Annotated in this window: 427 protein-coding genes, 1 tRNA gene, 1 pseudogene and 1 riboswitch (1 of these 430 cut by a window edge); of the genes and pseudogenes, 240 read left to right on the top strand and 189 right to left on the bottom strand. The window is 62.3% G+C overall.

The window, feature by feature from the left end; genetic code table 11:
- The 3 genes in view from glmU to CSC67_RS02895 are tightly spaced (at most 8 nt apart) and all read left to right on the top strand, a layout consistent with a single transcriptional unit that may run on beyond the window.
- A protein-coding gene (gene glmU / locus CSC67_RS02905) for a bifunctional UDP-N-acetylglucosamine diphosphorylase/glucosamine-1-phosphate N-acetyltransferase GlmU (protein WP_118992995.1) crosses the window boundary here: on the top strand, positions 1 to 385 show its 3' end. Its footprint begins 989 nt before the window's first position; the window shows 385 of its 1,374 coding nt (coding positions 990-1,374); the start codon falls outside the window, past its left edge; the stop codon is at positions 383 to 385.
- A 1-nt stretch (position 386) separates the two neighbouring features.
- Entirely contained in the window at positions 387 to 1,775 is a 1,389-nt protein-coding gene (locus tag CSC67_RS02900) for an MFS transporter (protein WP_118992994.1), read from the top strand.
- A gap of 8 nt (positions 1,776 to 1,783) precedes the next feature.
- The gene (locus CSC67_RS02895) at positions 1,784 to 2,857 is read left to right on the top strand and encodes a glycosyltransferase family 4 protein (RefSeq protein ID WP_118993187.1); all 1,074 of its coding nucleotides are present in this window, start codon (positions 1,784 to 1,786) and stop codon (positions 2,855 to 2,857) included.
- Positions 2,858 to 2,897: 40 nt separating this feature from the next.
- Here CSC67_RS02895 and CSC67_RS02890 read toward each other — a convergent pair whose 3' ends face one another.
- Positions 2,898 to 3,386, bottom strand: coding sequence for an Lrp/AsnC family transcriptional regulator (locus CSC67_RS02890; RefSeq protein WP_118992993.1), 489 nt, complete (start codon positions 3,384 to 3,386; stop codon positions 2,898 to 2,900).
- 150 nt (positions 3,387 to 3,536) lie between these two features.
- Between CSC67_RS02890 and glmS the strand changes: the two genes are divergently transcribed.
- Both glmS and CSC67_RS02880 read left to right on the top strand, forming a co-directional pair.
- Complete coding sequence (gene glmS, locus CSC67_RS02885) at positions 3,537 to 5,369, top strand: glutamine--fructose-6-phosphate transaminase (isomerizing) (RefSeq protein WP_118992992.1); 1,833 nt, start codon at positions 3,537 to 3,539, stop codon at positions 5,367 to 5,369.
- Positions 5,370 to 5,406: 37 nt separating this feature from the next.
- Positions 5,407 to 6,330 carry an alpha/beta fold hydrolase gene (locus CSC67_RS02880; protein ID WP_118992991.1) on the top strand — a complete coding sequence of 308 codons (924 nt, stop codon included), beginning with the start codon at positions 5,407 to 5,409 and terminating at the stop codon, positions 6,328 to 6,330.
- A 13-nt stretch (positions 6,331 to 6,343) separates the two neighbouring features.
- Here the strand turns inward: CSC67_RS02880 and CSC67_RS02875 are convergent, their stop codons facing one another.
- From CSC67_RS02875 to CSC67_RS02865, 3 genes are all read right to left on the bottom strand, one after another.
- Positions 6,344 to 6,991, bottom strand: a complete 648-nt coding sequence (locus CSC67_RS02875) for an ATPase (protein ID WP_118992990.1) — start codon at positions 6,989 to 6,991, stop codon at positions 6,344 to 6,346.
- Entirely contained in the window at positions 6,991 to 7,344 is a 354-nt protein-coding gene (locus CSC67_RS02870; protein ID WP_118992989.1) for a type II toxin-antitoxin system prevent-host-death family antitoxin, read from the bottom strand. Before CSC67_RS02870 ends, CSC67_RS02875 begins: the two co-directional genes overlap by 1 nt.
- 158 nt (positions 7,345 to 7,502) lie before the next feature.
- Complete coding sequence (locus CSC67_RS02865; RefSeq protein WP_167752732.1) at positions 7,503 to 8,303, bottom strand: IclR family transcriptional regulator; 801 nt, start codon at positions 8,301 to 8,303, stop codon at positions 7,503 to 7,505.
- Between the two features lie 183 nt (positions 8,304 to 8,486).
- Here CSC67_RS02865 and CSC67_RS02860 point away from each other — a divergent pair, with 183 nt between their 5' ends.
- The gene (locus CSC67_RS02860) at positions 8,487 to 9,497 is read left to right on the top strand and encodes an ABC transporter substrate-binding protein (RefSeq protein ID WP_118992987.1); all 1,011 of its coding nucleotides are present in this window, start codon (positions 8,487 to 8,489) and stop codon (positions 9,495 to 9,497) included.
- Positions 9,498 to 9,513: 16 nt separating this feature from the next.
- Positions 9,514 to 10,329, top strand: a complete 816-nt coding sequence (locus CSC67_RS02855; protein ID WP_118992986.1) for a TauD/TfdA dioxygenase family protein — start codon at positions 9,514 to 9,516, stop codon at positions 10,327 to 10,329.
- A gap of 135 nt (positions 10,330 to 10,464) precedes the next feature.
- Here the strand turns inward: CSC67_RS02855 and CSC67_RS02850 are convergent, their stop codons facing one another.
- Positions 10,465 to 10,704, bottom strand: coding sequence for a type II toxin-antitoxin system RelE/ParE family toxin (locus CSC67_RS02850; RefSeq protein WP_245220112.1), 240 nt, complete (start codon positions 10,702 to 10,704; stop codon positions 10,465 to 10,467).
- A 50-nt stretch (positions 10,705 to 10,754) separates the two neighbouring features.
- On the bottom strand, positions 10,755 to 11,000 hold the full coding sequence (locus CSC67_RS02845; protein WP_118992984.1) for a type II toxin-antitoxin system ParD family antitoxin: 246 nt from the start codon (positions 10,998 to 11,000) through the stop codon (positions 10,755 to 10,757).
- 192 nt (positions 11,001 to 11,192) lie between these two features.
- Between CSC67_RS02845 and CSC67_RS02840 the strand changes: the two genes are divergently transcribed.
- Both CSC67_RS02840 and CSC67_RS02835 read left to right on the top strand, forming a co-directional pair.
- Positions 11,193 to 11,840 (top strand): VOC family protein, encoded by a 648-nt coding sequence (locus CSC67_RS02840; RefSeq protein ID WP_280812609.1) that lies wholly within the window; start codon positions 11,193 to 11,195, stop codon positions 11,838 to 11,840.
- A 33-nt stretch (positions 11,841 to 11,873) separates the two neighbouring features.
- Positions 11,874 to 12,491, top strand: coding sequence for a pseudouridine synthase (locus CSC67_RS02835; protein ID WP_118992982.1), 618 nt, complete (start codon positions 11,874 to 11,876; stop codon positions 12,489 to 12,491).
- Between the two features lie 33 nt (positions 12,492 to 12,524).
- Here CSC67_RS02835 and CSC67_RS02830 read toward each other — a convergent pair whose 3' ends face one another.
- Positions 12,525 to 13,703: an ABC transporter substrate-binding protein gene (locus tag CSC67_RS02830; protein WP_167752731.1), complete on the bottom strand. Its 1,179-nt coding sequence runs from the start codon at positions 13,701 to 13,703 to the stop codon at positions 12,525 to 12,527.
- Positions 13,704 to 13,901: 198 nt separating this feature from the next.
- On the opposite strand from CSC67_RS02830, the gene CSC67_RS02825 reads away from it, so the two are divergent.
- Positions 13,902 to 14,987: an aromatic ring-hydroxylating oxygenase subunit alpha gene (locus CSC67_RS02825; RefSeq protein ID WP_118992980.1), complete on the top strand. Its 1,086-nt coding sequence runs from the start codon at positions 13,902 to 13,904 to the stop codon at positions 14,985 to 14,987.
- 32 nt (positions 14,988 to 15,019) lie between these two features.
- Here the strand turns inward: CSC67_RS02825 and CSC67_RS02820 are convergent, their stop codons facing one another.
- Positions 15,020 to 15,853, bottom strand: a complete 834-nt coding sequence (locus CSC67_RS02820) for an IclR family transcriptional regulator (RefSeq protein WP_167752730.1) — start codon at positions 15,851 to 15,853, stop codon at positions 15,020 to 15,022.
- Between the two features lie 170 nt (positions 15,854 to 16,023).
- Between CSC67_RS02820 and CSC67_RS02815 the strand changes: the two genes are divergently transcribed.
- On the top strand, positions 16,024 to 16,437 hold the full coding sequence (locus CSC67_RS02815; protein WP_118992978.1) for a type II toxin-antitoxin system RelE/ParE family toxin: 414 nt from the start codon (positions 16,024 to 16,026) through the stop codon (positions 16,435 to 16,437).
- A complete protein-coding gene (locus CSC67_RS02810) occupies positions 16,424 to 16,744 on the top strand; it encodes a helix-turn-helix domain-containing protein (RefSeq protein WP_118992977.1) in 321 nt (106 codons plus the stop codon). The genes CSC67_RS02815 and CSC67_RS02810 overlap by 14 nt, the downstream gene beginning before the upstream one ends.
- Before the next feature lie 836 nt (positions 16,745 to 17,580).
- Here CSC67_RS02810 and CSC67_RS02800 read toward each other — a convergent pair.
- Positions 17,581 to 19,086 carry a TrkH family potassium uptake protein gene (locus CSC67_RS02800; RefSeq protein WP_245220099.1) on the bottom strand — a complete coding sequence of 502 codons (1,506 nt, stop codon included), beginning with the start codon at positions 19,084 to 19,086 and terminating at the stop codon, positions 17,581 to 17,583.
- Positions 19,067 to 20,464: a Trk system potassium transporter TrkA gene (gene trkA, locus CSC67_RS02795; RefSeq protein ID WP_118992975.1), complete on the bottom strand. Its 1,398-nt coding sequence runs from the start codon at positions 20,462 to 20,464 to the stop codon at positions 19,067 to 19,069. Before trkA ends, CSC67_RS02800 begins: the two co-directional genes overlap by 20 nt.
- Before the next feature lie 188 nt (positions 20,465 to 20,652).
- Here trkA and CSC67_RS02790 point away from each other — a divergent pair, with 188 nt between their 5' ends.
- Positions 20,653 to 20,901, top strand: coding sequence for a hypothetical protein (locus CSC67_RS02790; RefSeq protein ID WP_118992974.1), 249 nt, complete (start codon positions 20,653 to 20,655; stop codon positions 20,899 to 20,901).
- 56 nt (positions 20,902 to 20,957) lie between these two features.
- Here the strand turns inward: CSC67_RS02790 and CSC67_RS02785 are convergent, their stop codons facing one another.
- Genes CSC67_RS02785 through mbhE form a run of 10 tightly spaced genes read right to left on the bottom strand, consistent with a single transcriptional unit; the run spans position 20,958 to position 30,060 of the window.
- Positions 20,958 to 21,554 (bottom strand): phosphatase PAP2 family protein, encoded by a 597-nt coding sequence (locus tag CSC67_RS02785; RefSeq protein ID WP_118992973.1) that lies wholly within the window; start codon positions 21,552 to 21,554, stop codon positions 20,958 to 20,960.
- 42 nt (positions 21,555 to 21,596) lie between these two features.
- Positions 21,597 to 22,943: a sigma-54-dependent transcriptional regulator gene (locus tag CSC67_RS02780; RefSeq protein ID WP_118992972.1), complete on the bottom strand. Its 1,347-nt coding sequence runs from the start codon at positions 22,941 to 22,943 to the stop codon at positions 21,597 to 21,599.
- On the bottom strand, positions 22,940 to 24,343 hold the full coding sequence (locus CSC67_RS02775; RefSeq protein WP_118992971.1) for a sensor histidine kinase: 1,404 nt from the start codon (positions 24,341 to 24,343) through the stop codon (positions 22,940 to 22,942). Before CSC67_RS02775 ends, CSC67_RS02780 begins: the two co-directional genes overlap by 4 nt.
- A gap of 54 nt (positions 24,344 to 24,397) precedes the next feature.
- Complete coding sequence (gene mnhG / locus CSC67_RS02770; RefSeq protein WP_167752729.1) at positions 24,398 to 24,817, bottom strand: monovalent cation/H(+) antiporter subunit G; 420 nt, start codon at positions 24,815 to 24,817, stop codon at positions 24,398 to 24,400.
- A gap of 1 nt (position 24,818) precedes the next feature.
- Complete coding sequence (locus tag CSC67_RS02765) at positions 24,819 to 25,109, bottom strand: MrpF/PhaF family protein (RefSeq protein ID WP_118992969.1); 291 nt, start codon at positions 25,107 to 25,109, stop codon at positions 24,819 to 24,821.
- Positions 25,106 to 25,435 carry a Na+/H+ antiporter subunit E gene (locus tag CSC67_RS02760; RefSeq protein WP_167752728.1) on the bottom strand — a complete coding sequence of 110 codons (330 nt, stop codon included), beginning with the start codon at positions 25,433 to 25,435 and terminating at the stop codon, positions 25,106 to 25,108. The genes CSC67_RS02765 and CSC67_RS02760 overlap by 4 nt, the downstream gene beginning before the upstream one ends.
- Positions 25,422 to 26,933, bottom strand: a complete 1,512-nt coding sequence (locus tag CSC67_RS02755; protein WP_245220098.1) for a Na+/H+ antiporter subunit D — start codon at positions 26,931 to 26,933, stop codon at positions 25,422 to 25,424. Before CSC67_RS02755 ends, CSC67_RS02760 begins: the two co-directional genes overlap by 14 nt.
- Positions 26,930 to 27,316 carry an NADH-quinone oxidoreductase subunit K gene (locus CSC67_RS02750; protein ID WP_118992967.1) on the bottom strand — a complete coding sequence of 129 codons (387 nt, stop codon included), beginning with the start codon at positions 27,314 to 27,316 and terminating at the stop codon, positions 26,930 to 26,932. Before CSC67_RS02750 ends, CSC67_RS02755 begins: the two co-directional genes overlap by 4 nt.
- The gene (locus CSC67_RS02745; RefSeq protein WP_118992966.1) at positions 27,317 to 27,715 is read right to left on the bottom strand and encodes an MnhB domain-containing protein; all 399 of its coding nucleotides are present in this window, start codon (positions 27,713 to 27,715) and stop codon (positions 27,317 to 27,319) included. It abuts the gene before it with no gap.
- A complete protein-coding gene (gene mbhE / locus CSC67_RS02740; RefSeq protein WP_118992965.1) occupies positions 27,712 to 30,060 on the bottom strand; it encodes a hydrogen gas-evolving membrane-bound hydrogenase subunit E in 2,349 nt (782 codons plus the stop codon). Before mbhE ends, CSC67_RS02745 begins: the two co-directional genes overlap by 4 nt.
- Before the next feature lie 259 nt (positions 30,061 to 30,319).
- Here mbhE and CSC67_RS02735 point away from each other — a divergent pair, with 259 nt between their 5' ends.
- Positions 30,320 to 30,910 carry a hypothetical protein gene (locus tag CSC67_RS02735; RefSeq protein WP_118992964.1) on the top strand — a complete coding sequence of 197 codons (591 nt, stop codon included), beginning with the start codon at positions 30,320 to 30,322 and terminating at the stop codon, positions 30,908 to 30,910.
- Between the two features lie 44 nt (positions 30,911 to 30,954).
- Here the strand turns inward: CSC67_RS02735 and CSC67_RS02730 are convergent, their stop codons facing one another.
- The 4 genes from CSC67_RS02730 to CSC67_RS02715 are packed head-to-tail and all read right to left on the bottom strand — an operon-like array spanning position 30,955 to position 34,283.
- Positions 30,955 to 31,449, bottom strand: coding sequence for a bacteriohemerythrin (locus tag CSC67_RS02730; RefSeq protein WP_118992963.1), 495 nt, complete (start codon positions 31,447 to 31,449; stop codon positions 30,955 to 30,957).
- Between the two features lie 2 nt (positions 31,450 to 31,451).
- Positions 31,452 to 32,471: a 4-hydroxy-2-oxovalerate aldolase gene (gene dmpG / locus CSC67_RS02725; RefSeq protein WP_118993184.1), complete on the bottom strand. Its 1,020-nt coding sequence runs from the start codon at positions 32,469 to 32,471 to the stop codon at positions 31,452 to 31,454.
- A gap of 24 nt (positions 32,472 to 32,495) precedes the next feature.
- Positions 32,496 to 33,449: an acetaldehyde dehydrogenase (acetylating) gene (locus CSC67_RS02720; protein WP_118992962.1), complete on the bottom strand. Its 954-nt coding sequence runs from the start codon at positions 33,447 to 33,449 to the stop codon at positions 32,496 to 32,498.
- 42 nt (positions 33,450 to 33,491) lie between these two features.
- Positions 33,492 to 34,283, bottom strand: a complete 792-nt coding sequence (locus tag CSC67_RS02715; RefSeq protein WP_118993183.1) for a 2-keto-4-pentenoate hydratase — start codon at positions 34,281 to 34,283, stop codon at positions 33,492 to 33,494.
- Between the two features lie 167 nt (positions 34,284 to 34,450).
- On the opposite strand from CSC67_RS02715, the gene CSC67_RS02710 reads away from it, so the two are divergent.
- Genes CSC67_RS02710 through CSC67_RS02695 form a run of 4 tightly spaced genes read left to right on the top strand, consistent with a single transcriptional unit; the run spans position 34,451 to position 37,880 of the window.
- Entirely contained in the window at positions 34,451 to 34,987 is a 537-nt protein-coding gene (locus tag CSC67_RS02710) for a cupin domain-containing protein (protein WP_118992961.1), read from the top strand.
- A gap of 33 nt (positions 34,988 to 35,020) precedes the next feature.
- Positions 35,021 to 36,157 carry an FAD-dependent monooxygenase gene (locus CSC67_RS02705; RefSeq protein ID WP_118992960.1) on the top strand — a complete coding sequence of 379 codons (1,137 nt, stop codon included), beginning with the start codon at positions 35,021 to 35,023 and terminating at the stop codon, positions 36,155 to 36,157.
- Positions 36,154 to 36,963, top strand: a complete 810-nt coding sequence (locus CSC67_RS02700; protein WP_118992959.1) for an aspartate dehydrogenase — start codon at positions 36,154 to 36,156, stop codon at positions 36,961 to 36,963. Before CSC67_RS02705 ends, CSC67_RS02700 begins: the two co-directional genes overlap by 4 nt.
- Positions 36,960 to 37,880, top strand: a complete 921-nt coding sequence (locus tag CSC67_RS02695; RefSeq protein WP_167752727.1) for an alpha/beta hydrolase — start codon at positions 36,960 to 36,962, stop codon at positions 37,878 to 37,880. Before CSC67_RS02700 ends, CSC67_RS02695 begins: the two co-directional genes overlap by 4 nt.
- Positions 37,881 to 37,931: 51 nt before the next feature.
- On the opposite strand, the gene CSC67_RS02690 is transcribed toward CSC67_RS02695, so the two are convergent.
- Positions 37,932 to 38,603: a GntR family transcriptional regulator gene (locus CSC67_RS02690; RefSeq protein ID WP_118992957.1), complete on the bottom strand. Its 672-nt coding sequence runs from the start codon at positions 38,601 to 38,603 to the stop codon at positions 37,932 to 37,934.
- Between the two features lie 179 nt (positions 38,604 to 38,782).
- Between CSC67_RS02690 and CSC67_RS02685 the strand changes: the two genes are divergently transcribed.
- The 3 genes from CSC67_RS02685 (at position 38,783) to CSC67_RS02675 (ending at position 42,192) form a co-directional block, all read left to right on the top strand.
- Positions 38,783 to 39,604, top strand: coding sequence for a TauD/TfdA dioxygenase family protein (locus tag CSC67_RS02685; RefSeq protein WP_118992956.1), 822 nt, complete (start codon positions 38,783 to 38,785; stop codon positions 39,602 to 39,604).
- Between the two features lie 128 nt (positions 39,605 to 39,732).
- On the top strand, positions 39,733 to 40,920 hold the full coding sequence (locus CSC67_RS02680; RefSeq protein ID WP_118992955.1) for a porin: 1,188 nt from the start codon (positions 39,733 to 39,735) through the stop codon (positions 40,918 to 40,920).
- A 21-nt stretch (positions 40,921 to 40,941) separates the two neighbouring features.
- On the top strand, positions 40,942 to 42,192 hold the full coding sequence (locus CSC67_RS02675; RefSeq protein ID WP_118992954.1) for an MFS transporter: 1,251 nt from the start codon (positions 40,942 to 40,944) through the stop codon (positions 42,190 to 42,192).
- Positions 42,193 to 42,336: 144 nt separating this feature from the next.
- Here the strand turns inward: CSC67_RS02675 and CSC67_RS02670 are convergent, their stop codons facing one another.
- Genes CSC67_RS02670 through CSC67_RS02640 form a run of 7 tightly spaced genes read right to left on the bottom strand, consistent with a single transcriptional unit; the run spans position 42,337 to position 47,504 of the window.
- Entirely contained in the window at positions 42,337 to 43,308 is a 972-nt protein-coding gene (locus CSC67_RS02670) for an asparaginase (RefSeq protein ID WP_118992953.1), read from the bottom strand.
- 9 nt (positions 43,309 to 43,317) lie between these two features.
- Entirely contained in the window at positions 43,318 to 44,028 is a 711-nt protein-coding gene (locus tag CSC67_RS02665; RefSeq protein WP_209304251.1) for a GntR family transcriptional regulator, read from the bottom strand.
- 38 nt (positions 44,029 to 44,066) lie between these two features.
- Entirely contained in the window at positions 44,067 to 44,879 is an 813-nt protein-coding gene (locus tag CSC67_RS02660; protein ID WP_118992952.1) for a DODA-type extradiol aromatic ring-opening family dioxygenase, read from the bottom strand.
- A 3-nt stretch (positions 44,880 to 44,882) separates the two neighbouring features.
- Positions 44,883 to 45,149 carry a hypothetical protein gene (locus CSC67_RS02655; protein ID WP_118992951.1) on the bottom strand — a complete coding sequence of 89 codons (267 nt, stop codon included), beginning with the start codon at positions 45,147 to 45,149 and terminating at the stop codon, positions 44,883 to 44,885.
- 1 nt (position 45,150) lies between these two features.
- Positions 45,151 to 45,972: an alpha/beta fold hydrolase gene (locus tag CSC67_RS02650; RefSeq protein WP_118992950.1), complete on the bottom strand. Its 822-nt coding sequence runs from the start codon at positions 45,970 to 45,972 to the stop codon at positions 45,151 to 45,153.
- Between the two features lie 16 nt (positions 45,973 to 45,988).
- The gene (locus CSC67_RS02645; protein WP_118992949.1) at positions 45,989 to 47,149 is read right to left on the bottom strand and encodes a Rieske 2Fe-2S domain-containing protein; all 1,161 of its coding nucleotides are present in this window, start codon (positions 47,147 to 47,149) and stop codon (positions 45,989 to 45,991) included.
- Positions 47,150 to 47,186: 37 nt separating this feature from the next.
- Positions 47,187 to 47,504: a non-heme iron oxygenase ferredoxin subunit gene (locus CSC67_RS02640; RefSeq protein ID WP_118992948.1), complete on the bottom strand. Its 318-nt coding sequence runs from the start codon at positions 47,502 to 47,504 to the stop codon at positions 47,187 to 47,189.
- 92 nt (positions 47,505 to 47,596) lie between these two features.
- On the opposite strand from CSC67_RS02640, the gene CSC67_RS02635 reads away from it, so the two are divergent.
- Together CSC67_RS02635 and CSC67_RS02630 are read left to right on the top strand one after the other, a co-directional pair.
- Complete coding sequence (locus CSC67_RS02635; RefSeq protein WP_167752726.1) at positions 47,597 to 48,841, top strand: NAD(P)/FAD-dependent oxidoreductase; 1,245 nt, start codon at positions 47,597 to 47,599, stop codon at positions 48,839 to 48,841.
- Positions 48,842 to 48,876: 35 nt separating this feature from the next.
- Complete coding sequence (locus CSC67_RS02630; protein WP_167752725.1) at positions 48,877 to 49,890, top strand: quinone oxidoreductase family protein; 1,014 nt, start codon at positions 48,877 to 48,879, stop codon at positions 49,888 to 49,890.
- Positions 49,891 to 49,944: 54 nt separating this feature from the next.
- On the opposite strand, the gene CSC67_RS02625 is transcribed toward CSC67_RS02630, so the two are convergent.
- The 5 genes from CSC67_RS02625 to CSC67_RS02605 form a co-directional block, all read right to left on the bottom strand.
- A complete protein-coding gene (locus CSC67_RS02625) occupies positions 49,945 to 50,904 on the bottom strand; it encodes an ABC transporter substrate-binding protein (protein WP_167752724.1) in 960 nt (319 codons plus the stop codon).
- 37 nt (positions 50,905 to 50,941) lie between these two features.
- Positions 50,942 to 51,715 carry an ABC transporter permease gene (locus CSC67_RS02620; protein WP_118992944.1) on the bottom strand — a complete coding sequence of 258 codons (774 nt, stop codon included), beginning with the start codon at positions 51,713 to 51,715 and terminating at the stop codon, positions 50,942 to 50,944.
- A complete protein-coding gene (locus tag CSC67_RS02615; RefSeq protein WP_118992943.1) occupies positions 51,712 to 52,518 on the bottom strand; it encodes an ABC transporter permease in 807 nt (268 codons plus the stop codon). Before CSC67_RS02615 ends, CSC67_RS02620 begins: the two co-directional genes overlap by 4 nt.
- A complete protein-coding gene (locus tag CSC67_RS02610; protein WP_118992942.1) occupies positions 52,515 to 53,300 on the bottom strand; it encodes an ABC transporter ATP-binding protein in 786 nt (261 codons plus the stop codon). Before CSC67_RS02610 ends, CSC67_RS02615 begins: the two co-directional genes overlap by 4 nt.
- 231 nt (positions 53,301 to 53,531) lie before the next feature.
- Complete coding sequence (locus CSC67_RS02605; RefSeq protein ID WP_118992941.1) at positions 53,532 to 54,446, bottom strand: LysR family transcriptional regulator; 915 nt, start codon at positions 54,444 to 54,446, stop codon at positions 53,532 to 53,534.
- A gap of 107 nt (positions 54,447 to 54,553) precedes the next feature.
- Between CSC67_RS02605 and CSC67_RS02600 the strand changes: the two genes are divergently transcribed.
- On the top strand, positions 54,554 to 54,910 hold the full coding sequence (locus tag CSC67_RS02600) for a cupin domain-containing protein (protein WP_118992940.1): 357 nt from the start codon (positions 54,554 to 54,556) through the stop codon (positions 54,908 to 54,910).
- Positions 54,911 to 55,034: 124 nt separating this feature from the next.
- Positions 55,035 to 56,138: an ABC transporter substrate-binding protein gene (locus tag CSC67_RS02595; protein WP_118993181.1), complete on the top strand. Its 1,104-nt coding sequence runs from the start codon at positions 55,035 to 55,037 to the stop codon at positions 56,136 to 56,138.
- A gap of 23 nt (positions 56,139 to 56,161) precedes the next feature.
- Here CSC67_RS02595 and CSC67_RS02590 read toward each other — a convergent pair whose 3' ends face one another.
- Entirely contained in the window at positions 56,162 to 57,190 is a 1,029-nt protein-coding gene (locus tag CSC67_RS02590; RefSeq protein ID WP_118992939.1) for a TerC family protein, read from the bottom strand.
- A 507-nt stretch (positions 57,191 to 57,697) separates the two neighbouring features.
- On the opposite strand from CSC67_RS02590, the gene CSC67_RS02585 reads away from it, so the two are divergent.
- The 3 genes from CSC67_RS02585 (at position 57,698) to CSC67_RS02575 (ending at position 60,789) form a co-directional block, all read left to right on the top strand.
- On the top strand, positions 57,698 to 58,870 hold the full coding sequence (locus tag CSC67_RS02585; RefSeq protein ID WP_118992938.1) for an ABC transporter substrate-binding protein: 1,173 nt from the start codon (positions 57,698 to 57,700) through the stop codon (positions 58,868 to 58,870).
- Between the two features lie 34 nt (positions 58,871 to 58,904).
- Positions 58,905 to 59,777, top strand: a complete 873-nt coding sequence (locus CSC67_RS02580; RefSeq protein ID WP_167752723.1) for an N-acyl homoserine lactonase family protein — start codon at positions 58,905 to 58,907, stop codon at positions 59,775 to 59,777.
- Positions 59,778 to 60,066: 289 nt separating this feature from the next.
- Entirely contained in the window at positions 60,067 to 60,789 is a 723-nt protein-coding gene (locus CSC67_RS02575; protein ID WP_245220097.1) for a lytic transglycosylase domain-containing protein, read from the top strand.
- A 37-nt stretch (positions 60,790 to 60,826) separates the two neighbouring features.
- Here the strand turns inward: CSC67_RS02575 and CSC67_RS02570 are convergent, their stop codons facing one another.
- A complete protein-coding gene (locus tag CSC67_RS02570) occupies positions 60,827 to 61,810 on the bottom strand; it encodes an MBL fold metallo-hydrolase (RefSeq protein ID WP_118992936.1) in 984 nt (327 codons plus the stop codon).
- 135 nt (positions 61,811 to 61,945) lie between these two features.
- On the opposite strand from CSC67_RS02570, the gene CSC67_RS02565 reads away from it, so the two are divergent.
- The 5 genes from CSC67_RS02565 to CSC67_RS02545 all read left to right on the top strand — a co-directional run bounded on the left by CSC67_RS02565 (position 61,946) and on the right by CSC67_RS02545 (position 67,729).
- A complete protein-coding gene (locus tag CSC67_RS02565; protein ID WP_118992935.1) occupies positions 61,946 to 62,887 on the top strand; it encodes a LysR family transcriptional regulator in 942 nt (313 codons plus the stop codon).
- Positions 62,888 to 63,078: 191 nt separating this feature from the next.
- Complete coding sequence (locus CSC67_RS02560) at positions 63,079 to 64,161, top strand: aromatic ring-hydroxylating dioxygenase subunit alpha (protein ID WP_118992934.1); 1,083 nt, start codon at positions 63,079 to 63,081, stop codon at positions 64,159 to 64,161.
- Positions 64,162 to 64,178: 17 nt separating this feature from the next.
- Positions 64,179 to 65,177, top strand: a complete 999-nt coding sequence (locus CSC67_RS02555; RefSeq protein WP_118992933.1) for a xylose isomerase — start codon at positions 64,179 to 64,181, stop codon at positions 65,175 to 65,177.
- Positions 65,178 to 65,272: 95 nt separating this feature from the next.
- Positions 65,273 to 66,751, top strand: coding sequence for a nucleobase:cation symporter-2 family protein (locus tag CSC67_RS02550; RefSeq protein WP_118992932.1), 1,479 nt, complete (start codon positions 65,273 to 65,275; stop codon positions 66,749 to 66,751).
- A gap of 153 nt (positions 66,752 to 66,904) precedes the next feature.
- Positions 66,905 to 67,729 (top strand): class I SAM-dependent methyltransferase, encoded by an 825-nt coding sequence (locus CSC67_RS02545; RefSeq protein ID WP_425337619.1) that lies wholly within the window; start codon positions 66,905 to 66,907, stop codon positions 67,727 to 67,729.
- Positions 67,730 to 67,810: 81 nt separating this feature from the next.
- Here the strand turns inward: CSC67_RS02545 and CSC67_RS02540 are convergent, their stop codons facing one another.
- Together CSC67_RS02540 and CSC67_RS02535 are read right to left on the bottom strand one after the other, a co-directional pair.
- On the bottom strand, positions 67,811 to 68,284 hold the full coding sequence (locus CSC67_RS02540; RefSeq protein ID WP_118992931.1) for a DUF2269 family protein: 474 nt from the start codon (positions 68,282 to 68,284) through the stop codon (positions 67,811 to 67,813).
- Positions 68,272 to 69,561 (bottom strand): SDR family oxidoreductase, encoded by a 1,290-nt coding sequence (locus CSC67_RS02535; RefSeq protein ID WP_118992930.1) that lies wholly within the window; start codon positions 69,559 to 69,561, stop codon positions 68,272 to 68,274. The genes CSC67_RS02540 and CSC67_RS02535 overlap by 13 nt, the downstream gene beginning before the upstream one ends.
- A gap of 90 nt (positions 69,562 to 69,651) precedes the next feature.
- Here CSC67_RS02535 and CSC67_RS02530 point away from each other — a divergent pair, with 90 nt between their 5' ends.
- Complete coding sequence (locus CSC67_RS02530; protein WP_118992929.1) at positions 69,652 to 70,116, top strand: hypothetical protein; 465 nt, start codon at positions 69,652 to 69,654, stop codon at positions 70,114 to 70,116.
- 50 nt (positions 70,117 to 70,166) lie between these two features.
- Here CSC67_RS02530 and CSC67_RS02525 read toward each other — a convergent pair whose 3' ends face one another.
- The 3 genes from CSC67_RS02525 to CSC67_RS02515 all read right to left on the bottom strand — a co-directional run bounded on the left by CSC67_RS02525 (position 70,167) and on the right by CSC67_RS02515 (position 73,838).
- The gene (locus CSC67_RS02525; protein WP_118992928.1) at positions 70,167 to 70,745 is read right to left on the bottom strand and encodes a hypothetical protein; all 579 of its coding nucleotides are present in this window, start codon (positions 70,743 to 70,745) and stop codon (positions 70,167 to 70,169) included.
- 10 nt (positions 70,746 to 70,755) lie between these two features.
- Positions 70,756 to 72,456 (bottom strand): amidohydrolase, encoded by a 1,701-nt coding sequence (locus CSC67_RS02520; protein WP_245220096.1) that lies wholly within the window; start codon positions 72,454 to 72,456, stop codon positions 70,756 to 70,758.
- Positions 72,457 to 72,620: 164 nt separating this feature from the next.
- On the bottom strand, positions 72,621 to 73,838 hold the full coding sequence (locus CSC67_RS02515; RefSeq protein WP_118992927.1) for a TIGR03862 family flavoprotein: 1,218 nt from the start codon (positions 73,836 to 73,838) through the stop codon (positions 72,621 to 72,623).
- Positions 73,839 to 74,056: 218 nt separating this feature from the next.
- On the opposite strand from CSC67_RS02515, the gene CSC67_RS02510 reads away from it, so the two are divergent.
- From CSC67_RS02510 to CSC67_RS02500, 3 genes are read left to right on the top strand one after another with little or no spacing between them, the layout of a single operon-like run.
- A complete protein-coding gene (locus CSC67_RS02510) occupies positions 74,057 to 75,166 on the top strand; it encodes an S-(hydroxymethyl)glutathione dehydrogenase/class III alcohol dehydrogenase (protein WP_118992926.1) in 1,110 nt (369 codons plus the stop codon).
- Between the two features lie 9 nt (positions 75,167 to 75,175).
- Complete coding sequence (locus CSC67_RS02505; protein WP_118992925.1) at positions 75,176 to 75,463, top strand: metal/formaldehyde-sensitive transcriptional repressor; 288 nt, start codon at positions 75,176 to 75,178, stop codon at positions 75,461 to 75,463.
- A 6-nt stretch (positions 75,464 to 75,469) separates the two neighbouring features.
- Positions 75,470 to 76,447, top strand: coding sequence for an EamA family transporter (locus CSC67_RS02500; protein ID WP_342447665.1), 978 nt, complete (start codon positions 75,470 to 75,472; stop codon positions 76,445 to 76,447).
- Positions 76,448 to 76,455: 8 nt separating this feature from the next.
- Here CSC67_RS02500 and CSC67_RS02495 read toward each other — a convergent pair whose 3' ends face one another.
- From CSC67_RS02495 to CSC67_RS02480, 4 genes are all read right to left on the bottom strand, one after another.
- Entirely contained in the window at positions 76,456 to 77,292 is an 837-nt protein-coding gene (locus CSC67_RS02495) for a universal stress protein (RefSeq protein WP_118992924.1), read from the bottom strand.
- Between the two features lie 9 nt (positions 77,293 to 77,301).
- On the bottom strand, positions 77,302 to 78,783 hold the full coding sequence (locus tag CSC67_RS02490; protein WP_118992923.1) for a SulP family inorganic anion transporter: 1,482 nt from the start codon (positions 78,781 to 78,783) through the stop codon (positions 77,302 to 77,304).
- A 322-nt stretch (positions 78,784 to 79,105) separates the two neighbouring features.
- The gene (locus CSC67_RS02485) at positions 79,106 to 79,429 is read right to left on the bottom strand and encodes a hypothetical protein (protein ID WP_118992922.1); all 324 of its coding nucleotides are present in this window, start codon (positions 79,427 to 79,429) and stop codon (positions 79,106 to 79,108) included.
- A 339-nt stretch (positions 79,430 to 79,768) separates the two neighbouring features.
- Positions 79,769 to 80,248 carry a VOC family protein gene (locus CSC67_RS02480; RefSeq protein ID WP_118992921.1) on the bottom strand — a complete coding sequence of 160 codons (480 nt, stop codon included), beginning with the start codon at positions 80,246 to 80,248 and terminating at the stop codon, positions 79,769 to 79,771.
- 196 nt (positions 80,249 to 80,444) lie between these two features.
- Between CSC67_RS02480 and CSC67_RS02475 the strand changes: the two genes are divergently transcribed.
- The 4 genes from CSC67_RS02475 to CSC67_RS02460 are packed head-to-tail and all read left to right on the top strand — an operon-like array spanning position 80,445 to position 84,938.
- Positions 80,445 to 80,792: a hypothetical protein gene (locus tag CSC67_RS02475; protein WP_135227422.1), complete on the top strand. Its 348-nt coding sequence runs from the start codon at positions 80,445 to 80,447 to the stop codon at positions 80,790 to 80,792.
- Positions 80,793 to 80,821: 29 nt separating this feature from the next.
- Complete coding sequence (locus tag CSC67_RS02470) at positions 80,822 to 81,328, top strand: (2Fe-2S)-binding protein (protein WP_118992919.1); 507 nt, start codon at positions 80,822 to 80,824, stop codon at positions 81,326 to 81,328.
- Positions 81,328 to 83,619 (top strand): xanthine dehydrogenase family protein molybdopterin-binding subunit, encoded by a 2,292-nt coding sequence (locus CSC67_RS02465; protein WP_118992918.1) that lies wholly within the window; start codon positions 81,328 to 81,330, stop codon positions 83,617 to 83,619. Before CSC67_RS02470 ends, CSC67_RS02465 begins: the two co-directional genes overlap by 1 nt.
- On the top strand, positions 83,616 to 84,938 hold the full coding sequence (locus CSC67_RS02460) for a c-type cytochrome (protein ID WP_118992917.1): 1,323 nt from the start codon (positions 83,616 to 83,618) through the stop codon (positions 84,936 to 84,938). Before CSC67_RS02465 ends, CSC67_RS02460 begins: the two co-directional genes overlap by 4 nt.
- A 37-nt stretch (positions 84,939 to 84,975) precedes the next feature.
- Here the strand turns inward: CSC67_RS02460 and CSC67_RS02455 are convergent, their stop codons facing one another.
- Genes CSC67_RS02455 through glf form a run of 3 tightly spaced genes read right to left on the bottom strand, consistent with a single transcriptional unit; the run spans position 84,976 to position 90,187 of the window.
- Complete coding sequence (locus tag CSC67_RS02455; RefSeq protein ID WP_118992916.1) at positions 84,976 to 86,739, bottom strand: ABC transporter ATP-binding protein; 1,764 nt, start codon at positions 86,737 to 86,739, stop codon at positions 84,976 to 84,978.
- Positions 86,736 to 87,926, bottom strand: a complete 1,191-nt coding sequence (locus CSC67_RS02450; RefSeq protein WP_209304250.1) for a beta-glucosidase — start codon at positions 87,924 to 87,926, stop codon at positions 86,736 to 86,738. Before CSC67_RS02450 ends, CSC67_RS02455 begins: the two co-directional genes overlap by 4 nt.
- Positions 87,923 to 90,187, bottom strand: a complete 2,265-nt coding sequence (gene glf / locus CSC67_RS21710) for a UDP-galactopyranose mutase (RefSeq protein WP_118992915.1) — start codon at positions 90,185 to 90,187, stop codon at positions 87,923 to 87,925. The genes CSC67_RS02450 and glf overlap by 4 nt, the downstream gene beginning before the upstream one ends.
- A 391-nt stretch (positions 90,188 to 90,578) precedes the next feature.
- Here glf and CSC67_RS02440 point away from each other — a divergent pair, with 391 nt between their 5' ends.
- Positions 90,579 to 92,111 (top strand): sensor domain-containing diguanylate cyclase, encoded by a 1,533-nt coding sequence (locus CSC67_RS02440; protein ID WP_118992914.1) that lies wholly within the window; start codon positions 90,579 to 90,581, stop codon positions 92,109 to 92,111.
- Positions 92,112 to 92,164: 53 nt separating this feature from the next.
- On the opposite strand, the gene CSC67_RS02435 is transcribed toward CSC67_RS02440, so the two are convergent.
- Positions 92,165 to 93,619, bottom strand: coding sequence for an MFS transporter (locus tag CSC67_RS02435; protein WP_118993176.1), 1,455 nt, complete (start codon positions 93,617 to 93,619; stop codon positions 92,165 to 92,167).
- Positions 93,620 to 93,916: 297 nt separating this feature from the next.
- Between CSC67_RS02435 and CSC67_RS02430 the strand changes: the two genes are divergently transcribed.
- Positions 93,917 to 94,471 (top strand): NADPH-dependent FMN reductase, encoded by a 555-nt coding sequence (locus CSC67_RS02430; protein WP_118992913.1) that lies wholly within the window; start codon positions 93,917 to 93,919, stop codon positions 94,469 to 94,471.
- Positions 94,472 to 94,525: 54 nt separating this feature from the next.
- On the opposite strand, the gene CSC67_RS02425 is transcribed toward CSC67_RS02430, so the two are convergent.
- Positions 94,526 to 95,254, bottom strand: coding sequence for an alpha/beta hydrolase (locus tag CSC67_RS02425; protein ID WP_118992912.1), 729 nt, complete (start codon positions 95,252 to 95,254; stop codon positions 94,526 to 94,528).
- Positions 95,255 to 95,482: 228 nt separating this feature from the next.
- Here CSC67_RS02425 and CSC67_RS02420 point away from each other — a divergent pair, with 228 nt between their 5' ends.
- From CSC67_RS02420 to CSC67_RS02375, 10 genes are all read left to right on the top strand, one after another.
- Positions 95,483 to 96,727 carry an MFS transporter gene (locus CSC67_RS02420; RefSeq protein ID WP_118992911.1) on the top strand — a complete coding sequence of 415 codons (1,245 nt, stop codon included), beginning with the start codon at positions 95,483 to 95,485 and terminating at the stop codon, positions 96,725 to 96,727.
- 132 nt (positions 96,728 to 96,859) lie between these two features.
- The gene (locus CSC67_RS02415; protein ID WP_118992910.1) at positions 96,860 to 98,029 is read left to right on the top strand and encodes an MFS transporter; all 1,170 of its coding nucleotides are present in this window, start codon (positions 96,860 to 96,862) and stop codon (positions 98,027 to 98,029) included.
- Positions 98,030 to 98,216: 187 nt separating this feature from the next.
- Complete coding sequence (locus CSC67_RS02410; protein ID WP_118992909.1) at positions 98,217 to 99,281, top strand: TRAP transporter substrate-binding protein; 1,065 nt, start codon at positions 98,217 to 98,219, stop codon at positions 99,279 to 99,281.
- Positions 99,281 to 99,814 carry a TRAP transporter small permease gene (locus tag CSC67_RS02405; RefSeq protein ID WP_167752721.1) on the top strand — a complete coding sequence of 178 codons (534 nt, stop codon included), beginning with the start codon at positions 99,281 to 99,283 and terminating at the stop codon, positions 99,812 to 99,814. Before CSC67_RS02410 ends, CSC67_RS02405 begins: the two co-directional genes overlap by 1 nt.
- On the top strand, positions 99,811 to 101,103 hold the full coding sequence (locus CSC67_RS02400; protein ID WP_118992907.1) for a TRAP transporter large permease: 1,293 nt from the start codon (positions 99,811 to 99,813) through the stop codon (positions 101,101 to 101,103). The genes CSC67_RS02405 and CSC67_RS02400 overlap by 4 nt, the downstream gene beginning before the upstream one ends.
- 76 nt (positions 101,104 to 101,179) lie before the next feature.
- Positions 101,180 to 102,337, top strand: coding sequence for an FAD-dependent oxidoreductase (locus CSC67_RS02395; RefSeq protein WP_118992906.1), 1,158 nt, complete (start codon positions 101,180 to 101,182; stop codon positions 102,335 to 102,337).
- Positions 102,334 to 103,275, top strand: a complete 942-nt coding sequence (locus CSC67_RS02390; protein ID WP_118992905.1) for an alpha/beta hydrolase — start codon at positions 102,334 to 102,336, stop codon at positions 103,273 to 103,275. The genes CSC67_RS02395 and CSC67_RS02390 overlap by 4 nt, the downstream gene beginning before the upstream one ends.
- Complete coding sequence (locus CSC67_RS02385; RefSeq protein ID WP_118992904.1) at positions 103,272 to 104,291, top strand: DODA-type extradiol aromatic ring-opening family dioxygenase; 1,020 nt, start codon at positions 103,272 to 103,274, stop codon at positions 104,289 to 104,291. Before CSC67_RS02390 ends, CSC67_RS02385 begins: the two co-directional genes overlap by 4 nt.
- A 9-nt stretch (positions 104,292 to 104,300) precedes the next feature.
- Positions 104,301 to 104,858, top strand: coding sequence for a MarR family winged helix-turn-helix transcriptional regulator (locus tag CSC67_RS02380; RefSeq protein ID WP_118992903.1), 558 nt, complete (start codon positions 104,301 to 104,303; stop codon positions 104,856 to 104,858).
- A 93-nt stretch (positions 104,859 to 104,951) separates the two neighbouring features.
- The gene (locus CSC67_RS02375; RefSeq protein WP_118992902.1) at positions 104,952 to 105,620 is read left to right on the top strand and encodes a flavin reductase family protein; all 669 of its coding nucleotides are present in this window, start codon (positions 104,952 to 104,954) and stop codon (positions 105,618 to 105,620) included.
- A 540-nt stretch (positions 105,621 to 106,160) separates the two neighbouring features.
- Here CSC67_RS02375 and CSC67_RS21170 read toward each other — a convergent pair.
- The 3 genes from CSC67_RS21170 to CSC67_RS02360 all read right to left on the bottom strand — a co-directional run bounded on the left by CSC67_RS21170 (position 106,161) and on the right by CSC67_RS02360 (position 109,358).
- On the bottom strand, positions 106,161 to 106,973 hold the full coding sequence (locus tag CSC67_RS21170; protein ID WP_135227421.1) for a hypothetical protein: 813 nt from the start codon (positions 106,971 to 106,973) through the stop codon (positions 106,161 to 106,163).
- A gap of 345 nt (positions 106,974 to 107,318) precedes the next feature.
- A complete protein-coding gene (locus CSC67_RS02365) occupies positions 107,319 to 108,953 on the bottom strand; it encodes a Na+/H+ antiporter (RefSeq protein WP_118992900.1) in 1,635 nt (544 codons plus the stop codon).
- A 153-nt stretch (positions 108,954 to 109,106) separates the two neighbouring features.
- A complete protein-coding gene (locus tag CSC67_RS02360) occupies positions 109,107 to 109,358 on the bottom strand; it encodes a DUF4148 domain-containing protein (RefSeq protein ID WP_118992899.1) in 252 nt (83 codons plus the stop codon).
- Positions 109,359 to 109,543: 185 nt separating this feature from the next.
- Here CSC67_RS02360 and CSC67_RS02355 point away from each other — a divergent pair, with 185 nt between their 5' ends.
- Both CSC67_RS02355 and CSC67_RS02350 read left to right on the top strand, forming a co-directional pair.
- Positions 109,544 to 110,443: a LysR family transcriptional regulator gene (locus tag CSC67_RS02355; protein WP_118992898.1), complete on the top strand. Its 900-nt coding sequence runs from the start codon at positions 109,544 to 109,546 to the stop codon at positions 110,441 to 110,443.
- Positions 110,444 to 110,667: 224 nt separating this feature from the next.
- Entirely contained in the window at positions 110,668 to 114,066 is a 3,399-nt protein-coding gene (locus tag CSC67_RS02350) for a molybdopterin-dependent oxidoreductase (RefSeq protein WP_118992897.1), read from the top strand.
- Between the two features lie 43 nt (positions 114,067 to 114,109).
- Here CSC67_RS02350 and CSC67_RS02345 read toward each other — a convergent pair whose 3' ends face one another.
- Both CSC67_RS02345 and CSC67_RS02340 read right to left on the bottom strand, forming a co-directional pair.
- A complete protein-coding gene (locus CSC67_RS02345) occupies positions 114,110 to 115,288 on the bottom strand; it encodes a Gfo/Idh/MocA family oxidoreductase (protein WP_118992896.1) in 1,179 nt (392 codons plus the stop codon).
- On the bottom strand, positions 115,285 to 115,878 hold the full coding sequence (locus CSC67_RS02340) for a MarR family winged helix-turn-helix transcriptional regulator (protein ID WP_245220094.1): 594 nt from the start codon (positions 115,876 to 115,878) through the stop codon (positions 115,285 to 115,287). The genes CSC67_RS02345 and CSC67_RS02340 overlap by 4 nt, the downstream gene beginning before the upstream one ends.
- Positions 115,879 to 116,184: 306 nt before the next feature.
- Here CSC67_RS02340 and CSC67_RS02335 point away from each other — a divergent pair, with 306 nt between their 5' ends.
- From CSC67_RS02335 to fdxA, 5 genes are all read left to right on the top strand, one after another.
- Positions 116,185 to 117,468 (top strand): aromatic ring-hydroxylating oxygenase subunit alpha, encoded by a 1,284-nt coding sequence (locus CSC67_RS02335; protein ID WP_118992895.1) that lies wholly within the window; start codon positions 116,185 to 116,187, stop codon positions 117,466 to 117,468.
- 11 nt (positions 117,469 to 117,479) lie between these two features.
- On the top strand, positions 117,480 to 118,181 hold the full coding sequence (locus CSC67_RS02330) for a class II aldolase/adducin family protein (RefSeq protein WP_118992894.1): 702 nt from the start codon (positions 117,480 to 117,482) through the stop codon (positions 118,179 to 118,181).
- 72 nt (positions 118,182 to 118,253) lie between these two features.
- Complete coding sequence (locus tag CSC67_RS02325; RefSeq protein WP_118992893.1) at positions 118,254 to 119,294, top strand: ABC transporter substrate-binding protein; 1,041 nt, start codon at positions 118,254 to 118,256, stop codon at positions 119,292 to 119,294.
- Positions 119,295 to 119,453: 159 nt separating this feature from the next.
- Positions 119,454 to 119,966: a low affinity iron permease family protein gene (locus CSC67_RS02320; RefSeq protein ID WP_118992892.1), complete on the top strand. Its 513-nt coding sequence runs from the start codon at positions 119,454 to 119,456 to the stop codon at positions 119,964 to 119,966.
- A gap of 167 nt (positions 119,967 to 120,133) precedes the next feature.
- Positions 120,134 to 120,478: a ferredoxin FdxA gene (gene fdxA, locus CSC67_RS02315; protein ID WP_118992891.1), complete on the top strand. Its 345-nt coding sequence runs from the start codon at positions 120,134 to 120,136 to the stop codon at positions 120,476 to 120,478.
- A gap of 168 nt (positions 120,479 to 120,646) precedes the next feature.
- Here fdxA and CSC67_RS02310 read toward each other — a convergent pair whose 3' ends face one another.
- Positions 120,647 to 121,150 carry a MarR family winged helix-turn-helix transcriptional regulator gene (locus CSC67_RS02310; protein WP_167752720.1) on the bottom strand — a complete coding sequence of 168 codons (504 nt, stop codon included), beginning with the start codon at positions 121,148 to 121,150 and terminating at the stop codon, positions 120,647 to 120,649.
- A gap of 439 nt (positions 121,151 to 121,589) precedes the next feature.
- On the opposite strand from CSC67_RS02310, the gene CSC67_RS02305 reads away from it, so the two are divergent.
- From CSC67_RS02305 to CSC67_RS02285, 5 genes are all read left to right on the top strand, one after another.
- Positions 121,590 to 122,621: an ABC transporter substrate-binding protein gene (locus CSC67_RS02305; RefSeq protein WP_118992889.1), complete on the top strand. Its 1,032-nt coding sequence runs from the start codon at positions 121,590 to 121,592 to the stop codon at positions 122,619 to 122,621.
- On the top strand, positions 122,618 to 123,376 hold the full coding sequence (locus CSC67_RS02300) for an ABC transporter permease (RefSeq protein ID WP_167752719.1): 759 nt from the start codon (positions 122,618 to 122,620) through the stop codon (positions 123,374 to 123,376). Before CSC67_RS02305 ends, CSC67_RS02300 begins: the two co-directional genes overlap by 4 nt.
- Positions 123,377 to 123,423: 47 nt before the next feature.
- Positions 123,424 to 124,071: a DUF1989 domain-containing protein gene (locus CSC67_RS02295; protein WP_118992887.1), complete on the top strand. Its 648-nt coding sequence runs from the start codon at positions 123,424 to 123,426 to the stop codon at positions 124,069 to 124,071.
- A complete protein-coding gene (locus tag CSC67_RS02290) occupies positions 124,068 to 124,868 on the top strand; it encodes an ABC transporter ATP-binding protein (protein ID WP_118992886.1) in 801 nt (266 codons plus the stop codon). The genes CSC67_RS02295 and CSC67_RS02290 overlap by 4 nt, the downstream gene beginning before the upstream one ends.
- 168 nt (positions 124,869 to 125,036) lie before the next feature.
- Positions 125,037 to 126,461 carry an MFS transporter gene (locus tag CSC67_RS02285; RefSeq protein ID WP_118992885.1) on the top strand — a complete coding sequence of 475 codons (1,425 nt, stop codon included), beginning with the start codon at positions 125,037 to 125,039 and terminating at the stop codon, positions 126,459 to 126,461.
- A 16-nt stretch (positions 126,462 to 126,477) separates the two neighbouring features.
- Here the strand turns inward: CSC67_RS02285 and CSC67_RS02280 are convergent, their stop codons facing one another.
- The 7 genes from CSC67_RS02280 to CSC67_RS02250 are packed head-to-tail and all read right to left on the bottom strand — an operon-like array spanning position 126,478 to position 134,789.
- Positions 126,478 to 128,016, bottom strand: a complete 1,539-nt coding sequence (locus CSC67_RS02280) for a gamma-glutamyltransferase family protein (protein WP_118992884.1) — start codon at positions 128,014 to 128,016, stop codon at positions 126,478 to 126,480.
- Positions 128,017 to 128,037: 21 nt separating this feature from the next.
- Positions 128,038 to 129,153 carry a DODA-type extradiol aromatic ring-opening family dioxygenase gene (locus CSC67_RS02275; RefSeq protein WP_167752718.1) on the bottom strand — a complete coding sequence of 372 codons (1,116 nt, stop codon included), beginning with the start codon at positions 129,151 to 129,153 and terminating at the stop codon, positions 128,038 to 128,040.
- 49 nt (positions 129,154 to 129,202) lie between these two features.
- Complete coding sequence (locus tag CSC67_RS02270; protein ID WP_118992882.1) at positions 129,203 to 129,844, bottom strand: SRPBCC family protein; 642 nt, start codon at positions 129,842 to 129,844, stop codon at positions 129,203 to 129,205.
- Between the two features lie 26 nt (positions 129,845 to 129,870).
- The gene (locus CSC67_RS02265; RefSeq protein WP_118992881.1) at positions 129,871 to 130,554 is read right to left on the bottom strand and encodes a dienelactone hydrolase family protein; all 684 of its coding nucleotides are present in this window, start codon (positions 130,552 to 130,554) and stop codon (positions 129,871 to 129,873) included.
- Between the two features lie 55 nt (positions 130,555 to 130,609).
- Positions 130,610 to 131,680 (bottom strand): alpha/beta hydrolase family protein, encoded by a 1,071-nt coding sequence (locus tag CSC67_RS02260; RefSeq protein WP_118992880.1) that lies wholly within the window; start codon positions 131,678 to 131,680, stop codon positions 130,610 to 130,612.
- Complete coding sequence (locus CSC67_RS02255) at positions 131,677 to 133,998, bottom strand: xanthine dehydrogenase family protein molybdopterin-binding subunit (protein ID WP_118992879.1); 2,322 nt, start codon at positions 133,996 to 133,998, stop codon at positions 131,677 to 131,679. The genes CSC67_RS02260 and CSC67_RS02255 overlap by 4 nt, the downstream gene beginning before the upstream one ends.
- Entirely contained in the window at positions 133,995 to 134,789 is a 795-nt protein-coding gene (locus CSC67_RS02250; RefSeq protein WP_118992878.1) for a FadR/GntR family transcriptional regulator, read from the bottom strand. Before CSC67_RS02250 ends, CSC67_RS02255 begins: the two co-directional genes overlap by 4 nt.
- 189 nt (positions 134,790 to 134,978) lie before the next feature.
- On the opposite strand from CSC67_RS02250, the gene CSC67_RS02245 reads away from it, so the two are divergent.
- From CSC67_RS02245 to CSC67_RS02205, 9 genes are all read left to right on the top strand, one after another.
- Positions 134,979 to 136,247, top strand: coding sequence for an aromatic ring-hydroxylating dioxygenase subunit alpha (locus tag CSC67_RS02245; protein ID WP_118992877.1), 1,269 nt, complete (start codon positions 134,979 to 134,981; stop codon positions 136,245 to 136,247).
- 38 nt (positions 136,248 to 136,285) lie between these two features.
- Positions 136,286 to 137,341 (top strand): ABC transporter ATP-binding protein, encoded by a 1,056-nt coding sequence (locus tag CSC67_RS02240; RefSeq protein WP_118992876.1) that lies wholly within the window; start codon positions 136,286 to 136,288, stop codon positions 137,339 to 137,341.
- 9 nt (positions 137,342 to 137,350) lie between these two features.
- A complete protein-coding gene (locus CSC67_RS02235; RefSeq protein WP_118992875.1) occupies positions 137,351 to 138,223 on the top strand; it encodes an ABC transporter permease in 873 nt (290 codons plus the stop codon).
- Entirely contained in the window at positions 138,220 to 139,023 is an 804-nt protein-coding gene (locus CSC67_RS02230) for an ABC transporter permease (protein WP_118992874.1), read from the top strand. The genes CSC67_RS02235 and CSC67_RS02230 overlap by 4 nt, the downstream gene beginning before the upstream one ends.
- A gap of 84 nt (positions 139,024 to 139,107) precedes the next feature.
- Positions 139,108 to 140,103, top strand: a complete 996-nt coding sequence (locus tag CSC67_RS02225) for an ABC transporter substrate-binding protein (protein ID WP_167752717.1) — start codon at positions 139,108 to 139,110, stop codon at positions 140,101 to 140,103.
- A gap of 106 nt (positions 140,104 to 140,209) precedes the next feature.
- Positions 140,210 to 140,692 carry a (2Fe-2S)-binding protein gene (locus tag CSC67_RS02220; RefSeq protein ID WP_118992872.1) on the top strand — a complete coding sequence of 161 codons (483 nt, stop codon included), beginning with the start codon at positions 140,210 to 140,212 and terminating at the stop codon, positions 140,690 to 140,692.
- A 1-nt stretch (position 140,693) separates the two neighbouring features.
- Positions 140,694 to 141,518: an FAD binding domain-containing protein gene (locus CSC67_RS02215; RefSeq protein WP_118992871.1), complete on the top strand. Its 825-nt coding sequence runs from the start codon at positions 140,694 to 140,696 to the stop codon at positions 141,516 to 141,518.
- A gap of 60 nt (positions 141,519 to 141,578) precedes the next feature.
- Positions 141,579 to 142,073: a RidA family protein gene (locus tag CSC67_RS02210; RefSeq protein WP_118992870.1), complete on the top strand. Its 495-nt coding sequence runs from the start codon at positions 141,579 to 141,581 to the stop codon at positions 142,071 to 142,073.
- Positions 142,074 to 142,099: 26 nt separating this feature from the next.
- The gene (locus CSC67_RS02205) at positions 142,100 to 142,855 is read left to right on the top strand and encodes an SDR family oxidoreductase (protein ID WP_167752716.1); all 756 of its coding nucleotides are present in this window, start codon (positions 142,100 to 142,102) and stop codon (positions 142,853 to 142,855) included.
- 1 nt (position 142,856) lies between these two features.
- On the opposite strand, the gene CSC67_RS02200 is transcribed toward CSC67_RS02205, so the two are convergent.
- The gene (locus CSC67_RS02200) at positions 142,857 to 143,702 is read right to left on the bottom strand and encodes an aldo/keto reductase (RefSeq protein WP_118992868.1); all 846 of its coding nucleotides are present in this window, start codon (positions 143,700 to 143,702) and stop codon (positions 142,857 to 142,859) included.
- Positions 143,703 to 143,861: 159 nt separating this feature from the next.
- On the opposite strand from CSC67_RS02200, the gene panB reads away from it, so the two are divergent.
- The 6 genes from panB to CSC67_RS02170 all read left to right on the top strand — a co-directional run bounded on the left by panB (position 143,862) and on the right by CSC67_RS02170 (position 150,448).
- Positions 143,862 to 144,689: a 3-methyl-2-oxobutanoate hydroxymethyltransferase gene (panB, locus tag CSC67_RS02195; protein WP_118992867.1), complete on the top strand. Its 828-nt coding sequence runs from the start codon at positions 143,862 to 143,864 to the stop codon at positions 144,687 to 144,689.
- 4 nt (positions 144,690 to 144,693) lie between these two features.
- Positions 144,694 to 146,355 carry a DNA recombination protein RmuC gene (locus CSC67_RS02190; RefSeq protein ID WP_245220093.1) on the top strand — a complete coding sequence of 554 codons (1,662 nt, stop codon included), beginning with the start codon at positions 144,694 to 144,696 and terminating at the stop codon, positions 146,353 to 146,355.
- Positions 146,352 to 147,332, top strand: a complete 981-nt coding sequence (locus CSC67_RS02185) for a pseudouridine synthase (protein WP_245220092.1) — start codon at positions 146,352 to 146,354, stop codon at positions 147,330 to 147,332. The genes CSC67_RS02190 and CSC67_RS02185 overlap by 4 nt, the downstream gene beginning before the upstream one ends.
- Before the next feature lie 182 nt (positions 147,333 to 147,514).
- Complete coding sequence (locus tag CSC67_RS02180; protein ID WP_118992866.1) at positions 147,515 to 148,252, top strand: phosphoadenylyl-sulfate reductase; 738 nt, start codon at positions 147,515 to 147,517, stop codon at positions 148,250 to 148,252.
- Positions 148,245 to 149,153: a sulfate adenylyltransferase subunit CysD gene (gene cysD / locus CSC67_RS02175; protein ID WP_118992865.1), complete on the top strand. Its 909-nt coding sequence runs from the start codon at positions 148,245 to 148,247 to the stop codon at positions 149,151 to 149,153. The genes CSC67_RS02180 and cysD overlap by 8 nt, the downstream gene beginning before the upstream one ends.
- Positions 149,153 to 150,448 carry a sulfate adenylyltransferase subunit 1 gene (locus tag CSC67_RS02170; protein ID WP_118992864.1) on the top strand — a complete coding sequence of 432 codons (1,296 nt, stop codon included), beginning with the start codon at positions 149,153 to 149,155 and terminating at the stop codon, positions 150,446 to 150,448. Before cysD ends, CSC67_RS02170 begins: the two co-directional genes overlap by 1 nt.
- Before the next feature lie 82 nt (positions 150,449 to 150,530).
- On the opposite strand, the gene CSC67_RS02165 is transcribed toward CSC67_RS02170, so the two are convergent.
- Positions 150,531 to 151,019, bottom strand: coding sequence for an acyl-CoA thioesterase (locus CSC67_RS02165; protein WP_118992863.1), 489 nt, complete (start codon positions 151,017 to 151,019; stop codon positions 150,531 to 150,533).
- Between the two features lie 147 nt (positions 151,020 to 151,166).
- On the opposite strand from CSC67_RS02165, the gene CSC67_RS02160 reads away from it, so the two are divergent.
- Both CSC67_RS02160 and CSC67_RS02155 read left to right on the top strand, forming a co-directional pair.
- Positions 151,167 to 151,871, top strand: coding sequence for a YggS family pyridoxal phosphate-dependent enzyme (locus CSC67_RS02160; RefSeq protein WP_118993173.1), 705 nt, complete (start codon positions 151,167 to 151,169; stop codon positions 151,869 to 151,871).
- Between the two features lie 9 nt (positions 151,872 to 151,880).
- The gene (locus tag CSC67_RS02155) at positions 151,881 to 152,897 is read left to right on the top strand and encodes an amino acid ABC transporter substrate-binding protein (RefSeq protein ID WP_118992862.1); all 1,017 of its coding nucleotides are present in this window, start codon (positions 151,881 to 151,883) and stop codon (positions 152,895 to 152,897) included.
- Positions 152,898 to 152,900: 3 nt separating this feature from the next.
- Here CSC67_RS02155 and CSC67_RS02150 read toward each other — a convergent pair whose 3' ends face one another.
- Together CSC67_RS02150 and dprA are read right to left on the bottom strand one after the other, a co-directional pair.
- The gene (locus tag CSC67_RS02150) at positions 152,901 to 153,377 is read right to left on the bottom strand and encodes a hypothetical protein (RefSeq protein ID WP_118992861.1); all 477 of its coding nucleotides are present in this window, start codon (positions 153,375 to 153,377) and stop codon (positions 152,901 to 152,903) included.
- 94 nt (positions 153,378 to 153,471) lie between these two features.
- Positions 153,472 to 154,632, bottom strand: a complete 1,161-nt coding sequence (dprA, locus tag CSC67_RS02145) for a DNA-processing protein DprA (protein WP_167752715.1) — start codon at positions 154,630 to 154,632, stop codon at positions 153,472 to 153,474.
- A 149-nt stretch (positions 154,633 to 154,781) separates the two neighbouring features.
- Here dprA and def point away from each other — a divergent pair, with 149 nt between their 5' ends.
- Both def and fmt read left to right on the top strand, forming a co-directional pair.
- Positions 154,782 to 155,294, top strand: a complete 513-nt coding sequence (gene def, locus CSC67_RS02140) for a peptide deformylase (RefSeq protein ID WP_118992859.1) — start codon at positions 154,782 to 154,784, stop codon at positions 155,292 to 155,294.
- 28 nt (positions 155,295 to 155,322) lie between these two features.
- On the top strand, positions 155,323 to 156,264 hold the full coding sequence (fmt, locus tag CSC67_RS02135) for a methionyl-tRNA formyltransferase (protein ID WP_118992858.1): 942 nt from the start codon (positions 155,323 to 155,325) through the stop codon (positions 156,262 to 156,264).
- Positions 156,265 to 156,283: 19 nt separating this feature from the next.
- Here fmt and CSC67_RS02130 read toward each other — a convergent pair whose 3' ends face one another.
- Positions 156,284 to 156,694, bottom strand: a complete 411-nt coding sequence (locus CSC67_RS02130; protein WP_118992857.1) for a DoxX family protein — start codon at positions 156,692 to 156,694, stop codon at positions 156,284 to 156,286.
- Positions 156,695 to 156,828: 134 nt separating this feature from the next.
- Positions 156,829 to 158,163 (bottom strand): 30S ribosomal protein S12 methylthiotransferase RimO, encoded by a 1,335-nt coding sequence (gene rimO / locus CSC67_RS02125; RefSeq protein ID WP_118992856.1) that lies wholly within the window; start codon positions 158,161 to 158,163, stop codon positions 156,829 to 156,831.
- A 183-nt stretch (positions 158,164 to 158,346) separates the two neighbouring features.
- On the opposite strand from rimO, the gene rsmB reads away from it, so the two are divergent.
- Genes rsmB through CSC67_RS02105 form a run of 4 tightly spaced genes read left to right on the top strand, consistent with a single transcriptional unit; the run spans position 158,347 to position 163,350 of the window.
- Positions 158,347 to 159,645, top strand: a complete 1,299-nt coding sequence (gene rsmB / locus CSC67_RS02120) for a 16S rRNA (cytosine(967)-C(5))-methyltransferase RsmB (protein WP_118993172.1) — start codon at positions 158,347 to 158,349, stop codon at positions 159,643 to 159,645.
- 51 nt (positions 159,646 to 159,696) lie between these two features.
- On the top strand, positions 159,697 to 160,284 hold the full coding sequence (locus tag CSC67_RS02115; RefSeq protein ID WP_118992855.1) for a DUF4390 domain-containing protein: 588 nt from the start codon (positions 159,697 to 159,699) through the stop codon (positions 160,282 to 160,284).
- Complete coding sequence (locus CSC67_RS02110) at positions 160,281 to 162,641, top strand: sensor histidine kinase (protein WP_118993171.1); 2,361 nt, start codon at positions 160,281 to 160,283, stop codon at positions 162,639 to 162,641. Before CSC67_RS02115 ends, CSC67_RS02110 begins: the two co-directional genes overlap by 4 nt.
- Positions 162,642 to 162,651: 10 nt before the next feature.
- The gene (locus tag CSC67_RS02105; RefSeq protein ID WP_118992854.1) at positions 162,652 to 163,350 is read left to right on the top strand and encodes a response regulator; all 699 of its coding nucleotides are present in this window, start codon (positions 162,652 to 162,654) and stop codon (positions 163,348 to 163,350) included.
- A 110-nt stretch (positions 163,351 to 163,460) separates the two neighbouring features.
- Here CSC67_RS02105 and CSC67_RS02100 read toward each other — a convergent pair whose 3' ends face one another.
- A complete protein-coding gene (locus CSC67_RS02100; protein WP_118992853.1) occupies positions 163,461 to 164,372 on the bottom strand; it encodes a methyltransferase domain-containing protein in 912 nt (303 codons plus the stop codon).
- An 87-nt stretch (positions 164,373 to 164,459) separates the two neighbouring features.
- On the opposite strand from CSC67_RS02100, the gene CSC67_RS02095 reads away from it, so the two are divergent.
- Both CSC67_RS02095 and CSC67_RS02090 read left to right on the top strand, forming a co-directional pair.
- Complete coding sequence (locus tag CSC67_RS02095; RefSeq protein ID WP_118992852.1) at positions 164,460 to 165,263, top strand: ComF family protein; 804 nt, start codon at positions 164,460 to 164,462, stop codon at positions 165,261 to 165,263.
- A 10-nt stretch (positions 165,264 to 165,273) separates the two neighbouring features.
- On the top strand, positions 165,274 to 165,744 hold the full coding sequence (locus CSC67_RS02090; protein WP_118992851.1) for a tRNA (cytidine(34)-2'-O)-methyltransferase: 471 nt from the start codon (positions 165,274 to 165,276) through the stop codon (positions 165,742 to 165,744).
- A gap of 71 nt (positions 165,745 to 165,815) precedes the next feature.
- On the opposite strand, the gene CSC67_RS02085 is transcribed toward CSC67_RS02090, so the two are convergent.
- From CSC67_RS02085 to CSC67_RS02070, 4 genes are read right to left on the bottom strand one after another with little or no spacing between them, the layout of a single operon-like run.
- A complete protein-coding gene (locus tag CSC67_RS02085; protein WP_118992850.1) occupies positions 165,816 to 166,847 on the bottom strand; it encodes an NAD(P)H-dependent glycerol-3-phosphate dehydrogenase in 1,032 nt (343 codons plus the stop codon).
- Positions 166,848 to 166,856: 9 nt separating this feature from the next.
- Complete coding sequence (gene secB / locus CSC67_RS02080; protein ID WP_118992849.1) at positions 166,857 to 167,387, bottom strand: protein-export chaperone SecB; 531 nt, start codon at positions 167,385 to 167,387, stop codon at positions 166,857 to 166,859.
- A 38-nt stretch (positions 167,388 to 167,425) separates the two neighbouring features.
- Positions 167,426 to 167,683, bottom strand: a complete 258-nt coding sequence (grxC, locus tag CSC67_RS02075) for a glutaredoxin 3 (RefSeq protein ID WP_118992848.1) — start codon at positions 167,681 to 167,683, stop codon at positions 167,426 to 167,428.
- Positions 167,684 to 167,711: 28 nt separating this feature from the next.
- Complete coding sequence (locus CSC67_RS02070; protein ID WP_118992847.1) at positions 167,712 to 168,122, bottom strand: rhodanese-like domain-containing protein; 411 nt, start codon at positions 168,120 to 168,122, stop codon at positions 167,712 to 167,714.
- A 99-nt stretch (positions 168,123 to 168,221) separates the two neighbouring features.
- Here CSC67_RS02070 and gpmA point away from each other — a divergent pair, with 99 nt between their 5' ends.
- From gpmA to CSC67_RS02050, 4 genes are all read left to right on the top strand, one after another.
- On the top strand, positions 168,222 to 168,971 hold the full coding sequence (gene gpmA, locus CSC67_RS02065) for a 2,3-diphosphoglycerate-dependent phosphoglycerate mutase (protein WP_118992846.1): 750 nt from the start codon (positions 168,222 to 168,224) through the stop codon (positions 168,969 to 168,971).
- Between the two features lie 7 nt (positions 168,972 to 168,978).
- On the top strand, positions 168,979 to 170,382 hold the full coding sequence (locus CSC67_RS02060; RefSeq protein WP_118992845.1) for a peptidoglycan DD-metalloendopeptidase family protein: 1,404 nt from the start codon (positions 168,979 to 168,981) through the stop codon (positions 170,380 to 170,382).
- Positions 170,383 to 170,454: 72 nt separating this feature from the next.
- The gene (locus CSC67_RS02055; RefSeq protein WP_118992844.1) at positions 170,455 to 171,981 is read left to right on the top strand and encodes a S41 family peptidase; all 1,527 of its coding nucleotides are present in this window, start codon (positions 170,455 to 170,457) and stop codon (positions 171,979 to 171,981) included.
- Entirely contained in the window at positions 171,974 to 172,723 is a 750-nt protein-coding gene (locus tag CSC67_RS02050) for a HesA/MoeB/ThiF family protein (RefSeq protein ID WP_118992843.1), read from the top strand. The genes CSC67_RS02055 and CSC67_RS02050 overlap by 8 nt, the downstream gene beginning before the upstream one ends.
- Positions 172,724 to 172,726: 3 nt before the next feature.
- Here CSC67_RS02050 and CSC67_RS02045 read toward each other — a convergent pair whose 3' ends face one another.
- The 9 genes from CSC67_RS02045 to CSC67_RS02005 all read right to left on the bottom strand — a co-directional run bounded on the left by CSC67_RS02045 (position 172,727) and on the right by CSC67_RS02005 (position 181,302).
- Positions 172,727 to 173,473, bottom strand: a complete 747-nt coding sequence (locus CSC67_RS02045) for an ABC transporter ATP-binding protein (RefSeq protein ID WP_118992842.1) — start codon at positions 173,471 to 173,473, stop codon at positions 172,727 to 172,729.
- Entirely contained in the window at positions 173,470 to 174,198 is a 729-nt protein-coding gene (locus tag CSC67_RS02040) for an ABC transporter ATP-binding protein (RefSeq protein WP_118992841.1), read from the bottom strand. The genes CSC67_RS02045 and CSC67_RS02040 overlap by 4 nt, the downstream gene beginning before the upstream one ends.
- Complete coding sequence (locus CSC67_RS02035) at positions 174,195 to 175,091, bottom strand: branched-chain amino acid ABC transporter permease (protein ID WP_118992840.1); 897 nt, start codon at positions 175,089 to 175,091, stop codon at positions 174,195 to 174,197. The genes CSC67_RS02040 and CSC67_RS02035 overlap by 4 nt, the downstream gene beginning before the upstream one ends.
- A gap of 1 nt (position 175,092) precedes the next feature.
- The gene (locus CSC67_RS02030) at positions 175,093 to 175,995 is read right to left on the bottom strand and encodes a branched-chain amino acid ABC transporter permease (protein WP_118992839.1); all 903 of its coding nucleotides are present in this window, start codon (positions 175,993 to 175,995) and stop codon (positions 175,093 to 175,095) included.
- Between the two features lie 33 nt (positions 175,996 to 176,028).
- Positions 176,029 to 177,225, bottom strand: coding sequence for an amino acid ABC transporter substrate-binding protein (locus CSC67_RS02025; protein ID WP_118992838.1), 1,197 nt, complete (start codon positions 177,223 to 177,225; stop codon positions 176,029 to 176,031).
- 131 nt (positions 177,226 to 177,356) lie between these two features.
- On the bottom strand, positions 177,357 to 178,634 hold the full coding sequence (locus CSC67_RS02020; RefSeq protein ID WP_118992837.1) for a M24 family metallopeptidase: 1,278 nt from the start codon (positions 178,632 to 178,634) through the stop codon (positions 177,357 to 177,359).
- Complete coding sequence (locus CSC67_RS02015) at positions 178,634 to 179,923, bottom strand: Rieske 2Fe-2S domain-containing protein (protein WP_135227419.1); 1,290 nt, start codon at positions 179,921 to 179,923, stop codon at positions 178,634 to 178,636. The genes CSC67_RS02020 and CSC67_RS02015 overlap by 1 nt, the downstream gene beginning before the upstream one ends.
- A 356-nt stretch (positions 179,924 to 180,279) precedes the next feature.
- Positions 180,280 to 180,732, bottom strand: a complete 453-nt coding sequence (locus CSC67_RS02010; RefSeq protein WP_135227418.1) for a MarR family winged helix-turn-helix transcriptional regulator — start codon at positions 180,730 to 180,732, stop codon at positions 180,280 to 180,282.
- A 171-nt stretch (positions 180,733 to 180,903) separates the two neighbouring features.
- Positions 180,904 to 181,302 carry a Rid family hydrolase gene (locus tag CSC67_RS02005; RefSeq protein ID WP_118993170.1) on the bottom strand — a complete coding sequence of 133 codons (399 nt, stop codon included), beginning with the start codon at positions 181,300 to 181,302 and terminating at the stop codon, positions 180,904 to 180,906.
- Between the two features lie 317 nt (positions 181,303 to 181,619).
- Between CSC67_RS02005 and CSC67_RS02000 the strand changes: the two genes are divergently transcribed.
- Complete coding sequence (locus tag CSC67_RS02000) at positions 181,620 to 182,615, top strand: ABC transporter substrate-binding protein (RefSeq protein ID WP_118992834.1); 996 nt, start codon at positions 181,620 to 181,622, stop codon at positions 182,613 to 182,615.
- Between the two features lie 18 nt (positions 182,616 to 182,633).
- Here the strand turns inward: CSC67_RS02000 and slmA are convergent, their stop codons facing one another.
- The 7 genes from slmA to CSC67_RS01965 all read right to left on the bottom strand — a co-directional run bounded on the left by slmA (position 182,634) and on the right by CSC67_RS01965 (position 187,305).
- Positions 182,634 to 183,203: a nucleoid occlusion factor SlmA gene (gene slmA / locus CSC67_RS01995; protein ID WP_118992833.1), complete on the bottom strand. Its 570-nt coding sequence runs from the start codon at positions 183,201 to 183,203 to the stop codon at positions 182,634 to 182,636.
- A gap of 8 nt (positions 183,204 to 183,211) precedes the next feature.
- The gene (locus CSC67_RS01990) at positions 183,212 to 184,006 is read right to left on the bottom strand and encodes a pyrimidine 5'-nucleotidase (RefSeq protein ID WP_118992832.1); all 795 of its coding nucleotides are present in this window, start codon (positions 184,004 to 184,006) and stop codon (positions 183,212 to 183,214) included.
- Between the two features lie 4 nt (positions 184,007 to 184,010).
- Entirely contained in the window at positions 184,011 to 184,916 is a 906-nt protein-coding gene (gene argB / locus CSC67_RS01985; RefSeq protein ID WP_118992831.1) for an acetylglutamate kinase, read from the bottom strand.
- Positions 184,917 to 184,997: 81 nt separating this feature from the next.
- On the bottom strand, positions 184,998 to 185,492 hold the full coding sequence (locus CSC67_RS01980) for a TlpA disulfide reductase family protein (RefSeq protein ID WP_118992830.1): 495 nt from the start codon (positions 185,490 to 185,492) through the stop codon (positions 184,998 to 185,000).
- On the bottom strand, positions 185,489 to 186,196 hold the full coding sequence (locus CSC67_RS01975) for a BON domain-containing protein (protein WP_118992829.1): 708 nt from the start codon (positions 186,194 to 186,196) through the stop codon (positions 185,489 to 185,491). The genes CSC67_RS01980 and CSC67_RS01975 overlap by 4 nt, the downstream gene beginning before the upstream one ends.
- The gene (locus tag CSC67_RS01970; protein ID WP_167752714.1) at positions 186,196 to 186,789 is read right to left on the bottom strand and encodes a phosphoheptose isomerase; all 594 of its coding nucleotides are present in this window, start codon (positions 186,787 to 186,789) and stop codon (positions 186,196 to 186,198) included. Before CSC67_RS01970 ends, CSC67_RS01975 begins: the two co-directional genes overlap by 1 nt.
- 18 nt (positions 186,790 to 186,807) lie before the next feature.
- Positions 186,808 to 187,305, bottom strand: coding sequence for a YraN family protein (locus tag CSC67_RS01965; RefSeq protein WP_118992827.1), 498 nt, complete (start codon positions 187,303 to 187,305; stop codon positions 186,808 to 186,810).
- Between the two features lie 26 nt (positions 187,306 to 187,331).
- Between CSC67_RS01965 and rsmI the strand changes: the two genes are divergently transcribed.
- Positions 187,332 to 188,255 carry a 16S rRNA (cytidine(1402)-2'-O)-methyltransferase gene (rsmI, locus tag CSC67_RS01960; protein ID WP_118992826.1) on the top strand — a complete coding sequence of 308 codons (924 nt, stop codon included), beginning with the start codon at positions 187,332 to 187,334 and terminating at the stop codon, positions 188,253 to 188,255.
- Positions 188,256 to 188,288: 33 nt separating this feature from the next.
- Here the strand turns inward: rsmI and CSC67_RS01955 are convergent, their stop codons facing one another.
- The 10 genes from CSC67_RS01955 to CSC67_RS01910 all read right to left on the bottom strand — a co-directional run bounded on the left by CSC67_RS01955 (position 188,289) and on the right by CSC67_RS01910 (position 196,151).
- Positions 188,289 to 189,296, bottom strand: a complete 1,008-nt coding sequence (locus tag CSC67_RS01955) for a septal ring lytic transglycosylase RlpA family protein (protein WP_118992825.1) — start codon at positions 189,294 to 189,296, stop codon at positions 188,289 to 188,291.
- Complete coding sequence (gene rapZ / locus CSC67_RS01950) at positions 189,293 to 190,165, bottom strand: RNase adapter RapZ (protein ID WP_118992824.1); 873 nt, start codon at positions 190,163 to 190,165, stop codon at positions 189,293 to 189,295. Before rapZ ends, CSC67_RS01955 begins: the two co-directional genes overlap by 4 nt.
- A gap of 95 nt (positions 190,166 to 190,260) precedes the next feature.
- Entirely contained in the window at positions 190,261 to 191,190 is a 930-nt protein-coding gene (gene hprK, locus CSC67_RS01945) for an HPr(Ser) kinase/phosphatase (RefSeq protein WP_118992823.1), read from the bottom strand.
- Between the two features lie 14 nt (positions 191,191 to 191,204).
- On the bottom strand, positions 191,205 to 191,669 hold the full coding sequence (locus CSC67_RS01940) for a PTS sugar transporter subunit IIA (RefSeq protein ID WP_118992822.1): 465 nt from the start codon (positions 191,667 to 191,669) through the stop codon (positions 191,205 to 191,207).
- A gap of 190 nt (positions 191,670 to 191,859) precedes the next feature.
- Entirely contained in the window at positions 191,860 to 192,183 is a 324-nt protein-coding gene (gene hpf, locus CSC67_RS01935) for a ribosome hibernation-promoting factor, HPF/YfiA family (protein ID WP_118992821.1), read from the bottom strand.
- Between the two features lie 204 nt (positions 192,184 to 192,387).
- Positions 192,388 to 193,182, bottom strand: a complete 795-nt coding sequence (gene lptB / locus CSC67_RS01930; protein WP_118992820.1) for an LPS export ABC transporter ATP-binding protein — start codon at positions 193,180 to 193,182, stop codon at positions 192,388 to 192,390.
- Positions 193,183 to 193,242: 60 nt separating this feature from the next.
- Positions 193,243 to 193,851, bottom strand: coding sequence for a lipopolysaccharide transport periplasmic protein LptA (lptA, locus tag CSC67_RS01925; protein WP_167752739.1), 609 nt, complete (start codon positions 193,849 to 193,851; stop codon positions 193,243 to 193,245).
- 46 nt (positions 193,852 to 193,897) lie between these two features.
- Positions 193,898 to 194,539 (bottom strand): LPS export ABC transporter periplasmic protein LptC, encoded by a 642-nt coding sequence (gene lptC, locus CSC67_RS01920; protein WP_118992818.1) that lies wholly within the window; start codon positions 194,537 to 194,539, stop codon positions 193,898 to 193,900.
- A 17-nt stretch (positions 194,540 to 194,556) separates the two neighbouring features.
- The gene (locus CSC67_RS01915; protein ID WP_425337625.1) at positions 194,557 to 195,165 is read right to left on the bottom strand and encodes a KdsC family phosphatase; all 609 of its coding nucleotides are present in this window, start codon (positions 195,163 to 195,165) and stop codon (positions 194,557 to 194,559) included.
- The gene (locus CSC67_RS01910) at positions 195,162 to 196,151 is read right to left on the bottom strand and encodes a KpsF/GutQ family sugar-phosphate isomerase (protein WP_118992816.1); all 990 of its coding nucleotides are present in this window, start codon (positions 196,149 to 196,151) and stop codon (positions 195,162 to 195,164) included. The genes CSC67_RS01915 and CSC67_RS01910 overlap by 4 nt, the downstream gene beginning before the upstream one ends.
- A 133-nt stretch (positions 196,152 to 196,284) precedes the next feature.
- Here CSC67_RS01910 and CSC67_RS01905 point away from each other — a divergent pair, with 133 nt between their 5' ends.
- On the top strand, positions 196,285 to 196,821 hold the full coding sequence (locus tag CSC67_RS01905; RefSeq protein ID WP_118993169.1) for an adenine phosphoribosyltransferase: 537 nt from the start codon (positions 196,285 to 196,287) through the stop codon (positions 196,819 to 196,821).
- Between the two features lie 31 nt (positions 196,822 to 196,852).
- Here CSC67_RS01905 and ilvA read toward each other — a convergent pair whose 3' ends face one another.
- Complete coding sequence (gene ilvA, locus CSC67_RS01900; protein WP_118992815.1) at positions 196,853 to 198,364, bottom strand: threonine ammonia-lyase, biosynthetic; 1,512 nt, start codon at positions 198,362 to 198,364, stop codon at positions 196,853 to 196,855.
- Positions 198,365 to 198,457: 93 nt separating this feature from the next.
- Between ilvA and CSC67_RS01895 the strand changes: the two genes are divergently transcribed.
- The gene (locus tag CSC67_RS01895) at positions 198,458 to 199,003 is read left to right on the top strand and encodes a YqaA family protein (RefSeq protein WP_118992814.1); all 546 of its coding nucleotides are present in this window, start codon (positions 198,458 to 198,460) and stop codon (positions 199,001 to 199,003) included.
- A 73-nt stretch (positions 199,004 to 199,076) separates the two neighbouring features.
- The gene (locus CSC67_RS01890) at positions 199,077 to 203,024 is read left to right on the top strand and encodes a DUF3683 domain-containing protein (protein WP_118992813.1); all 3,948 of its coding nucleotides are present in this window, start codon (positions 199,077 to 199,079) and stop codon (positions 203,022 to 203,024) included.
- Positions 203,025 to 203,091: 67 nt separating this feature from the next.
- On the opposite strand, the gene phoR is transcribed toward CSC67_RS01890, so the two are convergent.
- Together phoR and phoB are read right to left on the bottom strand one after the other, a co-directional pair.
- Positions 203,092 to 204,399, bottom strand: coding sequence for a phosphate regulon sensor histidine kinase PhoR (gene phoR / locus CSC67_RS01885; RefSeq protein WP_118992812.1), 1,308 nt, complete (start codon positions 204,397 to 204,399; stop codon positions 203,092 to 203,094).
- A 44-nt stretch (positions 204,400 to 204,443) separates the two neighbouring features.
- A complete protein-coding gene (phoB, locus tag CSC67_RS01880) occupies positions 204,444 to 205,157 on the bottom strand; it encodes a phosphate regulon transcriptional regulator PhoB (RefSeq protein WP_118992811.1) in 714 nt (237 codons plus the stop codon).
- A gap of 193 nt (positions 205,158 to 205,350) precedes the next feature.
- Between phoB and ubiE the strand changes: the two genes are divergently transcribed.
- The 6 genes from ubiE to rfaE2 all read left to right on the top strand — a co-directional run bounded on the left by ubiE (position 205,351) and on the right by rfaE2 (position 211,071).
- Positions 205,351 to 206,118: a bifunctional demethylmenaquinone methyltransferase/2-methoxy-6-polyprenyl-1,4-benzoquinol methylase UbiE gene (gene ubiE / locus CSC67_RS01875; RefSeq protein ID WP_118992810.1), complete on the top strand. Its 768-nt coding sequence runs from the start codon at positions 205,351 to 205,353 to the stop codon at positions 206,116 to 206,118.
- A gap of 131 nt (positions 206,119 to 206,249) precedes the next feature.
- Positions 206,250 to 207,209, top strand: coding sequence for a Tim44 domain-containing protein (locus CSC67_RS01870; protein ID WP_118992809.1), 960 nt, complete (start codon positions 206,250 to 206,252; stop codon positions 207,207 to 207,209).
- 179 nt (positions 207,210 to 207,388) lie between these two features.
- Positions 207,389 to 208,024, top strand: coding sequence for a ubiquinone biosynthesis accessory factor UbiJ (locus tag CSC67_RS01865; protein ID WP_167752713.1), 636 nt, complete (start codon positions 207,389 to 207,391; stop codon positions 208,022 to 208,024).
- Positions 208,025 to 208,026: 2 nt separating this feature from the next.
- Positions 208,027 to 209,583 carry a ubiquinone biosynthesis regulatory protein kinase UbiB gene (ubiB, locus tag CSC67_RS01860; protein WP_118992807.1) on the top strand — a complete coding sequence of 519 codons (1,557 nt, stop codon included), beginning with the start codon at positions 208,027 to 208,029 and terminating at the stop codon, positions 209,581 to 209,583.
- 148 nt (positions 209,584 to 209,731) lie between these two features.
- Positions 209,732 to 210,592, top strand: a complete 861-nt coding sequence (locus CSC67_RS01855; RefSeq protein WP_118992806.1) for a ferritin family protein — start codon at positions 209,732 to 209,734, stop codon at positions 210,590 to 210,592.
- Complete coding sequence (gene rfaE2 / locus CSC67_RS01850; RefSeq protein ID WP_118992805.1) at positions 210,589 to 211,071, top strand: D-glycero-beta-D-manno-heptose 1-phosphate adenylyltransferase; 483 nt, start codon at positions 210,589 to 210,591, stop codon at positions 211,069 to 211,071. Before CSC67_RS01855 ends, rfaE2 begins: the two co-directional genes overlap by 4 nt.
- A 417-nt stretch (positions 211,072 to 211,488) precedes the next feature.
- Here rfaE2 and CSC67_RS01845 read toward each other — a convergent pair whose 3' ends face one another.
- From CSC67_RS01845 to CSC67_RS01820, 6 genes are all read right to left on the bottom strand, one after another.
- Positions 211,489 to 212,838: a TolC family outer membrane protein gene (locus tag CSC67_RS01845; protein WP_118992804.1), complete on the bottom strand. Its 1,350-nt coding sequence runs from the start codon at positions 212,836 to 212,838 to the stop codon at positions 211,489 to 211,491.
- A gap of 2 nt (positions 212,839 to 212,840) precedes the next feature.
- Positions 212,841 to 213,521 (bottom strand): protein-L-isoaspartate O-methyltransferase family protein, encoded by a 681-nt coding sequence (locus CSC67_RS01840; protein WP_118992803.1) that lies wholly within the window; start codon positions 213,519 to 213,521, stop codon positions 212,841 to 212,843.
- 84 nt (positions 213,522 to 213,605) lie between these two features.
- Positions 213,606 to 214,415 (bottom strand): bifunctional hydroxymethylpyrimidine kinase/phosphomethylpyrimidine kinase, encoded by an 810-nt coding sequence (gene thiD / locus CSC67_RS01835; RefSeq protein WP_118992802.1) that lies wholly within the window; start codon positions 214,413 to 214,415, stop codon positions 213,606 to 213,608.
- A gap of 30 nt (positions 214,416 to 214,445) precedes the next feature.
- Positions 214,446 to 215,240 (bottom strand): thiazole synthase, encoded by a 795-nt coding sequence (locus CSC67_RS01830; RefSeq protein ID WP_118992801.1) that lies wholly within the window; start codon positions 215,238 to 215,240, stop codon positions 214,446 to 214,448.
- Positions 215,241 to 215,668: 428 nt separating this feature from the next.
- The gene (locus CSC67_RS01825; protein ID WP_118992800.1) at positions 215,669 to 216,616 is read right to left on the bottom strand and encodes a helical backbone metal receptor; all 948 of its coding nucleotides are present in this window, start codon (positions 216,614 to 216,616) and stop codon (positions 215,669 to 215,671) included.
- 2 nt (positions 216,617 to 216,618) lie between these two features.
- Positions 216,619 to 218,445, bottom strand: coding sequence for a TonB-dependent receptor domain-containing protein (locus CSC67_RS01820; RefSeq protein WP_118992799.1), 1,827 nt, complete (start codon positions 218,443 to 218,445; stop codon positions 216,619 to 216,621).
- Positions 218,446 to 218,536: 91 nt separating this feature from the next.
- Positions 218,537 to 218,722: riboswitch (cobalamin riboswitch) on the bottom strand.
- Between the two features lie 63 nt (positions 218,723 to 218,785).
- Between CSC67_RS01820 and metH the strand changes: the two genes are divergently transcribed.
- Both metH and CSC67_RS01810 read left to right on the top strand, forming a co-directional pair.
- A complete protein-coding gene (gene metH, locus CSC67_RS01815) occupies positions 218,786 to 222,601 on the top strand; it encodes a methionine synthase (protein ID WP_425337618.1) in 3,816 nt (1,271 codons plus the stop codon).
- A gap of 25 nt (positions 222,602 to 222,626) precedes the next feature.
- A complete protein-coding gene (locus tag CSC67_RS01810) occupies positions 222,627 to 223,457 on the top strand; it encodes a helix-turn-helix transcriptional regulator (protein ID WP_118993167.1) in 831 nt (276 codons plus the stop codon).
- Positions 223,458 to 223,518: 61 nt separating this feature from the next.
- On the opposite strand, the gene CSC67_RS01805 is transcribed toward CSC67_RS01810, so the two are convergent.
- On the bottom strand, positions 223,519 to 224,892 hold the full coding sequence (locus CSC67_RS01805) for a DHA2 family efflux MFS transporter permease subunit (protein WP_425337624.1): 1,374 nt from the start codon (positions 224,890 to 224,892) through the stop codon (positions 223,519 to 223,521).
- A 136-nt stretch (positions 224,893 to 225,028) separates the two neighbouring features.
- On the opposite strand from CSC67_RS01805, the gene CSC67_RS01800 reads away from it, so the two are divergent.
- The 4 genes from CSC67_RS01800 to CSC67_RS01785 all read left to right on the top strand — a co-directional run bounded on the left by CSC67_RS01800 (position 225,029) and on the right by CSC67_RS01785 (position 227,369).
- Entirely contained in the window at positions 225,029 to 225,217 is a 189-nt protein-coding gene (locus CSC67_RS01800) for a DUF3460 family protein (protein WP_118992797.1), read from the top strand.
- A gap of 10 nt (positions 225,218 to 225,227) precedes the next feature.
- The gene (locus CSC67_RS01795) at positions 225,228 to 226,106 is read left to right on the top strand and encodes a segregation and condensation protein A (protein ID WP_118992796.1); all 879 of its coding nucleotides are present in this window, start codon (positions 225,228 to 225,230) and stop codon (positions 226,104 to 226,106) included.
- Between the two features lie 27 nt (positions 226,107 to 226,133).
- Positions 226,134 to 226,988 carry a pantoate--beta-alanine ligase gene (gene panC, locus CSC67_RS01790; RefSeq protein ID WP_118992795.1) on the top strand — a complete coding sequence of 285 codons (855 nt, stop codon included), beginning with the start codon at positions 226,134 to 226,136 and terminating at the stop codon, positions 226,986 to 226,988.
- Between the two features lie 162 nt (positions 226,989 to 227,150).
- A complete protein-coding gene (locus CSC67_RS01785; protein ID WP_118992794.1) occupies positions 227,151 to 227,369 on the top strand; it encodes a response regulator transcription factor in 219 nt (72 codons plus the stop codon).
- Positions 227,370 to 227,416: 47 nt separating this feature from the next.
- Here CSC67_RS01785 and CSC67_RS01780 read toward each other — a convergent pair whose 3' ends face one another.
- Entirely contained in the window at positions 227,417 to 228,091 is a 675-nt protein-coding gene (locus CSC67_RS01780) for a copper resistance protein NlpE N-terminal domain-containing protein (protein WP_118992793.1), read from the bottom strand.
- Positions 228,092 to 228,257: 166 nt separating this feature from the next.
- On the opposite strand from CSC67_RS01780, the gene coaE reads away from it, so the two are divergent.
- From coaE to CSC67_RS01750, 6 genes are all read left to right on the top strand, one after another.
- On the top strand, positions 228,258 to 228,893 hold the full coding sequence (gene coaE, locus CSC67_RS01775; RefSeq protein WP_118992792.1) for a dephospho-CoA kinase: 636 nt from the start codon (positions 228,258 to 228,260) through the stop codon (positions 228,891 to 228,893).
- A 23-nt stretch (positions 228,894 to 228,916) separates the two neighbouring features.
- Positions 228,917 to 229,669, top strand: a complete 753-nt coding sequence (zapD, locus tag CSC67_RS01770; RefSeq protein ID WP_118992791.1) for a cell division protein ZapD — start codon at positions 228,917 to 228,919, stop codon at positions 229,667 to 229,669.
- Positions 229,670 to 229,799: 130 nt separating this feature from the next.
- A complete protein-coding gene (locus CSC67_RS01765) occupies positions 229,800 to 231,056 on the top strand; it encodes an MdtA/MuxA family multidrug efflux RND transporter periplasmic adaptor subunit (protein ID WP_167752712.1) in 1,257 nt (418 codons plus the stop codon).
- A 292-nt stretch (positions 231,057 to 231,348) separates the two neighbouring features.
- Entirely contained in the window at positions 231,349 to 234,456 is a 3,108-nt protein-coding gene (locus CSC67_RS01760; protein ID WP_118992789.1) for a multidrug efflux RND transporter permease subunit, read from the top strand.
- Complete coding sequence (locus CSC67_RS01755) at positions 234,453 to 237,578, top strand: efflux RND transporter permease subunit (protein ID WP_118992788.1); 3,126 nt, start codon at positions 234,453 to 234,455, stop codon at positions 237,576 to 237,578. Before CSC67_RS01760 ends, CSC67_RS01755 begins: the two co-directional genes overlap by 4 nt.
- Positions 237,579 to 237,656: 78 nt before the next feature.
- On the top strand, positions 237,657 to 239,144 hold the full coding sequence (locus CSC67_RS01750; RefSeq protein WP_118992787.1) for an efflux transporter outer membrane subunit: 1,488 nt from the start codon (positions 237,657 to 237,659) through the stop codon (positions 239,142 to 239,144).
- Between the two features lie 313 nt (positions 239,145 to 239,457).
- Here CSC67_RS01750 and CSC67_RS01745 read toward each other — a convergent pair whose 3' ends face one another.
- The gene (locus tag CSC67_RS01745) at positions 239,458 to 240,528 is read right to left on the bottom strand and encodes a thiamine phosphate synthase (protein ID WP_118992786.1); all 1,071 of its coding nucleotides are present in this window, start codon (positions 240,526 to 240,528) and stop codon (positions 239,458 to 239,460) included.
- The gene (locus CSC67_RS01740; protein ID WP_118992785.1) at positions 240,521 to 241,387 is read right to left on the bottom strand and encodes an ATP-binding protein; all 867 of its coding nucleotides are present in this window, start codon (positions 241,385 to 241,387) and stop codon (positions 240,521 to 240,523) included. Before CSC67_RS01740 ends, CSC67_RS01745 begins: the two co-directional genes overlap by 8 nt.
- Positions 241,388 to 241,557: 170 nt before the next feature.
- Between CSC67_RS01740 and CSC67_RS01735 the strand changes: the two genes are divergently transcribed.
- The 4 genes from CSC67_RS01735 to CSC67_RS01720 all read left to right on the top strand — a co-directional run bounded on the left by CSC67_RS01735 (position 241,558) and on the right by CSC67_RS01720 (position 243,818).
- Positions 241,558 to 242,523 (top strand): polyprenyl synthetase family protein, encoded by a 966-nt coding sequence (locus CSC67_RS01735; RefSeq protein ID WP_118993166.1) that lies wholly within the window; start codon positions 241,558 to 241,560, stop codon positions 242,521 to 242,523.
- Between the two features lie 97 nt (positions 242,524 to 242,620).
- Positions 242,621 to 242,697, top strand: a tRNA-Pro gene (locus CSC67_RS01730).
- A 225-nt stretch (positions 242,698 to 242,922) separates the two neighbouring features.
- Positions 242,923 to 243,372 (top strand): antitoxin Xre/MbcA/ParS toxin-binding domain-containing protein, encoded by a 450-nt coding sequence (locus CSC67_RS01725; protein ID WP_118992784.1) that lies wholly within the window; start codon positions 242,923 to 242,925, stop codon positions 243,370 to 243,372.
- Positions 243,369 to 243,818: an RES family NAD+ phosphorylase gene (locus tag CSC67_RS01720; protein ID WP_118992783.1), complete on the top strand. Its 450-nt coding sequence runs from the start codon at positions 243,369 to 243,371 to the stop codon at positions 243,816 to 243,818. Before CSC67_RS01725 ends, CSC67_RS01720 begins: the two co-directional genes overlap by 4 nt.
- A gap of 150 nt (positions 243,819 to 243,968) precedes the next feature.
- Here the strand turns inward: CSC67_RS01720 and putA are convergent, their stop codons facing one another.
- The 9 genes from putA to CSC67_RS01675 all read right to left on the bottom strand — a co-directional run bounded on the left by putA (position 243,969) and on the right by CSC67_RS01675 (position 256,249).
- Positions 243,969 to 247,703, bottom strand: a complete 3,735-nt coding sequence (gene putA, locus CSC67_RS01715; RefSeq protein WP_245220110.1) for a trifunctional transcriptional regulator/proline dehydrogenase/L-glutamate gamma-semialdehyde dehydrogenase — start codon at positions 247,701 to 247,703, stop codon at positions 243,969 to 243,971.
- A 55-nt stretch (positions 247,704 to 247,758) separates the two neighbouring features.
- Positions 247,759 to 249,015 carry an imidazolonepropionase gene (gene hutI, locus CSC67_RS01710; protein ID WP_118992782.1) on the bottom strand — a complete coding sequence of 419 codons (1,257 nt, stop codon included), beginning with the start codon at positions 249,013 to 249,015 and terminating at the stop codon, positions 247,759 to 247,761.
- Positions 249,012 to 249,974 carry a formimidoylglutamase gene (gene hutG, locus CSC67_RS01705; protein ID WP_118992781.1) on the bottom strand — a complete coding sequence of 321 codons (963 nt, stop codon included), beginning with the start codon at positions 249,972 to 249,974 and terminating at the stop codon, positions 249,012 to 249,014. Before hutG ends, hutI begins: the two co-directional genes overlap by 4 nt.
- Positions 249,975 to 249,986: 12 nt before the next feature.
- The gene (hutU, locus tag CSC67_RS01700) at positions 249,987 to 251,702 is read right to left on the bottom strand and encodes a urocanate hydratase (protein ID WP_118992780.1); all 1,716 of its coding nucleotides are present in this window, start codon (positions 251,700 to 251,702) and stop codon (positions 249,987 to 249,989) included.
- A gap of 71 nt (positions 251,703 to 251,773) precedes the next feature.
- Entirely contained in the window at positions 251,774 to 252,478 is a 705-nt protein-coding gene (locus CSC67_RS01695) for an ABC transporter ATP-binding protein (RefSeq protein WP_118992779.1), read from the bottom strand.
- The gene (locus CSC67_RS01690) at positions 252,471 to 253,259 is read right to left on the bottom strand and encodes an ABC transporter ATP-binding protein (RefSeq protein ID WP_118992778.1); all 789 of its coding nucleotides are present in this window, start codon (positions 253,257 to 253,259) and stop codon (positions 252,471 to 252,473) included. The genes CSC67_RS01695 and CSC67_RS01690 overlap by 8 nt, the downstream gene beginning before the upstream one ends.
- On the bottom strand, positions 253,256 to 254,125 hold the full coding sequence (locus CSC67_RS01685; protein ID WP_245220091.1) for a branched-chain amino acid ABC transporter permease: 870 nt from the start codon (positions 254,123 to 254,125) through the stop codon (positions 253,256 to 253,258). Before CSC67_RS01685 ends, CSC67_RS01690 begins: the two co-directional genes overlap by 4 nt.
- 11 nt (positions 254,126 to 254,136) lie before the next feature.
- Entirely contained in the window at positions 254,137 to 255,000 is an 864-nt protein-coding gene (locus CSC67_RS01680) for a branched-chain amino acid ABC transporter permease (RefSeq protein ID WP_118992776.1), read from the bottom strand.
- Positions 255,001 to 255,088: 88 nt separating this feature from the next.
- On the bottom strand, positions 255,089 to 256,249 hold the full coding sequence (locus CSC67_RS01675; RefSeq protein WP_118992775.1) for an ABC transporter substrate-binding protein: 1,161 nt from the start codon (positions 256,247 to 256,249) through the stop codon (positions 255,089 to 255,091).
- 197 nt (positions 256,250 to 256,446) lie between these two features.
- Here CSC67_RS01675 and hutC point away from each other — a divergent pair, with 197 nt between their 5' ends.
- The gene (gene hutC / locus CSC67_RS01670) at positions 256,447 to 257,157 is read left to right on the top strand and encodes a histidine utilization transcriptional repressor HutC (RefSeq protein WP_118992774.1); all 711 of its coding nucleotides are present in this window, start codon (positions 256,447 to 256,449) and stop codon (positions 257,155 to 257,157) included.
- Positions 257,158 to 257,285: 128 nt separating this feature from the next.
- On the opposite strand, the gene CSC67_RS21295 is transcribed toward hutC, so the two are convergent.
- Entirely contained in the window at positions 257,286 to 257,456 is a 171-nt protein-coding gene (locus CSC67_RS21295) for a hypothetical protein (protein ID WP_167752711.1), read from the bottom strand.
- A 165-nt stretch (positions 257,457 to 257,621) separates the two neighbouring features.
- A complete protein-coding gene (locus tag CSC67_RS01665) occupies positions 257,622 to 259,181 on the bottom strand; it encodes a TerC family protein (protein WP_118992773.1) in 1,560 nt (519 codons plus the stop codon).
- Between the two features lie 598 nt (positions 259,182 to 259,779).
- Between CSC67_RS01665 and CSC67_RS01660 the strand changes: the two genes are divergently transcribed.
- The 7 genes from CSC67_RS01660 to ilvD (CSC67_RS01635) all read left to right on the top strand — a co-directional run bounded on the left by CSC67_RS01660 (position 259,780) and on the right by ilvD (CSC67_RS01635) (position 267,573).
- A complete protein-coding gene (locus tag CSC67_RS01660) occupies positions 259,780 to 261,513 on the top strand; it encodes a sodium:solute symporter family protein (protein ID WP_245220090.1) in 1,734 nt (577 codons plus the stop codon).
- Between the two features lie 17 nt (positions 261,514 to 261,530).
- On the top strand, positions 261,531 to 261,662 hold the full coding sequence (locus tag CSC67_RS21435) for a putative transporter small subunit (RefSeq protein WP_425337617.1): 132 nt from the start codon (positions 261,531 to 261,533) through the stop codon (positions 261,660 to 261,662).
- Positions 261,663 to 261,889: 227 nt separating this feature from the next.
- Complete coding sequence (gene ilvD / locus CSC67_RS01655) at positions 261,890 to 263,755, top strand: dihydroxy-acid dehydratase (RefSeq protein ID WP_118992772.1); 1,866 nt, start codon at positions 261,890 to 261,892, stop codon at positions 263,753 to 263,755.
- Between the two features lie 24 nt (positions 263,756 to 263,779).
- Entirely contained in the window at positions 263,780 to 264,664 is an 885-nt protein-coding gene (locus CSC67_RS01650) for an AEC family transporter (RefSeq protein ID WP_118992771.1), read from the top strand.
- Positions 264,665 to 264,753: 89 nt separating this feature from the next.
- Positions 264,754 to 265,425: a nucleotidyltransferase domain-containing protein gene (locus tag CSC67_RS01645; protein WP_209304249.1), complete on the top strand. Its 672-nt coding sequence runs from the start codon at positions 264,754 to 264,756 to the stop codon at positions 265,423 to 265,425.
- 43 nt (positions 265,426 to 265,468) lie between these two features.
- Entirely contained in the window at positions 265,469 to 265,786 is a 318-nt protein-coding gene (locus tag CSC67_RS01640; RefSeq protein WP_245220089.1) for a hypothetical protein, read from the top strand.
- Between the two features lie 98 nt (positions 265,787 to 265,884).
- On the top strand, positions 265,885 to 267,573 hold the full coding sequence (gene ilvD, locus CSC67_RS01635) for a dihydroxy-acid dehydratase (protein WP_118992769.1): 1,689 nt from the start codon (positions 265,885 to 265,887) through the stop codon (positions 267,571 to 267,573).
- A gap of 1 nt (position 267,574) precedes the next feature.
- Here ilvD (CSC67_RS01635) and CSC67_RS01630 read toward each other — a convergent pair whose 3' ends face one another.
- The 4 genes from CSC67_RS01630 to mdlC all read right to left on the bottom strand — a co-directional run bounded on the left by CSC67_RS01630 (position 267,575) and on the right by mdlC (position 273,199).
- On the bottom strand, positions 267,575 to 268,861 hold the full coding sequence (locus CSC67_RS01630; RefSeq protein ID WP_118992768.1) for an MFS transporter: 1,287 nt from the start codon (positions 268,859 to 268,861) through the stop codon (positions 267,575 to 267,577).
- Between the two features lie 88 nt (positions 268,862 to 268,949).
- Complete coding sequence (locus CSC67_RS01625) at positions 268,950 to 270,401, bottom strand: aldehyde dehydrogenase (protein WP_118992767.1); 1,452 nt, start codon at positions 270,399 to 270,401, stop codon at positions 268,950 to 268,952.
- 98 nt (positions 270,402 to 270,499) lie between these two features.
- Positions 270,500 to 271,507, bottom strand: a complete 1,008-nt coding sequence (locus CSC67_RS01620; RefSeq protein WP_118992766.1) for a Bug family tripartite tricarboxylate transporter substrate binding protein — start codon at positions 271,505 to 271,507, stop codon at positions 270,500 to 270,502.
- A gap of 72 nt (positions 271,508 to 271,579) precedes the next feature.
- Positions 271,580 to 273,199, bottom strand: coding sequence for a benzoylformate decarboxylase (gene mdlC, locus CSC67_RS01615; RefSeq protein ID WP_118992765.1), 1,620 nt, complete (start codon positions 273,197 to 273,199; stop codon positions 271,580 to 271,582).
- Positions 273,200 to 273,316: 117 nt separating this feature from the next.
- On the opposite strand from mdlC, the gene CSC67_RS01610 reads away from it, so the two are divergent.
- From CSC67_RS01610 to CSC67_RS01560, 12 genes are all read left to right on the top strand, one after another.
- Positions 273,317 to 274,222, top strand: a complete 906-nt coding sequence (locus CSC67_RS01610) for a LysR family transcriptional regulator (RefSeq protein ID WP_209304248.1) — start codon at positions 273,317 to 273,319, stop codon at positions 274,220 to 274,222.
- 160 nt (positions 274,223 to 274,382) lie between these two features.
- Entirely contained in the window at positions 274,383 to 275,252 is an 870-nt protein-coding gene (locus tag CSC67_RS01605) for a response regulator transcription factor (protein WP_135227417.1), read from the top strand.
- 119 nt (positions 275,253 to 275,371) lie between these two features.
- A complete protein-coding gene (locus tag CSC67_RS21290) occupies positions 275,372 to 275,539 on the top strand; it encodes a hypothetical protein (RefSeq protein ID WP_167752710.1) in 168 nt (55 codons plus the stop codon).
- Between the two features lie 337 nt (positions 275,540 to 275,876).
- Positions 275,877 to 277,019 (top strand): MFS transporter, encoded by a 1,143-nt coding sequence (locus tag CSC67_RS01600; protein ID WP_209304262.1) that lies wholly within the window; start codon positions 275,877 to 275,879, stop codon positions 277,017 to 277,019.
- A gap of 52 nt (positions 277,020 to 277,071) precedes the next feature.
- Positions 277,072 to 277,923 carry a dihydroorotate dehydrogenase electron transfer subunit gene (locus CSC67_RS01595; protein ID WP_118992761.1) on the top strand — a complete coding sequence of 284 codons (852 nt, stop codon included), beginning with the start codon at positions 277,072 to 277,074 and terminating at the stop codon, positions 277,921 to 277,923.
- On the top strand, positions 277,916 to 278,866 hold the full coding sequence (locus CSC67_RS01590) for a dihydroorotate dehydrogenase (RefSeq protein ID WP_118992760.1): 951 nt from the start codon (positions 277,916 to 277,918) through the stop codon (positions 278,864 to 278,866). Before CSC67_RS01595 ends, CSC67_RS01590 begins: the two co-directional genes overlap by 8 nt.
- 34 nt (positions 278,867 to 278,900) lie before the next feature.
- Complete coding sequence (locus CSC67_RS01585; RefSeq protein ID WP_118992759.1) at positions 278,901 to 280,157, top strand: hydantoinase/carbamoylase family amidase; 1,257 nt, start codon at positions 278,901 to 278,903, stop codon at positions 280,155 to 280,157.
- A gap of 8 nt (positions 280,158 to 280,165) precedes the next feature.
- Complete coding sequence (aspA, locus tag CSC67_RS01580; RefSeq protein ID WP_118992758.1) at positions 280,166 to 281,623, top strand: aspartate ammonia-lyase; 1,458 nt, start codon at positions 280,166 to 280,168, stop codon at positions 281,621 to 281,623.
- Positions 281,624 to 281,668: 45 nt separating this feature from the next.
- The gene (locus CSC67_RS01575; protein WP_118992757.1) at positions 281,669 to 282,361 is read left to right on the top strand and encodes an orotate phosphoribosyltransferase; all 693 of its coding nucleotides are present in this window, start codon (positions 281,669 to 281,671) and stop codon (positions 282,359 to 282,361) included.
- Entirely contained in the window at positions 282,358 to 283,257 is a 900-nt protein-coding gene (locus tag CSC67_RS01570) for a helix-turn-helix domain-containing protein (protein ID WP_118992756.1), read from the top strand. The genes CSC67_RS01575 and CSC67_RS01570 overlap by 4 nt, the downstream gene beginning before the upstream one ends.
- Before the next feature lie 162 nt (positions 283,258 to 283,419).
- The gene (locus tag CSC67_RS01565) at positions 283,420 to 283,746 is read left to right on the top strand and encodes a hypothetical protein (RefSeq protein WP_118992755.1); all 327 of its coding nucleotides are present in this window, start codon (positions 283,420 to 283,422) and stop codon (positions 283,744 to 283,746) included.
- Between the two features lie 96 nt (positions 283,747 to 283,842).
- Positions 283,843 to 284,418 carry an acyloxyacyl hydrolase gene (locus tag CSC67_RS01560; RefSeq protein WP_118992754.1) on the top strand — a complete coding sequence of 192 codons (576 nt, stop codon included), beginning with the start codon at positions 283,843 to 283,845 and terminating at the stop codon, positions 284,416 to 284,418.
- A 60-nt stretch (positions 284,419 to 284,478) separates the two neighbouring features.
- Here CSC67_RS01560 and CSC67_RS01555 read toward each other — a convergent pair whose 3' ends face one another.
- From CSC67_RS01555 to CSC67_RS01525, 7 genes are all read right to left on the bottom strand, one after another.
- On the bottom strand, positions 284,479 to 285,729 hold the full coding sequence (locus tag CSC67_RS01555; RefSeq protein WP_118992753.1) for a PepSY-associated TM helix domain-containing protein: 1,251 nt from the start codon (positions 285,727 to 285,729) through the stop codon (positions 284,479 to 284,481).
- Between the two features lie 77 nt (positions 285,730 to 285,806).
- Complete coding sequence (locus CSC67_RS01550; RefSeq protein WP_118992752.1) at positions 285,807 to 288,035, bottom strand: TonB-dependent receptor; 2,229 nt, start codon at positions 288,033 to 288,035, stop codon at positions 285,807 to 285,809.
- A 237-nt stretch (positions 288,036 to 288,272) separates the two neighbouring features.
- Entirely contained in the window at positions 288,273 to 288,842 is a 570-nt protein-coding gene (locus CSC67_RS01545) for an NnrU family protein (RefSeq protein ID WP_118992751.1), read from the bottom strand.
- A gap of 33 nt (positions 288,843 to 288,875) precedes the next feature.
- Positions 288,876 to 289,820, bottom strand: a complete 945-nt coding sequence (locus tag CSC67_RS01540; protein WP_118992750.1) for a dioxygenase family protein — start codon at positions 289,818 to 289,820, stop codon at positions 288,876 to 288,878.
- 25 nt (positions 289,821 to 289,845) lie between these two features.
- Positions 289,846 to 290,454: a transglycosylase SLT domain-containing protein gene (locus tag CSC67_RS01535; RefSeq protein WP_118992749.1), complete on the bottom strand. Its 609-nt coding sequence runs from the start codon at positions 290,452 to 290,454 to the stop codon at positions 289,846 to 289,848.
- Between the two features lie 71 nt (positions 290,455 to 290,525).
- Positions 290,526 to 292,778 carry a TonB-dependent receptor domain-containing protein gene (locus CSC67_RS01530; protein WP_425337616.1) on the bottom strand — a complete coding sequence of 751 codons (2,253 nt, stop codon included), beginning with the start codon at positions 292,776 to 292,778 and terminating at the stop codon, positions 290,526 to 290,528.
- Positions 292,775 to 293,434 carry a thiopurine S-methyltransferase gene (locus CSC67_RS01525; protein ID WP_118992747.1) on the bottom strand — a complete coding sequence of 220 codons (660 nt, stop codon included), beginning with the start codon at positions 293,432 to 293,434 and terminating at the stop codon, positions 292,775 to 292,777. The genes CSC67_RS01530 and CSC67_RS01525 overlap by 4 nt, the downstream gene beginning before the upstream one ends.
- Before the next feature lie 133 nt (positions 293,435 to 293,567).
- Here CSC67_RS01525 and CSC67_RS01520 point away from each other — a divergent pair, with 133 nt between their 5' ends.
- Positions 293,568 to 294,413, top strand: coding sequence for a M90 family metallopeptidase (locus tag CSC67_RS01520; protein WP_118993163.1), 846 nt, complete (start codon positions 293,568 to 293,570; stop codon positions 294,411 to 294,413).
- Between the two features lie 168 nt (positions 294,414 to 294,581).
- Positions 294,582 to 294,797 carry a YgdI/YgdR family lipoprotein gene (locus tag CSC67_RS01515; RefSeq protein ID WP_118992746.1) on the top strand — a complete coding sequence of 72 codons (216 nt, stop codon included), beginning with the start codon at positions 294,582 to 294,584 and terminating at the stop codon, positions 294,795 to 294,797.
- A gap of 113 nt (positions 294,798 to 294,910) precedes the next feature.
- Here the strand turns inward: CSC67_RS01515 and CSC67_RS01510 are convergent, their stop codons facing one another.
- The 5 genes from CSC67_RS01510 to CSC67_RS01490 form a co-directional block, all read right to left on the bottom strand.
- Positions 294,911 to 295,192 (bottom strand): peptidylprolyl isomerase, encoded by a 282-nt coding sequence (locus CSC67_RS01510; RefSeq protein ID WP_118992745.1) that lies wholly within the window; start codon positions 295,190 to 295,192, stop codon positions 294,911 to 294,913.
- A 91-nt stretch (positions 295,193 to 295,283) separates the two neighbouring features.
- Positions 295,284 to 295,871 carry an NUDIX domain-containing protein gene (locus CSC67_RS01505; RefSeq protein ID WP_118992744.1) on the bottom strand — a complete coding sequence of 196 codons (588 nt, stop codon included), beginning with the start codon at positions 295,869 to 295,871 and terminating at the stop codon, positions 295,284 to 295,286.
- A gap of 84 nt (positions 295,872 to 295,955) precedes the next feature.
- Positions 295,956 to 297,437 carry a TAXI family TRAP transporter solute-binding subunit gene (locus CSC67_RS01500; protein WP_118992743.1) on the bottom strand — a complete coding sequence of 494 codons (1,482 nt, stop codon included), beginning with the start codon at positions 297,435 to 297,437 and terminating at the stop codon, positions 295,956 to 295,958.
- Position 297,438: 1 nt separating this feature from the next.
- Positions 297,439 to 298,629 carry a sodium/glutamate symporter gene (gltS, locus tag CSC67_RS01495; protein ID WP_118992742.1) on the bottom strand — a complete coding sequence of 397 codons (1,191 nt, stop codon included), beginning with the start codon at positions 298,627 to 298,629 and terminating at the stop codon, positions 297,439 to 297,441.
- A 90-nt stretch (positions 298,630 to 298,719) separates the two neighbouring features.
- A complete protein-coding gene (locus CSC67_RS01490) occupies positions 298,720 to 299,418 on the bottom strand; it encodes a TetR/AcrR family transcriptional regulator (RefSeq protein WP_118992741.1) in 699 nt (232 codons plus the stop codon).
- A gap of 224 nt (positions 299,419 to 299,642) precedes the next feature.
- On the opposite strand from CSC67_RS01490, the gene CSC67_RS01485 reads away from it, so the two are divergent.
- From CSC67_RS01485 to CSC67_RS01465, 5 genes are read left to right on the top strand one after another with little or no spacing between them, the layout of a single operon-like run.
- Positions 299,643 to 300,536 (top strand): VOC family protein, encoded by an 894-nt coding sequence (locus tag CSC67_RS01485; RefSeq protein WP_245220088.1) that lies wholly within the window; start codon positions 299,643 to 299,645, stop codon positions 300,534 to 300,536.
- Between the two features lie 46 nt (positions 300,537 to 300,582).
- Positions 300,583 to 301,830, top strand: coding sequence for an alpha/beta fold hydrolase (locus CSC67_RS01480; RefSeq protein ID WP_245220087.1), 1,248 nt, complete (start codon positions 300,583 to 300,585; stop codon positions 301,828 to 301,830).
- A 40-nt stretch (positions 301,831 to 301,870) separates the two neighbouring features.
- Positions 301,871 to 303,556 (top strand): AMP-binding protein, encoded by a 1,686-nt coding sequence (locus tag CSC67_RS01475; protein ID WP_167752709.1) that lies wholly within the window; start codon positions 301,871 to 301,873, stop codon positions 303,554 to 303,556.
- Between the two features lie 32 nt (positions 303,557 to 303,588).
- Entirely contained in the window at positions 303,589 to 304,767 is a 1,179-nt protein-coding gene (locus CSC67_RS01470) for an ABC transporter substrate-binding protein (RefSeq protein ID WP_118992739.1), read from the top strand.
- A 2-nt stretch (positions 304,768 to 304,769) separates the two neighbouring features.
- A complete protein-coding gene (locus CSC67_RS01465) occupies positions 304,770 to 305,921 on the top strand; it encodes an FAD-dependent monooxygenase (protein ID WP_118992738.1) in 1,152 nt (383 codons plus the stop codon).
- 75 nt (positions 305,922 to 305,996) lie between these two features.
- Here the strand turns inward: CSC67_RS01465 and CSC67_RS01460 are convergent, their stop codons facing one another.
- The 4 genes from CSC67_RS01460 to CSC67_RS01445 form a co-directional block, all read right to left on the bottom strand.
- Entirely contained in the window at positions 305,997 to 307,193 is a 1,197-nt protein-coding gene (locus tag CSC67_RS01460) for a multidrug effflux MFS transporter (RefSeq protein WP_245220086.1), read from the bottom strand.
- Positions 307,194 to 307,367: 174 nt separating this feature from the next.
- On the bottom strand, positions 307,368 to 307,697 hold the full coding sequence (locus CSC67_RS01455) for a DUF3325 domain-containing protein (protein WP_118992737.1): 330 nt from the start codon (positions 307,695 to 307,697) through the stop codon (positions 307,368 to 307,370).
- Positions 307,694 to 309,286, bottom strand: a complete 1,593-nt coding sequence (locus CSC67_RS01450) for a PepSY-associated TM helix domain-containing protein (protein WP_118993159.1) — start codon at positions 309,284 to 309,286, stop codon at positions 307,694 to 307,696. Before CSC67_RS01450 ends, CSC67_RS01455 begins: the two co-directional genes overlap by 4 nt.
- Complete coding sequence (locus tag CSC67_RS01445) at positions 309,283 to 309,600, bottom strand: iron transporter (RefSeq protein WP_209304247.1); 318 nt, start codon at positions 309,598 to 309,600, stop codon at positions 309,283 to 309,285. The genes CSC67_RS01450 and CSC67_RS01445 overlap by 4 nt, the downstream gene beginning before the upstream one ends.
- Before the next feature lie 97 nt (positions 309,601 to 309,697).
- Between CSC67_RS01445 and CSC67_RS01440 the strand changes: the two genes are divergently transcribed.
- The 3 genes from CSC67_RS01440 (at position 309,698) to CSC67_RS01430 (ending at position 313,873) form a co-directional block, all read left to right on the top strand.
- Positions 309,698 to 310,390, top strand: a complete 693-nt coding sequence (locus CSC67_RS01440) for a response regulator transcription factor (protein WP_118992736.1) — start codon at positions 309,698 to 309,700, stop codon at positions 310,388 to 310,390.
- On the top strand, positions 310,377 to 311,693 hold the full coding sequence (locus CSC67_RS01435; protein WP_245220085.1) for a sensor histidine kinase: 1,317 nt from the start codon (positions 310,377 to 310,379) through the stop codon (positions 311,691 to 311,693). Before CSC67_RS01440 ends, CSC67_RS01435 begins: the two co-directional genes overlap by 14 nt.
- Positions 311,694 to 311,881: 188 nt before the next feature.
- Positions 311,882 to 313,873, top strand: coding sequence for a TonB-dependent receptor domain-containing protein (locus tag CSC67_RS01430; protein ID WP_118992735.1), 1,992 nt, complete (start codon positions 311,882 to 311,884; stop codon positions 313,871 to 313,873).
- Between the two features lie 51 nt (positions 313,874 to 313,924).
- On the opposite strand, the gene CSC67_RS21165 is transcribed toward CSC67_RS01430, so the two are convergent.
- Both CSC67_RS21165 and CSC67_RS01425 read right to left on the bottom strand, forming a co-directional pair.
- Entirely contained in the window at positions 313,925 to 314,110 is a 186-nt protein-coding gene (locus CSC67_RS21165) for a hypothetical protein (RefSeq protein WP_135227416.1), read from the bottom strand.
- Between the two features lie 10 nt (positions 314,111 to 314,120).
- Positions 314,121 to 315,317, bottom strand: a complete 1,197-nt coding sequence (locus tag CSC67_RS01425; protein WP_118992734.1) for an MFS transporter — start codon at positions 315,315 to 315,317, stop codon at positions 314,121 to 314,123.
- A 160-nt stretch (positions 315,318 to 315,477) separates the two neighbouring features.
- Here CSC67_RS01425 and CSC67_RS01420 point away from each other — a divergent pair, with 160 nt between their 5' ends.
- The 7 genes from CSC67_RS01420 (at position 315,478) to CSC67_RS01390 (ending at position 322,506) form a co-directional block, all read left to right on the top strand.
- Positions 315,478 to 315,804, top strand: a complete 327-nt coding sequence (locus CSC67_RS01420; RefSeq protein WP_118992733.1) for a cytochrome-c peroxidase — start codon at positions 315,478 to 315,480, stop codon at positions 315,802 to 315,804.
- A 136-nt stretch (positions 315,805 to 315,940) separates the two neighbouring features.
- Positions 315,941 to 316,444 (top strand): sigma-70 family RNA polymerase sigma factor, encoded by a 504-nt coding sequence (locus CSC67_RS01415; protein ID WP_118992732.1) that lies wholly within the window; start codon positions 315,941 to 315,943, stop codon positions 316,442 to 316,444.
- 14 nt (positions 316,445 to 316,458) lie between these two features.
- On the top strand, positions 316,459 to 317,529 hold the full coding sequence (locus CSC67_RS01410) for a FecR domain-containing protein (protein ID WP_118992731.1): 1,071 nt from the start codon (positions 316,459 to 316,461) through the stop codon (positions 317,527 to 317,529).
- Positions 317,530 to 317,735: 206 nt separating this feature from the next.
- Entirely contained in the window at positions 317,736 to 320,177 is a 2,442-nt protein-coding gene (locus CSC67_RS01405; RefSeq protein WP_167752708.1) for a TonB-dependent siderophore receptor, read from the top strand.
- A gap of 27 nt (positions 320,178 to 320,204) precedes the next feature.
- Positions 320,205 to 321,836, top strand: coding sequence for a PepSY-associated TM helix domain-containing protein (locus CSC67_RS01400; RefSeq protein WP_118992729.1), 1,632 nt, complete (start codon positions 320,205 to 320,207; stop codon positions 321,834 to 321,836).
- Positions 321,833 to 322,162 carry a DUF3649 domain-containing protein gene (locus CSC67_RS01395; RefSeq protein ID WP_413817097.1) on the top strand — a complete coding sequence of 110 codons (330 nt, stop codon included), beginning with the start codon at positions 321,833 to 321,835 and terminating at the stop codon, positions 322,160 to 322,162. The genes CSC67_RS01400 and CSC67_RS01395 overlap by 4 nt, the downstream gene beginning before the upstream one ends.
- On the top strand, positions 322,159 to 322,506 hold the full coding sequence (locus CSC67_RS01390; RefSeq protein ID WP_135227415.1) for a DUF3325 domain-containing protein: 348 nt from the start codon (positions 322,159 to 322,161) through the stop codon (positions 322,504 to 322,506). Before CSC67_RS01395 ends, CSC67_RS01390 begins: the two co-directional genes overlap by 4 nt.
- On the opposite strand, the gene CSC67_RS01385 is transcribed toward CSC67_RS01390, so the two are convergent.
- A complete protein-coding gene (locus CSC67_RS01385) occupies positions 322,428 to 324,158 on the bottom strand; it encodes a Na/Pi cotransporter family protein (protein WP_118992726.1) in 1,731 nt (576 codons plus the stop codon). The two genes, CSC67_RS01390 and CSC67_RS01385, sit on opposite strands and share 79 nt — an antisense overlap.
- Positions 324,159 to 324,214: 56 nt before the next feature.
- On the opposite strand from CSC67_RS01385, the gene CSC67_RS01380 reads away from it, so the two are divergent.
- Positions 324,215 to 325,117 (top strand): spermidine synthase, encoded by a 903-nt coding sequence (locus CSC67_RS01380; protein WP_118993156.1) that lies wholly within the window; start codon positions 324,215 to 324,217, stop codon positions 325,115 to 325,117.
- 76 nt (positions 325,118 to 325,193) lie between these two features.
- Here the strand turns inward: CSC67_RS01380 and CSC67_RS01375 are convergent, their stop codons facing one another.
- Complete coding sequence (locus CSC67_RS01375) at positions 325,194 to 325,583, bottom strand: VOC family protein (protein WP_118992725.1); 390 nt, start codon at positions 325,581 to 325,583, stop codon at positions 325,194 to 325,196.
- Positions 325,584 to 325,628: 45 nt separating this feature from the next.
- Positions 325,629 to 326,231: a TetR/AcrR family transcriptional regulator gene (locus tag CSC67_RS01370; protein ID WP_118992724.1), complete on the bottom strand. Its 603-nt coding sequence runs from the start codon at positions 326,229 to 326,231 to the stop codon at positions 325,629 to 325,631.
- A 168-nt stretch (positions 326,232 to 326,399) separates the two neighbouring features.
- Between CSC67_RS01370 and CSC67_RS01365 the strand changes: the two genes are divergently transcribed.
- The 16 genes from CSC67_RS01365 (at position 326,400) to CSC67_RS01290 (ending at position 340,955) form a co-directional block, all read left to right on the top strand.
- On the top strand, positions 326,400 to 327,227 hold the full coding sequence (locus CSC67_RS01365; protein WP_118992723.1) for an alpha/beta fold hydrolase: 828 nt from the start codon (positions 326,400 to 326,402) through the stop codon (positions 327,225 to 327,227).
- Between the two features lie 9 nt (positions 327,228 to 327,236).
- A complete protein-coding gene (locus CSC67_RS01360; protein WP_118992722.1) occupies positions 327,237 to 327,521 on the top strand; it encodes an extradiol ring-cleavage dioxygenase in 285 nt (94 codons plus the stop codon).
- Between the two features lie 2 nt (positions 327,522 to 327,523).
- The gene (locus CSC67_RS01355) at positions 327,524 to 328,360 is read left to right on the top strand and encodes a DODA-type extradiol aromatic ring-opening family dioxygenase (RefSeq protein ID WP_118992721.1); all 837 of its coding nucleotides are present in this window, start codon (positions 327,524 to 327,526) and stop codon (positions 328,358 to 328,360) included.
- A gap of 9 nt (positions 328,361 to 328,369) precedes the next feature.
- Positions 328,370 to 328,735, top strand: a complete 366-nt coding sequence (locus CSC67_RS01350; protein WP_118992720.1) for a non-heme iron oxygenase ferredoxin subunit — start codon at positions 328,370 to 328,372, stop codon at positions 328,733 to 328,735.
- A gap of 4 nt (positions 328,736 to 328,739) precedes the next feature.
- Entirely contained in the window at positions 328,740 to 330,095 is a 1,356-nt protein-coding gene (locus tag CSC67_RS01345) for an aromatic ring-hydroxylating dioxygenase subunit alpha (protein ID WP_118992719.1), read from the top strand.
- Positions 330,092 to 330,628, top strand: coding sequence for a 3-phenylpropionate/cinnamic acid dioxygenase subunit beta (locus CSC67_RS01340; RefSeq protein ID WP_118992718.1), 537 nt, complete (start codon positions 330,092 to 330,094; stop codon positions 330,626 to 330,628). The genes CSC67_RS01345 and CSC67_RS01340 overlap by 4 nt, the downstream gene beginning before the upstream one ends.
- Before the next feature lie 9 nt (positions 330,629 to 330,637).
- Positions 330,638 to 331,435 carry a 3-(cis-5,6-dihydroxycyclohexa-1,3-dien-1-yl)propanoate dehydrogenase gene (gene hcaB / locus CSC67_RS01335; RefSeq protein ID WP_118992717.1) on the top strand — a complete coding sequence of 266 codons (798 nt, stop codon included), beginning with the start codon at positions 330,638 to 330,640 and terminating at the stop codon, positions 331,433 to 331,435.
- A 3-nt stretch (positions 331,436 to 331,438) separates the two neighbouring features.
- Positions 331,439 to 332,428: an NAD(P)H-dependent flavin oxidoreductase gene (locus CSC67_RS01330; protein ID WP_245220083.1), complete on the top strand. Its 990-nt coding sequence runs from the start codon at positions 331,439 to 331,441 to the stop codon at positions 332,426 to 332,428.
- Positions 332,429 to 332,465: 37 nt separating this feature from the next.
- The gene (locus tag CSC67_RS01325; RefSeq protein ID WP_118992716.1) at positions 332,466 to 333,602 is read left to right on the top strand and encodes an ABC transporter substrate-binding protein; all 1,137 of its coding nucleotides are present in this window, start codon (positions 332,466 to 332,468) and stop codon (positions 333,600 to 333,602) included.
- A 10-nt stretch (positions 333,603 to 333,612) separates the two neighbouring features.
- Positions 333,613 to 335,415, top strand: coding sequence for a feruloyl-CoA synthase (locus CSC67_RS01320; RefSeq protein ID WP_118992715.1), 1,803 nt, complete (start codon positions 333,613 to 333,615; stop codon positions 335,413 to 335,415).
- 197 nt (positions 335,416 to 335,612) lie between these two features.
- Complete coding sequence (locus CSC67_RS01315) at positions 335,613 to 336,743, top strand: ABC transporter substrate-binding protein (RefSeq protein WP_118992714.1); 1,131 nt, start codon at positions 335,613 to 335,615, stop codon at positions 336,741 to 336,743.
- Between the two features lie 40 nt (positions 336,744 to 336,783).
- A complete protein-coding gene (locus CSC67_RS01310) occupies positions 336,784 to 337,659 on the top strand; it encodes a branched-chain amino acid ABC transporter permease (protein WP_118992713.1) in 876 nt (291 codons plus the stop codon).
- On the top strand, positions 337,660 to 338,619 hold the full coding sequence (locus tag CSC67_RS01305) for a branched-chain amino acid ABC transporter permease (RefSeq protein ID WP_118992712.1): 960 nt from the start codon (positions 337,660 to 337,662) through the stop codon (positions 338,617 to 338,619).
- Positions 338,612 to 339,370, top strand: coding sequence for an ABC transporter ATP-binding protein (locus CSC67_RS01300; RefSeq protein ID WP_118992711.1), 759 nt, complete (start codon positions 338,612 to 338,614; stop codon positions 339,368 to 339,370). Before CSC67_RS01305 ends, CSC67_RS01300 begins: the two co-directional genes overlap by 8 nt.
- Positions 339,367 to 340,098, top strand: coding sequence for an ABC transporter ATP-binding protein (locus tag CSC67_RS01295; protein ID WP_118992710.1), 732 nt, complete (start codon positions 339,367 to 339,369; stop codon positions 340,096 to 340,098). Before CSC67_RS01300 ends, CSC67_RS01295 begins: the two co-directional genes overlap by 4 nt.
- A 158-nt stretch (positions 340,099 to 340,256) precedes the next feature.
- Complete coding sequence (locus CSC67_RS01290; protein ID WP_118992709.1) at positions 340,257 to 340,955, top strand: TetR/AcrR family transcriptional regulator; 699 nt, start codon at positions 340,257 to 340,259, stop codon at positions 340,953 to 340,955.
- Between the two features lie 2 nt (positions 340,956 to 340,957).
- Here CSC67_RS01290 and CSC67_RS01285 read toward each other — a convergent pair whose 3' ends face one another.
- The 3 genes from CSC67_RS01285 to CSC67_RS01275 all read right to left on the bottom strand — a co-directional run bounded on the left by CSC67_RS01285 (position 340,958) and on the right by CSC67_RS01275 (position 344,773).
- Positions 340,958 to 342,979 carry an SLC13 family permease gene (locus tag CSC67_RS01285; protein ID WP_118992708.1) on the bottom strand — a complete coding sequence of 674 codons (2,022 nt, stop codon included), beginning with the start codon at positions 342,977 to 342,979 and terminating at the stop codon, positions 340,958 to 340,960.
- An 82-nt stretch (positions 342,980 to 343,061) separates the two neighbouring features.
- On the bottom strand, positions 343,062 to 343,547 hold the full coding sequence (locus CSC67_RS01280; protein ID WP_118992707.1) for a MarR family winged helix-turn-helix transcriptional regulator: 486 nt from the start codon (positions 343,545 to 343,547) through the stop codon (positions 343,062 to 343,064).
- A 53-nt stretch (positions 343,548 to 343,600) separates the two neighbouring features.
- Positions 343,601 to 344,773 carry an ABC transporter substrate-binding protein gene (locus CSC67_RS01275; protein ID WP_118992706.1) on the bottom strand — a complete coding sequence of 391 codons (1,173 nt, stop codon included), beginning with the start codon at positions 344,771 to 344,773 and terminating at the stop codon, positions 343,601 to 343,603.
- A gap of 214 nt (positions 344,774 to 344,987) precedes the next feature.
- Between CSC67_RS01275 and CSC67_RS01270 the strand changes: the two genes are divergently transcribed.
- From CSC67_RS01270 to CSC67_RS01210, 13 genes are all read left to right on the top strand, one after another.
- Entirely contained in the window at positions 344,988 to 346,652 is a 1,665-nt protein-coding gene (locus CSC67_RS01270) for a flavin-containing monooxygenase (RefSeq protein WP_118992705.1), read from the top strand.
- Between the two features lie 95 nt (positions 346,653 to 346,747).
- Positions 346,748 to 347,755, top strand: a complete 1,008-nt coding sequence (locus CSC67_RS01265) for an SPFH domain-containing protein (RefSeq protein WP_167752707.1) — start codon at positions 346,748 to 346,750, stop codon at positions 347,753 to 347,755.
- 59 nt (positions 347,756 to 347,814) lie between these two features.
- The gene (locus tag CSC67_RS01260) at positions 347,815 to 348,453 is read left to right on the top strand and encodes a DUF3617 domain-containing protein (RefSeq protein ID WP_342447667.1); all 639 of its coding nucleotides are present in this window, start codon (positions 347,815 to 347,817) and stop codon (positions 348,451 to 348,453) included.
- Between the two features lie 32 nt (positions 348,454 to 348,485).
- Entirely contained in the window at positions 348,486 to 349,094 is a 609-nt protein-coding gene (locus CSC67_RS01255) for a DUF3617 domain-containing protein (protein WP_135227414.1), read from the top strand.
- A gap of 115 nt (positions 349,095 to 349,209) precedes the next feature.
- Positions 349,210 to 349,842 (top strand): diguanylate cyclase, encoded by a 633-nt coding sequence (locus tag CSC67_RS01250; protein WP_118992701.1) that lies wholly within the window; start codon positions 349,210 to 349,212, stop codon positions 349,840 to 349,842.
- Between the two features lie 171 nt (positions 349,843 to 350,013).
- Entirely contained in the window at positions 350,014 to 350,331 is a 318-nt protein-coding gene (groES, locus tag CSC67_RS01245) for a co-chaperone GroES (protein WP_118992700.1), read from the top strand.
- A 47-nt stretch (positions 350,332 to 350,378) separates the two neighbouring features.
- Complete coding sequence (gene groL / locus CSC67_RS01240) at positions 350,379 to 351,989, top strand: chaperonin GroEL (RefSeq protein ID WP_118992699.1); 1,611 nt, start codon at positions 350,379 to 350,381, stop codon at positions 351,987 to 351,989.
- Positions 351,990 to 352,168: 179 nt separating this feature from the next.
- The gene (locus tag CSC67_RS01235; protein ID WP_118992698.1) at positions 352,169 to 352,669 is read left to right on the top strand and encodes an Hsp20/alpha crystallin family protein; all 501 of its coding nucleotides are present in this window, start codon (positions 352,169 to 352,171) and stop codon (positions 352,667 to 352,669) included.
- Between the two features lie 143 nt (positions 352,670 to 352,812).
- Complete coding sequence (locus tag CSC67_RS01230; RefSeq protein ID WP_118992697.1) at positions 352,813 to 353,745, top strand: glycosyltransferase family A protein; 933 nt, start codon at positions 352,813 to 352,815, stop codon at positions 353,743 to 353,745.
- A gap of 213 nt (positions 353,746 to 353,958) precedes the next feature.
- A complete protein-coding gene (locus tag CSC67_RS01225; protein ID WP_118992696.1) occupies positions 353,959 to 355,008 on the top strand; it encodes a TRAP transporter substrate-binding protein in 1,050 nt (349 codons plus the stop codon).
- Positions 355,005 to 355,586 (top strand): TRAP transporter small permease, encoded by a 582-nt coding sequence (locus tag CSC67_RS01220; protein WP_167752706.1) that lies wholly within the window; start codon positions 355,005 to 355,007, stop codon positions 355,584 to 355,586. The genes CSC67_RS01225 and CSC67_RS01220 overlap by 4 nt, the downstream gene beginning before the upstream one ends.
- Positions 355,580 to 356,863 carry a TRAP transporter large permease gene (locus CSC67_RS01215; RefSeq protein ID WP_118992694.1) on the top strand — a complete coding sequence of 428 codons (1,284 nt, stop codon included), beginning with the start codon at positions 355,580 to 355,582 and terminating at the stop codon, positions 356,861 to 356,863. The genes CSC67_RS01220 and CSC67_RS01215 overlap by 7 nt, the downstream gene beginning before the upstream one ends.
- A gap of 52 nt (positions 356,864 to 356,915) precedes the next feature.
- Positions 356,916 to 358,571, top strand: a complete 1,656-nt coding sequence (locus CSC67_RS01210; RefSeq protein WP_118992693.1) for a flavin-containing monooxygenase — start codon at positions 356,916 to 356,918, stop codon at positions 358,569 to 358,571.
- Between the two features lie 36 nt (positions 358,572 to 358,607).
- Here the strand turns inward: CSC67_RS01210 and CSC67_RS01205 are convergent, their stop codons facing one another.
- Positions 358,608 to 359,480 (bottom strand): fumarylacetoacetate hydrolase family protein, encoded by an 873-nt coding sequence (locus tag CSC67_RS01205; protein WP_118992692.1) that lies wholly within the window; start codon positions 359,478 to 359,480, stop codon positions 358,608 to 358,610.
- A gap of 30 nt (positions 359,481 to 359,510) precedes the next feature.
- Positions 359,511 to 360,203, bottom strand: coding sequence for a GntR family transcriptional regulator (locus CSC67_RS01200; RefSeq protein WP_118992691.1), 693 nt, complete (start codon positions 360,201 to 360,203; stop codon positions 359,511 to 359,513).
- Between the two features lie 302 nt (positions 360,204 to 360,505).
- On the opposite strand from CSC67_RS01200, the gene CSC67_RS01195 reads away from it, so the two are divergent.
- The 7 genes from CSC67_RS01195 to CSC67_RS01165 all read left to right on the top strand — a co-directional run bounded on the left by CSC67_RS01195 (position 360,506) and on the right by CSC67_RS01165 (position 368,058).
- The gene (locus CSC67_RS01195) at positions 360,506 to 360,931 is read left to right on the top strand and encodes a RidA family protein (RefSeq protein WP_118992690.1); all 426 of its coding nucleotides are present in this window, start codon (positions 360,506 to 360,508) and stop codon (positions 360,929 to 360,931) included.
- 21 nt (positions 360,932 to 360,952) lie between these two features.
- Positions 360,953 to 361,774: an alpha/beta fold hydrolase gene (locus tag CSC67_RS01190; protein ID WP_118992689.1), complete on the top strand. Its 822-nt coding sequence runs from the start codon at positions 360,953 to 360,955 to the stop codon at positions 361,772 to 361,774.
- A gap of 14 nt (positions 361,775 to 361,788) precedes the next feature.
- Complete coding sequence (locus CSC67_RS01185) at positions 361,789 to 363,153, top strand: metal-dependent hydrolase family protein (RefSeq protein WP_118992688.1); 1,365 nt, start codon at positions 361,789 to 361,791, stop codon at positions 363,151 to 363,153.
- A 102-nt stretch (positions 363,154 to 363,255) separates the two neighbouring features.
- Positions 363,256 to 364,824 (top strand): sugar ABC transporter ATP-binding protein, encoded by a 1,569-nt coding sequence (locus tag CSC67_RS01180; RefSeq protein WP_118992687.1) that lies wholly within the window; start codon positions 363,256 to 363,258, stop codon positions 364,822 to 364,824.
- Positions 364,821 to 365,801, top strand: a complete 981-nt coding sequence (locus CSC67_RS01175; protein WP_118992686.1) for an ABC transporter permease — start codon at positions 364,821 to 364,823, stop codon at positions 365,799 to 365,801. Before CSC67_RS01180 ends, CSC67_RS01175 begins: the two co-directional genes overlap by 4 nt.
- A 72-nt stretch (positions 365,802 to 365,873) precedes the next feature.
- Positions 365,874 to 366,962 carry a substrate-binding domain-containing protein gene (locus CSC67_RS01170; RefSeq protein ID WP_245220082.1) on the top strand — a complete coding sequence of 363 codons (1,089 nt, stop codon included), beginning with the start codon at positions 365,874 to 365,876 and terminating at the stop codon, positions 366,960 to 366,962.
- A 25-nt stretch (positions 366,963 to 366,987) separates the two neighbouring features.
- A complete protein-coding gene (locus CSC67_RS01165; protein WP_167752705.1) occupies positions 366,988 to 368,058 on the top strand; it encodes an aromatic ring-hydroxylating oxygenase subunit alpha in 1,071 nt (356 codons plus the stop codon).
- 47 nt (positions 368,059 to 368,105) lie between these two features.
- Here CSC67_RS01165 and CSC67_RS01160 read toward each other — a convergent pair whose 3' ends face one another.
- Both CSC67_RS01160 and CSC67_RS01155 read right to left on the bottom strand, forming a co-directional pair.
- On the bottom strand, positions 368,106 to 368,873 hold the full coding sequence (locus tag CSC67_RS01160) for an alpha/beta fold hydrolase (RefSeq protein ID WP_118992683.1): 768 nt from the start codon (positions 368,871 to 368,873) through the stop codon (positions 368,106 to 368,108).
- A gap of 2 nt (positions 368,874 to 368,875) precedes the next feature.
- Complete coding sequence (locus CSC67_RS01155; RefSeq protein WP_167752704.1) at positions 368,876 to 369,589, bottom strand: SDR family NAD(P)-dependent oxidoreductase; 714 nt, start codon at positions 369,587 to 369,589, stop codon at positions 368,876 to 368,878.
- An 83-nt stretch (positions 369,590 to 369,672) separates the two neighbouring features.
- Between CSC67_RS01155 and CSC67_RS01150 the strand changes: the two genes are divergently transcribed.
- On the top strand, positions 369,673 to 370,353 hold the full coding sequence (locus CSC67_RS01150) for a GntR family transcriptional regulator (RefSeq protein WP_118992681.1): 681 nt from the start codon (positions 369,673 to 369,675) through the stop codon (positions 370,351 to 370,353).
- Here CSC67_RS01150 and CSC67_RS01145 read toward each other — a convergent pair.
- From CSC67_RS01145 to CSC67_RS01125, 5 genes are read right to left on the bottom strand one after another with little or no spacing between them, the layout of a single operon-like run.
- Entirely contained in the window at positions 370,286 to 370,603 is a 318-nt protein-coding gene (locus tag CSC67_RS01145; protein ID WP_118992680.1) for a hypothetical protein, read from the bottom strand. The two genes, CSC67_RS01150 and CSC67_RS01145, sit on opposite strands and share 68 nt — an antisense overlap.
- Positions 370,600 to 371,415: a DODA-type extradiol aromatic ring-opening family dioxygenase gene (locus tag CSC67_RS01140; RefSeq protein WP_118992679.1), complete on the bottom strand. Its 816-nt coding sequence runs from the start codon at positions 371,413 to 371,415 to the stop codon at positions 370,600 to 370,602. Before CSC67_RS01140 ends, CSC67_RS01145 begins: the two co-directional genes overlap by 4 nt.
- 18 nt (positions 371,416 to 371,433) lie before the next feature.
- Complete coding sequence (locus CSC67_RS01135) at positions 371,434 to 371,940, bottom strand: aromatic-ring-hydroxylating dioxygenase subunit beta (RefSeq protein WP_118992678.1); 507 nt, start codon at positions 371,938 to 371,940, stop codon at positions 371,434 to 371,436.
- 13 nt (positions 371,941 to 371,953) lie between these two features.
- On the bottom strand, positions 371,954 to 373,315 hold the full coding sequence (locus tag CSC67_RS01130; RefSeq protein WP_118992677.1) for an aromatic ring-hydroxylating dioxygenase subunit alpha: 1,362 nt from the start codon (positions 373,313 to 373,315) through the stop codon (positions 371,954 to 371,956).
- Between the two features lie 38 nt (positions 373,316 to 373,353).
- Positions 373,354 to 374,124, bottom strand: a complete 771-nt coding sequence (locus tag CSC67_RS01125; RefSeq protein ID WP_118992676.1) for an SDR family NAD(P)-dependent oxidoreductase — start codon at positions 374,122 to 374,124, stop codon at positions 373,354 to 373,356.
- 146 nt (positions 374,125 to 374,270) lie between these two features.
- Between CSC67_RS01125 and CSC67_RS01120 the strand changes: the two genes are divergently transcribed.
- The 3 genes from CSC67_RS01120 (at position 374,271) to CSC67_RS01110 (ending at position 376,677) form a co-directional block, all read left to right on the top strand.
- Positions 374,271 to 375,398, top strand: a complete 1,128-nt coding sequence (locus CSC67_RS01120) for an ABC transporter substrate-binding protein (RefSeq protein ID WP_118992675.1) — start codon at positions 374,271 to 374,273, stop codon at positions 375,396 to 375,398.
- A gap of 15 nt (positions 375,399 to 375,413) precedes the next feature.
- Positions 375,414 to 375,821 (top strand): cupin domain-containing protein, encoded by a 408-nt coding sequence (locus CSC67_RS01115; protein ID WP_118992674.1) that lies wholly within the window; start codon positions 375,414 to 375,416, stop codon positions 375,819 to 375,821.
- A 208-nt stretch (positions 375,822 to 376,029) separates the two neighbouring features.
- The gene (locus tag CSC67_RS01110; RefSeq protein WP_118992673.1) at positions 376,030 to 376,677 is read left to right on the top strand and encodes a tRNA-uridine aminocarboxypropyltransferase; all 648 of its coding nucleotides are present in this window, start codon (positions 376,030 to 376,032) and stop codon (positions 376,675 to 376,677) included.
- Positions 376,678 to 376,688: 11 nt separating this feature from the next.
- Here CSC67_RS01110 and CSC67_RS01105 read toward each other — a convergent pair whose 3' ends face one another.
- The 5 genes from CSC67_RS01105 to CSC67_RS01085 all read right to left on the bottom strand — a co-directional run bounded on the left by CSC67_RS01105 (position 376,689) and on the right by CSC67_RS01085 (position 378,855).
- The gene (locus CSC67_RS01105; protein WP_118992672.1) at positions 376,689 to 377,114 is read right to left on the bottom strand and encodes an NUDIX hydrolase; all 426 of its coding nucleotides are present in this window, start codon (positions 377,112 to 377,114) and stop codon (positions 376,689 to 376,691) included.
- A gap of 10 nt (positions 377,115 to 377,124) precedes the next feature.
- Complete coding sequence (locus tag CSC67_RS01100) at positions 377,125 to 377,511, bottom strand: type II toxin-antitoxin system VapC family toxin (RefSeq protein ID WP_118992671.1); 387 nt, start codon at positions 377,509 to 377,511, stop codon at positions 377,125 to 377,127.
- A complete protein-coding gene (locus CSC67_RS01095; RefSeq protein WP_118992670.1) occupies positions 377,508 to 377,756 on the bottom strand; it encodes a type II toxin-antitoxin system Phd/YefM family antitoxin in 249 nt (82 codons plus the stop codon). Before CSC67_RS01095 ends, CSC67_RS01100 begins: the two co-directional genes overlap by 4 nt.
- 117 nt (positions 377,757 to 377,873) lie before the next feature.
- Positions 377,874 to 378,299 carry a hypothetical protein gene (locus tag CSC67_RS01090; RefSeq protein WP_118992669.1) on the bottom strand — a complete coding sequence of 142 codons (426 nt, stop codon included), beginning with the start codon at positions 378,297 to 378,299 and terminating at the stop codon, positions 377,874 to 377,876.
- Between the two features lie 124 nt (positions 378,300 to 378,423).
- The gene (locus tag CSC67_RS01085; RefSeq protein WP_118992668.1) at positions 378,424 to 378,855 is read right to left on the bottom strand and encodes a YchJ family protein; all 432 of its coding nucleotides are present in this window, start codon (positions 378,853 to 378,855) and stop codon (positions 378,424 to 378,426) included.
- A gap of 137 nt (positions 378,856 to 378,992) precedes the next feature.
- Between CSC67_RS01085 and CSC67_RS01080 the strand changes: the two genes are divergently transcribed.
- The 6 genes from CSC67_RS01080 to CSC67_RS01055 all read left to right on the top strand — a co-directional run bounded on the left by CSC67_RS01080 (position 378,993) and on the right by CSC67_RS01055 (position 387,782).
- Entirely contained in the window at positions 378,993 to 379,811 is an 819-nt protein-coding gene (locus CSC67_RS01080; protein WP_118992667.1) for an isocitrate lyase/PEP mutase family protein, read from the top strand.
- A 142-nt stretch (positions 379,812 to 379,953) separates the two neighbouring features.
- Positions 379,954 to 380,955, top strand: coding sequence for a ligase-associated DNA damage response exonuclease (locus CSC67_RS01075; RefSeq protein ID WP_118993154.1), 1,002 nt, complete (start codon positions 379,954 to 379,956; stop codon positions 380,953 to 380,955).
- A 21-nt stretch (positions 380,956 to 380,976) separates the two neighbouring features.
- On the top strand, positions 380,977 to 382,581 hold the full coding sequence (locus tag CSC67_RS01070; RefSeq protein WP_118992666.1) for an ATP-dependent DNA ligase: 1,605 nt from the start codon (positions 380,977 to 380,979) through the stop codon (positions 382,579 to 382,581).
- Positions 382,578 to 385,037 carry a ligase-associated DNA damage response DEXH box helicase gene (locus CSC67_RS01065; protein ID WP_118992665.1) on the top strand — a complete coding sequence of 820 codons (2,460 nt, stop codon included), beginning with the start codon at positions 382,578 to 382,580 and terminating at the stop codon, positions 385,035 to 385,037. The genes CSC67_RS01070 and CSC67_RS01065 overlap by 4 nt, the downstream gene beginning before the upstream one ends.
- Entirely contained in the window at positions 385,021 to 385,701 is a 681-nt protein-coding gene (pdeM, locus tag CSC67_RS01060) for a ligase-associated DNA damage response endonuclease PdeM (RefSeq protein WP_118992664.1), read from the top strand. Before CSC67_RS01065 ends, pdeM begins: the two co-directional genes overlap by 17 nt.
- 137 nt (positions 385,702 to 385,838) lie before the next feature.
- Positions 385,839 to 387,782 (top strand): metallophosphoesterase family protein, encoded by a 1,944-nt coding sequence (locus CSC67_RS01055; RefSeq protein WP_118992663.1) that lies wholly within the window; start codon positions 385,839 to 385,841, stop codon positions 387,780 to 387,782.
- Positions 387,783 to 387,785: 3 nt separating this feature from the next.
- Here the strand turns inward: CSC67_RS01055 and CSC67_RS01050 are convergent, their stop codons facing one another.
- The 6 genes from CSC67_RS01050 to CSC67_RS01025 form a co-directional block, all read right to left on the bottom strand.
- The gene (locus CSC67_RS01050; RefSeq protein ID WP_118992662.1) at positions 387,786 to 389,174 is read right to left on the bottom strand and encodes a PQQ-dependent sugar dehydrogenase; all 1,389 of its coding nucleotides are present in this window, start codon (positions 389,172 to 389,174) and stop codon (positions 387,786 to 387,788) included.
- Positions 389,171 to 389,599: a DUF2231 domain-containing protein gene (locus CSC67_RS01045; RefSeq protein WP_118992661.1), complete on the bottom strand. Its 429-nt coding sequence runs from the start codon at positions 389,597 to 389,599 to the stop codon at positions 389,171 to 389,173. Before CSC67_RS01045 ends, CSC67_RS01050 begins: the two co-directional genes overlap by 4 nt.
- 96 nt (positions 389,600 to 389,695) lie before the next feature.
- Positions 389,696 to 391,078 carry an MFS transporter gene (locus CSC67_RS01040; protein WP_118992660.1) on the bottom strand — a complete coding sequence of 461 codons (1,383 nt, stop codon included), beginning with the start codon at positions 391,076 to 391,078 and terminating at the stop codon, positions 389,696 to 389,698.
- 12 nt (positions 391,079 to 391,090) lie between these two features.
- On the bottom strand, positions 391,091 to 391,651 hold the full coding sequence (gene mepK, locus CSC67_RS01035; protein ID WP_118992659.1) for a peptidoglycan L,D-endopeptidase MepK: 561 nt from the start codon (positions 391,649 to 391,651) through the stop codon (positions 391,091 to 391,093).
- Positions 391,648 to 393,117: a L,D-transpeptidase family protein gene (locus CSC67_RS01030; protein WP_245220080.1), complete on the bottom strand. Its 1,470-nt coding sequence runs from the start codon at positions 393,115 to 393,117 to the stop codon at positions 391,648 to 391,650. Before CSC67_RS01030 ends, mepK begins: the two co-directional genes overlap by 4 nt.
- A 208-nt stretch (positions 393,118 to 393,325) precedes the next feature.
- Positions 393,326 to 393,571 (bottom strand): VOC family protein, encoded by a 246-nt coding sequence (locus tag CSC67_RS01025; RefSeq protein ID WP_209304246.1) that lies wholly within the window; start codon positions 393,569 to 393,571, stop codon positions 393,326 to 393,328.
- A gap of 89 nt (positions 393,572 to 393,660) precedes the next feature.
- Between CSC67_RS01025 and CSC67_RS21160 the strand changes: the two genes are divergently transcribed.
- From CSC67_RS21160 to CSC67_RS01010, 3 genes and pseudogenes are all read left to right on the top strand, one after another.
- Positions 393,661 to 394,374 (top strand): hypothetical protein, encoded by a 714-nt coding sequence (locus tag CSC67_RS21160; protein ID WP_135227413.1) that lies wholly within the window; start codon positions 393,661 to 393,663, stop codon positions 394,372 to 394,374.
- A gap of 1,723 nt (positions 394,375 to 396,097) precedes the next feature.
- Positions 396,098 to 397,432: a tyrosine-type recombinase/integrase gene (locus CSC67_RS01015; RefSeq protein ID WP_118992656.1), complete on the top strand. Its 1,335-nt coding sequence runs from the start codon at positions 396,098 to 396,100 to the stop codon at positions 397,430 to 397,432.
- A gap of 124 nt (positions 397,433 to 397,556) precedes the next feature.
- Positions 397,557 to 398,628, top strand: a pseudogene (locus tag CSC67_RS01010) (PDDEXK nuclease domain-containing protein).
- Between the two features lie 291 nt (positions 398,629 to 398,919).
- On the opposite strand, the gene drt3b reads toward CSC67_RS01010, so the two are convergent.
- Positions 398,920 to 400,875: an antiviral reverse transcriptase Drt3b gene (gene drt3b / locus CSC67_RS01005; protein ID WP_118992655.1), complete on the bottom strand. Its 1,956-nt coding sequence runs from the start codon at positions 400,873 to 400,875 to the stop codon at positions 398,920 to 398,922.
- 9 nt (positions 400,876 to 400,884) lie between these two features.
- Positions 400,885 to 402,168: an antiviral reverse transcriptase Drt3a gene (gene drt3a / locus CSC67_RS01000; protein WP_118992654.1), complete on the bottom strand. Its 1,284-nt coding sequence runs from the start codon at positions 402,166 to 402,168 to the stop codon at positions 400,885 to 400,887.
- Positions 402,169 to 402,782: 614 nt separating this feature from the next.
- On the opposite strand from drt3a, the gene CSC67_RS00995 reads away from it, so the two are divergent.
- From CSC67_RS00995 to CSC67_RS00980, 4 genes are all read left to right on the top strand, one after another.
- Positions 402,783 to 403,610, top strand: a complete 828-nt coding sequence (locus CSC67_RS00995) for a DUF932 domain-containing protein (protein ID WP_209304261.1) — start codon at positions 402,783 to 402,785, stop codon at positions 403,608 to 403,610.
- Positions 403,611 to 403,691: 81 nt separating this feature from the next.
- On the top strand, positions 403,692 to 405,713 hold the full coding sequence (locus CSC67_RS00990) for a ParB/RepB/Spo0J family partition protein (RefSeq protein ID WP_118992652.1): 2,022 nt from the start codon (positions 403,692 to 403,694) through the stop codon (positions 405,711 to 405,713).
- Positions 405,714 to 406,446: 733 nt separating this feature from the next.
- Positions 406,447 to 406,974: a JAB domain-containing protein gene (locus tag CSC67_RS00985; RefSeq protein ID WP_167752702.1), complete on the top strand. Its 528-nt coding sequence runs from the start codon at positions 406,447 to 406,449 to the stop codon at positions 406,972 to 406,974.
- Positions 406,975 to 407,609: 635 nt separating this feature from the next.
- Positions 407,610 to 407,924: a DUF736 domain-containing protein gene (locus CSC67_RS00980; RefSeq protein WP_118992650.1), complete on the top strand. Its 315-nt coding sequence runs from the start codon at positions 407,610 to 407,612 to the stop codon at positions 407,922 to 407,924.
- 77 nt (positions 407,925 to 408,001) lie between these two features.
- On the opposite strand, the gene CSC67_RS00975 is transcribed toward CSC67_RS00980, so the two are convergent.
- Positions 408,002 to 408,292: a helix-turn-helix domain-containing protein gene (locus CSC67_RS00975; RefSeq protein ID WP_118992649.1), complete on the bottom strand. Its 291-nt coding sequence runs from the start codon at positions 408,290 to 408,292 to the stop codon at positions 408,002 to 408,004.
- A 264-nt stretch (positions 408,293 to 408,556) separates the two neighbouring features.
- Here CSC67_RS00975 and CSC67_RS00970 point away from each other — a divergent pair, with 264 nt between their 5' ends.
- From CSC67_RS00970 to CSC67_RS00955, 4 genes are all read left to right on the top strand, one after another.
- Positions 408,557 to 408,907 carry a DUF2958 domain-containing protein gene (locus tag CSC67_RS00970; protein ID WP_118992648.1) on the top strand — a complete coding sequence of 117 codons (351 nt, stop codon included), beginning with the start codon at positions 408,557 to 408,559 and terminating at the stop codon, positions 408,905 to 408,907.
- A 359-nt stretch (positions 408,908 to 409,266) separates the two neighbouring features.
- The gene (locus tag CSC67_RS00965; RefSeq protein WP_118992647.1) at positions 409,267 to 410,028 is read left to right on the top strand and encodes a DUF7011 domain-containing protein; all 762 of its coding nucleotides are present in this window, start codon (positions 409,267 to 409,269) and stop codon (positions 410,026 to 410,028) included.
- A 116-nt stretch (positions 410,029 to 410,144) separates the two neighbouring features.
- Positions 410,145 to 410,429 (top strand): helix-turn-helix transcriptional regulator, encoded by a 285-nt coding sequence (locus tag CSC67_RS00960; RefSeq protein WP_118993153.1) that lies wholly within the window; start codon positions 410,145 to 410,147, stop codon positions 410,427 to 410,429.
- A 26-nt stretch (positions 410,430 to 410,455) separates the two neighbouring features.
- Positions 410,456 to 411,304 carry a replication initiator protein A gene (locus CSC67_RS00955; RefSeq protein ID WP_209304245.1) on the top strand — a complete coding sequence of 283 codons (849 nt, stop codon included), beginning with the start codon at positions 410,456 to 410,458 and terminating at the stop codon, positions 411,302 to 411,304.
- Between the two features lie 171 nt (positions 411,305 to 411,475).
- On the opposite strand, the gene CSC67_RS21285 is transcribed toward CSC67_RS00955, so the two are convergent.
- Positions 411,476 to 411,619 carry a hypothetical protein gene (locus CSC67_RS21285; RefSeq protein WP_167752693.1) on the bottom strand — a complete coding sequence of 48 codons (144 nt, stop codon included), beginning with the start codon at positions 411,617 to 411,619 and terminating at the stop codon, positions 411,476 to 411,478.
- On the opposite strand from CSC67_RS21285, the gene parA reads away from it, so the two are divergent.
- From parA to CSC67_RS00925, 5 genes are all read left to right on the top strand, one after another.
- Positions 411,618 to 412,256: a ParA family partition ATPase gene (parA, locus tag CSC67_RS00950; protein WP_118992645.1), complete on the top strand. Its 639-nt coding sequence runs from the start codon at positions 411,618 to 411,620 to the stop codon at positions 412,254 to 412,256. The genes CSC67_RS21285 and parA overlap by 2 nt on opposite strands.
- The gene (locus CSC67_RS00945) at positions 412,253 to 412,522 is read left to right on the top strand and encodes a chromosome partitioning protein ParB (RefSeq protein ID WP_118993152.1); all 270 of its coding nucleotides are present in this window, start codon (positions 412,253 to 412,255) and stop codon (positions 412,520 to 412,522) included. The genes parA and CSC67_RS00945 overlap by 4 nt, the downstream gene beginning before the upstream one ends.
- The gene (locus CSC67_RS00940) at positions 412,519 to 413,064 is read left to right on the top strand and encodes a DUF2840 domain-containing protein (RefSeq protein ID WP_118992644.1); all 546 of its coding nucleotides are present in this window, start codon (positions 412,519 to 412,521) and stop codon (positions 413,062 to 413,064) included. The genes CSC67_RS00945 and CSC67_RS00940 overlap by 4 nt, the downstream gene beginning before the upstream one ends.
- The gene (locus CSC67_RS00935; protein ID WP_118992643.1) at positions 413,061 to 413,660 is read left to right on the top strand and encodes a S26 family signal peptidase; all 600 of its coding nucleotides are present in this window, start codon (positions 413,061 to 413,063) and stop codon (positions 413,658 to 413,660) included. The genes CSC67_RS00940 and CSC67_RS00935 overlap by 4 nt, the downstream gene beginning before the upstream one ends.
- Before the next feature lie 472 nt (positions 413,661 to 414,132).
- Positions 414,133 to 416,115 carry a relaxase/mobilization nuclease and DUF3363 domain-containing protein gene (locus tag CSC67_RS00925; RefSeq protein ID WP_118992641.1) on the top strand — a complete coding sequence of 661 codons (1,983 nt, stop codon included), beginning with the start codon at positions 414,133 to 414,135 and terminating at the stop codon, positions 416,113 to 416,115.
- Between the two features lie 110 nt (positions 416,116 to 416,225).
- Here the strand turns inward: CSC67_RS00925 and CSC67_RS00920 are convergent, their stop codons facing one another.
- From CSC67_RS00920 to CSC67_RS00905, 4 genes are all read right to left on the bottom strand, one after another.
- Entirely contained in the window at positions 416,226 to 416,795 is a 570-nt protein-coding gene (locus CSC67_RS00920) for a TetR/AcrR family transcriptional regulator (protein WP_118992640.1), read from the bottom strand.
- Between the two features lie 14 nt (positions 416,796 to 416,809).
- Positions 416,810 to 418,309: an MFS transporter gene (locus CSC67_RS00915; RefSeq protein WP_118992639.1), complete on the bottom strand. Its 1,500-nt coding sequence runs from the start codon at positions 418,307 to 418,309 to the stop codon at positions 416,810 to 416,812.
- Between the two features lie 468 nt (positions 418,310 to 418,777).
- A complete protein-coding gene (locus tag CSC67_RS00910) occupies positions 418,778 to 419,839 on the bottom strand; it encodes an ATP-binding protein (RefSeq protein WP_118992638.1) in 1,062 nt (353 codons plus the stop codon).
- On the bottom strand, positions 419,839 to 420,576 hold the full coding sequence (locus CSC67_RS00905; RefSeq protein ID WP_118992637.1) for a response regulator: 738 nt from the start codon (positions 420,574 to 420,576) through the stop codon (positions 419,839 to 419,841). The genes CSC67_RS00910 and CSC67_RS00905 overlap by 1 nt, the downstream gene beginning before the upstream one ends.
- 154 nt (positions 420,577 to 420,730) lie before the next feature.
- Between CSC67_RS00905 and CSC67_RS00900 the strand changes: the two genes are divergently transcribed.
- From CSC67_RS00900 to CSC67_RS00815, 18 genes are all read left to right on the top strand, one after another.
- Entirely contained in the window at positions 420,731 to 421,912 is a 1,182-nt protein-coding gene (locus tag CSC67_RS00900; RefSeq protein ID WP_118992636.1) for an efflux RND transporter periplasmic adaptor subunit, read from the top strand.
- 6 nt (positions 421,913 to 421,918) lie between these two features.
- On the top strand, positions 421,919 to 425,059 hold the full coding sequence (locus tag CSC67_RS00895) for an efflux RND transporter permease subunit (RefSeq protein WP_118992635.1): 3,141 nt from the start codon (positions 421,919 to 421,921) through the stop codon (positions 425,057 to 425,059).
- A 12-nt stretch (positions 425,060 to 425,071) separates the two neighbouring features.
- Positions 425,072 to 426,535 (top strand): efflux transporter outer membrane subunit, encoded by a 1,464-nt coding sequence (locus CSC67_RS00890; RefSeq protein ID WP_209304259.1) that lies wholly within the window; start codon positions 425,072 to 425,074, stop codon positions 426,533 to 426,535.
- A gap of 10 nt (positions 426,536 to 426,545) precedes the next feature.
- Positions 426,546 to 427,841, top strand: coding sequence for an MFS transporter (locus tag CSC67_RS00885; protein WP_118992633.1), 1,296 nt, complete (start codon positions 426,546 to 426,548; stop codon positions 427,839 to 427,841).
- A gap of 53 nt (positions 427,842 to 427,894) precedes the next feature.
- On the top strand, positions 427,895 to 428,839 hold the full coding sequence (locus CSC67_RS00880; protein ID WP_118992632.1) for a LysR family transcriptional regulator: 945 nt from the start codon (positions 427,895 to 427,897) through the stop codon (positions 428,837 to 428,839).
- Positions 428,836 to 429,102, top strand: a complete 267-nt coding sequence (locus tag CSC67_RS00875; RefSeq protein WP_118992631.1) for an EexN family lipoprotein — start codon at positions 428,836 to 428,838, stop codon at positions 429,100 to 429,102. Before CSC67_RS00880 ends, CSC67_RS00875 begins: the two co-directional genes overlap by 4 nt.
- A 235-nt stretch (positions 429,103 to 429,337) precedes the next feature.
- Positions 429,338 to 431,338, top strand: coding sequence for a conjugal transfer protein TraG (locus CSC67_RS00870; protein WP_118992630.1), 2,001 nt, complete (start codon positions 429,338 to 429,340; stop codon positions 431,336 to 431,338).
- The gene (locus CSC67_RS00865) at positions 431,335 to 431,799 is read left to right on the top strand and encodes a ribbon-helix-helix protein, CopG family (RefSeq protein WP_118992629.1); all 465 of its coding nucleotides are present in this window, start codon (positions 431,335 to 431,337) and stop codon (positions 431,797 to 431,799) included. Before CSC67_RS00870 ends, CSC67_RS00865 begins: the two co-directional genes overlap by 4 nt.
- Positions 431,796 to 432,866 (top strand): P-type conjugative transfer ATPase TrbB, encoded by a 1,071-nt coding sequence (gene trbB, locus CSC67_RS00860; protein WP_118992628.1) that lies wholly within the window; start codon positions 431,796 to 431,798, stop codon positions 432,864 to 432,866. The genes CSC67_RS00865 and trbB overlap by 4 nt, the downstream gene beginning before the upstream one ends.
- A complete protein-coding gene (locus tag CSC67_RS00855; protein ID WP_118992627.1) occupies positions 432,863 to 433,240 on the top strand; it encodes a TrbC/VirB2 family type IV secretion system protein in 378 nt (125 codons plus the stop codon). Before trbB ends, CSC67_RS00855 begins: the two co-directional genes overlap by 4 nt.
- On the top strand, positions 433,237 to 433,509 hold the full coding sequence (locus CSC67_RS00850; protein ID WP_118992626.1) for a VirB3 family type IV secretion system protein: 273 nt from the start codon (positions 433,237 to 433,239) through the stop codon (positions 433,507 to 433,509). The genes CSC67_RS00855 and CSC67_RS00850 overlap by 4 nt, the downstream gene beginning before the upstream one ends.
- Before the next feature lie 12 nt (positions 433,510 to 433,521).
- Positions 433,522 to 435,978, top strand: coding sequence for a conjugal transfer protein TrbE (trbE, locus tag CSC67_RS00845; RefSeq protein WP_118992625.1), 2,457 nt, complete (start codon positions 433,522 to 433,524; stop codon positions 435,976 to 435,978).
- A complete protein-coding gene (trbJ, locus tag CSC67_RS00840; RefSeq protein WP_118992624.1) occupies positions 435,975 to 436,715 on the top strand; it encodes a P-type conjugative transfer protein TrbJ in 741 nt (246 codons plus the stop codon). Before trbE ends, trbJ begins: the two co-directional genes overlap by 4 nt.
- Positions 436,716 to 436,728: 13 nt before the next feature.
- Positions 436,729 to 437,937 carry a P-type conjugative transfer protein TrbL gene (gene trbL, locus CSC67_RS00835; protein WP_118992623.1) on the top strand — a complete coding sequence of 403 codons (1,209 nt, stop codon included), beginning with the start codon at positions 436,729 to 436,731 and terminating at the stop codon, positions 437,935 to 437,937.
- An 11-nt stretch (positions 437,938 to 437,948) separates the two neighbouring features.
- Positions 437,949 to 438,653 (top strand): conjugal transfer protein TrbF, encoded by a 705-nt coding sequence (gene trbF / locus CSC67_RS00830; RefSeq protein WP_118992622.1) that lies wholly within the window; start codon positions 437,949 to 437,951, stop codon positions 438,651 to 438,653.
- A complete protein-coding gene (gene trbG, locus CSC67_RS00825) occupies positions 438,650 to 439,642 on the top strand; it encodes a P-type conjugative transfer protein TrbG (RefSeq protein ID WP_118992621.1) in 993 nt (330 codons plus the stop codon). The genes trbF and trbG overlap by 4 nt, the downstream gene beginning before the upstream one ends.
- A gap of 1 nt (position 439,643) precedes the next feature.
- A complete protein-coding gene (locus CSC67_RS00820; protein WP_118993151.1) occupies positions 439,644 to 440,966 on the top strand; it encodes a TraB/TrbI/VirB10 family type IV secretion system protein in 1,323 nt (440 codons plus the stop codon).
- Positions 440,963 to 441,181 (top strand): DUF2274 domain-containing protein, encoded by a 219-nt coding sequence (locus tag CSC67_RS00815; protein ID WP_118992620.1) that lies wholly within the window; start codon positions 440,963 to 440,965, stop codon positions 441,179 to 441,181. Before CSC67_RS00820 ends, CSC67_RS00815 begins: the two co-directional genes overlap by 4 nt.
- Before the next feature lie 422 nt (positions 441,182 to 441,603).
- On the opposite strand, the gene CSC67_RS00810 is transcribed toward CSC67_RS00815, so the two are convergent.
- From CSC67_RS00810 to CSC67_RS00790, 5 genes are all read right to left on the bottom strand, one after another.
- Positions 441,604 to 441,813, bottom strand: coding sequence for a hypothetical protein (locus CSC67_RS00810; protein ID WP_118992619.1), 210 nt, complete (start codon positions 441,811 to 441,813; stop codon positions 441,604 to 441,606).
- Positions 441,810 to 442,466, bottom strand: coding sequence for a hypothetical protein (locus CSC67_RS00805; protein WP_118992618.1), 657 nt, complete (start codon positions 442,464 to 442,466; stop codon positions 441,810 to 441,812). Before CSC67_RS00805 ends, CSC67_RS00810 begins: the two co-directional genes overlap by 4 nt.
- A gap of 1,688 nt (positions 442,467 to 444,154) precedes the next feature.
- Positions 444,155 to 445,801 carry a P-loop ATPase, Sll1717 family gene (locus CSC67_RS00800; RefSeq protein ID WP_118992617.1) on the bottom strand — a complete coding sequence of 549 codons (1,647 nt, stop codon included), beginning with the start codon at positions 445,799 to 445,801 and terminating at the stop codon, positions 444,155 to 444,157.
- Positions 445,802 to 446,089: 288 nt separating this feature from the next.
- Positions 446,090 to 447,208, bottom strand: a complete 1,119-nt coding sequence (locus CSC67_RS00795) for a DUF4062 domain-containing protein (protein WP_118992616.1) — start codon at positions 447,206 to 447,208, stop codon at positions 446,090 to 446,092.
- Positions 447,209 to 447,310: 102 nt separating this feature from the next.
- Complete coding sequence (locus CSC67_RS00790) at positions 447,311 to 448,009, bottom strand: hypothetical protein (RefSeq protein ID WP_118992615.1); 699 nt, start codon at positions 448,007 to 448,009, stop codon at positions 447,311 to 447,313.
- A 1,065-nt stretch (positions 448,010 to 449,074) separates the two neighbouring features.
- On the opposite strand from CSC67_RS00790, the gene CSC67_RS00785 reads away from it, so the two are divergent.
- A complete protein-coding gene (locus CSC67_RS00785) occupies positions 449,075 to 449,206 on the top strand; it encodes an entericidin A/B family lipoprotein (RefSeq protein ID WP_118992614.1) in 132 nt (43 codons plus the stop codon).
- A gap of 90 nt (positions 449,207 to 449,296) precedes the next feature.
- On the opposite strand, the gene CSC67_RS21490 is transcribed toward CSC67_RS00785, so the two are convergent.
- Positions 449,297 to 450,676 (bottom strand): nitric oxide reductase activation protein NorD, encoded by a 1,380-nt coding sequence (locus CSC67_RS21490; protein WP_245220079.1) that lies wholly within the window; start codon positions 450,674 to 450,676, stop codon positions 449,297 to 449,299.
- Positions 450,677 to 451,475: the final 799 nt, after the last annotated feature.

Genomic DNA, 451,475 nt, shown 5'->3' with positions numbered 1-451,475 from the left:
CGCGCGTCTGCGGCCCGGCGCCGAAGTGGGCGACGAGGCGCATGTGGGCAATTTCGTCGAAATCAAGAAAAGCCGGCTCGGCCGCCAGGCCAAGGCCAACCATCTTTCTTATATAGGCGATGCCCTGGTGGGCGAGCGGGTCAATATCGGCGCCGGCACCATCACCTGCAACTACGACGGGGTGAACAAATTCCAGACCGTCATCGAGGACGACGCCTTCATCGGTTCCGATACCCAGTTGGTGGCGCCCGTGACGGTGGGCCGCGGCGCCACGCTGGGCGCCGGCACCACCCTCACCAAGGACGCGCCGGCGGGCCAGCTCACGCTGTCCCGCAGCGGGCAAAAAACCATCCCGGGCTGGACGCGCCCCGTCAAGAAAGCCTGACGTGCAATCGACCGAGCAGCAGCCGCGCGAGGCCTCCCATCCGGACGGCCTCGAGGCGCCCCGGCGTTACTGGGCGGTAGCGACCATACTTGTCGGCATCCTGTTCAGTTCGCTGGACATGACCATGGTCAACGTGGCCCTGCCCACCATGGCCAAAGACCTCGGCATCGACCCGGGCCTGGTAGTCTGGCTGGTCATCGCCTACAGCCTGGTGGTGGTCGTGACCCTGCTGCCGTTTTCGGTGATCAGCGAGCGCCTCGGCTCGCAGCGCATGTATCTGCTGGGCGTCCTGGTGTGCATGTTCTCGGCCATTGCGTGCGCGCTCTCCACCACCTTCATGGGCCTGCTGCTGTCACGCATTTGCCAGGCGGTGGGCACCTCCATGCTGATGTGTCTGTTCGGCGGGCTGGTGCGCAACACCTACCCCATGCGCATGATGGGCTTCGGCATCAGCCTGAACTCGCTCATGGTCGGCTCGACCATGGTCATCGGCCCCAGCATCGGCGCATTCATCCTGCAATACGCCGACTGGCAGTGGATCTTCATTTCCTACGTGCCCCTGTGTGTCGCGGCGGCGTTCGGAGCGCGCTTCCTGCCCGACATGCCGCGCATCAAGAGGCCTTTCGACTGGATCAGCTGCATACTCAGCGTGCTGGCCCTGGGCCTGTTCATCAGCGGCCTGGACATGCTGGTGCACGCTCCCTGGAAAGCCTTGCTCTTTCTGGCTGTTGCCAGCGCATGCGCCGTGGCGCTCGTGCGCCGCTCATGGGACCAGACCGCGCCGCTGGTGCCGATCGACCTGCTGCGCATCAAGCCCGTGGCGTTCGCGGTGGGCGCCTCGGCTTTTTCCTTTGCCTCGCAGATGAGCTCCTTCGTGGCGCTGCCCTTTTATTACCTCAACGTCGTGAACTATAGTTATTCCGACGTCGGCATATTGTTGGGCGTGTGGTCGTTCGGCACGGCGGCTATGGCACCCCTCTCCGGCTTCTTGTCGGACCGCTTCAGGGTCGCGGTGCTGTGCGCCATCGGCGCTGCATGCATGGCGGCGGGGCTGGGCTGGATCAGCGTGCTGGCCGTCGATGCGGATTTCGCGTGGTACGCGGCGGCCATGCTGATGGGCGGCGTGGGCTTCGGTTTTTTCCAAAGCCCCAACAACCGCGCGCTGCTCACCGGCGGGCCTCGTCGCCGCAGCGGCGCCGCCGGCGCCTTGCAGGCGACGACGCGGGTGTTCGGCCAGAGCCTGGGCACGGCCCTGGTCGCCATCGCCTTCAATCTCAGTGTGGCGCATGGCGCCACGCTTGCCATCGTGATTTCGGCGCTTTGCGCCCTGGGTGCCCTGGTGGTCAACATCGTCCGTTATTTCAGTCCGGTGCCGGACAGCGAGCTTTGAAATCGGCCATGCGCATACTGCAACTGAACTTCGAGCGGGGCTGGCGGGGAGGCGAGCGCCAGACGCTGTTGTGCCTGCGGCACTTTCGCGCCGCGGGCCATCATGCAGCCCTGTTGGCGCGCCGCGGCGAACCCTTGGCGCGCGCCGCCCGGGACGAGGGCTTTGAGGTTCACGAGGCGGAGAACGCTTTTTCACTGTGCGGCAGGCTGCTCGGCATCGCCCGCCGGTACGACATTCTGCATGCGCAGACCGCCAACACCCTGACCTGGCTGGCGCTGCTCAAGCCCATCTTGCGCCGGCCCATCATCTTTACCCGGCGCACCGCCTTTCCCGTCTCCGACAAGAAACAGGACAAGACCCGCTGGAAGTGGCGGCGCGCCGACCTGCTGGCCGCCATCAGCGAAGCAGCGGCCGCCGAGCCGCGCCGGCTGGGACTGCCGGTGGCCGTGATTCCCAGCGCCATCGAGGCCAGGCCCTTCGATATCGACCGGGCGCGCGCCTTCTCCGCACAATTCGACCTGCAGGGGCGCAAGGTAATCGCCACGGTTGCCGCCCTGACGCGCGAGAAAGACCCCTGCACGCTGGTGCGCGCGGTCCATGCCCTGCGCCGGACCCGGAACGATTTCGTCTTCCTGCACCTGGGCGCGGGAGGGGACGCCGAGCAGGCGGCGCGCAGCCTGGCGGCTCAATTGGGCGTGCAGGACTGCTACCTTTTTGCCGGCTTTCAGCAAGGCGTGGAAGACATCTATCGCTTGATGGACGTCTTTGTATTGGCCTCGACCCACGAAGCGCTGGGCACCAGCGTGCTGGACGCTTTCCTGTATTCCGTGCCGGTCGTGTCCACCAATGCGGGGGGGCTGGCCGAAGTGCTGGGCGACGGCCGGGGCCTGCTGTGCGAGGTGGGCGACCACGAGGAACTGGCCCGGGCCATGGGGCGCGTATTGGGCGACGCCGCGCTGCGCAGCGAGATGGTCCAGAAGGCGCATGCCTTCGTGCTCGAACAGCACGACCCGCGCCGCATGGCGCACCGTTATCTGGACGCCTATCAGGCGGTGTTGACGCGCTTCGAAGCCAGGGGCTGAAGCCGGCCGGGCCGCGCGGCACCGCCCGCCGCCGCTGCTGCTAGCGGTTTTGTTCGGCGGCGGCCGTAACCGGCGTGCGTGTCTCGAACTTGCTGCGATGAATGGAAAAGAACGTACGCACGTTGCGCACATTGGCGTCGGACGTGAAGGCGCGGTGCGCCATGTCGTGGTACGCGGGCATGTCCGCCACTTGCGCGATCAAGACGAAGTCCGGCCCTTGCGACACCCTGTAGCACTGCAGAATGGCCGGCTCGGCCACCGCCCTTTCTTCGAAAGCGTGCAAGGCTTCGGCGGTTTGCACGTCCAGCGTCACTTCGATGATGGCGGTCAGCGTATTGCCCAGCTTTTGCGGATTGACGATGGCGACCTGTTTTTCTATCACTCCCGTCTCATGCAGGCGGCGCACGCGACGCAGGCAGGTGGGGGGCGAAGCATGCACACGCTGCGCCAATTCCTGGTTGGTGATGGCGCTGTCCGTCTGCAACTGCTCGAGAATGCGCCGGTCCAAATCATCCAGCGAGTTTTCCATATATTAAAATATCGGCGATTATGTGAAAGTTAATTAAGTATGCCACACATCCCGAAATAAAAATGCATTTCGCATAAAAATAAGAAATCTTATTTCCCGCTTGCTTGAGCACAATAGCCTTTGTTGTGCAAATTTCAGGAGTTCAAAGCTATGTGTGGAATCGTCGGCGCAGTCGCGCAGCGTGATGTAACCCCCATTCTGGTCGAGGGCCTCAAGCGCCTCGAATACCGCGGCTACGATTCCTGCGGCGTGGCGGTGTACGCCGACGGCGGGCTGCGCCGTACGCGCAGCACCCAGCGCGTGGCCGAGCTCGAGCGCGAAATCCAGCAAGAGAAGCTCGCCGGCTTCACCGGCATCGCCCATACCCGCTGGGCCACCCATGGCGCGCCGGCCACCCACAACGCCCATCCCCATTTCTCGGGCCAGGGCCGCGGCGAGCCGCGCATCGCGCTGGTCCACAACGGCATCATCGAGAACCACGACGAACTGCGCAGCGAGCTGCGCGCCGCCGGGTACGAGTTCGAAAGCCAGACCGACACCGAAGTCATCGCCCACCTGATCGACCACTGCTACGACGGCGACCTTTTCGCCGCCGTGCGGCAGGCCACGCAGCGCCTTGAAGGCGCCTATGCCATCGCCGTCTTCTGCCGCGACGAACCCCACCGCGTCGTCGGCGCGCGCCAAGGCTCGCCGCTGGTGGTCGGACGCGGCCGGGACGAGAACTTCCTGGCCTCCGACGCCCTGGCGCTGGCCGGCACCACCGACCAGATCATCTATCTGGAGGACGGCGACGTGGTCGACCTGCAGCTGGCGCGCGTCTGGATCGTCGACGCCGAAGGACGCCAGGTCGAGCGCGCCGTGCACACCGTGCATTCGCACACCGCCGCCGCCGAGCTGGGGCCTTATCGCCACTACATGCAGAAAGAGATCTTCGAACAGCCTCGTGCCGTGGGCGACACCCTGCAGGACATCGAATCCATCACCCCCGAGCTGTTCGGCGACGACGCCTACAAGGTCTTCAAGGAAATCGACAACCTGCTGATCCTGGCCTGCGGCACCAGCTACTACGCCGGCTTGACCGCCAAGTACTGGATCGAGTCCATCGCCAAGATACCCGTCAACGTCGAAATCGCCAGCGAATACCGCTATCGCGACAGCGTGCCCAACCCGCGCAGCCTGGTGGTGACCATTTCGCAATCGGGCGAAACCGCGGACACCCTGGCCGCGCTCAAGCACGCCCGCAGCCTGGGCATGGAGCAGACCCTGACCATCTGCAACGTCTCCACCAGCGCCATGGTGCGCGAATGCAAGCTCAACTACATCACCCGCGCCGGCGTCGAGATCGGCGTCGCCTCCACCAAGGCCTTCACCACCCAGCTTACCGCCTTGTACCTGTTGACCCTGGCCCTGGCCGAGACCAAAGGGCGGCTCACCGACGAGCAGGAGGCCGAAGGCCTGAAGGCCCTGCGCCACCTGCCCGTCGCCATACAGGCCGTGCTGGCCCTCGAGCCCCAGATCATGGCCTGGGCCGACCGCTTCGCCGCCAAGGAAAACGCCCTGTTCCTGGGACGCGGCATGCACTACCCCATCGCCCTCGAGGGCGCCCTCAAGCTCAAGGAAATCAGCTACATCCACGCCGAAGCCTATCCCGCCGGCGAACTCAAGCACGGCCCCCTGGCCCTGGTCACCGAGCACATGCCCGTCGTCACCATCGCCCCGCGCGACGAACTGCTGGAAAAGCTCAAGTCCAACATGCAGGAAGTGCGCGCCCGCGGCGGCGAGCTGTACGTGTTCGCCGACGCCGACACCAGGATCACCAGCGAAGAAGGCATGCACGTCATTCGCATGCCCGAGCACTACGGCAAGCTGTCGCCGCTGCTGCATACGATACCGCTGCAGTTGCTGGCTTATCACACGGCGTGCGCGCGGGGGACTGATGTGGACAAGCCGCGGAACCTGGCCAAGAGTGTGACGGTGGAGTAGGGGGCAGGCTTTTATTGTGAAGGGTTAACATGACTGCATGAGCACAACAGCCTCCTATACTCCGCACAGGGCCAGCACGATCGAGCAAATTCAGATCAGAAATGATGTGTCGTATCGCCTTCGCCGCTGGCCGGCACAAGATAGAGCGGCGGTGCGCGCACCGCCGCTTCTTCTTGCGCATGGCTGGATGGATGTGGGCGCCTCTTTTCAGCGTTTCGTCGATACGTTGAGCACCGCGCGCGAGGTTGTTGCCATTGACTGGCGGGGCTTTGGAGGAAGCAGGGCGGCGCGGCCCAGCGACAGTTACTGGTTCTACGATTATTACGCTGATCTCGACGCGGTCATTGACCATATCTCGCCGAATGCGCCGATTGACCTTCTGGGTCACAGCATGGGCGGCAATATCGCGATGATTTATGCGGGAACGTGCCCCGGGCGTATTCAGCGCCTGATCAATGTCGAAGGGTTCGGGCTGGCACGAACATCACCTTCTGACGCGCCGGGCAGGCTGGCCCGCTGGCTTTCAGAACTGAAGACGCCGGTTTCGATACGCACATTTGCCAGCGTGCAAGAGGTCGCGGTCCACCTGATGAAACGCAGCCCCCACATGGAAGAAGGGTTTGCCCTGTGGCTCGCGGGGGAATGGGCTGAATGCAAAGCAGACGGGCGCTGGCACGTGATGGCGGATGCGGTGCACAAACGCGTGAACCCGATACTTTACCGCTGTGATGAGGTGCTTGCAGCCTGGGAAAACATTCAAGCCAGCGTGCTATGGGTGGAAGGGGACAAACCGGAACAAACTCCGCTGAGTTCCGAACGCTATTCGCGGGAAGAATTCGAAGCGCGCCTGGGCAGGCTAAAGACCCTGAAGCGGCTGCGCATTAATGAATGCGGGCACATGGTTCACCTGGAGCAGCCAGGAAAGCTGGCTCAGGCCGTGGAAAGTTTCCTGGGTGACTGAACCTTGCGGGTCATTACAGCGATGCTCCCGGATCCAGCTCAAAGGCTACTTCAAGCACCGGCTTGGCCCATTCCGGCGTATCGGCGGCTTCGGCAAGTGTTGCTGGATAAAGGCGCTTGACCGCGCACATTTCCAGGAGCAGCGTCGGCTCGCCGATTGCCGTTCCTGGTTCATAGTGGATACTGTTGTCGTACACGCGCAGATGCGTTAACGACGGCATCAGGACAATCAGGTTTTTCAAGGAAGACGTCCAGCGCTGATGCACCTTGGCTTCTGGGATGTCGTGACCGCCTTGCCGGACACGCAGCCTGATGCGATCGAGATGAAGCTGCGGATCGCGCAGCCCGCAATACCAGATCATGACGTCATGTGTTTCGCATGCTTGCAGCAAATACTGCGTGATGCTCTGTCCTCCCAGTGTGGTCTCGAACGCAAACGAGCTGCGCCTGGCAATGGCCTGCCGCAACCGACGCACACTCTCTTGCCAGGCTTCTATATTGGCCTGTTCTTGGGCAACCCCGTAATCGGACGCCAGTGCCCTGGCGAAATCATCGGGGTTGTACCAGGCCAGGCCTGCTTGGGTCAGCAAATGGCCGCCGATGGAGCTCTTGCCGGCGCCGTTGACGCCCGCCAGCACATACAAGACAGGCCTGTCCGGCATCAATAGGTTTCCCCGGCCTTGACCGTACCGCCCAATACTCCGGGATTGGCCATGAGGTCTCGTAGCCGATGCCCGGCATCAGGCGAATCAAGCGTTGCCAGTCGGGCATCGAACCGATCCCGGAGCGCTTGCAACGGATCATTGACCGCATTGGCAGCGGAGCGGGCGGCTTTGATGAGCCTGTCGTATTCCTGGGTAGACAGGATGACGGCCTCTGGCTCATTGTGATTGGTGACCACCAGCCGGCCCACGCCGCTTAGCGAGCGCATGACGCCCTTCCAGCCCTCGCGTTTAATGGTCGAGGCGGGCGCCGTCGGCAACTGGGAAAGAGCTTCGAATTGAGCAGACATCATGTTCTCCGTAAAAGGCCTATTTTATCCATTTTATCTAATTTGGCCTTTTTATGGGGCGTATCTATTCTTAGGAAGCTGTGTTTCCGGCTCCCGCATACTGCCTGCGGCCTGTTTTGACATCGCATGCGAGTCTCTCCACGTTATACGGTCGTCTGGAACTACGGCGAGGTGGTGAACCCCAATTTTTCCGAAATCTGCCGCGCCGCGGCGATTACATAACCAGATAACAGAGGTTCATTGCTCTGTGCGTCGGGCTCCAGGGTCGTGATGCTGACGGCGCCTGCCAACATGCCGGCTGCATCCAGGATGGGCGCCGCGATTGCCAGTACGTTCGGGTGCAAGGCTCCGACTGAACTGGCATAACCCTTTCTTTGGATCTCGGACAACTGATCCAACAGATCAGGCAGATCGATGTCCGTACCAGTGGTAACGAGCGCATCCGGTTCGAACAGCGCGTTCAGTTCCGTGGATGAAAGCTGCGAAAGCATGGCCAGCCCAATTGCCGACGCATGGGCCGGGGAGCGGTCGCCGATTTCCAAATAGTCGACCCCTCCTTCTTTGGCGGGCAGCCTGGACACATAAACCACTTCACGCTTGTCCAATACGGCGAGATGAACCGATGCGGCTGCAGTGCTTCGCAGTTGCTCGAGCTCTACGCGGGCAAGCTCGGGGAGCCCCAAAGTACGTAGATACGAGAATCCCAGCGACATGACTTTTGCCGCAGGTCGATAGTTCGGCACTTGGTCCACGCGTTCGATATAGCCTTCTACCTCCAACGTATGAACCAGGCGAAAAGCCACGCCGCGCGTCAGATTCAGGCGGCGGCTAATTTCTGCCAGGGGCAGCGGGGTTCTTGCCTCGGCCAGTAGATGCAGCGTCCGCAAGCCGCGCGCTAGCGCGACTGCCAAATAAATATCACTTTCCTGGGTATTCGCCGGGCTTGGGTTCGCTTTCGTCATGGGCATGTCGTCTCTCGTTTAACGTGATTCTACTTTAGAGCGGCAGATTTTTCTTAAACGACGTTTAATTTTTAATTGACTTGTGAAAGGCCAGCTTCCTATAATGATCTCAAATTCTTAAACAGCGTTTAAGAAATTTGAGATAACCCACTTTGAGTGTGGATCGAGAAATAGGAGACAAGAATGATCGAAGCGTTTTATCGCCGGCCGTCATGGGCAATAGCCCTTCTGACCGCCGCCGCACTGACCGTGCCGCTCACCGCCGGCGCAGAGGAAACATCCGGCGCTGTAGAAGAGGTCATGGTGCTTACCCCTGCGCCGCCTACATTGCCGGCCTTTGCTCCGTGGGTTATTGCGCAATCCCGCGGCTATTACGCGGATGAGGGCTTAAAGGTCAATTTGATGGCCGCCAATGGCGGCGCGGTTCAAGTAGCCAAGCAGGTAGGCGCTGGAATTGCCATTGCAGGCAGCTCCGTTGGCGACGCGCCGCTGTTCCTGCGCGCGAACGGCGTGCCCATCAAAGTGGTAGCAATGTTGGGAGGGCGTTCTTTGATGCGGGTGGTCGTCTCGGCGGACAACGAAGCAATTCAAACGCCCAAAGACCTGAAAGGCAAAACCATTACGACCAGCTCTTATACCGATTCGGTCTACTACAACTTTCTCGGCATGATGGCGCAGTACGGTGTTAAGAAGGGCGACATGAACATTCAAGCGGCCGGGCCCAACGGGATATGGAAACTATTCTCCACCGGTGACGCGGACGCCATGATCGCCGTGCCCGACAGTATGGCCTCCGCGGTGGAGGCGGGCGCTAACGTAAAGGTGTTCTACGCGGAAGATTACTTTCCCGGCCTGGCTCAGGCAATCGTCGCTTCCGATCAAGTGATAAAAGACCGTCCGGACTTAGTGAAAAAAATAGTGTCCGCCACTTTGCGCGCCATGAAAGACATCATGGACGACCCGGAGGCGCTCGCCAAGGAATTCATACAGGTGGTGCCCAGCTATGTGGGTAGAGAGTCTTACGTTTCTGAAGTCATCATGGCATACGCCAAGAATGTCTACCCGGGCCAGCAGGTGCTTGGCCAAATGGATGAGGAGCGCTTGCGGGCATTACAGGACTTCTATCTAAAAGAAGGCTTGCTCGAGAAGCGGATGCCTCTCTCAGATGTATACACCAACCAGTTTGTTGAATAGCCCTGTAGGAAAAAACATGTTGATTGAACATATGACGCCATCGATTGGCTCGGAAGTACGAGATTTGGATCTATCGGACAGCGCCGCCGTTTCCAGGCATGCTCAGGTACTGCGGGATGCTTTGGCTGAGCGTCAGGTGTTATTTTTTCGCGATCAGGACTTGACGCCTGACGCTCAAGTGGAATTTGCTCGAACATTTGGTGAAGTGCTTCCTGTCGCGTCCACTTTTCCCGTGCACCCGGATAATGCTTATTTAGAACTGCTCATCAGTAAAGGAAAAAAAACCGGCACCGACGTCTGGCATGCCGACTTAACATGGCAGCACAAGCCGCCTGCAGCCACTTGCCTATATGCTGTCGACGTGCCCGAGGCGGGAGGCGACACGATGTGGGCGAGCATGACAACGGCTTTCGAGTCGTTAAATCCGGCCATCCAGAAATACCTGGATGGAATGACGGCGGTTCATAGCTGGGAGGCGCCCGAAGTGATGCGGAGCGTGATGGACCAAGAAAACGGTATGCAGCGCTACCAAGAGCTGCGCATCAAGCATCCTCCTATCGATCAACCCGTGGTCTTGCCGCATCCGGTCACCGGACGCAAGCAGCTCTTCGTAAACTCTATATATACAACCTATATCAACGGCATGAGTCGCGACGAAAGCGCCCACTGGCTGGCATACTTGAGCGGTTTGGCTAAGGTCCCCGAATGGCAGGTGCGATTCAGGTGGCGCAAGGGTTCGGTGGCCGTGTGGGACAACATTGCAACACAGCATTATGCGGTCAATGATTATCATCCGGCCGCGCGGAGAATGCATCGCGTCACGATACGCTAGCTCATCTGCCCAGTAGACTCGGCTAATCGCTGGGCAGAGTGTCTTTATTGTTGGTTTCGTCGTTGGTTTGCGTGCGAGTAGAGTGTGGCCGGCCGATTACATCTCTAGCCTGTGGCCTATCGAGTACAGGGCGGCTTACAGATGCCTCTCGACATCCATGCGCCGATGCAAAATCCGTGTAACGTCCAACGCGTCGGATGTCACGCGGTAGAACACAATGTGGGAACCGACTGCGTACTGACAATACCCTTCCCGGACACTGCATATGCGGCCGGTTTTGGCATCGCCTGCGAGGTCCTCCATTGTGGCGACAAGGTCGCGTACATATTTATCGGCTTGCTCAAGAGGCCAGCGCTTGAAAGTGTAGAGCCAGATCTGCTCCAGGTCGGCTTCGGCCAGGGGCCTTAGTTTGATTTGGCGTTCTTTTAGCGGACATGCGAGGCGCGCATCCGCTTCAGGAAAGACTCCGCATCAAGAGGGACGGCGGCGCCGGAGTCTTCACCTGCTTTTAAAGCCTCTTGCAGTGCGCGAACCTGGTTTTCGTGGGATTCGAGCAGGCGCAGGCCTGCCCGTACCACCTCGCTGGCCGAGCCATAGCGTCCAGATGATATTTGGCTGTCGACGAATTCCACAAAGTGATCCCCCAAAGAGATGGACGTATTACGCGCCATAAAAGGCTCCTTCCAGCAAGGGCAATAATACCGATCTTACCAAAATTTGGTATAGCGGGAACTACTTGATCCATCCATTGCCCGGTTCACTGTCCAAACGCCCGCCGGCGTATTCATGTCCAGTCACTATGGTGGAAGGCCTTGCCCGGGTATATATTGTCAAAGCGATCCGCCCGCCATTGGCGGTTTTGAATATTCAAGTCAGGCAGTGTCGCTCCATCGCCCGGACCAAGGAGACAATTCATGAAAAAACTCACCATGGCTGCGGCTTGCGCCGCATTGATCTTGTGTGCGGCAAGCGCCGGCGCGGCCCAGGACAAAGGGATTCCCGGTGTGCGCGGCATCGATCACATCGGCTTCACCGTGCCCGATATTGAACAAGGAATCACGTTTTTTCGTGATGTGCTGGGGTGCGAGGAAGCGATGCGCTTTGGGCCCTTCAGCGACGATAAAGGATCTTTCATGGAGGATCTGGTCGATGTCCATCCGCGCGCCATCATCAAACAGATCGCAATGATGCGCTGCGGCCAAGGTTCGAATATTGAACTATTTCAATATAGTGCGCCGGACCAAAACACCAAGATGCCGCACAACAGCGATTACGGCGGTTTCCACATCGCCTTCTATGTCGAAGACATCAACGCGGCGGTAGAGAAGGCCAAGGCCCTTGGGCTGAAGACCTTCATGGGGCCGCTCAAGCTTGAAGAAGGCCCGGCCGCCGGCGAATCGATCAACTATGTGCTGACACCCTGGGGAGCGTATGTGGAATTGATCTCTTATCCGGACGGCATGGCCTACGAGAAAGACGCGAAGACTCGCTTGTGGGCGCCGGGTGAATAAATCGGCAGAAGCGGCGCCTGCGCTTGCGGTCCCATGAGCTTCAAGCATCAAACTCATCCGAAGCCCGGTCAAGCCCGGCCGATGCGCCAAGCCGCGCCCGCCAAACCCAGGCTCTTGATGTTGAACAAGCCCTTCGAAGTCCTGGCCCAGTTCAGCGATGACCAAGGGCGCGCCACACTCAAGGATTTTGTCGACGTTGCCGGCGTCTATCCCGCCGGACGCCTGGATCGGGATAGCGAAGGCCTGCTTCTGCTGACCAATGACGGCCGCCTGCAGGCGCGCATCTCGGATCCCCGGTACAAATTGGCCAAGACTTACTGGGTTCAAGTAGAAGGCCAGCCGAGCTCTGAGCAGCTGCAGTGCTTGCGTCGGGGAATTTTGCTGAAGGACGGGCCGACGCAGCCGGCCCAGGCCCGCTTGATCGATGAGCCGGACATCTGGCCTCGCAATCCGCCGGTAAGGTTTCGCAAGAGCATTCCGACCGCTTGGTTGGAATTGACGATACGCGAAGGCCGCAACCGGCAGGTGCGCAGAATGACCGCCGCTGTCGGCTTGCCCACGCTGCGCCTAGTGCGGATTCGAATAGGACCTTGGGGATTGGAGGGGCTGGCCCCCGGGCAATGGCGCGAGCTCGACGCGAATGTTATTTAAGACCGCGGTTCGAAACCGCGGCCTTTATCCGGTTCAGCCTTTGATATTGGTGCATTGGGCGCCGTAGGGGTCCTGGTGATTCTCCGCGACGGTTTCGCGGGTGACGAATCCCAGTTTTCCATCTTCACGCTTTACCGTTTCACGCAAGTAATAGTTCTGAATGGGCATGTGGTTCTTGCCCAGTTTGAAGTCCGGTCCGCGCACTGACTTGAAGTCGGCTTTCTGCACGGCCGCGCGCAAAGCATCGACGTCGTCCAGCTTGCCGTTGGTGGCGACCACGGCGCTGTTGATCAGCATCGCCGTGTCGTAGGCGCTGGCGGCATACTCGGACGGGTAATAGCCGTAGCGGTCGACGAACTTCTTGACGAATTTCTGGTTGGTTTCGAACGGCAGGTCCTCGACATACTGTGAGACGCCCAGCGTGCCTTCGGCCGAGTTGCCGATCGCCTGCAAGGTCGTGTGGTCGACCGAATACACCGAGTAAAGAGGTATTTCGCTGGTCAAGCCGGCTTGCGCCCATTGCTTGACGAAGTTGATGCCGTTGCCGCCGGGCATGAATACAAACACCGCAGCCGGTTTGGTAGCCCGGATCTGGCTCAATTCGGGTTGAAAGTCGGTTTGGGACAGTTGTGTGTAGACTTCATCCACCAGTTCTTTGCCCAGCCCGCGTTTCAGGCCGGCGATCATGTCGCGGCCCGCTTGATAGTTGGGCGCGAGGGCATACACGCTTTCCACGTTTTGTGCTTTCAGATAACGACCCAGCGCCTCGCTGGCGCCATCGTTCTGCTGGCCGACGCTGAAGAAGTTGGGCTGGCACTGCTCTCCGGCGAGGTTCGAGGGGCCGGCGTTCGAGCTGATCAGCAGCTTGTCGGCGTCCGTCACGGTCTTGAGCGAGGCCAGCAGCACATTCGAGAAGTTGAAGCCCGCCACGATGTCCACATCGTCGCGCTCGACCATGCGCTCTACGACGGTCTTGGCGATTTCCGGCTTCAGCTGGTCGTCGCCGTATTCGACCTTGACGTCCAGTCCCGCCATTTTGCCGCCCAGCTCTTCCACGGCAAGTTCGAAGGCATCCCGATAGTGTTTGCCCAGGATGGCGCTCGGGCCGGAGAAGGTGTTTACGTAGCCGATCTTGATTTCGTCAGCCAGCGCGGTTGTGCCTGTTGCCCCGAGAGCGGACGCCAGACAGAGAGCTGTCCATATCTTTTTCACCGTGTTCTCCTCCATCATTGTTGTAAACATGGTTGCATCGAAACAATAACATCAAATTATTTTGGCAAAAATTCAGTAATTTCCCTAGTTCTGAAAAGCAAATTTGAGATATAAAGTTGTATTGATTCAACAGTATTGAGATTATTGCGTGTTGGTAAGCCATGCCGTCCACGCCGTGCAATGTCACAGGAGCCCATCATGTTTGTGCGAAATGTCTGGTATGTCGCGGCTTTCGAGTCCGAGTTCGAACAACCGTTCGTTGCGCGGCGTTTGCTGAATGTCCCCGTCCTCATGTTCCGTACCTCTTCGGGGCGGCTGTCGGCCATGGACGACGCCTGTCCGCACCGTCTGCTGCCTTTGTCGCAGGGCAAGCGGGTGGGCGATGAAATCCGTTGCGGCTATCACGGCATGTGTTTTTCCGCGCAAGGGGAGTGCACGCATGTTCCCGGGCAAACCAATGTCCCGTCCGCCGCCAAGGTCAAGACGTATCCGCTCGAGCTGCGCCATGGCCTGGCATGGATATGGCTGGGCGACCAGACGCTGGCGGACCCCGATCTGATTCCTGACGTCCACTGGAACGGCAGCCCGGATTGGGCCGCCTCGCGTGGGTACCACAACATCGGCGCCAACTTTCGCCTGCTCAATGACAACCTGCTCGATCTAAGCCATGAAACCTATGTGCACGAGGACACCATCGGCAACGACGAGGAAGAGTCCATTGCCAACTATGCCGCCAACGTTACGGTAGAGGCCAACTGCTTGACTCGGGCGCATCGCGAAATGCCCAATATCGACGCACCGCCGTTTTTTGCGATGTCTCTCGGGGGCGCTTCCGTCATCAATCGATGGCAGTCCGCCATCAACCTGGTGCCGTCCATCAACCTCACTATCGTGGGGTTCCATCCGGTCGACCAGGATCGTTCCGGGGCGTTGATCGGCCATGTGCTGCATCTGCTGACCCCGGAGACAGAGACCAGCACGCACTACTTCTGGGCTTTCGTCCGCAACTACAAGATCGACGACCAGGCAATGACGGAATCGGTGCAGAAGGCCATTGCCGCAACGTTCGACCAGGACAAAGTCATTCTTGAGATTCAGCAGAGGCAGATGACGGAGCGCAATGTGGAAGTTCCGCTGGTCGCCATCAAGCTCGATCAGGCGCCGATACAAGCCCGTCGTCTGCTCGAGCAGCGATTAAAGGACGAAGCGGAAAATCCGGCGCACGTCATAGCCCCGCCCAAATTGGTTCCCGAGCATTCTTTCGCGCTGCTCGAAGAGGTGTAAGAGGGCAGGCAGGTCGTCCGGCTCGTTCGCTTTCAGCCGTCTTTCTCGGACCACCCCAGCTGCAGACTCAGCCGCTTTGTCAATTCAAGCAGGGCGTGCGCGGGGGTGTCTTCGTGCGTATCCTTCAAGGGGCCTACGGGCCCGACCACAGACAGCATGGCCACGGGCGTGCCCGCCCTGTCGAGCACCGGCGACGCAATGGCGGTGAACCCGGCCAACAGCCTGCCGGACGAGACCGACAGCCGAGTCGCCCGGATCTCTTCGCCCTGCGGGGTGCCCTGCATGGGAAAGTCGTCCACCAAAAGGCCCTGCCGGCGTTCGACCCGCAGAAGCGGTGCAATGACTGCCTTGGGAAGGAAGGCGGCGTAAGCACGTCCCATGGCAGAGGTTTGCAGGGGCAGGGCCGTTCCCACCCGGATTTCCAGCACAGTACGGTTGCGCCCGTCGACGCGATCGATGATGGTGGGCCCGTGGGTGCCCCAGACCGCAAGAAACACCGAAAAACCGAGCTGGTCGGCCAACTGCCGCATCTCGCTGCGCGCAAGGTTGACGACGTCGAATTTTTCAAGGGCTGCCAGCCCGAGGCGTAATGCCGCCGGCCCAAGGCTGTAGCGGCCGCTGGGCGCTTCCTGGGTGACCAAGCCCAACTCCAGGAAGCTGACCAGATAAAAGCGCAGCTTGCTGGCGGGCATGTTGCTGGCTTCGGCCAAATGCTTCAACCCGAGCGGCGTCGGCGATTCAGCCAGGCGATCCAGGATGTGGAAGCCAATGAGAATCGACTGAATCCCGCGGGGCTTAGTGGTTCGCGCGCTGTCTGGTGTCGAGTCTGGATTGTTTTGGCCTGTAAGCGAGACTTGTTCTGACATGGGTTGCCCATACACTTGATTCATTATCATAGTGTAACGGGGATGATCGGGGCTACTTAATGGCCGGTTTTTCAGGACGCATCTCTCCTGCGGGACAAAACCGCCCAATTTTCATCCCGTGCAGTCAGTCGTAGATTGCTTGCTTGCAAACCTTTCAGAGGCGAGCAGGCATGAAAATCTATCATACTCAGTGGTATAGTTCCACAAGAAGAATATTCCGGACCAGAACTTTTAGTCGTTGGATGCGGCAGTCGGGTATTACCGATGACGCACTGCGCAAAGCCGTGTCTGAAATGGCACATGGCCTTGTCGATGCTGACCTGGGCAGCTACCTTGTAAAGAAGCGGGTGGTTTTATCCGGTCGGGGAAAGCGGGGCGGAGCGCGAACCATTGTTGCCACCAAGCTGGCAGATCGCTGGTTTTTCCTATATGGATTCAGCAAGAACGAGCGAGCCAATATTGACCGGGCCGAGTTGAAGATGCTTCAAGAGGCGGCAAAGGAATTTCTGAGCTTTGATGACGGTCAATTGGCAACTGCCCTGGCGGCCGGTGAAATTGTGGAGGTGCACCATGACATCGAATAGACGCAACAGCCGCATTCTGGCCGAAATGCACGACACTGCGCTGGGGCTGCATAATGCTGGGCTTATAAGCAAGCGACGCATGAATGAGTTCGATGCGCTGCGTCAACTTCATGTGCACGACATGCTGCCCGAACAGATCAAGTTGCTGCGCGAGCAGGCTAATTTTAGCCAGGCTGTATTTGCCATGGTGCTAAATACCAGCGTGTCTACCGTACAAAAATGGGAGGTCGGCGACAAGAAGCCGAGCGGCCCGTCTCTGAAGCTGCTTAATCTCATTGAGCGCAAGGGAATAGGGGCTGTGTTATAAGCCTGGCCGTCAACGTATTTGATGCGGATTTCACCAGTTGTGCAACGCAGTAGACGGAGCTTTGGCCGACACGAAGTCCGGTCGCTCACCGGTGCCGCTGATACTGATGCCGCGGCCCCGCGGTTCTGCCTCTATGGTCGTGGGCGCGCGGCTGTCCCGGTACGGCATTGCGGTGCCTATGGGCCTCGTGAAAGCGCTGCCGTTCAATCCGTTTGCGCGCTTCGAAATGATGCCTGCGTATTTCGGCGCGGCGGCGCTGTTCTGCTTGGCGGTGCCTGGCATGTGCCCGCCAGTCGGGGCGGGGGGAGTAGTGGCCGCGATATACGGGACCCGGACCGTAATAGCCGCGATAGAAGGGGCCGGGACCATAATAGCCGGGCTGATACGTGCTGTACCCGCCATGTGCCCCGTAGTGGGGCGAGTCGTACGCGCAGGCCGAAACAGCCAAGGCCAAGCCCACCACTATAGTGCTGCGGAACCATCTTGGGCGGGCAATTCGGCGCGACGAGGCGAGCCTGCTGAAGAAAGTAAGGGACATGGTCGTCTCCCATCGGCTTATGCGGGCGGTGTGGCTATGGCTTCATGCTAATGCTGAAACAGCCGCGCTGACGAGGGGACGAAACCATCCGAAACAGATCGGAAAGACGCCGGCGGGTTTTGAAAGCCGGTGAAATAAAGATGCAAGCGAATTGAACAAGAATTCGCTTCGCAAGCGCGGCCGAACGGCCGGCTGCCTGCTTAATGCAAATCGATATCGCGTCGCAACACGACGGGTTCTTCAACGCTGCGCTCCAGTTTGCCGGATGCAGCGTGGCCAAGACCATGGCCGCGTCATGCTAGCCGCGCCAAAACCGCGGTACGAACAAAATAAGTACAGTGAACAGTTCGAGGCGCCCCAGTAGCATTCCCAGGGACAAGAGCCATTTGGCCGCATCGGGCAGCGATTCGAAATTACCGGCAGGGCCGATAATGCTTCCCAGGCCGGGGCCGACGTTGGCCAGGGCGGTTGCGGCGCCTGAGGCGCTCGTAAGAAAATCGAGCCCCAGCGCCATGAGCGCAATTGAAAGCGCGGCATAACATAAGAAGAATACGGTCAGGAAAGCGACCACAGAGCCAATGACCTCGTCATCGAGCAAGCGCTCTCCGTAAGTTCGCGGGAACACGCCATTTGGATACAGCAGGCGCAGAAAATGCGCTTTGAGCATAATGGCCGTAACCTCGAATCGAAATATCTTGATTCCTCCCGACGTGGATCCCGTACAGCCGCCGATGAAGGTAAGGCCGAAAAAAAGCCCTATCGCCGCGTTGCCCCACAATGAGTAATCGGTGGTGGCGTACCCTGTCGTGGTCACCACCGACACCACGTTGAAGGCGGCGTGTCGAAAGGCCTCTTCGAGGCCATACTGATGCGAAAAGATGAGATATAGGGCGAGCAACGAGGCTGCGAGGCCCACAAACGCCAGCATGGTTTTCACCTGGCGGTCGAAAAGGGCCTTGTGGTCGCCGGCGATAAAGCGGACATAAAGTACAAACGGAACGCTACCCGACAGCATGAAGACCGTTGCAAACCATTGAATGCCGTTTTCGCTCCACGTTCCGAATGAACCGTCGGAAGTGGAGTAACCCCCGGTCGAGATCGACGTCATCGAGTGAGCCACCGCTTCGAACGGCGGCATTCCCGCAAGCCAGTACACCAGCGCTGCAAAGGCCGTCAATCCCAGATATACGACGCCAATGACGGTTGCGATCTGGCGTACCCGCGGCATCGCTTTCTCGGAACGGTCCGACGATTCGGTGCGGAAAAGTTGCATTCCGCCGATACCCAGTGCCGGCAGGATCGCGATCGCGGTAGCAATGATGCCGATCCCTCCCATCCATTGCAAAATGGCCCGCCATAACAGCATGCCTTGCGGAGCTTTGTCGAGACCCGAAATGACTGTGGCCCCCGTTGTCGTGATGCCTGATACCGATTCAAAGAAAGAATTGGCCAGGTCGCCGCTGACACTGCCGTAGTCTGAAAAGAAAAAGGGCATGGCGCTGACCGCTGCCACGCTGAACCAGCTCAAAGGCGTCAGCATGAACGCCTGGCGAATGGTAAAGCCGGCCTTCAAAGACTCCTTATTGCTATAGGTGCAGCCGCCGCCCAGAAGCGCCGTGAGAGCTGAAGAGGCGGCAAAGGCCTGCCAGTCTTTGCGCCCATAATAAATATCGGTGAGCATCGGAAACAGCATCATTCCAGACGTCGCCAACAGCACCAGACCGACAATAAAGAGGACAGGCTTCAGCCTGGGCGCCGGCTTGCGTGAAAGCGCGGCCTTTTCGTTACGCACCAAGTTGTCCAATGCGTTCTCTCCGGGCCCCCAGCAAAGCTTCGATAAGCCGGATGTAGCTGTAGGTGACCAGGGCGACTATGTGGTCGCCGATCTGCAGCTGGGTCTCGGGCCCGGGGATGATCGGTTCGCGGTTACGTACGACCGCTCCGATCTTCATGCCCGGCGGCAGGCCCAATTGGCCAAGCGGCCGCCGCAGAAGCCGCGACTCTTCCGTGATTTCCGCTTCGACGACCTCGCCGAAATCCTCGCGCAAAGTATGAAGGGCGACAATGGATCCGCGGCGGACGTGCCGCAGGACGGTCGAAATCGTGACCGCGCTTGGGCTTACGACTGCGTCGATGCCCAATGCGGGAGTAAGCGCCTCGTAATTATGTTTGTTGATGAGGGTGATGGCGCGCTTGCACCCCCTTTGCTTGGCCAGGATCGATGCAAAGATGTTTGTTTCATCGTCATTGGTCACCGCCACGATCGTTTCGGCCGACCCCGCTTGCGCTTCTTCAAGAAGCGCCTGTTCCAGCGCGTCCCCGTGCAGAACAATGACCCCTGTGCCAAGCGCATCGGAAATGTATTTGGCGCGTTCTTGGCTCTGCTCGATGAGCTTGATGTCGACCTTTGGCGAGGTGCGCCTGATCTTTTGCGCCAGATGCAGGCCTACGTTGCCGGCTCCGACGATGATGAGTTTTTTCGCTTCGCGCTCCCGATGGCCGAACGCTTCCATGACGTCCTTGACTTTCTCGGCTCTTGCGATGACGTAGACTTGGTCGCCGGCTTCGATCCGATCATGGTCGTCGGGAATGAAGCAGCGTCCTTTACGGACGAACGCCACGATGGAAACCCCTTCGAATTGATCGCTGCGAGAAAGGTCGGCTATGCGTTCGCCAACGACGGGGCAATGGGTCGTTTCGGTATATACGCCGAGCAGCTCCACGAGCCCGCCCGCCATCGGCACCATATTGAATGCGCCGGGCGTTCTCAGCCTCCAGGCAATCCCTTCGGCGACCTCTATTTCCGGGGAAATAATGACGTCGATAGGCAGATGTTCGGTGGCATAGAGCCCGGTGCTGTCCTTGGCGAGATAACCCGCATGCCGCAGCCTGGCGACACGCCGTTTTACGCCGAATAGGGAGTAGGCAACTTGACACGCCACCATATTGACTTCGTCGGACCGCGTCACCGCGATCAACATGTCGGCGTCTCGGGCGTTCGCTTTTCTGAGCGTGGCAGGGTGGGATGCGTGTCCTACCACCCCCCGGACATCGTAGCTTTCGTCAACGCGGCGGACCTGAAGCGGGTCGGCGTCGATGACCGTGACGCTAATACCTTCTGAAGCCAGATGGCGAGCAATGGTGGTTCCGACTTGGCCGGCTCCGCAAACGATAACTCTCATCCGAACGCTCTTCGAGGTCTATAGGTAACAAGCCACGCAGCGGTTATGCACCAGCGATGCAAATGCCAAAAAAGAAGATTGTACAGTCTAGTACAGAACAACGACCCGGCTCAAGCCGCATGTATGGTATACATCAATGAAAATTGCCTCCGTGCGCCCGCGCGCGCATTGTCTTGAAGGAGAAACTCATGGTCGCCGCTACATTGCTGGTTGAGCGAGGCTCGATATACGACCAGTCGGAAGACTGGGGCAGCTACGAATTTGTTTCATTGCCGTCCCCGGGCGACCGGATAGCCGCTCATTATAACGACGGCATGCACTATCTGACCGTGATATGCGTGCATCACAAGCCGGTATCCGTCGCCGGCGCAGGCGAGCCCGAACGTACGGCCATGGCCGGCGCCAGCGTCGTCGCCAAATGGACCAGTTCCGACTGATGCATGCTGGTTCGGCGATATGGTCGTGGAGAGGCCGGCTGGGGATGTAGATAATATCATTTCAGTCTCTCCCAACCTCGTCTTACCGGCCGCTCGATAAAGGTTTCGTAATACCGGCTGGTTGCGGCAAGGGCATCGCCTCCAAAAGAGCGGTTCATGGCAACTGCGACGAGGGCGGCAATGCCGGCCACGATGGCTGCGCCCATCATGTCGAACGGCCAGTGGACGCCAAGATAAACTCGGGACCAAGCAACCAGTAGCCCGGCAACGGCGATAATGACCGCTTGCCATCTGTGGGCCATGAAGAACAGAGTCCATGCGCAGCTGAAAATCACCAGGGCATGGTTGCTGGGAAAGGACGGACTCGCCCTGTGCTCCATCAAATTGTGTCCCAAGGGGATGAGAAACGGGCGTTGCAACGGAAATATCGATCCGATGGCAAAGCTCGACAAGACAGAGAGGACAAGCGCGACGAAAAGCGTCAATGCCAGCCGCCGTGCTGCGTCACCCCCTGCAATCCAGAGGGCGGCGAGACCCATTGGAACGGCGAAAATTATGTACTTGGCTATCAAGTAGGCGCCGAAAGAGACGATGCTGTTCGTCTCGCTCGCGGAATTAACTAGCAGGAAAAGTTCACGATCAAGTTCGTTCATATTACAGAATAGCTATAGTTGAAGCTGTACTACCATTCCCATTCACCGATCGGACGGATTGGAATCGTCGGTCGACTCATCCAGTGAACGTCGGCGCTTCCATAGGGTGGTTCGCGATATCCCAAGCCTGTTCGCTGCTTCGCCGAGTCTTCCGCCGCATTCGGCGATTACGCGCTCTATCTCTTCTTTCTCGGCCTGTGCGCGTGCACGCGACAAAGAGCGCGTCACATTGCGCTGCTGCTCTTGCTCGGGAAACAGGTCGGCGGCATCGAGTACGGAGCTGTCGGCCAATGTACAGGCCTGAACGACTCTGTTCATCAGTTCTCGAACATTTCCAGGCCAGTGGTGCTCCAGTAAAGCCCGTTTGGCTTCGTCAGATATGGCAAATGGCGCCAAGGGATTATTGGAACCATAGGCTCGAATGAAGTGCTCGGTCAGTGGAATAATATCCGCGACCCGATTGCGTAAAGGGGGAATAGTGACTTGCGCACTCTGTAGACGATAATACAGGTCGAGACGAAACCGGCCGCTTTCGAGCGCGTCATGTAATTTTGCATTGGTGGCGGCCACTACTCTTCCCCTGAAAGGGACGAAAGTGGACCCGCCCAAGCGATAAAAGCCGCCGTCTTGAAGTGCTCTGGCCAGCAGAACCTGCATCTTTGGATGCATTTCGCAGATTTCGTCCAAGAACAAAGTTCCTGTACCGACGCGCTCCAAGAGCCCCGGGCTGGTAATGCCGATATCCGACGGGATGTCGGACTCTTTGCCGAAATACTTGGTTTCCACTACTGATTCCGCGATGTCGGCGCAAGAAACTGGAATAAATGGCGCTGGAGCCCGGCCGGATACCTCATGGATCAAACGGGCCGCCATTTCTTTGCCCGTACCGCTCTCGCCTACCAGCAATATTGAAAAGCTCTCGTTCGCCAGCCGCTTCAAGTGGGACACGACACGATTCATCTCCGGCGCTTCATAGTGGAAACTGCGTAGGGGAGTCTTGGCCCCGCGGGGCAGGGCGGCTCGAGTGAGACTTGATTTGATGCGCCTGACGAGATCATTGATGTCATAGGGCTTCAACAGATAGTCGATGGCGCCGGCTTTGACCAAGTCGATCGCCTGCTGAATCTCCGCGTATGCCGTGGCGAATATGACATCTGTCTCCCATAGAAGCCGGCTGGCGTGCTTATATAGATCCGTGCCCGTTCCATCCGGCAACTTTATGTCGCACAGCATTAGGGCAGGTTCATACTTTTCGAGGCTCTCCAGCGCTTCGGCGACCGATTGCGCCCAGTGGACCGACATTCCTTCCAATCGCAGACGCTGAGCTACGGCGCCTCCCAGGACACCGTCGTCTTCGACCAGGAGTACGTCAATGCCTTTCCGCCTCATGGTGCTTCATCTCGCAAGACGGAAAAAACCAGTTCAATGGTTGAGCCGCCGCCTTCCTGACTGAACACTTCAATTTCACCATTCAAATCACGAGCGAGACGGCGTATGATCTCCAGCCCGAGAGACCTGTCGCTCCGCGGGGCGTCGTCGGCCAGCAGAAAGCTTCTCGCATGCTTGGGTAGCCCTTCGCCTTCATCGCTCACTTTCAATATAAAGGCATCGCCGTCGCATGACGCCTCAAGCGTCACGGTTCCTCCCGTGGGAGAGGTCTGGATGGCGTTGAGAAGCAGGTTCAATGCGATCTGCCTGATTTTGAATGCGTCCAGCTTCAGTGATGAAAACAGCCCAATGTGTTGAGCGACGTGCACTTTCCTGCGTGCCGCGTGAGGTTCGACGAGCAGAAGCACATCGTGCAGGTCGCGGCTGTCCAGATCAGGCCCGGGGGCGCTTGGGCGATATGCGTTCAGCGTCGCTTCGGCCACCCCTTTGAGCGACTGGATTCCGCGATCGATGAAGTCCAGGGCTTCTCGCCGGCTTCGGGCGTCGTCGCCATACATGCGTATCGTCTGAAGGGCGGTCATCATGCCCGTGAGGGGGTTGCGTATTTCATGCGCCAATGTTGCTGCAATGCGTCCCAATAATGCTTGCTGATCCTGTTTGGCCAGTTGTTCGGAAAGCCGCTCGCGATCCTGTACCGCCATGGTCATACGGTTGTATGCCTGCATGAGCTTCGAGGCTTCCGCGTCGTTGCTCGGGATGTGCGCGTCCTGGATCTTTTGAGGGCCGAAGGCGACGGCATGCGACAAATGCTCGCTCAGGGTCTTGAGCGGTCGTTGTATACGACGAATGACTATATAGCCCCCGAGCGCCGCCACTATGCTCATCAAAGCGCTAATGAGCATCAATTGGAAATGGAGCGCCGAGCGCTCACGAGCGAACGTGGAAATGTCCAAATTTGCGGCGATGACTCCCCGTTCGTCCAATTCGCGCCATACCCATATGCTCGCGGATGCGGATTCGGCGACATAGCCTTTTGGCCCCTGGAAGATGGCGCCGGGAGGCGGTGTCGTAGCCCCCAGATTAGGACCCGACACATGGGCGATGATGCCCGCGCTGCGGTCGACGAGTGCAAGCTGCCTGTCCACTACACCTAAATAAAAGTCTAGCGACTGACGCAGGGCCCGGTGAATGCCTTCCGAGTCGTTCTGTCGATAGGAGGGCAGTACTGAAGCGGAAAGACCGTCCAAGTAAACCTGGCCCACCCGCTCAGTCAATAATTCGTACTGTTTCGATAGGCTGAACACAGCAATCTGAGTCACCAGCATAGCGACTGCGAAGATCATGATCGCCGCAAGCAACGGAATACGGACCAAAAGAGGTAAACGAAGGAACCACTTCAAAATATCGCGCTCCTCTTGTCAAGCATGGACCTGTCGTGGCGAAACGGCCGTAGATCAACGCTTGCGCAACGTTGCGGGCGGATCTGCCATCATATCAGCCGTGGCGTTTTTGCCGCTTAAGGAGGTATCGGTCTCCAGGAAGGCGCTGGCGGAGAGCACCTGGTCCAGGTCGTTGCGTACCGTTCCTTTCCAGAGATTCACGCCGCCCAGGAAGCCGGCCTTGCCAAGTAGATGGGCGGCGATCGGCGTGGTCGTAAGCAGGAACAGGATCGTCAGAAAAATTTTAATCCACATACCCCAGGAGGGCTCGTGGAAGCCCACTCCGATCAGAAGCAGGCTGGGTCCGACCACGCCGGCTTTGGTCGCAGCATGCATGCGCATAAAGAAATCGGGCAGGCGCAGGACGCCCAAGGCCGCTATAAAGGTGACGATGGATCCCGAGAGCATGAAGAACGCAGAGAGCCATACCAACATGTCAGTCTCCCCCGTGTGCGGTGGTTCCCCGCTCGATGAAGGCTGCGAAAGCCACGGTGGCGAGAAAACCAATGAGAGCGATGCCAAGAGCCACGTCGATAAATGCCATCGAGTCATTGGCAACGGCGGCCAGAGCCGCTATACCCACTCCCAGCAAGCACAGCATGTCCAGCGCGACAACCCGGTCCGCGGCATGCGGGCCTCGGGCTATACGTATGCATACGAGGATCATGGAGCAGAAGAACAGGAACTTGCTAATTTCGACTGTCGTCGAGAATATGACGTCTATCATCGCAGCACCTTTAGTATCTGGCATTCGAATCCCTGCTTGATGTCCGAGACCACGGAATCCGAGTAGTTCATTACATGGGCATACAGGCAGCTTTTGTCCGCGGATATGTGCAGTGTCGTTGTGCCGGGAGTCAAGGTCACCATGTTGGCGAGAAGCGCGATGCCAAGGTCGCTTTTCACCTCCAAAGGAACCTCGACGATGGCGCTTTCAGAAATCCGCTTCGGGTTGATGACGTTCAGCGCGACGTCATGAACGGACTTCGCCAGCTCCTTGACAAATGTCAGCAGGAGGGCTGTCCAGTTGAACAGCCATTCAATTCGGCGCATAAGGATTCTCCAGGACGGCATTGATGTAGCGGCTGCTGTCCGTAAGCTGGCCGGCGGCTTCCACAGAGAACGCTACAAACGGCTCCGGGTTCAGGCCGATGGCCATCGTGATGGCCGACAAGGCGGCTATCGCAACGTACTGCGCAAAGAACGAACTATTCGAATTCCGCGTTGGTGCGGGCGCCGCTGTCGAAGGCGTCTTCCAGAATGCCTCGTTCCAGATTTTCAGCATGGAGTACAGAGTGAGCACCCCCACGACAAGGGAGGTCGCCGCCAGGTACCAGCTGCCGGCATCGAGGCTGGGCTTGACGACGAGGTATTTGGCCCAGAATCCCGATAGTGGCGGCAGACCCGCAAGCGATAGAGCGGGAATACAGAACAGAATCGCGAGGAAGGGAGCCGTTCGATGCAGGCCGCCGATCCTCTTTAGTTGGCATGAGCCGCTTTTCCTCTCAATGACGCCGCCGATCAAGAAAAGGTTCGCCTTTACGATGATGTGGTGCACGATGTAAAGGACCGAACCCGCAAGCGCCAGAGGCGTCGCGATTGCAACGCCTACAAGCATGTAACCGATCTGGCTGATAATGTGGAAGGAGAGAATCTTCCGAATATCGAAGTGAGAGGCGGCGCCGAGAACGCCGGTGATCATGGTAAGTGCGGCCATGACGCCGATGATGGTCGACAACCCGCCTGTAACCGGAAAAATAAGCGTAAAGCACCGCACAATGGCGTATACGCCTACTTTCGTCAGCAAGGCGGCGAAGATCGCAAGGACCGGCGTGCTTGCGGTGTGGTAAGACGCAGGCAGCCAGAAGAACAGTGGGAACAACGCCGCCTTCGAAGCGAACGCCAACAGAAACAGGACTGCCAGAGTTGTTACCAGCCCATCGTTTTCTATGGCGGGAACGCGCTCCGCCAGATCGGCCATGTTCAATGTGCCTGTCGCGCCGTACAGAAAGGCGACGGCCGCTAGAAATATGGTGGTCATGACGAGATTGAGCATCACGTACTTGACGCCTGCATCCAGCTGCTCCTTCGTTCCTCCCAGCACCAGCAGACCAAAGGACGAGATGAGCATGATCTCGAACCACACGTACATATTGAAAATGTCGCCCGTCATAAAGGCGCCCGTCACTCCCAGCAGCAGCCCGTGATATAGAGGTTGGAACATTGGGCGTCCGTCCTCTTCCGGAGCAGTCAGCCGGTAGATCGCAATGACTACGGCCATGATTGCTGTGATGAGCACCATCGCCGATGTCAGATTGTCTGCGACGAAGCTGATCCCGAATGGCGCTTCCCATGATCCAAACTGGGTCGCCAAGATGGTGCCGTCCGCGGTGGCGACGAGTAGCGCAATGCCGGCAAGTAGAAATACACAGCTGGCTGCCAGACTGGCAAGGCGTTGTAGCCGCGGCATACGCCACAGCAGTGTCGTCAGCACCAGGCCGGTCAGTGGCATCGCAATGGGCAATGTGAGCAGGACGTGCGGCGACATCATTGCTCTGCCCCGCTTGCCTCGCGGTCGGCAACAGGTCCTATAGGTTCGGCTTCTCTCATTTCCTCAGTATCGACAATATGCAAGTGCTGGTCGGCCTTGTGCAGCAACACTACGGTGAAGGCCACCAGCGAGAACGAAATCACAACCGCGGTCAGAATGAGCGCCTGCGGCAAGGGGTTGGCACTGAGTGCGATCGTCGTTGACTCACCCGTTATGAGTGGTGGAAGACTCGAACTAAGGCGCCCCGCGACGAAGATGCTGAGGTTGGCCGCATTGCTCAGTAGAAGCAGTCCCAGGACCATCCGGAGGACATTGCGGGACATCAGAAGATAAGCGGCGACGCCTGCGATCACTCCGATTGCAACGATATACAGCGGCTCCATTCACTGCTCCAGAAATAAGCGGAGGAATGTCAGAATCGCACCGAGTACGGTTAGATAGACCCCTGCATCGAAAAGCAGTGTCGTGCCGACTGCAATGTCCCCGCTCTCCATCCAGGCGTGGGTCAAATACGCCGCGTTGCTCATGAGGCCCGGCAAGCCGGCGATCAATGCTGCGCCGAGTCCGAGCGCGACGAGATGCAAGGAGTCGACCGGCTGGACGCGCTGTAGAGCTGTATATCCACGAGGTAATGCATAGCAGGCGTATCCCGCGGCCGCGATCAGGCCGCCGATGAAGCCTCCTCCCGGGTCGTTGTGGCCGCGCCAGAGCAAGTAGAGGGACAGCAGTAAAGAGAATGGAAGAACAATGGAGGATCCGACTCTGAATATGATGGAGTTCATGTCTCTTTCCTAGTAGCGCGCCGGCCCCCGCCGGCGTGGAGCCTGCTCTGGTCGCCGGTACTGAAGAAGACCGCCGCGGCGGCCAAGGCGGCGAGGGCTAGTACAGTGATCTCACCCAGAGTGTCCAACGCGCGGAAGTCGACAATGATGACGTTGACCAGATTGCGCCCGTGCGCCAAGGGGTAGCTGAACTCGCGGAAGAAATCGGATAAGTGCTCGTTGAATGGAAGCGCTACCACGCTGAACATCACGACCATGAACATCAGTCCGAACAGCGCCCCGATGAGGGCATCCCGGGTTCGCTGCCTGGAAGAGCGCGGATCGGAAGCGCGAAAAGGCATATGGCCGATCACTGCCAGCAGAATGACCACGGATAGCGCCTCGACAGAAAACTGCGTAAAGGCAAGATCAGGGGCGCCTCCCAGCAGGAACACGACCGCGACGCCAAAGCCGACCGTGCCCGCAGAGATAATCCCCTGTACGAAGCTGCGTGAGCGAAGCACCATGATCGAAGCCGCCATCAGCAGGACGGGCAATACGATTTCCACGCCGGCGTCACCGGTATGTAGCTGCGGCAGTACCACTGCGCCGTTCAGCGCCATGGCGATCAAGCCGGCTACCGCGACGATGCCCACACTCATTGCCATGTAGTGGCGCAGACTGCCGATTTGAATCATGCCTGTCTGCCAGATGGAGACCTTGGTCAACATGTCCAGTGCACGGTCATATAGCGCATCGGGCCCCCACCGGTCGACTAACTCGCAAGCCTTCAAGCGATGCTGTATGCGGGCCCAGCGGCGATAAATGCCGATGCCAATGGCCAGCGTCGCGATGCTAAGCGCCAGCATGGGTGTAAAGCCGTGCCAGAGGCTCAACTGAAACTCAATTGCGTCGCCATGCACTGCGCCAGCCGCGGCTGCGAGAAGGCCTTGAATCCATCGGGGCATGAAGCCGAATGCGAGACTTAGTACGGCCAGAACCAAAGGGCCGATCCACATGCGGATTGAGGGGTCGTGAGGGCCGGAACCCGACTGCGTAAAGGATTTTGAGGGAACCCCGAAAAAGCACCGCAAGGCAATGGTTCCAGCAACCACAACCATGCACGCATTGGCAAGTATGACGGCGGCAAACACCATATAGGGCATCTGAGCGGACAGGGCGGCCTCGTAAATCAGCTCTTTGCCGATGAATCCGAACAACGGGGGGATGCCGGCCATGGACAGCGCAGCCGTGCAGCTTATCACCGCAGTAATGGGCATGGCTCGAGCCAGGCCGCCGAGCATCGAGCTATCCCGCGTTCCTGTTGAATGGTCGATGATGCCGGCGACCATGAACAGGCAAGCCTTGTAAAGAGCATGCACGACAAGGAAGGCCGCCATCGCAGTTACCGCGGCGGGATGGTTCGTCCCCACCAGCGTCATGAGCGTGCCGAGCGAGACAACGGTTGTGTAAGCCAGGATTCGCTTAAGGTCGGTTTCGCGAAGCGCGAGAATCGATCCGCAAAACATAGTGATGCTGCCGACACTGATCAATAGCGGCGTCCAAAGTGCGACATCGGACAGGGTGGGGCTTAGGCGTGCCATGAGATAGACACCGAGTTTTACCATGGTCGCCGAATGCAAATAGGCAGACACCGGTGTCGGGGCGACCATCGCATTAGCCAGCCAGGAGTGCAGCGGGAACTGCGCAGACTTGGAAAACGCACCGAGTGCGATCAAGACGAGAATGGCCGTACCATGGGCGCCTGTGAGCGCCGGCCTTAGATCAGCCGCCAGAATTTCAGAGATTCGGTATGTCCCGGCAAGGTCGCCCAGCAAAACTATGCCGGCAAGCATGGCCAAGCCGCCCGCTACGGTGATGAGCAATCCTTGCTGCGCAGAGCGTCTTGACTTTGCCTGACTGGGGTCAGATCCAATCAGCATGAACGACGACAAGCTTGTCAGTTCCCAGAAGACCAACAGCCCGAAAAGATCGTCCGAAGCAACCGCACCGAGCATCGATGCCATGAAAACGATCAATGTTGCAAAGAATCGAGGCGTCTGCCAGGTTCTAGGAAGATAGGCGGAAGCATAGAGAAAGATCGCCGTACCGATCCCTGTGATCAGCAGCGAGAAGATGAGCGACAACCCATCAAGCCGAAATGAGAGCGAAATCCCTAGAGACGGTATCCAGTGAACATGCTGAACAATCGCTTCTAACTGCATCACCGCAGGGGTGAGAAGGGTAAACCCGATAAACAATGTCGCGGGAATGAGTGCGACGATCATCGGGCTCCAATAGCGTGCTGCCAAGTATGCAATGGGTGCCGACAAGAAGGAAAGAAAAATCAGCGATGAAAGCGTCATGCCTCGGGGCCGGAGAATGAAGAAATACCGGCGTTCATTTCATAACAGTTTCATCCCCCTCATCAACGCATAAAAAAAACGTTCATTTTCATTAACCTGAATGTCCATTTGGTTCAAAAAAATGAACACACGCGAAATATTGGTCGATGACCATGTTCATTAATCCCGCGATGTTCTCAACGGGCGAGGCAGAATAATAACCATGCAGAAAAAGGCTTGACCGCACGCAGGCGCTTTTAGCGACAACGGAAGAAGATCGATGGTGAAAGGACTGCTCTACGACTGGCTTGGTTTGAATGAATGGCTGTTTACAGTTCTTTATTCGCTGCATTTTCCATATCTTGATAGCGTGTGGCGATTCGCAAGCTATGGATACAGTTATTGGACGGTTGCGTTTGTTGGCGTCGTCATCGGCTATCGCTATTTGCGGATACGCCGCACGGCGACGGAGCAGCAGCTCGAAAGCATGGGAGAGTTCATGGCCGTGCTCGTCCTGGCTTTCAGCTTGATCTGGTGCTCGGTGTACACCTTCCAGCATGTCACTTTGATGCCTCGACCATGGGTAGCGCTTCCGGATGTCGTTGCAGCACAGGCGCCATTTCTCTGGCACGAAGGATTGCCGGCTTCAGCCCCTGCGATAGCCTTGATGTTTGCCTGCCTGGCATGGAGGCATGCATCCGGCCCGGTACGGAAATGGCTGCAAGTTTATGTGGCGTTTGGATGCTTGATGAGTATCGTCTCCGGCATCAATTGGCCTGTCGAAGTTGCTGCCGGCGCGCTCATGGGCTGGCTCGGCGTGTGCCTTGGGCGCTGGTATTTTCGCTTCGGTAGAAGACTGGTCGCACGCTAGAAGGTTAGTGAAGACCGAGGCTGGGCATGCGGCGGAAGGCTGCGTTATCGCAAGTTCATATCGCGCCGCAGCACGACCGGCTTGCCGCCCATTTTCCTCTTCACCATCCATGCCGCCAGCGCTGAATCCAGATAGTCGGCATGGCCGGGAAACCAGCTGAACAGGTAGGCGCCGAAGTCTTGCAACATCGCTGCGCCTCCGACCCCGCGCTTCAGCAGCTCCCTGGCTTCGCGGACCGAGCCCAGTACGGCGGCGTGTTCCTCGATATGGCAGTCGCGCGCCGGGAAATCGGTGGAGCGCATCCATTCGTCCTCCTGGTCGAAATGGCTTTGCGCATGTTGCGCGAAAGCCTCGAGCGCGGCGCCCGCCGTTTCGTCGGTACAGACGAGGAGCCCGAACGTAACCTCGTAGAACTCCTTGTGGACGTCGTCCATGGGCTGATAGCCCAGCAGGCGGGTATCGGACCACAAGAAGCTCGTGTCGGAATCGGCTGCGGGAGCGTTCGGGTCCCGCAGAAGGGGCTTCCTGGCTTCGGACATGCTCAGTTCGAATCCTGGCGAAGCAAGTCCAGCGCCACGTCGACGATCATGTCTTCCTGGCCTCCCACCATGCGGCGGCGGCCAAGCTCCACGAGGATGTCCACCGTCGACAGGCCATAGCGTTCCGCTGCCGACTCCGCATGGCGCAGGAAGCTGGAATACACGCCCGCATAGCCCAGCGCCAGCGTCTCGCGGTCGACCCGCACGGGTCGGTCCTGCAGGGGGCGCACGATGTCGTCCGCGGCGTCCATCAGGGTGTACAGGTCGCAGCCATGGTTCCAGCCCATGCGTTCGGCCGCGGCGATGAAGACCTCCAGCGGCGCATTGCCCGCACCCGCGCCCATGCCCGCCAGGCTGGCGTCGATGCGGTCGCAGCCTTCTTCGACGGCCACGATGGAGTTCGCCACGCCCAGCGACAGGTTGTGGTGCGCGTGCATGCCGGTATTCGTCGCGGGATCGAGCACGTCCTTCAGCGCACGAAAGCGGTCGCGCACGTCGTTCATGTTGAGCGCTCCGCCCGAGTCGACCACGTAGATGGTGGTGGCGCCATAGCTTTCCATCTTCTTGGCTTCGACGGCCAGGTTCTGCGGCGTGGTCATGTGGCTCATCATCAGAAAGCCCACGGTGTCCATGCCCAGTTCGCGCGCATGCTCGATGTGCTGCCTGGAAATATCGGCTTCGGTGCAGTGCGTGGCCACGCGCACGATACGCGCGCCGGCTTTATATGAGTTTTCCAGGTCGTGGATGGTGCCTATGCCGGGCAGCAGCAGAGTGGCGATCTGCGCGTGGCTGACTTCTTCGGCCACGGCCTCTATCCACTCCAGGTCGGTGTGCGCGCCGAAGCCATAGTTGAAGCTCGACCCTTGCAGGCCGTCGCCGTGCGCCACCTCGATGGAGTCCACCCTGGCCTTGTCCAGCGCGCGTGCGATGTCCTTGACGCTCTGGATGGAATACTGATGGCGGATGGCGTGGCTGCCATCGCGCAGGGTGACGTCGGATATATAGAGTTTCTTTTGTGTCATGGTTTGCTCCGTCATACTCGCGCTTTAAGCCGCCTGGCCCGCCATGCGGGTTTCCGCCAGACGCTCCGCGCAGGCCAGCGCGGCCGACGTCATGATGTCCAGATTGCCGGCATAGGCGGGCAGATAATGCGCCGCGCCTTCCACTTCCAGGAAGACCGAGGTCTTGAGGCCGGTCAGCTTGCCCAGGCCCGGCACGTTCAGTGGGCGCGACTCGTCGAACAGCTCGAACTGCACCGCTTGCTTGAGCCGGTAGCCCGGCACGTAGGATTGCACCCGCGCCGCCATCTGCTCGATGCTGGCGCGGATGGCGTCCTGGTCGGCGGGTTCGGACAGCGTAAACACCGTGTCGCGCATGATCAGCGGCGGCTCGGCCGGGTTCAGTATGATGATGGCCTTGCCGCGCGCGGCGCCGCCCAGCACCTGGATGGCCCTGGACGTGGTCTCGGTGAATTCGTCGATGTTGGCGCGCGTGCCCGGACCCGCGCTTTTGCTGGAGATCGACGCGATGATCTCGGCGTAATGCACCTTGGCGACCTGCGATACCGCCGCCACCATCGGAATGGTGGCCTGTCCGCCGCAGGTGACCATGTTGATGTTGGCCGCGTCCAGCTTCTCGTCCAGATTGATGGACGGAATGACGTAGGGCCCGATGGCGGCCGGCGTCAGGTCGATGACCTGTACGCCGTGCTCCTGCAGCACGGCATTGTGCCTGGAGTGCGCGCCGGCCGATGTGGCGTCGAATACGATGCGGATGTCCTTGAAACCGGGCATGGCGACCAGGCCGCCTATGCCTTCGGCCGTGGTGGGCACGCCCATGCGGCCCGCGCGCGCCAGCCCGTCGGACGCCGGGTCTATGCCCACCATGGCTCCCATTTCCAGATGCCTGGCATTGCGCAGCACTTTGATCATCAGGTCGGTTCCGATGTTGCCGGAGCCGATGATGGCGACTTTGAGACGGGGTTTGGATTCGCTGGTCATCTATTACCTGCTTGGAGTTTAGGGATATGTGATTCGGCGTTGTTACACGAAGGTGGCGCGGACTGCTCCCAGGCCTTCGATGGCGACCTCGAAAGCGCCCGCCTCTGTGACGGCGACCATGGGGCCGAGGGCGCCTGTCAGCACGACGTCGCCGGCGCGCAGCGGTGTGCCTTCAAGAACCATCCGGTCGGCGAGCCACAGCGCCGCATTCAGCGGGTTGCCCAGGCAGGCGGCGCCAGAACCCGCAACCAGGCTTTCGCCGTTCCGGGAAAGCGTCATGCCGCAAGCGAACAGGTCCAGGTCGCGTAGCAGGCGAGGCCTGCTGCCGAGCACGAAGCGCGCGCTCGAGCCGTTGTCCGCCACGGTGTCGGCATAGCGGATCCGCCAGGCTTCGATGCGGCTGTCGACCACTTCGATGGCGGCCACCGCATGGTCCACCGCCCGGAAAAGGTCGGCGTACGTGTGCCGCTCGAAATCAAGGTCGGCCCCCAGGACCAGCGCGATTTCTCCCTCGACCTTGGGCTGAAGCAATTCATTCAAAGCGATGGGCTGGTTGTCGCCGATCGACATGTCTGCGAACAGCGTTCCGAAGTCCGGCTGATCGACGCCGAGCTGCTTCTGGACGGCCGGCGAGGTCAGGCCGATCTTGCGGCCGACGACGCGCTCGCCCGCTTCGACTCGAGCATCGGTGTTGATTCTTTGAATGCGATAGGCCTGGACTTCGCTGATTTCCCCGAACTGCTGCGTAAGCGGTGCGATGGGCGTGTTGGAGCGTTCGGCCTGGCGCAGCAGGGCGGCCATGTCATCCAGGTGACCGGCGGAAGGTTTCGGCATGTGTTCCATCTTTGACTTCCCATTCAAGTTGGTATTACTATAATACAAACATTCGACAGCCACAATCCGAACCCAACCCTTTTTGTCGAACTTTTTCTGTCCCGCTCCGCTTGCATCCGGACGCACATCAACACCCGGAAATCTGTCAAACCAAAGGTAAACATCACATGAGTCAAGCTGCCCAGCACCCCCGCCCACCCGAACTCGTCGATGCTTCGCTCGACGAGATCATGGACAAGTTCGTTGCGCGATTCAGCGACCGCAAGGCCGACTGGAACGCGTTCGCCGACGCGAGCATCGACGGTTATCGCCGAGCCCAGCACCGTTTCATCGGCGCCGGCGGTTCGGGCAAGCATAATGACGGCGGCTCCATTCCGCCTTATGGCTTTACGCTCAGCGTCATGTATCTGCCGGTGGGACAAGGCAACCCGGCTCATACTCATGAGGTCGAGGAGGTATTTTTCGTGCTCAAGGGGTACCTGGACGTGTTCGTGGAAGACGAAGAAGGCAACCGCAAGGAAACCCGCCTGGGGCCTTGGGAGTGCATTTCATGCCCGCCGGGGGTAATCCATGGCTTCCAGAACAACAGTCTGGAACCGGTCTATTTTCAGGTGATGATCGGCCGCGGCCGGCCCGATGCGATGGGTTACAAGGACCCCGAGTTGTTCGCGCGACGCGACGCCCACCTGAAGTCCGGCGACTAATCCTCTTTCTTCACACGAACAAGTAAAAACACGATGACAACACCATCTATCGCTATCATCGGCGCAGGGATCGGGGGGCTGACTCTTGCAGCGGCCCTGCGCCGCTTCGGCATTGCAAGCACTATCTACGAGCAGGCTGAAAAATTCGGTCCGGTGGGCGCGGGCATTCAGTTGACCGCCAACTCGGTCAAGGCGCTCGCCGGCCTGGGCCTGCAAGAGCGCTTGTTGGAGAACGGCTTCTGTCCCGAGCTGGGCCTGAACCGGCAATGGGATACCGGCGAGATCACCAACACGCTGGAAATGGGGCCTGGCCTGGCCGCCCGCTACGGCGCTCCCGACATTGCGCTGCATCGCAGTGTGCTGCATGACGCGCTGGCTGCGAAACTGGATGCCGGCACGATACGATTGGGCAAGAGGCTGAAAGAAATTACGCAGAACCGCGAGGGCGTCGCCTTGACGTTCGAGGACGGCGAAGCCGTGCATGCCGATGCCGTGGTCGGCGCCGATGGCCTGCATTCGGTCGTGCGCCGCGCGGCGCTGGGTGACGATAAGCCGCTTTACACCGGGAAGTCGGCCTACCGGGCCATCGTGCCCACGGCGAACATCAAGGCCGACATGATAGAAGAGCGCGTTAAATGGTGGGGCCCGGACCGCCATATCGTGAGCTACTTCATCAATCCGGACAAGAGTCTGGTCTATTTCATCGCTGTCGTTCCGGAAACCATATCCGAAGTGGAATCGTGGTCGCAGCGGGGCGACAAAAGCGCCATGCTGGCCGCGTTCGACGGTTTCCACCCGCGGATTCTGGCCGTGCTCGAAGGGGCCGAAGATGTGCGCAAGTGGGGTCTCTTCAACCGCCATCCGCTCGAGCGCTGGAGCGTTGATCGCATCACCATTCTGGGCGACGCCTGCCACCCGATGCCGCCGTTCATCGCGCAAGGCGCGGCTTCGGCGATCGAGGACGCGGTCGTGCTGGCGCGGGCGATCTCCGAATCCGGGGGCGACGGCGATCTGGCGGCCGCCTTCCACCGCTATGAAGGCGCGCGCCGCGAGCGCACCGCACGCATGCAGATTACGGCCCTCGAAAACAAATGGATGAAAACCGCCGTGGACGCCGATTGGGTGTACGGTTACGATGCCTGGTCCACGCCACTGCCCGAGCACGCATGAATAGTATCCGCAACCCCAAGCCCCGTATCGGCCTGATCGGCTATGGCGCTATCGGCCGCGCCATCGTGGCGCGGCTGCGTGCCGAGAATGCTCTGGACCAGGTCGCCGCCATCCTGGTGCGCCGCTTGCCCGAAGAGCAAGGGCTGCCCTTTTGCCTCGACCGCGAATCGTTTCTGGCGCATCGGCCCGACGTCGTCATCGAGGCCGCCGGGCATGAGGCGGTCGCCGCCCATGGCGCTGCCTTGTTGCATGCCGGCAGCACGCTCATCGTCTGCTCCGTGGGCGCACTGGCGGACCCCACGCTGCTTGAAGCGCTGTGCGGCGCCCAGGCGCAAGGCGGGGGCGCCGCCATTATTCCCGCCGGCGCGATTGCCGGCCTGGACGGCTTGGTCGCGGCCCGCCTCGCAGGCCTCGAGAGCGTCACCTACACGTCGTACAAGCCGCCACACGCCTGGAAGGGCACGCAGGCCGAACAACGGGTCGATCTCGACAGCATTGCCGAGGACGCGGTGTTTTTCGAAGGCTCGGCCCGCGAAGCGGCGGCGCACTATCCACGCAATGCCAATGTCTCGGCCGCCATTGCATTGGCCGGCATAGGCTTCGAGCGCACGCGGGTTCGGCTGGTTGCTTCGCGCCGCTGGAACGACCCGATGGGTTTGATCGAGGCCGAAGGCGCGTTCGGGACATTCCGCTTCGAGATTCTCGCCCATGCGTTTCCGGACAACCCCAAGACATCCATGCTGACCGCCTATTCGCTGTTGCAATGCGCAAGGCTGGGCGGGGGATTTCCGCTGGAGCGGCTATGACGCGCGAAGTCGATATTCCGGATGGATTGAGGCGGCTCATGACCGAGATAGGCCCGGCCTGGGCGGCAACCGGCAATGTGGGCAAAAATATCGACTTGATGACCGAAGAGTTCGCCAAGGTATTGGCGCTGGCTCCCAAGGACAATGTCCTGGTCCAGCGCGATATCGCCTATGGCGACCATCCTCGCCAGCGGCTGGACGTCTACAGTCCTGCCAATGTCGACGGCCGCGCGCCCATCGTGGTGTTCGTGCATGGCGGCGCTTTCGTCGAAGGCGATCGCAACCGCAATGCCGAGATCTATGCGAACGTCTCGTATTATCTGGCTCGCCATGGCATCGTCAGTCTCAATATGGAATACCGCCTGGCGGGCCCGGGTTCGCTGTACCCCGCCGGAAGCGTCGACGTAGGCCTGGCCGTGGCGTGGGCGCGGGCGCATGCCGGAGAGATCGGCGGAGACGGCGCCGCAATCTTCGTGTTCGGACATTCCGCCGGCGGCGCGCATGCCGCCGGCTATGCCTACGACGCCGGCCTGCATCCGCCGGAAGGGTCGGGGGTGCGGGGCGTCATTCTCGTCAGCGCACGTGTACGTGCCGACAACTTGCCGGCCAATCCCAATGCGCGCAGGGTAGAGCTTTACTACGACACGACGGACCCGGCGGTGCTGGACGCCCGCTCGGCACTCAGTTTCGCGAGCAGCGCCAGCCCGCCCACTTTCATCGCCTATGCCGAATTCGAGAACCCGCTGATCGACCGGCACTGCCTGGAGCTGGCCTGGCGCATTGCCCGGCTGCGCGGCCAATCGCCCCGGCTGGTATATCTGCGCGGCCATAATCATACGTCCAGCATTGCGCACATCAATACCAGCGAAGACTTCCTGGGAGGGGAGATCCGCGCTTTCATCCGCGACAATAGTTGAGGACATGGCGGCGGGACGACGGCTTTGCCCTCGGCGAACGCCGCCGCCACCTTATCCGCGAAAGTAGTCTTGCAACGAGGCGATAAAGCGCTCGACGGCGGCCACGGCGGCCTCTGCGTCATGCTGGCGCAAGGCCTCCAGTACTTCGCCGTCGCAGGCCACCGTCAGGCGCCGGTTGTCGGCGGATTCAAGCAGGCGATCGCGGGCGAGCTGGAAGGTGTCATCGACGATCGCCGCGCAGCGGTTCAGCAACTGGTTGCCGGATATGTCACGCAACGTCTCTTTGAACCGATGGTGCGCATCGATGAACTTGCGATGTTGATCGGACTCGTGAGCCGCCAGCTCGCGCTCGTAGTGCTTCTGCAATTGCGTCAGCGCCTTGGGTTCGGCCAATTGCGCGGCCCGGCGGACTATCTGGACTTCAAGTATTTGACGCACCTCGAGGCGGTCGAACACGTTGCGCTGCGCGTCCACGGGTACGGCATAGCCACGCTCGTTGATGTCCAGAAGCCCCTCCTGACTCAGCCGCGTCATGGCTTCGCGGATCGGTGTTCGAGACACGTTATAGCGTTGGCTCAGGTCGCGCTCGACCACACGTTGGCCCGGCTCAAATTCTCCGGCGATGAGGTCTTCTTTGAGCAGGGCATAGACCTGATCGCCAAGCCGGGGCGCTTGGATTATGTTCCTGCCCGACGTCTTGGCAGGCTTGCTGGATGTGGCCATTCGATCATTCCCCCGACCGCGAATTCAGGGTAAATACTAGCAACCTGAAGGGTTCAATTCCCAAGTTTTTTGGTGTACCGTATACCATGTTTTCTCTTTTTCGTAGAAGACAAAACGCACCGGGCGGTGCTCTCACCCACCGCCCGATTCACGACCTACTGAAACAATGGAAGTATATAATGAGTTACACGACTATAACGGCAGCGCCGCTTACACCCACCATAGGTGCTGTCATTTCCGGCGTCGATCTGGCCAAGCCTCTGCAGGACCAGCAGATCCGCGATCTGCAGCAGGCCATCGCCGACCATCAAGTCATATTCTTTCGCGATCAGCAGCTCGACCCGGCCTCTCTCAAGCGTGTGGGCAAATACTTCGGTGAGCTGCAAATCCACGCTTTGAAAGGTTTGTCGGAAGAACACCCGGAAGTGCGCAGGCTGCACGCCGACGAAAACTCCAAACACGTATCGGGCGAAGAGTGGCATACCGATATGTCGTGTGCCGAAAAGCCCCCCATGGGCAGCATCCTGTACCTACACACCATTCCCCCCTTGGGCGGCGATACGATTTTCGCCAGCATGTATGCCGCCTACGACGCCTTGTCGGAAGGCATGAAGCAATACCTGGAGACGCTGACGGCCGTGCATGACGGCATGCTGGCTTTCGGCCGTTTCGACAAAAGCGGCAAGTATCCGGTCGCCGAGCATCCCGTCATACGCACCCATCCCATCACCGGCAAGAAAGTGCTGTACGTCAATCGCGGCTTCACCTCGCACATCGTCGGCTTGTCCCAGCTGGAAAGCGACAGCCTGCTGAACTATCTGTTCCAGCACGCCGAGAACGCCTACTTCCAGTGCCGCTTCCGCTGGGAACCCCATTCGGTGGCTTTCTGGGATAACCGCTGCACCCAGCACCTGGCCGTCTGGGACTACTTCCCGCAGGTCCGTTCGGGCTATCGCGTCCAGATCGAAGACGACTTCAAGCCGGTCGAGATGGCCGCCTAAGACTGCCGGCGCGGCCCGGCCGCGCATTTTTTCCCATCCATGCAGAAGCTGCTCTACCCCCCGGGGGTGGAGCAGGGGGGACTGTTTTTTCTATTAATAAGAGAGGAGCAAGCGAAGTGAGAATAAAAATGAAGATGCTGACGGCGATCGGGACGTGTTTGCTGGCAGGCAGCGTCCATGCGCAAAGCAGCGTCCAACTATCGGGCATCATCGATTTCGGAATCGGCTACATGAAGTCGGGAGAGCATTCAGGCTGGACGGCCAGCGGCGACGGCTACTCTTCGTCGGCGTGGGAGCTGAGCGGCAGCGAAGAGCTGGGCAACGGCAACTATGCCACGTTCACTCTGGGCAGTTTCTTCGATGCGGCCACCGGCAAACTCGGCCGCATGGACACCGATTCGTTGTTCAACCGGTCGGCCGTCGTCGGCCTGCGCGGCGATTGGGGCGCCCTGGACATGGGCAAGGCCGGAACGCCTTTTGCGGGCCTGCTGTACGGCACCAGCTCCTTCGGCGGCTCGTCGGGCTTCAACCCTCTGTTCCGGCTGCTGTATGCCGGCGATTCCAATCCGCTGGGCTCCAGCTTCTACGATCCCGATGTGGGCAATGTCCACCCCATTCCCTACGACACAATGTGGAGCAATTCCATCCGGTATGTAAGCCCGGACGTCAATGGCTTTGTGGCGTCGGCCATTGCAAGCCCGGGCGGGGTTCCCGGCGAGTCCAGCGCGTATCGTCTGGGGGGCAGCATTGTCTATTCCGATGGCCCCTTGACCTTGGGCGGGGCGGTGCAGCGCCTGGGGCTGGCCGCGCCGATAACCAGTTCTTACGAAGCCGAGACTTCGCCGCTGTACGAGAACGGGGTCCACTCGGGCCATCAGTTGTCCTGGCTGCTTGCCGCCGCGTATGACTTCGACGTCGTCAAAGTGTTCGGCCAGTACGCCCAGATCCATAACAGCGCGCTCGGAGACAAGCAGCGTGCGCGCGCTTTCTCGGTCGGGGCGTCGATTCCGCTCGGCGCAGACGAGCTGAACATCGGCTATAGCCGCTATTCGCAGGATTCGGGCATCGTGCCGCCCAGCACGACTCCCGGAAACGGCAGTTGCTACGCCTATTGCGGCGGGGGGCAGGACGGTGTCGGCTACGTAGGCATACCAAAGGGGTCGCGTCAGTCATTCGCCGTCGCCTATCTGTACCCGCTGTCCAAGCGCACCGAACTCTATGCAGCCTACCGATACGAGAAGTGGGATCCCGATAGCGTCGGTTTCAAGGATCTGACCACTCACTACGTCACGTCCGGCATTCGCCACAGCTTCTAACTATTCAAATGGGCTTCTACTATGTCAAGAACAGCATATAACGCGCCGCGCATATCGCGGCAGGGCTGGCTTATCGTGTTGGTCTGCCTGTTGGGCATTTCCACCGGGCCGGCGGCAATGGGGCTTGCATCCATGGGCCTTTTCGCCAGAGCGCTGGGGGAGTCGTTCCAATGGGACCGTTCCCAGCTCAGTCTTGCGGTCTCCGCCATGATGTTATGCACGGCGGCGTCGCTGCCTTTGGTGGGGCATCTGATCGATCGCTACGGCGTGCGGCGCGTCTTGATCCCTTCGGTGATCCTGCTGGCCCTCTGTATGGTGATGTTGGGCATGATGCAAAGCTACTGGCAGTTCGTGGCCGCCTACGTCGTGATGGGCACTTTGGCGGCGGGTACGAACAGCGTGCCGTACATGCGCTTGCTGTCCAGCTGGTTCGATCGCCAGCGCGGGCTCGCCATCGGGATCGCCGGCAGCGGCACAGGCCTGGGGTTCGCCTACATCCCGCTGATCACCGAGAGGACCATCTCGGCCTACGGCTGGCGCGGCGGCTATTTCAGTCTCGCCCTGCTGTTGATGGTGGTTACGCTGCCCATGGTGGCGTTCCTGCTGAGAGAGCCGCCGACGGGGGCCGCTCACGACGGCGATGGACCGCCTCCGGGCTCGGTCGGCGACAACCTGGCCGAAGCGCTGCGCAAACGGGACTTCTGGTTGCTGGGAATCATCTTTGTGGCGCTGGCCGGCCTGCTCTATGGCTTGATTCCCCACTTGGTTCCGCTGCTGACGGATCGAGGCATCACGGATTCCCAGGCGGCCTGGATCGCTTCGATTTTCGGTTTTTCAGCGTTTGGCGGACGTCTGCTGATCGGCATGCTGATCGACCACTTCGATGCGCGCAGGATAGCGTTCATCTTCTTCCTGTTTTCGGCCATTGGACTGGGCATCTTCATGCTGCCGTCGAACCCGATGTGGGCGGTGGTGGTGGCCGCGATCATGCTGGGCGGGAGTTTGGGCGCCGAGGTCGATATGCTGGCCTATTTCACCAGCCGCTATTTCGGGTTGCGCCATTTCGCGAAGATTTTCGGCGTGTTGTTCGGGGCGGTGCTGGTGGCGATGGGTCTCGGCCCCTTGCTCTTTGGCATGGTGTTCGATGCCACGGGGTCCTATCAGTCCATCCTGATGCTGAGCGTGCCTATCTGCCTGATCAGTATCGTGCTGCTTTTTGGGCTGCGCCCATACGGCGAGCGCGCGCGGGGCGGGCCGGTCTCGATCACCTGAGCGTCTCCGCCTTGCATGGCTGCCGCATGGCCATGCAAGGCCCTGCGGCATGCTTCATGCGGCATGCTTCTTCCCCGAGTCGAACCAGTTCGCTCGGGGTTTTGCGTTTTAAGCCGGTTTTTTCAGATAGAGCCGGTTTCAGGCTCAATACGAGGCGAAGACGGACTGGATTTCGGGGCGGGAGAGCCGGCTTCCGATGGATAGCATCAGCAGTATGCGGGCCTTCCATGGAGAAAGGCTGTCCGTCCAGATTTGCCCTGGGGCGCTTTCAGTCGGGACGAGCATGCCGCAATTGACGCGGCTTGCCCGCACCACGGCAAGCCCGGCCGCGGCTACGGAAGCCAGTTCGGCCTCTACTGCCTGGCTGGCGGTGCTGTTGCCGGTGCCGGCCCAGACCAGGCCCCGGGCGCCGGCGGCGCGCGCCGCCTGTATGGCGTCAATGGGAAAACCGGCATAAGCGGCCAGGATGTCTACCCGTGCCAGCGGCGTAGCGGGACTAAAGCGAGTGTCCATGGTGTGCGCGCGATCGGAGGCGGCCAGCCAGGTGATGCGGCCGTCATGCACCAGGCCTTGAGGGCCGGTGTTGGGCGCGCCGAATGCATCGGGGCGCAGAGTATCGAGTTTGGCGACTTCCCGCGCACCGAAAACGGCATGGTTCATGGCAACCAGGACGCCTCTGCCCCGCGCCCCGGGGTGGGCCGCCACGGTGACGGCATTCAGCAGGTTGATAGGCCCGTCGGCCGACAAGGCCGTAGCGGGCCGCATGGCGCCGGTGAGCACCACGGGCTTGGCGGTTTTGAGAGTGAGGTGCAAGTAGTAGGCGGTTTCTTCCAGGGTGTCGGTGCCGTGGGTAATGACCACGCCGTCAATGTCGGAATCGTCGAGCACGGCCTGCAAGCGCACTGCCAGCGCCTGCCAGAAATCGGGGTCCGCGTCCTTGCTGTCTATGGAGGCGAACTGCTCGACGGTGATGTCCGCCTCGGCTTCAAGCCCCGGCACGGCGGCGCACAGCTCGGTGATTCCCAGCGCGCCGGCCCGGTAGCTCGCCGTTTGCCGGGGAGCCGCGCCTTTGCCGGCGATCGTTCCGCCGGTGGCGACAATACATATACGTTGCATGGCCACTTTTCAGACGGTCGACTTCTTGGCCTGCTTTTTCGTGGCCTGTACATCGGCGCGAAGATGCGCGGCAATCGCCTCGCTTGCTTTGCGTATGTGTTCGATCATCGCCTTCTTTGCCGCTTTGGCATTGCGGTCGTTCACGGCCTTGACGACGGCCCCCAATTCATCGAATCCCACTCCCAGGCGATTCGGTTCGGCCATGGCCGTAGCCTTGAGATACCCTACCCGATGCAGCAATTGCATGCCGAACGCATGGATGGTGTCGCTGCCGCATCCCGCGAGTATGGTTTCGGTGAACTGATTGGAGAACGACACCAGCTCGGGGATGTCTTTGTTGTCGACGGCCTTGCGCATCGCCTTATACAGGCTGGACAAGGACTGGATGCTTGCCGCGTCGGCGCGTTCGACGAAACGGCTGACCGCCTCGCCTTCGAGCATTTCGCGCAGCAGGTAGATGTCGGCCGCGTCTTCGGCGGTCAGCACAGCTACGCTGATGCGGCGGCGGGGGCCTACGGTAATGAGCTTTTCGGCCTGCAGCTGGCGCAGCGCCTCGCGCACCGAGGTGCGGCTTATTTGTAGAACTTCGCACAGGTCGCGGTCGATGAGGCGGTCGCCGGGCTTGTACAGGCCGGTCGCCAGGGCATTGCGCAGTTTCTCGACGGCATAATCCCGCACCAAAACGGGGTTTGAAATGATGCGCAGACTGTCAAGTTCCATTGTGGATTACCTATACTTTCGGCTTGTAATTGTAAGCTTCAGGCTATGTGGAAGGCAATCCCGCCCATACCGGTCGCCCATCCCGGCATGGGCTCATAGAACACCCTTCGAGCCGGCGTAGACGGCACGGCGCCCGCCAAGGCGACCCATGAGCTGACTTCGAGGCCGCCATTGCCGGCGTCTTCCCGGATGCTTGCATTGTCCAGGGCCGCCAATTCTGCATTGCGGCCATCTTCGAGCATGCGCAGAAAGGCCTCGTCCCATGCCTGGTTGACCCGGCCTTCCTCCGGCACGCCGATCCAGTGGGACAGCCCGCCACCCGCCATGATAACGACTCGTTCGGCCTGTGGGCGCGCTTCGCGGATGTAGTCGCCCAACATCCCGCCCAGCGCCCAGGCCTCGGCGGGAGAGGGGGCCGGATCGTACACCATATTGATATACAGCGGGACCGTGGGGATGCGATGCTGGGGATCGACGATATCGAGTGGAATGACGACGCCGTGGTCAGGCCGCAAGGGGTCGACCGGTTCGAGGCCCGGGCCGCGCTCCTGGACGAAACTCAGGAAGCCGCGGGCGAACTCGGGGTGGCCGGGGAATTCTTCGAGAGGCAGGCCCATGTCGCCGTAGGGCGTGAACGCCGCCGCGGTGCCGATCGCGATGGGTTGCGGCGTGCTCAGACGAAAGTTGTTCAGATGATCGCTGGTGATGTAGACCAGCAGGTCCGGCTCCAGCGCACGCACCCGGCGCCCGATTTCCTGCATGCCTTCCCAGACTTTCAATGCCTGCTCTTCCTGGCCGTCAGGGGCGCCCAGAACGTGAGACATGGCGAAAGCGCCGACGATGATGCCCATGGGTTATCTCCGATCGAAGTAATAGCTGATAGGGAATACGGCGACGGTCGGGCGGCCCGACCAGATCAGCCACTTGATGACGAGATTGCCCTGGATGCGCAACGCGGCAAGATCGTCGCGGCCGCCCGTGCGCAGCACGGGCCAGACATCCTTCGGCACGCCGAAACGCTCGAAGAGCGTTTCGGGGCTGGTGCGTATCAGCGCGCGATCCTGCGGCACGGCGATCAGGTGCTCGATCATCGCATGCACGCCCGGTGGAGCGGTGTCCATGTCAAAACTCCAGGGCCAGGAAGTTCTCGACCACGGAGCAGAATTCGGCCGTGGTTTCGATCATGGCCCAGTGGCCGCAGTGCGGCACGATATAGCCGCGGCTGTTCTCGAGCAGTTCCAGGAAGCGCAGCGCGCGCGCAATGGGCGACACGCCGTCTTCTTTGCCGTTCACCACCAGCACAGGATGCTTAATCGTGCGCAGCGCGTCCTCGTCGTAGACCAGGGTGCCTTTCTTCGTTTCGGCATTGATCGCCTTGAGCGCTTCGGCCGCCGCGGGGTCCGTCATCAATTCGTAGCGATACCGGATCATTTCCACCGTGGGCTTGAATCGGGGCGAAGTCAGCCCTTCGATGACCCGCCGCATTCCCTCGAGCGTGAAGTCGTAATTGAGCGTGTGCTGCAGATGAGGGGAAGGAACGGGCGGGATGGCCAGTCCGGCGCTGCCCATCAGCACGATGCGGTCGAGCAGCTCGGGGCGCTGCAAGGCTACGCCCAGCGCCGTGGCGCCGCCCATCGAATTGCCGACGACGGCGACCTTGGTCAGGCCCAGGGCTTCGATGAAGGCGACGATATGGTCGTTGCGGCTTTTCTGGTCGTAGGTGAAGTTCTCGGGTGAAGGCTTGTCGGTCTTGCCGAAGCCCACCATGTCGGGCGCGATGACTCGATAGCGCTTTGCCAGGATCTTGATGCACTCCTTCCAGTTGCCTACGCTGTCGGCGCCGGCGCCGCCGCCGTGCAGTAGAAGCAGCGGGGCGCCGCTGCCGGCTTCGAGGTAATGCGTGCGGATGCGGTTGGCTTGGATAAAGCAGGAAGATATGTTCATTTGGCGATCCTTCGTCCTAGCGCAGGTTCTCGAGGGTTTGGATTCCGCGGCCGTGGCGGCTGGCGACGCGGCGCCACTCCAGAAGGGTGGAGTCGGTTTCGCAGAGCATTTCGTCGACCCAGCCGAAGTCGTCGGCGTAAAAAGGCTCGGTCACTTCGCGCGCCCAGATGTCGTCGGCATTGAAGCCGTCCAGCCCGTGAGGCAGCAGGATGCGCTCGTACAGATCTTCAAAGCGGTTCTTGTCCTCTTCGCTGGAGACCTTGGAGCCGACGGTCTGGACATACAGATGGGTGCCTTCGTCGATGGGCACATACCATTCGAATTGGGTCGTACCGGCCACAGGGAAGGAGTCGACCTTGAGCACGCCGGGCAGCCAGATGGAGGTTCCCGCCGAAGCGGAGGTTCCGCTGACGTTTTCCGAGCGCGGACCGCGTATGACCACTTCGCCGTCGATGATGCCTTCCCAGACTGCATGATGCTTGGAAAAGTCGTCGGTCACGCCTTTGGGCCCGTCTGCGTCTTCGTGCAGGGTGACGGCGCCGGGCAGGCAGGTATGCCCCAGCGGAAAGTTGAAGGTGCGGAAGTGGCGCAGCGTGGAGTCTTTGTGAATGAAGATGTGCAGCGAGTCGAAGCCGTTCTCGGCGCCCAGTCGCCAATTGGAGTTCACCACTCGATGCTTGCCGAGAATCATCACATCGTCGTCGAGAAAGCCGGGGGGCACGTCGCAGGACAGATCGTGAACCATGTCTTCGTCGCCCAGGAAAACGAAGATCAGGCCCTTGGCCTCTTGCACAGGGTAGGTCGTGATCTTGCGGCGGCCGATGAGGCGGCTGTCGGGAGCGGCCAGGATGTTGACCAGCTCGCCGGTCTGGAAGCGATAGGTGTAGCCGTGATACCAGCAGGTGATGGTGTCTTTGGAATAGCACTCGACCTTTTGCGAAAGCGGCACGCCGCGGTGCAGACATCGGTCGCGCATGGCATAGACTTTGCCGTCGATGCGCTTGAGCAGCAGCTGCTCGCCGAGCAGTTTGATGACTTCCACGGAGCCTTCTTCGAGCTCCTTGGAAAATCGCACCGGGTACCAATGATTGCGGAATCCCAGTTTGGCTTCTACGTAGCCTCGCCAGTCGCCCACCATGTTGGCGACTTCTGGATTGACCAGCGGTGTTTCTGACATTGTGTGACCTCTAAAAGTGTATGTGGGGAAGACGCGCTTATGGTTTGCTGAACCACACGCCGTCGTCATAGACATCTACGGGGAAAGTGCGGATGGCCTGCTTGCAGGGCAGCCCGGTCGCCTTGCCCGTGCGAACGTCGAAACTGCCGCCGTGCAGCGGACAGTACAGTTGGTGTTCTTCCAGATCTCCTTCCGACAAGGACGCGATGGCATGGGTGCATTCGTCGTCGAGCAGATGGAATACACCTTCGGCGTTGCACAACACCATGGGATCGTGCCCCTCTATGTCCACCCGCTTCATCTGGCCGGGCGGAAGTTCCGAAACTTTGCAGAGCAGTACTCGAGATTGAGTCATGTTTTCTTGCCTCTATATTTTGGTGACTAGGCTGATTTGGTATTACTATAATACAAACATACATGAGCCACAACAGGATGAGGAACAAGTTCGTGAACCAGCAACATGACAATTCGCCGATCGTCATCGTCGGCGCCGGCCTGACGGGTATCAGCGCGGCCGAGGCGCTTCGGGCGGAGGGGTGGAAAGGGGAAATCGTGCTATTGAGCCAAGAGAAGGCGATGCCTTACGACAGGCCGCCGCTGTCGAAGGAGGCGCTGCGAGAGGCCGTGCCGCCGGAAAAGCTGCTATTGCGCGATCGCGATTTCTACGACGAGCAGCGCATCGACCTGCGCCTTGGCGTTGCCGCAGACGCCATCGATGTCGCCAGGAAGCAAGTGGCCTTGTCGGACGGCTCGAGCCTTGCCTATCAAAAACTGCTGCTGGCCACAGGATCCCGCGTACGCCAGGTCGAGCGGTTTCCCCATGGGGCCGCCCGCGTGCACTATCTGCGCGAGCTCGATGATTCGTCGAGGCTGCGCCAGGAAATGGCGCATGTGGCCGGACATGTACTCGTGGTCGGCGCAGGCATCATCGGCCTGGAAGTGGCCGCCGTAGCCGTGCAGAGGGGTCTGAAGGTGACGGTGATCGAACTCGGGGCGCGGCCCCTGGCGCGCGCGGCAAGCCCGGCTCTGGCCGATTTTCTGTCGGATGCGCATGCGCGCCATGGCGTGGACATCCGTTGCGGCGTGCGGATCATCGAGGCGAATCCCGCCGCCGACGGGTACGAAGTGCGCCTTTCCGACGAAACGTGCTTGCATGCCGACCTCGTGGTGGTCGGCGCCGGCGTTGTTCCCAACAGCGAACTGGCCCGAAGCGCCGGCATCGACACGGCGCCCGAGGGCGTCCGGGTCGACGGGCGGGGCCGCACGAACATTGCCGACGTATATGCCGCGGGCGAGGTGGCTTTTCACTACAACGAGCTTCATGGCGCCTATCGGCGCGAAGAGACGTGGCAGCATGCCATAAGCCATGGCGGCCACGTGGCGCGCTGCATGCTCGGCGCCGATGATGCATATGCCGAACCCATGTCGTACTGGACCGATCAGTACGACTACAGCGTCTTGGTGTTCGGTAGTCCGATGGGCGTGCGGGACGTGGTGCGGGGCGATGCGCGAAGCGGCAGCTTCATCGTCTTTCACGTGGACGAAGACGGCATATGTGGCCTGACCGCCGTCAATGCGGCACGAGAGCTGCGCAAATACAAGCCGCTGGTGTCGGCTCATGCTTCCGTGCCCGACGAGGTGATCCGGAATGTGGAGGAAGACCTCAGCCATCACTATGCCGCCAGGGCCTGACCCTTCTTGAAGAACTTCAATCCATCGATATATTCATGAGCCATTCAGAAATGCTGCCACTTACCATGCGTGCCGTCCGCCTCGATGAAACAGGGCCGCCCGAAAACCTGCATGTCGTAGAACAACCCGTGCCCGTGGCAGGACCGCATGATGTGTTGATTCGTACAGAGCTCGCCGGGATACTCTACGCGGATGCCGAGGCGCGGAAGGGAAGCTATTTCAAGCCTACGCGATTGCCGTGGTTCCCGGGCCGGGAGGTCGCGGGAACGGTCGTCGCGTGCGGGCAGGCGGTTGCGGATTTTCTACCCGGCGATCGCGTCATGGCAATCGTGCACGCGGGCGGATGCTATGCTGAATACGTACTGGCTTCGGTTGGCGGCGCGCCCAAGCCGGCCGCGGACCTGATCAAGCTGCCCGAGAACGTGGCGTTCGATCAAGGGCTTGTTTACCTTGCCAACTTCCGCCTGGCGCACCTTGTCGTGCATGCCCTTGCAAAAGTGCCCTGCGGTGCTTCCGTCGCCATCCATGGCGCGGCGGGCGGCATGGGGACGATGGTCACGCAGATATTGGCGGCGCTCGATTGCGATGTGACCGCCATATGCCGCGGCCGGCGCGAAGCGGACTTCTGCCTCGCCAACGGCGCTACGCGAGCGATAGACACGCTTGCCCACGACTATGTGGATTCTGTTCTCTGCGCCACCGGCGGAGGCGTCGATTTTTCCTTCAACGGGGTGGGCGGTGAAACGGTCAATCGCGATCCGCTGATTGTGAAGCCTTGCGGCGAAGTCATTCTGTATGGCTATGTTGCCGGAAAGACGCCGCTCGAACCGTTCGACGTCAACAAGACCTGGACGCTCAAGCTTTTCTCCGCCGCCGACTATCTCGCCACGCCGCATTTCGAGCAGGCGACCCAGGCGATGCTTGACTGGCTCGGGACGCAGCCCCTGCTGTCGGCGGGGGAGATCTTTCCTTTGTCTCGCGTCGCCGACGCGCATCGCGCGCTTGATGCCGGAAACCTGCTTTGCAAGCTTTGCCTGCGTCCGGATTAGCAAGCGGCCCGCAGGGCGAGCGGCCCCATTCCGTCCGTCCGGACGGAATGGGCGTCAGGGCAGTATGGTCTTGCTCAGATCGTCGCGGCCATCGATCAGCTTCTGCTCGCGCATGACGTCCCGCCACCAGTTCATCTGCTCGACCGAGATGCCCGTTTCCAGTGTCAGCGGCATGTCTATCGTCGCGGCTACCGGGGCGGGCAGCTTCAGGTACTTGACCATGGCCGCGCGCGTTTTCTCGTGATCGGTGATGGACAGTTCGGTCGCTTCGTCCAAAGCCTTGCGCATGGCTTCCACCACCTGGGGATTCTGCTGGGCATAGTCGCGCGTGGACGCGATGATGCTCGTCAGGGTCTTGGGCGGCACCGTGCCATTGAGGGACACCACCTGCTTGCCGGCCCTGGTGTTGACCAGGCGCACCAGCATCGGATCGACGGTGACCACGGCGTCGACGCTGGCGCTCTTGATCGCGTCGAAGTGCGACGGCACGGCGAGTTCGATGAAGGTCACGTCCTCGTACGAAACGCCGTTCTGGCCCAGGTAGTGCTGGAACATGATGTGCAGCAGGCCGCCCAGCGCGGGAACGCCGACCGTCTTGCCCTTGTAGTCGGCGGCGGATTCGATCCTGGAGTCCGGCGGAGCGACCACGCCGACGCGCGTGCCGCCCTCGGTCTCGGCGGCCAGCACACCCAGGCCGGCGAAGGTGACCAGGTCTATGCCGCTGTCCACCGCTTGTATCGTGTCGGGCACCGACAAGGCGGCTACGTCCAGCGATTTCGACAGCAGGCCCGCGGTCGTCAAGGAGGAAATGCCTATCGGGTGCAGTGTGACGTCCAGACCGTGTTTGGCGTAGATGCCTTCGTCGTAGGCGACGTAGACGGCGATGTAGTCGCCGATGGGCGGCACGCCCAGCTGCACTTTCTGTTGGGCAGCCGAGGCGACGGCGGCAACGCCCGCACAGGCGAGGCCGAAAACATAGGCGAGGCGGCGGACCGCGCTGAGGGTTGTCTTCATGGAATATCTCTCTAGGAATGAAAGTATTGCTGCAAGATCATGCCGTCTGGCGGCGCCAGCGCAACAGGAACCGGTCGGTGATGGAAAAAAGCAAAGAACTCGCATAGCCCAGGGCGCCGAGCAGCAGGATGCCGGCGAAAACGTCGGGCGCCCGGTAGGCGCGGCCGGCCAGCAATATCCATGTGCCCAGCCCCGGCTGTCCCGCCAGCATCTCGACCACGATGGTGAGGATCAGCGTGATGGTCAGGCTGACGCGCATGCCCGCGAGTATTTCCGGCATCGAGCTGGGCAGGGCGATGCGCATGATGATTTGCATGCGCGACATGCCGATGCTGTGCGCGAACTCATAGAGCGTGCGTTCCACGCTGGAAAAGCCGTGTATCGTGGACAGCAGCATGGGCCAGAGCGCGCCGAAGCAGATGACGGTGTAGACCATGCCGTCGCCCAGGCCGAACAAGGCGATGGCCACGGGAATGATGGCTGACGAGGGCAGGGGGCGCAGGGCTTCGAGCGTCGGCTCCAGGTAGGCGCGCAGCGTGCCGGACATGCCGATGACTGCGCCCAGGGCGATGCCGGCCAGCGAAGCCAGCAGCCATCCCAGAAGCATGCGTTCAGTCGTGGCCAGCAGCATGCCGGTCATGCGCCCGCTTTCCAGTCCGCGCATCAGGGCCGCCCAGGTGGCGTCGGGCCCGGGCAGGAAGATGCGCGGCACCAGTCCGGCGTCGGCGATGAGCTGCCAGAGCAGCAGCAGCGCGCACCAGACCAGTACGCTGGCCGTTTTCCAGCCGAGGCTGTTCAGGTAGCGTGTCATCGCGCGCCTCCCCGGGGGCGGGTGTAATCGAACCAGCGGCGCTGCAGGGCAAGCAGCGAGGCGTTCAGCGCCAGGCCGATCAAGCCTATCCAGACGAGATAGGCCAGCATGTACGCCGGGTTCAGAGACATGCGCGCCGTCATGATGCCGCTGCCCAGGCCGATGGGGTTGATGGTGATCTCGACCGTGATGGCCAGGATCAGCGCGATGCTCGCGCCCAGCCTCAGCGCGACAAACAGGGTGGGCAATGTGGCCGGCAGGATGATCTTGCGGATCTTGTCCCACAGGCTCAGCCGCAACAGGCTGGCGTACTCCTTCAACTGGGGTTCGACGCTGTTGATCGCGGAGCGGGTCAGTATCATGACCGGCCAGACCACGCTGAACGCGATGATGCTGGTTTCGAGCCGGTACCCGAAACCGAAGATCATCAGCGCGATCGGGATGAGCGCTACGGGCGGAATCGGGCGGCTGACCTCCACCGTGACTTCCATGAGACGGTCGAAGCTGCGGGAGAGGCCCAGAAACAGGCCGCTGACGATGCCCAGCGTACCGCCTATGGCCAGGCCGATCAGGGTGGCGGCGATGGTTTGCAGCGTGGCCGTCAGCATGGAGCCGTCCATCCAAAGCGAGAAGAAAGCGGCGGCGATTTGCGAAGGCGGGGCCAGGCTTGTGCCGGCCGAATCCGATACGGTGAACCAGCCTTCCCACATCACGATGAGTACGAGCGGCAGCCGGAGCCCGCGCGGGACGATGCGGCGGCGGGGGGAAGGAGTCGGTTCGCTGTCGCGCCGCGCCGCGGTCATTGCTCCGCCCCGCGTATGAAGTTGAAAAGCGTGTGCCGCATCTGCAGAAAGCCGGGTGTTTCGCGCGTCGTCAACTGGTCGCGGGGCCGGGGCAGGGTAGAGCCCAGGTCCACGCCCAGCCTGCCGGGGTGCGGCAGCAGACCGATGACGCGGTCGCCAAGGTAGGCGGCTTCTTCGAGATCGTGGGTGACAAAGAACACAGTGGTGCCCGTGTCGGCGACGATGGACTGCATTTCGTCCTGCAGGGCTTGCCGCGTCATTGCGTCCAGCGCCCCGAAGGGTTCGTCCATCAGCAGCAGGCGCGGCTGCTGAGCTAGGCAGCGCGCGATTTGCAGGCGCTGCTGCATGCCCCCCGACATTTCGGCGGGGTATGCGTCGTTCTTGCCCGCGAGCCCGACTTTGGCCAGCAGCGCGTCGATGCGCGCGCGGTGTTCCGAGCGAGGCACTTTGAAGGTATCCAGCACGAGCTGGATATTGCCCGCCGCCGTGCGCCACGGCAGCAAGGCCTTGCCATAGTCCTGGAACACCACGGCCACGTCGGGGCGCGGTCCCTTGACCGGTTCGCCGGCGTAGAACACCGAACCGCCCGTCGGCCGAGCGAGCCCGGCGATGAGCCGGAGCGTGGTGGTCTTGCCGCAGCCGGAAGGCCCGATGACGCACACGAACTCGCCCGCTCCGAACGTAAAGCTCAGATCCTTGATAATTTCCTGCCCCTTGATCATGAGATCGACGTTGCGGAATTCCACCAATGGCTGATCGTTCGGGGCGGGCATGCGAGTCATAGGAAATCGGTGATCGGGAGACGGTTCGTCTTGGACAAAGCCGGCGGTCAGTTTGTGGGATTGTAATATTGTAGTACCAGATTTCGCCGGAATGACATGTGGCCGCCCATATCCAGGGTTTTTACTTAGAAGCTCTGGATGTCGCTGTGGCGCGGGACTGCTTGGCTATGAGAAGAGGAAAGATGAGGGCTGTCGAAGGCAAAAGGCGTAAGCCTTCGGGGCAGGGATGGCTCATAAATCGCCGATCGTCCTGCCCATCTCAATGATGCGCGTCCGCATCCACTGCTGCAGCCTGTCTCCGTCATCGCGTTCGTGCCAGACCAGCGTCAAGGTAACAGGAGCGAGATTCAACGGCAGCTCAAACGTCTGCAACGGAAACAGTTCGCAGGCTTTGAGGCCCAGGGTTCTGGGTGCGGTAAGCAGCAGATCGGATTGAGCCACCGCCGCCGCGGCCGTGACAAAGCCGGGCAGACTGAGTGCAACGGTGCGCTTCACGCCTTGGGCGACCAGCGCCCGCTCCAGAAGAACGTTGGTGCCGGTCTCGATGGCGGCATGAGCCGCCTCGCTATATTCTTTCAGGCTTATTCTCTTTCCGCGCGGCTTGCGCCGGATACTGCACACCCCCACCAAAGTGTTGGAAAAGAGGTCCTGTGTGCGGAATTCGCGTCCCAAAGGGGTGCCGACGACGTCCAGAAGAGCGTCGACCCCGCCGTTGCGCAAGCCGCCATAGGCGTCCGCCATGCCGCTGGAAACGTCGACGGATACCCGTGGAGCGGCTCTGGTGATATCCGCCAGGACCGAAGTCAGGACAACCATGACGGCGCCTTCAGTGGCCTTGAGCCTCAGCTTGCCGGTCGCCTGTTGCGGATCGAATTCGCCTTCGTTCAGCATGTCCCGCACAGACTCGAGCAGCGCTTCGATCTCGGCCGCCAACGCTTTGCCTCGGGCCGTAAGCAGCATTTCGTTTCCCGAGCGCACGAGCAGGCGATCACGGAAGAGTTCGCGTGCGCGAGCCAGGGCATGGCTTACGGCGGGCTGGCTCATGTGAAGCTGAGTGGCGGCCCGGGTAAGGTTTCGTTCCTTCAGCACTGCCGCGGTGATCACGAGCAGATTCAGGTCGACGTTGCGCAGATTCGTCCTATGCATAACCTATATTTTTACTATGCAGTTCACATATATGTCCACGCTGGCTACGCTTCCAGAACGTCCGGCCCGAGCGGCGGCGATATAAACATATCCGGAGGAAGCAAAAAATGTCCACCACAACAACTGGCCTGCGCCATATAGACAGCAGTGATGCCCGTTACGAGCCCGTGAACGTCCACGGCAGCATCATGCAGAAAGCTGTGATATTCGAGGGCAACTACGATGTCCGGTCGGGCTTCTACCGCCTGGAGAAGGGGCATGTGATCAGGCGCCACATTCACACCAAATGGGTTCAGGTCATGGTCGTGAAGGGCTGTATGAAAGTGGAGCAGGACGGGTCCGGGGTCATCGAGGCGAAGTCGGGCAGCGTGTACTTTCTGGATCCGCATCATCCCCATACTGAAACTGCGCTGGAGGAAACAGTGGTACTGGTGACCCAGGGCGAAGATCGCCCGGGCTGGTAGTCCGCCGCCATCCGGCCAGCCGGCCCGGCGCCCGCAGGCGCGCCGATTTTTTCTCGTCTTGCTTATCAAGGAGGTTGCCGTGCAACTTCGCAGAACACTATTCGCCTTTGCCCTTTCGGCCGCGATGTCGACTCAAGCCTTTGCCGACGTAAAGATCGGCGTCATTACTTCGGGAACCGGGCCCATGTCGCTTATCGGAATCCCGCAAAAAAACAGCGTGGCTCTATTGCCCGCCGAGGTGTCGGGCCAGCCGGTTCAATATATATCTCTGGACGACAAAAGCGACCCGACGGCCACGGTAAGCGCGTTCAAGAAGCTGGTCAACGAAGACAATGTCGACGCCATTATCGGCCCCACCGGTACGCCGAATGCCATGGCGGTGATGCAGTTCGCGGCGGAGACCGGGACGCCGGTGTTGACGTTGTCGGGCGGCGCGGCGGTCGTCGTTCCCATGACCGAAGAGAAAAAATGGATGTTCAAGCCGTCCCAGAATGACGACATCATCGCTAAGGCCTTGGTCCAGGACATGGTCGACCGCAAGGTCAGGACCCTGGGGGTCATCGGAACCGCCGATTCGTTCGGCGAAAATTGGAGCCAGGTGATTGGCCGCTTGACCCGCGAGCACGACATAAAGATAGTCGGCAATGAGCGGTTCAATCGACCGGATACATCGGTAACGGGGCAAAGCTTGAGGATACGGGCGGCCAATCCCGATGCGGTACTGGTCGCCGCACCGGGAGCGAGTGCCGTACTGCCGCAGGCGACCTTGCGGGACCACGGCTATAAAGGACGCATCTACCAAACGCACGGCGCGGCAATGGACAGTTTCCTACAACTGGGCGGAAGCAATGTGGAAGACACCATCCTGGCGGCCAGCCTGATGCTGGTGGTGGAAGAAGTGTCCGACGAACATCCTTCAAAAGCGGTTGCCACGCGGTATATGCAGGCGTACAAAGAACGTTATGGTGTGGTGCCGGCAACATTCGGCGCCGCGGTCTACGATTCCGGCCTGCTGCTATCCCATGCCATCCCGGAGGCGCTGAAGCGTGCGAAGCCCGGTACCCCCGAGTTCCGCTCCGCTTTGCGCGACGCTTTGGAAAATACGCAAGAGCTTGCGGGAACCCAGGGCGTATACACCATTACTCCTGAAGACCATAGCGGTTTCGACGAGCGGGGGCGGGTCCTCATCACGGTGAAAGAGGGCGGCTGGAAGCTGTTGAAGGAGTAAAACGCTGCCCCGCTCCGGCGCCGCTATTCCTTGTTTTCCGGGGCAGCTTTGGCTTTAGGCTTCGGTTTGAACGGAAACGCTGTTCCGGAAGCGCCGGGCTTGGCGGGAATCTTCAGCGATAACGCCATGGCGGCCAGCAGTGCGGTGACCGTGAAGCCGAGAGACCAGGCGATGGGTATCTTGTAGATGTCTATGAGCAGCATCTTGGCGCCGATGAAGACCAGGATGACTGCGAGCCCGTATGACAGCAAGTGGAACCGCTCATGCATGCCCGCCAACAGAAAATACATTGCCCTCAGTCCGAGTATCGCAAAGACATTCGACGTGAGCACGATGAAGGGGTCGGTCGTAATCGCAAAAATCGCCGGGATCGAGTCTACCGCGAACACGACGTCCACAATGCCGATGAGCAGAATCACGACCAATAAGGGCGTAGCCATTCTTACGCCATGGGCTGTCGTGAAGAACTTTTCACCGTCGTAGTCGGGCGAGACCTTCATGCGCTTGTTCACCCAGCGCAGCGCCGGATTGTTCCCAAGGTCGGGCTCCTGGCCAGCCGCCCGCCACATTTTTACTCCTGTGAACAACAGGAATGCGCCGAACACGTACATGAGCCAGTGAAACCGGACGATCAGCCAAGCGCCGATCAGGATCATGACGGCGCGCAGAACGAGCGCGCTCAGAATCCCGATCATCAGAGCCCGCTTCTGAAAAGGCGCGGGCACGGCGAAATAGGTGAAGATCATCAGGAAGACAAAGATATTGTCGACCGCGAGCGCCTTCTCCACCAGATAGCCGGTCACGAACTCCAGCGCTTTTGCGTCCGCCAGCTCCCGCAAACCGGGGTCGAGGCCGGTGCCGCCTAGATACCACCACAGCCAGCCCACGAACAGAAACGACACCGCCACCCAGATCAACGACCATATGGTCGCTTCCCGCATGCTGACGGTGTGCGAACCTTGCCGGTTGAGTGCCAGAAAATCGATTGCGAGCGCAATCAGGACGAACGCTGTAAAAAGCGTCCACATCAAGGGTGTAGCGATCGAGGTCATCGTAGACGAGTTCCGCCACCCAGGCCGGCAACGCTTGGGCGATAAATTTTCGGAAACCTCGCTGGTCTCGCCGCTTAGGACGCGTTGTGTCCTGAGATACGGCACCGAACACCGGTGGCTGCCAATCGACCAGTGTCGTAATGACGGCGCCGTAAGCACCACGCACTTGGGCGCATGTGCCAGCTACTCCCCTTTGAGAGGGTTAGGAGTAAAGCAGAAAACGCGTGCCATCGTCAACTCTTTTTTCGCCGGCCGGGCGTAGCTCGGATCCTCGCGGCTTCATAAAGCTCCGGAGTGGAAATATCTACGATCGACTGTGGTGCATCGATATTGAGCATTGAAATCGAAACTTGAATAAAAAATCGATAAAATGGAAAATGTCGATCGCGGGTTTCATTGAACCAACTGGCCGAGAGAAGCCGGTACAACGAAAAGAGCCGAGTTTTCCAAGAAAACTCATTGTCAGCAGACAGCTTTTGGCGGTCGCTGAGTCAACCGGAGACATAAATGAAAAGGATATTCAGAACCGTGGCGGCGCTCGGCTGCTTGGCCGTGGCCGCCGCGGCCCATGCGGCAGAGCCCTTCAAGATCGGCCTCATTCTGCCCATGTCGGGGCCGTTCGCTTCGTTCGGGAAGCAGATCGAGGCCGGCGCGCGGCTGTATATGGAGCAACACGGCGATACCGTCGCGGGCCGCAAGATCCAGATCATTGTCAAGGACGACGGCGGGGTTCAGCCCGAACTCACCAAGCGCCTGGCACAGGAACTGGTCGTGAAGGAGGGTGTCGAGGCGCTGGCCGGCTTCGGGCTTACGCCGCTGGCATTTGCGACGGCTCCGATCGCAACGCAGGCGAAGGTGCCGATGGTGGTCATGTCCGCCAGCACGTCGTCCATCGTCGACAAATCGCCCTACATTGTCCGCACGTCGATGACCGAGGCGCAGGTGACGGCGCCCATCGCGGATTGGGCCGCCAAAGATCCGAAGGCCAATATCAAAACGGTGGTGACGCTGGTCTCCGACTACGGTCCGGGCCTGGACTCCGAGAAGGTCTTCGTAAAGCGCTATACCGACGCAGGGGGCAAGGTACTGGACTCGATACGCGTGCCGTTGGTGGGGCCCGATTTCTCGCCGTTCATGCAGCGCGTGAAGGACTTGCAGCCCGACGGCCTGTTTGTGTTCCTGCCGCCGGGCCCGGGCGTTACTCTGATGAAGCAGTTTGTCGAGCGCGGGCTGCGTGATGCCGGCATCCAGCTCATGTCCACCGGCGGCTTGCTCGACGACTATTTCATGCCCACGATAGGCGACGAGGCGTTGGGCACGGTCACCTCGGGGCATTACTCGGCTGCGCACGATTCGCCCGAGAACAAGGCCTATGTCGAGGCTTTCCGCGCTTTCGTGAAGGATTCGATGCGTCCCAATTTCATGTCCGTCGGCGGTTACGACGGCATGCATGTGATCTACGCCGCGCTTCAGAAAGCGGGGCCGGATGCCACGGGGCAGCAGCTCGTAGAGGCGATGAAGGGCCTGGAATGGACGAGCCCGCGGGGCCCCGTCAGCATCGATCCCGAAACGCGTGATGTCGTGCAGAACGTGTATCTGCGCCGCACCGAGAAAGTCGACGGCAAGCTCTACAACATCGAATTCGACAAGGTCGAGAAATTCAAGGACCCCGGGGTTTGAGAAGCGCGCATATCAGAATGAAGGGAGTACACATATGACTGACTGGAGCATCTGGAGCTTTTGCTATGCAGTGGGCAAGCTGCCTTATGATTTCTTGAACGGCGCTCCGGTCCATAGCAACCGCGGCAAAGTCGACGCGCCGATGCTGGTCACTTTGCTGCGTTCGACGGACGGCGAGACCATTCTTGTCGATACCGGCTTCGAAGCCGCCGGGTCGATGACCGGCGCCGGTTTTGCCGACTTCGTTCGAAGCGACCTGCTCGTGCAGCGTTTTGGCTACGCGCCCGAGAGCATAGACAAGATCGTGCTGACGCACATGCACTTCGACCATGCCGGCAACTTCCATAACTTTCCCAACGCAAAGATCTATCTGCAACGATACGAGTACGACGCCTGGCGTCAGGTGCTCGACCAGCACGACACCAGCAAGGTGACGAAGGCCGACTGGGCATTCTCCTCGCTGAATGTGAACGACTTCGATCTCCTGGAGCATGCCATTCAAGAAGGCAGAGTCGAGTTCCTGGAAGGCGATGCCGAGATTGCTTCGGGCGTTACGTGCAGACTTGCGCGCGATACGCACACTTTCGGCAGCCAGTGGGTGGATGTCGCCACGGAGCGGGGGCGCTATGTCGTTGCGGGCGATTGCTGCTACACATTCGAGAACTTGAATCGCATGTGGCCTCCGGGGTATTCGCAGGGAAATCCGTGGAATATGTTGCGCGAGTTCAACAGGATGAAAGACGTTGCGGGGGCCGACCTTGCAAGACTGATACCGGGCCACGATATAGAGCTGTTCAACCGCTATCCGTCCGGAGAGCGCGAAGGGGTGCGCTTTGCAGAGGTTTGCCTTGCCGGGCGGCATGCGTCGTTGCTGGGGCGGACATCGTTGGAAACTCAAGCACGGTGACACTTACGTTTACACCCTTTAGCACCACGAAAATGTTTTCAATGTTATGGTTCTGGAGGACAAAGCGGCGCCCGAGGCGCCCGCTTGCTTGAATCAACCTTCAGTACGTGCTCGGCGCCACGCAGTACAAACGCCGATCACCCATCATCAATCCCATGAAGCCTGAACTCTCGGGGGCGTTCTCCTGCGGGCAAGGGTGGTTATGGGTCCAGGGCCGATGCTTGCCAAGAAAACTTTACTCAATTGCGTTGAATCGCTTTATCGCCTAGCTCAGAATCGAACCTCTTTATTGGCTGCCTCGCTGTGCCTTGCGGGCGGCTTGTTCGCCACCCCCGGTGCATGGGCCGTCGAGTCTACCAACGACACGGCCGCGCTGGCGTCCACTCAGCTTACCTCCCTCGAACCCGGCTACCAGTTGCCTGAGTCCATGCCTTCCGCGGATGACCATGTGGAACCCGCACAGCATGAACCTGCATCGGGCATCGACCTGGAGCGCGTACAAGACCTCGAATCCATCGTCGACGACGCGCGCAAGCAGGCGCAGGTCGAGTATCTTGCCCGGAAGCTGGGCAAACCGGCGCTGGCGGTACAGCAGTATGTGCACCTGGCATGGGCCGAAGCCAGGCGGCGCACCGGGCTCAGTCCCGAGCTTCTGATCGCCATCATGCACCGGGAAAGCACTTTTCAGCCCAAGGTGCAAAGCAGCTACGGCGCCCAAGGCCTCATGCAGGTGGTGCGGCGCTGGCACCGCGAGAAGCTGCGGGCGTCCGAGTCGCTGTTTGACCCGGCCGTCAACGTCCGCGTGGGCGCCGACATCCTCGAAGAGTATCTGGAACTGGTGGGGGGCGATCTCTCCAAGGCCCTGGCCAAGTATTCCGGCAATACTCGCGGCTATGCAAAGACCGTCATCGGCGAGTCGCGCAAATTGGCTCAGGTCGCCGACCTGGCCGCGGCGGAGGTGGCGACCGCCTCATGGCTGACCGAGGAGGCCTCGGCGGAATACGCCGGTTGAATTCGTGGCGGGCGCACATGATCGCGCGCCCTCTTCATTAGAAAAAGGTGTCCAGGTCCTGTGCCACGATGACCGGCCCGTTGTAGTGCTTGCGCACCTCGAGCGCTTCTGCTGTGTAGTCGTCGCTGTTGAACTTGGGCGTAAGGTGGGTCAGGATGACTGTCTTGACTTTGGCCCTTGTCGCCAGCTCGCCTACATCCTTTGGCGATAAATGCCCTTGCGACGCCTGTTGCATGATTCTTTCTTTTTCTTCGGGTGTGTGGCTGTCCCACTGCCCCGAATCTATCAAGATCTGCTTGCGGGCCTGAACCGAGTTTAGTTCAGCAACCAGAAAATCAGCGCCTTGAGCCAGTTTTTCCGTAGCGGGGTTCGGGCCCGTGTCACTGGTAATGGCGATGACGCGGTCGGGAGTTTCCACCCGGTAGGAAAAAGACTGGTCGTATTCCGTCTTGTTCTTATGAAAATCAAAGTGTGTGTTCTCCGCAGCGTAAACCTTTACATTTTTATCTTCATAGACAAGTCCCGGCTCTGCGTCATGCCCACGGAATATCTTTTGAATCGGTATGGAACGGCCTCCATCTTCGATCCTGAGAATGGCGCTGGGGTTTGAATACTGAACGGCGGTCTCGACGAGTTGCCGGGTGCCTTTAGGGCCGTACACATTGATGGGTTCGGTCCTTTTGCTGTCCCATGCGACAGACATGAGCGTAGCCAGTCCCGCGGTATGGTCGTCATGATGGTGGGAGACAAATATGGTGCCGATGTCTTTCAGGGGAATTTCCGCCTGGGCGAGCCTTCGAGCAGCTCCGTCTCCCGCATCGAATACGTACGACTGGTCATTGACGACAATAAGATTCGAGTTCTGAGCCCTGTTTTTCATCGGGAACGGTCCTGCGACGGTTCCCAGCGTCACCAATTTGGTGCTTGGGCTGGCCGCTTGATTCTCTGCAAACGCGCCGCTTGAAAAACCCAGGCTGGAGCACAGCAGCATCCCCAGCAAAAAAGTGCTTTTCCCTTTCATTGCCTCGCCTCTGTAATACTGATTTATTGCGAGCGCCCAGTATAGGTTTACGAATGTGGATTTACCGCATGAGAAATAATAAATAATGAGCAGTTGTAATGATCGTCAACCGATCTTCCATGCAAGGGGAGGTGTATGCGCGTTCACGCCAAGGCCATTCGGTACTTCGACACGATACGCAGGACCGGATCGATCCGGGCGGCGGCGCGGCAGCTGCACGTCGATGCTTCGGCCGTCAATCGCCAACTCCTGAATTTGGAAAAAGAGGTCGGCCTGCCGCTGTTCGACCGCCTGCCAGGCGGGCTGCGCCTGACGCAGGCGGGCGAGATATTCTCCCAGCATGTCATCGCCATACTCCAGGATGAGCAGCGGACGTCGATCGAGCTGGCCAAGCTGCAAGGCGTCAAGCGCGGAGAGGTCCGATTGGCCAGCGTCGAGGGGCTGACCACGGATTTTCTGCCCAATGTGCTGGAGACCATGCTGCGCCGGCACCCAGAGATCCATATACATACCTATACGCATGGCTCCAGGCAGGTCGGCGACCTTGTGTTGAGCGGTGACGCGGACATCGGCCTGGCGTTTTCAATGCCTCCGCACGCCGAGCTGCGATGCCTCAGCGCCGGGCAGTTCCGGGTGGGCGCCATCATGTCGGCCGGCCATCCCTTGGCGAAATGCGCCAGCGTCGGATTTCGGGACTGTGCCCGCTATCCCCTCATTCTGGCAAACCCGAGCCTTGCCCTGCGCGCGTTGATGGAGCCGCTGCTGACGACCCTGCCTGCGCCCACGTCCCTACAGTTGCAAACCGACTCGATCGAGCTCATGCGCCAATTGGCGATCCGCGGCCTGGGCGTTGCATTTCATACCCGCGTCGGCCTGGACTCTCTGCTGGCGGACGGCCGGCTGGTCTATAAAAGCCTGCGCGGCAATGCGCCCAAGGCCAATCTGGGCATCTATGTGCGCGCGGAGCGCGTTCTGCCCCCGGCCGTCGACCTTTGCGCCGCCTTGCTCGGCGAAGCACTGCAACGGCTATCCAAGCAGGAAAGCGCCACGCGGGGCGGAGCCGGCAAGGCCGGCTAAGCCGATCATCGGCCGCGAACAGAACGTCGTCGACCCCTTGCGGGACAGCCCGCTTTTCAGTTGCAGAAAATGCAACGCGCTGCTGTTTATTTGCCGATATGCGCCACGGACCCGGGCCGCTACACTGGTTTACAGAACAATGAATCGCACCGCCGGACGCTTGAGAATGATTCGGTTCTGAAGGAGGAGACATGAGCACTTTTGTAAAGAATGCCTGGTACGTTGCGGCCTGGAGCAAAGACGTGGGGCGCGAACTGCTGCCGCGCACGATTCTCGGCGAGCAGATACTGCTTTACCGCCGCGAAGACGGCACGCCCGTGGCGCTGGTCGACCGCTGTCCCCACAAGCTGGCCCCTCTTTCGGTCGGCCGGCTCAAGGGGGACTTCGTCGAATGCGGCTACCATGGCATGACGTTCGACTGCTCGGGCGCCTGTGTGCGCGTGCCCGGCCAGCAGAGCATCCCGCGTTCCGCGCATATTCGATCCTATCCTCTCGTGGAGCGGTACAACGCCGTCTGGATATGGATGGGAGTCCCCGAACTGGCCGAGGCGACGCCTATCGTCGACGTGCCGCACTATGAGGACGCGGGCTGGGGAGTGGTGGACGGGCAGTACCTGCACTTCAAGACCAACTACCTGAACATCACCGATAACCTGGTGGACCCCGCCCACACCTCTTATGTGCACCGGAACACCATCGGCAATGAGGCCGGTGAAGACGTCGGCGTCCAGGTCGAACAGGGCGCATCGCATGTGCTGGCCTATCGCTGGATCAAAGACGCCCCTCCGGTCGCCCTGGTTGCGCGCATGGGTCAGTTCACCGGAAACGTGGATCGCTGGCAGTACTATTACTTGTACTTGCCGTCGGTGTCCTGCGTCGATTTCGGCAGCATCGCGGCGGGGGTCGAACCCACCGAAGAGAACAAGGACAAAGGCATCCGCTCGTTCAGCTTCAATTTTCTGACGCCCGAGACCGAATCGACCACGCATTACTTCTGGCTGCATGTGCGCAACTATCATCCGGCCGATGCCCAAGCCTCGGACGATGTGGCCCACTTGATGAACCTGACCTTCAAAGAGGACGCGGATCTGCTCGAGCTTGTCCAGATCGAGCAGGAGCGTACGGGCGTCAGGGAATACACCGGGCTGGCCATCGACAATGCGCCGGTGCGCATACGCCGGATGATAGAAGGCCTGCGGGCCCAGGAGCAGCCCGAGCAAGCCGGTCAGACCGCGGCCGCTCGCCGAGCTTCCCAGCCTGCTTTTTCTTCCTGACCGCCAAGGAACCCGTGATGATATTTTCACTTGGCTGCAATGGCCGCGGGATCCAGCACGATCGGCCTGTTTCGGTGGACGACCAGTTCCGAATGTTGAAGGAGTCGCGCGTCTTCGATCATTTCGATCGCATGCCGCAACCGGGCCAGGAGCGGGAGTATCTGCTTGCCTCCCAGCGCTATGGCATTCCCATCCGCACGGGCCTGTGGACTTACGTCGCTGGTAAGGACGAAGCCGTTCTGGAGCGCAACTTGCGCTTGAGTAAGGAGGCCGGCGGCGAGTTCCACAACATCATGTTGCATGCCAGGCATGCGCAAGGGCATGTTGTCACCGACAAGGAGTGCGTCGATTTTTACCTCCTGGCTCATGAGCTGGGGCAAAAGCTCAATATCGACATTGGCTTCGAGGTGCACATATATATGTGGTCGGAGGACTTCAGGCGGATCACTCCAGTTGCGCAGCAAGTCAGAAGCCAGGGTGTGCCTTTCAACTTCATACTGGATCATAGCCATGTGCTCTTGAAGCTGGACAACCCGGAAGAGCAGACGGTCAGCGGCATCCGCGACGACGTAGAAGCAGGACGCTGCGTCATCGATCCCTATGAAGAAGGCAACGTTCTTGATGAATGGATCGCCCAGAACATGATTCACTGGCTGCAAATCCGTCCTGTTTCTCCCAACGGGCCGAAGAACCCATGGGAACTAAAGGAAGGAGGCACCTATGGGCGCGCCTGTCAGTACCCATTTGCCAAGCCAGTGCCAGGTGAATGGCATCTTCCTTGGCACGCCTATCGCGTCGAACCGTGCAAGGAGGTGGTGCGGCGGTTGCTTCGTCACCATAGAGACACCCCCGGCAGTCCTTTGCGCTATATCACAACCGACATGATCGACATGGCCGACTATGGCGGCGGCGTGAAATATTCCTTGTTCGAACAGAATGTGGCGATCGCGGAATGGTTCCGCGAAACCTGGGCGCAAATCCAGGCCGAACCGAAAAACGTCGACGCTATGACGTAAGCCTGCCGACGAGCGTGGCTGATGAAGGATGTATCGAGCCGGACGAAGATCCGACAGCCGGACTGTACTCATTACAAAACCAAAGGAGACGCGCAATGCAAGCAAATTCCTCGTTGGCGAACGAGTCCTTGTCCGGCGGCAAGCTCGCCGTACTTGGCCTGCAGCATGTGCTGGTGATGTATGCCGGGGCGGTCTCCGTACCCCTCATCGTAGGGCGGGCGCTGAATCTGAGCCCGAGCGACGTCGCCTTCTTGATTTCGGCCGATCTGTTCTGTTGCGGCATAGTCACCCTCATCCAGTCGCTGGGAGCGACACAATGGTTCGGCATTCGGCTGCCCGTCATGATGGGCGTGACCTTCGCCGCCGTCGGCCCCATGGTCGCCATCGCCGGCCACGGAGAGCTTGCTGCGCAGTTCCTGTTCGGAACCATTATCGCGGCGGGCGTTGTCTCCATAATCATTGCGCCCATGGTGAGCCGGCTGCTGCGCTTCTTTCCGCCGGTGGTCACAGGCACCATCATCGCCATCATCGGCATCACCCTTATGCGCGTCGGCATCAATTGGATATTCGGCACGCCGGTGGGGCCGACAGCGCCCAGTTTGATCGATCCAGAGCATGCGCGATGGCTGCGGCAAGCCTCCGAGCTGGGCGCGGACGCCAATTCGCCGCTATCGCCCATGCCGCAAGGTCTGTCCATCCTGCCGTCCGTACCCAACCCGCGGTATGCGGACCTCGTCGGCATGGGCATCGCCGCCGTGGTGTTGGCGTCCATTCTTCTCATCTCGAGATATCTGAAGGGATTCATCGCCAATACGGCCATTCTTCTCGGCATCGCCATCGGCGCCATACTGGCCTCGGCGCTGGGGCTCATGACCTTCGACAAAGTCGCGAGCGCGCCCTGGTTCGCCCTGGTACACCCCTTCCATTTCGGCATGCCTCGCTTTGACCTCGTCATGATCGCCACCATGACTTTGGTCATGATCGTGGTCATGATCGAATCAACCGGCATGTTTCTCGCCCTGGGCGAGATGACCGATAAGAAAATCACCGAAGCCGATCTCGCCCGCGGCCTGCGCACCGACGGGTTGGGCACCCTGATCGGCGGCATCTTCAATACATTCCCGTACACCAGCTATTCGCAGAACGTCGGCCTGGTGGCCGTGACCGGCGTGCGCAGCCGCTACGTCTGCGTTGCCGGGGGCGTCATCCTCATCGCTTTGGGCCTGCTGCCGAAGCTCGCGGCGCTGATGGAATCGCTGCCCACCGCCGTGCTCGGCGGCGCCGGTGTCGTGATGTTCGGCATGGTGGCGGTCACCGGCATCCGCATTCTGTCGGGCGTGGATTTCCGAAGCAACCGCCACAACGCCATGATTGTCGCAGTCTCCATCGGAGTGGGCATGATCCCCATGGTCGCTCCGCGCTTCAGCCAATGGCTGCCTCATGCCATTCATCCCTTGATCGAATCAGGCATCCTGCTGACGTCCATCACTGCCGTCGTGCTCAATATCTTTTTCAACAGTACGGGACGTCGACACGCCGAAACCCTGGCTGCGGCCGTGAAAGCCGAGAATTGAGACAAGAGAAGGGAGCCGGCCCTGCGTAATCGAATATTGCGCGGATACGTTGTATGCTGGCGTTTCCCGCCGGCGGCCGCGCCTGGTCTCGTTATGGCCACTCTACGGACGCCCGGCTGAGAGCATGATTGTTCCCACCGAGGTTGCCCGACAATGAACTACACGAGACAAGCCTGCGCCGCCGTGATCGCCTTCGGCATGATGTCCACCGCGCTTGCAGCCGCCCCCGGCGCCGACGAAGCCCTGAAGGCCGCAGTCGCCAGCGATCAGCGCACGCCCGCCTACGCGCAGCGCGATGCCGCCCGCCATCCCTACGAGACACTGTCGTTCTTCGGCATCCAGCCCACGATGACCGTCGTCGAGCTTAGCCCCGGCGGAGGCTGGTATACCGAAATTCTCGCGCCGTACCTGCGCGACGCAGGCCACTACATCGCAGCCGCGTACAGCGAGAACTCGCCCACGGAGTACCGCCGCGGCTATACCGTCAACTTCAAGAAGAAACTGGCGGCCGACCCCGACCGCTTCGGCAAGGTGCAGCTTGCGGTCTTCGAGCCGCCCACCGAATTGAGCTTTGCGCCGGCCGGCAGCGCCGACCTCGTGCTGACCTTCCGCAATCTGCATAATTGGTTGTCCTATGGCGACGACAACATGAAGCGCGTATTCCAGAGCGTCTACGACACGCTGAAGCCGGGCGGCGTATTCGGCGTGGTGGAACACCGCCTTCCCGAGGATATGCCTCAGGACGCCACCGCCAGTTCGGGCTATATGCACGAATCCTATGTGATCGGCGTGGCAAAAAGCGTCGGCTTCGAGCTGGCGGGAAAATCCGAGATCAACGGCAACCCCAGGGACACCGCCGACCATCCGAACGGTGTATGGGCTTTGCCGCCCACTTACCGGAACAAGGACAAAGACCGCGAGCGCTACCAGGCCATCGGCGAGAGCGACCGCATGACGCTGAAGTTCGTGAAGCCTTGACGCCTATGGCTGCGCGTCGCATCGGCAACGCTTCCCGCTTCAGCCGTGACGAGAGTATGACGCTGTAGCGGCCACCTCATGTCAGCTGAAGGCGACGGGCTTGAACACCATCAGATAGAAGATGGCGACGAAGGCGAAGAAAGCGGGGATGCCCAGCGCGATCCAGGCATAGAACCAGCGCCAGTAGGCCGGCGGCAGCGGCGCCTGCCGTAAGGCGGCATCGCGAGCGAGATTGCGCAGGCGGATCTGGATGCCCACCACGGGCAGCCAGCACGCGATGGCGATCGCATAGAGGACGATGGAGTAATACAGCCATGCCGCCGACAGCGGAAACCCCGCCAGGTGCACCAGCCAGAATCCGGTCAGCGGCTGGGCGATCGCCGTGGTGGCGGTAAACAGGTAGTCGGCAATGACCACGTAGCCCGATACTTTTGCGACGACCGCCGTGTCTTTGGACAGGCTGGCAAGCAAGAGGTAGAAGGCGCTGCCTATGCCTGTGCCGAACAGCAGGGTGGAGCTCAGCACATGCAGCCACTTCACGATCAGGTAGTCCAAGGCCGGTCCTCCAACTCGTAAATAATCCACAGGGCTGCCAGGAAAGGCAGATTCTTCAGCACCGGACCATAGGGATGAAGCCAGAATTCGGGCAGCTTCAGGGTGATGATGACGGTGTAGGCGAGCACCAGCACGCCCTGGGCCAGCCAGATCCAGCGTCGTCGTCGGGGCAGTATGGTCAATACGCCGAGCAATAGGTCCAGCGCCGCCGCTCCGTACAGAAACAGCGGCTGCAGCGGGGTCGGCGTGCCCGTGCGCGCCAGCAATGCATAGCTTTGCTCGACGGGATACAGTCCCAGGGACACCAAGCCGGTAATGATCCATACCAGCGCGATGGACCAGCGCAGCACGGGCAGCAGCCATCGCATCCGCGCCTGGGTCGCCACGGCGTTGGCGTAGCCGCTCGGCACGAACTGCCTCGGGGCGCGCGGCTCATGCCCCAGCAGGGAAACCAGCGGCGCGGCGTCGGCCGTGTTGCCCCGCTGCAGCATGCCCAGCGTTTCGTCGTCCAGGAAGCCGCCAGGCAGGCGGCTGCCGGCCTTGGCCGCCATGCGCATGAAAGACATCGGTATGCCGACGAAGCGCGCGGGGCGGGTAAAGCCCATGGCTTGGCGCAAGGCCGCATAGAAGGCGCGCATGGTCAGAGGCTGGGGGCCCACGACGGCGATGCGGGTATCGGTTGCCGGCGAAGATTCGACAATGCGCAGCAGCGCGCCGACTACATCGTCTATGTGCACCGGCTGCACCTGCTGGCCGCCCCCGCCGGGCACGGGAATGAGGGGCATGCTGGCGAATCGTTCGAACAGGGCGGCGCTGGCGCCGCCGGGGCCGTAGACCAGCGAAGGCTGCACGATGGTGCTTCGCGTCGGCAGGCTCAGCAGGAAGTCGTCGGCCGCCTTCTTGCTGAGGTGGTAGCGCGACGTGGCCTGCTCGTCGGCGCCCAGCGCCGAGATCTGGACGATGTGGCGTACGCCGGCCTGCGCCGCGGCGGTAAACAGCGCAATGGGTGCGGCGCGGTGCAGCGCATCGAAGGTCTGGCCGGGCGATTCGCGCAGGATGCCCACGGCATTGACGACGACGTCCACGCCGTCCAGCGCCGGCGTCCAGTCCCGCGCCTGTTGCGCGTCGTTGTAGTCGACGATGAACTGAGACAGGCCCGGCCTGGGGTCGGTTCGGGCTTTGCGGACCGCGCAGCTTACTTCGTGGCCCGCATCCAGCAAGGCATCGAGCAGATGTCGTCCGATAAAGCCCGATGCGCCAGTCAGCAATATCTTCATGTCGGCCCCGAAAGCGTCAACAGATCGTTACAAGGATAGCCAGCGTGTCTTGCTATTCTAGGTGGCCGCGGGCCGCACAGGAGTCCATAAATGAAAACATTGGTAAGGGTACTGAAGCGTGCCGCGATATCGGGCAGTTACGCAAGCGCCGTGTCGACGGGCGCCTTGCTGCATGGCGGGGCGCGCGATTGCCGCGGCGCCATCGCTCCGGTAAACGCTATAAGCCATTGGCTGTGGGGGGACGAGGCCTTGCACAAGCAGCAGGGTTCGCTGCGCTACAGTGCGGCCGGTTACTGCATACACCACGCAGCATCGATTTTCTGGGCCTTGGGGTATGAGTATCTATTGAGCCGCTGCCGGCCCGAGCCTTCCAAGGCCCAGGCGCTGACCCTGGCGGGCGGCGTCGCGGCGACGGCCTGTGTGGTGGACCTGTACTGTACGCCCGAACGCCTGACACCGGGCTTTGAACGCCGGCTGAGCAAGCCGTCGCTGACCCGTGTATACATCGCCTTCGGCGTGGGACTGGCCTTGCATACGCTGTTGAGGTCCAGATAGCGGCCCGATGTAGACAGCGGCTTATTGCAATTCCCACGCAACCGGCGGGCTCATCGTTGAATCACGGTTGCATCATGCAACCGGTAGATCAGGCCGTGCGGACTGTCGCGCACGAGCTCCAGCTTTCCCCTGACCATGATGGGCCGCTCGTGAACCGGCTGCCCCTCTTTCGCATTCACTTCCACGATCGACTGCGGCGCCGGCGCGGATTGGCATGTGTCGCACAGGAAGCGCGTGTCGCTGAGCAGGAACTGCTTTTCACGCTCGCCGGGGTGCACGGGCGCCATGAACCCTATCAGCGTGATGGTCCTGCCCTCGAGCGCCAGCACCGGAGGCAGGAATGCGACGTCGTAGCGGCCGGCTTTGCGGGTGACGCCGGTCTTGGCGAGTTCCCCCCAAAGCACCAGGTCTTCCGGCGCCCCCTCGAAATCCGACGGCGACAGCCGATGCTCGGGCGGGACGTGGTGATGCCCATGCGAGTGGCCGCCTGAATGGGAGGGCGCCGTTGCGGGTTCGGCCACGGGATGGGCATGAACCGGCGCGGCCAGCATCGCGGTGGCGAGAAAGAGAGGGCCCAGGCAGCGGAAAAGCGCCTGCCCTGCGGGCCTGCGGCCCAGGCTGTCTTTCATTCGCTTTCCGCTAGAGCTCGACACTCTCGTCCTCGTAGACCTTCTTGCCGCCCACGAAGGTGGCAAGCGCCTTCAGGTCTTCGATCTGCTCCACCGGGATGGTCATCAGATCGTCGGAGAGTACCACGAAGTCGGCGAGCTTGTTCGGCTCGATGGACCCCTTGATGTCCGCCTCGTCGGTCAACCGGGCATAGTTGATGGTGATGAGCCGCAGCGCGTCTTCGCGCGCCACCGCTTCATTCTTGCCATATATGCCGTCCATCATCGTGTCCCGCGTGATGAAGTGATACATCACCCAGAATGGATTGACCGGAATCACAGGCGCGTCGGTGCCCCCGGCGACAACCAGCCCCAGGTCCAGATAAGTGTTCAAAGGCGTGACTTGAGATGATCGCTGCGCGCCCCAGTATTTCTTGAGAACAGGAGCGGCAAGGTAGAGGTGGTCTTGCACGGAGAGCCGCAGCTCGAGCGCTTTCATGCGCGGGTACTGGTCGGCCCGGCTGATGAATGCGTGCTCGATGGTCCAGCCGGCCGGCCGGATGTCCTTGCTGGCGTTGGCCGCTTCATAAGCCTCCAGGGTCTTGTCGATGCCGGCGTCGCCCACCGCGTGCGTCGCGACGCGCCAGCCGGCATTGTTCCAGGCGACCGCCTGCTTGTTGAAAGCGTCTTGCGGGGCTCTGTCCAGGCCGAAGTACGTGCCATTCTTGCCCATGGGCTCGGCATAGGGTTTCGACATCAGGCCGCCTTCGAATCCGCCGTCGACGCCCAGCTTGATGCCCCAGACTTTCACCCATTCGTCGCCTTCGCCCTGCTTGATGCCGGCTGCCTCGAAGCTCGCGGGGGAGTTTTCATGCCCCCAGAAGAGCACGCTGTACCGGACCGAAGCGTCGCCTGCATCGCGCACCGCCTGATACTGGCGATAGGCCTCGGTGTCGGTGCCGGGGATTCGTACGCTGGTCAAACCGTACGAGTTCAGGACGCGCTGCTTGGCTTTGACGTCCGCGAGCGTCGTCGGACGCGGCGGCGGCAGCTTGACCAGCGCCTTGGCATTGCCGGTGACTTCGCCCGTCAGCGCACCGCTTGCGTCTTTGGGCAGCGCCCCGCCGGGCGGAACGGGAGTAGTCGGAGTGATATTCCACTTGGCGAGCGCCGTCGTGTTGAGGAAATAGGTGTGCCCGCCGCGGACCAGAACCAGCGGGATGCCGGGCGCGGCCTTTTCGAGTTCGGCCTGGGTGGGCGTGCGGACTTCCTTCAGCTGGGCCTCGTGCCAGTCCATATTGGATACCAGGACATCGCCGGGCCGGGCTTTGGCCGCCGCTTCGGATACCTTCGCGAACAGTTCTGCAAGGCTGCGCGCCTGCGACAGATCGATTCCGGGGCCGCCGCCCGGATCGTGGAGATGCCCGTCCGCCAAGCCGGGTATGACCGTCTTGTTGCGCAGGTCGACGACGCGGGTGTTCGTGCCGACATGACGCTGCATGTCGGAAGAGGAACCGACAGCAAGGAATCTCCCGTCCTTCACTGCGAAGGCCTGGGCGATCGTGGAGTGTCCGTCGACTGTTACCACCTTGCCGTTGGTGTAGACGGCGTCGGCGGCTTCCAAAGCGGCAACGTCCGCGCTCCCTTTGGGGCCCCCGCACGCTGACAGCGCCATGGCCATCACGGTGGTGCTGACCAGCAGACTCTTTCTGGCTACAAACCGGTTGCGCATCGCGGTCTCCTTATGAAGAGGCTGGGAATGGTCGATAAACAACACCAGCGGAACGGCGTTATGAGGATAAACTATTTTGTGCTTCAACCATTTAAGCATCTATTAGTATTACCCCCGACCTTCCGGCACCTGCCAGCGGCGGATGCCATCCGGCAGGCTTCATGTCATCCGGTCAGCCAAGAGAGAACGCCCCGGCCGGCCACCCGTCCGCTGGCGAAGCTGGCGGTCAATAGATATCCCCCCGTCGGCGCTTCCCAGTCCAGCATTTCTCCGGCGCAAAATACCCCGGGCAGCGTCCGCAGCATCAGGTTCTGGTCCAATTCCTCGAACCGCACGCCGCCCGCGGTGCTGATGGCTTCCGCCAGGGGCCGCAGGCCGACAAGCGATATGGGCAGGCGCTTGATGCCCGCCGCCAGCGCCTGCGCATCGTTGAACGCGGTTTTGGGCAGGCATTCATGCAGCAGCGCCGTTTTCACGCCGCGCAGGCCCAGGCGGCCGCTCAGGTGGCTCGACCAGGAGCGCGCGCCGCGGGGGCGGGCCGCTTCGGCCAGCACCTGCGCCGGGTCCCGGTCGGGCAGCAAATCGATGTACAGCTTTGCGACGCCGTCGCTCAGCAAGGTATTGCGCAGGACGGACGACCACGCGTAGATGAGCCCGCCTTCCAGGCCGTCCGCGGTGACCATGCATTCGCCTCGGCGCATGTCGAAGCCGCCTTCCGGCGCCATGGCAATGGCTTTGAGGGGCTGGCCTGCAAAACGCTCTGAAAAATAGCTTGACCACCCGGCCAGAAAGCCGCAGTTGGCGGGGCGCAGCGGTGCTACGGTGACGCCGCGCGCTTCGAGCACGCTTTGCCATGCGCCGTCGGACCCCAGGCGGGGCCAACTGGCCCCACCCAAGGCCAGCACGACGGCATGCGGGCGCACATTCACCGCGGCCTGCGGCGTATCGAACTGCAAAGCACCGTCGTCGCTCCAGCCTCGCCACACATGCCGCGTACGGAACTCGACGCCGCCGGCCCGCAGCCTGCGCAGCCACGCCCGCAGCAAGGGCGCGGCCTTCATTTCACGAGGAAAGACTCGTCCCGACGAGCCGACGAAGGTCTCGACACCCAAATCCAGGGCCCATTGGCGCAATGCTGTGGCATCCAGTTGGTCCAGCCAGGGCGAGACCTGCGCTGCGCGATCGCCGAAGCGCGACCGGAACGCGGCCGGGGGCTCATTATGAGTGAGGTTCAGTCCGCCGCGTCCGGCCAGGAGGAATTTACGTCCGACGGAGGGCATCGCATCGTAGACCGCGACGTGTATGCCGGCCCTGGACAGTTCTTCGGCCGCCATCAGCCCGGCGGGGCCGGCGCCTATGACGGCTACGGTACTAGAAGACATTGGATGACTATGATCGAATTGCGCGGACGCGCCGGGAAAACGCCACGGTAGCATAACGTATGCGGCGCCCGGCCTCGCGCAAAGCCATCATCATGGTTTATACTGCCCCCCAGTATCGATCCATTTCAATCCGATGGGCTGGGAGCCTGTCTACATATCGTTCAGGGCGGGGCGCCGATGTGCGGCCGGCACTGTTCCCCTCTATTAAGGACCAAGCCATGAAATCACGTGCAGCAGTAGCTTTCGAGGCCGGAAAACCGCTGGAAATCGTCGAGATCGACGTCGAACCGCCCCGCAAAGGCGAGGTGCTCATCAAGATCACGCACACCGGCGTGTGCCATACCGATGCGTTCACGCTGTCCGGCGAAGACCCGGAAGGCGTGTTTCCCGCCGTCCTGGGACATGAGGGCGCGGGCATCGTGGTGGAAGTCGGCGAAGGCGTCACCAGCGTCAAGCCGGGCGACCACGTCATTCCGCTCTATACCGCCGAATGCGGCCAGTGCCTGTTCTGCAAGTCCGGCAAGACCAACTTGTGCGTAGCCGTGCGCGCCACGCAAGGAAAAGGCCTGATGCCCGACGGCACCACGCGCTTTTCCTATAACGGACAACCCATCTACCACTATATGGGCTGCTCGACGTTCAGCGAGTACACCGTGGTGGCCGAAGTGTCCCTGGCCAAGATCAATCCCGACGCCAATCCCGAGCACGTCTGTCTGCTTGGCTGCGGCGTCACCACCGGCATCGGCGCGGTCCATAACACCGCCAAGGTGCAGCCGGGCGACAGCGTCGCCGTCTTCGGCCTGGGCGGCATCGGCCTGGCCGTGATCCAGGGCGCGCGGCAGGCGAAGGCGGGCCGCATCATCGCCGTCGACACCAATCCGGACAAGTTCGCCCTGGCCAAGGTGTTCGGCGCGACCGACTGCATCAATCCCAAGGATCACGACAAGCCCATCCAGCAAGTCATCGTCGAGATGACCGAATGGGGCGTGGACCACTCCTTCGAATGCATCGGCAACGTCAACGTCATGCGCGCCGCCCTCGAATGCGCACACCGGGGCTGGGGTCAGTCGGTCATCATCGGCGTTGCGGGCGCCGGACAGGAAATCTCCACCCGTCCGTTCCAGCTCGTCACCGGCCGCCGCTGGCTGGGCACCGCCTTCGGCGGCGTCAAGGGGCGCTCCCAACTGCCCGGCATGGTCGAAGACGCCATGAAGGGAGACATCGACCTAGCTCCGTTTGTCACGCATACGCGCGATCTGGACGATATCAACGAAGCATTCGACCTCATGCATGAGGGCAAGTCCATTCGCACGGTGATCAATTACTAGCGATACCTCATGCCTCACTCCCTAGAGGACAAAAGGCGCGCCGTCATGCGCCTTCGCCGCATCAAGGGCCAGGTCCAGGCCCTTGAGCGGGCGGTCGAGGAAGGAACGGACTGCAGCTTGCTGCTCCAGCAGATCGCCGCGCTTCGCGGCGCGGCGAACGGCCTGATGGCCGAAGTCCTCGACAGCCATCTGCGCGAATTGTTCGGCACTTCGAAAGAGGACGTTCCTCGCGCGGTCGTCGACCCGGATGCGGAAATCGAGTCGCTTATGAAGATTCTGCGCACGTATCTGAAATAAAGGGCAATGGTCTATTATCTTGATGCCAAGATAATATTTGCACCTTTCCGGATGTCCACCCAATCGCCCCCTCGTCGAGGCAAAAGCCTGCGTTTACTGCCCCTGCTTCTCCTCTTTGGCGGAGGGGCGTTGCTGGGCTTGACCACCAATCTGGTCAAACTGGCGGGCGGCGTTGGACTCACGCCACTGGCGTTTCTTACGTGGTCGCTGGTGGTGGCGACGGCGGCCTTGTTTTTGGTGGCGCTGTTGCGTCGCGATCTGCCTCCAGTCGATTCTCGCAGCCTTCGATACTATGCAGTGTCCGCCCTGGTCGGCGTCGCTGGGCCGAATTTCGTTTTCTTTGCGGCCGTTCCGCACGTGGGCGCCAGCTTCGTGGCGTTGACGATCACTTTGCCGCCGCTGCTCACGTACGCGGGCGCGCTTGCTCTCGGCATGGAAGGCTTCCAGGCCGCCCGCGCGATCGGAGTCGTCGCCGCTCTGGCGGGGGCGGGCATTCTGGCGGTGAGCCAGCAGGCGGCTCCGGATGCCGACCTCGCCTGGGCGTTCCTGGTTCTGCTGGGGCCGCTGCTGCTGGCCATCGGCAATCTATACAGGACGCTGCGCTGGCCCCCGGGGGTTTCTGCGCAAGCGCTGGCGGCGGGCATGTTGCTCGCGGCTACCCTCATGCTGCTGCTAGCGGGCCTGATGCCCGGCCAGTCTCTGGCGGTACCTCTGTATCGCGGCCTGCCCGCGCTGCTGATCATAGTGCAGGGGCTGGTGTTCGCGGCGCAGTTCCAGGTGCTTTTTCTGCTGCAGAAAATCAGCGGTCCGATTTTGCTGAGCCTGCTCGGCTCGGTCGGTGCGGTGGTGGCCGTGCCTGTGGCGATCTATTTGCAGAAAGAGACTCCCCCCGCGGGTTTGCTTCCGGCCGCGAGCCTGATTGCGATTGGCGTGGCGCTGGTCGTCGTCACCCGGAAAAAGGGCGTTTCGTCGAGTACGCGATAGCTTGCTGATTACCTCAGTATCAATACCGGCAATGTGGCTTGCCGGAGTATGGCCGTCGTCGTACTGCCAACGACCAACTGCCGTATCCGTGAATGTCCATAGGCGCCCATGACGATCATTTGCATCGTGTTCTGACGGGCGAATGCGATCAAAGCGTCGGCCGGATCCCCCTCAACGGTATGAGCGTCGACCTCGAAGCCGGCTCGAGCCAGCCGCTCCGTCGCCCAGAGTAGTGCATCTTTTTCGCCGCCGACGGTGACGATGGCGCATTGCAGGCCCTTCATGAGCGGACTGCCGGCCACCAGCTCTACCATTCTCAGGCCTGTGGCGCTGCCATCGAATGCGATCATGAAGCGGCGCGGCAAAGTGAAATGCGCCGCCGCGACGAGGATGGGGCGGCGCAAGCCCCGTACCGCGCTCTCCAAATTGTGATCAAGCAGGAAGCGCTTGGGCCGCTTGCTGTATTCGTGTTGCCCCAGCACGTATAGACGGGTGTCTTCCTCCATATCGGTCAAGGCTTCCATGAGTTCGCCCAGCCGCTGTCGAGTCTGTACTTCACCGACGCCGGCCGATATGGCGCGCTGTCGGGCGCCTTCCAGTATCTGCTGTCCGTGCTCGCGCGCAAGCGTGCTGCGGCGTTGGTCGAGTTGGGCCAGTTCTTCCAGAAGCGTCTCCTGCGCGCCCAGCCCAATACTGCCGCTGGCATCCAGTTTGGCGCCTGCATCGCGGGCAATCACATGTACGAATTCCAACGGGGCGGACAGGCGTTGGGCAGCCCAGACGCCGTAGTCGCATACGCTTTCTGTATAGGCAGCGCCATCGATACAAGCAACGACATTGGTCATGGTTTCTCCTTAGTGCCCCGTCAGTTCATGGCTGGTGTCCGGTTTGTCATGTACGGCATACTTGTCAACCAAAGTGGCACTGGCGGCGTTCATGCCGACGATCTCTACGGCCGTGCCTTCCCGGCGGAACTTCAGGATGATCTTATCAAGCGCGTTGACAGCGGTGACATCCCAGAAATGCGAGCGGCTTACGTCGATGGTGACACGGTCGACGGCTTCCTTGAAATCGAACGACGAGATGAATCTGTCGGCGGAGGCAAAGAAGACCTGGCCGAACACTGCATAGCTGCGATGCTGGGCGCCGTCCGCCAGATCGGTTTCGACATGGAACAGCCGGCTTACCTTGGCAGCGAAAAAGAGCGCGCTAAGAAGCACGCCCACGAACACCCCTTTGGCGAGATCGTGCGTGGCCACCACGACGACTACCGTGGACACCATGACGATGCTGGAGCTCTTTGGATGGCTGCGCAGATGGCGGACGGAATCCCAGCTGAAGGTGCCGATCGATACCATGATCATCACTGCCACCAGGGCCGCCATCGGAATCTGCTTCACCCACGGTCCAAGAAAGACCACCAGAATCAACAGCACGATTCCCGCGGTGAGGGTCGAAAGCCTGCCGCGTCCGCCCGACTTAACGTTGATCACGGATTGCCCGATCATCGCGCAGCCCGCCATCCCTCCCAGGAAGCCGGACGCGATGTTGGCGACGCCTTGTCCGGCGCACTCTCTGTTCTTGTCGCTTGGGGTATCGGTGAAGTCGTCGATGATCGTGGCCGTCATCATCGATTCCAGCAGTCCGACGACGGCTAAGGTGAGCGAATAGGGAAAAATAATGACCAGTGTTTCCCATGACACCGGCACGTCGGGAAGCAGAAAAACCGGCAAGCTGTCGGGCAGTTCGCCCATGTGCCCCACTGTGCGTATATCAAGGTCCAGCGCCGTCGCGACGGCGGTGAGCACGACAATGCAGACCAAAGGAGACGGGACGGATTTTGTGAGGTAGGGAAAGAGATAAATAATTCCTAGTCCCGCAGCGGTCATCACGTAGACGACCCAGGAAACATTGGTAAGTTCGGGCAGTTGGGCCAAGAAAATCAGTATCGCCAGCGCATTGACGAATCCCGTCACCACCGATCGCGACACAAAACGCATAAGCCCGCCCAGCCGCAGCGCGCCGGCGAGGATCTGGAGCATGCCTGTAAGAAGCGTTGCGGCCCACAGATATTGAAGCCCATGGTCTTTGACGAGAGTCACCATCACAAGGGCCATGGCGCCCGTTGCCGCGGAAATCATCCCGGGACGCCCGCCGGCAAAGGCGATGACTACGGCGATGCAAAAAGAAGCATATAAGCCGACCTTGGGGTCGACTCCGGCGATGATCGAGAAAGCTATTGCTTCGGGAATGAGAGCAAGCGCTACGACGACGCCCGCCAGCAGGTCGCCGCGGACGTTGGAGAACCAGTCCTGGTACAGAGATTTGGTCAACATAGAAAAATATACACAGCGTATCGCCCGCTATTGATGTCAAGCGGGGCGCGCTTTGATAGAGGAATTAATGCAGAGGCCGCGCTGTCATGCGCAGATGAAAAGGGAGCGAATAGCCAAGTGCTTAGGGCGGACTCAGTCGTTTACGAGCTGTCCCCTGAAAGTCACGACCATTTTTTTGATGGGTTCGTTCTATGCGAACGAGAGCAAGCGGCTCCGCGCGCATCGAGGCGACGAGGATTTGAAGGAGGGAAGAATGCTTGCTCATGGGCGAAGTTTAACTGAATTCTGTATGGGCATCGCCCGGCGGTCCCCTCAACAGATCCTAGCGCTTCAATGCCACGAGCGCATCGTGCACGATGTGCTCCATTTCGCCGTTCTGGGAGCCCGTACTTTGATGGCTTTGCACGTAGGTCAATGTCGAGTCCAGCGCTTTGGTCAGGCGGTCGATCTGTAGTTGCATCCGCTGTGCTTCGACTTGCTGGCCCTTCTTGAAAGCAACGACCATGGAATACATGCCTCCGTAGAGATACAGATGGCGGCATTCCTGCGGTACGGTGCGCCACCACTCTATGAATTCTTTGGGCACGTCGTCTATATTCAGTGGGGGCCGGCGCCAGGTTCCCTCGATATGCTCGAAGCGTTCCATTCCTGTCCTCCCAATTGCCGCTGCCAACGTCTATATAGTACGGCGATCATTCGCGGGTATACAGCCGTGTCATATCAGTGTTTACACCATGTACGCGGGCGCAGAGCGTGGAAGGCATGGCGTGAACTAGGAAGGACGGCCCGTATGGTCGCGGCGCCCGCGGCGGAGCGTCCAAGGGCGAGACCGGAAGCAGGCTTTGCCCTATACGCCAAAAGGCGGACGGCGGAACGGGGCATCGGCCATTTGGCCGACTTTACGATTCGGCGTCGAGGCAAGGCCGAAATCCTGCCGCAGGCGAGACGCGGCAGTGTCGTATGCCGCCGGCCGCCTCGGGGTGTTTCAGCCTCGCCGGGCCGCTTCGATCGTGGCGATGTCGATCTTGCGCATGTCCATCATGGCTTCGAAGGCGCGCTTGGCGGCCGCGGGATCGGGATCATTGATCGCTTCCATCAGCACCCGCGGTGTGATCTGCCACGACAGTCCCCACTTGTCCTTGCACCAGCCGCAGGCGCTTTCCTGGCCTCCGTTCTCGACAATCGCATTCCACAAGCGGTCTGTCTCGGCCTGATCGTCGGTGGCGACCTGGAATGAAAACGCTTCGTTGTGCTTGAATGCCGGCCCGCCGTTCAGGCCCAGGCAAGGTATGCCCATTACCGTGAACTCCACCGTGAGGACGTCGCCCTGCTTGCCCGACGGAAAGTCGCCCGGTGCGCGCAGAACCGTTCCGACAGAGCTGTGCGGGAAGGTTTGTGCGTAGAAGGTTGCCGCGTCCAGCGCGGCGCCGTCGTACCAGAGGCAAATGGTGTTTTTGCTGCGCATGGTGATTCTCCTGTGTGGGAATAATTGGTTATACATCGCTTGTGCAATCGAGCGCCATCAGCCGGGGCGGGGCGCAGCCGCCGTCGGGACGCCGCGGCAAGCAGGAACGTCGCTTGCTGCGCCGAGCCGTGCCAGCCGTGCCGATTGCGTCGGGAATCGCCTTTCGCGCAGGCAAGGCATTTATAGGAGCGGCCTCGTGAACAAGTTATTTTTGGCAGCCGGCTGTAGTGTTTTCATGGCTTTCGCCGGCGTGGGATACGCCCACGGCTCCCCTGGCGCCGGGGCTGACGAGCGGGCAGGCGAGCCTCGCAGCAGAGCGGCCGGCGATGCCGGGGCGCATCAGCCAGGCAGCGGCAAGGCCGCCGGCCAACGTCCCGCAGATCGTACGGCCTCGCCTCCCAAGGACGACGAAAGGGTCGACGGCCAGGTGGAAAGCAGCGACGGCGGCAGCACGGCTACGGAGTCGGGCGTATCGAAGGACGGCGACGCATCCAAGTCCGGCGCGCCCAACGGCGGCGGCGTCGTCAGGCCCAAGGAACCGTAGAACTAAAGAGCAAACCAACCACATCATTTATGCCTACTAGAAGATTGACCCTCAATGTAAATGGAGCGGACCATGAGCTGGACGTCAGGCCCGACGCGCCGCTGCTCTACGTCTTGCGCAACGACCTGGAACTGAACGGCCCGAAGTACGGCTGCGGCCTGGGCGAGTGCGGCGCGTGCACGGTGCTGGTGGACGGCAAGGCTGCCCGCTCCTGTCTCACGCCGGTGTCGGGCATGGCGGGACGCAAGATAACGACTCTCGAAGGGCTGGGCGGCAGCGACTCGCCCGATCCCATCCAGCAAGCCTTCATCGAGCATCAGGCCGCCCAATGCGGATACTGCATCAACGGAATGGTGATGACCACTCGGGCTTTGCTGAATCGCAATCCGTCTCCCAGCGAAGAAGAGATCCGGCGTGAGCTGGCATTCAATTTATGTCGCTGTGGTACCCATATGGAGATCCTGGCCGCCGTGCGCCAGGCCGTCGAGGACGCCGGGCACGCCGCCGCGCCGCCCGCCGCCAAAGAAGCCCGTTGATGATGGACAAGACTATGACTGTCGCCGCGCCGCCCGTCCGGGTGTCACGCCGTACCTTTCTCAAAGGAACCGGCTGCCTGCTGGTTTCATTTGCCATGCCCCTCTCCATGCGCAGGGCCGTGGCGGCCGGTCCCGCCATGGACGCCGGGTCGCAGCTCGTGCCCAAGAACCAGGTGGATTCTTTCATTGCCATAACGGCCGAAGGCAAGGTTGTGGCATGCAACGGCCACGTCGACCTGGGCACGGGAATACGAACGGCGTTCAGCCAGATCGTCGCCGATGAGCTCTACGTGCCTCTGGAACGCGTGTCGATGGTGCTGGGCGATACCGACCGCACGCCGAATCAGGGGCCTACCATCGCCAGCGCCTCGGTGCAGTCGTCGGCGGTTCCGATGCGCAGGGCGGCCGCCCAGGCCAGGCAGTTCCTCATCGAGCAGGCTTCGCGCAGGTTGGGCGTGCCCGCCGACAGCTTGAACGTGCGCGACGGCGTGATTTCAGCCGGCGACGGCGGGCCGGGCCTGTCGTACGGCGAGCTGGTCTCGGGAGAAGCGTTCTCGATGGAGCTGTCCGAGGACGTACCGCTGAAGGACCCCGGCGAGTACGCCTTCGTGGGCAAGCCCGTGCCTCGGGTCGACATCCCGGCGAAGCTGACCGGCGGCCTCATCTATGTGCACGACATGCGCGTTCCCGGCATGCTCCATGCGCGCGTCGTTCGTCCGCCGTATCGGGGGCGAGACGGAGGCGACATGGTGGGCGCCAGCCTGGAGTCGGTTGACAAGGATTCCGTCGCGCACATCGACACGCTCGTCGACGTGGTGGCCATCAAGGATTTTGTCGCCGTGGTGGCAAAGCGCGAAGAAGACGCCATTGACGCGGCGCGCGCGCTCAAGGTCACCTGGAAGTCGCCTCCGCCGCTGCAGGATCTGTCCGATCTGGCCGAGGCGCTCAGAGCGAATCCCGACAAGGTTAGGCCACTGGAGCAAAAGGGCGACGTCGACGCCGCCTTGAAGAACGTGCGGGGGACATTGCGCGCCACCTATGTCTGGCCATATCAAATGCACGCCTCTATCGGGCCGTCCTGTGGCCTGGCAAGCTGGGCGGACGACTTGCTCACGGTCTGGACCGGATCCCAGAACCCGCACAATCTGCATACCGACATCGCCGAGTTGCTCGACCTGCCCGAGGAAAAGATACGGGTGGTGCGAATGGAGGCCTCGGGCTGCTACGGGCGCAATTGCGCCGACGACGCCACCGCCGAAGCCGCATTGCTGGCGCACCATCTTGCACGCCCCGTCCGCGTGCAGCTGATGCGCGAGGAAGAGCACGCCTGGGAGCCCAAAGGCACTGCGCAGCTGATGGAGGTCGAGGGCGGGATCACCGGCGAGAACACCCTGGCTTACAAGTTCACGACCCGCTATCCCTCCAACGGGTCGCCCGTCCTTCCCCTGCTGATGCTGGGCAAGCAGTCCAACGTGCCCGTCGTGTTCGAAATGGGCGACCGGACGGCCATACCGCAATACCGCTGCTCGGACACGGACATCGAGGCGCTGGACATGGCGCCTATCGTGCGGGCGTCATGGATACGGGGTGTGGCGGCCCTGCCCAATGTCTTCGCCCATGAATCTTTCATCGACGAGCTCGCGGCCGCGGAAAAGGCCGACCCGGTGGCGTTTCGTCTACGCTTCATGGAAGACGAGCGCCCCATCGCCTTGGTCAAGGCGGTGGCGGAGCGCGCGGGTTGGACGCCGAGGCCGGCGCACGAGAACAAAGGCCGCAGCGACGATGGACTGCTGCGCGGCCGGGGCTTCGCCCAGCACCGGTATGTGCACGGCGCGTTTCCCGGTGTGGGCGCGTCGTGGTGCGCGTGGGCCGTGGAAGTGGAGGTGGACCCCGAAACTGGCTATGTCCGCGTCCGCAAAGCCGTGGTGGGACAGGACTGCGGCATGATGGTCAATCCCGCGGGCGTCACGCACCAGCTCCACGGCAACGTCATCCAGGCCATCAGCCGCACACTGAAGGAGTCGGTCTCGTTCGACGAACAGGGGGTGGCCGATCTCGAATGGGGCGCTTATCCGATTATCTCCTTCCGCGAGATACCCGACATCGATGTCGTGCTGATGCCCGACAACGGCAATCCGCCGCTCGGAGCGGGCGAGTCGGCATCGGTGCCGGGGGCGGCGGCGATTGCGAACGCCATTTTCGATGCGACCGGGCTGCGGCTGAGAGAGGCGCCGTTCACGCCCGAAAGGGTGAAGGCGGCGCTGTCCGCCCATGAGGAGGGCAAGGCATGAAATCTCGACGCGCCACCTTCCTGCTTTGGACATTGATCGTCGTGATCGTATTGGCTGCGGCGCTTTTCGCCTACGTGTGGAAGCCCGCGATCGAACCCGTACAGCCCCAAGGCAGCTTTCCGGAAGAGCAATTGCAACGGGGCGGGAACATTGCGGCGGCGGGCCTGTGCGTCGTCTGCCACACGGCCCCGAACGGCCAGCGCAACGCCGGCGGCCTGCCCATGGAAACGCCCTTCGGCACCATCTATACCACCAACATCACGCCCGATCCCGAAACGGGCATAGGAGCGTGGTCATTCGATGCTTTCGACCGTGCGATGCGACATGGCGTGGCGCGCGATGGCAGTTATCTCTACCCCGCGTTCCCATACACCTACTACACCCACCTCAGCCCGGACGACATGGAAGCGCTGTACGCGTACATCATGACGCAGCCCGCGGTGCGGGCCGAGCCGCCCGAGACGGAGCTGCCGTTTCCATTCAATATCCGCCCCTTGATGGCGGGCTGGAATCTGCTGTTCCTGGACCCGGATCCGATCGAGCCTGTGGAGGGGGAGTCCGAGGAGTGGAATCGCGGCAACTATCTGGCGCGAGCGGCGGGCCACTGTGCCGCATGCCATTCGCCGCGCAATGCCCTGGGAGCCGAAAAAGAAGGGAAGCACTATCTGGCCGGGGGCGAGGCGGAAGGCTGGATCGCCCCGGCCCTCAATCAGGAATCGCCGGCGCCTGTCGCCTGGACGCAGGAAGCGCTGTTCAACTATCTTCGCTACGGTTTTGACGAGGCGCATGGGGCTGCGGCGGGATCGATGGCGCCCGTTGTCCGCGAGGGCACCGCCCGGATAGCGGAGTCCGACACCCGGGCGCTGGCGACTTACCTTGCATCGCTTGGCAACGGCGACGGCAACGGCGAGCCCGATGGCGGCGGCAAGCAAGCGGCGCCCGCGGAAACGGAGCGCAGGACGCAGGCCGCGGCTACGCTTTCGCCCCCGGTGACGGAAGGAGCGAGGCTGTTTGCCTCGGCTTGCCTTGCCTGCCACCACGCAGGCGACGGCCCGGCGACATTCGGCGTACAGCCGCAGCTTTGGTTCAGCACGTCGCTATACCTCGATGAGCCTGACAACGTGGTGCGCCATATCCTCGACGGCGTACAGTCTCCCGCGAACGACGACCTGGGCTATATGCCGCCGTTCCGGCACAGCTTGAGCGACCGTCAAGTCGCGACGTTGGTGAACTACATGCGCACCAGTTTCGCCCAGAAGCCGGAGTGGAGAGATCTGCCGGCCAAAGTAGGGCACATCAGGTCGGAGTCGGCTCGATGATGGGAATGGACACTGCGGATTCGGCAGCGAACCTGCATCAATAGGCGCTGGCCTGGCGCAGGTCCGATTGCGCCTGCCAAAGTGAACGGAACAGGCTGTCGCGCCCCAGTAAGGCCTCGGGCGAGCCGTCCTCCACGATCGCGCCGTCCACCAGCATGACGATGCGGTCGAAACCGGCGAGCGTGGACAGGCGATGGGCGACGGCGATGACGGTGCGCCCCTGGATCAAGTCCTGCAGCGCATGCTGCACCGCCCGCTCCGACTGCGTGTCCAGGGCCGAGGTGGCTTCGTCCAGCAGCAGTACGGGGGCATCCTTGAGAAAGGCCCGGGCGATGGCCAGGCGCTGGCGCTGGCCGCCGGACAGGGTGATGCCCCGCTCGCCGATGATGGTGTCGTAGCCGTGCCGCAATTGGCGTATGAAATCGTCGCACCGCGCGTGGCGGGCGGCGACGTAGACTTCTTCATCGCTGGCTTCGGGGCGGCTGTAGCGGATGTTCTCCATGACCGAGCGGTGGAACAGGTTGATGTCCTGAGGCACCGCCGCGATGCCTTCGCGCAGGCTGTCCTGCCTCATCTGCGTCACCGGCGTCCCGTCTATCAACACCTCTCCTTGCTGCACGTCGTCCAGGCGCTGTATCAGCGCCAGCAGGGTCGACTTCCCGCTGCCCGAAGGGCCGGCCAGGCCCAGCTTCTGCCCGGCGGGAATCACCAGGTCCAGGCCCTTGAACAGGGGTTCTCCCTCGGAGTAGCGGAACCATACGCCGCGGAATTCGATGCGGCCTTCCCTGGGACGTATGGATGACGCTCCCGGGTTGTCCGAGAAGGCGTGGCGCTCGCCTATCACTTCCAGCATTTCCGCGACGACGCCATATTCCTGCGACGTTTCCACCAGGGCGAGCGCCAGATCGCGCGAACCATGGAGGATGCGGAAGGTAAGGGCGCTGACCAGCACGACGTCTCCGGCGGATATGGCTGCCGCCTGCCACGAGTGGATGGCCCACGTGAGCATGATGCCGGCCATGGCCCAAAGGCAGATGTCGTGAATGACCCGTGCTTTTTCGAGGTACATCCAGCTCCTGCGCTGGGCCTGGGCTTCGACCCCGAAGGCACCCGCCAGCCGCTCGCGTTCACGCTCACGGGACGAGAACGCCTTGATGGTCCAGACGTTGGAGACGGTGTCGACCAGTTCGCCGCCCACCGAGGCGGCTTCCCGGCCATAGGCGCGGTGTAGCGGCCGCCCGCGCACGCCGAAGCCGATGATGATGGCCGCGACCACGGCGACGAAGGCGACGAGCGCCAACGCCATGTGGTAATCGACGAGAGTCAGGACGACTACGGCGCCGATGAAGTCCACGGCGGGCGGCGATATGTTCCAGACCAGGCGGCTCAGTATTGCGCCGGTCGAACCGGCCGTCGCTGTGATCCGGCTGCTGAGCGAGCCCGCCATGTGCCTGGCGAAATAGCGCATGGGATGCCCGATGAGATGTTCGAACAGGTCCACCCGGATGTCGACGCCGGTGGCCACGATGACCCGGCAGCCCAGCCATCCGCTGCAGCGCCACAATACGTTCTCCAACGCGATCAGGCTCAAGAACATGACCAGCGGCGGCCACACGGCCGCCGTCTGCCTGTCGGCCTGGGCCATGGCGTCCACGATCAGCTTCATGCCGTATTGAACCGCCACCGCGCAGGACCCCGCGCCCACGACCAGCAGCGCCAGCCCCGCGAACTGCCAGCGGCGGGCGCGGACGTACTTGAGCAGGAAAGGCCAAGGACGGCCGGGCAGGCGGCTCGAGGTCATGGTCCCCCTTTCTGGCCCGTGCCGTATCTGAGCGCCGCGGGGCCGCCATGCTGCGGCGGTGCCGCGAAAGCCTGTCGGATGCGGGAAAATCGCTTGATCTGGAAAGGCAGCTCTTCGGCCAGGGGGCGATATACCGGCCGCAAGCCATGGGCGTCGATGTTCCCGAGCAGGCCGCACTCGCAATGCCGTTCGTCCGCCCAGCCGGGATAGTCGGCGACGGGATACAGGCAAATGCCTTCGACCGGCACGCCCGCTTCCAGTGCCGCACAGACTTCGTCGCAGACGTATTGGAACCAGGGCCGCCGCCTTGTCCCCTCGGCCCCCGTTTCGGCAACGAAGAGCGGACGCCGGTAGCGATGATAGGTTTCGGCCAGCATGTTGCGGAAAGGCCTGTACCGCGGGTCGCCCTGCTCGATGGTGGCGCCGTTCAGCACCCACTGGTTGTCCGAGTAGTAGTTCACGCCCATGATGTCCAGACAGTCCGGCCCCCCGCCCAGCTCGGGATGCAGAGTTCCCGCCAGCATGTCCCAGGCCTCGTACTGCGCCGACCGGGCATGCGCCGCCCGGCCCCGCGCACGGGGCGTCTTGGGTTCGACGTGGATCAGCGGGTCGACCGTGACGATCCGCGCCCGCGGGTCGACGTCGCGGATCGCACGCAATCCGGCTATGGCCGCGCGCACCAATTGGCGCTTCAGCTCCATGCCGCGGCGGGTCGCGGCCGGTGCGAACAGGCGCATGTCGCCCCCGGCCCAGGCCCAGAACGAGATCTCGTTCACCGGGCAGTAAAAGGGCGTCGCGGCCGTGGCGTCACGCACCACGGCGGCCATGGCGGCGGCAAACCCGGCGAAGCGGACGGGAAATTCAGTGGACCAGATGTCGATGTCGGGAGGCCAGCCGTAATGGCACATGTCCCACACGACCCGCATTCCGGTCCTGTCGGCCGCCTCGAGCATGGGAAGAAAGCTGTCCCATTCATAGCGGCCCGGGCTTCGCTCGATCAGATGCCAGCGCACGCCGTCACGGACGGCATGTATGCCGAGGGATTTCAACGCGCGGTAGTCCTGCTCGGAATGTCGATCGTGGCGCGTGGCGCGCAGCAGGTCCAGGCGCACGCTGTCGGGGCGCAGGTGAGTCGAGCACTCGAAGCCGCCCAGGAAGAAGCCGGGGAACAGAAGCGGTATGGTCATGGCCTGGACGCTGCATAGGCCCGTGGACGGTCCATGACGGAAGGAAGATCCCGTCCGCGTTCGCCTTTGGCGATCCGCTCGTAGACACCCAGGGCCTGGGCCACGACCTGATCCATGTTGTAGTAGCGGTATGTCGCGAGGCGGCCCACGAATGTGACGTCGGGCGTGTCGTCCGCCAGCGCCTGGTACTTGCGGAACAGCCGGTCGTTCTCGGGCCTTGGCACCGGATAGTAGGGCTCGCCCTCGGCGCTGGGATACTCGTACGTCACACTGGTTTTCTCGTGCTCCTGCCCGGTCAGGTGCTTGTACTCGGTAATGCGGGTGTAGGGCACTTCTTCCGAGGGGTAGTTGACCACCCCGACGGGCTGGAAGCAGGCTTGGTCCAGCGTGGCATGCTGGAAGCGCAGCGAACGGTAGGGCAGCCTGCCGAAGCAATGGCCGAAGAATTCGTCGATGGGTCCGCAGTAGATGGTGTGGTCGTAGCGGCAGGCGTGTTGCACTTCCTCGTACGCCGTGCCGGTCATCACGGTGATGTCGGGATGACTCAGCATCCGTTCGAACATGCGCGTGTAACCGTGCAGCGGCATGCACTGGAACTCATCGGTGAAGTAGCGGTCGTCGGCCGAGGCGCGCGTGGGAACGCGGGCGGCCACGGCCTTGTCCAGCTGGCTGGGGTCCAGGCCCCACTGCTTGCGGGTGTAGCCCCGAAAGAACTTTTCGTACAGTTCCCGCCCGACCGTGCTGAGGACGACGTCTTCCGAGGTCTGGACCGGTTCTATCGCTTCGGCCCGCGCTTTCAGGAACTCGATCGCCTGTTCCGGCGTGAACTCCCTGCCGAAAAGCCTGGACAAGGTCGTCAGGTTGATCGGCATGGGCACGAGCTTGCCGTCGACATGGGCGAGCACGCGGTGCTCATAATGCCTCCATTCGGTAAAACGGGACAGATAGCCCATCACCCGCTGCGAATTGGTATGGAAAATATGGGGGCCGTACTTATGGACCAGTATGCCGGCCTCGTCATGGTGGTCGTATGCGTTGCCGGCGATATGCGGCCGGCGGTCGACGACCAGAACCCGCTTGCCGAGCCCCGCGGCAAGCCGTTCGGCCAGCACGCTGCCCGCGAATCCCGCGCCCACCACCAGGTAGTCGTAGCGGTTGCCGGCCATGGCCGCAAGGTGGCCGGCGGGCGGCATGGCTTTCAGGGCCGTCACGCCGTCGGACGCGTTTCGCCTTGCGGTTCGCGCCAGCGCCTCGGACATGCCGGACCATGTCCGGTCCCAGGACATTCCCGCCAGGACGGCGTCCGCCCGCGCATACAAGGCCGCCCTGTCGGCGCCTCTGGCCAGTTCCGCGGAAACGGCCTCCGCGAACGATGCGGCCGAATCCGCGATTCGTACCATGTCGCAGTCTCCGTAGCTGCGGACCACGTCGGCGATGGCCGTCGAAATGACGGCTCGGCCGCCCGCCAGATACTCGGGTGTCTTGGTGGGGCTGATGAAGCGTGTGGACTCATTGAGGGCGAAGGGCATCAGGGCCACGTCCCAGCCGCCCAGATAGGCCGGCAGCGTCTGATAGTCCTTGCCGCCCAGATAATGGATGTTCGGGCGTCGGGGCAGGCATGCCGGGTCTATCTTCACAACGGGTCCGAGCAGCACCAGGTGCCAGTCCGGACGCAGATCGGCAAGCTGCGCCAGCAGCCCGGCGTCCAGCCGTTCGTCCAGCACGCCGTAGAAGCCCAGGCGAGGATGCGGAATGCCTTGCTGGTCCCGCGGCTCCGTCGGCTTTTCCCTGGCCTTCGAGAAATGGGACAAATCTACACTGCTCGGAAATTCATATACGTTCCGATGCAGGCGGCGCTTGGATTCATAAAGGCTGTAGCCGCCGGTGAACACCACGTCCGCCCGCTCCAGCAAGCGTTGCTCGCGCGCGAGCATTTCCGGTGGGGCTCCCCGGAATGCGGAAAGCTCGTCCATGCAGTCATAAACGATGCATCGAGCGGGCAGATGATCCGATATGGCGATGCTCATGGGCGTGTAGTACCACAGCAGATCAGGCTGTACATCGGCCCGGGCCAGATAGCGATCGAGCAGGCTGCGCTGGACATGTTCGGCTTCTTCAGCGGTCTGGCCCGGGACCAGATGCGGGACCAGTACGCGCACGCCGCCGGCCTCATGCCGCAGCTCCAGCTCGAGCCCGCAAGCGGAATCGAACACGGCTTCTTCGAAGTAGAGCACCTGATAACGCCGTGCGAAGCGCGACATCAGATGTTGCGGCCTTTGATAGACGAAGTTCCAGCGTAGATGGGAAAAGCAAAGCAGAACGGGCAGCCCGCTCGGAGGGGTTTGGCGTGGGGTGGCCGGGTGCATGATGAACCTATGGAGGGAGGCGGTTTGTATGGCTCCCACGCCAAGTGTGACGACGGAGAGGTATGAGGCAACGTCCGCTTCGCTGAGCAAACGCTATTCCCGAAGACGCAGGCAAGCCATGGCCATCGCACCGGGCCGGAATACGACAATCACGTGGTCGAGACGCGTGCCAAGCATGCCGCCGGCCGTTACTGTATTATTCTGTTACTAGAGGGCCGCACCTCTACAGCCTTGGCATGACGAAGGTTTTGGCCGGGTCGGGCGGATAAGACGAAGGGGTCACAATATGGCAAGCATCCCGCAGCCCAGTGAAGCACAGTTCATTGCGCAGTTGAAGTACTGCAAGAGCCTGCCGACGCTGCCCGCCGTGGCGCTGCAGCTTATCGAGCTGGCCGAAGACAATTGCGCGACGCTCGACGAATTCGCCGAACTGATTTCGTTCGATCCCGCTCTGATGGGTAAACTGCTGCGCACCGCGAATTCGTCTTTCTACGGCCAGCGGCGCAAGGTGGCGAATCTGTCGGAGGCCATCGGCCTGATGGGCTTGAACGCCACCATTTCGCTATCGCTCAGTTTTTCGCTGCGCGGACTGGCGTCCGGTCAGGGAGACGGCGCGCTCGACGATACGAACTATTGGTCGCGTTCGCTGCTGACGGCTTTGGCGGCCAGAACCATTGCCATGGAACTGCGGGCACCCCAGCCCGAAGACTTTCTACTGGCCGGCCTGCTGCAGGATATCGGGGTGCTGGCCATGGCCTCCATGCTCGGCAGCACCTACATCGCGCTCTACAAAGACAGCATCGACCATGCAGGCCTGCTGGACCAGGAGGCGCAAAGGTATGGGTTCAATCATGCGCAGGCGGGCACGCAGCTGCTCAAGTATTGGCGGTTGCCCGAACGGATACACGAAAGTGTATGGCGCAGCCATGCGGCGACGCGGGCCGAAGGCGGCGGCACCGGCATCGAGCGGCTTTCGGCCTGCGTCGCCGCTGCCGCATATATAGCGGATGCGTGGCTTCAAGGGGCGTCGGACGATGCCTTCGAGGCCGCCTATCGATTGGCGAGCGTCCATCTTGACATCGGCCCGGAGCGATACCAGAACATCATCGCGTCGATGAGCGACGAAATGCCCGACATGGAGTCGCTGTTCGAATCCGAACTGGTCGATCCAGGCATTCTGCAAGGCATACAGGACACCGCGCGCGAACTGCTGGCCCTGCGCAATCTGAGCCTGTCCAAAGCGACCGCCGAGGCGGACGTGCAGATACAGGCCCTGGAGCAGCGCATTGCCATGCTCGAAACGCAGACGCGGCGCGATTCTTTGACCGGGCTTTACAACCGGCTATACCTCCAGCACAGGCTCGAGCTGGAGTTCGGCCGCGCAATCCAGGAGCGTTTGCCCTTATGCGTGGCCTACATCGACGTGGACCGGTTCAAGTCCATCAACGATACGTTCGGACATGCCGTGGGAGACCAGGTGCTGGTTGCCGTCGCCCAGCGGCTGTTGTCCGCATCGAGGCAGACCGATACGGTGGCCCGCTACGGCGGCGAGGAATTCGTCGTGCTGCTGCCCGACACTGATCTGGAAGCAGCGCGCGCCGTATTGGAGCAGATGCTGGCAAGCGTGCGCGACAGACCCTGCCTGAGCCGCGAGGACGCCGACTCGCATGTGAGCTTCTCGGCGGGAATCGCCGCGCTCGTGCCCGGGGTGTCGACCTTCGACAACCCGGCTGCGCTGCTGGAAGCGGCGGACAGCGCCCTCTATCGGACCAAATCGAGCGGGCGCGGGCAGATCACCGTGCATGATCCCGGCGGGTAGCGAGTCCTGCGGGACGGAGGGGGCCGGCAGGCTTAGACGCATTCGCCGCCCGTCTAGCCGCGATCGCGCAGATCCTTGATGGCCACGGCCAGGGTCAGCAGCACCACAAGGGCCACCACGCCGAACCCCACCATGACAGCGACCGTCCACGACGATGACGCCTCGAGCGATGCGAAAGTGGCCGCCGTGATCACCGCGATGCCTATCGAAGTGCCGATGCGTTGGCCGGTCTGCATGATGGCCCCCGAGCTTCCGGCATAGGCCAGAGGCACGTCCGCCAGCGTCAGCGCCTGGTTGGGGCTGATGACCAGGCCCTGGGCCAGGCCGATGAAAGACAGGGTCAGCAGCAGCCACCAGATATTGACCAGGCCCTTGTCGTGCAGATAGGCGATCAATATGCTGGTTCCCAGGCCGAGCAGCGCCAGCAGAATGCCGCCGATGACGATGCGGCGTCCATAGCGCATGATGCGCTTGCCGGCCCAGTCGGCGGTGTAGGCGGAGAACAGCGCCGCCGGCACGCCGAACAGCCCGGCCTCGAACGCACTGCGGCCCGTGCCCAGCTGAACGTAAAGCGCCACCAGCACCCAGACGCTGGTCATGCCCAGGAAGTACAGGGTCATGATCAGAGTGCCGTTGGTAAAGCTCGAGACCGAAAAGATGTCCAGGTCCACCATGGGGCTGCCGCCAGAGCGGGCGTAGCGGCGCTCCCATTTGACCCAGATATAGGCCAGCGCGAGGCCTGCCGGCAGCAGCAGCCAGGCGATGGGCGCGGTGCGCGATTCCATGAAGGGAAACAGCACGGCCAGTACCGACAAGCCGAGCAAGGCCGAGCCGATGGGGTCCAGGGAGCGCAACAGGCCGCCGTTCCGGCTCGCCGGCGCTGGTCCGTCGCCATAGGAGAAAAGGGGGCGCGGAAACCAGAGCAGGCCAAGCACGATCGTGATGAGGCCGATGGGAACGTTGATGAGGAAGGTGAGCCGCCAGCCCAGGTCGGGTCCGCCCAGCTGGATCAGCAGGCCCCCGAACACGGGGCCCACGGCGACCGAGAAGCCCACCACCGTGCCCAGATAGCCGAATGCGCGGCCCCGCTCGGCGCCGCGGAAATACTGCTGGATCATGCCGATGCCCTGGGGGCTGAGCAAGCCGGAGCCCAGCCCCTGGATGAACCGCGCGACATTGAGCCAAGTGGCGTCGGAGGCCAGCCCGGCGGCCACCGAGGATGCGGTGAAAATGGCCGTTCCAATAAGGAAAAGCCCCCCGCGCCCCATGATGTCGCCGGCGCGGCCCGCGCTGACCAGGACGACGCCGAAGGTGAGCGCGTAGCCTGAAAGCACCCACTGGATGTTCGACTGGCTTGCGTGCAGCCCGTTCTGTATGGCGGGCAAGGCGACGTTTACGATGCTGACGCCCACCAGCGACATGAAGAGCGCAGCCAGCAGGACGATCAGCACCCGCCAACGCGCCGGATCGGGCTCGAAGGGCGGGTTTTTCTTCTTGTCGGCAGTCACGGGGGCTATACCTCGGTTCATCGGTAGGTCGCGGCGGATGGCTCCGGAGGCGTTTCCGGCGCGTCGTATAGCGCCATTATGCGCGAAAGCGGGAAGGGCATTTTACAAAGGGCGCCGGCCGCCGGCGCGCCTCGCCATGGCTATTGCCCACCCCGCCGCGGCTCTTCTACACTGATCGGGCGGCAGTTTCCGCAGCGATTCCAGCTGCGGTCCGCTCGACGGTCCCCGCGGGCCCGTCGGGCATGAACGTGTGCCGGGGCGCAAATCCAACCTTCAATCCGTCTTACGAGGTAAGCAATGAGTCAATTCAAAATCGCCGTTGTGGTGGGCAGTCTTCGCAAAGAATCGTTCAATGCCCGGCTGGCAGAGGGGCTGATCCGCCTGGCTCCGTCCAATTTCACCTTCGACAAGCTGCGCATCGACGACCTGCCCCTTTACAACCAGGACGACGACGGCAACCAGGCCGAGGCCGTCAAGCGGCTCAAAAGCGAGGTGGCCGCCGCCGACGCGGTACTGTTCGTGACGCCCGAATACAACCGCTCGATGCCCGGCGTGCTGAAGAACGCCATCGACCATGCTTCGCGGCCCTACGGCCAAAGCGCCTGGGCCGGCAAGCCGGCCGGAGTCATCGGCGCCTCCATCGGAAGCATCGGCACGGCCCTGTCACAGCAGCATCTGCGCAATGTGCTGGCGTATCTCGATATGCCGACCATGGGGCAGCCCGAGGCCTTCGTCCACGTCAAGGACGGTCTGTTCGACGACAACGGCGACATAGGAGCCGGAAGCCGCGAGTTCCTGCAAAAATGGATGAACGCCTTTGCCGCCTTTGTGGAGCGGCACGCGAAAAGCTGAGTTCGGCACTCCCGCCTTCGCTCGAAAGCGGGGTGTGCTTAATGCCTCGGCTGATCAGTCGCGTCCGGCTTCGATGATGGCCTGGGCCAGGCGGGCCGGATTCGAGAACCAGGTCTCGTGGCTGCCCGGGCACTCTATCAGCCGGAACAGGCCCAGCCGCTCGGACAGGCGCGGATGCCAGGGCAGGCCATGCGGCAGGGCGATGTCCTGCTGGCAGTTCAGGTACGACTTGCCGATATCCAGCTGGGCCAAGGGCTGCTTCAAGCTGATGGGATCGGTGAAGGTCCGGTAAGGGTGCGGGTTGAGCTTGGCGTAGCTGGATTTGGCCAGGGCCAGGTCGGCGTCATTGATGAAGGCTTCGCGCCATACCGGAAACGGAAGCATCACCGCATTGTTGTTGGCGGCGGCAATTGAATCGAACAGCTCTACATAGTGCGGAGGAACCAGGTCGTTGAGGCACTGGCCGTCCTGGGGTACGAAGGCGTTCACATACACCAGCCTTTCGAGCCGTTCGGCGATGCGGTCGGCCACGCCCGAGATCACCATGCCGCCGTAGCTGTGGCCGACAAGGCGCACCTGGCGCAGGTCTTCGTTTTCGATATAGCGGACAGCGGACTGGATGGCGTCCTCCAGGCCCATGCGGCTGCGGTCGTCTTCGGGCCGGTTGCCCGCCAGGGTGGGGCAGTGAACGACATGCCCGCTCTCGCGCACATAGTCGGCGACGGCTTCCATTTCGGCGCCTGTGTGCCAGGCCCCATGAATGATGACGTAGGTATCCGACATTTTGTCTCCTTTCGTGGACTATTCTTTGCCGCCGGGCCGCCCCAAGGCTGAGCGCCCCCGGCAAAACACCTCTTTGGGGGGGCAGCAAGCAGGCGCAGCCTGCGCGGCGTGAGGGCATTTTGTAGTGGTTCTGTATTCTTGCACAGGCGAACGTCGTCCTGTCCCAAAATACTACTCGACTTCCAAAAACTGATCTAATGTCGAGGGCGCAATTTCAATCCTGATTCCATGGCAGACACCACCCTCTCAGCAGACCAGTCCCCCGCTGTGCTTCCCGAAGGCGTTCAGCGCGGCAATATATGGCGGCTTTCCATTGCGCAGGCGCTGGCCGGCGCCAATGCGGTCGTGGTCTTCGCCACGGGCTCCATCGTGGGCAATATGCTGGCTCCGACGCCCATGCTGGCCACCTTGCCCATTTCCATCTTTGTCGTGGGCATGGCGGCGTGCATTCTGCCCATGGGGGCGATTGCCAGGCGGTACGGACGGCGCGCTTCATTTCTGGCGGGTACCGCAGCCGGCGTGCTCGCCGGGCTGCTGGCCATGGCGGCGGTGCTGGACGCAGGATTCTGGCTGTTCTGCCTGGCTACATTCTTCGCCGGCGGCTATGCGGCCGTCGCGCTGTCTTTCCGTTTTGCGGCTGCCGACGGGGTCGAGCCGAAACGGCGTGCGCGGGCCTTGTCTCTGGTGATGGCGGGGGGCGTCGCGGCAGGGGTCGTCGGACCGCAGCTCGTGACCTTGACGATGCACCTCTGGCCTCCATACATGTTTGCCGTCACCTATCTGGTGCAGGCAGCCGCCGCTGCGCTCTCGGCGCTTGTCCTGCTCGGCGTCAGGCTGCCCATGCCGACGGTGGCGGAAATGATCGGCGGGCGGCCGCTGGGCGTCATTGCAAGCCAGCCCCGTTTCGTCGCCGCAGCGATATGCGGGGCCGTATCGTACATGCTGATGAATTTCCTCATGACGGCGGCGCCGCTGGCCATGCACCTGTGCGGGCACTCCCAGGAGTCCGCCAACCTGGGCCTGCAGTGGCACGTCATCGCCATGTACGGGCCCAGCTTCTTCACGGGCAGTCTCATTACGCGCTTCGGAGCGGGACGGGTGGCCAGCGCGGGACTGCTGTTGATGGGCGTTTCCGCCGCGGTCGGACTGGGGGGCATCGACGTGATGCATTTCTGGTGGATGCTGATTCTGCTGGGGGTCGGCTGGAACTTCGGATTCCTGGGCGCCTCCGCCCTGGTCCTGGAATGCCATCGCCCCGAAGAAAAAACGCGAGTCCAATCGCTCAACGACTTCATCGTCTTCGGCCTGATGGCGGTAGGCTCCTTCTCGTCGGGCGGCCTGCTTTCCGCCTACGGCTGGGACATGGTGCTGTGGGTGTCTTTCGTCCCGCTCGTCCTGGCGGTGACGGCATTGGCGCTGGCGATGCAAAGAAGGGCGCGAGCCGGCGCCGGCCAGGCCGGCGGGAACCCATAGCCACGCGATCCTCCATTTCCCGAACAGGCCCGATCGCCGTTTGCAGCCCGCGACAATTTATTGAGTGCTCTCGACATTATTCCTCTATCATGAGGGCGGAAACACCCCGATACGCCCGGCATAGAAGGAATCATGACGCAGCAGCAACAACTGGCCCACGCAGTCGGCTCCGACGAGCGCATCCCCCGGTCCGCCTACGTGCTGACGGGTTGCGTAGGGGTAATCGGGGCGAACTCCCTGGTGCTTGGGCCGATTGCGCCGGCGGTGTCGCAGTCCTTCGGCGCCGACGTGGCGACGGTCATGATGGCCACCGCGACCTTCGGACTGGGCGCGGCGCTCGGCTCTTTGTTTCTTGCCCCGCGCATAGACCGTTTCGGTGCGCATCGCATGCTGCGGCTTGCCATGACGCTGATGCCGCTTGCGCTGGCGATCAGCGCGTTGGCTCCGATTGTGGCCGTGCTCGTCCTGGCGCAGTTCGCGGCGGGCGTTGCCTCGGGCGTTGCGCTTCCGGCCATCTATGCCAGCGCGGCGGACATGGCGCCGCCGGGGCGCGAGAGCAAGACCATAGGCGTGGTGCTGAGCGGCTGGATGATGAGCATGGTGGTGGGGGTATCGCTGTCCGCCATCGTCGCCGACCTGACGCATTGGCGCGTGGTGTACGGCCTCGTGGCGTTGCTGGCGGTGCTGGCGCTGGCCCTGCTTGCGCTGGTGAAGGGAAGGAGGGCGCCTGCGGCGGATGCCGCAGTCACTCCTTTTGCCGCGCTGCGAATGGCCGGCATCAGGCCCCTGCTGTTCGCCTGCGGGGCTTTCATGACGGCGTTTTATGGCCTGTATGCCTATCTGGGCGATTACTTCCATAGCGGCCTGGGCCAGCCGGTCAGCGCCAATGGCTTGATCACCCTCGTGTATAGCGTGGGGTTTGGCGGCGCCATCCTGATGGGCGGCGTGGTGAATCGCGTGGGTGTGCGGCGCATGCTGCCGATGGCGCTATTCCTGGTGGCGGGTGTTTATTTCCTGCTTGCAGCGCTCGGCACCGGGCTGGCCGCCGTGCTGTGCCTGCTGGTGGCCCTGGGCTTCGGAAACTATTTCGGCATCAATCTGCTCATTGTCAGGCTCACCGCCATCGATCCGGCCAAGCGGGGCACCATCATGGGCCTGCACAGCACCGTGACCAACCTGGCCGTGTTCGCGGGCACGAGCAGCTTCGGCCAGGTGTACGAGGCGGGCGGCTTTTCGATGACAGCCTACGCCGCCACGGCGTTGACGCTGGCCGCTGCGCTGGTCGTCACGGCAAGCGGTTGAGCGGCATCGTCCGGCACCGGACGGTTTCCATCTTCCGATACTTGAACTGCACCTAGGATATTCCCTAGTTTTGCCCCGGGGGCATTGCCAAGCCGTCGAACCGCGTGCACTATTGTAATAACAATTGTAAAAACAACTATTAGGCTGGCCAGATCGCGGTGGCCGGCGCCCCCCACAGGAGAGGACGATGAAAGGCTGTCATGGTTTGGGCGTGGTCGCTTCTGCAGCCACTGCATTGATTCTGAGCTTGTTTTCCCATCACGTGTCGGCCGCCGAGACCACCGTGCTGACGTTCAACCGTTGGACTCCGGCCACTCACCACTTCCATGCGCGCATCATGAAGCCATGGGCCGACAGGGTCGAAGAGGCGACACAGGGCCGGGTCAAGATCCAGTTCACGGCGGCGTCGCTGGGGTCGCCCGCGCGCCAGTTCGATCTGGCGCGCACAGGGGTGGTGGACATCGCGGCGTCCAATCAGTCGTACACGGCGGAGCGTTTTCCCTTGGCGGGGTTTGCCGAGCTGCCCTTTCTTTCGTCGAACGCCGAAGCGCTTTCGGTGGCGAACTGGCGCGGCACCGTGGCCTTGCAAAAGCAGGTCGACGAATATCGGGGCACCAAGCTGCTGACTGTATTTTCCAACGGGTCGGGCATGATCTTCACGCGCGATAAAGCGGTGCGCTCCATCGGCGATCTTGAAAACATCCGGGTCCGGGCATCGGAAGGGATACCCGCGCGGGTGGCCGCGCTGCTGGGCGCCGTGCCCGTATCGGCGCCGGTCACCGAGGCCTATCAGATGCTTTCCAAGGGCATCATCGAAAGCATTCTCCTGCCGCCCGATTCGATCCACAGTTTCAAGATGGATCAATATCTGAAGCACATGACCAGCACTCCCGAAGGGCTGTTCTCCTCGACGTTCTTCGTCGTCATGAACGAAGCCAAGTGGAATGCGCTGTCGGAGCAGGACCGCCAGGCCATCATGAGCGTTTCCGGCGAACGCTTCGCACGGGAGGCCGGCAAGGTGTGGGACGATCAGGACCGATTGGCGCTTGCCGCATTCAAGCAAGGCGGGATGGACGCCCATGTGGCGGATGAGGCGCTGGCCACCGAGATCAGGCAAAGGCTCGCCCCGCTCGAAAAAGAATGGCTCGCACAGGCCAAGGCAAAGGGCGTCGACGGCGAGCAGCTGCTGAGGCAGGTGCGCGCGGACATCGCGAGCTACGGCGATTCGCCGGCCACGGCGGAAGGCAATTGATGGACACCCTGGATCACGATCGGGACGCACACGCACAAGGGCGATGGACGAGCCGGCTGCATCTCGTCCTGGGGGTGCTGGGCGGCGCGGCGCTCATGGCGCTGATGTTGATCACGGTGGTCGACGTGGTGGGCCGTAACGTCGTCGACGCCACGGTCATCGGCGCGTACGAACTGTCCGAACTGGCGGTGGGAATCATCGTCGCTGCGGGCCTGCCCCTGGTTGCCATGCGCGCCGATCACGTCCACATCGACATGCTGCTGCCGCTGCTGAAAGGCTGGCTGCGCCGGCTGCAGCAGCCCGGGGTCCTGTTGGCCACGGCGCTTGCGGAGGGCATCGTGGCCTGGCAGGTATGGGTGCAAGCGGCGCTGGCGGCCCAGACGCACCGGACCACGTCGATGCTGCAGTGGCCTGTCTCCCCGATTTTGTATGTCACGGCCTTCTTGTTCGGGCTGTCGGCGCTGCTGACGGCGGCCCACGCATGCCGGACCGCCATGGGCCGGCGGTCCGGAAGAGAGGAGGGCGCGGCATGACGGCCTCCCTGATCGGTTTTGCCGCCATGGTGCTGATGATGGCGGCGGGCATACCCATCGCGGTATGCATGGGCGCAGTGGGCGTCGTGGGGTTCGGCCTCCTGGTCGGCTGGGCGCCCGCCCTGGCCATGACGGGGCAGATCGTCGTCGACAATATGCTGAACTACAGCTTTTCATTGCTGCCCCTGTTCATCCTGATGGGCAACCTGATTGCTCGATCGCGGCTGTCTCAAGATCTGTATTCCGCCGCCTATGCGTTTCTGGGTCATTACCGGGGCGGGCTAGCGCATGCCACCATATTGGCTTGCGGCGGCTTCAGCGCCGTGTCGGGTTCCAGCATGGCGACCGCCGCCACCATGGGGAAAGTAGCCTTGCCGCAGATGCGCCGCTACGGTTACGCAGACGGGCTTGCGGTGGCTTCGGTGGCTTCAGGGGGCACCTTGGGCATCCTGATACCGCCCAGCGTCATCTTGATCATCTATGGTTTTTTGACCAACACGGACATCGCCCAATTGTTCATGGCGGGCGTCGTTCCCGGCTTGCTGGGCATCGTCCTGTACAGCATGGCGGTCACCTACGCCACCCTGGTCGATCCGAAGGCCGGTCCGCGCGGAGAGCGCACCGCATGGCCCGAGCGCTTGCGCGCGCTGGCCAACGTCTGGGCCATCGTGGTGCTGTTCGTGGTCATCCTGGGCGGCATCTATTCGGGACTTTTCACGCCAAACGAAGCGGCGGGCGTCGGCGCGGCCGGAGCGCTGCTCTTTGCCCTGGGCCGCCGCACGCTGACCTGGGGACGTTTTCTGGACATCGTGGTCGATACGGTGCGCACCACGGCCATGATGTTCTTCCTGCTGTTCGGCGCGCTGCTGTTCTCGAACTTTCTCAGCATTGCCGGGGGAGCGACGGCGCTCGAGCAGTGGATAGGCGGCCTGGGGGTGTCCCCCTTGATGGTGATGATCATCATCGTATGCATCTACCTCGTCCTGGGAACGATGCTGGAAAGCCTGTCCATGATTCTGTTGACTGTGCCGCTGCTGTTGCCGGTGGTGTCGGGCCTGGGCATAGACCTGGTCTGGTTCGGCATCGTGGTCGTCATTGCGACCGAGGTGGGCCTGATTTCGCCGCCGGTCGGCCTGAATATTTTTGTGCTGAAAGCCGCCTTTCCCGATATATCGACCGGCCAGGCTTTTCGGGGAGTGCTGCCTTTCTTTGTGTTCGACCTGATACGCATAGGCCTGGTTCTGGCTTTCCCGGCCATCGCCTTGTTTCTTCCGGCGCTGATGCAATAGGGAATTCCGGGCGGGACGCCTTGGCCGTGCGGACCGCTCGGCGGCGCATCAGGAATGATGGAATTGGAGACATCACATGACCAAGCAGTTTAGAGCGGAAATCGCGGGCGGCGGCCTGTGCGCCCTGACCACGGCGGCGGCGCTGGCGCAACGCGGCTGGAAAGTGAGGGTGCATGAACGCAACCCTGAAATCCGCGAGGCGGGGGCGGGCATCTATATATGGGGCAATGGCCTGAGGGTGCTCGAGGCAGTGGGTGCGCGCGAAGAAGCGCTGCGCGGCGCCAATCGCGGCACGGCGTCCGAACTGCGCGATTGCAACAACAATGTGATCCCCCGGGTGCCGGTGCAGGGCGAAGGGGCGGTAGAGGTATTTGCGCTGCCCCGGCAGCAGCTGCTGCAGGCCTTGCTGAATGCGGCGGTCGGCGCGGGAGCCGAGGTGGCGACCGGTTCCGAGGTGATCGGCGCCGCGCCCGAAGGCAGGCTTCTTCTGCGGGACGGAAGCTCCTTGCCGGCGGACGTCGTCGTGGGCGCCGATGGCGTGCACTCCAGGGTCAGGGACTCTTTGGGCTTGGCGAGCCAGTTCGAGCTGCTTTCCGAGGGCGCGATACGCGTCATGGTCCCCCGCATGCCGGGGGACGGAGACGGCCGTTTCGTCGAGCACTGGAACGGAACGCGGCGTGTCCTGGTCACGCCCTGCTCGCCCGACTGGATCTACATGGCCTTGACGTGTCTGCATGACGACGTCCAGGCGGCGCGGGTCCCCGTGGACAAGGCCCTTTGGACGGCCAGCTTTCCGCACCTGGCGTCTTTGATCGAGCGCATCGGACCGACTGCGCGGTGGGATAGATTTTCGATGGTGAAGCTGCGCCGCTGGTCCCAGGGCCATGTCGCCGTGACCGGCGATGCGGCCCATGCCATGCCGCCCAACCTGGGCCAGGGCGGCGGCACGGCCATGCAGAACGGCCTGTCGCTGGCTCATGAGCTGGGGGCGGTCGCCTCGCGTGAAGACATCCCCCAGGCGCTCGTGCGCTGGGAGGAGCGGGAGCGCGAACTGACCGAGCACACGCAGCTATGGAGCATGCTGTATGGCGTACTGACCTCCTGGCCCGACGAACTGCGCACGGCGGCCATGGGTTTCGCCAGCAGTCATCCCTGGCTTTCCGCGCAGCGGCTGCGCACCGCGCGCAGCCATCCGACCGGCGCCAGGCCCGTGGCGGCGGAGGACGCGGCATGACGATGGACGCGCTGCCGCCGCGTCCGGCACTGCTGCATCCGGAAGCGGGCCCCTACGCCGAGCGGGTGCTCGAACTCTCGCGCTCGGTGCAGGCGCATGCCGAGCATGTGCCGGACATACCGTACGGGGACGACTACTGGCAAAAGCTGGACGTCTATCTGCCATCCGAGGTTACCGAAGGACCGGTGCCCGTGCTGATGTTTCTTCATGGCGGAGCATGGACCTGCGGCTACAAGGAATGGATGGGCTTCATGGCGCCGCTGTTCATCGACCTGCCGGCTATTTTCATATCGGTGTCATACCGCCTGTCGCCCGAGTCGAGGTTTCCCGATGCGCTGTGGGACACCCAGGATGCATTGTCATGGGTCTGGCGGAACATCGGCGTCCACGGAGGCGACCCCGATCGCATCGCCCTGGGTGGCCATTCCGCGGGCGGACATCTTGCGGCATTGACGGCCCTGGACAGCGAGGGGTTGGTCCGGCGCGGCCTGCCTGCCGATGTGGTGAAGGCTTGTCTGCCGGTCTCCGCGCCCTTCGATCTGAGGGCGCCTCCGCAACAGCGGGATGCGGGACAGCAACGCGCCTATCGCGATTTCCTCGCCCGGGAAGAGGACGATGCCGAAGCCAGCCCCATCCTGCGCGTGAGGCCGGTCGCCACACGGTTTCTCGTCGCCTGGGGCGAGGATGATTTCCCCCGGATCAGGACCCAGGGGCCCCTCATGGTCGATGCGCTGTCGCACGCGGGCGTTGAAACGTCCTGGATCGAACTGCAGGACAGTTCCCATTTCGACACCAGCCTGCAATGCATGCAGCCGGGCCATGCCTGGACGCGGGCCGCGCGCGAGCTGCTGTCGAGCATGCATTCGCCGCTTAAGCCCGGTGAAGAGGTTCGGGGCTCGCCCGGCGCGCCGGCGCACAGAAATACGGAGCAGACATGATTTCCCACTGCAAGCCTGTTGCATACGATTCAGAAGTGAGCGGCAAGATCGTGGCCGCCGTGTCGATGACCCATACGCCCGGCCTGGGCGACCGCCTGGATGCCCCGCCGGCCGATCAGATGGAGCGGTTGCATCGGGCTTTCGGCCAGGTCCGGCAAGAGCTCGACGCAGCGGCGCCCGACATCGTCGTAGCCTTCGTCAACGACCATTTCGACATGTATTGGCTCAACAATATGCCCACGTTCTCGGTCAGCGTATCCGACGTGCATTACGGGCCCTCGCCCGATGCCCAGGATTGGCTGCAGATGACACGGCGCCCGCATCCGGGCGATGCCAGCTACGGCAAGCGCATACTCGAGCAATGCATTGCCGACGGCTTTGATATGATGCGTTCGGGCCCGGCCGAATTCAATCACAATGTGCTGATTCCCAAGAAATTCCTTTGGCCCGATCGCGACATACCGGTGGTGCCGGTATTCATCAATTGTTTTGCTCCGCCTTTGCCCACATGGCGTAGAAGCTACGAGCTCGGACGATGCATACGCAAGGTGATCGCCGAACGGCCCGAGCGGGTGGCTCTGCTTGCTTCGGGCGGCATCTCGCATTGGCCTCCGTTCGTCGACGAGGACCGCATACCGGCCGACGACGAACTGCTGCAACGCCAGCTTCGCACCCAGCGCGAAGGTCCGGTCGCGAGGGCTGCCGATCCTCACTTGCGGCGCGATTTCCACGCCCGCGAGGCCCGGATGTCGGCGGGCGACCAGCAGTTGATCAACGTTGAATGGGATCGCGAGGTCATGGCGGCCCTGGAGCGCGGCGACATAGAGCATCTGCTGCGCCAGGACTACCATGCGGTCGAACGTGCCGGAGGAAACGGCGGGCACGAGATGGCGATGTGGATCGCTTTGGCGGGTGTGCTGGACGGCGCGCCTGGCAGGACGGTGGTCTACGAGCCCGTGAAGGAGTGGATGGGGGGCGTCGGCATTCTGACGTATGGCGGACGCCAACCTTACTGAGGTCTATGGATGAACGAAACAACTTCTAACTCCGGCGGCGCCGCGCGGCGCGGCGATACGCCGGATTCGGCCCGCGCGGGCGAGGCGGCGCCTTCGCAAGACGGGCAGTCGGGCCAGAACCGGGGCACCGGCCTGCCTGAAGACTGGCAGTTGAACGGCAACGTCGCGCATTATTTTTCCCGCATCATCAATCGGCTGAATCTGGACCTGGCCGACAGAATGCGGGCGCTGGACATCACCGCCCAGCACTATCGCGTTTTGCAGATACTTTACTTCGGCGACGGCATCACGATCGGCATGCTCAGCAAGCGCATCGTCCTCACGCTGCCCGTGCTCAGCCGTGTCCTGGACCAGATGCAGCAGCGCGGCTTGCTGGTCAGAAAGCCCAAGCCCGAAGACGCGCGCTATACCTATATATTCCTGACGCAGAAAGGCGTGGAGGCATACGAAAAAGCCTGGCCTCACGCCCGGCCCATCATTGACGAGGCGCTGGACGGTTTGACGCGTACCCAGCGGCGCAGCCTGTTGACCCTGATTCAGAAGATAGACAGCCGCATCAACGAATGAGAACGATGCGGTGGACCGCGACATGGAAAGCCTCGGGATGCGGTATCCTGCAATTTCTGTGTCTTGAATTCCGGCCTGTCTCGGTCAATGTAAATGAGCGCTTCTCCTCCTTCCAACCCTGCTGACAGCGTTTCCGGCAGCGGCGAGTACACCTCCCTGCCCATCGCGGACCTTTCCTCTTCGCAGGCCTACAAGCTGCTTACCGGCGTCGTGGTGCCGCGCCCCATCGCATGGATCAGCACGCGAAGCACCGGCGGCGTGGTGAACGTCGCGCCGTTCAGCTCGTACAACTACGTGGCCGATACGCCGCCCATGCTGGCCGTCAACATCGGCCTGCACGATGACGGCTGCCTGAAGGACACGGCCCGCAACATCCGTGACACCGGCGAGTTCGTGGTGAACGTGACCACCCGGGCGGCGCTCGACGTCATGAACGCCAGCAGCGCAAGATACGGGGCGGACACCAGCGAGGCCGAGCAGCTGGGCATCGAGCTGCTGCCCAGCCAGGTGGTGGGCGCGCCGCGCGTCGCGTCTTCGCCCGTGCACATGGAGTGCCGCCTGTCGCAAATCGTCCCGCTGGGTGCGGGCGTCAATACGCTGTACATCGGCGAGATCGTGATGTTCCATCTTGCCAAGGACGTCTACGACGGACGTCATGTGAACAGCGTCGCCATCGACCCGCTGGCGCGCTTGGGCGGGCCTTTTTACGCCTCGCTGGGCGAAATCTTCAAGCGCAAGCGTCCGCTGGAGCCCGGTGAGTGAGGCCTGGATAGCCATCTGATGCGGTATGGGTTGAGTTAGATGGCTTGTAAGCTACGACAATTGGCCTTCACCGCTTTTACGCGAGATGGGGCTACGCTCAAGAGGTCTTTACGAAAGTGTTTTTGACGTGGCTTAGCGAGTTATGGGAGGATCTGGGCAATCTGTATCGTTGCTGAAATATGTAACGGCCCATAAAGAAAGCGGCAGCGGGTATTCCCGCTGCCGCTTCAACGTACTAAGAACTCATATCTACTGAAACACTAGTTCCAGTTGACCTGGATAGCGGCGGCAATGTTCACATACGTTTTCCAAGCGACCGTGGCGAAACCGGACATATGGACGGACGTGTACCGCCTTGGGGTAAGAGCAGATAATCATCTGTCACCTTTCAAGGTTATTAAAGGCAAACCTTGCCCCATACCCCTAAAGGCTTTAAACTTTAGGTGTTCAGAGTTAGAACTGGTGTAGGTGGCGCGAGCCTTAACCAACGCCAAAAACGCTTCAGCCTGGCAGGGCTGGGGCGTTTTGCTTTGCACGCTCCTATTGCGGGCTTTTCTTGTCCTCCTTAATGTTGATGTCAATCTCGCGATGTTCGTCATCAGGATAGATCATCTTGAAAATACTTTCGGCTGTTTTAAGCCAATTTACGCGTTCTTGAGCGCCCCAGGCGGTGCCTATGGAAGGTAGCGTCGAAAGTAAACCCTGAATGAATGGATGTAGCCCATCGACAGTTTGGCTTCCATTTCTCTTTCCGTCCTCTTTGGGCATCTCTGTTGCTGCGGCTGTGCCTTGCCCACTAGTAGTAGAGTTATCCTGCCGAATTACGGGCTTAACCAATCTGTCCGAAGCGGCATCAAGAAACCCAGCCTGTTTTGCGCTGCGCATCATCACTTGACGGGCCTTATCTTTCACCTTAGCCCCAACGCCTATTCTTTCAAGTGTACGCTCCAATCCAGCCTGAGGTGGAAGTGCACTGCCCTTGAACTCATCATAAACTCGGCTATACAGAGGGACAGTCATAAAGGCCAGCACTCGTGCTTCACGCTCTTGATTTTGATCGATCATTTTTCGACCCAACTCAGTGAGCGAAATACGGCCACCGCGCTCATATGTAATAAGACCATAGACCTTGGCCCCATTAACTCGTAGGCGAAATCCCCCGCCACTGGCTTCGATTCCCAATTGAGCTGCGAGTTGTTCAGATTCACACGCAGTGCCGCCAGCCTGATGGACTGCCCGTGCTACAGCAACGGCATTGTCGAGATCCGTGTAAGGGAACTCGATGGTTGAGCGCATTTGGCTGGTACTGGTTTCGTTTGCAGGAGATGGCTTAGCGTTATTGTCGTTTTCCATGGATTTCGTCCGGCGCGAGACTAATTGGGCGAATATTACCGTCATTTGGCAATGAGCGCAACTAAATGGCGTATTTGATGGCGAATAGTTGATTTAATGTTTTCTTCCTCATGTTGCCAATTTCAAGGGTGGAAGGCCGAAACAAAAAATAAACTCTCCATCAGGGTTGGCGTAGCAATCGACGCCATTACCGGAAAGCTGGGGCGACAGAGTCGGTATGGAACATCTAAGACATGGCTTTGCTGATAGGGGCGTGTGTTACTGCCTACAGTTCGACCGGACTGCTGGTATCTAGCATTATGTCCGGCAGCGTTCGGAGTTTCGGCGGCCAAGCCAAAAGGGACTCTAATGGTTCAGCCGCACTTCCTGCAGGTCCAGCAACTGGACCTGCTCCCGCGCCAGCTCGTCCGAAATGCGGTGGGTGCGGGCCAGGTCGAAGATGGCCTGGCGCGAAGCGGAGATGGCGGCAAGCCTCATCCGGCGTTCCGCTTCGCGGCGCCGGCGGTATTCCTGAAGGTCGGCCTGTCCGTCCGGCTCATCGTGGTGGTCGCGCAGGTCGGCCAGCACCCGGTTGGCCGCATCGGTGTAAACCGCCGCGTCCGGCGCGGAGCTTGATTCGAGCAGCTCGTTCAGCGTCTGGCCGACGCTTTTTACGGCCGCGTCGTGCGCCATTCTCTTGACCAGGTCCTCTTGCCTGTGGCGCCGGGTTTCCACAGGCTGCTCGAGTCCGCGCAGCAGCGCGGGCAGGGCGATGCTGGCAACCAGCAGCGAGGTGATGATGACCATGGCGGCCAGGAAGATGGCCAGGTCGCGCGCCGGAAAGGCGCTGCCGTCCGGCAGCGCCAGGGGCAGCGTCATGACGCCCGCCATGGTGATGGCCCCGCGCGCGCCTGCCAGCGCCAGCACCAGGATCATGCGCCGGCTGACGGGCGTGGCGTCGCGGCGTTTACGGGACTCGTATACGTGGCTGATTCTGAGAGACGCATAGACCCAGGCATAGCGGATCACTATCAGGGCCAGGCAGATCACGGACACATAGATGGCCAGCCACCACACTTCGTGGTGCCCGGCTTCCTGCACGACCGTCACCGCGCCGTCCAGAATGGCGGGAAACTGCTCGCCCAGCAGCACGAACATGATGCCGTTCAATGTGAACTGCAGCATGTCCCAGATGACCTTGCGGTTCACGCGCGTCACGGCCAGAGCGCCGCCCGACAGTTCGGCGTAGCTCATGGCCACCCCGGCCGCGACCGCGGAAAGAATGCCCGAGGCCTCGACGTGCTCGGCGACCACATAGGCGGCGAAGGGAGTCAGCAGGCTGACCAGCACCTCCGAGCCGGGCTCTTCGCCGAAGCGGCGCGTGAACCAGTTCTTGGCGTAGTTGACCAGCAGCACCACGCCCACGCCGATGGCCAGGCCCGCCAGAGCCGTCCAGAGGAACGAGGCCGCGGCCATGCTCAGCGAAAAGGTTCCCGTCAGGGCGGCCGCCACGGCGAACCGGAAGGCGACCAGGCCGCTGACGTCGTTGAACAGCGACTCGCCTTCCAGGATCGAAGCGATGCGCCGGGGAAGAGGGCTGCGCCGCGTGATGGCCGAAATGGCGACCGGGTCGGTGGGCGACACGATGGCGGCCAAGGCGAACGCCACCGGCAGCGGCATGGCCGGAATCATCCAATGCAGCAGATAGCCCAGTCCCGCCACGGTCAGCAGCACCAGGCCGAAAGCCAGCTGCACGATGCCCAGCTTCTCCCGGAACAGCGATTCTTTGGGAATGCGCCAGCCGTCCAGGAACAGCAGGGGCGGCAGGAAAAGCAGGAAGAAGATGTCCGGCTCCAGCTGGACTCCCTGTTCGAAGACTGCGGAGATCAGGAATCCCAGGGCGATCTGGATCAGGGGCAGCGGCAGGGGAAGCAGGCGCGCCAGCACGCCGCTGAGCAATACAGCGGCCAGCATGGCGAGGGCGATGCCTACCGCATGCATGGCGCCCTCTTGGTATGGGTGCGTGAGTCGTCCGGTGTCATTCTATGTTGCGTGCCGTGCGCCGATGGGCGCACAGGACCGCATTATTGTGACACAGACGGAATGGACGGCGTGCTCGATCCATGGATCGAAGCAGGCCCGAAGGGGGCGGTTTTACTTGGCGCTGGCCGTGCGCAGCTGCTGGTATTTGGCGAGGCGGCTCTTGTAGGCGTCGCTGAACGTGTCGTAGGACAGGGCGATGTAGGCATTCTCGCTGAAGCCGGCGTCGCGCCAGGCCTGCAAGTCTTGCTGGACCTCCTGGCGGGTCAGTTGCTCTTGGTCGACGTTCTGAGCCAGGGCGCTGACCGAAGCGGCCGAAGCCAGCAGACCGAATCCGAGGGTGAGGGCGGAAAGCGTGGTTTTCATGATTTTCCTTGCTTGCAGTGAAGTTGAAAAAAGAGGCTTGCCGCAGCGGCGAGATATGTGCTGTTACGCTCTCGGCTGCTGCAAGTTTCCTGTAAGTGAATTCTAAGTTGAGTACCAAGGCGTATAAACAGGGGTAAAAGCAATTTAAAATTCCTAAAAGTGGAATCATAAAAAAGGAAATACTAATGGCTGATCCGATCAGCGAATTCAAGTTGTTCGTCGAGATTGCGGCGGCTGGCTCGATTACGGCGGCGGCAATCAGACTGGACAGTTCGCCGCCCGCCGTCAGCCGGCGGCTTGCGGCGCTGGAAGCGCGGCTGGGCGCGCGTCTGATAGAGCGCAGCGCCCGGCGCTTCGAATTGACCGAGGCAGGCCATGCGCTGCTGGAGCGGGCGCAGCGCATCCTGGTCGAGGTCGAAGAGGCCGAAGCCGAGGTGGTGAGCCACGCGCACAGCCTGATCGGGCGCCTGCATGTGGGGGCCATGCAACGCATGGTCCGCACCCGCCTAGCGCCGGAAATCGCACGCTTTGCGCAACTGCATCCCCAACTGCAGATCGAATTCCGCGTGTCCGATCGGCCCCTGGACCTCGAGGACGACGACTTGGACATTCTCTTCCAGATCGAATTGCCCTCGGCCGCCAATGCGGTGGCGCGCAAGCTCACCGAAAGCCGTCTCGTCCTGTGTGCCTCTCCCTCCTACATCGCACGGCGCGGCGAACTGGACAGGCCCGACGATCTGCTGCGCCACGACTGCCTGTGCTTTGTCCGCGGCCGCCACCTGATGAACCGCTGGTCCGTTCGCGAGGGCGGCGTCGCCCGCGACGTGGTGGTCGAGCCGCGGCTGGTCAGCAATAACGGCGACGTGCTGTATCAGTGGATACAAGGAGGCTGCGGCATCGGCATGCAGTTTCTCTGGGACGTCGAGGAAGACCTGGCGGCGGGCCGGCTCGTGGAGTGCCTCGCGCCATTTTTCGACATGCCTTTCAGCCTGTATGCGGTCTATGCGTACAAGGGCTACCGATCACCGAAGATCGAACAATTTTTTAAGTTCATGGACGAACGCATGCAAGGCGACGGCGCATGACGGAGGAACGGATGGCACGCGGAGAAGGGCATGGGATAGACCCAGGAAACCCGGCGTCCCCGTCAATATGACATTTACAAAAAGAAATATATGAGCGGGTAAACCCTAGAGCTTCGAGCGTGTACCAAGTAATGGGCGTCTTTCTACACTGTAAAGGCATTGACCCTGCAGTCCAGCCCTGTGCCCTTCTAGGGCGATATTGTTTTCCCAGGCAATTGAAAGACATGACAGTTCAAGAGAAGACCGGCTTTTGTACGCTGTGCCGTTCACGCTGCGGTTCTATCTATACCGTGGAAAACGACCGGCTGGTCAGCGCGCGGCCCGCCGCCGGCCACCCCACCGGCAAGGCCATGTGCACCAAAGGAAAGGCCGCGCCCGAGCTGGTGCACAATCCTCACCGGCTGCTGTATCCCATGCGTCGCACCCGGCCCAAGGGCGATCCCGACCCAGGCTGGCAGCGCATTTCATGGGATGAAGCGCTGGACGAGGTGGCGCAACGCCTGGGCGAGGTGCGCCGGCTTCATGGCGCCGAAGCGGTGGCGTTCGGCGTCACGACGCCCAGCGGAACCCCCTTGTGCGACAGCATCGAATGGATCGAGCGTTTCATCCGGATTTTCGGCAGCCCGAACACCTGTTATGCGACCGAGATCTGCAACTGGCACAAGGATGTCGCCCACGCCTTCACCTTCGGCTGCGGCATGCCGACGGCGGACTACGCCAATAGCGACCTGATCATGCTGTGGGGCCATAACCCGGCCAATGTATGGCTGTCGCAGGCGGCGGCGATCAGCCAGGGGCGGTCGCACGGCGCCAAGATGATCGTCATCGATCCTCGCTGTACGGCGCTGGCGGGGCAGGCGGAGCATTGGCTGCGCGTGCGTCCGGGCACGGACGCCGCCCTGGCGCTGGGCCTGGCCCATCTGCTGTTGCGGCACGGCCGCTTCGACGAAGGCTTCGTGCGGGCATGGACCAACGCGCCGCTGCTGGTGCGCGAGGACAACGGCTTGTTCCTGCGCAAAGCGGACGTGCATGCGGATGCTGAAGAGGACGTCTTCATGGTGTGGGATGAGCGGCTTGGCGCGGCCAAGCCCTATGAGCGTCATCTGGACTACTCGGGCGAACCGGCATCCGGGCTGGCCCTGCGCGGCGAATACGTGGTGGGCGGCATTGCCTGCCGGCCCGCATTCCAGCACTTCACCGACGCTTGCGACGCATATACCCCCGAGCGCGTGGCGGCGATCACCTGGGTGCCCGAGGCCGAGATTCGCGCGGCGGCCGAGGCCATCATGGCGGCGCGCAAGATTGCCTACCACGCATGGACGGGCGTCGGCCAGCACAGCAACGCCAGCCAGACCGAGCGTGCGATCGCCACGCTGTATGCCTTGACGGGCTGTTTTGACACTAAAGGCGGCAACGTGGTGTACAACCGCCAGCCGGCCAACCGCGTCAATTCGATCGACCTGCTGCCCGAAGACCAACGCCGCAAGGCGCTTGGCCTAAGCAGCCGTCCGCTCGGCCCGCCGGCCACGGGCTGGATCACGGCACGCGATTTGTACGACGCGATCATCGACGCCAGACCTTATCAAGTGCGCGCCTTCATGGGCTTCGGCAGCAACCCCGTCGTGGCCCATGCGGATCCCGAACGGGCGCGCGAAGCCTTCGCCAAACTGGATTTCCATGTGCATTGCGATCTGTTCGAGACGCCCACCACGCATTACGCGGACATCGTGCTGCCGGTGAACACGCCATGGGAGCGCGAGGGCCTGCGCATCGGCTTCGAGGTCAGCGCCGAGGCCGAGGAGCACATTCAATTGCGCCAGCGCATGATTTCGCCGCGCGGAGAGTCGCGGTCCGACAACGACATCGTGTTCCAGCTCGCCATCCGCCTGGGCATGGACGAGGCGTTCTTCGGCGGCGACCTCGAGGCGGGGTGGAACCACATGCTGGATCCATTGGGCCTGGACGTGGCAACGCTGCGCAAGCAGCCGGAGGGTGTGCGCCGCCCGCTCCGGCAGGCGGAGCGCAAGTACGCCGCCGCGTGCGAAAAGGGCGTCAACGGCTTTGCCACGCCGACCGGCAGGGTGGAGCTGTATTCCGAAAAGCTGCATCGCCACGGCTATCCGCCGGTGCCCCGGTTCGTGGAACCGGCCGAGCATCCGGCGGACGAAGAGGCCGCCGCCTATCCTTATGTGCTCAGTTCGACGAAGAGCGGCTACTACTGCCACAGCCAGCACCGGATCATTGCGTCGTTGCGCAAGCGCGCTCCGTTTCCGGTGGTCGAGGTCCATTCGCAGCTTGCGGCGCGCCATGGCGTGCGGGACGGCGACTGGATGCTGGTGACCACGCGGTCGGGACGGGCGCGCTTCAAGGCCCGGTTCAACGACTCGCTGCATCCGGGCGTGGTGATGGCCGAATATGGATGGTGGCAGGCATGCGACGACCTTGGCCAGCCCGGCTATCCGGTGTCCGGTCCGGAAAGCAGCAACTTCAATGCGCTGGCCGGTTCGGAACATGCCGATCCCTTGAGCGGTTCAGTGCCGCATCGCTCGCTGATGTGCAATCTCGCCCTGGATCCGTCGCTGGACACGCACAGGCGCCGATGGACCGGCTTCAGGCCGTTTCGCGTAGCCGGCTTGCGGCCCGAGTCGAACGGCGTCACTTGCCTCGAGTTCGAACCGGTGGACAATGGCCTGCTGCCCGATTATCAGCCGGGCCAGCATGTTGCCATCAGGATCGCCAGCGTGCCTGCGCATGGCGAAGTGACCCGCACGTATTCGCTGGTGGGTGCGGCCCGCCAGGCCGAGCGGCGCTCGTATCGCATCGCCGTGAAACACGTGCCGGGGGGCGCGTTTTCGGGCTATGCGGCCGAGAACCTGCGCCGCGGCGATGTGGTGCGCCTGCAAGCTCCCGGCGGGAGCTTCGTCATGCCGCTCGTGTCGTCTCTTCCGGTGGTGCTGATTGCCGGCGGGGTGGGCATTACTCCGTTCCTGAGCTACCTGGAATCGCTGGCGCTTGGCGATGCGTCTCCCGAAGTGGTGCTGCATTACGCCAACCAGAACAGCCGCAGCCATGCCTACAAGGCCCGGCTCGACGAGTTGGACGAGCGCCTGGACAACCTCACCCTGATCAATTACTACGAGTCGCCCTTGGCCGGCGACCGGGTGGGGGACGACTATCAGCGCGTGGGCCGGATTTCATCCTGCGCCATATCGGACCACTACATCGAGCGCCGCGCCCGCTTCTATATGTGCGGGCCGCAGCCCATGATGCAGGCGATGACCGATGCGCTGGTAAAGCGCGGTGTTCCGGCTTTCGACATCTTCAAGGAAGAGTTTCGATCTCCCGCGGCGCCCATTCCGGCCAGCCGGCAGAAGTTCCATGTGCATTTCGCGCGTTCACAGTGCAAGGCGACGTGGAGTCCGGCCGATGGCACTTTGCTGGCGTTCGCCGAGGCGCTGGGCATCGCCATGCCCAGCGGATGCCGGGTGGGGCAATGCGAAAGCTGCGTGCTGGACGTGCTTTCCGGACGGGTGCGGCATCTCGTGCCCATGGCCGAAGCGGCCGAGGACAAATGCTTTACGTGCCAGGCTATTCCGGGGTCCGATCTGGTGCTGGACATATAGCGGCCTGCGTCGGACGACGCAATGGGAACAAGGCTATCGCGATTCATGGCCGGATGGGCAGTCCGACCTGTTCGCGCAGGCGTATGTCGCCGCCCCGGCGGGAGGATTCGATGGCGGCCGCGCAGACTTCCAGATTGGCCAGGCCCCAGCGGCCGTCATGGATGGCGGGCGCGCGGCCGGTGATGGCATCGTGGAATTCCGCCATGACCAGGTCGCGCGGGCTGCGGTCGGTGGGCAGGGCGATGTCTTCGACGCCCTGCGGCGTGAACACGTGCAGGCCCTGGGGCGACTGGCGTATGTCGCCGCCTTCGCAACTGACCAGCGTCAGGCCGAAGAAGGGCTGCAGCGGCGCGTCGGCGGGGATGGCGCCGCGGGCGCGCGCCTGCTTGGCGGCCAGCTCGGCCTGTGGATCGGAACCGCCGGCCGATGTCTTGGGCCGGCTGCCGGGCGGTTGAAGATGCCCCCATTCGGACACGTTGAAGGTCAGGTCCATGCTGGAGAAGCGGCCGTAGCCGTTGTAGACGGCGGTGGCCGCCGCGCCGTCGGCGAAATCCAGATAGGCGACATGGGCGCCTATGACGGGACGCGAGGGGTCCATGTCGAAGGTGCGCGCGCGCACGCTTTGCGCTTTGCCCCCGCACAGCAGCCTGATGATGTCGAACTGGTGCGACCCCTGGCGGTAGGCGACCCCGCCGCCCTGCCGTTCGTCCAGTTCGTCGGGGCGGCGCGGGCGATAGACCCAGTCGGTGTAGCACCAGGTGTTGACCATGCGCACGTGGCCCAGTTTGCCGGTGTCGATGATGCGCCGCATGGCGTGTATGGGCATGTCGTAGCTGTGCGAGTGGCCCACCAGCAGGATCACGCCCGCCCGCTGGGCGGCCTGCACCATGGTGCGCGCTTCGTCCAGCCCCGTCGCCATGGGTTTCTCGACCAGGACGTGAACGCCGGCCGAACAGGCTTGCAGCACGTGCTGCGGATGCAGCGCGGTGGGCGTGGCGATGTAGACCGCTTGCAGCCCGGGATGGGCCAGCATGGCCTGCACGCTGTCGTAACCCTTGGCACCCAGGCCGGCCAGCGCCTCGCCGCGCACCTGCGCCGAAGGTTCGGCCGCGGCGGCCAGGCGAAAGCCGGGATGGCGGGCGATGGCGGGCAGGAATGCCCGGCCCGCCGCGCCCAGGCCGGCGATGCCGATGGCGACCGGGTCGGTGCGCGGGGCGCTCATGAGGCGCTCTCGTCCGGCGTCGGTTTGGCGCGGATGGATGCCTGGCCTGCGGACACGGGGCGTGTCTCGGGAGCTTGGCCGGGTTCCCTGACGGCGGCTTGCGCCATTTCATCCACGTTCAGGTTCTCGATGATGGCGACGAGAGAGCGGCGTGTGACCGCCAGGTCTTCGTCGGGAATGCCGGTGATGGCGATGCGGTTGGTTTCTTCGGCCAGGGGCACGATCAGGTTGCGCAGCGCCGCGCCCTGCGGGGTAAGAAAGATGCGGATCTGCTTGTTGTTGCCGGGCAGTTTCCGGCGCGTGATGTAGCCCTGTTTTTCCATCGCCTGCAAGGCGCCGAAAGCGGTGGATTCCATGATGCCCGCCTGTTCGCTGAGCTGGCGCTGCGTCATGCCGTCGAGCTGCCACAGGATGCGCAGCAGCGTCCAGTGTCCGTATAGCACGCCGTGCTGGCGCAGGCGCGACTGAAGCGCACGCGACGAACCGCGAAAAGCCACCTTGATCAGGTGGAGGATGCGTTCATGGGGGCCTGTTTCGCGCAGGAGCGCAGGCGAGGCTTCGTCTTCCGGTGCGTAGCGGGTAGGAGTCACGGGTGTCCTAAAAACTTTGGTACCAAAGTCATTCTAGGCCAATACGCTGAAATTTGGAATGTATTCGAAGTGATGCCCTTCAAAAAGCTGGATAGCTATCATAGGCTTCCATTCCGGTTTGAAAAGTTCTACCTCCCGCCAATCAGGGATTTCCCGGCATTCAATACCGAATTGATATAGATGAGTTGTATTTTTAGGTACCGAAGTTTATTATCGAGTCGAAGGCTTGAAAATGGAACGCCATTCAGGCTGCTTCGGCCGCCTCGCACGGGCGGCGGCTGCCCACTTACGACAGAGGAAACCACGATGTTGACTGCTGAACTGAACGCCAAGCTCACCCAGGTGTCGCGGGGCACTCCCATGGGTGAGTTGCTGCGGCGCTACTGGCAGCCGATTGCGGCTGCCGTCGAACTCGAAAAAGCCTGGACGAAACGGGTAAGGCTGCTGGGCGAAGACCTGGTGCTGTTCCGCGACCGGCAGGGCAAGCTGGGCCTGATCGCCGAACAATGCCCGCATCGGCGCGCCTCGTTCGCGCATGGCATTCCCACCCGGGACGGCATCCGATGTCCGTATCATGGCTGGGAATTCAATAGCGCCGGACAGTGCCTGAACCAGCCTTACGAACCCGACAACCAGGCCTTTCGCGACTCGGTGGCGACCACGGCCTATCCGGTGCAGGAACTGGGCGGGCTGCTGTTCGCCTACCTGGGGCCCCAGCCGGCGCCGCTGCTGCCGCACTTCGACGGCTTCGTGGCCGAAGGCACGATCCGCATGATGGGACGCACGCTACTGCCGGTGAACTGGCTGCAGGTCATGGAGAACTCTCTCGACCCCATCCATACCGAATGGCTGCATGGCCATCATTACGAATTCCAGAAAGAACAGGAAGGCATCAAGGTGGCCATCAGCGCCAGGCACCAAAAGATCGACTTCAAGGAGTTCGAGTTCGGCATCACCAAGCACCGCCTGCTCGAGGGCCATTCCGAAGAATCGGACGATTGGCGCGTGGGCCATCCCATCGTGTTTCCCAACATGCTGGCGGTGGGTAACGGGGGCGACCGCAATCGCTATTATTCATTCCAGATACGCGTGCCGGTGGACGACGAGCACACCATGCATCTTTGGTACAACGCTTATCAGCCGCCGGCGGGGGCCCAGGTGCCCGGTCACCTGCTGGACACCGTGCACGTATACGACGTGCCCTATAAAGACGAGAACGGCGAATTCATCGTCGACAACGTCGACGGCCAGGACATGATGGCGTGGGTCACCCAAGGGGCGGTGGCCGACCGCACGCAGGAACACCTGGGCTCGTCCGATGTGGGCATCGCCTTGTATCGCCACGTGCTGCGGCGCGAACTCAAGAAGCTCGAAGAGGGCAAAGACCCCATCGGCCTGGTGCGCGATGCGGCGCGCAATACCTGCATCGAACTGCCCAACGAGCGCGACAAGCACCACAACAGCGACGGCTTCTCCAGCTTCATGCTGCGCACCCACGCCAAGTATTCGCCCATTGCTTCCGACTTGGTGAGCATCTTCGAGCCCGGCAGGACCCAAGAGCGAACCGAACCCGCAGAAAGCCTCTACTGAAAGGAACCGCCATGACGCTGGACGAAGCAAAGCGCAAACTGATCGACGCGGGCAAGATACTCGAAGATGCGGGGCAGGGCGATCTCACTCGCGGCCACGTGTCGATACGCGTGCCGAGCGACCCCGCGCTTTTCCTGATGAAGCCGCACAGCCACGGCTTCGATGAAATCACGCCCGAAAACATCGTGGTCTGTAATCTGGAGGGCGAGAAGGTCGATGGGCAAGGCAAGCGCCACAGCGAGGTCTTCATCCACTCCGAGATCTACCGGCTGCGGCCCGACGTGAACAGCGTCATCCATTCCCATCCCGCCCACGCCGTGGCCCTGTCGGCCACCGGCCGGCCGCTGCGGCCCATCAGCCAGCCGGCGGTCGCCTTTGCCGACGGGCTGCCGTACTACACCGACACCATCAATCTCATCCGCAGCCAGGAAATGGGCCGGGGCGTGGCGCGAGCCCTGGGCGCCTGCAAGGCGGTGCTGATGCGCAATCACGGCGTGGCGCTGGCCGGCAAGACGGTCGAAGAGGCCACCATACTGGCCATCATGCTGGACAACGCCTGCCAGATCCAGCTGCTGGCCGAAGCGGCCGGGGGCATAGGCCAGGAGTTCTCGGCTCAAGAGGTCGAGAAGCTGCACTTCGACATCACGCGTCCCGCCCAATACGAAGTCAATTTCGACTATCTGCGGCGACGCTCGCTGAGAAAGGCGGCCTAGCCGCGCAAGTCCAACCATAACGATACCGATCGGCATGCCGGCTGCAGCGGCGTGCCCACCCAGGAGACACACATGCTGAAGCGCAAAACCCTGAAAGTGCTGGCGGCGGCCGTCGCCGCCGCGGCCTGTCATACCTTGGCGCCCATGGCGCAGGCGGCGGAAGACCTGGCCACGTACCAGGGGTCCGATCGCCACGAGCGCCTGGTGGAGGCCGCCAAGAAAGAAGGCGAGCTCACCGTCTACCATGCCTATCCCAAGCTGACGGTGGCCATCGACGCCTTCAGCAAGAAGTACGGCATCAAGGTAAAGAACTGGCGTGCCGGTTCCGAGGCCCTGCTGCAGCGCATTGTGTCCGAGGCGCGCGGCGGCCGGCACGATGTGGACATCGTGCAGAACAATGCCCCCGAGAACGAGGCCCTGCATCGCGAGGGCCTGTCGCGGCCGGTATGGTCGCCCCATTTCTCCGACCTGCGCGCCAAGGCCGTGCCCGGGCATCAGGCCTGGGTGGGCCTGACCATGGACGTCTGGACCGCCGCCTACAACACCGAAAAGGTCAAGGCCGACGACGTGCCGAAGCGCTACGAAGACCTGCTCGACCCGAAATGGAAGAACAAGCTGGGCGTGGAGGCCTTCAACTTCGCCTGGTTCGGCACTTTGCTGCAGACCATGGGCGAAGAAAAGGGCCGCAAACTGTTTTCCGACATCGTCTCCGCCAACGGCATGTCGTTTCGCAAGGGGCATTCGCTGCTGACCTCGCTGGTGGCCTCGGGCGAGGTGCCGCTCGCCCTGACGGTTTACAGCTGGAATCCCGAGCAGCTCAAGACCAAGGGCGCGCCCATCGAGGGGCTGGCCCTGGATCCCGTCATTGGCCAGTTCAGCACGCTGGCCGTGCTGAACCAGGCGCCTCATCCGAACGCCGCGCTGCTGTTCTACGATTTCATGCTGGACGAGGGCCAGAAGATACTCGCCGACATGGACTATGTCGTGGTCACCGAGAAGATCAAGACGCCCTTCACGGGCGTGGTCGTCACCATGGTCGACCCGGGCCAGGCGCTGGACCGGCAGGACGAATGGATGAAGTCTTTCGAGCAAGTGCTGGGCAAGACGCCCTGAGAGGCAGACAAGGGACCAGTACTGGCGGAATGCCGCCCAAAGGCGGCGTGGCCGGCGGGCCGGCATGAAGTTTGCTATGTGGCCGCCGTGGGCGCCGCCGGGCTTTTTTGCGTACTCTTCGGTCGAGCGCAAGCCTTGCGCCCGTACGGAGAGCACATCATGGAAGACAAATTTCGCTACTTGTCCGAACGCATTGCGCAATGGGCCGGAACGCCCTGGTCCTTTTCCATCGCGATCGGCCTTGTCCTGCTATGGGCGGTGTCCGGCCCCGTGTTCGGGTATTCGGATACCTGGCAGCTTGTCATCAACACCGGAACCACCATCATCACCTTCCTGATGGTTTTCCTCATCCAAAATACCCAGAATCGCGACGCCATCGCCGTCCAGCTCAAGCTGGACGAGCTGCTGCGGGTGGTCAAGGGCGCGCGCACAGGCATGATCAACGTCGACCAACTGAGCAACGCCGAGCTCCAGGAGCTTCGGCGCCATCTAGAGGAAATAGGCCGCGACGAGGGGTGTGACCTGGCGTCCATCGAAGCCAAGGTCACCTCGCACAGCCGGCGCCGACATGAAAAGTCCGGCGCTTCATCGGAAGAGACGCAATCCGAACGGTCCGTCGAATTCGAGATAGAGAAAAAAGCCAAAGACGGCGAAGACGGCAAGCCGACGTGATGGGCATGCCGGATTTCGGGCCGGCTGTCTTCGCGCGGCCCGCCACGGCGGGCGGCATGTCTCGATGAAGGCCCGGGCGCTGCCGCACGCCCCGGCGTTGGCGCCGAATTCACAGCGCTGCAATGGCCCGTAGCGTAAAATGGCGGGGATTCATTGCAGGTTCTCCCATGACATTTGTAGTAACCGAGGCATGCATCCAATGCAAATACACGGACTGCGTCAGTGTATGTCCCATGGACTGCTTCTTCGAAGGCCCCAATTTCCTTGCCATCCATCCCGACGAGTGCATCGACTGCTCCATCTGCGTGGCCGAATGCCCGGTTGGAGCTATCGTCAGCGACCAGGAAATCCCCGATGATCAGCGGCATTTCATAGAAATCAATCGTGTTCTGTCGCAGGATCCCCGCTATCGGCGTATTTCGCAGGTTCAGAGCCCCTTGCCCGACCATGAAAAATGGGCCGGAATCAAAGACAAGCTGGCTCTTCTGGATTACCGCGCGTCCGTCGGATAGGTTGTCGGCCGCCAGCTTTACGGCATTCCATCCTGGCCATTGGGCATCAGGCCGGCCCATCAGGCCCCAGTGTTGACGTCAAATACTCCAGCCCGCTGGCAGCAAAACGGTGGACCGTTCACTCGCGCGTGGGCGCCGCGCCTGAAAAGGGTGTGTAAGCGCGGGTCTCTACTTGGATTCTTCCGTGTTTTCATCGATGCAGAGTGTTGTCTGCAATTTCTGCAAAATCTCATACAGCTTGACGCGGTCCTCGGTGTCGAGCGACAGCAATATCCGCGCATGGAGCATGCGAGCAAGCGGCATGGCGGTATTGACCAGCTTCTCGCCTTTCGGGGTGATGCTGCAGGTGAGTGATCGGTCTCCCGTATTCATTGAGGCCGTACTGAGCAGTTTCTGTTCGAGTAGCTCTTTGACGGTGCGGCTGACCAAGGCTCGATCCGTAGCAGAGGCCTTGGCGAGTTCTTTCATCGGCATGGATTGATGATGGGCGATGGCGGACAGCAGTCGCCATTGCGGCAGTGTCAAGCCGATTCCTTTGGTGTAGGGAACAGGCACGCGTTTCAGGTGTGTGGCGATCCGCACGATATGCACGGAGAGAAAGTCCTCGATGGTCAGATTGGACCCATCAGGCTCTATATGTTCCCACGGACAAGGTGCAGAAGTACTTGGCATTGCATCGACTGTTCGAGAGTAGGAGGGGGCAATTGTATCAACCGCGCTGTGTCGCTTGAGGCCGGAAGGGCCGGCGCATGGATGCACGCCGAGTCTGCAGACATCCAGGTCGATTCCTCGCATTTACCGGTGGGCCGGGGACCAATTTGAAGTGCCGCGCCCAGTCAATTTACTGTAGCGGGTGTGCTTCGCGTATACGCGTTTTTACTAATTTACTTGTCAAAACAGTAGAGTATAGAATTTAAAAAATCGTATAAAAGCAATTGGTTATGAATAAAACATATTTATGATAAATCAATTATACGAAGCTGCATGGGAGCACTCAATGCCCACATAAGCATTGAACGAGGCCGGTGTGGAGCAGGTTTTCGTCACTCGGGCCAATATAAAAAGGTGGTTGCCTTAATACGGACATCAATAAAAAACAAAGGAGTGAGATATGAATACATTTATAAAGCGTGCAAGTTCGAATATGCGTTCACTTGCAAAGCAGTCCTCCATCCTCATGGTTGCTATAGCGACCAGTGCCATAGCGATGGCCAGCGCTAGTACCAGTGCCCTGGCCCAAAGCCAAGCCGGAGGGAAGAAATCGCCCGCTAAAGCAGATGTCACGTTTGCGCTCGACTACGTGCCCGACGGGCTCCACGCTCCCATCTACGCCGCCCAAAATATGGGTTATATCGATAAGGCCAATTTGGCCATCGAGCCAGGCGGCGGCTCTTCGCTGACAATCAAACTCGTATCCGAGGGCAGGGCTCAAGTGGGTATCGCTGATGCCGGGTCGGTCAGTGTCGCTGTGGCAAAAGGGGCAAAGGTCAAAGCGATTGCTCTGTTGCTCAAACACACGCCTGCTGTCACCATGGTTTCCGAAAACTCTTCGATCAAACAAATAAGTGACTTGAAAGGAAAGTCGATCGGCGACTTTCCGGAAGCGTCTACAAGTGTATTGCTGCCCGCCTTGCTGAGAGCCAACGGCCTCTCGGAAAACGACGTCAAATTCGTCGGGATGAATTTCTCGGCGCGTGTCCCATCGCTGCAGGCTGGCCGTGTCGATGCCATAGACGGATACGTGCAAGAGTTCGTAACGCTGCCAAATACGTTCCGCAGGATCATATGGGCCGAAAATAACTTTAATGTTTATGGGCCGGTTCTAATCGTCAACAATGATTTTGCTCAGCAGCATGGCGACATAGTGCGCTCGATCCTTCAAGGCTTTAAGAAAGGCCTTGAAGTTACGGCGGCGCAACCTCGCCAAGTCGCGGAGGTTCTAGCCAAGGCGAGCCGAGGCGACCTCGACTATTTTGAAAAAGAAATAGACGTCCTGCATGCCTTCTTTGCTGATCCTGCGTCGGTGAACATGACCTCCGAGGGATGGACTGCTGTACAAGACGTCATGATGCAATTTGGCGGCCAGGCCAAGAAACTGCCAGAAGCCGAGTTATTCACGAACGAATTCATCGAGGCCCAATGAACTACCGGAGCATCGCGGCTAAAAACGTCAAGCCGTTGATTGGCCTGGCACTCATCCTCGCCGTGTGGCAGGTCTGGGCCGGGGTGTTGCATCCGGGCTCGATTGTGCTGCCGGCGCCCAGTGCAATAGCCAGCTACTGCTTTTCGCACACGGAAGTCATCTTCTACGAGGGTTGGCAAACGCTCAAGGTCGTATTGGCTGGATTTGGCATTGCTTTGGCGCTAGCGATGGTGGTGGCGATTGTGTTTGCCTTGATTCCCGCGCTTCGCGACATGTTCCTGCCGCTGTTCGTTGTCACACAGGTAACTCCCACGATTGCCGTTGCGCCGCTCCTTGTCATTGCGCTGGGCTTTGGTTCGCCGCCCAAGATCGCTGTGGTCGTCTTGATTGCGACCTTTCCCATTCTGGTCAGTACCTTGGCAGGCATAGACGAAGTTCCCAAAGACTTGCTCGATATCACTCGAGCCTCGGGCGCAAGTCGGTGGCGTGCCATGCGCTATGTCGCATTACCCAACTCCGCGCCCTATTTCTTTTCGGGGGCGCGGGTTGCCATTACGCTCTCCGTCATTGGAGCGGTGGTCGGTGAGTTCGTCGCCACGGATTCCGGTCTGGGATATCTGATTCTACAAGGCAGTTCCAGAACGCAGCCCGACGTCATGTGGGCGGGCGTCTTGAGCTTGGCGATACTAGGCCTGGCGCTCTTTAACGCAGTAAGGCTCATTGAGTGGGCCGTCATGCCCTGGAAGCGGGCATAAGCTCTGATCAATCGACAATAAATTTACAAAATAGGAGAAAGACAAGTATGAAAACCCAACAGGCTGCAGGCTTGCCCGACAACGCAGAAGAACTCCAGTCCCTTCACATTCCCGCACGGGGATACGTGTCCTTTACGATGCGGCGTTCCAATATTCTCCGCATCATCGACACCGAGGGCCAGCAAGTGGCCGATTTGGTGGCCTTCAATCTCCACGACTACAAAGAACGCGTCAACGGCGAATCCACGATGCTTCTAGGCGGCACCTATAACCCCCGAGAGGGTGACATCGTATACAGCGACGACTGCAATCCGATGTTCACCATCATCGACGATAAGGTAGGTCGCAATTATCCGGGAGCGCTGATGTGTTCCGAAGAAATGAACCTGGTACGCTACGGTATACCGGGCACTCACAACTGCCGCGACAATCTCACCGCGGCGCTTCGCGAATGGGGCATTGGAAAAAAAGACATCCCGGGCGCATTCACTCCATTCATGAATGTCATCCATCACCCTGACGGCCGTGCGGAAATAGCCGCGCCTCCTTCCAAGGCTGGCGATTACATCGACCTGCGCGCCGAGATGGATCTCCTCGTCGCTATCAGCGCTTGTCCGCAAGAGCGCAACGCGGTGAACGGCTGGAACCCTACGTCTCTAGATTGCGTTGTGTATCATTTAAACGAAAAAAAATGAGTGCGTATCCTACGGACGCAGCAGCGCCAGAAGCGATTATCCGCCTGGACGGCGTCAACAAGGTATTTCGGCGTGGGCGCGAAGAGATGCCGGCGCTCACTCCCACCAGCCTGGAAGTGCGGCGAGGCGAGTTTTTGTCGTTGCTGGGCCCTAGCGGTTGTGGAAAAAGTACTTTGCTACGCATGATCATCGGCCTGGAAACGCCGACTTCGGGCACCATTACGGTGAATGGCAGCTCGCCCAAGTTGGCGCAAGGTTCAATCGGCGTCATGCTGCAAACCCCCGCACTCATGCCTTGGGAAACCGTACGGGGTAACGTTCTACTCCCTGCATTCCTCCAGGGAAGGGCCATCAAACCGCTCGAAAGCCGCGTGGACGAGTTGCTGGAGATGGTCGGTTTGAGCGCTTTTGCTTCGGCCTATCCCGGCACATTGTCCGGCGGTATGCGACAGCGGGTAGCGTTGGCTCGAGCTCTGCTGTTTGATCCCGACATTCTGATGTTGGACGAACCTTTCGGCGCGCTCGATCACATCACGCGTGAGCAATTAAATGCGGAATTGGCTCGGCTTTGCGCCCACGGCAATAAGACGACATTGCTGGTAACCCACGATATTAACGAAGCCATTTATCTGTCCGATAGGATCGTGGTGATGAGTTCTCGGCCCGGACGCGTCGCAGCCGTTCTCGAGGTCGATCTGCCAAAGTCGCGGGATGGCCTTACCCAGGCCCACCGTCATTCCGACGAGTTGGCGCTGCATATTCGCGAGCTTTTGGGTCTGGGCTCCATCACTGCCTGACACCGGCTGTTCAAGGCGTTCCGCATTTGCCTGATCATCGAGTTATTGCCACAAAAGGGATATCGTCTGTGTCGAGGGCTACGCCCGGTCCGTCTTAACGTCCCCCCGTGATACAGTGCAGCCTGCCCGTTGCAGTCATCGCCGGGCGAGTCCGTTTGGGGGTGTTTTATGTCTCGAGCAGAGAGCTCGGCGTCTTGGTCCGAACTGCTAAGCGGCCGTAACGCTTTGCGTTCCATTGCGCTGGCCGGTGGCGTTGCGTTACACGCCGTCAATTTATACATTGTGGCGACTATTTTGCCGTCCGTGGTGGGTGACATTGGCGGATTGTCTTATTACGCCTGGAACATTACCTTGTTCGTAGCGGCATCCATTTTCAGCTCGTCTTTGTCGCCCAAGGCCATGCAGGCTTTAGGGCCAAGACGCGCATTTCTGACAGCGATCGGTTTTTTCGCTTTAGGCACGACGCTCTGCATGCTAGCGCTCGCCATGGGCTGGATGCTGATCGGACGCACCTTGCAAGGTATCGGTGGCGGACTACTACTAGGGCTGAGCTATTCGTCCATCCGCATCGTATTTGCCGAGCGATTATGGGCAAAAGCCATGGCATTGGTGTCCAGCATGTGGGGCGTCGCGGCGCTTTCGGGGCCTGCTATCGGTGGGGTGTTTGCCTATGCCGGACACTGGCGCTGGGCGTTCGGTGCCGTGTTGACAGTCGCGCTTCTTCTGGCAGGTCTAGTTCAGACGCAAATCGCCTCACGTTCGGAGTCGATACCGATTAATGGCGATGCGCGCATACCACTTAGCCAGATTTCATTGTTGGTTCTTTCAGTGTTGGCCGTCGCCATGGCCAGTTTGGCCGCGCATCTGGGCTGGAGTGTATTGGGCGTTGTGGTGGCTTTGGCGATCGGTATCGTGGTCGCCCGTCTGGACGCGAGGGGACATGCAAGGCTCATGCCTCATGGCGCCTACGAACTCAAGCGGCTGGGCAGTATCTATCTGTGTGTGGCTTTCTTGAACATCGGCATTACCGTGGAGGTTTTCATCCCCTATTTCCTGCAGGTGCTGCACGGCCACTCGCCTCTGGCCGCCGGCTATCTCGGCGCTCTGATGTCCGCGGGGTGGACGATAGGCGCCATCACGAGCACCAGCCGCACTTCGCGCACCGCAGACGTCTACGTACGCATCGGCCCGATCATATCGGCTCTTTCGCTGGCCAGCCTCGGCCTGATGCTGCCGTGGGAGCCTTTGCAGGATGCCCTCTTGCGCTGGGTGGTCGTGGTGCCCCTGGTGGGCGTGGGGCTGGGCATAGGCATGTGCTGGCCCCATCTGCTGACCCATGTCTTCAAGGTCGCGCCGGCCGGGCAGGAAAACATGGCCTCGTCGGCCATCATCACGATACAGCTGTATGCCATGGCGCTGGGCGCGGCGGTGGGCGGGGCCATCATCAATGCGGCGGGCTTCACGGACCCGGGCGGCGTGCAGGGCACGGCCCAGGCGGCTCTGGCCCTGCTGCTCATCGTGGCTCTGGCGCCGGGCCTGGCGGCGTACTTCGTGATTCAGGTCGTGCGCGGCAGAAGGAGCCTGAGGGGCTAGCGCTGCTAGGGCCGCTCTACCAGGCCAGCGCCACGGCCTGCCTGCGGGTATCGGCGGCCGCTTCGAACCAGCCTTGAGCAGTACGCCGTATCAGCTTGGCCGACCCGAAATAGAACTCGTGGTCCGAGTTCTCGACTACGCTGTATCCCTTGACGCGCAAGGCGTCGGCAATGGCGTCGGGCATGCCGGGTTCGAGCAGGATCTCGCCCGCGCGAGACAAGCTCCACCGAGGCCGCGAGACGAGTTTCCCGAGGGTTTGCGGGCTGTCGAGGGCACCTTCGATGATTTGCGCGCCGGTGGTCGTCTGGCTGATTCCGCCGGGCGAGGCGCCGGCCATGTCGGCCTGCCCGTCCCGCACAAGCAGCCAGGGATTGAGCGTATGGGAAGGGCGCATGGCCGGGCCTATGGAATTCATGCCGCCGGGTTCGGCCGAAAAATCGAACATCCGATTATTCAGCAGGACTCCCGTCGCCTCATCCACCGCGCATGAACCAAAAGGTTGAAATACGCTTTGCAGCATGGAGATCGCGTTGCCCTCTTTATCCATGGCTACGAAGCCGGCCGTGTCGCCTTTGTCCAGACGATTTGCGGCCAGCATGGATGGATGCGGCGTCGCCGTATCCGGATGGCCAAGGCCGAAGTCCGCCGGAGCCGGCGCCCGCCGCGACGGGTCGCCGATCAGCTTGCGCCCATGGGCGATGGCCGCGATGGCGTTTTCGATGCAGGATACGGCGCCGGCGGTTCCGGTCTGGCGGCCTGCGGCGTGCCACATTGCAAGCTGCCGCAGCATCAGCACGCCGACGGAATTAGGAGGCATGACGTAGGCCCTGGTCGAACCGATGTCGGAAAACCAGGGTTCCACCCAATCGGCCTGGGCGGCCGCCAGGTCGTCCAGAGTGAACAGGCCGCCATGCCGGCTGCTGAAGGACGTCAAGCTGGCGGCCACGTCGCCGAGATAGAAGCCGTCCTCGCCGCAAGCGGCGATCTTCTTCAATACCGCGGCGAGCTTCGGCTGGCGCAGGATCTCCCCTGGGGCGAGCGGCTGCCCCGAGGGCTGAAACAAGCTGTCGAAGCCGGGTTGCCGCGCATGTTCCGGATCGAGGCGGCCCAGGTTCCTGGCCAGCTCTTCCGGAGTGGCGATGCCGTCTTCGGCATGGGAAATGGCCGGCTCCAGGAGCCGGCTCCATTTCTGCCGCCCGAAACGTTCGTGAGCCCGGGCCCATAAACGTATCAGCGTGGGAACGACCGCCGCGCGGACGCCGCGCTGGGGCATGCCGCCCATGAACTGCCGATGGTCGGCGGCCAGGGGAGCGCGGCCCGTGCCATTGAGGCCGTGAACCGTGCCGCTGCGTCCGTCCAGGTAGAGCAGCATGCCGCATCCGCCCAGCGAGGTGGCGTGCGGCAGGGCCACCGCCAGAACGGCCGATGCGCAGATCATGGCGTCTATCAGCGAGCCGCCGTTTTCCAGGCAGTCTTTTGCCGCCTGGGTGGCCAAATGGTGGCCCGAGGCGATGGCGGCCGCGGCGCCGAATACGCTTTTGGGATAGGCGGTCATGTCATCGAATTACGACGGCGCTCAGGCATCGGATTGTTGTCGTGTGATGTGAATGCGGCGCAGTGCGCCGGCCACCAGAAGCGGATGCACTCCCAGGGTGTCCCTCAAGACGGGCTCGTCCAGTTTCTTGAGCGGGTCTATCTCGTCCGGCTCGAGTTGAAAGCCCCGGATGAATGAGTCGGGGTCGCCGATGAACCGCTCGCACGCTTTCGTGTCGGTGCGCAAAGTATGCAAAGCGCGTGACAGTTCGATTCTGTGCGGGGGGGTTTGAGGGTACCAGAGCGTGCGTTCGCGTTCTTGCGCTGTCGAGCGGGTTGTCCAGCCCAGCATGGCATAGGTATGGTGCCAGTTCTCTTCGAAGACTGCCTGATCGGGCTTTGCCTCGCCGAGGGCGCCCGCAAGCATCAGCCAGGAGCGGGCCTCGACGTTGCCGGAGCGATCGAGGTCGGCGGCGTCGAAAGCAAGCAGCCGCCTCAGGTTGCCCTGGCTCATTGCCTCAAAGACGGCCTTGTCGAACTCCAGGTCCGGACCGGGGTCGGCGTAGCGCGCGGTGCCCGGATAATGCGACAGGCCGCCGCTTGCGATGAGTACCGCCCGGCGGCCCAGCCTTACCAGGACCCTGTTCAACGCCTTGCCGAATTCAAAGCAGCGTTCGGGCGGCGGCTGAGGAGGAACGTAGGCGTTGACGAACAATGCCAGCATCGGAGTTTCGCGGTCCCAGCCCATGAATTCGAACGGGATGGTGAACGATGTGCCGATCTCGGCGCTAAGCGAGAAGGCCGGATCGAAGCCTTCTTCCTGCAGGGCGCGGACGACCGCGTATCCCGCCTCGCCGTCCATGGCCCATGAGCCATGATGCTGCTCTTGCCCCTGGGCCCGGTCGCCGCAATGGAACGTGAAGGCGGGCACCGAATCGAGGATGAATTGATTGCCATGCTCGTTCGAAATGACAATGATGAGATCGGGCTCGAGCGCGCGAAGCGCTTCTCCGATGGAGTGCATGGCCTGGCGGACACGGGCGATCTGCTCGGGGGACTCCGTCTTGGGGGCGCTCAGCAGTTGCGGCGCGTGGGGGACGGCCGCTCCGCCGACTATGCCGTAGCGTTGTTGGGGTCGAGCCTGCGCGGATATGTTCATGAGATTAACCATGTGCGTGTGGTGGGGGCGCGAACTGCGGCGTGCCCGCCTATTGTCCGAAAATCAGGAATGCGCCGACGGCGCAGGCCGCAAGTATCGCAACGGTCCACAGCTTGGCGTTCGGCGGCCTGGATGATCGCTCGATGGAGCCGGCGGGTTCCGAGGCCCGGGCGCCCGGGGAAGGCGCTGCGCCGGGCTCGGGGGGGTTGCCGGGCTGCGCTGCGATCTGAGCTTCGGTATTGTCGGAGGGCTGTTCGACACTCGCCTTGAAGCGGGTAAAGAACTCGTCGGCGAGTTTTCTTGCGACGCCGTCTATAAGCCGGGCGCCGACTTGCGCGATTTTTCCGCCCACCTGGGCCTCTGCCGTATAGTTCAGCAGCGTGCCGCCGCTTTCGTGATCGGACAGCGAAACCGCTGCGCTGCCCTTCCCGAAGCCCGCCGCACCTCCGGAACCGTCGAACGTCATGACGTAAGAGCTGGGCGGCACGACCTCGGAGAGCGTCAATTTGGCCTTGAACTTGGCTTTGACGGGACCGACGGCGGCCGTCATGACGACCGCATACTCATTGTCGGCGGCGGCCGTCACCGACTCGCAGCCGGGTATGCATTGGCGGAGCAGTTCGGGGTCGTTCAGCCCCGCCCAGACAGTGTTGCGATCGGCCGCGATCGTTTGCTCTCCTGACATTTGCATATTTGGGTCTCCTGTAATTTCCCGGATCAGTTTTTCTGCGGTACGTGTCGCGCGAGAAAGGCCAGCGTTCTTTCGCGCGCGATTCGCGCCGACTCGGCATCGTACGAGTCGCGCTGATCGCAATTGAAACCGTGTCCCACGGGATAGAAGTGGGATTCGGTTTCCGGGTGTTGGGCAATGAACGCACGCGACGATTCGAGCGGAATCAGCGGGTCGTTCTCCCCCCAATGAAGCAATACCGGGCATAGCGGCTCGAGCCCGCTTTGCGCGGGAATGCCTCCGCCGTAATAGCAGACGGCGGCCCGCAGGCCCGAAACATGCGCCGCGGCCTGCCATGTCGTGGTGCCGCCCCAGCAGTATCCAACGATGGCGACGGGCAGATCCGGCGAGAGAAAGTCGAATGCCGCTTCGATATCGAGGCGCGTGTCGGCCCAGTCGAGCTGCCGCGTGCAGGCCAGGCCCCGGTCGACGTCCGGTTGTGTGTAGCCCAGCTGAATGTCATTGCCGATGCGATCGAAGAAGCGCGGCGCGACCGCCAGATATCCCTGTTCCGCGTAATCGCGCACGACGCTCTGGATATGGGAGTTCACGCCGAACACCTCCTGTATGACGATCAGTCCGGCCTTGGGCGGCCCGTCGGGGGAGCAGACGTATGCTCCCAGCGAATGGCCGTCGGCGGCGCGCAGCTCGATCCAGTTTGCCGTGGTCATGGGTATGTCTCCTATTCTGCTGTTGCTGTTCTAGATGGTGCGATGTACGGTCAAGCTAGGACATGCAGAGATGCCTTTTCGCGAAGTCCGCCATCAACGGCTTGCTGAGGTGGGTCTTGTCATGGGCGCAATGGCCGCTGCCCTGATACATCACGATTTCCACTTTTTCCGGAGCCTGCGCCTGGAGCCGTTCGGCGGATCGAGCCGGGGCAATGGGGTCTTCAGACCCCTGCACGACCAGTATCGGGCAGTTGATCCGGTTCTTGATCGTATCCAGGTCGAAGGGGGCGAAGAAATCGACGGCTTCTTTCTCGGAGGCGACGTTCGCGGCGCGCATGAAGCGTTTCTTCAGGCTCTCCGGAAACCGGGGAAAATGATGCAGGTCGTAGATCAGCCCCCATGCAACCGCCACCTTGACGCGTGGGTCGGACGCCGTGGTCTTGCAGGCCCAATGCCCGCCGGTGCTGCGCCCCAGGACGCCGATACGTCCGGCGTCGATCTCCGGGCGCGAACATGCATAGCTGATCGCCGCGGAGACCGCTGCTTCGAAATCGACCCGTAGCGGCAGGCTATGGAGCATTTCGCCTTGACCGGGGCCGTCGAACGTCAGCACCGCCATGCCGCGGGCAACGAAGTGATTGGAGATCTCCAGCGCGTCTTCCTTCGTCGTGTCCAGGCCGCCGAACACGACGACGCACGGCAAGCCGGTATCGTGCTTGCCGTTGGGAAGACGCAGATACCCGGGCAGGCTGCCGTCTTCGTAAGGGATGGCCACGCGCTGCATGGGCGGCGACAGCCAGGGCGCGGCGCGCTGGAACAGCAGGTTCTTGCGTTGGTCCGCATGGAGCTTGGCATCGTGGGCGACGTCCATGCGTATCCCCTGGCCGAAGTGGCAGCACAGCGCGGCTCGCCAGAGCAGCTCGGCCGCCGTCATCGTCGAGCCGTTTTCCACGGCGGCGTCGGCGAGCTTCTCGTATGTGGCCGATAAAGCCACCCAACGCTCGCACCATTGGGCGGGTTCTGTTATGTCCTGCTCCAGAAACAGCAGATCGCCGTATGGGATCCCGTCTGAAATGATGCGCGCCGCGTTGCTTCGCAAGGTGGCCGAGACTTCGTGATCGCTCATGCCGCGGCCCCTCGGATCTGCTCGAAAAGCTTGGCCGAAGACAGGGTGGGCTGTCGTATCACGACGCTGTCGTCGTCCAGGGCGTCCGTGATCGCGTTGGCGATCGCGGGGGGAACGGGGCCCACGTTTCCTTCGCCCACGCCTCTGACGCCCAACGGGTTCCAGGTGCAGGGGAATTCGAAATGCAGCATTTTGATGGGGGGAATGTCTTGCGCCTTGGGCATGACATAGTCCATGAGGGTGCCCGTCAGCAGTTGCCCTTCGGCGGAGTACAGGATTTGCTCGCCAAGGGCCACGCCCAGCCCTTGCGCAAATGCTCCGGTTACCTGTCCCTCGACTATTTTCGGGTTGAGCTGCCGGCCGCAGTCGTGCCCGATGGCGTACTGGACTATCTTCCAGGCACAGGTTTCGGTGTCTATTTCCACGACTGCCGCATGCGTTCCGCTGGCCCAGGTCACGGTGCGGGGATAGAAGTACTTGGTCGCCTGCAGCCCCGGCTCGCCTTCGGCGGCCAGTATGGTCGAGTACGCCGCGGCGGAGACAAGCTGCGGCCACTCGACTTTCCGCGAGGGATCGTCACGGCGGGAGAAGCCTTCCGGTATGGCGGCCAGCTGCTCGGCATCGCATTTGAGCAGCGCGGCGGCCACCAGCCTGGAGCGGCGGACGACCTCCTGGGCGGCGAGGGCCACGGCATTGCCCGTGTTGACGGCGACGCGGCTTCCGCCGGTGCCGAAGCCGTAGGGAAGCAGGCGCGAGTCTCCGCCCAGCACTCTTACCTTGTCAAAAGGCAGGCCGAGAAACTCTGCTCCCACCTGCGCGAACACGGTTTCGTGGCCTTGGCCCGATTGCGACACGCCGATATAAATGTCGGCGGAACCGTCCGCGCACATTCTTACCGTCGCCCCTTCGCACGGCCAACCGATTCCGCTCGCTTCGACATAGTTGGCGACGCCGATGCCGATCTGCAGACGATCCGAGCTTTGCCGGCGCTCGTTCTGGACCTTGCGCCAGTGCGCCAGGTCCAGCGCATCGACGGTTTGATTGAAGACCTGGGGGAAATCGCCGGAGTTGTACTCGACCGGCACGCCGTCGCGGTATATGTTGCCGGGCTTATAGGGCATCTCGGCGGCGGTGACCAGATTCATGCGCCGCAGTTCGATGGGGTCCATCTTGATTTTGCGGGCGAGCAGGTCGAGGCTGCGCTCGATGCACCAGGTTGCCTCTGGCCGTCCTGTGCCCCGATAGGGCGAGGATGGCGTTTTGTTGGTCAGCACCGAGTGCGCCTGGGCGCGGTAGGCGGGCAGCCGATATTGCGAAGGCAGGTGATTGATCGTATTGCTGGGTTCTATGACGGCCCAGCAAAGATAGGCGCCCGAGTCCTTCAGGATCTGGACGTCCAGGCCAAGCAGTGTGCCATCGCGCTTTGCCGCAATCCGGACGTCGAGGATCTGGTCGCGGGCATGCTGCGAACTGAGCATGAATTCGGATCGCGTCTGGATCCACTTGACCGGGCGCCCTATGAGGTGCGCCAGCGCGGGCACGATGACGTCTTCGGGATAGACCCCTGATTTCGGACCGAACGCTCCGCCGGTATCGGGGCATAGAACCGTGATGTCCTTTTCGTTCAGGCCGGTGGCGTTGGCGGCTGCGCCGCGCAGCGAGTAGGGCAACTGGTGCCCCGCCCGTATCACGAGCGTCGAACTGCTGCGGTCGATTTCGGCGCTGACGCCGCGTGTTTCGATGGGAACCGACGTAATGCGTGGATAGATCAGCCGCTCTTCGAGCACGACTTCGGCCTGGGCGAACGCGCCTTCGATATCTCCGATGTGGGCCGTCACGCGGGACGCGATATTGGAATAGCCTTCGTGCACGGGCCTTTCGTCCCGCAGCGATTCCCACGGGTCTACGACGGCGTCCTCGGGTTCGTAATCAATTTCGAGCAGCTCGGCGGCGTCCAGGGCGAGCTCTTGCGTATCCGCCAGGACCACGGCGACGGGCTGCCCGACATAGAATGCGCGGTCCGCCGCGAGGGGCAACTGCGGCGGGGGCGCCATGAAGTCGCAATACGGATTGGAGTCGGGCTCTTTGAAGAGCGGCAGCGATTTTGCAAATGCCGGGAGGTCCGCGTGGACCCAGACCGAATGGGCTCCGGCGGCCAATGCCGGCTCTTTGTCGACGGAAATGACGCGAGCCGCGGGGTAGGGGGACCGGACTATGGCCACGTACAGTGTTTCGGGGGCTTGGTGGTCGGCGACGAATTGTCCCCGTCCTCGTAAAAGGCGATCGTCTTCTTTGCGGATGGGCGTCTGTCCGATCATGGCAATTCCTTGAAAGCGCTGAGCTGGTGGGGGGGCAGCGTTTCGAGATGGAGTTCGTTTTTCAGGGCGAACCCCGTTATCTTGTAGTTGTTCTCGATTTCGATGATGTGTTCGCGCATGAACTGCTCTGCCTTGTCGGCGTCGCGCGCGACGATGGCATCGAGGATTTTTTCGTGCCAGACCGTGTTGGAGCGGATCAGATCGGCCTGGTTGGGGCTTTCACGCGACCGCACGATGCTTCTGATGGTGCGATTCATCAGGCTGCAGTGCAGACACAGCATTGAGTTCTTTGCGCCGCCGGCGAGTATTTCGTGGAACTGGATATGCAGTTGCTGGTGGCGCTTCCAGTCTTCGCGCGTTACCACCGAGCCCTGCGATGCTTCGACGTTTTCCGTCAGCCGATCGATGAGCGCCTGGTCGGCGGTTTTGGTGATGTGGCTGGCCAGCGCGGGTTCCATTGTGCGGCGCACCTCGTAGACATCCTCGGCCGTCAGATCCTTGAAGAAGAAATAGCTCTGCAGATGGTTGAGGATGCGCTCTTCGGTGACCTCGGCGATGACGGAGCCCCCCGTCGGCCCGGTCGTGGTGCGGATCAGGCCCTGTACTTCGAGAGACTTGAGCGCCTCGCGGACGGAGGCCTTGCCGACGCCATATTTTTCGGTCAGTTGTTTTTCGGAAGGAAGACGATCGCCCGGACGCATCTTGGCATCGACGATCTCGCGCTTGATGAGGTCGGCGATGACGTCGCCTCTTTTTGGAAATTTGGGATAACGGGAAGCGGGCTCGTGCATGGTGTGTTTTCCATAGTGCGCAGGCAATGCTTTGAGTATATCACTTGTCTGTAAGTTTATCCGATAAATAATTTATAGGAATATCCGATAAACTGCTTGACACGTTTTAAGCGTGCTTTTTAGAATGGTTCATCGTCCATATTATCTTAATATCCGATCAAATGATCATTCGTGGTTTGGAGACAATACATGCAACAAAATAAAGCCTCGGCGCCTTTTTCCGCCTACCACCTGCGTGAAGAACGCCTCGATGCCGTTCCGGAGTACGCCCAAGTCGGCCCGGGCACGCCGGGCGGCGAATATTTGCGCAGATTCTGGCATCCCATCGAAGTGTCGGCGGAACTGGGGGACATCCCCAAGCGCATCCGCATTCTGGGCGAGGACCTCGTTCTCTTTCGCGCCAAAAGCGGCGAGCTGGGACTTGTCCGGCCTCATTGCCCGCACCGGGGAGCATCTTTGGAATTCGGCATTCCGGACGAAAAGGGCATACGGTGCTGTTATCACGGCTGGTTGATCGGGGTTGACGGCACCGTCCTCGAGACGCCCGCCGAACCCGAAACCAAGAATCTACGCCACGGCGCTTATCCCGTGCGCGAGTTCGAGGGGCTCATCTTTGCCTACATGGGGCCGCCCGAACAAATGCCTCCGCTGCCCGTATTCGACGTCATCGCAAACCGCAAGCCGACGGATCGCCTGTACCCGGGCGGCTGGACGCCGGGGGGCAAATACGAATGGCCCTGCAATTGGGTGCAGGTGAAAGAAAACGCAATGGACCCCGTCCATACGGCCTATCTGCACACCATTGCAAGCGGTTCGCAGTTCACCCCCGAGTTCGGAATTCTGCCCGAGCTGGAATACCGCGAAACACCCATCGGAATGGTGTATGTCGCGGGTCGCCGCATAGGCGGCAACATGTGGATCCGGATGCACGATCTCATCATGCCCAATATTCATCTCGTCGCTTCCGTGAACGAAACCGGCAAGCAGGAAAAGCGCTACGGGGGGCCTTACCTGCTGCACTGGGCAACGCCCATCGACGATACGAGCTTCCGGGAACTGGGCTGGCTCATCGAGACGGACGATATGAAGTTCACCGACGAAATCGTCCAGCAACTGCATTTCGGCATGATGGATGACCGCCCGATGGAGGAGCGCCAGCGTACTCCCGGCGATTACGATGCGCAGGTTTCGCAGGGTGCGGTCCACCTGCGTGCGCGTGAGCATCTGGGCACCAGCGACCGCGGCGTCGCCATGTTCCGCCGCATGCTGCGGGTCGGCATCGACGACGTGCGCAAGGGCAAAGATCCCAAGGGCCTGCATCGCGACGAGGGGCAGGTGATACGCACGTATACGCAGAATGCAGTGGTTGCATGTCCCGCATCGAACGACCCCGCCGAAGAAAAGCGCCAATTCAGCGAGCTCTCGCAACGTGTATTTGATGGTGAATTCCGCGACTGAGTTTTCCTTCTGTTTCCAACAGTCTTGCAAGAAATATTATGGACAACTCGACAAAAATCACTCTTCGCGGAATCACCAAGACGTTCGGCAGCCTGAAGGTCAATGACAACATCGACCTGGACATCAAGGCGGGCGAGTTCCTGACGCTGCTGGGCAGCAGTGGTTCGGGAAAAACCACATTGATGCGTATCGTCGCGGGCCTCGAAAGCTGTGACAGCGGGACTGTGTGCGTGGATGGCCGGGACGTCACGCATTTGCCGCCGCGTAAAAGAAATGTGGCCATGGTGTTTCAGCAATATTCGCTGTTTCCGCACATGACGGTGAACGAAAACATCTGCTACGGGCTCAAGGTCAAGGGCTGGAAAGCAGACAAAATGAAGCTGCGCGCGGCCGAGATGCTGGAAATGATCAGGCTGCCCGAGGTGGCCGACAGATATCCCAACCAGTTGTCGGGAGGGCAGCAGCAGCGCGTGGCATTGGCCAGGGCGCTGGCCACGTCTCCGGACGTCCTGATGCTCGATGAGCCATTGGGCGCGCTCGACTTGAAGCTGCGCAAGCAGTTGCAGGTCGAGCTCAAGCGGATCCACAAAAAAACGGGCACGACGTTCCTGTTCGTTACGCACGACCAGGACGAGGCGCTGTCCATGTCGGATCGCATCGCGGTCTTGCGCAATGGCCGGATCGAACAGCTCGACCGTGCGGATATGATCTATGAGCGCCCGGCCACCTCCTTTGTCGCGGATTTCATTGGCGAGATATCGCTGCTCAACTGCGTCGGCGAGGGCCAGGACGATTGGGCCCGCATCGACCAGACCGGCTTCAGGCTTCGTGTGCCGGAAGCACCCGGCGGCAAGTTTCGCCTTGCGGTGCGGCCCGAGCATGTCTTCCTGCACAATTGCGAGAAGCCCGACGCCTACTCCGCCTGCGTGCGCGAGGTGCACTTTGCGGGCGGCTCGTCCATTTTGGAAGTGGCGCTTGACGGCGGGGTGATCGTCAAGGCCCGGGTGCTTGGCATGCCTTCTCGCTCGATGCAGCCCGGTTGCCGCGTTTGGGTCGAGCTCAAAGGAAACTTTGTGGCCTTCGCGGCCACTTGAGGGGGCGGGATGAGTTCTCAAAAGACAAGCCGCCGCCTGCCCGGCATGGCCAAAATGGCGCTGTTCCTATTTCCCTCGTTCGCTCTGCTGTTCCTGTTTCTTGCCGTCCCGTTGGCGGAACTCGTGGAGGCCAGCTTCCATACGTCGGAAATGGGCGTCATTCTCGACGGCTGGACATTGTCCAACTACCAGTCGATCTTCTCGCGTGCCATTTATTGGGAAATCTATGCAAAGACACTGGGCGCCGCCGCACTGATCACTTTTCTCTGCGCGGTGCTGGGCTATCCGGTGGCGGCCCATCTCAATCGGGCGTCGCAGAAAGTGCGGCCATTGCTGTTCTATCTCATCGCCGCCCCCTTGCTCGTCAATACTGTGGTGCGCACATACGGCTGGCTGCTTCTGCTCGACCGCAACGGCGTGGTCAACACCGTGCTGCTGCAGCTGGGCCTGCTGGATTCGCCCGCAAGGCTTTCGGGCAATTACATCGGGCTGATCATCGGCAGCACGCAGGTCTTTCTGCCGTTCATGATTCTTTCGATCGCAACTTCGCTGCAGAGCATAGACGGCCGCTTGCTCGAGTCGGCCGAGATACTCGGAGCCTCGCCGGTCAAGCGCTTTTTCAGCATCGACCTGCCTTTGGCCGCCCCGGGCGTTCTATCCGGCAGCGTCCTGGTGTTCAGCTTGATGCTGGGCGCGTTCGTCACGCCTCTCATGCTCGGCAGCACGGCAATCCGATATCTGTCGGTTTCGATCTATACCGATGCGCTGGTGGTGTTCAATCTGCCCCGGGCCATCGCCTTGTCCATGGTGTTGCTGGTTCTGGCGGCAAGTGTCTATGCGCTGCAGGCACGACTGACCCGAAATCTCATGAGGAACAGATGATGAAACGGCCGAACCATATCGCGTTCACGTGCTTTGTCGCCGCGATCTACGTTTTTCTGCTGGCTCCTCTGGCGATCGTGGTGCTGTTCAGCTTCAGCGACAAGTCGTACTTCACCTTCCCGCCCTCCGGGTTCTCGCTGAACTGGTATCAAGCGGCATGGGAGTCGGGGCGGTTCGGGATGCCCGCGCTGCGCAGTATTTTGCTGGCATTCGGTTCGGCGGGGCTGTCCGCAGTGCTTGCCGTACCGGCAGCGCTCGCCCTGCGCCGGGCGCGCCCCTCGGTCTGGAAGCGGGGCGTCGAGTTCGTCCTGCTTTCGCCTTTGATCGTGCCCGCCCTCATTATCGGTATCGCGCTGCTTTACTACTTTTTGAACTACGGCCTGATCGATACCGTCGCCGGTCTCGTCATCGCCCACACACTGCTCGTGTTTCCGTTCATGTTTCGTTCGGTCCTCGTCAGCGCGATGGAAATCAAGCCCCAGTTGGAAGAGGCTTCGGAGCTGTTGGGCGCGTCGCCCTGGCGTACATTCCGCAGCGTCATCTTGCACGGGCTTGCTCCGGGGCTCACGTCGGGGTCCATCTTCGCGTTCATTGTTTCGTTCGATCATTTCACGGTCAGCCTATTCGTGACCCAGTCCGAGCAGGTCACGCTGCCCGTCGCTCTTTACAACTATGTGTACGACGTGAACGATCCTGTTGCCGCCGCGGTGTCGACGGCGCTGGTGGTCTTTGGAATGGTGCTCGCCATTGGGTTGCAAAAGGCGGGATTGCTGGACAGCATCGGCGGTCGCCCGGCCTGAGTGTTTGCTCGATTCGCTGTTTCTATCTTTACATCAAAGGAGTGGTCAGCTATGAACAAGTGCTTTACCAGCGGTTTTTGCAAGATGGGCCTGGGCGTCGCCATGGCTGGCGCGATGACTCTGGCCTCGGCGGAAACCCTCACTTTAAGCGGGTTCCCGGGGACGATCGGGGCCAATATACACAAAGCATTCCTCGATACTTATAAAGGCGACGAGATCAAATATATCGAGTCGTGGGACAGTGCGCGGTTCACGACCATGCAGGCGCACCGCAATCGTCCGAAGCTGGATGTCGTCACTTTCACCGATCTGACCTTGCCGCTTGCGGCCAAGGCCGGACTGCTGGAGCCGCTCGATCCGAAAGTGGTCACCGAACTTGCCGACGTCGACCCGGCGGTCAAGGCGGAACAGGACATGGGCGTGACCTTCGGATACGGCTGCCAAGGCATCCTGTACAACTCCAAGTACGTCAAGGAGCCCATCACTTCATGGGGCGATCTGCTCAGAGACGATCTGAAAGGGCACGTGTCCGCGCCAAGCATCAATTACTCTATGGTGTTCAATGCGATTGCCGCGCTGGCCGAGCTCAAAGGCGGAAGCCTGAAGGACCCCAAGGAGGGGCTCGATCTCTATCGCCAGATCCGTCTTTCGGGCCCCGGCCTGTGGGACACCGAGAACCAGGCGATCGGCTGGTTGAAGACCGGCGAGGTCTGGGTCACGCCGTATCACAGCGGCAACGCGCTTACCTTGATCGCGTCCGACCCCGATCTGAAGGATCTGCGTTTTGTGCCGACTAAAGAGGGTGCGTTCTTTGCGCCCTTGATGATCGCTGCGGTCAAGAACGGACCCGCCGGCGGCGATGCGGCAGGGAAATTCATCAACCATACGCTGAGCGTCGCAAGCCAGGAGGCGTTTGCGCAGCTGAACAAGGTCCGGCCCGCCAACAACAAGGCGCACGTTCCGGAAGATGCCGCAAAAGCATGTCCGACCGCCAGCGAGCTGCGGCAGGTGGACGTCGATTATCTCAATCAGAACCGCAGCAAGATTGTCGATGAGTTCAATTTGAAGGTCAACGGCTAAGGCGCAAGAGCTCGCGGCGGCGCTTGCAGTGTGCAAGGCCGCGAGCGGCCGGAAGCGGGCGCAAAGTCCGACTCTATGCTTGCGGAAATTTAAGGCGACAAATGCAATGAAGCAGCTATCAATGACGATTAACGGCGTACGCCGCACGGCGGAGGTGGAAGACCGCACTCTGCTGGTAACGGCGTTGCGGGACCATTTCAACCTGACGGGCACTCATATCGGATGCGACACCGCGCAGTGCGGCGCCTGCTCGGTGCGCCTGAACGGCAAGGTCATCAAGTCATGTTCAATTTTTGCCATGCAAGCGGAAGATTGCGAACTGGAGTCCATCGAAGGGGTTGCGCCGGACGACCGGACACTGCATCCGATGCAGGTCGCATTCACCCAGACGCTTGGTCTGCAGTGCGGATACTGTACGCCGGGAATGGTGATGCTTGCTTTGGATCTGGTCCACGAAAACCCCGATCCCGACCGTGAAACGGTAGTCCGAAGCCTGTCCGGCAACCTTTGCCGCTGCACGGGCTACGAGGGCATCGTGTCGGCCATATTGCTCGGAGCCAAGATGATGCGCGAGCAAAAGGAGGGCTGATATGTATACCTATGCCTGTACCTATCACCGCCCCGCGACGCTGGACGACGCGCTTCGGCTGGCCGCGGAGTTTCCGGAAGCCAAGTTCCTGGCCGGCGGGCAGACACTTGTCCAGGCCATGAAGCTGCGACTGGCTGCGCCGTCCGACCTGATAGACATCCAGAACATTGCCGAGCTGCAAGGAATCACGGATCAGGGCGGCAACCTGCGCTTGGGCGCCATGACGCGCCACGCCGAGGTGGCCGGCTCTTCCCTGGTTCTATCGAAAAATCCGGCGCTGTCCGAGCTGGCGGCCTGCATCGGAGACCGGCAGGTCCGCAACCAGGGCACCATCGGCGGCTCGGTGGCGAACAACGATCCGGCCGCGGATTACCCGTCCGCCATGCTGGCCCTGGAGGCCACAGTCATCACGAATCGCCGGGAGATCGCCGCAGGGGATTTTTTTGCCGGCATGTACTCCACCGTACTGGAACCCGATGAGCTGATACTGGCGTTTTCCGTTCCGACGCCGAAGCGGGCGGCCTATTCCAAGTTCTACAGCCCCGCCTCGGGCTTCGCCTTGACCGGCGTCTTTGTAGCTCAATTTGAGTCAGCGGTGCGTGTCGCCGTCACCGGAGCAGCGTCCTGCGTCTTTCGCTGCGCCCGCATGGAAGAGGTGCTGTCGGCTTCTTTCCGGCCTGAGGCGCTCGATGCCGTCCGGATAGACCCCGCTGAATACGATTTAAGCGACGACCTGCACGCCAGCGCAGGTTATCGCGCGAAACTCTGCACTGTCATGGCCAAGCGCGCTGTGGAGCGGGCGCTTTCCCGCGAAGGCCACGCATGAAATGTACGGTCGAGTCATTGTCATCCGCTGCAATCTTATAAATATCTCAAGGAGATTTAGATGTCTATCGATACATTCAAGAGCTTGAAGGGCGCAACGCCCGAAGAGCGTCTTGTCGAGCTTGGCTATCGTCTTCCCGAGCGGCGTTCGCCGGTGGGCAACTACACCGGAGCCGTGTCCACCTCCGACAACATGGTGTTCGTCGCGGGCCATGGTTCGTTCGAGGGAAAAACGCAAACGCACAAGGGCAAGCTCGGAGCGGACATTTCGATCGAGGACGGCAAAGACGCCGCGCGTGTAGCGATGATCAGCGCATTGAGCTCTCTGAAAGGCGAGATAGGCGAACTATCGCGGGTCAAGCGTGTGGTGCGCGTCTTCGGAATGATCAATTGCACCCCCGACTTTGAACGGCAGCCCGAAGTGCTGGATGGGGCTTCCGACTTGCTGACGTCCATTTTCGGCGATAGGGGGGTGCATGCCCGTTGCGCCGTGGGGTTTGTTTCCCTGCCTTTCGGAATGCCGATCGAACTGGAGGCGGTGATCGAGCTCGAGTAATCCAAAGACCGCAGCGGAGCATGGAAATGAAAACACAATTTGCCGGAAAGAGCGCCTTGGTTACGGGCTCGTCGCAAGGTATAGGCTTGGCGGTGGCGCGCACGCTCGCCCAGCGTGGCGCTTCTGTCGTGATCAATTATCCGAACGAAAGCGAGCAAGACAAGGCCCAGGCCGCTGTGCAGGAAATCCGCGCGTCGGGAGGCGCGGCTACGGCCGTGCTTGCCGATGTGACGTCTGTTTCGCAGATCACACGTTTGTTCGACGAGGCCGAGGCGGCATACGGGCCGCTGCACTTCGTCATTTCCAATGTAGGGGGAACGTCGGGATTCACCCGGTTCGCGGACGTGGACGAAGCGCTGTGGCAACGCACCACGGACCTTACCGCCAAAAGCATGTTCTTCGTCTTGAAAGAGGCGGGGCAGCGGGTCAGGGACCATGGGCGCATCGTCGGAATTTCGTCCTCCACGGTGCGCATGCCTTATGCGGGCGTGGCCGTGTACGCCGGGGCCAAGGCCGCGGTCGAGGTTTACTGCAAGACCCTGGCCAAGGAAGTCGGTTTCCGGGGCGTGACGGTCAACTGTGTCGCGCCGGGCCTGACGCTTACGGAAGGGGTGGGAAGCTACGGCGTGCCTCCCGAACGATTCGAGCAGCTGAAGCAGGCGACGCCCCTGGGACGCCTGGCTCGTTCTCAGGATATTGCCGACACCATCATGACTGTTTTGTCGGATGACGCCCATTGGCTGACCGGGCAGTTCATCCCGGCCGCCGGGGGCCTGCTCTGACTCAACCGGCCTTGGGCAGGCGGAAGCGCTCGGGATCGGGACCGTGGCGGGCGGTTTCATCGTGCAGCGGCGCAATGGCCGCCAGATCGTCGGCGTCCAGCTTGAAGTCGAAAATATGGAAGTTCTCGCGGATGCGCTCGGGCGTGATCGACTTGGGGATCACGACATTGCCCAATTGAATATGCCAGCGCAGCACCACCTGGGCCAGCGATCGCCCATGCTTGGCGGCAATGGCCTTCAGCGCGGGGTTGTCCCACAGCAGGCCATGCCCCAAGGGGCTCCATGATTCGGTCACGATATTGTGCTCGGCATGGTACTGGCGCAGCTCGGGCTGCTGGAAGCGCGGGTTGAGTTCGATCTGATTCACCACCGGCAGCACGCCGGTTTCGTCCAACAGGCGCTGCAGATGCCCGATATTGAAATTGGAGACGCCGATGGACTTGACCCGGCCTTCGTCGCGCAGGCGGATCAGGGCCTCCCACGATTTGACGTACAGGCCGATCTTGGGGGCGGGCCAGTGGATAAGGTACAGGTCCAGATAGTCCAGCCCCAGTTTTTCCATGCTTTCGTCGAATGCGGCCAGGGTTTCATCGTAGCCGTGCCGATCGTTCCATAGCTTGGTGGTGATGAAGAGCTGGCGGCGGTCCACGCCGCAGTCGCGGATCGCTTCGCCGACGCCTGCTTCGTTGCCGTAGATGGCCGCCGTGTCGATCAGGCGATAGCCTGTGCCGATGGCGGTTTTCACGGTATCTGCGACGATGTCGTTCTCGACCTGCCACACGCCGAAGCCCAATTGGGGTATGGCATTGCCGTCGTGCAGTTTGATGGTGTTTAGAATATTGGACATAGTGCTCTCCGTGATGCGTGAACGGGTTATGCTGGACCTGGCGCAAAAACGGCCGGCGCAGGTTCGTCGTGACCGATTATACGTATGTTACAAAGCATGCCGAAGAGGCGTCCGCATTTCGTCCGGACGCGGCGTGCCGTTTATTTCAAGGAGCAGTACGTGAGCATCCATACCGAAGTCAAGCGCATCAGCGTGCCGCAACTCATGGCTTATAAAGGCGAGCAGAAAATCGCTTCGCTCACCTCTTATAGCGCGCCCTTTGCCCGCTTGCTCGACGAACACCTCGACATGATTCTCATTGGCGACTCCACCGCCATGGTGGGCTACGACATGCCCAGCACGCTGGGCATCACGCTGGAGCAGATGGCCGCGCACGCGGCGGCGGTGGTGCGGTCCACGCGCCGGGCCTGCATCATCGTGGACATGCCTTTCGGCACCTACCAAGAGTCGCCGTCGCAGGCCTTTCAAAGCGCCGCCCGCATGCTGGCGCTGTCGGGCGTGGCCGGCGTCAAGATGGAAGGCGGCGCCGCCCTGGCGCCCACCACCGAATTCCTGGTCGAGCGCGGCATTCCGGTGCTGGCCCACGTGGGGCTCATGCCTCAGTACGTCAATACCATGGGCGGCTTCAAGGCCCAGGGCATGACCGACGAATCGGCCGAGCGCATCTACAACGACGCCCTGGCCCACGAAAAAGCGGGGGCTTTCGGCCTGGTGCTCGAGGGCGTCGCCGAAGGGCTGGCGCGGCGCATCACCGAAGACGTTTCCATTCCCACCATCGGCATCGGCGCCTCGCCCGACTGCGACGGACAGATCCTGGTCACTGAAGACATCCTGGGCCTCACGGGCGGCCGCATTCCCAAGTTCGCCCGCCAGTTCGCCGACGTGGGCGCGCTGATCAGCCAGGCGGTGGGGCAGTATGCCGACGAAGTGCGTTCAGGCGCCTTCCCGGCGCTGGAAAACTGCTTCGGCGTCAAGAAGCAGGGCTGAACACGTGGTACAGATATCTTCTTCGCTCGCGGGTGTGTTGCTGTTCGTCGCCGGCCTGCTGGCCGGCCTCGTGGGCTATTTCCTATATGCGCGGCGCGAGGCCGCCGCCGTTCGTTCGCGCCTGGCTGTGGCCGAGGCCGCCATCGAACAGCATCGAAGCAGCGCCGAACGCCTACAGGCCGGGCTGAGCCAGGCCGAACAACGGCTTCAGGCGCTGGCCGATGAAAAAAACCGGCTCGACCGCGAACTGGCGCATGCGCTGGCGGATGCGGCGGGACTGCGCGAACGGCTGGTCGAGGCGCGCCAGGGCCTGACCGCCAAGGAAGAATCCCTGCATGCCGCCACTCAGCGGCTTGCCGACGCCGAAAAAGAGCTCTCCAGCCTGCAGGCCACCCATGCCGAGAAGCTGGCCGGCTATGAAGAACTCAAGCAGTCGCTCGAGCAGTCCCGCCAGCAGCTCAAGACCGAATTCCAGAACCTGGCCAACCAGATCCTCGAAGAAAAGGGCAAGACCTTCGCCCATACCAGCCAGGCTTCGCTCGACGCGCTGCTCAAGCCCTTCCGCGAACAGATTCACGGTTTCCAGCAGCGCATCAACCAGGTGCATGACGAGGCCGTCAAGGGCAATGCGGCGCTGGGTACGGAAATCAAGCAGGTGCTCGAGATCGGCCTGAAAATGAGTACCGAGGCGAGCACCCTGGCCAGCGCCTTGCGGGGCGAGAAAAAAACCACCGGCAACTGGGGCGAGATACAGCTCGAACGCAGCCTGCAATTGGCCGGCCTGATGCCGGGCGACCACTACGAGGCCCAGGCCCACTTCAAGGACGAAGCCGGCAATCACCGCCATCCCGACTTCATCGTCAAGCTGCCGGACGACAAGCACATGGTCATCGACAGCAAGGTCTCGCTGGTGGACTACGACCGCGCCATCGGCGCAGAAGCCGAGGCCGAGCAGCGGGCGGCGCTGGATGCGCACGTCAAGGCCGTGCGCAATCACATCGACGACCTGTCACGCAAAGACTACAGCAACCTCATCGGCATGCGCAGCCCCAGCTTCGTACTGATGTTCATGCCCATCGAACCGGCCTACATCGAGGCGCTCAAGCACAACCGCGATCTGTTCGACTATGGCTATCAGCGCAATGTGGTGATGGTGTCGCACACCACGCTGATGCCCATCCTGCGCACTGTCGCCAACCTGTGGCGCATCGCCCGCAGCAACCAGGAGGCGCACGAACTCAGCGCCCGCGCCGGCGAAATCTACAACCAGGTCGTGGTGGTGGCCGAGAACCTCAAGAAGCTGGGCGACACCCTGGGCACGGTCAGCAACCACTACAACCGCACCGTCACCTCCCTGGCGGGCCGCCAGGGCCTGTACGGCAAGGCTTCGCGGTTCAACGAGCTTTCGGCCAAGGCCAACAAGACCATGCCCGAGCTCGAACCCCTGCACACCGACTTCCAGACCGAAAAGCTGGAGCTCATCGTCTCTGCGCCGCTGCTGGAAAAAAGCGATTCGGCCGGGCAGGATGGGGAACTGCAACAGCCCGAGACGCCGGAGCAGGGCGCAACCGGGCAAGCGGACATGTCGGGGCAGGATGCAGCGCCTGGTCGAAGCGATGCATTCGACGAGGCGGAGCCCGGCAGCGGGGCTTCCCACAGGCCATGAGGTCGCTGCGCAATGCCCGCCTGATGGCGGGCGCGCCGCTGCCGGTGCGCGACGGCATTGCGCCCAGCCGGGTCTATTTGCCCATGGGGCCGTGGGCCACGGTATTCGATTTCCTGGCTGAACGCTTCCGCTTCATGCCCGCCGACCTGCTGCGCCAAAGGCTGGAGAACGGCGACATCGTCGATGAAGCCGGCTCGCCCCAGCGGCCCGACTCGCCTTACGTCCCACATCGCTGGCTCTGGTACTACCGCATCGTGCCGGACGAGCCGGTGGTGCCCTTCGAGCTGGACATACTGCATGCCGACGACCGGATCATCGTCATCGACAAGCCTCATTTCCTGGCCAGCATCCCGGGCGGACGCCACCTGCGCGAAACCGCCTTGACCCGCTTGCGCGACCGCTTCGGCCTGCCCGGTCTGACCCCCGTGCACCGGCTCGACCGCGACACCGCCGGCGTCATGCTGTTCTGCCGCGATCCGGCCAGCCGGGGGGCTTATCAAAGCCTGTTCCAGTCCCGGGAGGTCGCAAAGGAATACGAAGCCATCGCCCCATGGCGCGACGATCTTCCGCTGCCCTACGTCCATCGAAGCCGCCTGGAGCCCGGCGAGCCGCATTTCACCGTGGTGGAAACCCCGGGCAAGCCCAATAGCGAGACCCGCATCGAGCTGATCGCCCGCTGCGGTCCCCTGGCTCATTACCGCCTGCTGCCCACCACCGGCCGCAAGCACCAATTGCGCGCCCACATGAGCGCCCTGGGCATTCCCATTTGCAACGACACTTTCTATCCCCGCTGGCAGCCGCCGCCCATGGAGGACGACTACAGCCGGCCCTTGCAGCTGCTGGCCCGGGCCGTGGCGTTTGTCGATCCCTTCAGCCGCCAGCCTCGCCGGTTCGAGTCCCGGCGGGAACTGTGTTCTTTAGCTGGGGGGCGCGGGGTAATGAATGCTCCCAAATACCCAGACGCCATAAACACCTAACGATTAAGTAGTTCCCTAGACCGCCCCCATCCCTCCAAACTATCCCTCTCTGAACGAATACGGGGCGAGCGCGTGCTGCGCCTGTCCCGTCGCCGCCTGCTCGCGCCTTCGCGCGCATCGAACCGCCCGGAAGGCCGGGCGGCCTCGCCGGAGCGGGCGGCACAGAAAGGATAGGGAACAGCTTGACCACCGCCACACCTCTGCTCGACCAGGAAACCCGCCAAAAGTGGCTGGCCCTGCTCGATACCCTCGCCGCCATCAGCGCCCGGCACCCCGATGCCGTGTTCGCCTCTTCTCTGGCGGCCGAGGACATGGTGCTGACCCACGCGATTTTCGAGGCACAGCTGCCCATCGAAATATTCACGCTCGACACCGGCCGCCTGCATCCCGAAACGCTTGCCATGGTCGGCCGCATCAGCCAGCGCTATGGGGTCGCCCTGCGCGTCGTGCATCCCGAGCCCGAAGCCGTGAAAGAGCACGTCGCCCGGCACGGCGAATTCGCCTTCTATGACAGTATCGAGCTGCGCAAAGCCTGTTGCGGCATCCGCAAGGTCGAGCCGCTGCGCCGCGTCCTGGCGGGCCGTAGCGCCTGGCTGACCGGCCAGCACCGCGACCAGTCCGTGACCCGGGCCGACCTGCAGGAGGCCGAATACGACCGGACATTCGGCCTGCATAAATACAACCCCCTGGCATCCTGGTCCGACGCCCAGGTGTGGGCCGTGATTCGCGCTCGCGATATCCCGTACAACCCGCTGCACGACCAGGGCTATCCCTCCATAGGCTGCGACCCCTGTACGCGCGCGGTTCGGCCCGGCGAGCACCCGCGCGCCGGCCGCTGGTGGTGGGAACAGGCCGCGTCCAAAGAGTGCGGCCTGCATGAAAGCAATATCAGATTTGTGAAGGTGAAAGAAAATGGGTGATCTGTCGTCGAGGACGCATCTGGACTGGCTCGAATCCGAAGCCATCTACATCTTGCGCGAGGTGGCGGCCGAGTGCGAGCGCCCCGTCCTGCTTTTCTCGGGCGGCAAGGATTCCGTCGTGCTGCTGCGCCTGGCCGAAAAAGCGTTCCGGCCAGGACGCTTTCCTTTCCCGCTGATGCACATCGACACGGGGCACAACTTCGACGAAGTCATCCAGTTTCGTGACCGCCGCGCCGCCGAGCTGGGCGAGAACCTGATCGTGCGCTCTGTCGAAGACTCCATCGCCCGGGGCACCGTCGTGCTGCGCAAGCACACCGACTCGCGCAATGCCGCCCAGGCCACCACCTTGCTCGAAGCCATCGATGAGTTCGGCTTCGACGCCTGCATAGGGGGCGCCCGGCGCGACGAAGAAAAAGCCCGCGCCAAAGAGCGCGTCTTCTCCTTCCGCAACGAGTTCGGCCAGTGGGACCCCAAGGCCCAGCGTCCCGAGCTCTGGAATCTCTTCAACACCAAGGTCTATCCCGGCGAGAACATGCGGGTGTTTCCCATATCCAACTGGACCGAGCTGGACGTGTGGCAATACATCGCGCGCGAAGAACTGAGCCTGCCCTCCATCTACTACGCTCATGAGCGCAATGTCGTGCAGCGCCAGGGTCTGCTGGTGCCGGTGACGCCGCTGACGCCGCCCAAAGAGGGCGAAACCCCGGAGCTGCGCACCGTGCGGTTCAGAACCGTGGGCGACATCTCGTGCACCTGCCCGGTGGCTTCCACGGCCTGCACCCCGCTGGAAATCATCGCCGAAACCGCCATCACCACCATCACCGAGCGCGGCGCCACCCGGCTGGACGACCAGACGTCCGAGGCCTCGATGGAGCAGCGCAAGAAAGAAGGATATTTCTGATGAACGCCGTACACGAACCCTGGGCCGTTGCCGCCGACACGCAGGTGCTGCGCTTTATCACCGCCGGCTCGGTGGACGACGGCAAGTCCACCCTCATCGGCCGATTGCTGTTCGACAGCAAGGGCGTCTTCGCCGACCAGCTCGAGGCCATCTCGCGCAGCAAGTACAAGCGCGTGCAGGCTGACGGACCCGACCTGGCCCTGCTGACCGACGGCCTGGAGGCGGAGCGCGAGCAGGGCATCACCATCGACGTGGCCTACCGCTACTTCGCCACGCCGCGGCGCAAGTTCATCGTAGCCGACGCGCCGGGGCACGAGCAGTACACCCGCAACATGGTGACCGGAGCCTCGACGGCCCAGGCGGCCATCATCCTGATCGACGCCGGCCGCGCGCGCGACGGCCGGCTGCTGGCCCAGACGCGGCGCCACAGCGCCCTGGCGACCCTGCTGGGCATCCGGCACATCATCGTGGCCGTCAACAAGATGGACCTGATCGACTGGGAACAGGGCGCGTTCGAGCGCATACGAGCGTCGTATGCCGACCTGGCCGCCAAGCTGGGCATCGACGAATTCCACATCGTCCCCATCTCGGCCCTCAAGGGCGACAACGTCGTGCAGGCTTCCTCCAATACGCCGTGGTATGACGGCCCGCCGCTGCTGGCCCTGCTCGAAGAATTGCCCATAGCCGATCTGGCGCTGCATGGGCCCGCACGCTTTTTCGTGCAGTGGGTCATCCGGCATGGCGGCGACTCGAAAGACGATTTTCGCGGCTACGCCGGCCAGCTGGCCAGCGGCGCCTTGCGCGCGGGCGACGAGGTCAAGGTGCTGCCGTCGGGCGTGCCGGCCCGGGTGGCGCGCCTCATCGCCTTCGATCGCGACATCGAGCAGGCGCGCGCGGGCGACAGCGTCACCCTCGTCCTGGATCGGGACGTCGACGTTTCCCGCGGCGACCTCATCGCGCCGGCCGACGACGAACCGCGCATCTCCAGCGCCTTCGAAGCCGAGATCTGCTGGTTGGACCAGCAGGCGCTCAATCCGGCCCGCCAGTATTGGCTCAAGCAGGGCACCCGTCTGACCAAGGCGCGCATCCGGGCCGTGCATACCCGGCGCGACATCCATGAACTGCAGCATGCCGGGTCGGCCGACAGCCTGCAGATGAACGACATCGGGCGGATTTCGCTGAGCACGCGCGACGCGCTCGCCTTGGACGCTTATGCCAGCGTCGCGGCAACCGGCTCCTTCATCTTGATCGACACCGCCACCCATCAGACGGCGGCCGCGGGCATGATTCTTTAGCCTTCGCCCCGCGTCCCGCGTCCTTGCTGTCGACAAGGCGGCCGCATCGGCCGCAGGCTCATGGGCTCGCCATGCCGGGCGTTCAGGCCTGGTCCGCCGCCTTGATGCGCAGGTGGCGGCTTTCCATCTCCTGGCGCAGTTCGCGCCGCAGCTGCGCGGCCTGGAACCGCGCCCGCGCCTCGTCGTCCGCCGGTTGCAGCGGCGGCACGGGCACGGGCGTGCCGTGTTCGTCCACGGCAATCATGGTGAAGTAGCAGCTGTTGGTGTGGCGCACCAGCTTGCGCCGGATGTCCTCGGTGACGACCTTGATGCCGATCTCCATCGAGGTGCGGCCGGTGTAATTGACCGATGCATAGAAGGTGACCAGCTCGCCCACGTGTATGGGTTGGCGGAACATGACCTGGTCGACCGAAAGCGTGACCACATACGCGCCCGCGTAGCGGCTGGCGCAGGCGTAGGCGACCTGGTCCAGATGCTTGAGGATGGCGCCGCCATGCACATTGCCCGAGAAATTGGCCATGTCGGGCGTCATCAATATGGTCATCGAAATCTGGTGGGCCGAATCGTTCATGGCAATAAGGGACGCAGGTTGGGAAGGGGCGGCGGCCGGCAAGTGCACTAAACTGTCGGCATCCGTTTGCGCGCAAGCGCTTCGACAATCGCGGCGGCAAGGCATTGCGCTTTGCCGTCGCCAGATTATGCCATCGTGGGATTACTGATGTCAGACTCTTTGGAAACACGGCTGGCCGCCGTCCGCCGGCGCATAGACCTGGCTTGCGAGCGCGCCGGACGTGCGCCGGGCGAGGTCGCGCTGCTGGCCGTGAGCAAGACCTTTCCGCCCGAGGCGCTGCGGCAGGCCGCCGGTCTGGGCGTGCGCCGTTTCGGCGAGAGCCGCATGCAGGAAGTACGCCAGAAGGACAGCGAGCTTGCCGACCTGAAGCCGGAGTGGGTGCTGATCGGCCATCTGCAGACCAACAAGGCCAAGGAGGCGGCGCGGCTGGTCAGCGAAGTGCAGTCGCTGGACCGCTGGCCGCTGGCCGAGGCGCTGGACGCCCGGCTGCGGCTCGAGGGCCGGGTCATCGACGTGCTGGTGCAGGTCAAGACGTCGCCCGAACCCTCCAAGTTCGGGCTCGAACCGGCCGCGCTGCCGGCTTTCCTGGAGCGCCTGGGCGGCTTGCAGACCATGCGTGTCAAGGGCTTGATGACCATGGCGGTCAATTCGCCCGACGAGGGCGCCGTGCGCGCCTGCTTTCGCATGCTGCGCGAGCTGCGCGACCGTATGCGGGACGAAGGGCATGCGGGGCTGGAGCGGCTTTCCATGGGCATGAGCGGCGACTTCGAGTGGGCCATCCAAGAGGGCTCCACCGAGGTGCGCATCGGCTCGGCCATTTTCGGCTCGCGCTCGAATCAAGGTTCAGACTGAGGAGAAACCATGCGTTACCTTACTTGTTTCCTGGCGGCGTCGGCCTTGTTGCTGGGCTCCCAGGCGGCGCGCGCCGACACGCTGGACGTCGTCAAGCAGCGCGGCCACGTGCAATGCGGCGTCACCACCGGCTTTGCGGGCTTTTCCGCCCCCGACGACAAAGGCGTATGGCGCGGGCTGGACATCGACTTTTGCCGCGCGGTGGCGGCGGCGGTGCTGGGCGACGCCGGCAAGTTCAAGGCCGTGCCGCTCAATTCGCAGCAACGCTTCACGGCCCTGCAGTCGGGCGAGATCGACCTGCTCGCTCGCAACACCAGTGTGACGCAGCAGCGCGACACGGCACTGGGCGCTATTCATGCGGGCATCAACTTCTATGACGGGCAGGGCTTTCTGGTGCACAAGTCGCTGGGCGTGACCAGCGCCAAAGAGCTGGACCAGGCGTCCATCTGCATGCAGACCGGCACCTCGAACGAAAACACCATGGCCGATTGGGCCCGCGCCAACGGCATCAGCTACCGGCCGGTGGTCATCGAGCAGTTCAACGAGGTGGTCAAGGCCTTTGCGGCCGGGCGCTGCGACGCCTTCACCACCGACGCCTCGGGCCTGGCCTCCATCAGAGTGTCCCGCATGCAGGACCCGGACGCCTACGTGGTGCTGCCCGAGCTCATCTCCAAAGAGCCCCTGGGGCCCTTCGTGCGGCAGGGCGACGATGCCTGGCTGAACATCGTCAAGTGGACGCTGCACGCCATGACGGGGGCGGAGGAGCTCGGCGTCACCAGCGCCAACGTGGACGAGAACCTGCAAAGCGACAATCCGGCCATTCGGCGGCTGCTGGGCGTGACGCCGGGGGCCGGCAAAAATCTGGGCCTGGACGAGAAATGGGCCTACAACATCGTCAAGCAGGTCGGCAACTACGGGGAAAGCTTCGAGCGCAACGTGGGCATGGAAAGCCCGCTCAAGATCCCGCGCGGCCTGAACGCCTTGTGGAACGACGGCGGGCTGATCTATCCATTGCCGGTGCGTTGAGGGTCAGCGCCGGCGATATACCATCGCGATCTTGGCGAAAGCCACATGCAGCTCGGGCGTTCCGCTCTGGAAGATGACGGGCCGGCTGCGGCCCGTGAAGCAGATCAGCCTTTTGGACGCGAGCATGGGCACGAACTTGGCGAACTGGATGTCCTGCCAGCCGATGGCGCGCTTCGTGATCCAGGTCTGTTCGATGCCGTCCCGGGTGATGCGCGTGGTCGAGATCGCCATCACGCGCGCGATGAGCAGCAGGCCGCAGAAGCAGATCAGCACGCTTGCGGCCATGAACGGGTTGACCGGTTCGCCTTCGAATCCCACGGCTACGCGCACCAGCTGTACACCGATGGCCGCGACCACGATCCAGACCATGATCTTGACCCACGAGGGCCAGGCCTGGCCCTGTATGGGAAGAGGACCCAGTTCGGCGAGCAGGGCGGCGTGTTCTTCGGCGCTGGGACGCGTCGATTGGAATAATTGCATGTCGGTTTCCGGGCGGTTGGGCGCTGCATGAGGTGCGCCGCCATTTTAGACCAGCATGCCCGCGGTCCGGCGATGTGGCGGCGTAACGCGGCGGCTAAGGGGCCGACAGGCGCTGGTAGCGGCCGTCTTCCAGGCGCGCCACGGCCTCTTCGAGCTCGAGCCGAAGCAGCAGGCCGCCCAATTGGGCGATATCCATGCCGGTCCGGGATTGCAGCGTATCGGCGTCGACGGGATCGTGGCCCAGGGCGTTCAGGACCAGGGCCTCTGGAGAGTCCGGCGCGAACAAGGCATGTTGTCCGCCCGGCGCCGAGCCTGCGGCCGGCGGCGCGGGGCGCGAATCGGGCGGAGCCGAACCGGGTTGGCCGAGTTCCTCGTGGATGTCCTGGCCCGATTCGACCAGTTTGGCGCCCTGGCGGATGAGCGCATGGCAGCCCCGGGACAGGGGCGAATGGATGGAGCCGGGAATCGAGAAGACCTCCCGTCCAAGTTCGGAAGCCAGGCGTGCGGTGATGAGAGAGCCGCTTTGCCGCGCCGCCTCGACCACCAGGACGCCGCGCGCCAGGCCGGCGACGATGCGGTTGCGCTGCGGGAAGTGGTAGGGCATGGACGGCGTTCCCAGCGGCAGTTCCGAGACCAGCGCCCCTTCGGCCGCGATGCGGCGCGCCAGTTCGAGGTTGGCCGAGGGATAGACGATGTCGATGCCGGTGCCCATGACGGCGATGGTGGACCCGGCCCGGGCCCCGGCCGCAAGCGCGCCCCGGTGGGCGGCCGCGTCGATGCCGTGGGCCAGGCCGCTGGCGATGCACCATCCCTGGCCCGCCAGGTACTGGGCAAAGGCCTGGGCGTTGTCGCGGCCGCCGGGGGTGGCGTTGCGTGCGCCCACGATGGCGATGATGGAGCGATTGAGCAGCTCGGGCCGGCCGTTGACGTACAGCACCGTGGGCGGGTCGTGCGTGTCGAGCAGGGCGGCCGGATAGGCCGGGTCGGCCAGGGTCAGCAGGTGGTGTCCCGGTTCGGCCAGCCACTTCAGGGTGCGCTCCACGCATGCTTGTGTTTCGGCGGAAGCGGGCCGGCGCAATTGCGCGGCGAGTTCGGCCGGAACGTGTCGCGCCAGAGTGGCGGCCGACGAAGCATAGATGTCCTGCGGCAGGCCGATGGCGGCCAGCAGTGCGCGAGCCTGGGCGGGTCCCAGGCCGGGTTCCAGGGTCAGGCGCAGCCAGGCGGCGGTCTCATCGAGGGAAGGCTGGGTTTGCATGGCGCAAGTTTGGCATATTGCGGACCGCTTGGGCGCGGCCATGGCGCGTAAAGTCATACCGGCCCGGATGCCGCGTTTTGCGCCGCAAAAAGGGGGCGGGGCCAAAACCCGTTTTGTTATAATCGGTTAGACGTTTTTTGGACTTTTGCATGGCCCTGCTTCCCATTCTTCGCTATCCCGATCCCCGCTTGCACAAGGTCGCCAAACCGGTGCAGGCCGTCGACGACCGCATTCGCCAGCTGGTGCGCGACATGGCTGAAACCATGTACGACGCGCCGGGGGTGGGCCTGGCCGCCACCCAGGTCGACGTACACGAGCGTGTGGTGGTCATCGATGTCTCCGAAGAAAACAACGACCTGCTGGTGCTCATCAACCCCGAAATCACCTGGAAAAGCGACGAGCAGCAGGTCTACGAAGAAGGCTGTCTTTCGGTGCCGGGCGTCTACGACGAGGTCAAGCGTTCGGCGCGCATCCATGTGCGCGCCCTGAACGAGCAGGGCGAGCCTTTCGAATTCGACGCCGAGGGTCTGCTGGCCGTGTGCGTGCAGCACGAGCTCGACCACCTGCTGGGCAAGGTTTTCGTCGAATATCTTTCGCCGCTCAAGCAAAACCGCATCAAGACCAAGATCCGCAAGCAAGAACGCGAAGCGCTCAAGGCTTAGGGCCTGTTGACACTAAAAGGCCAGTCGCATGCGCATCGTCTTTGCCGGTACACCTGAATTTGCGCGGCAGGCGCTGCAAGCCCTGATGGCCGCGGGCCACGACATCCCCCTGGTGCTGACCCAGCCCGACCGGCCGGCCGGCCGCGGGCTCAAGCTGATGCCCAGCGCGGTCAAGCAGGCTGCGCTCGAGACCTCCGTGCCCGTGCTGCAGCCTCATAGCCTGAAGCTGGACGGCAAGTATCCGGACGAGGCCGCCGCGGCCCGCCAGGCGCTGCTCGATGCCGCGCCCGACGCCATGGTGGTGGCGGCTTACGGCCTGATCCTGCCGCGCTGGGTGCTGGACCTGCCCCGGCACGGCTGCCTCAACATCCATGCAAGCCTGCTGCCGCGCTGGCGCGGCGCCGCGCCCATACAGCGCGCCATCGACGCGGGCGACGCCGAGACGGGCATTACCATCATGCAGATGGACGAGGGTCTGGACACCGGGAACATGCTGCTGCGGCGGACGCTGCCCATTACGCCGGAGCACACCGCCGCCAGCCTGCACGACGATCTGGCGGCGCTGGGCGCGCAGGCCATTGTCGAGGCCTTGCGGCGGCTCGAGGACGGCTCCCTGACTGGAACGCCGCAGGACGCCGCTGTGGCCACCTACGCGGCCAAGCTCGAAAAATCCGAGGCGCCGCTCGACTTCACGCAGCCGGCCGAAGCGCTTGCCCGCCGGGTGCGCGCCTTCAATCCCTTTCCGGGGGCGACGGCGGCCCTGTCCGGGCTCGATGGTCCGGTCAAGGTCTGGAAGGCCGTGGCATTGGCACAGCCGGCCAAAGGCCGGCCGGGAGAGGTGGAATCGGCATCGGCCGACGGCATAGACATTGCCGCGGCCGATGGCGTGCTGCGCATACTCGAGCTGCAGAAGGCGGGGGGCAAGCGACAGGCCGCCGCCACCTTCATACAGGGCTGGCAGCCCTTCTAAAAAGCCTTCTGCGCGGCGGTCAGTTCCAGCGGCCGCTGCGGCCGCCCAGGCTGTACGCGCCGGCGCCCAGGAAGATCAGCGCGATGGCGGTGAACAGGAACATGCCCTGCAGTTCCAGCTGCCAGCCTCCAGAGCCGGTAATCATGAACAACTGGTGGCTGTGCGCCAGCACGATGGCCACGACCATGTTCAGGGCGACCAGCAATGCGCCCAGGCGGCAGTAGATGCCCAGTATGAGCAGCACCGGCCCGACGATTTCGCCGATATAGGCGCCCCAGGCGAAGAAGGCTGGAAAGCCTTGCGCCGTGAGCATGGACTCGATGCCGCCGATGCCGTTGAAGAGCTTGGAAAGGCCGTGCATCAGGATCAGGATGCCGAGGGCGAGCCGCAGAATCAATCTGCCCAGATCGTCGCAGGAAGTAGAGGACATGTGCTTGGACTCCTTGGTGAGCAGGCGCCGGCCGACCGCCTCGCGGTGCGAAGAGCCGGAGCCTTGGCAAGCGGCAGTTTATACCCGGGCGGCGCGTTTGGGCAAAGAATCGGCCGGGGTTTCCGGCCGGCCGTCTATTCGATGGCGTCCGCGTACAGGTCGTATTCGTCGGAGTCGGTGACCCGGACCCGCAGCATGTCGCCGGGGCGCACACCCTCGGCGCCGCTGACGAAGACGTTGCCGTCTATCTCGGGTGCATCAGCGCTCGAGCGGCCGATGGCGCCGTCTTCGTCGATTTCGTCGACCAGGACGTCGATTTCCCGGCCGACCTTGCGCTGCAGCCTTTGGGTGGAAATGGCTTGCTGGTGGGCCATGAAACGTTCCCAACGCTCTTGCTTGACCTCGTCGGGCACGGCGTCGGGCAGCTCGTTGGCCTTGGCGCCCTCGACGGGCGAATACTGGAAACAGCCCACGCGGTCCAGCTGCGCTTCGCTCATCCAGTCGAGCAGGTACTGGAAGTCTTCTTCGGTCTCGCCCGGAAAGCCCACGATAAAGGTAGAGCGCAGGGTCAGGTCGGGACAGGCTTCGCGCCATTGCTTGATGCGGGCCAGGGTGCGGTCTTCGAACGCCGGACGCTTCATCAGCTTGAGGATGCGGGGGCTGGCGTGCTGGAAGGGGATGTCCAGGTAGGGCAGCAGCCTGCCCTCGGCCATCAGCGGGATCACCTCGTCCACATGCGGATAGGGATACACATAATGCAGCCGCGTCCAGACGCCGAAGCCCGCAAGCGCTTCGCAAAGCTGGGTCATGTGCGTCTTGACCGGCCGTCCGTTCCAGAAGCCGGTGCGGAACTTCACATCGACGCCGTAGGCGCTGGTGTCCTGCGAAATGACCAGCAGTTCTTTCACACCCGCATTCACCAAGCGCTCGGCCTCGCCCAGCACGTCGCCGACCGGGCGGCTGACATGGGTGCCGCGCATCGACGGAATGATGCAGAAGCTGCAGCGATGGTTGCAGCCCTCGGATATCTTCAAGTAAGCGTAATGCCGCGGCGTCAGCTTGATGCCCTGCGGCGGCACCAGGTCGACATAGGGGTTGTGCTCCAGGCTGGGCGGCGCCGCCTGATGCACCGCGCGCACGACTTCTTCGTACTGTTGCGGGCCGGTCACCGCCAGCACGGCGGGGTGCACGTCGCGGATGACGGATTCTTCCACGCCCATGCAGCCGGTGACGATGACGCGGCCGTTCTCGGCGATGGCTTCGCCGATGGCGTCCAGCGATTCAGCCTTGGCGCTGTCGATGAAGCCGCAGGTGTTGACGACGACGACGTCCGCATTGTCGTATTCGGGCGTGATCATATAGCCTTCGGTACGCAGCTGCGTCAGGATGCGCTCGGAGTCGACCAGCGCCTTGGGACAGCCCAGGCTGACAAAGCCCACCTTAGGGCGGCCCGCGTTAGGGGAGTTCATGAGTAACCTCTAGTAGCCATGCGGCTCGGTAAAGAAGAGTGTTCGTAATCGCTTGCCCGCGCCGCTGAAGCACCGGGCCATTTGATGATAAAGTCCGCACAGACGAATATTGCATCCGGATGAAGGCAACTCGTGCCCGCTAATCACATTCCCCCGCAACGCGCCCCCGCGTTGTCCGAAGTCATGCTTGCCTGCGCGCGGGCCGTGCAGGCGGTACGGTCGGGCCGTTCGCTTTCGGATGCGCTGGCCGCCACGCCGGCGCCCTTGCGCGCCGCGACCCAGGCCATCAGTTTCCATGTGATGCGGCGCCTTGGCCTGGCCACGGAAATCAAGAGCCTGCTGGTCAAGCGCACGCCGCCCAACCCCTTGTTCGACGCCTTGCTGCAAGTATCGCTGGCACTGCTGGATACGGCCATGGAGGCGTCCCTGCCGGATGCGCCGGCCAATACGTCACAAGAGCCCGTCTACGCCGTGCACACGGTCGTGAACCAGGCAGTGCGGGCGGCCGAGATGCCGGCGATGCGTCCTTACAAGGGCTTGTTGAACGCCGCCCTCAGGCGTTTCACGCGCGAGCGACCCGGTATTTTAACCCAGGCGCGGCGCAATCCCGTCGCCAAGTGGAACTACCCCCTGTGGTGGATCAAGCGGCTCGAGCGGGCTTATCCGGACCAATGGCAGGCCCTGCTGCAGGCCGGCGACCGTCCCGGGCCGATGACCTTGCGCGTCAATACGCGCCGCGCCTCGGTCCACGAGATGATCGAACGCCTGGCGGAGGCGGGCATCCAGTCCGAACCCATCGGCGAAGCGGGCCTCGTGCTCGCCCATGCCCGGCCCGTGCACGAGATACCCGGGTTCGACGAGGGATGGTGGTCGGTGCAGGACGCCGCCGCCCAGCAGGCGGCGGTTCTGCTGCGTCCCTTCGACGGCGCCCTGGTGCTCGATGCCTGCTCGGCGCCGGGCGGCAAGGCCGCCCATGTGCTCGAAAGGGCGCGGGTCGGGCTGCTGGCGCTGGACAATGACGCGGGCAGGCTGGAACGTGTACAGCAGAATCTGGACCGCCTCGGCCTGCAGGCGGATGAAGTGCGCCTGCAATGCGCCGACGCCGCCGAATCCAGTGCCTGGTGGGACGGCCGGCCATTCGACCTGGTGCTGGCCGACGTGCCCTGCACGGCTTCCGGGGTGGTGCGACGGCACCCGGACATACGCTGGCTGCGGCGCGAAGCCGACATTGCGCGCACCGCCGCCTTGCAACAGAAAATCATTGCCGCCCTGTGGAAGACCGTGAAGCCCGGCGGCCGCCTGCTGTATGCTACATGCTCGATTTTTCCGCAGGAAGGCGAGCAGCAGGCGCAGCGTTTCCTGGATATGCACCCGGACGCCGAACGGCTGCCGGCTCCGGGGCAGATACTGCCCTTGCCGGATGCAGGCGGCAGGGCGCTGTACGATGGTTTTTTTTACGCCTTGTTTGCCAAGCGTGCCTAAGCCGTCAACAATAGTGCTTTTGCCTTTTCGGCAACCTTATACGTGAGCTCAATGGTTTCCCGAGTCTGGTCGATCTTCGTGCTTTGCCTTGCCGCCGCCCTGTTCGGGGCAGGCACCGCTGCGGCCCAATCGGGCTTCGAGCGGGTGGTGCGCGTCGATCCCATCGTGCGCGACGGCGACCTCTACATCGACGCCGACGTCGAATTCGAAATCAGTCCGGAACTGCGCATGGCGGCCCAGAAAGGCGTCCCCGTCTACTTCTCGGCCGACCTCCAGATCACCACCCGGCGCTGGTGGTGGTTCGACAAAGAAGTCGTCGACCAGCAAAACACCTGGCGCGTCGTCTATAACGCCCTGACGCGCCAGTGGCGCGTGGGAACCGGCGAGCTCTCCATCCCCGTGGCGTCTCTGGACGATGCCCTCTCCTTCGTACGCAACATTCGCGGCTGGGCCGTGGCCCGCGTCGACGACCTGGACATCGACGAGGAATATGAGGGCCGCATCCGGGTCAGGCTGGATACGTCCCGCTTGCCCAGGCCGTTCCAGATCGACGCCTACAACAGCAGTGCCTGGTCTCTTGCCACTCCATGGAAAGAATTTCAATTCTCGGTCTCCGCCGGCGATCACCCGCCCTCCTGAGGTGGGGGCTGCGGCTTGCCTTGCTGATCGCCGCGGTCAGCGCATTGGCGCTGCTCGGCCTGCTCGTCTGGTCCACGGGCAATGCCTCGCGCTACGCGCAGCAGTACGACATGCTGCTCATGCTCAACGGCGTGCTGGCCGTCGCCCTGATCTTCTGGGTGGGCGTGCTGGCGGCGCGGCTGTTGCGCCAGATCCGGCGGCGGCAGTTCGGAGCCCGGCTTACCGCCCGGTTCGCGCTGTTCTTCGCCCTGATCGGCGTTCTGCCGGGCGCGCTCATATACGTGCTTTCAGTTCAGTTCATGTCGCGCTCGATCGAGTCCTGGTTCAACGTGCGGGTCGACAGCGCGCTCGAGGCCGGCCTGAACCTGGGGCGCGCGGCCCTGGACACCCAGCTTAGCGATGTGCGCAACCGGGCCAAGGTCATCGCCACGGCGCTCAACGACACGAGCGATGCCGACATGGCCGTGGCCATCACGCGGCTGCGCGAGACCAACGGCGTGGCCGAGGCCATGATCTTCACCGGCAGCGGACGCCTGGTCGCCTTTTCTTCGTCCGACTATGGACAGCTGATTCCAGAAGGCCCGCCCGCGCACGTGCTCAATCATCTGCGCGTTTCGCGCAGCTACGAGGCCGCCGAAGCCGACGAGCCCCCCGCGGGTGAAGAGGGGCAGGGCGCCGACGCTTTGTCGAGCGGCGAGCTCGGCCTGCATCTGCGCGTCGTCCTGCCGGTGCGTTCGCTGGACAGGGCGTCGTCCGCGCTGGGCGTGTCGCCCGAAACGCGCTGGCTGCAGGTCATCCAGCCCGTCCCGGAGCAGATCGCGCGCAACGCCAATCAAGTGCAGCAGGGGTTCCGCGACTATCAGGAACTGGCCTTGTCGCGCCTGGGCCTGCGCAAGCTGTACGGCATCACGCTGACTCTGGCGCTCATCCTGGCGGTGTTTGCCGCGGTGGTCGTGGCGCTGGCCTTGTCGCGCCGCCTGGTGCGGCCCCTGCTGACCCTGGCGGCGGGCACCCAGGCGGTGGGAGTGGGCGACTATCGTCCGCTGCCCGAGCCGCCCGAGAAGGACGAAGTCGGCCAGCTGACGCGCTCCTTCAATGCCATGACGCGGCAGCTGGACGAGGCCCGGCGCATGGTCGAGAACAACCGCCAGCAGCTCGAGCGGTCCAACGTGTACCTCGAGTCGGTGCTCAGCAATCTGTCCTCCGGCGTGCTGGTGTTCGACGAAGGCTTCAGGCTCAACCTGTTCAACCAGGGTGCGCAAAGCATCCTGCAGGTCGACCTGCGCTCCGCCAAAGGCCGGCCTCTAGAAACCGTCGAAGGGGCGTTCAAGCTGTCTCAGCTGATCCGTCAGGCTTTCGCGGCCCATGCGGCGGTGGGTTCGGAACGCCCCTACTGGCAGCAGCAATTCGAGCTCGAGCTCGACGGCGCCGAGGGGCGGCGCGAGAACGGCCAGCATCATGTGGTGACGCTGCTGGCGCGGGGCACGCATCTTACCGTCGACGGGCGCGGCAACGGCTATCTGGTGGTCTTCGACGACATCAGCGAAGTCATCTCGGCCAACCGCACGGTTGCCTGGGGCGAAGTGGCGCGGCGCCTGGCGCACGAAATCAAGAATCCGCTCACGCCCATCCAGCTTTCTGCCGAGCGCCTGGCCATGAAGCTTGCGGACCGCTTGAATGAAAGCGATGCCGCCATGCTGATGCGGTCGACCAATACCATCGTCAATCAGGTGGCCTCTCTCAAGCAGATGGTGGACGACTTCCGCGAATATGCCCGCACGCCGCCCGCCCAGATGCAGGACGTCGACGTCAACGAACTGGTTGCCGATGTGCTGATGCTGTACGGCTGGGATCCGAGCGGCGGCGCCTTGCGCGGCGACGGGCGCAGCGTGCGCATCGAGGCGGTATTCGAAACCGGCCTGCCCACCATCGAGGGCGATCCCACGCAATTGCGCCAGCTCATACATAATCTGGTGGCCAATGCCCGCGACGCGGCCTGCCAGGCGCAGCCCATCGAAGAGGCGCGCATCTACGTGCAGACCCGGCTCACGGAAAGCAGCGGCGACGACGGCGCCCGGCAGCAGGGCGTGCGTCTGACCGTGTCGGACAACGGGCCCGGCTTCGAGGCCCAGGTGCTGACGCGGGTGTTCGAGCCCTACGTCACGACCAAGGCCACCGGCACGGGCCTGGGACTTGCCATCGTGAAAAAAATCGTCGAAGAACATGGCGGCCGCATCGATGTCGCCAACCGGCGCGAAGGCGGCGCGCGCATCTCCATCCTCTTGACCCGCCTGGCACATTCACGGTCTGATGTAGACTCGAAAGAGCAGGCGGACGATAATGCGGAAAAAACATAGGTGAAGCTTTATGGCCAGAATTCTGGTTGTTGATGACGAAATAGGTATACGCGAACTGTTGTCCGAGATTCTCTACGACGAAGGACACACGGTCGAACTCGCGGAAAACGCCGCAGAGGCGCGCGCGGCGCGCCTGCGGCGCCGGCCCGACCTGGTTCTTCTCGACATCTGGATGCCGGACACCGACGGGGTCAGTCTCTTGAAAGAATGGGCCTCGCAAGGCCTTCTCGACATGCCCGTCATCATGATGAGCGGCCACGCCACGGTCGATACCGCCGTCGAGGCCACGCGCATCGGCGCGGTCGACTTCCTTGAAAAACCCATCACGCTGCAAAAGCTGCTCAAGACCATCGCTTCAGGCCTGGCGCGCCCGGTGGTGGCGCCGGGGCTGGTCACCACCACGCGCGCGCCCGAGCCGCTCGACCCCAATGCGCAGCCGCTTACCACGGTGCCGGTGCCCGAGCTCAACCAGCCCGCGCCCCCGCCCGTCCCCGAAACCGGCAATTCGCTGCTGGGCGGCATTGCCCTCGATCAACCGCTGCGCGATGCGCGCGACGAATTCGAGCGCATCTATTTTCAATACCATCTTGGCCGCGAAAACCACAGCATGACGCGCGTGTCCGAAAAAACCGGGCTCGAGCGCACCCACTTGTACCGCAAGCTCAAGCAGTTGGGCATCGAAACCTCGCGCCGCAAAAGCAGCAGCTAGCCGCCCGCCATTCCCGCCGGCCCGGTTCAGGGCGCTGCGCCAGCGCGCAATGCTTGGTGTAGGCGCCGGCCATCGCGGGCTTGCGCGGCCCGCGCCAGCGCGTGCTCGAGTCAGGCGCGCGGCGGACGGCGGCCTATCGAGTCGATGGAAATGCGGGTCTCTTCGCTCGACACCTTTCTCGAGGCGGCGCGCCAAGCGTGCCCATAAGCCACCTCGAGGCTCAGGTGTATGGTGCCGTCCAGATGGCGCTGTTTCTCGAGCGCGTCGATCAGGCGGCGGCGCCAGCCCCGGCCCACCAGGCCCGGCGTGCGCCCCGAACTGGGGTTGCCGCCCAGAATACGCAGATCGTCCAGTAGTTTGCCGGCCTCGCGGTAGGTGAGGGTGATGATTTCCTGATCCATGACCGGATCGGCAAAACCCTGTTCCAGCAGCAGGTCTCCGAAATCGTGCATGTCGACGAACTGCGGCACGGCGGTATGTATGTCCGCCTCGGCCAGGGCCTGGCGCAGTTCCTTGAAAGACCCCGGTCCCAGGCACGAGAACATCGCCAGGCCGCCGGTCCTCAATACGCGCCGCCATTCCCGCAGCACTTCATGCGGCCTGGGATGCCAATGCAGGGCCATGTTCGACCAGACGAGATCCTGGCTTTCGGGCGCCTGGCCGGTATCGGCCATGTCGGCGACCAGGAAGCGCGCCGCCTGAGTCGGCTTGTTGCGCAGCTTCTGCCACAGGCTGGGCCGAGCGGCATGGCGCTCGATGGCGGCCCGGACCAGTGGCGGGCAGGCGTCGATGCCGGTGTAGTCGATGTTGGCGTAGCGTGCGCGCAAGGGCTCCAGCGCATGGCCGGCTCCGCTGCCCGCATCCATGACGGCATGCGGCTGCAGCTTGATATAGCTGAGGCGCTGCAGCATGCGTTGCGCTATTTCGCCGTACAGAAACTGGGCCTTGTCCAGGGGCGCGCGGCGCGCGAACTGCCGAACGACGTGTGCGGATTCCAGCGGCAGGGTGGGAGGCTGTGACATTTATGCGGTAAAGGTCTGGCAGGCGCCGGCAAAGCATGCTGTGATGAAGGCACCTTCCATGCTGGATGAAGTGGCTGGTCTTTTATTATGGCCGATCTGCCCTCTCGATGCGAATCACGACGCCTTGCCGGCCTGTTCCGGCAAGGCGCTAGCCGGGCGGGCAAGCTGGCGGGCGCTGCTCGGGGGCGTTTCCTGAGCCTGTTCGACCATGTCCCCACCGACTGTCCTTTATGCCTGGGCGCTTCCCGCGGCGGACGGCCCTGCCCGGGCTGTCTGGCCGACATGCGCGCATTCTTGCCGGGGCGGCGTTGTCCCGTGTGCGCACTCGGGCTCGAGCATGGCCCTCGCTGTCCGGATTGCGCCGCCCTGGGGCCGGCGTTCGATCGCGTCGTGGCGGCATTCGACTATGTGCCGCCGCTCGACCAATTGATATGGCAGTTCAAGAATGCGTCCAGGTTCCAGCATGCCCGCTTCATGGCCGGCCTGTTGGCGGATGCGGCGCAGCGCGCCACACCGCCGATCGAGGCGATTACAATCGTGCTGCCCGTGCCTTCCAGCCGCCGTGCCCTGCGCCGGCGCGGCTTCAATCCGGCCGGCGAAATCGCCCGGCAGCTGGCGTCCCGGCTCGAGCTGGCTTACCGGCCCGGGCTGCTGCGCCGCAGCGGCGAGGGGGCAAGCCAGAAGCAGCTCGGCCGCGCCGCCCGCACTGGTCCGCAGGCCGATCGATACACATGCAGCGGCCGAGTCGACGGCGCGGTGGTTGCGGTGGTGGACGACGTGCTGACCACCGGAGCGACGCTGCACGCGGTGGCCCGGGCCTTGAAGCGGGCCGGCGCGGCGCGGGTGGTAGGCCTGGTCGTGGCGCGCACCCCGTATCGGCAAGAAAGTTGATGGATTAAAAATGTTTCATATTGTGCTGGTCTCTCCCGAGATCCCTCCCAACACGGGCAATGTCATCCGGCTGGCCGCCAACACGGGCGCGGCTTTGCATCTGGTGCGCCCTCTGGGCTTTGAGCTCGAAGACAGCAAGCTCAAGCGTGCCGGGCTCGATTATCACGAGTGGGCGCGCATGCGTGTGCATGACGACCTGACGTGCGCTCTCGCAGCCACCGGGGCCTCCCCCGAGCGCTGCTTCGCCATGACCACCCGAGGCAGCTCCCTGCTTGGGGGCCAGCATTTCAAGCCGGGCGACGTCTTCGTGTTCGGGCGCGAAACCGCGGGTCTGTCGGCGCAGGATCTGGAGCGCTTTACGCCCGCGCAGCGTCTGCGTCTGCCGATGATGCCCGACCAGCGCAGCCTGAATCTGTCCAACGCGGTGGCGGTGACGGTGTTCGAGGCATGGCGCCAGCAGGGGTATGCGGGGGGTGTCTGAAGTTGCGGCTCGTTCGGATTGTATGGCTTGCTCAAACATAAGCCGCTGGAGCGGCGCTTAAAAACGCAAATTCATTCCGGCTTGGCCTCGCGCGACAGCAGCTCTGAAACAGCCTGCCGGGGAGCCAGCCCGTCGAACAGCACGCTGCATACGGCCTCGGTGATGGGAAGCTCGACGTCGTGTTTGCGTCCCAGGGCCAGGGCTGCGCGCGCGCAGCGCACCCCTTCGGCCGTCATGCCGCCGGCCAGCACGGCCTCCAGCGACTGGCCGGCGCCTATCGCCAGCCCCACCTGGCGATTGCGCGACAGGTCGCCCGTGGCGGTCAGCACCAGGTCGCCCAGGCCCGTCAGGCCGGAGAAGGTGTCGGGCATGCCGCCCAGCGCCACGCCCATGCGTTGGATCTCGGCCAGCCCGCGCGTGATCAGCGCCGCGCGCGCATTGGCGCCCAGAGCCAGGCCGTCGGAGATGCCGCAGGCAATGGCGATGACGTTCTTCAGGGCTCCGCCGACTTCGACGCCGATGACATCGGTGCTGCCGTAGATGCGCGCCGTGCGCCCGTGCAGGGCGGTGGTGGCCGCCTGGCGCGTCGCTTCATGCTCGCTGGCGACGGTCAGTGCCACGGGCAGGCCCTGGGCTACTTCCTTGGCGAACGAAGGGCCGGACAGGACGCCCGGCAAAGCCAGCCCATCCAGGGCGGCGCCGGCGATTTCGTGGGGAAGCTGGCCGCTGGCCTGATCGAAGCCCTTGCACGTCCATATGACAGGCGGCCGGATGCCGGCCCGCTGTTCCAATGCCCGGGCCAGGCGTGAACAGGTTTCGGCCATGCCCGCCACCGGTACTCCCAGGATGACGAGGCCGGGAAGGGACGGGTCTTGGCAGGCGTGATCGACGGCCGCCTCGAAGCTATCGGTGCATCGCAGCGCATCGGGCAGATCGATGCCGGGCAGATAGCGCGTATTGACGTGCCGGCTGTCGATGGCCCGCGCCTGGGCCGCATCGCGCGCCCAGAGCAGGGTGTCGGAATGGTGGCTGGCCAGCGCAGCCAGGGCGGTGCCCCAGCTACCGGCTCCGAGCACCGTCGTATGCAGGCGAGGGGCAGCCATGGGAGACGCTTATTGACGCGTCACGCCCGGGGGCAGGACGATGCCCGAGTCTTGCTGGGAGGCCTGGCCTTGCTGCTGCTCGGCCAGCTGTTGCACGCGCTGCTCGTACAGGCTCTGGAAGTTGACCTCGGTGAGGTGCAGCGGCGGCAGCGACGTGCGGTTGATCAGGTCGGCCACGTTGGCGCGCAAATAGGGATACAGCATGGTGGGGCAGACGATGCCCAGCAAGGGATCGAGCTGTTCGGCGGGAATGTTTGCGGCTTCGAAGATGCCGGCCTGGGTGGCCTCGATGAGGTACAGCACTTTGTCTTCGACCCGTGTCGTGACAGTGGCGGTGACGGTGGATTCGAAGATGGTGTCGGCCAGGCGCTGGCCGCCCACGTTGATCGACACTTCGACCGTGGGGCCTTCCTGCTCGAGGAAGATCTGAGGCGCATTGGGCATCTCGAGCGAGACGTCCTTGATGTAGGTGCGCTGCAGCCCGAAGCTGGGTTCCTGATTATTGTTCTGATTGGCTTGGTTTTGGTCCTGGTCGGCCATTTGTCTTCCTAAGAATGAACGCGTGCGTTCGGGTTGGGTCAGTTGTTGAGCAGCGGCATCAGGCCTTCGGCCCGGTCCAGCGCCGCCAGATCGTCGTAGCCGCCGACGTGGGTGTCGTCGATATAGATTTGCGGTACGGTGCGGCGTCCCGTGCGTTGCATCATTTCAGCCCGCCGCTCGGGATGCGTGTCGACGCGGATCTTGTCGATGTGGGTGACGCCCCGCTGCTTGAGGAGCATTTCAGCCCGGATGCAGTAAGGGCACACTGCCGTGCAGTACATCGTAACGGTTGCCATGAAGTTCCTCGAAGAGATGGAAAGTGGTTCAAGCCTTTTTCGACAGGGGCAGGCCGGCCTGGGTCCAGCCGCGCAGGCCGCCTTCCAGGCTGACTGCCTCGAGCCCGTGCTTGCGCAAGGCGGCCGCGGCGCGGATCGCTTCGCGCCCTTGGTCGCAAAATACGATGAGCGGCTTGTTTTTGGGCAGGCTGTCGAGCTTGGCCTCGAGTTCGGCAACAGGCACATTGCGTGCCTGGGCGATGGTGCCGGCCTTGTATTGCTCGGCGCTGCGCACGTCGATGAAGACGCCTTGCTGCCGGTTCGCCAATTGCACCGCTTCGGTCGCGCTGACGGGATTGGAGCCGCGGCGCTTGCCGATGGAAGGCCACAGCAGCAGCGCGCCGGACACGATGGCAATAAGTACAATGTACAGATTATTCTGGCTAAGGATGAAGTCCACGATATGTATCTCGATTTATCTCTTTGAGTAGGGGGTGATCGGTCGATTATAAAATGGACGCCGATATTCAACTAAAACCGTAGAAAACCTGGGCTTACTATGCATAAACTTGTATTGATGCGCCATGGCGAAAGCCAGTGGAACCTCGAGAACCGCTTCACCGGCTGGACCGATGTCGACCTCACCGAAACCGGCCGCGAGCAGGCGCGCCAGGCCGGCGAGCTGCTCAAGCGCGAAGGCTACGAGTTCGACCTGGCCTTTTCGTCAGTGCTGAAACGGGCCATCCGCACCCTGTGGATCGCTTTGGACGCCATGGACGCCATGCATACGCCCATCGGCCTGAACTGGCGCCTGAACGAGCGCCATTACGGTGCGCTGCAAGGGTTGAACAAGGCCGAGACGGCCGCCAAGTTCGGCGAAGAACAGGTGCTGGTATGGCGGCGCGCCTATGCCATCGCCCCCGAGCCGCTCGACCAGGACGATCCGCGCCATCCGCGTTTCGACAAGCGCTACGCAAAAGTGGCGCCCGAGCATCTGCCCGCCACCGAATGCCTCAAAGACACCGTCGAGCGCGTCGTGCCCTTCTGGAACGACTCGATTGCGCCCGCGCTGCGCGCCGGCCGCCGGGTGCTGGTCGCCGCCCATGGCAACAGCCTGCGCGCCCTCATCAAGCATCTGGATTCGATTTCGGATGCCGACATCGTGGGCGTCAACATTCCCACCGGCCAGCCTCTGGTCTACGAACTCGATGACGATCTCAAGCCGCTGCGCCACTACTACCTGGGCAATGCCGACGAGATCGAGGCGGCCATGGCGGCCGTGGCCGCGCAGGGCAAGGCCAAGGGCTGATCTCCTTATGCTGCGTATCGGTCTGGCGGCGCTGTTGTCCGCATCGCTCGGCGCGGCGCTTGCGGCCGAACCGGCGGCGAACCTGCAAAGCAGGCAGGCTGAAGTCCAGGCTCAGCAGGGGCGCCTGCGCGACCGCATCCAGACGCTGCAGAAAGACATCGACCAGCACGAGGCCTCCCGCAAGGATGCCGCGAACGCCCTGAAGGCTTCCGAGAAAGCCATTTCCGACATCGATCGGCGGCTGGCCGAACTGGCCGGACAGAAGCGCCAGGCCGAAGACGATCTCGAGCACCTTCAGAAGCAGATCGCCGAGCAGCGCCAGGAGCTCGGCCGGCGCCAGCAGGAATTGGCCGATCAGCTGCGGGCCCAATATGCCAGCGGCCTGTCGCCCTGGACGGCGCTGCTGTCGGGCGACGATCCTCAAGCCATAGGCCGCGAGCTGGGCTATCTCAGTTATGTATCGCAAGCCCAGGCGGCGGCGCTGCGGGCCGTCGGCGAGGCGCTCGAGCGCCTCAACGCGCTTCAGGCCAGGTCGCAGGCGCGCAAGCGCGAACTGGAGCAGGTGGCGGACGAAACCGAGGTCCGCAAAACCGAACTCGAGGAACAGAAGCGAGAGCGCCAGCAGGTCCTGGAGAAGGTCAGCGAGCAATTGAAGGCGCAGCGGGCGCAGGCCGAGAAACTGCAGAGCGACGAACGCCGCCTGGGCCGTCTCATCACCGGACTCGAAGAAGCGATCGCCAAGCAGGCCGAAGAGGCGCGGCTGGCCGAAGAGCGGCGCAGGGAAGAAGCGCGCCTGGCCGAAATCCGCCGTCAGGAAGAAGCGCGGCGCCGAGCGGAAGCGCAGCGGGCCGAACAAGAGCGTTTGCGCCAGGAAGAGGCCCAGCGGCAATCGCGCCGCGATCAAGAGGCCGCGCGCCGGGCCCGCGAGCAGGTCGAGCAGGCGCGCGCCCGCGAGCGCGCCCAGGAGCAGGCCGCCCGGCAGCCGGCGCAGGAAGAGCCCGCCCCTCCCTCGGCCGGCGCCCTGCAAGGGCTGCGCCACGGCCTGCCTTATCCGGTGCGAGGGGAAGTCCAGGGCCGCTTCGGCGCCGAGCGGCCCGATGGCGGCCTGTGGCGCGGGATCGTGCTGCGCGCGAGCGAAGGCACGCCGGTCAAGGCGATCGCCGCCGGCAGGGTCGTCTATGCCGACTGGCTCAATGGCTTCGGCAACATCCTCATCGTCGACCATGGCGCGCAGTATCTCAGCGTATACGCCTACAACCAGAGCCTGCTCAAGCAGGTCGGCCAGGCGGTGGCGGCCGGAGAGGCAATCGCCACGGTGGGCGCGACAGGCGGCCAGGTCGAGTCCGGTCTATACTTTGAAATTCGCCATCAGGGCAAGCCCGTCAATCCGCTTCTTTGGCTGGCGCGCTAATTTCGGTACTATTTGTCTGGCGGCGCTGCCAGGCGGCAGGCCGATACCAAAAATCATTTCAGGAATGTGTGCATGGGCACTCGCAGGGTAGGCAGTTTCGGTTTGGTGGTTCTGGGCGCCGTGGGCGGCATCCTGGTCAGTCTGGGCATATCGGCCCTGGCGCAGCGTGCCGAACCCTTGCCTCTGAAAGAGCTGCAGCAGTTCGCCAATGTGTTCTCGGCGATCAAGGCCAGCTACGTCGAGCCTCTGACAGACCAAAAGCTCATCAACGATGCCATCAAGGGCATGTTCGACGACCTCGACCCGCACTCGGCCTATCTCGATGCCGAGGCATTCAAGGAAATGGAAGCCATCACGCAGGGCGGCTTCGGCGGCCTGGGCATCGAGATCGGCAGCGAGGACGGCATGCCCAAGGTCATCGCGCCCATCGAAGACACGCCGGCCGCGCGCGCGGGCATTCTGGCGGGCGATCTCATCACCCATATCGACGGCAAGCCCACCAAGGGCATGCCGCTCAATGACGCCATCAAGCTCATGCGCGGCGAGCCCAAGACCTCCATCGTGCTGACCATCAAGCGCGCCGAACAGGAAAAGCCGCTGGTGGTGAAGATCGTGCGCGACCTCATCAAGGTGCGCAGTGTGCGCAGCAAGATGCTCGAGAACGACATCGCCTACGTGCGTGTGGCGCAGTTCCAGGAGCGCACCGCCAGCGACCTGGTCAACCAGTTGGCCAAGCTGGGCCAGTCCAAGCCGCCCAAGGGCCTGATCCTCGACCTGCGCAACGACCCCGGCGGCCTGCTGGACGCGGCCATCGGCGTGTCCTCCACCTTCCTGCAGCCCAATGTGCTGGTCGTTTCCACCAAGGGCCGCATCGCGTCGGCCAACCGCGAATATTTCGCCAAGCCCAGCGACTACATGCGCCATTTTTCCGATGGCGGCGACCCGCTCAGCAGCGCGCCCAACTGGACCCGCACCGTGCCCATGGTGGTGCTGGTCAACGTCGGCTCGGCCTCGGCATCCGAGATCGTCGCCGGCGCCCTGCAGGATCACGGCCGCGCCAAGGTGCTGGGCAATCGTACTTTCGGCAAGGGTTCCGTCCAGAGCGTCCTGCCGCTGGGCGAGGACACCGGCATCAAGCTGACGACCGCGCGCTATTACACGCCCAAGGGGCGTTCCATCCAGGTGACCGGAGTCGAACCGGACATCGCGGTCGACGACACGGCGCAAGGCAATCTGTTCCGCCTGCCCCGCGAAGCCGATCTGGCGCATCACCTCGAAAACGCGATGGCCGCGCCCGAGGTGGTCACGCCCGTCGACGACGAACAGGGCGAGCGTGTCGAACCCAAGATGTTCGAATTCGGGGGCGCCGACGACTTCCAGCTGCAGCAGGCCATCAACCTGCTCGAGGGCCGCTCAGTCAGCAAGAGCGGGCCGCGTACCACCGCGGCCAGGAAAGAGCCCGCAAGCGCGTCATCGACGGCGGCTGGCCAAGAGTCCAAGGCTGAAAAAAAAACTGAGCAGCCCGGGCAAACCGTCCCGCCCGAGCGAATAGAGCGCTTCCGCCTCACCCCGGACGGCCTGGTTCCCATCAATGAATGACCAGGATCTGCTGCGGTATGCGCGGCACATCCTGCTCAACGAACTGGGCATAGAGGGGCAGGAGAAACTGCTGCAGGCGCGCGTCCTGATCGTGGGCGCGGGCGGGCTGGGCGCTCCGGCCTCCCTGTACCTGGCCGGCGCAGGAGTCGGCCGCATCACCCTGGCCGACGACGATGTGGTCGAGCTCAGCAATCTCCAGCGCCAGATCATCCACACCACCGGCCGGCTCGACCAGGCCAAGGCCAAATCGGGCAAGCAGGCCCTGCATGCGCTGAATCCCTCGGTGCAGGTCGATGCCATCGTGCGGCGCCTGATGGGGCGCGAGCTCGAAGACGCGGTGGCGCAGGCCGACATCGTGCTCGACTGCTGCGACAACTTCGCCACCCGCCATGCGATCAACCGGGCCTGCGTGTTGCATCGCAAGCCGCTGGTGTCCGGCGCCGCCATCCGCTTCGCGGGCCAGGTCAGCGTCTACGACATGCGCGACGACGCCTCACCCTGCTATCACTGCCTGTTTCCCGAGGCCGACGAGGCCGACGAGGTCAGCTGCGCCACCACCGGCGTACTGGGCCCTCTGGTGGGCATCATCGGCAGCACCCAGGCGGCCGAAGCCATCAAACTAATTACCGGCATGGGCCAAAGCCTGACCGGACGCCTGCTATGCCTGGACGCCCTGACCATGCAATGGAACAGCATAGGCCTCAAGCGCGATCCGGGCTGCCCGGTGTGCGGCCATCGTTGATGATTAAGGGTTATGCTGAATAGGACTCGGTTGTTCAGATATGCCGAGATAAGCCTCGCGCACCCGAGGATCATCTAGCAACTCCTTCCCAGCGCCGTCGAACGCTACTTTGCCGTTCTCGATCACGTAAGCTCGATCCGCCAATGCAAGGGTACGAGGGGTATCCTGTTCGGCAATCAGAATCGTCATTCCACCCCGCTGCAAGGCCTCGATTGCAGCAAATAGGGTATCCGCCATGAGTGGTGCAAGACCCAGAGTCGGTTCGTCGAGCAAGAGCAGATCGGGTGCGGACATCAGAGCTCGCCCAAGCGCCAGCATTTGCTGCTCGCCGCCCGATAAAGTCCCTCCCTTCTGTGCCCGGCGCTGGTGAAGACGCGGAAATAACTCGTAAATTTCTTCATGTCGTTTGCCCTTGCAAGACTGAGCTCGCGGGACAATTCCACCAATGCGCAAGTTTTCTTCTACAGTTAATTGGGGGAAAATCAACCGGCCTTCCGGTACCAAGGCGAGCCCGAGATTGACGCGCTCGTGCGGCCGCAGGCTGCCGATATTCTGTGACTTGTAAACAATGGTTCCCGCGGACTGCGAAAGGCTTCCTATCAACGCCTTCATTATCGTGGTTTTACCTGCGCCATTACCGCCGATCAGCGCAGTGACCGAGCCTTGGGCCACGAGGAGGGAGACGCCATGCACCACCTTTACGGCACCATAACCGACATGGAGATCAGAGACTTCGAGGATAGCACTCATGCATGTAAGCCCAAATAGCAATCGAGCACGCGTGGATCCCTGGCGATCTCGGCGGGCGCGTTGCATGCGATCGCCTCACCGTGGTGTAGGACCAGAATACGGTCGGAAATCCGCATCAGGGCGCGCATCACATGCTCGATGATCAGGATAGTCAGGGAGTTTTCAGCTTTCAAAGTTTGCACTACCTCCAGCATCTGTGCGACTTCCGTTGGTGTAAGCCCCGCCATGACTTCGTCAAGCAAGAGCAGGCGCGCACCGGTTGCAACGGCACGCGCGACTTCAAGACGCTTTTGACCAGATAATGTGAGGTCGCCGGAAATTTGATTGCGCCGTGTACCGAGGCCGACAATATCGAGAAGTAGAACGGCGCGTTTTTCGGCGGCATGCGCATCTAGACGGTGCATTCCGAAGCGTGCTGCGGTGATGATGTTTTCCAAAACGGTTAGGTCGCCGAATGGACGCGCAGTCTGAAAGGTGCGGCCTACACCACGACGGCAAATCCGGTCGGGAGATAAGCCGACAATCGAGCTGTCATCGAGCAGGATATCGCCAGTGCCCGGCCGTAGATTACCTGCAATCAATGCGAACAATGTCGTTTTTCCGGCCCCGTTTGCACCCATGATTCCGACCACTTCGCCGAGACTCACCGTTAGATTTACATCATGCAGTGCACGCACACCCCCAAAATTACGTCCGAGGTGACGGACTTCTAGAAAAGTGCTCATGCTTGCGCGGCCCTCCGACGTAAGAGCCCACAAATTCCGTTTGGCAAGATAACAACAAAAACGATCAGTAGTATCCCGAGCAATATCAAATATAGTTGCGGGGCCCGTGCCCATAATAATTCTGACAGCAGCGTCAGGAACGCCGCGCCCAATATCGGGCCACGTACATCATCGCTGCCGCCGATGATCGCACTCGTCAGAACGGTAAAGGACACGACCGGATCAAAGATCTGTTGCGGCTCGAAATAGCTGGTACGGAGCGCTATTAAACCGCCGATCGCGCCAGGAATAGTCGCGGACAACCCATAGGCAATCGTCTTGTATCGCGTTACAGGCACGCCGATCGCTTCCGCCGCCTGCTCATTCTCTCGAATTGCAATCAGACCTTGGCCCAGACGGCTGCGGCGAATGACAAAAGTAATCAGGGTTGCGAGCGTGGCGAGAAAAAGCGCGAGCCAATACAAGGTGGCGAGGCTCGGCACGCCTAGCAAAAGCCGCCCGAATTGGCCGAGGTGAGATTCCACCGCCATTACTACATACTTGACGAACTCCGCAAGCCCGAAGGTTAAGATCACGAAATACGGTCCGCTGACGCGGAGCACCGGGATGCTGATAGCTATGGCAAAAACGAAAGTGACCAGACATGCCAGCGGAAGGGAAATCCAATACGGCAGAATCCCCCATGTCAGCACGACGAAATAGCCTCCCAGGCCGAAAAATACGACATGGCCAAGCGAGATGTATCCTGCGAAGCCCGACAACAAAGTCCAGCTTTGAGTGAGTGCTATCCATGTAAGAAGAGTAAAGCTGACACCTATCAGGTAGTCCTGTCCAGTCAACGGAAGGAGGCCGAAGCAAAGGAGTCCAAGGAGAAATGGGGTCGCTTTGGTCATGTCAGCGCACCACCTGTCGCACTGTGAAAATACCTTCTGGACGCACGATCAATGCCAACACGAATACGCCATAAAGCAGGATTGACGACCATGCTGCTGAAGTGAACGCCACACCATATGTTTCTATAAACCCAAGTAGCAGCCCTGTGACGATTCCGCCAGCGAGGTTGCCGAGCCCGCCCATGATGATGACAATAAAGGCTGCGATAGTGAACGGGAAGCCCATGAATGGAGTCGTTTGCTCGGTCATGGATACGAGTGCTCCAACGATACCCGCCGTTGCAAAGCCGGCACATAAGGCGAAGAACTCTAACCGTGTAACGTTCACACCCACGATTTCAGCTGCCTCTTTGTGCTGGATCAGAGCCTTGATTGCAAGTCCCGTAGCCGAACGGCGCAGGAAAATTAAGGTGGCTATGCAGATCGCGATACAGAAAACGAAGGCACCCAGACGGTTTGCGCTAATCGAGATACTTCCGAGGGTCATCACGCCGCTGAGATATTGATATCCACGCGGCGTGCCTGTGAAACTGAGCGCTGAGATATTCTGCAGAATTATCGAGACACCGACAAATATGAGCAGGGAGTTTGGCTCGATACGCTTGCGCATGCGTGGGTTCCGTAAGCACCATCGCAGCATGCCGAAATAGAGGGCGGCCGCCAACGCCGCTGTCAGAACGCCGGCCACAACAGCAGAAAGAAACGGCGAAACATTGAAGAGGCTAAATCCCCAGAATGCGACATAAGCGCCGAGCATCAGGAATTCCCCATGCGCCACGTTGAGGAGCCGCATGGTCCCATACACCAGATTTAGTCCCAGGCCAACGGTTGCATAGATGGTGCCGGTGATCAGTGCTGCAAGCAACAACTGTCCCGACGTCAGGATTTCAAAGAAACTTGTCATTGTTTCTCCAACGGTCGAAGAGCCGTTACGGTGCTACCAATTCAATTTAGGTTGTATTGGCGCAGTAGAAATCTCAGCAGGCCAAACGATATGAAATTGCTCGTTCTGGATTTGGAGAAAACCAACCGGTGTAGTCATGTTTTCAACACCCTTGAATTTCACCGGTCCATTGATCGTATCGAAGGTCTTATTGTTGATGACTTCACGCAGCTTGGCTTTGTCGAGCCCCGCCTCTGCCACCGCCTCTTCCAGAATCTCACAGCTCATATATGCGAGCACGGTGTCGAGGTAATCAGGTTCTTCTTTGAACCGTGCGACATAGGCATCATAGAAGGGCTTTGCTCGTGGCCAATGCGACTGGGCGGGAGACCAATGCCCCATGCTGATGATGCCGTTGGCGGATGAACCAAACATCTTGCGGTAGGCGGGAATCGTTGGTCCAATTGCCAGCCACTGGAATGGCGTGTTGATCCCTATTTCTTTAGCCTGACGGGTGTAGAGAAAGGAATCCGCGGGATATGACAATACGAAGATGCCATCTGGATTCGCAGCCTTGATACGGCTGAGCAGTGCTGTCATATCTTTGATATCGGGAGGGTATTCCTCGTTCACTGCTATCTTGATGCCGGCTGCTTCCAGCGCTGGTACGAGAAAGTTTCTGATTTCCTTGCTTTGCGGCAATACACTGCCGATGACTGCCGCCCGACTTACTTTTTGCTCCTTCGCCATTTGGGCCAGTTGTATGGACAGCTTGTCATGCGTTGATGGCGACACGAACCACATATTTTTTACGTTCAGTTCACGGACATGTACCGATGATGCGGTACTGCCGATGACCGGAAAGCCGAAACGCTCCAGTACCGGCACGATCGCAAAGTGACTCACCGTGCCCCAAGGCGACAGCAACAGGTCGACCTTGTCGTTGGTGATCAGTTTTTCATAGATCTTTACTGCGCTGGCCGCGTTCGACTGATCATCGTATTCGACAAACTCGATCTTGCGTTTGACGCCTCCGATATCAAGGCCGCCCTTTTCATTTACCTGGTCACGCCAGAAGTGATAGGCATTAAGCTGCGCTGGCGTCGCGGAGGCGAATAGTCCAGTCTTGGCGATCGAGAAGCCGATTCGTATAGGCGGAGCCTCCTGGGCCAGGACTGTGCCGCTGAGGATCGAAAAAATTCCAGCAAACCCTATAAATAACGCGGATACTACGCTTCGTCTGTCCAACATGGTTGTCTCCTACCGAATAGTTATAGTTTCTTTGTTGAAATACGAGCAATCCTTTACAAGCATTGCGCAAGAGGCATTGCATACGCTCGAGGCACTAACTTTGCCGGCAATAGAATGTGCTGGTGGTTAACCTAGCCAGCGTGATAAACACGTGTAGATATTTGATTCAGCTCCTCAACACCGGATGCCGTGACGAGCACGATACCGCCGATGTTTACTCGTTTCATGCCGAGGCACGCGTTTGGCTCGAGCTCAAGAGCCATGCCTTCTTTGAGCTCCAGACCGACGTTTAGCAGTAGCGCATCGGGACCTAGGCCGACCTCCAACGCTTCCTCTCGTGTATTGATCAACTGTTCGCGATTAGCAGCCGAAAATCCCCAGGCGCCATAATTCATGGTGTGAGCAAGAGGCGTCTTAGACCAGCAGCCACTTTCTTCCAGAGGCTGTTCCATTGCTCGGAAGAGTTCTGAAAAAATGATTCCTGGTCGGATCGAGGCCAGGCCCGCTTCATAGGACCGTCGCGCAACGGCTTCACATGTGTGGATGTCATCGTCCACGGGGTCTAGTGCGACACACATTTGAACCTGGCTTTCCTGACCGCCGTAAAGCGTGTGGATCTCAGCCTGAACGAGGTCGCCGCGCTGTAAAATGCGAGGTGCCTCCGCACGCACTGTCCAACGTGGCGCACCCCAGGATATGTTGTCGGGCCCCGACTGGAGGCTAAGAAAGGGATAGCGCGTGTCGCACCCCCAACGATGGATTTCGTGGAGGATTTCCGCGTATACCTCCGCTTCGCTGACACCCGGCCGACAAGCATCGATCATTGCAAGGCAAGCCTGCTCACTTACCCCTGCGGCGAAACGTATCAGCGCAATTTCTTCGTCGCTTTTCAGGTGGATAAAATTCATGAAGTCTCGTGTAAAGTCGACGACTTCAACATCACGCAATGCTGTGGAAAGGTTTTTGTAGAATCCATACGGGACGAGACCTTCGGCCTCGCCCCCCGCGGTCGGACCCATGCCAACCAGTCCGACACGCTGTTTCGGCAACCCTTTCTCACGCAAGATTGCCGCAACCCGGACGCCGCCGAAGCCGATGCGAACATCGGATGCCCAAGGTTGTATGCCTCGACGTTCGCTCTCAAAAATACGTGATGCCCGTGCCGTTGAGAAAGTCAGAATAGTGGGATCTTTTTCGATCGGAAAGACCACAACTGAATCGAGAAAGTCATCAATCAGATAGCTCTCGAGGCGTTCTCGGCCTTGGAAACTGCCGACGACAATGGCGTCGAGATCCTGCTCGGCCATTAGATGCCGAAGGCCCGCCCAACGCCGATCCCGTTCCTTCAGAGACAGCGTCGGTCCGACCGTCGGTGTGCGTCGATGCGACGCAAGCTGGGAATCCCTCATTATCGCCTCGGCTCGCCGTGCAATGCGCTCAGTTCTCGTTCCACCTCGATGTAAGGGCGTGAATCGACAACTGGTGACGCACCGTCGCCTGTCTTTGTACCCGCGCCTCCGACAACAGCTTGCTCGTTATCGAGCGCCCATGCTCTGGGTATGCACGTTTGCGTCAACTCCCATTGCTTGAGCGGGCGCCCTTCTAACATTGCTGTGATTTCGCGGATCCACAGTCGGCGGATGGCAACCACACCAATGTCGGCGCGACCAAGCTGTTCACGGCTGCGATCAACAATGCGGCCTTGGCCGATCTGCGCGATATCGTCCTGCAACTGCACCATATCCACACGCGCGGGGTCGACGTCACGAATGCTCATTCGGCCATGAAGAATATCTTCCGCGACGTCCTGATGTGCCAGGTCAATCTCTGTGCGCCGCTTCTCGCGGCGTTCTTGGATACGGCGAGCCATGTCACCTTCTGCGCGGACACGGTGCAGCCAGAACTGCATGTGACGATCATCACTGATAGGTACAAACCACATCAACGACTCTTGCCAGCCAATATCTTCATCGACCGGCAAGGCCAGAAAGTAGAACAGGTTGGGCATGCCGAACTGATGAACCCTCGACGCGCCGTCGGGTCGTGTGAAGGTATAGGCCACACCCCAATCCGACTCTTTCGCAACCAGTGCGCTACCCCGGCCAAAGCCTTCGAACGACGCGCTATTGTCGCCATGCACGAAACCTACATGGCTCGTATCCAGCGCGTTCTCGAGGTTTTGATAATAGTTGCAGTTGCGCAAATATGAGTTGGTTTCGATGTAGCCGTCGAAATGTTCGAACTGCGGATAAAGCGGGAAGGGCGGCGGCTCGCCTTCGCCGAAGTAGCCGAAAATAAGGCCCAGATACTCGCGGACTGGATACGATCGCAAATTACCCCTGTTGCGCGACAGGTCGTTTTCTACGGGTTGCTCGAGACAGATGCCATTCCCGGAGAATTTCCATCCATGATAGAAGCAGCGCAGGTCATCGCCTTCGACCCGGCCTGTCGACAGTTGCAGGCCGCGATGGGAGCAGCGCTGCTCCAATAGGAAGGCCTGTCCGCTGGATCCGCGGTAAAGCGTAAAAACTTCGTTGAGGATATGCAGCGGCACGGGCTGCCCGACGGTCAAGTCGGAGGAGTGATAGACCGGCTGCCAGAATCGGCGCAGATATTGCCCGGCAGGGGTGCCCGGGCCAGTGTAGTTGAAATCGTCGACGTTCAATCGACGCGGACGTTGTTCAGCCAACGTGCTCATGCCTTGCCCCCTGATGGAATACAACCAGCGTTGCCCAGCTTCATAGATGGCCTCCCTGACTATTGCGGGTAGTTCCAATTCGTCGCTCAACGGCGACTGTTGATGTGATAGTACGCAGCCAGAAACTAGTTGTCAATAACAACTCGTTGTCAGGTAAACCCTAATAGGCGGACAGCCGGAAGCCGGCTGTTCAGCGGGTTCAGAAGCGGTGGTAGGGGCGGTTCGTTCTGCCGGTGGCGGGACAATGTCTCCGCCTGCAGGCGGCCTTGGGCTGGAGAGGTCTCGGCTCGCCGCAGGGTAACGCTTCTGCCGAGTGAGTCAGGCTTGTATTGCGGACATTGAACGAGGTCCCGACGTCAGCGCAGCGCTTGTTCTATGCGATCAAGGGCTTCGAACAATTGAGCTTGCTTGGAGGAGCTCAATCGAGAAAGGGCGTCATGCTGCATCGATTCGATGTCTTCTTGGATCTTTCCGTACAGCTTCCGTCCTGCGGGAGTGATAACCACCACTGTACTGTTGCTTTCCGCATCATGGCGTCGTTCCGCAAGCTTGAGCTTGACCAGCGATCCGATGGCTCGGGAGATTGCGGCCTTGTCCAGGACAACCACCTCGCTGACTCCGACAGCCGTGATCGGCGGCCAGAAATAAAGCACACTCAGTACCTTCCACTGATTGGTGGTCAGGGTCGACGTACTGGAAATAGAGGAAAGTTTTCTGGTCAAAAGCGCGTGAAGCACCGATACGCGATATGAAAGGATTTCCCTCATGGGAAGTGTTGGCAGCGGTTGTGCCGATTCTTTTTTTGACATCTTCGAACCTATTCGTTCCAAGCTTGGCTGTTTCCGCAAGCCTATGCCGCCATAAGCCTTCAAGGCCGATAGGCGACCCGGACGGTGTACCATCTCATGGCGCTGCCGCAGCCTAGTTTACTGTTCATGCATTCTATCATCGCGCTACTACTGCGCTTGGCTCTCGCCGCTTCATGACGCACCGCTTCGAGACAGGTGAGCCACCGACGAGATTTCAACCAGGAATTCGGGCCTCACGAGATCGGCGCGAATGCAATATCGGGCTGGAGGGTTGCTTGGAAAGTACGTTTTGTATACCTCGTTCATGGCGGCATAGTCGGCAAGGTCTTTGAGAAAGATCGAATTGAACGCGATGTCGGCAAGCGTTCCGCCTCCCGCTTCTACGATGTCTTTGATCGTATCCAGCACCACTTTCGTTTGAACCCGTACGTCGCCTATTCCGATGGATTGGCCTTCGCCATCCATTGGCAGACACCCCGATACGTAGAGCGTGTCTCCGGCGCGAACGCCTGGCGAGTACGGCGCAATGGGAGGTATGGAGTTCTTCGGTACGACGGTCTCTATGGGCATCAGCATCTCCTCTTGCTTAGTTGGCTTCCAATCACTCTATCTATTGGACGTATTGCACTATTGTATTGCTTAACAGGTTGTTTTTGACAACTAGTTGTAGGATATTACAGCAATCCGATGAGATTGGCTCTGCGGAGGCCTACATACCGCGCCGCCTTAGGAGGCATTGCCGGCCAGACTATAAATTCTATTTATACTTCCGTATCACTCAAACGATCTAGTCAATAGCCGGCGTGGCAACCATACTTTGAAAAACCGCATCTAGGCGGTCGACTGCCGGAGCGGTATCGCCTTACAAGCCACAACGGAGACAAACCATGAGCAATTTCATCCGCGGCCTCGCCGCCGCTGCGCTGATGCTTGTATGCGGCGCCGGCGCGGCGGCTTCGCCCGCCAAGACTCTCGAAGTGATCGTATTCCCTGGTGGGTTCAACTGGCCTATCTGGGTCGCACAGGAAAAGGGCTTTTTTTCCGATAACGGCGTAGCGGTCAATCTCACCCCGACACCGAGCTCTTCCTTTCAGCTGACCGGGCTCATAGACGGCAAGTTCGATATTGCCATGACCGCCATCGACAATCTCATTGCCTATCGCGAGGGCCAGGGAGAAGTCGACAAGAAAGGCGAGGACCTCATTGCGGTGATGGGCGCCGACCGCGGCTTTCTCAAGCTGGTGACCGTGCCCGAAGTACCCGATTACGAAGCTTTGCGCGGCAAAACGCTTTCGGTCGATGCCCGCAATACCGGCTACGCTCTGGTGCTGTTCGAATTGCTGGACCGGGCGGGCCTGCGTGAACCCGATTTCAAGATCGAGCGTGCGGGCGGAGTCATGCAGCGCTATGCCGACCTGATGGAAAAGAAGCATGCGGGCACCATGCTGATATCGCCGTTCGAAGTGCAGGCTGTCGAAAAAGGCTATCACGTGCTGGCGACCGCTTCCGAAACCTTTGGGGCGTACCAGGGGCTGGTGGCGGGCGTGCGGCAGTCCTGGGCCAAAGAGCATGGCGAGGCCTTGCAGGGCTACATCCGGGCTTACGTGCTGGGCGTGGAATGGCTGTACGACCCGAACAACAAAGACGAGGCGTTGGCGATATTTCGCAAGTACCTGCCGAAACTCCCTGAAGGCGCCGCGGCAACGGCTTACGGCATATTGCTGGAGCCCAAGACCGGCATGCAGCGCAAAGCGGCCATCGATATGGCAGGCGTCGAACAGGTCCTGAAGCTGCGCAGCAAGTGGGGCGTGCCGCAAATGGAGCTGAACGACCCGTCCAAATACTACGACTCCAGCTACTACGACAAGGCGTTGGCGCAATAGCCGCCTGTGCCGTGTCCCTTATAAGCCCAGCATCGGCAAATGAAGGGACAGGCCGCTGGTAGGGGCGGCCCGCCGGCCGCTTTGGGCGTAGCGCAGCCAGCGGCCCAGAACGTAGTGCAGCAATACGCCGGCGGCGGCGTTTGCGTCGCTGGACAGCTGCTCTTGTCCGCTGTGCAGCCGGGCGCTGCGCACCAGCATGTCTTCGACATCCTGCAGCAGGACGTTGACCTGCTCTTGCAGCGACGGCGCTTCATTGGCCAGCACGCCTCCGGTCAATACATGGGCGGCGCCGGGATGGCGCTCGACGAAAAGCAGCAGGGCATGAACCTGTTTGCGCAGCCTCGCCTTCCCCAGGGCTTCGGTGGCCTCCACGTGGTTCATATCTTCGAGGATCAGCTCGCCGAACATGGCGATCAGTCCTTCGAATATGGCGGCCTTGCTGGCATAGTGGCGATACAGGGCCGCCTCGGACTGGTTCATTTCCCGGGCCAGGGCCGCGGTGGTGATGCGCCCGGCGCCATGGTGCTCCAGCATGGCGGCGAGCGTCCTGAGGATGGATGCCTGCTTGGCGGAAAGACGCGTGCTCATGGCGCGGCTCAGCCGCGCAGGGCGTGGCGGCCGGTCAGCAGCTTGCCGATGGAGTTGACCCGCACGTCGACATAGGCGCTGCGGCCGGCGTGCAGGCCGGAAAAAGGTGTGCCGGGATGGAAGATGTGGACGGTTTTCATGCCGAGCTCCCGTGCTGCCTTGAGGTTTCGAAGCGTATCTTCCACCAGCACCACCCTGGACGCGGGCTGGCCTACCCGGGCAAGCACTTGTTTCATCAGGGCCCGCGAGGGCTTGGGTTTGATGCGCCCTTGCAGCGTCATGTGGTCGATGGACCACAGGCTTTCGAACTGCTGCAGTATGCCCAGGGCCTTGAGCACGCCGCGCGCATAGGCCAACGGAGCGTTGGTCAGAAGGATTTTACGCCCTTTGAAGCCGCGCAGCTTGTACGCCAGGCCGCCCTCCGAATGGACCAGCGGCGCCGGGTCGAAGCGGTGGCTGCGTTCCAGGAAGGCGCGGGCATCGACGCCGTGGTGGCGCACCATGCCTATCACGGTGGCGCCATAGCGCTTCCAGTACATCACCCGTAGACGGTGGGCTTCGCCCAGCCCCACGCCGAGCGTCTCCATGACCGCCGCGGTCATGTTCTCGTCGATGGCATTGAAGATGGATACCGAGCAGTCGTGCAGCGTATTGTCCAGATCGAACAGCCAGACACGCTCGTGCCCGCTGCCCTGCCGCCGCGGTGTGCCGGCATGGCCGCAGCGCGGGCGGTGCGGCGCCGAAGGCGTAAGCAGCCGCCGATGCGCCGGCGTGCAGGGCGCTGGATCCGGTGCCGCCGACATCCGGCTAACGAGAGCTGATCATGGTGCCGACGCCGCGATCGGTCAATATCTCGAGCAACAGGCAGTGCGGGACGCGGCCATCGACGACGTGCACCGAGTTGACGCCGTTGCGGGCGGCCTCGAGGGCGGACGAGATCTTGGGCAGCATGCCGCCCGAAATCGTGCCGTCCTTGAAGAGCTCGTCGATGGATTGCGCCGACAGGCTGCGCAGCAGCTGGCCGTTCTTGTCGAGCACGCCCGGAGTGTTGGTCATCATGATGAGCTTTTCCGCGCCCAGCACTTCGGCAATCTTGCCTGCCACGAGATCGGCATTGATGTTGTACGCCCGGCCGTCCTCGCCGTATCCGATGGACGAGATGACCGGTATGAACTGGTCGTCCTGCAGCGCCTTGACCACGGCGGGCTCGATGCGGGTGATGTCGCCCACATAGCCGATGTCGAGCCATTCGCCGGGCTTCTCGCTGTCCGGCAGCATCTTCTTGCGGGCCTGGATCAGGCAGCCGTCCTTGCCGGTGAGCCCCACCGCCTTGCCGCCGGCCTCGTTGATCATCATGACGATGTCCTGCTGCACCTGCCCGCCCAGCACCCACTCGACGACTTCCATGGTTTCGGCATCGGTGACCCGCATGCCCTGGATGAAAGTGCCTTCTTTGCCGATGCGCTTGAGCGCATCGTTGATCTGCGGTCCTCCGCCATGCACGACGATGGGGTTCAGGCCCACCAGCTTGAGCAGCACGACGTCATGCGCGAAGCTGCGCTGCAGCGCTTCTTCGATCATGGCGTTGCCGCCGTACTTGACGACGACGGTCTTGCCGTGGAAGCGCCGGATGTAGGGAAGGGCTTCGGACAGGACGTCGGCCTTGACCGTGGAAGAGTGAGAGGAAGAATCGTTGGAGGCGGGTGTGGTCATGGCAGCAATGAAGTGGATGACTGTGAAAAACCCGAAAGCGGCGGGCTTTCGGGTTCGACATAGGGGCCTGGCGAACGCGGATCAGCCGGCCAGGGCCCGCTCTACCGTTTGGCGAAAAGCCGTTTTGTCGTAGTTGCCCAGATAGCGCTTGATGATGCGGCCTTGCTTGTCGACGAGAAACGCCGTCGGCGTGAGCTTGACATCGCCGAACGCCTTGGCGATTTCGCCGGACGTGTCCATGGCGACGGTGAAGGGCAGCTGCCGGGACTGGGTGAAATTGCGGACATAGTCGGGCGGATCGTAGTCCATGGCCACGGCGACGACTTCGTAGCCCTGGGGGGCATATTCGTTGTAGGCCTCGATGGTGTCGGGCATTTGCTGCACGCAGGTGACGCAGCTGGTGGCCCAGAACTTGACCAGCACCACCTTGCCGCGCAGGTCTTGGGTGGTGAACTGCCGGCCGTCGAGCGACGTGAAGGTGGCTTGCGGAGCCGCCTTGGCCGAACCCGAGAACTGCCACAAGCCGATACCGGCCACGACAACCAGGGCGACCAGGCCGAGAAGAAGCTTTTTCATTGGACGGGCATGGTTTGTACATCGGCCGAACCGGAGTCGGGCTGCGTGTCGGAGGCGGGAGCGGAAGACTCCTGGACAGGGGCGGCGGACTTATCGGTGGCCAGACTTTCAGGCGAGACGATCTCGAACAATTTTACTACTTTATTGATGCCGGCCACCCCCGCGGCGGCCTTGCCGGCCCTTTCGCTTTCGGCCGGGGTGACCCGGCCCAGCAGGTAGACGACGCCCCGCTCGGTGGCCACGATGATGGTGCGCGTGGGGACGTCTTTGGTGTTGATGAGGGTGGTGGTGACCTTGGTGCTGAGCCAGCTGTCGTTGGTGCGCACGCTAAGAGGCGTAATTTCGCCCACCCGCAGCTGGTTGTATACCCGCTTGACCTTTTCGATCTTGGAGACCAGTTCTTGGGCGCGCTGCTTGTCCTGCTCGGTGGGGACGTCGCCCATCAGGAGGACGTTGCCGGCATATGAAACCGTATTGACCCGGCCCTTTTCGCCGACCAGCTTGCGCATTTCGGAGCCGGCCTTCATTTCGATGGTCTGGTCTTCGACCTGTTCGCCCGCCGTGCGGCGGTCGGTCGCCACGACGGCGGTGGTGGCCGCAGCGCCGCCCACGACCAGCGGCGCGCAGCCGGACAAGGCACCCAGCGAAATCGCGGGTATGCAGGTGACGATCAGCAGTTGCGAAAGGCGGTGGTTCATGGCCATTAGAGCGTGTCTCCGAGAAGCAGGGCGTCTATGCCGTCGCACAAGGCATGCAGAAGCAGGATATGGACTTCCTGGATGCGCATGGTGCGATCGTGCGGCACACATAGATGGACGTCGGTTTCGTAAAGCAGTTCGTTGATTTTGCCACCGCCTTTGCCGCTGACGGCAATGACGGACATTTCGCGTTCGTGGGCAGCTTCTATGGACCGCAGGACATTGGGCGAGTTCCCGCTGGTGGAAATGGCCACCAGCACGTCGCCGGGCTGTCCCAGCGCGGTGACCTGGCGTTCGAATACGGCGTCGAAGCCGTAGTCGTTGCCCACCGCCGTGAGGATGGACGTGTCGGTATTGAGCGCGATACCCGCCAGCGGCAGGCGGTCGCGTTCGAAACGGCCCACGAGTTCGGCGATGAAGTGCTGGGCGTCGGCCGCCGAGCCGCCGTTGCCGCAGGCGAGGATCTTGTTGTTGTTGGCCAGCGCGCCGAACAGCAGGTCGACCGCGTTGGAAAGCGGTTGAGCCAGGGCCTGCGAACTGGCCTTGAAGGTGTCGATCGCATCATCGAAGTGCGACGTCATGCGTGAGGTCATGTCCATGAGCGCTATTATCTCACTTTACCTTGGCGCGTCGAATACGCCCCGCAGCCAAGTCAGTTCGGCGCCGTCGATGGCGATGACGTCGAAACGGCAGGGCGGCGTGCGCCCGCCGAAGTAGCGTCGGGCAAGCCGCGGCAGGAACCAGGTGGCGGCCTGCACCAGCCGTTCCCGCTTGGAGTGGTCGACGCTGGCGGCGGCGCCGCCGAAGCGGGCGCTGTGCCGATGGCGCACCTCGATGAAGGCCAGCACGCCGCCATCCACGCAGACCAGATCGATCTCGCCCGAGCGGCACAGCAGGTTCTGCTGCAACACTTGCGCGCCGGCCGCCTCGATATGCCGCCGGGCGCGCTCTTCGGCCTGCCTGCCGAGGCGCTGGGTGGGCGACAGATGCGGTGTTTCGTGGCCCTCGGGGGCGGTCGCCGCGGCTTTTCGGCGCAGCGCGCGCCGGCGGCGGCGAATGGCGGCGCGTTGCGCCGTGCGAGCCAGCGTGAAGGGGTCTGACGTATCATCGAGCATTGAACTCTCCCAACATGCAGCCCAGTATGAGCCAAAGCCCTTCTCCCGACTTCGCCGCGACATGGAATCGTCTCGCCCAAAAGGTGGCGGGCCAGCATTGGCCCGCGCCGGCGCTATACGTGGTGGCCACGCCCATCGGCAACCTGGGCGATCTCAGCCTGCGCGCCTGGCAGGCCCTGACGCAATGCGACGTCATCGCTGCCGAAGACACCCGGGCCAGTCGGACCCTGCTCGACGCCTGGGGCATTTCCACGCCTCTGATGGCGGCGCACCGGCACAACGAGGCGGGCGCGGCGCAGGCGATTCTGCAGCGGCTGGAGCAGGGCGAGCGGGTGGGGCTCGTTTCAGACGCGGGCGCGCCGGCGGTCAGTGATCCCGGCGCGCGCATCGTGCGCGTCGTGCGCGATGCGGGCCATCCGGTCGTGGCGATCCCGGGGGCCAGCGCGGTGATCACCGCGCTGATGGCCAGCGGCGCCACGTCAGACGAGAATCCAGCCTTTGTCTTTGCCGGATTCACGCCGGCCAAGTCGGCGGCGCGCCAGAAATGGCTGAAGCAATGGGCGGCCGTACCGGCTCCCGTCGTGATGTTCGAGTCCCCGCATCGCCTGGCGGCGGCGCTGAAGGACCTGCTGGCGGTCTGCGGCCCCGAACGGACTCTTACCGTCGCCCGCGAGTTGACCAAGCGTTTCGAAGAAGTGGCTACCTTGCGGCTGGGCGAGGCGGAGCAATGGCTGAACGAGGACGCCCATCGGGAGCAGGGGGAGCTTGTGTTGATCGTTCACGAGCAGGTCGTGGCGCAGTCTGGCGACGGACCGGACGCCGCCGCACTGGATCTGCTCGACGCTCTGCTCGAAGTAGCCAGCGTCAGGGACGCTGCGCGCGTGGCCGCCAAGGTCACCGGCCTGCCGCGCGATGTGCTGTACGCGGCCGCATTGGAGCGGGGACGTTAGAGAAAAGCGCGAGCATCGTCCTGGCGGAACAGTCTAGTCCCGCGTCGCCACCGTCGCCTGCGCCCCGGTCTGCTGCTGGATGCGCAGCGCCGCGTTGACGGCCTCGGTGCGGCTGGCGTAGGGGCCGATCTGGACGCGGTACAGGCTGTCAGAGGCCTTGACGCGGGCCTGCCGGCTTTCCACCGCGGTGATCTGGCGATTGAGCTGCCTAGCCAGCGATTCGGCGTTGCCCTGGCCGCTGAAGGCGCCGAACTGCAAAAACACCTCGGAGCCGCCGGTGTTCTCCAGCGTCGGTATGGGCAGCGGGCCGCCGTGCTGCGCCTGATCGGTGGGGGACAGCATGGCGGCCTGGGTGTCCAGCACCGCCAGCGCGTCCGGCATGTCGGCGGCTGCGGCGCCGTTCAGCTGGGCGGCCGACGCCTCGTTCAATTGGGCCGCGAGCGAAGGTTCGGCGCTTGCCGCGGCGACCGGGGCCTGGCCGGATTGTCCCCGTGCAATCTCGGCATGGGTGATGGCCTCGACCACGACTTTGCCGCTTCCCCGGCCGATCAGCCCCAGCCGGGCCGCGGCGGCATAGGAAAGGTCGATGACGCGCGAACTGTGGAAAGGGCCGCGATCGTTGATGCGCACCACCACGGTCGCCCCGGTGTCGGGCCGGGTGACCCGGGCATAGCTGGGCAGGGGCAGCGTGGGATGGGCCGCCGTCATGGCGTACATGTCGTAGACTTCGCCGTTGGCGGTCTTGCCGCCATGGAATTTCTTGCCATACCAGGACGCCACGCCCGATTCGCGGTACGGGCTGTCCGGAGCGAGGGGCACGTAGGTCTTGCCCAGCACGCGATAGGGCCGAAGATTGGCGGGCGCGTAGGCCTCGATGCGCGGAACGGCGTCGGGGGTGTTGCGCACGTTGGCGGGTATGTCGGAACCCGGACCGTCGTCTTTGTAGTAGCCGCCGCCCTTGTGGCCGGTGGATCCGCAGCCGGCCAGAACCAGTGCCGCAGAGACGGAAGTCAGGGCAATCAAGGCTCGGATGGATTTCATGGAACCTCCACGGGCGCCTGGTTGCGATGGCGTATCAGCAAGGGAGAGTGGTCGGAAAAGCGCCGCGCCAGCTGCTCAGTGACATAGACTGAACGATGTTGGCCTCCGGTGCAACCCACGGCCACGGTCAGGTAGTTGCGCGTGTCCTGCATATAGAGCGGCAGCCAGCGCCGTATGAAGCCGGCGATGTCTTCGATCATGGTTTCCACGCTGCCGAATTGGGCCAGCCATTTGGCGACGGCATCGTCGCGTCCGGTCAGGGGGCGCAATTCGCGATCGTAGTGCGGATTGGGCAGGCAGCGCACGTCGAAGACCAGATCGGCATCGCCCGGAACCCCGCGCTTGTAGGCGAAAGACTCAAAGGTGAGCACGACCGACGAGCGGTCGGCCTGGACCAGATCGCGCATCCAGGCGCGCAGCTGGCCGGGCGTGAGATCGGAGGTGTCGATGACGTGTTCCTGCTCTCGCAGGGGGGCCAGCAATTCGCGCTCGGTGTCTATGCATTCCTGTAGAGAGGGCGACTTGCCGCCAGTGGCGAGCCGGTCGGTCAGGGGGTGGCGCCGGCGCGACTCGGAATAGCGCTGAAGCAGGGTGTGGTCGTTGGCGTCCAGGAAGATGACGCGGAATTCGGTGCCGCTGGCGCGCAATGCCGTAATGACGGCCGGAAGGTCCTCGAGGTCGCCGGGCGAGCGCACGTCGATGGCGACCGCCACGCGTTCCAGGCCATCCTCGCGCGTGGTGGCGATGAAGTCGTGCAGGAAGCGCACCGGCAGGTTGTCGACGCACAAATAGCCGGAGTCTTCGAGAAGGCGCAGGGCCACGGATTTGCCCGAGCCCGAGATGCCTGTGATCAGTACGATTTTCAACATATTTGCGTGGGCCGGCAGGCAAAAGGCCTGACTCGGCTGCGCTTTGCGCCAGGATGGCGCGCGGTTTGCATGCTCATGCGGCTGCCCTTTCTGCGCTAATCGGGGCGGCTGCTTTCCATGATGGCCAGAGCCTGCCGCTCGATGAACTCGCCCATGGTGTCTATGCCGCGCAGGGTAAGTATGGTGTTGCGTACGGCCGCTTCGACCAGCACTGCCAGGTTGCGGCCGGGCGCTACCTGCAGCATGACTCGGCGGATGGGGATGCCCAGGATTTCCTGGGTGAGGTCCTGGACCGGCAGGCGCTCGAATGCGTCGGCGTTCAGGCGCACCAGCTGGACGATGAGCTTGAGCTTCATTTTACGGCGTACCGAGGTTTCGCCGAAAATCGTGCGGATGTCCAGCAGGCCCAGCCCGCGCACTTCGAGCAGGTTCTGCAGCAGCGGAGGGCAATGGCCCTCGATCATATTGGGTGCGATGCGCGAAAGTTCGACAGCGTCATCGGCGACCAGGCCGTGGCCGCGCGAGATGAGCTCCAGCGCCAGTTCGCTTTTCCCGAGGCCCGAATCGCCCATGATCAGCACGCCCAGGCCGAGAACGTCCATGAACACGCCATGCACGGTGGTGCTGGGAGCCAGCCGCTTGCCCAGATAGTAGCGCAGCAGGTCGATCAGCTCGGCCGCTTCGACGGAGGTGGACAGCAGGGGAATGCTGTGGTCGTGGCAGAATTGCCTGAGGTCGTCGGGTACGGCCAGATTGCCGGCCAGCATGATGGCCGGCACGCCGCCCGTGACGAGGTCTTCGAGGTGGTGCTGGCGGCGGCGGGGGTCGACCCGGGTGTAATAGGCGAGTTCTTCTTTGCCGAACACCTGCACTCGCGCCGGGTGGATGAGATTCAGGTGGCCGACCAGATCGGCGCCCGACAGGCCTTCGTTGGCGATGACCCGGTCGGCGGCTTCCATGCCGGCGATCCAGGTGAACGAGATTTTGTCGGTGTTTTCGTTGACGAGTTCCTGAACGGTCAGCATGAGGGCTTTAGGTCTTATTCAGCCGTGGCGACGTCGGCGGTAAGCAGGCGATGAATGACCGCAGGGTCGGTTTCGGTGGACAGCATCTGGCGCAGCGAGGGGTTGGATACCAGCCGGGCGATCTCGGCAAGCAGGTCGAGGTGCAGCTGCGTGGCGGTTTCAGGTACCAGAACGAAGAACAGCAGATTGGCGAGCCTTCCGTCGGTGGCGTCGAAGCGCACCGGGTCGGCCAGGCGGATGAAGGCGGCACAAGGCTCTTTGAGGCCCTTGATGCGCCCATGCGGCACGGCGATATGATGCCCCAGCGCGGTGGAGCCCAGGCGCTCGCGGGCGATCAGACTTTGGAAAACGGCCGTGCGGGCGATGCCATGGTGGTTCTCGAAGAGCAGGCCGGCTTGCTCGAACGCCCGTTTTTTGCTGGTGGCCTCGACGTCGAGCGCGATGTTTTCCAGCGGCAGGATACGCGACATGAGATTCATACGGCCATTATATGAGTATATAAGCCTATAGAGAAAGTCGCGGGCCGGGAAAGTCAAAGGCCCCAGTCGGATGATTGGGGCCTTTTTTGCCGTTTCGCCGCGCATCGAAAAGCGCGGTGTGGGGGCATTTTCGGGAGTTCGCTTCAGCCTCTGTGGGCGCGCGGTACTGCCCGTGACTCTAGGATGCTTGTCAAGCGCTTAATTGCTGCCTTTTTACGGGCTCGTGTGCATGATCCTGTATTTTGGTTTTGTACTTGATGACCTGGCGATCGATTTTGTCGGACAGCAGGTCGATGGCCGCATAGAGGTTTTCGTCGGTGGCCTGGCAATGGATGTCCTTGCCGCGCAGACGCATGGTGACCTCGGCCGTGTGTTTTAGACGCTCTATCGAGAGCATGACCTGGGTGTCGATGACATTGTCGAAGTGTCGTGCGACCCGTGACATCTTGTTCTTGACGTAGGCACGGATGGCGGGGGTGATTTCAAGATGACGACCAGTGATGTTCAGGTTCATGTACTGCTCTCCTGTAATGTCGGGTGCGCGGAATGCGCGTTGTGAGGAATAAACGGTTCTCCTTGTTATGAAGTTGCAACAGTTTCAGTGTATCGCCTGGAAAAACTAAATCAAGTGGGGTGAATCCTCTCTTTGAGAAAGATCAAGGGATCCCCATAATAAGGGTCGAGATGTAACGGTGGCCGGCAGCGGCCCACGCACCGCCTACATGCGGAAATTCTTGCCCAGGTAGACCTTGCGCACCGCTTCGTTGTCGATGATCTCGCTGGGATGCCCGTTGGTCAGCACCTTGCCTTCGCTGATGATGTAGGCCCGGTCGCAGATGCCCAGGGTTTCGCGCACATTGTGATCGGTGATCAGCACGCCGATATTGCGGCCCTTGAGAAAATGCACGATGCGCTGAATTTCAATCACCGCGATCGGGTCCACGCCCGCAAACGGCTCGTCCAGCAGGATGAAACGCGGGTTGGTGGCCAGGGCGCGCGCGATTTCCACCCGGCGGCGCTCGCCGCCCGAAAGCGAAATCGCGGTATTACGCCGGATATGCCCTATTTGCAGTTCGTCCAGCAGCGCTTCCAGGCGTTCGCCGATGCGGGCCGACGACGGTGCGCGTCCGTCGGCCTCCTGCTGCAGCTCCAGCACCGCGCGGATGTTTTCTTCGACGGTCAGGCGGCGAAACACCGAGGCGTCCTGGGGCAGATAGGAAAGCCCGAGGCGCGCCCGCTTGTGCATGGGCATGGCGGTGATTTCGACGTCGTCGATCTCGATGCGCCCCGAGTCGGTCGGAACGATGCCGACGATCATGTAGAAGCTGGTGGTCTTGCCGGCCCCGTTGGGGCCCAGCAGCCCCACCACCTCGCCGCTGTCCACCGATAGCGATACATCGTGCACGACCGTGCGCTTGCCATAGGTCTTGCGCAGGCCGGTCGCCTTGAGGCTGCCCGGCTGGTCGCTGGGGGGACGGGTCGAGCTGGAGCGCGGCGATGCGGAAGAAAACATAAATGGACGTGCTACGAAAAAAACAGGTGGCGGGTATGGGGTCGGACGCCGCTTGCGGCGTCAACCATTGGTGGATTTCTTCCGGCAGTCCGCCGCGGCGGCTTCCGCCTTGGCGCTGGGCGTGGCCAGTGAACGCACCCGTCCGCCCTGGGCGGACGACTGCGGCCCGCCGAAGGCTTGATAGACGTTGGTCGTCTGGTTGTACTTGACGCGTTCGCCGCGGATGGTGTCGAACGGCTTGCCGCAGACGAACTTGGTGACGACGGCCTGGCCGATCATCTCGATCTCCTCGGTCTTGCCGTTGTACTCGCCGCGCACGCCCTCGGCTTCGATGACTTCGAACTTTTCCGGGTTTTCCTGGCGGACCTTCACCCGCTTGCCCGATCCGGACACCGTGGCAACGCCGTGCTGGAAGCCCTCGGCGTCCTCGCGCATGGTGAGGGTGTCGGCGTGCAGGGTCATGAGGCCCCGGGTCATGACGACATTGCCGGTGAAGGTGCTTTCTTTGGCCGCGTCGTTGTAGTTGAGGGTGTCGGAAAGGATCAGCGTGTCGGGCTCTTCCTGGGACTGGCCGTTCGCGGACTCGGGCGCGGCGCCGTTCGCCTTGCCGGCCTCGTTCTGGGAGGCGGCCGCTTGGGCGGCAGCGGGCTGCTGGGCCGCCGCGCCCATGGTCGACAGGGCCAGCAGGGCGGCGGACAGCCAGAGAGTCAGTCGGTCAGGGTGTCGTGGATTCATGATTGTTGTCTTGGGAGCCTTGGTTTTTTGAACGGGAGGCGGCCTGGGAGTCTTCGGCTGATATCCGGACGTCAGTGGAGGAGAAAACCTGCAGGGTGCGGTTGCCGTTATCGTACCGCATGCCGGTGCCCACCATGGTGGATTTGCCATTGACCACCACGGCGGGCTGGTCGGTGTAGGCCACGTCCTCGTCGGGCAGCAGGATCAGCTCTTCGCTGTTGACGTCCAGGGCGGCGCGGTCTTCGTAGGGCTGGCGATGCAGGTGGGCGTTGCCGCGCATGGTGATCCGGCTGCCGTCCTGGTCCATGATGGCCGTGTCCGACGTGCCGATGGTAATGGGCGAGTCGGCGCGCTGGCCGATGGCCTTGGCCCGGGTCACCTCGTAGGAATCGTCGTCGGGATAGTGCTGCAGGTAGTCGCCTTCCATGCGGTTGACGGCCATGCCGCCGGCGTCCGTGCGGACCATGACGAAATTGCTCGACCAGGCGTCCGGCTCGTGGGTGACGCGCCGGGGCGGTTCGATGTGCACGGCGCGCTGGGTGTAGTCGGCCGCCCACCAGGTGCCGGCGACCAGGACGAACAGCAGGGCGATGGCGATCAGGGCGGGCAGGCGTTCTTTCATGGTTTAGTCAAGGGGCCTTATTGAGTGACGCCGCCCAGAATGACGGCGTTGGGCGAAAAAAAGTGCTTCAGGCGGCCCTGCGCGGCGAGAATGAGGTCGCAGCATTCGCGCGCCGCGCCGGAGCCTCCCTCGCGCGAGGCGACCCAGTGGGCCGCCTGGGTGATGTAGTGCGGCGCGCTGGGCACGCTGGCCGCAAAGCCCACGCGCTGCAGGGCGCCCAGGTCGAGGATGTCGTCGCCCATGAACCCCACCTGGTCGAGCGTGTAGCCCTGCTCCTGCGCCAGCCCCGCAATGGCCTGGGACTTGTCGCGCACGCCTTGCAGGACCAGCGGGATGCCCAGTTCGGCGGCGCGCCGCGCAACGATGGGGCCTTCGCGCCCGGTGACCAGCGCAACGGCGACGCCGCCTTCGCGCATCAGTCGCAGGCCGTGGCCGTCCAGGGCGTTGAAGCGCTTGAGGGTTTCGCCGCTTTCGCCATACCACAGGCTGCCGTCGGTCAGTACGCCGTCGACGTCGAAGGCCATGAGGCGCACCTGGCGTGCGCGCTCGACTGCCGCGGACGCGGCCTTGGCCAGAATCAGCGCTTCGGCGGGGTGGGGGGGAGCAATGTCGGGTGTCATAGTCAGATTACCTTGGCGGCCAGCAGATCGTGCATGTGCAGGGCGCCTAATAGTAGCCCGTCCTCGTCCACGACCAGAACCTGGGTCAGGCGGTTGTCGTTCATGAGGGTGGCGGCCTCGACGGCCAGCGAACCGGGCGCAACGCTTTTGGGGTGGGGCGACATGCCGTCGGCTACCGCAAGGGCCCGGATGTCGCCGCGGGCCGAGATGAGCCGCCGCAGATCGCCGTCGGTGAAGATGCCCACCGGACGCCTGCTTTCGTCGACCACGATGGTCATTCCCATGCCCTTGCGCGACATTTCTTCGAGCGCCTGGGGGATGGGCGTCTGGGGGTGGACGATGGGCAGCGCCTCGCCCGAGCGCATGACGTCGCGCACCAGGGTCAGCAGTCGCCGGCCCAGCGCGCCGCCGGGATGGGAGCGGGCGAAGTCTTCGGAGCTGAAGCCGCGCGCCTCGAGGCAGGCCACGGCGATGGCGTCGCCCAGGGCAAGGGTGGCGGTCGTGCTGGCGGTGGGCGCCAGATTGAGCGGGCAGGCCTCTTGTTCGACGTGAACGTCCAGATGCAGGTCGGCATTGACGGCCAGTTGCGAATGCGGGTTGCCGGTGACGGCGATGAGCGGAATGCCCATGCGCTTGGCGACGGTGAGGACGGTAAGCAGCTCGCTGGCGGTGCCGGAGTACGAAATGGCCAGCACGATGTCGCGCGGCGTGAGCATGCCCAGGTCGCCATGCAAGGCCTCGACGCCGTGCATGAAAAAAGAGGGCGTGCCGGTGGAGGCCAGGGTGGCGGCGATCTTGCGCGCGATGTGGCCCGATTTGCCGATGCCGCTGACGACGATGCGGCCTTCGCAGGCCAGCACCATGTCGACCGCGCGCGCGAAGCTGTCATCGAGGCGGTCGTGCAGGGCCTTGAGGGCGCTGCCTTCGATGGACAGGGTGCGGCGCGCCGATGCGATGGCTTCGGACGCGATCGGTGGGTGGGTGCTTTTCATTTGGCGATTTTAAACGCTGGAGACATTTTGGTCTCGGCCGGGCAGGCCGCTGCCGCCGGGCGGGACACTGTAACGGAATGATTGGAGTTATAGTTACCGCTGCTCACCTTCCCAGGTCTATTTGGCTCTCTTCATGCATACTGATCCTGTCAATTACGTTCGCAACGCGATACGTAGCGTTCCCGATTGGCCCAAACCCGGCGTTACCTTCCGCGACATCACCCCCGTACTGCAAGACCCGCAATCGTTCAGGGTGCTGGTCGATCTGTTCGTCTACCGGTACATGCGCCAGCGGCTGGACCTCGTGGCAGGCATCGACGCGCGCGGCTTCATCCTGGGAGCGGTGCTGGCCTATGAGCTCAATCTGGGTTTCGTCCCCGTGCGCAAGAAGGGCAAGCTGCCCTTCCATACCCTGGCCGAAGAATATACCCTGGAATACGGCAACGCCACGGTCGAGATGCATTCCGACGCGGTCAAGCCGGGCCAGCGCGTGCTGCTGATCGACGACCTCATCGCCACCGGCGGCACCATGCTGGCGGCCGCCAAGCTGCTGCAGCGCCTCGGGGCCAATGTGGTCGAGGCGGCTTCCATCATCGACCTGCCCGAGCTGGGCGGGTCCAAGGCGCTCAAGGAAACAGGCCTGCCGCTTTACAGCGTCTGCAGCTTCTGAAGACAGGCGGCGCCGGGCCGGCCCGCGCCGCTCAAAGAAACAAGCGATAGGCCGGGTTGCCGGTTTCGTTCCAGTACGGGTAGCCCAGCGACTCGAGGAATTCCTTGACGGCCTTTTTGTCGCTGTCGGGCGGCAGCTGCATGCCGACCAGCACCCGGCCGTAGTCGTCGCCCTGGTTGCGGTAGTGGAACAGGCTGATGTTCCATTCGGGGTTCATGGCCTGCAGGAAGCGGGCCAGGGCGCCGGGCCGTTCGGGAAATTCGAAACGGAACAGCATTTCGTGCTCGGCCAGGGCCGAGCGGCCGCCCACCATGTAGCGCACGTGGGTCTTGGCCAATTCGTTGCCGGTCAGGTCCAGGGTGTCCAGTCCTTTCTTGCGGAACAGGGCGGCCAGTTTCTCGGGTTCGCTGGCCGAACTGATCTGGACGCCGACGAAGACGTGGGCCTGCGCGGAATCGGAGATCCGGTAGTTGAATTCGGTGACGCTGCGTTTTCCCAGCGCTTCGCACAGTTTGCGGAAACTGCCGCGCTCTTCGGGGATGGTCAGGGCGAACAGCGCTTCGCGCGCCTCGCCGACGTCGGCCCGCTCGGCCACGAAGCGCAGGCGGTCGAAATTCATGTTGGCGCCGCTGGTGATCGCCACCAGGGTCTTGTTCTTCCATTTGTTCTGGGCGGCGTAGGCCTTGGCCCCGGCCAGCGACAGGGCGCCGGCGGGTTCCAGCACGCTGCGGGTATCCTGGAAGACGTCCTTGATGGCGGCGCAGATGGCGTCCGTGTCGACCGCGATGAAGTCATCGACATACTGGCGCGCCAGCTTGAAGGTCTCGGCGCCCACCAGCTTGACCGCCGTGCCGTCGGAGAACAGGCCCACGTCGCCCAGCTCCAGGCGCCGGCCCGCCTTGACGCTGCGCATCATGGCGTTGGAGTCCTCGGTCTGCACGCCGATGATGCGGGTTTCGGGGCGCAGCTGCTTGATGTAGGCCGCCACGCCGGCGATCAGGCCGCCGCCGCCGATGGGGACGAAGACGGCGTCGATGGGGCCCGAGTGCTGGCGCAGGATTTCCATTCCCACCGTGCCCTGGCCGGCGATGACGTCGGGGTCGTCGAAGGGATGGACGAACGTGAGCTTCTCCTTTTTCTCGAGCTGCATGGCGTGCTCGTAGGCGTCCGAATAGCTGTCGCCCGCCAGCACCGCCTCGCCGCCCAGCGCCTGGACCGCGTCCACCTTCAGCCGGGGGGTGGTGGTGGGCATGACGATGACCGCCCTGCAGCCCAGCCTGCGGGCCGACAAGGCCACGCCCTGGGCATGATTGCCGGCCGATGCCGCGATGACCCCGCGCTTGAGCTCGGCGGGGCTGAGGTTGGCCATCTTGTTGTAGGCGCCGCGCAGCTTGAAGCTGAAGACCGCCTGGGTGTCTTCCCGTTTGAGCCAGACCTTGTTCTGAATGCGCGCTGAAGTGAGGGAGGCGAGTTCGAGGGGGGATTCGACTGCGACGTCGTAAACCTTGGAGTTGAGGATGCGCTTGAGATAGTCGTTGGACATGGGGAGGGCGGGCAGGGAAGAGCGGAGAAAAAGTTGCCTGAAAGAATATCACAGCGATATTGGGGCAACGAAACGCGGCTACACTTACGCGCTATGGAAGCCTGGCTGCGTTCGTCGATACACTGGTTGCTGGCGGCCCTGGCTTTGCCCCGGGTCGGGCTCAGCGCCATCTTCATCGTCAGCCTGGTGTCGGCCACCATCCTGCCGCTGGGGTCCGAGCCCGCGGTGTTCGGCTACGTCAAGCTTTCGCCCCATATGTTCTGGCCGGCGGTGCTGGTGGCCACCCTGGGCAACACGCTGGGCGGCGTCATCAGCTATGCCATGGGCCTGGGCGCCGAGAAGGGCTACGAGCGCTGGCGCGAAAAGCACGGCCATGGCCATGCCGAGATCGAGGCGCAAAGGCGCAAGTCGGCCGGACGCTGGCATCGCCATATCAGCGACTGGGTGCACCGTTTCGGGCCTGCGGCCCTGTTCTTCTCCTGGCTGCCGATGGTGGGGGATCCGCTGTGCGTGGTGGCCGGCTGGCTCAAGCTGCCGTTCTGGCCGTCGGTGTTCTTCATGGCGGTGGGCAAATTCCTGCGCTATGTGGTCATGACGGGAGCCCTGCTGTGGTTCTTTCCCGAGGCCGGACACGGCTGATCGCGCGCCGCGCCGCCGCGTCGGCCGGTGGCGATGCAGTAAACTTACGCCTTGCCAGGTTACTTTTATTGCCATGAACGCCCCTCTCGCCAGTCAATTGCTTGCCGCCAAGGCTCTGCCGGCGGATGCGCCCCGCTTGCGCGAAATTCCCTACAACTACACCTCGTTTTCCGATCGCGAGATTGTCTGCCGCCTGCTGGGCGAACAGGCCTGGCAATGGCTGACCGACCTGCGCGCCGAGCGCCGCACCGGCCGCTCCGCGCGCATGCTGTTCGAAGTGCTGGGCGACATCTGGGTGGTGCGCCGCAATCCCTATTTGCAGGACGACCTGCTGCACAGCCCCAAGCGCCTGCATGCGCTCATCGAGGCGCTGCGTCATCGCCTGGGCGAGATCGACAAGCGGCGCGACGCCGAAGACCCCGAGCGCGACGGCTGGGTGGGAATGCTCTTGCAAGCCGCCCACAAGGCCGTGGCCGAATTCGAATCCGAATTCGAGCTGACGGCTGTATTGCGCAAGAAGGTCATGCGACGCCTGTCCCGCGTCACCGCCAAGGACAACATCAAGTTCGACGGCCTGTCGCGGGTGTCCCACGTCACCGATGCCACCGACTGGCGGGTCGAGTACCCCTTCGTCGTCCTCACTCCTGACACCGAGGACGAGATCGCCGCCCTGGTGCGCGCCTGTATCTCGCTGGACCTCACCATCATTCCGCGCGGCGGCGGCACGGGCTATACCGGCGGCGCCATCCCGCTCAGCTGGCGTTCGGTCGTCATCAACACCGAGAAGCTGGACACGCTGGGCACGGTCGAGGCCGCGCCGCTGCCCGGCCATGACGAGGCCGTGACGACGATATGGTCGGGCGCCGGGGTCGTGACCCGGCGCGTGGCCGAGGCGGCCGAGGCGGCCGGCTTCGTCTTCGCCGTCGACCCGACTTCGGCCGACGCCTCCTGTATCGGCGGCAACATCGCCATGAACGCGGGCGGCAAGAAGGCCGTGCTGTGGGGCACGGCCTTGGACAACCTGGCCTGGTGGCGCATGGTGGACCCGGACGGCAACTGGCTCGAGGTCACCCGCCTGGACCACAACCTGGGCAAGATCCACGACGCCGCCCAGGCAAGCTTCAAGCTCGAATGGTTCGACGGCGCCGCCGCGCCGGGCGCCCGCCCGCTGCGCAGCGAAACCCTGGTCATCGAAGGCGCCCGCTTCCGCAAGGCCGGCCTGGGCAAGGACGTGACAGACAAATTCCTGGCCGGCCTGCCGGGCATCCAGAAAGAGGGCTGCGACGGCCTGATCACCTCGGCGCGCTGGGTGCTGCACCGCATGCCGGCCCATACCCGCACCGTCTGCCTGGAGTTCTTCGGCCAGGCGCGCGACGCCATCCCGTCCATCGTCGAGATCAAGAACTACCTCGACGGCGAGGGCCGCCGCATGGGCGCCATACTGGCCGGTCTCGAGCACCTGGACGAACGCTATCTGCGCGCGGTGGACTACGCCACCAAGAGCAAGCGGGGCGGGCTGCCCAAAATGGCGCTGTTCGGCGACATCGTGGGCGACGATCCGGACGCCGTTGCGGCCGCGGCCAGCGAGGTCGTGCGCCTTGCCAACACGCGCCACGGCGAGGGCTTCGTGGCCGTCAGCGCCGAGGCCCGCAAGCGCTTCTGGCTCGACCGCGCCCGCACGGCCGCCATCGCGCGCCACACCAACGCCTTCAAGATCAACGAGGACGTCGTCATTCCGCTGGATCGCATGGGCGAATACACCGACGCGATCGAGCGCATCAACATCGAATTGTCCACCCGCAACAAGCTGCGCCTGCTGGACCAGATCGAACTCTTCCTGACCTCGGGCGAACTGCCGGTGGGCAAGACCGAAGACCACGAAGACGCCGAACACACGCGCGAAGATATTTTGCAAGAGCGCGTGCGCGACGCCGTCGCCACGATCCGGACGGTGCGCGAACGCTGGAACTGGCTGCTGCTGAACCTCGATCTGCCGCTGGCCGAAGGGCTGGGACGCATGCAGGACCTGGGCCTGGAAGACCTGGAGTTCCGTCCGCTGGCCTCGCGCCTGGCGGTACAGCCCGAAGCGCGCGTGTTCAACGTGGTGCAGGACCACACCCTCCGCGTTTCCTGGAAGACCGAGGTGCGGGCATTGATGGAGCGCTATTTCGCCGGCGCCGATTGCGCCGCCGTGCTGGCCGAGATCCAGGCCATCCACGACCGCGTCCTGCGCGGCCGGGTGTTCGTCGCGCTGCACATGCACGCGGGCGACGGCAATGTGCACACCAATATTCCCGTCAACTCGGACGACTACGAGATGCTGCGCGAGGCGAACGAGGCCGTGGCGCGCATCATGCAGATCGCCCGCGACCTGGACGGCGTCATTTCGGGCGAGCACGGCATAGGCCTGACCAAGTACGAGTTCCTGACCCAGGACGAGCTGCAGCCCTTCCAGGACTACAAGCGGCGCATCGACCCGGCGGGGCATTTCAATGCCGGCAAGCTGATGCCGGGCGCCGACCTGCGCCATGCCTGGACGCCCAGCTTCAATTTGCTGGGGCACGAATCGCTGATCATGCAGCAGAGCGAGATCGGCGCCATCTCCTCGGCCATCAAGGACTGTCTGCGCTGCGGCAAGTGCAAGCCGGTATGCGCCACCCACGTGCCCCGGGCCAATCTGCTTTATTCGCCGCGCAACAAGATTCTGGCCACTTCGCTGCTGATCGAGGCCTTCCTGTACGAAGAACAGACCCGCCGCGGCGTCAGCCTGAAGCATTGGGGCGAATTCGAGGACGTGGCCGATCACTGCACCATCTGCCACAAGTGCTACAACCCCTGTCCGGTCGACATCGATTTCGGCGACGTCTCGATGGAGATGCGGGCCCTGCTGCGCCGCATGGGCAAGAAGTCGTTCAATCCGGGCACCACCGCGGCGATGTTCTTCCTGAATGCGAAAGACCCGCGCGTGATCAAGGCCACGCGCACGGCGATGGTGGACGTGGGCTACAAGGCGCAGCGCCTGGCGCACGACCTGCTGGCCGCGCCGGCCCGCAAGCAGGTGGAGCATCCCCCGGCGACCGTCGGCAAGTCTCCCATCCGCGAGCAGGTGATCCACTTCGTCAACAAGAAGATGCCGGGCGGCCTGCCCAAGCAGACGGCCCGCAAGCTGCTCGACATCGAAGACGCGGACTACGTGCCCATCATTCGCAATCCGGCCGCCACCTCCCACGATACCGAGGCGGTGTTCTATTTTCCGGGCTGCGGTTCCGAGCGCCTGTTTTCCCAGGTGGGGCTGGCCACCCAGGCCATGCTGTGGCATGCCGGCGTGCAGACCGTGCTGCCGCCCGGCTACCTGTGCTGCGGCTACCCGCAGCGCGGCAACGGCATGAACGACAAGGCCGAAAAAATCATCACCGACAATCGGGTGCTGTTCCATCGCGTGGCCACCACGCTGAATTATCTGGACATCAAGACCGTGGTGGTCAGCTGCGGCACCTGCTACGACCAGTTGGCCGGCTACGAGTTCGACAAGATCTTCCCCGGCTGCCGTCTGATCGACATCCACGAGTATCTGCTCGAAAAAGGCATACGGCTCGAGGGCGCGACCGGCGTGCGCTACATGTATCACGATCCCTGCCACACGCCCATGAAGCTGCAGGACCCCATGAAGACGGTCAAGTCCCTGGTGGGCGACGGCGCCATCCGCACCGACCGCTGCTGCGGCGAATCGGGCACCCTGGCCGTCAGCCGCCCCGACGTCTCCACCCAGGTGCGCTTCCGCAAGCGCGAAGAGCTGGCCAAGAACGACGCCACGCTGCGCGCGGACGGCTATGCGGGCGAGGTCAAGATGCTGACGTCCTGTCCCTCCTGTCTGCAGGGCCTGTCCCGCTATCAGGGCGATACGGGCATGGACGCCGACTACATCGTGGTCGAAATGGCCCGCCATATCCTGGGCGAGTCATGGATGCAGGACTACGTGAAGCAGGCCAATGCGGGCGGGATAGAGCGCGTGCTGGTCTGATCGGCGGCATCTTGCCGCGCTGCTGGGCCCGGGGCGCCGCCTGTGGCCGTGCCGGCGGCCCGGCCGGTCAGGCCACGGAATCGTCCGGGGTCACGACTCGCGAAGCCGGAAACTCCAGCGAGAATATGCTGCCGGCGCCGAAGCGGCTGCGGATGTTCAGTTCGGCATTGTGGCGCATGGCGACGTGCTTGGTGATGGCCAAGCCCAGCCCCGTGCCCCCCGTGGCGCGCGAGCGGCCCCGGTCGACGCGGTAGAAGCGTTCGGTCAGGCGGGGGATGTCCTGCGAGGCGATGCCTATGCCCGTATCCTGCACCGAATAGCAGGCGGAGCCCGACTCGGTCAGGTACCAGCTGACCGTGATGGTGCCGTCCTTGGGGGTATAGCGCACGGCGTTGGTGAGCAGGTTGCTGATGCCCGAAGCAAGCTCGGACTCTATCCCCGTCACGTACAGGTCGTCGTTGACATTCACCACGAAGACGTGCTGATCCTTGGACAGGCTGCGGGCCTGCTGCAGGGCGGTCTCGATCAGGTCGCCGACCCGCACGGGTTCCCCCGTGCCCGAAGGAGAGGACTCCAGGGTGGACAGCGTCAGCAGGTCATCGACTATGGCCTGCATGCGGCGGGCCTGCTCCATCATCAAAAGGTAATAATGCTCGCGTTGCTCGTCGCTGATCGACGCGGCGGGCATGTCGTGCACGGTTTCCAGGAAGCCGGCCAGCACCGTGAGCGGCGTGCGCAGTTCGTGCGAGACATTGGCCACGAAATCCTTGCGGGTGGTCTCCAGTTTCTCGAGCTGGGTGACGTCGCGCGTCACGAGGAGAAACTGCTTGACCCCATAGCGGGTCAGCTGCACCAGCAGCGACCGCTCCTGGCCGTCCCGCGCAATGTGCAGCAGCAGCGGTTCGCTCCATTTCTCGCTGCGGGCGTAGGCGGCGAACTCGGGCGAGCGCAGAATGTTGAAGATGCTGAAGCCGCGGTCCTTGCTCATGTCGAGGCCGATATGCTCGGAAGCCACGGGGTTGCACCAGGTGACGGCCATTTCTTCGTCGAGCGTGATGGCCCCGTCGGGCAGCGCCCCGGCGGCCAGCATGATGCTTTCGACGTTCCGGTTCAGCTCGTCGATTTCCAGCCGGTTGGCGCGCAGCTTGCGGTAGATGGGGGCCAGCACTTCGTCCCAGGGGCCCACCGACGGCGGGGGCGGCTCGTCGATGTTCTTCACCCACCTGGAGATCTGGGACAACTGCACGCCGCTGACTAAAATCATGGCGACCAGGCCCAAGGTCAGCAGCGACCAGCCCGTGACGGGATTGATCCACATGCCGCACAGCCAGGCCACGAGCGCCCAGAGACAGATCGTGAAGAGAGTTTTTGTCATGCTTCGGTTGCTGTGGCGGTTGCTGTGGCCGGGTCGTGGCGGTGTCAATGAGTGGCGGTGGCGGGAATCGGCCGCTGCACGGCGAACCGATAGCCCGCTCCGCGCACGGTTTCAATATGGCTGTCGTGACCGGTGGGTTCGAGGGCCTTGCGCAGACGGCGGATATGCACGTCCACGGTGCGCTCTTCGACGAATACGTGATCGCCCCAGACCTGATCCAACAACTGGGCCCGGGAAAAAACCCGCTCGGTATGGGTCATGAAAAAATGCAGCAGGCGGAACTCCGTCGGGCCGACCGTGAGACTTTGATTGTCTCCGCTGACGCGGTGGGTGGCGGGATCCAGCGTCAGTGTACCTATTTTTATGATGTCGTCGGTGAGCTGGGGCGCGCGCCGGCGCAATACGGCCTTGATGCGCGCCATCAGCTCCTTGGGAGAGAAGGGCTTGGTGATGTAGTCGTCGGCGCCTGCCTCCAGGCCTTCTATCTTGTCGTGCTCGGAACCCTTGGCGGTCAGCATGATGACGGGCACCTGGCGGGTGCGCTCGTCGCTGCGCAGCTTCTTGGCCAGCGTGATGCCCGAGGCGCCCGGAAGCATCCAGTCCAGCAGGATCAAATCGGGAAGTTCCGCGCGGATCAGCGTCTGGGCCTGTTCGGCATCGAAGGCCCGCAGTACTTTATGGCCGGCAAAGCTCAGGTTTACGGAAATCAGCTCCTGGATGGCGGGCTCGTCTTCGATGACTAGAATGGTCGTGCTCATGGCGTGTCGCGTCGGCTTGGATGAATGGTTCGAAAATGGTTCACGCTCACATCTTATGGCTTGATTATTACAGGTTTGTGAAGCCGGCCGCCGCATCGGCCGACGGATCGTGTTACATCGCCGCTCTCCTTCGGAGCGGTGGCCGCCGTTTCATCTAAAATGGCCCTTCAAGCATTCCAAAGCGACCATTGCCATGCAAGATACCCCCCGCGGCGCCGAGTCCGGCCCCTCCACCACTCACTTCGGCTATCAGACGGTCGACGAGGCCGAGAAGGCGCGCAAGGTGGCCGAGGTCTTTCATTCGGTGGCGGCCAAGTACGACATCATGAACGACCTGATGTCGGCGGGACTGCATCGGGTCTGGAAGGCCTTCACCATCGGCCGGGCCGACGTGCGTCCCGGCATGAAGGTGCTGGACATCGCCGGCGGCACGGGCGATCTTTCCAAGGCTTTTGCCCGCCGGGTGGGGCCCAATGGGCAGGTGTGGCTCACCGACATCAATGACTCCATGCTTCGGGTGGGGCGCGACCGCATGGTGGACGCCGGCCTGCTGCTGCCGGCGGCCGTCTGCGACGCCGAGAAGCTGCCTTTTCCCGACGCCTATTTCGACCGCGTCAGCGTGGCGTTCGGCCTGCGCAACATGACCCACAAAGACCGCGCCCTGGCCGAAATGCGCCGGGTGCTCAAGCCGGGCGGCAAGCTGCTGGTGCTCGAATTCTCGCGCATCGCCAAGCCCCTGGCCCCGGCCTACGACTGGTACTCCTTCAATGTGCTGCCCTGGCTCGGCAAGAAGGTGGCGGGCGACGAGCAAAGCTATCGCTACCTGGCCGAATCCATACGCATGCACCCGGACCAGGAAACCCTGGCCGGGATGATGCGCACGGCCGGCCTGTCGCGGGTGCGCTTCTTCAACCTCAGCGCCGGACTCGTGGCCCTGCACGAGGGCGTCAACCTCGGCTGAAATAAATGAACTTTTGTGTTGGGTATGGGTCTTAATTACGCTACTATTCAGCTTTGCGTAAGTTAATTATCCGTTTCCATTTCCTTGGCCGGCCGCCGCGGGGCGCCGGTCGGGCAACACAGGAGCACTCGATGAGCAGACGCTTATCCCGTTTTTTCGCCATGGCCCTTCTGGCGGTCAGCGCCGTGGGCATGGTGTCCGTTTCGTTTGACGCCGAGGCGCGCCGCTTTGGCGGCGGCAAGAGCTTCGGCTCGCAATCTTCGCGAGTGACGCAGAACCAGCCCGCCGCCAAGGCGCCATCCGCCAACACGACGCAGCGCAACGCCACGTCGTCGGCGGCTACGGGCGCCGCCGCCGGTACGGCCGCCAAAAGCGGCATGTCGCGTTTCCTTGGCCCCATCGCGGGCATCGCCGCCGGGCTGGGCATCGCGGCCCTGCTTTCCCATCTGGGCCTGGGCGGCGCCTTCCTCGAAATGATGTCCAGCCTGATCCTCATTGCGCTGGTCGTGTTCGCCATCATGTTCATCGTGCGGCGCCTGCGCGGCCCGTCCACGGCCGCCCAGGCGGCCGGCGGCGGCATGCGGCGCGAAGGCATGGGCGCCTCCGACTGGGCCCGGCCCTCGGCGCCGGCTGACATTGCGCCCGCCTCCGTGCCGGCGTCCGAAGCCGCTCCCGTAGCGCAGCAGGTCCCGCAAGAGGGCTGGTTCATCCCGGCCGGTTTCGATACGGCCGCCTTCCTGGCCAACGCCAAGAAGCAGTTCATCGCCATCCAGGGCATCTGGGACCGCGGCGACGTCGAGCAGCTGGGCCAATACCTTACCGACGATCTCATCGCCGAGTTCCGTCCGCAGATCCAGGCGCGCGAAGGCCGGCCCGAGCATACTGAGGTCGTGCTGCTCAACGCCGAGCTCCTGGGCATCGAGGCGGTTGCCGGCGGCCATCTTGCCAGCGTGCGCTATTCGGGCATGCTGCGCGAAGCGCCCGGCGCCGAGGCCTTCCGCTTCGAAGAAGTCTGGAACCTCTACAAGGCCGAGAACGCCGGCTGGCTGCTGGCCGGCATCCAGCAGATTCCCGGGCAGCAGTCCAACTGATCGCAAGCGGCGGGCCGCCGGCCCGCCCGCCCCGTTTCCCGCCAGACACTCCAAAGGCGTGCGCCACGCCGCTTTTGGAGTGTTTTCATGACTGGACCTCCGGCCCTTCCAAAACCGTTAAACTTAGGGCCTGATACCTTTTGCAAAGGGCGGCCGCCGCGCCGCAGTCCCGCCTCATCATGTTCGCTTTTCCGCCTTTTCCCGCCCCGGCCTCCTTGTGCGCACGCATGCTCAACAGCTTGTTGCGGCGCGAAGACTGGGCCAGAGAGCGGCTGGCTCGCCATGCCGGCAAGTCGGTCCGCTTCGTGGCCGAACCGTGGCGGATAGGCCTGGCCATACATTCGGACGGGCAGGTCGAGGCCTGCGACCCGGCCATCGTGCCGGACGTGACCCTGACATTGCCCGGCGAGAAGCTGACGCAGCTGCCCGCCATATTGCGCAGCGGCGACACCGACGAAATCACCGCGCTGCTGCACATCCAGGGGGATGCCGGGCTGGCTCAGGTGGTGTCCGAGCTTGCGCGGGGCCTGCGCTGGGATGTCGAAGACGATCTCGCGCGATGGGTGGGAGACGTGGCCGCCGTCCGGCTGGTGGGGGCGGCCCGCGATCTTTCCTCGGCGGCCCGCCGGTCGGCGACGCGGCTGGCCGAGAACGCCGCCGAATATCTCATCGAGGAAAACCCGCAGCTGCTGGGGCGTCCTGCTTTCGAAGACTGGCGCGGCCGCCTGCAGGCGATGCAGCAGCGCCTGCGCCATCTCGAGGAGCGCATCGAACGCATCGAGCGCCGCGGCGCGCATTTCGCGGGGCGTGCCTGACCATGCTGACGCTGTGCCGCCTCATTCGCATCGTACTCGTTTGCCTGCGCTATCGGCTGGACGAACTCGTCCTGTCGAGCATCAAGCACCCATTGGCCCATGGCCTGCTCAAGGTCGTGCGCTTCGGCCGGCCGCCCCGCATGGCGCGGGGGGTGCGGCTGCGGCTGGCGCTCGAGGCGCTGGGGCCCATATTCGTCAAGTTCGGACAGGTGCTTTCCACGCGGCGCGATCTCATTCCGCTGGACGTGGCCACCGAGCTGGCCCTGCTGCAGGACCGGGTGCCGCCCTTTCCCTCCGAGCAGGCCGCCGCATCCATCGAGGCGGCGCTGGGAGCGTCGCCGCACAAGCTGTTCCAGCATTTCGAAATGGATCCGGTGGCCTCGGCCTCGATCGCCCAGGTGCATTTCGCCGTACTGCACGACGGCCGCGAAGTCGCGGTCAAGGTGTTGCGGCCGGGCATGCTCAAGGTCATCGACAAAGACCTGGCCCTCATGCGCATACTGGCCGGCATGGTCGAGCGCCTGGTCGCCGACGGGCGCCGCCTCAAGCCGCGCGAGGTGGTGGCCGAGTTCGACAAATACCTGCACGACGAACTCGATCTCATGCGCGAGGCGGCCAATTGCAGCCAGCTGCGGCGCAATTTCGGTCCCGAAACGGGGCGCCACCACCTGCTGATCGTGCCCGAAGTGGTCTGGCAGTACACGGCCAGCACCGTGTTTACCATGGAGCGCATGCGGGGCATACCGGTCAGCCAGCTCGACAGGCTGCGCGAGGCGGGCGTGGACATCGAGCTGCTGGCGCGCACCGGTGTCGAGATATTCTTCATGCAGGTCTTCACCGACGGTTTTTTCCATGCCGACATGCACCCGGGCAACATCTACGTGTCCGACGCGCCCGATACGCTGGGGCGCTATATTGCGCTCGATTTCGGCATCGTCGGGTCTTTGTCCGAGTACGACAAGAACTATCTGGCCCAGAATTTCCTGGCCTTTTTCCGGCGCGACTACCGACGCGTGGCCCAGTTGCACATCGAGTCGGGCTGGGTGCCGCCCGATACGCGCGAAGAAGAGCTCGAGGGGGCGGTGCGCGCCGTGTGCGAACCGTATTTCGACCGTCCGCTGGCCGAGATCTCGCTGGGCCAGGTGCTGTTGCGTCTCTTCCAGACGTCGCGGCGCTTCAATGTCGAGATCCAGCCGCAACTGGTGCTGCTGCAGAAAACGCTGTTGAACGTCGAGGGCATGGGGCGCGAACTCGACCCCAACCTGGACTTATGGAAGACGGCCAAGCCCTATCTCGAACGCTGGATGCGCGAACGGGTCGGTTTCGCCGGCCTGCGCAAGCGCCTGGATCAAGAGGCGGCCCAGTGGAGCCAGATGCTGCCCCAGTTGCCGCGCCTGACCTATGCGGTGCTGTCGCGCCCCAATGTGCAGCCCCATCTCCACGCCGAACTAGTCCGGCTGCGCAAGGCGCAAGAGCACACCAACCGGCTGCTGATCGTCTTTGCCGCCACGGTGGCGGTGGCGATAGGTGTTGCAATTTGGGCACTTGCGGCCCATTGAATTGGGTATTACGCTTATTTGAACGAATTTGTCAAGTTCAGGGCTTTTAATGTCAAAGGCCCTCTCGGCCTATGCTTGCGGGGCTAGGCTCGCCGACAATACGTGTGCGGGACGCACATGCAATCTATGAAAACCAAGAGAGATTTATATGCTTTATCCTGAATTGTTCAAATCAATGGAAGCGGTGCGCTGGAACATGGCGTCCGACATTCCCTGGGATCAGTTCGAGGCAAGTAAGCTCTCGGATGAACAAGCCTACACGATCAAGATGAACGCCATCACCGAGTGGGCAGCCTTGCCGGCCACCGAGATGTTCTTGCGCGACAACCGGGACGACAGCGACTTTTCCGCTTTCATGTCGATCTGGTTCTACGAAGAACAGAAGCACTCGCTGGCGCTGATCGAATATCTGCGCCGCTTCCGCCCAGAACTCGTCCCCACCGAGCAAGAGCTGCACAAAGTGCGTTTCGAATTCGATCCGGCGCCCGCCCTCGAGACCCTGATGCTGCACTTTTGCGGCGAGGTGCGCCTGAACCACTGGTATCGCCGCGCGGCCGACTGGCACACCGAGCCGGTCATCAAGGCCATCTACAAAATCATTGCGCAGGACGAAGCGCGCCACGCCGGCGCCTATCTGCGCTACATGAAGCGCGCGCTGGTGCACCAGGGCATGGAGTTCGGCCAGCATGCGCGGCTGGCCTTCTCGAAGATCGGCGTGCTGATGGCCTCGGCCCACCGCACGCCCCAGGCGCTGCACCCCACCAATCTGCACGTCAACAAAGACATGTTCCCCAACGATACGGTGCAGTCGCAGCTTCCCAGCCCCGGCTGGCTCGAGAACTGGCTCGACAACCAGATCTGCTTCGACAAGGAATGGGAGGGCAAGGTCAGCGCCCGCATCCTGCATAATTTGTCGCTGCTGATGGACACCACCTTCAACACGGTGCAAGACCTCAACCGCTATCGCAAGGGCCTGATCAAGGGCCTGCCCGCGACGGCGGACGCATGAGCGCCCGTTTCGAAGCCAAGATACTGCCGCGAGAAGAGTGCGTCGCCCAGGCGCACGCGGGCGGTTTCGCGCGTCCGCTGGTGTTCACCAACGGGGTCTTCGATATTTTGCATCGGGGCCACGTCAGCTATCTGGACGAAGCGGCGCAGCTTGGCGCCACGCTGATCGTGGCGGTGAATACCGATGCCTCGGTGCGGCGGCTGGGAAAGGGCGCCGACCGGCCCCTGAATGCCGAGGCCGACCGTGCTGCGTTGCTGGCGGCGCTGGCTTGCGTATCGTATGTGACGTGGTTTGACGAGGACACGCCGATCGAGCTGATCGGGGAGCTGCGTCCCGATGTCATCGTGAAGGGCGGCGACTACGATATGAGTGTGTTGCCCGAGACCGCCCTGGTCGAGTCCTGGGGCGGGCGCGCGGTGGCGATCCCGTTCGAGTTCCAGCGTTCGACGACTTCGCTGTTGCAGAAGATTCGTTCTTAGAGGTTGTTGCTCGAAGCGAAGCACTTAAAGCGCTAGAGATCAAACGGCTGCGAAGGCCTTCTGGGTTCTTTAAACGCTGCCGGAGGCGAAGCTGTGCAGGCCGGGCGGTCGGGCGGTCCGAGGCAGCGCCCTCCAACGCCCGGCCTGCACAGCTTCGCCTCCGACAGCTTGCATTGGTGGCTTGCCACGAATGCGGTGGAAGGCCGATATTCTTCCCACGCCTCTTACCTATGCCGCAGAAGGCCGCCTTGTGCGGCCTGTATGGCTTGCTCAAACATGAGCCGCTGGAGCGGGGCACGCTTGGCCTGGGCGTTGGAGGGCGCTGCCTCGGACCGCCCGACCGCCCAGGCCAAGCGTGCCCCGCTCCAGCGGCGTGTTAAGGACCCAAAAACACCTGAACCTAAACCGCTCCAGTGCTTACTGCGCGACCCGAGCCGGGCCGGGCTTTTCTTCGAGCAGCGCATTGATGGCGACGATGTCCTCGTCGCTGAGGATGCCGCTGGCGGCTTTGAGGCGCAGGCTGTTCATCAGCGTATCGTAGCGGGCGCGCGACAGGGCGCGTCGGGTCTCGTACAGCTGCTGCTGGGCGTTGAGCACGTCGATGTTGACCCGCACGCCCAGCTCGTAGCCCGTGCGATTGGCGTCCAGCGATGCCAGGCTTGATTCCTCGGCCGCGCGCAGGGCCTGGATGCGCGCCAGCCCCGACGTGACTCCGGAGAAGTACTGCTGCGTCGACTGCACCGCCTGGCGCTTGGCCGCCTCGTGGACATAGCGCGCCTGCTGCAGCCGGGAAGTTTCCTCGCGCACCTGGGACGAGATCTCGCCGCCGCTGAAGATGGGAATCGAAAGCTGCAGCCCCACCGCCGAATCCAGCGAGCGCGGGCCATTGCGCTGCCCGTAGATGCCCTGGTCGCTGGCACTGCCCGTCTGGGCATAGAGGCTTAGGGTGGGATAGTGGCCGCTGCGCGCGATGTCGATCTGCTTTTCGATGATGAGGGCGTCCAGGCGCGTCCGGGCCACATCCAGGCTGGCCTGCGACGACTGCATGGTCCAGTCTTCGAGACGCGCCGGCGCGGGGGGCGGCAGGGATGTGTCCGCAGCCAAGCCCAGCAACGTGCCGGGACGCTCGCCGATGATCTTGGCGAGCTGGTCCTCGCTGACTTGCAGGGCGTTGCGCGCCTCGATTTCAGAGGCGTTGAGCAGGTCCAGGCGCGAACGGGCCTCGTAGATGTCGGTGACGGTGGTCGCGCCCACCTGGAAACCGCGTTCGGCCGCGTGAAGCTGGGTTTCGATCGCCTGCTTCTGGGCCTGGATGGTCTCCAGGGTGTCCTGGCTGGCCAGGACTTCGAAGTAGGCCTGGGCGACCCGTAATATCAGGTCCTGGTAGGCTTGCTGCAGCGCGAGGTTGGCCGAATCGGCGATGTATTCGGACTGGCGCAACTGGTCCCATTTGCCGATGTCGATGATGGGCTGGGTGAGCGTCAGCGCCCAGAGGCCGACGCGGCGCGTTTCGTAGTGCTGAAAATTGCGGGTGCGCCGCACGTCTTCGATTTCGCCGGCGGAGTCGAGGGTGATGTAGGGCAGCAGCCGAGCCCGCGCCTGGGGGATTTTTTCCTGGTCGGCGTTGCGGCCCGCGCGCGCGGCGGCATAAACCGGATCGCGCTGCAGAGCCGCCGACCAGACCGACAGCAGGTCCTGGCCCAAGGCGGGCAGGCACAGGCTCAGCGACAGTACCGCGAACAGGGTGCGCAGTCGGCCGCGGCGCATTGTCAGAATTTGAACTGAGACACCGCCGTACCGCGCAGTGGCTTGATGACGGTATCGAACAGGCCTTCGGTGTCGAAGCTGGCGGCGCTTGTCCGGGTGATGCGGCACGCGGTCATGACGGGCTGGGTGCCGACCACGACGACCATGCGGCCGCCGATGCTGAGCTGGTACTTGAGCGCGTCGGGCACGGCGGGCACCGAACCCGTCAGGAGGATGGCGTCGTACTCGGCCGTGCCCCAGCCGGCATGGGCGTCGCCGATTTCGACCTTGACGTTGCCGACCTTGTTGCGGCTGAGATTCTCGGTGCCGAAGGCCGCAATGCGGCTGTCGATCTCGATGCTGGTCACCTGCTGCGCCAGCCGGGCGAGCAGGGCGGCCTGATAGCCCGAGCCGGTGCCTATCTCGAGGACGCAGTCGGTGGACTGGAGCTGGAGCTCTTGCGCCAGGCGCGCTTCGACCTTGGGCGTCAGCATGGTCTCGTGCGTGTCGACGGCGTTGATGACCAGGGGCAGCTCGACATCCGAGAATGCCAGCGCCCGCAGCCGGGGCGGCACGAAACGCTCGCGGCGCACATCGATCAGGGCCTGCAGAACCCTGTGGTCTTGAACCATCCACGGGCGGATCTGCTGCTCGATCATGTTGAAACGGGCGAGTTCGGTTTCGGAAAGGCCTGTCGCGGTCATGACGTCAAGTAAATAAAGGAGAATAAACTGGGCACATTGTACCGATTCGTTGCGAGGCATGCCGCGGCGCGGGCTGCAGCGGCCTTACCACCAGGCGTGAAAGTGCTGCACGGGGCCGTGGCCGGAGCCGACTTGCAGCCTGTCGGCTTGGCCTATGGCCGCGACGAGATAGGCTTTGGCGCGCCGGGCCGCCTCGGGCAGATTGTCTGTCTGGGGCAGCAGAGCGGCCAGCGCGGCGGACAGCGTACACCCCGTGCCGTGGGTATTGGGCGTGTCGATGCGGCGGCCGGGCAGTTCTATCATCTGGTCGCCGTCGTGCAGCAGGTCGATGGTGTCTGATCCCGGCAAGTGGCCGCCCTTGAGGAAGATCCAGCGCTGGCCGGAGTCGCTCAGCAGACGGCGCAGCTTCTCGGCCACTCGACGCATGTCGCGCAGATTGTCGGCCGCGGTTCCGCCCGCCAGCACGCCGGCCTCGGGCAGGTTGGGCGTCAGCACGGTGGCCAGCGGCAGCAGGCTCTCGCGCAGCTCGTCGATGGCGCTGCGCTCGAGCAGGGCGTCGCCGCTCTTCGCGATCATGACGGGGTCCAGAACGATATGGGCCGGCTTCCAGTGGGCCAGCCGTTCGGCGACGGCGCGCGTGACGCCCTGCTGGCCGAGCATGCCGATCTTGACGGCATCCACGCGCACGTCGGCGAACAGGGTATCGATCTGCTGCGCCACGAACTCGGGCGGCACGGGGCTGATGCCCGTCACGCCGCGGGTGTTTTGCGCGGTCAGCGCGGCCACCACCGCCATGCCGTAGGCGCCCAGGGCGCTCATGGCCTTGACGTCGGCCAGTACGCCGGCGCCGCCGGAAGGATCGACCCCGGCGATGGAAAGGGTGTTCGGAATCATGTCTGCACGAATACTCGTATCGGGCCGCGGCTAGCGCGACTGGATCAGCCCCTCGGCGGGCGAGCTGGGGTCGGCGCTGTAGAACTTGCGCGGCATGCGGCCTGCAAGGTGGGCTTCGCGCCCCGCCTCGACGGCTTTCTTCATGGCGCTGGCCATGAGGATGGGGTCGCGCGCGCCGGCGATGGCGGTGTTCATGAGGACGCCGTCGCAGCCGAGTTCCATGGCCACGGCGGCATCCGATGCCGTGCCCACGCCGGCGTCGACCAGTACCGGCACGCTGGCCTGATCGATGATGAGGCGCAGGTTCCAGGGATTGAGAATGCCCATGCCGGAACCGATAAGGGATGCCAAGGGCATGATGGCCACGCAGCCCAGCTCTTCGAGCATGCGGCACTGGATGGGGTCGTCGGCGCAGTACACCATGACCTTGAAGCCGTCGTCCACCAGGGTTTTGGCGGCCTTGAGGGTTTCGGGCATGTTGGGAAACAGGTTGTTCTGGTCGCCCAGTACTTCGAGCTTGACGAGATCGTGCCCGTCGAGCAGCTCGCGCGCCAGGCGCAGGGTGCGCACGGCGTCGTCGGCGGTATAGCAGCCGGCGGTATTGGGCAGTATGGTGTATTGGGACGGCGGCAGGAAGTCGAGCAGGCTGGGTTCGCCGGGGTTCTGGCCGATATTGGTGCGCCGGATGGCGACGGTGACGATCTCGGCTCCGCTGGCCTGGATGGCGGCGCGGGTTTGTTCGAAGTCTTTGTATTTGCCTGTGCCGACCAGCAGGCGCGACGTGTATTCGCGGCCGGCGAGCTTGAAAGTGTCTGAATGAGTCATTTACGAGAGATGTGGCGTACGGGGGCCGGGGTATGTCGAGCGTTGTGCTGGGGGCCGGCGTGCCGTCTACGAAGGGTTTGCTGCGATCAATGTAAAAGGATAATGCATTTGAGAGGGTTTGTGCAGTTGGCGGGCTGGAGACGCTTGATTCGATGTTGGTCTTTGCGCGCCGCTAGGATTGCAAGCCGCAGGCCGAATTGCCGGCGAACTCGGTGACGAGTTGAGTTCTAAAACGCCGTCGTGGGCGCGGCTGTTCAGGCCGGGCGGTCGGGCGGTCCGAGGCAGCGCCCTCCAACGCCCGGCCTGAACAGCCGCGCCCACGACGGCTTGCGTTTTGGGCTTGCGACGCTAAGAACCCAATAAAGCCGACGCAAGGAACTCCGGCAACGCTAGCAGAGCCTGGACGGTTTTTAGCCAGTGTCGTGGATTCAGTGGCGCGTTTTTTTGCGGGCGTCTTCCAGTTTTCGGCACAGGTCGCGGGTGGCGTCGATCAGGCGGGGGCCGGGGCGGAAGAGGGTGTCGGGATCGATGCCGTATACCTGCGTGTGCGTTGGGTTGGCCAGGCCCAGGGCGGCCCATCGGTCTTTCGCCTGGCGCTCTTGCTGCGGCGTGGCGGCGGCGGCCAGGATGACGCCGGGGTGTTTTTGCACGATGTGCTCGGCGCCGATGGGCAGGGCCGCGAACGCGCTGTCCCCGAAGACGTTGGCGCCGCCGCAGGTATGCAGCGCGTCGTTCAGCAGGGCGTCTTTGCCCACCGCGTACAGCGGAGAGTGGCCGATCTCGATGAAGACGGAGACGGGCGGGCGATCGGCGTAGCGGCGGCGCAGCTCGCGCAGTTTATCGCGCAGCGTGGAAGCGGCGCGCTGGGCCTTTTCTTGCGTGCCCAGGCGCTTGCCCAGGCCTTCGATCTGGTCGGGAATGTCATCCAGCCGCGCGGGGGCGAGGAATTCCAGGGGCACGCCCAAGCTTTGCAGGAGGGGCGCCACGGCCGCCGCCGCTCCGGAAGCGTGCCAGGCCAGCACCAGGTCCGGCTTCAGCCGGACCAGCGCCTCGGCGTTGACGCTGGCCGCCCCATCCCCGACTTTGGGCAAGGCGCGCGCGGCATCCGGATAGTTGCTGCTGACCACGGTGCCGGCCAGGGTGTGGCCGGCGCCGGCGGCAAACACCATTTCGGTGATGTGCGGCGCCAGCGTCACGACTCGGGCGGCCGTCCCCGCGGCCGCCGCCCAGGCCGGAAGCCCGGCCAGCAGGCAGGCCGGCACCAGCGCCGCGAGCCGTGCCCGGCACCGCGAAAGCCGTCCTCCCCGCCGAGTCCGCTTCTCGACCGATGGCGTGGCCCGGGCGTAGCCAGGCGAATCGCGGCGCAGGCCCAGCATGGCTACATCTTCACGGCCAGGTTCACGAACACGTTCGAACCGGGCATGTTGTAGCCGTAGGCGTTGGCGTAGTCCTTGTCCAGGACGTTGTTCCAGCGCACCTGGACGGCTACTTTCGAGGTGAAGGCATAGGAAGCGGTCAGATCGAGCAAGCCGTAGCCGCCCAGGCGGGTGGTATTGGCCGCGTCGTCGTAGCGATGGCCGGCGAAGCGGTACTGCGCGCCCAGCGCGAGCCGGCCCAGGCGGTGCTCGGCGCCGATGCGGTAGGTGTGCCGGGCCCGGCGGATCAGCCTCAGGTCGGTGTCGTCGTTGCGCGCGTCCAGATAGTCGTAGCCGCCGTGCACGGTGGTGTCGCCCCAGCTGCGGCTGGCGGTAAGGCTGACGCCCTGCAGTGTGGCTGAATCCACGTTCTGCATGGTGTAGGTCTCGTCGCTGGCGATGAGATTGCGCACCTTGTTGCGGTAGGCGGTCAGGCCCACTTCGTATTCGGCCGAGGTGTAGCGTACGCTGGCCTCGATGTTGCGCGCCTTCTCGGGCTCCAGGTCGGGGTTGGAACCCCAGGGGCCATACAGGTCGCTCATGGTCGGCGCCTTGAAGCCGGTGCTGCCCGCCAGGCCCAGCTGCCAGCCGGGGGCGATGTCGTAGTCGTAGGCGAGCGAGCCGGTGGCCTGGTTGCCGTAGCCCGAGATATTGTCGTTGCGCACGCTGGCCTGCAGATGGTGGCGGTGGAAATGGCCGCGCCAGATCAGGTTGGCGGAATTCGTGTTGCGGCTGTCGTTCTGGTACACGTTCGAGCCGCGCGCCCTTTCCTCCAGGCGCTCCAGGGCCAGGGAAAGGCTTTGCCCTTCGGTCAACTGCAGGTCGTTCTGCCATGAGTAGCTGCGCTGCAGGCTGCCGAAGGTCGATGCATAGAAGGGGTCGCGGTCGTCGCCCATTTCTTTGGCCAGGCCGAAGCGCAGCACGCTTTGCCAGCGGTCGGTGATCTGGTCGGTGCTGGTCAGGGTATAGGCCTGCTGGCGCGTGATGGCATGCACGGGATGGGAGAATTCGCCGTTGTCGTAGTCTCCGTCGATGTAGCTGTTATAGGCGGTGAGGCCGATGTGGTGGCCCGGCCTCCAGCGATAGCCGAGCGAGCCCGAGAAACCATGCTGGCTGTATCCGTCGCGGTCCGGATGATAGGCGCCGAACGGCGCCAGAGGGTTGGTGGCGCTGTATCCGTCGCTGCCGGCCAGGCTGGCCGAGAAGGCGTAGTTCCAGCCGTCTTGCGCGCCCGATACTCCCGCGTTGGTCTTGAACGTGCCGTGGCTGCCGACGCCGAAGTTGCCGTGGGCCTGCAGCGGCCGGTCGCCGGTGTCCCGGCGGGTAATGATGTTCACCACGCCGCCGATGGCGTCCGAGCCGTACAGGCTGCTGGCCGCGCCGCGCAGCACTTCCACGCGTTCTATCATGGCCGGATCCAGGGCGTTCCAGTTGACGTTGCCCAGGGTCGAGCTGTTGATGCGCACGCCGTCGACCAGCACCAGGGTCTGGTTGGCATTGGCGCCGCGCAGGAAGACGCTGGTCGGGGTCTGCGGGCCGCCGGAGTCGGCGAACTGGATCCCATGGTGGCGCGACAGCACCTGCGCCAGGCTGTCCTGGCCGGCTTGCGCGAGTTCTTCGCGGCCGATCACGGTGACGTCGCCCAGCGCAGCGGCCTGGGACTGCGCGATGCGGCCGGGCGTGACGACGATGTCCTCGAGCTGTGACACCGGGGATTGAGCGTAAAGGGAAGCGGGGGCGATACAGAAAGAAAGGGCGGCCAGCGCGCGCGCCCGTGAAGATGTTTTCATTGTGGTACCTGAGCACGGCGTGCGTCCCCGCACGCCACGAGAAGGGAAAACCGTTCCGGCGGGCTTGCCGGCGTATGCGTGGCAGCGGCCGGAACGGGCTCGGCGGAGGCTGGTGTCGGGCTGGTGTGGAAACACGGTACCGTTGCGGGGGCAGCACAGATTGCGCGGGCCGTCGTCGGGGCGACGCGGACCGCGGGCTGTTTCCCATTGAACTTTCGCAGAGCCGTGGCCGGCATGGCCGGACACGGAACCGAAAGCACCTCCAGGCGGAAATTTACCACGCAGAAGGAGGCGCGCCCGGGGTCTCGCTACAATAGAGCGTTCCGTCCAACCCAGTTTCATGCCGGTCGAGCCGGCCTTCGCCGTTCTTTCAGGTAGCCGCGTGTCCCATCCTTCCCTGCCTTATCCCCTTTCTTCCTACACCCATGGCGCCGAATTCGCGCGCCTTCTGGCAAGCCGCATGCTGATCCTGGACGGCGCCATGGGCACCATGATCCAGCAGCACAAGCTGACCGAACTGGATTTCCGGGGCGAGCGCTTTGCCGAGCATCCCAAGGACGTCAAGGGCGACAACGAGCTGCTGTCCCTGGTGCGCCCCGATCTCATTCTGCAGATCCACCGCCAGTATCTCGAAGCCGGCGCGGACGTCGTCGAAACCAATACCTTCGGCGCGACGTCGATTGCGCAGGGCGATTACGGCCTTGCGGAGATCGCCTATGAATTGAACGTGGAGTCGGCGCGCCTGGCCCGGCAGGCCTGCGATGAGTTCAGCACCCCGGAGCGGCCGCGCTTCGTCGCAGGGGCGCTGGGGCCGCAGCCCAAGACGGCGTCGATCTCGCCCGACGTCAACGACCCGGCGGCGCGCAATGTCACGTTCGAAGAGTTGCGCGCCGCGTACACCGAGCAGCTGAACGGCCTGCTCGACGGCGGCATCGACATCGTGCTGATCGAGACGATATTCGACACGCTCAACGCCAAGGCGGCCATCTTCGCGGTCGAGAGCGTGTTCGAGGAAAGGGGCGTGCGTCTGCCGGTCATGATTTCCGGCACGGTCACCGACGCGTCGGGGCGCATTCTGTCCGGCCAGACCGTGGAGGCCTTCTGGAATTCGGTGCGCCATGCGCGCCCGGTCACCATAGGCCTGAACTGCGCCCTGGGCGCGGCGCTGATGCGGCCCTACATCGCCGAGCTGTCCAAAATCTGCGATACCTATCTGTGCGTCTATCCCAACGCCGGCCTGCCCAACCCCATGGCCGAGACCGGCTTTGACGAAACGCCCGAAGACACTTCCTCGCTGCTCGAAGAGTTCGCATTGGCCGGGCTGGTCAACATGGTGGGCGGCTGTTGCGGCACCACCCCCGAGCACATCCGCGCCATTGCCGAGAAAACGGCCGAACTGCCGGTGCGCAAGGTGCCCGCGGTGCCGGTGCGCACCCGCCTGTCGGGCCTGGAGGCGCTCAATTTCGACGCCGAATCCCTGTTCATCAACGTCGGCGAGCGCACCAACGCGACCGGCAGCAAGATGTTCCTGCGCCTGATCCGCGAAGAGAAATACGAAGAAGCCCTGGCGGTGGCGCGCCAGCAGGTCGAAAACGGCGCCCAGATCATCGACGTGAACATGGACGAGGCGATGCTGGATTCGGCCGCCTGCATGCATCGCTTCCTGAATCTGGTGGCTTCCGAGCCCGATATCGCCCGCGTTCCCATCATGATCGACAGCTCGAAGTGGGAGGTGATCGAAACCGGGCTGCGTTGTGTCCAAGGCAAGCCGGTGGTCAACTCGATCTCCATGAAGGAGGGGGTGGAGCCGTTTCTGAAGCAGGCCCGCCTGTGCCGCAAGTACGGCGCGGCGGTGGTGGTGATGGCCTTCGACGAGAAAGGCCAGGCCGACACCCTGCAGCGGCGCAAGGACATCTGCGGCGAGGCCTATCGGCTGCTGGTCGAAGAGGTGGGCTTTCCTCCCGAAGACATCATCTTCGACCCCAATGTGTTCGCCATCGCCACCGGCATCGAAGAGCACGACCACTACGCGATGGACTTCATCGACGCGGTGGGCTGGATCACGCAGAACCTGCCCCACGCGCGGGTTTCGGGCGGCATTTCCAACGTCAGCTTCTCGTTCCGGGGCAACGAGCCCGTGCGCGAAGCCATCCATACCGTCTTCCTCTACTACGCCATCCAGCGGGGCCTGACGATGGGCATCGTCAACGCCGGCCAGCTCGGCGTCTACCAGGACATCGACAAGACGCTGCGCGACCTGGTCGAAGACGTAGTGCTCGACCGGCCCGAGCCAGTCGGGCGCACCGATTCGAAGGATGAGCGCAGCAACACCGAGCGTCTGGTGGAATTCGCCGAAACCGTCAAAGGCTCGGGCATACGCAAGGAAGAAGACCTGAGCTGGCGCGAGCAGCCGGTCGAGCAGCGCCTGACGCATGCGCTGGTCAACGGCATCACCGCTTTCATCGTCGAAGACACCGAAGAAGTGCGCCAGAAGATCGCCGACCAGGGCGGGCGGCCCATCCAGGTCATCGAAGGCCCGCTGATGGACGGCATGAACGTGGTGGGCGACCTGTTCGGCGCCGGCAAGATGTTCCTGCCCCAGGTGGTCAAGTCGGCGCGCGTCATGAAGCAGGCGGTCGCCCACCTGGTGCCCTTCATCGAAGAAGAAAAGCGGCAGATTGCGGCCGCCGGCGGCGACGTGCGCCCCAAGGGCAAGATCGTCATCGCCACCGTCAAGGGCGACGTGCACGACATCGGCAAGAACATCGTCACGGTCGTACTGCAATGCAATAACTTCGAAGTCGTGAACATGGGCGTGATGGTGCCCTGCGCCGACATCCTGGCCAAGGCGAAGGAAGAAAAGGCCGACATTGTCGGGCTGTCGGGGCTCATTACGCCCAGCCTCGAGGAAATGGCCTACGTGGCGTCCGAGATGCAGCGCGACGACTACTTCCTGAGCCGCAGGATGCCCCTGCTCGTGGGCGGCGCCACCACCAGCCGGGTGCACACGGCGGTAAAGATCGCTCCGAACTACGAAGGCCCGGTCATCTATGTGCCCGACGCCAGCCGCTCGGTGGGGGTGGCCACCAGCCTGATGTCGGACCAGTGCGAGGCCTACCTGGCCGAGGTGGCCGAGGAATACGAGCTGGTGCGCAAGCGTCACGCCAACCGCAAGGAAACCCCGCTGGTCAGCCTGGAAGAGGCCCGCGCCGCGCGCCCCGCCATCGACTGGACGGCCTATGTCCCGCCCCGGCCCAAGTTCATCGGCCGGCGCACGTTCGAGAACTATGATCTGGCCGAGATCGCGCGCTATATCGACTGGACGCCGTTTTTCCAGACCTGGAGCCTGTTCGGCCAGTACCCCGCCATTCTGCAGGACAAGGTGGTGGGCGAGCAGGCGGCCAAGGTCTTCGAAGAAGGCCAGGCCATGCTGCGCAAGATCATCGACGGGCGCTGGCTGACCGCCAGCGGCGTGGTGGCCTTCTATCCGGCCAACACCGTCAACGACGAGGACATCGAGGTCTACCGCGACGAGTCGCGCTCCGAAGTGCTGTTCACCTGGCGCAATCTGCGCCAGCAGACGGTCAAGCGCGAAGGCGTCGACAACAAGTGCCTGGCCGACTACATTGCGCCCAAGAGCAGCGGCGTGGCCGACTACATCGGCCTGTTCGCCGTGACGGGCGGCCTGGGCATCGAGGCCCGCGACCGGGCCTTCCTGGACGACAACGACGATTACTCCAGCATTATGTTCAAGGCGCTGGCCGACCGTTTCGCCGAGGGTTTCGCCGAATGCCTGCACGCGCGCGTGCGGCGCGACCTGTGGGGCTACGTGCCTGACGAAGCCTTGGACAACGAGGCTCTGATCGCCGAAAAATATCAGGGCATACGCCCGGCGCCAGGCTATCCCGCCTGCCCCGAGCACGTGGTCAAGAAGGACATGTTCCAGTACTTGCGACCCGAAGAAATCGGCATGCAGCTGACCGACAGCTACGCCATGTATCCGGCCTCTAGCGTGTCCGGCTTCTACCTCAGCCATCCGCAGTCGCAGTATTTCAACGTCGGCCATATCGGCGACGACCAGTTCCGGGACTACGTGAAGCGCAGCGGACGCGAAGAAGACGACGTGCGCCGCACGTTGGCCAGCGTCCTGCGTTGACGAACTTTGCAAGGTGACCGACGGCATGGCGGACTCCGACAACCCGCAGCAGGTTTCCAGCCGCCAGGCCGAGGGCCAGGCCCGCTCGGTGCGCCGCGCCGCCCTGGGTGATTTCCTGCGCAGCGTGCGCGCCCGGGTCTCGCCCGAAAGCGTCGGCCTGCCGCCGGGCACGCGCCGCCGCACGCCGGGCCTGCGCCGCGAAGAGGTCGCCCAACTGAGCGGCATCAGCGTCACCTGGTATACCTGGATAGAGCAGGGGCGCGACGTCTCGGTCTCGCCGGCCGTCTGGGCCCGGCTGGCCGCCGTGCTGCACCTGACGCGCGCCGAGCGCCATTATCTGTTCGAGCTGGCCGAATGTGCCGACCCCGAGCATGGCGGCGAACTGGCCGAGCCGCTGCCCGAGGGGCTGCAGGATTGCGTGCACAGCATCGAGGCGCCCGCCTACGTGCTCGACCGCTGCTGGAACGTGCTGGCGCGCAACGAGGCCTTGCTGCATCTGTTCGACGGCTGGCCCGACCGTGTCGAGCGGCCCAATCTGCTGCGCTATATCTTCCTGGATCCTGCCGCCCAGCAGCTCGTGGTGGACTGGGAGACGCGCGCGCGGCGCGTCGTGGCCGAATTCCGGGCCGACGTGGCTCCTTACGCGGAAGAGCCGGACGTGCGGGAAATGATCGATACCCTGCTGCGGGAAAGCCCGGTCTTTGCGCACTGGTGGCGGCGCCAGACCGTGGTCGAGCGCGAAGGGGGCAGCCGCGCCTTCCGGCATCCGCGGCGGGGCGTGCTGAACTATCGCCAGATCACCTTCCGCTCGGCCATACGTCCCGACTGCAAGCTTGTCATGCTGCTGACGGGCTGAGGCGGTCAGCGCGGCAGCGCTGTGCAGCTCGACGACGGGAGGCCGGGGCGCCGGGTTCGGCTCAGGCCTTGGCGCGCGTCCTGAGATGCTGGGCCACGTTGTCCGGCAGCCGCATGAAAGAGAACATCGACAGGCAGGCCATGACTCCCAGGATCATGAAGCCCCAGAAGGTGTCGATGGGTTCCAGGCGGTCGGCGCCGCGCCAGCTCATGCTCAGGTTCAGCACCAGGGCCGCGCCGCCCACGCCCAGGCTGATGGCCAGTTGCTGCGCCATGGCCGAGAAACTGCTGGCCCGGCTCATCTCGCGCGAACCCAGATCGGCGTAGGTCAGCGTGTTGACGGCGGTGAACTGCAGCGAGCGCGAGATGCCGCCCAGTACCAGAACGCCCATCATCACCCACACGGGCGTCTCGACGCTGAACAGGCCGCACACCATGACCAGGGCGCCGGCCAGCACCGCGTTGACGATGAGCACGCGCTTGAAGCCGTAGCGGTTGATGACCGGCGTGGCGACGAGCTTCATCAGCAGGGCCCCGGCGGCGCTGCTGAAAGTGATCAGGCCGGCCGCGAAGGGCGACATGCCGAATCCCACCTGCAGCATCATGGCCAGCAGGAAGGGCGAGGCGCCGACCGTCAGCCGGCACAAATTGCCGCCCAGGGTGGCGATGGCGAAGCTGCGCACCTTGAGCAGCGACAAATCGACGATGGGGTGATCGTGATGGCGCGCATGCCAGAGATAGAGCAGGCCGCAGGCCAGGCCCACCCCCAGCAGCACCATGACCTCGGTGCGCGACATGTCGCTGTGGCCGATGGATTCGAAGCCGGACACCAGGCAGGCCAGGCAGACGCCGCTCAGGATGAAGCCCAGCCAGTCCAGGCGCGGGGCGTTTTCGGGGATGTCGGGAGCGATATAGCGCAGCACCAGCGCGATGCCCAGCACGCCCACAGGGATATTGATCAGGAATATCCAGTGCCACGAGGCATAAGTGACGAGAAAGCCGCCCAAGGGCGGCCCCACGATGGGGCCCAGCAGGGCCGGCATGGAAAGAAAGGTCATGGCGCGCAGCAGCTGGGCCTTGGGCGTCGTGCGCAGCAGGATGACGCGGCCCACCGGCACCATCATGGCGCCGGCCACCCCCTGCAGCGTGCGGGCCAGGACCAGGTGCAGCAGCGTCTGGGCCAGCGCGCAGGCGACCGAACTGACGGTGAACATCACGATGGCGGTGATGAACACCTTGCGGGCTCCGAAGCGGTCGGCCGCCCAGCCGCTGATCGGCACGAACACGGCCAGCGCCAGCAGATAGCTGGTGATGGTGACGTTCATCTTGACGGGCGTGGTGCCCAGGGCCTGGGCCATGACGGGCAGGGCAGTGGCGACGACGGTGGAGTCGAGCATCTGCATGAAAAGCGCACAGCCCACGATGAAGGGAATCATGCGGATGGCTGCGCGCTCGTGGGCGGAAAGAGAGGCAGCGGTAGCGGGTGGTTTGTCTGACGCCATTCCTGCATTCTAACTTTGTTCGTCTGCGTTAAACTCTCGGTTGACGGTTAATCATAGCGACACAAAGGATATGGCCCGCCATTACGAATCCGAACTCACCCAGTTCCTGAACCAGTACAAGCACGAGCACGCCGACACCGAACAGCGTCAGCGCGAAGGCCGCGCCCGCCTCTGGGACAAGAACCTCGATCCCGAACTGCTCGAAAACTTCCGGGCGGGGCGGGTCTCTCAGCGCCCCTACGTCTACCAGACGGACTGAATCTTTTTCAATGGCAGCGTCCGCCGTTTCGGCCGATGATCTGAACGCGCTGGTCGACCCCAAGGTCGACAGCACGCCCGACGTCGTCGATAGCGTTGCCTTGGCGCGCCTGTACGGCGAGCCGCTGTTCGCCCTGCCGCAAGACCTGTACATTCCGCCCGATGCGCTTGAGGTCTTTCTGGAGACCTTCCAGGGCCCGCTCGACCTGCTTCTGTACCTGATCCGCAAGCAGAACTTCAACGTGCTCGACATCCCCATGGCCGAGGTCACGCAGCAGTATCTCTCCTATGTCGATCAGATCCGCGCCCAGAACCTCGAGCTGGCGGGCGAATACCTGTTGATGGCGGCACTGCTGATCGAAATCAAGTCGCGCATGCTGCTGCCGGTCAAGCACACCGACACCGGCGAAGAGCCCGACGACCCGCGCGCCGAACTGGTGCGGCGCCTGCTCGAATACGAGCAGATGAAGCTCGCCGCCCAGAAACTCAACGAACTGCCCCAGCTGGGGCGCGATTTTCAACGCAGCCGCGCCTTCATGGACCTTCGCGTCGAGCGCATGCTGCCCGAGGTCGATGCCGACGACCTGCGCCAGGCATGGGCCGACATCATGAGGCGGGCCAGGCTCAATGCCCACCACCGCATCACGCGCGAGCAGCTTTCGGTGCGCGACCACATGAGCCAGATCCTGCGCCGCCTGGCCGACGTGCGCTTCATGGAGTTTTCCGAACTGTTCACCGAGCGGGTCCAGCAGGGCGACGCCGTGGCGGTCATCGTCGTGCACTTCCTGGCCATGCTCGAACTGGCGCGCGAATCATTGCTCGACATCACGCAGGCCGAACCCTACGCGCCCATCTACGTGCGCTTGTCATATACGGCGGCGGCGGCCTGACGGCACGCCCACCGGACGGAGATATTCTTGAAAGTCGTACACACCATCGAAGAGCTGCGCGACCAGTTGCGCGGGCAGCTGCATGTCTCGTTCGTGCCCACCATGGGCAACCTGCATGCGGGACACCTTGCGCTGATGAAGCTGGCGCGCCAGCACGGCAGCCCGGTGGTCGCCAGCATTTTCGTCAACCGGCTGCAGTTCGGCCCCAACGAGGATTTCGACCGCTATCCGCGTACCCTGGAGTCCGACATCGAAAAGCTCGAGCGCGAGCGCGACGTCTACGTGCTGTTCGCCCCGCGCGAAAGCGAGATGTATCCCGAGCCGCAAAGCTTCCAGATCCAGCCTCCCCGCGACCTGGGGGGCATCCTAGAGGGCGAGTTCCGGCCCGGCTTCTTCATGGGCGTGGGCACCGTCGTGCTCAAGCTGTTCTCCTGTGTGCAGCCTCGCGTGGCGGTGTTCGGCAAGAAGGACTATCAGCAACTGATGGTGGTGCGCAGCATGTGCCGGCAGTTCCAGCTGCCAGTCAACATTCTGGCGCATGAAACCGTGAGGGATCACGACGGCTTGGCGCTGTCTTCACGCAATGTGTATCTGTCGCCGTCAGAGCGGACCGAAGCGCCGCATTTATATGCGGTCTTGCAGCGTATCCGAAGCCAGCTGGAGCAGGGCTGCGGCGACCGCGGGCAGCTGGAGGGCGAGGCCGTGGCCGAGCTTGCCGGCCGCGGCTGGCAGGTGGACTACGTGTCCTTGCGCCGGCAGCGCGATCTGGGCATGCCCACGACCGAAGAGATTCGCGGCGGCGAGCCCCTGGTGGCGCTGGCGGCGGCAAAATTGGGCGCCACGCGGCTGATCGACAACCTCGAAATGCAGGCCGGCGCTTGAGCGCCGCTTCGGAATAGCGTGCAAATTGGCGCTATTTGCTCGCAATTGCCATGTAATGGCGGGCTAAAGCCGGATTAAGATCTCTGTCAGAAATGACAGGAGACAAAAACTTACAAAACATGACAAAATCCCTTCCAATGCTACGATGACAAGGGGGAGGTCATGGCAAACGACCGGCCAATCGATGCACTGCTTTCCACATTGACACCGCGCGAGCGCGACGTCATGCACTACGTCGCCATGGGCACGCCCAATAAAATCATTGCCGCCGAACTGGGGGTGTCACAACGCACCATCGAGGCCCATCGGGCCCGCTGCTTTCAGAAGCTGCGGGTGCGCAATGCCGTCGAATTGGCCCGTCGCGTCATGGCCCTGGGCTAGCTTCCCCGTGGGGCGGGCCGGCCCGGCGATGCATGCCTATGGGCGGCTCATTCGCAGCTTGGGGCTTTGGCGGTATTGAGCTCGTCGATGCCGTCGATGTCGGCCTGACGGGTCAGGTGGTAATCGAGCACGGGCTGGTGGTCGTTGACCGAATTGACGCGCAGCATATTGTCATTGACGAAGGTAAGGCTGGCCGTCGACGATTCGCTGCCCGCGGTGCGCAGGCGTATGCGCCAGGGCTGGGCCCCGATGACGTCCCAGCAGCCCAGCTGCGCCGTGGTCGACGAGGCGCCGCTGGCCGTCAGCGGCTGCGAGCGGGCGCGCCACTGGCCATTGGGAGCCAGCGTCAGGGTGACGCGGCTGGCTTCACACGAGCCGCCCAGCAGGCAGGGCAGGGTGCCCAGAAAAGTCTTGGCTTCGCGCACCGGCCGCGTCTGGGCTGCAATGGCCGCTTTGTCGGCCTCTTCGGCCTCGGTGGGAGGAGTCTGCGCCGTCCGTTTGGGGGCGTCTTCGCCGAAACCCAGTTGGATCTGCGACGGGGTGCTATGGGTGGACCGGCCGCGCGCTTGCGCCTGCGCATCCGTCAGGGTCGATTCCTGCGCCCTGTACTGACTGACTTCTTGTTGCTGAGCACAACCGGCCAGCGCCAGCAGCGCGGCGGCCACGACCAAGCGGCTGGCATTAGGCTTGAACGAAACGCGTTTGAACGATGCGGCAGACATGTCGGGATCTTATAAGTGTTGGTAAGGGAGGAAGCCGGGTGATTTCACCGCGGCGGCCGAGGTCTCGTTTTCACGGCTATGTTAACAGGCCCGCTCGGTGCGACGCACCTGTTTTTAGAGCGAGGCTGCGGTACATTCCTAATTTTGTTCAACGGGGTTTATTCCCATGCTGAAAATAGGATTGACCGGCGGCATAGGCTCGGGAAAAACGCGGGTGGCGGATTACTTCCAGTCGTGGGGCGCATCGGTGGTGGATACGGACGTCATCGCGCACAGCTTGACCGCGCCCGGCGGCAGGGCCATCGAAGCGATACGCCGCGAATTCGGCGCCGCCATGATTGGCCCGGACGGCGCGCTCGACCGCGGCGCGATGCGCGAACTCGTCTTTCACGACCCTGCCGCCCGCAGCAGGCTTGAAGCCATTCTTCACCCAATGATAGGCGAGGTTACACGCGAGCAGGCGCAGCGCGCTGAAGGCTGTTATCTTGTCTTTGTCGTTCCGCTCCTCATCGAGTCGGGCCGCTGGCGCGACAAGGTCGATCGCATCTGCGTGGTGGATTGCGACCCGGCCACCCAAGTCGCCCGGGTGCAGGCGCGCAGCGGGCTGACGCAAGAAGCTATTGAGCGTATTATGTCGGTGCAGGTCAGCCGCGAGACCCGTCTTGCCGCCGCAGACGACGTCGTACTCAACGACGGTGCCACCACCCTCGGCCAACTCGAGGCCCGCTCGCGTGCGCTGCACGATGGCTGGTGCAAACTGGCGGCCCGGAAAGACTCCACCGGGAAAGACAAAGTGTACTAACCACCCAAAAGGTTACTGGTCGCGTGATTCTTTATGAATATCCTTGCAACGAACGCGTTAGGACTCTGCTCCGGGTCGAGCATTTGTTTGGCAGGCTGTTTTTCTTTGCCAATGGCGCCGACGTCCACCATCACCAGATAGCTCTCGACACCCTGTTCGACCTGCTCGAAGTCTCCGAGCGCACCGACCTTCGCGGCTCTGTGCTGCAAGACCTCGAACGCCAGCGTGTTTCCCTCGGGTCTTTGCGCCAGCATCCCGGCGTGGATGCGGGCGCGCTCGACGCCATGCTTGCCGAAATCCAGGACGCGGCCGCGGCGCTGGGGGCGCAAGGGCGCATCGGCCAGGTATTGCGCGACAACGAATGGCTGGCCAGCCTGCGCGGCCGGCTGGCGGTGCCGGGCGGCTCGTCGCCCGCCGACATCCCCTCCTACTACGCCTGGCAGATCAAGCCGCACGAAACACGGGTGGCCGATCTCAAAGAATGGATCAGCCCCTTTCTGCCCCTTTACAGCGGCCTGGCGCTGATACTGCGCATGCTGCGCGATTCCAGCGATGTCGAGTCGCTTGAGGCGCGGCAGGGCGCCTACCAGGAAATGCTCACCGGCAAGACCTATCAGCTGCTGCGCGCCTGGATCGATCCGCGCCTGGGCGTCTTTCCCGAAATGAGCGCCAACAAGTACGTCATCTGGATCCGCTTCTCGACGCAGGACAACGAGCTCAAGCCGCAGCCGGTGACGCGCGACATCCCTTTCCAGCTGGCGCGCTGCAACCTCTGAGGCGCCCGTAGTTCGGGCCTGCAGACCGCCCAGGAAGTTGTTGCGGTCGATTTCAATCAGCTAATTTTTGTTCGCGCCCGGGACGGAATTGGCGACAATAGCGGCTTAATTTTTCCACTGGAGATCTTGCATGTCGGATTCACGTCCCGGGACGGGCAGGCGCCGTGTCGCCCGCTCTTGGTGGTGGATGCTTTTCATCGTGGTGGCGGCCCTGGCGGCGTATTGGTACTTTGCCGGTGGCCGGCAAGCCGGGCCGGCGGGGGGCGCGGGCCCGGGCAATCCCTTCATGCCCGGGGGCATGGGCGGGCCCGTGCCGGTGCGCGTGGCATCGAGCCAGGATGGCAAGATCGACGTCGTCTACCGCGCCATCGGCACGGTCACGGCATACAACACGGTCACCGTGCGCGGCCGGGTCGACGGCCAACTGCAGGAGGTTCTTTTCGAAGACGGCCAAAAGGTCCAGAAGGGCGACGTGCTGGCCCGCATCGACCCCAGGCCCTACCAGGTCAAGCTCGACCAGGCGCTGGGGCAGCAAAGGCAGAACCAGGCGCAACTCGAGAACGCGCAGCGCGATTTGCAGCGCTATCAACTGCTCTTCAAGCAGAACTCCATCGCCAAGCAGCAGGTCGACGCCCAGGCGGCGCTGGTCCAGCAATACCTGGGCTCCCAGAAAAGCGACCAGGCGGCTGTGGACGATGCCAGGCTTCAGCTCAGTTTCACCGAAATCACGGCCCCCATCGACGGCCGGCTGGGCCTGCGCCAAGTGGACCAGGGCAACCTGATAGCTTCGTCCAGCACCGACGGGCTGGTCGTGCTGACCCAGACCCAGCCCATTTCGGTGGTCTTCACCTTGCCCCAGGCCCGGGTTCCCGAAGTGCTCGAGCAATTCCGGCAGGGCCGCAAGCTCGAGGTCGACGTCTACGACGGCAGCGACACCCGCCGCCTGGCGACGGGCGAGCTCGAGTCGGTCGACAACCAGATCGATATCGCGACCGGAACCCTGAAACTCAAGGCGCGCTTCGCCAACCAGGACGAAACACTCTTTCCCAACCAGTTCGTCAATGTGCGCCTCAAGGTGCGCACGGGGCTGCCCGCCATCGTGGTTCCGACCGTGGCCGTGCAGCAGGGGTCCCAGGGCGCTTTCGTCTACGCCCTGGACGAAGCCGACACCGTTCAGATACGGCGCATCGCCACCGGCACGGTGGACGGCGAACGCGTGGCCGTCGAGAGTGGGCTGGAGGCCGGCGTGCGGGTGGTGACGGAAGGGGTGGACAGGCTGCGCGAAGGCGCCAAGGTCGAGATCGTCACCGGCGAAGAGCAGGCGGCGCGGCCCGCCGCGGTGCCGGGCGGAAGGCCGCGCGGCGGCGGCGTGCGCTCGCCGCACTGACCGCAGCAGATCCTAGGGCCTGTTAACACTAAAAGGGCAGTCGCATGAGCACGCAAATAGCTGACCATCAAGGCGCCAAGCGCAGTCGGGGTGGTTCCCCGGCGAGCATTGGTAACGCAGAGGGGTGGCTATTTGCGCGCTCACCCTTCGGGCTGGCCGGCAAAAGCCAGGCATGCGTTGTTGCGAGCTCGTTACGTGGATCGACCACGCCGCCTCGCCCGCGCCTAGCCTGCCTGGCTTTTGCCGGCCAGTGCGGCTGCCCTTTTAGTGTTAACAGGCCCTGTTCCGCGCCATGAATTTCTCGCGTCTTTTCATTCTCCGGCCGGTGGCCACCACGCTGGCCATGGTGGCCCTGCTGATCGCGGGGCTGCTGGCCTATCGCATGCTGCCGGTGTCGGCGCTGCCCGAGGTCGACTATCCCACCATACAGATCAGCACCGAATATCCCGGCGCCAGCCCCGACGTCATGGCGGCGCTGGTCACCTCGCCGCTCGAGCGGCAGTTCGGCCAGATGCCGGGCCTGATCCAGATGACCTCCACCAGTTCGGGAGGCCTGTCGTCCATCACGCTGCAGTTCGATCTGGAGCTGGCGATGGACGTGGCCGAACAAGAGGTGCAGGCGGCCATCAACGCGGCGTCCAGCCTGCTGCCGGGCGATCTGCCGGCGCCTCCGGTCTACAACAAGGTCAACCCCGCCGACACGCCCGTCATCAGCCTGGCCGTCACCTCGCCCACCCTGCCGCTGCACGAGGTGCGCGATCTGATCGACATCCGCGTGGCGCAGAAGCTGTCGCAGATCAACGGCGTCGGCATGGTCAGCATCGCGGGCGGCCAGCGGCCGGCGGTGCGCATCCAGGCCAACCCGCAGGCGCTGGCCGCGCGCGGCCTGGCGCTGTCCGACCTGCGCAGCGCCATCACCTCGGCCAACGTCAATCAGCCCAAGGGCAATCTGGACGGGCCACAGCGCTCCACCACCATCAACGCCAACGACCAGTTGAGCTCCATCGAGGACTACGAAGCGTTGATCCTGGCCTACGACAACGGCGCGGCCCTGCGGCTGCGCGACGTCGCGGTCGCCAGCAAGGGCGCCGAGAACACGCGCCAGGCGGCCTGGGTGGGCGAACAGCCCGCCATCCTGCTCAACATCCAGCGCCAGCCCGGCGCCAATGTCATCGAGGTGGTGGACAGGGTGAAGGCGCTGCTGCCTTCTCTGCGCCAGGCGTTGCCCATAGGCGTGGACGTCGCGGTCGCGACGGACCGCACCCAGACCATCCGCGATTCGGTCGACCACGTCCAGTTCGAGATGCTGCTGGCCATCATCTTGGTGGTGCTGGTGACCTTCGTCTTCCTGCGCAGCTGGACCGCCACCTTCATTCCCAGCGTGGTCGTGCCGCTGTCCCTGGTCGGCACCTTCGCCATCATGTATCTGGCGGGGTTCAGCGTGAACAACCTGACCCTCATGGCGCTGACCATCGCGACCGGCTTCGTGGTGGACGATGCCATCGTCATGATAGAAAACATCGCCCGCCACATCGAGGAAGGCGAAAGCGCCTTGCAGGCGGCCCTGAAGGGCGCGGCCCAGATCGGCTTCACGCTGGTGTCGCTGACGCTGTCCCTGATCGCCGTGCTGATTCCGCTGCTGTTCATGAGCGACGTCATCGGCAGGCTCTTCAGCGAATTCGCCATCACCCTGGCGGTCGCCATTCTGCTGTCGCTGGGCATCTCGCTGACGCTCACGCCCATGATGTGCGCCCGCATGCTGCGTTCAGAAGCCGAGCAGTCGCATGGACGCTTCCAGCGCTGGCTGGGCCATGGCATGGATCGCCTGGTGGCCGCCTACGAGCACGGCCTGGCCTGGGTGCTGTCCCACCAGCGGCTCACGTTATGGGTGGCCGTGGGCACGCTGCTGCTCACGGCCCTGTTATATGCCCTCGTGCCCAAGGGTTTCTTCCCGCAGCAGGATACCGGCCTGATCCAGGCGATCAGCCAGGCGCCGGCCACGGTGTCCTTCAGCGCCATGGCCGAGCGCCAGAAGGAAGCGGTCCAGGCCATCTTGCAGGATCCCGACGTCGACACGGTGTCGTCCTTCATCGGCATCGACGGCACCAATGCGACCGTCAATACCGGCCGCATGCAGATCGCGCTCAAATCGTTGTCGGACCGCGATGCGAACGCGGGCCAGATCATCCGCCGGCTGAATGAGCGGCTTGCCGACATACCGGACATACGGGTGTACATGCAGCCGGTGCAGGACCTGACCATCGAGGACCGCGTCAGCCGCACGCAATACCAGATGTCCTTGTCCGACCCGGATCGCGCCGTGCTGCTCGAATGGGCCCCGCGCCTGGAAGAAGCCATGCGCCGGCTGCCGCAGCTGGAGGACGTCGCCAACGATCAGCAGGCGGGCGGCCTGCAGACGGTGCTGGCGATAGACCGCGACGCGGCCGCCCGGCTGGGCGTCACCACGGCGACGATAGATGAAGCGCTTTACGATGCTTTCGGCCAGCGTCTGGTGTCGACGATATTCACCCAGTCGGCCCAGTACCGGGTGGTGCTCGAAGTGGACGAGCAGTATCGGCGCAGTCCGGCGGCGCTCGACCATATCTATGTGCGCACCGAGTCGGGCGACATGACGCCGCTCAGCAGCGTGGTGACGGCCACGCAGCAGGCCGGCCTGCTGTCCATCGAACGCCTGGGCCAGTTTCCGGCCACGACGCTGTCCTTCAACCTGGCGCCGGGCGTGGCGCTGTCGGACGCCGTGGACGCCATCACCAAGGCGCAGGCCGAACTCGACATGCCCGCCACGGTGGAGATGCGCTTCCAGGGCGCTGCGCGGGCTTTCGAGGCGTCCCTGGCCAGCACGCTGTGGCTGATGCTGGCCGCCGTGGTCGCCATGTACATCGTGCTGGGCATTCTGTACGAAAGCTACATCCATCCGGTCACCATCTTGTCGACCCTGCCCTCGGCGGCCATAGGCGCCTTGCTGGCCCTGCTGCTTACCGGCAAGGCGCTGGACATGATAGGCATCATCGGCATCATCCTGCTGATCGGCATCGTCAAGAAGAACGCCATCATGATGATCGACTTCGCGCTGGATGCCGAGCGCCGGCGCGGACTGGCGCCGCTCGACGCCATCCATGAAGCGGCGCTGCTGCGCTTCCGGCCCATCCTGATGACGACCCTGGCGGCCCTGTTCAGCGCCATCCCGCTCATGCTGTCCACCGGCGCCGGCTCCGAGCTGCGCCAGCCGCTGGGCCTGGTCATGGTGGGCGGCCTGATCTGCAGCCAGTTGCTGACGCTGTTCACCACGCCGGTCATCTATCTGATGTTCGACCGGCTGTCGCGCCATTACAAGGCGGGACGCGCACGCCGCGGCCGCGCCGGTGAGGTTGCGCCATGAGATGGCTGACCCTGTTCATCATCCGTCCGGTGACGACCACGCTGTTGTCCATCGCGCTGGTGCTGACGGGCGTACTTGCCTATCGCCTGCTGCCTGTGGCGCCCCTGCCAGAGATCGACTTCCCCATGATCTCGGTCAATGCGCGCATGGCGGGCGCCAGTCCCGAAACCATGGCGTCCAGCGTCGCCATGCCGCTGGAGCAGGCGCTGGGGTCGATTGCCGGCCTGAAGGAAATGTCGTCGCGCAGTTCCGAAGGGTCGACCAATATCACGCTGATGTTCGACATGGACCGCGACATCAACAGCGCGGCCCGGGACGTGCAGGCGGCCATCAACGAGGCGCGCAGCATGCTGCCCTCGGGGCTGCGCAACAACCCCACCTACAACAAGGTGAACCCCTCGTCCGCCCCGATCATGGTGCTGGCGCTGACCTCCGACATAGCCACCCAGGGCCAGCTCTACGATCTGGCCTCCACCGTCATCGCCCAGAAGCTGGCGCAGGTCACCGGGGTGGGCGAGGTGACGGTGGGCGGCAGTTCTTTGCCCGCCGTGCGCGTCAGCCTGAATCCGCAAGCCCTGGTGAGCGCGGGGGTGTCCCTGGACGAGATCCGCATGGCCTTGTCCAATGCGAACACCTTGCGGCCCAACGGGATTGTGGAGAACGACCGGCATCACTGGCAGATACTGTCCAGTCCGCAGATGACGCGCGCCGAACAGTACGCGCCGCTGATCGTCGCCTGGCGCGACGGGGCGCCGATACGGCTGAGCGATGTCGCAACCGTTGAAGACGGGGTCGAAGAAATCTACAACATCGGCTATTTCAACGACAAGCCGGCGGTCCTGTTGATCATCCGGCGCCAGCCGGACGCCAACATCATCGAGACGGTGGACGCCATACGGGCCCAGCTGCCGATGTTCCAGGCCATAGCGCCCGCCCATGTGCAGCTGACCGTGGCGCAGGACCGCACGCCCAGCATACGCGCCTCGCTGCACGAGGCCGAGCTGACCCTGATCATTGCCGTGATCCTGGTCGTGCTGGTGGTGCTGCTGTTCTTGCGCAACGTGCGGGCGGCCCTGATTCCCAGCATCGTCGTGCCGGCCTCGCTCGTCACCACCTTCAGCCTGATGTGGTGGTTCGGCTTCAGCCTGAACACGATCTCGCTCATGGCGCTGATCGTGGCCACCGGCTTCGTGGTCGACGACGCCATCGTCGTGCTCGAGAACATATCGCGGCATATCGAACGCGGCATGTCGCCGTTCCGGGCGGCGGTGCGCGGCGTACGCGAGGTGGGCTTTACCGTGATGGCCATGAGCGTGTCGCTGGTGGCGGTCTTCATACCCATATTGCTCATGGGCGACATGCTGGGCCGGTTGTTCCGCGAATTCGCCGTTACGCTCACGGCGGCCATCATGGTCTCGCTGCTGCTGTCGCTGATTCTCACTCCCATGATGTGCTCGCGCCTGCTCAAGCCGGGCATGCAGGCCGAGCGGCGGCCGGGAGCAATCGGCCGGGCCTTGCAGCGTCTTGGCGACCGCCTGTGGCGGGGCTATCGCCGCTCGCTCGAATGGGCCTTGCGCCATAGCCGGCTCATGATTCTGCTGCTGTTCGCCACCATAGGCCTGAACGTCTATCTGTATTCGGTGGTGCCCAAGAGCTTTTTCCCCCAGCAGGACACGGGGCAGCTCATGGGCTTTTTCAGGGTGGACCAGGGCACGTCCTTCCAGGCCGCCCGGCCCAAGCTCGAGAAATTCCGCCGGATACTGATGGAAGATCCCGCCGTCGAGACCGTGACGGTCTTCATGGGCGGGCGCGGCGGCAGCACTTCCAGCTTCATGATGATCCAGCTCAAGCCGCTGGCAGAGCGCGACGCCAGCGCCGTCGAGGTGGTCAACCGCCTGCGGCCCCGCTTCATGCGCGAGCCGGGCGCGCGGCTGTCGCTGATTCCCGACCAGGACCTGCGCGGGGCGGGGCGCAGAGGCTTCGGTTCGTACGACTACACGCTGATGGCCAGCGAACTGCCTTTGCTGCAGACCTGGGTGACCAGATTGCGCGCCGCCATGTCGACGCTGCCCGAACTCGTCGATGTCGAGGACGGCGACGAGGACAAGGCGCAGCGCGTCGAGCTGGTGATCGACCGGGACGCGGCCACTCGCCTGGGCGTGGACATGTCGCTGATCGCCGCCACGCTGAACAACGCCTTCAGCCAACGCCAGGTGTCGGTCATCTACGGGCCCTTGAACCAGTACCACGTGGTCATGGCCGTGGATCCCCGCTACGCCCGCGACGTCGAGTCGCTCAAGCAGGTGCAGGTGATCACGGCGGACGGCAATCGCGTGCCGCTGGCTTCGTTCGCACGCTTCGAATCCGGCAACGCGCCGACCAGCGTCAGGCACGAAGGGCTGCTGGCCGCGGAAAACACCTCGTTCGATCTCGCTCCGGGCGTGACGCTGGAAGAGGCCACGGCGGCCATCGAACGGGCGGTTGCGCGCATCGGCCTGCCCAGCGACCAGATCCAGGCGGGCTTCGTGGGCGACGCGCAAGATCTGCAGGAGGCCGTGCAACGGCAGCCCTGGCTGATTCTTGCCGCGCTCATCACCATGTACATCGTGCTGGGCATGCTGTACGAGAGCTATGTGCATCCGATCACGATTCTGTCGACGCTGCCCTCGGCGGGCATCGGGGCGCTGCTGGCCTTGCTCATGCTGGGCCATGAGTTCTCGCTGATCGCGCTCATCGGCGTCTTCCTGCTGATCGGCATCGTGAAGAAGAACGCCATCATGATGGTCGACTTCGCCCTGCAGGCCGAGCGCCAGCGCAAGCTGTCCACGCGGGACGCCATCTTCGAGGCCTGCCTGGTGCGCTTCCGGCCCATCATGATGACGACGATATCGGCCCTGTTCGGGGCGCTGCCGCTGATATTCGCCACCGGTACGGGCGTCGAGATCCGCCAGCCGCTGGGCATCACCATCGCGGGCGGGCTGATCCTGAGCCAGGTGCTCACCTTGTACACCACGCCGGTGGTCTATCTGTATCTGGACCGCCTGCGCCTGTGGGCGGCCCGGCGGTGGCCGCGGCGGTCGCGCGGTGAGGGCGAACCGCTTGCGGCGGAGCCCAATGATTGACGCCGGGGCCATGATTGAAGCCAAGACCTGCCGATGGCCGGCAAGCCGCCGGTATCGGCGAGGATGAAAGAGAGAAAGATGAAGGGAATCGGTTTGAGTTTTCCGGATCGGTATCGTCCGGGCCTGCGGGCCGCTACGCTGGCGGTATTGCTGGCCCTGACAGGTTGCGCGGTGGGTCCGGACTACCGCCTGCCGGTCGTGCAGGTGGGCGATCACTACAAAGAGGCCGAGGGCTGGACGCAGGCGCGTCCCAGCGACGAGGCGCCGCGGCCCGATTGGTGGCGCAGCTTCGAAGACCCGCGGCTCGACGGCCTCATGCGCGAGATGCTGGCGGCCAACCTGACCATTGCCCAGGCCGAGGCGCGCAACCGCCAGGCCCAGGCGCTGGTCCGTTCCGCCGGGGCGGGATTCTTCCCCACCGTGGGCAGTTCGGCCTCGGCCACGAGGTCGGGCGGCGGATCGGGCAACGCCGGCACGGGCAGCGGCTCGGGCGGAGGCACGGGCAATCAGTACAGTTTGTCGGGCAACGTCAGCTGGGAGGTCGACCTGTGGGGTCGCGTGCGCAGGACGGTGGAGGCCAGCGAGGCGGGCGCCCAGGCCGGCGCGGCGGATGTGGCGGCCACGCGCCTGAGCATGCAGTCGACGCTGGCGCAGACCTATTTCCAGCTGCGCGCCTTCGATGCCGAGAAGGAGCTCTATCGCCAGACCGTGGCGGCTTATGAGCGTTCGCTGGAAATGACGCAGAACCGCTACGCCGCCGGGGTGGCGGCCCAGGCGGACGTTGCTTCGGCCCGTACGCAGCTCGAGAATGCTCGCGCGCAGATGCTGGCGCTGGACCGGCAGCGGGCCCAGCTCGAGCACGCCTTGGCTGTGCTGCTGGGGCGCGCGCCGTCGCAATTCGGCCTGGAGGCGGGGCCTTTGCTGGCGGGAGTGGTGCCCGAGCCGCCCGCCGGCCTGCCGTCCCAGTTGCTCGAACGCCGTCCCGATATTGCGGCGGCCGAGCGCCGCACGGCGCAGGCCAATGCGCGCATCGGCGTGGCGCAGGCGGCCTGGTTTCCCGATCTGACGCTTAGCGCGCAGGCGGGCTACCGGGGCAGCCAGTGGGCTGAATGGCTCAGCGCGCCCTTCCATTTCTGGTCGCTGGGACCGGCCCTGGCATTCACGATATTCGACGGCGGCGCCCGGCAGGGGCAATTGGAAGAGGCCCGTGCCGTCTACGATGAACAGGTGTCGGCCTATCGGCTCACTGTGTTGTCGGCCTTGCAGGAAGTCGAGGACTATCTCGTGCAGCTTCGTGTGCTGGCGCAGGAGCAGGAGACGCAGGGCAGGGCGCTGGCGTCGGCGCGCGAGTCGCTGCAATTGACTCGGAACCAGTACGACGCTGGAATGATCGATTACCTCAGCGTCGTCCAGGTGGAGGCGACGGCTTTAAGCGCCGAGCGCTCGGCCTTGTCGCTGAGGCTGAGCAGGCTGATTGCTTCGGTGCAGTTGATGACGGCGCTGGGCGGGGGGTGGCAGGTGTCGGAGCTTGAAAGGCCGGAGGCGGATACGGTCCAGTCTCAATGATTATCGATTTTTTAGAGCTTGTTGGATCCAGGGTTTACAAAGCACATATTCGTTGAGTTCTTGACCCGGGTGAGGGGCGGTGTGCGGTTTACAGTCCGCGTCATGCGGCCCTTCGGGCTTCTCGAATTTTTCTTGTTCGGCCGGGCGGCGGCAGAACTCAACCTCGCCGCTACGCGGCTCGGGATTCAAACAGGCTGGCGCCGACACCCCCCGCCCGAACAAGAGAAATTCGGCGCATGCCGAACGGACTGTAAACCGCACACCGCCCCTCACCCTGAAAGGCCAGGCATGCTCGGAGCACCTGAGCCTCAGCTTATGCAAGTAGATGCCGAATACCCGCAATGCCATGAGCGCCGTGCCGCTTCGCCATAGGCAGGGTGTCGGCGGACTGGCCGCCTATGGCGTATACGGGCAGGCCCGCCTCGAAGGCCAGGCGGGAGAAGCCCTCCCAGCCCAGCGGCGGCTGGTCCGGATGGGAGGGGGTTTCCAGCACGTGGCCCAGCACGGCGAGATCGGCCTGCAGGGCGCGCGCGGTTTTCAGGTCGTCGGCATTGTGGGCCGAAACGCCTACCAGGCGGCGCGGCTTCAGATGGGCGTCCCGCCGCGTCAAGGCGTACTCGCGGCTGTTCGGATCGAGGCCGTTGGCCTGCGCTTGGCCATTGGGAGCGGTATGCAGGACGCCGGCGGGGGCGATGCGGTCGCCTCTTGCCAGGGCGGCCGCGTCCTGGGCGCGCAGGTGCACGCCGTCGGCCAGCGTCCACCAGTCTTCCGGGTGAATGCTGTTGACCAGGCACGGCACGCCGGCTTGGCGGCACACTTGCAGGACCGCCTCCAGGCCCGCGCGAACTTCGGCGGCATCGGCTTCGGCGGCCCATTGCGGTTCGCGGAACTGCACCAGCATCTTGCCGCCCGCCAATGCGGTTTCGAGTTTGGACAGGAAGTTCGCCAGGCCTTCCGCGCCGCCTATCGACGTCAACAGATAGCGTTCAGGCAACTGCAGCCAGCGCAGCGGCGGCTCAGTGGCCGGCAGCAGGGGGCCGATATCCAGGGGGCGGTCGGTTCTGACCCACGCCAGCGACTGGCCTTCGATGCCGGTGGGCGTGCCTTGCCATCCGGTCACCTTGCAGAAGGAAAGGCGCACGATGGTCTTGGGGTATTCGTGCACATGGGTGACCCAGCGCGAGGACTCGGTCACGTCGATGTCCAGTTCTTCCTTCAGCTCGCGGGCCAGGGCCTGCAGCACGGTCTCGCCGGGCTCGATCTTGCCGCCGGGCAGCTCCCACCAGCCCGACCAGGGCTTGTCGCCCGGCCGCTCGGCCAGCAGCAGCTCGCCGTCGGGGCGCAGGACGAGGCCCGCCGCCACGTCGACGAAGGGCTTAGACATGGCGGGCGGCCCAGTCGCGCGCGAACTGGCGCGCCACGCGTCCCGAGCGCGAGCCGCGCTCCAGCGCCCATTGCAGCGCTTCGATGCGGGATTCGGCAATGCTTTCGGGCGAGCAGCCGTGGACGCCCAGCCAATAATTGACGATGTCCAGATAGTCGTCCTGCTTGAAGGGGTAGAAGGACAGCCACAGGCCGAAGCGCTCGGACAGCGAGATTTTTTCCTCGACAGTTTCGCCGGGATGGATCTCGCCGTCGGGCTGGTGCTGCGCGCTGAGGTTTTCGCTGAGGTATTCCGGCATCAGGTGGCGGCGATTGGAGGTGGCGTAGATCAGCACGTTGTCGCCCGAGGCGCTGATGGAGCCGTCCAGCACGGATTTCAGCGCCTTGTAGCCCGGTTCGCCTTCCTCGAAGGACAGGTCGTCGCAGAAAATGATGAAGCGCTCGGGACGGGTGCCGAGCAGGTGCACGATGTCGTCCAGATCGGCCAGGTCGGACTTGTCGACCTCGATCAGGCGCAGGCCCCGGTCGGCGTAGGCGGCCAGCATGGCCTTCACGAGCGAACTCTTGCCGGTGCCCCGGGCGCCGGTCATCAGCACGTTGTTGGCCGGCTTGCCTTCGATGAACTGGCGGGTGTTGCGGTCGATGATGCCTTTCTGGCGCTCGATGTGCTGCAGGTCGCCGGCCTCGATGCGGGAAACCTGCTTCACAGCGTCGAGCCAGCCGCGCGCGCCGCGCTTGCGCCAGCGGTATGCGTGGGCGCTCCAGTCGGTTTCGGGCGGGGCGGGCGGCAGCCAGGCTTCAAGTTGGGCCAGAACGCGTTCCGCGCGTTCCACGAGCGTGGTCAGGTCTAAGGCACTCAAGCGTTTCTCCAGGCAATTCCGGGCAAACCGCCATTATCGCCAATTTCGGGCCGAGGGGCAGCGGAGGGCCTTGTGCAAGCACGTATAATCTAGCCTGGCCCGCGAGGTTGTTCCGGCATCCGTCAGCGGTCTCGAGTGTGCCCCTGGGCTTCTTTGTTGCGGATTCCCCTTTGAACCTAGCCGATTTGCTTGCGCCCGTTTCAGACGACATGAAAGCCGTCGATGAGGTCATCCGGGCGCGCCTGAACTCCGACGTCGTCCTTATCCGCACCGTGGGCGACTACATCATCGGCGCCGGCGGCAAGCGGATGCGGCCGGCCTTGTTGCTGATGATCGCGAATGCACTGGGCTACAAGGGGACGCAGCATCATCTGCTGGCCGCCGTGGTCGAGTTCATCCATACCTCCACCCTGCTGCACGACGACGTCGTCGACGAATCCGATCTGCGGCGCGGGCGCAGCACCGCCAACGCCGTGTTCGGCAACGCGGCCAGCGTGCTGGTGGGCGACTATCTGTATTCGCGCTCGTTCGAGATGATGGTCGAAGCCGACTCCATGCGCATCATGCAGGTGCTGTCCCAGGCCACCACCATCATTGCCGAGGGCGAGGTGCTGCAGCTGCTCAACGTGCACGACCCGGCCGTCTCCATCGAGCGCTACATGCAGGTCGTGCGCTACAAGACCGCCAAGCTGTTCGAAGCCGCCGCCCAGGTCGGCGCCATCGTCGCCGGGGCCGACGCCCGCCAGGAAGAGGCGGCGGCAGCTTACGGCCGGCATATCGGCACGGCCTTCCAGCTCGTCGACGACGTGCTGGATTACAGTGGCGACGCCGGCTCCCTGGGCAAGAATGTGGGCGACGACCTGCGCGAAGGCAAGCCCACCATGCCGCTCATCCGCGCCATGGAAGTCGGCACCGAGGCCCAGCGCCGGCTCATCGCCGGCGCCATCGAAGCCGGCGACGGCGACTTCGAGGCGGTGGCCCGGGCCATCCACGACACCGACGCGCTCGACCACACCCGCCGCATCGCCGCCGACGAAGCCGAAGTGGCGCGCCAGGCGCTCGAAGCCTTCCCCGTTTCCGCACATCGCGATTCTTTGCTAAAATTCTGTTCTTTCGCGGTGGAACGAGACCGCTGAAAAGAAGGGCCGGCCCATGGCTTGATAGGGGACCCGGCCATTTTTGGGTCTGAAGCCTTGAGCCTTGGCCTGTAAACTTCAAGCCAAAACACACACTCGGGGTGTAGCTCAGCCTGGTAGAGTACTGCGTTCGGGACGCAGGAGCCGGAGGTTCGAATCCTCTCACCCCGACCAAGTTTTCAAAACAAAGCCCTTGAAATCCAACGCCCGGATTTCAAGGGCTTTGTTTTTGTTGTTGAGGATTGGTTTGGCTCTTCCCCGTTATCGGGGTCTGGGGATGGTTTTCTGGTTCAGGCATGCAGGTGCGCGTGGAATGATCGAGCACGGAGTGTCAGATATTCCGGCGATTACCGCCTATAATGCGGTATATGCCGAATCCGGAAGTTCGAGGAGGACACCATGTTTGCCGAAATAATGAGGGATGCCGGCTACGCCGCCTATCGCTCGCGCTTGAACGCCTTGCTGGGCATTCCCGAGAACGCAACCGAGACGCAGATCCACGACAGCATTGTGCATGGGTTTCCTGCCACACGGCTCGTGGAGTTATGTGAAAAAGGCGAAGTTACCCCGCTTGAGCGCGATCAAATAATTCCCTTGCGCACGCTTAAAACGCGCCTTTCCAAAGAGCAGCCTTTAACGGTAGACGAAAGCGACCGGCTTTTTCGCGCGGCACACATTACCGCCATGGCGCAAACAATCTTTGGCGATCAGGCCAAGGCCAGGCGGTGGCTATCCAAGCCCAAAGCACGATTCAATGGCCAAAATCCTATGGCGCTTCTGACAACGCTCCAGGGTACGCGCCAAGTCGAAGAAATGCTGCTGCAAATTGCCGAAGGCTACGCGTTTTGATTTTTTGGAGAATCAGCGCCTTCCCCGATCTGACCGGACGAGGCGGCATGCTGGCCAGCGGGCGCTGGCACCGTGCCGGAAGGCCTGTCGTTTATCTGGCCGACTCCCCGGCTTCGGCCATGCTGGAAGTATTGGTGCACCTTGAAATCGACGCTGAAGACATCCCGGATAATCTGAAACTGCTTCGCATCGAAATACCCGACAGCGCATCGATGCAAAATCTCGCCGATTATCTGCCCGAGCAATGGGAGGACAGCCCGGCACACACCAGAGCACTGGGCGACGGCTGGCTGGCCAAGAACCAAACTTTGCTATTGCAAGTACCTAGCGCAATCATGCCTCATACACAGAATTATCTGTTCAACCCCCTGCATGCCGAAGCGGGTTTGGCGAAAGTGGAAGTGGAGACTTTGAAGCTGGATGGTCGGCTTGTCGGAACAACGTAGAGTAAAGCTGCGCCAGGGGCTGCTGGATTATTGCGAACGCGATACGCTGGCGCTGGTTAGACTGGCGGATTTCTTACAGAGCGTGAATCTTTGATTCCAAGAAGTTTGAGCGACTGTCCATCTCCGAGCGTACTGTGGCATGGACTGATCCTAGCCTATCGTCATCAAAGCCGTATTTCCCCCCGCCGCCGCGGTATTGATGCTGACCGACCGCTCGACGACAAGCCGTTCAAGCGGCACGTCGGTGCAACCCGCGTCCAGGGCGATCAAGGCAATGATCGGCCCTTCTTGTTCAGCCAGCGCGCGGGCCAGTTCCGTGGCGGCCGACTGCGGTCCATGAAAGAGCGCTGCATCGAACTGCTGGCCCGGCCAGTCTTCGACGACTAGGACGCGGTCGAGCAGAAAGCGGGGCAGGCCGGCAGGCAGCTCGGCATGCTTGGACGGCACCAGGGCGCGACCGCCCACCGCGACGATTGCGGCGAGCTGCACAAGCAGATCGTCGCCGTCATCGGCCAGGCAGAGCATCTGCTCTTTGGGGACCAAGCTGTATGTATTGAGTTCGCCCGTCGGGCCGGGAAGCGTGCAACGTGCGCCCGAAGGCGTGGTTTGCGCGAAATTTGCGCAGGCTTGCGCCAAGGCATGGCGGCCATTTTGGCTGGCCCACGCCTGGAATGCGAGCAATTCATGCTTCAAGGCCTCGCGGCCGCGGGTGTCGATGGATGTCGCCATGCCGGGCGAATCGAGGGCGTCGGCCGAGGCCGAGGCGGGCCGCCGGGACAACAGCCGCAGGGCGTACAGCGGGCCGCCCGCTTTGGGTCCCGTGCCGGACAGCCCCTCGCCGCCGAAAGGCTGGACGCCGACCACCGCGCCGACCATGTTGCGATTGACGTAGATATTGCCGGCCTTGGCCAATTCCGTGGCCGTTGCAATGGTTTCATCGATCCGGCTATGCAGGCCGAATGTCAGTCCGAAGCCGAGTGCGTTGATGTGTTCGATGAGCTGCTGGAAGTCCTGGCGCCGATAGCGCACGACATGCAGCACCGGGCCGAACACCTCGTGCTCCAGCAGCGAGACGGAAGGAATCTCGATGAGGGTAGGCGCCAGGAAAGCCCCGTCGAGCTGATCCAGATCGCTTTGGTCGTGTGCTTGGTAAACCCGGAAGCCTTGCATCCGCAGGCTATCGATATGCTTGGTGACGCGGGCTTTTGCCTCGTCATCGATCATCGCCCCGATGTCCGTCGAAAGAAGAAGGGGATCGCCCACGGCCGATTCGGCCATCGCGCCCTTCAGCATCCGGATCACCTGGTCCGCAATGTCTTCCTGCACGCAAAGTATGCGCAGGGCGGAACATCGCTGGCCGGCGCTGTCGAACGCGGAGGCCATCACATCGCCGACCACTTGTTCGGGCAGGGCCGACGAGTCCACCAGCATGGCGTTCTGGCCGCCGGTTTCCGCGATCAGCGGTACGAAATGTCCGAGTCTGTCGACGCGGCCTGCGATCCGCCGGGCAAGGGTTTGGGCGACTTCCATGGAGCCGGTGAATACGACGCCTTTGACGCGCTCGTCGGCAATCAGGGCGGCGCCGGCTGTTTCGCCCTGGCCCGGCACGAACTGCAGCGCCGATTCCGGAATGCCCGCGCTCAGCAACAAGCGGACCATTTCACGGGCGACGAGCGGCGTCTGTTCGGCCGGTTTGGCCAGCACCGTATTGCCCGCGGCCAGCGCGGCGGCAATCTGGCCCGTAAAGATGGAAAGCGGGAAATTCCACGGGCTGATGCAGGCCACCGGGCCCAGGGACTCATGGGTGTCGTTCTTGAAGCTGTGCTTGGCCTGAAGCGCATAAAAGCGCAGGAAGTCCACTGCCTCGCGCACTTCGGCGATTGCGTTGGCGTAGGTCTTGCCCGCTTCGCGTATGAGTATTCCCGTGAACACGAGGATCTTGTCCTCCAGCGCGTCCGCCGCCGCTTCCAATGCCGCGGCCCGGTGTCCGGGCGAAGTCCGCGACCATTGGCGCCATCCCTGGAAAGCGGCGGAGACAGCCAGTGCGGCATGCTCGGCAGTGGCCTCGGTCACATACCCGACGATGTCGGATCGCCGGGCCGGGTTGCGCACCGTGCACCCCGTTCCCGAAACCTCGCGTCCATCGATCACCGGAGCGGCATGCCAAGGGTGGTTTTCGTGGCTCAGCAGGTGCCGGGTCAAGGCGGCGAGGGCATGCTCGTCGCTCAGGTTGATGCCTCGCGAATTTCTGCGGCTCGCGCCAAAGAGCGATGCGGGCAGCGCAATCCGCGGATGGGGAAGCCCGGCCTGCCCCTCGGCCCGGCCCGTCCTTTCGATGAGGCCGACCGGGTCTTCGATGAGCGTGTCGATCGATCGGGACTCATCGGCGATCTGGTTGACGAACGAGGTATTCGCGCCGTTTTCCAGCAGGCGCCGGGCCAGATAAGCCAGCAAGCGGTCATGAGTGCCCACTGGGGCGTAAATGCGGCACGGGCGATCGAGTCCGCCTTCGGAAACGGGGGCCACGACCTGCCGGTACAGAGATTCGCCCATTCCGTGCAGGCATTGGAATTCGTACTGGCCGGGGGCGTAATCGCGACCGGCCAACTGATACACGGCCGCCACGGTATGCGCGTTATGCGTACCGAACTGCGGATAGCATGCGTCGGGCGCCGAGAGCAGCTTCTGCGCGCACACCAGGTAGGCCAGATCGGTGTGCGCCTTGCGGGTGTAGACGGGATAGTCCGTCAAGCCGTCGACCTGGGCCCGCTTGATCTCGGTGTCCCAATAGGCGCCCTTCACCAGCCTGATCATGAGGCGATGTCCGCTGCGCCGCGAAAGGTCGAGCAGGAAATCGACGACTTGCGGACAACGCTTCTGGTAGGCCTGGACCGCCAGCCCAATCCCGTCCCAGCCGGCCAGCATGGGGTCGAAGCAAAGCCTTTCGATCAGGCGCAGCGAGAGGTCCAGGCGGTCGGCCTCTTCGGCATCGACGTTCACGCCGATGTCGTAGTGCCTTGCCAAGATGGTCAGGTGTTGCAGGCGGGGATAGAGTTCGGCCATGACGCGGTCCAGCTTGGCACGGCTGTAGCGGGGATGAAGCGCCGACAGTTTGATGGAGATGCCGGGCGCATCGTAGAGGCCGCGGTACTGCGCGTCGTGGCCGATCGCGTGCACCGCCTGTTCGTAGGCGTCCATGTAGCGCCGGGCATCCGCGCCTGTCAGCGCCGCCTCGCCCAGCATGTCGTAGGAATAGCGAAACCCCTCCCGTTCCTGTCGCCGAGCGTTGGTCAAGGCATGTTCGATGGTCTCGCCGGTAACGAATTGCTCGCCTATCTTGCGTATGGCGATATCGACGCCCTTGCGGATCAGCGGCTCGCCCCCCTGGGCGATCAGGCGCGTCAGCGAGCCGGCCAGGCCGCTTTCATGGCCGGGAGCGACCAGGCGGCCGGTGATGAGCAGGCCCCAGGCAGCCGCATTGACGAATGTCGATGAAGACCCGCCCAGGTGGCGCTGCCAGTCGCCGGAGGCCACCTTGTCGCGAATCAGCGCGTCGCGGGTCTGCTTGTCCGGAATGCGCAGCAGCGCTTCCGCCAGGCACATCAACGCAATGCCTTCTTTTTCGGACAGCGAGAATTCCTGCAGCAGGCCTTGCGCGAAATCCGTCCTGAAGGCGGTCTTGCGATTGCGCACGGCGTCGGCAAGACGGCAGGCCAGCTCGCGCGTGAAACCGGCCTGCCGGCTCAGGCCCTTGGCCTGGGCCAGCAGACGTTCAACGGCGGCAGTCTCCGGAATCCTGTAGGTGGCAGCGATGGCGTCGCGCAAGGGCGACGCATCGGCTAGCTGCCCGAGCTGGCCGCGCAGCGATGTCGCAGCTGTTGTGATCACGCTGATCCCGGGATGGGCTTTCACCTCCCGGCTCAAAGACGATGTTCACCTATTATGCATTGAGTTTTGTGTCGGCGCCGCCTGGCCGGCGAGCGCCGCCTTTCACCACCGCCGCGCAGGGATTCAACCCCATCGAATAGGCCAGATCGCCCGGCCTGTCGATGTTCCACAAGGCAAAGTCGGCGTCCTTGCCCACTTCCAGGCTGCCTAGCCGGGCCTCCAGGCCCAGCGCTCGCGCGGCATTGAGGGTGAGGCCCGCCAGGGCTTCCTGCGGCGTCAGGCGGAAGAGGGTGCAGGCCATGTTCATGGCGAGCAGCGGCGAAGTCAGGGGCGAGGTGCCCGGATTGCAGTCGGTGGCGACGGCGATGGGCACGCCGGCGTCGCGCAATGCCTGTACCGGTGGCAGGAGGGTGTCGCGCAGGAAATAGAAGGCGCCCGGCAGCAGGACGGCGACGGTGCCGGCGGCGGCCATGGCGGCGATGCCTTTTGCGGACAGGTGCTCGAGGTGATCGGCGGAAAGGCCGCCATACCGGGCGGTGAGCTGGGCGCCGCCCTGGTCGGATAGCTGTTCGGCGTGCAGCTTGACCGGCAGGCCGTGCTGCTTCGCCTTCAGGAAGACGCGTTCGGTTTGCGCCGGGGTGAAGCCGATGTTCTCGCAGAAGGCGTCGACGGCGTCGACCAGGCCTTGGCCGGCCAGCGCGGGCAGCATGGCCTGGCACACCTCGTCGATGTACTCGTCGGCCCGGCCCGCATATTCGGGCGGCAGGGCGTGGGCGCCCAGAAAGGTGGTGCGCACTTCGAGGCCCGGCAGTTGGCCGATCTCGCGCGCGACGCGCAGCATTTTTTCTTCGTTGGGCAGGTCCAGGCCGTAGCCGGACTTGATCTCCAGGGTGGTGACGCCTTCGGCCATCAGGGCATGCACGCGGGGCAGGCTGGCTTGCAGCAGTTCGTCGAAGCTGGCCGCCCGGGTGGCGCGCACGGTCGAGACGATGCCGCCGCCCTGGCGGGCGATCTGCTCGTAGGGCACGCCGTTGAGCCGGGCCTCCCATTCGTTGCTGCGGTTGCCGGCATAGACGGCGTGGGTATGGCAGTCGATGAGGCCGGGCGTGAGCCAGGCGCCGCCGCCGTCGTGTTCTTGCGCGGCGCGTGGGCCGCGCGGCAGGGCGCTGCGCGGCCCCAGCCAGGCGATCTTGCCGTCTCGCGCGGCGATGGCGCCGTCGACGATTTCACCATAGCCGCTGCCAGGCTTCATGGTGGCCAGACGCACGTTCAGCCAGAGCGCATCCCAGTGGTGGACGGAGTGATTCATGATGCGCTCGCCTGGTTTGCCATGCGCGCCGCCAGCCGGGCGGCGACGCGGGCGCTGCGATGGTCGATGTCGAAGTCCGGATTCAGTTCGGCGATGTCCGCAAGACGCATCTTGCCCGATTGCGCGACATGGTCGACCAGGGCCTCCACCACGTCGAGCCCGACGCCTCGGGCGGCGGGGGCGCTGACGCCGGGCGCCACATAGGCGGGCAGCACGTCCAGGCAGAGGGTGAAGTAGACATGATCGACGCCTGCAAGAAAAGCGTCCAGCCGCGCAAGGGCGGCATGGTGGCCGGTCATCTCTTCATCGAGCAGCCAGGTCACATCCAGAGCTTCGGCGCGATCGAAGAGGGCCCGGGTGTTGGCGTAGCGGCTCACGCCCAGGCAACAGTAGTGGAAGGGCCAGCCGCGCTGCCGGCAGTTCTCGGCAATCTGCCGGAACGGCGTGCCGGAGCTGGCGCGGTCGTCCTGCCGCAGGTCGAAGTGGGCGTCCAGGTTGACGATGCCGATGCGGGGAGCCGAGCCCGAGCGGGAGGCCAGGTGGCGGGCCAGGCCTTCGAAAGAGCCGAAGGCGATTTCGTGCCCTCCGCCCAGGGTGATGGGCAGCCAGCCCTGGCCGAGCAGGCCGGCCAGGTGGCCGGAGAGTTCGTCCTGGGCCTGTTCCAGGCCGTCGTGGGCGCCGGCTGCAAGGGGCGCGATGTTGCCCGCGTCGTACAGAGAGCGGCAGTCCAGCACCGGCATATTGGCCAGCATGGCGCGGATGGCGTCGGGCCCTTTGCGCGCGCCGGGCCGGCCATGATTGCGGTGTACGCCCGCGTCGCAGGCGAAGCCGGTCAGGACCACACCCTGGCCGGCCTGGCCCGTCCATGGCTGCACTATCTGGTGCCAGCGCTGCCCTGCCTGGCCTTCGGCGGCGTCGATGCGGCCTTTCCATTGGGACATGTCGGCTGGGGTATGCATGGCGGCACCCGTTTACTTGATCATGGGAAGATGCAGGCCGAAGCGCTTGGCGCAGTCGATGGCGGCCTGGTAGCCGGCGTCCGCGTGGCGCATGACGCCCGAGCCGCAGTCGTTGATGAGGACGCGCTCGAGCCGCCTGGCGGCCGCGTCGCTGCCGTCGGCCACGATGACCATGCCCGCATGCTGAGAGTAGCCCATGCCCACGCCGCCGCCGTGATGGAAGGAGACCCAGCTGGCGCCGCCGGCGGTATTGAGCAGGGCGTTGAGCAGGGGCCAATCCGATACGGCGTCGGTGCCGTCGCGCATGGCTTCGGTCTCGCGGTTGGGACTGGCGACCGAACCGGTGTCGAGATGGTCGCGGCCGATCACGATGGGCGCCTTGAGCTCGCCACGCCGCACCATTTCATTGAAGGCGAGGCCGGCCACATGGCGCTCCCCCAGGCCCAGCCAGCAGATGCGCGAGGGCAGGCCCTGGAAGGCGATGCGCTCGCGCGCCATGTCCAGCCAGCGCGCCACCGATTTGTTCTCGGGGAACAGTTCTTTGATCTTGGCGTCGGTCTTGTAGATGTCTTCGGGGTCTCCGGACAGCGCGACCCAGCGGAAGGGGCCCTTGCCTTCGCAGAACAGCGGCCGGATGTAGGCCGGTACGAAGCCGGGGAAATCGAAGGCCTTGCGCACGCCGGCGTCGAAGGCGACCTGGCGGATGTTGTTGCCGTAGTCGACGGCGGGCACGCCCATGGCGTGGAAGTCGAGCATGGCCTGCACATGCACGGCGCACGATTCCTGGGCGCGATCCATAAGCTCGGCATGCCGGGCAGGGTCTTTGCGCGCCGCTTCCCATTGCGGCACTGTCCAGCCGGCGGGCAGGTAGCCGTTGACGAGATCGTGCGCCGAGGTCTGGTCGGTGACCAGGTCGGGCTTCATGCCGCCTTCTCTGGCGCGGCGGGCCAGCTCGGGCAGCACCTCGGCGGCATTGCCCAGCAGGGCGATGGACACCGCCTCTTTGCGCTCGCAGTGGCGGCGCACCAGGTCCAGCGCCTCGTCCAGGTCTTTGGCCTGCTTGTCGACATAGCGCGTGCGCAGGCGGAAGTTGATGCGGCTTTGCTGGCACTCGACGGTCAGCGATACGGCGCCCGCCAGGGTGGCGGCCAGAGGCTGGGCGCCGCCCATGCCGCCCAGGCCCGCGGTAAGTATCCAGCGGCCGGCCCAGTCGCCATTGAAGTGCTGGCGGCCGGCTTCGGCGAAGGTTTCATACGTGCCCTGGACGATGCCCTGGCTGCCGATGTAGATCCAGCTGCCGGCGGTCATCTGCCCGTACATGAAGAGGCCCTTGCGGTCCAGCTCGTTGAAGTGCCGCCAGTCGGCCCATTGAGGCACGAGGTTCGAGTTGGCGATCAGCACGCGCGGGGCGTCGGGGTGGGTCTTGAAGACGCCTACCGGCTTGCCGGACTGGATGAGCAGGGACTCGTCCTCGTTCAATTGCCTGAGCTCGGCCAGGATCTGGTCGAAGCATTCCCAGTCGCGCGCGGCGCGGCCTATGCCGCCATACACCACCAGATGCTGCGGGTCTTCGGCCACCTCGGCGTCCAGGTTGTTCTGGATCATGCGGTAGGCGGCCTCGCTGATCCAGTTCTTGCACGTGAGCGTACTGCCGCGCGGAGCGCGGATGCTGCGCTTGGGATCGAAGCGGGGGTCGGTGGCGGTGGCTTTTTCGCTGACGGTGTTCATGGCGGTTTCCTTTCTGTTGCTCGGGCGGAAAATGGAGAGATCGGCCAAATGGGCGCCCGGGGTGATGTTGTTCAGTGCAGGCCCAGGTAGGCGGAGGCCAGGTCGGGGTCGCGGGCGGCGTCTTCGGCGCTGCCCTGCCATACGGTGCGGCCCGACTCCAGCACGCACACCTGGTCGGCGACGCTGAGTGCGCGGTCGGTGTTCTGTTCGACCAGCAATATGGTCATGCCGTCTTCGCGCAGCTTCTGCAGGGCCTGGTAGCACAGGTCGATGACCTTGGGCATGAGGCCCAGGGAAAGCTCGTCGATCATGATCAGCTTGGGTCGGGTCATGAGGGCGCGTCCGATGGCCAGCATCTGCTGTTCCCCTCCGGACAGGTTGCCGGCCAGCGAGCCAAGGCGTTCGCGCAGGCGCGGAAAGAGGCTTAGCACCTGCTCCCTGTCCCCGGGGTAATCGGAGCGCGGGCGTATCAGCCCGCCTACCCGAAGGTTGTCTTCCACGCTCAGGTCCTTGAACAAGCGCCGGCCTTCCGGAGATATGGCCAGACCCAGGCGAACGCGGTCGGGCGGGGGCAGGGCGCTGATGTCGCGGCCGTCGAACAGGATGCTGCCGCCATGAAGCCGTATATGGCCGGCGATGCACATCAGGGTGGACGATTTGCCGGCGCCGTTGGCGCCCAGCAGGGCGGTGATGGTGCCGGGCTGCAGCGTCAGCGAGAGTTCGTGCACGGCCTCGAAAGTGCCATAGCCGCAGGTGACGTTCTTGAGCTCAAGCACTGTGTTCCTCCGTGGATTCGGCGGGTGCGCCCAGGTAGGCGGCGCGCACCTGCGGCTGCTGCATGACTTCGCGCGGCGCGCCGCTGGCGATGCGGCGGCCGTTGTCGAGCACGACCAGCCGCTGGCAGATGCGCATGACTTCGCCCAGATTGTGTTCGATGAGGATGATGGTGATGCCCTGCCGGTTGATCTCGGCGATGGTGTCCGCCAGGGTGGCGGCTTCTTTCGAGTTCAGGCCCGCCAGCGGCTCGTCGAGCAGCAGCAGCTTGGGCTCCTGCGCCAGGGCGCGCGCCACTTCGAGGCGCTTGAGCACGCCCAGCGGCTGGATGCCGGGCATCTGGTCGGCATGCCTGGAGATGCCCACCCGGGCAAGCATCCGGCGCGCGATGTCGCGTTCGTGCCGGGAGTCGGTGTGCAGCAGCGCCTTCATGGGCGAATGGGTGTGCCTGGCGCCCGCCGCCAGCGCGACGTTGTCAAGCACGGAGATCTGGCGAAACGGCCTGACCAGCTGCTGCGAGAAGGCCAGGCCTTTGCGGATGCGCTGGTGCGTGGGCAGGCGGGTGAGGTCCTGGTCGCTCAGCTGGATGGAGCCCGCGTTGGCGCCGACGACGCCGGTGATGGCGCGCATCAGGGTGGTCTTGCCGGCTCCGTTTGGGCCGATCAGGCCCAGCAGTTCGCCGGGGTATGCCTCGAAGGAGACGTCGTCCACGGCCTTGAGGCCGCCGAACCGGACCGTGACGCCGCTGACGCGCAGCAGGGCAGTTTCGGGCGTGTGGATCATGAATGCGCTCCGTCGGGCTGAGTGGGCGCGCTGCGACGGCGCAGCAAAGAGCGGACGATGCCGGCCACGCCGCCGGGCGAGAAGCGCATCATCAGGAAAAGCACGCCGCCATAGACCAGCAGCTTATAGTCGCCGATGAACTGGAACCAGGCGGGCAGCGCCGACAGCAGGGCGGCGCCGAAGATCACGCCGGGCACGGAGCCGATGCCGCCGAACACCACCATGGACAGCACGGTGATGGATTCGATGAAGCCGAAGCTTTCCGGGCCGATGTATTTGAAATGCTGGCCGTACAGCGCTCCGGCCATGCCGGCCAGGGCCGTGCCCATGGCGAAGGCGGCGAGCTTGTAGCGGGGCACGTCGACGCCCAGCACGCGCATGGTGTCTTCGTCTTCGGCCACGCCGTTGAACACGCGGCCCATCCATGACTTCTGGATGTAGATGCAGAAAACGGCCACCAAGGCCGCCAGGCCCAGCGCCAGCCACATGAAGCCGACCCGGTCCAGGCCCGAAGCGGGAATGCCCGAGATGCCCATTTCGCCGCCCAGCCATTCCTGCTGGCGCACGACGCCCACGAACAGAAAAACCACCCCCATGGTGGTGATGGCGAGAAAGTCGTCGCGCACCCTTAGGCTGGCCAGCCCGACGATGACGCCCACGATGCCGGCCAGCAGCATGGACGCGGGCAGCGTGGCGAAGAAGGGCACGCCCGCCTTGCACAGCATGGCCGAGGTATAGGCGCCTATGCCCAGGAACGCGGCATGCCCCAGGCTGATCTGGCCGCAGAAGCCGGTGATGAGATTGAGCGACAGCGCGAAGATGACGCTGATTCCCATCGCAGTGAGCAGAGAGATTTCATATGCCATGGTGCGGCCCCCTAACGTCGAGCGAAGAGTCCCTGCGGACGGAACATGAGTACGAAGATGAGCAGGGCGAAGGCGATGGCGTTGCGGTCGAGCCATTTGTCGAGGTAGATGGTGCCGAAGGATTCGGCCACGCCCAGGACCAGAGACGCCAGCAGCGTGCCGCGCACCGAACCCATGCCGCCCAGCACGATGATGGCCAGCGCCTTGTATGAAGGCACGCTGCCCATGGTGGGTTCGACCAGATTGTTCAGCAGGGCCACCCACACGCCGGCGAAGCCGGCCAACGCGGAGCCCACGAAGAAGTTCAGGTCGCGCACCGTGCGCAGCCGGATGCCGAAGGACTGGGCCATCTGCGGATCGGATACGGTCGCCTGGCAGGCGATGCCCACCCGCGTGTGGGTCTGCAGATAGCCCAGCGCGGCGATGATGGCCAGCGAACTGCCCATGACCATGAGCTCGGCCAGGCTGAAATGCAGGCCCCCGAACACCGAGACGTAATGCTGCAGTGGCGGCGTGTCATAGGTGAGGCCCGCCGCGCCGAACAGGATGCGGAAGGCTTCTTCGAAGGCGATGTACAGCCCGATGGAGGCGATCAGCGCGACGAAGGGCGGCTGGCTCAGCATGGGCTCGTAGCACAGGCGATAGATGATCACGCCCACGATGCCCGCGCCCAGCATGGCGAGAATGCACGCCAGCGTGAGGCTGCCCGTGGCATTGGTGGCGAGTACGCCGATATAGCCGCCCAGCGTGAACAGCGCGGCGTGGGCGATGTGCAGGATGCGCAGCAGTCCGTACACCAGGGTGAGGCCAAGGGCGATGAGTGCATAGATGCTGCCTTGCACGAGTCCTTGGGCGACGAGCTCGACTAAGAGCATGTGGGCTCCTGGAGGTTCTTCCCGGAAGCCGGGCCGCTTGAGCGAGCCCGGCTTCATGCTAGGGATGGCGCGTTGCGCGCGCCGAGGCTTACTTGCTGTCTTGCGTGGGGGCGGCCAGCAGTTCCGGATCATGCAGGACTGAGTGGCGGTGGAAGGCGCCGTCCTTCACGACCTGTACCTGCAGGTCTTTATTGACCTCGTGCAGGTCATTGAACTTGAGTGTGCCGATGGGCATGGTGTAGGTGCCCTGGGCGATTGCGTCGCGTAGTTCGGCGCCGCCCTTGCCGCCGGTCTTACGCAGACCTTCGATGAGGATGGCGGTGGCGGTGTAGGTGGAGGCGCCCACCATGTCGGCGCCGAAGCCGGCCTTCTCGCGGAAGTGCTTCAGGAACTCCTGAGTTTCGGGGACGTCGGAATCTCGGTCGAGAGAGGTGACCAGCAGGGTTCCTTCGGAGGCCTTGCCGGCGATTTCGATGAATTTCTCGCTGTCGTAGCCTTCTTGGCCGATCACGGGCACCGTGATGCCGGCGGCGCGCATCTGCGAGACCAGCGGCCCGGCGTTGAAGTAGTAGCCCGACGCATAGATGGCTTCGGGATTGTCGGACTTGATCTTGGCGATCAGCGAGCCGAACTGGCGATCCTTGATGTCGTACTCGTATTCGCTGACGATGTCCAGATCGAACTTGGCGGCGGCTTCTTTGAAGCCCCGGGCCAGGGTCTGGCCAAAGTCGTTCTTGAGCGTGACGAGCACCACGCGCTTCTTGCCCAGTTCGTTGACCAGCTTGGCGCCGCCGCGGCCCTGGACTTCGCCCATGGATGAAACGCGGAACATGTAGTTGCCCGTGCGCGTGACGCTGGGGTCGATGGAATAGGCCACTACGTAGGGGACTTCGGCGGCCTGGAAGATTTGCGCGGCCGGGCGGGTGGCGGCCGAATAGGAGCCCGATACCGCTCCGACCACTTTGTCTCGTTCGATCAGCTTGGTGGCGACCGGCGTGGCCTCCTTGGCCGAGGCCTGGTCGTCGTAGGCGACGAGCACGAGCTTCTCGCCGTTGACGCCGCCCTCGGCGTTGGCTTTTTCGACCGCCAGCTGAGCGCCGATGTGGGCCGAGTTGCCATCGAAGGCGGCAAAGCCTGTCAGCGGGACATTCAGGCCGATCTTGATGTCGGCCAAGGCGCCCGGAGCGGCGAACGCGGTGGACAGGGCAAAAGCCAGGACCAGCTTGCGGGTGGTGACGAGTCGTTTCATTGTTGTCTCCTGTTGGATTGACCACGCGCGCTTTGTGCATCGATCTGGATGTGAAGCCCGCGATATGGTTGCGGCCATTGCGATGGCCATATCTTGTTGCCGGTTCGTGTGGCCGATCTGTTCTTGTCGTGGTAAGTTGTCTATACAACTTTATCAAATAAAATCTCACACATCAATAGTGATTACCAGGAGACAGCGTGGCCAAGGAAGACGCGGCGACACCGCGGTATCTGCGCATCAAGAACTATCTGCTCGCCGGCATTGCGAAAGGCCGCTGGAAGGAAGGGGACGTGGTGCCGGCCGAGCAGGCGCTTGCGCTGAAGTTCGGGGTGTCGCGCATGACGGTCAATCGGGCCGTGAAGGAACTGACGGCCGAACAGGTGCTGACGCGCATACAGGGCTCGGGCACCTATGTGGCCCAGCAGAAGTACCAGGCCACGCTCATCGCCATCAAGAGCATTGCCGACGAGGTGCGCGACCGCGGCCATACGCACAGCAGCGAAGTCCATTTGCTCGAGCGCAGCAAGGCGCAGGAGCCGCTGACGCATCAATTCGGCGTCCCGGCCGGACACGTGCTGTTTCACTCGATCATCGTGCACTTCGACAACGGCGTGCCGATTCAGACCGAGGACAGATGGGTGAATTCGGCGCTGGCGCCGGACTACCTTGAACAGGATTTTGCGGTGACCACGCCCAACGAGTATCTGATGGCAGCGGCGCCGCTGCAGGGCGTACGCTACAGCGTCGAGGCCATGAGCGCCCCGCCGGACATCGCGGCCATGCTGCATATTCCAGAGGGCGAGCCCTGCCTGGTGCTCAAGCGCAAGACATTGTCGCTGGACCAGGTGGCGTCGGTGGCCATCATGTGGTATCCGGGCAGCCGCTACCAGCTGGCCGGCGCGCTATAAAGGCGTTGCAGCATTTTTGCTGGAGGCGGCGAGCCGGGGCGCCGCGCTTGGACTGCCCCGAGCACGAGCTTGGGAGCCGGGGCCGCGGTGGAGCAGCCCTTATGGCGTGTTCGCGCCCGCGGCGGCCGTCATGTTGTCGCTGTGTCTTCTTTCTTGCTCAGTTTGCTGGTGTGCAGAGAGATCATCGGCGGCTGGGCCTGCTGGGCGCGCTCTTGGGCGAGGCGTGTTTCGAGGGGGAGGGAGTACGGCTTGACTTTCCAGGTGCGATACGGGGCAAGAGTCTTCTGTGTAGCAGACATTGAGTTTCCTGTTAGACCACCTAAGCCCTTTTATTGCTAAAAGGCCCTAGCGTTGCGGGAGCCATCATCGTTGCACATGCATATTTCACCAGTGCTACCAGAGGATGGCACATGTATATACATGCGCGCATCAGTGATATCCCTGGGTTTTCCGAATTCCTTCCTCTACGCGGCCTGCTCGGGTTTCGGCGTTCTTCGCACGTCGAGCTGGGTAATGCGCCGACCCTGCAGCTCGGTCACTTCGAATTCGAACCCGTCGATCTCCACCTTCGAGCCGGGTGCGGGCAGGCTGTCCAGGCGGGCCAGGACCAGGCCCGCTATCGACGAGACGTCGAGGCCTTCGTCGAGCAGGGAGCCGGTGCCCAGCTCCTGTTCCAGGTGGTGCAGGTCGGTCGAGCCCGATACGCGCCAATGGCCTTCGCCCACGACCAGTATCGGCGGCTGCTCGTCCTCGTCGGGGAACTCGCCCGCAATGGCTTCCAGAATGTCGATCGGCGTGATGAGGCCTTGTATGGTGCCGTATTCGTCCGCCACCAGGGCCAATTGTCCATGCGAGCCGCGCAGCGTCTCCATGGCCTTGATCACGCCGGTCAGTTCGTTGACCACGATGGGCTGGCGCAGCGACGGCTTGACGTCCAGCCGCCCCGTGTCCAGAAGCTCGGCCAGGAGATCCTTGGCGCGCACCACGCCCAACAGCGTATCCAGGTCTCCCTTGCCGACCGGAAAGAAGCTGTGGGGCGTGTCGCGCAGCATCTTGATGGTCTTGCCGGGGTCGCCGTCCACGTCCACCCAGGAGATGTCCGAGCGGGGCGTCATGATGGTCCGCACGGTGCGTTCCCCCAGGGTCAGCACGCCGCTGACCATATTGCGTTCTTCGGCGCCGAACGCGGGCTGCTCGTCGGCCTCGTCGGCGGGCGCCGTATCGCCGGCGGCCTCGGCAGCCTGCCGGCCTCCGCCCAGTATGCGCAGCACGGCCTCGGCCGTGCGGTCGCGCAGCGGAAGCCGGGCTTCGTTGCGCAGGACGCTGCGGCGGGCGATCTGGTTGAAGAACTCGATCACAATGGAAAAGCCGATGGCCGCGTAGAGGTAGCCTTTGGGAATGTGGAAACCCAGGCCTTCGGCCGTGAGGCTCAGGCCGATCATCAGCAGAAAGCTCAGGCACAGCACCACCACGGTGGGGTGGGCGCTCACGAAGCGGGTCAGGGGCTTGGAGGCCCACAGCATGATGCCGATGGAGATGATGACGGCGGCCATCATGACGGGCAGCTCGTCCACCATGCCCACGGCGGTGATGACGGCGTCCAGCGAGAACACGGCGTCCAGTACCACGATCTGCGCGACGACCACGCCGAAGCCCGCGTAGGCCTTGGATTCGCTGTGAACGTGAGCCTTGCCTTCGAGACGTTCGTGCAGCTCCGATGTGGCCTTGAACAGCAGGAACAGGCCGCCCAGCAGCAGTATCAGGTCGCGGCCCGAGAAGGTCAGGCCCGCGACGGCAAAGAGGGGCGCCGTCAAAGTGACCAGCCAGGACACGATGGACAACAGGCCCAGGCGCATGATCAAGGCCAGGGACAAGCCTATGATGCGCGCCTTGTCGCGTTGACTGGGCGGCAGCTTTTCGGCCAGGATAGCGATGAAGATCAGGTTGTCGATGCCGAGGACGATCTCCAGCACGACGAGGGTCAGCAACCCAATCCAGACATTGGGGTCAAATAACAGGTCCATGAGGGTCCGAGTCGGTTTTGAAAGAGGGGCGCGCCTTGGCCTGCGGCGAGTCGCCGGGCAATGCGCCAGGGGCCGTGGAAGGCGATAGGGAACGGAAGAGAGGAACGGAAGATCGTCTCATGCAGAGGCGAAGAGTGGCTGGCGTCTTAGTATAGTTTAGCTTGGGCCGCCTGCGTGATTCGCACGTACACACCCGATATAAACGAAGCGTACACGCTTATTAAGTAGACATAACGCCTGACGCTGGTCTATACTTTCGGCTTGGAGGCGTTTTGCGGCTTTGTCGCTCATCTGCCTTCTTTATGGGCCTATTTTCGCGATTTTTACTTCGGGCCCCTCCAACTGCCACCATGCGGTGGCTCGGCCGCCGGCCGATTCAACGGTTCTTCGAACCGCATAAACGTACGAATCCACGTACGGTCGAGGTACGCCACACGTACCCAATATCGCAGGGTTCGCGCTGCCATCGCGGTTGATTCCGCGTCGCGCGCCCTTGGTTATGGCCGCCTACAACGAGCCTTTCGAATGCTGCGGCGCCGGCATGCCGGCCCTTTGCGTTGTGTCGTCCATAGAAAATCAATCATAAGGATCTTGTTCCATGCAGGACACAGAGTTGTTTCAGTTATCCGGGCTGACCGCCGTATTGCTGCTGGTCGGCTTTTATGCGATTACCTTTCTGATGTCGCTGACGATCAGGCAGAAAAACGAGAATGTCGACGGATACATGGTCTCCAACAACGCCATCGGCTTCGGCCTGTCCGCAGCGAGCATGATCGCCACCTGGATATGGGCGGCTTCCTTCTACGCCAGTGCCAGCGCCGGCTACCGCTACGGCGTTTCGGGGCCCATCCACTACGGCCTGTGGGGCGCTTTGATGATTCTGTTCATCTATCCCTTCGGTCGCCGCTTCCGTCAGCTCGCGCCCAAGGCGCATACCCTGGCTGAAGTCATGCATGCGCGGCATGGCAGGTCGAGCCAGTTGATCATGGCGGTGTCGAACCTGGTGGGAAGCTGCATCAGCCTCATGGTCAACTTCACCGCCGCCGGGGCGCTGGTGTCGATACTGAGCCCCCTGAGCTTTGTGCAGGGCGTGCTGATCGCGGCGGCAGGCGTGCTTTCGTACACCATATGGTCGGGTTTCCGCGCCTCGGTCATGACCGATTTCGCCCAGCTCGCGGCCATGATCGTGTCGGCCGTGGTGATCATTCCCATCATCTTCTTCAACGTCGGGGGCACCGAGATGCTGGCGGCCAATATGTCGGCGCTGACCGAACAGCAGGCCGACTTCTTTTCCTCCGAGGCCTTCCTGAGGCAGGGCGCCCCCTATTTCGTCGCCGTGCTGGCCTATGCCATAGGCAACCAGACCATCGCGCAGCGGCTGTTCGCGGTGCGCGAAGACCTGATCAAGCCCACCTTCATCTCGGCCACGATAGGCTACGGCGCCATCGTCATCGGTCTGGGCATGCTGGGGCTGCTCGCCTTGTTCATCGGGCTGGAGCCGGCCAACGGCAACCTCAACAACATCATTCCCCAGATGGCCTCGGCCTATCTGCCGCCGTTCGCCATCGGCCTGTTCTTCATTCTCGTCGTGGGCTCGCTGTCGTCGACGGCGGACTCGGACCTGTCGGCCCTGTCGGCGATCGTGATGACCGACATTTACGGCAAGAACCTGGCCAAGGGCCGGCCCGATCCCGCCCGCATGCTGTTCTGGGGCCGCATGACCATGGTGGTCGCGACCATGGTGGGCGTGATCTTCGCCAGCCTGCGCATGGACATCCTGGTAATGCTGGTCTTCGTGGGGGCGTTGTGGGGCGCCATCGTCTTCCCGGTCATCATGAGCTTCTATTGGGACCGCATCACCAACAGGGCTTTCACCAGCGCGGTCGTCAGCGCCGTGGCCCTGTTCACCCTGGTAAGGTTCGAACTGATTCCATTGCAGGGCGCGCCGGCCGTGCTGTTCGAACTGCTCGCCTCGGTGGGCGGCGGCGTCGTGATCGGCCTGATGGCTTTCGGTTTCTTCGGCAAGACGGCGGGCCTGGTGCTGGGAGCGCTCGCCATGGCGGTGCTGGCGCCCTTCAGCATCGGCTTCCTGCGCGATTATGTGGTGCTGCTCAGTTCGCTCACGGCGTATGGCGTCAGCGCCATCGTCTGCGTGGCGGTCAGCCTGAGATCCAGCGAGCGTTTCGATTTCGGCCTGCTCAACGAACGAGTAGTGGCGTTCCAGCACGATGCCGCCGAAGCTGTCCCGGCCCCGCGGGCCGCAGGCAAGGCGCTGCGGCAAAAAGACGCCGTCCGCGCCGCTTCCGAAAAAGTGTCGTCCCAGACCCTCTGAACTGAAGGAGAAGAAGCATGAATGCATTGGGGCTCAGCGCCTACATATTGATATGGCCGGTCATCTCGGCAGCCATCCTGGCGATGCTGGTCGTGGCCCTGATCCGCGACGTGCGCAGGGCGCGCCGCAACGGCGACGAAATGATCTGATCGGCGGCGGCTTGGCGCGGAGGCGAGGCGGCGGCGTTCCGCCGTCCGGGCGCCCGGATGTGCACTCCCTGGGCCGCATGGCCAGGCTGGCCCTGATTACTTGGTAAACTTGTTCTATTCCATTTTGTTACGGATATGAGCGCTGGGCCGGCCGTCGGCAATCGCCGGGGGCCGGCCCAGTGTCCGTACCCGCAACGGCAACCTGCAATTCGCTCTAGAGGCTCCAGATGCCGCAATATCGTTCCCGCACTTCGACCCATGGCCGCAACATGGCCGGCGCGCGCGCGCTTTGGCGCGCCACCGGCATGAAAGACGACGACTTCAACAAGCCCATCATCGCCGTCGTCAATTCCTTCACCCAGTTCGTGCCCGGGCATGTGCACCTGAAGGATCTGGGCCAGCTCGTGGCGCGCCAGATCGAAGCGGCGGGCGGGGTCGCCAAAGAGTTCAACACCATCGCGGTCGACGACGGCATTGCCATGGGACATGGCGGCATGCTGTATTCCCTGCCTTCGCGCGAGCTCATCGCCGATTCCGTCGAATACATGGTCAACGCGCATTGCGCCGACGCCATGGTGTGCATCTCGAACTGCGACAAGATCACGCCGGGAATGCTGATGGCCGCCATGCGCCTGAACATCCCGGTGGTGTTCGTTTCGGGCGGCCCCATGGAGGCCGGCAAGGTCATCGACACCGGCACCAAGAAAGTGCTGATGAAACTCGATCTGGTCGACGCCATGGTCAAGGCGGCCGACACCCAGGTCAGCGACGCCGAAGTACAGACCATCGAGCGCAGCGCCTGTCCCACTTGCGGCTCATGTTCCGGCATGTTCACCGCCAACTCCATGAATTGCCTGACCGAAGCCCTGGGCCTGGCACTGCCGGGCAACGGCTCGCTGCTGGCCACGCATGCGCGCCGCCAGTCGCTGTTCGAGAACGCCGGCAGGCTGGTCGTCGATCTGTGCAAGCGCTATTACGAGCAGGACGATGCCTCGGTTCTGCCGCGCAACATCGCCACCGTGCAGGCGTTTGAAAACGCCATGGCCCTGGACGTCGCCATGGGCGGCTCGACCAACACCGTGCTGCACCTGCTCGCCGCCGCCCAAGAGGCCGGCGTCGACTTCACCATGTCGGACATCGACCGCATTTCGCGCCGCGTGCCCTGCCTGAGCAAGGTGGCGCCCGCCACCGACAAATACCATATGGAAGACGTCCACCGCGCCGGCGGCATCTTCGGCATCCTGGGCGAACTGGCCCGTGCCGGCCTGCTCAACCTGGACGTCGGCAATGTGCACAGCGGCACGCTGCGCCAGGCCATCGACCGCTGGGACGTGAACAGCGGCCACGCTGCCGAAGAAGTGCTGGACTTCTACCGCGCCGCCCCTGGCGGCGTGCCCACCCAGGTGGCCTTCAGCCAGGACCGCTACTACGACACCCTGGATGTCGACCGCGAAGGCGGCTGCGTGCGCTCGCGCGAGCATGCCTATTCCCAGGACGGCGGCCTGGCCGTGCTGTACGGCAACCTGGCGCCCAACGGCTGCATCGTCAAGACGGCGGGCGTGGACGAAAGCATACTCACCTTCACCGGCACGGCGCGTGTCTACGAAAGCCAGGAATCGGCGGTCGAGGGCATTCTGGGCGGCGAGGTCAAAGCCGGGCACGTGGTCATCATCCGCTACGAAGGTCCCAAGGGCGGCCCGGGCATGCAGGAAATGCTCTATCCCACCTCTTATCTCAAGTCCATGGGGCTGGGCGCCAGCTCGGCGCTGCTCACCGACGGCCGTTTCTCGGGCGGCTCGTCCGGCCTGGTCATCGGCCATGCTTCGCCCGAGGCGGCGGAGGGCGGCAACATCGGCCTGGTCAACGACGGCGACACCATCGAGATCGACATCCCCAACCGCCGCATCCACCTGGCCATCAGCGAACAAGAGCTTGCCGAACGGCGCGCCGCCATGGAGGCGCGCGGCGACAAGGCCTGGCAGCCGGTCGATCGCGAGCGTTATGTGTCCCAGGCCCTGCAGGCCTACGCCGCCCTAGCCACCTCGGCCGACCGAGGCGCGGTGCGCGACGTCAGCCAACTGCGCAATCGATAGGCCTAGGGCCGCAATAGCCGGCGCATGCCCCTGACACTGCTGAACATTGTCTTACCCGTGGCGGCCGTCGCCGTCCTGGGCTTCTTGTTCGGCAGGCGTCAGGCGCGCCGGCCGGACATGGATTTCATCAATCACGCCAATGTGATGGTGTTCTGTCCGGCGCTGGTGTTTTCCGCCCTGCTGGACAATCCGGTCGACCTGGTGCACAGCTGGCCGCTGGTGGCCGCCGGAGTCCTGATCATCATCGTGCCGGGCGTGCTGCTGGCTTTGATGCCGCAGCGAGGCGTGGCCCGAAGAGCGTTCCTGGTGACAGGGATGTTCCGCAATACCGGCAACGTCGGCATCCCGTTGATGATGCTGGCGTACGGCAGGCATCTGATGGGCGACATCGTGGTGTTGTTCGTGCTGTCGAACCTGATGCATTTTTCGCTCGGCCTGATCCTGTTGTCGCGCAGCAGCAGCCGCTGGATGTGGCTGCGCAATCCGAACATCTGGGCCGCCGTATCGGGCGTGCTCCTTGCGCCGTATCGCCATAACTTTCCGCCCTTTGTCGCGACCCTCGTCGAAATGCTGGGCCAGATAGCCATTCCCCTGATGCTGTTCTCGCTGGGCGTGCGGCTTGCGCAGGACCGCATCGACCAATTGGGCCTGGCGCTGCGCATCAACGCACTTTACCTGCTTGCCGGTCTGCTGACCTTGCCGATTGTGTTGTGGATGTTGCCGCTGACGCCCGAATGGTCTCGCCTGGTGGTGCTGTCGGCCATGCTGCCGCCCGCTGTGCTGAATTACCTGTTGTGCGAACAGTATCGCGCCGACCCGCGCATCGTCGCCAGCGTGGTGCTGTTGGGCAACGTGATGTCGCTTGTGACGATACCGTTGGTGGTGTGGGTCACGCTGGTGTGGTGGTAGGCGACATCGGGCTTGGGCCGGTCGCAGCAATGGAGGATGCAAGTACGTTTTTTACTTTCTTAGAACGGTGGGTTGTACCCAAATAAGGTATGATCAAACCTATTATGGGTAAGAAAAACACGGTGCGGCCTAAGAGCCTCGCGGATGCTCTCTTTTCTGGCACCAAGCAACGGGTGCTGGCGATTCTTTACGGCCAGCCGGAACGCAGTTTCTATGCGAATGAGTTAATCGGTCTGGCAGCCAGCGGTTCGGGGGCGGTGCAACGCGAACTTGCCACGCTGACCGATAGCGGGCTGGCCACTGTCAAGACTGTGGGCAATCAAAAACATTATCAAGCCAATCTCGATTCGCCTATTTTCGGCGAACTACGTGCGATCATACAAAAAACTGTCGGCTTGGCAGACCCATTGAAAGAGGCGCTTGAGCCTTTTGCGCCTCTTATCCTGGCTGCTTTTATCTACGGCTCTATCGCAAAAAGGACTGATACCGTCGCCAGTGATATAGACTTGATGCTGATCAGCAATGAAGTCAGCTATGGTGAATTATTTTTGGCGCTCGAGGAGGTAAGCATTCGCCTTGGCCGTCCGGTAAACCCCACGATTTGGTCTCTAGAAGAATTCGAAAGACGCCATGTTCGGCAAGAATCGTTTTTGTCCCGTGTGATAAAGCAGCCTAAAATCTGGCTCATAGGAGGGAATGATGTCCTCGGCATTCGTGAACCTATGCGGCCCGGGGAAGCCTTTACGGGTCGAGCCTCCTGACCATAGGGAGCTAGAAGGTTTGATTCGTTCGGGACATGCCCGAATGCGTGACGCGCTGAACACTACCCTCTCAATAGAGAGTCGGTTCGATCTAGCCTACAACGCGGTGCACGCACTCTGTCTTGCAGCGTTGCGCTGGCATGGCTATCGCCCGAGCAATCGATATGTCGTTTTCCAATTACTGCCGGATACGCTGGGTCTGGGTCCGGACGTTTGGCGCGTCCTAGCAAAATGCCACGGCATCCGCAATCTGAGCGAGTACGAAGGTGACTTGAATATCGACGAACGTATTGTCATTGATTTACTGGCTGCGACTCGCACTGTCGTAGACAAAGTCGATATGTTGTTGTCGTTGCGATAGAAGACGTGGAGAGCAATCAGGCTGGGCACAGCGCCATCGTCATCCTTGCGCTCCGTCCGCGCTGGTGACACACTGGCCTTTTGAGCCAGGAGACCGCCATGCCCGAAGAAAAGCGCCGCTTGCGTTCGGCCCATATCACCCAGGGGGCCGAGCGGGCGCCCAACCGGTCCATGTACTATGCCCTGGGCTACACCGAAGAAGACTTTTCAAAACCCATGGTGGGCGTGGCGAACGGGCACAGCACCATCACGCCTTGCAACAGCGGCCTGCAAAAGCTGGCGGACGCGGCCATAGCGGCCATCGCGGCGGGCGGCGGCAACGCCCAGCTGTTCGGCACGCCCACCATCTCCGACGGCATGGCCATGGGCACCGAGGGCATGAAGTATTCGCTCGTATCGCGCGAGGTCATCGCCGACTGCGTCGAAACCTGTGTGCAGGGCCAGTGGATGGACGGGGTTCTGGTGATAGGCGGCTGCGACAAGAACATGCCCGGCGGCATGATGGGCATGCTGCGCGCCAACGTGCCGGGCATCTATGTATACGGCGGCACCATTCTGCCGGGCCGGCTGGACGGCAAAGACCTGAACATCGTCAGTGTGTTCGAGGCGGTGGGCGAGAACGCCGCGGGCCGGCTCAGCGACAAAGAACTCAAGCGCATCGAGCTGCACGCCATACCCGGCCCCGGCTCGTGCGGCGGCATGTACACCGCCAACACCATGAGCTCGGCCTTCGAGGCAATGGGCATGAGCCTGCCTTACTCATCCACCATGGCCAATGTGCACGACGAAAAAGCCGAGTCCGCCGCCGAGTCGGCGCGGGTGCTGCTGCAGGCCATAAAGAACGATCTCAAGGCGCGCGACATCGTCACACGCGAGTCCATCGAGAACGCGGTCAGCGTCATCATGGCGATAGGCGGGTCCACCAACGCGGTGCTGCACTTCCTGGCCATCGCCCACGCGGCGGGTGTGCGATGGACCATCGACGATTTCGAGCGGGTGCGCAAGAAAGTGCCGGTGCTGTGCGACCTCAAGCCCAGCGGCCGCTACCTGGCGGTGGACTTCCATCGGGCGGGCGGCGTGCCCATGGTAATGAAGCTGCTGCTCGATGCGGGCCTGCTGCATGGCGACTGCATGACGATAACGGGACAGACCGTGGCCCAGCAGCTCGAAGGCCTGCCCGACACGCCCTACGCGGACCAGGACGTCATCCGCAGCCTGGACAAGGCCCTTTATGCCCAGGGACACCTGGCCATACTCAAGGGCAATCTTTCCACCGAGGGCTGCGTGGCCAAGATCACCGGCCTGAAAACGCCGGTCATGACCGGCCCCGCGCGGGTCTTCAACGACGAGCAGTCGGCGCTGGCCGCCATTCTCCAGGGACGCATCAAGGCGGGCGACGTCATGGTGCTGCGTTATCTCGGCCCCAAGGGCGGGCCGGGCATGCCCGAAATGCTGGCGCCCACCAGCGCCCTGATCGGCGCCGGGCTGGGCGATTCCGTGGGCCTGATCACCGACGGCCGCTTCTCGGGCGGAACCTGGGGCATGGTGGTGGGCCATGTGGCGCCCGAAGCGGCGGTGGGCGGCTGCATCGCCCTGGTCGAAGAGGGCGACTCCATCACCATCGACGCGCACAAGCAAGTGCTGCAGCTCAATGTGTCCGACGGCGAGCTGGCCCGCCGCCGCGAGGGCTGGACGCCGCCCCAGCCGCGGTACACCCGCGGCGTGCAGGCCAAGTTCGCCTTCAATTGTTCCAGCGCCAGCACCGGCGCGGTGCTCGACGAGTTCTGACTCAAGCCGCCCGCGCCGGCGCGCCGGCCGTCGGGCCCGTGGGCCGGCTGCGATACAGCAGAAAGCCCACGATGGCCAGGTTGAGCAGGTTCCAGCCGATGCAGAAGACGAAGGCCAGAAAATAGGAATGGCTGGTGTCGTAGACCTTGCCCGGCAGCCAGCCCCCCAGGGCCATGCCCAGCATGGTGGCCATGATGACGGTGCCCACGCGCGCTCCCGCTTCGCGCGGTGAAAAATACTCGCGCACGATGATGGCGTAGGTGGGCACGATGCCGCCCTGGAACAGCCCGAACAGGGCCGAGACGATATACAGCGAAACCAGCCCCTTGGTCGGCAGAAACATGAACAGGGCGATCATCTGCAGGAATGATGTCAGCAGCAGCGTGCGCAGGCCGCCGATGCGGTCGCACACCGCACCGAAGAACAGCCGGCTGGCGATGCCGCATGCCAGCATCAGCGAAAGCATCTCGGCGCCCCGCGCGGGGCTGAAGCCCAGGTCGATGCAGTAGGCGACGATGTGCACCTGGGGCATGGCCATGGCCACGCAACAGGCGACCCCCGCGATGCTGAGCAGGAGCTGAGCGCGCCCCGGCGACATGCCGAAGGGGCGGTCGCTTGCCGCGGCGGCGCGCGCCAGATGACGCGGACGGTTCTTGCCTTGCGGCACATTGCTGTGGCCGGTGGGCGGCGGCGCCCGCATCAGCATGGCCAGCCCGGCCATGGTGACCAGGCAGAACAGGCCCAGGTAAATATAAGTCTGGCGCCAGCCCGCTTCGAGTATGAAGTGCTGGACGACGGGTGGAGCGATGGTGCCGCTCAGGTAGTTGCCGCTGGCCGCCACGGCAACCGCCAGCCCGCGGTAGCGCACGAACCACAGCGAAGTGTCCGCCACCAGGGGAGCGAAGGCGCTCGAGCCGCCGAGCGTCCCCAGCAGCACGCCGTGGATGGCGATGAAGACCCAGATATTGCTCGCCAGCGCCGAGAGGATATAGCCCGACCCCAGGCCCACGGCGCCGACCAGCAAAGGCACGGTGACGCCGTAGCGGTCGGAGAGATGGCCCATGAGTATGCCGCCCAGCCCGAAGCCCACCATCATGATGGTGTAGGGCAGCGATGCGACTCCCCGCGCCGAGCCGAAATCGGCCTGTACCGCCGGCAGCACGACGGCCATGATGTACATGCCGGCCGTGCCTATGGTCATGAGCGCCAGGGTGACGAGCAGGCGCACGACGGCCTGCCGCGAATCGGGCGCAGAGGGGCGAGTCTGAGAAGGCGCTTCGCGTGCCACGGCGGGACCAGGTTAGCGGCCTTCCGCGGCCGCGGAGCGCCTCCAGGGGCTTCCCGCGGCCGCAGCCGGCCGACCGTATTGAAAAGGTTTAGAAGGGATAGTGGCGGGGCGCGGTCTGGACGGAGATCCAGCGCAGTTCGGTGAACTCGTGGATGCCGGCCTTGCCGCCGAAGCGGCCGAAGCCGCTGCCCTTGACTCCGCCGAACGGCATTTGCGCCTCGTCGTGGACGGTGGGCCCGTTGACGTGGCAGATTCCAGACTGGATGCGGGCCGCCACCTGCCAGGCGCGCGCGGCGTCCTTGCCGAACACCGCGGCCGACAGGCCATAGTCGTTGTCGTTGGCGACGGCGATGGCTTCTTCGGCGCCGTCGACGCGCACAATGCCCTTGACCGGACCGAAGGATTCGTCGCTGTAGATCTTCATGTCGGAGGTGACGTGGTCGATCAGCGTGGCGGGGATCAGCGTGTTGTCGGCCTTGCCGCCGCAAAGCAGCTTGCCGCCCTTGGCCAGCGCGTCGTCGATGAGGGCGTTGCAGCGTTCGACCGTGGCCATGTCGACCACCGAACCCAGCACGACCGGGCCTTCGCGAGGGTCGCCCAGGGGCAGGCTCTTGGCCTTTTCGGTCAGGCGGGCGACGAAGTCGTCGGCCACTTTTTGATCGACGATGATGCGCTCGGTCGACATGCAGATTTGCCCGGAGTTGGCGAAAGCGCCGAACGCCGCCGCATTGACCGCGTCATCGAGGTCGGCGTCGTCGAGAACGACGAGCGGCGCCTTGCCGCCCAGCTCGAGCACCGAAGGCTTGAGATACTTGGCGCAGGTGGCGGCGATGATCTTGCCGACCCGGGTCGAGCCCGTGAAGTTGACGCGGCGCACGGCGGGATGGGCGATGATGGCTTCGACGATTTCACCGGCGTCGGCGGGCGCGTTGGTAATGAAGTTGACCACACCCTCGGGGAAGCCGGCCTCGCTCAGCGCTTCGATGATGAGGCCGTGGGTGGCCGGGCAGATTTCGGATCCCTTGAGAATGACGGTGTTGCCGCAGGCCAGAGGGGTGGCGACGGCGCGCACGCCCAGGATGACGGGTGCGTTCCAGGGCGCCATGCCCAGCACGACGCCGGCCGGCTGGCGCACGCCCATGGCGAGGCTGCCGGGCACGTCGGAGGGAATGACTTCGCCGTGTATCTGGGTGGTGAGGGAGCCGGCTTCGACCAGCATGTTGGCGGCCAGTTGCACATTGAATGCGGCCCACATCGCCGAGGCGCCGGTTTCATGCGCCACGGCTTCGATGAAGGCTGCTTCTTTGGCCTTGAGGGCCTGGCCTGCCTTGATGAGCAGCGCGCGGCGCTCGGTCGGACCCATGGCCGCCCAGGCGGGAAACGCCTTGGATGCTGCCTCGACGGCCGCGACTGCGTCATCGACCGTGGCGGCCGGCGCTGTGGTGGCCACCTTGCCGTCGAGCGGATTGCGGCGCTCGAAGGTGGCGCCGTTGCTTGCCGCCCTTTGCTGGCCGTTGATGAGCAGGGAGATCGATGACATGTTTTCCTCCAGGGAATTTATGGTTTATTGAAGAGCATAACCCATGGCGGCCTAGGACCTGTTGACGCTAAAAGGACGGCCGCACGGGCCCTGGAGGGTCAGCCGCCCATGATGTGGCGTTCGCGTATCAATTTGCCGAAGCGCTCGGCGTCGTCGACCGCCTTCTGGCCGAACTCGTCCGGCGTCATGGGGGCCGGTTCGGAACCCATGACGGCAAGCGTTTCCTTGAAGGCATCGGAGCGAACGATCTTGTTGATCTCGGTGTTCATTTTTTCGATGATTTCGGGCGGTGTGCCGGCCGGCGCATAGAAGCCGAAGTAAGTGTCCGCGTCGAAATCGGTCAGCCCGGCCTCGTGCAGCGTGGGTACGTCTGGAAAGCGGGTGGAGCGATGCATGCTGCCTATGGCCAGCAGCTTGAGCTTGCCGGCTTCGACGTTGGCCAGGCCGATGCCCGGGTCGAACATGAAATCGACCTGTCCGCCCAGCAGGTCGCGCATGGCCGGCGCCGCGCCCCGATAGGGAATGTGCACCGCATCGACGCCCGCTTTCTCTTTGAAGAGCTCGCCCGCCAGGTGCGGTGAGGAGCCGTTGCCCGGTGAACTGTAGTCGAGCTTGCCCGGGTTCTTCTTGAGATGGTCGATGAACTCCTGCACATTGTCGGCGGGGACTTCAGGCGTGGTCTCGAGGTATACGATCACGCGCGCTGCCGCGGCCACCGGCACCAGGTCCTTCATGGGGTCGAACGTCATGTTGTCGTAGATGAGCGGGTTGATCGAGACCATGCCGCCGGAGGACATCAGGAAGGTATAGCCGTCCGGCGCGGCCTTGGCCGCCGCATCGCCGCCGATATTGCCGCCCGCACCGGCCTTGTTCTCAACCACGAAGGGCTGCCCCAGGGCTTCTCTGAGCGGCTCGGTGATGGCCCGCGCGATCTTGTCGGCCGCGCCGCCGGGCGGGAAGTTGACGATGACGGTGACGGGTTTGCTGGGCCATTGCTGCGCCGGCGCCGGGGCCGGCATCAGGGCAAGGACGGCCGTGGCCGCGGCGGCCAGCGCCATGCCGCGGCCGAGCAGAAGGCGCCTGCGTGGGGAATGAGCTGTTTTCATGTTTGTCTCCGTGTGGTTATGTGCTGCGGTTTATCCGGAATGCGGCCCTGGTGCTTCAGGCCGCTGGTCGTCTCAGGCGACCCGTACTTCGACCAGAATGGGTCCTTTGGACTGCAGCGCCGACTTCAGGGTGCCGGCCAGCTGGGCCGGGTCTTCTACGCGCAGGGCCTCGCAGCCGTGCCCTTTGGCCAGGGCGATGAAGTCCAGCCCCGGCAGCTCGGAGCCCTGCAGGTGGTCGCCCGGCTTGAAGCCGAAGGTATGGGCGAACTCCTGCAGCGCGGCATAGCGCTGGTTGTTGATGATGATGAAGGTGATGGGCAGTTGAAGCTGTACGGCGTTCCAGAGCGCCTGGATGGAATACATGCTGGAGCCGTCTCCGACCAGGCCGATGATGCGTTTTCCGGGCATGCCCAGGGCCACGCCGACCGAGGCCGGCAGGCCGTAGCCCAGCCCGCCGCTGGCCATGGTGTAGAAGGTCTCGCTGCGGTAGATGGGCATGTAGCGGTGCATCACCGGCCGGGCGCTGGGGGCCTCTTCGACGATGACGGTGTCGGGCGCGCGCACTTCGTCCAGCGTTTGCAGCAGATAGGCCACCGACATGGGCGTGGAGGGTTCGGCGCGCGGGGCTTTTTGCCGGAGGGGGGGCGCCGGCCGCTTCGGCGGGGTGGTGGCCCGCAGCAGCGCGGAAACGCCGGCCCGCACTCCGCATACCAGAGCCGTGCCTTCGGGCGCCCAGGCGGCGATGGCGGGGTCGTCGATGATTTGCGCCAGCCTGGCGCCCGCCGGCAGATGGGGGCCCTCGCCTTCGATGTGATAGGTAAAGGCCGGCGCGCCCAGAACGAGTATGGCGTCGTGTCCCCCCAGCGCGCCGACGATTTTTGCGCGTTCGGCGGCCAGGTAGCCCGCGAACAGGGGATGGTCGCCGGGAAAGCCGCAACGCGCCGACATGGGGGCGATCCAGACGCGCGCGTTGTGCTTCTCGGCCAGCTGCAGGGTTTCATCCCAGGCGCCGTCGCGGTCCACGCCCGTGCCGACGACGAAGGCGGGCCGCTCGCAGCGGTCGAGCATGTCGGCCACCTGGGCCAGGATGTCGGCCTGGGGCGCGGCGGCGGTGCTGACCGTGCGCGGCCGCAGATAGTCGCAGCGCCGGTTCCAGTCGTCGGACGGAATCGACACCAGCACCGGGCCGCAGGGCGCTTGCGTCGCCATATAGTAGGCGCGCGCAATCGCCTGGGGCACGTCCTCGGCCCGGGCCGGCTCCACGCTGTATTTGACGTAGGGCATGGCCAGGTGAGTGGGATCGGATGAGGACAGGAAGGGGTCGTACGGCAGAATGGAGCGGGCCTGCTGGCCGGCGGAAATGACCAGGGGCGTGGCGTTTTTATGGGCGGTGAAGATGGCGCCCATGGCATTGCCCACGCCGGCCGCCGAGTGCAGGTTGACGAAGGCCGCCTTGCGCGTCGCCTGGGCGTAGCCGTCGGCCATGCCGACGACCACGGCCTCGTGCAGCCCGAGCTGATAGCTGAAATCGTCGGGAAAATCCAGGAAGAGCGCCAGTTCGGTAGACCCCGGATTGCCGAAAATGGTGGTCATGCCGAAAGAGCGCAAAAGATCGAGTACGGCGTCGCGCACCGTGGGGCGGGAGTCGCCGGTGGCGGCTGCGGCGCGTAGGGAGGACGGCTGGCCTGACATGTCTTGATTCCTTGCTGAGCGTGGCAGGTGGCCGGGCCATAGCCCGGTCGCTCATTGATTATGTGGCCCTGCGGGTCATAATCCAATAAGATAAAAATAATATGGCTTATTAGAAAAATGAATATCAAGGACATCGACCTCAATCTGTTGCGGCTGTTCGACGCTATCTACAGAACCCGCAACGTCAGCCGGGCCGCCGAGGCCCTGGACATCAGCCAGCCCGCCGCCAGCCAGGGCCTGGCCCGGCTGCGCGCGGCGATGAACGACCCTCTTTTCGTGCGACATTCGGTGGGAGTGCGTCCCACCCCGCGGGCGGACAGGCTGGCCGGCGTGGTGCGGCAGTCGCTGGGCGCGCTCGAACTGGCGCTGAACGAAGCCGCGTCGTTCGACCCCCGCCGGTCGCGGCGGGTCTTTCGCATACATATGAGCGACATCGGCGAGGGACGTTTCCTGCCCGACCTGTTGCAGGCGCTGCGCGAGCGGGCTCCGGGCGTGCGCATCGATACGCGGCCGGTCGCCGCCGCCGACATCGCCGACGCCCTGGACGATGCGCGCCTGGACTTCGCATTCGGCTTCCTGCCCCAAGTTCGCGACACCCGTCGCGTCAAGCTGCTCGACGACCGCTACATCGTATTGCTGCGCAGCGGCAACCCCTTCCTGCGCAATCGTAAAACCGAAGTGTCGCTGGAGGACCTGCGCGAGCTGGAGTTCGTCGCGGTGCGCACGCATCGGGACACCCTGCGCATCCTGCATCTGCTCGGCCTGGAGGACCGGCTTCGATTGACCACCGAGCATTTCGTGGTGCTGCCCGCCATCGTCAGGGCCACCGACCTGGGCGTCGTCATGCCGCGCAACATCGCGCTCAACTTTGCGCAGGAAGGGCCTTACGCCATCATCGAACCCGCGTTTCCCTTGCGTGAATTCACGGTGTCGCTGCACTGGAGCAAGCGTTTCGAATCCGATCCGGCCATCCGCTGGTTCCGCGACCTGGCGGTCGAGATTTTCGCGGAGCCGGCGGCCTGACGGCGGCGCAATGGGATAGGGCGCGATGCTGGCCCAGGCCGAGCTGACACTGCCCTTACATCTTTCATGCTTCTTTGCGTTTATTGACGTTCTGTAGCGTCGATTCTTCGCAATTTCAAAGGTTTAAGGCGATTTATCAAAAGTGCGTCGGTGCGCCTGATTGCAGAATGAAATCAGATTTACTGGTTCGTTACTGTTTCAGATGCCCGCGCTTCGCATTCTGCTGATCGACAACAATCCTCAACAACTTCGTCCCTTGATCGAAGCGCTGAAGGAACAAGGCTACCGACCCACCGTCGCGTACGATGGGTCGATGGGATACGCACGCGCCGTGGCCGTCTTGCCGGACGTCATCCTGCTCGAGAGCCAGCTCCCCAAAATGGACGGCCTGACGTTGGCGCGGATGTTGGCCGCCAACGTACAGACGGAACACATCCCGCTGTTGTTCCTCTCGGAATCGGCCTCGCCGGAGATGCGCCTCGCCGGATTGCGCGCGGGCGCGGTCGACTACATCGCCAAGCCCTTCGAGCCGGCGGAGGTCATCGAGCGGATAGACATCCACACGCGGCTGGCGAGCCGCAGGGCGCCGGCGGTGGAAAGGACCGCGGGGGACGGAGCCGGGCATGGCGACGCAAAGCCGGGCGAAGCCGCGGTCCCGCAATACGAAGCGAGAAAATCCGCGCGGCGCGGCGCCTACCACCATGACGATGTATTGTTCAGCGCGATTCGGCGCATCGTCCTCGAGGAGCTGGAACACCCGCCCTCCGCCGCCGAACTGGCAAAAAGCCTCGGCGTCTCGCAACATCGGCTGGCGGCGGTAATCAAGGCGCAGACCGGCGCCAGCCTGTTCGAGTTCGTGCGCGGCAAGCGCATGGAAAAGGCGTCGCGGCTGCTGGTCCGCACCGGGCTGTCCGTCACCGACATAGCGGCCGAAGTCGGCTACTCGAGCGCCGCGAACTTCACCACCGCCTTTCGCGATTACTTCGGCCTGACCCCCACCGCCTACAGAAAGAACCGTCCGTCCAGATGAGCCGCTGCTGGGGCGATGCCGCCTGCCAGTGAGAAGTTTGATGCGCGTCAAAAAGAAAAGCGGCTCATTTGCTACGATTTGTAGCGGCGCCATGCATGCGCTTTCAACGGAGGGCTTCCATGTTTTTCCATAATTCGACGTTATTGCTGCTGGTGGTACTCGGCGTGATCGCGGCCTTCGTCGGCTTTGGCCTGCGCGATCGGAATCTGGGCCTCGTCCTGCTCGGAATCGGCTTTCTGGCAATTGTCTACGCGGTCATCACCAAGGCGATCGAACTTTTTGGTTGACTGCTGAAGGCCGGACGCCGTATTTCTGCTTCCTTCCCATCCATCCGATTCACGCCTTTCCTTCGCCTTAGCGGGCCTGCGGATTGCTGACCATTTAATCGAACATTGGTACTAACCCTGATTAGTTTCGATACATAAATCTCAAAAAATAGACTAATATCAAAATCTAGATAGGAGTGGGAGGGCACGTCGATGTCCGCATATTCAACAGTCAAAAATCCTTCACAGGAGTAGAACCGTGCAAGCTCAGACCGAACCGGCGACCCCCGTCGTCGATCAAGACAAAGTCACCCGATACGGGTGGAGGGCCCTGGCGGGGTCGACCGTCGGCTACGCCATGGACGGCTTCGACCTGCTCATCCTGGGCTTCATGCTGTCGGCCATTTCGTCCGAACTGATGCTCAGCCAGAGCCAGGCCGGCTCGCTAGTCACCTGGACGCTGGTGGGCGCCGTGGCGGGCGGCATCATCTTCGGCTCGCTCAGCGACTATTACGGCCGCGTGCGCGTTTTGACCTGGACCATCGTGCTGTTCGCGGTGTTCACGGGGCTGTGCGCGGTGGCGCAGGGCTATTGGGACCTGCTCATCTATCGCACCATCGCCGGCCTGGGCCTGGGAGGCGAGTTCGGCATAGGCATGGCATTGGCCGCCGAGGCCTGGCCGGCCAAGCACCGCGCGCGGGTGTCCTCCTATGTGGCGCTGGGCTGGCAGGCGGGCGTGCTGGGCGCGGCCCTGCTGACGCCCTTGCTGCTGCCCCATATCGGCTGGCGCGGCATGTTCCTGGTGGGCGTCATTCCCGCCTTCATCGCCTGGTACATCCGCAACCGCTTGCACGAGCCCGAGGTATTCGTGCGCAAGGCCAAGGAGAAAGGCGCCTTGGGCAGGTCGTTCAGGCTGTTGGTCAAGGACGCGGCCACGACCAAAGTCAGCATAGGCATCATCATCCTGTGCGGGGTGCAGAACTTCGGCTACTTCGGCATCATGATCTGGATGCCCAGCTATCTGTCCTCCGAACTGGGCTTCACGCTCACCAAGTCCGCCATGTGGACGTCGGTCACCATCGTGGGCATGGCCATCGGCATCTGGGTGTTCGGCCAGCTTGCCGACCGCATCGGCCGCAAGCCCAGCTTCCTGCTGTTCCAGGCGGGCGCCGTGGTCATGGTCCTGTACTACTCGCGGCTGACCGATCCGGCGACCATGCTGTGGGCCGGCGCGCTTATGGGCGTGTTCGTCAACGGCATGCTGGGCGGTTACGGGGCCCTGATTTCCGAGGCGTATCCCACCGAGGCCCGCGCCACGGCCCAGAACGTCCTGTTCAACATCGGCCGCGCCATCGGCGGCTTCGGCCCGGTCGTGATCGGGGCGCTCGCCATGGCCTATTCCTTCCACGTGGCCATCGGCCTGCTGGCCGCCATTTATGTCATCGACATGCTGGCCACCATATTCCTCATTCCCGAGCTCAAGGGCGTGGAGCTGGAGTGAGATTGAAAGCAGTGCGGGCGGCCGCGGCCGCCCATCCGGGCAGGGAGGCGCAATGACGCAGAAAGAAGGGTTTCAACGCAATGCCGAGAGCGTCGCATCGCATCGCTGCGAAGTGGTGGAGCACCGTTGGGTCAACGACCGCTATAAGTATCTTCGCCTGAAGGCGCCGGGCCGGCTGGCCGAGGCGACGCGGGCCGGCCAGTTCTATCAATTGAAGTGTCCGATCAGCGACGACCTGCAGCCTTTTCTGCTGCGGCCCATGAGCGTCTACGGGATGGGGCCCGAGCCCGAAACCCTGGAGTTCCTGTACAACGTCACCGGCCTGGGTACCCGCGCCATCTCCGATCTGGCGGCGGGCGGCCACATGGACATCGTCGGCCCCTTGGGCAACACCTTCCGCCTCGATCCCGGCTTCAAGCGCATCATGGTGGTGGCGCGGGGCGTGGGGCTGGCCACCATGGCGCCGCTGGTGCAGATGGCGGCGGCGCGGGGTGTCGCCATCACGGCCATCATGTCCGCGCGCGCGCCCAAAGACCTCATGCGGGACGAGTTCCTGCGCGGCGCTCCCGCCGACGTGCACTGCGTCTACGACAGCGACGGCTCGTCCGACGTGGACGCGGTCGAAGTCCTGATACGCCGGCTGCTCGAGCAGCACAGGCACGATGCCGTCTACACCTGCGGCTCGCATCGCCTGCTGATGCTGCTGCAGCGGGTGCTTGCCGATTTTCCCGATGTGCTCGGCCAGGTGGCGATGGAGCAGCGCATGGCCTGTGGAATGGGCGTCTGCCTGTCCTGTGTGCGCCTGTTCGACACCGAGGGCGGCGACAAGCAATTCCTGCGCGTCTGCCGCGAAGGGCCGGTCTTTTCGATACGCGACGTGGTCGGGGAGGTGGAGTTTGGCTAAGCTCAATGTCAAGGTCGGAGACCTGCAACTGCGCAATCCGGTCATGCCGGCCTCCGGCTGCTTCGCCATCGAATATTCCGAAGCCCTGGATTTCAACCAGCTCGGGGCGCTGGTGATCAAAAGCGTGTCGCCCAAGAGCCGGGCCGGCAACCCGACCCCGCGTGTGGCCGAAACCCCCAGCGGCATGCTCAATTCCATCGGCATACCCAGCAAGGGGCTGGACTACTACCGGCGCGAAGTGCTGCCTCCCTATACCCGCTACGACACACCCGTGGTCGTTTCCATTTCGGCCGACACGGTCGACGAGTTCGCCCGGGCCGTGGCCGAGATGTCGCTGCCCGAAGTGGCCGTCATCGAAGCCAATATCTCCTGTCCGAATCTCGAGGCCGACGGCATGGCCTTTGCCATGGATCCGGAAACGACCTATAAGGCGGTCAGCGCCATACGGCGCCATACCAGCCATCCCTTCTGGGCCAAGCTCACCCCCAACGCGTCCCATGTGGCCGTGGTGGCCAAGGCGGCCGAAGAAGCCGGAGCGGACGGCATCGTCATGGGCAACACCATGCTGGGCATGTCGATCGACGTGCGCACGCGCAAGCCCAAGCTGGGCAACGTCATGGGCGGCCTGTCCGGGCCGGCCATCAAGCCGGTTGCGCTGCGCATGGTCCACCAATGCTATCGCAGCGTCCACATTCCCATCATAGGCTGCGGCGGCATCGGCTGCGCCGAGGACGCGGTCGAATTCATGCTGGCCGGGGCGACGGCGGTGCAGGTGGGCACGGCATCGTTCATCGATCCGGGGGTGATGCAGAAAATCATCGATGGGCTGCACGCCTATTGCGATGAAATGGGCATCGAAGACATCAGCGAGCTCACCGGCCAGGTCAAGCTCGATCGCCAATTGACCGACCGCTGGCTGCGTTTTGCCCAGCAGTCCGGTTGATGGGGCTGGGCTTAGACGGTTCCGGGAGAGCGCAATGGATCTCATGCAGTACCGCGATCTGGCCGAACAGATCTTCAACGACATCCGCGAGATGTCATTCGACGGCGTCGGCGTAACGCGTGAAAGCTATGGCGAGGGCGAGTCGGCCGCGGGCGACTACCTGACGCGGCTGGCCGAGGCCGAAGGGCTTGCGGTCGAAGCCGACCGGGCCGCCAACCTCGTATTCAGCGCGCCGGATCTCGCGGCCGAGACGCCCGCCGCCTGGGTGGGGTCGCACATTGATTCAGTGCCCCAGGGCGGCAACTACGACGGGCTGGCCGGCGTGGTGGCCGGGCTGTTGTGCCTGATCGCGCGCCAGCGCGAAGGCGGCGCCAAGGGGCCGCCTCTTCGCGTGGTTGCCTTCCGGGGCGAAGAAAGCGCCTGGTTCGGCAAGGCCTATATGGGCTCCAGCGCCCTGCTGGGCAAGCTCAGCCAGGCGGACCTGGACCTGACCCAGCGCACGACGGGCGACACGCTGGCGCAGTACATGGAGCGCGTGGGGGCCGACATCGAGGCCATACGGGCGCAGGAAGTCCTGGTCGACCTCGGCCGCATCCTGGCTTACTTCGAACTGCATATCGAGCAGGGGCCCGTCATGGTGGCGCGGCAACTGCCCGTGGCGGTGGTGTCCGGCATACGCGGCAACATCCGCCACAATCGCATCGAGTGCCTGGGCGACGCCCAGCATTCGGGCGTCGTTCCCCGCTGGCTGCGCCATGACGCCATGTTCGCCGTGTCCGATCTCATCATGCGGCTGGACGAGCATTGGCGGGTGCTGCTCGAGCGCGGCACCGACCTGGTGGTCACGGCCGGCATCGTCCAGACCGATCCGGCCGAGCACTCTATTTCGCGCATTCCCGGCCGGGTCGGCTTCAGCCTCGAAGCCCGCAGCAAAAGCACCGACACGCTCGAGGCTTTTTATCAATTGATGCGCGCCGAATGCTCGGCCATCAGCCGCGAAAGAGGGGTGAAATTCGAATTCGACCGGCGCGTATTCAGCGAACCGGCTACTATGGACCCCCGAATCTGCGATATTTTGTCCAGAGCCTGTGAAGAACGCGGCGCGCCCTACGAAGTGATTCCCAGCGGCGCGGGGCACGACGCGTCGCTGTTTGCCAACGCCGGCATACCCAGCGGCATGCTGTTCGTGCGCAACCAGAACGGTTCCCATAATCCTCACGAAGCGATGGAGATCGAAGATTTCATGTTGGGCGTGCAGGTATTGGCCGACGCCCTGGACCAATTATCTTGAGGGTTTATATGAGCGAGTTTCGCATCGAGCGCGACCTCCTGGGCGAGCGCGAAGTGCCTATCGATGCCTATTATGGGGTGCACACGCTGCGTGCGTGCGAGAACTTCCAGATCTCGGGTACGCCGGTTTCCGTTTTCCCCGAGCTGGTGGTGGCGTTGGCGTCGGTCAAGCAGGCCGCGGCCGAAGCCAATACCGAGCTCGGCCTGCTGGCGACCAAAAAGCGCGACGTCATCGTGGCGGCATGCGAAGAAGTGCGCGGCGGAGCCCTGCACGATCAGTTCGTAGTGGACGTGATCCAAGGCGGCGCCGGCACGTCGACCAACATGAACGCCAACGAGGTCATCTGCAATCGGGCGCTCGAACTCATGGGGCACGAGCGCGGCCAGTACAAGTTCCTGCATCCCAACGAAGACGTCAACATGGCGCAGAGCACCAACGACGTCTACCCGACGGCCCTGCGCATCGCCACGCTTTTTTCCATGGACCGCCTGCTGGCCGCCATGGAGCATCTGCGCGCCGCGTTCGACGCCAAGGCGGTGGAGTTCTCTCCTTTGCTGAAGATAGGCCGCACGCAGCTGCAGGATGCCGTGCCCATGACCCTGGGGCAGGAGTTTTCCACCTACGCGCGCATGCTCGAAGAAGACATCATGCGGCTGGGCGAGGCCAAGGTTCTCATCAGCGAGATCAACCTGGGGGCGACGGCCATCGGCACCGGCATTACCGCCCACCCCGACTATGCAGCCAAGGCCTTGCAGTCGCTGAACCGCATCACCGGGCTGACGCTGTGCACCGCGCCCAACCTGATCGAGGCGACGCAGGATTGCGGCGCCTTCGTGCAGCTGTCCGGGCTGCTCAAGCGCATCGCCGTGAAACTGTCCAAGGTATGCAGCGACTTGCGGCTGTTGTCCAGCGGGCCGCGCTCGGGCTTCGGCGAAATCAACCTGCCTCCCATGCAGGCCGGTTCGTCCATCATGCCGGGCAAGGTCAACCCCGTCATTCCCGAGGTCGTCAACCAGATCGCCTTCGAGGTCATCGGCAACGACCTTACCGTCACCATGGCGGCCGAGGCGGGCCAATTGCAGCTCAACGCCTTCGAACCCATTATCGCCAACGCCCTGTTCCGCAGCTTCAAGCACCTGACCAACGGCTGCATGACGCTTGCCGACCGCTGCGTCAAGGGCATCACGGCCAATCCCGAGCGTCTCAAGAGCAATCTGGACAGGTCGATTTCACTGGTGACGGCGCTGAACCCCTTCATCGGCTACGAGGCGGCCACCGCGGTGGCGGCCGAAGCCTATGCCAACGGCACCACTGTCCGGGACGTCATCCTGCACCGTCAATTGATGACCGAAAGCGAACTGGACGATGCGCTGCGCCACGAGGTGCTGACGCAGCCGCGCGTCTACGAACTGGTCAACCGGGCGCAGCGCGTCGCCCCGCCCGAGGCGGGGGATGAAAACAGTTAGGCTCTGAACGGCGGAATCCGCCTTTCGGGGGAAAGTGGAGATATCGTGACTACGCACTACACACCCGATTCCAATTCGAAAGCCGTCGCGGCCGCCTTGCTGGACGCGGGCTGCGTAACGGCTCGCACCGATGAGCCTTTCCGTCTGCCGTCGGGGTGGGCCAGCCCGGTCTACATCGACTGTCGGCGCCTGATCTCTTTTCCGGCCCTGCGCCGCGACATCGTCGGGCGGGCGCAAGCCTTGCTGTCGGCCAAGGGCGCGCTCGAGGGCGTCGCCTCGATCGTGGGCGGCGAGGCCAGCGGCATCGCCCTGGCGGCCTGGCTGGCCGAGGCGCTGGACCTTCCGCTGCAGTACGTGCGCAAGAAGCAGGCGGGGCAGAGCCAGGTCGAGGGAGTGTTGCAACCGGGCTCCAAGGTGCTGCTGGTGGACGACATGATGGCGGGCGGGCAGTCCAAGCTGCGGTTCTGCCAGGCCTTGTCGGCCTGCGGGGCCCGGGTCGAGGACCTTTTCATCGTTTTCGACTACGGCACTTTTCCCACCGATCAGCTGCTCGGGCCCCTGGGGGTGAGCGTGCATGCGCTGGCAACCTGGCGGGACGTGCTGGCCGTGGCCCGCGAACGCGGCGACTTCCCCCGCCCCGTGCTTGACGAACTGGCCGATTTCCTGAGCGATCCCGCCGCCTGGTCGCGCGACAGGGGAGGGCGGGCTTCGTATTCCGAGGCGAGCCCGCCCAGATGAGCGCTGCACGACCCTTCAAATCAAGCATCGATTATGCAGCGCTTGGCAACCGGCTCCGGGCCTATCGGGTCGGAGCGGGGCTGCAGGCCGAGGACGTGGCCGAACGGCTGGGCGTGTCGCGCGCGGTGGTCTACCGCATGGAAAAAGGCGAGATCGTCAAGATCGAGATGCTGGAGCGGCTGGCGCATCTGCTGAATGCGTCGCTGGCGTCCTTGCTGGGCGTCGAGGTCGAGTATTACTCGAACGCCCTGGGGCTGTTCGAGCGCATGCGCCAGCTCGAGCAGCGGTCGGAACGTATTTTTGCGCACTTCGAGCCTGTTTCGCTGCTGCTGACTTCCGATCACTATCTGGAGCACATGAGGTCCATGCTGCTGGAGGCCACGCCGCGCGAAACCGGCGGCGTGCTCAAGCAGAAGGAGGTCGACGAACTGATACGGCTGATCGCCGAGCGCAAGGCGGCGTTCGAGCAGCGGCGTCCGCACCTGATCAGCCTGGTCGGCCTGCGCGAACTGGAGCGCTTCCTGCACAACGGCCTGGTGGGCCGCATGGATCTGCCCGCGCGTACGCGCAAGGCCCGCCAGGCGGCTGCGCGCGCCGAGGTGGAGCACATGGCCGAATTGATGGAAAGCGAGCCCCTGCACGTGCAGATCGCCCTGGTGGACGACACCATGCCGGCCTCGACCTTCCAGGTGTTCACCATGGGCCGCAAGAAGGCGCTGGCCGTCAGCCCGTTCCGGCTGGCCGAGCTGCCCAATGTGCGCAATGGCATCGCCACCGTTACCGAGTCGCCCCAGGCCTTGCGGTTGTACGAGAACATGATCTCGAAGCTGTGGCGTCATGCTTACAAGGGAAAATCGGGAGCACGGCATCTTCGGCAGCTTCTGGCCGGTTTCTAGCGTACGCCGGCATGCGGCGGACGGGGCGGCGGTTCAGTTGAATCGGGCTGCGTCCGATGCACAAGGCGTTTATGATTTAGCATACAGACATAGGCGCGGCCGGCGAGGTGCGGCCGGCGTGTCGCAGGTTTACAGTTTGTCTTGAAGCGGAGTCATCATCCAATGACGTTCAAAGAAATCACCGAGCGCTTTGCGCATTCCGAGTCGGGCAGCGACTCTTTCAAGCTCTTCTTCAAAGAGGCTTTCGAGCTCATGAAAGCCGATCCGGACAACGCCGGCCTGTATTTCGTCGTGGGCGTCGCGGCGCAGACCTACGTCATCAAGTACGAAGACCAGGCGGTCGACCCCGAGTTCGCGGATCGCGCCAAGGCGACGCTCGAGGGTTTCAACCGCCGCCTGCTCGATGCGCTGGACATGGAGCCTCTGGCCCGCTTGCGCGTGCTCGGAGAAGTGGCGGTCGAGTATGAATGGGAAGTCGATGCATTTTGACACCCGGCAATAGCCGCCGGCGGTTGACTCCTTGATGCTGCTTCGGCACGTTGTTTGCTAGCCATTCAAAGCATCCATACACAGGAAAACAACAAAATGCGTACTCGACATGCCTCCATGCGCGTTGCGCGCATCGCGCCGCCTTCCATCCTGGCCGTGGCGCTGGCCCTTGCTTTGCCGGCGGCGCCGGCCTGGTCACAGACCGCCGCCCACGCCCCGACGCCGGGTCAGGGGTTTTCGCTGCAATACGGCTATCACGCCAAGTACCAGCGCTTCGGCCTGGCCTACGAAACTCCCTCGCTATGGCGACATGACTTCGCCAACGACAGCCACATCGACCTGGGCGTGGAGTTCGGCGCAGGCTACTGGAAGGCCGACAATCGCGATCCGGACAGCATGTGGCAGGTGGCCGTCGTGCCCGTGCTGCGGTGGTGGCCTCAGGACACGTACTATCTCGAGCTGGGCGTCGGCCCCTCGCTGCTCAGCCGCGCTCATTTCGCCGGCAAAGAACTCAGCACCCGCTTCCAGTTCACTTCGCACATAGGCGGTGGTTTCGTCATCAACGACGTGCACCGTTTCGGCGTGCGCTATACCCACGTCTCCAACGCCAGCATCAAGCGGCCGAATCCGGGCCTCGACCTGATCGAGGCCTCGTACACGTATCAGTTCTGAGTTGCGCCCGGAGGGCATTCAGACTAGCTTCTACACCCCCGTGCGGAGCGGTCGCGCCGTCTAGTGGCCGCCTTGCAACCGGGCCGCGCGGCGCGCCCGGCGCTTGCGGTCCCAGACGATGATGCCGGTGACCGACAGCATCACCACGATGAGCCCCATGATCGACATCATGATGCGGCCGGGCATGCCCAATATCCTTCCCGAATGCAGCGGTAGCTGCAGCTGCACGAAGACGTCCGCCGTCGTGCCGTGCCAGGGCCGGTGCTGGCCCAGGACCGAGCCGTCTTCGGCGTCGATGTACAGATTGGACAGGCCCATGCCCGCCGCGCCCAGCTCATTGGCGGGGTCGAAGAAGGACACATTGTAAAAGTTGTAGCCGCCGCCGTAGTAGATACCGGCCGGAGGAAATTCGAATCCGCGCCGCCTGGCCTCTTCGCGCGCGATGCTGACGGCTTCTTCGAAGCCCAGCTTAGGAACCGTCCGGGTGCCGTAGGGAGCCGGCGTCTGGGTTTCGTAGGGACCCGGCGTGGTCTGCGAAACCAGCGACATGGCGGGATAGAACATCTCCCGATACAGGTTCAGCGAGAACGATGTAAACGCGACGATCAGGATAATGCCCCAGACCCAGAGGCCGCCGGCACGATGCAGGTCGAAGTTGAGCTTGAACCCGCCGGCCGACCAGCGCACCAGCCACGAGGGTTTCCAGCGCGAAAGCCATTGGCCCAGCCTGCGATGGCGATGCGGATGCGCCGCCGTATCGCGCAGGCGGCGCGGCCAGGTCAGGTAGAAGGCCACGAAGCTGTCCAGCAGCCATATCAGCGCGATGCCGCCCATCAGCCAATAGCCCCAGCGGTCGGTGCCCCAGAAGGCGGGCAGGTGCAGGCTTTCGTGGATGTTGCGCACGAAGGGCATCAGGCTGCGGCGCGAGAAGGACGCTGCCTGCGAGTCGCGCCGCCCGGTGATCTCGCCGGTGACCGGATCCACGAAAACCGTGTTGTAGTCGACGGAATAGGGCCGGCCGGTGGCTTGGTCGATGCGCGGCTGTACCAGAAAGCTGGCCGCGTGGCCTTCTTCCAGAGCCAGGGAGATATAGCTGATCTCGACACGGGGGTCGGCGGCCTCGACCAGGGCGGCCAGCTCGATGGGGTCGCGCATGGGGCCGCGGCTGTCGACCTTCATGATGTCGGCGTTCAGCCATTCGTCGATTTCATGGTCCCATGACGTGATCGCGCCGGTCAGGCCGGCGACGATGAGGAACAGGGCGATGAACAAGCCCAGCCAACGGTGGATCAGGATACAGGCGGAACGCATTCAGCAAATGACTTTTTCAAAAATGGGCGAAGACCGGCCGAGCGCCTTTGCGCCAGCCGGCCATGTCCTGGAGGGCGTCAGAAATCGGCCGACATCGAAAGCTTGAAGACCCGCCCCCGGCCCGGGGTGAGGCTTCCGTTCGCGGCGGTGGTGCCGACGGTGGCCCAATAGCGGCGATCGGTCACGTTGTCCACACCGGCACGCAAGACCACATTATGGCCCGAGACTTTGGTCTGATAGGCGGCGCCCAGGTCCAGGCGCGTCCAGCTGCCCATTTTGTACTCGTTGGCGGCGCTGGTGTACTGCGAGCCTTGATGGCGCACATTGGCCTGCAGGGTCAGGCCCGGCACACCGCTTACATCCCACTCGGAGCCGAGCACCGCGGCGAAGCGCGACACGCCGGCGGCGTCGTTGCCGTCATTGATCCCGCCGGCGGTGTTGCGCAGCGTAGGCTGCATCAGGGTGACGCCGCCTATGAGACGCCAGCCCTCTATCGGTTCGCCGTACATGGTGAGTTCGATGCCCCGGTTGCGCTGTTTGCCGTTGGTGGCGAACACACCCGTATCGGGGTCGGTATAAGCTTCGGGCTTCTGGATCTGGAATACGCCCAGGCTGCCGCCCACGTCGCCCAGATCGACCTTGACCCCGGCTTCGAACTGCTTGGTTCGGTAGGGAGCCAGAATCTCTCCGGGGTTGGTGACCTGGTCGTTTACAGGGGCTACGTCGCCCTGCGTCAGGCCCTCGATATAGTTGGCATAGACCGACACCGTATCCCACGGACGCAGCACCAGTCCGACGACCGGGGTGACGACGGATTCGTTGTAATGGCTTTCTTGCTCGGTGGTTGTAAGGTTGTATCCATTGTCGGTGATCGCCTGGTAGCGCCCTCCCAATGTCAGCAGAAGATCGCCGTCGAGCAAGGAGAGCGTGTCCGACAGCGCCAGGCTGCGCAGTTGCGTGCGGCGGGAGATGTTCGGATCGTCCATGTCGCCGCCCGACAGGTTCACCGGAGGCCGGGGTGCCGAGCCTTCTTCATAGATGCTGGTGGCGGGAAGGTCTGTGAACGCCATTTCCCATGCCTGCCTAGCGGTGGTGTTCAGGGCCGAATAGGCCAGGTTGACGCGGTGTCCCACGCTGCCCGTATTGAATTCGCCGCGCAGGCCGATCTCTCCAGTGACCGAGTCGCGTTGGTAGGGTACCTCGAGCAGCCCCGTCGTACCGGTGCCCGTGCCGTCGACTGTGGGCGAGGAATAGATGCCGTCTTCCTTGTCGCGGCTGACGCCGACCGCGGCATAGGTCGTCCAGGCCGGCGCCAGGTCGTATTCGAGGCGGGCGACGCCGAAAGTGCTTTCCAGTTCGCTGTAGGTCCACGGCTGCCCGAAATTGATGTCGGTATCGGGTGCGTCCGGAACGGCGCCCGTCAGGTTCACATTGGGCCGCGGCCGATCGAAGCGCACGCGCTGGTAGCCGGCGTCCAGCGATGCCCTCAGCTTCTCGCCCCGGTAGTCCAGCCCGATGGTTCCGACCGTCGAGCGCATGTCGGAATCCCTGACGTCGGTTTCGCCGTCGCGGTGCGCCGCGTTGACGCGGATGCCGTAGCGGCCGTCCTCGCCCCAGCGCCGGCCGATGTCCACGCCGCCGCCCACCTGGCCGCGGCTGGTGTAGTCGAGTTTCAGGCGGGTAAGGGGTTCGTCCTGCGCGCGCTTGGGCTGGATGTTGATGACGCCGCCCAGGCTGCTTCCGCCGGGCGCGGCGCCGTTCAGGAAGGCGCTGGCGCCCTTGAACACCTCGACCCGCTCGATCATCTCGGTGGGCAGGACTTGGCGCGGCAGAATGCCGTAGAGCCCATTGAAGGAAAGGTCGTCGTTGTATTGCGGCAGCCCGCGTATGACGAAGGACTCGGCCTGGTTGCCGTAGCCGAGGCCTGTTTGCACCGATGGGTCGTTCTTAAGCACTTCGCCCAGTGTGCGCGCCTGCTGGTTCTCGATCAGCTTGGCTGTATAGCTGGTCTGGGTGAAGGGCATGTCCATGTAGTCCATATTGCCCAGCACGCCTGCCTGCCCGCCGCGCGCAACGAGACCGCCCGCATAGGCGGGCGGGGTGTCGTTGTTGAGCGGGGCCGTACCCGTGACGGTTATGGCCTGCATGGTGGTGGGAGGCGTGGCCACCGTCTGTGCCTGCAGCAAGGCCGGAAGCGCCGCGGCCACCAGGGCGGCAAGCGCGCCGTGGGCCGAAAGACGCAGGCGCGGCCGCGCAGGCGCAAACGATGAAAAGTCGGCGGGCGACGGACGAACGGCGATAGGCATGCGAAAGAATCCCCTGGAATGAGAATAGTTATTATTGTTTATGGGATGTGGCCGTGTAAAGAGCGGGGCGGAATAAGCGGGCCCGCAGCCGGTGAATCGTGGGGCCCGCGATACACTTTTTTTGCCGCCGGGCCGTCCCAAGGCACGGCGCCCCTGGCGAAAAAGCTCCCTTGGGGGCAGCAAGCAGGCGTCAGCCTGCGTAGCGTGGGGGGCTTTTTTGATGCGGAACGATGGGCTTCACATCGGCGCAACGCCGAACAGCCAGCGATGCAGGCCGCCGACGAACAGCGCGTAGACGATCAGCCCGCCGATAATACAGACGCCGTCGTTGAAGCGGCCCGCGGGCACCGTGGGAATATGCTTGGCCGGCCGCCACGACATGGAGATGAGGTCTGCCGCCGCCCATGCCAGGAAGCCTCCGAACAGCAGCACGTCGGCCCAGTTGCCGTTGGACAGCAGGTGGGCCAGGGCCCAGAGTATGGTGGCCCACAGCATGGGATGGCGCGTCGCCGACTTGATCCGGCCCGGGAAATAGGTGGCGAACAGCAGGACAAAGACCGGCAGCATCAGAAGATGGGTCAGATGGCGCAGCCCGGGAAGCGGCAGGTAGACGGCGGCGGGCTGTTGCCGGGCCAGTCCATATCCATAGATGACGAGCAGCAGGCCGATGATGGCAATGGCCGAGTAAGCGCCTTTCCAGGTGTTTTCGCCATGGCGGGCGGCCATGCTGCGGCCCAGGTCGGGCTTGACGATCAGGACGGAGTGGATGCCAAGGAAAACAAGCAGGCCGATGATCAGGATCAACATGGGTTCCTCCAGTGAGTGGGGCGGCGCGCCGCGCTATTCCGACCGCGCCAGCACGGCGCGCTGGGGCCGGGGCCCTTCGGCCTTGCCGGTGATGGGCGGCCTGGGCAGGGCGGCCTCGCCCGGTTCGACGACGAAATGGCGTTCGAGCGTGTACCACGGCCCGGACACCTCGGGGACGGGGGCGGGCCCGTCTTCGTGCCGCACATACTCGGCCACCAGCGCGCGGGTCACGCCGAACTGCACGTCGGTTTCCAGATTGGGATCGTCCGACGAATAAACCTGCGAGAACTGCGTCTTGAAGCCGGGCTTGTGGATCATGAAATGGATGTGGGCCGGCCGCATATTGTGCCGTCCCTGTGCGCGCAGCAGCTCGCCCACCACCCCCGAGATGGGAATGGGATAGCCCACCGGCTTGACGGTGCGGAACCAGATGTGGCCTTCGGCATCGGTGGTGAATTTGCCGCGCAGATTCATGTCGGCCTGCTCGGGGTCCTGGTTCTCATAGAAGCCCTCGCCCGAGGCCTGCCAGACGTCGACTTCGGCGCCGGCCACCGGCTTGCCGTCGCGGTCGTGGACCCAGGCATCGACGAAGACGGGCGCGCCCGCGGTACTGGAGCGAACGATGGACCCGCCGTTCTCGGTGGCGGGCGAATCCATGCGCCAGAAGGGTCCCATCAGGTTGGCCGTGGTGTCGGTCTGGCCCTGGTCGCCGTTGTTCAGCAGACAGACCAGCGAAGACAGGCCCAGCGAGCCGGCGGCCAGCACGACTTCGTTGTGCGAAGGCGTGGTGAGCTGCCCCAGTTTTGCGATGTAGGCGCACATCTTGTGGAATTCCGCTTCGGTAAGCCGGGTCTCGCGGGCGAAGTCGTGCAGGTGCCGCACGGCCGCCGACATCAATTCCTTGAACCGCGCATCCGGCGCGCGATCGAGTTCCTGGAGCACGGCTTGGGTGACGTCCTGCTGTTTGCTGATGATCATGGCGTGTACGGATAAAAATGAAGATTCAGAACAGCCCGAACAGGCCGCCCCGGCTGAGCGAGTCTTTGCAGCTTCGGTATTGCGCGCCAAAGCGTTCGGCCCTGGCCTGGACCCGGCTCGCGACGTTCTTGAGCCAGCCTTTGCGTTCATGGCTGCGGTTGCGATAACCGGTCCATCCCTCATGATAATTGAGGTACTGGCCATAAGCATCCCACTTCGACACCCCGTTCAGGCGCTGCGACTTGCTGATGTACCAGCCCATGAAATCCATGGAATCGTTGAAATTGTCACGGCTGGCGAACCAGCCGCCGGCTTCGCGCTTGTAATCGGACCAGGTTTCGTCCTTGGCCTGCGCATAGCCATAGGCCGAACTGACGCGGCCCCAGGGTATGAAGCCCAGAAAGTAATAACGTGGCGGCTTGGCGTCATGCCTGAAGCCCGACTCCTGGTACATCATTGCCATCGGCACCTGCGGAGGCACGCCCCATTTCCGCTCGGCGGCGACGGCCGCCTTGTGCCAGTCGGGCTTCTCGCGAAATATCTGGCACAGATTCTCGGGGCTCGAGGGCGGCGCGGTGGCGCAGCCCGCCAAGGCGAGGCAAAGCAGTGCCAGCGGATACAGCAGTGAGCGCATGGATATTGTTTTCCTTGTTCATGTCGATGCCGGGTTCGAACTCCGTCCGCTTCGGCCGCCCGGCCCCGCGTTCAGAATTCGTGGGTGACCGAGACGCCGGCGGTCCAGTTGCGTCCCGGAGCGGGCTCATAGTAGCGGCCAAAGCCCGCGTTGACGATGGTGGAGCCGATGTAGCGCCGATCGAACAGATTGTCGATGCGTGCAAAGGCTTCGATGCGCCAGTCCTGCAGCTGCCAGGCATGGCCCGCATGCGCCGAGGCGGTGAAATAGCCGGGCGCGGTCGCCGTGTTGGCATCGTTGGCATAGACCCGGCCGAGGTAGCGTCCTTCGATGCCGCCCCGCCAGCCTGTCGGAGGCGCCCAGTCCAGCGAGGCGAATGCCGCGTGGCGGGCGATGCCGGGAATGTGGTTGCCCGCCGTGATGCCGTCGTCGCCCGCATTCGCCGCGGGCACGTCGTCCTGGTACTTGGCGTTCAGCCATGCATAGGAGAGTATCCATCGTCCATGCTGCTTCCATCGTCCCGACCAGCTCAGTTCGAAGCCGTCGCGCCGTGTCCGGCCCGCGTTGCGGTAGCTGCTGCGGCCGCCTTCGGATTCGGCCGTGACGATCTCGTCCTGTGTGCGCGTCTGGAACAGGGCGGCGGTGATCAGGCTGTCTCCCAATCGGGCCTTTGCGCCGGCTTCCACGCTGGTGTTCGTCGAGGGGGCCAGCGCCAGGTTCAGCCCCGGCGCGCCGCCGGGGCGGTACGACACCTCGTTGAAGGTGGGGGTTTCAAAGCCTCGTCCGGCCGTCACGTACAGGTTCAGGTCCTGCAGCGCGCGAAAGCGCAGCGCCGCCACCGGCAGCAGGCGGCGATAGCGCACGGCGCCGCCGTCGTCGCCGTTCGCGGCATCGACGTAGTGGTCGTCGGAACGGAAGCGTATATCGCTGTAGCGCGCTCCGCCCTCCAGCGTCCATCGGTCCGCCAGCTCCCACGAGGCCTGCAGATAGGGGTCGACGTTGCGCAGCGTGTTGGTCTCGTCGCGGCGCAGCGCGCCCTTGACGCCCAGTTGGCCGTCCGAGAAATTTTCATAGCCGCGCCGCGCCTCGGTCAGGCTGTCGTAGGCGACGCCTGCGGTCAAGGCCAGAGGCCGGCCCGCCAGAGACATGCGGGATGTCCAGCGCAGGTCCAGGCCGGCATACTTGCGCTCCAGGTCGATGACGCCGCCGGCATGGGTCGGCGCAAGCTGGCTCTCGACGGGAATGCCCTGGAACTGCACGGTGTCGCGCTGCCCGTAGTAGGCCATCAGGCGCAGGTCGTTGTCGGCGTCCATCCTGGCTTCATAGAGCAGGCCGACCTGCGTCTGGCGGACGGTCTTGCGCGTGTCATAGAGCAGGGCGTTGGGCGCCGCCTTGCGGGGCGTATCCATGGCCTCGTCGTACTGCAGGCCCTGCGGGTCGTCGGCCCGCAGGTCGACGCTGTTGGCGATCAGCGTCACCCTGTCCCGCTCGTTCAGCTGCAGCCCCAGGCGTGCATTGGCCATGTACTTTCGGGCCGCGCTGTGTTCGCGGAAACCATCGGTTTCGTAGCGATGGGTGCTGAGCACATAGTCCACGGCTCCGGCAGCTTCGCCGCGGGCGCCGCTTGCTTTCAGCCCGTATCGCCGCTGGCCGTGGCTGCCCGCCGCGAAGTCGGCCGCCAGCGAGGGCGGAGCTTCGCCTTTCTCGGTGTATACCTGCACCACGCCGCCGGACGAGTTGCCGTGCAGGGCCGAAAACGGCCCGCGCAATATCTCGATGTGATCGACCGAGGCGATGTCGATGTTGGACGTCTGGCCCTGCCCGTCGGGCATGGTGGCCGGTATGCCGTCGACGTAGAGCCGGACGCCGCGCACGCCGAAGGAGGAGCGCGCCCCGAAGCCGCGTATGGAAAGCTGAAGGTCCTGGGCGTAGTTCTGCCGATCGCGGATCAGGAGGCCGGGCACACGGTCGAGCCGCTCCGAGAGATCGACCTGCATGGTGGCGGCGCGCAGCCATTCGCCTTCGATGCGGTCGACCGATGCCGCCGCATCGAACAGGTCTTGCTCCATCATGGCGGCGGACACAGTGATCGCTTCCAATGTGACTGTTTCCCCTTGGGCGGATGCCGGAGAGGCCGCCTCCGGGGACGAGGCGGCCTCCGGGCCGGGTGCCGTTCCGTGCTGGATGCCTTGCGCTAAGGCCGGGGCGGAGGCAAGAAGGAAGGCCGCTGCGATGTAGCGTGGGGTTTCGGCCCGGTGTTGTGCCGGCGGAAGCGGCGCCCGCGTCGCGACGCGGCGCGTCGCTGGATGCGACAGCTTGCTCATCGGCCCGTCGCCAATCTGTAGACCACGGTGTCGAGCCGCTGGACGCCGGCGCGCAGGAACTTCTCCTCGTCCGGCAGGATATCGCGCCGCTCGAGCACGCTGGCGCTGGTGCGCGAGGCGAACAGCGTCTGGACTTCATCGTCGGGCACGGAGAAGGGCGGGCCCTGCATCTGTTCCCGCGGGTAGTCCAGCGTGATCAGCAAGCCGGCGCAGCCCTCGGGCAGCTGCCCGTACACATGGTCCACATAGGCCGGCCGCATGTCGGCCGGCAGCGCGATCAGCGCGGCGCGGTCGTACACGCCCCGGCAGCCGGCCAGCGTCTGCGCATTCAGCTCGAATATGTCGCCGCAGATGATCTCGATATCGCCGGCGACGTAATGACGCCCTTGATCCGAATCGCGCACGGCCGGCTGCAGGCCATGCTCGGCGAAGAATTGCTCGACGGCCAGCGGCGAGATCTCGACGCCCAGTACACCAAAGCCTTGCGACGCCAGCCACGGCATGTCCAGTGACTTGCCGCACAAAGGCACGAGCACGCGCGCGCCGGCGGGCACCTGCAAGGCCGGCCAGTGCTTGCACAGAAGCGGCATGACCTCTTGCTGATGAAAGTGGGTGCGTCCCTCGCGCCAGCGTTCGAGCCAGAATTCGGCGTCCATGATGTCTGCGTCCTCGTGGTGATGGTTCGTGGTGCGGTCATTGTAGACAAGGTAAGGCGCCCGGGCCCCGGGTGCCGGCGGACCGGCGGGGCTATGGTAGTATCAGCGACGCATTCATTTCCTGGTGTTCGGCATGTTCAGATGGCTTGCGGGCCGCGGCGCCACCCGGCGCGACGTCGAGCGTACGCTCGCCCGCATCGATGACGGCGACTGGCGGCGCGCCACGGCGGCCTTGCCCTTTCTTGGCGGTCTTTCGCAAGAAGAGCAAGAGGCCTTGCGCGCCCGCGCCGCCTGGCTGCTGGCCAGTAAAACCTTCAGCGGCGCCGGCGGGCTGGAAGTGTCCGACGCCATGATGCTGTCCATCGCCATCCAGGCGGCCCTGCCCATTCTCCAACTCGACACCCGGCTCTACGAGGGCTGGACGGAAATCATCGTCTATCCCGGCGGCTTTCTGATTCCCCGCAGCGACATGGACGAAAGCGGCGTCGTGCACGAATACATGATGGAGGCTTCGGGCGAGGCCTGGGAAGGCGGTCCGGTCATTCTGTCGTGGGACGATCTTTCGCGCGCGGAAGAGGGCGGGGTCAACGTGGTCATCCACGAGTTCGCCCACAAGCTGGACCTGTACGCCGGCGAAGCCGACGGCATGCCCGGCCTCGGCGCCCATCCCCACATCGACCCGCGTCGCTGGCGGCAGGTGCTGGACGAATCGTTCGAGCGATTCAACCAGGCCCTGGACGTGGTGGAGGACGCAATTCCCCCGGACGTGGACCCCGAGTCCGACGAGGCGTCGCCCTGGTACGAGCAGTTGCCGCTCGATCCCTACGCGGCCACCGACGAGGCGGAGTTCTTCGCGGTCAGCTCCGAAGCCTTCTTCGTCGACCCCTTGCCCCTGTCCCGGGCCATGCCCGAGTGGTATGGCTTGCTGGCCCGGTATTACCGCCAGGATCCGCTGCGGCGCATGGGGCGCCGCGCCTGACCGTAAACATCCTTGTTACAACGCGAACAAAACCTTGCGCCTGCGTGTCGAGCCCCGCGAGCAGCCGTCCCCGCCGGGCAGGCCTTGTGTCAATACTGACAGTCTCTTACAACCTCGAAGCGCGGGTTTGCTACCGTGAAGGCTGGTTCTACACGGGAGAAAACAAGCATGAACACAAAAAGCCTTTTGCTCGCCGCTTCTGTCGTCGGTCTGCTGGCCGCCTGCTCGTCGCCGCATGAAATGACGACCCGGGACGGCCAGACGATCGTCACCGGCGACCGGCCCGACGTGGACGAAGACAAAGACTTCATCACCTACGAGCGCGACGGCCGCGAGACGCGCATCAATAAATCCGAAGTGCGCGACATCCAGGAAGTCGACTGAGCCACACGCAAAAAAACCAGGACATTGTCCTGGTTTTTTATTGCCGGCCTGCTTGCAAATGCCGTGGGGCGGCGAGCTGAAGGCGCGAGAAGGCGCCTTCTTGCAGAGACGGTTCAGTCCTGGCGGTCGGTGACTTCGACCAGGTGGTAGCCGAACTGCGTCTTGACCGGACCCTGCACCGCGCCGACGGGGGCGCTGAACACGACCTGATCGAACTCGGGGACCATCTGGCCGCGGCCGAACGTTCCCAGGTTGCCGCCGTCGCGGCTGGAGGGGCAGCTGGAATTTTCCTTGGCCACCTGGCCGAAGTCGGCGCCATTTTCGATGGCCGATTTCAGTTCGTTGGCTTTTTCTTCGGTGCTGACGAGAATGTGGCGGGCTGAGGCTTGAGCCATGTATTTGCTCCTTGAGTCGTTGGATTTACTACTGTCGTTCCGACAGGTTAACGCACTTTGCCCCCCGGCAGGCGCGATCGGCGCGTCCGTTTCATGCGTTTACATGGCGCCAGTCGAGCGTCCAGGCGCCCGAGAGCACGTTCTGCAGCCATAGGGTGCAGGTCAGCGTCTTGGCGTCAGTGACGCGGCCCTGCCGGCAGCCTTCCAGCAGCTCGTCGGCGGGCAGGGTGATGACTTCCAGGAATTCATCCTGGTCGAGCTGCTGCTTTCCCTGCGTGAGTTCGCGCGCAAAGAAAATGTGTATGACCTCGGTGGAGTAGGCGATGGCAAGGTGCAGGTCGCCCGCGTGGGCCCATTGCCGCGCGGCATAGCCCGTTTCCTCGAGCAGTTCGCGGCGGGCGCAGGCCAGCGGGTCTTCGCCGGGGTCCAGCTTGCCGGCCGGAAACTCCGTCATGACGCGGCCGACGGGATAGCGGAACTGTCTTTCCATCAGCACCGAGCCGTCATCCAGCATGGGGATGATCACCACCGCCCCGGGATGGACGATGTACTCGCGCTGGGCGGTGGCGCCGTCGGGCAGGCGAACCGTGTCGCGGCGCGCCTTCAGGAAGCTGCCTTCATAGACGGATTCGGAGTGGACAAGGGTTTCTGCGAGGTGCTGGTCGGCGTCGTGGGCCATGGCGGGATACGTCTCTTCTGCGATGATGCGTCGTAGCTTAACACCGAAGATTTTCAATATTGAGGCGTCCGCCACCCTTTGGCATCAATGTTCTTCGGTGGGATCGCCTCGCCCGGCCAGCGCTTCCAGCGCGCGGGCGGCGGCCGGGTGCAGGGGCACGGACAGGCCCACGGCGCTGGTGGCCGGCGATATCCGGGATGCTTGCGCGCTGCCCAGGCCGGGATAGTCGCGGCCGCTTTCGAACACCCGCTGGGTCAAGGAGTCGATTTCCGCGTCGGAAAGGGTGGTGTCGGTCAGGAGCAGCGCCGCGGTGGCGATGGTCGATATGTTTCCGGCCTGGCCGGGATAGGTTCCGCGCGCAATCGTATATTCGAAATAGCCGTCGTGATCGTCGACCAGGCGGGCCGCCGCCTCGCCGGACAGAGGCAGCAGGCGCAGCGGCGTGCTGGTCAGCAGGCCCCTGATGTCGTCGGCGGGGGTGCCGATGACCTGCATCACCGCGTCGGCCTGGCCCAGCCTCAGCGCCGCGAAGGCGTCGCCTATGCTCAGCTCCAGCGGCTCGATGTCGTCCAGGCCGAGGCCATGAGCCTGCAGCACGCGCAAGGCCGTCGTCCTGGAAGCCGCGCCCGCCTCGCCGATGGCGACGCGCTTGCCGCGCAGCTGGTCGATGGAAGTCAGGCCGCTGCCCGCGGCCACCAGCACATGCAAGGGTTCCGGATACAGACTGCCCAGGCTGCGCAATGCGGCATGCGGGCCTTGCCGGGTGAAAATGCCCGTGCCTTCGTAGGCGTCCTGTGCCGCGTCGCCCTGAGACAGGGCGAGCGACACCGTGCCGGCCCGCAGCAGTAGGAGGTTCTCTTCGCTGCCTCGGGTGACCAGCGGCACCGTGCGCGACCCGGGCGGAAACAAGGCCCGTGCCACGCGCAGGTACTGGCCGTGTTCCGCGCCGGCGGCAATGGCGTAGCCCTTGGCGTTGCGGGCGAGGCGCGCCTCGATGTTCTGGCGCGCCATCAGAAGCTCGTCTTCGATGATGCGTCTTTGATCGGGCGCCGTGTCGGACGCATCCAGGGTCGAGCGGATGGCCGCGAGCAGGGCGCCGGGCCCTTCCTCCAAGCCGCTTGCCGGCCCGGACACCGAGGCCGGCCTGTAGCCGACCGGCGCCACCAGCGTCCATTGATCGCCCTCCTGCCGGTACAGGGCCGTTCCATGCACCTGGATCAGATCGCCGGCGCGGTTGCCCCCGGAAGTGACACCGCTTATGCCCCTCGGGCCCGCGCCCAGCACCGAGACCAGGGCCGAAATGCCGGAAGAACTCCAGGCGCCGAAGTCGACGTCCCGGCCCAGCTTCAGCTCGGTATCGAAATAGACCAGGCGCCTGGTTTCACCCGGCGGGGCATCCGTGTCGCGCTGGGAGCCGCGCCGCTTCAGGGACACGATCTCGATTTCCTGGCCGGGCAAGGCCTCGTCCAGTTGGGCGGATACGTCGGCGCGCACGATGTCGACGTCCGGCCCTCGGCCGCAGGCCGCCAGCAGGGCAAAGAGCAGGCAGGCGAACAGTCGTTTCATGTCAGCCTCCGACGAAAGGCAGGGACAGCATCATCGTGAGCACGAAGGCGTTGATGATGTCGACGAAGAACGCTCCGGCCAGCGGCACGATCAGGAAGCTGGTGGGGGCGGGGCCATGCTTGGCCGAGACGGCCTGCATATTGGCCATCGCGGTGGCGGTGGTGCCCATGCTGAAGCCCAGGAAGGCCGCCGTGGTGACCGAAGCCTCGTAGTCGCGGCCCATGAAACGGAAGCACACCAGCACGGCGTAGGCGACGACCACCGCGATCTGTACTAGGACGATCAGCATGAAGGGTCCGGCCGACCGCGCCACATCGAGCAGATCCAGCGTCATCATGGTCATGACCAGGAACAGCGAAAGCGAAACGTTGGAGATGATTTCGGCCGGTCTGTCATCGAACCGGATGCGGGCGAGGGGCAAGAGGTTGCGAATCGCAATGCCCAATATCATGCACCACAGGAACTCGGGCACCGTGATCGGGCTGTCGGAAAAAAGGCCCGCCAGCCGTTGCCCGCCGAGCACCGCCGCAATGACGCCGGCCAGCGCCGCCAAGGCGGAGTGCGTGCTGATGGGCGCTGGCGCTTCGTGAAAGACATGGGTGTCGACGGCCTCTTCGGCGGCCGAGCGCAGGCCGTGCCGCTTGATGAGGAACTGCGCCACCGGCCCACCGACGATGCCGCCCACGACCAGCCCCACTGTGGCCAGCATCATGCCCAGCTCGACCACCATCTGGAGATTGTTGATCTGGGCAAAGCCGTCGGTATAAGCGGCGGCGGTGCCGTGTCCGCCCGTCAGCGCGATAGAGCCGGCGACCAGCCCGAAAATGGGATGCAGGTCCAGCAGCCAGGCCATGGCCACGCCTGTCGCGTTCTGAAGCAGGATGAAGGGCAGCAGCAGCGCCAGGAAGATCGGCAAGGCCTTGCCGCCGCGCTTGAGCAGGCGCAGGTCGGCGCACAGGCCTACGCCGGCGAAGAACATCAGCAGCAACAGCGGCTTGATGGACTGGTCGAAGGTAATCGTGAAGTCGAAAAACTCGAGCGCCGCCGAGGCCAGCACGGCGAAGATCAGGCCGCCGGTGATGGGATCGGGAATGTTGTATCGGGACAGAAAGGGAATCTTGCGATTGACGAAGCCGCCCACGAGCTGCATGGCAATGGCGGCGAGAAGCGATCCGAGCGCGGCAAAACTCATCGTGCGTCCTGAGTCGTTGAGGGGCGGCTTTGCGACAGTTTATTCGGTTTGGCGCCCGGCGGTCCGTGGTCGGGCCGGACCTGCCGCCGCTTACTGACGGATCCGGTTCTGCGTGTCGATGACTTCTTTCAATTGGCTGAGATTTTCCTCGAGCATACGCAGGGACTCGCCCACTCCGACTTTCGCGCCCTTTTTGACTTCCCCGCGCTCCAGGGCGTGCAGGCTGAAGTCGGCCAGCATTTCGGCGATTTCTTCCGCGGTCTTGGCGCCGTCCGCCTTGAACCACCATGCGGTCCAGTTGCACATGCCGATGATGGCAAATGACGCCATCTTTGCATTGACGAGGCGGAAGCGGCCGTCGTCTATGCCGCGTTGAATGACTTCGGTGAATTTCTGCAGCAGTATGCGGCGCGCCGACTCGGCGATTTTCTGCTGTTCTTGCGGCAAGGACCCTTCAGCCCGCTCCACCACCCTGAACTGGACGGGGCGATACAGGATGAGCTTGGCATGCTGGTGCACCAGCTCGCGCAGCGCTTCCTCGGGGGCTTTGCCCTTTTCGACCACTTGGGACGCCAACTGCTGGGCGGCGATGGTCAGGCCTTCGGTCAGGCTGGCAAGAATCTCTTCTTTATTCTTGAAGTAGTAATACAGAGCGGATCGGGAAATGCCCAATTCCAGGGCAATGTCCTGCATGCTGGTTCCTTCGTACCCGCGCTTGATGAACAGATTCGACGCGGTTTCCAGGATAGCCTGGGGCACCACGTTGATTTTTGCCGTTTTCCTTGCCATGCTGATTCCGAACGGAAAAATCCTACTCTAACATGGGCGTCAGTTTTTCGACGAATTTTCGTTCAGCGGCATGGATACGGGCTCGCGCGACTTGCCGTACTCTGATCAGAGGGTTTTCTGCAAGGCGTAAAAAGCCGGCAAGGAAAAAATTTTTCAATGAATTTGACGCAGGCGTCAGTTTTTGGTCTATTATGTACATAAACATCATAGCCATGGAGACTATCGTGAACAGTCATGACAGCATCACCGAGCTTCGGCTCCACGGCGTGGATCACACCGCGCGACCCACATGGAAGCTGAAAGAAACCGTCGAGTTCTATCGTGACACGCTCGGGCTACCGCTTATCCATACGATTTCCGCGCGCGGCTGGGGGCCCGAAACGCATCCCGATTTCCTGCATTTCTTCTTCGACAGCGGCAAGGGCAGCACCATTGCCTTTTTCTATTACCTGGGCAGTCAGGAACCGGGCAACATGAAAGACAGGCCCGGCCAGCCGCCGGTGCCTTCAGACCATTTGTTCGACGCCACGCATACATCGTGGCTGGTCGATACAAAAGAAGAGCTTCTGGCCTGGAAAGAGAAGCTGGAGGGCAAGGGGGTCGAAGTCTCGTCCACGACCGCGCATGAAGTCATCGAGTCGATCTATTTCCGCGACCCGAACGGCTACTTCATTGAAATCACCCGCAAGCTGCGGCCGGTGGACCAGGTCGATGCGGCGGATGCCGCCCTCACGCTCGAGGCCGCGATCCGGCTCGAGGCCGAAGCGGCCGCGCAAGGCGTCGATGCGAAATCCATCGATGCGGTATGGAACAAGAAGGCGCATCTGCTCGGCGACGAGCTCGGCGAAACCGAAGCCTCGGATCCCGCGCCGGTCCGCATCTACGTGCTCGACGTGCCCGAATTCGCCTCCCTGGTCGAAGACGCGCGCGGGCGGGCCGACTGCCGGGTCAGCCAGGCGGGGCGGAACTATCTGCTCATCGAGGCGCAGGAAGCCGTGGAGTTCAGGCGCAAGGAGCTGAACCTGAAGCCGGCGATCTGGTATGGGCTGTTCACCGGCGGCTTGCGCGGCCGCATCGAGTGTTTCGACCGGGACAAGGTGCGGATCGTACCTGAGTGATCGCCACGGCCGGCACAGGCAGAACGCAACCACAACGGACCCTACCATGACTGAACCACGCAAAAGCAAACGGCCGTCCCTGGGAATCGACTGGTATCCCCAGTCTCCGCCCGCCGATACGGAAACGAACGCGTTCACGCTCAGAACGGAAGACGGCGCGGCCGTACTGGGCACGCTCTACGTCCGGGGCAAGCCCCGCAACGTGGCCTGCCTGATGCATCCTCGCGAATACTTCGGCGCGCATTATCTCGTGCCGGCACTGCTCGAATCCGGGATGGCGGTGTGGACCCAAGGCGCGCGCTCCATCGGCAACGACCTGCGGCTGGAACACGAGCAGGCCGTCATCGACGCGGCAGCGGGCATCGACTTCCTGCGCCGGCGGGGCTTCGAGAAAATCGTCCTGATCGGCAACTCCGGCGGCTCGGGCGTCTACAGCTATTACATCCAGCAGTCCTCGCTGGCGCCCGAACAGCGCCTGGCGAAATCCGTGGTCGGCAAGCCCACCGGATTCGACAAAGTCAGCATGCCGCCGGTGGACGGCATGATCTATCTAGCGCCCCATCCGGGACAGGGTCGACTGCTCATGGGCTGCATCGACCCGTCGGTCACCGACGAACACGACGCCCTGTCGGTCGACCCGGAGCTCGATCCGTTCAATCCCGACAACGGCTATGTCGCCGAGCCCGGGAAATCGCGCTATGCGCCCGACTTCATCGAGCGCTACCGCAAAGCGCAACGCGCCCGCGTCGAGCGCCTGGATGAAGTCGCCCGCCGCCTGATCGAGCGCCGGCAATCGGCGCGCCGACAGGTCAAAGAGGGCGGAGCGGAACGCGCCTTGCGCCTGCAGGCCGCGCACACGCCGATCATGACCGTCTGGCGTACCGATGCCGATCTCAGATGCCTGGACCTGACGCTCGACCCGTCGGACCGTGCGCCGGGGTCCATCTGGGGCGGCGATCCGCTGGTGTCGAACTACGGCGCCGTCGGATTCGGCCGCCTGTGCTCGCCCGAATCGTGGCTGTCCACGTGGTCGGGCGTCTCGTCGCATGCGGCGCTCGAAAAAACCGCCCCTTCGGTGACCATGCCCACGCTGCTGGTCGAGTACACCGGAGACCAGACTACTTTCCCGCTTCAGGTCCAGGAAATCTTTTCATGGATCGGGGCGGGCGATAAGCAGCACGTGCGCGTGCGCGGAGACCACCATGGCCGTCCCTTCGCGGGCGAAGAAGAGTCGGGCCGGCTCATGGCGGGCAGGAACATGGTCGAGTGGCTGGCCAGCCGCGGATTCGTGTAGGGCGGCGCCCCCGACCGATAAAAAACAAGGAGACAGAGCGATGACCGGACCGATGAACCGCATTGACGGAGTTCAATACACAGAGCCCGAGCGTGCCAAACAGTATCTGGCCGAGGGGGCGTGGATGGATGTGACGGTCGGCGACATGCTGCGGCGGACCGCGGGCCGCCTGCCCGACAAGCCCGCCCTGGTCACCGATGCCGGCAGCGTCACCTTCGGCGAACTCAATGAATTGACCGATCGCTTGGCGGCGGCCCTGCTCGACCTGGGCTTGCGGCCCGCGGATCGCGCCATCTTCCAGATGGGAAACAACATCGAGACCGCGTTGGCGGTGGTGGCCTGCTTCAAGGCGGGCATCGTGCCGGTATGTGCGATTCCCCAATACCGCGAAGTCGAGATCGGCCAGCTGGCCCGGCTGAGCCAGGCGCGCGGATACTTCGTCCAGTCCGACACGCCGGGCAGTTTCGACATGGTGGGCTTTGCCCAATCGATGGCCGCCGCTCATCCGCAGATCGAGCACCTGGTCTTTTCGGGCTCGCGCGCTCCCGAGTCCTGCGTGACCATCGCCTCGCTCATCGAAACCCATGATGCCGCCTCGGCCCGCGAGCGCCTGGCGCAAGTCCGCATCTCGCCGGAGGACGTGCTCAGTTTCCAGCTGTCCGGCGGCACCACCGGCGTGCCCAAGATCATTCCCCGTTTTCATGGCGAGTATCTTTCCCATGCCGCGTTTTGCGCGCGCCATTATGAAATGGACGAGAACAGCGTCTTCCTGTGGGCGCTGCCGCTCATGCACAACGCCGGCCAGCTGTATGCGCTGATGCCTACTTTCGTGCTGGGCCGCAGCACCGTCCTCATGCCCGGGGTCGATATCGCACGCATGCTGACGCTGGTCGAGACGCACCGGGTCACGCATACCGCGTCCATCGGGCCGATCGCGCCGCAGATCATGGCCTATCCTGACCTGCACAAGCACGATCTGTCCAGCCTGAAGCTGTTCTTCACCATGACTCGCGCAGACACCCTCGAAGCCAAAATCGGCGTGCCATGCAGCAACCTGTTCGGAATCACCGAAGGCCTGCTGTTGGGCTCGGGGCCTTCCGCCTCCGAAGAGATACGCCATGGCACCAACGGCACCTCGGGGTGTCCGTTCGACGAGATCCGGGTGCTGGCGCCGGAATCCGAGACGCCGGCCGCCGAGGGGCAAATGGGAGAGCTGTGCTTTCGGGGGCCCTCTTCTTTGCGCGGCTACTTCAAGGCGCCTGAGGCCAACCAGACCGCGCTTACATCGGACGGATTCTGCCGGACCGGAGACATCGTTACCGCGCACTTCATCGACGGCAAGACCTACTACCGCTTTGAAGGCCGCCTGCGGGACAACATCAATCGCGGCGGAGAGAAAATCGGCTGCGAAGAGGTAGAGCTGTTCGTCAGCAAGCATCCCGCCATTCTCGACGCGAAGCTGATCGCCATGCCCGACCCGGTCTACGGCGAGAAAGGCTGCGTTTTCGTGATCCCGCAGCCCGGCGAGCGGGCGCCGGCCGTGGGCGAGCTGGCCGACTTCCTCGTCTCGCAGGGCCTGGCCAAGTTCAAGTGCCCCGAAAGAGTCGAAGTAGTCGAAGAGTTTCCCGTCACCCGTGTCGGCAAAGTAGATAAACCGGCAATGAAGAAGCAGATTGCCGAAAAACTGGCCGGCGAAGGCGCCGAGCATCCTCAGCGCTCGTCGTGATCGCCGGCCTCCCATAAAACAAGGAGACAAACATGAAATTACTGAACAAGACGAAATTGAGCATCGCCATGGGCGCCATGGCGCTGGTGGCGGCCACCGCGGCCCACGCGCAATTGAAAATCGGCCACATCGGTGCGATGACCGGCACTTTGGCGGCTTTGGGGCAGGACCAATACGACGGATTCATGTTGCGGCTCGATGAGGGCGACGGCACGCTCGGAGGGCAGAAAGTCGAGGTGGTTCGCGTGGACGCCCAAACCAAGCCGGACGTCGGCCTTCAGGTGGCCAGAGAGCTGGTCGAGCGGGAAAACGTCGACATCGTCGTCGGCATGACCGCGTCGAATGTCATCAATGCGGTTTTCCCCTATGTGGTCAAGAACGAAGTGCCGCTCATCGGCACCAACGGCGGGCCGTCCCCGTTCGCGGGAGAGCAGTGCTCGCCGTGGTTCATATCGACCGCCTTCCAGAACGACGGCGCCCATGAGGCCGCCGGCCAGGAAGCGCATAACAAGGGGTACAAGAACGTCGTCACCGTCACGCCGAACTACCAGGCGGGCAAGGACGCCGTGGCCGGCTTCAAGCGTTTCTACAAAGGCGAGTTGGCGGACGAAATCTATCCCGGACTGGGCCAGACCGATTTTTCCGCCGAGATCACGCAGCTGTCGGCGGCGGGGCCGGACGCCGTCTATGTATTCCTGCCAGGGGCGATGGGCATCAACTTCATCAAGCAGTATTCCCAGGCCGGCATGATGGACAAGTACCCGCTGCTGTCGTCGTTCACCGTCGATGACATCACGATTCCGGCCATTCGCGATGCGGCGGTGGGCTCGATGGTCAGCGCGCACTGGATATCGGGCGCGACCAGTCCGGAGTCTCAGAAATTCGTGCAGGCATTCCAGGCGAAGTACAAGCGCACGCCCTCCAACTATGCAATGCAGGGCTACGACGCCGCCGCGGCCATCGACCAGGCCTTGAAGTCGTCGCCAGATGCCGCGAAAGACAAGAAAGAGCTGATGAAAGCCTTGCATGCGTTGAAGCTGGCTTCGCCCCGCGGCGAGCTCACCTTCGAGCGCAACGGTTTCCCGATCCAGGACTACAGCATCTGGAAGGTCGTCAGCAAGGGAGACGGCAAGGTGGGCTTCGAGCACCAGGACGTCGTGCTGAAGGCGCATCGGGATGCTTATGTGGCGCAGTGCCCTTTGAAAGGATAGTCATGAAGATAGCAGTCGTAGGCGGCGGGCCCGCGGGAATGTATTTTTCGCTCTTGATGAAGAAGCACGAGCCGCGCCATGAAGTCACGGTGTACGAGCAGAACCCCGCCGGCGCCACGTATGGCTGGGGTGTGGTGTTCTCGGACGTCGCGCTGAGCTTCCTGAAACAGGCCGACGAGGCCTTCTTCAAGAAGTTCACCGCGAGCCACGAACGATGCGACTACATGGAAATCGTCCACGACGGGGTCCACGTCCAGTTGCGCAACAATCATTTTTCGCGTGTGGCGCGCATCGAGCTGTTGAGGGTGCTGCGCGAGGAATGTATCGAAGCCGGCGTCGAGTTCATCTTCGACGCGCGGATCGACGACGTTGCGCAACTGGGCGAGCCCGACCTGATCGTGGCCGCCGACGGGGGCAAGAGTGCAGTGCGCACCCAGTTCGCCCAGCACTTCAAGCCCAGCTTCGAGCAGCGCCGAAATATGTTCGCCTGGTACGGCACCCGCCAGCTGTTTCATCCGGTGTCGCTGATATTCCGCCAGACCGAACATGGCGTGTTCATTGCCCACTCGTACCAGTACAGCAAGGATCTCAGCACCTTCCTGGTGGAGGTCGATCCGGACACCTGGCGGCGCGCCGGCCTGGACACCCTATCCGACGAAGAGAGCCGGCGCTACTGCGAACAGGTGTTCCAGCCCGAGCTGGGCGCCAATGGCCTGATGTCGAATCGCTCCATCTGGTTCTCGGCCAACATCGTCAGCAACGAAAAATGGAGCCACCGCAATATCGTGCTGCTGGGCGATGCGCTGCGCACCGTGCATTTTTCGCTCGGTTCGGGTACGCGCATGGCCATGCAGGATGCCATCGCGCTGTACGAGGCCTTCCTGGCCTGCGGCGACGACCTGCCGGCGGCCTTTGCGGCCTTCGAACATGCCCGGCGCACTTCATCGGCCGACTTCCAGGCCGCGGCGGCCCGCAGCCTGGACTGGTACGAGAATGTGCAGGAAAAAATGGCCATGGACCCGGTCTCTTTCGCCTACGACTACATGCGGCGCACCGGCAGGGTCAGCCACGAGGACCTGCGGCAGCGCGACCCGGAGTTCGTGGCCCGCTACGAAGCGCTGGGCGGCATGGCGGCGGGGACGGCTGCGCATTGATCACGCGGGCACGGGCCTGTCGATGCCAAAAGAGCAGTGCAACTGCCCTTTAGCGCCGACGGGCCTCAAGTGGTGTCAAGCCGCCGCCACAGCGTTTCGGGGAAACCACAGCAGGCAGATCAGCACCGAGGCCAGCGCGCAGGCGGCCATGATCGCCGTCAGGCCCAGGCCGCCGAAGCGGGCCAGCGCGCCCGATACGCCGGCTATCAGCGCGCCGAAGCCGAACTGCATCGACCCCATCAAGGCCGAGGCGGTGCCCGCATACTGGCCCTGTTGCTGCAGGGCCAACTGGCTGCCCGTGGGCATGATGAAGCCCAGCGAGGTCACGGCCAGGAACAGGCCGAGGCCCCACACGACGACGCTTTTGCCTCCCAGCAGCAGGTAGGCCAGCAACAGCACGAGCACAATGAAGTAGCCTATGGCCAGCGCGCGGAAGGTGGCCAGCGCGCCGATTTGCCGATGCAGGCGGGGATTGAGCAGCGCCGCCGCCATCAGGCCGATCGCATTGGCGCCGAATATCAAGCTGAACTGTGTGGAAGTAAGGCTGTGCTCGGAAATGAAGACGCTGGCCGAGCCGGCGAGATACGCAAAGAAACCCGCCTGGGCGGTGCACAGGGCCAGGGTGAACGGAATGAAGCGTCTGTCGATGAAGATGCGGCCGTAGTTGTGAAGCGTCCGGCCCAGCTCGAAGCGTTGCCGGTCGGCGGCCTTGCGGGTTTCGGGCAGCAGGGCGGCGATCAGCAGCGCAAGCACGATTCCCCACAGGGCCATGAACCAGAAAATGGTGCGCCACGACCCCAGCCTATGCAGAAAATCGCCCACCAAGGGCGCAAGCACCGGCGTGATGCCCAGCACCGCCAGCACCAGGGACATCATCTTTCCCACGGCGGGGCCTGAAAAGTGGTCCTTGATCACGGCGAAAGCGATCACCATGCCGATCGACCCGCCCAGGCCTTGCAGGAACCTCAGCCACTGAAGCTGGCCGATGGTGCCGGCCCAGGCACAGGCCAGGGAGCCCAGTGTGAATATGCCCAGGCCCAGATAAGCCAGGGGCTTGCGGCCATATTTGTCCGACAGAGGGCCATAGGCGAGCTGGCCCAGCATCAGTCCCGCGAAGAAGGCCATCAGCGTCAGCTGGACCGCGCCTTCGTCGGCGCTCAGCGAAGCGGCCATGGAGGGAATGCTGGGCAGATACATGTCGATCGCCATCGGGCCGGTGGCGGAAAGCATGCCCAGAACGAAAACCATGGAGCCTTTGCGGTCGGCGTTCATGAATCAAGTCCTTGCTGAAGCAAAGCGACCTATTCTACGAGAAAGGCGTCATGGCGGCCGCCGAAGCTGACACTCGGCTGAACCCGATGGGCTTCATTCTTTGCACGGCGGGCGCCGCCGTTGCGCCGTGCCCGCCGGCGCGGCTGCCTGGCCGCTTGTCGAGCCAACGAAGCTCTAACCGACGATCAAAGCCAAGGCAGGCGTCGAGAAGGCTGCCGCCGCCAGCAGGGGCGGAATCAGCCGGGGCGAATAAGTATGCAGCAGCATGACGGCCAGCGCGGCAATGGTCAGTTCGCCCACCCAGACGGCCAGCCCGATCGAAGGGCCGTATCGGGCGATGGGCGGCAGCGTGGCCAGAATCAGCAGCAGCCATCCCGCGGCTTTCAGCACGGCGGGCCCCACCCGCGCCGGCCGATCGCCGAAGACCTGCTCATGGTGCCGCTCCATCGCCAGGGCCAGCAGCGTCAGGCCGCAGAACTCCAGGGCAAGGCTGGTCCAGATCATGGCGACACTCCTTCCATGCCTTCGGATGCGGCCGCAGGCCTTTTGCTCGTCTTGGCTCTGTCCGATCTCAAGAACCAGACGCCGGCGGCCGACAGGGCGGCAAAGGCCAGAAGCGTGATGTCCATGCCGGCGGCCACCCAGCTCCCGCGCGTCAGCGCCGCCAGCAGGCCGCCTCCGCCATGAAGCAGGTCGTACGCGGGAAGCAGGGCCAGCAGCAGGGAGAGGATGCCGAGCTGTTCTTTCCAGGCTTTACGATGCGGTCTCAGCCAGGCATGGACGAGGCAGGCGGCCCAGGCCAGGAAGAATGCCTTGATCTCCCAATCGGCGCGGGCCTGCATCGACACGGGCAGCAGGCGGTTGGCCCAGAAGTAGGCGCCTATGGCCACGGGCAGCCCCGCAATGCCGGCCACGTTCAGGCCTTCCACCACGCGATGGCCGAGATGGCTGCCCTGCTTGCGGCGCTGGGGCAGGCGCTTGACCACCCACAGGACCATGCCCGAGGCGACCATGGCCGAGCCCAGCACGCCGCCGATGAAGAACAGCCATCGCAGCCAGGTGTCGGCGAAGCGCAGCAGATGCAGGCTGGAGAAAACGTTGTAGATGGCCGAGAAGGCATCGGGCTTGGCCGCGTCGGGCGATTCCAGCGGCGCGCCGCTGGCGCCGTTGAACAGCAGCCGTTCGCTGCGGCCCCGGTCGAGCAGGCTGCCGGCGCCGCGCTCGCGCAGCTCGATCACGGCGTGGCTGGTGCCCGGATCGGTGACGGTGATCTGTTCGACCCCGCTGGGCCACATGGCCTGGGCCTGCCGGACAAGGGGAGTGACGGCGATCAGATCGGCCGGAACCTTGTCGGTCGAGGGGGCCGGGGCGCTGGCGGCGGCCCGATTGCCCCGTTCCGAGAAGAAGGCCTGCCTGTCGCCGCCGTACGCGCCATCGACTCCCCATGGCATCAGCATGAACATCAGCAGCAACAGGCCGCTGTAGGTGATCATGAAATGAAAGGGCAGGGCCAGCACGGCCAAAGCGTTGTGGACGTCCATCCACGAGCGCTGTCCCTTGCGCGGCCGGAAGGTGAAGAAGTCGACGAATATCTTCTTGTGCGTGATGACGCCGCTGATGATCGCCACCAGCATCATCATGGTGGCGATGCCGACGATCCAGCGCGCCGCCAGGCGCGGCATGCCGTACAGCTCGAAATGAAAGCGGTATAGAAAGTCGCCGCCGCGCGATTCGCGCACCTGCAGGGGCTGGGCCGTGGTGCCGTCCAGCACGACGCTCTGCCCGCCGAACTTGCTGCGGCGCTCGCCCTGTTCGAACCAGCGCACCTGGGTGGTGGGGTTGCGCGGGCCCGGCAGGGTGATGGACCACAGGGACGCGTCCGGCGCCATGGCCTGCATGGCGTCGACGGCGCGCTGCGGCGCATCGGCATGAGCCACCGAGGCATGTTGCGTGGGCTGCATCCAGAAACTGATCTCGTCGCGGAAAAAGCTCAGCGCGCCGGTGACGAAGATTGCGTACAGCAGCCAGCCCAGCAGCAGGCCCGACCATGTGTGCAGCCAGGAATTGGCCTGGCGGAATCCGAGTCCGTTCATGTCGTCGCCCACCTCATGGCCAGGTGCCCGGCCGGCAGGGCGGCCAGCAGGGCCGAGACGAACCAGGCCCGGCGCGCCGTTCCCGCGCTGTAGGCCCAGATGATCAGCGCGCAATACAGGGCGAACGAAAACAGGGTGGCGGCCATGACCGCCTGGGCGCGCGGCAAGGGCAGCGCCAGGCTGAGGCTGGCCGTGGCCATGGCCGCAATGGCGTAACCGCCCGCCACGGCGAGCACGGTGCGCGACGCCACGTTCCAGCGGTGCCCGGCGGGCGACAGCTTGCGTACCGAGCCGGAAGATTTCTTTTTACTCATGATTAAATGCGAACGCCTATCAATTTCATTTTCGCGCATATAATGCCCTTTTTTGCTGATGGCTGTCTGACGTGACGCGCCGACACCGCTTGAACGCATGAAACTTCTGATAGTCGATGACCATGGCCCACTGAGGGGCCTGCTGGGCGAGCACATGGAGCGTTGCGGTTTCGTCGTGGACCAGGCAAGCACCGGCCGGCAGGCCCTGGACGCCATGGAGGTGACCCGCTACGACGCGGTGGTCCTGGACATGGGCCTGCCCGACATGGACGGCATCGAGGTGCTGTCCGCCCGCAACGCCAGCCGCAACGGACCGGTGCCCTGCATCGTGCTGACGGCTCGCGACGCGCTGGAAAGCAGGATCGCCGGCTTGAATGCCGGCGCCGACGACTATGTGCTCAAACCGGTGGACGTGGCCGAGCTCGAGGCGCGCATTCGCGCCGTGCTGCGGCGCTCGGCCCACGGCTTCATTGCGCTGGTCCAGGGCAATCTGTCGTACGAGCCCGAATCGCGCCACGCCACCATCGCGGGCCGGGTGCTGCACCTGCCGCGCCGCGAAGCCATGCTGCTCGAAGAATTGCTGCGCTCGGCCCCCCGCCTGGTGATCAAGGATGTACTGGAAGAGCGCCTGTACGCGCACAGCGAGGGCGTCACGCTCAACGCCATCGAGGCGTTGATCTCCCGCTTGCGGCGCAAGCTCGAGGCGGCGGGCGCCAGCGTGCGCATAGATACCGTGCGGGGCCTGGGATATCGCCTTGTCGCCGGCGCGGGGCAGCATGTGCGCCCATAGCCTCCGTTGCCGGGTGCTGGTGTCGCTGCTGGCCGCCTTCCTGCTGGGCTTCGGCGTGCTGGCCTACCACCTGTTCGACACGCGCGACCAGCTGCGCCGGGGCATGGCCTACATCCATGCGCAGGAAATGGCCGCGGGCCTGACCATGCAAAGCGATTTCAGCCGGTTGCCCCTGCGGCATGCGGGCGGAGAGCTTTCCTACACGCTGTACGATCCGGACGGCAAGGTGCTGTGGCTTTCGGACAATCTCGACCGTCCGCGCCGCCTCAGGGGCGGCACCTTCGCGGAAGAAGCAAGCAGCTTTCGCTGGGCCATGAACAGCGGCCGCGTCATCAGCGTGCCGGTCCATCTCGCCGATGGCTCCACACTCATGGTCGCCAAGGAAGACCGTCTCGAAAGCCGGATGATCGAAGACTTCCTGCATACCCGGGTGCTGCAGGGGCTGATCGTGCTGCTGCCTTTCTGCCTGCTGGGCCTGGCATCGGTGCTGGGCCTGCTGCATTGGACCTTGCGTCCCGTCAGGCAGGCCGCCCGTCTGGCCGCGGACATCGGGCCGCATGAGCCCGGCCGCCGCATTCCGCTGGACAAGCTGCCGCATGAAATCGTTCCGCTGGCCAAGGCGGCCAACGACGGGCTGGAGCGCCTGTCCCAGGCCTATGAATACGAACAGCACATCGTCGCCGATGCCGCCCACGAGCTGCGCACCCCGTTGACGGTGCTGAGCCTGCGGCTGCAGAAATGCCGCCGCGACGGGCAGGCCGATTGGCCGGCCATCGAGGGCGACGTCTCGCAAGCCTGCAAGCTCGTGAATCAGCTGTTGCTGCTGGCCCGCGCGGATCGGGGCGATGCGCGCGCCGTGCCGGACGCCCACCGCGCCCATTTGCCGCGCGTGGCGCGTGAAGCGGTGGCGGGGCTGCTGCCCTTGTTCGAGGATCGCGGCCGGGCCGTGGAGGCCCTCATCGACACGGAAGACGTCTGGGTCAAAGGCGATCCGGACACCTTGCGCGAGGCCGTCCGCAATGTGCTGGAGAACGCGCTGTTCCATGGCCGAGGGGTGGTCCGGGTGCATCTGACACACGCCGGGAACGGCGTTGCCGCGCTGGACGTTTCCGATGAGGGCGAAGGCATTCCGCTCGAGTTCCAGGACGAGATGTTCCGCCGTTTTCGCAAAGGCAGGCAGGGCAGCGCGGGCTCCGGCCTGGGCCTGGCCATCGTGCGCCGCGTCATGCGCAACGCGGGCGGCGATGTGCGTTTCGTCAGTGCGCATCCCTGCGTGGTCCGCCTGAGCTTCGCGCGCGACTGATTCATATTTCTTCCCGCCTCGCGGCGGATGCCGCGCGGGATGAACCCATCACCGCTTCCCAATTGCTCGTCAGACTTCGGTCAGAGTCCCTCCTTAAAATCGCCTGGTTTCAACAAATAATAAGACTGATTCGCATTTGTATTGTTTTATTTTGTCAGGTTCAACACGTTCAGAAATAGAGGGGAATCATGCTTGTCCATCGATCGATCCGCGCCGCAGCCGGGCTGCCCAGGCGCCATCGTCTTGTATGCGCCACTACGGCCGCACTGGCCGCTCTGGCGCTGCCCGGCCCAGCCGCGGGTGAAGAAGTTACCGTCCTGCCCAATGTCGTGGTGACCGCCGCGGGCTTCGAGCAGATGATCGCCGATGCGCCGGCCACGATCACCGTCATTCCCAAGGAAGAGCTCGAAGGCAAGGCCTACCGCAACATCACCGACGCCCTGCAGGACGTGCCGGGCGTGTCCATCGAAGGCGGGGCGGGCGGCAAGCTCGAGAGCACGCAGGTCAACATACGAGGCATGGGCGAGTCGTATGTGCTGTTCCTGGTGGACGGCAAGCCGCTGGGTTCTTCGTCCGAGGCCTACTACAACGGTTTTGGCGGCGGCGCCCAGGTCAATTGGCTGCCCCCCATGTCGGCCATCGAACGCATCGAGGTGATTCGGGGACCGATGTCGTCGCTGTACGGCTCCAGCGCCCTGGGCGGCGTGATCAACGTCATCACCAAGAAGGTCTCGGACTCCTGGACGGGCAGCGTCACCCTGGACGCGACGCTGCAGGAGCATTCCGATGCAGGCAATGCCTACCAGGGCCGGTACTACTTGAGCGGCCCTCTCATCGAGAAACGGCTGGGGCTGACGCTGTACGGATCGCAGTATCGGCGCCAGGAGGACGAGATCGAGGCAGGCTATGCCAAACAACGCATCACGTCCAACAATGCCAGGCTGGACTGGATCCTGACGGACAAGCACAGCCTGCAGTTCGACGGCGGCATCACCACCACCGACAACCTGCGCACCGAGAAGTCCGGCGGCCCCATGGACATGGACAACAAGCGGGTGTACTACGGCCTGACGCACGACTGGAAATGGGGCGACAACGCCAGCACCAAGACCTATGTGCTGAGCGAAGACGTCAACATCACCAACAGCACCAACGAGTCCGAATACAAGTCCACCATCTTCAACACCAAGTCGGTAATTCCGTTCGCCTCGCACATTCTTTCGCTGGGCGCGGAGTACAAGAAAGAAGAAACCCTGCACGATGCAAGCCGCTTCCCCGGTTCCAAGACGCTGAACCTGTCGCGCTGGCAGGCCGCCTTGTTCGCCGAGGACGAATACTACCTGACCGACAATTTCGCCCTGACCGGCGGCATCCGGTTCGACAAGAACGAACACTACGGCAATCACTTCACACCCCGGATCTACGGCGTGTATCACGTGAACGACGACCTGGTGCTGAAGGGCGGCGTCAGCGGCGGCTTCAAGACGCCTACGCTCAAGCAGGCCGACGACAACATCGTCGAGCAGGCCGGCCGCGGGCGCTCGTGGGACATGGGCAACAACGATCTTCAGCCCGAGAAAAGCACCAACTACGAGCTGGGCTTCGCGTGGTCCACGCCCGACGACATGGACTTCGGCCTCATGGCCTATCACACCCGCTTCAAGGACAAGATTGACAAGCACTACGTGTGCAACACGCCGGCCGGCGACCCGCCGAGCTGCACGTATAACGGAGAGACCCGCTACAGCATCCAGCAGTACATCAACCTGGATTCAGCCGTCCTGCAGGGCATCGAGGCCAGCTTCGGCATACCCCTGGGCGACGTCCGCCTGACCGCCAACTACACTTATTCGGACAGCGAGATCAAGAGCGGCGACGACGTCGGCAAGCCTTTGAACAATACGCCGCGCCACATGTTCAATCTGGGCCTGAACTGGACGGCTTCGAGCCAGCTGGGCGTGTGGGGCAAGTTGAAGTTCAAGAGCGACACCATCGACGGCGGCGACGATCGCCTGCCCTCGTACACCCTAGTCGACCTGGGCGCCACCTACCGCTTCAACCGCCACGTCAGCGGTTTCGTCGGCATCTACAACGTATTCGACAAGCAGATCGAAAGCGAACTGTACGGCAAGCACCTGGACGGCCGCCGCTATTATGCGGGCCTGACCATGGACTTCTGACGCGCGGGGATGTGGTTCAAGCGCTGTGCGGCAAGCACCGGGCGGCGGTGGCTAGAACCCGCACAGCGACACGAAGTTGGCCCACTGCACCCGCATGGCGGGTGTCAGGTGGCCCATGAAGGCCACGGCCAGCACCAGGGCCAACAGCATCAACCCCGCCGCGCGTCCCGGAGTGACGCGGCGGGGCTTTTTTTTGCCGTGTTTTTCTGTGTGCGTAGGGTTTGTCGAGGATGGCATGGCATCGGCTTCAGGCCGCCGCCGGCGCGGCGAGCGGCTTTTCCTTGATGGGCAGGCACAGCACGGCGGCGATCACCGCCAATCCAATGCTGACCAGCCATACCATTGTATAGCTGCCTGTCGTCTGATAAGCATAGCCGCCCCACCAGACGCCGATGAAGCTGCCGATCTGGTGGCCCAGGAACGCGATGCCCGAAAGCGTGGCGGCAAAGCGCAGGCCGTAGATCTGCCCGATGAGGCCCTGGGTGAGGGGCACGGTGCCCAGCCAGAAAAGCCCCATCCAGGCCGCGAATATATAGACGACCCATGGAGTAAGCGGCAGCGCCAGCAGCAGAATGATGCCGAAGGCGCGCAGGAAATACACCCAGGCAAGCAGGGTCTTCTTGCTGAAATTCCCGCCCAGCTTGCCGGCATAGTAGCAACCGAAGATGTTGAACAGGCCGATCAGGGCGATGGCCGTGGCTCCGTGGGTGGCGTTCAGGCCGCCGTCCGTCAGGTAGGCGGGCAGGTGCAGCGTGATGAAGGCCGTATGGAAGCCGCAGACGAAATAGCTCCAGAACAGCAGATGAAAGGACCTGTCCGCCAGGGCCTGCCTGATGGCCGCGCCGAGCGACAGCGTGCCCGCGTGGGCGTTGGGACGGCCTTTCAGGAAGGCGGCCAGCGGTATGCCGATGGCGATGAACAAGGACAGCACCCACAAGGCGCCGGTCCAGTCGATGCCGGTGATCAGCGCCTGGCCCGTGGGCACGATGACGAACTGGCCCAGCGAGCCTCCCGCGCTGGCGATGCCCATTGCCGTGCTGCGATAGGCCGCGGGTACCGCGCGCGCGATGACGGGCAGGATGACCGGGAAGGTGGTGCCGGCCTGGCCCAGTCCCACGATCAGTCCGGCCGTCAGGTAGAGCTGCATCTCGGTATGCGAGAAATACATCCCGGCCATGCCGACGGCATAAAGCAGGGACGAAATCGCGATGGTGCGGCCCGAACCGACGCGATCGGCCAGAATGCCCATGAAGATGGCGCCCACGCCCCACACCAGATTCTGTATGGCGAAGGCCAGCGAGAATACATCGCGGCCCCAGCCCAGCTCCATGCCCATCGGCTGCATGAACAGCCCGAACGTGGCGCGCACCCCCAGGGAAAGCAGCACGACGAGCGAACCAATATAAAGCGTGCGCTTGTAGGGGGTTTCAAGAGAATCAGGCATGTCGGCGAGTCAGAGGAAGGAGGAAAGAAGGGCGCGGTCCGGCCCGGACGCTCAGTGCAATGAAGGATTATACGGACTCGCCATCGGGACGGCGCGCCGGTTTTTCAGCTGACATTTGACTTAACGCAAACGCGACTGCCCGCTCGTATCCTTTCCTTTCATCGCCCAGTTCTGGGACGGCCGCGCCGCCGACCTGGCCGAGCAGGCGAAAGGGCCGGTGCAGGCCAGCGTCGAGATGAACGCCACGCCCGATCACGTCGAAGAAACGCTCAAAAGCATTCCCGAGTACGTCGATTTCTTCGCCAAGGCGTTTCCCGGCGAAAAAGATCCGGTCTCCTTCGACAACATGGCCAAGGCCATCGAAGCCTTCGAAAGCACGCTGGTCACGCCGAACTCCCGCTTCGACCAGTACCTGGCCGGCAAAGACTCCATGGACGACCTCAGCACCGCCAAGACGCCGCGTCCGTCGAGCGCCGCGCTTCATTGACGGCTGCAGCCGACAAGCCGAAGCGGCGGGCTCGCTGAGCGAGCGCCGCTTGTCAAAATAGGGGATTCCAGTTAATAATTGAGATCAATTCTTATTATTATTTGATCTCAAGCTTTATCACTATCTGGAATCCCCCATGCCGGACCGGGCATCGAGCATCGAAGCGCTTTATGGCGACCATCATGGCTGGCTGAAGGGCTGGCTGCGCAGGCGCGTGGGCAACGCTTCCGATGCGGCCGACCTGGCGCACGACACCTTTGTGCGCGTGCTTGGACGCCAGCCGGTGGCGCTGCGCGAACCGCGCGCCTATCTGGCAACCATTGCCAACGGCCTGGTGGTCAGCCATTGGCGTCGCCAAGCCCTGGAGCAGGCCTGGCTCGATGCCCTGGCCTGCCAGCCCGAACCCATGGCCCCGTCTCCGGAAGAGCGTTCGCTGATCCTGGAGACCCTTGAAGAAATCGCCCGCCTGATCGAGGGTTTGCCCGCCAGGGTGCGGGAGGTCTTTCTGCTTTCTCAGATCGACGGGCTGACCTACCCACAAATCTCGGAAGAGATGGGCATCACCGTGAACGTCGTGCAAAAAGCGATGGCACGCGCCATGGCCCATTGCTACAAGGCGGTTTACCGGGACGCCTTTTGAGGGAGGAGAGCAGGATGCCGGTTCCATCGTACGCGGGTGAAGACGTCGGCCCGGCCAACTCGAGCCCGGGCCGTTCCGCTGGCGAGCGTCCTATTTCCGATCACATCGTCGAACAGGCCGTCGACTGGTATGTGCGCCTTGCATCCGGCACGGAAACCGCGGCTCAATGCGATCGCTTCAAGCGCTGGCATGGCGCCCATCCCGACCATGCCCGTGCCTGGGATCGCCTGCAGTCCATCGGCGGCCAGCTCAAGAACAGCGCATCGTGTGTAACACCGGCCGTCACCCACGCAACCATGGCGCGGCTGGAGGTAGCGTCAGGCCGCCGCAGAGCACTGAAGGTGCTGATGTGGGCGGGGGCGGCGAGTACCGGCTTGTATCTCGCGCACGACCATCTGCCGGTCCCCAGGCTGGCGGTGGCGCTGGCCCAGGTGCGCACGGGAGCCGGAGAGCGCAGGCGCCTGGTGCTCGACGACGGCACCGAGCTGCAACTGAACACGACCAGTGCGATCGATGTGGATTTCAGCGCTCGCCGGCGCCGCATCGTATTGCTGGACGGCGAGATCATGGTGTCGACCGGCAGCGATTCCGCGGGCCGGCCCTTCGTCGTCGACACCCCGGAGGGGCTGCTTGAACCGGTGGGTACGCGCTTCATCGCACGCCACGACGACGGCGCCCGGGGGCGGCCCGCGTCCACCCGGCTCGCGGTGACCGAAGGCGCAGTCCGTATCCGGCCCGCGGCTTTCCCGGCGGACGAGCCCGCCCTGGTTGCCGCGGGACAGCAGGTTCATTTCACGCGCGACCATGTCGGGCCGCCCGCTTCGCTGGACGAGCATGGCCAGGCCTGGGTCGACGGCACCTTCGTGGCCGAGCGCATGCGCTTGGCGGATTTCCTGGCCGAGCTGGGCCGTTATCGCCGCGGCCATCTGGGCTGGGCTCCCGAGGTGGCCGATCTGCGCATCACGGGCGCCTGGCCTTTGGAGGGCGCGGAGGCCACCGACCGCATTCTGGATTCCCTCGAGCGGCGGTTGCCGGTGCGCATAAGCCGCTACACCCGCCTGTGGGCGAAAGTAGTGGCGCGATAGACTCATTTGGTTACAAAATAGCCGGCAGCTTTTCCGGTTTCAGGCGGCTTCTCCTATAGAAGCAGGCCGGGCCCATTCCTGGCGGTCCCCGTCCTCTTCACCGCATAACTAGAAGTCGACGAGGAACCCACATGGCCGTGAGCCGCCCGCTTTCATTTCTTTCATTACTGTTTTCACAATTGGACGGATGCCGTCGCCGCGGGGCGATGGTGCGCTCGTCGGCAGGGCGAGCGCCGCTTCTGCCTCTTGCCTGCGCCCTGGCCCTTGGACTGGCGGCATGGGCGGACGCGGGGCCGGCGCATGCCCAGAACGCCGCCGTGGCGGAGGCGCGACATCATTTCGATATTCCGGCCGGCTCGCTGGACCAGGCTTTGAGCCGGTTCGGGCGCCAGAGCGGAGCGGCGATCTCCGTCAATGCAGAGCTTACCCGCGGCTTGGACAGCCCCAGCTTGAGCGGCAGCTATACCGAGGCCGAGGCGTTGCGGCGGCTTTTGGCCGGAAGCGGCCTGCAGGCCATCCGCGATTCGAGCGGTGAATATACGCTACGCCGGGCGCCGGTCCCATCCGCCCAAAGCGCGGCGGGCGACGTGGCGACCTTGCCCGCCGTGACGGTCGCCGCGCCGATGCAGGACGGCAGCGCCCGGCAAGGCTATGTCGCGCAGACGCTTTCGCCGGTGGGGCCCTGGGAGGGGCGGACGCTTCAGGACACGCCTTATTCGATCAGTTCCGTGCCCGCCGAGCTGATCGAAAACGTCCAGGCCGTCACGCCCGACCAGATCTACAAGATGATGCCGACCACCCAGATGACCTGGCCTTCGGCGCAAAACGATACGCCTTACATCTACATGCGCGGTTTCCTGAATGGAACGCCCGCGCGCAACGGGTTGACCGGCGCCATGTATGGCCATGGCACCAGCACCGAGGATATCGAGCGCATCGAGATCCTGACCGGCCTGTCGGGCTTCCTGTATGGACCGGGCAATGTGGGCGGCCTGGTCAACTACGTATCCAAGCGTCCCACGCCCGAGCGCTACAACTCCGTCACCCTGGGCTACACCGGCGGCAGCAACGGCTACGCGCACGGCGACTTCGGCGGGCCCATCGACGCCGAGGGACGGTTCGGCTACCGGATCAACGCCGTGGCCCAGGATGGCCGGACCCAGATCGACGACTATCCGCTCAGAAAGAAATTCGTCAGCGCGGCCTTCGACTGGCACGTGACGGACCGCCTTCTGGTTCAGGTCGACGGTTCGTACCGCGACTATCACGCCCGGCGCCAGGCGTACTGGTCGCTGGCTCCCGGCGCGGTGCGCCCCTCCGCCGACGACCTGGACTCCAACGAGCTCTGGTCGCAGAAATGGACCTTCTACGACGTGGAAAGCAAGCGCCTGGGCGCCAACATACGCTGGGAGGCGACCGATGCCATCACGCTGCGCGCCGCTTATCTGAAACGCCGGGACATCCGCACCTATGCCTTCTCGGCCAACACCGTCCAGCCCGACGGCAGCTACAACCAGCTCAGCCACATCACAACGCCGCAGGACATACAGGGCGATGCATGGCACGCCTTCGCCGACTTCAGTTTCGACACGGGCCCCGTTGCGCACAAGGTCACCGCCGGCTACCTAGCCAACCGCAACACCCGCTACGACAGGGCGGACGGCGCGACCAGCTATCCGACAGTCATCGGCGCGTCCCTGAACGGGCCGACCCACGTGCCGGAACCCGACTGGCCGTCCTACGGCACGCAAGGTTTCTGGAACAGTTCCGTCAATCGTCAATCGAGCTGGATGATCGGAGACGACATCACCTTCAATGAGCAATGGTCCATGCTGTTGGGCCTGAACCATTCCACCATCAAGACGCGGCGCCGCCAGAGCCCGACTGCCGATTGGGAAACCTCATACAAAGAAAGCGCCGTCACGCCCACCGTGTCGCTGATCTACAAGCCGCTACCCAGCGTGACCACTTATGCCACCTACATGGAGGCCCTGGAGCAGGGCGGTCTGGCGGCCGACGTTTACAACGGTCAGCCGGTGCGGAACGCAGGCGAAATCATGGCGCCGCTGATCAGCAAGCAGGTCGAGGTGGGCGTCAAGGCCACGGTCGGCGACATGCTTCTGACCGCGGCGCTGTTCGAGATCGACAAGGGACTGCAATACTACGATCTGCAGAACCCGGCCAGTCCGGTCTATGTCCAGGACGGCAGGCAGGTGCATCGAGGGCTCGAGTTGACGGCCACCGGCAAGCTGACGCGCAACGTCACCTTGTTGGGCGGCGTCACCTTGCTCGATGCCGCTGTCAAGGAGCAAAAGCAGGATCCCGCGCTGGAGGGCAAGCGGCCCACGGGCACAGCCACTCGCATGTTCAAGCTGTATGCCGAATACCGCCTGCCCGGCGCTCCGGGGCTGACGCTCAATGGCGGCGTGAGCTATACCGGGCCGTCGTGGGGCGACACCATGAACACCGACAAGCTGCCCGGCTACACACTGGTGGATGTGGGCGCGCGCTACGAGACCGAGGCCGGCGGCTATCCCCTGACATTGAGGCTCAACATCAATAACCTCACCAACAAGCGCTACTGGATCAACAATCAGTACCTGGGCGATGCCCGCACGGTGATGTTGTCCGCCAGCATGCGTTTCTGATGCGTATTTCGTGAATCGGGCCGAACCATGAAGGAAGGTTTCCGCCAATGCATGGCCTGGCTGCACACCTGGACCGGACTGGTGGCCGGCTGGGTGCTGTTCTTCGTTTTCGTCACCGGCACGGCGGGCTACTTCAATTACGAAATCGACCGCTGGATGCGGCCCGAACTGCCGCTGGCCACCGCCAGCGACCTTTCATCTTTGGACACCAGGCAGGCCATCGAAAAGGCGCAAGCCTATCTGCAGGCCAATTACCCGAAGGCCGAGTTCTGGAACATAGGTTTGCCCGTCGAGCGGACCCAGCCGCAGTTCAGCGTATTCGCGCGCGAGGCGCGCAAACCGGACGGCAGCGCCGGCCGCGTGCATAACGCGCACTATGATCCGGCCAGCGGCGACTTCACGGCCGATAGCCCCGCCCGGGCCACGGGCGGCGGCCAGTTGCTGTATCGCATGCACTATCTGCTGCACTACGTACCCGACGAGGCCGGCATCTGGGCGGTTGGCGTCTGCACCATGTTGATGCTGATCGCCATTGTTTCGGGCGTGATCACCCACAAGAAGATCTTCGTCGATTTCTTTACCTTTCGCCGGGCCAAAGGCCAGCGGTCCTGGCTCGATGCGCACAATCTCGTGAGCGTCACGGCTTTGCCCTTTTTTATCATGATCACCTATAGCGGGCTGGTGTTCTTCATGACCGATTACATGCCGGCGGGTGTGCAGGCAAGCTATCAGGCCGGAGAGGCCGGCCGGCGGCAGTTGCTTGCCGAACTGGTTCCCGCCAGCTATATCGAGCCCAGCGGCCAGGCCGCGCCATTGACCGCGCTGAGCGATATCGTGCGGCAGGCCGAGAGGCATTGGAACGGCGCCCCGGTTTCAGGAATGCTGGTGCGCAACCCCGGCGACGCCTCCGCTCTGGTCACGGTGCGCGCGCAACGCGAGGGGCGTGACGCGATCGGCATTCCCCGCCTGGTCTTCGATGGCGCGACAGGCGAAATTTCCGAGCACAATCACTGGGGCGGGGCGCTGGAGACACGCGACGTCCTGCTGTCGCTGCATGAGGGGCGTTTCGCGGGCCTGTCGTTACGATGGCTCTATTTTCTCGCCAGCCTGCTTGGCTGCGCCATGATCGCAACGGGGCTGGTGCTTTGGACGGCCAAGCGCAAGGCCAAGCAAGAGAAACGGCTCAAGGCGGGGCAAAGCATGGAATTCGGCTATCGGCTGGTGCGGTGCCTGAACGTCGGTGCGATTGCCGGCTTGCCGGTCGCCATGGCGGCGTATTTCTGGGCCAACCGCCTGATCCCCGCCGAATTTGCCGATCGCCGCGCCTGGGAAGCCCACGCTATGTTCATCGTGTGGGGCGTCACGCTGGTCTATCCGGCCTTCCGAAGCCATTTGCAGGCCTGGGTGGACGAGCTTCGCCTGGCGGCGCTGGCCTTTGCGCTGCTGCCGCTCGTCAATGCGCTGACCACCCAGCGCCATCTGGGTGTGACCCTGCCGGCCGGAGACTGGGTGCTCGCCGGCTTCGATCTCGTCATGCTGGGGCTGGGAGCGGTCTTCGCCTATGCGGCCCATGAAGTCAGCCGCAAGCGCAAGGCGCCACGCCAGGCTCCGAAGAACGCTCGGCATGGCGCCGGCGTGCAGGCCGGAGAAGCCTCGTGAACATCGACGGACCCCGGCGGCAAGCGTCCGCATTGCATCGGAAATCAGGATATCGCTGGTCCGTATTCAGCCGTGTGATGGCGGCCCTGTTCGGCGGCTATGCGATCAGCGCTCTGGCTACGGCGGCATTGTCCCTGCTGCTGCCGCGCATCTTGGGCGCCGGCCGCGCCGACGCCGTACTCGCCGCCACGCTCGCCAGTTTCGTCTGGTACACGGTGGTCGTGATCTGGGTCTTCACGGCCCGAAGCGCCTGGCGGGCCTGGGCCGGCGTCGTGTCTATGGGACTGGTGCTGGGCCTGTCGTTACTGCTGTCGAGGTGGCCATGACGACTATGCCGCTGCTTCTCGCCGTCCTGTGTCTTTCGTATGCGGGGATGGCGGCGCTTTGCCTGGCGCTCGAGCGCCATTACCACCAATTGACGGGCCGGCACGAAATTCCCCGGGCCGTTCGCATGGCGTTGCGGATACTGGGCGCGGCGCTGCTGCTGGGGGGGCTTGCTCTGTGCCTGCGGGGATGGGGGCCGACGGTGGGCTGGGTGGCATGGTTCGCCTGGCTCACGACAGGGGCGTTGGCGGTGGCTCTGCTGGCTTCTTATGCGCCGCGGTTCATGTCGGGCGTCGGAGCGCTGTCGTTGGCCGCCGGCGTGTTCGCCTTGACGCTGCTTGCCTGAAGCGGCTGGACCGGCTGTGCCGCATCCCGTGCGAGTGCAAGATAGTGGCTGGCTCGCCAGATGTGCGCGCCGGTTCGTTCGAACCATCGATAGACGTCCGTCGTGCGCAAGATCAGCGCCGCCGCGCCGCCGGCCGGGGGCTGTGCAAGCAGGTCTCGCCTTGCTTGGCGCAACAACTCGGCCAGGGCCGCCGAACCCGTTTCCAGTTCTCTAGTCCAATCGTCGCTCGCCTGGCGGTCCAGGCCTTCTTGCGCCGCCATAGCCATGTTCCGCGCTTGCGTCAACGCTTCTTGGTATAGCGGGTTGTGGAAGTCGGTGCCGGTATCCGATACATCGCGAATCCGGCTGAGCAGCCGCAACAGATGGTCGACCGCGTGCAACTGCGCGCTGCGCCTTTCGTTCAGGCGGACGTCGTCCGCGGGAAGCTGTATCCGCGCCACGAACTCATAGGCTTCGTCCAGCACCTGGGACATCTGCCGCAATGCTTCCTGGGCCGAGGCGGGGGCGTCCATGTCCAGCGTCTGGCGATACAGGCGGATGAGCCGCGCGGCGATGTCCCGCAGCGCACGCTGCGAGGCTTCCAGCGCCACCGTCGGCACGCCCAGCAGGCTGGTGTCCAGGTGATGCTCCACCTGCGTGGCGCGCCCGGGCAGCAGGCGCTGCACCAGGGCGGCAAAGCGATCGGTGAAGGGCAGGAAGAAAAGAGCGCCCACGGCGATGAAGAAACTATGGAAGGCCGCAAGGGCCGTGGCTCCGGGCATGACGCCGATATAGGCGCCCGCGGCGTGCAGGGCCGGCAGGAACAGCGGCAGCAGCGCCAGGGCGAGCAGTCCCGAGGCCACGTTGAACAGGATATAAGCCACCGCGGTGCGCTTGGCATAGACGGTGCCGCCGATGGACACCAGGACGCCGGTCAGGGTCGTGCCGATTGCGGCGCCTATGACCACGGCGGCGGCCTGGTCGAAATTGACGGCGCCGGCGTCCAGCGCCGTCAGCGTCATGGCGATGGCGGCGGTCGAAGACTGCAGCACGGCAGTCAGCGCCAGGCCGATCAGCATGATGAGCAGATAGGCGCCGTAGCCGCCGGCGGGGAGATGGGCCAGGCTGAACGAGGCCGCCAGCCCCTGCATGCCGTCCTGCAGCGTGGTCAGTCCCAGGAACAGCATGCCGAAGCCCGCCAGCGCGCGGCCCAGTTCGCTGCCGCGTCCCTTGCCCAGCAGTTTCAAAAGCGCGCCCAAGCCTATCAACGGCAGGGTATAGAAGCCGAGGTTGATCTTCAGGCCCAGTCCCGCCACGATCCAGCCCGTGGCCGTATTGCCGAAGCTGGCTCCGATGACGACGCCGATGGCCTGCGAAAAGGTGATCAGCCCCGCGCTGACAAAGCCGATGAGCGTGACCGTCGTGGCGGTGGACGACTGGGCCAGCGCAGTGATGAGGGCGCCCGAGGCAAACGCCTTGATGGGCCTTCCGGTCAGGGTCAGCAAGACTTTCTGCAAGGAGCCGCCGGCAAACGCCACCAGCCCTTCCGACAGGAGCATCATGCCTATCAGGAAAAGACCGAGCCCCCCGGCGAAGGGGAATACGATGTCGAGCATGGACCAGGGGGATTGGATGATGGAAATCGAAGTATAGGACCGATCGCCGCCATGCATAGGCGCCCGATCGAGATTACCATTGTCGGGGGCATGGCAAAGGAATGGACGAACTCATGAATGCATTGCATAAGCGGCGGGCTTGGCTGCTTGCTGCCGCGGCGGCGCTGGCCGCCCTTGCCGCCGTTGTCTTCTTGGCGCCTGCCTCGAGCGTCGAAGGCGGCGCCAGGCTTGTTCACGAAGAGCCCTCCGAATTCGACCCTGTGGTCGTCTACGAGCGCTACGGAGAGCGCTGCATGAGCTTCGGCGCCATGGACACCACCGGGCGCCAGACCTGCTATCAGTTGTCCGAGCCCGACAAGATGGTGTTCGAATACACCCGCATGATGGCCAGTGCCCTGTTGGCGCAGCCCAGGCCCGGCAACATCCTGATCATAGGCCTGGGGGGCGGAACCCTGCCATCCGCGCTGGCCCGCATCCTGCCCGAGGCCGTGATCGATACCGTGGAAATCGACCCGGCCGTCGTAAAGGTCGCCCAGGCCTACTTCGGCTATCGGCCCGGCCCTCGGCAGCGCGTCTTTGTCGAAGACGGACGAGAATTCGTCGAGCGGGCGCGCCGCGAAGGCGCCGCGTACGACATGGTCATGCTCGACGCCTTCGACATAGACTACATTCCCGCCCACCTGCTGACGGTCGAGTTCCTGGAGCAGGTCAAGGGCATTTTGTCGAGCCGGGGCGTGCTCGTGGCCAATTCTTTTGCCCGAAGCCGCATGTACGACCGCGAGTCGGCCACTTATGCCGCCGTATTCGGCTCGTTCTTCAACCTGCGCGGCCGCCTGGACGGCAACCGCGTCATCATCGCCGTGCCCTCCGGCCTGCCGTCGGATGAAATGCTGGCGCAAAACGCGGACGCCCTGGCCGAGCCGCTCGCACGCTTCGGCGTCGACGTGCCGGCCGCGCTTGCCCGCTATTCCAGGGCGCGCGACTGGCCCGAAGACGCCGAGCCGCTGAGGGATTGAAGACGCGAAGGCCGCCGCGGGCATAGGCTGCGGAAGGGCAGCCCCGCGACGAGTCCATTGACCGAGCGCAGAATGATCAGTCGCGCGAAGAACCCAGCCAGCCCTTGCTGGAAATATCGAAGACGATACCGTCGGGGTCTTTGAATTTCTGCTCGAAATTGTGCTTTTCCGGATCGCCCAGGCTGAAGAAGAATTTTCCGCCATGCTGCTCGATGGCTCGGGCGGCGGCGTCGGAATCATCGACGATGAAGCCGAAATGATGCGAGCCCACATAGCCGTCCATCGCGCTGCCCGGCGACCCCTTCAGCAGCGCCAGGTTGACCACCCCGTCGCTCAGATAGACGCCCGAGCCCATCTCCAGCGTTTCCTCGCCGACGCGTTCCAGTCCGAACACCTTCTGGTAGAACTCGGCGGCGGCCTCGAGGTCGCTGACACAGATGGCGAAGTGCCTGAGTTTTGCGGTCATGGTGAATTCCTTACCTAGGGTTGATGCTTTGGATTCGAGTGGCTTTTATTTTAAAAGCAACTGGCGGACGAATTCCCGCCTTTGATTGCGCTGCTGTTCGCTTCCTTGCTCGCCCATGATCGATTCGTTGATGACGTAGCTGTACAGCAGAAACGCGCGCATATTGGCTTCGTGCAGCGAAAACCCCAAGGCCACGAAACACTGGGCGCAATAGGCGAGGCGCTTGGCATCGACTTCGGTGACGAATTGCCTTGCCATGTCGTTGCGGCGCGCCCAGGCTCGAATGGCCAACTCGATGGACGCCGATCGGATGGCGGCGTGGCCCCTGAACGGCAGGCTGAGCAATTCGCCCAGCAGCGTTTCCGCGTTCGCGTCGCTATGTTCGAACCGGTCGATGAGCTGCTCCGTCATGGTATTGCGCCACGTCGTCAGCAACTGGCGCAGCAGGGCGTCGCGGTCCTTGAAGTGCCAATAGAAGCTGCCCCGGGTGACGTTGAGTCCCTTGGCCAGCACGTCGACTCGGACGGAATCGATGCTTTTGTCCACCAAGACCTCCAGCGCGGCGTCGACCCAATCGTTCGGGGTGAGCTGCGCGCGGCCGTTTCCCGGTTCACTGATGGAAGAGGGGGAAGCTGATGTCTTGCTCATTGGAGTGCGTCTTTCGAGATGCGGAACATACAGTAATGTACCTCAAAGCGCATGCATCCATGACAGGGTATGTAAGGGATATCCCTGAAAGAGCATATGTTGCCAAAGCCCGTTCAGTCCATATATCATCCATACACATACACATGTGTATGGAAGAAAGGAGGCGGTATGGCGGGCGAAACAGGGCGGGGCGAGACGATTCTGGCGGCGGGGCATGAAACCAATGTCCTGGTACAGGGCCAAGGCAACGAGGCTCTATTTCTTCTGCACGGATCGGGCCCCGGCGTATCGGCATGGACCAACTGGAACGGCGTCATGCCCGAGCTGGCGAGGGATTTCCGGGTGGTGGCTCCGGATATCGCCGGCTTCGGGTACACAGAGTTCAAGGAAGACAACAAGTACGACATCAAGCTGTGGGTGAACCATCTGAGCGCAATCATGGATGAGCTGGAAATCTCCAAGGCCTCCTTCGTGGGTAATTCGTTCGGAGGCGCCCTGGCGATAGGCCTTTCCCTGCATGCGCCGGAGCGGGTCGAGAATCTCGTGCTGCTGGGTACGCCGGCCGGCGAATTCCCCCAGACAGCGGGCCTGAGATCCGTATGGGAATACGAGCCCTCTATGGAGAACATGGAAGCCGTGATGCGCTTGTTTCCGTACGACGCCTCGGTCATTACCGAAGACATGGTGCGCGTGCGATACGAGGCCAGCGCCCGGCCGGGCGCGCAAACCGCGTTGCGCAAGCTGATCCCCCAGCCGACGGAAGGAGTCACCATGGTCAAAGGCTTTCCCGAAAGCGCCCTGTCACGAATTGCCGCGCCGGCCCTGGTGCTACACGGTCGCGAGGACGCCGTGGTGCCGCCGGACTGCGGCCTGTTGGCGGCCAAGGCCATTCCACGCGCCGAGCTGCATCTATTCGGCCAATGCGGGCACTGGGTTCAGGTCGAGCACCGGACCCGATTCCTGCAACTGGTGCGCGACTTCTGTCGCGCGACATAAGGAGGCGTCGTGAGCAGGAATGTACTAGAGCGGCTGCTGCATCGGCTTTGCGTCGACCGCAGAGAAAAACAGCGCTTTCAAGAGGACCTCGAAGGGCTATTGGAACGGCATCGCCTCACCGAGGAAGAAAAAACCATGCTGCGCAGTATGGATGTGGGCGCAATGCAAAGACACGGAGTAAACCCGATGCTGACGATAGGTTTCTGGTTCGAGAATGCGCCGGACCCGACTCCGCGCGCCTACATGAAAGCGCTGGCGGACGCGCAGGCGCCCGGCCCCGCAAGGAGTAGGTAGCCATGGGGAAAATCGTTGGAGGGTTCCTGGTTCCGCATGACCCCATGATGTTTCTTGCGCCTGAAGCGCCGCCGGAAGAGGTGCGCGGCCGCATGTGGGCGGCCTTCGAGCAATGCGCCGACCGGCTGGCCAAGCTGGATGCGACGGCTGTGGTGATCGTGGGCGGAGACCATTATTTCAATTTCGGCACCGACTGCCTGCCGCAATATTTGATCGGCACCGGCGACGTTGATGGTCCGCTGGACGTCATGCCGGGCCTCAAGCGCCGGGCCATTCCGGACAGCCAAGACCTGGCCTCCTTCATGGCCCGGCATGGGCACGATAACGGATTCGACTGGTCGGTTGCTCGGGCCTTTACCGTGGACCATGCCGTTGCGATTCCGGACAGGCTGATCGTGGACCCTGTGCGCACCCGCGGAAAGACAATTGGGACCATACCCGTGTACGTCGCCTCCGGAGTAGATCCTTACATCAGCATGTCGCGATGCGCCGCATTGGGCGGCGCCATCCGCGCCGCAGTCGAGGCCGCCGACGATCATGAGCGTGTCGTCCTTATAGGCAGCGGCGGCCTCAGCCACTGGATAGGCCTGCCGCAGATGGGACAGGTGAACGAGGCCTTCGACCGCGAGATTCTGTCTTATGCCTGCAGCGGCGATCTTGGCGCCATGACGCGCCTTTCCGACGAATACATCCTGAGCCATGGGGGCAACGGCGGCATGGAGATACGCCATTGGGCGGTGGCCATGGGCGCCATGCCGGGCGCGCACGGGTACCTGATCGACTACGCCCCGGTGCCCGAATGGGTGACCGGCCTGGGCTTTGTTCAATTGATTCAATGAGGATGGTCCATGACGCAATCTGTACTTGAAGTCGGCAAATCGGAATTGGCTCCCGAAGGAATCAGCCGTGTCGACTCCCCCGAAGGCTTCATCGCCGTGTATGAGCTGGATGGCGCCTACTACGCGACCCAGGACGGGTGCACACACGCCCGGGCCTCGTTGTCCGAGGGGGAGATCCTGGAAGGGGAACTGATCGAATGTCCGGTTCATGGCGGCACTTTCCATATTCCCTCGGGCCGGGCGGTGGGGTTTCCGTGCAAGACGCCGCTGCGCACCTACGAGGTAGTCGATACCGGTAGGACCTTGCTGATCCACTTGGAGCGCCAGGCCGCCGCCACCGCGTCCGACGGGGAAACGAATACTAATGGAGCGTGAAACGATGAATGGACGCAAGGGAATCGACCCGCAGACCTCTTGCCGGGAAGATGTGGCGCTGGAGTCTTTGATGGATCTGGACAAGGGCAGGATGTCGCGGCTCGTATTCCAGCACCCGGGCCTGTACGAGCGGGAGCTGGAGCGCATTTTTGCGCGCTGCTGGCTGTTCGTTGCCCACGAATCGCAGATTCCCAAGGCCGGCGACTATGTCACCACCTATATGGGGCAGGACAACGTGATCATCGTTCGCCAGAAGGACGGCGGCATAAAAGGTTTCCTGAACAGTTGTCCGCACCGTGGCAACAAGGTATGTTTTGCCGACGCCGGAAACGCGCGGCAGTTCATCTGCAACTATCATGGCTGGTCGTTTGCCATCGACGGCCGGTTGAAAGGCATGCATGCCTCTGAAGCGTTCGATTCCACCGGCTTCGACTTCGAAGGCCACGGCCTGCATCCGGTCGCCCGCATAGACTCATATCGCGGCCTGGTTTTCGCGACGCTCGATGATCGAGCCCCAGACCTTGCCGATTATCTCGGCGACATGCGCTACTACCTGGACGCGGTATTCGATATGGACGACGAGGGTACCGAGTTCGTGGGGGGATGCGTCAAGTCGGTGATCCGATGCAATTGGAAGCTGGCGGCCGAGAATTTCGTGGGCGACGCGCTGCACGCCGGCTGGACGCACGACTCGGGCGCGCGCGCCATGGTGGGCGAAGGCGTGGACGACCTGCACAAAAGCCCGGAGCGGTCTTACCAGGTGAACTTCAATGGCCACGGCTGGGAATTCAATCAGGACATCATCGGAAACTGCGCCAGCCTGGGCGACAAAGAACTGGTCAAGTACCTGTATGCGATGCAGCCCCGTGTCGCGGAGCGGCTGGACGATTTCCGTTCGCGCATGATCGGCTCCATATCCTCCTGCACCATCTTTCCCAACACCTCGTTTCTGGCCGGGCAGAACACTTTCCGAACCTGGCATCCACGCGGGCCGCAGGAGATCGAGCTGCACGTCTGGACTTTCGTCAACAAAAGCGCGCCGCCCGAAATCAAGGAGCGTTGGCGCAAAGGCAGCATGCTCACCTTCAGCCCGTCTGGAGTCTTCGAAATGGACGACGGCGAAAACTGGGAGTATGCGACGCGAACCAATGACGGATATGTGACCCGCCGACAGGATCTCTACATCGGCCTGGGCAGGCATACCCGTGTGCATGACACCTCACTGCCGGGAAACGTCTATCAGGGGCAGGTCAACGAGGCCAACCAGCGAGCCTTCTATCAGCGATGGCTGGACCTCATGGGCGCTGCGGTCTGGTCCGACGTCCCCCGCCGCGACGTTCCGACCGAGGCCGCCGTATGAATGACAACTGCGCAATCGCCGACGCGGCGGTCGACATGCTCCTGCATCATCGCATTACGCAATTTCTGTATCGCGAGGCCCGTCTTCTCGACGCAGAGCGCTGGGGCGAGTGGCTGGCGCTCATGGCGGAGGACATCCACTATTGGATGCCCATGCCCGAGAACCGCAGAAGGGCCGACCGCATGAAGGCCTATGAAGCCGGCAGGGGTGCTTTGTTCGACGATGGTTTGCTCGATCTTCACCGCAGGGTGGCGCGCTTCAAACAGCCATCGGCATGGGCGGAAGATCCGCCCACCCGCCATGCTCATATCGTGTCGGGCGTAGAGGCTTTTCATGCGGAAGCCGCGGGCGAATACGTTGTCCACAGCACGTTCGTCAACTACCGCAGCAGGGGCGAGCGCGACAACGATTTCCTGGTCGGGCGGCGCGAAGACCTGCTGCGCGCGCATGCAAATGAGTTCCGGCTTGCGCGGCGCACGATCTTCATCACGCAATCCGTATTTCTGGCCAAGAATCTCAATACCTTTCTATAAGGAATCGGCATGGGCTGGCTTGACGGCTATGTGGCATTGGTGACGGGCGGAGGCTCGGGAATAGGACGGGCCGTCGTGGATCGTTTCTTTCAGGAAGGCTGCGCCGGAATCGGCGTTCTTCTGAGGGACGAGGAGCAGGGACGCCTTCTGCGCTCGCGGTATAGCGATCGGGTGCATATCGTCCAGGGCGATGTACGGTCCGGCGAGGCCAACCGGCGTGTTGTCGACGGGACGCTGCAGCGCTTCGGCAGGCTCGATACCGCGGTCGGCAATGCGGGCGTGTGGGATTACGCGGGCCGCCTGGAAAACATGACGCTGGAACAGTTGGACAGCGGCTTTACGGAAGTCTTCGACATCAACGTCAAGGCTTATCTGCTGCTGGCCAGGGCCGCGGCTGAAGCCTTGCGCGCAACGGAGGGCAGCATGATATTTACCTTGTCGAATTCTTCTTTCTATGCGGGGGGAGGCGGGCCGCTGTATGTCGCCTCCAAGCATGCTTGTGTCGGTGTGGTCAGGCAACTGGCATACGAATTCGCGCCCCATGTCCGGGTCAACGGCGTGGCGCCCGGGGGAACCGTCACTTCATTGCGCGGACCGAAAAGCCTCGGCAAGCATGAAAGGCGGCTGGCCGACATTCCCCATATAGAAGAAAAGATCGCCGGCGCAATGCCGCTGAAGTTCATCGCTTCGCCCGAAGACCATGCCGGCCACTACGTTTTGCTGGCTTCGAAGCGAAACAGCCGGGCCACCACGGCCGCCGTCATCCAGAGCGATTGCGGCTGGGAAATACGGCCGGCGGGAGCATAGCGCATGAACGCCCAGATAAAAGAACTGCAGCCCGCCGAGCGCTTCCTTGCCATGATCCGCGGCAACCGCCTGCCATTGATGGTGGCCCCCATGTTCCTGGTATCGGGCCCCGATCTGGCCATCGCCGCCGAGAAGTCCGGAGTCATAGGCTCTTTCCCCGCGCCCAACGCCCGGGACGTGCCCGCCTTGAGGCAATGGATGGTCCGTATCCGCGACGAAATCGCGGCGGGTTCATGGGCGCTGAACATGATCGTGCATCGCAGCTACGAGCGCTTCGACCAAGAGCTTGCGCTGGTAGAGGAGTTTCGTCCGCCGATCGTCGCCACGGCGCTCGGAAGCCCCCGGCGGGTAATGGATGCGGTGCATGGCTACGGGGGCATCGTGATGGCCGACGTCACCACCCCGACACTGGCCCGCAAGGCGGTGGACGCCGGCGTCGACGTCCTCGTTCTGGTGACTCACGGCGCGGGCGGCCATACCGGCACCTGCCATCCTTTCGCACTGCTTCACGAGGTCCGGCAGTTCTGGCCGGGGCCGCTGGGCCTGGCCGGAGCCATCAGTTGCGGCCGGGACATTCGCGCCGCCCAAGTACTGGGAGCCGACTTCGCCGTGATGGGCACGCGCTTCATCGCCACGGTCGAAAGCCTCGCCGGGGAAGGGTACCGGGACATGCTCGTGGCAAGCGGAATCGAAGATCTGGTGGCGAGCGCGGAAATATCGGGAGTCATGGCCAACTGGCTCAAGGGATCGATCCAGAAGAACGGCGAGGCGGCGCCGGCGGCGTCAAAAAAAACCGAGATCGATTTCTCCGGAAACATCAGTGTGGCGCCCAAGGCATGGAAGGACGTATGGTCGGCCGGGCACGGCGTAGGCGGTATAACGCGGGTCCAGTCGGTAATGGAGGTGGTGGACCAGCTGCAAGAGCAGTACCTGGCATGCCTGGCGGATGAGGCTTCCTTTCTGAAAGCCATGACGTCGCAAGGCGCCGGGTAAGTCGAAAAACATAAACCAGACAACGGAGACAAAACACATGAACCATCCAATAAAGCTCGGCCTGGCCGTGGTGTCGTTGTGGCTCAGCGCGGCAGCGCACGCCCAGAAGCCCGTTACCATCGGTATAACCATAAGCTCGACAGGGCCCGCGGCCTCGCTGGGCATCGCGCAGCGCAATACGGTGGAGCTCCTTCCCAAGACGCTCGGCGGCCGCCCGGTTCACTATATCGTGCTGGACGACGCTACCGATCCCACCTTGGCCACGAAAAATGCCCGGCGTTTCGCAGAGGCCGATAAAGTCGACGCCATCATAGGCTCCAGCACTACACCCAACTGTCTGGCGGTGGCCGAGGTGGCCAATGAGGCGAAGGTGCCCCAACTGGGGCTCGCCCCATATACCGCCGAACGCCAGGATTGGTCCTTCTCCATACCCCAGACGTACGCGCTGATGTACCGGGCGGTGTTCGAGAAAATCAAATCCGACGGCATCAAGACGGTTGCCTTCTTCGGATTCAGCGACGCCCTGGGCGACGCCAGCTGGCGCGAGGTCGAACAGTTGGCCAAGGAGTTCGACATTCCGGTGGTCGCGCACGAGCGCTTTGGACGCACGGACCAATCGGTGACCGCACAGGCTCTCAAGATCATGCAATCGAAGGCCGAGGCGGTCGTACTGGCCGGCAGCGGATCGGCGGCCGCTTTGCCCATGCGCACCCTGCGTGAAAGAGGCTATAAGGGGCCGTTCTTTCAGAACCACGGTGTAGCGAACAATGATTTTCTGCGCATGGCCGGGAAAACGGGCGAAGGGATGATCGCGCCGACCGGTCTCGTGCTGGTGGCGGAGCAATTGCCCGAAAAGCATCCTTCGAAGGCCGTGGGTCTAGACTATCTCGGCAAGTATGAAGGCAAGTATGGCGAGGGCTCGCGCAATCCTTTCGGCGCATACGCCTATGACGCCTACCTGCTGCTCGACCACGCCGTTTCAGCGGTCGATCCCGATACCGAGGCGGGCACGCTCGAGTTTCGCCAGGCCCTCCTTGCGGAGCTGAACAAGACGGACAAGCTTGCGCTGAGCCACGGCCTGAGCACGCTTACGCCGCAAAACCATGCTGGATTGGGCGAGGATGCCGTGGTGCTCATCACCATCAAGGACGGCGCGTGGCGCTTGGTTGAATGAGGAACCCGCGATGAGTTATTTTGACAACCCCCGCATGCTGGCGCCCGCACTGATAGAGCGAACAGACCTGGACGATGGCGCATTCATTCTGGCCAATCCACAGCCCCTGGGAGAAATTGCACGCTGCGTGGGCGAATGGCTCGATGACTGGGCTCGGCGCACTCCCAATGCTTTGTTCCTGGCGGAGCGCGATGCCGCGGGCGAATGGCGGAAACTCAGTTATGGCGAAGTTCGCAGCCAGATCGGAAAAATAGCCCAAAGCCTGCTGGACATGGGGTTGGGGCCCGAAGAGCCCGTGGTTGCCCTGTCCGACCCAGGTATCGATCAGGCCCTTTTGATGCTGGCCACTTTGCACATAGGCCGCCCCTTCAGCACGGTGTCGAGCGCCTATTCGCGGCTTTCGCGCGACTTCGGCAAGGTCAGACACGCCTTGCGGGAATTGCGCCCAGGGCTCGTCTATGCGGCCGACGCCGCCGTATATAAGCCGGCTATCGAAGCATGCTCGCCTTCCTGTCCTGTGCTTGTTTCGCAAAGCGCCGAAACACTGGCGGGCAGCCTGAGGTTCGACGACCTTCTGCGTGGTATCGAATCGCTACAGGTCGCCCATGCCTTCCAGTCCATTGAACCCGGCACCCACGCCAAGTACATGCTTACCTCGGGTTCGACGGGGCATCCGAAAATCGTGATCAATACCCATCGCATGCTATGCGCAAACCAGAAGCAAATTCAATTGGCATGGCCTTTCCTGAAAGAAGAAAAGCCCATCATCGTGTCGTGGCTTCCTTGGAGCCACACTTTCGGCACGAATTACAACTTCAATATGGTGCTGGCCAATGGCGGGTCCTTCTACTTTGACGAAGGCAGGCCCATGCCGGGCCTGATCGAAAAGACTGTTCAAAACCTGCGTGAAGTCCAGCCCAATCTTCTCCTTAATGTCCCGCGCGGCTTCGACAGCCTCGTCTCCCTGATGGAGGCGGACGAAGCCATTGCCCGCGACTGCCTGGGCCGGGTGCGGGTCGTATTCTATGCCGGCGCCGCCTTGACGCAGAATTGCTGGGACCGCATCAATGTGCAGATCGACAAGGTGATCGGAGAGCGCGTATTGTTTTCTTCATCGCTGGGGTCTACCGAAACGTCTCCGGTCGGTACGTATCTGCATTGGCGCTCGGACGATCCGCGCTGTGTCGGGCTGCCGGTGGCCGGCATGCAAATGAAGTTCATTCCCAACGGCGACAAACTCGAGGTGCGTATGAAGGGGCCGCAGATATTTCCCGGCTACCTGCGCGACGAAGCCCGCACGGCTGAAGCATTTGACGAAGACGGCTACTACAAGATCGGCGATGCCGCCTGCCTCATCGATCCGGCACGCCCGGAGAAGGGCATTGCCTTCAATGGGCGTGTGGCGGAAGACTTCAAGCTGGCGACAGGCACATGGGTTTCTGTAGGTTCCCTGCGTATCAAGGCCGTCAGCCTCCTGGCTCCGTATGCCCAAGATGTGGTGGTGACGGGGCACGATCGCAATGAAGTCGGCCTGCTCATTTTCCCGACGCCGAAGGCCAGGCAGGCCGACAGCCGGGCCTTGCGGGCCCATGTATGCGAGGCGCTGGAGAAAATCAAAGAGCAAAATGGCGCCGGCCTATCGCTGACGCCCAAGCGCGCCATCTTCCTTTCCGAGCCTCCCTGCATCGAAAGCGGGGAAATCACCGATAAAGGCTATATCAATCAACGTCTTGTGCTGACGCGAAGAGCCGAAATCGTCGATCGGCTCTATGCAGCCATACCCGCGGATCCCGACATCATCGTTTTGGCCTGAATCTCATTCGCGGCGCCGTAGCAGGCCACGCCAATTTCCCAGTTGCCGTTTCCCAGGTTGCCGTTCGCGGCGACTTGGGCGCTTCCATTTGATCCGGGAATTCCCTAGCTTTTTATTTATTGGCCGACTAGTTAATAATGGACCCTTACCGTTGCGGCACCGGGCGGGCCTATTTCATGACTCAGAGGAGAAACACCATGAAGACGACAATCCTAGCGGGCGTCCTTGCCGCTTGCTGCGCAGCTTCATCGGCGCATTCGGCGCAAACCGTCAAGATCGGCCTCATTCAGCCGTTGACCGGCTCGGTCGCCTATAACGGAGTATCGGCGGTCAACGGCGCAAAAATCGCCATTGCCGAGCGCAATGCCAAGGCCGGCGAAAACGGCACGAAATATGAACTGGTGGTTGAAGACGGCCAGTGCCAGCCTTCCAAAACGGTCAGCGCGGCCGAGAAGCTCATCCAGAAGGATGGGGTGCCGGTCATCGTCGGGGCCTTCTGCAGCTCGGCGACGATCGCGGCCATGAGCGTGATCGAAAAGTACAAAGTGCCCATGGTGTCGGGCATTTCATCAAAAAGCGATCTGACCGAACGCGGCAACGAGTGGTTCTTTCGCAGCGCCGAGACGGACGGCCTGCTGGCCAGGGCCTTTGCCAAGATACTGGTCGATCAGCTCAAGCTCAAGAAAATCGCCTACATCGGCGTGAACGACGACTGGGGCAGGGGCGGCATCGAAGAGTTCTCCAGCCAGATCGAAGCCGCGGGCGGCGAAACCGCCATGAAGCTGTATTTCGATCATGGCGCGACGGACTTCTACACGCTGTTGACGCGCGTGCGCGCCGCAAAGCCCGACGGCGTGTTCGTTGCGGCCGAGACGCAAGACGGCTCCATTCTGGTCAAGCAGATGAAGGAAGTCGGGCTGCAGAGCCAGATATTCGGGGTGGGAAGCTGGGCCACGGCCGACTTCGTAAAGCTTGCCGGCGAGGCGGCGGAAGGCATCCATGCGGCGGTGCCCTATGCCTACACCATCGATCGTCCCGAGAACAAGGTGTTTGTCGAGGAGTACCAGAAGGCCTACAAAGAAATGCCCGGCAAGTATTCGGCGGCGGGCTACAACGCGCTGAACATCGTCATGGACGCGGTCGAGCGGGCCGGCGAAGCCACGCCCCAGAAGATACGCGACGCCCTGCCCAAGACCGACTATCAAGGGCCGAACGGAACATTCAAGTTCACTGAGAAAGGACAGGGATACGGCTTCGACGCGGTGCTGGTGCGGCTGCACGAGGGCCAGCCGCAAATCGTCGACAGTGCGACCGTCACTCCCGACTGACAACAGAAACGGCTATTCCGTTGCCCTATGGAGATGAAAGGTGTTTGATCTGTTCTTGCAGTTCGTATTGAACGGTTTGGTGAATGGAACGTTCTATGCGTTATCGGCATTGGGCCTGACGCTGATATTCGGCTTGATGCGCCTGGTGAACTTCGCCCATGGCGAGTTCTACATGATGGGCGGCTTGCTGGGCTGGGCGGCCACCAGCCTGATCGGCCTGGACTTCTTCACCGGGCTCATCGTGGTCGTGGCGATCATGTCGACGTTCGGCTGGCTGCTCGACCGCTTCATCATCGTACGGGTGCGCGACAAGGGGCCAGAGCCGGGCATCCTGCTGACCATAGGACTGGCGATCTTCCTCACCAACACGGCCTTGCTGCTGGTCGGCACCGCGCCCCACAAGGTCGAGGCGCCGGTCTCCAGCGCGCCGCTGATCCTGGGGCCGCTCATCATCACCAAAGTGCGCATATTCGCCGTCGGCATGTCCATCTTAGCCATTGTCTGCGCACGGCTGCTCATCCAGAAGACCAAGCTGGGGCGGGCCATGCGCGCGACGTTCCAGGATGCGACCGCCGCCAGCCTGGTGGGCATCAACACCGCTTCGATCTATGCCTCCACCTTTGCGCTGGGCTCGGCCCTGGCGGCCACGTCGGGCATGCTGTTGGGCTCCATCTATGTGGCGCAGGCCTCCATCGGCGGGCTGATCAGCCTGAAAGCCTTTGTCGTGGTCATTCTCGGGGGCATGGGCAATTTTGCCGGTGCCATCCTGGGCGGCCTGATCCTGGGCGTGGCGGAAGCGCTGTGGGGAGGGTATGTGCAGACGGGTACGGTCGACATCGTCGGTTTCGCGCTGGTCATATTGATCCTGTTTTTTCGTCCTTATGGCTTGTTCTCGATACGAGCGGAGCGTGCTTGAATGAAATTCGAACGTAACGTCATGGCGGGCTTTCTGGTCGTCGCCTTCTTGCTTGGCGCCTTCCTGCAAAGCGAATACCTGCTGCATATTCTCATTCTGGTCCTGCTCTACACCATTCTGGCCGCCAGCCTCAATCTGATCGTGGGCTATGTGGGGGAGTTTCCCCTGGGGCATGTGGCGTTCTTCGGTCTGGGCGCTTATTCGGTCGCAATACTGAGCGGGCCGGACATCGGCTGGCCCATGCTGGTGACGATCCCGCTGGCGGCGGTCATCGCCGCGGCGGCGGGCTGGCTCATCGGGCGCATCACCTTGCGGCTCAATGGCCCGTTCTTCGTGATCGTCACCCTGGCGTTCGCCGAGGTGCTGCGCCTGCTGGCGGGCAACTGGATCGATCTGACCAACGGCCCCATGGGCATATCCGGCATCGGCCATCCGGCGATTCTGGACTGGTGGCCCTGGCTGCATGGCAAGCGCGGCTTCGTGATGATGGGCGTCGTGCTCACCGCCTTCGCCCTGTTCGTGACCTGGCGCGTGGTGTACTCGAGCGCGGGACGCGCCGCGGTCACGCTGCGGGAGAACAACTATGTGGCCCAGTCGATAGGCATCAAGCCCCTGCGCTACTCCATGTTCGTGTTCGTGGTGGCCGCGTTCCTGGCCGGCATCTCGGGCGCCTATTACGCCACATACATTTCATTCGTCGGCCCCGAAGTTTTCGCCTTTCCGTTCACCGCCACCATGATCATCATTGTCCTGCTGGGCGGCAAGGGCACGCTGACCGGCCCGATTCTGGGCGCCATCATCGTCACTCTGCTCGAGGAGTATCTGCGCGAGTTCAAGGAAGTGCGTCTTTCTCTGTTCGGCTTGATCGTGATGGCGGTGGTGCTGTTTGCGCCCGACGGGGTCATGGGCTACGTGCGCCGGCGCTTCCCGCGGTTCTACAAAAGGACATCCCATGCTTGAGGTAAAGGATCTGAGCAAATCGTTCGGCGGCATCCATGCCGTGCAGAACATTGATTTCACCGTGCCGACCGGCCGGATCGTCAGCCTGATCGGTCCGAACGGGGCGGGCAAGACGACGTGCTTCAACCTGATCACCGGCTTCTATCAGCCCAGCCGCGGCCATGTGCTGTGGGACGGGGCGGATGTGACGGCGTCCAAGCCGTACGACATGGCGCAGCGCGGGGTCATCCGCACGTTCCAGAAAACCAATGTGCTGCGGGGCATGAGCGCGTTCGAGAACGTCGTTCACGCCCACTACCTGCGCGATCGCACGCCTTTGTGGCGCACCTTCTGGCGCGAGCCGGGCAGTCGCCGGGTCCAGGCCGAGATCGACGAATCGGCCAGCACCCTTCTCGATCTGGTGGGGCTTGGAAAGCGCAAGGACGTCGGGGCCGGCTCGCTGTCCTGCGGAGAGCTCCGATTATTGGAGGTGGCCGTCGCCCTGGGCGCCAAGCCGCGCCTGTTGATGCTCGACGAGCCGGCGGCCGGCCTGAATACGCGCGAAGCCGAAGAGCTCGGCGGGCTGCTGCGCAGGCTGCCGGGCGAGTGGGTGGAGTCCTTGCTGCTGGTCGAGCACAACATGCATCTGGTCATGCAGGTGTCCGACCATGTCGTGGTCATGAACTTCGGCAAGAAGCTGGCGTCGGGCACACCCGCCCAGATTCAGGCCAACGAAGAGGTGCTCGAGGCTTATATGGGAAAAGCGGCATGAATAAAGAGCTTGAATCCGGAACCCTGCTCGAGTTGCGCGATGTCGTGGCGGGCTACGGCAACCTGGTGGCGCTGCATGGCGTCAGTCTCTCGGTGGGCCACAAAGAGGTCGTGGCCCTGCTCGGCGCCAACGGCGCGGGTAAATCCACCACCCTGCGCACCATTTCGGGCCTGATAAAAGCCAGCTCCGGAGACATCCGCTGGAAGGGCGAGAGCATCGTCGGCAAGCCGCCCGAGGCGATTCTGCGCCTGGGCATTTCGCATTGCCCCGAAGAGCGCCATGTCTGGCCCGAGATGACGGTCGAAGAAAACGTCGAGCTGGGCGGCTATCTGCTCAATTCCAAATCAGAGCTCAAGCGCCGCAAGGACATCGCTTTTCACCGCTTCCCGCGTTTGCGCGAACGCGCGCGGCAACTGGCCGGCACGCTCAGCGGGGGCGAGCAGCAGATGCTGGCCATCGCGCGTGCGCTGATGTCCGAGCCTCAGCTCTTGATTCTGGACGAACCCAGCCTCGGGCTCAGTCCCAGAATGGCCGCCGAAGTATTCGACGTGATTCGAGAGATCAACGCTCACGGTGTGTCGATACTGGTGGTGGAGCAGAACGTCCACCAGGCCCTGAGCGTGGCCTCGCGAGCCTATGTGCTGGAAACCGGACGAGTCATCGCCGAGAAAGAGTGCTCGGCCCTGAAAGACGACCCCGAGCTGCTCAGCGCCTATCTCGGCGGCTGACCAAGGCGCCGTCGACACGGCGCTGCGGCGCTATGCCGAAAATGCCGGTAAGAACCCCCATTCCGCTCTTGGCGCGCCAAGCAGCGGTTTCAACCATCGCCGCGGATATGACGAGTTACGATTGTTAATATAGCGTCTCGGCTTATACGGAAAGGGATATGGCGAAGGACAAGGCGCCCCTGGTGGACAAGGGCTGGATCAAGCGCGACCGCCCGGGTCGGCCCGAAGGGACGGGGGACAATAAATCGGAGCGCATACTCGACGCGGCGGAAGAAGTCTTTTCGGAAACGGGCTATCACGGCGCCACATTGAAAATGGTGGCACAGCGGGCCGCCGTGACCCAGGCGCTGATCAACTATTATTTCGGCTCCAAGTATGGCCTTTACGAGGCCGTCTTCCTTCGTCGCGCGCACGTCATCGCCGAAAGCCGCATGCGCCGATTGGATGAACTCCAGAGCGGACCGGACCCGGCTACGGCGCAGGACATCGTGCACGCTTTTCTGGCGCCTACCATCGCCCTGCGCGAGACCGAAGGCGGACGCCGCTTTCTACGCCTGCAGGCGCGCCTGCATACCGAGCCCGCCGACATCTCGTACAAGCTGCGAAACCAGGCTTATGACGCGTCGACGCGCGCTTTCGTCAGGGCGCTTGCCCAGGTCTGTCCTCATCTGACCCCCAAGGAAGTCAATTGGCGCATGGCGCTGATGATCGGCAGCTACATGTACGCATTCTCCGACACGCACCGTCTCGAAGAGCTGGCTCCGCAGGTTTGCGACCCGAACAATACAGAAGAAATCTTCGAACAGATCACCGCATTCGTGACGGGCGGCCTGATGGCGCCGGGGGTGGCGACCTAGGCTTACAGCGGCCACACCAGCAACAGCATCGGGATCGCGACAATGCCCAAGGCGATTTCCAGCGGCAGCCCCATGCGCCAGTAGTCGCCGAAGCGGAAACCGCCGGGGCCCAGGATGAGGGTGTTGTTCTGATGGCCGATGGGCGTCAGGAAGGCGGCGGAGGCGCCGATGGCCACCGCCATCAGGTAGGGGTCGGCGCTGACGCCCAGCTGGTTGGCCGCGCCGATGGCGATGGGGCACATGATGGCCGCCGTGGCCGCATTGTTGATGACGTCGGACAAAGTCATGGTCACCACCAATACCACCGCCAGGGTCAGAACCGGGCTGCCCTGGGCGACATTGTCGAGCAGAAATACCGCGATCAATTCCGCCAGGCCGGTGTCTTCGGTGGCCTGGGCCACGGGAAGCAGCGCGCCCAGCAGCACGATGACCGGCCAATCCACGGACTCGTACATTTTGCGCAGCGGCAGCACCCGCAATACCATCAGCAGCAGCACACCCAAAAGGAAGCTGATGGCCGCCGGCAGCAGGCCGACGGCGGCCAGGCCCACGGCCAGCACCATGATGCCGGCGGCAGTGAACATCTTCCGGCGGTCGGGCGAGCGCAAGGCGCGGGTCGCCAGAGGCGCGCATCCCGTGTCCGAGGCGAATTCCGACACCAGGTCGCTGACGCCCTGCATGAGCAGCACGTCGCCGTCGCGCAGGGCGGTATGCCGGACGCGGCTGCGTATGCGCGAGCCCTGGCGCGAGATGGCCAGAAGATTGATTCCGTAGCGTTTGCGCAGGTCGATGTCGCTGGCGCTGCGCCCCAGCAGGACCGAGCCCGGCAAGATCACCAGCTCCATGAGCTCGGTGTCGTCCAGCTTGGCCGAGCGTTCGATCTTCTTGTCCTGTTCTTCTTCGTCTTTCGCTTCATCTCCGGCTTCGCCCTTGCCGTTGTCGCCGCCAAGGCTGCCGCCTGCCGCGCTTTCGTTCGAGCGAAGTTCAAGCCGGTTGCGCGGTGCATCGCTGAGCGTGTTCCGGGCAGCCAGGTCGGCCGACGAAGCCTCCATTGGGTGCTCCGGCTGTGCTGGTTCGCCGGATTGTTCGGAGTGATCGTCCTGTGCTTCCTGTTCCTCGTTTTCTTCTTCTTCCTTGCTTTTCCCCTCGCCGAACACCAGTCCGAGGCTGTCCAGGGCGTTGGCCAGCGCCCCCGGATCGGCTTCGATCAGTACCACGTCGCCTTCCCGCAGCGGTCCGGCGGCATGAGGCGATACGCGCACCTCGTTGCGCACCAGACTGATGATCTGGGCATCGGCGTCGTCCAGGGCGGCCTCGGCTTCGTGCAGGTTCATGCCGATGGCTTTCGAATTGGGGGCCACACGCGCTTCGGTCAGATAGGCGCCGGTATCGAAAGAGTCGGCGCCGGCGCGCTCGCGCGCGGGAACGATGCGCCAGCCGACCAGGCCGATGAAAAGTATGCCGCCGACGGCCACGGTCACGCCCACCGGGGTAAAGTCGAACATCTGAAATCCGTTCGCGCCGTCCTGGGTTCGGAAGCTGGATACGATCAGATTGGACGGCGTGCCGATGAGCGTGGTCATGCCGCCCATTATCGTGCCGAACGACAAGGGCATGAGCACCTTGCCGGGCGCTATGTTCTGCCGCTGCGCTATCTGCATGGCGATAGGCATGAGCAATGCCAGCGCACCCACATTGTTCATGAAGCTGGACAAGACGGCCGCCAGGGTGACCAAGGCCAGAATGGCCACGGTGGGTCCGGTGTCGGTGGGCAGAACGCGCTGCGCCAGCATGTCCACCACGCCGGTGTGCAACAGGGCGCCGCTGAGGATCAGCACGCAGGCCACCGTCACCACCGCCGGATGCGAGAACCCCAAGAAGGCGTCCTGGGCCGGCACCAGCCCGACCAGCACACTGGCGAGCAGCGCCGCGGCGGCCACGATATCGTGGCGCCAACGGCCATAGAGAAACAATCCCAGGGTTGCGACCAGAATGGCCAATATCATCCACTGGGGTTGCGTCATAGTGTGCGGTCCATTGTGAGTTTCATGAGTCCCGCCACTTTACTGAAAGCGCTGATGGCCTGCAATCGATTTGCGACGGCGCTTACGGCTCCTGATTACGCTTCTGAAGACTTTTTGCACTGCTCCCGTGCACGTTGGTGGCGCCTATCGCCGGAAGGTTGTCGAGCAGCCGATGTAGGAACTGCAGCAGCTGTTCGCGTTCTTCCGCCGAGAAGCCCGTCAATAGCGCCTCTTCGCGGGCAAGAGCGGTTTTCAGCATGCGCTGATAGAGCTTCTTGCCCGCGGCGGTCGTCGAGTACTTGATCTTGCGCAGCCCGTCTGACTTCGACTTCAACAAGCCGCGTTCAGTCAAGTGAGCCAGGCTGCGGCTGACGGCCCCCTTGTCCAGGCCAATGAAGTTGCTCGCTTCCGCGCCGGTGGACCAGGGATAGATCTCGATGTAGACCAGTATCCTCCAGTCGGTGATTCCAATTCCAAATTCCTGCCGGTATAGGCGGGACGCGCTGTTGGCGACTTGGTTGGAAGCCCAGACGAGTACCGCCGGCACATAGCGATCGAGATCTAGCATGGGTTTCTCTGAAGTCATTGTTTGATGAAGCGCCTGACAAGTTGAACCGAATTCTACTGAGCGTCAGTCACGTTTTCAAATGTGTCGATGACGACGGGCTTCATCCGGTCCGGCGCCTGTTCGACGGCGGCGATGTACATATTGGCTACGGCGTCCCGCGTGTCGGCGTCGATGGTGAGGCTGCCTCGGGGGCTTTCAATCGTGATGCCCTTTATCGTTTCCATGACCTTCGCGCCGTCGGAAACCTCGCCGTTGAGTTTGTTCGCGACCGCATAGATCAACGCCATTCCATCATAGCCGCCCAGCGCGATCGCACCGGGCAGCTTGCCGGCGATCCTGGAATAGGCCGCTATGTATTTCTTGTTCTCGGCGTTGTCGAGCGTGTCGTAGTACTGAATCGAATTCGTCAGGTGCACCGCCGTGTCGCTCAGGGGCTTGATGTATTCCTCGGCCAGGTCTGTAGACGTCATGAGCTTCATGCCGGTTTCAGGCAGGCCGCGCTCGGTATAGTTCTTCATGAACGAAACCATGGGCTCGCCGGAGGGCAGGAAGACGAAAACGCCTTCGGCATTGGCGTCCTTCAAGTGCTGCACATAGGGCGCGTAGTTGTTGTTGTGCAGGGGGATGCGGGCCTTGCCGACGATGGTTCCGCCAAGCTGCTCGAAAGCTTCTTTGAAGCCGTTTTCAGAATCGATTCCCGGCGCATAGTCGGAAACGACGGTATAGGCTTTGCGGATGCCGTTTTTATGCGCCCATTTTGCCATGATGGCGGACGCCTGGTAGTTGCTGTACGAGACCCTGGCAAGGTAGGGCGACTTTTCGGTCAGCCCGAGGGCGGCGGAAAGCATGAGTATCGTCGGCTTCTTCGCCTGCGTGGCAAGCGTGGCCACCGCAAACGCGTCGGATGACAAGGCAAAGCCGGTCAGGAAGTCGACATGGTCGCGGGTAATCAACTCTTGCGCGAGCCGCTTGGCCGTATCGGGAGAGTTCGTGCTGTTGTCGCGCACGATGATCTCGACCTTCTTGCCGGCAACGGTGTCTCCGTAGTTTTCCATGTAGGCCTGCATGGAATGATAAAAGCCCAGGCCGTACGGACTGAAGGTGCCGGACATAGGCGCCACCACGCCGACCTTGATGGTGTCCTGCGCATGCGCCCATGCGCTGAAGGCCGTGAGCAGGCCGCCGACCAGGCACGTAGCGGCCGATTTGATTAAGAGTCGTCTCATTGATGTTCTCCTTTGGAATGGTTGCCGAAACTTTCGACGGCTGTTTTATGCCTTGATGCGGTCCAAACTGAACCGCACTCAAGAGTGTCCACGATGATTTGGTTGTGTTGACAACCTAATTCGTTTTTTGCATACTAGCTTCAACAGGTTGTGTAGTCAACCTAACGTGGCTAGGGTTTCCACGGATGCTGAACATTGCCGGAGGAGCAGAAGAATGCAGGACGAAATTGAGGGTGTCGCTGTGAGGTGTTTTGACGCAATCGTGGTGGGGGCGGGCCTGGCCGGCGTCTGCGCGGTGTACAGGCTTAGGCAGGCGGGCGTATCCGTACGGGCTCTGGAAGCGGGCGGCGGCGTGGGCGGCACCTGGTATCACAACCGCTACCCCGGGGCTCGTTGCGACATCGAGTCGCTGGATTACTCGTACTCCTTCTCCGACGAGCTGCAGCAAGAATGGAAGTGGTCGGAGCGCTATGCCGGCCAGCCCGAAATCCTGCGCTATATCAATCATGTGGCGGACCGTTTCGACTTGCGCAGGGACATCCAGTTGAATACATGGGTCGTCCGGGCGCGTTTCGATGAGGCGCAGGAGCGCTGGATGCTTTTCACAGACACCGGAGAGGTCTTTTCAGCCAAGTACGCAATCATGGCGACCGGGGTTCTTTCCGTGGCCCAGGTGCCTTCCATGAAGGGCCTGGAAGACTACAGGGGCGAATGGTTCCATACCGGGGACTGGCCGGAGCAGGGCGTTGACCTGGCCGGAAAGTGGGTTGGCGTAATCGGCACGGGGTCCTCGGCTACGCAATTGATTCCCATAGTGGCCGAGCAGACGGAACACTTATATGTTTTCCAGCGGACGGCGAACTATACGATGCCGGCCCAGAACCATCCCATGAAGCCCGAGGTGGAGCAAGAGTGGAAAAAGCACTATCCCGATCGCCGCAAGTTCGCATGGGCCTCGGGCTTTGGCCACAACCAGGTCACCAACCACATGTCCGGCAAAGAGATGTCGGCCGAAGCGCGCCTTGCCGAGCTGGAGAATCGCTGGCGGCTGGGCGGCTTGTACATGATGCGCGCATTCAAGGACATTCTGACCGATCCGGAGGTCAATGAAATCGCGGCGGAATTCGTACGCGAAAAAATCAGGGCCACGGTCCAAGACCGGCAAACCGCCGAAGCCCTGTGCCCGCGCGACCTGTATATCGGTACGAAGCGTTTGTGCTCCGGCACGAACTACTACGAGACCTTCAATCGGCGGAACGTGACGCTGGTGGACGTGAAGAACAGAGCTATCGAGCGCATCACCGCTGATGGAATACTTTTGGAGGATGGCTCGGAGTACGAGGTGGATGCGCTGATATTCGCCACCGGCTTCGACGCAATGACGGGCGCGATGAACCGGATAAACCCCGTCGGCCGTAAGGGCAGGGCATTGCGCGAGGCATGGGCCGCGGGGCCGCAAACATATCTCGGCTTGTGCGTGGCGGGCTTCCCGAACATGTTCGTCATTACCGGCCCCGGCAGCCCATCGGTGTTCAGCAATATGGTGACGTCCATCGAGCAGCATATCGAATGGACCGTGGCATGCATCGAGCATATGCGTGCGCATGGCCTGTCGTCGATCGAACCCACGGTGCAGGCTCAAGAAGACTGGACCCGGCATGTCACCGAAGCCGCCGGCAAGACCCTGTATGCGCAGTCCCGGAACTCCTGGTTCCATGGAGCGAACATTCCGGGCAAGCCGGTGGTGTTCATGCCCTACGTGGGCGGCGTGGGCAACTACTACCAGACAATCACCCGGGTCGCGCAAAGCGGGTACGAGGGGTTTCGCTTCAGTTCTGCACCGGCTGTTCGCAACGCAAGCCACGCCGGCGAAACATAAGCTGAATCGAAGTTACACATATAAACCGAATGGTAAGCTGCCCTCCATATAATGCGTCCTTGTGTTTCGACTCTTATAGAAGAGTGGCGTTTTATATGGAAAGTATTCTGGGTTTCCTGGCATCTCTCACTTCTACCGCCCTGAATGTCTTCTGGATAGTCGTGGCAGTATTGTGGCTGAAGTCGGTCTTTGTCATTACGCCGCAACAGCACGCCAGGGTGCTCGAGACTTTCGGGCGCTATAGCGGATACCGCTCGGCCGGGCTGTCGCTCAAGCTGCCCTGGCCCTTGCAGATCGCCCGCCGGCCATTTTCGCTGCAGACCAAGCAGATCGCCCTGCAATTGGGAGTCAAGTCGAAGGACAATGCCTTCGTCACCATGCCGATCAGCCTGCAATATCGTGTCACGCCCAGCCAGATCAAGGCGGCGTTCTATGAATTGCACAACCCCGAAGAGCAGATCGAATCCTATGTGGCCACCGAGGCGCGGGCGGTGGCCGCTGCCAAGACCTTCGATCAGCTTTACACCGATCGCGACGAGTTCACGCGCACCGTGCGCGAGTCGCTCGACGACGCCATGAACGACTACGGCTATGAAATCCGGGCGGTGCTGATCGACGATCCGAGACCCACTGCGGAAATGGTCACCGCCTTCAATGAGGTGCTGGCTTCGCAGCGGCGGCTAGAGGCGGCCCAGAACGACGGCGAGGCCGAGAAGATAAAGCGCACGAAAAGCGCCGAGGCGTCGGCGGCGGCCATGGCCATCACGGCACGCGGCATCGCTGAAAGCCGCAGCATCATTGCCGAGGGCAACGCCAAGGCGCTTGCCGCGTTCCGCGAAGACACCACGCTCACCGACGACGATGCCATGGCCTTCATGATGGAAATCAATCGGCTCGAAGCCCTGCGGGATGCCGCCGCCAACGGCGGCCGGACGGTCCTCGTCACGGGCGACGGCGCCTCGGGCGCGCTGGAAGCCAAAGCGCTGCTGGCCGGCCTGGCGGGCAACGGGCACGAGCCCCGAAGTGTCCCGGCGGAACCTTCGCCGCTGAGACGCGCAGCGGCCTCCGCACCCGCGGATAAGGAGAACGACGAGGCGGGCTGACGAACACCGCCGGTTTGCTCATTGCGTTGACAAGTAAGACAAGGGAGAGCGTCTTGAAGGTGGTCCATACTTCCATTGCCGGCTTGGCCATCATGCTGTCGGGCTCTGTGCTCGCCGCGAACTACGATTTGCCCGAAAACATTCCAGCGCGAAAGCCAGGGCTTTGGGAAATGGTCGAGTCGGGCACGGTCGGCCACAACAAGGTCAGGAGCGTCAAGCGCTACTGCCTGGACGATAAAGCCGATCGAGCCTTGCAGGAGCTGGTGATCCTGCGCAAGGAGCTTTCCGTGGTGCATCACGACGTCCATTGCGAGCCGCCGCAGTTCGCCTTGAAGGGCAATGTCCTGACCGGCGACATGGCATGCAGAACCAATTCCTTGATGGATAGCGCGGAGGCCGGGCAGGACTTTCATTGGACGATGGCCTTCGACAGCGACACCAAAGTAACGCTGGAAAGGCAGGCCACGCCGGTCGACGTCATGTTTTTGCTCGACATCGACCTGGTGGAAAAGCAGCGGTGGGTGGGCGACTGCCCAGCCGGCCAGGAGCCCGGCGACTACGTCGACGAGGGATTCAAGTACAACAGCGAGGCCGAGCCGAACGAAGGCCGGCGAGACAACATCTATGAATCGACCCGAATCGTGGACAAGCTGCTGAAAGAAGGCAAAGAAATCAACAAGCGCCTGGGGCCGATGTAATGTGGACGGCGCGTCTTCGGCGGCAGTTGTTCATGGCGGCCCTGGCGTGGGCGGCCGCAGCCGCGGCAACGGGTTTCGAACTTCCCGCCGATGTCCCGGCGCGCGCGCCCGGACTCTGGTCCATGGACCAGATGGGCGCCATCAGCGACGGCAAGACGACCTTCGACATCCAGAAGGTATGGCAAGTGTGCCTGGATGAGAAGGCCGACCGGGCCTTGCACGAGCTCGAAGTGCGCGAGCAGCAGGCCAGCGTCGCGGGCCTGAACGAACGTTGTGAAGAGCCGCGCCCGGTTCTCAAGAACGGCGAGCTTTCCTGGACCATGCATTGCTCCGGGCCTTCGCCCATCGAAGACAAGATCGGCAAGACCGAAGTCCGGCATTCCGCCGCCTTCACCGGAGACGAAGAGATGCGAGCCGAGACCATCGTCATCAACCGGGACAATCTCATACACAGCAACGGCCGTTTCACCACCCGCATGAAGCGGCTCGGCGCTTGCCCTCAAGGGCAGAAGTCCGGCGATATGCTGTTGATGCATTGGCGGGTGAACGGCGAAGAGACTCTGAAAGGGCGGCAGCACAGAAACGTCTTCGAAGAAATAGCCAATAACAAGACGTTCAAACAGTCCCGGCTGGACCGATAAGCGCGGCGCGCGCACTCCAAGGCCGGCGCCCCTGCCATCCGGCGCAAGGACGGCTTGCGATCATCACGCATTTGAATAGAATAAAACGGTGGAAATGTCGCGCACTGGTGGTCTCATGGACATCCTCGAAACGATTCAGGCCCACGCCGCCGCGATGCGGCTGCCGCTTTACGCGGTGACACTCAGCGCGGTGGCCAAGGCTCATACGCCGCTCATGCTCATACTCCACTGGCATGGCTTCCGCCGCCAGACCGCCGCCCGGCTGGAAGGGCTGCATATGCCCGTCCGCTCAGTGGCGGGGTCCGCGCTCCAGATCAACGCCGGCTGGAGTCGGGTCGAGACGCTGGACGAGGCCATGCTTGCAGCCGCATGGCGGCTCGGCGCCTGGGACCTCGAACGCGCCAACCACCGGCCATGGTGGCGCCTGAACGCGGGGCTGGGCGAAACCATGGCGTGCCATCGGGCCTTCGCCTCGTATCCCGGCGAACCGGCCGACCGGCACATGGTTGTCGAGGCGCCGGATCAGGACCTTATGGTCGAGCTTGCCGGGGCCACGGGCTACATCCGCTGGCAGTTCCGCCCACGCGCAACCGGCATCTGGGCCCTGCTCGACGAAGACGATGCCACGCTGGAGGCCGACGGCACGCGCCGTTCCCTGTGCCCGCTCGCGCCCGCTCCGTATGATAAGCACCGTACCGGCCGGGACGTATATCGCCTTGGCCGGGGTGCCGGCATATTGAAGAAATAAAAAGTTTCAATTTCATGCGCGGCATAGGCTTGAAAGACCGCGACGAGCCGCCATATCTGCTTCGCAGTGTTCTGCTGCCTGGAAGTGGCTCGCCTCCCGCTGCCTTGCTTCGCGCAAGCCAACGCCATTTCCTGATTCCTTTTTGGTGATCTGATATCAAGGAGATTGATCATGAAGATTCGTCCCCTTCACGACCGGGTTATCGTCAAGCGAATCGAACAGCAACGCAAGACAGCATCCGGCATCGTGATTCCCGACTCTGCCGCCGAAAAGCCCGAGCAAGGCGAAGTGCTCGCCGTGGGCGAGGGCAGGCGCGCGCAAGACGGCACCGTTCACCCATTACAACTCAAACCCGGTGACCAGGTGCTGTTCGGCAAGTATGCCGGCCAGACCGTCAAGGTAGACGGCGAAGAGCTCCTCGTGCTGCGCGAGGACGATGTGCTGGCCGTGATCGAGGCCGACGGCCGGAATCTCAAGAAGGCCGCCTGACTCTTCCATCCCGCTTTTCAGGAGTACGAACATGAGCGCAAAAAGAAGTGCTATTCAATGATGGCGCCCGCACTCGCATCGTGAGGGGCGTGAACATACTGGCCAACGCCGTCAAGGTCACACTCGGGCCCAAGGGGCGCAACGTGCTGCTCGAGCGCAGCTTCGGCGCCCCGGTCATCACGAAGGACGGCGTTTCGGTCGCCAAGGAAATCGAACTGAAGGACAAGTTCGAGAACATCGGCGCCCAGGTGGTCAAGCAAGTGGCATCCAAGACTGCCGACGTGGCCGGAGACGGCACCACCACCGCCACGGTGCTGGCCCAGGCCATCGTGCAAGAGGGAATCCGCTTCGTGGCCGCCGGCATCAATCCCATGGACTTGAAGCGAGGCATCGAGAAGGCGGTGACCGCGGTGACGGCGGAGCTCAAGACGCTTTCCAAGCCGATATCGACCAGCAGGGAAATTTCCCAGGTCGCAGCGCTTTCGGCCAACTCGGACGCCGATATCGGCAAGATCATCGCCGACGCCATGGACAAAGTGGGCAAGGAAGGTGTCATTACGGTCGAAGACGGAAAATCCCTCGAGAACGAGCTCGAAGTCGTCGAGGGCATGCAGTTCGACCGCGGCTATCTAAGCCCCTATTTCATCAACGAGCCCGAGAAGCAGCTTGCCGTGCTCGAAGATCCGCTGGTCCTGCTGCACGACAAGAAGATTTCCAACGTGCGCGACCTGCTGCCGGTTCTCGAGGCCGCGGCCAAGGCCGGCAAGCCCCTGCTGATCGTCGCCGAGGACATCGAGGGCGAGGCGCTTGCCACGCTGGTCGTCAACTCCATGCGGGGCGTGCTCAAGGTGGCGGCCGTCAAGGCGCCGGGCTTCGGCGACCGCCGCAAGGCCATGCTCGAGGACATCGCCATACTGACCGGGGCCACGGTCATTTCCGAAGAGACCGGCAAGCAGCTGGAGAAAGCCGAACTCGCCGACCTGGGCAGCGCCAAGCGCATCGAGGTGCACAAGGAGAACACCATCATCGTCGGCGGCGCGGGTGAACAGGCCGGCATCGATGCCCGGGTCAAGTCCATCCAGGCGCAAATCGAGCAGGCAACCAGCGACTACGATCGCGAAAAGCTGCAGGAACGGGTCGCCAAACTTGCCGGCGGGGTGGCCGTCATCAAGGTGGGCGCCGCGACCGAAGTCGAAATGAAGGAAAAGAAGGACCGCGTCGACGATGCGCTGCATGCCACCCGCGCCGCGGTCGAGGAAGGCATCGTTCCCGGCGGTGGCGTGGCGCTGCTGCGCGCACGCGCGGCGCTGGCCGGGCTCAAGGGCGACAACAGCGACCAGGAGGCCGGCATCCAGATCGTGCGCCAGGCGCTCGAGGCTCCTTTGCGGGCCATCGCGAGCAATGCGGGCGACGAACCGTCGGTGGTGGTGTCCAGGGTGGCCGACGCCCAGGGCAATTTCGGCTACAACGCCGCCACCGGCGAGTACGGCGATCTGGTCGAAATCGGCGTGGTCGATCCCACGAAGGTGACCCGGACAGCGCTGCAGAACGCGGCCTCCATCGCGGGGCTGATCCTGACCACCGAGGCGTGCGTGGGCGAGCTTCCCAGGGAAGACAAGGCCGCCATGCCCGCAGGGCCCGGCGGCATGGACTTCTAAGTCTCGGACGCCGTTGCCGGCGCGGCGGCCATGGCGTCCGCGATCCGTGGCCGCCCAGCCGGTCTTGAAATCCCAGGCCTTGACCCTAGATATATGGCAGATATCCCGGACGTCTCGACGAGGTTCGGCGAACATGCCGGACCGCGTCCTGACCCACTTGTTAGTACAGGAGGTTTACGATGAGTGTTCGAAATCTAGTGCCATGGGGCCGCCGAGGCGTGGCCCCCGCATCGTCCGGCAACGCGGAACATCCCGTCATGTCGCTGCAGCGCGAAATGAATCGCCTGTTCGACGATATGTTCAAAGGCTTCGACATGGCCTTCCCGGCCGACTTCGGCGCGCGGGCTTTGAGCGGTGCCTGGCCCCGGCTCGAAGTATCCGACGAGGAAGACGCCCTGCGGGTGTCCGCCGAGCTTCCGGGCATGGAAGAAAAAGACGTCGAGTTGTTGCTCGAAGACGGCGTACTCACACTGCGGGGCGAGAAGCGCTCGCAAGAAGAAGACGCCAAGCGTCAGTTCTCCGAGCACTTCTATGGCCGCTTCGAGCGCCGCATCCAGCTGGGCTACGACATCGACGAAGACAAGGTCCAGGCCAGCTTCAAGAACGGCATGCTGGAAGTCGTCCTGCCCAAGGATAAGGCCGCGGCGTCGCGTGTAAAGCGTATTCCCCTCGGCGGCTGATCCGGCCGGCCTTCCGAAAGCGCTGCAAACCCTTGCAGCGCTTATCGGATATTCATAACAGCCTATTCGGCACCCTCAAAACTCTTGGCCGCCCGCGCAGAGCATCACGCGGGCGGGCTTTCTTTGTGTTTAGGGAGTGAGAATTGAGCCATAACAAGCAACTCATAAGCATAATCATCGCCACGCACAACCGCCCGCAGCTTCTGACGCGGACACTGGACAGCGTGGCAAGGCAAACGTATCGGCCTCTAGAGGTGTTGATTGTCGATGACGGATCCGCCGAGGCGACCCGCTGGGCGGTGCATGACTGGAGGCGCCAGGCGCGGCCCGATTTCCAGCTGTCGTATCGATGGCAGGAAAACCAGGGCCCGGCCACCGCCCGCAACAGAGGGGTGGAAGCCAGCAGCGGGGAGCTTGTTCAGTTCCTGGATGACGACGACCTGCTGTGTCCGGGCGCCCTGGAACATCTTGCCCGCGCGCTCGCCGGCGAACGCAGCGCCATCGCCATGGCATCCTATCAGCATTGGGAGCGCGGCAATCCCGTGGGCCCACTCATCCGGCCGCGCTACATGGAGCCGGACGAGATGCTTCGGTCCATGATTCAGGGAACCTGGTTCGTTCCCATCCACGGCTATCTCTTCACCCGCTCCGCCTTGGAGCAGATCGGTCCTTGGAACCCTGTCCTGACTTCACAGGAGGACGACGAGTTCCTGTTGCGCGCCGCCATGGCCGGCATTCCCCTTCGCCCCGCTTCGGACGGCAGGGTCTATTATTGCCAACACGATGGTGCGCGGCGCGCCACGCCGGGCAAGCCGGGCGAGACAGTGGACCAGGGACTGGAGAAGCGAATGTTCGCAGACCTGGCCATACGCGAGTCCGTATTCGAGACGCTTTGCCAGCGGCGGGACATGGAGCAATATCGAATCGCCTTCTCGTTTTGGCAGATGCGGCTGCGCAAACGCTACTCAACGGCGCTGAGCAGATCGAATCCGCAAAGCGAGTTGCTGGAGTGGCTCGGAACAGTCGACGAGAGGGAGCCGGATATGTCGGACTCATCGTCCGCCGAGCCGATATAGATCGCGAGCCGGCCACCGGACCCGATTGAGCGGCTGCGATATCGGGTCAACCCCAATAGGAGACGCTTCAAATTTCGATCTATCCTACGCAAGTGGTAAGGATGCCAGACTATCTCGTTTGGCCATTTGGCCCTTGCGAAGGCCACTTCTCCATTGACCCCTTACATGCGGCCTGACTGGGCCAATTTTTCATACCCGTGGCAAGGATAGAAGATGAAAAGAACATTTATTCCGAAGTTGGTATTGGGCATGTCATTGGCGCTAACTATGTCCTATTCGGCCATGGCTGCTGAATCGTCCACGGTGTACGAGATGCGTCTGGGTAATATCACGTCCAACGACGCACAGGAGCGTATCGGGCAGAAGTTCATAGACCTGGTCCAACAGAAAACGGGGGGCCGCATTATAGGCAAACAGTTTTCGGGAGGAGCGCTTGGAAGCAACGATGAAGTGATGCGCGGCTTGCGTCTGGGTTCGGTGCAAGCCATCACGAATCCGACCGGTTACCTCAACCAATTTGTGCCGCAGGCGGGCGTATTGACCTTGCCCTGGGTGTTTCCTGGAGACACACCCGAAGAGCAAATCGAGAACATAACGCAAATCATGGAGGGAGAAGCGGGTCAGCACATACGCGAGATGGCGGACGCCAAGGGGTTTCACGTTGTGTCGCTTTTCGGCCTGGGCCCCAATCAGATCTACTTGCGCGATATAAAGCAGGATGTCGATATCTTGGAGCAATTGAAGGGCCGCCGCATTCGGACCATTGGCGGACATGAGCACACTGAAACCGTCAACGACTGGGGAGCGCGCTCCGTACATATGTCGCTGCCGGAGGTCTATACCTCCATCCAGCAAGGTGTGTTGGACGGCTTCGATCTACCCGCCGCTGTGACGGTCAAACTCAAGTACCACGAACAGGCGCCCAATGTGCTGATGACCAACCATATCGTCCTGACGGAGTACATAGCCGTCAGCAAGAGCTGGTACGACAAGCTGCCGGACGATCTCAAGAAGCACGTCGATGATGCCGGGCGCGAAATACAGGCCATCGGCACCCAAGAGTTCGTACAAGAGCAGAACGACGCCATTGCTCTGCTGCGCAACGATGCCAAGATAAACGTAATCGATCTCTCGAAGGACGATATAGCGAAGTTGCGCGAGTTGAACAAGAAGGGGGTATGGATGACGGCTACCCAGAACCCCGGCAAGAAAGAGATGCTCGAGATGCTGGAGCGCGACATTCAAAGCCGTATCGGAAAATGAACTCGTCCGCCGCCAAGCCCGTCAAGGAAAAGTCTCCCATAGGACTCTTTGTGGGCTTCATCGACCGATTCTGCTTTGGCGTGTTGAAGCTGCTCGTCGGCGTCTCATTCATCGCCATGATCGTTTCAGTGTTTTGCTCCGTGGCGCTGCGCGAACTCGGCTACAACGTGTTTCCGTGGATCGAAGAAGCATCGGGCTATTTGGTCGTGTGGTCGGTTTTCCTGAGTGCGGCTGTCCTGGCCCGGCGCCATGAGCACATCAGTGTGGACATCTTCTATGAACACGTGTCGGCCAAAACGCGCATGGTAATCAATGTGCTCATTGCTATGCTCGGCGTCGCGATGGTCGGATACCTCGCCTATATGGGCTGGAGTTTCACTTATGTTGCTTTCCAGTTCGGCGACGTCAGTTTAAGCGGATACATTCCAGTCTGGCTGGGTTATGCGGCCATACCGTTGGGGCTTGGATTGACGGCTTTGGCTTATCTGATATGGCTTGTCGAACTGGTCAGAAAAGGGCCTGACAGCGCGCAGGGTGACGGAGAAGGCGATATGAGTCAGGGCGAACCATCATGGTAGGACTGGTTTCAACATTGGTCGTCATTCTGCTGTTGTTGTTTGGCTTCCCGCTTTGGCTGGTGTTCTTGTCTTCCGGATTTGCGCTGCTGACGCTTTCGCAGGCCGGCATTCCTCCGGATATGCTTGCTTCGCGGATGTTCAGCAGCCTCAATGTCTATGCCTTGCTGGCCGTGCCGGGTTTCATCTTTGCAGCCGAGCTTATGGTTCGGGGGGGCATGTCCCGACGGTTGGTCGACTGGGTCACCGTTTTGCTGGGCAAGGTGCCGGGCGGAGTCCCTGTAACGACGATCGCCGCCAGCGAAGTGTTCGGCGCCATTTCCGGTTCCAGCACGGCGACGGTGGCGGGGATCGGGAAGGTTCTTTATCCCGGGCTGCGGCAAAGCGGATATACCGAGAATTTCTCGCTGGGTTTGATCACCTCGATGGGAGCCATTGCCGTTATCGTGCCCCCTAGCATCACCATGATTCTCTATGGCGCGGTGGCGTCGGCGTCGGTCGGGCAGTTATTCCTGGCCGGTTTCGGCCCGGCCGTGCTCATAGGCTTGATCGTCACGGCCTATTCCGTCTGGTACTCCCTGCGACATTCAATCGCCACGCGGCAGCTCGGATGGAATGCCGAGGCGTTCTGGCTGGCGACCCGGCGAGCCGCATGGACGCTGGGAGCGCCCGTCATCATCTTCGGTGGCATTTATTCCGGGTTCTTCACTCCGACCGAAGCCTCGGTGGTGCTGTGCGTGTACGCCTTGATCGTCACGGTTGCCATATATCGAGACCTCTCATTGAAAGGCGTATGGGACGTCGCGCTGGAGTCCGCGCTTCTTACCGGCAAGATTTTCACCATTGTGGCGGCCGCGTCGGTGTTCTCGCTTGTTCTGGTGATCGAGAGCATACCGGAGAGCATAGTCGGCATGCTGCTGGCCTGGGAGATGAGTCCATTCATGATCCTGCTGATGCTGAATGTCGTTTTGCTCATCGCGGGGATGTTCATGGACCCGAACTCAGCAATCGTGGTGCTGGTGCCCCTTTTATTGCCCATTGCATTAGCGGCGGGGGTGGACGTAATCCACTTCGGCATCATCATGACGGTCAACTTGGCGATCGGCATGTTCACGCCGCCATTCGGACTTAATTTATTCGTCAGTTCGAGTATTTTCAATGTATCGGCGAGCAGAATCATCAAGGGCGTGCTGCCATTTATCGCCATCTATGTGCTGGCTTTGATGATGGTCACTTACGTGCCTTGGATTTCCATGTGGCTGCCCAACTTGGCTGGCTGAGATATGCGATCGACGATTGCCGCCACGAGAGGGAACACCCAGGAGGAACAGAATGCAAAGCAAAGATCACGACGTTGCGATCAAGTACTTCGACGCCATCGTGGTCGGAGCAGGTTTGGCAGGCGTTTGCGCCGCATATCAGCTGCGGCGCAGCGGCATATCGGCCCGCATCCTCGAGGCGGGGGGCGGAGTCGGCGGCACTTGGTACCACAATCGGTATCCCGGCGCCCGTTGCGATATCGAATCGCTGGACTACTCCTATTCCTTCTCCGACGAACTGCAGCAAGAGTGGCACTGGTCGGAACGCTATGCAAGCCAACCCGAGATCCTGCGCTACATAAACCATGTGGTGGACAGGTTCGATCTGCGCCGCGACATTCAACTGAACACCCGCGTCACGCAGGCCAGCTTTGACGAGGCGCAGGAGCGCTGGGTCTTGGTGACGGATGCCGGCGAGGTCTTTGCGGCGCGCTACGCGATCATGGCCACGGGCGTGCTGTCCGTGACTCAAGTCCCTTCAATGAAAGGGCTCGAAGACTTCAAAGGCGAATGGTTCCATACCGGCGATTGGCCATCGCAAGGCGTTGATGTCCGGGGCAAGCGGGTAGGGGTGATCGGTACGGGCTCGTCAGCCACGCAGCTGATTCCGCTTGTGGCCGAGGAGGCGGCGCATCTGTACGTGTTCCAGAGAACGGCAAATTACACTATGCCGGCCCAGAACCATCCAACGAAACCGGAAGTAGAGAAGGAATGGAAGCAGCACTACCCCGACCGCCGCAGGTTCGCGTGGGCATCGGGATTCGGGCACAATCAGGTAACCAACCACTTGTCGGGCAAAGAAATGACGCCCGAGGCATGCCTGGCTGAACTGGAGAATCGCTGGCGGCTTGGCGGCCTATATATGATGCGCGCCTTCAAGGACATTCTGACGGACGCGGAAGTCAATGACGTCGCGGCGGAATACGTACGTGGAAAAATCCGCGCTATCGTGCGGGACAAAGAAACCGCCGAAGCGCTATGTCCCCGCGATCTGTATATCGGCACGAAGCGTTTATGTTCGGGCACGAACTACTATGAAACGTTCAACCGCGACAATGTCACCCTGGTCAACGTAAAGAACAAGCCCATCGATTGTGTCACAGGTTCGGGAATACAACTTGTCGATGGGCGCAGTTATGAACTGGACGTATTGATCTTCGCCACCGGGTTCGATGCCATGACCGGGGCAATGACGAAAATCAACCCTCTTGGGCGCAATGGGCTTTCGTTGCGTGAGGCTTGGGCTGAAGGTCCGAAAACGTACCTTGGTCTATGCATGACCGGGTTCCCGAACATGTTCGTCATCACCGGCCCAGGCAGCCCTTCTGTGTTCAGCAACATGGTCACGTCCATCGAACAGCACGTCGAATGGATTGTCGCGTGCATAGCCTACATGAAGCAGCATGGCTTTTCCCTGATCGAACCGACATTACACGCCCAAGAGGAGTGGACGCAGCACGTAACGCAAATGGCTGGCAAAACCTTGTACGCCAAATCCAGAAATTCATGGTTCCATGGCGCCAACATCCCGGGCAAGCCGGTCGTGTTCATGCCCTATGTAGGCGGCGTTGGAAATTACTACAAGAAGATCACCCAGGTGGCGGACAATGGGTACGAAGGATTCCGGTTGAGCGCTGCCTCGGCTACCCCGGAATTTTCGGGACACTGAATGGCCACGGGCGCATTGAACAATGCGCCCGCAGGTTTATCGAATGGTGTTGCTCAACCGGCCCAGGCCGGTGATTTCCACTTCGACCTTGTCGCCCGGTTGCAGAAACTTGGGCGGAGTGAAGCCGATTCCCACGCCTACCGGCGTGCCGGTGGCAATGACGTCGCCGGGAAGCAGGGTCATGCCTCGGGAAAGCGTTGCGATCAAGGTCGGTATGTCGAAGATGAGATCGCGCGTGTTGGAGTTCTGCCGAAGCTCGCCGTTCACCCAGCACTGCACCTGCAGGTCGCCGCTGTCGACTTCGTCCGCGGTGACGAGCCACGGGCCCATGGGGCAGGACGTTTCAAATGATTTGCCCAGGAACCACTGCTTGTGCACCGCCTGCAGGTCGCGCGCGGTCAGGTCGTTGATGACGACGAAGCCGAACACGTGGTCCATGGCGTTTTCAGGCTTGATGCTTTGCCCCGCCTTGCCGATCACCACGCCCAGCTCCGCCTCGTAGTCGAGCTGCTCGCATTGGTTTCCGGGGTAGCCGATGGCGGTGTCCGGCCCTACGACGGACTCGGGCATTTTGGTGAAGATGATGGGCGCCTTGGGCACGGCGTCGCTGGCGCTGGAGGCGCTGCTGTCGAAGCCGCTTTTGGTGAACTCGTGTGCGTGCTCGTAGTAGTTCTTGCCTACGCACATGACGTTGCGGCGCGGCCGGGGAATGGGCGCCAGGACAGTGGCCTCGCCCAGCGGGATGGGATCGCCCTGGCTGCAGCTGCCGCCTGAGGCGGCGTGCCCGATGAGTTCGAGCATGTCGCTTACGGGCCGCCCGTCGATGCTGATCGGCCGGGCGGTTGCGGCGTCGCTGTCTATGGCTGCTACAAATGTCTCGTCGCGATGGCTTAACGTGGCGAGTTTCATGAAGTGTCCCCTTTTGGTCGTTGATGTCAGCTAGGATTCCGTGTCGAGCGCAGGTAGACGCGAGAGCAGGCGGTCGCGCGTGTGTTCGGAATGTTGACGGGTAAGCTCGACGAATTGGCCTATTTCCCCCATGACGAAGGTTTTTGCCAAGAGTGTGTGTTCTTCCTGCGCCTGGCGCAGGTCGCCTGTCAGGTGGGTTTCGGTGCGTATGTAGGATTCGATCAGGTTGCGCGAATGCTCCAGCGCCTTCAGGTGATGAGGGCATTCGGCGGGGGTGAGCAGGGCGGTGTGGAACTGCATGTTCAGATCGAACCAGCGCGCCGTGCTGGCCGCGTTGTTCTGTTCAGCCAAGGGCGTCATCTCGGAAATGATGGCGTATATGCGCGCGATGTCGGCCTCGGTGCGCTTTTGAATCGAGCGGCGCGCCAGTTCGGTTTCGAGCAGGCGGCGAAGATCGAAAACCTCGGTGATCTGCTTGGGGTCGAGCGATGCGACCGCGTATCCCCGCCGGGGATGCAGCACCACGATGCCGTCCGCCTCGAGCCGGGGCAGGGCCTCGCGCAGCGGGCTGCGGCTGACCCCGAGCTTGGCCGCGACTTCATCTTGCCGAAGCATCTGCCCGGGGCTGAACACGCCGTTCAAGATGGCGTCCCGCAACTTTTTATAGACGATGCTGGGTAGCGTTTCGGCAGGGCCGATTCCGGTGAATTCGTGTGCGCTCATGTCCTGTCAAAGCCCCTTGTATTAGCCTGCTCAGGCCGTGTTTTTATGGATTGTATAAAAAATAAGTTGTAGTGGTCAATACTCGGACTACATAGCCGTGCCTCGCATCCATATACAAAACCAGACATTAATGGCGTCATATATCTACTTGCTATAGGCATTATAGGAATTTTATTCGGCAGCTAGGTATAAACACTTATTCAATCCTGAATAGACAGCTTTATCATTGAGTCATTCCATAAATTTTATTTTGTATAAAGTTTATCGGATGCACCCAAATCGCGTTCTTGAAAGGAGTCGCAATGACCACCAATGCAACCAGTCCCGTCAGGTATCTGAATCCCGAAGGCTCTTGCCCCGCCCAAGGCCTGTATTCCCACGTGGGCACGCCCGACGGCAAGCTCATGTTCATCGCCGGCCAGTTATCGGTGGGGGCCGATGGCGGCGTGGTGGGCAAGCACGATTTCGATGCGCAATTTCGCCAGGTGTTCAGCAACCTGGGCGACGTGCTGCGGGGGCTGGGGGGCGACTACAGCAATATCCTCAAGTTCACCACCTATCTCGTGCACTCGCAGGACATCGACCATTTCATGAGGCTGCGCGCCGAAATGTTCCCGCAGTTCTTCGGCGACAAAGACTACCCGCCCAACACGCTGCTTACCATCGACCGCCTCGTCAAGGAAGACTTCCTCATCGAGGTCGAAGCCACCGCGTACATCGGCGAGTAGCCACTGCCCAGGAGCCAGATCGTGATCACAGAAAGCTTCGAATTCGAAGGCATCCCGGTCAATTGCTATCGGGCCGGGGGCGGTCCGGCTCTTCTGCTGCTTCATGGGTCGGGGCCGGGCGCTTCGAGCGTGGGCAATTGGCGGCCCGTGCTGCCCGCCCTAGCCGAGCGCTTCGACGTATACGCCCCCGACATGATCGGTTTCGGCAAAAGCGGCCGCAAGCCCGCCGCGCCGTACTTCGATTACCCGCTGTGGGTGCGCCAGGCCACCGCCATGCTAGAACGCATTCCCCATAAGCGGGTCGGGGTCATCGCGCATTCGCTTTCGGCTTCCATCGGGCTCACCATGGCGGCCGACCAGCCGCGCGTGGCCGGCATCATGACCACCGGCGCCATGGGGGCCCACTTCAAGCTTCAGCCCGGAACCTCCCGCACCTGGACATGCCCCCGCAACCGCGAACAGCTGGTCGCGGCGCTGTCGGGCCTTATACACGACACGTCGGGCATAGACGAAGCCTACCTGCAGGCGCGCGAACAGGTGATCTTCGCCCCGGGCTACGCCGACTATTTTGACGAAATGTTCGGGGACGACCAGCAAAAATACATCGACGCCGCCATCTTGTCCGACGAAACCCTGGCGCGGGTCCAGTGCCCCGTGCTTATGCTGCATGGGCGCGAAGACGGGTCTTTCCCGCCTTCATGCTCGGAACAGATTGCGGGCAAGCTGAAACGGGCCGACCTCATGCTGCTCAGCGACTGTTCCCACTCGGTTGCCGTCGAGCGCACATCCACGTTCCTGGCCATGGCCAACGAGTTCTTCGACGGGCTCTTGAACAACAACTAGCGAGGCAAATTACCATGGATAAGCTCAAGGGCTATCTGATCAAGGGCAAGGTGATCGACGGCACGCTGAACGCGCCCATAGAACGGGGCGCCGTGGTGGTCGACGGCGAACGCATCGCCTGGGTGGGGGCGGCCGACGCGCTGCCCGCGCAGTACAACCCGGCCGAATATGAACTGGTCGACCTGCCCGGACGCACCGTCATGCCCGGCCTGGTCGACGGCCATACGCATATTTCATTCGGCGAGTCGCGCTCGGAAGAAGAGAACGCGCTGTATACGCCGCCCGAGTTTCGCACCGCCAAGGCGCTGTATTACTCCAAGAAGGTTTTGCAGGCGGGGGTGACCAGCGCATACGATGCAGCGACTACGTTTGGCGTAGCCCAGGCCGTGCGCGATGCAATTGATACCGGCATGTTTCCTGGGCCCCGTTTCACGGTATCGGGCAAGCAGATCACCAATCATCAGGGCCTTGAAGACTCCTTCCCTAGCAATATGGAGTTCCCCCTGGGGCAATCGGCGGTCTTGGTAAAGAATAGAGACGACCTCATCGAAGCGATACGTCTGCAGGTAAAGGAAGAAGTCGACGCTATCAAAGTGTCGGGCTCGAATGACAATCTGATTACTCCCGATGCATTGGGCGCTTCGGCGTTCACTTTAGAAGAGCTCAAGATCATCGCCGATGAAACCCATCGCTTGGGCAAGCTATGCAGTGTCCATGCACGTTCGTGCGATTCAGCGCGCGATTCCGCACTGGCAGGTTTCGATAACATTTTCCATGCTTCATATATAGATGACGCCGGAATCGAAGCGTGTCTCAAGAACAACTCCGTCATCACGCCCACGCTGACATTGTTGGTCAATTTGATCGAAGCCAATCCGGCTACAGCGGGCGCGTCATCCGCGACGGCATTCGAACGTGAAGTCGAAGCAGCCAGCAAGAATCTGCGTCGAGCCTTCGATGCCGGTGTGCCCTTGATTGCGGGCAGTGAGGCTGGTTGGTCGCCGGTGCCTTACGGCCAGTGGCACGCTCGTGAGATGGAGATTTTCATCAAGTATCTGGGCATGACCCCTTTGCAGGCCATACATTCAAACACCTTGGGTGCAACAAGGCTTCTTTCGCCCCGTTACCGTGACCAGGTTGGCAAGATCGAAGCCGGACGTTATGCCGATCTCATCGTGCTTCCGGGTGACCCAACCGAAGATATCACCTTGCTGCAGCGGCCCAGCCGTTTCGACTTCATCTTCAAGGGAGGGGAGCCCATCGATCGCACGCCGCCAGCGCCGCGCAAGCGCAAATGGTACGAACGAACCAAGACATTCCTTGCTGGCTTATATGTATTCGATGAAGAGACGGGGCGCGGTCACCTGATTCCAGAGTGAGCGTACGAGTTTATCTGGAAAAAGACTTTAGAACAGATAAAGAATCAAAGGAGTAGACATGAGCAACGCACTTCAGAAGCAGGGGTTGGCAGGGAGTCTCATATGACAAACGTGACGGCTCAAGATTTTCAGGCTGCCACTCATGTGCCGCATAGGCCAGTAGAGGTAACTTCCGTGCAGTCCTCTTCGCTGCTGAGACTAAGGGCGGTAAGCAAGAGCTTCGGAGCAACGAAAGCGCTGACGGATGTCTCCATTTCGTTTGAGGCAGGGGAAATACATTGCCTCCTTGGGGAAAATGGTGCGGGCAAATCTACCATTGGAAAAATCATTGGAGGCTTGTATGCCCCCGATACAGGTGACGTTCTACTGGAGAGCCAAGAGGTACGTATCAATAGCCCCTCCCACGCTCGCGCATTGGGTATTGCAGTAGTACACCAAGAGCTCTCCTTGGCGCCCGACCTTTCGGTTCGTGACAATCTTTGGCTTGGCGCCGAGACGAAATGGTGTCTTAGTAGGCAAGGAGAATCAAGAAGGGCGGTTGATGTCTTATCACAGCTTGGCCTGGAGCTCGATCTCGAAAAGCCGGTTAGCACCTTGCCTATTGGAACCCAGCAGTTGGTAGAGATTGGCAAGGCGTTGATGAACGCACCACGATTGATTGTGTTCGACGAGCCAACGGCCATGTTGGGCGCGGTCGAGAAGCAACAGCTTTTTACGGTTTTGCGTCGCCTCCGTGCGAGCGGGATCTCTGTGATTCTCGTTACGCACCACATAGATGACGTGATGGAAGTTGGCGATTGTGTAACGGTGATGCGCAACGGGCGATGCGTCGACTCTTTTGCTCTGGAAGACCACCTGCAAGGAGCGGATGTACTAGAACGGTTGACGGGGCAGCGCCAGGTTTTCGAGGCGACGCACGAGCTGCGAGAGACCGTTGGAGAAATCCTTCTTGAAATTGAGACCAGCGGAGTTAACGGCACAACGAAAATTCCTGTTCGGCGCGGTGAAATTGTCGGCTTATACGGGGTGTTGGGCTGTGGAGCGGAGGATATAGTCCAAGGGCTAGTTGGCTTGAGAACTTTCCGTAACGCTCGATATCTGCTGGGCGGAAAGAGCTTCAAGCCATCGCAGCCTGTTGAAGCCATGCGTCGTGGCGTGGGCTATCTTGCCGCGGGCCGACAGCAAAACGGTGTTTTGGGCCAGCGATCGATCAGAGAAAACCTGATGCTGACACAGCTACATCAATTCAGTGTAATGGGGTGGCTGAGTCGAGCGTCTGAATGTAAACGCGCGACACAGCAGCTGGCAGACGCGGCAGTGAAGTACGGCTGTCAGGAGGACACCATTGAAAGTCTCAGTGGCGGCAATCAACAGAAAATTCTTCTTGCCCGGGCGATGGCGGGCGCGCGTGACCTGCTTGTATTAGAAGAGCCCACGGCAGGGGTGGATATCGGCGCGAAACAACAGATACACGAGCGGATAAAAGCGGCTGCTGCTCAGGGGTTAAGTGTGGTGGTCCTTTCCAGCGATCTGCCGGAGGTCATTGCCTTATGCGACACCATCTATACCCTGCATCAGGGACATATTGTGAATCAATACGAAGCTCCGGATGAAACGTGTCAAGCACAAATTGTGGGTGATGTACTAGGAAAATACGAGGTGCAGTCATGAACGGAAAAAGCTTGGGGCTCCGGCCCTTCTCGCGCCAGGAGTCGATTTTGAAAACTACCAAATTGAACCTGGCGGATGCCATCTTACCGGCCTTGATAGTGTCGATCGCTCTTGTCGCGGGAGCCATAGAGCCTAGGTTCTTGTCTGTAGATAATTTTATGAACCTGGCTCGCCAGCTGGTGCCGCTACTGATCATATCCATTGGCCAGGCTTTTACCATTATGCGCGGCGGTTTGGATCTATCAATGTCCTCGGTGCTATCGCTAGCCGGAGTTGCTGGCGTAATCCTGATGCCCGAAATCGGAATTGCCGCAGGAGTCGCGGTAATGTTGCTTGTGGGCGCTATCTCGGGCTTGGCCTCGGGGGTGATTATCGCGTGGTTCCGCACCAGCCCGTTGGTGGTCACTTTAGGGATGCTGTCCGTAACGCAGGCTCTTGCCTTGATGCTGTCGAATGGCGTGCCTATCTATGATGTGCCCGCTCCTTACGTGGATTCGATCGGCTTCGGTACCTTTGCGGGTCTGCCGATAATGGTATGGATGGCTTTGATCCTAGCGATTGTGGCAGCTTTGGTATTGCGTCATACCATCTTTGGTAGGTATGTCTATGCGTTGGGTTCCAGCGAGTCCGCAGCAGCGAAGTCGGGAGTGAATGTCCGCTTATATACGATTCTGGTATATGGCGTTAGCGGCTTGTGTGCCGGTATTGGCGCCATCGTATTAACGGCATGGGTTAGTTCAGCACAGCCTATTGCAGCACCCAGCTTGACTCTTCAGTCCATTGCCGCAGTTGTGCTTGGCGGAGTGGCGCTGACAGGAGGAAGAGGAACCATCTGGCAGGTTTTCCTCGGTGTTCTGGTGCTTTCACTGCTTTCAAACGTTATGAATATCACCGGTGTTTCCGCTTACTTTCAGACGTTGATCGTTGGAATTGTAATCATTATCGCAGTAATCCTTGACAGATTCAGACGTACTTGAAGTGCTTGACCCAGCTTAATAGTTAATGCAGTTCACACCCACGATTTAACTACGTCATAACCAGGAGATAACATGAAGAAACTAATAACTACGCTTACAGGCAATCGACGAAATATGGTGGGCAAGGCGATTGTCGGAGCTTTGGTGGCAGCTGGAGCCTTGGCGTTTGCCACTGCTCAAGCTCAAGATACGTCTGATCGGCTGTTGGGTTTGGTTGAACCCGTTCAAGCTACAAAGCCTTTGACGCTTGGTATTACCGTTGTGCATCTCATGGACAACTTCTATACAGGAATTGCATATGGAATTATTGATGAGGCTAAGCGTTCAGGAGTGGAGGTCGCTCAGGTTTCAGTGGCAGGGGCCTATGGGAATGTAAAAGAGCAGTTCGCTCAGCTTCAGGCCTTCAAATCACTAGGTGTCGATTATGCAGTGTTGTCACCTGCGGCATACTCAGGTTTCGATCCAGTCATTAATGATCTTGCAAAATCAGGCATTAAAACGATTTCTGCCGGCATCCCCGTAAATAGTGCGAAGGTAACCTTTGGCGTGCTGCAAGACGATTTTCAAATTGGACGCTCACTCGGGAAGGCTTTATGCGATGACGGGGCAAAAGGTAAAAAGGTGATCGTTGTTCCCGGGTCTGCTGGCCTGGAATGGTCCCGTTTACGGTACGAGGGGTTCAAAGAGGTTGCGACCAAGTGCGGAGCTGATCTGGGAGATCCTGCTTTCAAAGGCGACATGACGTTGGCAGACGGTTTGTCTCAAACCCAAGACTTATTGATGCGAACCCCTGATGCGCAGTACGTATTTACGCCGGTTAGCTATTTGGGGATGGGGGCTGCTCAGGCGGTGCGTCAGTCGGGCCGGAAAGTGAAGGTATTGACCAGCACCATGGTCAAAGAAGAAGAAACCATGATTAAAGACGGCCGCATGCTTGCTGTTGCATCTGAGCCAGGAATTATCATGGGCCGCCTGATTGTGCAATATGCAATACGTGAGCATGAGGGCCTGCCTATGCCTCCGTTGGACAAGCCTAACGACAGCGTTCCATATCCGCATTTCAACGTGCCGACCGTACTGATTACGAAAGATAACGTTGAAACCCATCCATATAACTTCTACGAGTATCCGCCTAAAGACTGGAAAGTTAGTGGTAATTGAATAAGATCTATTTATGGAGGTCGTAATGAGCAGTACACCGATTGGGCAATGCCAGCCATATGATCCTAGAAACGCCAATTATCCGTTGAATCTATGGTGGGTGGCTGGTAGATCTGAAGAACTGGAAGATGGCAAACTGGTATCGCGTAAGCTTCTGGGCACTGACGTTTTACTGTATCGCAAGAGCGATGGATCAGTAGCGGCAATGGAAGATCGCTGTATCCACCGGGGGTTGCCCCTGTCGATGGGGTGGCTCGATGGCGACAAGGTCGTTTGTCGTTATCATGGCTTCAAGTATTCGCACGAAGGGAAGCTTGTGGAAATTCCAACTCAAGAGAGATGCCCGAAGCGGGGAGCTCTGCGAACTTTTCCCATCGTGGAGCGTGCTCCATTTCTATGGATATGGATGGGACCGGAGGAAGAAGCTGATATTGAAGAGGTTTCCGATTTCCCGTGGTTGAGAGATCCGAACTGGGTTTGGGCTGGTGGCCATTTGAACATTATGGCCAATTACATGTTACTGAAGGAAAATGTACTCGATCTGACTCATTTTCCCTTTGTACATCAAACTACGTTTGGAGCGTTGGACGACTATGAAGCCGCTGCTACCTTTGTGCAGGAAGGATCCCGAGTGGCATTCATCAAAGAGTTCAACAATCAACCTCTGTCTCCCATCTACAATAAGGACCTAGAGTGGGGAGACCGGCTGGTCAATCGAACAGATAAAGGCATGTCGGTTTCTCCGGCCGAACACTTGTTTACAGCGACCATTGTCGATCCCAATGCGGAGCCTGGTGAGCGTTCGGAGTACTTGTTTCGCTTTCAGCACTTGACCACTCCAGAAACGAATACAACCCATCATTATTGGTGGGCGGCGTCTCGCAACTATGGAGTTCATGACAATGCCTCAGCGTGGATAGCCAGTATTGCTCAAACGGCGTTTGCCGAAGATAAAGAAGTTCTTGAGGCAATTCAACGGCGTATCAATGAAAGTCCTGCGCCGTTGGAACTTCCGGAAGTAAGTGCAATAGCGGATCAGGGCGGCCTAATGGCTCGTCGACAGCTTCAGGCATACATGGAGCGTGAGTCGCGATAGTTTCGTGTAGGTGCCCTGCCCGCCGGCCCCGTATTCGATGTGGATTACTACGTGGGCCGCAGTGATCTTGGCTCAAGCAAGAACTCCCGCACCACACGCGCAAACTCATCGGGCTGCTCGATATGGGGAGCATGCCCGGACCGGGGGACGATGCTCAGGCTGGCATGCGGCAAAGCATCGACCAGAATCCGGGATACTTCGGGGCCGGTAACGCGGTCGTCCTCCCCGCACAGCACCAGGGTCGGTTGCGTGATCGCAGGGAGCCAGGGACGGGCGTCCGTGGACGCGATGGCGTTGGCAACCGCCATATACCCTTCGGGCCGCGCCCGCCGCATATGCCGCGCTATCTCGTCAATGACTTGCGGCGACGCAGCGGGCGATGCAATCTCGGCGGCCCTTTCCAGGCTTACTTCCTGCAGGCTCGTGGATAGCGAGCGGCGTTTCTCCAGCCATTGTTCCCGCGCTTGAGCAGCCATATGGGCGCGGCCCAGGGTCGCATCGGCAAGCACCAGTGAACGCACGAGCTTCGGGTGATGGCGCGCCAGGGTCAATGCAAGCAATGCGCCGAACGAGACGCCCAGCACATGGGCGGGTTCGCCGGCCAGCAGATCGGCCGTGGCCTGGACGATGGGCCGCAGGCCGTCGCCCTGGGCGGTCGGGGCGTCGCCGTACCCGGGCAGATCCGGGGCGAGACAAGAGAAATCGCCGCTCAGCCTTTCGATTTGCTTTTTCCAGGCTGTGGCGCTTCCGCCGATGCCATGCAGCAGCAAAAGCCGCGGTCCGCGGCCGATGAACGTTGTATGGGATGTTTCCATGGTCAGATGCCCGTCAGTTCGCCGCCATCGACAAGAAAACCCGCTCCGGTGATGTAGCCAGTCGTGTCCCCGCACAAAGAGGCGACGAATCGGCCGAAGTCGTCGGGCCGGCCGATCACCCTGTCTTTCACGCCCAGCTCCAGCGCCCGTCCGGTCTGGTGGGGGCCGGCGAACAGGGCGTTGATCGTGATTCCGCTTGCATACATTTCGGGTGCGGCGCTCTTGGCCCAGGCCCACAAGGCGCTGCGCGCAGCGGCGGACAGGCACAGGAAGGGCTTGGGCGCCTTGACGCTGGTCGATGAAATGATGACGATGCGTCCGTGCTTTGCTTCCTGCATGGCTGAAACGGCTGAACGCACCAGTCTGACAGCCGGATAGAAAGTGGAATCGAAGGCAGAGGCGAAATCGCTGTCCTGGGCCTCCAGGGGCAGGACCGCACGGGGCCCCGGCGTGTTGACGACGGCTATGTCCAGCCGGCCGAATTCCTTCAAGGCCAAGTCGACCGCCGCCTGGGGCAGGGCCGGGTCCCGCACGTCGCCGGCCATCACCTTGCAGCGGCCGGGGTAAAGCGATTCCATTTCTTCGAGTTCGGCGCTTTGCCGCGCGACGACCACGAGCCTGGCCTGTTCAGCGGCCAAGGCATCGACCGTGGCGCGGCCCAGGCCGCGCGAAGCGCCTGTAACCAGAGCGACTTTGTCTTTCAATCCGATATCCATGAATTTCCTTGGTGACAAGCTGCCGCAGGTAGAATGTGACATACTACGTGCGGCAAAAGATTTTTCTTATCGATGAGTGTGCAATGTCAAACCTCTCCAGCCTGGTTCGCTCCGAAACCCTTGCCCAGCAAGGCTATAAGGCTATCCGCCGCGCGATCCGCGACGGCAAGATTCCACGCGGCCAGTTTTTCTCTGAAAGCACTCTTGCCGAATCGCTGGGCGTATCCCGGACGCCGGTCCGCGAAGCGCTGCTGAACCTGTACCGGGACGGCGTGGTTGAAATCGTTCCCAAAAGGGGGTATCGCCTTATCGACCTGGACGAGGCCGCCATCAGCGAGATCCGCCTGCTGCGCGTCGCCCTGGAGCAGATCGTCGTGGACCGCCTGTGCAAGACGGCTACCGCCGAAGACATCGCGGAGTTGCGCGACATCCTGAATGGCGCTTCGGCAAGCCGGGAGGACATGTACACCATCGACGAAGCCTTCCACATCCGGATGGCTGAAATGGCGGGCCTGCACCAGATCCGTAGAGAGCTGCTGAGCGTTCGGGGAAAGATGTACTTGATCGCCAGCGGCGCGCGCCTGACTTCGTTGCGCGATGAGAATGTCGTGCGCGAGCACGCCGAGCTGGTCGATGCGCTCGAGCGGCACGACCAGAAGAAAGCGCGGCGCGTGATCACCGATCATGTGGAAAGCTCTATCGACGCCTTTGTGGCGGCTCGTGCCGAACTTCTCGAACAGAGCCGGCTCGATCGGCTTTCGTGAGGTCCGCTTCGGCGATGCAGGCGTAATAGCGCTCCATGGACCAGCCCGAAAGCCGCGCGAAATACAGCAGCGCCATGGGCGAGACGCCTGCCAGCCACAGCGCGGCGATGTCCTGTTCACGCACGGCGGCGCGCATCGCTTCGGAAAGCGGCGACGCGGCGATCACTTTCGGGCTGTCCTCCGCGTAAGCCTGTTTCAGGTGTCCACGCGTAATATCGATCAGGAACTGCGTGACGGCGGTTTCCTTCATGGCGTCCTCCACAACATCTGATGCACGCCGGTGTGCCAGCCCGGCGCATAGGGAATGGCCGTCACGACTTCGGGCTGCGCCGGATGCGCGGCCGCGGCCGCCGCGATCCAGCTGCGGATCTCGTGCGTGCCGTTGCCCAGGGCGTCCAGCTCGCTGTCGGAATACGAGCACGCCTTGTCCAGGTCGCCCGCCACGAGCGCGGCGACGAACTCCGAATCGAACTGCGGATGGTTGAGGTCCATGCCCGGCGCGCCCACGGCGTGTGAGATACCGCCGGTCGCCAGGATGCCTGCGCGTTTGTCCATGCCCATGTCACGCAGGGCATCGCCGATGGCCCTGCCCAGCATTCTGCACCGCTTCAGGGTGGGCAGGGGAGGGAACAGGGTGTTGACGATAATGGGCACGATGCGGACATGCGGCGCAATCCGGAGCTGCTGCAAGGGCAGCGTCGTGCCGTGGTCCAGGCGAAGCTCGCTGGAATGGGCGGGGTCCATGCCCTGGTCGTACAGGTGCTCTACGAGGTCGTATGCCAGTTCCGGGTCGCCGGGCCGGGTCACCGGTTCGAGATTGAACTGGGGCTCGGGAAAAGCGGCATGCACGGCGCCCGTACCGATGAGAAAGGGGGGCGCCATGCGGGGCTGAAGGTTGACAATGTGCTCGCTCGTCAGAACGATCAGCGTCTCCACACCCGCATCGGAAAAGGCATTGCCGATGCGGTCGAAGCCCTGATGCGTGGCGTCGCGGTGTTCCGGCCGGGCCTGCTCCGGCCAGGCGGTCATGTAGGGGAAATGCACGGTGGCGGCGGCTAGCATGGGTGAATGCCTCCGTTCTCAGAAAAAGACGCTCAAGCCCTGGTTCCCGAGCGCTTGCCGGTCCAGGACTACGCGCCGATTGCGCAGGAGAAAGCTGCCCTCGTCCTCTTGAGGCACGAGCAGGTCGGTGCGGCCGCCGCTGAACTGCTGCTCCATATTCCATCGGTACTGCAGCAGCAGGAGGTTGCTTCGGGCGACGATCAGCCCGTCGTCCTGGTGGGCGACGTCCACCACCTGGATGAAATAGCGCAGCCGCGAGGGCGGCTGCTCTACCCAGGACTGCTTGCTTTCCAGCTTGGCGACGCGGGCCTTGAGCAGTTCGAAGTCCTCGTCGTAGTAGCCCAGCTCGTCCTCGCTGCTCTCCAGCCCGTTCAGGGTCGAGGTGGTGACCGGCACCCGATAGCTGATGCCGCGGTCCATCAGTTCCAGCCAGTCGCGATAGCGGCGGTCCTGCAGAAGCAGGGTTTCGCGGCGATAGAAATTTTCCACCGCCGTCCATAATTGAGTGTTCATTACGTCAGTCATGGTTTTTCCAAGATTACGGCTTGCTGCGAGGGTCGGCCATCAGCGAGGCATAGTGTCTGTAGAACGCCCTTTGATTGGCTTCGGTCATCAGAATGTCGCTGGTGCTGCCTGGAAAGGGCGGGCCGTATCTGGAAGAGGTAGGCGCCTCGCGGCCGAGTCCCATCTGGTAGTTGAACCGCCCTTGCCGCCCGATGTGGCCGCGCAGGTTGTCCTGCACGCTTTGCCAGACGTCGCCGTCGTCCTGTTCGAAGATTCCACCGGGGCCGAAGGCCAGGGAATACTGTTTGCGTACGGCTGCCTTGAGCTCCGCGGGCATCGCCTTGTCGACCAGGCACCAGGAATGCACTTCGATCTTGTCCACGCCGCGCGGATGCCATACCCGGAAAGAGCGGAAGCGCGCGCTGTCCAGGAAGGACATATTGGGAAATATCGTGCCGACCCCGATGGGGACGAAGGCCGAGGCCGATTCGCCGTACCGGTCCACCAGTTCGCTGCGCATCTGGGCGATGAAGGCGTCATAGTCTGTCTTGACGGCTGTGCCCTGCTGCGCGCCGCCGCGTTCGCTTCCAATGGAGTGCCCGTTGCCGGTCTGGATACAGTAGCCGTCGTTGCTCAGGCGGCTGCGATAGCCCATCTCGACGCCGGCGCCGTGCGTGGACGAGACGTGATAATGGTCGCCGGCGAAGTTCTCGGACGGTATCTTCCAGTTCACGTTGATCGTCCACCGGTGGACGCCGCCGATGAGTTCCGTGCCGCCTTCCATGCGGTTCAGCATGAGGTCCAGATAGAAGGCCATGTCGCCCAAGTATTCGCGCAGCGTCGGCGCTTGCGGATCCCAGCTCGCAAATATCATGCCGCCGAAGCTGTCGACGTGGGGCGCCTCGCGCAAGCCGTGCAGGCTGCGGTCCAGCTTGTCGCCGTATACGGGGCCCAGGCGCGGCACGGAGGTCAATTGGCCTTCGGTGTTGAACGTCCAGGCATGGTAGGGGCATTTGAACGTAGTCGTTACGCCGGAGTCCACCCGGCACACCCTGGCGCCCCGATGAGTACAGCTGTTGAGATAGACCCTCAGGCGGCCGGTCTTGTCGCGCACCAGAATGACTGGATCCTCGCCCATGGTGGTTGTCAGGAAGGCGCCGTTCTCGGGCAGGGCGCTTTCATGGCCCAGGTACAGCCAGCATTTGGCGAATATCCGCTCTTGTTCCAGGCGATAGAGGCCTTCATCGACGAAGACGCGGCGGTCGACGGACGAGCCGTCGGGCGCCAAGAGCTCTCCGGCCCGGTATTCGCCCATGGCGGCATCGGCCGGAATCAAAGGGGGAAGGGGGGTCGCGTCGATGTCGAACGTTGTGCTCAAGGTGGTCGAATCGTTCATTCTTGTGTCCTCTAACGAAAAGTACAGGCTTCGCGCCCCTAAACCCTGGGGCCGCGAAGCGCGGTTCCGCCATTCAGGTCCAGGATGCTTCCCGTCGCCATGTGCGCCGCCGCGTCCGATGCCAGAAAAACGTAGGCCGAGGCATAGTCTTGCGGCGTTGCAATGGCTTGCAATGGAAGGTCGGTGGCGGCGGGAGCGCTGGGGTTCTGGCCCTGGCCCAGGCTTTCCAGGCCGCGCAGGGCCGTCGGCACATAACCGGGCGCGACGGCGTTGACGCGGACCTGCGGGGCCAGCTCCAGGGCCAGCTGCTTGGTCAAGCCGTTGATGGCATGCTTGGCCGACACGTACAGCGCACCGCCGAAGCCTGCATGGGCGCCCGAGACGGAACTGGTGAAGATGATGGAGCCGCGGTGCTGCGCCAGGGTTTCCGCCGCGGCGCGCGCGGCAAGCAAGTATCCCTTGACGTTGACGGCGAAAAGCTCGTCGAACGCGGCCTCCAGCTCGATGTTCGAGAAGGAGAGGAACGGCCTGCGGTTGTCATAGACGCCGGCATTGGCGATCAGCACGTCGAGCCGGCCGAAACGCTCTTTTGCCAGCGCGACGGCGCGCGCGTTGTCGGCCGGCGAGCGTACGTCGCCTTCGCAACATACGGCCTCGCCCAGCCCGAACTCCTTCTGCAGGGCCGGCCCGCTGCGGTCGAATGCGACCACGCCGGCTCCTTCGGCCAGGAACCGTCGCGCAATCGCAAGCCCCAGGCCGCTCGCGGCGCCCGTTATCAGCGCAACCCTGTTCTGCAACTGCTGTGACATCGCCTCCTCCTGCATTGATGGCGCAACCTCGTCTTATTGTTGACGCACAACCGATCCCGCCGTAGTATTCTAGTGTAGTATTCTACATTAGTATTCTACGGCGGTGAACAAGAAAATAGGGAATCGCCATCTACCAAGGAGACAACATGAGAAAGAAACTCTTGGCGCTGCTGCTGGCCGCATGGTCCGGCGCCGTTTGCGCTGAAGTGGTGGTGGGCGTGTCCGTCAGCTCGACGGGGCCTGGTTCTTCGCTGGGCATTCACGTGGCCAATGCCGTGGCCCTATTGCCGCGCACGGTCGCGGGAGAGGACGTTCGCTACGTCATGCTGGACGACACCAGCGATCCGACCGTGGGCGCAAGAAACGCCCGCAAGCTGATCAGCGAAGAAAAGGTCGACGTCATCATCGGCTCGAGCACCGTGCCGGTCGCCATCGCCCAGGGCAGCGTGGCCAACGAGGCCAAGATCCCGCTGATCGCCATTTGCCCCATTCCCATCAAGGCCGCCGAACAGCCGTATTCATTCGCCGTGCCCCAGCCCATTCCCCTGATGGTCAACGCCTTGCTGGACCACATGCAGGCCCATAAGGTGAAGAATCTCGGCTATATCGGATTCTCGGATTCGTGGGGCGACATGAACTACAACTTCGCCAAGAACGGCGGCGAGGCGCGTGGCATCACAGTGACCACCAATGAGCGCTATACCCGCAACGACACCTCCGTGAACTCCCAGGTTCTGAAAGTGGTGTCTACCAAGCCGGACGCCATATTCGTGGGCGCATCGGGAACGCCGGGGGCGCTGCCCCAGCTTGCGGCCGTGGACCGCGGCTACCGCCAGCAGATATATCACACCCACGGCGTGGTCAATCGCGACTTCATCCGCGTGGCGGGGAAAAGCGCCGAAGGCGTCATTGCCCCGACCGGAGCCGTGGTCGTTGCAGAGCAGCTGCCCGACGATCATCCCTTGAAGGCCACGGGCATGGAGTTCCTGGAGCGTTACGAGGGCAGCTACGGCGCGGGCAGCCGCAACGCCTTCGCCGCCTATGCCTGGGATGCGGGCCTGCTCATCCAGGCCGCGATTCCGGTCGCCCTGAAAACGGCCAAGCCGGGCACCCCCGAGTTCCGCCAGGCGCTGCGCGACGCGCTCGAAAGCAACAAAGAGGTCAAGGGCACCCATGCGGTCTACAGCATGAGCCCAAGCGACCACTATGGCGTGGACGAACGGGCGCGCGTGCTGGTGCAGGTGAAAGACGGCGAATGGAAACTATCTCAGTAACAGAAGGAGAAGGACGTGAACGGGTTCAAAGTAAAACGGATCGAAGACACCGAGTACGTGTCCTATGGCCCTAAAAGCGACTTGCGGGTGCTGATCGGAGACGCGGAGAAAAGCACGCCGATTCGCACTGCGTTGCAGACATGCCAGCCGGGCTACGACGTGCCCTTTCACTGCCACCCCTATACCGAGTACCTGATCGTGCTCGAGGGTTCAGCCGAGTTCCGGGTCGAAGAGAACGGCGTGCAAACCGTGGTGGCGAAGAAGGGCGACACCGTCGAGCTGCCCCCCGGCGTGTGGCACGCCTTCACCACCAGCCCGACCGAGGTCACCCAGCTGCTGGGCATCCACATTTCCCCGGAGCGGATCGTGAACTACAAGCCGGACGTCAAGACCGATTCGCGCGGCTTCCGCATCGAAAGCTGATGCGGCAAGCGCTGCGTCTTCAGCGATAGGTGGCTGCCTGTGGGCCAAGCTGAACGGACGGCTTCCCCATCGCCGTGTCTCGTTGCGCCCGATCCGGATCACGAAATATACAGCCGGCCTCGGGGCCAAAGCCGCGATGAGTACAGGGGCGTGACCGCCTGAGCTGTGCCGTGCACGAGGGGCCCGCCCGATTTCGTAAAATCGGCTCATGCCTGCCCCGAAGAAACAGCCTCGACCCGTATGTGCGCGCTGCCTGCGTCCGATGCCGCATTGCCTGTGCGCTCATGTGCCACGGATCTTCAATCGCACGCGCGTATTGATCCTGCAGCATCCGGACGAGGCGAAGCATCCCTTGAACACCGCTCGCCTGGCGGCGATGGGGCTGCAGAACGCCGAGCTCTTGATCGGTGAGTGTTTCCCGCAGTTGGATGGCGCCATCGCGTCGGTGGAATCGGCCTTCCTGTTGTTTCCGGCGAAGAGCGAAGACGTGTCGCAGCTGCCGTCGATGACCCGGCCGGAAGAGCCCTCTCTTTTGATCGTGCCCGACGGCACATGGCGCAAGGCGCGCAAGATCATTCAGGCGAATCCGATGCTGGATACGCTGCCCCGCCTGAGCCTTCCTCCCGGCGAACCCTCCGAGTACCGAATCCGCAAAGCCCGCGAGCCGGCGGCGGTCTCGACCATCGAGGCCATTGTCCGAAGCTTGTCGCTATTGGAGCCGGAACGGGATTTTCAGCCTCTGTTGAATCCCTTCAGGGTGCTGGTGGAGCAGCAGGTGCGAGCCATGGGCGAGGAGGTGTATCGGCGGAATTATCAAGGCCGAATATGTATTGATCCGGAGCGAGCGAAGACTTGACGCTCGCGGCTTCAGCTAATGACGGCCTTCGCCAATAGCGCCGGAATAATGTGCTCTCTAAGAAGAGGAGCGACGTTCGACGGAATGGGTTCATCCAGCGGAAGCCAGCCCATCGCTTCGATTTCCGCGGCGAGCCTGAACTGCTGCCCTCCGGAAAGCTTCGCAAGGAACACGCTGGCATTCACCCGCGTGTCGACCTCATTGGCCGCCATCGCCTGAAAATTGCCCAGATGAGTCAAGTCGCCGGGCCTCAGCGCGACCCGCAGTTCTTCCTCGACTTCGCGAACCAGCGCTTGTTCGGGCGTTTCGCCGGCATCCAATTTCCCTCCGGGCAGCATCCACGATTGTGTGCCTCGCTTGCGCACCACGAGCAGGGCATTGGAGGCGTCGATGAAGCACGCCGTGGCGATGTGAAGTGTATGCGGAAGCGGATCCAAGCGATTGCCTTCAGATTTTGATGATGGTGTCACTATACCGCGCTACCACAGCGTCACGCGTCATGAGCCGCATCGGTTCAAGAAGAGCCTGGGCGACGATGATGCGGTCGAATGGGTCATGATGGTGGCCGGCGAGGTTTTCGATGGCGGCTGCATGTTCTGCCTCTATATCAAGCAGGCGATACCCCGCTTCACGAAAGTATTGCGTGGCCTCGTGCGCCGATACGGGCATTACACCTCGCCCCAGCGAGTGCTTGATGGCGATCTCCCAAATACTGGCGGCGCTGACCCATACCGTTGTTTTTGGCGCTTGAATAAGCTTCCTTGCATGCTCGGGAAGTTTTGGGTCGTCTGTGATCGCCCATAGAGCAACATGGGTGTCCAACAGCAAGTTCACGACGATGCTCCGTTCAAAAAGAGGCGCGCTATTTCATCATTGTGTGTATCGATGTCGTCCGGAGCCTTGAATTTGCCCTTGGCTACGCCAATGCGCTCGTCCGTGGGGGCGGTGTCAATAGGCACCAGCTTCGCGGCAGGGCGGCCGTTCCGAGCAATGACTATCTCGGTTTGCTTGCCCTGCTCGATTTCTTCGACCAATTTTGAAAGGGTGGACTTAGCTTGAAGCATATTTACTAATCGCATAATGCGCCTCCTATGCCTTCTAGCTTAGTCTGGTCTAGCCAAGTATGCAAGCCGTGCGAAAGCATAAAGAGAGCGGCTGGATGGGTCTAGGCCCGTATGATCAATTCTGGAATACGGTCAATGCACCGCCGGCTGCTGTGTCGTAGCAGGCACAAAGCAGTGCGGACTATGAACCACCGTGGCGGTGAACCGGCATAGCTCCGTCTTCGTGCCGTACGTTACCAGCGCCGCCATGCCGACGCCGACATCATCGAAGTAAATGAACGCTCCGGGCTTGCCGTCGATGTCCAGCGCACCGTGATAAAAATCTGTGCCATTGCACCTTACGATCGGAGCCGCCCGAAGCTTGCCGGACTCGTTGGGCGCCATGCTTTTGCCGATTTGCTCAAGTATGACGCCGAGGTTTTCCAGGCGGCTTGGGCCCGCCTGCTTCATGAAGTCGGGATGGGCCGTCAGGTCAAAAAATTCTATCCAGGCTTTGTTCAAATCTTGCGCCTGTAGAACGGTATTTTTCAGCTTGTTGATGCGGGCAAGGAGTGTCATGAGGGCCTCTTTGGGTTGGAGCGCCTGCATCGCACAGGCGGCATGCGAGTAGGCTACCCAAAGTATCGAGGCTGATGGGGCTGAAGGTGACTAAATTGCCGCGCGTAGTTTCCGAAGCTTCTACTTACCGGCTCTTCTGCACAAAGTCGCCGTCCACATAAAACCATCGCCCGTCTTCCCGTACGAAACGGCTGACTTCATGCAGCCGGGAGGCCTGTCCGTTGTGGCGGGACCGGGCAACGAACTCGACGGTGGCATGGTCGGCGTCCTGGCGTTCATGACGCCGCACCTGCAAGCCCAGCCATTTCATGCCCGGCGCGTTGGCCTCCAGGCTGGACGGCCGGGTGCTGGCGTGCCAGGTATCCAATAGATAATCGAGCTCATCCAACACGAAAGCCGCATAGCGCGAGCGCATCAGGGCTTCCGCATCCGGCGCCATCAGCCGTTGAGGGCCATGGTGCCAGCGCCCGCAGCATGCTTCGTAGGTCGCGGCATTTCCGCAGGGGCAGGGTGTATGAGCGCCGTCGAGAGGGGCGCTATGCTGGAATTTGCTCATTGCACTAATATCACTTGACGCTGGTTCGCCAAGACCGGGCTGAATTCGACGTTGAATCAGACTTGAGTATACCGGTGGGGCGGCGGCTTACCGCCTTACGTAGCAAGCCGATTATTCATTCCATTTTGGAGGGCGTGATGTCCAGTTTGACCGTAAGCGAGAAACGCAAGGCATTCCGGCAGCTTCATCAGTCAGGCTGCTTCGTCATCCCCAACCCCTGGGACGTCGGCAGCGCCAAGGCGCTGGCATCGATGGGCTTCAAGGCATTGGCCACCACCAGCTCGGGCTATGCCTGGTCCAACGGGAGGCCCGACGGCGGCTTGCCGCGCTCGGAGGTGCTTGCGCACATGCGTTTCATGGCTGAAGCTGTCGACCTGCCCATTAACGCCGATTTCGAAAGCGGCTTCGCCGACACCGCGGCCGAGCTCGAAGAAAGCGTGCATCTGGCCATCGAAACCGGTGTGGCCGGCTTTTCCATCGAAGACTCCACGGGCCAGGCCCAATCTCCCTTGATGCCGCTGGACGACGCGGCCAAGCGGATCAGCGTGGCCCGCTCGGCCATCGACAAGGCGGGGGGCGATACGCTGCTGGTCGGGCGGGCCGAGAATTTCTTCGTCGGTGTGCACGATCTTGACGATGCCATTGCCCGCCTGAAGTCCTATTCCGAGGCCGGCGCCGACTGTCTTTACGCGCCGGGAATCAAGACCCGCGAGCAGATCAAGGCGGTCGTCGACGCAGTGGCCCCCAAGCCGGTGAACGTGTTGATAGGGTGGGATAGCGATCTCTCCGTCAACGACCTGGCTGAATTGGGCGTTCGGCGCATCAGCCTCGGCGGCGCCTTGGCTCGGGCGGCATGGGGCGGGTTTCTACAGGCGGCCACGGCCCTTTCCCGGGAAGGTAAATTCAAGCTGGGGGCGGCCACGCCCGGAGCGGAGCTGAACGGGCTCTTCAAATAGCGTCGCGGTCTTACGGCCGGAGCCGGCTACACGCTTTGTTCAACACGGCGGCAGCGCCGCGATCCGACGCTCCAAACCAGCTTGAGGAGTCTTGCCGGGCATCAAAAATGCTTCCGCCGGGGCGATATACGAGATATATGCCATGAACGACATCGTGCAGCTGCGTCCGGAGGGGCTGTATTGCCCGGCAGGCAAATTCCATATCGACCCGTGGCGGCCGGTGCCTACTGCCGTCCTGACACACGGCCACAGCGATCATGCGCGCGGGGGCATGGGTTGCTATCACACCAGCGCTGCGGGACTGCCCATTTTGCACTGGCGCCTGGGCGAGCAGGATTATCGTCCGCACGAGGAGGGCGATGAGTTCCGCTTGGAAGGCGCACGGGTGTCGTTGCATCCGGCGGGCCACGTGCTGGGTTCGGCGCAGGTCCGCATCGAAGTCGATGGCGAGGTATGGGTCGTCTCGGGTGATTTCAAGCGCCAGCCCGATCCCACTTGCCGTCCCTTCGAGGTCGTGGCTTGCGATACTTTCATTACCGAGGCCACCTTCGGCCTGCCGGTTTACCGCTGGCCCGAGACCGCGGTCGTGGCGCGCGACATCGCGCGGTGGATCGACCATTGCGCCGCGCGCGGCGAGGCGGCGATTCTGTATTGCTATGCGCTCGGCAAGGCGCAGCGCATCCTCGCGGAGCTGCAGCCCTGGATCGAGCGGCCGGTGTATCTGCACGGCGCCATCGCCAGCGGCGTGGATGTTTACAGGCAGGCCGGCGTCGAACTCGTCGAGACTCGCCTGGTCATCGACCCGGCGAACGCTCGCGCCGCCCGCGAGTGGGCCGGCGAGCTGATCCTGGCGCCGCCCTCGGCCGCGGGCAGTACCTGGCCGCGGCGCTTTCGCAATTATCAGCAAGGCTTTGCCTCGGGCTGGATGCGGCTGCGCGGCAATCGCCGACGGCGCAACATGGACCGCGGCTTCGTCATCTCGGACCATGCCGACTGGCCGGACCTGCTGCGCACCATACGCGAGACCGGCGCCAAGCGAGTCATCGCGACTCACGGAGATACCGAGGCATTGGTGCGGCTGCTGAATGAAACCGGCATTACGGCGGAAACGTTGGCCACTCGCTTCGGCGAAGACGATGAGTGAACGCCGAGGGAGGCTGAACGCATGAAGCTTTTCGCGGCACTGTATCAGGCGCTTGATCGTAGTACGGCGACGCTCGACAAGCGGGCCGCCCTGGCAGAGTACTTCCGCAACGCGCCGGAGCGCAATGCCGCGTGGGGTCTATTCCTCCTGGCCGGCGGCAAGGTCTCTACCGCCCGCCGCAAGATTGCCGGGCCGGCCGAGCTGCGCGATTGGGTCGCGGAAGCGGCCGAACTGCCTTCGTGGCTGGTAGAAGAGAGCTATGCCCAGGTGGGCGATCTCGCCGAAACCCTGGCGCTGCTGGTGCCCGAACCGGAACAAGCGGCTCCCGAGCGCAGCTTGGCGGAATGGATCGAAGAAGTGCTGTTGCCGGTCGCGGGTTTCGATCCAGTCGACCGCTGCCGGGTCATCAAGGACGCTTGGCGGGACCTGCCTTTCGATGAGCGCCTGGTATTCAACAAGCTGCTGACCGGAGCGCTGCGCGTGGGCGTGTCGCAGCGGATGGTGCAACAAGCGCTGGCCGAGGTTTCACAAGTGCCCATCGCCACCATCGCGCAAAGAATGCTCGGCGGCTGGACTCCTAGCCCGGCTTTTCTGCGCGATCTGCTGAACCCGCAAGAACTGCCGGGCGATCGGCAGCAGCCCTATCCCTTTTTTCTGGCCTCGCCGCTCGAACAGGAGCCTGAAAGGCTCGGCCAGGTCGGCGATTGGCTGATCGAATGGAAATGGGACGGCATACGCGCCCAGCTGATACGCCGGAGCGGCGAGGTGGCCCTCTGGTCGCGGGGCGAAGAACGCCTGGATGGACGCTTCCCCGAGGTGGAAGGCGCTGCGGCCGCGCTCGAAGCCGATTGCGTGCTGGATGGCGAACTGGTGGCCTGGCAGCCGGAGGAGGCGTTGCCGCTGCCGTTCTCGGCCCTGCAGACGCGCATCCAGCGGCTCAAGCCCGGGCCGCGATGGCTTGCCGAGGCGCCGGTGCGGATGGTGGCCTACGACCTGCTCGAGCTCGCGGGCGAAGACCTGCGCGAACTGCCGCAGATTGAACGGCGGCGGCGCCTGGAAACGCTGTTGGAAAATTCGGAAGGCCCCCAGCTCTTGCCTTCGCCGCTGCTTCTGCCCCCGGACTGGGAGGCGGCCGCGGCGTTGCGCAGCGGCTCGCGCGAGCGCGGCGTGGAAGGGCTGATGCTCAAGCGCGCCACTGCTCCGTACCAGAGCGGCCGCCGCCGCGGCGACTGGTGGAAATGGAAGATCGGGCCGCTGACCATCGATGCCGTGCTGTTGTATGCGCAGCCCGGCCACGGCCGGCGCAGCACCTTGCATACCGACTACACTTTCGGCCTCTGGGAGGGCGATGCGCTGGTGCCCATCGCCAAAGCCTACTCCGGCCTGACCGATGCCGAGATCCTCGAGCTGGACAGATGGCTGCGGGCCCACACCCGCGAGCGTTTCGGGCCGGTGCGCTCGGTCGAGCCGGTGCAGGTTTTCGAGCTGGGCTTCGAAGGCGTCAATCTCTCCCGCCGGCACAAATCGGGCGTGGCGGTGCGTTTCCCGCGCATCCTGCGGTGGCGCCGCGACAAACCCGCCGCGGAGGCCGACCTCCTTCACACGCTCAAGGCTCTGGCCCGATGAGCCGGACCAGAACCGCCTGGGATGCACCGCTGGCCGCGTGGTTCGCGCGGCGCGGCTGGAAGGCGGCGGCTTTCCAGCGGCAGGCCTGGCGCCGCTATCTGAAGGGAGAGTCGGGACTCATCCATACTCCCACCGGCAGCGGCAAGACCCTGGCGGCGTTCGGCGGCCCCTGCCTCGAAGCTCTGGCGGACATGTCCGGCGGCGTCCTGCCGAGCGACGGGCCGATCGTACTGTGGGTCACGCCGTTGCGCGCGCTGGCGAACGATACGACGCGCAGCCTGGCCAAGGTGTCGGCCGATCTGGGCATCCCTTGGACAGTGGCCATGCGCACCGGCGACGCATCGGCCCGCGACAAGAGGCTGGCGCGCCAGGGCAAGGCGGGGGTGCTGGTCATTACGCCGGAGTCGCTCGCCTTGCTGCTTTCTTATGCCGACACGGCCCGGCGCATGCGCTCGCTGCGTTGCATCGTGGTGGACGAATGGCACGAGCTGCTGGGCAACAAGCGGGGCGTGCTGCTGCAGCTCGGCCTGGCGCGGCTGCGGCAGTTGGCGCCGGCGGTACGGGTATGGGGCTTGTCCGCCACGCTGGGCAACCTGCCGCAGGCGCGCAACGTGCTGTTGCCGCAGACTCCGGACGCCGCCCTGATATCGGGCGGGCGCCCACGCCGCATCACCGTGCGCACACTGATGCCTGAACGCAATGCCGCACTGTCCTGGGCCGGCCACCTGGGCCTGTCGCAGCTTGGCCGAGTATACAAGAGCATCTTCGCGGTGCGTTCCAGCCTGTTGTTCACCAATACGCGCGCCCAGGCCGAACTCTGGCATCGGGCGCTGGAGTCGATATGGCTCGAAGACCCTTCTACGCTGGCCCTGCATCACGGCTCGCTGGATCCCAAGCTGAGAACCCTGGTCGAACAGGGGCTGCGCGAAGGCCGCATTCGCTGCGCGGTGGCTACGTCCAGCCTCGACCTGGGCGTGGACTTTCCGGCGGTGGACCGCGTGCTGCAAGTGGGCAGTCCGAAAGGGGTGGCGCGCATGCTGCAGCGCGCCGGCCGCGCGCGACACCGGCCCGGAGAGGCGGGCCAGGTGGTATGCGTACCTGCCCAGGCCCTGGAGCTGTTTGAATATGCCGCGGCCCGGCAAGCCATTGCCCTTGGCCACATCGAGCCCAGGCGGCCGTTGCGCGCTTGCCTGGACGTGCTGGCCCAGCACACGGTGACCCTGGCGCTTGGCGGAGGCTTCGAGCCAGAGGCGCTGTACCGCGAGGTAAAGGGAACCCATGCCTATGCCGAGCTGGACGAGGCTGCCTGGGCGGCGGTACTGGACTTCATCGTGCAGGGCGGCCGCGCATTGTCCCACTATCCAGAGTATTGCAAAGTCGTGCGTGATGACGACGGCAGCTACCGCGTGCACGACCGGCGCGTCGCGCTGCGCCATCGGCTGTCGATCGGCACAATATCTTCCGACGGCGCTCTATTGGTCCGGTATCTGCGCGGCGGCAGCCTGGGTTCGGTGGAAGAGGGCTTCCTGGCGCGGCTGCGTCCGGGCGAGCGATTCATGTTCGCCGGGCGCACCTTGCAGCTGGTGCGGCTGGAAGGCATGGTGGCCTACGTGCGGCGCGCCAAGGGCGGCGACGGCGCGGTGCCGACTTGGCAGGGCGGCCGCATGCCGCTGTCCACCGAGCTGGCGCAAGAGGTCGAAGCCCTGTTCAGCGATCCCGGCAGCCACCCCGAGATGCGGGCCGCCGCGCCTTTGCTCGACATCCAGGCGCGGGCGAGCGCCTTGCCGGGTCCGGGACGCCTGCTTCTCGAGCACGTCTCGACCCGCCGCGGGATGCACGTGTTTCTCTTTCCCTTCGCCGGCCGGGCGGTGCACGAAGGCCTGGCGGCGATCATCGCCCTGCGGTGGGGCCGGCTGCGGGCCAATACCTTCTCGTACACGGTGAATGACTACGGCCTGATGCTGACACTGGCGGAACCCGTGGAGATCGACGAGCCTCTGGTGAGGCAATTTCTGGCGGTGGAGGGAATGGCGGACGACCTGCGCGAGGGCGTCAACCTGGCCGAGCTGGCGCGCCGCCAATTCCGCGAGATCGCGCGCGTCGCCGGCTTGCTCACGCCCTCTCAGCCGGGCAGGCAGGTGCGCACGCTGCGTCAAGTCCAGGCTTCCAGCGGCCTGCTGTTCGACGTGCTGAGCCGCTACGATCCCGATCACATCCTGCTGGCCCAAGCGAAGCAGGAAGTCCTGGAATATCAGCTGGAGTCGCCGAAAATCCAGGCTGTGCTGCACGATTGCGCACAGCGAACGCTGCTGTTGCGCCGGCCGCGCTCCCTGACGCCGCTGTCGTTTCCGCTCTGGACCGAAAGCCTTCGAGGCCAGCTCAGTACCGAGAACTGGCAGGCTCGCGTGCGGCGGGCCGCCGAACAGCTGGAGAAGCGCCATGCCGGGACCAGATGACGGCCGGCTGGACGTCCGCATGGCAGGCGAGCCTCTCGTGGCATTGGCTGAACGCGCGTTGTACTGGCCGGCGCGCCGCCGGCTGGTCATCGCCGACCTGCACCTGGGCAAGGAGCATGTGTTTCGCCGAGCGGGAATCGCCGTGCCGCACGGCGTCACCCAGGATGATTTGCAGCGGCTTTCCCAGTTGCTCGGATCCACCGGCGCGCTATCGCTCTGGATCGTGGGAGACCTGCTGCACGGCCCGTCCGCGCCGGCCGGCTGGAAGGACGCCTGGAGGGCTTGGCGGCAGCGGCACGAGGCGGTGGACGTTGCCGTGCTGGCAGGCAATCATGACCGTTGGCTGGCCCGTGCCGGCCTCGACGTGCGGCTGCTGGGAGAAGTCCATTCCGACGGTCCCTTCCTGTTTCGCCATGTGCCGCGGCAGGATCCCGGCGGCAAGCACGTGATCGCCGGCCATGTGCATCCCAAGGCGCGCGTGTCCGGCCTGCCGCGCAGCTGGCCCGTTTTCTGGATGAAGGAAGGGGTGACCGTGCTGCCGGCGTTCTCGGAGTTCACCGGCGGCCATCTCGTGAAGACCGACGCACAGAGCGCGCTATTGGCCTGCGTGGGCGGGGAGCTGGTGGCTCTGCCTCGAGGCGGCACTCATTCCGACGGCCGGTGACGCCGCGCGGACGTAAGCTGCGCCGCGCCGGCGCTTCTGTCCTCCCAAGAGCAGCGGTTACACTGGTACGCTCCTTTCCGCGATGAATTGCCGTACTCCGATTGAACCACCCTCCAGCCTCCAGAGCCCTGCCGCCGGTGCTTGCCGGCCCCATCCTGCGCCGCCTCGAACCGGACCATCTCGTGTTGTGGCTGGTCGGCAGCGCACCGCTGAGCCTGACCCTGCTGCTCGAGCCAACGGGCGGACCGCCCCGGCGCGTGGATCTCGATACGGCATGCTGCCGCGTCCTGCCCATCGGCCGCCATGCCTGCCTGCACTTGATCGACGTGAACCTGTCCGATCCGCTGCCGCAGGACACGGTGATTCATTACGATCTGATCGTGGCGCTGGACGACGGCGATGAAGCCGGCATCGCGCAATGGGCGCCCCACCTGCTGCATGAAGGGGCGACGAGACCCAGCCTGGTATTGCGCAGCCGCACGGACGACATTCTCTTCGGTTCATGCCGCAAGCCGCATCACCCGTCGCGCGACGGGCTGGCACGCGCCGACGGGCTGTTGGGCGAGCACATCGGACGAGCCGATGCGCGTCCCGCCCTGCTCATGCTGTGCGGCGACCAGGTCTATGCCGACGACGTGGCCGGCCCCATGCTGGCGGCGATTCATGCCTTGATCCACCGCCTCGGCCTGTACGGCGAGTGCCTGGACGGCGCGGTTGTCACGGACAGCGAAGCGCTTTACGCCCATCCGGCCGGCTATTACCGCCGCGAAGACCTGTTGCCCGCGTTCAAGTCCAACGAGGCGCTGCGCGAGCGCTTCTTCGGCGGCGTGGAGAAGCCCATCTTCACCACGGCCAATGCGCACAATCATCTCGTGACGCTGGCCGAGGTGATGGCCATGTACCTGCTGGTCTGGTCGCCCGTACCCTGGACGCTGTTGCCCGAACCGCAGATGCCGGCGCTGGATGCCGAGCATACGCATCGCTGGCTGCGCGAGGCCCGGGCTCTGCAAGGCTTTCGGGGCGATCTGCCGCGCGCCGCGCGGCTGCTGGCGCACGTCCAGACGTTGATGATCTTCGACGACCATGACATTACCGACGACTGGAATCTCTCGGCCAAATGGGAAGCGACCGCGTACGGGCACCCGTTCTCGCGGCGCATCGTGGGCAACGCGCTGGTCGCCTATATGCTGTGCCAGGGATGGGGAAACCGGCCCGACGTTTTCGGCGCGGTGCTCGACGACATGGAGGCGCTGGCGGCGGCGCCCGACGCCCATGGGCGGCTCGATCCCGTCGCGCAGGACGCGCTGATAGGCCGGCTGCTGAGCTTTGGCCAGTGGGACTACGTGCTGCGCACGCAACCCACGGTGATCGTGCTGGACACGCGTACCCGCCGCTGGCGCAGCCGGCGGCTGCCCAGTCGGCCGTCAGGCCTGATGGATTGGGAGTCGCTGACCGATCTGCAGCACGAACTGCTGGATGAAACGGCGGCCGTGATCGTCTCGCCGACCCCCATGTTCGGCGTCAAGCTGATCGAGGTGGTACAGCGCCTGTGCACCTTTGCCGGCCAGGCCCTGACCGTCGACGCCGAAAACTGGATGGCGCATCGCGGCGCAGCCAGTGTCATGCTGAACATCTTTCGCCATTCGCGCACGCCGGGCAATTACGTTATTTTGTCGGGCGACGTGCATTATTCCTTTGCCTACGACGTGCAGGTTCGCGACCGGGATCGCACGCCGCATATCTGGCAGATAACCAGCAGCGGCATCAAGAACGAATTCCCGCGGCGGCTGCTCGATTGGCTGGACCGCCTCAATCGTTGGCTTTACGCGCCGCGCTCGCCGCTGAACTGGCTTACGCAGCGTCGAGACCTCGCCATCACTCCACGCCTGCCCGATCGACGCCAGCGCGGCGAACGCGTCTGGAACGGCGCGGGCATCGGCCAGGTGTGGCTTGACGCGCAGGGCCGGCCTGCCCGCATCGTGCAGCACAATGCCGATGGAAGGCCTTCCACCCAGTTTCTGGCGCCGGGCCATGGCGCATCGCTTGCCGCGGCCGTCGAACAACCCGACACCGGCGCCTAGCAGCTACTCGTTCTGTGCGGGCGGCGTGGAATCCGTGCCCGCTTCGGGCCGCTCCGCAGGCTGCGCCGGCTGGTCGGCCGAGGCGGGCTGCGGCGTTTGCACCGGCTGCGTCGGCGTTACCCGCCAAATGGTATTCGAGAGGTCGTCCGCAACGATCAGCGCGCCGCGCGGATCGACGGTTACGCCCACCGGACGGCCCCGGGTCGTGCCGTCGTCATCGCGGAATCCCGCGACAAAGTCCACAGGCGGACCCGAAGGATGTCCATCGGTGAACGGCACGAAGACCACCTTGTAGCCCACAGGATCGCTGCGGTTCCAGCTTCCGTGTTCGCCCACGAAGACCCCATCGGCGAACTGCGCGCCCATCGTATCGGCCGAGAAGTCCACGCCCAGCGCCGCCACGTGCGAGCCCAGGCTGTAGTCCGGCGCGATGGCCGACGCGACCTTGTCGGGATCTTGCGGCCGGACGCGGTCATCCACGTTCTTGCCCCAATAGCTGTACGGCCATCCATAGAAGGCGCCTTCCTGCACCGCGGTCAGGTAGTCGGGCACCAGGTTCGGTCCGATCTCATCGCGCTCGTTCACGACCGCCCACAACTGTCCCGTATCGGGCTGGATGGCAAGCGCCGTGGGATTGCGCAGGCCGGTGGCATAGGCCTTGTGCTCGCCGGTGCCGGCGCTGACGCGCCAGATGCGGGCGCGGTCGGCCTCCGCCGTCATGCCGCGTTCCGTGATGTTGCTGTTGGAGCCGATACCCACATAAAGGTACTGGCCGTCCGCGCTTGCCGTCAGCGCCTTGGTCCAATGATGGTTGATTTCCGACGGCAGCTGCGTCACCGTTTCAGGCGGGCCGCTCGCCTTGGTGTCGCCTTCCTGGTAGTTGAATCGCACCAGGGCGTCCTGGTTGGCAACGTAGAGGTTGTTGTCGACCAGCGCAAGGCCATAGGGGGCGTTCAGGTTTTCGGCGAACACGGTCGACGTCTCGTAGGTGCCGTCGCCATCCGCATCGCGCAGCAGGGTCAGGCGATTGCCGCCCTTGACCGGACTGGTCCCCTGGGCCTTGATGACGCCCGCGATGATGTCCTTGGGCTTGAGGTCGGGAGCCGTGCCGCCCCGGCCCTCGGCCACCAGAATGTCGCCATTGGGCAGGACCAGCGTCTGTCGTGGAATCTTCAGGTCGGTGGCGATGGCCTTGATCGTATATCCATCCGGCACCGTCGGCACCTTGTCTCCCCATTTTGCGGGCTTCGCAATCACCATATCGGGCAGCAGCCCCCGCTCGGGCTTGGGCAGCTCGGGCGACGCGCCGACCTGCAAAGGTTCGGCCTCCCCGCCGCATGCGCCCAGCGTTGCGGACAGCGTAACAATGGCAAGCAAGCATGGGTATTTCATAGTGCACCTCTTACATGAGGAGTGCGAAAGCCCAGCCAAGTCGCCACGCAGGCCAGCAGCGTGACGACTATCGACAGGACCAGGCCGGTGGGCATGCCCGCCCAGGCGTCGCGGGCATGGATGAGCGCATCGATAAAGCCGACTATCCATGTCGCCAGCAATACCAGGAAATACAGGACGATTCCCCGCGCGCGCTGATAAGGCCGGAAAAGATCGACGATCGCGAAGATCAAAGCAATGCCCGCGAACACCAGGCCGGCCACGAGCAGCCAGGAGGCGAAGTTATTCCATTGGATGTGGAAGGTCTTGGCGTAGGCCGCATCGCTGAGCGCGGCGCCGAGAAACAAGGGAATGGTGCCCGCCAGAAACACAGCATGCAGCGGGTACACCGTCAGAGAATACCGGTGTTCGAAGATTTGGTTCACTTTGATTTCCTCCTTGTAGCGGGCGCCGAGGGCGCCGCGTCTCTAAGGAGGAGCGGGCGGCAAGTAGTGTGCCCGACGGTGTCTTATGCGAAGGCCCTACCAGGCGCCGCGCTGCTCCGGCACCCATTTTGCCAGCGGCATGATCAGTATCCGGAATGCGGCCAGAATGGCGAAGGTCCATGACAAGGTCTGGCCGGCGTCGCTCCGGTGCGCCAGAATGGCCGTCACGATGGAGATCGTGGCGATCGTGCCGATCTGCAGCGACAAGGTGCGCAGCGCCGCCAGCATGGAAGAAGACTCCGGCGCAAGCTGCAACCCCGCATTGCGCATCGCCGGATTGATGACGCCGCTGCCGGCGCCAAGCAGAAACGTCGCAAAAGCGAGCCACGCGTACGGCGAAGCGTCCAGGGCGGGAGGCAGCGCGAGAAGCAGCAGCCCTATCACGGTGACAGCGCTGCCCACATACAGCGGCAGGCGATAGCCGCTTCGGCGCAGCATCGCCACGGCGAGCAAAGAAAAGACCAATGCGGCAATGCCCTGCGCCGTAAGCAGCGTACCCGACTGCAAGGCGCTTATGCCGTAGCGGCTGGTGGCATACAGCGGCACCAGCGCCAGCGCCCCGATGGCAATCCCGGTGTAGGTCATGTTCACAAGGTTCACCACGCCGAAATCGGGGCCGTAGATCAGCCGCGGGGCGATGAAGGGCGTGCGGGTGCGCCGGATGTGGCGGAAGAAGCCCCCGATCATCGCGGCGGCAAAACACAGCAGCGCCAGGGGCGGCCACAGGGCTTCGGACGGCTGCCTTTCCCCCAGCATACTCACTGCCAGCATGCCCGCCAGAAGGCCGCTGCCCAATAGCGCCACGCCCGCGGCGTCCATGCTTTTGGGCCGGCGGTGAGCCCGCACCGGATCGCGTGGAACGAAGCGCAGGGCGAGCACGATAATGAGCAGGCCGATCGGCACATTGACATAGAATACGTCGCGCCAGGACCAATAGCCCACAAAATAGCCCCCGAAAATAGGGCCGATCATCGCTCCGATCGGGAAAATGCTGCCGAAAAGGCTGACGTAGCGATCACGCGCCGAGCCGAAGTGATCCACGATGATGCCCGTGGCGGTTGGCGTGAAGCCCGCGCCGCCGGCGGCCTGCAGCGCCCTGAGCAGAATCAGGGCGTAAATATTGCTGGCCAATGCGCACCCTAGCGAGGCCAGCGTAAAGACGGCCACCGAGGCCAGAAACACCTGGCGTCGCCCGAAGCGCTCGGCCAGCTTGCCGCTGATGGGCAGCATCAGCACGAAGCCGAAGGAATAGGCCGTCAGCGTCCAGCCCGCCAGATTGATCGAGGTATCCAGGCCTTGCTGGATGGCGTCCAGCGCGATGGCGACGATGGTCGAATCGATCGACATCATGAGCAGCGCCGCGCCGACGATGAGAAAAACGGTGTTCCGGCGGACAGGTGTTGCAGCAGTGGGGGACATGAAAGTGAGCGGTCAACCTCTCCAGGACCGGACCCTGCCCGTATCCACATGAACGAAATCGCTGCCCGGATAGTAGCCCACACCGCCCGCCTTCAGCTCCAGCGCGGCATCGCGCAATTCCTTCAGCGGCACGCCCGGTATGCGCAGGTCCACCGCCTTGCCGTCCATGTGCAGACTGTGCTTTGCCACCCCGCCGCCGCCCTTGGCGCGCAGGCGCTCATTGGTCTTGGGCGAACGGTAGCCCGAAATAATCTGATAGGGCGAGCGCACCTTCAATGACGTCCGCAGCGCGTACATAATGTCGTACAGGCCGGGGTCCATGCGGCCCACGAGGCCCGAATAATGGTCGCGCAGAAAATGATTCAGCCCCGTCAAGGCGTCCGGCAAATACCGGTCGCCCATCGCGTAGGTAAGCTGAATCTTCTCGAGTGTATGCGTGTGGTCCATCGACAAGTCGCGTTCGACGGCGCTGCCAAGCGTAATGGCCCGGGCCACCATGGGAAAAGCGCATAGGCTCATGGCGCCGGAGGCGGCTATGAGAAGCCGTCGGCGTGTAGGATCGGTTCTGGTCATGATCGAGTGGGGCGCGCGCTGCGCAAGGCCTGCTCCAGCCGCGCATCCTGCTGATAAATATCGGGAAAAAAGTACACCTTACCACCATCTTTCACCACAGCGGTACTGTAGGCAATGAGAACGGGAATCGGCTCGTCCAGTCGCAGGGTGCGAGACTTGCCCCCGCCCATCGCTTCCTCGATGCGTTCCCTCGTCCATTCCGGCTTGTTTCGCAAGACGAATTGCGCAAGTTCCACTGGGTATTCAATGCGGATGCAGCCGTGGCTGAAGTCGCGCCGCGCCCTGGAAAACAATTGCGGCGCCGGAGTATGGTGCAGATAGATATTCTGATCATTGGGAAATATGAACTTGATGTCCCCCAGCGCATTGCGCGGGCCCGGACGCTGGCGAATACGCCATTCCCCCCTTTGCACCGCATCGATGGCCTCGCCCGTGAGCGAATGGCTCACCGACCCATCCTGGCTGACGAATTCGAGCCCCTGCTGATCAAAATAGCCCGGATCGCGCCGCAGTCGAGGCAGCGTCTCGCCCCGCGCGATAGACCGTGGAATATTCCAGTACGGACTGAACTCGATGAAGCGCATCTCCTCCAGGAAAATCGGCGTGCGCGTGTCCAGCGCCCGGCCCACCACCACACGCATTTCCAGATCCAGCTTTACTTCCGACCCCGTGCCCTCATAAGCACGCAAGACGAATTCCGGAATGTTCACCACGATCATGCGCGGCCCATACAGCAGCGGCGTCCAGCGCAGACGCTCCAGCGTCAGCGCCATCTGCCCCACGCGCTGCGCCGGCGTCACGTTCAATTGCGCCAATGTCGCCGGCCCAATCACGCCGTCGGTGTCCAGGCCATGGCGCGCCTGGAAGCGCTTCACGCCTTCCACCAACAGGTCATCGTAATGCTCCGCAGACTGGGTCTCGGCAGGGAGGTCGCCCAGGGCCGCAAGACGCTGGGCCATCAAGGGCAGGCCATCCCAGTCGTCTCCAGGCTTCAGCGAACGTGCGGGCAGCGGCGGCAGCGGCGTCTTCCATGCAGGGTGTTCGCCCATGGCCCGATAGGCATTCATCGCCGTTCGAATCGCTTCATACATCGGCACTTGCGGCTGAGCCGCGCTGAGCGCCTGTTTCAGATCCCCCGACTGGCGCGCCTTTATGAGATAGCTGTGCGCATCGAAATGCTGGTTGGCCGGCGCCTTGAAGCGATGCTTCAACACCTCGGGGCTGAGCCGGCCATGATTCAGATCAGTCAGATAGCGTTCAAGCGCCGCGGTCAGGTCCGCGTCCATCTGGGCGTGGTTGTCGATCGCAGACCTTGCATCCTGTTCGTGTTCGAATTCGAACGCCAGCGTGAGTTCTTGCGCCCGGTAATCGTCAGGGTTTAAGCCTTGGGAGGCGGCGTTTACCAAGACGTCCAGAGCGACCCAGGCGTCTTCGGTGGGCTGGCCGTTGGCGAACCATGAGGGCATGGGGGCGATCGGCACCACGTGCGCCGGGGCGGGTTCTACGGTGAATGGCGGGATTGTTTGGGTGAGGGCTGGCTGCAGGGCGGACAGGCAAAGGGTGCATATCGCCAGGAGTTTGGATAGGAAGGATGAGGCTTGGGAGTGCTTCATGGGGCGCCTGGGAAAATGGACGTGCTTCATTGTCCCATACCAGGCGCGGGGGGGGGCAACTCTAGCCTGCCAGTATCTCGTTGAACTCCAACACATTCAGATCAGGGTCCCGGATGAAGCAGACATTACGTCGGCCGTGGCCCATCGTTACCGGGCCTTCGCTGATCCTGATGTTTTCATGCGCCAGCCAGGCTACCAGCTCGTCCATGCTGTCGACAATAAAGGCGGTATGCGTATAGCCCGGCCGCTTGACCGGCGCGTCAAGAAGCACGTTGCCTTCACTGGCGGGCTCGCCGTTGTAGATCAAATATATCGCGATCGGGGCCGTTTGGGCCCGTCCCGGCGTCGAGACATCTTTGCTATTCTTCCCATATCACTGAGTGTTCGAGGGAGCGCATGCAAGCACTGTTGAAAAGCTTTTTGCTCTTTTTCGTGATTTCATTGTGCTCCGCTGCGGTGGTGCATGCTACGTCAGCGCAGCTTGATGGCGCAGGCACTGCTGTTTCCTCGGAACCGCCTATAGTCATAAAGGTAGAGCCTGCGTGCGCATTTCCGTCTGAAGCAAAAGTCCTTAAAGACCGCAATGGCGCTCTGCTCAAGGTTTGGCGATTCAAGGCGTCAACAAAATACACCGCTTCGTCCGTGCCTGAGGATTCGGGCCTGCTCGAGTATCAAAGGTACATTGCATCATTGGGGGGCGATGCAAAAAGGCCGCCCTTGAAAGTGCCTGCTGCGCTGAGTGATGAAGAAAAGCAGATATGGGATGCGGAAGTTCGCAACAATGAATCAATCCACCATTCGCAAATTGGGTCAATTGAGCCAATCAGTTGCTTGGATGCACTGCTATTTTCAGAACAGAATCGGCGTGTCCCTCAAATTGATGCTCCAACGGAGTTTATTGCGTCTGTATTGTCCCGCGTTGATCAGGGAGAGCATCAGTTGCTTGTTGTTTTTGGCGCTGGTCTTGACATGTTTCCTCCCAAATCCGTGTACGGCTTGGAGGTGGTGCAAGAGGCCGTTGGAGATGGATGGGAATACAGTTATATGATTCACAACCACACCATACAGAATCATCTTAACGATCCTGTTCCTGGCGTACCAGCCACCTAGTACAACGGATATTAGCTTCGCTAGGAGCCTGGCAAGCGACTATGGCCTAAAGGCCATACGAGTCACCAATGGCGTTTATACGTTTTCCTCGACTATCGTCGAAATAGGTGAGCTGGATGCACGGTAGCGATGTATTGGGCATTCTCGATGTTCCGTGCACTATTGGATAAAAATCCAATGCGACCGATCCTTGAGAATTAGCCGGAATTCCTACATGCTGCTAGATGGGGTGAAGTATGCAGAACCATGGGGCGCATACAACACGACAGGAGCACGACAGTCAGCCGATACGAGCAATGATCGCCGGCTACGGGGGTTATGGAGCAATTGCTGTCAGTTCCAGGCGTTCCTGGTTGTCGGCATCCCAGCCCTTGAAAAGATTAAGTTTTTCGCTAGGTTTGATGATAGCTCGAGTGGTGAACGACAGTGGTGCTTGGACAGTCTGCCGTTTCCGTGAGTCGGCCGTTCTGTCCGGGAACAGGCATTTGACGAGTGGCTCCCGCCTTGACAGCATCTACATTTGCCACCAGTAGTGTATGACCATTGTCGAGGTTAACGCCTGTTATATCCAGCAAGACTTGGGTAGGGAGCTGTCCGTCAGCATTGACGGCACCATAGAAGGCACAGGCTTTGTTGAACTGTGTTCCTTGCTTGCTGAAAGTGTGTGTCAGTGAGTTGATCCTGTCGCCGTTAACGGGAAATACCACCGTACCATCCAAGTAGGACGGAGACGTCACCTGTATCGCTATATCGTTCGCGTGAGCCGTCGACATTAGAAGGGCGGCGCCCAACGCAAAAAGGTACGAGTTGAGTTTTGCCGTTTTTCTTGCGCTGGATCGCATTAAACATCTGAGCCGTTGTGGTAATGAAACTTTTATAACGGCAGAGTATTGTGATTATTTAGTGTGCCAATGAGGACATGGTTAATACCTCATGCTAGATCGTTGGGTGACCTCGATCCGTTCCGTATCGACGCCAAATAGTAGAATGTCCTCGTTCATTTCGACTGCTTGACTAAGTCGATGCGTCGGCATCACTAGAATCTGTCCTCAGTGCAAAAGGAGCGGTTGCACCAATACCGGCTGAGTCACCGATGCTACGGACACTTTTATTGGCCAAGCAGCAACTGAACGGCTTTCTGGTTACGAAGAGCCTGAACGCTGAGCAGAAATAGATGCCGGCTAAATTCTTGGCCTTGATTCGTCAGTTTGAACACAGCTCGGCCAGGGCGCTGGCCGCTACGCTAGTACCATGGTTGTAGCCCATCGTGCGAATGTGGCGCTTAAGTCCAACGGGACCACCGAAGGCTTCCACACGAAGATGGAGATGCTCTCACTCCGAGCGTACTGGTCCAGGGATTTTGTGTATTACCACATGCGGTTCTTGGCCCAGTGCGGTTGGAATGGTGTGATTAACCGAGTTTGATGAGTGCGCATCCCCCGTTAATGGGAAAGAGCCAAAAAAGACGTCGGTTGATGTCTATTGGTTCGGTGATGGTGCCAGGGGCCGGAATCGAACCGGCACGCCTTACGGCGGGGGATTTTGAGATTGACTTTAACCAGTAGCATCTAACTACGCTGGAACACGTAAGTGCTTGCTGTGGCTGGTTTTTTAATATGACGGCCTGTTCTAACCTTACGCCTAGACCAGACCGATTTTGACCACATTTCCGTTGGCGTGGCTCCTGGTTGGTTCCTGCGTTTGCTACTGAACAGGAGGCATTGTGGCCAAGATCAAGCTCACCAAGACCGCCGTCGAGTCGGCCGTTCCCACCGAAAAAGACTATGAGTTGCGGGATACCGTCGTCCCTGGGTTTCTATGTAAAGTTACAGCCCAAGGGCGAAAAATCTTCATGCTCCAGTATCGCACGAATCAGGGGCAACGCCGCAAACCGAAGATTGGTCAGTTCGGAGAATTGACAGTTGATCAGGCCCGCTCCATCGCCCAGGACTGGTTGGCGGATGTGCGCAAGGGTAGTGACCCCAGCGCGGAGAAACTGGCGGCGCGCAAGGCGCCTACAGTTCAGGAACTGTGCAAGCAGTTTATTGAGGAATACTCGATACCACGCAATAAGCCGAGCACTGTTGAAACCTATCAAGACCAGATTGACCGCTACATTGTGCCAGCGTTAGGTGCGGTGAAAGTGCCTGATCTGACGCGGGTGCATGTCATGGACATGATGCGTGATATGGCAAGAATCGCCGTCACGGCCAATCGGGTTATGGCTTGCCTGCGCAAGATGCTCAATATGGCTGAGGTATGGGGCTACCGTCCTGATGGCTCCAACCCATGCCGTCATGTGCCGAAATATCGGGAAGACGGTGAGACACGTTACATCACGAACACTGAATTGGCGAGGCTGTATGAGTATCTTGACCGTGCCGATGCCGAAGGGCTGGAGCATCCGACGTTGACCTTGGCCGTTCGTTTGCAGTTTGAGTTTTCCGCCCGGATGTCCGAAATCAGGATGCTGGAATGGTCGTGGATCGACTTTGAAAATCGCCGCATTGTTTGGCCGGACAGTAAGACAGGAGAAATATCCAAGCCGATGAGCGAAGCCGCCTATCAACTGCTGAAAAACGCCTATCGCTTTGAGGGCTCTCCTTATGTGTGCCCGTCTATCTCTGATAGTCAGATCCCATTACCTTCCAGCACCTATTACAACGGTTGGCGTCGCATCCTTGACCGAGCCAAGGTGCCGCATGTCGGCACCCATGGTATCCGTCACCGTGCCGCCACGGATATTGCCAATTCCGGCGTGCCCATTAAGGTCGGCATGGCACTCACAGCCCACAAGACCGTTTCCATGTTCATGACATATGTGCATACGGAGGATGATCCGGTTCGTGCCGCTGCAGAGAAGGTGGCTAACTTGCGTCGGAACACTATAGATAGTCATTCGGAGGTTGCGGTGCCGGCTCCTACGGCGACTGAGGGTGGACAAATTCGTACCGACAGGGATAACTACCGCCTATTCAGGCATCATAAGATCAAGGGCCGAAGAACTCCGTCGAGGACAAAGCGGGCGTTGGCAGCAGGGAAAAGGGTGGTGGCATGATAAAGAAGAGGCTTTCCAGGGCGGAAAAATCCGCCGCTTTGTGTTGGCTACACGGTGGCGCTGAACTGGCGGTAAGCCGATGCCGAATGATTATTGGGGCTCAGCACACATTAGGGGCGCAGATATGACCAAGAGCAAGATATCATCCGCATCGCCATCAGCAGCACCGTCGGCGCTGCTGGGCGATATTCGGGGGGCTGATCGAGGCGTCGCGGCAGCGTGCCGTCTCGGCGGTGAATAGCGAGCTGACCATGCTCTACTGGCGTATCGGCCAGCGCATTCACACTCAGGTTTTGCAAGGTCGGCGAGCCGACTACGGAGAGGAAGTATTGCCTACGTTGGCTGCTCAGTTGGTGAAGGAGTACGGTAGCAGCTTTTCGGTGAAGAACTTGCGCCGCATGGTGCAGTTCGCTGTTACCTTTCCCGAAGAACGAATTGTCGTATCACTGATACGACAATTGAGCTGGACACACTTTATCGCTCTGATCCCCCTGAAAGATCCGCTCCAGCGAGATTATTACGCGCAGATGGCGAGTGCCGAACGCTGGAGCGTACGGACGCTGCGAGAGCGTATCGACTCGATGTTGTACGAGCGCACGGCGCTGTCCAAAAAGCCGGAGGAAACCATCGCGCAGGAGTTGGTGAACTTGCGTGATGCCCAGCGCATGACGCCGGCGCTGCTCATGCGTGACCCTTACATCCTCGACTTCCTTGGGCTGCGGGATTGCTGGCAGGAAAGCGATCTGGAGGGGGCCATAATCCGCGAAATGGAAGCCTTCCTGCTGGAGCTAGGCGCTGGTTTCTGCTTCGTGGCCAGACAGAAGCGCATCGTGATAGATGACGAAGATTTCCACCTTGACCTACTATTTTACAACCGAAAGCTGCGGCGGCTGGTGGCCGTTGAATTGAAGATCGGCGACTTCAAAGCGGCCTATAAAGGGCAGATGGAGCTTTACTTGCGTTGGCTCGACAAGCACGAGCGGGAGCCGGAGGAAGCCTCTCCTCTAGGGATCATCCTTTGCACCGGCAAGAAGCGGGAGCAGATTGAGTTGCTGGAACTGGACAAGTCGGGCATCCACGTTGCTGAGTACTTGACCAGCTTGCCGCCGCGCGCGGTGCTGGGCGAGAAGTTGCAGCAGGCGACTGAGCGGGCACGGTTGCAGATTGAGCAGCGGCAGCCTGACGAAGAATCCTGATAGCAGCATCTGTGTGTTCCACAGTCGGGACTGCGGACGGATCTGAACCTGGGGGCTTCTGCCTCTTTTTGCTCCGATAAATGGAGGTGAAGAAAGGAGCCCCACTGAGTGTGTGGATGCACAAGCCACCGAAGTCACTTGTGTACCGCTCAAGCACCGCCCCGTACTTCCTGCCATAAATGACCATACGCACGAGTCGACGCTGAATGGTGCTCTTACGAGAACCGGCTTCAACCGCTGGTGAACCAGTAGAAGATGAGGGGACACCCTTCCTTCACAATGAAGTGTAACCTAATACGCCTGCTTCAGCTCCTTCTTCTCCAACGAGTTAAGAAGATCAATATCCTTCCAATTCACTTGTGCATGACGTCTACTAATACTTGTCAAAAACACTTGTAAATCCGCTCTGCTGGGTTGGGCAAATTGAAGAGTTTTAAAGAGGTTTTTTATCCAAGCGGTTTTCTTCTTATCAGGTACATAGGGACACGAAAGGAGGTCAAGTAGAAGGTGGGCCTTTTCGCTATTCATCAAGATATCAGAAAGGTCGAATAATTTTTTCTCTGCTGCATCCAAGAGTTTAATTCTTAATCCTTGATATATATTGGAATCTCGTACATAGAACAGAGAGGCAACAATGGTGAAATATGTCAACTCTCCTGCACTGATAAAAAGTTCATCAATAATCTCTGGTGGCAACAGATGATTGTCTCCTAGCTCCCGCGTTGCTAGTGCTATATTGAAGGATTCAAGATGCACAAACCCTTCAATATCGCCGGCATGTTTGATACCGCATTGATCGTGCAGTAACGAGCAGGTTAGATCAAAAATTTTTTGGTGTATGGTCGGATATCCGGCTGGTAAATGTTTTTTGCTGAATCGGGCGGCCAAAATCAAGGACGTACTAAGTTTGTACGACGCACCAACAGAGGGGGCGACACTGTAAAGGAAGAACAGCACATCGAGCAGCACAACAAACGCATCAACATATCCACTATCTTGGATGGCGTCCGAAGAGGCATCATAATTAACCAACCTTTTGACTCGTTCTGTAATCACTGAGATCAAAAAAGAAGCAATCTCATCGTAGGTTGAATTATTTGAATGGCATAAAGCCTTAACTGAGTCAATGTAGCTTTTGGTTAATTTCCATGCGCTATGAATTTCTTTTGGGCTGAGTGTGCCCACCTTAGTTTGGACAAGAAATTTTTCAAAAAATGCATTAGCTTGTTGCCCCGCATCATATACAAGCCTTGCCTTGGATGAGGAAAACGGCCTACCTACACATGTTGACTTTGATGTATTTGTGTGAAGATTAAAATAAATTAGAACGTCTGCATACTTGTCATGAATTCTATTGGCAATAGACTCATTTTTGGCGAATATAAAAACGTCATCTACGTAACGTCGAAAATCATAGTCCTGTTGGAATTTTAAGTCCGTCAACGCTTGAATTACTCTCCGGTCAATTTCCTGGAATAGTATCTCAGCAAATACCCGGCTCATCTCAGGGCCTATTGGAATTCCATTTGTCTCACTATGATTGCCATGACGGATAACTCCATCGAACTCTTGGGCAAAGGTGGAGGAGACAGAGATGTGTGATTTTGTAAAAGGCTTGTCTTTAACTGCCCAGGAAAGGCAGTGTGTATAGATGCTGTCAAAGCATTTCGTGACATCAAGGGTTTTTAGAAAAGAAAATCTTTTTTCTAATGTTAGGTAATCCCTGGAATTGAAGAATTTATACAGGCGGTCGTATCCTCTATAAGAAAAAAATGAAGGCGCATGTTTGACATATTTGTCGATGCCGTCGATGGCGACAGAACCGGTTTTGTATTTATTGAGATTTTCCCATGAGCTCTTTGAGTAAAAACTGCTTGCGACTGTTTTTGGTGCGCGGATGGATGCTGGGCTTATCGAGCAATAGTGAATTATTAACTGTTCATATTTCTCATAGAATATCCTGGCTTTCCATTGAGAGGCTGGGTGTAATAGGGCGAGACGTCGAAAACTCTTTGAGTCTTTCTTGATCTTATATGTGTATGGTATGGTCGAGCTTGGTGGTTTGCCGACGCCCTCATGAAAGATCAGAGATTTGATGACGGTACTTTGCACGAGCCCGGCGCTGTCTAGGGTAGCAATCTGGTCATAGAGGCCGTCATTTGAGAAGATAATTGGTGTTTCAAACGGAGTGGTCTCCGTAATAAGGACTCTGTTGTAGTCGCTGCGGCGGATCCGATTTTTCTTCATTTTGTCGCTCTAGTAAATCCAGCAACTCTGGATTTCAGATATTCTTGTTGCAGAGAAATGGATAAAACTACGGTTGTTGTGTCCTCTTAGGAAGCTGTACGCGAGTAATTGGCGCTTTTGGTGTGCGGGGATTATTGTGTTTGTCATCGAAAAAACTCGACCTTTTTTCGACAGAACCGCATTTCTCAGGAATCTATCCAGCTCCTTCAGGCCGGCAGCGTCTTTGGAAATCAATGGATAGCTGTGATATATTCCGGCGATTTTCTTCCCGCCAGCTTTCGGGTCATACACACTGAAGTTCTGTGTTAAGAATGCGATCCGATCACGAAGTAACTCCCAGTCATTCGACTTGGCATGGCTTAGAAATGATCGAACAATTCTTGTTTTTATTCGTTTGATTTTTTTTCTTGCTATGTCTACGTGGACCTTTCTATATAGCTCCCCATCCTTCCTGCTTCCCGCCTCCCGTTTTGTGGGATTTTTGACTAAAAACTGATACCCAAGATAGTCGAATTGAAGGAGGTTTGCCGCGATTTCAGAACTTTCTTTTGTCACCCTGGTTGGCGCTGCGGAAATATTTTTCTTGTCAGGATTTAATTCAAGTCCAGGAGGAAGGAAAGAGTGCAACTCACGCAGAAATTCTGTTTCCTTTTCCCTTGCCGATGTCACAATAATGATGTCATCAACATACCGTGAATAGTAAAATGTATTGCTGGACCAGCGTATCTTCTGATCGAAATCCTGCATCATAATTTCTGATAGGACACCACTAATAGACAGTCCCCTTGGTACGCCTTGGCCTCCAATCGCAGCATGAACGTTGAGCAGAGCCTCGATTAGCTGTTTGCTATGTGGGCTCAAGCCCTTGATGCTGGTAACGGCATTAAGAATATGATTTTTCTGGAAAGACTCGAAGAATGAGCGAATATCCAGGCGATAAACCCGGTAAGGAACTCCCTCTTCCAAAAGGAGTTTTAGGTTTTTGACGATTTGGGATCGACTATCTGCGGACAGTGAGGTACATCTTTTTAAGTTCAGCCGAAGCTTTCGCTCCACTAGCTCGTCCTGGTGCCTGACCAAGCGATAAACGGTTTTTCCTTTAAGAGGGAATCCTGCCAGAGGTGTGGATGGGTGATCAAAGTAGGAAATGGCAGATATAAGCGCTTGACTGAGGAGTTGGTCTCGTAAGGCCGCTTGATCAGCGGCAGGGACTCTGCGGAAATCTCTCTTCGATAGAACACGTTCAAGCGTCTTTATACAAAAAGATTGATCGAACGAAGATGACCGCGACATTAGTCCCCTCTTTTGTCTTAAATTGCCAATCAGATAATTTTGCCGAACTCGGATACCCGCTTTTCATAAGCTGATGCTACTTTTTCGTGAAATCCAAGTGGAATGTACGCTTAGATATTAAACGAAACATCTGCTTGCGTCTCCGCTTCGCGCACCGCGCTGCTCCATGTTCGCTAACCGCTCATCCCTGACGGGACTGGCCTTCGCCAGCCTTCCACATCCCTGACGCCTTCGGCCCGGCTTCCCAGCTTCGGGCCTGCGCGCTTCGCTTGCTTGCGGGCGACACGCCAGACCTGGCCGTTGCCTGCCCAGCCATCTTTCCTGACTTCATCACCTTGTCCGCGACTGTAGCCCGTGGCCGTGTGCCGTCAAGGCGCGCCAGGCCGTGTCCTCGGCTGCGCTGCGGGCCGCACCACCCTGACGCTTGTTTCCTTGACAGCCCACGTTCGTGGGCTCCTGACCGTCGCGGGCGACGAACTCTGGAAAGACGGTGGCAATGAGGCCAACCGGGTTCTTCGTGCCGACCGCACATCAGCAGCTCAAAAGCTTTGGGCTTCCGAATCTTGGAATCCGGTGTGCGGTGAACAGCAAACCCTTTCTTTGTCAGGAGAAACATCATGCTTGCATCCTGCTTCGGTTCCCTTTCCCCGGTGCTTCGCAGCGACCGTCCACTGTCAGACGCTCAGATCAGGGCCGTGGTTCCGTCCATTTATGCCGATGCCCCACACGAAAGCCGTTCAGAACGCTACAGCTACATCCCCACGGCAGCGGTGCTGACGGAGCTACGGAAAGAGGGGTTTGAACCTTTCATGGTGACGCAGACCCGGGTACGTAACGAAGACCGGCGCGAACACACCAAGCACATGATTCGGCTACGCCATGCCAATCAGGTGAATGACAGCATCGCCAACGAAATCATTCTTTTGAACTCGCACGACGGCACGAGCAGCTATCAGATGCTGGCCGGGGCGTTTCGTTTCGTGTGCAGCAATGGCCTTGTATGCGGCGATACGGTGGCCGATGTACGCATCCCGCATAAAGGCGACATTACCGGGCAGGTCATCGAAGGCGCTTATGAAGTGCTGGACGGCTTCGAGCGGGTGCAGGAATCCCGAGAGGCCATGCAGGCCATTACGCTGGACGAAGGCGAAGCGGAAGTATTCGCCCGCGCCGCGCTGGCCCTGAAATACGACGACCCCGACAAGCCCGCGCCCATCACTGAAAGCCAGATTCTGATGCCGCGTCGCTATGACGACCGCCGCCCCGATCTGTGGATGACTTTTAACCGCCTGCAAGAAAACCTGATTAAAGGCGGTTTGCGTGGGCGCAGCGCCAACGGTCGCCGCCAGAGCACCCGGGCGGTGCAAGGCATTGATACCGATATTCGTCTGAACCGTTCCCTGTGGCTATTGGCCGAGGGTATGCGCCAGTTGAAAGCCTGATTCCCCTACGCGGCAGGGGCAGGCAGCCACCTTTGCCGCGCTTTTCATGGCTGCACTGCAAAACCTCAAGGAGTTTTCACCATGAACGCGATCCATCAAACCGAAACCCAAGCCATCGATACCGCTACGCAGGAAGTCGCCGCTCCGGCGCAAAACCTGATTGTTGTGCCACTGTCACAGCTTCGCGCTTCCAAGCGCAATGTACGCAAGATCAAACAGTCTGTTGATGCCCTGGCCGAGAGCATCGCCCGCGTGGGGCTGCTGCAAAACCTGACCGTCATCCTGGCCCGCGACGGCGAGCATTACGAAGTCGTGGCCGGTGGCCGCAGGCTCGACGCGCTCAAGCTGCTGGCAAAGACCCGCCGCATTCCTAAGGATTGGGCGGTGCCGTGCCTGCTGGTGGCCGACGCCAGCGCCCGCACTGTCAGCTTGACGGAAAACGTGCAGCGTGAAGCCATGCATCCCGCAGACCAGTTTGAAGCATTCGCCGCACTGGTGGCCGAAGGCCGACCCATCGAAGACATCGCGGCTGATTTCAGCGTGACCCCGCTGGTGGTGCAGCGCCGGTTGAAGCTGGCGAATGTCTCGCGGCGTCTGCTGGCCGATTATCGCGCCGATGCCGTCACCCTTGAACAGTTGATGGCGCTTGCCATCACGGACGACCACGCGGCCCAGGAGGCGGCGTTCTATGAAGCGCCTGAATGGCAACGCCAGCCGCACGCTTTGCGTGATCGGCTGACCGAGCGGGAGATAGACGCAGGCCATGCGCTGGTGCGTTTCGTGGGACTGGATGCCTACGAAGCCGCAGGCGGCGGCATTCGCCGTGATCTGTTCGCGCAGGACGATAGCGGCGTGTATGTCACCGACGCGGCGCTGTTGGAAACGCTGGTACGCCAAAAGCTGGACGAACACGCGGCCACCGTGAAGGCCGAGGGCTGGGCATGGGTGGATGCCACGCCCGCCGCCACCTATGCCGACCTGCAAGCCTTCCAACGCGCCCCGCGTGAGCGGCGCAACCCTACCAAGCGTGAAAGCGACCGCATGGACAAGCTGGAAACCAAAATGCAGGCCATTGGTGAAGCGATTGATGCCGCATTGGAAGATGACGACGAAGAAAAGGCCGACGCCTTGCAGGAGGAAGGCGATAGCTTGGGCGAACAATTGCAGGCTTTGGAAGATCGCTTGCTGGACTACGCCCCGAACGTCAAAGCCGCCGCTGGTGCCATTGTCACCCTTGACCGGCAAGGTCAGATTGTCGTCTATCGTGGCCTGATGCGTGAAGCCGAAGCGAAGGCGTTGCGCACCTTGGAGCGATTGCGGCAGGGATTCAGCGGCGAGGACGAAGCGCACGGAGACAACGAGGATGACGACCAGCCCAAGGCCGCCGTCATGTCCGACCGGCTGGCGCAACGCTTGAGCGCCCACCGCACCGCCGCGCTGCAAATAGAACTGGCGCGGAATCCACACGCCGCCCTGGCTGCTGTGGTGCATGGCATGGTGCAGACGGTCTTGCAAAAGGGTTATTACTATCGTGACAGTTTGCCGCTGGAAATACGGTTGACCGTGCAAGACCGGCTGGAAAGTATGGCCCCGGACTGGCCCGAATCCCCCGCCGCCGTTGCGCTGGCCGTACAGCAAAAAGCCATAGGCGAGGCGTTACCGATAGACAGCCCTGATCTGTTTGCCGTCTTGTTGGCAAAGTCGCAAGATGAACTGGTGCGGCTGCTGGCAGTATGCGCGGCGGCAAGTGTAGATGTCACCACACCCCGCGCTACGGAGCAGCAACCTGGCGAGAAACTGGCGCAGGCCGTGGGGCTGGATATGGCGGTATGGTGGCAGCCGACTGCCGAAAGCTATTTCCAGCACATTTCCAAGGCCATGATTCTGGATGCCGTGGGCGAGTTTGCACCTGACCACGTTTCCCGGCTGGCGAAGCTGAAAAAAGCCGACATTGCCAGCGAAGCGGAACGGCTGGTGGCCGGGTCGGGGTGGATGCCCGCTATTTTCCGGGTGGAAGGCCTGCAGGACACGGCGGCAGAGGAAGACGCAAGCGCCGAGGATGACAACACACAGAGCGAAGCGGTGGATATTGCCGCCGCATAACCCTGAAGCTAGGCCAGCGCCCCGGTTCAAGCCGGGGCGCTGGCTGTTCTCATCGGCTCAGATCCCACCGTCCCCCATGTCCTTCTGCCATGGGGGACGGTGGGCAAAATCCGGGCGCTGCATCGCCGCGCCCGGTGCCAACGGCCAAAACCAACAGCCAAAGCAAAAATCCAAATCAGCCGGTCGCCGCTTCGGAGGGGCAAGCGGCGACCGGAGCATGTGACACCAGCGCGCCTGGGGGCGGACGGCCATCGCTGCGCTGGACAAATCGCAGCCCATCCAGGCGCAAAGCACGGAATGACAAGGGCTGTCATAAAGTCTTCATCGTTTATGCACAGGCTTGCGCACAGAATCTGTGGATAAATCCGCGCGTGTCGGCGCAAGCGCCGTCGGGCTGTTGGGCTTCGCCCCATGCCGGCCTTGCCGTCACGGCCATTCGGCTTCCATCCCTCACGCCTTCGCGCCGGGGCGCTGCGCACTGCGTTTGCACGTTGCCTGATCCGCAACGATTACAGTCTGGCTGCGTTTCACGCAGGGGATGCCAAGGCAAACCCCAGTGACACGGTGGAGGCTGTTTTGCTTCCGGTCATTGTGTCATGGCGTTCTTATTTTCAAGGGCAGTGCGTCGCCGTGGGCGCCGCTTGCGGCCGCTGGCCGTCTTCGACCCTTGAAACCTGCGCTGCGCCATGCCTTCGGGTTCCGGGCAATCCCGCCCTGAACACTGGAGAGCATCATGAACAACACCATCGCCGCCCTGAGCTATGACAACATGGACGAGACATGCACCCTGTATGTGCGCAGTCCCAGCGGGCGCTACAAGTTGGCCAGCGACGAGCAGATTCTGGCGGCGGGCCGCACGGCTGCGGAAAGCCTGGTTTCCCAATCCTCGCCGGTCGATCAGCCGACCAAGGTGAAGCAGTTTTTTCAGGCCAAGCTGGCCGGGCTGGGCCACGAATGCGTCGCCTTCCTTTATCTGGACTCACGTTTCAAGCCGATTCGCTATATCGAACAGGGGGCGGGCACGTTGAACCAGGCCAGCGTCTATCCCCGCGAGATCGTGAAAACCGCCCTACGACTCAATGCTGCAGCGCTCATCATGGCGCATAACCATCCGTCGGGTTCAACCGAGCCAAGCATGGCCGACCTGAACCTGACCAAGCATCTGAAAAACGCGCTGGCGATGGTAGACGTACGGCTTCTCGATCATGTCATCGTGACGGCGGCAAGTACGACCTCACTGGCCGAGCGGGGGCAACTGTAAAGCCCCAACAACACAGCAGGGCACGACGCCCTGCTGTGTTGTTAGATCGGCAGAGCCAAGTGCTTTCGGCTTTTATATGGCGCCCCGCCAAACGGCAGCACGGGTCACGCTACGCCTGGGTTTGCTGGCGCAGGTTGCACGCAAGCGTGCCGTCCTCGATGCTGGCGGTTCTTTGTCTGGACATCACGAGGGGCGGTTCACCAACATGCCGCCCGGCCTGGCTTATGACGCTTCCACACCGCGTTTTCAAAGGCAGCGCCGCAGCATGCGGCGGGTGCATTTTCGCCCAACATCGAGAGCCTGATTCTTGCCCGCGTCATGGCGCTTGCCGGTCGAGCGTGTATGCGGCGAAACCGAGTCTGCCATGTCTCTTTGCAGGACGGTCGGCCTGTACGTCCTTGTCTTGTCGTGAATCCTGGCGGGGGACGGCAAGCCTTGGGCCTCGGCCGCAACCGTCCAGCACAAACAATTTCCCCGCCGCCCTGGGCGGCTTCCTCGCGAGACAAATTCTTTGTGCTTCCCGGCCCTCCACGCTGTTACGGCCGCTTGCGCGGTGCGGCCAGCCCACCCCCGCCGACCGGATCACAACAAGGACGCACTGGCGCGACCTTGATTTCCTTAAAAGGAGCATTACCATGGCTAACATCGGAACCTTCACCGCAGACAAAGACGGCTACACCGGCACCCTGCGAACCCTGACGCTCAACGTCAAGGTCAAGCTGGTCGCCAACGACAAGGGCGAAAACGACAAAGCCCCCGACTTCCGCTTGCAGGCAGCAGGCAATGACATCGGCGCGGCGTGGAAGAAAACCAGCGAGGCTGGGCGGGAATACTTGTCGGTGACCCTGGATGACCCCTCGTTTCCGGCCACTGTCTATGCCCGCCTGATCGAAGGCGAGGACGGCACGCATGATCTGCTGTGGACGCGCAGCAAGCCGCAGGCGGCTTAAACCACCGCGCCCCGCCTTTTGGCGGGGCGCATGTCCAGCCAAAGGCCCATGGCGGCACAGCCCCACGGGCCTTATGGTTAGACCTTACCTGCGGTAAGCTGGGTTTCTGTTTGGGTCATGAGCACTGCCGTGCTGCATTCCAGCGCTTCGGCGATCTTGAAGACAATCGCCAGCGTCGGCATGTGCTCGCCGCGCTCAATCTTGCCCAGGTGGGAGCGTTCGATGCCCGCGAGGTTCGCCAGCATTTCCTGAGCAATACCGCGTTCCGTGCGTAGCGCACGCACTGCGGCGCCGAAGGCCTGGGCCAGTTCGGCATCAAAGGTGGTGGCGCCGGGTGGCCGGCCGCGCTGTACGGGTCGCTTCTGCATAGACAGAAGCGTGTTTCGGCGGCACAATTAAAACCACGTTATCTTTAACTCATTCATCGGGATTTCGTCTTTTTCTTGTGTGATTACTGAAATCCGTAAGTGTGGATTCCCTTAAAAGCGGAGAATCACAATTGTGCTTTTCAGGGTTTGCGCACAAACGGCATTACGCTTGCCCGCTTTTACGGATTCGGGATTAACCGCTTCCGGGTCTTCGCACGGAAGCACAAAGACAGATCGACGGCTTTACGCTTTGGTAGAACACACGTGACCCATCCACTCATCACCGACGACGAACGCGCACAATTGCTCGCCCACGGGCAGGCACGGGCCGCAGGCCAGCGCATCGACCCGCTGCCTGTGGTGCGGATCTTCACGCCGGACGCTCATGCAACCTGGCTGTTGGTCGGCCTTGACCCGCAAGATGGCGATACGGCCTATGGCCTGATCGACCTGGGGATAGGGATGCCCGAACTGGGAACGGTGCAGCTTTCCGCCTTGGAGGCTATCGTCGGCCCGCGCAAGCAGCCCGTGATGCGCGACCGCTATTTCCAGGCGGTGCGCCCGTTATCGGAATATGTGCGCCTGGCGCAAGAAAACGGTTCGATCAAGGACTGAGCATCGGGCCTGCAAAACAAGCACGCACTCCATCTAATCAAGGCGCATTGAGACTATTTCAGTCATATTCAAGACCGGCAGAGTCTGAATCATGGGCCTTGCATAAATACGCGACGGCCCAGACTTAAAGAGTCATGATCTTTTGCGGGATATGAGGCAGGGTGAGGGATGCTGATTGCTGATTTTTCAGCGGTGCCGACATTGCATTCTGATTGCCAGCGCAAGGGTTGAGACCCAATCGGACTTGATATTTTCAGTTTCATTTTATGCGATTGGTAGTCAAATATTAACGCATTGAAACTGCGCTGTGTGCATTGTGCGATGACACGGCCCCGCTGAATAAAAAGGGGGTTTGCGTCATGGCTGATTCGCGCACCAGACACTGGCATCCGACCGCCGCGTATCTGTACGTGCTGCATCTGGACGGGCCGGCACTCGCCTGGGAATACCTGCGTCGCCATCCCGATTACCGGCAAGACTGGTTGCGCCGTGCCCAACGGCCCGACGCCGCGCAGCACTGGGGGCTGCGCTTGCTGGAAGACCCCGCCCTGGATGCGCGTGACGCGCATCCCATCTGGTTCCCCGATGCTCAGGGCGTTCATCTTTACCCGGACGCCGACCCCATGCCGGATGCCGCACCATTCACACTGTGGCGCATTCCTGGCGACAAATACCTGATTCATGACGGCGTGCGTTTGGTGCTGCGGGTGCGCTGGCCGGGTGGCCGCCTGCGGCTTGCGCTCGCTCCTGGTCTGGCCGACGGCATGGCTTACGTCTACGCCGTGCGTGCCGGCGCCGATCTCCTGGCGCACGCGCAAGCGCTCACGCTGGAAGTGAACAAGCTGGCCTTGGCCAGCGACACCATTCCCATTGCCGTCGTGCGGCCCCGGCCCACCTTGTCGGCCCTGCAGGAGCTGCACACCTTGCAGGCGCTTGATGCCACCCTGGCGGGGGCATCCTTGCGTGACATTGCTGAAGGGCTGCTTGGACCGAAGACGGTGGCCCGCGACTGGCATGCCGATGGCGCTTTGCGCGCCCGCATGCGTCGCCTGGTTCGGCGGGGCGATACGCTGATGCGCGGCGGCTACCGCCGCCTGGCACAGCTTCCCGCGCCGGTATAGGGACGATCTTCACCCCCTGCAAAACGTCCCTGAGCAGGTCGCCCGACTTTCTTGAGACTGTCTCCATCCGGCAGCGCTGGTGCCGCCGGTTCTACCGAACGATGGAGGAATATGTCATGCGACCCGCTCCCTTACGGCCCGCCGCCGCACCCGTTGCCATACCCGCGCAGCCCCAGCGCTATCTGACCAACGACGAAGCCGCCCAATACCTGCGCCTGTCGCCACGCACGCTGGAAAAGCAGCGCGTGATCGGCGGTGGCCCGAAGTTTCGCAAATTCGGTCGGCGTGTCATGTATGCAGTTGCCGACCTGGACACCTGGGCCGATGCGCGCAGCTATGAGGCGACCTCCGATCCGGAGTACGCCGAACGCCATGCGGGTGATTATCGTGACGGCCGCTGATCGTCTGCGCGCAGCCGGCCATCGTCATGTCTCGTTCGCCCGCCGCGCAGCCAGCACCGCAACAGGAGCAGCTTGCCCTGTTTCGTGCCTTGCCCGGCGACATGGCGCCGCGCGATGCCCAGGACTTGATGGCTTATCCGTTCTTCTCGCTGGCGAAGTCGCGGCGCGTTGCTCCCATCGACTTTCGCAGCGGGAACGCCACCATCCGCGTGGAAGGCACGCAGGAGCATGGCATTGCCACGATCTGGGATGCCGACATCCTGATCTGGGCCGCGTCGCAAATCGTGCAGGCACGCGATGCCGGCATCACGCCTTCGCGCTGGATACGCGCCACACCTTACGAAATCCTGCGTTTTATCGGGCGCGGCACCTCCCTGCGCGACTACCAACGTCTGAAAGCCGCTCTCGACCGGCTGCAATCGACCAGTGTGGCAACGTCCATCCGCGAAACCACGGGGCGGCGGCTGCACCGCTTTTCGTGGATCAACGAATGGAAGGAGCTGGCCGATGCCGGCGGCAAGCCGCTGGGCATCGAACTTATCTTGCCGGACTGGTTTTATGCGGGGGTGCTGGATGCGGCCCTGGTGTTGACTATCGACCCGGCGTATTTCCGTCTGACCGGCGGTATCGAGCGCTGGCTGTACCGCCTGGTGCGCAAGCACGGCGGCAAGCAGCCGGATGGCTGGCAATTCGACTTCCGGCACCTGCATCGCAAATCCGGCAGCACCGCCAGACCCTACGACTTCGCCTGCGATCTGCGCGCCCTGGTGGCCAAGCAATCGTTGCCCGGTTATGTGCTGGGCATCGAGTTGATTCCCGAAGGCGGGCGCGAGTTGCTGACCTTTCGGCCCGTGCCGGATACGGCACGGGGATAAGTCTGTGGATTGCTTGTGAATATCCTGTGGATAGTGTCGTGCTATCGGGCGTGTTCGGTATCGTGCTATCAGGCGTGGGACTATCGTGCTATCAGGCGTGCCAAACGGCTGCAAAGCCGCGTCAGCACTGCGTTTGCGAGTCCCTTAACTTATCTAACTTAACTACTCTAACTATTGATAAAGGCCCGCCGCCACGATGGATAGACGCTGAAAAGGGAAACGCTTGGCAGTTTGAAGGGCGCAATCAGCCGAAAAATCCACTCCATTCGGCAAGGCAAAAACAGTCCAGCTTTCCAGATCGGAGGGCTGCGCCATGATCGTTGCATTGCTCAATCAGAAAGGCGGGGTGGGTAAGACTACGCTTGCCACCCATATCGCGGGTGAACTCGCACTGCGCGGTCACCAGGTGGTTTTGCTGGACGCCGACCCGCAGGGCTCATCCCTGGATTGGACGCAGCGCAGAAGTCAGCAAGGGCTGCCACGGTTGTTCAGCGCCGTGGGCCTTGCACGCGAAACGCTGCATCAAGAAGCGCCAGAACTCGCCAGGCGGGCCGATCACGTCATCATCGACGGGCCGCCACGCATTGCCGCTCTGGCGCGCTCTGCGCTGCTGGCAGCCGATTACGTGTTGATTCCCGTGCAGCCCAGCCCCTACGACCTGTGGGCCAGTGCCGAGATGGTGGCGCTGATTCGCGAGGCCCAGGTGTTCCGGCCCGCCTTGCAAGCGGCTTTTGTCATCAATCGACGGGTCAGCACTACCGTCATTGGACGTGAAGCACGCCAGGCGCTGACCGAGCAGCCATTGCCGGCGCTGCGAGCCGAGGTTCGGCAACGGATTGTCTTTGCCGACAGCGTGGCCGCCGGGCGACTCGCCCGAGAGTTGGCGCCCGATAGCGCGGCGACGCGTGAAATCAGCGCGCTGGTTGATGAACTGTTGCGGTGGCCGACATGAGCACGAAACCCACACGGCTCAAGCGCGTGGGCATCGGTGCGCGTCCGCCCGCGAATCCGCACGCTGAAGCGTGGATTCGCCAGGGCGACGCTGACGCGCTGAACAAGGGTGATCTCTACACCGCCCGCCTGACGCTGGACATTACCCCCGTTCTGCGCGCGCGCATCAAGGTATCTGCCTTCACGCAAGGCGTGACGGTGGCCGAACTGCTGCGCGGCCTGCTGGAGCGCGAGTTTCCAGAGCATCGTAAAGAGGACACGCCATGAACACATCCGTTTCGCTTGTCGCTGGTGCGGCCACGGCGTCATCACTGCCGCCCTCCGCCGCACTTGCCCTGCATGCCAACCGCGCACCGCTGACGCGGGTGGCGCTGGCCACAATCGAACCCCACTTCAATCTTTACCTGCGTTTTGGTGAACCGGCACACACGCTGCGGCTGGACCGCTGGCGGCGCTGGGCGGTGTTTCTGCCGGGTGCGGTGCTGTGCCGCATCCGCTGGCAGGCCAACGATTACGGCACGGTACGCTGGCAGCTCATGGTGATGCAGGCTTGCACACCGCTGGACGCGGCGCAGCGCATCCCCGGTGTGCAGCCTGGCGCACGCCTGCTGTTGCAGGTTGAAGGCGATGCTAATGTACGCGCCGTGCTGCAACGCATGGATGCCATCGAGTCACTGGGCATTGCTCCCGCCGCCGTCTCGCCCGCGTACTGGCGCACGCTCGCCAATCGGCTGGCGGCGCGTCTGCCTTTGCCCGACTACACCGCCGAGCGGCACGCCGCCTGGCTGGCCGGGAGAAACTTGTCATGACACCGATTACCATGCTCAATCAGGCTGCTGGAGTCGGGCCGCATCCTCGTTCGCGCTGGCGCACTCGCATCGTGCTGGCAGGCTTCGCCGCCGCCGGCCTCGCGGTACTGGCCTGGGCGGCTTTTGTGCCGCCGTTGCCGCGCCTGATCTACAACCCGTCCGATAGTGTGGCGGTTGGCTGGTATCGCGTCAAACCGTTCCAACATCAGGCCGGTTCGTTGTCTCGTCGGCTACAAGTGGGCAGCATTGTTCTGACCCGATTGCCTGCCGACGCCGCTGCGCTGGCCGCACACCGCGGCTATCTGCCCGCACACATTCCGCTGCTCAAACGTGTGGGCGCGGTCGCGCCGCAACACGTCTGCATCGTGGCTGGTCAGGTGCGCATCGACGGCGTGCCGGTGGCCGCCGTGTTGTCTGCCGACCGGCTGGGGCGTCCGTTGCTGTCCTGGCCGCAGTGCCGGCCATTGATGGCGGGCGAACTGTTCCTGTTGAGCGCCACCAATCCGGCCTCGTTCGACAGCCGCTATTTTGGACCGATCAGCGCAGCCGCCGTGATCGGCATCGCGCATCCGGTCTGGCATGGGGCGCAGCTATGAAAGACGCCGGTTCAATGCACGTCCCGCTGCATGTCATCGTGCTATCAGGCGTGTCTTCCTTGGGGCTGCCGCCGTGTCGTTGCGTCTGTCGTGCTGATGTCAATCCTATGCACTGGACTCTGCGCACAGCAAGGCGTCCGGCGCAGCCGTCCCCCGTGCAGATGTCTTGCCTCGAACGCGCCTGGCCTGCGGCCTCTGGCACATCCATCGGCGCGTTCGCCGGTGCGCTGACTGCCCATGCTGCAGTGCCACCGGGCCGCCGACGCCGGGAGCGAAAGCGACAGGTAAAGGCGGAAGGCAAGACAAAAGGGGTCGGCACACAGCCGCCAGCAAAGCCAGTCTGCACGTGGGGGTGGCGCGGCACGACGCGGCTTTGCCGCCGTGCCGCTGGGGGCGCGTGGCCCGCGCCAAAACAGGGCTGGCCGCGTGCTTCGCACGCCAGGACACGCTATGACTTTCTGAAGGAACGGCCATGAGTGACCGCCGCGATGATGACTTTCGCATGCGCCCCAGCGCCCCGAAGAACCGGGGTCAGGACTTTGTGTCCAAGGTGCTCAAGCAGGTCGGCAAGGCGGGCGGAAAATCGGCGGTGCGGCGGCCTGCGTTGACCGGCCATAAAGGCAATCGGTCCGGCCAGCGCCCCGGTTCACGCCTGGGGCGCGGCCATACGGCAGCGCGATTTGCCGGCGCGACGCTGACGCCATTTTCGCGGCGCGTCACCATCAAGACCTTGTTGGTCAACCAGCGTCAGGCCAGCCCGCAATCCTTGTCCAGGCACTTACGTTACGTCGAGCGTGACGGCGCAGGCCGTGACGGCGAACCGGGTCGGGCTTACGGGCCGCAGGCGGACGTTGCCGACCTTGATGCCTTCAAGGAACGCTGTTCCGATGACCGGCACCATTTCCGCTTCATCGTCTCGCCCGAGGATGGGGTGGAACTTGATGATCTGCGTACCTTTACCCGGCATCTGGTGAACCGTATGGAGGCTGACCTGGGTACGCGCCTGGATTGGGTGGCGGTAGATCACTGGAATACCGACAATCCGCACACCCACTTGATCGTGCGTGGGCGCGACGATACCGGCCAAGACCTTATCATCGCGGGCGACTACATCGCCGACGGCTTCCGTCATCGTGCTTCAGAACTTGCAACGGAATGGCTAGGCCCACGCACCGAGCTGGAAATCCAACAGACTATGCAGCGAGAAGTGGAACAGGAACGGTGGACGAGCCTGGACCGCACCCTGCAACGTGAGATCGGCGAAGATGGCCGGGTGCATATTCAGCGCTTTAATGCGCCGACATTGCAGCGCCAACGCCTGCTGTTGATCGGTCGCCTGCAACGCTTGCAGCGCCTGGGGCTGACCGACGAAATACAGCCCGGCACTTGGGCCATGCACACCAATGCCGAAAAAACCTTGCGCGCCCTGGGCGAGCGCGGCGACATCATCCGCACCATGCAGCGGGCCATGAGCGGACAGCAGCGTGAACTTGCTGTGTTCGAGCCAGACAATGATGGTCGCGCTATCGTTGGGCGCGTGGCGGCCAAGGGGCTGGATGATGAGCTACGTGACCGGGGCTATCTGGTAATCGACGGCGTGGACGGCAAGGCCCATTACGTTGCACTCAATGCTCGCGACGAACCGGCCAACTATCCGACTGGCGCGGTGGTGGAGGCGAGGGGTTCTGCTGAGATCCGGGCCGCCGACCGCAACATTGTGGAGCTGGCCAGCGACGGCCTATATCGCACCGATCATCACCTTGCCATTGAGCAAGGTCGTGCTAAAGCCGGTCGCGACTCGCAGGAAGTGGTCGCGTCTCATGTTCGCCGTCTGGAAGCCTTGCGCCGCGCCGGCATAGTGGAACGCGTGGCCGAAGGTCTATGGAAAGTTCCGGGCGACTTGACCGAACAAGGCCGTCGATATGATGTGCAACGCCTGGGTGGCGTGTCCGTGGAATTGAAATCGCACCTGCCGATTGAACGGCAGACCCGCGTGATCGGGGCCACGTGGCTCGACCAGCAACTGATCCGTGGCGGTAAGGGATTGGGGGATGTGGGCTTTGGTGGCGATGCCAAACAAGCTATGCAGCAGCGCGCCGATTTTCTTGAAGAACAGGGGCTGGCGCAGAAGCGCGGGCAGCGTGTAATCCTGGCGCGCAACCTGCTGGGTACGCTGCGCAACTGCGAACTGGCGCAGGTCGCCAAAGACATTGCCGCTGACACTGGCCTGGAGTATCGGCCAGTGGCTGATGGTCAGCGTGTGGCCGGCATCTACCGGCGTTCCGTCATGCTTGCTAGTGGACGCTACGCGATGCTGGATGACGGCATGGGGTTCAGCCTTGTTCCGTGGAAACCAGTGATCGAACAACGGCTAGGTCAGCAGGTTACCGCGACAGTGCGTGGCAGCGAGGTGTCGTGGGAGATTGGGCGGCAGCGTGGGCCAACGGTAGGTTAACTAAGTAAGGTTCGCCTGTGCAGCCTGAATCGCAACGAGTGCATCACCCTACGCCTTCAGACCATGGATGACCAAGCGCAGCACTTTCGGTTTAACTTCCCCTTGCGTCATTATTGCCCCTTCTTTTTAGACTGGCCCGATGTTGCTTTTTTTGGGATCATCTCCAGCAGCATGCGACCGATGCGTTGGCGCATACGAGCTGCCATTGGGATATAAGCAAGAGATTCGTGCATCCATAGTCCGTCGGCTGCAAGCCGTACCACCCACATGGCGGCCAAGGTGTCGTCATCACCCTCTGTCACTGGAAACCAGCGTGATAGCACGTCGGCCCAGGGCGCCGCCAGTTCGGGGGAGGTTGTACCTTCGAGCATCAGTTGCAGCTCGACGCGTGTTGAAGTGCCCTCAGTGCAAGCCTGCACATAGGCTGCGATTCGCTCTTGCCCGCTGGCTTCGTGTGCAGGTTTGCCAGCCACCTGTTCAAGCAGTGCCTCCCACTGGCTGGCCAGATGCTCGTGGATGCCCAACAGTAAGGCATCGCGGGACGGAAAATGGTAAAGCATGCCGCCGCGTGTCAGTCCGGCCTCAAGGGCGACTGACTCGAAAGTGATTCCGGTCACACCCTCACGGTGGACGACGCGGATAGCGGCATCGAGAATTTTGTTGCGGTTGCTGGGTCGCATGCAGCTTACCTCGCTCAATGGGTTGCAGTAGCAGTGCCTGGGCCGTGATAGCGTAGCAGCCAGGCGGTTAGCAGCGCACCGATAGCCTGAACGCCAGCGATGACCCACAACACGATCAGATAGCTACGATCAAAGGCAGATGACGCGGAATCGACCAGTGCGGTATTCACCGGCTCACTCGCACGTGCGATCTCCAGCGCCTGGGTAATCCCATCTCGCGCGGCATCGGGCGTGCCGGGTGGCAGGCTGATTCCCATTGAATACAGCGCACCCAACAAACTGCCCAGCAGTGCAACCGCGATCAGGCTACCAAACTCGTAGGAAACTTCTTCTACCGATGAGGCCATGCCGGCTCTGGCGGGTGGCACATTGCCGATGATAGCGCTGGAGGCGACGGCCATCACTGCCCCAAGTCCCGCGCCATTGAGCACCATACCCGAGAGTAACCAGCCCAGGCCCAGGTGCAGGCCGGCGGTGGTGGCCAGCGCGCCAATCGCGCCGGCAGCCAGCCCGCCCGCAATCAATACACGCAGGCCCAGCCTGTGCAGGAAGGCACCACCCAGCAACGCAGTGGGCAAAGAGCCTAGCGCAACGGCAGATACCAACAGCCCCGCCTGCAGCGGGGTGAAGCCTGCCACCAGTTGGAAGCGCTGAGTTGTGACCAGCTGCATGCCGCCGATAGCGAACATAGCGAAGGTTGCCGCCAGCACCCCAGCGGTAAAGGCAGGGTTGCGGAAGATCGCGAAATCCAGCAGCGGATGAGGCAGGCGGGCTTGGCGCCGCACAAACAGCCAGCCGCCGACGACAGAGACAGCCAGCGCCGCAAATGCCAGAGGCCAAGACGGCGCGGCATGCGCGATCTCCTTGATGGCCGTGATGAGTCCAGACAGCGTGACTAATGCAAGCACCGACGACAGCAGATCCCAGGGTTTGCCCTGTTCGACGGCACCTTTGGGCGCGAAGAGCAACGTGCCAATAAAGGCCAGGATGACCACTGGCACATTGATGAGAAACACTGAGCCCCACCAGAATTGCGAAAGCAGAAGACCGCCGACGATGGGGCCAAGCGCGGCACCGACAACCGACAAGCTGCCCCAGACCGCAATGGCTAGATTACGCTCACGCTCGTTGTCGAAGGTGATGCGAATTAGCGCCAGTGTCGCCGGCATCATGACGGCCGCACCCACTGCAAGAAAGGCGCGGGCGGCGATGAGCGCCGAGGCCGTGGGAGAAAAAGCAGCGGTCAGCGACGCGACGCCAAAGATCACCAGTCCGAACAAGAACATGCGCCGGTGGCCGATGCGGTCACCCAGCGTGCCGGTACCCAATAGAAGGCCGGCCATCACCAACGGATAAGCATTGATGATCCACAGCTCCTGAGTGGCCGTTGCGTGTAGTTCGTGGGTCAGTGTGGGCAGGGCTGTATAGAGAACCGTATTGTCCAGTGTGACCAGCAGAAGACCGGCCGCCACCGTCACCAACAGCAGCCAGCGATGGAGATGGGGTGCGCTCATGGTCGATTCTCATCAATACTTTTCTGGATGGCCACAATGGCGACGTCTGGATTACTCCCGGTTATGCCGAGGCGGAAGATAGCGATCTGAATGGGTAGTTGCATGGCGACTTCTTTGATTGCTCTTAACTATACAGGATGTATTGTATAGTATCTGCAAAGGAAGTAGCTGCAAAATGGTTGTGTGCGTAGACTGCGGATACATAACTGGCTCACAGTCTCGTGCTACTCGCCAAGTTCCTTTCAAGCCTGAAATAAGCACCTTATTAGCGTCCCCGGCCAAGAGATAAGGCCAGTCGCTCTGTCGTGCTTTGCATCGAGCCTAAGGCGTGAGTTTCGCCCCTGACGGGCTTCCATCTTTCTTCGGAGCCGGTCATCAACGCTGCTGCAGGCGCCTATTGGGCAGATGAATTGTTTCACCCGAATATGGTGATACCGTTGGCGATGTATGGAGATTCTGTGGGGGACGCTAGATAGGCCAGTTCAGTTCGAACACCGTTCCACCCTTTCCAGATGCGCGGCAGCTTGCCTGTCCGCAGTGTGCCGCAGCGATGGCACGCACCACTGCCAAACCAAGGCCGCTGCCGGTGGTATCACGAGTACGCGAAGGATCGCCGCGCTGAAATGCCTCGAATAGTCGCTCGGTCAATTCAGGCGCAATGCCAGGGCCGTCGTCTTCGACGCTGAGCGTGCACAGGTTGTCGTGCATGTGCAGGCGGATGTGCAATGCACCTGGCACGGCGTGGCGTCGGGTATTTTCCAATAGTGCCATCAGCGCCTGTCGGATCCTGGCAGAGTCGCAATCGACCTTGCCGGGGGCGAGATCGAGAACAGGCGTCAGGCCGGCATCGCGCAGTCGGGGTTCGAACAATTGCACCACCGTTTCAATGTCGGTAGAAAGATCAGTGGCCTGACGCAGCAAGCTCAAATGTCCGCTGTCGAACATGCCGACCACGCGCAGATCTTCGATCAGGCGGCTCAGCCCCTCGACCTGTGTCAACAGGCTCTGAAACTGTGCGCCATCTGGCGTGAATACGCCTTCGGCCAAGCCCTGTAAGCGTCCGCGCAGAATGGTAACGGGGGTACGTAGTTCATGCGCAATGGCCGCATTCCAGAATGCCTGCTCCTTTGCCATGCGCTGCAACCGCTCCGCCATGACGTTGAAGTCATCCACCAAGCGCGCGGCTTCTCCCATCGAGTCGTCATCCCCACTGGCGCGTGCATCCAAATCGCCATTGGCCACCTGCCGCAGGCTGTCGGCGACAGACGTCAGCGGCAGCAAAATCCGCTTGGAAAGTTTAACGGCCACAGTTATGGACAGGACCAGCGCGACCAAGATGGTCAGCGCCATCCAGACAAGTTCCGGTCCAGATGGCAGCCAAGCGTCCTCACTAGGCATGCTGGTCGGAGAGAACGCCATCAGAAGCGCGTAGAAGGCATAGGAACCCAATAACACCAGCAGCACGATGGTCAGTGCCAGCGCGGCCATTGAGCGCACGATTTGACGGCTCAGGCCGGTAAGTTTTCTCATTATGCGCTGCTGCCAAAACGGTAGCCGACGCCGCGTACATTGGCGGGGATGCCGATAACGCCCAGGATTTCGAGTTTCTTGCGCAGCTTGCTGATGTGACTGTCTACGGTACGTTCTTGTGTATCACCCTCGGGCAGGCAATGCACCAGCAATTCTTCTCGGGTGAACACCTGTCGCGGCGCTTTGGCCAGATGGGTGAGCAACTTGAATTCGGTTAGTGTAAGGCTGAGGAGGTGACGCTTGCGCCCCAGGCGAACGGTTGCCTCATGATGATCCAGGTCGATCTCGAACACATCGGCTCGCAGTATGCGTGAGACCGGCGTGGTGGGCCGCATGGCACTGCGCCGCAATACGGCCTGAGCACGTGCCACGACTTCCGCAGGGTTGAACGGCTTGACGACATAGTCATCCGCTCCGATTCGCAGCCCCATCAGCTTGTCGATGTCCTGATCCAGGGCTGTGAGCATGATGACGGGGGTATCGCCACGTTGGCGTATCTGCGACAGCACCTGCCAACCATCCACATACGGCATCTGCACATCCAGCAACACTAAATCAGGCTTGACTGCGCGATGCAGTTCCAATGCCTGACGCCCGTCGGCGGCATGTGCTGTGCGCAGGCCGCTGCGGTTGAGGTAAGCGCTCAGTATCTCGGCGATTTCTGCTTCATCCTCGGCAATCAGTACCAGGGATTGCACGCCATTGCCATTTGCTTCCGTTGGGAGTGTTTCTGTCATAGAACCCCGCTCATCCAAATTCTGTTGTTTCTTCCATTCTCCATCATATCTCCACAAAAGACCAACCAAAGCCCCACACGGATGCGTGACCATTCGGGAGATGACCGGTCCTGCGATTGGTGAATGACGTGTTTCGAGATTGACGAGGTGTTAGGTGAATAGAAAGAATGTGGCCTGGGTCGGCAGCTTGCTGGCGGCTGTGGTTTCCTTGGCGCTGGCAGGTTGTGACAGTGCCCCGCCTGAAACGGTTCTGCCTGCGCCTCAAGTCAGTGTAAAGACGCTTATCGCGCAAGACGTTACCCTGCACGAAGACCTTCCGGGTCGGGTCGCAGCCGTGCGCACGGCAGAAATCCGCCCGCAGGTTGGCGGCATTATCCAGCGCCGTCTGTTCGAGCAAGGCGCGGAAATCCGTGCCGGGCAACCGCTGTTCCAGATCAACCCAGCACCATTCAAGGCCGACGCCGACATGGCCGCCGCCGCATTGCAACGCGCCGAGGCTGCGTTGGCGCGTGCCAGGGTACAGGCGACGCGTCTTAAACCACTGGTCGAGACGGATGCCGTCAGCCGACAGACCTATGACGACGCGGTCTCGCAACGAGATCAGGCCGCTGCAGATGTGGCCCAGGCCCGCGCTACGCTGGCGCGACGGCAACTGGATCTGAAATTTGCCACCGTAGACGCACCCATTGGCGGTCGCATCGACCAAGCGCTGGTCACCGAGGGCACACTGGTCGGCCCCAATGACAGCAACCCGATGGCGCGTATCCAGCAGATCGACCAAGTTTACGTGGACGTGCGCCAGCCCGCTGCCGCAATGGAAGCCTTGCGCGAGGCACTGGCTCCGCAAGCGAGCGAAGGCCAATTCCACAACGAAGGTCTGCCCGTCACCATTCTGCGCAGCAACGGCCAACCGTATCCAGAAACCGGCCGCATCCTGTTTTCCGGCATCAACGTGGATGTCGGTACGGGCGATGTGCTGTTGCGCATCCTGGTTGACAACCCCGAGCGCCGGTTGCTGCCGGGCATGTTCGTGCAGGCGAAAGTGCCGCGTGGCCATTACGACAATGCCATTCTCTTGTCGCAGCAGGCCGTGTCGCACGCGGGTGGCAAGGCTCAGGTATGGGTCGTGGATGAGCAACACCACGTGCATCTGACATCAGTAGTGTTGGGCGAGCTGGTGAACGGCGCCTATCGTATCCGCAGTGGCCTGTCCGAAGGCCAGCGCGTGGTGATCGCAGGCGGCGAACGGTTGACCGATGGGGTTAAAGTCTCGGCTCAGCCATGGGTGCAGCCGGAAGTCGGCGGTGCTAAGTCTGTAGAACAGGCGGGAGGTTAAGACGTCATGCCCCAGTTCTTCATCCGCCGCCCTGTGTTCGCTTGGGTGGTTGCTGCCTTTATTATCCTGCTCGGGCTGATCGCCATTCCACAATTGCCGATTGCGCGCTACCCCTCGGTAGCGCCACCTTCGGTCAGTATCCAGGCCACGTACCCTGGCGCGACGCCACAGACCTTGAACGATTCGGTCATCGGTCTGATCGAGCGTGAACTGTCCGGTGTCAAGAACCTGCTGTACTTCGAATCCTCCGCCGATACCTCCGGTTCGGCGCAGATCACCGCTACCTTCAAGCCGGGCACCGATCCGGACATGGCCCAGGTCGATGTGCAGAACCGACTCAAGTCCATCGAGCCGCGCCTGCCCCAGGTCGTTCGTCAAAATGGACTGACCGTTGAATCGGCCGCCTCCAGCTTTCTGATGATCGTCAGCGTTACGTCCGACGACGACCGGCACGATTCGCTGGCGTTGGGCGACTATATGGCTCGCAACATCGTCGAGGAACTGCGCCGCATCGACGGCGTGGGCAAAGTGCAGTTGTTCGGAGCCGAGCAGGCCATGCGTATCTGGGTCGATCCCAGCAAGCTGATCGCCTTTGGCCTGTCGATGAACGACCTGTCCAGCGCCATTGCGGCGCAGAACGCGCAGATATCCCCCGGGCGCGTGGGGGACTCTCCCTCCGTGCCAGGTCAGCGAGTCACCATTCCGCTGACCGTGCAAGGGCAGTTGGAAACGCCAGAGCAATTTGCTGCGATCGTGCTGCGTGCCAATGCTGATGGCTCCAAGGTGGTCATGGGGGATGTCGCGCGGGTGGAACTGGGGGCGCAATCTTATGGCTCCTCGAACCGTGAGAACGGGAAGGCCTCGGCGGGGGCTTCCGTGCAGCTATCGCCGGGCGCCAATGCCGTGCGTACCGCCGATGCAGTGCAAGCACGTCTGAATGAGCTCAGCGCGTCCATGCCTGCGGGCATGCAGGCGTCGGTTCCGTTCAATACCGCACCGTTCGTGAAGATTTCCATCGAGAAGGTGGTCTACACCTTGCTCGAAGCCATGGTGCTGGTGTTCCTAGTGATGTACCTGTTTCTGCAGAACATCCGCTACACGCTGATTCCTGCCATCGTCGCGCCCATCGCGCTGCTGGGCACCTTCGCTGTGATGCTGGTGGCAGGGTTCTCGATCAACGTGCTGACCATGTTCGGCATGGTGCTGGCGATCGGCATTATTGTCGACGACGCGATCGTGGTAGTGGAGAATGTCGAGCGGCTGATGGCCACCGAAGGTCTCTTGCCTAGAGATGCTACCGTCAAGGCCATGAAGGAGATTACCGGCGCGGTGATAGGCATCACCCTAGTGCTTACCGCTGTGTTCATCCCGATGGCGTTCGCCAGCGGTTCGGTCGGGGTGATCTACCAGCAGTTCGCGCTGTCGATGGCGATCGCCATTCTGTTCTCGGCCTTCCTGGCGCTCAGCCTGACCCCAGCGCTATGTGCCACGCTGCTCAAGCCCGTGGCGGCGGGCCATCACGAGAAGCGCGGTTTCTTTGGCTGGTTCAATCGCAAGTTCGACCGCATGACCGAACGCTACGGAACGGGGGTGATGGCGCTGACGCAACGTACAGGTCGGGTGATGCTGGTGTTCGCCATCCTGGTCGCCGTGCTCGGTGTCGCCTTCAAGCAACTGCCCTCGGCCTTTCTGCCCGAGGAAGATCAGGGCTACTTCATGACCTCGTTCCAGTTACCAGCCGATGCGACTACGGAACGCACGCTCGACGTGGTCAAAACCTACGAAGATCACGTGATGTCGCGCCCTGGCATCGACAACAACCAGTCGATTATGGGCTTTGGTTTTTCCGGCTCTGGGCCGAATGCCGCGCTGGCATTCACCATGCTCAAGGACTGGAGCCAGCGTAATGGGGCGACCGCCCGCGAAGAAGTTTCGCAGGCGCAGGAGGCTATGGCTGGCATCGAAGAGGGTTCGGTGATGATCCTGCTGCCGCCTGCCATTGACGAGTTGGGAACGTCTTCCGGTTTCACCATGCGCTTGCAGGATCGCGCCAATCAGGGCTACGACGCTCTGAAGGCAGCCGAAGGCATGCTGCTGGGGCTAGCCGCGCAAAGCAATGTGGTCACAGGCGTCTATCCGGACGGCCTACCGCCGGGCACCAGCATCCGTCTGGATATCGACCGGCAGAAGGCCGAGGCGCTGGGCGTGTCCTTCACTAACATTAGTGAAACGCTGTCGGCGGCAATGGGTTCGCAATACGTCAACGATTTCCCCAACGCCGGGCGCATGCAGCAGGTGATTCTGCAAGCCGATGCACCGGCGCGCATGCAAATCGACGACGTGCTCAAGCTTTACGTTCGTAACGCTGCGGGCGGAATGGTGCCGCTGGGCGAAGTGGTGACTCCGGTCTGGAGCGAAACGCCGTTGCAACTGGTGCGCTACCTGGGCTATCCCTCCGCGCGCATCTCAGGCAGCGCCGCGCCCGGCGCTTCCAGCGGAGATGCCATGGCCGAGATGGAGCGGCTTGCCGCGCAACTGCCGCCCGGATTTGCTGTGGCCTGGACAGGGCAGTCGTTGCAGGAGCGTCAGTCAGCAGCGCAGGCGCCTTTACTGATGGCGCTGTCGATGCTGGTGGTATTCCTGGTGCTGGCCGCCTTATATGAAAGCTGGTCGATTCCGTTATCGGTGATGCTGGTGGTGCCGCTGGGCCTGATCGGTGCGGTGGCGGCAGTCTTGTTGCGCGACTTACCCAACGACGTGTTCTTCAAGGTCGGCCTGATCACCGTGATCGGTCTATCGGCAAAGAACGCGATCCTGATCGTGGAGTTCGCCAAGCAGTTGCATGAACAAGGCAAGGGTCTGGTGGAATCGGCCGTGACGGCCGCGCGGCTGCGACTACGCCCGATCCTGATGACATCGCTGGCCTTCGCGCTGGGCGTGGTGCCGCTGATGATGGCCATGGGCGCTAGCGCGGAGACCCAGCATGCGATCGGCACGGGCGTATTTGGCGGCATGGTCAGCGCCACCGTACTGGCGGTGTTCTTCGTTCCGGTGTTCTTCGTTGTGGTGATGGGTTTGAATCAAAAAATGGTCCGATGGCGGACAGCGCGCAGCGGCGCCTCTGCGACGGCTGTGAGGGAGGATTAAGCCATGCGTAATCTGAAATACGCGTTGTTGCCAAGTCTGGCGGTGATACTGGCTGGCTGCTCGCTTACACCCCCACTGATGGTGCCGCCCACGCCGGTTGCGGCGGTGTTCCCGGGAGCAGAACTCTCGCCAGACGCGCCAAGTAACGCGACGCACACTGCTGATCTTGGCTGGCGCACGCTGTTTCCCGAACCGCGTCTGCAAGAGATCATCTCACTGGCGCTGGAGAACAACCGTGATCTGCGTCTGGCTACCCTGAATGTCGAGGCGGTTCAAGCCCAATTCCGCATTCAGCGGGCGGCACGCCTGCCTGGGATCGACGCCAATGGCGGCGCGACACGTGAGCGCATCGCCGCAGGCCGCACCGCTGATGGCGTAGAGGTGCCTTCCAGCGTCCAGGAACAAGCCAGCGTCGGCATCGGGCTGAGCGCATTCGAGCTGGACCTGTTCGGACGGGTGCGGGCGCTGTCACAAGCAGCATTAGCCCGTTACCTAGCTAGCGAAGAAGGACGGCGCGCCGCGCAGATCACACTGGTGGCGGCAGTGGCCGATGCCTATTTCGCCGAGCGGTTGGCGCAAGCGCAGTTGCAACTGGCCGAAAGCACACTGGAGGATTGGCGGCATTCCCTGCGACTGGCGATTCAACTGCGCGAGGCCGACCAGAACAGCGGCTTGGATGTCGCCCAGGCCGAAGGTCAGGTGGCGACTGCCGAGGCCGACCAGGTGGCGCGTCAGCGCGCACTGGCGATGGCGCGCAATGCGCTGGATCTACTAGTGGGTGCGCCGTTGCCGGATGACCTGCCAGCGCCGCTGGCATTGGATCTGCAACCTATCCTGGATCACCTGCCTGCAGGCTTGCCCTCGGACCTGCTGACGCGACGCCCCGATATACAACGTGCCGAACAGGCACTGGTGGCCGCTAATGCGGATATCGGCGCGGCGCGAGCGGCCTTTTTTCCGCGTATTTCGCTGACTGCGGCATTGGGTTTTGCCAGCCCCACATTGGGCGGTCTGTTCGATGCCGACCAGCGCACCTGGCGGTTTGCGCCGCAGATCACGGTGCCCTTGTTCCAGGGCGGGCGTTTGCGGGCGGAACTTGACTTGGCCGAAGTGCGCAGTTCCCAGGCCGTGGTTGAGTACGAACAGGCGATCCAGGTGGCATTCCGAGAAGTTGCTGACGGACTTGCCGGGCAGGCCACCTTCGGCCGTCAGATGCAGGCGCAGCAACGGGTCGTCAGCAGCGCGCAGCGGCGGCTGGAACTGTCCGGGCAGCGTTACCGCGCTGGGCTCGATGGCCGCCTGGAACTGCTGGACGCTCAGCGTAACGCCTATGCCGCGCAGCAGGCTCTACTGGATCTGCGCCGCGCGCATATCGGCAACATAGTGGCGCTGTACAAGGCACTTGGCGGCGGTTTGACAGATACCTCGACACAGGCAAGCGCAATGGCACAGCCGCCGACTAGCGAACCACATTGAGAGGTCGTCCATGATTCCGATTCCTGGCACGTCAGAATCGAGCAGTACGATCACCGATGATCAAACTGCGGGCCAGGGCGGTCATCATCCTGGCCCGCGCTGGCAGTTGCGCTTCTGGTGCATTTTCGGCGGCCAGGCGTTGTCGCTGATTGGTTCTGCCCTGACGCAGTTTGTGCTGCTGTGGTGGATCACAGACACCACTGGCAGCGTCTCGGCATTAGCTACCGCAGGTATGGCGGCGTTGTTGCCGCAAGCCTTGCTCAGCCCACTGGGCGGCACTTTCGCCGACCGCTACAGTCGGCGACTGTTGATGATCGGTGCCGATGTCATCAGCGCACTGTGCATGGTGGTGCTGATCGCATTGTTCCTGACCGGACAGATCGCGCTTTGGCATGTGTACGTCATGATGTTCATCCGCAGCGCCATGCAGGCGTTTCAGGCGCCTGCCGCCGCAGCCAGCATGGCGATGCTGGTGCCACGCAGCTTCCTGCCGCGTGCTGCCGGATTGAACCAGACCTTGCAGGGCATGACGGTGGTCGCTGCCGCGCCGCTGGGCGCGCTGGCCATTAGCGTCATGCCTCTGGGCTGGGCCTTGAGCCTAGACGTCATCACAGCACTGCTCGGTGTCACGCCACTGTTGATCTTTGCGATTCCACAGAGACGCTCACCAAAAATATCGGCCTCGGGTATCTGGCCTGAGTTTCGCGAGGGCATCCATCTGGTCTGGGACAATCCGGGTTTGCTACGTCTGTATGGTTTGTTGGGCGCGGTCGTGCTGGTCGTCATGCCGTCCTTCACACTGGTGCCGCTGCTGGTCAAAGAGTTCTTTAACGGCGGTGCACCGCAAGTTGCGCTTATGGAGGGGCTGGGCGGCGTCGGCATGATCGTTGGGGGGCTGGTGATCGCTGCCATCGCGCCGCGCCGAAAAATGCCTTGGATACTGGTTGGCTTTGCTCTGTCGTGCTTGGCGCTGGCGCTCGCCGCGCTTGTGCCATCAAGCCTGTTTGGTGTGGCTGTAGCCTGGTGGGTCGTCAGCAGCGCGGCCTTTATCCTGGGCAACGCGCCGTTGACCGCCCTGTTGCAAACCACCATTCCCAATCACTTACAGGGCCGCGTGCTGTCTCTGCTGAGTATGGTCATGGGCCTGGCTGCGCCCATTGGCCTTGCCTTGGCTACACCGGTTGGCGAGTGGCTGGGGGGACGTTGGCTATTTGTTCTGATGGGAGTATTGGGCGCAATGGTCAGCCTGTCTGGCTTTCTCTCATTGTCGTTACGTTCGTTAGAAAATGATATGTGGGATAAATGAGCCAAAAACACATTCCAAACGAAGTGAGAATTCGGATCGGGTGACATAGGAAAATGGATTTACGTCACTTGCGTTGTTTCCTCGCCGTCGCCGAAGAACTCCATTTTGCCCGTGCAGCGGAGAGGCTGCACATCGAGCAGTCTCCGCTGTCCCGAACCATCAAGGAGCTGGAAGAAGAGCTGGGCGAGCCATTATTCGTTCGCACCAGTCGCAGCACGCGGCTGACGCGGGCGGGAAAACTGTTTCTGGAGCATGTGCCGCGTGTCTTCGCCGCCTTGCAGCAGGCCCGCGACAGCGTGAGTGCTGCCGCCAACGGTTTTCACAGTCAATTGCGCATTGCGCTGTCCGATGGCATTACTCCTTCGCGCTTGCCTGGCCTGCTGGCCCTGTGCCGTGAGGAAGAACCTGAGGTCGAGATCCGCGTATTCGAGGTGTCTTTGTCGCAGCAAATCAAGGGGCTGAATGACGACCTGTACGACGTAGGGTTCGCGCAGTCCGATCAAGTTGGAGAAGGCATCGCTACCGAAGCGGTATGGAGCGATGCGCTAAGGGTGGCGGTGCCTGCGCGGCATCCGCTGCTCAAGCATAAGCGTATCCCGCTGGAGGAATTGCTGCGTTATCCCCTGGTGCTGAGCGACCCGCGCGCATGCGAAGGCCATGCGCAGCAAGTGGAACGGGTGCTGCGCCGTGCAGAGATGGAGCCATTGATTGCAGAGCGGGTGGCCTCGTTCGATTTAATGATGGCGCTGGTATCGGCGGGCTTCGCGCTGGGCCTGGCGGGTGCGTCACACATTGAGTCCAGTCGTGAGCCCGGCGTGGTGGCACGACCCCTTGTAGGCCGTTCTCCCATGCTCACGACGTACCTGTTGCGGCGAGAAGCTGAAACCTCAGAAACCATATTCCGTTTCATTGACCGGGTGCGGGCCATCGAGTTACCCGAAAGCGTCAGGCCGACGCCACCGCTTGAACCTGACCCAGAGGAGGAAGTCGAGCTATGAAACAACTTTATGTATCGTTGCTTATTATAGGATTGGCCGCTTGCGGCCAATCGGAAACCCCCAAACCTCAACCGGATGCGCCTACCGTTGAGGAACTGGCCGCCGATCCTGAACGCTTGAAGGAACTGCGCCGCCAATGCAAGACGGATTGGCCCAATATGGGTGACGTGTTGTGCAACCGCGTGGCTGAAGCAACGAATAAGCGTTTCTTTGGCGACGGAAAGGTGCCGTATACGCCGCAGGAAACGCCGCCGAAGTTCTGACCGTCGGCAACGCGCCACATATTTTCGCTTTTCTCTGTTGACACGCCGCAGCGCACCCGCGCTTGCGGCGTTTTGGCCGTGTTCGCTCCAGCATGAAATGATGCTTTTTTCATCAGCATTATCCCGATAAAGGTCTTTGACCGGCACTGGCCCGGCACCGATCCTCGTATGGCAGGCACGTGTGTGTGTCGCTTTTTCACGGGGATTGAACGCAGGAGATATCGGAGGCCAGGCTATGCAAGGGACGAATGTGCTGTTCGGGCAGATCGCCGTCGTATTCGGCATCGTGATCGCCGGTGTGTGGGGTGCCACACAATGGACAGCCGCCGCCCTGGGGTATCAGCTACGCCTGGGTTCGCCCTGGTTTGATTTCCACGGTACGCCGATCTATCACCCATGGCGTCTGTTCGAGTGGTGGTTTTTCTTCGACGCCTACGCGTCGGAGGTCTTCAATACCGGCGGTCTGATCGCGGGCGGCAGCGGCTTGATCGCCGTGGTGGTGGCAATTGGCATGTCGGTCTGGCGTTCGCGCCAGGCCCGCCTGGTCACAACCTACGGTTCGGCGCGCTGGGCAGAGACCCGCGACATCCGCGAAGCCGGGCTCACCCAACCCGTTGGCGTTTTCCTCGGTCAGCACGAGGGGCAATACCTGCGCCACGAAGGGCCGGAGCATGTATTGGCTTTTGCGCCTACGCGCTCGGGTAAAGGCGTGGGGCTGGTCGTGCCCACTTTGCTCACCTGGCCAGCATCGGCCGTCATTCACGACATCAAGGGCGAAAACTGGCAAATCACCGCAGGCTGGCGTTCGCGTTTCTCACACTGCCTGCTGTTCAACCCCACCGATAGCCAGTCTGCTGGCTACAACCCGCTACTGGAAGTCCGGCGCGGCGCGCATGAGGTGCGCGACGTGCAGAACATCGCCGACATTCTGGTTGACCCCGAAGGGGCGCTGGAAAAGCGCAATCATTGGGAGAAGACCAGCCACGCGCTGCTGGTGGGCGCCATCCTGCATGTGCTCTATGCCGGCGAAGACAAGACGCTGCGTGGGGTGGCGAATTTTCTGTCCGATCCCGCATGTCCGTTCGAGTTGACGCTGCATCGGATGATGACCACTGCGCATTTGGATGATGGGTCGCATCCGGTGGTGGCGTCCGCTGCCCGTGAAGTGCTGAACAAATCGGACAACGAGCGCTCGGGCGTGCTGTCCACCGCCATGTCGTTCCTGGGCCTGTACCGCGACCCCACGGTGGCCGAAGTCACCTCGCGCTGCGATTGGCGTATTGCCGATTTGATCGCTTCCAAGCATCCGGTATCACTGTATCTGGTGGTGCCGCCGTCGGACATTTCACGCACCAAGCCGCTGATCCGTCTGATTCTCAATCAGATTGGACGCCGGTTGACGGAATCGCTGGATGGCTCCGATGGCATCGAGCGCCGCCACAAGCTGTTGCTGATGCTCGATGAGTTCCCGGCGCTGGGCCGCCTGGACTTTTTTGAGACGGCGCTGGCCTTCATGGCGGGCTATGGCATCCGCAGCTTTCTGATCTCGCAGTCGTTGAACCAGATCGACAAGGCTTACGGCCAGAACCATTCCATTCTGGATAACTGCCATGTGCGCGTCACCTTTGCCACCAACGACGAGCGCACCGCCAAGCGGATTTCCGAGACCCTGGGTACGGCCACTGAACTGCGCGCCCAGCGCAACTATGCCGGGCATCGTCTGGCGCCCTGGTTGGGTCACTTGATGGTGTCGCGCCAGGAAACGGCGCGGCCGCTCTTGACCCCCGGCGAAGTCATGCAGCTTCCGCCCGATGAAGCCGTGGTGATGGTCTCCAGCGTGGCGCCGATCAAGGCCAAGAAGCTGCGCTACTACCGGGACGCCAACTTCAAGCATCGCGTGCTGCCGCCACCCGTGCTTTCCGCTGGGCGCTATGCGGATGCGCCGCCGGCTCGTCCTGACGATTGGAGTGGTCTGTCGATTCCGACCATTCCCGTTGCGCCTGCCTCAATGAGCAGCGATGGGATTACGGGCACGGCGGACGATGGTGGCCCGCGTCGCCAGCCGGAGCTGACGGACACCATCGCCTATCACCCCGAACCCGAATACCCGGCCAGCGACTTGTCGCTGCTGGATGACGATGACCTGCCGCCCAGGCTGCCCAGCCAGCTTGACCCGACCATGCAGCGCGTCGCGCGCATGGCTGCCCTTGACCCTGATGACGGAATCCAGTTATGAGCCGCTACCGCCTGAACCTCTTTATTCATCCCGAGCATGCCAAGCGTCTGGACGAGCTGGCCGCCAAGAAAGGCGTGTCCAAGTCGTCTATCGTAGCTGCCGCCTTGGCATCCTGGCTCTCGCCCGATGCCGGCGACCAGCGCGAAGCGGCGATGGCTAGGCGGCTGGATCGCCTGTCGCGCCAGTTCGAGCGCCTGGAGCGTGACCAGAACATCCAGATCGAAACACTGGCGCTGTTCGTGCGCTATTACCTGACGGTCAGCACGCCGGTGCCCGAGGCCCATCAGGATGCGGCCCGCGCGCAGGGCAAGGCGCGCTTTGAGCAATTCGTCGAGCAGCTTGGCCGCCACCTGCTGCGCGGTCGCAGCCTGGTGCGCGACGTGGTGGAGGAACTGCACCCCGATCCGGTACGGATGGACGACACGGCACCCGTGTTCGACGGGCAGGAGCGTGCGTCATGAGTGCTGTTCCGCAGTTCCCACCCGAACCTCGTTCATCCGCTGCGGCGTCTCAAGATCGCCGTATCCAGATGCTGCGCACCGCCATGGGACCGGTGATCGCCACCGCGTTGGAAGACCCGGATGTGGTGGAAATCATGCTCAACCCTGACCGCAGCCTGTGGGTAGATCGGCTCTCGTCGGGTCGTACCCCCTTGGGCGTCGAACTGTCCGAAGCGGATGGCGAACGCATTATCCGCCTGGTGGCGGCCCATGTCGGTGCGGAAGTGCATCGCGGCCAGCCCTTGTTGACCGCTGAATTGCCCGAAACCGGCGAACGCTTCGAGGGCATTTTGCCGCCTGCTGCACCCGGCCCGGCCTTCGCACTGCGCAAGCGGGCGGTGAGCATCCTCAGTCTGGATCGCTATGTGGCAGACGGTATCCTCGCTGCCGAACAAGCCGAGTTTCTGCGGCGTGCGGTACGCGAGCGCCAGAACATTCTGATTGCCGGCGGCACCAGTACCGGCAAGACGACGCTTGCCAATGCCTTGCTGGCCGAGATTGCCGCCACGGGCGACCGCGTCCTGGTGCTAGAAGACACCATTGAACTGCAATGCGCCGCCCACGACCATGTGCCATTGCGCACCCGTGCCGGAGTCGTGTCCATGCAGGAACTGGTGCGCGCCACCATGCGTTTGCGCCCCGACCGTGTGGTGGTGGGCGAAGTGCGTGGCGGCGAAGCCCTGGATCTCATCAAGGTCTGGGGGACAGGCCATCCAGGCGGCATCGCCACCATTCACGCCGGCTCTGCCCTGGGTGCGCTGCTGCGCCTGGAACAACTGATTCTGGAAGTGGCCGTAAACCCGCCGCGAGCGCTGATTGCCGAGGCGGTCAACGTCGTGATCCATATCGCCGGGCGTGGTCGCAAGCGTCGCGTGGACAGTATTGCCCGCGTCATCGGTTTTGATGCAACGGGCTATCACCTGGCAGATGCCTTGGCACCGCCGCTTTCTACTCTGCCGCCTGGTGCCGATGCCGCACCGGCTACGGCGAATTTCCTATCCCCTGATTCCCTTGGAGAACTGTCATGACGCCTGTTGATGCTTTACGTGTTTCTGTAAACCCGTTTTTCCGTCTTGCACGGCTGCGCCGCTTGCTCCGGCCTGCCGGACGGGGGCTGCTGCCGGCCGCGCTGATGCTGCTGGCGGCGGGTGCCGCGCAGGCCGCCGGTTCCTCCATGCCCTGGGAGGGGCCACTGCAATCCATTCTGGAGTCCATCCAGGGGCCGGTGGCGCGCATTGTGGCGGTCATCATCATTATCGCCACGGGTCTGGCGCTTGCCTTTGGCGACACCAGCGGCGGCTTTCGTAAGCTGATTCAAATCGTCTTTGGCCTGTCCATCGCCTTTGCGGCGTCTTCGTTCTTTCTGTCGTTCTTCAGCTTCTCCGGTGGGGCCGTCGTATGAGCGCCGCCGATACCTTCGCCGCCGGGTTTGAAGTGCCGTTGCATCGCTCGCTGACCGAACCGATTTTGATGGGCGGCGCGCCGCGCACCGTGGCGATTGCCAACGGCACGCTGGCCGCCGCCGTGGGGCTGGGCCTGCAATTGTGGATTCCAGGCGTGGTGCTCTGGCTCGTCGGCCATTCGTTGGCGGTGTGGGGTGCGCGTGTCGATCCGCAGTTCATGCAGGTCTTCGCCCGCCACATCAAACACAAGCCGCTGTTGGATGTATGAGGGGAGGACGCCATGCTGAACCTTGCCGAATACCGTCAGCGGCCCGCACTGCTGGCCGACTGGCTGCCCTGGGCCGGGTTGATTGCACAGGGCGTGGTGCTGAACAAGGATGGATCGTTTCAGCGCACAGCGCGTTTTCGTGGCCCCGATCTGGATAGCGCCACCCAAGGTGAACTGATTGCCACCTCGGCACGCCTGAACAACGCGCTGCGCCGCCTGGGTTCCGGCTGGGCGCTATTCATCGAAGCCGAACGCCGGACGGCGGCGGATTATCCGCGCTGCGAGTTTCCCGAACCGCTGTCCTGGCTGGTGGACGAGGAACGCCGCGCCGCGTTTGAAGCCTCCAGCAGCCACTTCGAGAGCGGCTATCACCTGACGCTGGTGTACCTGCCGCCGGAAGAATCTCGCGCCCGCGCCGCCAAGCTCTTGTATGAGAATGCACCCAGCGATGGTGTGGATTGGCACGGACGCCTGGAGGCCTTCGTCGCGGAGACAGATCGCGTCTTTGACCTGCTTGATGGCGTGATGCCGGAAATCTCATGGCTGGATGACAGCCAGACCTTGAGCTATCTGCATTCGACCATCTCGACGCGGCGCTACCGCGTCGGCGTGCCGGAGGTGCCGTTTCACATCGACGCGCTGCTGGCCGATTCGGCCCTGGTCGGCGGCCTGGCTCCGACGCTGGGTGACCAGCACCTGCGGGTGGTGTCGGTGCGGGGTTTTCCGACGTCCACCTGGCCGGGGATTCTTGACGACCTGAACCGGCTTGGCTTTGCTTATCGCTGGAGTACGCGCTTTCTGTGCATGGACAAAGCCGAGGCGGAAAAGGAGCTGCGCCGCCTGCGCCGTCAATGGTTCGCCAAGCGCAAGAACGTCGTGGCGTTGCTGCGCGAAACGATTTTCCAACAGGAGTCGCCACTGGTCGATACCGATGCCGACAACAAGGCCGCCGATGCGGATGTCGCCTTGCAGGCTTTGGGTAGCGATCAAGTGGCCTTCGGGTTTGTTACCACCACCGTGACGGTACTGGACGCCGACCCGGCCACCGCCGATGAAAAACAGCGCTTGGTCGAGCGCGTCATCCAGGGCCGGGGCTTTGTGACTATCCCTGAGACATTGAACGCTGTGGATGCATGGCTCTCGTCCATTCCCGGCAATGCCTACGCCAATGTGCGGCAACCCATTGTGTCTACATTGAATCTGACGCATATGATGCCGGTCTCGGCGGTGTGGGCCGGGCCGCAGAAGAATAAGCACCTGGATGGCCCGCCGCTGATCGTGACCCGTACCGATGGCGCCACGCCGTTCCGGCTGGTGACGCACATCGGTGACGTGGGCCACACCCTGGTGGTGGGGCCGACCGGCATGGGTAAATCGGTGTTGCTGGCGACCCTCGCCTTGCAGTTTCGCCGCTATCGTGGCTCGCGCATTCTTGCCTTCGATATGGGCCGTTCCATGCGCGCCACCATCCTGGGGCTGGGCGGTGAGCACTACGACCTGGGCAATGATGGCGAGATTGCCTTTCAGCCACTGGCCCGTATTGATGCCGAAAGTGACCGTACCTGGGCCACGGAATGGGTCGAAGGCCGATTGCGCCATGAAGGGGTGACGGTCGGCCCGGATGAGAAAGCCGCCATCTGGTCGGCGCTGGGGAGTCTGGCTGGTGCGCCCGTCGAACAGCGCACGATGACGGGCTTGTCGGTGCTGCTGCAATCGAATGCGTTGCGCCAGGCGCTTGCGCCCTATGTACTGGGCGGCGCTCACGGCAAGTTGCTGGACGCCGATCACGACCGGCTGGGCAGTGCCGAGGTGCAGGGCTTCGAGATGGAAGAGCTGATGGCCAGCCGCGCGGCGGTGCTGGCCGTGCTGGGCTACTTGTTTGCCCGTTTTGATGAACGCTTTGATGGCGCGCCCACGCTCTTGATTCTTGACGAGTCCTGGCTGTTTCTGGATGACCCGGTGTTTGCCGCTCGCATCCGTCAATGGCTCAAGACCCTGCGCAAGAAAAACGTGTCAGTGATTTTTGCCACGCAATCGCTGGCTGATATCAAAGAGTCGAGCATCGCGCCCGCCATCATCGAAAGCTGCGCGAGCCGCATTTTCCTGCCCAACCCGCAGGCGATCGAACCTCAGATTCGTACGATCTACGAAGGCTTCGGCCTGAACAGCCGACAGATCGAGATCGTCGCCACGGCCGAACCCAAGCGTGATTACTACTACCAGTCGCGGCTGGGTAATCGCCTGTTCGACCTGGACCTGGGGCCGGTGGCCCTGGCCTTTGCGGGTGCGTCCACGCCGCAAGACCAGCGCGATATGGATCGGGTACTGATAGATGCCGGCGCCTCAGGTTTTACGGGTGCGTGGCTGCGTCATTGCGGTTTGGATTGGGCCGCTGACCTGTTGCCAACGTTTCCCGGCTTTGTGTCGTCTTCTTCGCTTTCTTCTTTATTTCCGGAGTCTCTGTCATGAAAATCCATCCTCGTTCGATTGCGCTTGCCGCCGTACTCTCAGCGTCGTTACTCGCCGCCTCGCCCGCTTGGGCGTGGCGTACCGTGTTTGACCCGTCGAACTATACGCAGAACACGCTCACCGCCGTTCGCACCCTGGAGCAGATCAACAACCAGATCAACCAGCTTCAGAACGAAGCGCAGATGCTGATGAATCAGGCGCGCAATCTGGCAAGCCTGGACTTCAGCGTCGTGAATCGCCTGCGTACCACGTTGGCGACTACAGAACGGCTGATTGGTGAGGCCCAGGGCATGGCCTACGACGTCACGGCTATGGATCGGGAGTTTGCCCGCCTGTATCCCGAACAATACGCCGCCACCGTCAGCGGCGACCAGATGGTGCGCGATGCCCAGGCGCGCTGGAAACATACGCTCGATGGCCTGCATACCGCGATGCGGATGCAGGCGCAGGTGTCGCAGAACCTACGCGACGACGAAAGCGCCTTGGTCGATCTGGTGAGCCAGAGCCAGTCGGCACAAGGGGCGTTGCAGGCTACGCAGGCGACCAATCAGTTGCTGGCCTTGCAGGCCAAGCAGGCCATCCAGGCGCAGCAGCTTCAGATTACGCAGGAGCGCGCCGCCTCGTTGGAACTGGCGCGTCAGGTCGCTGCCGCCGAGCGTGGCCGTGAGGTGACGCGCCGTTTCCTGGGCAGCGGTACGCCGTACACGCCGCAGGCCGTGGATTTCTACGGCAACTGAACGGAGTCCGGCCATGAACGACGTGACCGTCATCGACCGCTTCCTGAACACCTTTTCCACCTACATCGACTCCGGGTTTGGGTTGTTGCAAGGCGAAGTGGCGTTCCTGACGGCCACGTTGATCATGATCGACATCACTATTGCGGGCTTGTATTGGGCCATGAGCCACGCTACCGGCCAGGGCGATGATGTGATCGCCAAACTGCTGCGCAAGGTGCTGTACGTCGGTGCCTTCGCCTACATCATCAACAACTTCAATTGGCTGGCCGGCATCGTCTTTCGTTCCTTCGCCGGGCTGGGCCTGACGGCCACCGGTTCGGCCATGAGCATGGGCGAGTTCCTGCAGCCGGGGCGGTTAGCCAAGACTGGCATCGACGCGGGCGCGCCGATTCTGGACCAGATCAGTGATATGGCGGGATTTCCCGAGGTGTTTGTGAACCTCACGCCCATCGTGGTGATGTTCCTGGCTTGGCTGGTGGTCATCGTCTGCTTCTTTGTACTGGCGGTGCAGCTTTTCATCACGCTGATCGAGTTCAAGCTGACGACGCTGGCCGGCTTCGTCTTGGTGCCGTTCGCGTTGTGGAACAAGACTTCGTTTCTGGCTGAAAAAGTGCTGGGCAATGTGGTGTCCTCCGGCGTGAAGGTGTTGGTGCTGGCCGTGATTATCGGTATCGGCACCGGCCTGTTTGCGGACTTTCAGGTGCATCCGTCTGAGCCATCTATCGACCATGCGCTAGTCATCATGCTGGCCTCGCTTGCCTTGCTGGCGCTGGGCATCTTCGGGCCGGGTATCGCCACGGGGCTGATTTCCGGCGGGCCGCAACTGGGCGCAGGCGCAATGGCCGGTGCTGCGTTGGGCGCGGCAGGAACTGCCGTCGCCGTGGGCGCTGCTGCTACAGGTGTGGGGGCGGCGGTGATGGCGGGCGCTCGCATGGCCCCGGCGGCTGCCCGACTGGCGGGCAGCGGTGCGCGTGCGGTTGGATCAGCCGCAGGCAGTACCCGGTCAGCGTTTCAGGCGGGTTCCCCGGCGGGCCAAAGTGCTGCAGGCGAAGCCGCTGACGGTGCCGCCAGTTCACAGAAGCAAGGCCAACCCGCCTGGGCTAAGCGCCTGCAACGCCGCCAGCAGATAACCCAGGCCGCGACGACGGCCGCGCACACCTTGCGCGGCGGCGATGGCGGCGGCGCGGGCCAAGGCCCGAGCCTGCGCGATGCCGATTCATAAGGAGAAAACTCATGCGATTCAAACGACCGCAGGTGCGCTATGCCGAAACGCCGCAACCTGCGACCCCTTATCAGTCTGCCGCCCAGGTCTGGGATGACCGCATCGGGTCGGCGCGGGTGCAGGCCAGGAACTGGCGGCTGATGGCCTTCGGCTGCCTGCTGCTGGCGCTACTCATGGCCGGGGGCCTGGTGTGGCGCTCAATGCAGTCCATCGTCACGCCCTATGTCGTGGAGGTGGACAACGCGGGCCAAGTGCGGGCGGTCGGCGAGGCCGCCACGCCGTACCGGCCCAACGATGCCCAAACCGCTCACCATATCGCCCGCTTTATCACGTTGGTGCGCTCGCTCTCCATCGACCCCGTCGTGGTGCGCCAAAACTGGCTGGATGCCTACGACTACATCACTGACAAGGGGGCCGCTGTGCTGAATGACTACGCACGGGTGAATGACCCCTTTACACGCATCGGCAAAGAATCTGTGACGGTGCAGATCACGAGTGTCGTGCGGGCAAGCGATACGTCCTTCAACGTGCGCTGGACAGAACGGCGCTTCGTCAATGGCGCTTCCGCCGGGCTGGAGCGTTGGACGGCGGTGGTGTCCATCGTGCATCAGCCGCCGCGCACCGAAGCGCGTTTGCGCAAGAACCCCATGGGGCTTTACGTCAATGGCCTGTCGTGGAGCCGTGAACTTGATTCCTCCGAAGGAGCACAGCGATGATGTCGTCTTTGCGTTTGTACGTTTTTCCGTTGACCCTGATTGCCCTGGCAGGCTGCGCCACACAGGACAAGCCGCCACCGGCCATCTCGCTCGATGAACCGGTACAGGCTGAACTGCTGCCCGAACCGCCCAGCCCGGTCGAAGTGATTGCTGTGCCTGAACCCTTGGCACTGCCGGCGCAAATGAAACCCTTGCCGGGAACTGATGCTGGCAAGCCCGCGCCCGAACCCGCCGATGAAACCGTGCGGGTGTCTCGTGCCAATGCCGAAGCACGGGTTGCGCCGACCCGTGAAGGTTACGTCAATGCCATTCAGGTCTGGCCCTATAGCGACGGCGCGCTTTATCAGGTCTATACCGGCGTGGGCCGCGTGACGGTGATTGCGCTGCAGCCAGGCGAGGAACTGGTGACGGTCGCCGCCGGCGACACTGTGCGCTGGATAGTGGGCGATACCTCCAGCGGCAGTGGCGCGGACTTGCGCGTTAACGTGCTGGTCAAGCCGATCAGGTCTAGTTTGAAGACGAACCTCGTCATCACCACCAGCCGCCGCACTTATCTGCTGGAACTGACTTCCACCGAAAAGACATGGATGGCGTCGGTTTCCTGGGAGTATCCGAAGGATCGAATGCTGGCCTTGCAGCGTCAGAATCAAGCGGCACACGCCGGTGCGCCTGTCGATAGTGGGCTGGCGCTGGAACATCTGCGTTTCCGCTATGCGGTCAGCGGCAGCAATCCGCCTTGGAAGCCGCTGCGCGCTTTTGACGACGGGCAGAAGGTCTATATCCAGTTTCCGGCTGGCATCGCCCAAGGGGAGTTGCCGCCGCTCTTTGTGATCGGCGCTGAAGGCGACGGCCAACTGGTGAACTACCGCTTCCGCTCGCCGTACTACATCGTGGATCGGTTGTTCGGTGCAGCTGAACTGCGCCTGGGCGGTGATCGGGGTGACGTGGTGCGCATTGAACGCACTGATGGCGTGGCACGGAGGCGCTGAAATGAGTCAGGAAGAATTATCCGAGCACACGCCCGATCAGGCTGCGCACCAGACTGCGGATAAGGTGGCTCCTGAAACCGTGGCACTGCGTGCTCAGCCACGGCCCGTCACACGACTGAACCGGCGTACGCTGGCCTTACTGGTGGGTGGGCTGTCGGTGGCAGTCTTGGGCGCCACCATCTGGTCACTGCAACCGCAACGACGCGGCGCAGGCGAGCAGACCGAGCTTTATAACGTGGACAGGGTATCGAAGTCGGAAGGGCTGGACGCCCTGCCCTCTGACTACTCGATGCTGCCGACACCGGAGGTGCCGCCCGATGTACCGGAACTTGGGCCGCCGCTGCCTGGCGACTTGGGGCCGGCCATCATCAATAGCCAGCAGCCAGCGGTGGCCACCTACGCGCCGCCGGGTGTTGATGCTGAAGCGGCTGAACGGGAAGCGCGGCGCAAAGAGGCAGAAGCCGCTGCGGCTTCGTCGGTGTTCTTCCGCACTGGCCAAGGACAGTCTGGACAACCTGCGGCGACGACTGCGCAGGCCATGCCTGTGGCTCCCGGTATGAATAATGCGATGGCCGCCTTTGATCCGCTGGCCGCAGGCCCAGCTTCGACGGCAGCACAATCCTCCGACCCTATTGCTGCACAGAACCGGCAAGACCAGAAAGAAGCCTTCCTGCAATCCGGTGCTACACAAACCCGTAATTCCGGCGATCTGCAAATGCCGACCTCACCGTATCAGGTCATGGCCGGCACCATCATCGCCGCCGCACTGGTGACAGGCATCAAATCCGATCTTCCGGGCGACGTGATCGGCACCGTCACCGAACCTGTCTACGACTCCGCGACAGGGAAGTATTTGTTGATTCCGCAAGGCTCGCGCATCCTGGGGCGCTACAACAGCCAGGTCAGCTACGGCCAAAGCCGGGTACAGGTCGTGTGGAACCGCATCATCCTGCCGGATACGTCCTCGCTCACGCTAGACAATCTGGCGGGCAGCGACCCGGCGGGCTATGCCGGTCTGGAGGATGGCGTTGACTGGCATTGGGATCGCATTGTCGGCGGTGCTGTATTGACCACCTTGCTGGGCGTCGGCGCCGAGCTGGCCGCCCCGGAAAACCGCCAGGACGGCGACCGCATCATCATCGCCGGACGCGATAGCGCCCAGGACAGCATCAATCAAGTCGGCCAGGAAATGACCCGGCGCAACATGAACATCCAGCCCACCTTGACCAGTCGCCCCGGCTTGCCGGTGCGGATCATCGTCAACAAAGATTTAGTGCTGCGATCGTACCAGCCATTGTTCTTCAGTAAGGGAGCATCACAATGAGCACTACCCGAAAGCTGCGGCTGGGGCCGCTGCCCAAGACCGAAACCGTCAAGCTGACCTTTACATGTCCGGCCAGCCTGAAAGCCGAGCTGGAGCGCTACGCCGCGCAGCATGCGCAGGCGTATGGGGAACCTGTCGATGCCGTGACGCTGATTCCGCATATGCTGGAGACGTTCATGGCCGGGGATCGAGGTTTTAAACGAATGATGAAGTGAATGGTTACAAAATCTCAGATGAAACTTTACAATGACCGATATCGGCCGAGGCTGTGTGAAAACGCATGAAGCACTGGCATCAACAAAAAGGCGACCTCTCAGATCGTTCTGTATGCGCTTTTCTTAATCCAGGCAATGGTGAGAAAATCCCCGAATTGCATGTTCGGGCGAGTTTTCACACATCCTCGGCTAGGAGCGGACCTTGAAAGCATTCCCGAAAATGACCGCTTCAAGCTGAAAGCGGCCGGTCAGTCTATCGCCGATGAGTGACTGCTGCTTCGGAAGAGTCGACTGTCGGAACCTGCTGCGGGCGAGTTCTGAACAGTAGTTGATTTTCAGGCAAAAGAAAGGGCCTCATAAAGAGACCCGGTCTGAAGGGTGTAGCGCTTCGGCGAGATATCCGTGTCCTTGGAATGCCTGGGTCACATCAACCAGCCTCGCAAAGCTTGCCAGGGAATGTTCCTGCCAGAATAGACCACGATGGCAGCAATCGCGATGCGATGGAGGTCACGGCAGATGAGGGCATACAGGCGCATGCGGTCGTCCTTAAACGAGAGGTAGGGTTCAGCGGCCCAGCGTGCGACGCGCCCGAATGAGCTGCGCTCTTCGGGCGGCTCTTTCTTGGCGGTCATTTCTCGGCTTCCTTGGGTTTTGAGCGCTTGGCCTTCGTGGGCGCGTCGTCGCCAGCGTCCTTTGCAGTTTTCTTTGTTGTGGCTTTCGTAGCGGCGGTATTCGTTTCTTCCTGCTCTACGAGGTACTCGTCGTAGTCCTTGATATCTCGATGGGCGCCGATGTCGATTAAGCGGTCACGGAAGCGACCGTAGAACGCGGTCTGCACCTTGCCTTGGCGATGCAGTTTCTCGATACCGATGTTCGGGTTGAGCAGCAGCACGTAGTGAAAGTCGCCGGTCGAGCCTTCCTTCGCATCGATGAAGCCGAGGTCGCGCAGCGTCCGCATGCGTCGACGCCACGTGTCCACCGCGCGCTCGCCCTGGAAGCCTGCTTCGGTCGCGAAGGAGGCGGGCGCGTCGATGGTGAGCAGCGGGTGGTCGGGAGCACGAATCCACAGGCAGAGCAGGACGTGGCCTGCGGGCTGGCCCTTGGACTGGGCGTCGATGGCTTGCATCGCGAGAGGGAGCGTGCGCGGGATCGTCGAGTAGCCGTGGTTGCGCGAGCGCTTCCACAACAGTTCCTCCGAGTAGTCGGGGAACTGAATCGTCATCTGCTCCTCGGCGCGCTCGGTCATGTTGAGACGGCGGCGTCGGGTCTGCTTTTGCGTTGCCATGCTGGAGCTCCTTCTGAGTTTTGATGGGATCAGTTTAATACTCGATACCACGCAACTGCGAGGATTCAATACGCACGTCTTAATTCATCTAGATTCAGTTTCACGCACCTCACGTCATCCAAGTTGAATTTAAGTGGAGCGTTTGAGATATTTGAGTTGCGTTATTCCGCAGGAAAAAATTTCAAAAGATATATGAAATCAAGATCTTATAAAGAAAGTTCGGTGCTCCATGTCCTCCATGTTCTCCCTGTGCTCACCGTGCTCCGTGTGCTCCTGGTATAGGGTGAAGGGAAAAGGGCCGCCAGCTCTGCGGGCCAGATCAAGTTTGCATAGTTGCGGGCGGCGTCTTCCTCGACGATCCCGCTGTACATCTTTTTCTGGAGCGTCGTGCCGTGTCAGCGGTCGAGGCGGGGCTCTCAAAAGAAAGCTTGAAGAGGAACCAGGCGCTCAATATCTCAGCGATACAAGAGTATCGACGAGCGCGAGCGAGATGAGCCAAACATATTGGTTTCGATCAAGGACCGCCTTGCAAAGGCGGTGGAGAAGGGTGTGGGTTTTCGACCGTCCGGCGGCAGCGGTTGACGGCCATTCGGGGCGGTCGGTCCGTTGGGTGGTCGGCAGAAAGGTGCGATAGTGAATAACTAGGTTTAGTCTTGCCCTTATCGTCTTCGCTCTCAAGCTGAATTGCGGCGCTACGCGTTTGTCCACTCGCCGTAACCGTTAGGCATACGACATGTGCACATGAGCCTTGATGACGGCAATTCGGCCACGAGCGTGCTCGTCGCAGCCTAGCTACAAAGTACCGCTGTCGCTGTAAAGTAGGCGTTGAGCGGTGGTGCTGCGAACGGCCGTAATGAGCCGGAACAGGGCGCTGAACGGTACTCGGTTGCGTGTCCGGTGCGGATTGTGTGGAGAATATGGAGTGTTTCTCGGCGGAAACGGCTCCGATAGAAATAAAAAGGCCGTCTCTGCAAAAACAGAGACGGCCTTTCGAAATTGGTGCCCGGGGCCGGAATCGAACCGGCACGCCTTGCGGCGGGGGATTTTCTTACCACTTCGATTTTCACCGCCGCCATGCCTAAGCATGACGTTCGTGGTCTGGAGCACGCCTTCACCATAGCTTTTCAGCCTTAGGTGCCCGCCGTCTGCTCTCTACACCTTCCGAGGGGCCTTTCGGCTCCAGGGCTTGGCTCGGCATTAGCTCGGACTTATCGTCCAGGGCCTTCACCGAGTTTGACGGGCTTCACCTCTGAGGTTTCCCTCGGAGGGCTCAAATTTGGTCTGAGTCCCCTGCGTCTACCAATTTCACCACCCGGGCAAAATTGTGAAGCAGTCCTACTTCACTACTACTTACTACCACCTGCTAGGAACCAGTATGAACTGGTCTGGCTCCTATTTGGCTCCTGGAACGAAAATCAATGTTTTCGCAAAGAAGCTACAAATCCCTGCAAACCCTTGCCCCATGCGGCTTGGCGGACACTGGACCCGTGCTTCAAATAGGTAGAAGTACCTATTTTTGAGTTTGGCGTTCGAAGGTGTTTGTGTAGGGAAGTAGGGTGAAGCTGAGTATAGGTGGAACTAGGTAAAAGTATATTGTTAATCAGTGGGTTAGCATATATTGGCGAAATTAGGTGGAATTGGGAGTGGACCTGTCCTGTATCGAAAATCGGTACAGGACAGGTCGGATGTCAGGATTTTGTCAACGTCCCCACTCGGCTCCATATCATGGGGTGAATATAAATCGTCGAGCTAGGTTTGATCTGTCCTTCACTTGGAGAAACCGCTTCCATATATGACCAACGAATCGGACTGAAACTGTCAGTCTTTATACCAATAACTCCAATGTGATATAGGCATCTTACTAGCGTTGTGGCAAATGCATGGGTCGAACCACCATTAATAAATTTCGTCGATGCATGATCTAAGGGATCATTGGAGTTGATATTGTCCATGTGACTTAAGGCATATGCTTCTACTTTATCCCTTGAAATTGACGAAATTCTGAAACTGTCGGGCTGTCGTTCAATTAGGCTAAAGTAATCCAAAAGCTTTGGGTAGTGGGTGATCCATTCGAACTCTAACGCTCGGACGCGCTTTGTAGAATATTCAATTTCAGCCTGCTGGATGACTGTGGCTGTAATTGCCTGCTTTCCCTCGCTTCTGACTAAGCATTCGTTAACAAATGCGATGGCGTCGCGTGGACGATATAGCGTACGTGTTGCTAAGTAGTTCAGAAAATCTATACGACCTACTTGCCTTGGAAAAATCGTGTCAAGCCCTAAGCTACTCCCTGTGTATCTTGCTTTAACGAGCTGACGTATCCGTTTATCGAGGAGCTCTCTGATTTGTCCCTTGGTCCAAGTTATCCCAAGGAAAAGGGATTCATATTTTTCTTCTTGAAAACCAGCATCCCTAGTTTCTGAAAATACGGTTTCCAGTAGGTCGCGCCTCATCGCCACCAAAATTTTTACTGAAGAAATTCCTCTAAAATTTTTCAATGTTTCAATTAGTGCGCGAATCAGCTTATATCGCACCTGATCGGGGGCCCAGCCCTCATCGAGCTTATCGATTATGACATATGTCTTAACCTTTTTGTCGTTAAAGACATCTTCGTTTAGAAAGTGCATGACATCCGAAAGCGATTTTATTTGTATATTATTTATAACTTTTTGGGCTTTGTTTACAACCTCAGTAATTTGCTCTAACTCTTCGCGTTTTTTTCCTGCAGTGGAGAGATTGACAGTTGAAATATCTACACCTAGCTCTGCATGAATATCAGTCTCTAGTTTTTGAGTGATTTCTTTTATCCTATACTCGGTTTCTTGCCAGAACTTGTCACCCCATTCATTGATGTATTTGACTGCTCTCTCTTTGGCTTGGTCTTTTGCCTTAAGGCTAGAGAGAAGACTGTTCAGCCAACTTTTTGTCTTTTCTTCGGTACTCAGTTTAAAGTGATATTTCAGCAGCTCTGTGGATAGCACATGTCTCCACAAAAGGTTGTAAAAAATATCAAGTTTTGCCCCCGCCGCTTCGAGTGATTTAATTATGTCTGAGTTGCATATATATTGGAGAGAGAGATTTTCCGGAATTATCTCTATAACTCGTTCCTCACACTGAACAACCCTTTTCAGCAAAGCGCTTTTTCCAGAGCCCGTACGTCCAACGGCGACACACTGTGGCTTACTGCAATCGGTAAGAGTGTCGTAGTCACCGGTGTCAACGAAGCATTCACTTAAGAGAAGGTCGTCACTTTCCGCATCGAGCTCTCCAATAGAGTCTCCCTTTTTAAAGCGGAACTGTATCCCTGACTGATAAACGTTAGATGAATTTTTCATTATTCTAGGCGGCTTGCTGAAAAACGTTATGGATATACAGCTTTATATTTTTAATATTCGTATATTGGTGACTCTTGGGGCTTAGATTCATACATGGCTCCACTCTTGCCCTAAGGTTTCCGCCTGTCTTATCACCAGCTCAATCGCAGTCTTTTCCGTATCCGGCGGATACTTGTTTTACGCAGAATCCGGCGAACCATGATTCGTAGGCTGGCCCGTAAACACGCTCTCTTCGTCCCTGTTCAGTGGCGAGCTACCTATCAGAGACTTCACTCCCCGCTGATCTAATTATTTCCACATGCGGCGAAGCGGAACGAGCAGGTCCTCTGCTAGGTCATGCGCTTCGAATCGAAGCGCCGCACGGGGGCGATCTACCTGCACGGGTAGACGATCCTCAGACTGACCTAGTCGCATTGTGCCGCTGTTGGGGTTGGCATCCTGTTCGGCTTGCGTGCGCCAGCCGAGAAAGTCACTCGCGTCGAGCGAAGCTGCAATGGCCACGTGACTGAGTCGATGAGTGTCATCGATGTGGTCAAACACCCATGCGCCATAAGCAATGGCTGACTCAATCGCTTTTTGTACATGTTCTTCGATGATGGCAAACACTGAGTGAAGGTTCTGATTGGCAGAGCCTTTCTGACTGGCCAGCGGCACACGTAAAAAAATTGATCCTTGTTCGTTCAATTGTATGCGTGTGCCATTGGGTTGTTGCAAAACTAATTCGCCACTTTCAATGCCACTTTCCATACTGTCGGAGACATTAAACAATTTTGAGCTTCCGAAAAGCGCCTGCTGATGGAGATCGGAGACGAGCGTAGGGCTTTCGAGTTGTACTGGTCGCAGAATACGTTGGAGAGGCCCTCCCACCATGGCGATGTTTAGAATGGGTGATCCGTGATTGTGTTGACTATTGGCGCGCGGTATCAGTTTATTTGCGGTCAACTGAAGCTGAGTGACGTCGGGTGCGCCGGCTGCGTTGGCAAGCTCGTACTCATGTAAGGCGCGGGTGATCTGCTCGCGTAAATCTTCCTCGGTGGTGAATGAGGCTCGAAAGTGGCCTGCCTGCCAGGCCTGAACTTCGGTTAGAAACGTTGTTTGCGCATCTTCGCGTTCGTTGCTTTCTTGTACGAACACAAGAATAGGTTTCTTCCCACGTGCGTCTAGGTACTCTTCGTGGGTAGGTGATACGCCGGAAGTACCTTGTATATATCCATAGCGATTGCCTAATACGAGTATGACCAGGTCTGCAGCGCGTAAGCCCTTCAGGCAAGCGATTTGGGGGGAGTGGGGTAACGCTCCAAAGTCCTCGGCCATCACAGGCTCGTGTCTGAGTGTGCGCACAGCAGATCGTGCCGCTTCGCGATAGGATTCAAATCCACCAATCAATGAGCTGATAAAGACTTTCATATGGCTCCGTTCAGTTGTGTGGGCTTATGATTGTTATGTTTCATGGCGTCATCGTTGGTTCTGTACGCCGAGGGTGTGCCCCGAAGTATGGAGTCGAGCCGATCATGGTGTCGGTGCAGCGACGCCGTATGCACCACACAGAGCTCGTGCCATCTGATTGGCCGTAGTGCTCCAATCTTCCTGGGCTGGCTCGATTCTGTAAATGGGAAATTGCAGGTTCTCTTGAGATAAGGGAGTTGCTCGAATCGTAAAACTGTTTCCGAATTTCGCTTCTGCTGCGAAGTACAGCTTGCTGGCTCTAACGACAGCTGCCGTCACATTGAATTTGATTTCTTTTCCGCTTTCTTGACTACCCAGTGTTGATTGGACAAGGATAAGAAAATCCTTGAAAAACTGGGCATGAAACGTAGCTAGTACGGGAACGTTGTGTGACTCTCGCATTAGTGTTGGAAAGTGCCATAGGCCGGCAATAAAGTGGGCATCATGATGTGCTTCGCACGCCCACGTTGGTTCCTCTGATCCTGACATGGTCGCAAATCCATGGAGCGTGGGTTTTGTTTGGCTGTATGACTTGAATGAGCACCACCAGCCATCGTCACCCTCCACGCCTGCCGCAAAGCGTTTGCGGATCGATTCATTATCAACATCCAGGATAAGAGTCTTATCTCGGGTCGGCCAAAGCTGCACAATTAACGCCGGGAGAGCCTTCGGGTTGTGAGTCGCAAGGAACTCGTCAGCACGGATCAGCAGTTCCTCGTTGCCAGCCATTCGCAATATGGCACGTTTGTCATCGGTCAGCATGGGGCTCTTTTCCTTGTTTGAATCAATATCCATTTGATTGAGCGCTGTAGCAGGAAGCAATCCTATAGCGATGTGGGATCGTTGATAGTTGAAACAAGATAGCATTAGTACATAATAAATGTAACTGCCTTTGTGGGTTGAGGCTGAACAGACCTGTACTCCATGCGAATTGACAAGCATTTTTTGGCGCATGTTGAAAATAGGTAAAAGACTACGGTTTTGATTGGTGAAGGAAGAGGGCACGTTTGTTGGGGTGCTGCCGTAGACCTTGAATGGTAACGGCTGTGCTAGATAGTAGGAGCGAGTGAGCGCGGCTGTTTGGCACTTTTGGGGGAATATATTCGCCGTGAGATTTGCGTTGAATATTGAGTTTTTCGCTGCAAGCCCGTTTTTTATCAGAAAAAAGAAAAGGCCGTCTCTGCATAATTACAGAGACGGCCTTCCGAAATTGGTGCCCGGGGCCGGAATCGAACCGGCACGCCTTGCGGCGGGGGATTTTCTTCCCACTTCGGCTTTCGCCGCCGACGTTTCCGAAGAAACGGCGTTCGTGGTCTGGAGCACGCCTTCACCGTAGCATCGCGTGTTATCGTTTTGCCTTAGGTGCCCGCCGTCTGCTCTCTACACCTTCCGAGGGGCCTTTCGGCTCCAGGGCTTGGCTCGGCATTAGCTCGGACTTATCATCCAGGGCCTTCACCGAGTTTGACGGGCTTCACCTCTGGAGTTTCCCCCGGAGGGCTCAAATTTGGTCTGAGTCCCCTGCGTCTACCAATTTCACCACCCGGGCGTCGAATGGATCGCTCGGCAGAACGCCGGGCGTGGCAAGCAAGGCGTAATTATACACATTTGTAAACGTTGAAATGGTATATCAGCTATCAGCCGGCTACGAACGAAAACTAGATGACAGCCTTGGCGCACAATCAGTCAGCCGCGAGTACAGACGGTAAACAGTGATCTCATGCGTCTCTCTAGTCATCTCCCCAGGCCCACTACTTGCTTCCCTCCCGCCAGGCGTTTCACTTCCCTCGAAACGTCCAAACTCACCCTAGCCACTCTAGGAGAAAATACATGAAAACACGAGCTTTGTTGTCTATTCTTTTGGCGGCTGCTGCGCTGGTGGGCGGTTGCAAGAACACGTTTCACGGCGCGGGCGAGGACATTGAGCGCGGTGGCGAGAAGATCCAGGAGAAGACTCGCTAGCTAGTGCTTTAGGTTCTTGTTCCGCTCTTTGAGGCCTCCAAGCGAATCGCTTGGAGGCCCAGTTACTTATATATTTTTTGCCGGCCGTAACTACTGCGCCACCAGCTTCCGCATCCAATCCAGCAAAACGGTGGGTAGAGCCTCTGCTTTAGGCAGCAAGGCATACTGCCGCACTCCGAATATCCCCTGCAAATACCCCGCTGCATGCCGATCTATCGTCAGGCAGAAGGGAAAAATCCCCTGCAGCTTGGCCTCATCGACAGCCTTCTTCATGTCTTCAACGCCATAGCGGCCTTCATACTCGTCAACGTCATTGGGTTTGCCGTCTGAAAGCAGCAGCAATAGCCGATGCCGGGCGTATTGCTTCATGAGCAGGGCGGTGGCGTGGCGCAGGGCGGCGCCGGCGCGGGTGTAGTGCTGGGCGTCGAGGGCGGCGATGCGCAGGGCGATGTCGTTGCTGTAGGGTTCGTCGAAGGCTTTGACTTCGATCAGGGTGACGCTGTGCGGGCCTTCGCCGGAGAAGGCCTGGATGGAGTAGGGGGCGCCCAGGCGTTCGAGGGCGATGCACACGAGCAGCAGGGCTTCGCGTTCGACGTCGATGATGCGCTTGCCGCCGGTCAGCCAGGAGTCGGTGGAGCCGCTGATGTCTATGAGCAGGGTGATGGCGAGGTCGCGCGATTCGGGCCGCTGCATTCTGTACAGGGCCTGGGGCATGGGCAGGCCGGCGCGCACGTCGGCGCGGCCTTCTATGAAGGCGTCCAGGTCTATTTCATTGCCGTCCATCTGGCGGCGCAGCCATACTCTTTCGGCGCGCAGGGCGTCGAAGCGCTTGCGTATGGCTTCGAGTACGGTCTGGTATTGCTCCAGGGTCTGGTTGACCCACTGCTGGTCGCCGGTCTGGGCGGTCAGCAGGTGGACGGCGGCGCCGGGCAGGCGGTAGCCGCCCTGGCGGTAGTCCCATTCGGGGTAACGCAGGCGGTGGGCGGGGGTATCTGCGGGTTTGGTTTTGCGCAGGCTGCGTTTGTCGGGTGGGTCGTCGGAGAGCAGTACTTCTTTGGCGGCGCCGGGGGTGGAGACGAGGCGAGCCTCGTCAAGCTCGGAGAGGGCGTCGGCGAATTCTTCGGCGGGGGTGTCTTCGTCGCGGTCGACGGGGCGCTGCATGCCTCGCGGGTCTTCGGCCTGTTCGAGCGGTGGCGCGGTCTGTACCATCCAGGTGCCCTGGCTGCGCTTGTCTTCGTCCTTGTCGGCTTTGCGTTCTTTGGGGCGGCGCGGCATGCGGGCGCTTCTGGGGGGATGGGGGTTTTGTTCTTCTTGAGGAGATGCCGTGCCTTCCTGTTCGAGCAGGGGCTGGGCGCCGGGCGGGTACAGGTCGCCGGTCCAGGCGTCGTGAAGCAGGGCGCGGCGTTGGGGCAATTTGTTTCTTGGGAAATCGGTGGCCAGGCGCGCAGCGATGTCATGTGCAATCGCCATCGATTCTTCAGGTGTGGCGGTGAACGGCAGTTTGGATGCAGCCTGCCCGGCGTTTTTGCTTAAGATGGCCAGCTCCAGTTCCTGCACGGCCTGGCAGGCGGGGGGAAGTGTGGGCGGATTAGCTTGGTGGCTTTGCAACACCCAATGACGCAAACCCGCGACGTCGTTGGTGGCGCCTGGCAGCCGCTGTAGTAACTCGATATCGGCGGCTTGGGCTTCCAGCAGTAGATATATGGCTCGTATAAGAGGCTCCAAGTGCGCTGCGGAGCCGTTATGTGCCGTATAAAGCTGCCCTGCGGCGCTCGGCCGCGCCACGGGGCCGGCATGCGTCGCGGTCCACGGCTGCTCTACAGATGCTGATCGTGCCATGGAGCCCGCTGGGATGTTTGGATCAGTATGACTATGCCGAAGGTCCGCAAACCCAGGGGCACTGCCCCGCAAGGCGCGCGTGGCCTGCTGTAGCGCCATGGCGCGATAGCGCGCAATGGCCGTGGGCATATCCACGGCACCGACGTCAACGGGCAGCCAAATAGAATGCCCATCCGTAGCCGGCACGCCGCCACCCACAGCACCGTGCACATCATGACGCCGAAACAATCGAACCAGCATGGTAGGCGGCGCCGGCGGCTGGGCGACGCGCAATGCATAACCTTGACCAAAGACAGCACTCACCAGCAGATCCAACCGCTCGGCCACCTGGGCCAGCACAATGGGACGAGGCTTGTTGTCGGGTCCGCGATGCCTCAACCACAAGCTGCGCGCATAAATGGTGGCGTGGCGCGCAACATCCTGCAGTACG

Origin of the sequence: Pusillimonas caeni (assembly GCF_003545815.1) — a bacterium.
Classification (GTDB): Bacteria; Pseudomonadota; Gammaproteobacteria; order Burkholderiales; family Burkholderiaceae_B; genus Pusillimonas; species Pusillimonas caeni.
Note: the sequence above shows the minus strand (reverse complement) of the source record. Positions and strands in the feature narration are given on the sequence as shown.

Excerpts from the sequence above, each read along its gene's own strand:
- CSC67_RS02895 (WP_118993187.1), top strand. The coding sequence starts at position 1,784 with ATGCGCATACTGCAACTGAACTTCGAGCGGGGCTGGCGGGGAGGCGAG.
- CSC67_RS02890 (WP_118992993.1), bottom strand. The coding sequence starts at position 3,386 with ATGGAAAACTCGCTGGATGATTTGGACCGGCGCATTCTCGAGCAGTTG.
- glmS (WP_118992992.1), top strand. The coding sequence starts at position 3,537 with ATGTGTGGAATCGTCGGCGCAGTCGCGCAGCGTGATGTAACCCCCATT.
- CSC67_RS02880 (WP_118992991.1), top strand. The coding sequence starts at position 5,407 with ATGAGCACAACAGCCTCCTATACTCCGCACAGGGCCAGCACGATCGAG.
- CSC67_RS02875 (WP_118992990.1), bottom strand. The coding sequence starts at position 6,991 with ATGCCGGACAGGCCTGTCTTGTATGTGCTGGCGGGCGTCAACGGCGCC.
- CSC67_RS02870 (WP_118992989.1), bottom strand. The coding sequence starts at position 7,344 with ATGATGTCTGCTCAATTCGAAGCTCTTTCCCAGTTGCCGACGGCGCCC.
- CSC67_RS02865 (WP_167752732.1), bottom strand. The coding sequence starts at position 8,303 with ATGACGAAAGCGAACCCAAGCCCGGCGAATACCCAGGAAAGTGATATT.
- CSC67_RS02860 (WP_118992987.1), top strand. The coding sequence starts at position 8,487 with ATGATCGAAGCGTTTTATCGCCGGCCGTCATGGGCAATAGCCCTTCTG.
- CSC67_RS02855 (WP_118992986.1), top strand. The coding sequence starts at position 9,514 with ATGTTGATTGAACATATGACGCCATCGATTGGCTCGGAAGTACGAGAT.
- CSC67_RS02845 (WP_118992984.1), bottom strand. The coding sequence starts at position 11,000 with ATGGCGCGTAATACGTCCATCTCTTTGGGGGATCACTTTGTGGAATTC.
- CSC67_RS02835 (WP_118992982.1), top strand. The coding sequence starts at position 11,874 with ATGAGCTTCAAGCATCAAACTCATCCGAAGCCCGGTCAAGCCCGGCCG.
- CSC67_RS02825 (WP_118992980.1), top strand. The coding sequence starts at position 13,902 with ATGTTTGTGCGAAATGTCTGGTATGTCGCGGCTTTCGAGTCCGAGTTC.
- CSC67_RS02820 (WP_167752730.1), bottom strand. The coding sequence starts at position 15,853 with ATGTCAGAACAAGTCTCGCTTACAGGCCAAAACAATCCAGACTCGACA.
- CSC67_RS02815 (WP_118992978.1), top strand. The coding sequence starts at position 16,024 with ATGAAAATCTATCATACTCAGTGGTATAGTTCCACAAGAAGAATATTC.
- CSC67_RS02810 (WP_118992977.1), top strand. The coding sequence starts at position 16,424 with ATGACATCGAATAGACGCAACAGCCGCATTCTGGCCGAAATGCACGAC.
- trkA (WP_118992975.1), bottom strand. The coding sequence starts at position 20,464 with ATGAGAGTTATCGTTTGCGGAGCCGGCCAAGTCGGAACCACCATTGCT.
- CSC67_RS02790 (WP_118992974.1), top strand. The coding sequence starts at position 20,653 with ATGGTCGCCGCTACATTGCTGGTTGAGCGAGGCTCGATATACGACCAG.
- CSC67_RS02785 (WP_118992973.1), bottom strand. The coding sequence starts at position 21,554 with ATGAACGAACTTGATCGTGAACTTTTCCTGCTAGTTAATTCCGCGAGC.
- CSC67_RS02780 (WP_118992972.1), bottom strand. The coding sequence starts at position 22,943 with ATGAGGCGGAAAGGCATTGACGTACTCCTGGTCGAAGACGACGGTGTC.
- mnhG (WP_167752729.1), bottom strand. The coding sequence starts at position 24,817 with ATGTTGGTATGGCTCTCTGCGTTCTTCATGCTCTCGGGATCCATCGTC.
- CSC67_RS02765 (WP_118992969.1), bottom strand. The coding sequence starts at position 25,109 with ATGATAGACGTCATATTCTCGACGACAGTCGAAATTAGCAAGTTCCTG.
- CSC67_RS02760 (WP_167752728.1), bottom strand. The coding sequence starts at position 25,435 with ATGCGCCGAATTGAATGGCTGTTCAACTGGACAGCCCTCCTGCTGACA.
- CSC67_RS02755 (WP_245220098.1), bottom strand. The coding sequence starts at position 26,933 with ATGATGTCGCCGCACGTCCTGCTCACATTGCCCATTGCGATGCCACTG.
- CSC67_RS02750 (WP_118992967.1), bottom strand. The coding sequence starts at position 27,316 with ATGGAGCCGCTGTATATCGTTGCAATCGGAGTGATCGCAGGCGTCGCC.
- CSC67_RS02745 (WP_118992966.1), bottom strand. The coding sequence starts at position 27,715 with ATGAACTCCATCATATTCAGAGTCGGATCCTCCATTGTTCTTCCATTC.
- mbhE (WP_118992965.1), bottom strand. The coding sequence starts at position 30,060 with ATGACGCTTTCATCGCTGATTTTTCTTTCCTTCTTGTCGGCACCCATT.
- CSC67_RS02735 (WP_118992964.1), top strand. The coding sequence starts at position 30,320 with ATGGTGAAAGGACTGCTCTACGACTGGCTTGGTTTGAATGAATGGCTG.
- CSC67_RS02730 (WP_118992963.1), bottom strand. The coding sequence starts at position 31,449 with ATGTCCGAAGCCAGGAAGCCCCTTCTGCGGGACCCGAACGCTCCCGCA.
- dmpG (WP_118993184.1), bottom strand. The coding sequence starts at position 32,471 with ATGACACAAAAGAAACTCTATATATCCGACGTCACCCTGCGCGATGGC.
- CSC67_RS02720 (WP_118992962.1), bottom strand. The coding sequence starts at position 33,449 with ATGACCAGCGAATCCAAACCCCGTCTCAAAGTCGCCATCATCGGCTCC.
- CSC67_RS02715 (WP_118993183.1), bottom strand. The coding sequence starts at position 34,283 with ATGCCGAAACCTTCCGCCGGTCACCTGGATGACATGGCCGCCCTGCTG.
- CSC67_RS02710 (WP_118992961.1), top strand. The coding sequence starts at position 34,451 with ATGAGTCAAGCTGCCCAGCACCCCCGCCCACCCGAACTCGTCGATGCT.
- CSC67_RS02705 (WP_118992960.1), top strand. The coding sequence starts at position 35,021 with ATGACAACACCATCTATCGCTATCATCGGCGCAGGGATCGGGGGGCTG.
- CSC67_RS02700 (WP_118992959.1), top strand. The coding sequence starts at position 36,154 with ATGAATAGTATCCGCAACCCCAAGCCCCGTATCGGCCTGATCGGCTAT.
- CSC67_RS02695 (WP_167752727.1), top strand. The coding sequence starts at position 36,960 with ATGACGCGCGAAGTCGATATTCCGGATGGATTGAGGCGGCTCATGACC.
- CSC67_RS02690 (WP_118992957.1), bottom strand. The coding sequence starts at position 38,603 with ATGGCCACATCCAGCAAGCCTGCCAAGACGTCGGGCAGGAACATAATC.
- CSC67_RS02685 (WP_118992956.1), top strand. The coding sequence starts at position 38,783 with ATGAGTTACACGACTATAACGGCAGCGCCGCTTACACCCACCATAGGT.
- CSC67_RS02680 (WP_118992955.1), top strand. The coding sequence starts at position 39,733 with ATGAAGATGCTGACGGCGATCGGGACGTGTTTGCTGGCAGGCAGCGTC.
- CSC67_RS02675 (WP_118992954.1), top strand. The coding sequence starts at position 40,942 with ATGTCAAGAACAGCATATAACGCGCCGCGCATATCGCGGCAGGGCTGG.
- CSC67_RS02670 (WP_118992953.1), bottom strand. The coding sequence starts at position 43,308 with ATGCAACGTATATGTATTGTCGCCACCGGCGGAACGATCGCCGGCAAA.
- CSC67_RS02665 (WP_209304251.1), bottom strand. The coding sequence starts at position 44,028 with ATGGAACTTGACAGTCTGCGCATCATTTCAAACCCCGTTTTGGTGCGG.
- CSC67_RS02660 (WP_118992952.1), bottom strand. The coding sequence starts at position 44,879 with ATGGGCATCATCGTCGGCGCTTTCGCCATGTCTCACGTTCTGGGCGCC.
- CSC67_RS02655 (WP_118992951.1), bottom strand. The coding sequence starts at position 45,149 with ATGGACACCGCTCCACCGGGCGTGCATGCGATGATCGAGCACCTGATC.
- CSC67_RS02650 (WP_118992950.1), bottom strand. The coding sequence starts at position 45,972 with ATGAACATATCTTCCTGCTTTATCCAAGCCAACCGCATCCGCACGCAT.
- CSC67_RS02645 (WP_118992949.1), bottom strand. The coding sequence starts at position 47,149 with ATGTCAGAAACACCGCTGGTCAATCCAGAAGTCGCCAACATGGTGGGC.
- CSC67_RS02640 (WP_118992948.1), bottom strand. The coding sequence starts at position 47,504 with ATGACTCAATCTCGAGTACTGCTCTGCAAAGTTTCGGAACTTCCGCCC.
- CSC67_RS02630 (WP_167752725.1), top strand. The coding sequence starts at position 48,877 with ATGAGCCATTCAGAAATGCTGCCACTTACCATGCGTGCCGTCCGCCTC.
- CSC67_RS02625 (WP_167752724.1), bottom strand. The coding sequence starts at position 50,904 with ATGAAGACAACCCTCAGCGCGGTCCGCCGCCTCGCCTATGTTTTCGGC.
- CSC67_RS02620 (WP_118992944.1), bottom strand. The coding sequence starts at position 51,715 with ATGACACGCTACCTGAACAGCCTCGGCTGGAAAACGGCCAGCGTACTG.
- CSC67_RS02615 (WP_118992943.1), bottom strand. The coding sequence starts at position 52,518 with ATGACCGCGGCGCGGCGCGACAGCGAACCGACTCCTTCCCCCCGCCGC.
- CSC67_RS02610 (WP_118992942.1), bottom strand. The coding sequence starts at position 53,300 with ATGACTCGCATGCCCGCCCCGAACGATCAGCCATTGGTGGAATTCCGC.
- CSC67_RS02605 (WP_118992941.1), bottom strand. The coding sequence starts at position 54,446 with ATGCATAGGACGAATCTGCGCAACGTCGACCTGAATCTGCTCGTGATC.
- CSC67_RS02600 (WP_118992940.1), top strand. The coding sequence starts at position 54,554 with ATGTCCACCACAACAACTGGCCTGCGCCATATAGACAGCAGTGATGCC.
- CSC67_RS02595 (WP_118993181.1), top strand. The coding sequence starts at position 55,035 with ATGTCGACTCAAGCCTTTGCCGACGTAAAGATCGGCGTCATTACTTCG.
- CSC67_RS02590 (WP_118992939.1), bottom strand. The coding sequence starts at position 57,190 with ATGACCTCGATCGCTACACCCTTGATGTGGACGCTTTTTACAGCGTTC.
- CSC67_RS02585 (WP_118992938.1), top strand. The coding sequence starts at position 57,698 with ATGAAAAGGATATTCAGAACCGTGGCGGCGCTCGGCTGCTTGGCCGTG.
- CSC67_RS02580 (WP_167752723.1), top strand. The coding sequence starts at position 58,905 with ATGACTGACTGGAGCATCTGGAGCTTTTGCTATGCAGTGGGCAAGCTG.
- CSC67_RS02570 (WP_118992936.1), bottom strand. The coding sequence starts at position 61,810 with ATGAAAGGGAAAAGCACTTTTTTGCTGGGGATGCTGCTGTGCTCCAGC.
- CSC67_RS02565 (WP_118992935.1), top strand. The coding sequence starts at position 61,946 with ATGCGCGTTCACGCCAAGGCCATTCGGTACTTCGACACGATACGCAGG.
- CSC67_RS02560 (WP_118992934.1), top strand. The coding sequence starts at position 63,079 with ATGAGCACTTTTGTAAAGAATGCCTGGTACGTTGCGGCCTGGAGCAAA.
- CSC67_RS02555 (WP_118992933.1), top strand. The coding sequence starts at position 64,179 with ATGATATTTTCACTTGGCTGCAATGGCCGCGGGATCCAGCACGATCGG.
- CSC67_RS02550 (WP_118992932.1), top strand. The coding sequence starts at position 65,273 with ATGCAAGCAAATTCCTCGTTGGCGAACGAGTCCTTGTCCGGCGGCAAG.
- CSC67_RS02545 (WP_425337619.1), top strand. The coding sequence starts at position 66,905 with ATGAACTACACGAGACAAGCCTGCGCCGCCGTGATCGCCTTCGGCATG.
- CSC67_RS02535 (WP_118992930.1), bottom strand. The coding sequence starts at position 69,561 with ATGAAGATATTGCTGACTGGCGCATCGGGCTTTATCGGACGACATCTG.
- CSC67_RS02530 (WP_118992929.1), top strand. The coding sequence starts at position 69,652 with ATGAAAACATTGGTAAGGGTACTGAAGCGTGCCGCGATATCGGGCAGT.
- CSC67_RS02525 (WP_118992928.1), bottom strand. The coding sequence starts at position 70,745 with ATGAAAGACAGCCTGGGCCGCAGGCCCGCAGGGCAGGCGCTTTTCCGC.
- CSC67_RS02520 (WP_245220096.1), bottom strand. The coding sequence starts at position 72,456 with ATGCGCAACCGGTTTGTAGCCAGAAAGAGTCTGCTGGTCAGCACCACC.
- CSC67_RS02515 (WP_118992927.1), bottom strand. The coding sequence starts at position 73,838 with ATGTCTTCTAGTACCGTAGCCGTCATAGGCGCCGGCCCCGCCGGGCTG.
- CSC67_RS02510 (WP_118992926.1), top strand. The coding sequence starts at position 74,057 with ATGAAATCACGTGCAGCAGTAGCTTTCGAGGCCGGAAAACCGCTGGAA.
- CSC67_RS02505 (WP_118992925.1), top strand. The coding sequence starts at position 75,176 with ATGCCTCACTCCCTAGAGGACAAAAGGCGCGCCGTCATGCGCCTTCGC.
- CSC67_RS02500 (WP_342447665.1), top strand. The coding sequence starts at position 75,470 with ATGGTCTATTATCTTGATGCCAAGATAATATTTGCACCTTTCCGGATG.
- CSC67_RS02495 (WP_118992924.1), bottom strand. The coding sequence starts at position 77,292 with ATGACCAATGTCGTTGCTTGTATCGATGGCGCTGCCTATACAGAAAGC.
- CSC67_RS02490 (WP_118992923.1), bottom strand. The coding sequence starts at position 78,783 with ATGTTGACCAAATCTCTGTACCAGGACTGGTTCTCCAACGTCCGCGGC.
- CSC67_RS02485 (WP_118992922.1), bottom strand. The coding sequence starts at position 79,429 with ATGGAACGCTTCGAGCATATCGAGGGAACCTGGCGCCGGCCCCCACTG.
- CSC67_RS02480 (WP_118992921.1), bottom strand. The coding sequence starts at position 80,248 with ATGCGCAGCAAAAACACCATTTGCCTCTGGTACGACGGCGCCGCGCTG.
- CSC67_RS02470 (WP_118992919.1), top strand. The coding sequence starts at position 80,822 with ATGCCTACTAGAAGATTGACCCTCAATGTAAATGGAGCGGACCATGAG.
- CSC67_RS02465 (WP_118992918.1), top strand. The coding sequence starts at position 81,328 with ATGATGGACAAGACTATGACTGTCGCCGCGCCGCCCGTCCGGGTGTCA.
- CSC67_RS02460 (WP_118992917.1), top strand. The coding sequence starts at position 83,616 with ATGAAATCTCGACGCGCCACCTTCCTGCTTTGGACATTGATCGTCGTG.
- CSC67_RS02455 (WP_118992916.1), bottom strand. The coding sequence starts at position 86,739 with ATGACCTCGAGCCGCCTGCCCGGCCGTCCTTGGCCTTTCCTGCTCAAG.
- CSC67_RS02450 (WP_209304250.1), bottom strand. The coding sequence starts at position 87,926 with ATGACCATACCGCTTCTGTTCCCCGGCTTCTTCCTGGGCGGCTTCGAG.
- glf (WP_118992915.1), bottom strand. The coding sequence starts at position 90,187 with ATGTCGCGCTTCGCACGGCGTTATCAGGTGCTCTACTTCGAAGAAGCC.
- CSC67_RS02440 (WP_118992914.1), top strand. The coding sequence starts at position 90,579 with ATGGCAAGCATCCCGCAGCCCAGTGAAGCACAGTTCATTGCGCAGTTG.
- CSC67_RS02430 (WP_118992913.1), top strand. The coding sequence starts at position 93,917 with ATGAGTCAATTCAAAATCGCCGTTGTGGTGGGCAGTCTTCGCAAAGAA.
- CSC67_RS02425 (WP_118992912.1), bottom strand. The coding sequence starts at position 95,254 with ATGTCGGATACCTACGTCATCATTCATGGGGCCTGGCACACAGGCGCC.
- CSC67_RS02420 (WP_118992911.1), top strand. The coding sequence starts at position 95,483 with ATGGCAGACACCACCCTCTCAGCAGACCAGTCCCCCGCTGTGCTTCCC.
- CSC67_RS02415 (WP_118992910.1), top strand. The coding sequence starts at position 96,860 with ATGACGCAGCAGCAACAACTGGCCCACGCAGTCGGCTCCGACGAGCGC.
- CSC67_RS02410 (WP_118992909.1), top strand. The coding sequence starts at position 98,217 with ATGAAAGGCTGTCATGGTTTGGGCGTGGTCGCTTCTGCAGCCACTGCA.
- CSC67_RS02405 (WP_167752721.1), top strand. The coding sequence starts at position 99,281 with ATGGACACCCTGGATCACGATCGGGACGCACACGCACAAGGGCGATGG.
- CSC67_RS02400 (WP_118992907.1), top strand. The coding sequence starts at position 99,811 with ATGACGGCCTCCCTGATCGGTTTTGCCGCCATGGTGCTGATGATGGCG.
- CSC67_RS02395 (WP_118992906.1), top strand. The coding sequence starts at position 101,180 with ATGACCAAGCAGTTTAGAGCGGAAATCGCGGGCGGCGGCCTGTGCGCC.
- CSC67_RS02390 (WP_118992905.1), top strand. The coding sequence starts at position 102,334 with ATGACGATGGACGCGCTGCCGCCGCGTCCGGCACTGCTGCATCCGGAA.
- CSC67_RS02385 (WP_118992904.1), top strand. The coding sequence starts at position 103,272 with ATGATTTCCCACTGCAAGCCTGTTGCATACGATTCAGAAGTGAGCGGC.
- CSC67_RS02380 (WP_118992903.1), top strand. The coding sequence starts at position 104,301 with ATGAACGAAACAACTTCTAACTCCGGCGGCGCCGCGCGGCGCGGCGAT.
- CSC67_RS02375 (WP_118992902.1), top strand. The coding sequence starts at position 104,952 with ATGAGCGCTTCTCCTCCTTCCAACCCTGCTGACAGCGTTTCCGGCAGC.
- CSC67_RS21170 (WP_135227421.1), bottom strand. The coding sequence starts at position 106,973 with ATGGAAAACGACAATAACGCTAAGCCATCTCCTGCAAACGAAACCAGT.
- CSC67_RS02365 (WP_118992900.1), bottom strand. The coding sequence starts at position 108,953 with ATGCATGCGGTAGGCATCGCCCTCGCCATGCTGGCCGCTGTATTGCTC.
- CSC67_RS02360 (WP_118992899.1), bottom strand. The coding sequence starts at position 109,358 with ATGAAAACCACGCTTTCCGCCCTCACCCTCGGATTCGGTCTGCTGGCT.
- CSC67_RS02355 (WP_118992898.1), top strand. The coding sequence starts at position 109,544 with ATGGCTGATCCGATCAGCGAATTCAAGTTGTTCGTCGAGATTGCGGCG.
- CSC67_RS02350 (WP_118992897.1), top strand. The coding sequence starts at position 110,668 with ATGACAGTTCAAGAGAAGACCGGCTTTTGTACGCTGTGCCGTTCACGC.
- CSC67_RS02345 (WP_118992896.1), bottom strand. The coding sequence starts at position 115,288 with ATGAGCGCCCCGCGCACCGACCCGGTCGCCATCGGCATCGCCGGCCTG.
- CSC67_RS02335 (WP_118992895.1), top strand. The coding sequence starts at position 116,185 with ATGTTGACTGCTGAACTGAACGCCAAGCTCACCCAGGTGTCGCGGGGC.
- CSC67_RS02330 (WP_118992894.1), top strand. The coding sequence starts at position 117,480 with ATGACGCTGGACGAAGCAAAGCGCAAACTGATCGACGCGGGCAAGATA.
- CSC67_RS02325 (WP_118992893.1), top strand. The coding sequence starts at position 118,254 with ATGCTGAAGCGCAAAACCCTGAAAGTGCTGGCGGCGGCCGTCGCCGCC.
- CSC67_RS02320 (WP_118992892.1), top strand. The coding sequence starts at position 119,454 with ATGGAAGACAAATTTCGCTACTTGTCCGAACGCATTGCGCAATGGGCC.
- fdxA (WP_118992891.1), top strand. The coding sequence starts at position 120,134 with ATGACATTTGTAGTAACCGAGGCATGCATCCAATGCAAATACACGGAC.
- CSC67_RS02310 (WP_167752720.1), bottom strand. The coding sequence starts at position 121,150 with ATGCCAAGTACTTCTGCACCTTGTCCGTGGGAACATATAGAGCCTGAT.
- CSC67_RS02305 (WP_118992889.1), top strand. The coding sequence starts at position 121,590 with ATGAATACATTTATAAAGCGTGCAAGTTCGAATATGCGTTCACTTGCA.
- CSC67_RS02300 (WP_167752719.1), top strand. The coding sequence starts at position 122,618 with ATGAACTACCGGAGCATCGCGGCTAAAAACGTCAAGCCGTTGATTGGC.
- CSC67_RS02295 (WP_118992887.1), top strand. The coding sequence starts at position 123,424 with ATGAAAACCCAACAGGCTGCAGGCTTGCCCGACAACGCAGAAGAACTC.
- CSC67_RS02290 (WP_118992886.1), top strand. The coding sequence starts at position 124,068 with ATGAGTGCGTATCCTACGGACGCAGCAGCGCCAGAAGCGATTATCCGC.
- CSC67_RS02285 (WP_118992885.1), top strand. The coding sequence starts at position 125,037 with ATGTCTCGAGCAGAGAGCTCGGCGTCTTGGTCCGAACTGCTAAGCGGC.
- CSC67_RS02280 (WP_118992884.1), bottom strand. The coding sequence starts at position 128,016 with ATGACCGCCTATCCCAAAAGCGTATTCGGCGCCGCGGCCGCCATCGCC.
- CSC67_RS02275 (WP_167752718.1), bottom strand. The coding sequence starts at position 129,153 with ATGAACATATCCGCGCAGGCTCGACCCCAACAACGCTACGGCATAGTC.
- CSC67_RS02270 (WP_118992882.1), bottom strand. The coding sequence starts at position 129,844 with ATGCAAATGTCAGGAGAGCAAACGATCGCGGCCGATCGCAACACTGTC.
- CSC67_RS02265 (WP_118992881.1), bottom strand. The coding sequence starts at position 130,554 with ATGACCACGGCAAACTGGATCGAGCTGCGCGCCGCCGACGGCCATTCG.
- CSC67_RS02260 (WP_118992880.1), bottom strand. The coding sequence starts at position 131,680 with ATGAGCGATCACGAAGTCTCGGCCACCTTGCGAAGCAACGCGGCGCGC.
- CSC67_RS02255 (WP_118992879.1), bottom strand. The coding sequence starts at position 133,998 with ATGATCGGACAGACGCCCATCCGCAAAGAAGACGATCGCCTTTTACGA.
- CSC67_RS02250 (WP_118992878.1), bottom strand. The coding sequence starts at position 134,789 with ATGCACGAGCCCGCTTCCCGTTATCCCAAATTTCCAAAAAGAGGCGAC.
- CSC67_RS02245 (WP_118992877.1), top strand. The coding sequence starts at position 134,979 with ATGCAACAAAATAAAGCCTCGGCGCCTTTTTCCGCCTACCACCTGCGT.
- CSC67_RS02240 (WP_118992876.1), top strand. The coding sequence starts at position 136,286 with ATGGACAACTCGACAAAAATCACTCTTCGCGGAATCACCAAGACGTTC.
- CSC67_RS02235 (WP_118992875.1), top strand. The coding sequence starts at position 137,351 with ATGAGTTCTCAAAAGACAAGCCGCCGCCTGCCCGGCATGGCCAAAATG.
- CSC67_RS02230 (WP_118992874.1), top strand. The coding sequence starts at position 138,220 with ATGATGAAACGGCCGAACCATATCGCGTTCACGTGCTTTGTCGCCGCG.
- CSC67_RS02225 (WP_167752717.1), top strand. The coding sequence starts at position 139,108 with ATGGGCCTGGGCGTCGCCATGGCTGGCGCGATGACTCTGGCCTCGGCG.
- CSC67_RS02220 (WP_118992872.1), top strand. The coding sequence starts at position 140,210 with ATGAAGCAGCTATCAATGACGATTAACGGCGTACGCCGCACGGCGGAG.
- CSC67_RS02215 (WP_118992871.1), top strand. The coding sequence starts at position 140,694 with ATGTATACCTATGCCTGTACCTATCACCGCCCCGCGACGCTGGACGAC.
- CSC67_RS02210 (WP_118992870.1), top strand. The coding sequence starts at position 141,579 with ATGTCTATCGATACATTCAAGAGCTTGAAGGGCGCAACGCCCGAAGAG.
- CSC67_RS02205 (WP_167752716.1), top strand. The coding sequence starts at position 142,100 with ATGAAAACACAATTTGCCGGAAAGAGCGCCTTGGTTACGGGCTCGTCG.
- CSC67_RS02200 (WP_118992868.1), bottom strand. The coding sequence starts at position 143,702 with ATGTCCAATATTCTAAACACCATCAAACTGCACGACGGCAATGCCATA.
- CSC67_RS02185 (WP_245220092.1), top strand. The coding sequence starts at position 146,352 with ATGAGGTCGCTGCGCAATGCCCGCCTGATGGCGGGCGCGCCGCTGCCG.
- cysD (WP_118992865.1), top strand. The coding sequence starts at position 148,245 with ATGGGTGATCTGTCGTCGAGGACGCATCTGGACTGGCTCGAATCCGAA.
- CSC67_RS02170 (WP_118992864.1), top strand. The coding sequence starts at position 149,153 with ATGAACGCCGTACACGAACCCTGGGCCGTTGCCGCCGACACGCAGGTG.
- CSC67_RS02165 (WP_118992863.1), bottom strand. The coding sequence starts at position 151,019 with ATGAACGATTCGGCCCACCAGATTTCGATGACCATATTGATGACGCCC.
- CSC67_RS02160 (WP_118993173.1), top strand. The coding sequence starts at position 151,167 with ATGTCAGACTCTTTGGAAACACGGCTGGCCGCCGTCCGCCGGCGCATA.
- CSC67_RS02155 (WP_118992862.1), top strand. The coding sequence starts at position 151,881 with ATGCGTTACCTTACTTGTTTCCTGGCGGCGTCGGCCTTGTTGCTGGGC.
- CSC67_RS02150 (WP_118992861.1), bottom strand. The coding sequence starts at position 153,377 with ATGCAATTATTCCAATCGACGCGTCCCAGCGCCGAAGAACACGCCGCC.
- dprA (WP_167752715.1), bottom strand. The coding sequence starts at position 154,632 with ATGCAAACCCAGCCTTCCCTCGATGAGACCGCCGCCTGGCTGCGCCTG.
- def (WP_118992859.1), top strand. The coding sequence starts at position 154,782 with ATGGCCCTGCTTCCCATTCTTCGCTATCCCGATCCCCGCTTGCACAAG.
- fmt (WP_118992858.1), top strand. The coding sequence starts at position 155,323 with ATGCGCATCGTCTTTGCCGGTACACCTGAATTTGCGCGGCAGGCGCTG.
- CSC67_RS02130 (WP_118992857.1), bottom strand. The coding sequence starts at position 156,694 with ATGTCCTCTACTTCCTGCGACGATCTGGGCAGATTGATTCTGCGGCTC.
- rimO (WP_118992856.1), bottom strand. The coding sequence starts at position 158,163 with ATGAACTCCCCTAACGCGGGCCGCCCTAAGGTGGGCTTTGTCAGCCTG.
- rsmB (WP_118993172.1), top strand. The coding sequence starts at position 158,347 with ATGCTTGCCTGCGCGCGGGCCGTGCAGGCGGTACGGTCGGGCCGTTCG.
- CSC67_RS02115 (WP_118992855.1), top strand. The coding sequence starts at position 159,697 with ATGGTTTCCCGAGTCTGGTCGATCTTCGTGCTTTGCCTTGCCGCCGCC.
- CSC67_RS02105 (WP_118992854.1), top strand. The coding sequence starts at position 162,652 with ATGGCCAGAATTCTGGTTGTTGATGACGAAATAGGTATACGCGAACTG.
- CSC67_RS02100 (WP_118992853.1), bottom strand. The coding sequence starts at position 164,372 with ATGTCACAGCCTCCCACCCTGCCGCTGGAATCCGCACACGTCGTTCGG.
- CSC67_RS02095 (WP_118992852.1), top strand. The coding sequence starts at position 164,460 with ATGGCCGATCTGCCCTCTCGATGCGAATCACGACGCCTTGCCGGCCTG.
- CSC67_RS02090 (WP_118992851.1), top strand. The coding sequence starts at position 165,274 with ATGTTTCATATTGTGCTGGTCTCTCCCGAGATCCCTCCCAACACGGGC.
- CSC67_RS02085 (WP_118992850.1), bottom strand. The coding sequence starts at position 166,847 with ATGGCTGCCCCTCGCCTGCATACGACGGTGCTCGGAGCCGGTAGCTGG.
- secB (WP_118992849.1), bottom strand. The coding sequence starts at position 167,387 with ATGGCCGACCAGGACCAAAACCAAGCCAATCAGAACAATAATCAGGAA.
- grxC (WP_118992848.1), bottom strand. The coding sequence starts at position 167,683 with ATGGCAACCGTTACGATGTACTGCACGGCAGTGTGCCCTTACTGCATC.
- gpmA (WP_118992846.1), top strand. The coding sequence starts at position 168,222 with ATGCATAAACTTGTATTGATGCGCCATGGCGAAAGCCAGTGGAACCTC.
- CSC67_RS02060 (WP_118992845.1), top strand. The coding sequence starts at position 168,979 with ATGCTGCGTATCGGTCTGGCGGCGCTGTTGTCCGCATCGCTCGGCGCG.
- CSC67_RS02055 (WP_118992844.1), top strand. The coding sequence starts at position 170,455 with ATGGGCACTCGCAGGGTAGGCAGTTTCGGTTTGGTGGTTCTGGGCGCC.
- CSC67_RS02050 (WP_118992843.1), top strand. The coding sequence starts at position 171,974 with ATGAATGACCAGGATCTGCTGCGGTATGCGCGGCACATCCTGCTCAAC.
- CSC67_RS02045 (WP_118992842.1), bottom strand. The coding sequence starts at position 173,473 with ATGAGTGCTATCCTCGAAGTCTCTGATCTCCATGTCGGTTATGGTGCC.
- CSC67_RS02040 (WP_118992841.1), bottom strand. The coding sequence starts at position 174,198 with ATGAGCACTTTTCTAGAAGTCCGTCACCTCGGACGTAATTTTGGGGGT.
- CSC67_RS02035 (WP_118992840.1), bottom strand. The coding sequence starts at position 175,091 with ATGACCAAAGCGACCCCATTTCTCCTTGGACTCCTTTGCTTCGGCCTC.
- CSC67_RS02030 (WP_118992839.1), bottom strand. The coding sequence starts at position 175,995 with ATGACAAGTTTCTTTGAAATCCTGACGTCGGGACAGTTGTTGCTTGCA.
- CSC67_RS02025 (WP_118992838.1), bottom strand. The coding sequence starts at position 177,225 with ATGTTGGACAGACGAAGCGTAGTATCCGCGTTATTTATAGGGTTTGCT.
- CSC67_RS02020 (WP_118992837.1), bottom strand. The coding sequence starts at position 178,634 with ATGAGGGATTCCCAGCTTGCGTCGCATCGACGCACACCGACGGTCGGA.
- CSC67_RS02015 (WP_135227419.1), bottom strand. The coding sequence starts at position 179,923 with ATGAGCACGTTGGCTGAACAACGTCCGCGTCGATTGAACGTCGACGAT.
- CSC67_RS02010 (WP_135227418.1), bottom strand. The coding sequence starts at position 180,732 with ATGTCAAAAAAAGAATCGGCACAACCGCTGCCAACACTTCCCATGAGG.
- CSC67_RS02005 (WP_118993170.1), bottom strand. The coding sequence starts at position 181,302 with ATGCCCATAGAGACCGTCGTACCGAAGAACTCCATACCTCCCATTGCG.
- CSC67_RS02000 (WP_118992834.1), top strand. The coding sequence starts at position 181,620 with ATGAGCAATTTCATCCGCGGCCTCGCCGCCGCTGCGCTGATGCTTGTA.
- slmA (WP_118992833.1), bottom strand. The coding sequence starts at position 183,203 with ATGAGCACGCGTCTTTCCGCCAAGCAGGCATCCATCCTCAGGACGCTC.
- CSC67_RS01990 (WP_118992832.1), bottom strand. The coding sequence starts at position 184,006 with ATGTCGGCGGCACCGGATCCAGCGCCCTGCACGCCGGCGCATCGGCGG.
- argB (WP_118992831.1), bottom strand. The coding sequence starts at position 184,916 with ATGACCACACCCGCCTCCAACGATTCTTCCTCTCACTCTTCCACGGTC.
- CSC67_RS01980 (WP_118992830.1), bottom strand. The coding sequence starts at position 185,492 with ATGAAAAAGCTTCTTCTCGGCCTGGTCGCCCTGGTTGTCGTGGCCGGT.
- CSC67_RS01975 (WP_118992829.1), bottom strand. The coding sequence starts at position 186,196 with ATGGCCATGAACCACCGCCTTTCGCAACTGCTGATCGTCACCTGCATA.
- CSC67_RS01970 (WP_167752714.1), bottom strand. The coding sequence starts at position 186,789 with ATGGACATGACCTCACGCATGACGTCGCACTTCGATGATGCGATCGAC.
- CSC67_RS01965 (WP_118992827.1), bottom strand. The coding sequence starts at position 187,305 with ATGCTCGATGATACGTCAGACCCCTTCACGCTGGCTCGCACGGCGCAA.
- rsmI (WP_118992826.1), top strand. The coding sequence starts at position 187,332 with ATGAGCCAAAGCCCTTCTCCCGACTTCGCCGCGACATGGAATCGTCTC.
- CSC67_RS01955 (WP_118992825.1), bottom strand. The coding sequence starts at position 189,296 with ATGAAATCCATCCGAGCCTTGATTGCCCTGACTTCCGTCTCTGCGGCA.
- rapZ (WP_118992824.1), bottom strand. The coding sequence starts at position 190,165 with ATGTTGAAAATCGTACTGATCACAGGCATCTCGGGCTCGGGCAAATCC.
- hprK (WP_118992823.1), bottom strand. The coding sequence starts at position 191,190 with ATGCTGACCGTTCAGGAACTCGTCAACGAAAACACCGACAAAATCTCG.
- CSC67_RS01940 (WP_118992822.1), bottom strand. The coding sequence starts at position 191,669 with ATGAATCTCATGTCGCGTATCCTGCCGCTGGAAAACATCGCGCTCGAC.
- hpf (WP_118992821.1), bottom strand. The coding sequence starts at position 192,183 with ATGAACCTGAACATCACTGGTCGTCATCTTGAAATCACCCCCGCCATC.
- lptB (WP_118992820.1), bottom strand. The coding sequence starts at position 193,182 with ATGTTTTCTTCCGCATCGCCGCGCTCCAGCTCGACCCGTCCCCCCAGC.
- lptA (WP_167752739.1), bottom strand. The coding sequence starts at position 193,851 with ATGGGCGCGGCGGCCCAGCAGCCCGCTGCCGCCCAAGCGGCCGCCTCC.
- lptC (WP_118992818.1), bottom strand. The coding sequence starts at position 194,539 with ATGAAAGAACGCCTGCCCGCCCTGATCGCCATCGCCCTGCTGTTCGTC.
- CSC67_RS01910 (WP_118992816.1), bottom strand. The coding sequence starts at position 196,151 with ATGAAAAGCACCCACCCACCGATCGCGTCCGAAGCCATCGCATCGGCG.
- CSC67_RS01905 (WP_118993169.1), top strand. The coding sequence starts at position 196,285 with ATGCATACTGATCCTGTCAATTACGTTCGCAACGCGATACGTAGCGTT.
- ilvA (WP_118992815.1), bottom strand. The coding sequence starts at position 198,364 with ATGTCCAACGACTATCTCAAGCGCATCCTCAACTCCAAGGTTTACGAC.
- CSC67_RS01895 (WP_118992814.1), top strand. The coding sequence starts at position 198,458 with ATGGAAGCCTGGCTGCGTTCGTCGATACACTGGTTGCTGGCGGCCCTG.
- CSC67_RS01890 (WP_118992813.1), top strand. The coding sequence starts at position 199,077 with ATGAACGCCCCTCTCGCCAGTCAATTGCTTGCCGCCAAGGCTCTGCCG.
- phoR (WP_118992812.1), bottom strand. The coding sequence starts at position 204,399 with ATGACAAAAACTCTCTTCACGATCTGTCTCTGGGCGCTCGTGGCCTGG.
- phoB (WP_118992811.1), bottom strand. The coding sequence starts at position 205,157 with ATGAGCACGACCATTCTAGTCATCGAAGACGAGCCCGCCATCCAGGAG.
- ubiE (WP_118992810.1), top strand. The coding sequence starts at position 205,351 with ATGCAAGATACCCCCCGCGGCGCCGAGTCCGGCCCCTCCACCACTCAC.
- CSC67_RS01870 (WP_118992809.1), top strand. The coding sequence starts at position 206,250 with ATGAGCAGACGCTTATCCCGTTTTTTCGCCATGGCCCTTCTGGCGGTC.
- CSC67_RS01865 (WP_167752713.1), top strand. The coding sequence starts at position 207,389 with ATGTTCGCTTTTCCGCCTTTTCCCGCCCCGGCCTCCTTGTGCGCACGC.
- ubiB (WP_118992807.1), top strand. The coding sequence starts at position 208,027 with ATGCTGACGCTGTGCCGCCTCATTCGCATCGTACTCGTTTGCCTGCGC.
- CSC67_RS01855 (WP_118992806.1), top strand. The coding sequence starts at position 209,732 with ATGCTTTATCCTGAATTGTTCAAATCAATGGAAGCGGTGCGCTGGAAC.
- rfaE2 (WP_118992805.1), top strand. The coding sequence starts at position 210,589 with ATGAGCGCCCGTTTCGAAGCCAAGATACTGCCGCGAGAAGAGTGCGTC.
- CSC67_RS01845 (WP_118992804.1), bottom strand. The coding sequence starts at position 212,838 with ATGCGCCGCGGCCGACTGCGCACCCTGTTCGCGGTACTGTCGCTGAGC.
- CSC67_RS01840 (WP_118992803.1), bottom strand. The coding sequence starts at position 213,521 with ATGACCGCGACAGGCCTTTCCGAAACCGAACTCGCCCGTTTCAACATG.
- thiD (WP_118992802.1), bottom strand. The coding sequence starts at position 214,415 with ATGATTCCGAACACCCTTTCCATCGCCGGGGTCGATCCTTCCGGCGGC.
- CSC67_RS01830 (WP_118992801.1), bottom strand. The coding sequence starts at position 215,240 with ATGACTCATTCAGACACTTTCAAGCTCGCCGGCCGCGAATACACGTCG.
- CSC67_RS01825 (WP_118992800.1), bottom strand. The coding sequence starts at position 216,616 with ATGCTGGGCCTGCGCCGCGATTCGCCTGGCTACGCCCGGGCCACGCCA.
- CSC67_RS01820 (WP_118992799.1), bottom strand. The coding sequence starts at position 218,445 with ATGAAAACATCTTCACGGGCGCGCGCGCTGGCCGCCCTTTCTTTCTGT.
- metH (WP_425337618.1), top strand. The coding sequence starts at position 218,786 with ATGCCGGTCGAGCCGGCCTTCGCCGTTCTTTCAGGTAGCCGCGTGTCC.
- CSC67_RS01810 (WP_118993167.1), top strand. The coding sequence starts at position 222,627 with ATGGCGGACTCCGACAACCCGCAGCAGGTTTCCAGCCGCCAGGCCGAG.
- CSC67_RS01805 (WP_425337624.1), bottom strand. The coding sequence starts at position 224,892 with ATGATTCCCTTCATCGTGGGCTGTGCGCTTTTCATGCAGATGCTCGAC.
- CSC67_RS01800 (WP_118992797.1), top strand. The coding sequence starts at position 225,029 with ATGGCCCGCCATTACGAATCCGAACTCACCCAGTTCCTGAACCAGTAC.
- CSC67_RS01795 (WP_118992796.1), top strand. The coding sequence starts at position 225,228 with ATGGCAGCGTCCGCCGTTTCGGCCGATGATCTGAACGCGCTGGTCGAC.
- CSC67_RS01785 (WP_118992794.1), top strand. The coding sequence starts at position 227,151 with ATGGCAAACGACCGGCCAATCGATGCACTGCTTTCCACATTGACACCG.
- CSC67_RS01780 (WP_118992793.1), bottom strand. The coding sequence starts at position 228,091 with ATGTCTGCCGCATCGTTCAAACGCGTTTCGTTCAAGCCTAATGCCAGC.
- coaE (WP_118992792.1), top strand. The coding sequence starts at position 228,258 with ATGCTGAAAATAGGATTGACCGGCGGCATAGGCTCGGGAAAAACGCGG.
- CSC67_RS01765 (WP_167752712.1), top strand. The coding sequence starts at position 229,800 with ATGTCGGATTCACGTCCCGGGACGGGCAGGCGCCGTGTCGCCCGCTCT.
- CSC67_RS01760 (WP_118992789.1), top strand. The coding sequence starts at position 231,349 with ATGAATTTCTCGCGTCTTTTCATTCTCCGGCCGGTGGCCACCACGCTG.
- CSC67_RS01755 (WP_118992788.1), top strand. The coding sequence starts at position 234,453 with ATGAGATGGCTGACCCTGTTCATCATCCGTCCGGTGACGACCACGCTG.
- CSC67_RS01750 (WP_118992787.1), top strand. The coding sequence starts at position 237,657 with ATGAAGGGAATCGGTTTGAGTTTTCCGGATCGGTATCGTCCGGGCCTG.
- CSC67_RS01745 (WP_118992786.1), bottom strand. The coding sequence starts at position 240,528 with ATGTCTAAGCCCTTCGTCGACGTGGCGGCGGGCCTCGTCCTGCGCCCC.
- CSC67_RS01725 (WP_118992784.1), top strand. The coding sequence starts at position 242,923 with ATGTTTGCCGAAATAATGAGGGATGCCGGCTACGCCGCCTATCGCTCG.
- hutI (WP_118992782.1), bottom strand. The coding sequence starts at position 249,015 with ATGAATCACTCCGTCCACCACTGGGATGCGCTCTGGCTGAACGTGCGT.
- hutG (WP_118992781.1), bottom strand. The coding sequence starts at position 249,974 with ATGCATACCCCAGCCGACATGTCCCAATGGAAAGGCCGCATCGACGCC.
- hutU (WP_118992780.1), bottom strand. The coding sequence starts at position 251,702 with ATGAACACCGTCAGCGAAAAAGCCACCGCCACCGACCCCCGCTTCGAT.
- CSC67_RS01690 (WP_118992778.1), bottom strand. The coding sequence starts at position 253,259 with ATGATCCACACGCCCGAAACTGCCCTGCTGCGCGTCAGCGGCGTCACG.
- CSC67_RS01685 (WP_245220091.1), bottom strand. The coding sequence starts at position 254,125 with ATGGCATATGAAATCTCTCTGCTCACTGCGATGGGAATCAGCGTCATC.
- CSC67_RS01680 (WP_118992776.1), bottom strand. The coding sequence starts at position 255,000 with ATGCTCTTAGTCGAGCTCGTCGCCCAAGGACTCGTGCAAGGCAGCATC.
- CSC67_RS01675 (WP_118992775.1), bottom strand. The coding sequence starts at position 256,249 with ATGAAACGACTCGTCACCACCCGCAAGCTGGTCCTGGCTTTTGCCCTG.
- CSC67_RS21295 (WP_167752711.1), bottom strand. The coding sequence starts at position 257,456 with ATGTCTGCTACACAGAAGACTCTTGCCCCGTATCGCACCTGGAAAGTC.
- CSC67_RS01665 (WP_118992773.1), bottom strand. The coding sequence starts at position 259,181 with ATGGACCTGTTATTTGACCCCAATGTCTGGATTGGGTTGCTGACCCTC.
- CSC67_RS01660 (WP_245220090.1), top strand. The coding sequence starts at position 259,780 with ATGCAGGACACAGAGTTGTTTCAGTTATCCGGGCTGACCGCCGTATTG.
- CSC67_RS21435 (WP_425337617.1), top strand. The coding sequence starts at position 261,531 with ATGAATGCATTGGGGCTCAGCGCCTACATATTGATATGGCCGGTCATC.
- ilvD (WP_118992772.1), top strand. The coding sequence starts at position 261,890 with ATGCCGCAATATCGTTCCCGCACTTCGACCCATGGCCGCAACATGGCC.
- CSC67_RS01650 (WP_118992771.1), top strand. The coding sequence starts at position 263,780 with ATGCCCCTGACACTGCTGAACATTGTCTTACCCGTGGCGGCCGTCGCC.
- CSC67_RS01645 (WP_209304249.1), top strand. The coding sequence starts at position 264,754 with ATGATCAAACCTATTATGGGTAAGAAAAACACGGTGCGGCCTAAGAGC.
- CSC67_RS01640 (WP_245220089.1), top strand. The coding sequence starts at position 265,469 with ATGCGTGACGCGCTGAACACTACCCTCTCAATAGAGAGTCGGTTCGAT.
- ilvD (WP_118992769.1), top strand. The coding sequence starts at position 265,885 with ATGCCCGAAGAAAAGCGCCGCTTGCGTTCGGCCCATATCACCCAGGGG.
- CSC67_RS01625 (WP_118992767.1), bottom strand. The coding sequence starts at position 270,401 with ATGTCATCGATCTCCCTGCTCATCAACGGCCAGCAAAGGGCGGCAAGC.
- CSC67_RS01620 (WP_118992766.1), bottom strand. The coding sequence starts at position 271,507 with ATGAAAACAGCTCATTCCCCACGCAGGCGCCTTCTGCTCGGCCGCGGC.
- mdlC (WP_118992765.1), bottom strand. The coding sequence starts at position 273,199 with ATGTCAGGCCAGCCGTCCTCCCTACGCGCCGCAGCCGCCACCGGCGAC.
- CSC67_RS01610 (WP_209304248.1), top strand. The coding sequence starts at position 273,317 with ATGAATATCAAGGACATCGACCTCAATCTGTTGCGGCTGTTCGACGCT.
- CSC67_RS21290 (WP_167752710.1), top strand. The coding sequence starts at position 275,372 with ATGTTTTTCCATAATTCGACGTTATTGCTGCTGGTGGTACTCGGCGTG.
- CSC67_RS01600 (WP_209304262.1), top strand. The coding sequence starts at position 275,877 with ATGGACGGCTTCGACCTGCTCATCCTGGGCTTCATGCTGTCGGCCATT.
- CSC67_RS01595 (WP_118992761.1), top strand. The coding sequence starts at position 277,072 with ATGACGCAGAAAGAAGGGTTTCAACGCAATGCCGAGAGCGTCGCATCG.
- CSC67_RS01585 (WP_118992759.1), top strand. The coding sequence starts at position 278,901 with ATGGATCTCATGCAGTACCGCGATCTGGCCGAACAGATCTTCAACGAC.
- aspA (WP_118992758.1), top strand. The coding sequence starts at position 280,166 with ATGAGCGAGTTTCGCATCGAGCGCGACCTCCTGGGCGAGCGCGAAGTG.
- CSC67_RS01570 (WP_118992756.1), top strand. The coding sequence starts at position 282,358 with ATGAGCGCTGCACGACCCTTCAAATCAAGCATCGATTATGCAGCGCTT.
- CSC67_RS01565 (WP_118992755.1), top strand. The coding sequence starts at position 283,420 with ATGACGTTCAAAGAAATCACCGAGCGCTTTGCGCATTCCGAGTCGGGC.
- CSC67_RS01560 (WP_118992754.1), top strand. The coding sequence starts at position 283,843 with ATGCGTACTCGACATGCCTCCATGCGCGTTGCGCGCATCGCGCCGCCT.
- CSC67_RS01555 (WP_118992753.1), bottom strand. The coding sequence starts at position 285,729 with ATGCGTTCCGCCTGTATCCTGATCCACCGTTGGCTGGGCTTGTTCATC.
- CSC67_RS01550 (WP_118992752.1), bottom strand. The coding sequence starts at position 288,035 with ATGCCTATCGCCGTTCGTCCGTCGCCCGCCGACTTTTCATCGTTTGCG.
- CSC67_RS01545 (WP_118992751.1), bottom strand. The coding sequence starts at position 288,842 with ATGTTGATCCTGATCATCGGCCTGCTTGTTTTCCTTGGCATCCACTCC.
- CSC67_RS01540 (WP_118992750.1), bottom strand. The coding sequence starts at position 289,820 with ATGATCATCAGCAAACAGCAGGACGTCACCCAAGCCGTGCTCCAGGAA.
- CSC67_RS01535 (WP_118992749.1), bottom strand. The coding sequence starts at position 290,454 with ATGCGCTCACTGCTGTATCCGCTGGCACTGCTTTGCCTCGCCTTGGCG.
- CSC67_RS01530 (WP_425337616.1), bottom strand. The coding sequence starts at position 292,778 with ATGAGCAAGCTGTCGCATCCAGCGACGCGCCGCGTCGCGACGCGGGCG.
- CSC67_RS01525 (WP_118992747.1), bottom strand. The coding sequence starts at position 293,434 with ATGGACGCCGAATTCTGGCTCGAACGCTGGCGCGAGGGACGCACCCAC.
- CSC67_RS01520 (WP_118993163.1), top strand. The coding sequence starts at position 293,568 with ATGTTCAGATGGCTTGCGGGCCGCGGCGCCACCCGGCGCGACGTCGAG.
- CSC67_RS01515 (WP_118992746.1), top strand. The coding sequence starts at position 294,582 with ATGAACACAAAAAGCCTTTTGCTCGCCGCTTCTGTCGTCGGTCTGCTG.
- CSC67_RS01510 (WP_118992745.1), bottom strand. The coding sequence starts at position 295,192 with ATGGCTCAAGCCTCAGCCCGCCACATTCTCGTCAGCACCGAAGAAAAA.
- CSC67_RS01505 (WP_118992744.1), bottom strand. The coding sequence starts at position 295,871 with ATGGCCCACGACGCCGACCAGCACCTCGCAGAAACCCTTGTCCACTCC.
- CSC67_RS01500 (WP_118992743.1), bottom strand. The coding sequence starts at position 297,437 with ATGAAACGACTGTTCGCCTGCCTGCTCTTTGCCCTGCTGGCGGCCTGC.
- gltS (WP_118992742.1), bottom strand. The coding sequence starts at position 298,629 with ATGAGTTTTGCCGCGCTCGGATCGCTTCTCGCCGCCATTGCCATGCAG.
- CSC67_RS01490 (WP_118992741.1), bottom strand. The coding sequence starts at position 299,418 with ATGGCAAGGAAAACGGCAAAAATCAACGTGGTGCCCCAGGCTATCCTG.
- CSC67_RS01480 (WP_245220087.1), top strand. The coding sequence starts at position 300,583 with ATGACTGAACCACGCAAAAGCAAACGGCCGTCCCTGGGAATCGACTGG.
- CSC67_RS01475 (WP_167752709.1), top strand. The coding sequence starts at position 301,871 with ATGACCGGACCGATGAACCGCATTGACGGAGTTCAATACACAGAGCCC.
- CSC67_RS01470 (WP_118992739.1), top strand. The coding sequence starts at position 303,589 with ATGAAATTACTGAACAAGACGAAATTGAGCATCGCCATGGGCGCCATG.
- CSC67_RS01465 (WP_118992738.1), top strand. The coding sequence starts at position 304,770 with ATGAAGATAGCAGTCGTAGGCGGCGGGCCCGCGGGAATGTATTTTTCG.
- CSC67_RS01460 (WP_245220086.1), bottom strand. The coding sequence starts at position 307,193 with ATGAACGCCGACCGCAAAGGCTCCATGGTTTTCGTTCTGGGCATGCTT.
- CSC67_RS01455 (WP_118992737.1), bottom strand. The coding sequence starts at position 307,697 with ATGATCTGGACCAGCCTTGCCCTGGAGTTCTGCGGCCTGACGCTGCTG.
- CSC67_RS01450 (WP_118993159.1), bottom strand. The coding sequence starts at position 309,286 with ATGAACGGACTCGGATTCCGCCAGGCCAATTCCTGGCTGCACACATGG.
- CSC67_RS01445 (WP_209304247.1), bottom strand. The coding sequence starts at position 309,600 with ATGAGTAAAAAGAAATCTTCCGGCTCGGTACGCAAGCTGTCGCCCGCC.
- CSC67_RS01440 (WP_118992736.1), top strand. The coding sequence starts at position 309,698 with ATGAAACTTCTGATAGTCGATGACCATGGCCCACTGAGGGGCCTGCTG.
- CSC67_RS01435 (WP_245220085.1), top strand. The coding sequence starts at position 310,377 with ATGTGCGCCCATAGCCTCCGTTGCCGGGTGCTGGTGTCGCTGCTGGCC.
- CSC67_RS01430 (WP_118992735.1), top strand. The coding sequence starts at position 311,882 with ATGCTTGTCCATCGATCGATCCGCGCCGCAGCCGGGCTGCCCAGGCGC.
- CSC67_RS21165 (WP_135227416.1), bottom strand. The coding sequence starts at position 314,110 with ATGCCATCCTCGACAAACCCTACGCACACAGAAAAACACGGCAAAAAA.
- CSC67_RS01425 (WP_118992734.1), bottom strand. The coding sequence starts at position 315,317 with ATGCCTGATTCTCTTGAAACCCCCTACAAGCGCACGCTTTATATTGGT.
- CSC67_RS01415 (WP_118992732.1), top strand. The coding sequence starts at position 315,941 with ATGCCGGACCGGGCATCGAGCATCGAAGCGCTTTATGGCGACCATCAT.
- CSC67_RS01410 (WP_118992731.1), top strand. The coding sequence starts at position 316,459 with ATGCCGGTTCCATCGTACGCGGGTGAAGACGTCGGCCCGGCCAACTCG.
- CSC67_RS01405 (WP_167752708.1), top strand. The coding sequence starts at position 317,736 with ATGGTGCGCTCGTCGGCAGGGCGAGCGCCGCTTCTGCCTCTTGCCTGC.
- CSC67_RS01400 (WP_118992729.1), top strand. The coding sequence starts at position 320,205 with ATGAAGGAAGGTTTCCGCCAATGCATGGCCTGGCTGCACACCTGGACC.
- CSC67_RS01390 (WP_135227415.1), top strand. The coding sequence starts at position 322,159 with ATGACGACTATGCCGCTGCTTCTCGCCGTCCTGTGTCTTTCGTATGCG.
- CSC67_RS01385 (WP_118992726.1), bottom strand. The coding sequence starts at position 324,158 with ATGCATGGCGGCGATCGGTCCTATACTTCGATTTCCATCATCCAATCC.
- CSC67_RS01380 (WP_118993156.1), top strand. The coding sequence starts at position 324,215 with ATGAATGCATTGCATAAGCGGCGGGCTTGGCTGCTTGCTGCCGCGGCG.
- CSC67_RS01375 (WP_118992725.1), bottom strand. The coding sequence starts at position 325,583 with ATGACCGCAAAACTCAGGCACTTCGCCATCTGTGTCAGCGACCTCGAG.
- CSC67_RS01370 (WP_118992724.1), bottom strand. The coding sequence starts at position 326,231 with ATGAGCAAGACATCAGCTTCCCCCTCTTCCATCAGTGAACCGGGAAAC.
- CSC67_RS01365 (WP_118992723.1), top strand. The coding sequence starts at position 326,400 with ATGGCGGGCGAAACAGGGCGGGGCGAGACGATTCTGGCGGCGGGGCAT.
- CSC67_RS01355 (WP_118992721.1), top strand. The coding sequence starts at position 327,524 with ATGGGGAAAATCGTTGGAGGGTTCCTGGTTCCGCATGACCCCATGATG.
- CSC67_RS01350 (WP_118992720.1), top strand. The coding sequence starts at position 328,370 with ATGACGCAATCTGTACTTGAAGTCGGCAAATCGGAATTGGCTCCCGAA.
- CSC67_RS01345 (WP_118992719.1), top strand. The coding sequence starts at position 328,740 with ATGAATGGACGCAAGGGAATCGACCCGCAGACCTCTTGCCGGGAAGAT.
- CSC67_RS01340 (WP_118992718.1), top strand. The coding sequence starts at position 330,092 with ATGAATGACAACTGCGCAATCGCCGACGCGGCGGTCGACATGCTCCTG.
- hcaB (WP_118992717.1), top strand. The coding sequence starts at position 330,638 with ATGGGCTGGCTTGACGGCTATGTGGCATTGGTGACGGGCGGAGGCTCG.
- CSC67_RS01330 (WP_245220083.1), top strand. The coding sequence starts at position 331,439 with ATGAACGCCCAGATAAAAGAACTGCAGCCCGCCGAGCGCTTCCTTGCC.
- CSC67_RS01325 (WP_118992716.1), top strand. The coding sequence starts at position 332,466 with ATGAACCATCCAATAAAGCTCGGCCTGGCCGTGGTGTCGTTGTGGCTC.
- CSC67_RS01320 (WP_118992715.1), top strand. The coding sequence starts at position 333,613 with ATGAGTTATTTTGACAACCCCCGCATGCTGGCGCCCGCACTGATAGAG.
- CSC67_RS01315 (WP_118992714.1), top strand. The coding sequence starts at position 335,613 with ATGAAGACGACAATCCTAGCGGGCGTCCTTGCCGCTTGCTGCGCAGCT.
- CSC67_RS01305 (WP_118992712.1), top strand. The coding sequence starts at position 337,660 with ATGAAATTCGAACGTAACGTCATGGCGGGCTTTCTGGTCGTCGCCTTC.
- CSC67_RS01300 (WP_118992711.1), top strand. The coding sequence starts at position 338,612 with ATGCTTGAGGTAAAGGATCTGAGCAAATCGTTCGGCGGCATCCATGCC.
- CSC67_RS01295 (WP_118992710.1), top strand. The coding sequence starts at position 339,367 with ATGAATAAAGAGCTTGAATCCGGAACCCTGCTCGAGTTGCGCGATGTC.
- CSC67_RS01290 (WP_118992709.1), top strand. The coding sequence starts at position 340,257 with ATGGCGAAGGACAAGGCGCCCCTGGTGGACAAGGGCTGGATCAAGCGC.
- CSC67_RS01285 (WP_118992708.1), bottom strand. The coding sequence starts at position 342,979 with ATGACGCAACCCCAGTGGATGATATTGGCCATTCTGGTCGCAACCCTG.
- CSC67_RS01280 (WP_118992707.1), bottom strand. The coding sequence starts at position 343,547 with ATGCTAGATCTCGATCGCTATGTGCCGGCGGTACTCGTCTGGGCTTCC.
- CSC67_RS01275 (WP_118992706.1), bottom strand. The coding sequence starts at position 344,773 with ATGAGACGACTCTTAATCAAATCGGCCGCTACGTGCCTGGTCGGCGGC.
- CSC67_RS01270 (WP_118992705.1), top strand. The coding sequence starts at position 344,988 with ATGCAGGACGAAATTGAGGGTGTCGCTGTGAGGTGTTTTGACGCAATC.
- CSC67_RS01265 (WP_167752707.1), top strand. The coding sequence starts at position 346,748 with ATGGAAAGTATTCTGGGTTTCCTGGCATCTCTCACTTCTACCGCCCTG.
- CSC67_RS01255 (WP_135227414.1), top strand. The coding sequence starts at position 348,486 with ATGGCGGCCCTGGCGTGGGCGGCCGCAGCCGCGGCAACGGGTTTCGAA.
- CSC67_RS01250 (WP_118992701.1), top strand. The coding sequence starts at position 349,210 with ATGGACATCCTCGAAACGATTCAGGCCCACGCCGCCGCGATGCGGCTG.
- groES (WP_118992700.1), top strand. The coding sequence starts at position 350,014 with ATGAAGATTCGTCCCCTTCACGACCGGGTTATCGTCAAGCGAATCGAA.
- CSC67_RS01235 (WP_118992698.1), top strand. The coding sequence starts at position 352,169 with ATGAGTGTTCGAAATCTAGTGCCATGGGGCCGCCGAGGCGTGGCCCCC.
- CSC67_RS01225 (WP_118992696.1), top strand. The coding sequence starts at position 353,959 with ATGAAAAGAACATTTATTCCGAAGTTGGTATTGGGCATGTCATTGGCG.
- CSC67_RS01220 (WP_167752706.1), top strand. The coding sequence starts at position 355,005 with ATGAACTCGTCCGCCGCCAAGCCCGTCAAGGAAAAGTCTCCCATAGGA.
- CSC67_RS01215 (WP_118992694.1), top strand. The coding sequence starts at position 355,580 with ATGGTAGGACTGGTTTCAACATTGGTCGTCATTCTGCTGTTGTTGTTT.
- CSC67_RS01210 (WP_118992693.1), top strand. The coding sequence starts at position 356,916 with ATGCAAAGCAAAGATCACGACGTTGCGATCAAGTACTTCGACGCCATC.
- CSC67_RS01205 (WP_118992692.1), bottom strand. The coding sequence starts at position 359,480 with ATGAAACTCGCCACGTTAAGCCATCGCGACGAGACATTTGTAGCAGCC.
- CSC67_RS01200 (WP_118992691.1), bottom strand. The coding sequence starts at position 360,203 with ATGAGCGCACACGAATTCACCGGAATCGGCCCTGCCGAAACGCTACCC.
- CSC67_RS01195 (WP_118992690.1), top strand. The coding sequence starts at position 360,506 with ATGACCACCAATGCAACCAGTCCCGTCAGGTATCTGAATCCCGAAGGC.
- CSC67_RS01185 (WP_118992688.1), top strand. The coding sequence starts at position 361,789 with ATGGATAAGCTCAAGGGCTATCTGATCAAGGGCAAGGTGATCGACGGC.
- CSC67_RS01180 (WP_118992687.1), top strand. The coding sequence starts at position 363,256 with ATGACAAACGTGACGGCTCAAGATTTTCAGGCTGCCACTCATGTGCCG.
- CSC67_RS01175 (WP_118992686.1), top strand. The coding sequence starts at position 364,821 with ATGAACGGAAAAAGCTTGGGGCTCCGGCCCTTCTCGCGCCAGGAGTCG.
- CSC67_RS01170 (WP_245220082.1), top strand. The coding sequence starts at position 365,874 with ATGAAGAAACTAATAACTACGCTTACAGGCAATCGACGAAATATGGTG.
- CSC67_RS01165 (WP_167752705.1), top strand. The coding sequence starts at position 366,988 with ATGAGCAGTACACCGATTGGGCAATGCCAGCCATATGATCCTAGAAAC.
- CSC67_RS01160 (WP_118992683.1), bottom strand. The coding sequence starts at position 368,873 with ATGGAAACATCCCATACAACGTTCATCGGCCGCGGACCGCGGCTTTTG.
- CSC67_RS01155 (WP_167752704.1), bottom strand. The coding sequence starts at position 369,589 with ATGGATATCGGATTGAAAGACAAAGTCGCTCTGGTTACAGGCGCTTCG.
- CSC67_RS01150 (WP_118992681.1), top strand. The coding sequence starts at position 369,673 with ATGTCAAACCTCTCCAGCCTGGTTCGCTCCGAAACCCTTGCCCAGCAA.
- CSC67_RS01145 (WP_118992680.1), bottom strand. The coding sequence starts at position 370,603 with ATGAAGGAAACCGCCGTCACGCAGTTCCTGATCGATATTACGCGTGGA.
- CSC67_RS01140 (WP_118992679.1), bottom strand. The coding sequence starts at position 371,415 with ATGCTAGCCGCCGCCACCGTGCATTTCCCCTACATGACCGCCTGGCCG.
- CSC67_RS01135 (WP_118992678.1), bottom strand. The coding sequence starts at position 371,940 with ATGACTGACGTAATGAACACTCAATTATGGACGGCGGTGGAAAATTTC.
- CSC67_RS01130 (WP_118992677.1), bottom strand. The coding sequence starts at position 373,315 with ATGAACGATTCGACCACCTTGAGCACAACGTTCGACATCGACGCGACC.
- CSC67_RS01125 (WP_118992676.1), bottom strand. The coding sequence starts at position 374,124 with ATGTCACAGCAGTTGCAGAACAGGGTTGCGCTGATAACGGGCGCCGCG.
- CSC67_RS01120 (WP_118992675.1), top strand. The coding sequence starts at position 374,271 with ATGAGAAAGAAACTCTTGGCGCTGCTGCTGGCCGCATGGTCCGGCGCC.
- CSC67_RS01110 (WP_118992673.1), top strand. The coding sequence starts at position 376,030 with ATGCCTGCCCCGAAGAAACAGCCTCGACCCGTATGTGCGCGCTGCCTG.
- CSC67_RS01095 (WP_118992670.1), bottom strand. The coding sequence starts at position 377,756 with ATGCGATTAGTAAATATGCTTCAAGCTAAGTCCACCCTTTCAAAATTG.
- CSC67_RS01090 (WP_118992669.1), bottom strand. The coding sequence starts at position 378,299 with ATGACACTCCTTGCCCGCATCAACAAGCTGAAAAATACCGTTCTACAG.
- CSC67_RS01085 (WP_118992668.1), bottom strand. The coding sequence starts at position 378,855 with ATGAGCAAATTCCAGCATAGCGCCCCTCTCGACGGCGCTCATACACCC.
- CSC67_RS01080 (WP_118992667.1), top strand. The coding sequence starts at position 378,993 with ATGTCCAGTTTGACCGTAAGCGAGAAACGCAAGGCATTCCGGCAGCTT.
- CSC67_RS01075 (WP_118993154.1), top strand. The coding sequence starts at position 379,954 with ATGAACGACATCGTGCAGCTGCGTCCGGAGGGGCTGTATTGCCCGGCA.
- CSC67_RS01070 (WP_118992666.1), top strand. The coding sequence starts at position 380,977 with ATGAAGCTTTTCGCGGCACTGTATCAGGCGCTTGATCGTAGTACGGCG.
- CSC67_RS01065 (WP_118992665.1), top strand. The coding sequence starts at position 382,578 with ATGAGCCGGACCAGAACCGCCTGGGATGCACCGCTGGCCGCGTGGTTC.
- pdeM (WP_118992664.1), top strand. The coding sequence starts at position 385,021 with ATGCCGGGACCAGATGACGGCCGGCTGGACGTCCGCATGGCAGGCGAG.
- CSC67_RS01050 (WP_118992662.1), bottom strand. The coding sequence starts at position 389,174 with ATGAAATACCCATGCTTGCTTGCCATTGTTACGCTGTCCGCAACGCTG.
- CSC67_RS01040 (WP_118992660.1), bottom strand. The coding sequence starts at position 391,078 with ATGTCCCCCACTGCTGCAACACCTGTCCGCCGGAACACCGTTTTTCTC.
- mepK (WP_118992659.1), bottom strand. The coding sequence starts at position 391,651 with ATGACCAGAACCGATCCTACACGCCGACGGCTTCTCATAGCCGCCTCC.
- CSC67_RS01030 (WP_245220080.1), bottom strand. The coding sequence starts at position 393,117 with ATGCCCTCATGGTTCGCCAACGGCCAGCCCACCGAAGACGCCTGGGTC.
- CSC67_RS21160 (WP_135227413.1), top strand. The coding sequence starts at position 393,661 with ATGCAAGCACTGTTGAAAAGCTTTTTGCTCTTTTTCGTGATTTCATTG.
- drt3b (WP_118992655.1), bottom strand. The coding sequence starts at position 400,875 with ATGAAGAAAAATCGGATCCGCCGCAGCGACTACAACAGAGTCCTTATT.
- drt3a (WP_118992654.1), bottom strand. The coding sequence starts at position 402,168 with ATGTCGCGGTCATCTTCGTTCGATCAATCTTTTTGTATAAAGACGCTT.
- CSC67_RS00990 (WP_118992652.1), top strand. The coding sequence starts at position 403,692 with ATGAACGCGATCCATCAAACCGAAACCCAAGCCATCGATACCGCTACG.
- CSC67_RS00985 (WP_167752702.1), top strand. The coding sequence starts at position 406,447 with ATGAACAACACCATCGCCGCCCTGAGCTATGACAACATGGACGAGACA.
- CSC67_RS00980 (WP_118992650.1), top strand. The coding sequence starts at position 407,610 with ATGGCTAACATCGGAACCTTCACCGCAGACAAAGACGGCTACACCGGC.
- CSC67_RS00975 (WP_118992649.1), bottom strand. The coding sequence starts at position 408,292 with ATGCAGAAGCGACCCGTACAGCGCGGCCGGCCACCCGGCGCCACCACC.
- CSC67_RS00965 (WP_118992647.1), top strand. The coding sequence starts at position 409,267 with ATGGCTGATTCGCGCACCAGACACTGGCATCCGACCGCCGCGTATCTG.
- CSC67_RS00960 (WP_118993153.1), top strand. The coding sequence starts at position 410,145 with ATGCGACCCGCTCCCTTACGGCCCGCCGCCGCACCCGTTGCCATACCC.
- CSC67_RS00955 (WP_209304245.1), top strand. The coding sequence starts at position 410,456 with ATGTCTCGTTCGCCCGCCGCGCAGCCAGCACCGCAACAGGAGCAGCTT.
- parA (WP_118992645.1), top strand. The coding sequence starts at position 411,618 with ATGATCGTTGCATTGCTCAATCAGAAAGGCGGGGTGGGTAAGACTACG.
- CSC67_RS21285 (WP_167752693.1), bottom strand. The coding sequence starts at position 411,619 with ATGGCGCAGCCCTCCGATCTGGAAAGCTGGACTGTTTTTGCCTTGCCG.
- CSC67_RS00945 (WP_118993152.1), top strand. The coding sequence starts at position 412,253 with ATGAGCACGAAACCCACACGGCTCAAGCGCGTGGGCATCGGTGCGCGT.
- CSC67_RS00940 (WP_118992644.1), top strand. The coding sequence starts at position 412,519 with ATGAACACATCCGTTTCGCTTGTCGCTGGTGCGGCCACGGCGTCATCA.
- CSC67_RS00935 (WP_118992643.1), top strand. The coding sequence starts at position 413,061 with ATGACACCGATTACCATGCTCAATCAGGCTGCTGGAGTCGGGCCGCAT.
- CSC67_RS00925 (WP_118992641.1), top strand. The coding sequence starts at position 414,133 with ATGAGTGACCGCCGCGATGATGACTTTCGCATGCGCCCCAGCGCCCCG.
- CSC67_RS00920 (WP_118992640.1), bottom strand. The coding sequence starts at position 416,795 with ATGCGACCCAGCAACCGCAACAAAATTCTCGATGCCGCTATCCGCGTC.
- CSC67_RS00915 (WP_118992639.1), bottom strand. The coding sequence starts at position 418,309 with ATGAGCGCACCCCATCTCCATCGCTGGCTGCTGTTGGTGACGGTGGCG.
- CSC67_RS00910 (WP_118992638.1), bottom strand. The coding sequence starts at position 419,839 with ATGAGAAAACTTACCGGCCTGAGCCGTCAAATCGTGCGCTCAATGGCC.
- CSC67_RS00905 (WP_118992637.1), bottom strand. The coding sequence starts at position 420,576 with ATGACAGAAACACTCCCAACGGAAGCAAATGGCAATGGCGTGCAATCC.
- CSC67_RS00895 (WP_118992635.1), top strand. The coding sequence starts at position 421,919 with ATGCCCCAGTTCTTCATCCGCCGCCCTGTGTTCGCTTGGGTGGTTGCT.
- CSC67_RS00885 (WP_118992633.1), top strand. The coding sequence starts at position 426,546 with ATGATTCCGATTCCTGGCACGTCAGAATCGAGCAGTACGATCACCGAT.
- CSC67_RS00880 (WP_118992632.1), top strand. The coding sequence starts at position 427,895 with ATGGATTTACGTCACTTGCGTTGTTTCCTCGCCGTCGCCGAAGAACTC.
- CSC67_RS00875 (WP_118992631.1), top strand. The coding sequence starts at position 428,836 with ATGAAACAACTTTATGTATCGTTGCTTATTATAGGATTGGCCGCTTGC.
- CSC67_RS00870 (WP_118992630.1), top strand. The coding sequence starts at position 429,338 with ATGCAAGGGACGAATGTGCTGTTCGGGCAGATCGCCGTCGTATTCGGC.
- CSC67_RS00865 (WP_118992629.1), top strand. The coding sequence starts at position 431,335 with ATGAGCCGCTACCGCCTGAACCTCTTTATTCATCCCGAGCATGCCAAG.
- trbB (WP_118992628.1), top strand. The coding sequence starts at position 431,796 with ATGAGTGCTGTTCCGCAGTTCCCACCCGAACCTCGTTCATCCGCTGCG.
- CSC67_RS00855 (WP_118992627.1), top strand. The coding sequence starts at position 432,863 with ATGACGCCTGTTGATGCTTTACGTGTTTCTGTAAACCCGTTTTTCCGT.
- CSC67_RS00850 (WP_118992626.1), top strand. The coding sequence starts at position 433,237 with ATGAGCGCCGCCGATACCTTCGCCGCCGGGTTTGAAGTGCCGTTGCAT.
- trbE (WP_118992625.1), top strand. The coding sequence starts at position 433,522 with ATGCTGAACCTTGCCGAATACCGTCAGCGGCCCGCACTGCTGGCCGAC.
- trbJ (WP_118992624.1), top strand. The coding sequence starts at position 435,975 with ATGAAAATCCATCCTCGTTCGATTGCGCTTGCCGCCGTACTCTCAGCG.
- trbL (WP_118992623.1), top strand. The coding sequence starts at position 436,729 with ATGAACGACGTGACCGTCATCGACCGCTTCCTGAACACCTTTTCCACC.
- trbF (WP_118992622.1), top strand. The coding sequence starts at position 437,949 with ATGCGATTCAAACGACCGCAGGTGCGCTATGCCGAAACGCCGCAACCT.
- trbG (WP_118992621.1), top strand. The coding sequence starts at position 438,650 with ATGATGTCGTCTTTGCGTTTGTACGTTTTTCCGTTGACCCTGATTGCC.
- CSC67_RS00820 (WP_118993151.1), top strand. The coding sequence starts at position 439,644 with ATGAGTCAGGAAGAATTATCCGAGCACACGCCCGATCAGGCTGCGCAC.
- CSC67_RS00815 (WP_118992620.1), top strand. The coding sequence starts at position 440,963 with ATGAGCACTACCCGAAAGCTGCGGCTGGGGCCGCTGCCCAAGACCGAA.
- CSC67_RS00810 (WP_118992619.1), bottom strand. The coding sequence starts at position 441,813 with ATGACCGCCAAGAAAGAGCCGCCCGAAGAGCGCAGCTCATTCGGGCGC.
- CSC67_RS00805 (WP_118992618.1), bottom strand. The coding sequence starts at position 442,466 with ATGGCAACGCAAAAGCAGACCCGACGCCGCCGTCTCAACATGACCGAG.
- CSC67_RS00800 (WP_118992617.1), bottom strand. The coding sequence starts at position 445,801 with ATGAAAAATTCATCTAACGTTTATCAGTCAGGGATACAGTTCCGCTTT.
- CSC67_RS00795 (WP_118992616.1), bottom strand. The coding sequence starts at position 447,208 with ATGAAAGTCTTTATCAGCTCATTGATTGGTGGATTTGAATCCTATCGC.
- CSC67_RS00790 (WP_118992615.1), bottom strand. The coding sequence starts at position 448,009 with ATGCTGACCGATGACAAACGTGCCATATTGCGAATGGCTGGCAACGAG.
- CSC67_RS00785 (WP_118992614.1), top strand. The coding sequence starts at position 449,075 with ATGAAAACACGAGCTTTGTTGTCTATTCTTTTGGCGGCTGCTGCGCTG.
- CSC67_RS21490 (WP_245220079.1), bottom strand. The coding sequence starts at position 450,676 with ATGGCGATTGCACATGACATCGCTGCGCGCCTGGCCACCGATTTCCCA.